General features: G+C 70.9%; 406 protein-coding genes, 5 tRNA genes, 2 rRNA genes, 1 other RNA gene and 1 pseudogene (1 of these 415 cut by a window edge). 178 read left to right on the plus strand and 237 right to left on the minus strand.

The features are described from left to right. Positions 1–235 precede the first annotated feature (235 nt). Positions 236–3,359, plus strand: a 23S ribosomal RNA gene (locus tag OG574_RS30615). A gap of 89 nt (positions 3,360–3,448) precedes the next feature. After that, positions 3,449–3,565, plus strand: a 5S ribosomal RNA gene (rrf, locus tag OG574_RS30620). Between the two features lie 129 nt (positions 3,566–3,694). Here rrf and OG574_RS30625 read toward each other — a convergent pair. Both OG574_RS30625 and OG574_RS30630 read right to left on the minus strand, forming a co-directional pair. Continuing rightward, positions 3,695–4,285, minus strand: coding sequence for a TetR family transcriptional regulator (locus OG574_RS30625; protein ID WP_326775829.1), 591 nt, complete (start codon positions 4,283–4,285; stop codon positions 3,695–3,697). A 24-nt stretch (positions 4,286–4,309) separates the two neighbouring features. After that, positions 4,310–5,344 carry an aldo/keto reductase gene (locus OG574_RS30630; RefSeq protein ID WP_326775830.1) on the minus strand — a complete coding sequence of 345 codons (1,035 nt, stop codon included), beginning with the start codon at positions 5,342–5,344 and terminating at the stop codon, positions 4,310–4,312. 403 nt (positions 5,345–5,747) lie between these two features. On the opposite strand from OG574_RS30630, the gene OG574_RS30635 reads away from it, so the two are divergent. Beyond that, the gene (locus tag OG574_RS30635; RefSeq protein ID WP_326775831.1) at positions 5,748–6,131 is read left to right on the plus strand and encodes a VOC family protein; all 384 of its coding nucleotides are present in this window, start codon (positions 5,748–5,750) and stop codon (positions 6,129–6,131) included. Between the two features lie 18 nt (positions 6,132–6,149). Here the strand turns inward: OG574_RS30635 and OG574_RS30640 are convergent, their stop codons facing one another. Next, positions 6,150–7,592 carry an MFS transporter gene (locus tag OG574_RS30640; RefSeq protein WP_326775832.1) on the minus strand — a complete coding sequence of 481 codons (1,443 nt, stop codon included), beginning with the start codon at positions 7,590–7,592 and terminating at the stop codon, positions 6,150–6,152. Between the two features lie 101 nt (positions 7,593–7,693). Here OG574_RS30640 and OG574_RS30645 point away from each other — a divergent pair, with 101 nt between their 5' ends. Continuing rightward, positions 7,694–8,680 carry an MmyB family transcriptional regulator gene (locus tag OG574_RS30645; RefSeq protein ID WP_326775833.1) on the plus strand — a complete coding sequence of 329 codons (987 nt, stop codon included), beginning with the start codon at positions 7,694–7,696 and terminating at the stop codon, positions 8,678–8,680. 81 nt (positions 8,681–8,761) lie between these two features. On the opposite strand, the gene OG574_RS30650 is transcribed toward OG574_RS30645, so the two are convergent. Further along, positions 8,762–10,231: an MFS transporter gene (locus tag OG574_RS30650; protein WP_326775834.1), complete on the minus strand. Its 1,470-nt coding sequence runs from the start codon at positions 10,229–10,231 to the stop codon at positions 8,762–8,764. Between the two features lie 136 nt (positions 10,232–10,367). Between OG574_RS30650 and dusB the strand changes: the two genes are divergently transcribed. Beyond that, complete coding sequence (gene dusB / locus OG574_RS30655) at positions 10,368–11,498, plus strand: tRNA dihydrouridine synthase DusB (protein ID WP_100591847.1); 1,131 nt, start codon at positions 10,368–10,370, stop codon at positions 11,496–11,498. Between the two features lie 163 nt (positions 11,499–11,661). Here the strand turns inward: dusB and OG574_RS30660 are convergent, their stop codons facing one another. Together OG574_RS30660 and OG574_RS30665 are read right to left on the minus strand one after the other, a co-directional pair. Next, on the minus strand, positions 11,662–13,653 hold the full coding sequence (locus OG574_RS30660) for an amylo-alpha-1,6-glucosidase (protein ID WP_326775835.1): 1,992 nt from the start codon (positions 13,651–13,653) through the stop codon (positions 11,662–11,664). Beyond that, positions 13,650–15,119 carry an MGH1-like glycoside hydrolase domain-containing protein gene (locus OG574_RS30665; protein WP_442816857.1) on the minus strand — a complete coding sequence of 490 codons (1,470 nt, stop codon included), beginning with the start codon at positions 15,117–15,119 and terminating at the stop codon, positions 13,650–13,652. Before OG574_RS30665 ends, OG574_RS30660 begins: the two co-directional genes overlap by 4 nt. A 108-nt stretch (positions 15,120–15,227) precedes the next feature. On the opposite strand from OG574_RS30665, the gene OG574_RS30670 reads away from it, so the two are divergent. From OG574_RS30670 to OG574_RS30685, 4 genes are all read left to right on the plus strand, one after another. Then, on the plus strand, positions 15,228–16,490 hold the full coding sequence (locus tag OG574_RS30670; RefSeq protein WP_326775836.1) for an ROK family protein: 1,263 nt from the start codon (positions 15,228–15,230) through the stop codon (positions 16,488–16,490). Between the two features lie 394 nt (positions 16,491–16,884). Continuing rightward, entirely contained in the window at positions 16,885–19,602 is a 2,718-nt protein-coding gene (ppdK, locus tag OG574_RS30675; protein ID WP_100591850.1) for a pyruvate, phosphate dikinase, read from the plus strand. A 233-nt stretch (positions 19,603–19,835) separates the two neighbouring features. Next, positions 19,836–22,220, plus strand: coding sequence for a galactose-binding domain-containing protein (locus OG574_RS30680; RefSeq protein WP_326775837.1), 2,385 nt, complete (start codon positions 19,836–19,838; stop codon positions 22,218–22,220). A gap of 98 nt (positions 22,221–22,318) precedes the next feature. Then, positions 22,319–23,233, plus strand: a complete 915-nt coding sequence (locus tag OG574_RS30685) for an oxidoreductase (RefSeq protein ID WP_326775838.1) — start codon at positions 22,319–22,321, stop codon at positions 23,231–23,233. Positions 23,234–23,267: 34 nt separating this feature from the next. Here the strand turns inward: OG574_RS30685 and OG574_RS30690 are convergent, their stop codons facing one another. Next, complete coding sequence (locus OG574_RS30690) at positions 23,268–23,825, minus strand: hypothetical protein (protein WP_100591853.1); 558 nt, start codon at positions 23,823–23,825, stop codon at positions 23,268–23,270. 220 nt (positions 23,826–24,045) lie between these two features. On the opposite strand from OG574_RS30690, the gene OG574_RS30695 reads away from it, so the two are divergent. From OG574_RS30695 to OG574_RS30705, 3 genes are read left to right on the plus strand one after another with little or no spacing between them, the layout of a single operon-like run. Beyond that, positions 24,046–25,293, plus strand: coding sequence for an ABC transporter substrate-binding protein (locus OG574_RS30695; RefSeq protein WP_326775839.1), 1,248 nt, complete (start codon positions 24,046–24,048; stop codon positions 25,291–25,293). Positions 25,294–25,322: 29 nt separating this feature from the next. Further along, entirely contained in the window at positions 25,323–26,273 is a 951-nt protein-coding gene (locus tag OG574_RS30700) for a carbohydrate ABC transporter permease (RefSeq protein WP_326778681.1), read from the plus strand. After that, complete coding sequence (locus tag OG574_RS30705) at positions 26,270–27,109, plus strand: carbohydrate ABC transporter permease (RefSeq protein WP_326775840.1); 840 nt, start codon at positions 26,270–26,272, stop codon at positions 27,107–27,109. The genes OG574_RS30700 and OG574_RS30705 overlap by 4 nt, the downstream gene beginning before the upstream one ends. A 22-nt stretch (positions 27,110–27,131) precedes the next feature. Here the strand turns inward: OG574_RS30705 and OG574_RS30710 are convergent, their stop codons facing one another. The 7 genes from OG574_RS30710 to OG574_RS30740 form a co-directional block, all read right to left on the minus strand. Further along, on the minus strand, positions 27,132–27,899 hold the full coding sequence (locus tag OG574_RS30710) for an SDR family NAD(P)-dependent oxidoreductase (RefSeq protein ID WP_326775841.1): 768 nt from the start codon (positions 27,897–27,899) through the stop codon (positions 27,132–27,134). 116 nt (positions 27,900–28,015) lie between these two features. After that, positions 28,016–28,624, minus strand: a complete 609-nt coding sequence (locus OG574_RS30715; RefSeq protein WP_326778682.1) for a TetR/AcrR family transcriptional regulator — start codon at positions 28,622–28,624, stop codon at positions 28,016–28,018. 50 nt (positions 28,625–28,674) lie between these two features. After that, positions 28,675–29,037 (minus strand): nitrite reductase small subunit NirD, encoded by a 363-nt coding sequence (gene nirD, locus OG574_RS30720; protein ID WP_326775842.1) that lies wholly within the window; start codon positions 29,035–29,037, stop codon positions 28,675–28,677. Then, entirely contained in the window at positions 29,034–31,589 is a 2,556-nt protein-coding gene (gene nirB / locus OG574_RS30725; RefSeq protein ID WP_326775843.1) for a nitrite reductase large subunit NirB, read from the minus strand. Before nirB ends, nirD begins: the two co-directional genes overlap by 4 nt. A gap of 1 nt (position 31,590) precedes the next feature. Further along, complete coding sequence (locus OG574_RS30730) at positions 31,591–32,814, minus strand: NAD(P)/FAD-dependent oxidoreductase (RefSeq protein ID WP_326775844.1); 1,224 nt, start codon at positions 32,812–32,814, stop codon at positions 31,591–31,593. 98 nt (positions 32,815–32,912) lie between these two features. Then, on the minus strand, positions 32,913–33,551 hold the full coding sequence (locus OG574_RS30735; protein ID WP_326775845.1) for a class F sortase: 639 nt from the start codon (positions 33,549–33,551) through the stop codon (positions 32,913–32,915). A gap of 135 nt (positions 33,552–33,686) precedes the next feature. Then, complete coding sequence (locus tag OG574_RS30740) at positions 33,687–34,208, minus strand: hypothetical protein (RefSeq protein ID WP_326778683.1); 522 nt, start codon at positions 34,206–34,208, stop codon at positions 33,687–33,689. 291 nt (positions 34,209–34,499) lie between these two features. On the opposite strand from OG574_RS30740, the gene OG574_RS30745 reads away from it, so the two are divergent. Continuing rightward, complete coding sequence (locus tag OG574_RS30745; RefSeq protein WP_326775846.1) at positions 34,500–35,138, plus strand: NADPH-dependent FMN reductase; 639 nt, start codon at positions 34,500–34,502, stop codon at positions 35,136–35,138. Positions 35,139–35,202: 64 nt separating this feature from the next. On the opposite strand, the gene OG574_RS30750 is transcribed toward OG574_RS30745, so the two are convergent. Further along, on the minus strand, positions 35,203–36,852 hold the full coding sequence (locus tag OG574_RS30750) for a M4 family metallopeptidase (RefSeq protein ID WP_326775847.1): 1,650 nt from the start codon (positions 36,850–36,852) through the stop codon (positions 35,203–35,205). Positions 36,853–37,018: 166 nt separating this feature from the next. Here OG574_RS30750 and cutA point away from each other — a divergent pair, with 166 nt between their 5' ends. Continuing rightward, positions 37,019–37,345, plus strand: a complete 327-nt coding sequence (gene cutA / locus OG574_RS30755) for a divalent-cation tolerance protein CutA (protein ID WP_326775848.1) — start codon at positions 37,019–37,021, stop codon at positions 37,343–37,345. A 93-nt stretch (positions 37,346–37,438) separates the two neighbouring features. Here the strand turns inward: cutA and OG574_RS30760 are convergent, their stop codons facing one another. The 3 genes from OG574_RS30760 to OG574_RS30770 all read right to left on the minus strand — a co-directional run bounded on the left by OG574_RS30760 (position 37,439) and on the right by OG574_RS30770 (position 41,123). After that, the gene (locus tag OG574_RS30760) at positions 37,439–37,990 is read right to left on the minus strand and encodes a DoxX family protein (protein WP_326775849.1); all 552 of its coding nucleotides are present in this window, start codon (positions 37,988–37,990) and stop codon (positions 37,439–37,441) included. A gap of 78 nt (positions 37,991–38,068) precedes the next feature. Continuing rightward, positions 38,069–40,180, minus strand: a complete 2,112-nt coding sequence (locus OG574_RS30765; RefSeq protein ID WP_326775850.1) for a molybdopterin oxidoreductase family protein — start codon at positions 40,178–40,180, stop codon at positions 38,069–38,071. A gap of 367 nt (positions 40,181–40,547) precedes the next feature. Beyond that, positions 40,548–41,123 carry a SanA/YdcF family protein gene (locus tag OG574_RS30770; protein WP_326775851.1) on the minus strand — a complete coding sequence of 192 codons (576 nt, stop codon included), beginning with the start codon at positions 41,121–41,123 and terminating at the stop codon, positions 40,548–40,550. Between the two features lie 285 nt (positions 41,124–41,408). On the opposite strand from OG574_RS30770, the gene OG574_RS30775 reads away from it, so the two are divergent. Continuing rightward, entirely contained in the window at positions 41,409–42,314 is a 906-nt protein-coding gene (locus tag OG574_RS30775; protein WP_326775852.1) for a sirohydrochlorin chelatase, read from the plus strand. A gap of 33 nt (positions 42,315–42,347) precedes the next feature. Next, positions 42,348–43,739: a deoxyguanosinetriphosphate triphosphohydrolase gene (locus OG574_RS30780; protein ID WP_326775853.1), complete on the plus strand. Its 1,392-nt coding sequence runs from the start codon at positions 42,348–42,350 to the stop codon at positions 43,737–43,739. Here OG574_RS30780 and OG574_RS30785 read toward each other — a convergent pair. After that, on the minus strand, positions 43,684–44,037 hold the full coding sequence (locus tag OG574_RS30785; protein ID WP_326775854.1) for a hypothetical protein: 354 nt from the start codon (positions 44,035–44,037) through the stop codon (positions 43,684–43,686). The genes OG574_RS30780 and OG574_RS30785 overlap by 56 nt on opposite strands. A gap of 186 nt (positions 44,038–44,223) precedes the next feature. On the opposite strand from OG574_RS30785, the gene OG574_RS30790 reads away from it, so the two are divergent. The 3 genes from OG574_RS30790 (at position 44,224) to OG574_RS30800 (ending at position 49,009) form a co-directional block, all read left to right on the plus strand. Continuing rightward, on the plus strand, positions 44,224–45,498 hold the full coding sequence (locus tag OG574_RS30790) for an NAD(P)/FAD-dependent oxidoreductase (protein WP_100591870.1): 1,275 nt from the start codon (positions 44,224–44,226) through the stop codon (positions 45,496–45,498). Positions 45,499–45,532: 34 nt separating this feature from the next. Then, entirely contained in the window at positions 45,533–47,431 is a 1,899-nt protein-coding gene (gene dnaG / locus OG574_RS30795) for a DNA primase (protein ID WP_326775855.1), read from the plus strand. Positions 47,432–47,656: 225 nt separating this feature from the next. Continuing rightward, positions 47,657–49,009 carry an RNA polymerase sigma factor gene (locus OG574_RS30800; RefSeq protein WP_326775856.1) on the plus strand — a complete coding sequence of 451 codons (1,353 nt, stop codon included), beginning with the start codon at positions 47,657–47,659 and terminating at the stop codon, positions 49,007–49,009. 225 nt (positions 49,010–49,234) lie between these two features. Here the strand turns inward: OG574_RS30800 and OG574_RS30805 are convergent, their stop codons facing one another. The 4 genes from OG574_RS30805 to OG574_RS30820 form a co-directional block, all read right to left on the minus strand. Then, positions 49,235–51,163 (minus strand): ABC transporter ATP-binding protein, encoded by a 1,929-nt coding sequence (locus tag OG574_RS30805; protein WP_326775857.1) that lies wholly within the window; start codon positions 51,161–51,163, stop codon positions 49,235–49,237. Next, a complete protein-coding gene (locus OG574_RS30810; protein ID WP_100592547.1) occupies positions 51,163–52,896 on the minus strand; it encodes an ABC transporter ATP-binding protein in 1,734 nt (577 codons plus the stop codon). The genes OG574_RS30805 and OG574_RS30810 overlap by 1 nt, the downstream gene beginning before the upstream one ends. Before the next feature lie 137 nt (positions 52,897–53,033). Beyond that, entirely contained in the window at positions 53,034–54,473 is a 1,440-nt protein-coding gene (locus OG574_RS30815) for a xylulokinase (RefSeq protein WP_100591873.1), read from the minus strand. A gap of 87 nt (positions 54,474–54,560) precedes the next feature. Continuing rightward, positions 54,561–54,869 (minus strand): YtxH domain-containing protein, encoded by a 309-nt coding sequence (locus OG574_RS30820; protein ID WP_326775858.1) that lies wholly within the window; start codon positions 54,867–54,869, stop codon positions 54,561–54,563. A gap of 137 nt (positions 54,870–55,006) precedes the next feature. Between OG574_RS30820 and OG574_RS30825 the strand changes: the two genes are divergently transcribed. From OG574_RS30825 to OG574_RS30840, 4 genes are all read left to right on the plus strand, one after another. Continuing rightward, positions 55,007–55,079, plus strand: a tRNA-Asn gene (locus OG574_RS30825). Positions 55,080–55,084: 5 nt separating this feature from the next. Then, positions 55,085–55,157: transfer RNA gene (locus OG574_RS30830), tRNA-Asn, on the plus strand. A gap of 187 nt (positions 55,158–55,344) precedes the next feature. Continuing rightward, positions 55,345–55,421, plus strand: a tRNA-Ile gene (locus tag OG574_RS30835). An 869-nt stretch (positions 55,422–56,290) separates the two neighbouring features. Further along, positions 56,291–56,842, plus strand: coding sequence for a hypothetical protein (locus OG574_RS30840; RefSeq protein ID WP_326775859.1), 552 nt, complete (start codon positions 56,291–56,293; stop codon positions 56,840–56,842). 119 nt (positions 56,843–56,961) lie between these two features. On the opposite strand, the gene OG574_RS30845 is transcribed toward OG574_RS30840, so the two are convergent. Further along, positions 56,962–57,102, minus strand: coding sequence for a hypothetical protein (locus tag OG574_RS30845; RefSeq protein ID WP_326775860.1), 141 nt, complete (start codon positions 57,100–57,102; stop codon positions 56,962–56,964). A gap of 172 nt (positions 57,103–57,274) precedes the next feature. Here OG574_RS30845 and OG574_RS30850 point away from each other — a divergent pair, with 172 nt between their 5' ends. Next, positions 57,275–58,159, plus strand: a complete 885-nt coding sequence (locus tag OG574_RS30850; RefSeq protein ID WP_326775861.1) for a hypothetical protein — start codon at positions 57,275–57,277, stop codon at positions 58,157–58,159. 1,047 nt (positions 58,160–59,206) lie between these two features. Here OG574_RS30850 and OG574_RS30855 read toward each other — a convergent pair. Then, complete coding sequence (locus OG574_RS30855) at positions 59,207–60,244, minus strand: rod shape-determining protein (RefSeq protein WP_326775862.1); 1,038 nt, start codon at positions 60,242–60,244, stop codon at positions 59,207–59,209. Between the two features lie 224 nt (positions 60,245–60,468). Here OG574_RS30855 and OG574_RS30860 point away from each other — a divergent pair, with 224 nt between their 5' ends. Then, the gene (locus OG574_RS30860) at positions 60,469–61,728 is read left to right on the plus strand and encodes an MFS transporter (protein WP_326778684.1); all 1,260 of its coding nucleotides are present in this window, start codon (positions 60,469–60,471) and stop codon (positions 61,726–61,728) included. 13 nt (positions 61,729–61,741) lie between these two features. Here OG574_RS30860 and OG574_RS30865 read toward each other — a convergent pair whose 3' ends face one another. The 4 genes from OG574_RS30865 to OG574_RS30880 all read right to left on the minus strand — a co-directional run bounded on the left by OG574_RS30865 (position 61,742) and on the right by OG574_RS30880 (position 69,358). Then, positions 61,742–66,229: an SAV_2336 N-terminal domain-related protein gene (locus OG574_RS30865; protein ID WP_326775863.1), complete on the minus strand. Its 4,488-nt coding sequence runs from the start codon at positions 66,227–66,229 to the stop codon at positions 61,742–61,744. Next, positions 66,219–67,238: an AAA family ATPase gene (locus OG574_RS30870; protein WP_326775864.1), complete on the minus strand. Its 1,020-nt coding sequence runs from the start codon at positions 67,236–67,238 to the stop codon at positions 66,219–66,221. Before OG574_RS30870 ends, OG574_RS30865 begins: the two co-directional genes overlap by 11 nt. An 84-nt stretch (positions 67,239–67,322) precedes the next feature. Then, positions 67,323–69,023: a VMAP-C domain-containing protein gene (locus OG574_RS30875; RefSeq protein WP_326775865.1), complete on the minus strand. Its 1,701-nt coding sequence runs from the start codon at positions 69,021–69,023 to the stop codon at positions 67,323–67,325. Beyond that, on the minus strand, positions 69,020–69,358 hold the full coding sequence (locus OG574_RS30880) for a CU044_2847 family protein (protein WP_326775866.1): 339 nt from the start codon (positions 69,356–69,358) through the stop codon (positions 69,020–69,022). Before OG574_RS30880 ends, OG574_RS30875 begins: the two co-directional genes overlap by 4 nt. Positions 69,359–69,615: 257 nt before the next feature. Here OG574_RS30880 and OG574_RS30885 point away from each other — a divergent pair, with 257 nt between their 5' ends. Both OG574_RS30885 and OG574_RS30890 read left to right on the plus strand, forming a co-directional pair. After that, positions 69,616–73,290, plus strand: a complete 3,675-nt coding sequence (locus OG574_RS30885) for a S8 family serine peptidase (protein ID WP_326775867.1) — start codon at positions 69,616–69,618, stop codon at positions 73,288–73,290. A 399-nt stretch (positions 73,291–73,689) separates the two neighbouring features. Beyond that, positions 73,690–74,562, plus strand: a complete 873-nt coding sequence (locus OG574_RS30890; RefSeq protein ID WP_326775868.1) for an LLM class flavin-dependent oxidoreductase — start codon at positions 73,690–73,692, stop codon at positions 74,560–74,562. 389 nt (positions 74,563–74,951) lie between these two features. Here OG574_RS30890 and OG574_RS30895 read toward each other — a convergent pair whose 3' ends face one another. Further along, a complete protein-coding gene (locus OG574_RS30895; RefSeq protein WP_326775869.1) occupies positions 74,952–76,304 on the minus strand; it encodes a carboxyl transferase domain-containing protein in 1,353 nt (450 codons plus the stop codon). Next, on the minus strand, positions 76,297–77,745 hold the full coding sequence (locus OG574_RS30900; protein WP_326775870.1) for an acyl-CoA synthetase: 1,449 nt from the start codon (positions 77,743–77,745) through the stop codon (positions 76,297–76,299). The genes OG574_RS30895 and OG574_RS30900 overlap by 8 nt, the downstream gene beginning before the upstream one ends. A 167-nt stretch (positions 77,746–77,912) precedes the next feature. On the opposite strand from OG574_RS30900, the gene OG574_RS30905 reads away from it, so the two are divergent. Next, complete coding sequence (locus OG574_RS30905) at positions 77,913–78,623, plus strand: FadR/GntR family transcriptional regulator (protein WP_326775871.1); 711 nt, start codon at positions 77,913–77,915, stop codon at positions 78,621–78,623. Positions 78,624–78,681: 58 nt separating this feature from the next. Here the strand turns inward: OG574_RS30905 and OG574_RS30910 are convergent, their stop codons facing one another. From OG574_RS30910 to OG574_RS30950, 9 genes are all read right to left on the minus strand, one after another. Further along, positions 78,682–79,290 (minus strand): hypothetical protein, encoded by a 609-nt coding sequence (locus OG574_RS30910; RefSeq protein ID WP_326775872.1) that lies wholly within the window; start codon positions 79,288–79,290, stop codon positions 78,682–78,684. A 23-nt stretch (positions 79,291–79,313) separates the two neighbouring features. Continuing rightward, entirely contained in the window at positions 79,314–79,544 is a 231-nt protein-coding gene (locus OG574_RS30915) for a Trm112 family protein (protein WP_326775873.1), read from the minus strand. Next, positions 79,531–80,460, minus strand: coding sequence for a hypothetical protein (locus OG574_RS30920; RefSeq protein WP_326778685.1), 930 nt, complete (start codon positions 80,458–80,460; stop codon positions 79,531–79,533). Before OG574_RS30920 ends, OG574_RS30915 begins: the two co-directional genes overlap by 14 nt. 14 nt (positions 80,461–80,474) lie before the next feature. Then, on the minus strand, positions 80,475–81,206 hold the full coding sequence (locus tag OG574_RS30925) for a class I SAM-dependent methyltransferase (RefSeq protein WP_326775874.1): 732 nt from the start codon (positions 81,204–81,206) through the stop codon (positions 80,475–80,477). Beyond that, a complete protein-coding gene (locus tag OG574_RS30930) occupies positions 81,203–82,501 on the minus strand; it encodes a condensation protein (RefSeq protein WP_326775875.1) in 1,299 nt (432 codons plus the stop codon). Before OG574_RS30930 ends, OG574_RS30925 begins: the two co-directional genes overlap by 4 nt. Next, complete coding sequence (locus tag OG574_RS30935) at positions 82,498–86,604, minus strand: alpha-(1->3)-arabinofuranosyltransferase domain-containing protein (protein ID WP_326775876.1); 4,107 nt, start codon at positions 86,602–86,604, stop codon at positions 82,498–82,500. The genes OG574_RS30930 and OG574_RS30935 overlap by 4 nt, the downstream gene beginning before the upstream one ends. Then, on the minus strand, positions 86,601–87,350 hold the full coding sequence (locus OG574_RS30940; protein ID WP_326775877.1) for a class I SAM-dependent methyltransferase: 750 nt from the start codon (positions 87,348–87,350) through the stop codon (positions 86,601–86,603). The genes OG574_RS30935 and OG574_RS30940 overlap by 4 nt, the downstream gene beginning before the upstream one ends. Next, positions 87,347–88,498 (minus strand): glycosyltransferase family 4 protein, encoded by a 1,152-nt coding sequence (locus OG574_RS30945; protein ID WP_100591893.1) that lies wholly within the window; start codon positions 88,496–88,498, stop codon positions 87,347–87,349. Before OG574_RS30945 ends, OG574_RS30940 begins: the two co-directional genes overlap by 4 nt. 278 nt (positions 88,499–88,776) lie before the next feature. Beyond that, positions 88,777–89,787 carry a DUF3068 domain-containing protein gene (locus tag OG574_RS30950; protein ID WP_326775878.1) on the minus strand — a complete coding sequence of 337 codons (1,011 nt, stop codon included), beginning with the start codon at positions 89,785–89,787 and terminating at the stop codon, positions 88,777–88,779. A 188-nt stretch (positions 89,788–89,975) separates the two neighbouring features. On the opposite strand from OG574_RS30950, the gene OG574_RS30955 reads away from it, so the two are divergent. From OG574_RS30955 to arfA, 9 genes are all read left to right on the plus strand, one after another. Further along, entirely contained in the window at positions 89,976–90,128 is a 153-nt protein-coding gene (locus OG574_RS30955; protein ID WP_326775879.1) for a hypothetical protein, read from the plus strand. 2 nt (positions 90,129–90,130) lie between these two features. After that, positions 90,131–91,423 carry a helix-turn-helix domain-containing protein gene (locus tag OG574_RS30960; protein WP_326775880.1) on the plus strand — a complete coding sequence of 431 codons (1,293 nt, stop codon included), beginning with the start codon at positions 90,131–90,133 and terminating at the stop codon, positions 91,421–91,423. A 478-nt stretch (positions 91,424–91,901) separates the two neighbouring features. Beyond that, positions 91,902–92,678 (plus strand): IclR family transcriptional regulator, encoded by a 777-nt coding sequence (locus tag OG574_RS30970; protein ID WP_326775881.1) that lies wholly within the window; start codon positions 91,902–91,904, stop codon positions 92,676–92,678. Further along, complete coding sequence (locus tag OG574_RS30975; protein WP_326775882.1) at positions 92,675–93,523, plus strand: SMP-30/gluconolactonase/LRE family protein; 849 nt, start codon at positions 92,675–92,677, stop codon at positions 93,521–93,523. Before OG574_RS30970 ends, OG574_RS30975 begins: the two co-directional genes overlap by 4 nt. 156 nt (positions 93,524–93,679) lie before the next feature. Next, a complete protein-coding gene (locus OG574_RS30980; RefSeq protein WP_326775883.1) occupies positions 93,680–95,035 on the plus strand; it encodes an extracellular solute-binding protein in 1,356 nt (451 codons plus the stop codon). After that, positions 95,032–95,973: a carbohydrate ABC transporter permease gene (locus OG574_RS30985; protein ID WP_326775884.1), complete on the plus strand. Its 942-nt coding sequence runs from the start codon at positions 95,032–95,034 to the stop codon at positions 95,971–95,973. The genes OG574_RS30980 and OG574_RS30985 overlap by 4 nt, the downstream gene beginning before the upstream one ends. Continuing rightward, positions 95,970–96,839 (plus strand): carbohydrate ABC transporter permease, encoded by an 870-nt coding sequence (locus OG574_RS30990; RefSeq protein ID WP_326775885.1) that lies wholly within the window; start codon positions 95,970–95,972, stop codon positions 96,837–96,839. The genes OG574_RS30985 and OG574_RS30990 overlap by 4 nt, the downstream gene beginning before the upstream one ends. 68 nt (positions 96,840–96,907) lie before the next feature. Next, positions 96,908–97,816, plus strand: a complete 909-nt coding sequence (locus tag OG574_RS30995; protein ID WP_398374509.1) for an arabinan endo-1,5-alpha-L-arabinosidase — start codon at positions 96,908–96,910, stop codon at positions 97,814–97,816. A gap of 38 nt (positions 97,817–97,854) precedes the next feature. After that, the gene (gene arfA, locus OG574_RS31000; protein ID WP_326775887.1) at positions 97,855–99,363 is read left to right on the plus strand and encodes an arabinosylfuranosidase ArfA; all 1,509 of its coding nucleotides are present in this window, start codon (positions 97,855–97,857) and stop codon (positions 99,361–99,363) included. A 72-nt stretch (positions 99,364–99,435) separates the two neighbouring features. On the opposite strand, the gene OG574_RS31005 is transcribed toward arfA, so the two are convergent. The 8 genes from OG574_RS31005 to OG574_RS31040 all read right to left on the minus strand — a co-directional run bounded on the left by OG574_RS31005 (position 99,436) and on the right by OG574_RS31040 (position 110,969). After that, positions 99,436–102,381 carry a beta-galactosidase gene (locus OG574_RS31005; protein WP_326775888.1) on the minus strand — a complete coding sequence of 982 codons (2,946 nt, stop codon included), beginning with the start codon at positions 102,379–102,381 and terminating at the stop codon, positions 99,436–99,438. 106 nt (positions 102,382–102,487) lie between these two features. Then, entirely contained in the window at positions 102,488–103,648 is a 1,161-nt protein-coding gene (locus tag OG574_RS31010; RefSeq protein WP_326775889.1) for an aldose epimerase family protein, read from the minus strand. Between the two features lie 57 nt (positions 103,649–103,705). Continuing rightward, positions 103,706–104,956 (minus strand): multiple monosaccharide ABC transporter permease, encoded by a 1,251-nt coding sequence (gene mmsB, locus OG574_RS31015; RefSeq protein WP_326775890.1) that lies wholly within the window; start codon positions 104,954–104,956, stop codon positions 103,706–103,708. Positions 104,957–104,962: 6 nt separating this feature from the next. Then, positions 104,963–106,489, minus strand: coding sequence for a multiple monosaccharide ABC transporter ATP-binding protein (gene mmsA / locus OG574_RS31020; protein WP_442816938.1), 1,527 nt, complete (start codon positions 106,487–106,489; stop codon positions 104,963–104,965). Positions 106,490–106,547: 58 nt separating this feature from the next. Further along, on the minus strand, positions 106,548–107,657 hold the full coding sequence (gene chvE / locus OG574_RS31025; RefSeq protein WP_326775892.1) for a multiple monosaccharide ABC transporter substrate-binding protein: 1,110 nt from the start codon (positions 107,655–107,657) through the stop codon (positions 106,548–106,550). Between the two features lie 66 nt (positions 107,658–107,723). Next, on the minus strand, positions 107,724–108,692 hold the full coding sequence (locus tag OG574_RS31030; RefSeq protein ID WP_100591905.1) for a hypothetical protein: 969 nt from the start codon (positions 108,690–108,692) through the stop codon (positions 107,724–107,726). A 100-nt stretch (positions 108,693–108,792) separates the two neighbouring features. Then, on the minus strand, positions 108,793–109,809 hold the full coding sequence (locus tag OG574_RS31035; protein WP_326775893.1) for a zinc-dependent alcohol dehydrogenase: 1,017 nt from the start codon (positions 109,807–109,809) through the stop codon (positions 108,793–108,795). Further along, positions 109,806–110,969 (minus strand): mandelate racemase/muconate lactonizing enzyme family protein, encoded by a 1,164-nt coding sequence (locus tag OG574_RS31040; RefSeq protein WP_326775894.1) that lies wholly within the window; start codon positions 110,967–110,969, stop codon positions 109,806–109,808. The genes OG574_RS31035 and OG574_RS31040 overlap by 4 nt, the downstream gene beginning before the upstream one ends. Positions 110,970–111,195: 226 nt before the next feature. Between OG574_RS31040 and OG574_RS31045 the strand changes: the two genes are divergently transcribed. After that, complete coding sequence (locus OG574_RS31045) at positions 111,196–111,873, plus strand: SCO2400 family protein (RefSeq protein WP_326775895.1); 678 nt, start codon at positions 111,196–111,198, stop codon at positions 111,871–111,873. 106 nt (positions 111,874–111,979) lie between these two features. Here OG574_RS31045 and OG574_RS31050 read toward each other — a convergent pair whose 3' ends face one another. Beyond that, complete coding sequence (locus OG574_RS31050) at positions 111,980–112,474, minus strand: MarR family winged helix-turn-helix transcriptional regulator (protein ID WP_326775896.1); 495 nt, start codon at positions 112,472–112,474, stop codon at positions 111,980–111,982. Between the two features lie 69 nt (positions 112,475–112,543). On the opposite strand from OG574_RS31050, the gene OG574_RS31055 reads away from it, so the two are divergent. From OG574_RS31055 to OG574_RS31075, 5 genes are all read left to right on the plus strand, one after another. Continuing rightward, entirely contained in the window at positions 112,544–113,575 is a 1,032-nt protein-coding gene (locus tag OG574_RS31055; RefSeq protein ID WP_326775897.1) for an NADP-dependent oxidoreductase, read from the plus strand. Positions 113,576–113,648: 73 nt separating this feature from the next. Then, positions 113,649–114,071: an organic hydroperoxide resistance protein gene (locus OG574_RS31060; RefSeq protein WP_100591911.1), complete on the plus strand. Its 423-nt coding sequence runs from the start codon at positions 113,649–113,651 to the stop codon at positions 114,069–114,071. Between the two features lie 68 nt (positions 114,072–114,139). Beyond that, on the plus strand, positions 114,140–114,937 hold the full coding sequence (locus OG574_RS31065; protein ID WP_326775898.1) for an EI24 domain-containing protein: 798 nt from the start codon (positions 114,140–114,142) through the stop codon (positions 114,935–114,937). 47 nt (positions 114,938–114,984) lie between these two features. Then, the gene (locus tag OG574_RS31070; RefSeq protein ID WP_326775899.1) at positions 114,985–115,794 is read left to right on the plus strand and encodes an NAD(P)-dependent oxidoreductase; all 810 of its coding nucleotides are present in this window, start codon (positions 114,985–114,987) and stop codon (positions 115,792–115,794) included. Between the two features lie 19 nt (positions 115,795–115,813). After that, positions 115,814–116,143, plus strand: a complete 330-nt coding sequence (locus OG574_RS31075) for a YrdB family protein (RefSeq protein WP_326775900.1) — start codon at positions 115,814–115,816, stop codon at positions 116,141–116,143. A gap of 19 nt (positions 116,144–116,162) precedes the next feature. Here OG574_RS31075 and OG574_RS31080 read toward each other — a convergent pair whose 3' ends face one another. Further along, positions 116,163–116,771 carry a TetR/AcrR family transcriptional regulator gene (locus tag OG574_RS31080; protein ID WP_326775901.1) on the minus strand — a complete coding sequence of 203 codons (609 nt, stop codon included), beginning with the start codon at positions 116,769–116,771 and terminating at the stop codon, positions 116,163–116,165. 94 nt (positions 116,772–116,865) lie between these two features. On the opposite strand from OG574_RS31080, the gene OG574_RS31085 reads away from it, so the two are divergent. Further along, positions 116,866–119,304, plus strand: coding sequence for a glycoside hydrolase family 3 protein (locus OG574_RS31085; RefSeq protein WP_326775902.1), 2,439 nt, complete (start codon positions 116,866–116,868; stop codon positions 119,302–119,304). 72 nt (positions 119,305–119,376) lie between these two features. On the opposite strand, the gene OG574_RS31090 is transcribed toward OG574_RS31085, so the two are convergent. Next, the gene (locus tag OG574_RS31090; protein WP_326775903.1) at positions 119,377–120,369 is read right to left on the minus strand and encodes an aldose epimerase family protein; all 993 of its coding nucleotides are present in this window, start codon (positions 120,367–120,369) and stop codon (positions 119,377–119,379) included. Between the two features lie 31 nt (positions 120,370–120,400). Beyond that, entirely contained in the window at positions 120,401–121,321 is a 921-nt protein-coding gene (locus OG574_RS31095; protein ID WP_326775904.1) for an SGNH/GDSL hydrolase family protein, read from the minus strand. Positions 121,322–121,701: 380 nt separating this feature from the next. Here OG574_RS31095 and OG574_RS31100 point away from each other — a divergent pair, with 380 nt between their 5' ends. Then, positions 121,702–122,196, plus strand: coding sequence for a DUF3145 domain-containing protein (locus OG574_RS31100; RefSeq protein WP_100591919.1), 495 nt, complete (start codon positions 121,702–121,704; stop codon positions 122,194–122,196). A gap of 112 nt (positions 122,197–122,308) precedes the next feature. On the opposite strand, the gene OG574_RS31105 is transcribed toward OG574_RS31100, so the two are convergent. From OG574_RS31105 to OG574_RS31125, 5 genes are all read right to left on the minus strand, one after another. Further along, positions 122,309–123,580: a beta-ketoacyl-[acyl-carrier-protein] synthase family protein gene (locus OG574_RS31105; RefSeq protein WP_100591920.1), complete on the minus strand. Its 1,272-nt coding sequence runs from the start codon at positions 123,578–123,580 to the stop codon at positions 122,309–122,311. Between the two features lie 83 nt (positions 123,581–123,663). Beyond that, entirely contained in the window at positions 123,664–123,912 is a 249-nt protein-coding gene (locus tag OG574_RS31110) for an acyl carrier protein (protein WP_100591921.1), read from the minus strand. A gap of 71 nt (positions 123,913–123,983) precedes the next feature. Further along, entirely contained in the window at positions 123,984–125,015 is a 1,032-nt protein-coding gene (locus tag OG574_RS31115; RefSeq protein ID WP_326775905.1) for a ketoacyl-ACP synthase III, read from the minus strand. A 17-nt stretch (positions 125,016–125,032) separates the two neighbouring features. Next, positions 125,033–125,971 (minus strand): ACP S-malonyltransferase, encoded by a 939-nt coding sequence (locus OG574_RS31120; RefSeq protein ID WP_326775906.1) that lies wholly within the window; start codon positions 125,969–125,971, stop codon positions 125,033–125,035. 89 nt (positions 125,972–126,060) lie between these two features. Then, on the minus strand, positions 126,061–127,275 hold the full coding sequence (locus tag OG574_RS31125; protein WP_100591924.1) for a PucR family transcriptional regulator: 1,215 nt from the start codon (positions 127,273–127,275) through the stop codon (positions 126,061–126,063). 95 nt (positions 127,276–127,370) lie between these two features. Between OG574_RS31125 and OG574_RS31130 the strand changes: the two genes are divergently transcribed. Next, entirely contained in the window at positions 127,371–128,027 is a 657-nt protein-coding gene (locus OG574_RS31130) for a pirin family protein (RefSeq protein ID WP_326778686.1), read from the plus strand. 57 nt (positions 128,028–128,084) lie between these two features. Here OG574_RS31130 and OG574_RS31135 read toward each other — a convergent pair whose 3' ends face one another. Then, positions 128,085–128,894, minus strand: a complete 810-nt coding sequence (locus OG574_RS31135) for a serine hydrolase domain-containing protein (protein WP_326775907.1) — start codon at positions 128,892–128,894, stop codon at positions 128,085–128,087. Between the two features lie 154 nt (positions 128,895–129,048). Here OG574_RS31135 and OG574_RS31140 point away from each other — a divergent pair, with 154 nt between their 5' ends. Continuing rightward, on the plus strand, positions 129,049–129,510 hold the full coding sequence (locus tag OG574_RS31140; protein WP_326775908.1) for a MerR family transcriptional regulator: 462 nt from the start codon (positions 129,049–129,051) through the stop codon (positions 129,508–129,510). 5 nt (positions 129,511–129,515) lie between these two features. After that, entirely contained in the window at positions 129,516–130,544 is a 1,029-nt protein-coding gene (locus OG574_RS31145; protein ID WP_326775909.1) for an aldo/keto reductase, read from the plus strand. A 69-nt stretch (positions 130,545–130,613) separates the two neighbouring features. Here the strand turns inward: OG574_RS31145 and OG574_RS31150 are convergent, their stop codons facing one another. The 7 genes from OG574_RS31150 to OG574_RS31180 form a co-directional block, all read right to left on the minus strand. Continuing rightward, positions 130,614–131,831: an acyltransferase family protein gene (locus OG574_RS31150; protein ID WP_326775910.1), complete on the minus strand. Its 1,218-nt coding sequence runs from the start codon at positions 131,829–131,831 to the stop codon at positions 130,614–130,616. Beyond that, positions 131,828–132,958, minus strand: coding sequence for an alpha/beta hydrolase (locus tag OG574_RS31155; protein WP_326775911.1), 1,131 nt, complete (start codon positions 132,956–132,958; stop codon positions 131,828–131,830). Before OG574_RS31155 ends, OG574_RS31150 begins: the two co-directional genes overlap by 4 nt. Before the next feature lie 185 nt (positions 132,959–133,143). Beyond that, complete coding sequence (locus OG574_RS31160; protein WP_326775912.1) at positions 133,144–133,821, minus strand: response regulator transcription factor; 678 nt, start codon at positions 133,819–133,821, stop codon at positions 133,144–133,146. A 16-nt stretch (positions 133,822–133,837) separates the two neighbouring features. Further along, positions 133,838–135,202, minus strand: a complete 1,365-nt coding sequence (locus tag OG574_RS31165; protein WP_326775913.1) for a sensor histidine kinase — start codon at positions 135,200–135,202, stop codon at positions 133,838–133,840. 206 nt (positions 135,203–135,408) lie between these two features. After that, positions 135,409–136,263: a DUF4429 domain-containing protein gene (locus OG574_RS31170; RefSeq protein ID WP_326775914.1), complete on the minus strand. Its 855-nt coding sequence runs from the start codon at positions 136,261–136,263 to the stop codon at positions 135,409–135,411. A gap of 76 nt (positions 136,264–136,339) precedes the next feature. Then, positions 136,340–137,548, minus strand: coding sequence for an alpha/beta hydrolase family protein (locus OG574_RS31175; RefSeq protein ID WP_326775915.1), 1,209 nt, complete (start codon positions 137,546–137,548; stop codon positions 136,340–136,342). Between the two features lie 160 nt (positions 137,549–137,708). Next, positions 137,709–138,353, minus strand: a complete 645-nt coding sequence (locus tag OG574_RS31180) for a TetR family transcriptional regulator (protein WP_326775916.1) — start codon at positions 138,351–138,353, stop codon at positions 137,709–137,711. 115 nt (positions 138,354–138,468) lie between these two features. Here OG574_RS31180 and OG574_RS31185 point away from each other — a divergent pair, with 115 nt between their 5' ends. Both OG574_RS31185 and OG574_RS31190 read left to right on the plus strand, forming a co-directional pair. Continuing rightward, entirely contained in the window at positions 138,469–140,079 is a 1,611-nt protein-coding gene (locus tag OG574_RS31185; protein ID WP_326775917.1) for a DHA2 family efflux MFS transporter permease subunit, read from the plus strand. Between the two features lie 236 nt (positions 140,080–140,315). Beyond that, a complete protein-coding gene (locus OG574_RS31190; RefSeq protein ID WP_100592554.1) occupies positions 140,316–140,687 on the plus strand; it encodes a peptidase inhibitor family I36 protein in 372 nt (123 codons plus the stop codon). 79 nt (positions 140,688–140,766) lie between these two features. Here the strand turns inward: OG574_RS31190 and aceE (OG574_RS31195) are convergent, their stop codons facing one another. Next, positions 140,767–143,514 carry a pyruvate dehydrogenase (acetyl-transferring), homodimeric type gene (gene aceE / locus OG574_RS31195; protein ID WP_326775918.1) on the minus strand — a complete coding sequence of 916 codons (2,748 nt, stop codon included), beginning with the start codon at positions 143,512–143,514 and terminating at the stop codon, positions 140,767–140,769. 437 nt (positions 143,515–143,951) lie between these two features. Here aceE (OG574_RS31195) and OG574_RS31200 point away from each other — a divergent pair, with 437 nt between their 5' ends. The 6 genes from OG574_RS31200 to OG574_RS31225 all read left to right on the plus strand — a co-directional run bounded on the left by OG574_RS31200 (position 143,952) and on the right by OG574_RS31225 (position 148,511). After that, positions 143,952–144,389 (plus strand): DUF3052 domain-containing protein, encoded by a 438-nt coding sequence (locus OG574_RS31200; protein ID WP_100591937.1) that lies wholly within the window; start codon positions 143,952–143,954, stop codon positions 144,387–144,389. Between the two features lie 171 nt (positions 144,390–144,560). Continuing rightward, on the plus strand, positions 144,561–145,019 hold the full coding sequence (locus tag OG574_RS31205) for a peroxiredoxin (RefSeq protein ID WP_100591938.1): 459 nt from the start codon (positions 144,561–144,563) through the stop codon (positions 145,017–145,019). Between the two features lie 180 nt (positions 145,020–145,199). Next, on the plus strand, positions 145,200–145,775 hold the full coding sequence (locus OG574_RS31210) for a TerD family protein (protein WP_100591939.1): 576 nt from the start codon (positions 145,200–145,202) through the stop codon (positions 145,773–145,775). A gap of 98 nt (positions 145,776–145,873) precedes the next feature. Next, positions 145,874–146,449 (plus strand): TerD family protein, encoded by a 576-nt coding sequence (locus OG574_RS31215; RefSeq protein WP_100591940.1) that lies wholly within the window; start codon positions 145,874–145,876, stop codon positions 146,447–146,449. A gap of 73 nt (positions 146,450–146,522) precedes the next feature. Beyond that, the gene (locus OG574_RS31220; RefSeq protein ID WP_326775919.1) at positions 146,523–147,671 is read left to right on the plus strand and encodes a DUF475 domain-containing protein; all 1,149 of its coding nucleotides are present in this window, start codon (positions 146,523–146,525) and stop codon (positions 147,669–147,671) included. A 99-nt stretch (positions 147,672–147,770) separates the two neighbouring features. Beyond that, entirely contained in the window at positions 147,771–148,511 is a 741-nt protein-coding gene (locus OG574_RS31225; RefSeq protein ID WP_100591942.1) for a TerD family protein, read from the plus strand. Positions 148,512–148,591: 80 nt separating this feature from the next. On the opposite strand, the gene OG574_RS31230 is transcribed toward OG574_RS31225, so the two are convergent. Continuing rightward, a complete protein-coding gene (locus OG574_RS31230; protein ID WP_326775920.1) occupies positions 148,592–149,521 on the minus strand; it encodes a TerD family protein in 930 nt (309 codons plus the stop codon). A gap of 187 nt (positions 149,522–149,708) precedes the next feature. Between OG574_RS31230 and OG574_RS31235 the strand changes: the two genes are divergently transcribed. Genes OG574_RS31235 through OG574_RS31245 form a run of 3 tightly spaced genes read left to right on the plus strand, consistent with a single transcriptional unit; the run spans position 149,709 to position 154,221 of the window. After that, positions 149,709–150,875, plus strand: coding sequence for an HpcH/HpaI aldolase/citrate lyase family protein (locus OG574_RS31235; RefSeq protein WP_326775921.1), 1,167 nt, complete (start codon positions 149,709–149,711; stop codon positions 150,873–150,875). Between the two features lie 26 nt (positions 150,876–150,901). Then, positions 150,902–153,391, plus strand: a complete 2,490-nt coding sequence (locus tag OG574_RS31240; RefSeq protein ID WP_326775922.1) for a phosphoribosyltransferase — start codon at positions 150,902–150,904, stop codon at positions 153,389–153,391. After that, entirely contained in the window at positions 153,388–154,221 is an 834-nt protein-coding gene (locus OG574_RS31245) for an HAD family hydrolase (protein ID WP_326775923.1), read from the plus strand. The genes OG574_RS31240 and OG574_RS31245 overlap by 4 nt, the downstream gene beginning before the upstream one ends. A 13-nt stretch (positions 154,222–154,234) precedes the next feature. Here OG574_RS31245 and OG574_RS31250 read toward each other — a convergent pair whose 3' ends face one another. The 7 genes from OG574_RS31250 to OG574_RS31280 form a co-directional block, all read right to left on the minus strand. Then, complete coding sequence (locus tag OG574_RS31250) at positions 154,235–154,456, minus strand: FmdB family zinc ribbon protein (RefSeq protein WP_326775924.1); 222 nt, start codon at positions 154,454–154,456, stop codon at positions 154,235–154,237. A gap of 33 nt (positions 154,457–154,489) precedes the next feature. Then, positions 154,490–155,482, minus strand: coding sequence for a sugar kinase (locus tag OG574_RS31255; protein ID WP_326775925.1), 993 nt, complete (start codon positions 155,480–155,482; stop codon positions 154,490–154,492). Further along, entirely contained in the window at positions 155,479–156,099 is a 621-nt protein-coding gene (locus OG574_RS31260) for a bifunctional 4-hydroxy-2-oxoglutarate aldolase/2-dehydro-3-deoxy-phosphogluconate aldolase (RefSeq protein ID WP_326775926.1), read from the minus strand. Before OG574_RS31260 ends, OG574_RS31255 begins: the two co-directional genes overlap by 4 nt. Before the next feature lie 55 nt (positions 156,100–156,154). Next, a complete protein-coding gene (dgoD, locus tag OG574_RS31265) occupies positions 156,155–157,300 on the minus strand; it encodes a galactonate dehydratase (protein ID WP_326775927.1) in 1,146 nt (381 codons plus the stop codon). Positions 157,301–157,345: 45 nt separating this feature from the next. Beyond that, on the minus strand, positions 157,346–158,137 hold the full coding sequence (locus OG574_RS31270) for a FadR/GntR family transcriptional regulator (protein ID WP_326775928.1): 792 nt from the start codon (positions 158,135–158,137) through the stop codon (positions 157,346–157,348). Between the two features lie 25 nt (positions 158,138–158,162). After that, on the minus strand, positions 158,163–158,819 hold the full coding sequence (locus tag OG574_RS31275) for a DUF4383 domain-containing protein (protein ID WP_326775929.1): 657 nt from the start codon (positions 158,817–158,819) through the stop codon (positions 158,163–158,165). Between the two features lie 98 nt (positions 158,820–158,917). Then, positions 158,918–160,258 carry a hypothetical protein gene (locus tag OG574_RS31280; RefSeq protein ID WP_326775930.1) on the minus strand — a complete coding sequence of 447 codons (1,341 nt, stop codon included), beginning with the start codon at positions 160,256–160,258 and terminating at the stop codon, positions 158,918–158,920. Positions 160,259–160,473: 215 nt separating this feature from the next. Here OG574_RS31280 and OG574_RS31285 point away from each other — a divergent pair. Beyond that, positions 160,474–160,548: transfer RNA gene (locus OG574_RS31285), tRNA-Val, on the plus strand. Between the two features lie 92 nt (positions 160,549–160,640). On the opposite strand, the gene OG574_RS31290 is transcribed toward OG574_RS31285, so the two are convergent. From OG574_RS31290 to OG574_RS31345, 12 genes are all read right to left on the minus strand, one after another. Continuing rightward, entirely contained in the window at positions 160,641–161,774 is a 1,134-nt protein-coding gene (locus OG574_RS31290; protein WP_326775931.1) for a tyrosine-type recombinase/integrase, read from the minus strand. Then, positions 161,774–161,986, minus strand: coding sequence for a helix-turn-helix domain-containing protein (locus OG574_RS31295; RefSeq protein ID WP_326775932.1), 213 nt, complete (start codon positions 161,984–161,986; stop codon positions 161,774–161,776). Before OG574_RS31295 ends, OG574_RS31290 begins: the two co-directional genes overlap by 1 nt. Continuing rightward, positions 161,983–163,374 (minus strand): replication initiator protein RepSA, encoded by a 1,392-nt coding sequence (gene repSA, locus OG574_RS31300; protein ID WP_326775933.1) that lies wholly within the window; start codon positions 163,372–163,374, stop codon positions 161,983–161,985. Before repSA ends, OG574_RS31295 begins: the two co-directional genes overlap by 4 nt. Beyond that, on the minus strand, positions 163,371–163,559 hold the full coding sequence (locus OG574_RS31305; RefSeq protein ID WP_326775934.1) for a hypothetical protein: 189 nt from the start codon (positions 163,557–163,559) through the stop codon (positions 163,371–163,373). Before OG574_RS31305 ends, repSA begins: the two co-directional genes overlap by 4 nt. Positions 163,560–163,648: 89 nt before the next feature. Next, on the minus strand, positions 163,649–163,975 hold the full coding sequence (locus OG574_RS31310; protein ID WP_326775935.1) for a SpdD-like protein: 327 nt from the start codon (positions 163,973–163,975) through the stop codon (positions 163,649–163,651). Positions 163,976–163,999: 24 nt separating this feature from the next. After that, the gene (locus tag OG574_RS31315) at positions 164,000–164,155 is read right to left on the minus strand and encodes a hypothetical protein (RefSeq protein WP_326775936.1); all 156 of its coding nucleotides are present in this window, start codon (positions 164,153–164,155) and stop codon (positions 164,000–164,002) included. 12 nt (positions 164,156–164,167) lie between these two features. Further along, on the minus strand, positions 164,168–164,359 hold the full coding sequence (locus tag OG574_RS31320) for a mobile element transfer protein (protein ID WP_326775937.1): 192 nt from the start codon (positions 164,357–164,359) through the stop codon (positions 164,168–164,170). A gap of 5 nt (positions 164,360–164,364) precedes the next feature. Then, positions 164,365–164,547, minus strand: coding sequence for a hypothetical protein (locus OG574_RS31325; RefSeq protein ID WP_326775938.1), 183 nt, complete (start codon positions 164,545–164,547; stop codon positions 164,365–164,367). Between the two features lie 23 nt (positions 164,548–164,570). Continuing rightward, positions 164,571–165,230 carry a DUF2637 domain-containing protein gene (locus OG574_RS31330; protein ID WP_326775939.1) on the minus strand — a complete coding sequence of 220 codons (660 nt, stop codon included), beginning with the start codon at positions 165,228–165,230 and terminating at the stop codon, positions 164,571–164,573. Between the two features lie 87 nt (positions 165,231–165,317). Further along, a complete protein-coding gene (locus OG574_RS31335; protein WP_326775940.1) occupies positions 165,318–166,673 on the minus strand; it encodes an FtsK/SpoIIIE domain-containing protein in 1,356 nt (451 codons plus the stop codon). Positions 166,674–166,675: 2 nt separating this feature from the next. After that, positions 166,676–167,032: an SCO3933 family regulatory protein gene (locus tag OG574_RS31340; protein ID WP_326775941.1), complete on the minus strand. Its 357-nt coding sequence runs from the start codon at positions 167,030–167,032 to the stop codon at positions 166,676–166,678. A gap of 139 nt (positions 167,033–167,171) precedes the next feature. Next, positions 167,172–167,951, minus strand: coding sequence for a GntR family transcriptional regulator (locus tag OG574_RS31345; protein WP_326775942.1), 780 nt, complete (start codon positions 167,949–167,951; stop codon positions 167,172–167,174). Positions 167,952–167,969: 18 nt separating this feature from the next. Here OG574_RS31345 and OG574_RS31350 point away from each other — a divergent pair, with 18 nt between their 5' ends. The 5 genes from OG574_RS31350 (at position 167,970) to OG574_RS31370 (ending at position 171,188) form a co-directional block, all read left to right on the plus strand. Further along, positions 167,970–168,434 carry an NUDIX hydrolase gene (locus OG574_RS31350; protein ID WP_326775943.1) on the plus strand — a complete coding sequence of 155 codons (465 nt, stop codon included), beginning with the start codon at positions 167,970–167,972 and terminating at the stop codon, positions 168,432–168,434. Next, the gene (locus tag OG574_RS31355; protein WP_326775944.1) at positions 168,431–168,640 is read left to right on the plus strand and encodes an e9imm peptide; all 210 of its coding nucleotides are present in this window, start codon (positions 168,431–168,433) and stop codon (positions 168,638–168,640) included. Before OG574_RS31350 ends, OG574_RS31355 begins: the two co-directional genes overlap by 4 nt. Before the next feature lie 453 nt (positions 168,641–169,093). Beyond that, positions 169,094–170,200, plus strand: coding sequence for an NAD(P)/FAD-dependent oxidoreductase (locus tag OG574_RS31360; protein WP_326775945.1), 1,107 nt, complete (start codon positions 169,094–169,096; stop codon positions 170,198–170,200). A gap of 261 nt (positions 170,201–170,461) precedes the next feature. Then, positions 170,462–170,674 carry a hypothetical protein gene (locus OG574_RS31365; protein WP_326775946.1) on the plus strand — a complete coding sequence of 71 codons (213 nt, stop codon included), beginning with the start codon at positions 170,462–170,464 and terminating at the stop codon, positions 170,672–170,674. A 443-nt stretch (positions 170,675–171,117) separates the two neighbouring features. After that, positions 171,118–171,188: transfer RNA gene (locus OG574_RS31370), tRNA-Val, on the plus strand. A 1,317-nt stretch (positions 171,189–172,505) separates the two neighbouring features. Here OG574_RS31370 and OG574_RS31375 read toward each other — a convergent pair. Continuing rightward, positions 172,506–173,129: a PASTA domain-containing protein gene (locus OG574_RS31375; protein ID WP_326775947.1), complete on the minus strand. Its 624-nt coding sequence runs from the start codon at positions 173,127–173,129 to the stop codon at positions 172,506–172,508. Positions 173,130–173,347: 218 nt separating this feature from the next. Between OG574_RS31375 and OG574_RS31380 the strand changes: the two genes are divergently transcribed. Then, positions 173,348–173,512, plus strand: a complete 165-nt coding sequence (locus OG574_RS31380) for a hypothetical protein (protein ID WP_326713197.1) — start codon at positions 173,348–173,350, stop codon at positions 173,510–173,512. Positions 173,513–173,542: 30 nt separating this feature from the next. On the opposite strand, the gene OG574_RS31385 is transcribed toward OG574_RS31380, so the two are convergent. Next, a complete protein-coding gene (locus OG574_RS31385; protein ID WP_100591957.1) occupies positions 173,543–173,881 on the minus strand; it encodes a hypothetical protein in 339 nt (112 codons plus the stop codon). A 130-nt stretch (positions 173,882–174,011) separates the two neighbouring features. Between OG574_RS31385 and OG574_RS31390 the strand changes: the two genes are divergently transcribed. After that, complete coding sequence (locus OG574_RS31390; RefSeq protein WP_326775948.1) at positions 174,012–174,254, plus strand: DUF2277 domain-containing protein; 243 nt, start codon at positions 174,012–174,014, stop codon at positions 174,252–174,254. 52 nt (positions 174,255–174,306) lie between these two features. Here the strand turns inward: OG574_RS31390 and OG574_RS31395 are convergent, their stop codons facing one another. Continuing rightward, entirely contained in the window at positions 174,307–174,933 is a 627-nt protein-coding gene (locus tag OG574_RS31395) for a DedA family protein (protein WP_326775949.1), read from the minus strand. A gap of 263 nt (positions 174,934–175,196) precedes the next feature. Here OG574_RS31395 and OG574_RS31400 point away from each other — a divergent pair, with 263 nt between their 5' ends. Beyond that, positions 175,197–175,877, plus strand: coding sequence for a superoxide dismutase family protein (locus tag OG574_RS31400; RefSeq protein ID WP_326775950.1), 681 nt, complete (start codon positions 175,197–175,199; stop codon positions 175,875–175,877). 73 nt (positions 175,878–175,950) lie between these two features. Here the strand turns inward: OG574_RS31400 and OG574_RS31405 are convergent, their stop codons facing one another. The 4 genes from OG574_RS31405 to OG574_RS31420 all read right to left on the minus strand — a co-directional run bounded on the left by OG574_RS31405 (position 175,951) and on the right by OG574_RS31420 (position 180,986). Next, complete coding sequence (locus tag OG574_RS31405; RefSeq protein ID WP_326775951.1) at positions 175,951–176,412, minus strand: DoxX family protein; 462 nt, start codon at positions 176,410–176,412, stop codon at positions 175,951–175,953. A 59-nt stretch (positions 176,413–176,471) separates the two neighbouring features. After that, a complete protein-coding gene (locus tag OG574_RS31410; RefSeq protein WP_398374512.1) occupies positions 176,472–178,433 on the minus strand; it encodes an FAD/NAD(P)-binding protein in 1,962 nt (653 codons plus the stop codon). 156 nt (positions 178,434–178,589) lie between these two features. Then, positions 178,590–180,242, minus strand: coding sequence for an alkaline phosphatase D family protein (locus OG574_RS31415; protein ID WP_326775953.1), 1,653 nt, complete (start codon positions 180,240–180,242; stop codon positions 178,590–178,592). 96 nt (positions 180,243–180,338) lie between these two features. After that, positions 180,339–180,986 (minus strand): HNH endonuclease family protein, encoded by a 648-nt coding sequence (locus OG574_RS31420; protein ID WP_100591963.1) that lies wholly within the window; start codon positions 180,984–180,986, stop codon positions 180,339–180,341. Between the two features lie 470 nt (positions 180,987–181,456). On the opposite strand from OG574_RS31420, the gene OG574_RS31425 reads away from it, so the two are divergent. The 3 genes from OG574_RS31425 (at position 181,457) to OG574_RS31435 (ending at position 185,120) form a co-directional block, all read left to right on the plus strand. Further along, positions 181,457–182,035, plus strand: coding sequence for a TMEM165/GDT1 family protein (locus OG574_RS31425; protein WP_326775954.1), 579 nt, complete (start codon positions 181,457–181,459; stop codon positions 182,033–182,035). A 140-nt stretch (positions 182,036–182,175) separates the two neighbouring features. Next, positions 182,176–182,841: an HAD-IA family hydrolase gene (locus OG574_RS31430; protein ID WP_326775955.1), complete on the plus strand. Its 666-nt coding sequence runs from the start codon at positions 182,176–182,178 to the stop codon at positions 182,839–182,841. A 308-nt stretch (positions 182,842–183,149) separates the two neighbouring features. Then, on the plus strand, positions 183,150–185,120 hold the full coding sequence (locus tag OG574_RS31435) for an MDR family MFS transporter (protein ID WP_234374189.1): 1,971 nt from the start codon (positions 183,150–183,152) through the stop codon (positions 185,118–185,120). A gap of 44 nt (positions 185,121–185,164) precedes the next feature. Here OG574_RS31435 and OG574_RS31440 read toward each other — a convergent pair whose 3' ends face one another. Then, the gene (locus OG574_RS31440) at positions 185,165–185,662 is read right to left on the minus strand and encodes a GNAT family N-acetyltransferase (RefSeq protein ID WP_326775956.1); all 498 of its coding nucleotides are present in this window, start codon (positions 185,660–185,662) and stop codon (positions 185,165–185,167) included. 126 nt (positions 185,663–185,788) lie between these two features. Here OG574_RS31440 and OG574_RS31445 point away from each other — a divergent pair, with 126 nt between their 5' ends. Next, entirely contained in the window at positions 185,789–186,340 is a 552-nt protein-coding gene (locus OG574_RS31445) for a DinB family protein (protein WP_442816939.1), read from the plus strand. Positions 186,341–186,363: 23 nt separating this feature from the next. Here OG574_RS31445 and OG574_RS31450 read toward each other — a convergent pair whose 3' ends face one another. After that, the gene (locus OG574_RS31450; protein WP_100591968.1) at positions 186,364–186,678 is read right to left on the minus strand and encodes an antibiotic biosynthesis monooxygenase family protein; all 315 of its coding nucleotides are present in this window, start codon (positions 186,676–186,678) and stop codon (positions 186,364–186,366) included. Between the two features lie 37 nt (positions 186,679–186,715). Further along, the gene (locus OG574_RS31455) at positions 186,716–187,129 is read right to left on the minus strand and encodes a J-domain-containing protein (protein ID WP_326775957.1); all 414 of its coding nucleotides are present in this window, start codon (positions 187,127–187,129) and stop codon (positions 186,716–186,718) included. Positions 187,130–187,235: 106 nt separating this feature from the next. Between OG574_RS31455 and OG574_RS31460 the strand changes: the two genes are divergently transcribed. Further along, a complete protein-coding gene (locus tag OG574_RS31460) occupies positions 187,236–187,631 on the plus strand; it encodes an FHA domain-containing protein (RefSeq protein ID WP_100591970.1) in 396 nt (131 codons plus the stop codon). Positions 187,632–187,667: 36 nt separating this feature from the next. On the opposite strand, the gene OG574_RS31465 is transcribed toward OG574_RS31460, so the two are convergent. The 4 genes from OG574_RS31465 to proP form a co-directional block, all read right to left on the minus strand. Next, on the minus strand, positions 187,668–188,348 hold the full coding sequence (locus OG574_RS31465) for an O-methyltransferase (RefSeq protein WP_326775958.1): 681 nt from the start codon (positions 188,346–188,348) through the stop codon (positions 187,668–187,670). Positions 188,349–188,389: 41 nt separating this feature from the next. Continuing rightward, entirely contained in the window at positions 188,390–188,560 is a 171-nt protein-coding gene (locus tag OG574_RS52780) for a hypothetical protein (protein WP_442816858.1), read from the minus strand. A gap of 40 nt (positions 188,561–188,600) precedes the next feature. Next, positions 188,601–189,518, minus strand: coding sequence for a DUF2330 domain-containing protein (locus OG574_RS31470; RefSeq protein ID WP_442816859.1), 918 nt, complete (start codon positions 189,516–189,518; stop codon positions 188,601–188,603). Between the two features lie 85 nt (positions 189,519–189,603). Then, positions 189,604–191,019 carry a glycine betaine/L-proline transporter ProP gene (gene proP, locus OG574_RS31475; protein WP_442816860.1) on the minus strand — a complete coding sequence of 472 codons (1,416 nt, stop codon included), beginning with the start codon at positions 191,017–191,019 and terminating at the stop codon, positions 189,604–189,606. Between the two features lie 379 nt (positions 191,020–191,398). Here proP and OG574_RS31480 point away from each other — a divergent pair, with 379 nt between their 5' ends. Beyond that, on the plus strand, positions 191,399–193,447 hold the full coding sequence (locus OG574_RS31480; protein WP_442816861.1) for a bifunctional glycosyltransferase 87/phosphatase PAP2 family protein: 2,049 nt from the start codon (positions 191,399–191,401) through the stop codon (positions 193,445–193,447). On the opposite strand, the gene OG574_RS31485 is transcribed toward OG574_RS31480, so the two are convergent. After that, complete coding sequence (locus OG574_RS31485; protein WP_326775959.1) at positions 193,390–193,803, minus strand: ATP-binding protein; 414 nt, start codon at positions 193,801–193,803, stop codon at positions 193,390–193,392. The two genes, OG574_RS31480 and OG574_RS31485, sit on opposite strands and share 58 nt — an antisense overlap. An 86-nt stretch (positions 193,804–193,889) precedes the next feature. On the opposite strand from OG574_RS31485, the gene OG574_RS31490 reads away from it, so the two are divergent. Both OG574_RS31490 and OG574_RS31495 read left to right on the plus strand, forming a co-directional pair. Next, entirely contained in the window at positions 193,890–194,723 is an 834-nt protein-coding gene (locus tag OG574_RS31490) for a helix-turn-helix domain-containing protein (RefSeq protein ID WP_326775960.1), read from the plus strand. Further along, the gene (locus OG574_RS31495; protein ID WP_326775961.1) at positions 194,701–194,955 is read left to right on the plus strand and encodes a DUF397 domain-containing protein; all 255 of its coding nucleotides are present in this window, start codon (positions 194,701–194,703) and stop codon (positions 194,953–194,955) included. The genes OG574_RS31490 and OG574_RS31495 overlap by 23 nt, the downstream gene beginning before the upstream one ends. Positions 194,956–194,960: 5 nt before the next feature. On the opposite strand, the gene OG574_RS31500 is transcribed toward OG574_RS31495, so the two are convergent. The 3 genes from OG574_RS31500 to OG574_RS31510 form a co-directional block, all read right to left on the minus strand. Continuing rightward, on the minus strand, positions 194,961–196,178 hold the full coding sequence (locus OG574_RS31500; protein ID WP_326778690.1) for a helix-turn-helix domain-containing protein: 1,218 nt from the start codon (positions 196,176–196,178) through the stop codon (positions 194,961–194,963). A gap of 178 nt (positions 196,179–196,356) precedes the next feature. Beyond that, on the minus strand, positions 196,357–197,922 hold the full coding sequence (locus OG574_RS31505; protein ID WP_326775962.1) for a DUF6801 domain-containing protein: 1,566 nt from the start codon (positions 197,920–197,922) through the stop codon (positions 196,357–196,359). A 98-nt stretch (positions 197,923–198,020) separates the two neighbouring features. After that, the gene (locus OG574_RS31510; RefSeq protein WP_326775963.1) at positions 198,021–198,617 is read right to left on the minus strand and encodes a hypothetical protein; all 597 of its coding nucleotides are present in this window, start codon (positions 198,615–198,617) and stop codon (positions 198,021–198,023) included. Positions 198,618–199,071: 454 nt separating this feature from the next. Here OG574_RS31510 and OG574_RS31515 point away from each other — a divergent pair, with 454 nt between their 5' ends. The 15 genes from OG574_RS31515 (at position 199,072) to OG574_RS31585 (ending at position 213,740) form a co-directional block, all read left to right on the plus strand. Beyond that, positions 199,072–199,995, plus strand: a complete 924-nt coding sequence (locus OG574_RS31515; protein ID WP_326775964.1) for a hypothetical protein — start codon at positions 199,072–199,074, stop codon at positions 199,993–199,995. A gap of 334 nt (positions 199,996–200,329) precedes the next feature. Then, a complete protein-coding gene (locus tag OG574_RS31520) occupies positions 200,330–201,343 on the plus strand; it encodes an ABC transporter ATP-binding protein (RefSeq protein ID WP_326775965.1) in 1,014 nt (337 codons plus the stop codon). Next, positions 201,340–202,206, plus strand: coding sequence for an MlaE family ABC transporter permease (locus OG574_RS31525; protein WP_326775966.1), 867 nt, complete (start codon positions 201,340–201,342; stop codon positions 202,204–202,206). Before OG574_RS31520 ends, OG574_RS31525 begins: the two co-directional genes overlap by 4 nt. Before the next feature lie 8 nt (positions 202,207–202,214). Next, positions 202,215–203,021, plus strand: coding sequence for an MlaE family ABC transporter permease (locus tag OG574_RS31530; protein ID WP_326775967.1), 807 nt, complete (start codon positions 202,215–202,217; stop codon positions 203,019–203,021). A 1-nt stretch (position 203,022) separates the two neighbouring features. Then, positions 203,023–204,264: an MCE family protein gene (locus OG574_RS31535; protein ID WP_326775968.1), complete on the plus strand. Its 1,242-nt coding sequence runs from the start codon at positions 203,023–203,025 to the stop codon at positions 204,262–204,264. Then, positions 204,261–205,322: an MCE family protein gene (locus tag OG574_RS31540; protein WP_326775969.1), complete on the plus strand. Its 1,062-nt coding sequence runs from the start codon at positions 204,261–204,263 to the stop codon at positions 205,320–205,322. The genes OG574_RS31535 and OG574_RS31540 overlap by 4 nt, the downstream gene beginning before the upstream one ends. A gap of 5 nt (positions 205,323–205,327) precedes the next feature. Then, positions 205,328–206,392: an MCE family protein gene (locus tag OG574_RS31545; protein ID WP_326778691.1), complete on the plus strand. Its 1,065-nt coding sequence runs from the start codon at positions 205,328–205,330 to the stop codon at positions 206,390–206,392. Then, entirely contained in the window at positions 206,392–207,393 is a 1,002-nt protein-coding gene (locus OG574_RS31550; RefSeq protein ID WP_326775970.1) for an MCE family protein, read from the plus strand. Before OG574_RS31545 ends, OG574_RS31550 begins: the two co-directional genes overlap by 1 nt. A 38-nt stretch (positions 207,394–207,431) precedes the next feature. Further along, positions 207,432–208,550, plus strand: coding sequence for an MCE family protein (locus OG574_RS31555; RefSeq protein ID WP_442816940.1), 1,119 nt, complete (start codon positions 207,432–207,434; stop codon positions 208,548–208,550). Continuing rightward, positions 208,547–209,776, plus strand: a complete 1,230-nt coding sequence (locus OG574_RS31560; RefSeq protein ID WP_326775972.1) for an MlaD family protein — start codon at positions 208,547–208,549, stop codon at positions 209,774–209,776. Before OG574_RS31555 ends, OG574_RS31560 begins: the two co-directional genes overlap by 4 nt. Before the next feature lie 38 nt (positions 209,777–209,814). After that, a complete protein-coding gene (locus OG574_RS31565; protein WP_326775973.1) occupies positions 209,815–210,291 on the plus strand; it encodes a hypothetical protein in 477 nt (158 codons plus the stop codon). Continuing rightward, complete coding sequence (locus OG574_RS31570; RefSeq protein WP_326775974.1) at positions 210,288–211,031, plus strand: hypothetical protein; 744 nt, start codon at positions 210,288–210,290, stop codon at positions 211,029–211,031. Before OG574_RS31565 ends, OG574_RS31570 begins: the two co-directional genes overlap by 4 nt. Positions 211,032–211,064: 33 nt before the next feature. Then, complete coding sequence (locus OG574_RS31575; protein ID WP_326775975.1) at positions 211,065–211,592, plus strand: nuclear transport factor 2 family protein; 528 nt, start codon at positions 211,065–211,067, stop codon at positions 211,590–211,592. A 20-nt stretch (positions 211,593–211,612) separates the two neighbouring features. Beyond that, entirely contained in the window at positions 211,613–212,440 is an 828-nt protein-coding gene (locus OG574_RS31580; protein WP_326775976.1) for a hypothetical protein, read from the plus strand. A gap of 55 nt (positions 212,441–212,495) precedes the next feature. Beyond that, positions 212,496–213,740, plus strand: a complete 1,245-nt coding sequence (locus OG574_RS31585; protein WP_442816862.1) for a hypothetical protein — start codon at positions 212,496–212,498, stop codon at positions 213,738–213,740. A gap of 106 nt (positions 213,741–213,846) precedes the next feature. Here the strand turns inward: OG574_RS31585 and OG574_RS31590 are convergent, their stop codons facing one another. Continuing rightward, positions 213,847–215,091 carry a cytochrome P450 gene (locus OG574_RS31590; RefSeq protein ID WP_326775977.1) on the minus strand — a complete coding sequence of 415 codons (1,245 nt, stop codon included), beginning with the start codon at positions 215,089–215,091 and terminating at the stop codon, positions 213,847–213,849. A 225-nt stretch (positions 215,092–215,316) separates the two neighbouring features. Here OG574_RS31590 and OG574_RS31595 point away from each other — a divergent pair, with 225 nt between their 5' ends. Further along, positions 215,317–216,486, plus strand: coding sequence for a steroid 3-ketoacyl-CoA thiolase (locus OG574_RS31595; RefSeq protein ID WP_100591989.1), 1,170 nt, complete (start codon positions 215,317–215,319; stop codon positions 216,484–216,486). A gap of 100 nt (positions 216,487–216,586) precedes the next feature. Here OG574_RS31595 and OG574_RS31600 read toward each other — a convergent pair whose 3' ends face one another. The 9 genes from OG574_RS31600 to OG574_RS31640 form a co-directional block, all read right to left on the minus strand. Continuing rightward, complete coding sequence (locus OG574_RS31600; RefSeq protein WP_234374151.1) at positions 216,587–216,994, minus strand: transglycosylase SLT domain-containing protein; 408 nt, start codon at positions 216,992–216,994, stop codon at positions 216,587–216,589. Between the two features lie 329 nt (positions 216,995–217,323). After that, on the minus strand, positions 217,324–218,169 hold the full coding sequence (locus OG574_RS31605) for an ECF transporter S component (RefSeq protein ID WP_100591991.1): 846 nt from the start codon (positions 218,167–218,169) through the stop codon (positions 217,324–217,326). Then, positions 218,166–219,857, minus strand: a complete 1,692-nt coding sequence (locus tag OG574_RS31610; protein ID WP_326775978.1) for an ABC transporter ATP-binding protein — start codon at positions 219,855–219,857, stop codon at positions 218,166–218,168. The genes OG574_RS31605 and OG574_RS31610 overlap by 4 nt, the downstream gene beginning before the upstream one ends. Beyond that, positions 219,854–221,056, minus strand: a complete 1,203-nt coding sequence (locus OG574_RS31615; RefSeq protein WP_326775979.1) for an energy-coupling factor transporter transmembrane component T — start codon at positions 221,054–221,056, stop codon at positions 219,854–219,856. The genes OG574_RS31610 and OG574_RS31615 overlap by 4 nt, the downstream gene beginning before the upstream one ends. A 53-nt stretch (positions 221,057–221,109) precedes the next feature. Next, positions 221,110–221,775 (minus strand): SCO2322 family protein, encoded by a 666-nt coding sequence (locus OG574_RS31620; RefSeq protein WP_326775980.1) that lies wholly within the window; start codon positions 221,773–221,775, stop codon positions 221,110–221,112. Continuing rightward, positions 221,772–222,998: a prenyltransferase/squalene oxidase repeat-containing protein gene (locus tag OG574_RS31625; protein WP_326775981.1), complete on the minus strand. Its 1,227-nt coding sequence runs from the start codon at positions 222,996–222,998 to the stop codon at positions 221,772–221,774. Before OG574_RS31625 ends, OG574_RS31620 begins: the two co-directional genes overlap by 4 nt. Positions 222,999–223,378: 380 nt before the next feature. Further along, positions 223,379–224,584 (minus strand): SPFH domain-containing protein, encoded by a 1,206-nt coding sequence (locus tag OG574_RS31630; protein WP_100591995.1) that lies wholly within the window; start codon positions 224,582–224,584, stop codon positions 223,379–223,381. Between the two features lie 12 nt (positions 224,585–224,596). Next, entirely contained in the window at positions 224,597–224,863 is a 267-nt protein-coding gene (locus OG574_RS31635) for a hypothetical protein (RefSeq protein WP_326775982.1), read from the minus strand. A gap of 155 nt (positions 224,864–225,018) precedes the next feature. Continuing rightward, positions 225,019–226,056, minus strand: coding sequence for an MBL fold metallo-hydrolase (locus OG574_RS31640; RefSeq protein WP_326775983.1), 1,038 nt, complete (start codon positions 226,054–226,056; stop codon positions 225,019–225,021). 192 nt (positions 226,057–226,248) lie between these two features. Between OG574_RS31640 and OG574_RS31645 the strand changes: the two genes are divergently transcribed. Both OG574_RS31645 and OG574_RS31650 read left to right on the plus strand, forming a co-directional pair. Beyond that, positions 226,249–227,730: an aldehyde dehydrogenase gene (locus tag OG574_RS31645; protein WP_326775984.1), complete on the plus strand. Its 1,482-nt coding sequence runs from the start codon at positions 226,249–226,251 to the stop codon at positions 227,728–227,730. Continuing rightward, positions 227,730–227,963, plus strand: coding sequence for a ferredoxin (locus OG574_RS31650; RefSeq protein WP_326775985.1), 234 nt, complete (start codon positions 227,730–227,732; stop codon positions 227,961–227,963). The genes OG574_RS31645 and OG574_RS31650 overlap by 1 nt, the downstream gene beginning before the upstream one ends. A 291-nt stretch (positions 227,964–228,254) precedes the next feature. Here OG574_RS31650 and OG574_RS31655 read toward each other — a convergent pair whose 3' ends face one another. Further along, positions 228,255–228,875 carry a TetR family transcriptional regulator gene (locus OG574_RS31655; RefSeq protein ID WP_326775986.1) on the minus strand — a complete coding sequence of 207 codons (621 nt, stop codon included), beginning with the start codon at positions 228,873–228,875 and terminating at the stop codon, positions 228,255–228,257. 236 nt (positions 228,876–229,111) lie between these two features. Between OG574_RS31655 and OG574_RS31660 the strand changes: the two genes are divergently transcribed. The 3 genes from OG574_RS31660 to OG574_RS31670 are packed head-to-tail and all read left to right on the plus strand — an operon-like array spanning position 229,112 to position 232,313. After that, entirely contained in the window at positions 229,112–230,506 is a 1,395-nt protein-coding gene (locus OG574_RS31660) for a glycosyltransferase family 4 protein (RefSeq protein ID WP_326775987.1), read from the plus strand. Then, complete coding sequence (locus tag OG574_RS31665) at positions 230,500–231,231, plus strand: class I SAM-dependent methyltransferase (protein ID WP_326775988.1); 732 nt, start codon at positions 230,500–230,502, stop codon at positions 231,229–231,231. Before OG574_RS31660 ends, OG574_RS31665 begins: the two co-directional genes overlap by 7 nt. Further along, positions 231,228–232,313 (plus strand): prenyltransferase/squalene oxidase repeat-containing protein, encoded by a 1,086-nt coding sequence (locus tag OG574_RS31670; protein WP_326775989.1) that lies wholly within the window; start codon positions 231,228–231,230, stop codon positions 232,311–232,313. The genes OG574_RS31665 and OG574_RS31670 overlap by 4 nt, the downstream gene beginning before the upstream one ends. Here the strand turns inward: OG574_RS31670 and OG574_RS31675 are convergent. Continuing rightward, positions 232,307–232,603 (minus strand): hypothetical protein, encoded by a 297-nt coding sequence (locus OG574_RS31675; protein ID WP_266564765.1) that lies wholly within the window; start codon positions 232,601–232,603, stop codon positions 232,307–232,309. The genes OG574_RS31670 and OG574_RS31675 overlap by 7 nt on opposite strands. A 119-nt stretch (positions 232,604–232,722) precedes the next feature. On the opposite strand from OG574_RS31675, the gene OG574_RS31680 reads away from it, so the two are divergent. Further along, positions 232,723–233,298, plus strand: coding sequence for a hypothetical protein (locus OG574_RS31680; protein ID WP_234374152.1), 576 nt, complete (start codon positions 232,723–232,725; stop codon positions 233,296–233,298). Positions 233,299–233,326: 28 nt separating this feature from the next. Here the strand turns inward: OG574_RS31680 and OG574_RS31685 are convergent, their stop codons facing one another. The 7 genes from OG574_RS31685 to OG574_RS31715 form a co-directional block, all read right to left on the minus strand. Beyond that, the gene (locus tag OG574_RS31685; RefSeq protein ID WP_100592566.1) at positions 233,327–234,337 is read right to left on the minus strand and encodes an LLM class F420-dependent oxidoreductase; all 1,011 of its coding nucleotides are present in this window, start codon (positions 234,335–234,337) and stop codon (positions 233,327–233,329) included. Positions 234,338–234,450: 113 nt separating this feature from the next. Then, positions 234,451–235,311 (minus strand): hypothetical protein, encoded by an 861-nt coding sequence (locus OG574_RS31690; protein WP_326775990.1) that lies wholly within the window; start codon positions 235,309–235,311, stop codon positions 234,451–234,453. A 146-nt stretch (positions 235,312–235,457) separates the two neighbouring features. Then, positions 235,458–236,471: an N-acetylmuramoyl-L-alanine amidase gene (locus OG574_RS31695; RefSeq protein WP_326775991.1), complete on the minus strand. Its 1,014-nt coding sequence runs from the start codon at positions 236,469–236,471 to the stop codon at positions 235,458–235,460. 24 nt (positions 236,472–236,495) lie between these two features. Continuing rightward, positions 236,496–237,146 (minus strand): class I SAM-dependent methyltransferase, encoded by a 651-nt coding sequence (locus OG574_RS31700; protein WP_326775992.1) that lies wholly within the window; start codon positions 237,144–237,146, stop codon positions 236,496–236,498. A 126-nt stretch (positions 237,147–237,272) separates the two neighbouring features. Next, complete coding sequence (locus OG574_RS31705) at positions 237,273–238,598, minus strand: M20/M25/M40 family metallo-hydrolase (protein ID WP_326775993.1); 1,326 nt, start codon at positions 238,596–238,598, stop codon at positions 237,273–237,275. After that, complete coding sequence (locus OG574_RS31710; protein ID WP_100592008.1) at positions 238,595–239,965, minus strand: cytosine permease; 1,371 nt, start codon at positions 239,963–239,965, stop codon at positions 238,595–238,597. The genes OG574_RS31705 and OG574_RS31710 overlap by 4 nt, the downstream gene beginning before the upstream one ends. After that, complete coding sequence (locus OG574_RS31715) at positions 239,962–240,927, minus strand: DUF1177 domain-containing protein (protein ID WP_326775994.1); 966 nt, start codon at positions 240,925–240,927, stop codon at positions 239,962–239,964. The genes OG574_RS31710 and OG574_RS31715 overlap by 4 nt, the downstream gene beginning before the upstream one ends. A 128-nt stretch (positions 240,928–241,055) precedes the next feature. On the opposite strand from OG574_RS31715, the gene OG574_RS31720 reads away from it, so the two are divergent. Together OG574_RS31720 and pepE are read left to right on the plus strand one after the other, a co-directional pair. Continuing rightward, complete coding sequence (locus OG574_RS31720) at positions 241,056–241,877, plus strand: IclR family transcriptional regulator (protein ID WP_326775995.1); 822 nt, start codon at positions 241,056–241,058, stop codon at positions 241,875–241,877. A 62-nt stretch (positions 241,878–241,939) separates the two neighbouring features. Beyond that, positions 241,940–242,668 carry a dipeptidase PepE gene (gene pepE, locus OG574_RS31725; RefSeq protein WP_326775996.1) on the plus strand — a complete coding sequence of 243 codons (729 nt, stop codon included), beginning with the start codon at positions 241,940–241,942 and terminating at the stop codon, positions 242,666–242,668. On the opposite strand, the gene OG574_RS31730 is transcribed toward pepE, so the two are convergent. Continuing rightward, positions 242,631–244,388 carry an MFS transporter gene (locus tag OG574_RS31730; RefSeq protein WP_326775997.1) on the minus strand — a complete coding sequence of 586 codons (1,758 nt, stop codon included), beginning with the start codon at positions 244,386–244,388 and terminating at the stop codon, positions 242,631–242,633. The genes pepE and OG574_RS31730 overlap by 38 nt on opposite strands. A 222-nt stretch (positions 244,389–244,610) precedes the next feature. On the opposite strand from OG574_RS31730, the gene OG574_RS31735 reads away from it, so the two are divergent. The 8 genes from OG574_RS31735 to OG574_RS31770 all read left to right on the plus strand — a co-directional run bounded on the left by OG574_RS31735 (position 244,611) and on the right by OG574_RS31770 (position 256,285). Continuing rightward, on the plus strand, positions 244,611–246,800 hold the full coding sequence (locus tag OG574_RS31735) for an acyl-CoA dehydrogenase (RefSeq protein ID WP_326775998.1): 2,190 nt from the start codon (positions 244,611–244,613) through the stop codon (positions 246,798–246,800). Between the two features lie 114 nt (positions 246,801–246,914). Further along, a complete protein-coding gene (locus OG574_RS31740; RefSeq protein WP_326775999.1) occupies positions 246,915–247,829 on the plus strand; it encodes a LysR family transcriptional regulator in 915 nt (304 codons plus the stop codon). Positions 247,830–248,036: 207 nt separating this feature from the next. Beyond that, on the plus strand, positions 248,037–249,377 hold the full coding sequence (locus tag OG574_RS31745) for an MFS transporter (protein WP_326776000.1): 1,341 nt from the start codon (positions 248,037–248,039) through the stop codon (positions 249,375–249,377). Between the two features lie 17 nt (positions 249,378–249,394). Then, positions 249,395–251,095 (plus strand): acyl-CoA dehydrogenase family protein, encoded by a 1,701-nt coding sequence (locus tag OG574_RS31750; protein ID WP_326776001.1) that lies wholly within the window; start codon positions 249,395–249,397, stop codon positions 251,093–251,095. Beyond that, positions 251,088–252,296: a CaiB/BaiF CoA transferase family protein gene (locus OG574_RS31755; RefSeq protein WP_326776002.1), complete on the plus strand. Its 1,209-nt coding sequence runs from the start codon at positions 251,088–251,090 to the stop codon at positions 252,294–252,296. Before OG574_RS31750 ends, OG574_RS31755 begins: the two co-directional genes overlap by 8 nt. A 2-nt stretch (positions 252,297–252,298) precedes the next feature. Continuing rightward, positions 252,299–253,480 (plus strand): acyl-CoA dehydrogenase family protein, encoded by a 1,182-nt coding sequence (locus OG574_RS31760; RefSeq protein WP_326776003.1) that lies wholly within the window; start codon positions 252,299–252,301, stop codon positions 253,478–253,480. Between the two features lie 96 nt (positions 253,481–253,576). Further along, positions 253,577–254,770, plus strand: coding sequence for a lipid-transfer protein (locus OG574_RS31765; RefSeq protein ID WP_326776004.1), 1,194 nt, complete (start codon positions 253,577–253,579; stop codon positions 254,768–254,770). A gap of 75 nt (positions 254,771–254,845) precedes the next feature. After that, on the plus strand, positions 254,846–256,285 hold the full coding sequence (locus tag OG574_RS31770; protein WP_442816863.1) for a DHA2 family efflux MFS transporter permease subunit: 1,440 nt from the start codon (positions 254,846–254,848) through the stop codon (positions 256,283–256,285). A gap of 15 nt (positions 256,286–256,300) precedes the next feature. Here the strand turns inward: OG574_RS31770 and OG574_RS31775 are convergent, their stop codons facing one another. After that, a complete protein-coding gene (locus OG574_RS31775) occupies positions 256,301–256,933 on the minus strand; it encodes a response regulator transcription factor (RefSeq protein ID WP_100592569.1) in 633 nt (210 codons plus the stop codon). A gap of 46 nt (positions 256,934–256,979) precedes the next feature. Continuing rightward, positions 256,980–258,011 (minus strand): Lrp/AsnC family transcriptional regulator, encoded by a 1,032-nt coding sequence (locus OG574_RS31780; protein WP_326776006.1) that lies wholly within the window; start codon positions 258,009–258,011, stop codon positions 256,980–256,982. A gap of 133 nt (positions 258,012–258,144) precedes the next feature. Here OG574_RS31780 and OG574_RS31785 point away from each other — a divergent pair, with 133 nt between their 5' ends. The 3 genes from OG574_RS31785 to OG574_RS31795 are packed head-to-tail and all read left to right on the plus strand — an operon-like array spanning position 258,145 to position 261,526. Continuing rightward, positions 258,145–258,387 carry a hypothetical protein gene (locus tag OG574_RS31785; RefSeq protein ID WP_326776007.1) on the plus strand — a complete coding sequence of 81 codons (243 nt, stop codon included), beginning with the start codon at positions 258,145–258,147 and terminating at the stop codon, positions 258,385–258,387. Then, positions 258,387–259,850: a sodium:solute symporter family protein gene (locus OG574_RS31790; RefSeq protein ID WP_326776008.1), complete on the plus strand. Its 1,464-nt coding sequence runs from the start codon at positions 258,387–258,389 to the stop codon at positions 259,848–259,850. Before OG574_RS31785 ends, OG574_RS31790 begins: the two co-directional genes overlap by 1 nt. Positions 259,851–259,903: 53 nt before the next feature. Further along, positions 259,904–261,526, plus strand: a complete 1,623-nt coding sequence (locus OG574_RS31795) for an amidohydrolase (protein WP_326776009.1) — start codon at positions 259,904–259,906, stop codon at positions 261,524–261,526. A 34-nt stretch (positions 261,527–261,560) separates the two neighbouring features. Here OG574_RS31795 and OG574_RS31800 read toward each other — a convergent pair whose 3' ends face one another. The 3 genes from OG574_RS31800 to OG574_RS31810 are packed head-to-tail and all read right to left on the minus strand — an operon-like array spanning position 261,561 to position 264,565. Further along, entirely contained in the window at positions 261,561–262,838 is a 1,278-nt protein-coding gene (locus tag OG574_RS31800; RefSeq protein WP_326776010.1) for a sensor histidine kinase, read from the minus strand. Between the two features lie 18 nt (positions 262,839–262,856). Then, a complete protein-coding gene (locus tag OG574_RS31805) occupies positions 262,857–263,573 on the minus strand; it encodes an ABC transporter permease (protein ID WP_326776011.1) in 717 nt (238 codons plus the stop codon). Then, positions 263,570–264,565: an ABC transporter ATP-binding protein gene (locus tag OG574_RS31810; protein WP_326776012.1), complete on the minus strand. Its 996-nt coding sequence runs from the start codon at positions 264,563–264,565 to the stop codon at positions 263,570–263,572. Before OG574_RS31810 ends, OG574_RS31805 begins: the two co-directional genes overlap by 4 nt. Positions 264,566–264,862: 297 nt before the next feature. Between OG574_RS31810 and OG574_RS31815 the strand changes: the two genes are divergently transcribed. From OG574_RS31815 to OG574_RS31825, 3 genes are read left to right on the plus strand one after another with little or no spacing between them, the layout of a single operon-like run. Beyond that, positions 264,863–265,717, plus strand: a complete 855-nt coding sequence (locus OG574_RS31815; RefSeq protein ID WP_326776013.1) for a MaoC/PaaZ C-terminal domain-containing protein — start codon at positions 264,863–264,865, stop codon at positions 265,715–265,717. Positions 265,718–265,753: 36 nt separating this feature from the next. After that, complete coding sequence (locus OG574_RS31820) at positions 265,754–266,830, plus strand: Zn-dependent alcohol dehydrogenase (protein ID WP_326776014.1); 1,077 nt, start codon at positions 265,754–265,756, stop codon at positions 266,828–266,830. Positions 266,831–266,849: 19 nt separating this feature from the next. After that, the gene (locus tag OG574_RS31825; protein ID WP_326776015.1) at positions 266,850–267,800 is read left to right on the plus strand and encodes a 3-oxoacyl-ACP reductase; all 951 of its coding nucleotides are present in this window, start codon (positions 266,850–266,852) and stop codon (positions 267,798–267,800) included. A gap of 55 nt (positions 267,801–267,855) precedes the next feature. Here OG574_RS31825 and OG574_RS31830 read toward each other — a convergent pair whose 3' ends face one another. Further along, complete coding sequence (locus OG574_RS31830; RefSeq protein ID WP_326776016.1) at positions 267,856–268,014, minus strand: hypothetical protein; 159 nt, start codon at positions 268,012–268,014, stop codon at positions 267,856–267,858. Positions 268,015–268,060: 46 nt separating this feature from the next. Next, on the minus strand, positions 268,061–269,347 hold the full coding sequence (locus OG574_RS31835) for a hypothetical protein (protein ID WP_326778693.1): 1,287 nt from the start codon (positions 269,345–269,347) through the stop codon (positions 268,061–268,063). A 563-nt stretch (positions 269,348–269,910) separates the two neighbouring features. Between OG574_RS31835 and OG574_RS31840 the strand changes: the two genes are divergently transcribed. The 4 genes from OG574_RS31840 to OG574_RS31855 all read left to right on the plus strand — a co-directional run bounded on the left by OG574_RS31840 (position 269,911) and on the right by OG574_RS31855 (position 273,949). Then, complete coding sequence (locus OG574_RS31840; RefSeq protein WP_326776017.1) at positions 269,911–270,972, plus strand: ABC transporter substrate-binding protein; 1,062 nt, start codon at positions 269,911–269,913, stop codon at positions 270,970–270,972. Positions 270,973–271,101: 129 nt separating this feature from the next. Next, positions 271,102–271,959 (plus strand): Nif3-like dinuclear metal center hexameric protein, encoded by an 858-nt coding sequence (locus OG574_RS31845; RefSeq protein ID WP_100592027.1) that lies wholly within the window; start codon positions 271,102–271,104, stop codon positions 271,957–271,959. Continuing rightward, positions 271,956–272,699, plus strand: coding sequence for a zinc ribbon domain-containing protein (locus tag OG574_RS31850; protein WP_227300313.1), 744 nt, complete (start codon positions 271,956–271,958; stop codon positions 272,697–272,699). The genes OG574_RS31845 and OG574_RS31850 overlap by 4 nt, the downstream gene beginning before the upstream one ends. A gap of 11 nt (positions 272,700–272,710) precedes the next feature. Beyond that, positions 272,711–273,949, plus strand: a complete 1,239-nt coding sequence (locus OG574_RS31855; protein WP_326778694.1) for a bifunctional RNase H/acid phosphatase — start codon at positions 272,711–272,713, stop codon at positions 273,947–273,949. 24 nt (positions 273,950–273,973) lie between these two features. Here OG574_RS31855 and eda read toward each other — a convergent pair whose 3' ends face one another. Then, positions 273,974–274,594, minus strand: a complete 621-nt coding sequence (gene eda / locus OG574_RS31860) for a bifunctional 4-hydroxy-2-oxoglutarate aldolase/2-dehydro-3-deoxy-phosphogluconate aldolase (RefSeq protein ID WP_326776018.1) — start codon at positions 274,592–274,594, stop codon at positions 273,974–273,976. Between the two features lie 75 nt (positions 274,595–274,669). Continuing rightward, positions 274,670–275,476: a peroxide stress protein YaaA gene (gene yaaA, locus OG574_RS31865; protein WP_326776019.1), complete on the minus strand. Its 807-nt coding sequence runs from the start codon at positions 275,474–275,476 to the stop codon at positions 274,670–274,672. 318 nt (positions 275,477–275,794) lie between these two features. Here yaaA and OG574_RS31870 point away from each other — a divergent pair, with 318 nt between their 5' ends. The 3 genes from OG574_RS31870 (at position 275,795) to rnpB (ending at position 278,409) form a co-directional block, all read left to right on the plus strand. Then, complete coding sequence (locus tag OG574_RS31870) at positions 275,795–277,246, plus strand: RNB domain-containing ribonuclease (RefSeq protein ID WP_326776020.1); 1,452 nt, start codon at positions 275,795–275,797, stop codon at positions 277,244–277,246. A gap of 120 nt (positions 277,247–277,366) precedes the next feature. Continuing rightward, positions 277,367–277,945 (plus strand): Uma2 family endonuclease, encoded by a 579-nt coding sequence (locus OG574_RS31875; protein WP_326778695.1) that lies wholly within the window; start codon positions 277,367–277,369, stop codon positions 277,943–277,945. Between the two features lie 44 nt (positions 277,946–277,989). Continuing rightward, positions 277,990–278,409: RNase P RNA component class A (gene rnpB / locus OG574_RS31880), an RNA gene on the plus strand. Positions 278,410–278,609: 200 nt separating this feature from the next. Here the strand turns inward: rnpB and OG574_RS31885 are convergent. After that, on the minus strand, positions 278,610–279,104 hold the full coding sequence (locus OG574_RS31885; RefSeq protein WP_326776021.1) for an ATP-binding protein: 495 nt from the start codon (positions 279,102–279,104) through the stop codon (positions 278,610–278,612). A gap of 141 nt (positions 279,105–279,245) precedes the next feature. Between OG574_RS31885 and OG574_RS31890 the strand changes: the two genes are divergently transcribed. Together OG574_RS31890 and OG574_RS31895 are read left to right on the plus strand one after the other, a co-directional pair. Further along, positions 279,246–280,103: a helix-turn-helix domain-containing protein gene (locus OG574_RS31890; protein WP_326776022.1), complete on the plus strand. Its 858-nt coding sequence runs from the start codon at positions 279,246–279,248 to the stop codon at positions 280,101–280,103. Continuing rightward, positions 280,100–280,294 (plus strand): DUF397 domain-containing protein, encoded by a 195-nt coding sequence (locus tag OG574_RS31895; protein WP_326776023.1) that lies wholly within the window; start codon positions 280,100–280,102, stop codon positions 280,292–280,294. Before OG574_RS31890 ends, OG574_RS31895 begins: the two co-directional genes overlap by 4 nt. Before the next feature lie 570 nt (positions 280,295–280,864). Here the strand turns inward: OG574_RS31895 and OG574_RS31900 are convergent. The 20 genes and pseudogenes from OG574_RS31900 to OG574_RS31995 form a co-directional block, all read right to left on the minus strand. Beyond that, positions 280,865–281,293: pseudogene (locus OG574_RS31900) on the minus strand (ATP-binding protein); the annotation flags it as partial. A 159-nt stretch (positions 281,294–281,452) separates the two neighbouring features. Then, positions 281,453–282,250 (minus strand): hypothetical protein, encoded by a 798-nt coding sequence (locus OG574_RS31905; protein WP_326776024.1) that lies wholly within the window; start codon positions 282,248–282,250, stop codon positions 281,453–281,455. 51 nt (positions 282,251–282,301) lie between these two features. Further along, positions 282,302–282,817, minus strand: a complete 516-nt coding sequence (locus OG574_RS31910) for a hypothetical protein (protein ID WP_326778696.1) — start codon at positions 282,815–282,817, stop codon at positions 282,302–282,304. Between the two features lie 26 nt (positions 282,818–282,843). Next, positions 282,844–284,121, minus strand: a complete 1,278-nt coding sequence (locus OG574_RS31915; protein WP_326776025.1) for an MlaD family protein — start codon at positions 284,119–284,121, stop codon at positions 282,844–282,846. After that, positions 284,118–285,410, minus strand: coding sequence for an MCE family protein (locus OG574_RS31920; protein WP_326776026.1), 1,293 nt, complete (start codon positions 285,408–285,410; stop codon positions 284,118–284,120). The genes OG574_RS31915 and OG574_RS31920 overlap by 4 nt, the downstream gene beginning before the upstream one ends. After that, entirely contained in the window at positions 285,407–286,531 is a 1,125-nt protein-coding gene (locus tag OG574_RS31925) for an MCE family protein (RefSeq protein ID WP_326776027.1), read from the minus strand. Before OG574_RS31925 ends, OG574_RS31920 begins: the two co-directional genes overlap by 4 nt. After that, positions 286,528–287,706, minus strand: a complete 1,179-nt coding sequence (locus tag OG574_RS31930; RefSeq protein ID WP_326776028.1) for an MCE family protein — start codon at positions 287,704–287,706, stop codon at positions 286,528–286,530. Before OG574_RS31930 ends, OG574_RS31925 begins: the two co-directional genes overlap by 4 nt. Beyond that, a complete protein-coding gene (locus OG574_RS31935) occupies positions 287,703–288,740 on the minus strand; it encodes an MlaD family protein (RefSeq protein WP_326776029.1) in 1,038 nt (345 codons plus the stop codon). The genes OG574_RS31930 and OG574_RS31935 overlap by 4 nt, the downstream gene beginning before the upstream one ends. Beyond that, positions 288,737–289,981, minus strand: a complete 1,245-nt coding sequence (locus tag OG574_RS31940; RefSeq protein WP_326776030.1) for an MCE family protein — start codon at positions 289,979–289,981, stop codon at positions 288,737–288,739. Before OG574_RS31940 ends, OG574_RS31935 begins: the two co-directional genes overlap by 4 nt. A gap of 5 nt (positions 289,982–289,986) precedes the next feature. Then, the gene (locus tag OG574_RS31945) at positions 289,987–290,790 is read right to left on the minus strand and encodes an MlaE family ABC transporter permease (protein ID WP_326776031.1); all 804 of its coding nucleotides are present in this window, start codon (positions 290,788–290,790) and stop codon (positions 289,987–289,989) included. A 3-nt stretch (positions 290,791–290,793) separates the two neighbouring features. Next, positions 290,794–291,564, minus strand: a complete 771-nt coding sequence (locus OG574_RS31950) for an MlaE family ABC transporter permease (protein WP_326776032.1) — start codon at positions 291,562–291,564, stop codon at positions 290,794–290,796. Further along, positions 291,561–292,505: an ABC transporter ATP-binding protein gene (locus OG574_RS31955; RefSeq protein WP_326776033.1), complete on the minus strand. Its 945-nt coding sequence runs from the start codon at positions 292,503–292,505 to the stop codon at positions 291,561–291,563. Before OG574_RS31955 ends, OG574_RS31950 begins: the two co-directional genes overlap by 4 nt. 116 nt (positions 292,506–292,621) lie before the next feature. Then, positions 292,622–293,638, minus strand: coding sequence for an RNA polymerase sigma factor (locus OG574_RS31960; protein ID WP_326776034.1), 1,017 nt, complete (start codon positions 293,636–293,638; stop codon positions 292,622–292,624). A gap of 238 nt (positions 293,639–293,876) precedes the next feature. Next, positions 293,877–294,152, minus strand: coding sequence for a DUF1876 domain-containing protein (locus tag OG574_RS31965; RefSeq protein ID WP_326776035.1), 276 nt, complete (start codon positions 294,150–294,152; stop codon positions 293,877–293,879). An 87-nt stretch (positions 294,153–294,239) separates the two neighbouring features. Beyond that, entirely contained in the window at positions 294,240–295,094 is an 855-nt protein-coding gene (locus OG574_RS31970; protein ID WP_442816941.1) for a glycosyltransferase family 2 protein, read from the minus strand. Positions 295,095–295,225: 131 nt separating this feature from the next. Next, positions 295,226–295,816: a GrpB family protein gene (locus OG574_RS31975; protein WP_326776037.1), complete on the minus strand. Its 591-nt coding sequence runs from the start codon at positions 295,814–295,816 to the stop codon at positions 295,226–295,228. Further along, positions 295,816–296,373 carry an MOSC domain-containing protein gene (locus OG574_RS31980; RefSeq protein ID WP_326776038.1) on the minus strand — a complete coding sequence of 186 codons (558 nt, stop codon included), beginning with the start codon at positions 296,371–296,373 and terminating at the stop codon, positions 295,816–295,818. Before OG574_RS31980 ends, OG574_RS31975 begins: the two co-directional genes overlap by 1 nt. 155 nt (positions 296,374–296,528) lie before the next feature. After that, a complete protein-coding gene (locus OG574_RS31985; RefSeq protein WP_326776039.1) occupies positions 296,529–297,044 on the minus strand; it encodes an AAA family ATPase in 516 nt (171 codons plus the stop codon). Beyond that, positions 297,041–297,406: a MazG-like family protein gene (locus OG574_RS31990; RefSeq protein WP_100592035.1), complete on the minus strand. Its 366-nt coding sequence runs from the start codon at positions 297,404–297,406 to the stop codon at positions 297,041–297,043. Before OG574_RS31990 ends, OG574_RS31985 begins: the two co-directional genes overlap by 4 nt. Before the next feature lie 23 nt (positions 297,407–297,429). After that, the gene (locus tag OG574_RS31995; protein WP_326776040.1) at positions 297,430–297,990 is read right to left on the minus strand and encodes a DoxX family protein; all 561 of its coding nucleotides are present in this window, start codon (positions 297,988–297,990) and stop codon (positions 297,430–297,432) included. Between the two features lie 187 nt (positions 297,991–298,177). Here OG574_RS31995 and OG574_RS32000 point away from each other — a divergent pair, with 187 nt between their 5' ends. Further along, positions 298,178–298,501 (plus strand): nuclear transport factor 2 family protein, encoded by a 324-nt coding sequence (locus OG574_RS32000; protein ID WP_326776041.1) that lies wholly within the window; start codon positions 298,178–298,180, stop codon positions 298,499–298,501. Between the two features lie 8 nt (positions 298,502–298,509). Here OG574_RS32000 and OG574_RS32005 read toward each other — a convergent pair whose 3' ends face one another. From OG574_RS32005 to OG574_RS32015, 3 genes are all read right to left on the minus strand, one after another. Continuing rightward, a complete protein-coding gene (locus OG574_RS32005) occupies positions 298,510–299,388 on the minus strand; it encodes a PhzF family phenazine biosynthesis protein (protein ID WP_326776042.1) in 879 nt (292 codons plus the stop codon). A gap of 120 nt (positions 299,389–299,508) precedes the next feature. Beyond that, positions 299,509–299,970 (minus strand): lamin tail domain-containing protein, encoded by a 462-nt coding sequence (locus OG574_RS32010; RefSeq protein WP_326778697.1) that lies wholly within the window; start codon positions 299,968–299,970, stop codon positions 299,509–299,511. 105 nt (positions 299,971–300,075) lie between these two features. After that, positions 300,076–300,867: an SDR family oxidoreductase gene (locus tag OG574_RS32015; protein WP_326776043.1), complete on the minus strand. Its 792-nt coding sequence runs from the start codon at positions 300,865–300,867 to the stop codon at positions 300,076–300,078. 134 nt (positions 300,868–301,001) lie between these two features. On the opposite strand from OG574_RS32015, the gene OG574_RS32020 reads away from it, so the two are divergent. Continuing rightward, positions 301,002–302,651, plus strand: a complete 1,650-nt coding sequence (locus OG574_RS32020; protein ID WP_326776044.1) for an alkaline phosphatase D family protein — start codon at positions 301,002–301,004, stop codon at positions 302,649–302,651. A gap of 130 nt (positions 302,652–302,781) precedes the next feature. On the opposite strand, the gene OG574_RS32025 is transcribed toward OG574_RS32020, so the two are convergent. After that, positions 302,782–303,780, minus strand: a complete 999-nt coding sequence (locus OG574_RS32025) for a Gfo/Idh/MocA family protein (RefSeq protein ID WP_326776045.1) — start codon at positions 303,778–303,780, stop codon at positions 302,782–302,784. A gap of 124 nt (positions 303,781–303,904) precedes the next feature. On the opposite strand from OG574_RS32025, the gene OG574_RS32030 reads away from it, so the two are divergent. From OG574_RS32030 to OG574_RS32040, 3 genes are read left to right on the plus strand one after another with little or no spacing between them, the layout of a single operon-like run. Further along, complete coding sequence (locus tag OG574_RS32030) at positions 303,905–305,218, plus strand: multidrug effflux MFS transporter (RefSeq protein ID WP_326776046.1); 1,314 nt, start codon at positions 303,905–303,907, stop codon at positions 305,216–305,218. Continuing rightward, on the plus strand, positions 305,152–306,342 hold the full coding sequence (locus tag OG574_RS32035) for a serine hydrolase domain-containing protein (protein WP_326776047.1): 1,191 nt from the start codon (positions 305,152–305,154) through the stop codon (positions 306,340–306,342). The genes OG574_RS32030 and OG574_RS32035 overlap by 67 nt, the downstream gene beginning before the upstream one ends. 31 nt (positions 306,343–306,373) lie before the next feature. Continuing rightward, a complete protein-coding gene (locus tag OG574_RS32040; protein ID WP_326776048.1) occupies positions 306,374–307,390 on the plus strand; it encodes a small ribosomal subunit Rsm22 family protein in 1,017 nt (338 codons plus the stop codon). A gap of 212 nt (positions 307,391–307,602) precedes the next feature. Here the strand turns inward: OG574_RS32040 and OG574_RS32045 are convergent, their stop codons facing one another. Further along, positions 307,603–307,785 (minus strand): DUF6243 family protein, encoded by a 183-nt coding sequence (locus tag OG574_RS32045; protein ID WP_326776049.1) that lies wholly within the window; start codon positions 307,783–307,785, stop codon positions 307,603–307,605. A gap of 166 nt (positions 307,786–307,951) precedes the next feature. Here OG574_RS32045 and OG574_RS32050 point away from each other — a divergent pair, with 166 nt between their 5' ends. Continuing rightward, positions 307,952–308,578: a TetR/AcrR family transcriptional regulator gene (locus tag OG574_RS32050; RefSeq protein ID WP_326776050.1), complete on the plus strand. Its 627-nt coding sequence runs from the start codon at positions 307,952–307,954 to the stop codon at positions 308,576–308,578. Here the strand turns inward: OG574_RS32050 and OG574_RS32055 are convergent. Continuing rightward, positions 308,565–309,419, minus strand: coding sequence for a glycerophosphodiester phosphodiesterase (locus OG574_RS32055; RefSeq protein ID WP_398374341.1), 855 nt, complete (start codon positions 309,417–309,419; stop codon positions 308,565–308,567). The two genes, OG574_RS32050 and OG574_RS32055, sit on opposite strands and share 14 nt — an antisense overlap. A 171-nt stretch (positions 309,420–309,590) precedes the next feature. On the opposite strand from OG574_RS32055, the gene OG574_RS32060 reads away from it, so the two are divergent. Then, the gene (locus tag OG574_RS32060; protein ID WP_326778698.1) at positions 309,591–310,316 is read left to right on the plus strand and encodes a bifunctional DNA primase/polymerase; all 726 of its coding nucleotides are present in this window, start codon (positions 309,591–309,593) and stop codon (positions 310,314–310,316) included. Between the two features lie 30 nt (positions 310,317–310,346). Here OG574_RS32060 and OG574_RS32065 read toward each other — a convergent pair whose 3' ends face one another. From OG574_RS32065 to efeO, 4 genes are all read right to left on the minus strand, one after another. Continuing rightward, positions 310,347–311,333, minus strand: coding sequence for a hypothetical protein (locus OG574_RS32065; RefSeq protein ID WP_326776052.1), 987 nt, complete (start codon positions 311,331–311,333; stop codon positions 310,347–310,349). A gap of 69 nt (positions 311,334–311,402) precedes the next feature. Continuing rightward, a complete protein-coding gene (gene efeU, locus OG574_RS32070; RefSeq protein WP_326776053.1) occupies positions 311,403–312,260 on the minus strand; it encodes an iron uptake transporter permease EfeU in 858 nt (285 codons plus the stop codon). 7 nt (positions 312,261–312,267) lie between these two features. Further along, on the minus strand, positions 312,268–313,551 hold the full coding sequence (efeB, locus tag OG574_RS32075) for an iron uptake transporter deferrochelatase/peroxidase subunit (protein ID WP_326776054.1): 1,284 nt from the start codon (positions 313,549–313,551) through the stop codon (positions 312,268–312,270). Positions 313,552–313,581: 30 nt separating this feature from the next. After that, positions 313,582–314,739, minus strand: a complete 1,158-nt coding sequence (gene efeO / locus OG574_RS32080) for an iron uptake system protein EfeO (protein WP_100592050.1) — start codon at positions 314,737–314,739, stop codon at positions 313,582–313,584. Positions 314,740–314,944: 205 nt separating this feature from the next. Here efeO and OG574_RS32085 point away from each other — a divergent pair, with 205 nt between their 5' ends. Next, a complete protein-coding gene (locus OG574_RS32085; RefSeq protein ID WP_326776055.1) occupies positions 314,945–315,586 on the plus strand; it encodes a PhzF family phenazine biosynthesis protein in 642 nt (213 codons plus the stop codon). Here the strand turns inward: OG574_RS32085 and OG574_RS32090 are convergent, their stop codons facing one another. Both OG574_RS32090 and map read right to left on the minus strand, forming a co-directional pair. Further along, positions 315,587–316,237, minus strand: a complete 651-nt coding sequence (locus OG574_RS32090; protein WP_326776056.1) for a biliverdin-producing heme oxygenase — start codon at positions 316,235–316,237, stop codon at positions 315,587–315,589. It abuts the gene before it with no gap. Positions 316,238–316,383: 146 nt separating this feature from the next. Continuing rightward, entirely contained in the window at positions 316,384–317,241 is an 858-nt protein-coding gene (gene map / locus OG574_RS32095) for a type I methionyl aminopeptidase (RefSeq protein WP_326776057.1), read from the minus strand. 58 nt (positions 317,242–317,299) lie between these two features. On the opposite strand from map, the gene OG574_RS32100 reads away from it, so the two are divergent. Further along, positions 317,300–317,533: a hypothetical protein gene (locus OG574_RS32100; protein WP_100592054.1), complete on the plus strand. Its 234-nt coding sequence runs from the start codon at positions 317,300–317,302 to the stop codon at positions 317,531–317,533. 372 nt (positions 317,534–317,905) lie between these two features. On the opposite strand, the gene OG574_RS32105 is transcribed toward OG574_RS32100, so the two are convergent. Then, complete coding sequence (locus OG574_RS32105; protein WP_326776058.1) at positions 317,906–318,508, minus strand: hypothetical protein; 603 nt, start codon at positions 318,506–318,508, stop codon at positions 317,906–317,908. 82 nt (positions 318,509–318,590) lie between these two features. Between OG574_RS32105 and OG574_RS32110 the strand changes: the two genes are divergently transcribed. The 3 genes from OG574_RS32110 to OG574_RS32120 all read left to right on the plus strand — a co-directional run bounded on the left by OG574_RS32110 (position 318,591) and on the right by OG574_RS32120 (position 320,673). Then, positions 318,591–319,673, plus strand: a complete 1,083-nt coding sequence (locus tag OG574_RS32110) for a sialidase family protein (protein WP_326778699.1) — start codon at positions 318,591–318,593, stop codon at positions 319,671–319,673. Positions 319,674–319,682: 9 nt separating this feature from the next. Beyond that, positions 319,683–320,387 (plus strand): NADPH-dependent F420 reductase, encoded by a 705-nt coding sequence (gene npdG, locus OG574_RS32115; RefSeq protein WP_326776059.1) that lies wholly within the window; start codon positions 319,683–319,685, stop codon positions 320,385–320,387. 88 nt (positions 320,388–320,475) lie between these two features. After that, the gene (locus OG574_RS32120) at positions 320,476–320,673 is read left to right on the plus strand and encodes a hypothetical protein (RefSeq protein WP_326776060.1); all 198 of its coding nucleotides are present in this window, start codon (positions 320,476–320,478) and stop codon (positions 320,671–320,673) included. Here the strand turns inward: OG574_RS32120 and OG574_RS32125 are convergent. Further along, positions 320,663–321,463, minus strand: coding sequence for a site-2 protease family protein (locus tag OG574_RS32125; RefSeq protein ID WP_326776061.1), 801 nt, complete (start codon positions 321,461–321,463; stop codon positions 320,663–320,665). The two genes, OG574_RS32120 and OG574_RS32125, sit on opposite strands and share 11 nt — an antisense overlap. A 249-nt stretch (positions 321,464–321,712) precedes the next feature. On the opposite strand from OG574_RS32125, the gene OG574_RS32130 reads away from it, so the two are divergent. After that, positions 321,713–325,090, plus strand: a complete 3,378-nt coding sequence (locus OG574_RS32130; protein WP_326776062.1) for a BTAD domain-containing putative transcriptional regulator — start codon at positions 321,713–321,715, stop codon at positions 325,088–325,090. 20 nt (positions 325,091–325,110) lie between these two features. On the opposite strand, the gene OG574_RS32135 is transcribed toward OG574_RS32130, so the two are convergent. The 3 genes from OG574_RS32135 to panB form a co-directional block, all read right to left on the minus strand. Further along, the gene (locus tag OG574_RS32135) at positions 325,111–325,935 is read right to left on the minus strand and encodes an ABC transporter permease (protein ID WP_100592061.1); all 825 of its coding nucleotides are present in this window, start codon (positions 325,933–325,935) and stop codon (positions 325,111–325,113) included. Beyond that, on the minus strand, positions 325,932–326,972 hold the full coding sequence (locus tag OG574_RS32140; RefSeq protein ID WP_100592062.1) for an ATP-binding cassette domain-containing protein: 1,041 nt from the start codon (positions 326,970–326,972) through the stop codon (positions 325,932–325,934). Before OG574_RS32140 ends, OG574_RS32135 begins: the two co-directional genes overlap by 4 nt. 183 nt (positions 326,973–327,155) lie before the next feature. Next, positions 327,156–328,031, minus strand: a complete 876-nt coding sequence (gene panB, locus OG574_RS32145) for a 3-methyl-2-oxobutanoate hydroxymethyltransferase (protein WP_100592063.1) — start codon at positions 328,029–328,031, stop codon at positions 327,156–327,158. A gap of 205 nt (positions 328,032–328,236) precedes the next feature. On the opposite strand from panB, the gene OG574_RS32150 reads away from it, so the two are divergent. From OG574_RS32150 to OG574_RS32165, 4 genes are all read left to right on the plus strand, one after another. Further along, on the plus strand, positions 328,237–329,829 hold the full coding sequence (locus tag OG574_RS32150; protein ID WP_326776063.1) for an MFS transporter: 1,593 nt from the start codon (positions 328,237–328,239) through the stop codon (positions 329,827–329,829). Positions 329,830–329,914: 85 nt separating this feature from the next. Beyond that, a complete protein-coding gene (locus OG574_RS32155) occupies positions 329,915–330,517 on the plus strand; it encodes a TetR/AcrR family transcriptional regulator (protein ID WP_326776064.1) in 603 nt (200 codons plus the stop codon). 198 nt (positions 330,518–330,715) lie between these two features. After that, positions 330,716–331,747 carry an endonuclease/exonuclease/phosphatase family protein gene (locus tag OG574_RS32160; RefSeq protein WP_326776065.1) on the plus strand — a complete coding sequence of 344 codons (1,032 nt, stop codon included), beginning with the start codon at positions 330,716–330,718 and terminating at the stop codon, positions 331,745–331,747. Between the two features lie 151 nt (positions 331,748–331,898). Further along, a complete protein-coding gene (locus OG574_RS32165) occupies positions 331,899–333,158 on the plus strand; it encodes an MFS transporter (RefSeq protein ID WP_326776066.1) in 1,260 nt (419 codons plus the stop codon). A gap of 57 nt (positions 333,159–333,215) precedes the next feature. Here OG574_RS32165 and OG574_RS32170 read toward each other — a convergent pair whose 3' ends face one another. From OG574_RS32170 to OG574_RS32190, 5 genes are all read right to left on the minus strand, one after another. Further along, positions 333,216–334,970, minus strand: a complete 1,755-nt coding sequence (locus OG574_RS32170) for an NAD+ synthase (RefSeq protein ID WP_326776067.1) — start codon at positions 334,968–334,970, stop codon at positions 333,216–333,218. A gap of 520 nt (positions 334,971–335,490) precedes the next feature. Next, on the minus strand, positions 335,491–336,537 hold the full coding sequence (locus OG574_RS32175; RefSeq protein ID WP_100592069.1) for a LacI family DNA-binding transcriptional regulator: 1,047 nt from the start codon (positions 336,535–336,537) through the stop codon (positions 335,491–335,493). A 73-nt stretch (positions 336,538–336,610) separates the two neighbouring features. Beyond that, complete coding sequence (locus OG574_RS32180; RefSeq protein ID WP_326776068.1) at positions 336,611–338,248, minus strand: sugar ABC transporter substrate-binding protein; 1,638 nt, start codon at positions 338,246–338,248, stop codon at positions 336,611–336,613. A 49-nt stretch (positions 338,249–338,297) separates the two neighbouring features. Beyond that, positions 338,298–339,206, minus strand: coding sequence for a carbohydrate ABC transporter permease (locus OG574_RS32185; protein ID WP_326776069.1), 909 nt, complete (start codon positions 339,204–339,206; stop codon positions 338,298–338,300). After that, a complete protein-coding gene (locus OG574_RS32190) occupies positions 339,203–340,057 on the minus strand; it encodes an ABC transporter permease (RefSeq protein WP_326778700.1) in 855 nt (284 codons plus the stop codon). Before OG574_RS32190 ends, OG574_RS32185 begins: the two co-directional genes overlap by 4 nt. A gap of 345 nt (positions 340,058–340,402) precedes the next feature. On the opposite strand from OG574_RS32190, the gene OG574_RS32195 reads away from it, so the two are divergent. Beyond that, complete coding sequence (locus OG574_RS32195) at positions 340,403–341,377, plus strand: hydroxyacid dehydrogenase (RefSeq protein ID WP_326778701.1); 975 nt, start codon at positions 340,403–340,405, stop codon at positions 341,375–341,377. 167 nt (positions 341,378–341,544) lie between these two features. Next, positions 341,545–343,542, plus strand: coding sequence for a carbohydrate binding domain-containing protein (locus tag OG574_RS32200; RefSeq protein WP_326776070.1), 1,998 nt, complete (start codon positions 341,545–341,547; stop codon positions 343,540–343,542). 69 nt (positions 343,543–343,611) lie between these two features. Here the strand turns inward: OG574_RS32200 and OG574_RS32205 are convergent, their stop codons facing one another. The 3 genes from OG574_RS32205 to OG574_RS32215 all read right to left on the minus strand — a co-directional run bounded on the left by OG574_RS32205 (position 343,612) and on the right by OG574_RS32215 (position 347,083). Next, complete coding sequence (locus OG574_RS32205; RefSeq protein ID WP_326776071.1) at positions 343,612–345,558, minus strand: S53 family peptidase; 1,947 nt, start codon at positions 345,556–345,558, stop codon at positions 343,612–343,614. 248 nt (positions 345,559–345,806) lie between these two features. After that, entirely contained in the window at positions 345,807–346,424 is a 618-nt protein-coding gene (locus OG574_RS32210; protein WP_326776072.1) for a DUF305 domain-containing protein, read from the minus strand. Continuing rightward, positions 346,421–347,083 (minus strand): DUF3105 domain-containing protein, encoded by a 663-nt coding sequence (locus tag OG574_RS32215; RefSeq protein ID WP_100592075.1) that lies wholly within the window; start codon positions 347,081–347,083, stop codon positions 346,421–346,423. Before OG574_RS32215 ends, OG574_RS32210 begins: the two co-directional genes overlap by 4 nt. A gap of 320 nt (positions 347,084–347,403) precedes the next feature. Between OG574_RS32215 and glnA (OG574_RS32220) the strand changes: the two genes are divergently transcribed. The 4 genes from glnA (OG574_RS32220) to OG574_RS32235 all read left to right on the plus strand — a co-directional run bounded on the left by glnA (OG574_RS32220) (position 347,404) and on the right by OG574_RS32235 (position 350,931). Continuing rightward, a complete protein-coding gene (gene glnA / locus OG574_RS32220) occupies positions 347,404–348,765 on the plus strand; it encodes a type I glutamate--ammonia ligase (protein WP_100592577.1) in 1,362 nt (453 codons plus the stop codon). A 367-nt stretch (positions 348,766–349,132) separates the two neighbouring features. After that, entirely contained in the window at positions 349,133–350,227 is a 1,095-nt protein-coding gene (locus OG574_RS32225) for a YncE family protein (protein ID WP_326776073.1), read from the plus strand. Between the two features lie 198 nt (positions 350,228–350,425). After that, positions 350,426–350,674, plus strand: coding sequence for a hypothetical protein (locus OG574_RS32230; RefSeq protein WP_100592077.1), 249 nt, complete (start codon positions 350,426–350,428; stop codon positions 350,672–350,674). Between the two features lie 65 nt (positions 350,675–350,739). Next, the gene (locus tag OG574_RS32235; protein WP_326778702.1) at positions 350,740–350,931 is read left to right on the plus strand and encodes a hypothetical protein; all 192 of its coding nucleotides are present in this window, start codon (positions 350,740–350,742) and stop codon (positions 350,929–350,931) included. A 169-nt stretch (positions 350,932–351,100) separates the two neighbouring features. Here OG574_RS32235 and OG574_RS32240 read toward each other — a convergent pair whose 3' ends face one another. The 4 genes from OG574_RS32240 to OG574_RS32255 form a co-directional block, all read right to left on the minus strand. Continuing rightward, a complete protein-coding gene (locus OG574_RS32240) occupies positions 351,101–352,132 on the minus strand; it encodes a TolB family protein (RefSeq protein WP_326776074.1) in 1,032 nt (343 codons plus the stop codon). After that, positions 352,129–353,421, minus strand: coding sequence for an MFS transporter (locus OG574_RS32245; RefSeq protein ID WP_326776075.1), 1,293 nt, complete (start codon positions 353,419–353,421; stop codon positions 352,129–352,131). The genes OG574_RS32240 and OG574_RS32245 overlap by 4 nt, the downstream gene beginning before the upstream one ends. A gap of 1 nt (position 353,422) precedes the next feature. Beyond that, positions 353,423–354,310 (minus strand): alkaline phosphatase family protein, encoded by an 888-nt coding sequence (locus OG574_RS32250; RefSeq protein WP_326776076.1) that lies wholly within the window; start codon positions 354,308–354,310, stop codon positions 353,423–353,425. Positions 354,311–354,407: 97 nt separating this feature from the next. After that, a complete protein-coding gene (locus OG574_RS32255; protein WP_326778703.1) occupies positions 354,408–354,839 on the minus strand; it encodes a VOC family protein in 432 nt (143 codons plus the stop codon). Positions 354,840–355,151: 312 nt separating this feature from the next. On the opposite strand from OG574_RS32255, the gene OG574_RS32260 reads away from it, so the two are divergent. Further along, complete coding sequence (locus OG574_RS32260) at positions 355,152–358,145, plus strand: bifunctional [glutamine synthetase] adenylyltransferase/[glutamine synthetase]-adenylyl-L-tyrosine phosphorylase (RefSeq protein ID WP_326776077.1); 2,994 nt, start codon at positions 355,152–355,154, stop codon at positions 358,143–358,145. Positions 358,146–358,155: 10 nt separating this feature from the next. On the opposite strand, the gene OG574_RS32265 is transcribed toward OG574_RS32260, so the two are convergent. Further along, positions 358,156–358,764 (minus strand): TetR/AcrR family transcriptional regulator, encoded by a 609-nt coding sequence (locus OG574_RS32265; RefSeq protein ID WP_100592082.1) that lies wholly within the window; start codon positions 358,762–358,764, stop codon positions 358,156–358,158. 147 nt (positions 358,765–358,911) lie between these two features. Here OG574_RS32265 and OG574_RS32270 point away from each other — a divergent pair, with 147 nt between their 5' ends. After that, entirely contained in the window at positions 358,912–360,381 is a 1,470-nt protein-coding gene (locus OG574_RS32270; RefSeq protein ID WP_326776078.1) for an APC family permease, read from the plus strand. A 55-nt stretch (positions 360,382–360,436) separates the two neighbouring features. Beyond that, positions 360,437–362,014 (plus strand): amidohydrolase, encoded by a 1,578-nt coding sequence (locus OG574_RS32275; RefSeq protein ID WP_326776079.1) that lies wholly within the window; start codon positions 360,437–360,439, stop codon positions 362,012–362,014. Here OG574_RS32275 and OG574_RS32280 read toward each other — a convergent pair. Further along, positions 361,995–362,858, minus strand: coding sequence for a phosphatase PAP2 family protein (locus OG574_RS32280; RefSeq protein ID WP_326776080.1), 864 nt, complete (start codon positions 362,856–362,858; stop codon positions 361,995–361,997). The genes OG574_RS32275 and OG574_RS32280 overlap by 20 nt on opposite strands. 93 nt (positions 362,859–362,951) lie before the next feature. Further along, positions 362,952–363,989: a LacI family DNA-binding transcriptional regulator gene (locus tag OG574_RS32285; RefSeq protein WP_326776081.1), complete on the minus strand. Its 1,038-nt coding sequence runs from the start codon at positions 363,987–363,989 to the stop codon at positions 362,952–362,954. A gap of 436 nt (positions 363,990–364,425) precedes the next feature. On the opposite strand from OG574_RS32285, the gene OG574_RS32290 reads away from it, so the two are divergent. From OG574_RS32290 to pulA, 6 genes are all read left to right on the plus strand, one after another. Next, positions 364,426–365,700 carry an extracellular solute-binding protein gene (locus OG574_RS32290; protein ID WP_326776082.1) on the plus strand — a complete coding sequence of 425 codons (1,275 nt, stop codon included), beginning with the start codon at positions 364,426–364,428 and terminating at the stop codon, positions 365,698–365,700. 105 nt (positions 365,701–365,805) lie between these two features. After that, complete coding sequence (locus OG574_RS32295; protein WP_326776083.1) at positions 365,806–366,804, plus strand: carbohydrate ABC transporter permease; 999 nt, start codon at positions 365,806–365,808, stop codon at positions 366,802–366,804. Between the two features lie 19 nt (positions 366,805–366,823). Further along, positions 366,824–367,735 (plus strand): sugar ABC transporter permease, encoded by a 912-nt coding sequence (locus OG574_RS32300; protein WP_100592089.1) that lies wholly within the window; start codon positions 366,824–366,826, stop codon positions 367,733–367,735. 52 nt (positions 367,736–367,787) lie between these two features. Continuing rightward, on the plus strand, positions 367,788–369,491 hold the full coding sequence (locus tag OG574_RS32305) for a glycoside hydrolase family 13 protein (RefSeq protein ID WP_326776084.1): 1,704 nt from the start codon (positions 367,788–367,790) through the stop codon (positions 369,489–369,491). Positions 369,492–369,602: 111 nt separating this feature from the next. Next, entirely contained in the window at positions 369,603–370,985 is a 1,383-nt protein-coding gene (locus tag OG574_RS32310) for an alpha-amylase (RefSeq protein WP_326776085.1), read from the plus strand. Between the two features lie 145 nt (positions 370,986–371,130). Next, entirely contained in the window at positions 371,131–376,455 is a 5,325-nt protein-coding gene (pulA, locus tag OG574_RS32315) for a pullulanase-type alpha-1,6-glucosidase (protein ID WP_326776086.1), read from the plus strand. A 67-nt stretch (positions 376,456–376,522) separates the two neighbouring features. On the opposite strand, the gene OG574_RS32320 is transcribed toward pulA, so the two are convergent. The 8 genes from OG574_RS32320 to OG574_RS32355 form a co-directional block, all read right to left on the minus strand. Next, positions 376,523–377,041, minus strand: coding sequence for a GNAT family N-acetyltransferase (locus OG574_RS32320; RefSeq protein ID WP_326776087.1), 519 nt, complete (start codon positions 377,039–377,041; stop codon positions 376,523–376,525). A 4-nt stretch (positions 377,042–377,045) separates the two neighbouring features. Beyond that, positions 377,046–377,756: a TetR/AcrR family transcriptional regulator gene (locus OG574_RS32325; protein WP_326776088.1), complete on the minus strand. Its 711-nt coding sequence runs from the start codon at positions 377,754–377,756 to the stop codon at positions 377,046–377,048. A gap of 56 nt (positions 377,757–377,812) precedes the next feature. Then, positions 377,813–378,889: a PDR/VanB family oxidoreductase gene (locus OG574_RS32330; protein ID WP_326776089.1), complete on the minus strand. Its 1,077-nt coding sequence runs from the start codon at positions 378,887–378,889 to the stop codon at positions 377,813–377,815. A 2-nt stretch (positions 378,890–378,891) separates the two neighbouring features. Beyond that, entirely contained in the window at positions 378,892–379,809 is a 918-nt protein-coding gene (locus OG574_RS32335) for a metal-dependent hydrolase (protein WP_100592096.1), read from the minus strand. Positions 379,810–379,908: 99 nt separating this feature from the next. Continuing rightward, on the minus strand, positions 379,909–381,822 hold the full coding sequence (locus tag OG574_RS32340) for a hypothetical protein (RefSeq protein ID WP_326776090.1): 1,914 nt from the start codon (positions 381,820–381,822) through the stop codon (positions 379,909–379,911). Between the two features lie 55 nt (positions 381,823–381,877). Further along, complete coding sequence (locus OG574_RS32345; RefSeq protein WP_326776091.1) at positions 381,878–382,390, minus strand: tetratricopeptide repeat protein; 513 nt, start codon at positions 382,388–382,390, stop codon at positions 381,878–381,880. A 105-nt stretch (positions 382,391–382,495) separates the two neighbouring features. Then, positions 382,496–383,296 (minus strand): tyrosine-protein phosphatase, encoded by an 801-nt coding sequence (locus OG574_RS32350; RefSeq protein ID WP_326776092.1) that lies wholly within the window; start codon positions 383,294–383,296, stop codon positions 382,496–382,498. 76 nt (positions 383,297–383,372) lie between these two features. After that, the gene (locus OG574_RS32355; RefSeq protein WP_326776093.1) at positions 383,373–386,477 is read right to left on the minus strand and encodes an alpha-N-acetylglucosaminidase; all 3,105 of its coding nucleotides are present in this window, start codon (positions 386,475–386,477) and stop codon (positions 383,373–383,375) included. A 114-nt stretch (positions 386,478–386,591) separates the two neighbouring features. Here OG574_RS32355 and OG574_RS32360 point away from each other — a divergent pair, with 114 nt between their 5' ends. Next, positions 386,592–387,035 (plus strand): hypothetical protein, encoded by a 444-nt coding sequence (locus OG574_RS32360; RefSeq protein WP_398374356.1) that lies wholly within the window; start codon positions 386,592–386,594, stop codon positions 387,033–387,035. A gap of 50 nt (positions 387,036–387,085) precedes the next feature. On the opposite strand, the gene OG574_RS32365 is transcribed toward OG574_RS32360, so the two are convergent. The 8 genes from OG574_RS32365 to OG574_RS32400 form a co-directional block, all read right to left on the minus strand. Further along, entirely contained in the window at positions 387,086–388,606 is a 1,521-nt protein-coding gene (locus tag OG574_RS32365) for a DUF1996 domain-containing protein (RefSeq protein WP_326776094.1), read from the minus strand. 66 nt (positions 388,607–388,672) lie between these two features. Then, positions 388,673–389,323: a response regulator transcription factor gene (locus OG574_RS32370; RefSeq protein WP_326776095.1), complete on the minus strand. Its 651-nt coding sequence runs from the start codon at positions 389,321–389,323 to the stop codon at positions 388,673–388,675. Continuing rightward, complete coding sequence (locus OG574_RS32375) at positions 389,308–390,597, minus strand: sensor histidine kinase (protein ID WP_326776096.1); 1,290 nt, start codon at positions 390,595–390,597, stop codon at positions 389,308–389,310. The genes OG574_RS32370 and OG574_RS32375 overlap by 16 nt, the downstream gene beginning before the upstream one ends. A gap of 122 nt (positions 390,598–390,719) precedes the next feature. Next, complete coding sequence (locus OG574_RS32380) at positions 390,720–391,718, minus strand: NAD-dependent epimerase/dehydratase family protein (RefSeq protein ID WP_326776097.1); 999 nt, start codon at positions 391,716–391,718, stop codon at positions 390,720–390,722. Between the two features lie 102 nt (positions 391,719–391,820). Beyond that, positions 391,821–392,444 carry a winged helix-turn-helix domain-containing protein gene (locus OG574_RS32385; protein ID WP_326776098.1) on the minus strand — a complete coding sequence of 208 codons (624 nt, stop codon included), beginning with the start codon at positions 392,442–392,444 and terminating at the stop codon, positions 391,821–391,823. Positions 392,445–392,824: 380 nt separating this feature from the next. Beyond that, the gene (gene glnII, locus OG574_RS32390; RefSeq protein ID WP_326776099.1) at positions 392,825–393,856 is read right to left on the minus strand and encodes a glutamine synthetase; all 1,032 of its coding nucleotides are present in this window, start codon (positions 393,854–393,856) and stop codon (positions 392,825–392,827) included. Positions 393,857–394,091: 235 nt separating this feature from the next. Further along, positions 394,092–394,835 carry a hypothetical protein gene (locus OG574_RS32395; RefSeq protein ID WP_326776100.1) on the minus strand — a complete coding sequence of 248 codons (744 nt, stop codon included), beginning with the start codon at positions 394,833–394,835 and terminating at the stop codon, positions 394,092–394,094. A 143-nt stretch (positions 394,836–394,978) separates the two neighbouring features. Beyond that, positions 394,979–395,341, minus strand: coding sequence for an arsenate reductase family protein (locus OG574_RS32400; RefSeq protein WP_326776101.1), 363 nt, complete (start codon positions 395,339–395,341; stop codon positions 394,979–394,981). A gap of 133 nt (positions 395,342–395,474) precedes the next feature. Between OG574_RS32400 and OG574_RS32405 the strand changes: the two genes are divergently transcribed. Further along, positions 395,475–395,753: a hypothetical protein gene (locus OG574_RS32405; RefSeq protein WP_100592108.1), complete on the plus strand. Its 279-nt coding sequence runs from the start codon at positions 395,475–395,477 to the stop codon at positions 395,751–395,753. Between the two features lie 62 nt (positions 395,754–395,815). On the opposite strand, the gene OG574_RS32410 is transcribed toward OG574_RS32405, so the two are convergent. Further along, complete coding sequence (locus OG574_RS32410; RefSeq protein ID WP_326776102.1) at positions 395,816–397,051, minus strand: winged helix DNA-binding domain-containing protein; 1,236 nt, start codon at positions 397,049–397,051, stop codon at positions 395,816–395,818. A 110-nt stretch (positions 397,052–397,161) separates the two neighbouring features. On the opposite strand from OG574_RS32410, the gene OG574_RS32415 reads away from it, so the two are divergent. Both OG574_RS32415 and OG574_RS32420 read left to right on the plus strand, forming a co-directional pair. Beyond that, a complete protein-coding gene (locus tag OG574_RS32415) occupies positions 397,162–397,644 on the plus strand; it encodes an FxLYD domain-containing protein (protein WP_326776103.1) in 483 nt (160 codons plus the stop codon). Positions 397,645–397,681: 37 nt separating this feature from the next. Further along, positions 397,682–399,022, plus strand: coding sequence for a DUF2252 domain-containing protein (locus tag OG574_RS32420; protein WP_326776104.1), 1,341 nt, complete (start codon positions 397,682–397,684; stop codon positions 399,020–399,022). A 61-nt stretch (positions 399,023–399,083) separates the two neighbouring features. Here the strand turns inward: OG574_RS32420 and OG574_RS32425 are convergent, their stop codons facing one another. Next, positions 399,084–399,608, minus strand: a complete 525-nt coding sequence (locus OG574_RS32425) for a DUF1269 domain-containing protein (RefSeq protein ID WP_100592111.1) — start codon at positions 399,606–399,608, stop codon at positions 399,084–399,086. Positions 399,609–399,771: 163 nt separating this feature from the next. Between OG574_RS32425 and OG574_RS32430 the strand changes: the two genes are divergently transcribed. Further along, positions 399,772–399,921: a hypothetical protein gene (locus OG574_RS32430; RefSeq protein WP_326776105.1), complete on the plus strand. Its 150-nt coding sequence runs from the start codon at positions 399,772–399,774 to the stop codon at positions 399,919–399,921. A gap of 214 nt (positions 399,922–400,135) precedes the next feature. Here the strand turns inward: OG574_RS32430 and glnA (OG574_RS32435) are convergent, their stop codons facing one another. Beyond that, the gene (gene glnA / locus OG574_RS32435; RefSeq protein WP_326776106.1) at positions 400,136–401,545 is read right to left on the minus strand and encodes a type I glutamate--ammonia ligase; all 1,410 of its coding nucleotides are present in this window, start codon (positions 401,543–401,545) and stop codon (positions 400,136–400,138) included. A gap of 189 nt (positions 401,546–401,734) precedes the next feature. Between glnA (OG574_RS32435) and OG574_RS32440 the strand changes: the two genes are divergently transcribed. Further along, positions 401,735–402,205, plus strand: a complete 471-nt coding sequence (locus OG574_RS32440) for an RDD family protein (protein ID WP_100592113.1) — start codon at positions 401,735–401,737, stop codon at positions 402,203–402,205. 85 nt (positions 402,206–402,290) lie between these two features. Here OG574_RS32440 and OG574_RS32445 read toward each other — a convergent pair whose 3' ends face one another. The 4 genes from OG574_RS32445 to lipB form a co-directional block, all read right to left on the minus strand. After that, positions 402,291–402,992, minus strand: a complete 702-nt coding sequence (locus OG574_RS32445) for a DUF4191 domain-containing protein (protein WP_100592114.1) — start codon at positions 402,990–402,992, stop codon at positions 402,291–402,293. A 30-nt stretch (positions 402,993–403,022) separates the two neighbouring features. Continuing rightward, positions 403,023–403,226 carry an SCO2195 family GlnR-regulated protein gene (locus tag OG574_RS32450; protein WP_100592115.1) on the minus strand — a complete coding sequence of 68 codons (204 nt, stop codon included), beginning with the start codon at positions 403,224–403,226 and terminating at the stop codon, positions 403,023–403,025. Positions 403,227–403,485: 259 nt separating this feature from the next. Beyond that, complete coding sequence (locus OG574_RS32455; RefSeq protein ID WP_100592116.1) at positions 403,486–404,451, minus strand: lipoyl synthase; 966 nt, start codon at positions 404,449–404,451, stop codon at positions 403,486–403,488. Positions 404,452–404,557: 106 nt separating this feature from the next. Then, a complete protein-coding gene (gene lipB, locus OG574_RS32460) occupies positions 404,558–405,385 on the minus strand; it encodes a lipoyl(octanoyl) transferase LipB (RefSeq protein WP_326776107.1) in 828 nt (275 codons plus the stop codon). A gap of 433 nt (positions 405,386–405,818) precedes the next feature. Between lipB and OG574_RS32465 the strand changes: the two genes are divergently transcribed. Next, positions 405,819–407,309, plus strand: a complete 1,491-nt coding sequence (locus tag OG574_RS32465; protein WP_326776108.1) for a regulator — start codon at positions 405,819–405,821, stop codon at positions 407,307–407,309. A gap of 42 nt (positions 407,310–407,351) precedes the next feature. Here the strand turns inward: OG574_RS32465 and OG574_RS32470 are convergent, their stop codons facing one another. The 5 genes from OG574_RS32470 to OG574_RS32490 all read right to left on the minus strand — a co-directional run bounded on the left by OG574_RS32470 (position 407,352) and on the right by OG574_RS32490 (position 415,480). Further along, on the minus strand, positions 407,352–409,610 hold the full coding sequence (locus OG574_RS32470) for an alpha-L-fucosidase (protein WP_326776109.1): 2,259 nt from the start codon (positions 409,608–409,610) through the stop codon (positions 407,352–407,354). Further along, entirely contained in the window at positions 409,607–411,778 is a 2,172-nt protein-coding gene (locus OG574_RS32475; RefSeq protein ID WP_326776110.1) for a family 20 glycosylhydrolase, read from the minus strand. Before OG574_RS32475 ends, OG574_RS32470 begins: the two co-directional genes overlap by 4 nt. 335 nt (positions 411,779–412,113) lie before the next feature. Beyond that, positions 412,114–413,463: an NAD(P)/FAD-dependent oxidoreductase gene (locus OG574_RS32480; protein ID WP_326776111.1), complete on the minus strand. Its 1,350-nt coding sequence runs from the start codon at positions 413,461–413,463 to the stop codon at positions 412,114–412,116. 260 nt (positions 413,464–413,723) lie between these two features. After that, positions 413,724–414,578, minus strand: a complete 855-nt coding sequence (locus OG574_RS32485; protein ID WP_326776112.1) for a peptidoglycan recognition protein family protein — start codon at positions 414,576–414,578, stop codon at positions 413,724–413,726. Positions 414,579–414,676: 98 nt separating this feature from the next. Continuing rightward, positions 414,677–415,480 carry an SDR family NAD(P)-dependent oxidoreductase gene (locus OG574_RS32490; RefSeq protein WP_326776113.1) on the minus strand — a complete coding sequence of 268 codons (804 nt, stop codon included), beginning with the start codon at positions 415,478–415,480 and terminating at the stop codon, positions 414,677–414,679. A 115-nt stretch (positions 415,481–415,595) separates the two neighbouring features. On the opposite strand from OG574_RS32490, the gene OG574_RS32495 reads away from it, so the two are divergent. Continuing rightward, entirely contained in the window at positions 415,596–416,264 is a 669-nt protein-coding gene (locus OG574_RS32495) for a TetR/AcrR family transcriptional regulator (RefSeq protein WP_100592123.1), read from the plus strand. 6 nt (positions 416,265–416,270) lie between these two features. On the opposite strand, the gene OG574_RS32500 is transcribed toward OG574_RS32495, so the two are convergent. Together OG574_RS32500 and OG574_RS32505 are read right to left on the minus strand one after the other, a co-directional pair. Beyond that, on the minus strand, positions 416,271–417,389 hold the full coding sequence (locus OG574_RS32500) for a PP2C family protein-serine/threonine phosphatase (RefSeq protein ID WP_326776114.1): 1,119 nt from the start codon (positions 417,387–417,389) through the stop codon (positions 416,271–416,273). 91 nt (positions 417,390–417,480) lie between these two features. Beyond that, entirely contained in the window at positions 417,481–417,969 is a 489-nt protein-coding gene (locus OG574_RS32505) for a GNAT family N-acetyltransferase (protein ID WP_326776115.1), read from the minus strand. A gap of 63 nt (positions 417,970–418,032) precedes the next feature. On the opposite strand from OG574_RS32505, the gene OG574_RS32510 reads away from it, so the two are divergent. After that, positions 418,033–418,956 carry a TIGR01777 family oxidoreductase gene (locus tag OG574_RS32510; RefSeq protein WP_326776116.1) on the plus strand — a complete coding sequence of 308 codons (924 nt, stop codon included), beginning with the start codon at positions 418,033–418,035 and terminating at the stop codon, positions 418,954–418,956. Between the two features lie 40 nt (positions 418,957–418,996). Here the strand turns inward: OG574_RS32510 and OG574_RS32515 are convergent, their stop codons facing one another. The 9 genes from OG574_RS32515 to OG574_RS32555 form a co-directional block, all read right to left on the minus strand. Further along, a complete protein-coding gene (locus OG574_RS32515; protein WP_326778705.1) occupies positions 418,997–419,515 on the minus strand; it encodes a DUF4240 domain-containing protein in 519 nt (172 codons plus the stop codon). Positions 419,516–419,619: 104 nt separating this feature from the next. Then, positions 419,620–420,600 (minus strand): helix-turn-helix transcriptional regulator, encoded by a 981-nt coding sequence (locus OG574_RS32520; protein WP_326776117.1) that lies wholly within the window; start codon positions 420,598–420,600, stop codon positions 419,620–419,622. A 20-nt stretch (positions 420,601–420,620) separates the two neighbouring features. Beyond that, on the minus strand, positions 420,621–421,379 hold the full coding sequence (locus tag OG574_RS32525; protein WP_326776118.1) for a VOC family protein: 759 nt from the start codon (positions 421,377–421,379) through the stop codon (positions 420,621–420,623). 111 nt (positions 421,380–421,490) lie between these two features. Next, the gene (aceE, locus tag OG574_RS32530; RefSeq protein ID WP_100592130.1) at positions 421,491–424,190 is read right to left on the minus strand and encodes a pyruvate dehydrogenase (acetyl-transferring), homodimeric type; all 2,700 of its coding nucleotides are present in this window, start codon (positions 424,188–424,190) and stop codon (positions 421,491–421,493) included. 284 nt (positions 424,191–424,474) lie between these two features. Beyond that, a complete protein-coding gene (locus tag OG574_RS32535; protein WP_100592131.1) occupies positions 424,475–425,098 on the minus strand; it encodes a GntR family transcriptional regulator in 624 nt (207 codons plus the stop codon). A 166-nt stretch (positions 425,099–425,264) separates the two neighbouring features. Continuing rightward, entirely contained in the window at positions 425,265–427,004 is a 1,740-nt protein-coding gene (sucB, locus tag OG574_RS32540; protein WP_326776119.1) for a 2-oxoglutarate dehydrogenase, E2 component, dihydrolipoamide succinyltransferase, read from the minus strand. Positions 427,005–427,136: 132 nt separating this feature from the next. Next, positions 427,137–428,525 (minus strand): dihydrolipoyl dehydrogenase, encoded by a 1,389-nt coding sequence (gene lpdA / locus OG574_RS32545; protein ID WP_100592133.1) that lies wholly within the window; start codon positions 428,523–428,525, stop codon positions 427,137–427,139. A 282-nt stretch (positions 428,526–428,807) separates the two neighbouring features. After that, on the minus strand, positions 428,808–430,343 hold the full coding sequence (locus OG574_RS32550) for a leucyl aminopeptidase (protein WP_326776120.1): 1,536 nt from the start codon (positions 430,341–430,343) through the stop codon (positions 428,808–428,810). Positions 430,344–430,469: 126 nt separating this feature from the next. Then, positions 430,470–431,252 carry an adenosylcobinamide-GDP ribazoletransferase gene (locus tag OG574_RS32555; RefSeq protein WP_326776121.1) on the minus strand — a complete coding sequence of 261 codons (783 nt, stop codon included), beginning with the start codon at positions 431,250–431,252 and terminating at the stop codon, positions 430,470–430,472. A gap of 67 nt (positions 431,253–431,319) precedes the next feature. On the opposite strand from OG574_RS32555, the gene OG574_RS32560 reads away from it, so the two are divergent. Next, positions 431,320–432,075: a hypothetical protein gene (locus OG574_RS32560; RefSeq protein WP_326776122.1), complete on the plus strand. Its 756-nt coding sequence runs from the start codon at positions 431,320–431,322 to the stop codon at positions 432,073–432,075. Here OG574_RS32560 and OG574_RS32565 read toward each other — a convergent pair. The 3 genes from OG574_RS32565 to cobT form a co-directional block, all read right to left on the minus strand. Next, positions 432,024–432,725 carry a hypothetical protein gene (locus OG574_RS32565; RefSeq protein ID WP_326776123.1) on the minus strand — a complete coding sequence of 234 codons (702 nt, stop codon included), beginning with the start codon at positions 432,723–432,725 and terminating at the stop codon, positions 432,024–432,026. The genes OG574_RS32560 and OG574_RS32565 overlap by 52 nt on opposite strands. Further along, a complete protein-coding gene (locus OG574_RS32570) occupies positions 432,722–434,521 on the minus strand; it encodes a phosphatidylglycerol lysyltransferase domain-containing protein (RefSeq protein ID WP_326776124.1) in 1,800 nt (599 codons plus the stop codon). The genes OG574_RS32565 and OG574_RS32570 overlap by 4 nt, the downstream gene beginning before the upstream one ends. A 122-nt stretch (positions 434,522–434,643) precedes the next feature. Then, positions 434,644–435,759: a nicotinate-nucleotide--dimethylbenzimidazole phosphoribosyltransferase gene (cobT, locus tag OG574_RS32575; RefSeq protein ID WP_326776125.1), complete on the minus strand. Its 1,116-nt coding sequence runs from the start codon at positions 435,757–435,759 to the stop codon at positions 434,644–434,646. Between the two features lie 183 nt (positions 435,760–435,942). Between cobT and OG574_RS32580 the strand changes: the two genes are divergently transcribed. Next, positions 435,943–437,043 (plus strand): class I SAM-dependent methyltransferase, encoded by a 1,101-nt coding sequence (locus OG574_RS32580; protein WP_326776126.1) that lies wholly within the window; start codon positions 435,943–435,945, stop codon positions 437,041–437,043. A gap of 36 nt (positions 437,044–437,079) precedes the next feature. Here the strand turns inward: OG574_RS32580 and OG574_RS32585 are convergent, their stop codons facing one another. Beyond that, positions 437,080–438,282, minus strand: a complete 1,203-nt coding sequence (locus OG574_RS32585; protein WP_326776127.1) for a bifunctional adenosylcobinamide kinase/adenosylcobinamide-phosphate guanylyltransferase — start codon at positions 438,280–438,282, stop codon at positions 437,080–437,082. 100 nt (positions 438,283–438,382) lie between these two features. Here OG574_RS32585 and OG574_RS32590 point away from each other — a divergent pair, with 100 nt between their 5' ends. Continuing rightward, positions 438,383–438,601, plus strand: coding sequence for a hypothetical protein (locus tag OG574_RS32590; RefSeq protein ID WP_100592141.1), 219 nt, complete (start codon positions 438,383–438,385; stop codon positions 438,599–438,601). A gap of 90 nt (positions 438,602–438,691) precedes the next feature. Here the strand turns inward: OG574_RS32590 and OG574_RS32595 are convergent, their stop codons facing one another. The 3 genes from OG574_RS32595 to OG574_RS32605 form a co-directional block, all read right to left on the minus strand. Then, positions 438,692–439,735 (minus strand): S1C family serine protease, encoded by a 1,044-nt coding sequence (locus OG574_RS32595; RefSeq protein ID WP_398374522.1) that lies wholly within the window; start codon positions 439,733–439,735, stop codon positions 438,692–438,694. A 180-nt stretch (positions 439,736–439,915) separates the two neighbouring features. Further along, the gene (locus tag OG574_RS32600; RefSeq protein ID WP_100592143.1) at positions 439,916–440,623 is read right to left on the minus strand and encodes a class I SAM-dependent methyltransferase; all 708 of its coding nucleotides are present in this window, start codon (positions 440,621–440,623) and stop codon (positions 439,916–439,918) included. 83 nt (positions 440,624–440,706) lie between these two features. Continuing rightward, the gene (locus tag OG574_RS32605; protein ID WP_199841665.1) at positions 440,707–441,333 is read right to left on the minus strand and encodes a DUF3043 domain-containing protein; all 627 of its coding nucleotides are present in this window, start codon (positions 441,331–441,333) and stop codon (positions 440,707–440,709) included. Positions 441,334–441,603: 270 nt separating this feature from the next. Between OG574_RS32605 and OG574_RS32610 the strand changes: the two genes are divergently transcribed. The 5 genes from OG574_RS32610 (at position 441,604) to OG574_RS32630 (ending at position 448,077) form a co-directional block, all read left to right on the plus strand. Further along, complete coding sequence (locus tag OG574_RS32610; RefSeq protein ID WP_266669760.1) at positions 441,604–442,401, plus strand: PspA/IM30 family protein; 798 nt, start codon at positions 441,604–441,606, stop codon at positions 442,399–442,401. 21 nt (positions 442,402–442,422) lie between these two features. Beyond that, positions 442,423–442,701, plus strand: coding sequence for a PspA-associated protein PspAA (gene pspAA, locus OG574_RS32615; RefSeq protein WP_326776129.1), 279 nt, complete (start codon positions 442,423–442,425; stop codon positions 442,699–442,701). Positions 442,702–442,789: 88 nt separating this feature from the next. Continuing rightward, entirely contained in the window at positions 442,790–444,022 is a 1,233-nt protein-coding gene (locus OG574_RS32620) for a sensor histidine kinase (RefSeq protein ID WP_442816864.1), read from the plus strand. Further along, positions 444,019–444,717, plus strand: a complete 699-nt coding sequence (locus OG574_RS32625) for a response regulator (protein WP_100592148.1) — start codon at positions 444,019–444,021, stop codon at positions 444,715–444,717. The genes OG574_RS32620 and OG574_RS32625 overlap by 4 nt, the downstream gene beginning before the upstream one ends. A gap of 204 nt (positions 444,718–444,921) precedes the next feature. Beyond that, entirely contained in the window at positions 444,922–448,077 is a 3,156-nt protein-coding gene (locus OG574_RS32630) for an efflux RND transporter permease subunit (RefSeq protein ID WP_326776130.1), read from the plus strand. 80 nt (positions 448,078–448,157) lie between these two features. Here OG574_RS32630 and nadA read toward each other — a convergent pair whose 3' ends face one another. Further along, entirely contained in the window at positions 448,158–449,348 is a 1,191-nt protein-coding gene (gene nadA / locus OG574_RS32635) for a quinolinate synthase NadA (RefSeq protein ID WP_326776131.1), read from the minus strand. A gap of 279 nt (positions 449,349–449,627) precedes the next feature. Here nadA and OG574_RS32640 point away from each other — a divergent pair, with 279 nt between their 5' ends. Beyond that, on the plus strand, positions 449,628–449,984 hold the full coding sequence (locus OG574_RS32640; RefSeq protein WP_100592151.1) for an iron-sulfur cluster assembly accessory protein: 357 nt from the start codon (positions 449,628–449,630) through the stop codon (positions 449,982–449,984). Between the two features lie 73 nt (positions 449,985–450,057). Here OG574_RS32640 and OG574_RS32645 read toward each other — a convergent pair whose 3' ends face one another. After that, complete coding sequence (locus tag OG574_RS32645; RefSeq protein ID WP_326776132.1) at positions 450,058–451,539, minus strand: hypothetical protein; 1,482 nt, start codon at positions 451,537–451,539, stop codon at positions 450,058–450,060. A 117-nt stretch (positions 451,540–451,656) separates the two neighbouring features. Then, entirely contained in the window at positions 451,657–451,869 is a 213-nt protein-coding gene (locus tag OG574_RS32650) for a hypothetical protein (RefSeq protein ID WP_326776133.1), read from the minus strand. A 133-nt stretch (positions 451,870–452,002) separates the two neighbouring features. On the opposite strand from OG574_RS32650, the gene OG574_RS32655 reads away from it, so the two are divergent. Continuing rightward, on the plus strand, positions 452,003–452,977 hold the full coding sequence (locus OG574_RS32655) for a carbohydrate kinase family protein (protein ID WP_100592154.1): 975 nt from the start codon (positions 452,003–452,005) through the stop codon (positions 452,975–452,977). A 5-nt stretch (positions 452,978–452,982) separates the two neighbouring features. Here the strand turns inward: OG574_RS32655 and OG574_RS32660 are convergent, their stop codons facing one another. Continuing rightward, the gene (locus OG574_RS32660) at positions 452,983–454,371 is read right to left on the minus strand and encodes a cysteine desulfurase/sulfurtransferase TusA family protein (RefSeq protein ID WP_326776134.1); all 1,389 of its coding nucleotides are present in this window, start codon (positions 454,369–454,371) and stop codon (positions 452,983–452,985) included. 354 nt (positions 454,372–454,725) lie between these two features. Between OG574_RS32660 and ctaC the strand changes: the two genes are divergently transcribed. From ctaC to OG574_RS32680, 4 genes are all read left to right on the plus strand, one after another. Beyond that, on the plus strand, positions 454,726–455,685 hold the full coding sequence (ctaC, locus tag OG574_RS32665; RefSeq protein WP_100592156.1) for an aa3-type cytochrome oxidase subunit II: 960 nt from the start codon (positions 454,726–454,728) through the stop codon (positions 455,683–455,685). Further along, on the plus strand, positions 455,682–457,418 hold the full coding sequence (gene ctaD / locus OG574_RS32670; RefSeq protein ID WP_100592157.1) for an aa3-type cytochrome oxidase subunit I: 1,737 nt from the start codon (positions 455,682–455,684) through the stop codon (positions 457,416–457,418). The genes ctaC and ctaD overlap by 4 nt, the downstream gene beginning before the upstream one ends. After that, positions 457,415–457,813 (plus strand): cytochrome c oxidase subunit 4, encoded by a 399-nt coding sequence (locus tag OG574_RS32675; RefSeq protein ID WP_326776135.1) that lies wholly within the window; start codon positions 457,415–457,417, stop codon positions 457,811–457,813. Before ctaD ends, OG574_RS32675 begins: the two co-directional genes overlap by 4 nt. Before the next feature lie 134 nt (positions 457,814–457,947). Further along, complete coding sequence (locus tag OG574_RS32680) at positions 457,948–459,210, plus strand: L,D-transpeptidase (protein WP_326776136.1); 1,263 nt, start codon at positions 457,948–457,950, stop codon at positions 459,208–459,210. An 80-nt stretch (positions 459,211–459,290) separates the two neighbouring features. Here the strand turns inward: OG574_RS32680 and OG574_RS32685 are convergent, their stop codons facing one another. After that, positions 459,291–459,322, minus strand: the final stretch of a protein-coding gene (locus OG574_RS32685; protein WP_100592160.1) for a hypothetical protein. 370 nt of this gene lie beyond the right edge of the window; 32 of the gene's 402 nt are visible here — the last part of the coding sequence; its start codon lies beyond the right edge, outside the window; its stop codon occupies positions 459,291–459,293.

Genomic DNA, 459,322 nt, shown 5'->3' on the forward strand with positions numbered 1-459,322 from the left:
GGTGGAACGTTGACTATTCGACCGGGTTCACGGGTCGGAGGCTGTGAGTACTGCTCTTCGGAGCGTGGAAAGCATGATCTCCGGGCGGGACCGGGTCGGGCACGCTGTTGGGTGTCTGAAGGTACGGCCGAGACGGTCGCCTTCAGTGCCGGCCCCAGTGCACTCGAATCTCTGGTTCGGGGTGATGGGTGGTTGGTCGTTGTTTGAGAACTGCACAGTGGACGCGAGCATCTGTGGCCAAGTTTTTAAGGGCGCACGGTGGATGCCTTGGCACCAGGAACCGATGAAGGACGTGGGAGGCCACGATAGTCCCCGGGGAGCCGTCAACCAGGCTTTGATCCGGGGGTTTCCGAATGGGGAAACCCGGCAGTCGTCATGGGCTGTCACCCGCTGCTGAACACATAGGCAGTGTGGAGGGAACGCGGGGAAGTGAAACATCTCAGTACCCGCAGGAAGAGAAAACAACCGTGATTCCGGGAGTAGTGGCGAGCGAAACTGGATGAGGCCAAACCATATGCGTGTGATACCCGGCAGGGGTTGCGCATGTGGGGTTGTGGGATCTCTCTTCTGTCGTCTGCCGGCGACAGGACGAGTCAGAAACCGTTGATGTAGGCGAAGGACATGCGAAAGGTCCGGCGTAGAGGGTAAGACCCCCGTAGTCGAAACATCAGCGGCTCGTTTGAGAGACACCCAAGTAGCACGGGGCCCGAGAAATCCCGTGTGAATCTGGCGGGACCACCCGCTAAGCCTAAATATTCCCTGGTGACCGATAGCGGATAGTACCGTGAGGGAATGGTGAAAAGTACCGCGGGAGCGGAGTGAAATAGTACCTGAAACCGTGTGCCTACAAGCCGTGGGAGCGTCGCTGTATGTGCTTGCACATGCAGTCGTGACTGCGTGCCTTTTGAAGAATGAGCCTGCGAGTTTGCGGTGCGTTGCGAGGTTAACCCGTGTGGGGAAGCCGTAGCGAAAGCGAGTCCGAATAGGGCGATTCAGTAGCGCGCTCAAGACCCGAAGCGGAGTGATCTAGCCATGGGCAGGTTGAAGCGGAGGTAAGACTTCGTGGAGGACCGAACCCACCAGGGTTGAAAACCTGGGGGATGACCTGTGGTTAGGGGTGAAAGGCCAATCAAACTCCGTGATAGCTGGTTCTCCCCGAAATGCATTTAGGTGCAGCGTCGTGTGTTTCTTGCCGGAGGTAGAGCACTGGATAGGCGATGGGCCCTACCGGGTTACTGACCTTAGCCAAACTCCGAATGCCGGTAAGTGAGAGCACGGCAGTGAGACTGTGGGGGATAAGCTCCATGGTCGAGAGGGAAACAGCCCAGAGCATCGACTAAGGCCCCTAAGCGTACGCTAAGTGGGAAAGGATGTGGAGTCGCACAGACAACCAGGAGGTTGGCTTAGAAGCAGCCACCCTTGAAAGAGTGCGTAATAGCTCACTGGTCTAGTGATTCCGCGCCGACAATGTAGCGGGGCTCAAGCGTACCGCCGAAGTCGTGTCATTGCGATATATACCCCCAACGGGGATCGTGATGGGTAGGGGAGCGTCGTGTGCCGGGTGAAGCAGCCGCGGAAGCGAGTTGTGGACGGTTCACGAGTGAGAATGCAGGCATGAGTAGCGATACACACGTGAGAAACGTGTGCGCCGATTGACTAAGGGTTCCTGGGTCAAGCTGATCTGCCCAGGGTAAGTCGGGACCTAAGGCGAGGCCGACAGGCGTAGTCGATGGATAACCGGTTGATATTCCGGTACCCGCTGTGAAGCGTCAAACATTGAATCAGGCGATGCTAAGTCCGTGAAGCCGTTCCGGACCCTTCGGGGAAAGGAAAGTGGTGGAGCCGACGGACCAGACTTGTAGTAGGTGAGTGATGGGGTGACGCAGGAAGGTAGTCCAGCCCGGGCGGTGGTTGTCCCGGGGTAAGGGTGTAGGCCGTGTGATAGGTAAATCCGTCACACATTAAGGCTGAGACCTGATGCCGAGCCGATTGTGGTGAAGTGGATGATCCTATGCTGTCGAGAAAAGCCTCTAGCGAGTTTCATGGCGGCCCGTACCCTAAACCGACTCAGGTGGTCAGGTAGAGAATACCGAGGCGTTCGGGTGAACTATGGTTAAGGAACTCGGCAAAATGCCCCCGTAACTTCGGGAGAAGGGGGGCCATCACTGGTGAGGAGACTTGCTCTCCGAGCTGGGGGTGGCCGCAGAGACCAGCGAGAAGCGACTGTTTACTAAAAACACAGGTCCGTGCGAAGCCGTAAGGCGATGTATACGGACTGACGCCTGCCCGGTGCTGGAACGTTAAGGGGACCGGTTAGTGCACTTTCGGGTGTGCGAAGCTGAGAACTTAAGCGCCAGTAAACGGCGGTGGTAACTATAACCATCCTAAGGTAGCGAAATTCCTTGTCGGGTAAGTTCCGACCTGCACGAATGGCGTAACGACTTCTCGACTGTCTCAACCATAGGCCCGGTGAAATTGCACTACGAGTAAAGATGCTCGTTTCGCGCAGCAGGACGGAAAGACCCCGGGACCTTTACTACAGTTTGATATTGGTGTTCGGTTCGGCTTGTGTAGGATAGGTGGGAGACTTTGAAGCGGCCACGCCAGTGGTTGTGGAGTCGTCGTTGAAATACCACTCTGGTCGTGCTGGATGTCTAACCTGGGTCCGTGATCCGGATCAGGGACAGTGTCTGATGGGTAGTTTAACTGGGGCGGTTGCCTCCTAAAGAGTAACGGAGGCGCCCAAAGGTTCCCTCAGCCTGGTTGGTAATCAGGTGTTGAGTGTAAGTGCACAAGGGAGCTTGACTGTGAGACCGACGGGTCGAGCAGGGACGAAAGTCGGGACTAGTGATCCGGCGGTGGCTTGTGGAAGCGCCGTCGCTCAACGGATAAAAGGTACCCCGGGGATAACAGGCTGATCTTCCCCAAGAGTCCATATCGACGGGATGGTTTGGCACCTCGATGTCGGCTCGTCGCATCCTGGGGCTGGAGTCGGTCCCAAGGGTTGGGCTGTTCGCCCATTAAAGCGGTACGCGAGCTGGGTTTAGAACGTCGTGAGACAGTTCGGTCCCTATCCGCTGTGCGCGTAGGAATATTGAGAAGGGCTGTCCCTAGTACGAGAGGACCGGGACGGACGAACCTCTGGTGTGCCAGTTGTCCTGCCAAGGGCATGGCTGGTTGGCTACGTTCGGAAAGGATAACCGCTGAAAGCATCTAAGCGGGAAGCCTGCTTCGAGATGAGTATTCCCACCCCCTTGAGGGGTTAAGGCTCCCAGTAGACGACTGGGTTGATAGGCCAGATCTGGAAGCCCGGTAACGGGTGGAGGTGACTGGTACTAATAGGCCGAGGGCTTGTCCTCAGTTGCTCGCGTCCACTGTGTTGGTTCTGAAACCACGAACAACCCCACGTTTGTCACAGAGCGTGGTGCGGTTGACAGTTTCATAGTGTTTCGGTGGTCATAGCGTGAGGGAAACGCCCGGTTACATTCCGAACCCGGAAGCTAAGCCTCACAGCGCCGATGGTACTGCAGGGGGGACCCTGTGGGAGAGTAGGACGCCGCCGAACTATTTTTGAAGAAAACCCCCGTAACGGATGAGAATCCTGTTACGGGGGTTTTCTGCGTTTAAGGGATTGGTCCCCTTTTCCGACCGGACCCCTTTTCAGGGCCCGGCCGAATGCTGTGCGGGGATACAGTCAGGAATTCAGGCCGCGGAGGACGAGATCCGTGAGGGCCCTGAACTCCTCGTCGATGCCGGCCTTCTGCCACTCACCCGCGTACGCCGGATCGTGGAAGCGATTCGTCGCGTCGAATACCGCGCGGGCGGTCAGAGCCGGGTCGGGGTGAGGGAGGCTGAACTCTCCCCTGGCGACGCCGTCTTGAATGATGTGGCCGAGCTGCATGATCAGCTCACCGACGTGCAGTTCGACCACGCGGCTGTTCTCGCTGATCAGAACTTGGTAGGTGGCGAAGAGCTGCGGATCGTCGCCTGCCTTGCGGCGTTTGGCCGCGAACAGTGTCGAGAACCATTGGCGCAACAGGGCGGGCGACGTCAGCGAGCCATCTGTCATCAGGAGTTGCAGTTCATTCGTGGTGCGGTCGAGCCAGCGCTTCGTGACCGCCTCGCGCAACTGTGCCTTTGTGCCGAAATGCCGGTAGACACTGCCGTGGCTGACGCCCAGCGCGCGGGCCACGTCGACGACGGTCGCCTTCGCGGGACCGTGGCGACGCAGCACCTCCTCGGTCGCCTCGAGGATGCGCTCGGTGGTCAGGGTCTCGGTTGCCATGATGCCGACCGTACCCGGCGGAGATCAGCGCTCGCTGTCGAGGTGTGCCATCTGCGCCTCGGGATAGCGGTCACCGGCGGCGGCACCGGCCGGGACGGCCTTCTCGATAGCGGCGAGGTCCGCCGAGTCCAGGGTGACGTCGAGAGCGCCGAGCGCCTCCGTCAGCCGGTCCCTGCGACGTGCGCCGACAAGGGGCACGATGTCGTCGCCGCGGCCGAGGACCCAGGCGATGGCGACCTGCGCGACACTGGCGCCCTTCTGCTCGGCGATCTTGCGCAGCGACTCGACGAGGTCGAGATTGTGCTGGAGGTTCTCGCCCTGGAAGCGCGGGCTCATTCCGCGGAAATCGTTCGCGGCGAGCTTGCGGTCCCGGCCGAAGTGACCGGAGATCAGACCGCGCGACAGGACCCCGTACGCCGTGATGCCGATGCCGAGCTCGCGGGCGACCGGCAGGATCGCGTCCTCGATGCCGCGGGAGATCAGCGAGTACTCGATCTGCAGATCAGAGATGGGGGCGGTGGCCGCGGCCCGCCGGATCGTGTCGGCGCCGACCTCGCTCAGGCCGATGTGCCTGACGTGTCCCTTCTCGACGAGCTCGGCGATGGCGCCGATGGTCTCCTCGATCGGTACGTCGGGGTCGACACGGGCGATCCGGTAGACGTCTATGTGGTCGACGCCGAGGCGCTGGAGCGAGTACGCCGCGAAGTTCTTCACGGCGGCCGGCCGGCCGTCGTAGCTGGACCAGCCGCCGTCCGGGTCCCGGAGAGCGCCGAACTTCACGCTGGTCAGCGCCTTCTCGCGGTGTGCGGCGGGGGCGGTCCGCAGGGCCTCCCCGATCAGCATCTCGTTGTGCCCCATCGCGTAGAAGTCCCCGGTGTCGAGCAGGGTGATGCCGGCGTCGAGGGCCGCGTGGATGGTGGCGATGGACTCGCCCCGGTCGGCCTCGCCGTAGAGCGCGGACATTCCCATGCAGCCGAGCCCGATGGCGGACACCTGCGGACCGGTGGAGCCTAGGGAGCGGGGGTGGAGGGTGGGGGAGGTGGGAGTGGTGGGGGACATAGAGCGTTCCTTGGGTCGGTGCCGTCAGTTCGAGAGTTCGGTGTCTCCCTATCCACGATGGCATGACAGATAACAGATTTCAATATCTGTCATCTGTCAGCTGTTATCTGTCGTGCGATGCCGGGCGCAATCGTTGTCGGACCCTCTGCCCGGTGGCCCGGTGGCCCGGTGGCCCGGTGGCCGGGTTTCGCTGTTGAGCCTGTCCCGGCTGGGCGTTAGCGTTCTTTGCATGACTGCCGGGTCGGCCTTGGGCCGCGTACGAGTGAGGCGCCCGGCCTTCGGGTGAGGGTGGCGCGGGGCCGAGGGCCGCCGCGAGTCTCCGTGTTCCTTCCCGGCGCCCGTGTGCGGGGTGCCGCGTTCCTTCAGCAGCCGAAGAAGCGTATGAACCGGAGAACTGTCACCCATGTCTGCTCAGTTGAATCACACCGCCGTCTATGCCCACGACCGTCATCTGTCGGCCGAGTTCCTCGCCGCCGTGTTGGGGTTGAAGGTCGGCGCTCCGTTCGGGCCGTTCCTGCCGGTCGATCTCGGTAACGGCGTGACCCTCGACTTCTACGAGAAGCGCGACGAGCCCATTCAGTCGCAGCACTACGCCTTCCTCGTGCCCGACGAGGAGTTCGACGGGATGATCGGCCGCCTCGACGCCGTCGGAGTCATCTACTTCGCCGACCCCAGCCACACGGAACCCGGCCGGATCAACCGGCTCTTCGGCGGCCGAGGCGCGTACTTCAGCGATCCCGACGGGCACAACATGGAGATCATGACTCGCCCCTACGTTCGCCCCTAGCTGGTGGTGGGGCGGGCATCACCCCACCACCCGCGGCAGTCGCACGCTCAGTGCTGTCGTCAGGGCGATGCCCGCCAGTTGCACCAGCAGGGTCGTCACCAGTGCGTCTCGTGTGCCCAGGCTTGGGATCAGGGTGAGGAACAGGGAGCCGAGTGTGGCTACGCCGAGGGCCAGGGCCGACTGCTGGGTGGTGATCATGACGCCGCTGCCTACTCCCGCCCGCGACGCCGGTACCTCGGACAGGATGAGCCGGAAGAGTATGGGGAGTTGGAGTGCCTGGCCCGCGCCCGCGAGTGCGGCGCCCGGCATCAGTTCCAGGACGCCCAGGTCGGGCCAGGTTCGCCAGGCCGCGAGGGCGATCAGGGCGACGCCGGCCCCCTGGATGATGCCGCCCGCGGTGACGATCCGGGTGCCGTAACGGGCGATGAGGCGCGGGCCCGCGAGGGACACCGCGAAGAAGGCGACGGCCATGGGCGCGAGGGCCAGGCCCGCCGGTACGGGGCCGAGGTGTTCGCCCTGCTGGAGCGCCACTGCGATCACGAACATGAAGCCGCTGAACCCGATGGAGAACGGCACGACCATGATCAGGCCGCGGCGCAGTGAGACCAGCGCGAAGAGGCTGGGTGGGACCAGGGGGGTGCGGCCATGGCGGTCCGCACGGCGTTCCACCTGGTAGAAGGCGTACGCGATGAAGGGGAAGACCGCGAGCGAGAGCCACGTCCACAGGGGCCAGCCCGCCGCCCTGCCCTCGGTCAGGGGTGCGAGGAGCGTGAGCAGGGACGCGGCGAGGAGTACCGTGCCGGGACCGTCGACCGGCTCGGGGTGCTCGGAGCGCGTCTCGGGGACGGCGCGGGCGGTCAGGAAGAGGCCGACGAGGACTACGGGCACGTTCACCAGGAACACCGACCGCCAGCCGGTCCCGAACACGTCTGCTGCGATGAGGACGCCGCCGAGGATCTGGCCGGCGACCATGGACAGGCCCGCCGTCGCCCCGTACAGGCCCATGGCCTTCGCCCGGCGCCGGCCCGTCGTCGTCGACTGGATGGTGGCGAGGACCTGCGGGAGCATCGCGGCCGACGCGGCGCCCTGCGCGACGCGCGCGGCCACAAGGGTCCAGGCGTCGGGGGCGAGGCCGCAGGCCAGCGAGGTCAGGCCGAAGGCGATCATGCCGCCGAGGAACAGCCTGCGCCGGCCGAAGAGGTCGCCGAGCCGTCCGCCGAGGACGAGCAGGACGGCGTACGCGAGTCCGTATCCGGCGACGACGAGTTCGAGGAGCGCCTCGCCCGCGGCCAGGTCGTGGCCGATGGTGGGCAGGGCGACGTTCACGATGAAGAAGTCGATGAGAGGGAGGGCGGCACCTACGAGCACGGTGAAGAGCCCGAGTCCGCCGAGTGCCGGTGGGGCCGTGGCGGCGCGGGCAGTGGTGGCGACAGAGAGGGAACGGGTCCCGGTTCCGGTCATGGGTACCAGCGTCGTCGGGCGCTCAGACTGGTACCAGAGTGTCCTTATCCTGGTAGAAGGACTACCTGGCAACAGGCTCCGTGGCGCGGCAGGCTGGAGGCATGACCACGATGGCGCGGATTACTACGACGACTGGGGCAGAGGGACGGGCGCGGGCCGAGGCGGAGGCCCCGGCTCAGGCGGAGGCTCAGGCGAAGGCTGGAGGGCGGCCCGGGCAGGTGGCGCCCCCGCTCGAGTCGCCCAAGCGCGAGTCCGAGATCCGGCGGCATGAGCTCGCCGACTTTCTGCGCAGCCGTCGCGCCCGCATCACCCCCGAGCAGGTCGGGCTGCCGCGCGGCCGGCGCCGGCGTACCCCCGGGCTGCGGCGTGAGGAGATCGCGCAGCTGTCCGCGGTCGGAGTCACCTGGTACACGTGGCTCGAGCAGGCGCGGGACATCCAGGTGTCGGTTCAGGTCCTGGACGCGCTGGCCCGCGCGCTGCTCCTCGACGCGAGTGAGCGCGCGCATCTCTTCCAGCTCGCCGGGGCCGTCGATCCGTCGCCCGCGGCGAGCTGTCAGACCGTCACGCCGGCGCTGCGTCTGATGCTGGAGAAGCTGGAGCCGCTGCCCGCCTGCATCCAGAACAGCCGGTACGACATCCTCGCGTACAACCGTACGTACGGGCGGCTGCTGTGTGATCTGGACACGGTGGCACCCGAGGACCGCAACTGCATGGTGCTGATCTGCACGAACGAGCAGTGGCGGAAGTCGTTCGTGTTCCTGGAGGACACGATCCGGCTGATGGCGGCCAAGTTCCGCGGGTCGATGGCCGGTCATCTGGGCGAGCCCGCCTGGGAGTTGCTGCTCAAGCGGCTCGAGGACGAGTCGCCGGAGTTCCGTGAGGCGTGGCAGCTGCACGAGGTGGTGGGCACGCGCAGCAAGACGAAGTACTTCCGCAACGCGTACGTCGGGCCGCTGTCCCTGGTCCACACCGATCTGTGGCTCGGCCCGGACCAGGGGGCCCGTCTGGTGACGTACACGCCCGCCGACGAGGAGTCCCGGGAGCGGCTCGACCGGCTTCAGGAGCTGGCGCTCGCCGTGGCCTCCTGAGTCTCCGGCTGCTCCGGCAAGGCGCAAGGCGGCTGGTGGCCGGCCTGGGGAACGGCTGTGCCGTGGCCGGCGGCGGTCGCTTCAGGAGCTGGCGCCCGCTGTGGCCTCCTGGATTTCCGGCTGTTCCAGGCAGCGGGCGGTGCGCTGTGCTGTGGAGCGTGCCCAGCGGCCGCTGGTGAGGAGGCCGACCAGGAGTACGGCGAGGCCGCAGCCCACGATGATCCACCAGCCGCCGCGGCTCGCGTCGACGAACGTGGTCGCGTACGCCGATGTGCCGACGGCCCCCGCGACGCCCGACGCGAGGACCGCGCCGATGACGGCGACGCCGAGGGTCTGGCCGATCTGCCGGCTGGTGGAGGCCACCGCGGCGGCGACGCCCGCCTGGGCGCGGGGCATGCCGGAGACAGCGGTGTTCGTGATGGGGGCGTTGACGAAGCCGAAGCCGAGGCCGAACAGGACGTAGCCGATGAAGCGGGTCACGTTCGACGTCTCCGCCTCGAACGCGGCGAACAGGAGGCCGCTCGCCGTCATCGCGATGCCCGCGACGAGCAGCGGGATCCTCGGGCCGCGGCTGCCGACGATGCGGCCGGAGACCGGAGCGCACACCAGGGTCATGGCCGCCATCGGCAGCATCCACAGGCCTGCGTCCAGGGCGTTGAGGCCGCGTACGTTCTGCAGGTAGAGCGTCGACAGGAACAGGAAGCCGCCGAGCGAGGCGAACGCGCTGATCGCTATCACCGTGGCGCCGCTGAAGGGTGCCGAGCGGAAGAAGCGCAGGTCGATGAGGGGTTCGGCGCGGCGCGGCTCGTAGACGACCAGTCCGATGAGGGCCACGAGGGCGAGCAGTGCGAACGTCGCGATGGTGGGGGACGTCCACCCCGCTTCGGGGGCCTCGATGATCGCGTACGTGAGTGAGCCGAGGAGCACCATGACGAGGAGCTGCCCGATCGGGTCCGTGCGGCGCGGCTTGGGGGCGCGGGACTCGGGGACGTAGCGGATGGTCAGCAGGAGGGCGGCGAGGCCCACCGGCAGGTTGATCCAGAAGATGGAGCGCCAGCCGACCGAGTCGACGAGGACGCCGCCCACGATGGGGCCCGCGGCCATGGAGATGCCGACGACGCCGCCCCAGACGCCGATGGCCCGGGCGCGTTCGCGGGGCTCGGTGAACGTGTTGGTGATGATCGACATAGCGACGGGGTTGAGCATCGAGCCGCCGACCGCCTGGACCATGCGGAACACGATGAGGGACTCCAGGTTCGGCGCCACCGAGCACAGCACCGAGCCCACGGTGAAGATCACCAGGCCGGCCTTGAAGATCCGGCGGCGCCCGATCCGGTCGGCCGTCGAGCCCGCCAGCATCAGGAGCGACGCAAGGACCAGCGTGTACGCGTCGATGGTCCACTGCATGCCGGAGACGCTCGCGCCGAACTCCTTCTGCATGCTCGGCAGTGCGACGTTCAGGACGGTGTTGTCGAGGCTGACGATCAGCAGGCTCATGCAGCAGATCGCGAGGACGAGCATCCGCCGGCGAGGAGTCAGTGGGGGTGGCATGTATCCGACGGTAGCCCGACGGTGGGCGGGGGCGCCCGCCAGGTCGGGGACAACCCTGGGCGGGGCTGTCCGCCAGGTGGGGGACAATGGAGAACTGCCCCTGCCCACAGCCCCACGATTTCGGAGAGCCCGCCCGATGTCCCAGCAGCTCACCATCGGTCCGCACCTCGTGCAGCCGCCCGTGGTCCTCGCGCCCATGGCCGGGATCACGAACGCGCCCTTCCGCACCCTGTGCCGGGAGTACTCCGGCGGCAAGGGCCTCTTCGTGAGCGAGATGATCACGACGCGGGCGCTGGTCGAGCGCAACGAGAAGACCATGCAGCTGATTCGCTTCGACGCGAGCGAGCAGCCCCGGTCGATCCAGCTGTACGGCGTCGATCCGGCGACCGTCGGCAAGGCCGTCCGCATGATCGCCGAAGAGGATCTCGCCGATCACATCGACCTGAACTTCGGCTGCCCGGTCCCCAAGGTGACGCGCAAGGGCGGCGGCTCCGCGCTCCCGTACAAGCGGAATCTGCTGCGGGCCATCCTGAAGGAGGCCGTCAGCGGGGCCGGGGACCTGCCGGTCACGATGAAGATGCGCAAGGGCATCGACGACGACCACATCACCTTCCTCGACGCGGGCCGGATCGCCGTCGAGGAGGGCGTCACCGCGATCGCCCTGCACGGGCGGACCGCGGCGCAGCACTACGGCGGCACGGCCGACTGGGACGCCATCGCCCGCCTGAAGGAGCACGTCCCGGAGATTCCCGTCCTCGGCAACGGCGACATCTGGTGCGCCGACGACGCGGTGCGGATGATGCGCGAGACCGGCTGCGACGGTGTCGTGGTGGGGCGCGGCTGCCTGGGGCGGCCGTGGCTGTTCGGTGATCTCGTCGCCGCCTTCGAGGGCACCGGCGCGCCCGCCGCGCCCGACCTGCGCAAGGTCGCCGACGCGATGGTGCGGCACGCCGGGCTGCTCGGCGAGTGGATCGGCGACGAGGCACGCGGTGTCATCGACTTCCGTAAGCACGTGGCCTGGTATCTCAAGGGCTTCTCGGTCGGTTCCGAGATGCGCAAGCGGCTCGCCGTCACGTCGTCGCTCGCCGAGCTGCGCGCGGGGCTCGACGAGCTGGACCTCGACCAGGCGTGGCCCGTGGGCGCGGACGGGCCTCGCGGCCGTACGTCCGGCAACAACCGGGTGGTGCTGCCGGACGGCTGGCTCAAGGACCCGTGGGACTGCGCCGGCGTCAGTGAGGACGCGGAGCTGGACACGTCCGGGGGGTGACTGGTGGCGGGGGAGTTGTTTCCCCCACCCCGCCCCTTCCCGGAACCGGGGGGCTCTGCCCCCGGACGTCCGGACCCCCGGTCGCTCAAACGCCGCGACCGGCTGAAAGACCTCCCCAAGACCCCGTCGCCCGAAGACCCCGGTCGGCCGAAGACCCCCGTTGCTAATAGACCGCCGTGAGCAGCGCGAGCGGCGCCGCCGCCGACCGTGACTCGCGCTCGCACGCGTGCGGGTAGGGGACGGGCGCCGGGTACGACTCCCGCGCGTACCCGGCGAGCACCTCGGGCAGCCGGTGGCCGGAGGCCGCTGCGGCCTCCACCAGCGCGTTCGCCACCGTCCGCGCCTCGTCGTGCAGTCCGTAGCGGGCGAGCCCGAGCGCGATCAGCGCGTTGTCGTGCGGCCACACCGAGCCCCGGTGGTAGGAGAGCGGGTGGTAGGCGGCCTGCCCCGCCGCGAGCGTGCGCACCCCCCAGCCGGAGAAGAAGTCGGGCTCCAGGAGACGCCGGCCGACCACTTCCCCGTACTCCTTGTCGAGCAGGCCCGACCACAGGAGATGGCCCGCGTCGGACGCCAGCGCGTCGACGTGCCGCCCCTCGCCGTCCAGGGCGAGCGCGGGGAACGCGCGGTCCGCCATCCAGAAGTCCCGCTGGAACCGGTCCCGCAGATCCGTCGCCGCCTGCTCCAGAAGGTCCGCGTACACCGGGTCGTCCCAGGCCGTGCGGGCGAGCGCGGCCGTGCGGCGCAGCGCGTCGTACGCGTAGCCCTGGGCGCCCGCCGCCGTCACGGGTCCCGTGGGGCGGCTGCCGTCGGCCGAGCAGATGGCGCCCGGCGAGTCCTTCCAGTTCTGGTTGGCGAGGCCGCCCCGGTCGGCGCGGTAGACGAGATAGCCGCGTGAGGTGAGGCCGCCGTGGTCGAGCATCCAGCTGACGGCGGCCCGCGCGTGCGGTTCGAGGCGGCGGGCCGTGGCCAGGTCGCCGGTCCGGTCCGTGTACGCGCCGAGCAGGACGAGGAAGAGGGGCGTCGCGTCGACTGAGCCGTAGTAGCGGGCGAAGGGGACCTGGCCGAAGTGCGCCAGCTCGCCGTGCCGCACCTCATGGACGATCTTGCCGGGCTGGGCCACGGCGCCCTCGGTGGACTCCGTGGCCTGCGTCGCGGCGAGCACCGGGAGCGTCGCGGCGGCCAGCCCCGGCCGGTAGGGGAGGGCGAACAGGGAGGTCAGGAGCGCGTCACGGCCGAGGAGCGTGAGGAACCAGGGGACGCCCGCGCCCGGCACGCTCAGCCGCTCGCCGTCCGGGCCGGTGGCCGGGACCTGGAGCACGGCCAGGTCGGCCAGGCCCCTCGTGCACGCCGCTGCGAGTCCGGGCCAGGCGGCGGGCAGGGTGACGTCCCGGGTGAACTCCTCGGTGCGCGCGGCGAGTTCGGCCGCCGCGTCGGCGGGGGACGCGGGCACCGGGGTGCGGGGGGCGCCGTGCGGGCGGGCCGCGACGCGCAGGTTCAGGTCGGCCGTGCCGTGCCCGGCCAGTTCGAGGGACCAGACGAGGCGGCGGGCGCCGGTGCCGGTCTCCTCGACGGCGTCGGGCGCGGGCTCTGCGGTCACCGTGGTCGACGAGCGCCATTCGCCCCGCCGGTAGCCGAACCGGACGCCGTCCTCCAGGACCGACCGGGAGCGGACCGCGCCGGTCTTCGCGTACGTGCGGTGGTCGGCCCGCAGCTCGAACTGGTCGGTGAAGTCGGCGTCCACGGTCAACGCGAGCTGTACCGTCGTCGGCACCGCGCGGTTGGAGACGACCCGCAGGGTCTCGACGAACGCGCCGTCCGCCACGGCCTGTTCGCGGAAGAGCGTGTACGCGGGCGGCTCCAGGCGGCCGCCGCGCGGCACCAGCACACAGCGCGCCACGCCTTCACCGGCGCCGGTCCGCCCGGCCGCGTCCCCGCCGGTCCGCCCGCCCGCGTCCCCGCCCGGCCGTCCGGCGGGCGTGAGCACCTCGGGTGCGGCGCCGTCCGCCGTGAGCTGCCAGCGGCTGAGGTGCCGGCCGTCGCGCACGAACAGGCCGTCGGGCGAGCCGGATCCGCGTACGCCGCTGATGTCGCCGCCGGGGCCGATCGCCGCGAACGTGGCTCCCCGCACGAGCAGTTGATGCTGTCGGTCCGTCATCCCCAGGTCCCTCCCTCGTGCCGCTCCCGCGGCTCCTGCAGCAGATCCAGGGCGAGCGCGGCGCTCCAGGCGAAGCCGCGCGCGCCGCAGCCGCGCCCCGTGTACGGATCCACGTATTCGGCGAAGGCCGTGTCGAGCGCCGTGCCGAGCAGCGCGGCGCGCAGGCGTTCGGCCTCCGCGTGCTCGCCGTGGAGGCGCAGGCCGCGCTCGATCAGCCAGTTCGTGTTGAACCAGGCCGGTCCGCGCCAGTAGCGGTGCGGGTCGAAGGCCGGTCCCGTCAGGTCGTAACTCGGCACGAGCCGCACCGTGGTGCCGAGGCCGAAGCGGGGGCCGCGGGCGACGCGCAGCAGTCCGGCGGTCACGTGCCGAGGGAGCGTCGGCAGGATGAGCGGGATCAGGCCCGAGACGCCGTACTCGGGGATCAGGGCGGGGGGTGAGGACCGGCCGGCGGTTCGGGGTGTGTCGTGTCCCGGTGCGCGGGGCGCGTGGTGGCCGTCGGCCGCGCCGCGCAGGTCGCGGCAGAAGAACATGCCCGTCGCGGGGTCCCACAGGCGCTCGACCAGCGCTGCCGTGAGGCGTTCGGCGCGGGCGTGGCGGGCCGTGCCCGCGGCGCCGAGTTCGCAGGCGATGCGGGCGAGGGCGTGTTCGGAGGCGATCAGGAGGGCGTTGAAGGAGGGGTCCTCCACGGCGAACTCGCCTTGTCCGTCGGCGTATCGGCCGTTCCGGTAGTCCGTCGCCAGGCGCACGTACCGGCCGTAGTCGAGGTCGGTGGGGCGGTCGTCGGGCGCGCCGTGCTCCAGGTCGGCGCGGCGGAACGCGCGCGCGGGTGCCGGGGCGATCCGGCTCAGCGGGGCGTCCCAGCACGGGCTGTTGTCCATGCCCTGCTCCCAGGGATGGATCACGCTGGCGAGGCCGCCGCCGCCCAGGTCCCTGCGGTGGAGGAGGTAGCGGTGCCAGGCCGCGAGCTTCGGATAGACGCGGGCCAGGAACGAGCGGGACCGGGACAGGCCAGGGTCGGCGCGGTGCACGAGCCAGGCCGCCAGCGCGTGCACCGGCGGCTGCACGATGCCGGAGGTCTGCACGGAGCGCGGCGCTCCGGCCGCCCGGCCCGAAGTGGAGGAGCGCCAGAAGTCGGGGCTGGGAAAGTAGGCGTCGAGGGGGACGGAGGGGTTGAACACGATGTGCGGCACCCGGCCGTCGCCCCACTGCGCGTCGAACAGCGTCTCCAGCTCCAACTGGGCTCGCAGCGGCGACACATGACGTGACCCGATGGCGACGAACGCGGAGTCCCACGACCACTGGTGCGGATAGAGGGTGCGGGAGGGGACCGTGGACGTGCCCGTCCAGTTCGTCTCCAGGACCCGTGCCGCCCGCTCGCGCAGCGCGGCCCGCTCGAGCGAGGGCGCGGCGACGGCATCGGAGGCGCGGCGCACAGCCGCACCGGTCCGCCGGGTTGTGCGGTCCACACGAACTCCCACGGTCTGTCAGTTAAGCCGTATCCAGCATAGAGTTACGTCTACTTAACCAGCAAAACCCAATATGTAACGCGCAGTTGATGAACGCAAGGGGTGCGAATGGCCGGGGACCGGACGAGAGAGCGGCCGCGGAGCCAGGCGAGCGCCGGGGATCTGCTGGACCTCGTGCGCAGCGGCCGGGCGACCACGCGCGGCGCGCTCCAGGAGGCCACCGGGCTCTCCAGGGCCACCGTCGGCCAGCGCCTCGAACGGCTCTTCCGGGCGGGCTGGCTGCGTGAGGGCGCGGGTGGTCCGGCCGGGTCGCCGACGGGCGGGCGGCCCTCCCTGCGCCTGGAGTTCGACGACGCCCACGCGGTCGTGCTCGCCGTCTCCCTCGACACCCGGCACGCGCGCGCCGCCGTCCTCACTCTCACCGGCGAGCTGCTCGCCGAGCGCTCCGGCGCCCTGTCCGTCGACGAGGGGCCGGAGCGGGTGCTCGGCGCGCTCGGCGGCTGGTTCGCCGGGCTGCTGAAGGAGGCGGGGCGGACCGCGGACGCGGTGTGCGGCATCGGCATCGGGGTCCCGGGTCCCGTGGACAGCGCCACGGGCCGCGTCGTACAGCCGCCGATCATGCCGGGCTGGGACGGCTACGACATCAGGGGCCGCCTGGGCCGCGCCTTCGCCGAGCAGACGGGCGGCGGGGGTGACGTGCGTGACGCGGGTGACGCAGATGGCGCAAGCGGCGTCCCCGTTCTCGTGGACAACGACGCCAACCTGATGGCCTACGGCGAGCAGCGCACCGGACACCCGGACTGCGCGGCCTTCGCCCTCGTCAAGGTGTCCACCGGCATCGGCGCCGGCGTCGTCGTCGGCGGCCGGATCTACCGGGGCATCGACGGGGGAGCGGGCGACATAGGGCATATCCGGGTGCCCGAGGGCGCGGGCACGCTGTGCCGGTGCGGCTCGTACGGGTGCCTGGCCTCGGTGGCGAGCGGGCGCGCCCTTGCGCGGCGGCTCACCGAGGCCGGGGTGCCGGCGGAGTCGGGATCGGATGTGCGTGAGCTGCTCGCCGAGGGGCACCCCGAAGCGGTGCGCCTGGCACGGGAGGCCGGGCGCAGCGTGGGCGAGGTCCTGGCGACGGTGGTGACCCTGCTCAACCCGGGGGTCCTGATGATCGCGGGGGATCTGGCCGGAACCCCCTTCCTCACGGGCGTACGCGAGCTGCTCTACCAGCGGGCCCTGCCGCGCTCCACCGCTCATCTGGACGTGGTCACCGCGCGGCTCGGCGAGCGGTCTGCCCTGGTGGGGGCGGGTGCGCTGGTCGTGGAGCACCTTTACGCGCCGGACCGGGCGGAGGAACGGCTCGCGGCGCTCGGCCTGTGAACGTCCGCTTTGCGTCCGGATGCTGACATCGCGGGGCCCGGAAACGGCGTGATTCTCGCCACCCCTGATAGGGGTGGCGCTCAGATGAGCAACTTGAAGGCGGCTGTACATTTCTAAGGCATGGCACTGAGTGCCACTGTTCGATCATTTACAACTTGAACTCACCTGAGTGTGTAGTGCGCTCACGTGAGCGATATTCGGGGTCTACGGGGGTTGTGTCTTCAAGAAATGAAGACAAGGCCCTGGGTGTCGCCGCCCGTTAGTTACTTTCGATCTAGCGGCGGACGGGTGGTTACGGCCGTATGACGCACAAGTGGACGTACCCAGATGCCTTCGATCTGGGTATGTTCCTCGCCGTCAGGGCAGCCACCGAGTCATCGAGGAGTCGAGACCCGTGTCGGAAAACAAGGATCCCCACGTAGTGAAGTTCGTTTACGACTTCACCGAGGGAAACAAGGACCTCAAGGACCTCCTCGGCGGGAAGGGGGCGAACCTCGCGGAGATGACCAACCTCGGTCTCCCGGTTCCTCCCGGCTTCGTCATCACCACTGAGGCCTGCAAGGTCTACCTCGACAGTGGCGATGAGCCGGTGGCACTGCGTGACGAGGTGAGTGCGCACCTCGACGCCCTCGAGCAGAAGATGGGCAAGAAGCTCGGCCAGGCCGACAACCCCCTTCTGGTGTCGGTCCGTTCGGGCGCGAAGTTCTCCATGCCCGGCATGATGGACACCGTCCTCAACATCGGACTCTCCGACAAGTCCGTCCTCGGCCTGGTCAAGCAGTCCGGCGACGAGCGGTTCGCGTGGGACTCCTACCGCCGCCTCATCCAGATGTTCGGCAAGACCGTCCTGGACGTCGACGGAGAGCTCTTCGAGGACGCCCTCGACAAGGCCAAGGCCGCCAAGAAGGTCACGGTCGACACCGACCTCGACGCCTCCGACCTCAAGAAGCTGGTCACCCGCTTCAAGAAGATCGTGAAGACCGAGGCCGGCCGGGACTTCCCGCAGGACCCGCGCGAGCAGATGGACCTCGCCATCCACGCGGTCTTCGACTCCTGGAACACCGACCGCGCCAAGCTCTACCGCCGCCAGGAGCGCATCCCCGGCAACCTCGGCACCGCGGTCAACATCTGTTCCATGGTCTTCGGCAACCTCGGCCCCGACTCCGGCACCGGCGTCGCCTTCACCCGCGACCCCGCCTCCGGCCACCAGGGTGTGTACGGCGACTACCTCCAGAACGCGCAGGGCGAGGACGTCGTCGCGGGTATCCGCAACACCGTCCCGCTCGCCGAGCTCGAGTCGATCGACAAGAAGTCGTACGACCAGCTCATGCAGATCATGGAGACGCTCGAGACCCACTACAGGGATCTCTGCGACATCGAGTTCACGATCGAGCGCGGCCAGCTGTGGATGCTGCAGACCCGCGTCGGCAAGCGCACCGCCGGTGCCGCCTTCCGCATCGCGACGCAGCTCGTCGACCAGGGACTCATCGACGAGGCCGAGGCGCTCCAGCGCGTCACGGGCGCCCAGCTCGCGCAGCTGATGTTCCCGCGCTTCGACGAGAACGCGAAGGTCGAGAAGATCGGCCGCGGCATCGCCGCCTCGCCGGGCGCAGCGGTCGGCAAGGCCGTCTTCGACTCGTACACCGCCGTCAAGTGGTCGCGTTCGGGCGAGAAGGTCATCCTGATCCGCCGCGAGACCAACCCCGACGACCTCGACGGCATGATCGCCGCCGAGGGCATCCTCACCTCGCGCGGCGGCAAGACGTCGCACGCCGCCGTCGTCGCCCGCGGCATGGGCAAGACCTGTGTCTGCGGCGCCGAGGACCTCGAGGTCGACACCAAGCGCCGCCGGATGACGGTCGGCGGGCAGGTCATCGAGGAGGGCGACGTCGTCTCCATCGACGGCTCCACCGGCAAGGTCTACCTCGGTGAGGTACCGGTCGTCCCGTCCCCGGTCGTCGAGTACTTCGAGGGCCGCATGCACGCCGGCGCCGACGACGCCGACGAGCTCGTCGGCGCCGTGCACCGGATCATGGCGTACGCGGACCGCGTCCGCCGGCTGCGGGTGCGCGCCAACGCGGACAACGCCGAGGACGCGCTGCGCGCCCGCCGCTTCGGCGCGCAGGGCATCGGCCTGTGCCGCACCGAGCACATGTTCCTCGGTGAGCGCCGCGAGATGGTCGAGCACCTGATCCTCGCCGACACGGACACGGAGCGCGAGGAGGCCCTCAAGGAGCTCCTGCCGCTCCAGAAGAAGGACTTCGTCGAGCTGTTCGAGGCGATGGACGGGCTCCCGGTGACGGTGCGCCTGCTCGACCCGCCGCTGCACGAGTTCCTGCCCGACATCACCGAGCTGTCGGTGCGCGTCGCCCTCGCCGAGTCCCGCCAGGACGCCAACGAGAACGACCTGCGCCTCCTCCAGGCCGTGCACCGCCTGCACGAGCAGAACCCGATGCTGGGCCTGCGCGGTGTCCGTCTCGGCCTCGTGATCCCGGGCCTGTTCGCCATGCAGGTACGGGCCATCGCCGAGGCCGCCGCGGAGCGCAAGAACGCCAAGGGCGACCCGCGCGCCGAGATCATGATTCCGCTCGTGGGCACCGTCCAGGAGCTGGAGATCGTCCGCGAGGAGGCCGAGCAGGTCATCGCCGAGGTGCAGGAGCAGACCGGCGTCGAGCTGAAGCTGGCGCTCGGCACGATGATCGAGCTGCCGCGCGCCGCGCTGACGGCCGGGCAGATCGCCGAGGCCGCGGAGTTCTTCTCCTTCGGCACGAACGACCTGACGCAGACCGTCTGGGGCTTCTCCCGCGACGACGTGGAGGCCTCGTTCTTCACGGCATACCTGGAGAAGGGCATCTTCGGGGTCTCGCCGTTCGAGACCATCGACAAGGACGGCGTCGGCAGCCTCGTACGCAACGCCGTGGAGGCCGGCCGCGCCACGCGGCCCGACCTCAAGCTCGGCGTCTGCGGCGAGCACGGCGGTGACCCGGAGTCGGTCCACTTCTTCCACGAGGTCGGCCTGGACTACGTCTCCTGCTCGCCGTTCCGTATCCCGGTCGCCCGCCTCGAGGCCGGCCGTGCCGCGTCGACGTCGACGGGCAGCGACCACCGGTAGGAACCGGTCCGCAAAACTCCGGAGCCGTTGTCTGGGTGCCCGACCCTCACGAAAGGCAGCGGCTCCGGTGCACCGAAGGAGAGGGCGGTACCCCTTGTGCGGGGGGTGCCGCCCTTTCGTGTGGGCGGGGCGGGCGCTCTTGGAAGTCGTGTGGGCGGGGGCGGCCGCTCTTGGGAGTTCTGTGATGTCCGTTCCCTTGTGAGGCCCGGAAGGCAAGTGGTGTAGTCCAATGCATGCCTCCGAGTAACGGTTCGACTTCACCGCGTCTGTCACGCCGCTCGTTCGTCACCGCCCTCGCGGTGACCTCGGCGGTCACCGCCCTGCCGCTCGGGCTCGGGTCCGCCGCCGCGCGGGCCGCGGGCGGGAACGCGGCCAACGAACGCCCCGTCGTCATCCCCGCCCTCCAGAACTGGGCCGGATCCACGGGCCGCTACCGGCTCGAAGCGGGCGCGCCGATCGTCGTACAGGCCGCGAAAACGAGTGAACTCCTGGCGCTCGCCCGGCAGTTCGCCGACGAGATCGAAGAGGTCACCGGCATCAGGCCCGGCGCTCCCCGCGCCGGCCGCGGAGTGCGTGGCGGCCTGCGGCTCGTCCTCGACCCGGCCGACCGGCACGCGCCCGGCGGCGACCGGTACACCGAGGAGGGTTACACCCTCAGCGTCACCGCGGCCGCCATCACGGTCACCGCACCCACCCGCACCGGCCTCTACTACGGAACCCGCTCGGTCCTGCAGATCCTCCTGCGCTCCGACGGGCGCCGCGAACTGCCCACCGGCACCGCGCACGACTGGCCCGACTACCGGCTGCGCGGCTTCATGCTGGACGCGGGCCGCCGTTTCTTCACCCCGGGCTTCATCCGCGACCAGCTGCGCCTGATGGGCTGGTTCAAGCTCAACGACCTGCAACTGCATCTGAACGACAACGAGATCAGCCCGGCCGGCGGCGACTGGTCCAAGGCCTATGACGCGTTCCGGCTGCGCAGCGACAAGCCCGAATGGGCCGGGCTCGCCGCGCCCGACGGCTCGTACTCGCGGGGGGACTGGGACTCCTTCGAGGACACCGCGGCCGCCCACGCCGTCCAGCTCACCCCCGAGATCGACGCGCCCGCGCACGCCCGCTCCTTCGTGCGCTTCCGCCCCGAACTCGGCCTGAAGGGCGGCAACTCCGACCACCTCGACCTCGCCAAGCCGGAGACGACGGCCTTCATGAAGAAGGTCTTCGACGAGTTCGCGCCCTGGTTCCGCAGCCCCGAGATCCACTACGGCGCCGACGAGTACACCGGCCCCGAGGAGCAGTACCGCGGCTACTTCAACGCGATGGCCGCCCACCTGCGCACCCTCGGCAAACACCCCCGCGCCTGGGGCAGCCTCACCGAGATGGCGCCCTCCGGCACCTCCGGCTACGACCGCGACGTCACCATCCACAGCTGGAACAACGGCTGGTACGGGCCCAAGGCCGCCACCGCCGACGGCTACGAGATCGTCAACACGAACGACGGGCTCCTCTACATCGTCCCGTTCGCCACCTACTACCACCCGCTCGGCCTCGACGGCCCCTACCTGTACGAGAGCTGGGCCCCGCACGTCTTCCCCGGCGACCAGAGCCTCCAGCCGCACGACCCGAAGCTGCGCGGCGCCATGTCCGCCGTGTGGAACGACCTCGTGCACGCCACGTACACCCAGCAGGCCGTCCACGGGCTGGTCGAGAAGACCTTCGGCACGCTCGCTCAGAAGATGTGGAGCGGGTCCGGAGCGGGCCTGAGCTACCGCGACTTCACGGCCGAGCTGCGGCGTGGGATCGCCGGACCCGGGCTCACCACCCTCACGCCCGCCCTCGCCGAACCCGACCAGATCTCCCTGGACGCCCCCGCCACCGCCTCCTCCACGGCAGCGGGATCCCGCCCCGCGTACGCCACCGACGGCAGCCCGGTCACCCGGTGGACCAGCGGCCGCGAGCGCGCTCCCTGGCTGGCCGTCGACCTCGGGCACAGCCGGCCGGTACAGCGCGTGCGCGTCGAATGGGGGCCGGAGCACGGCACCGCGTACGCCGTCGAGGTCTCCGACGACGGCGGCGCATGGCGCACCGTCGCCGAGCGCACCGGCCGCGACCGCGCGGGCTGGGACGAACTCGGCTTCCCGGCGACCAGCGCGCGCCATGTACGCCTGCGCGGCCGGGAGCGCGCGAGCACGCGCTACTCGGTGTGGAGCCTCCAGGCGTACGACATCCCCGACCTGGCGCTCGGCCGCCCCACCACCGCGTCCTCCGCCGAGACGGCCACGCTCACCGCGCCCAACGCCACCGACGGAGACCCGGGCACCCGCTGGGCGTCGAAGTACACCGACGGCGAGTGGATCGAGGTCGACCTGGAGCAGACCCGGACCGTGCGGCGGATCGTCCTCGACTGGGAGACGGCCGCGGGACGGGACTACGACCTCCAGGTCTCCGCCGACGCCACCGGCTCGTCCTGGCGCACCGTCGCCGCGCGCCGCGACCGCACCACGGCCGGGGTGGACACGGTCGACCTCGACGCCGTTCAGGCGCGGCGGGTGCGGATGCTCGGGGTGAAGCGGCAGACGACGTACGGCTACTCGCTCTACCGGTTCGAAGTGCGGGGCTGAGCACTCCGAGAGGGGAAACGGGGGTGCGGGGTTCCGCATCTACTGGCCGGTAAGTACAGTCGGGCACCCCCGTATCCCCTCGTCCAGGGAGCACAGCCATGACCGGCTGGAACGCGAGCGACATCCCCGACCAGAGCGGCCGCACGGCCGTGGTGACCGGCGCCAACAGCGGCATCGGCTACATCACGGCACGCGAGCTGGCCCGCAAGGGCGCCCACGTCGTCCTCGCCTGCCGCAGTGAGGAGCGGGGCACGGCCGCCCTCGACCGGCTGCGCTCCGAAGTGCCGGGCGCGCAGGCCGAGTTCGAGCAGCTCGACCTGGGCGACCTGTCGTCCGTGCGGAAGTTCGCCGGAGCGCGCGGCAGCGGGGAGCGGCTCGACCTGCTGATCAACAACGCGGGCGTGATGGCGCTGCCCCTCGGGCGGACCGCCGACGGCTTCGAGACGCAGTTCGGCGTCAACCACCTCGGCCACTTCGCGCTGACCGGGCTGCTCCTGCCCCGGCTCCTCGACACACCCGGCGCCCGCGTCGTCAGCGTCTCCAGCATGTTCCACGTCCTCTCGGACATCGACATCGCGGACCTCAACAGCGAGCGCCGCTACCGGCGCTGGATCGCGTACGGCCGTTCCAAGACGGCGAACCTGCTGTTCATCCACGAGCTGGCGCGCAAGCTGGCGGCGCGCGGGTCCGACGTCGTAGCGGCGTCCGCGCACCCGGGGTACGCGTCCACGAACCTCGCGACGCAGGGCGTGCGCATGGAGGGCCGCAAGGCCGTCGAGCGGGTCGTCGAGCTGGGCAACCGGGTCATCGCCCAGCCCGCCGAGGCGGGCGCGCTGCCCACGCTGTACGCGGCGACGGCACCCGGTGTGCGCCCGGACTCGTTCACCGGGCCGTCCCTGATGATGTGGCGCGGGGCGCCCGCGAAGTCGTGGCGGGCCGGGCGGACCCTCGACGACGTGGCGGGGGAGCGGCTGTGGGCGGCGTCGGAACAGCTGACGGGCGTGACGTTCTAGGGCGAACCACCAGGGCCTTTCCGCGCCGGAGGCCCTAGTCCAGCTCCGAGGCCTCGAACACCGCGCGGGCCGCGTCGCCGTCGATGCGGGCCGCGAGGCGGTCGACGACCGGGGTGCCGCAGCGGAGCAGCCCGTTCGCGCGGGCCCGGCGCGCGCCCGTCTCCAGGCGGTGCCAGACGACGGGGTTGTCGGTGAGCACCTTCGGGTCCAGCTCGACGCGCCCGCCGAGCGCGTCCCGCAGCACGAGCCGCGGCGTCACCCCGTCGCTGTGGCGCACCGACGTGAGCAGGTCCGTGCAGACCCGCCGTGTGCCCCAGACGCCGCGCACGGCGAGCCAGCCGGGACCCGCGCTGACCAGCGGCGGATGCAGCACGGCGTGCAGCAGCGCCGAGAGCCCCGCCCACAGCCCGACCCGCGCCGCGCTGAGCGTGCCGTTGGCCGTGTCGATCACCAGGATCAGGCAGAACAGCGTGAGCGCGCAGAACACCGCCGCCCGCAGATCGGCGGCCCACCGCCGGTCCCGCACCACCGTGTCCTGCGAAGCCGGCGCCGCCGCCCGCCCGCGGGATCCCGCCCTCGTGTCTCGTCCCATGCAGCGCACCGTAAGCCCGTGCGGCGCCCCAGGTCAGCACTCTTGACGCGTCGCTGATCCAGCGGCCGCGCATGTTGACGCCGTGCTGACGGGAGGGCCGACATACGGCTGTAGTCCCTCTGTCGTAATCCGGCCGCATGGTTGATCGTTGGGCCGTCGGAATCCGTGGACGCCGAAAGAAGCCGGCGTTCAAGAGCAGCGAGAAGCAGGGGGACGATCAATGACCATCAGCCGCAGGGGACTGCTCGGGACCGGCGCCGCGCTGGGGCTGCTCACCGCGTGCGGCTCCAACACGGGCCGGGACGATGGAGGCTCGGGCGGCGGGCCGGAGCTTTCGCAGTGGTACCACCAGTACGGCGAGCAGGGCACCGAGCAGGCCGTGAAGAAGTACGCCGCCGCGTACGACAAGGCGCGCGTCACCGTCCAGTGGCGGCCGGGCAACTACGACGAGCAGACCGCCGCCGCGCTCCTCACCGACTCGGGCCCCGACGTCTTCGAGGTCAACGGGCCCACCCTCGACCAGATCCAGGGCAAGCAGACCGCCGACCTCACCGGCCTGTTCGAGGGGGTCAAGGACGACTTCAACCCGGCGGTCCTCGCTCCGAAGACGTACGACGGCAGGATCTGGGCGATCCCGCAGGTCATCGACATGCAGATGCTCTACTACCGCAAGAGCCTGCTCGCCGACGCGGGCGTCGAGCCGCCGGAGACGCTCGACGAGCTCGTGGACGCCGCGAAGAAACTCACCTCGAAGAAGGCGAAGGGCCTCTTCCTCGGCAACGACGGCGGCGCGGGCGTCCTCGGCGGTACGCCTCTGTACGCGGCCGGCCTCGAACTCGTCACCGAGGACGGCAAGGTCGGCTTCGACGACCCGGCCGCCGCGCGAGCCCTCGGCAAGATCCACCAGCTGTACGCCGACAAGTCGCTGCTCCTGGGCGCGCCCTCCGACTGGTCCGACCCGTCGGCGTTCGTCCAGGGCCTGACCGCCATGCAGTGGTCCGGCCTGTGGGCGCTGCCCACCGTGCAGAAGGAGCTCGGCGACGACTTCGGCGTCCTGCCCTTCCCGAAGGACGGCGCGGGCAGGCCGTCGGTGCCGGTCGGCGCATACGGCGCGGCGGTCTCCACCCGTGGCGAGCACCAGCAGGCCGCGAAGGACTACCTCAGGTGGCTGTGGATCGACCGCACCGAATACCAGGAGGACTTCGCCCTCTCGTACGGCTTCCACATCCCGGCCCGTATCTCGCTGGCGAAGAAGGCCGCGAAGCTGCGGAAGGGCGCGGCGGCCGACGCCGTCCGCTTCACGACCGACCACGGCTTCGCCCAGCCCTTGAGGTGGACACCCGCGAGCCAGACCGCGTACCAGGATGCCCTGAGCCGCATCATCAAGGACGGCGCGAGCCCGGACAGCGAGCTCAAGGGAGTCGTGCGGAAGGTGTCGGCCGAGCTCGACCGCGTGAAGAAGAAGTGAGCCTGCGGCAAGAGGGCCGCCGCCAGGCGATCCCTCGGCAGAGAGGCGGCGGGCAGGGCGGCACGGCACGGAAGTGGGCCGGAGTCCAGAACCGCACCCTCTGGTTCTGGATCTTCGTCGGGCCCTTCCTCCTCGGCCTCGGCGTCTTCACGTACATCCCGCTCGGCTGGAGCGTCTACCTCAGCTTCTTCGACGCGCACAACACCGTCACCCCGAGCGACTTCGTCGGCCTCGGCAACTACACGGCGATGCTGAAGAACGAGGCCTTCACCGACAGCCTGTGGACCTTCCTCGTCTTCTCGCTCTTCATCGTGCCCGCGACCTACGCGCTCTCGCTCGCCCTCGCCCTGATGGTGAACCGGCAGCGCCGCGCCCAGGCGTTCTTCCGCTCGGTCTTCTTCCTGCCCGCCGCCTGTTCCTACGTGGTGGCGGCCCTGATCTGGAAGATGTCGATCTTCAACGGGGTGCGGTTCGGGCTCGCCAACACCGTCCTCGGCTGGTTCGGCGGTGACCAGATCGCCTGGCTGTCGACGACCGACCCGCCCTGGTACTGGGCCGTCATCGTCACCGTACGGCTCTGGCTCCAGGCCGGCTTCTACATGGTGCTGTTCCTCGCGGGGCTCCAGCGCATCAGCCCCACCCTCTACGAGGCGGCGGCCGTCGACGGGGCGCGGCCCGGCTGGCAGGTCTTCCGGCACATCACGTTCCCGCAGCTGCGGGCCACCTCCGTGGCGGTCGTCCTGCTTCTCGTCATCAACGCCTTCCAGGCCTTCGACGAGTTCTACAACCTGCTCTCGGACGCCCGCGGCTATCCGCCGTACGCCAGGCCCCCGCTCGTCTACCTCTACTACACGGCGCTCGGCCAGGGGCAGAACCTCGGGCTCGGCAGTGCGGGCGCGGTGCTGCTCGCGCTGATCATCGCGGTGGTGACGGTAGGGCAGGCCAAGTGGTTCGGCCTCGGCCGCAAGGAGGCACAGTGAGGGACGAATCCCGGGTCAGGGCCGGCCGCGCCCTGCGCCTCGCCCTGCTGATCGCGCTGGCGCTCCTGTTCCTGATCCCTTTCTACCTCCTGGTACGCAACGGGCTCGCGGCAGAGAGCGACATCACCTCGCCCGAGTGGACGTTCTTCCCGTCCTCGCTGCGCTGGGGAAACGTGCGGGAACTCTTCGCCGACACGTCCGTCCCCTACGCCCGCTCGCTGCTCAACTCCGCGCTCATCGCGGTTGCGACGACGCTCGGCACCCTGCTCCTCGCCTCGCTCGCCGGCTACGGCCTGGCCCGCATCCCGTACCGGCACGCGAACAAGGTCTTCTACGCGATCCTCGGCACCCTGATGGTCCCGGCCGCGGTCACCTTCGTGCCGAGCTTCGTGCTCGTCTCGTCACTGGGCTGGATCTCGACACTGCGCGGCCTGATCGTCCCGACCCTGTTCTCCGCGTTCGCGTGCTTCGTCTTCCGCCAGTACTTCCTCGGTTTTCCGGGGGAGCTGGAGGACGCGGCGCGCGTCGACGGGCTCGGCTACTGGCGTACGTACTGGCGGGTGGTCGTGCCCAACTCCCGGCCCGTTTTCGCGGCCGTCGGCACCATCGTCTTCATCGGCGCGTGGAACTCGTTCCTGTGGCCCCTGGTCATCGGCCAGGACCGCAACGCGTGGACCGTCCAGGTGGCACTGTCGTCCTTCACCACGGCCCAAGTGGTGCGGCTCCACGAGCTGTTCATCGCGGCGGCCGTGTCGATCGTGCCGCTGCTCGTGGTGTTCCTGTTCTTCCAGCGGTGGATCGTGGCGGGGGTGGAACGCTCGGGCATCGACGACTGACCCCACCCCCTCTCTCTACGGGCTATGCGGCCGAGCCGCCGTCGATCACCAGGTCGGCGCCGACCACGGACGCGGCGTCCTCGGACGCCAGGTACAGCACGGCGGCGGCTACCTCGTCCGGCGCCGAGACCCGGCCGAGCGGTGACTGCTCCTTCATACGGACGGCCCGCTCGGCCTCGGTCTCGCCGGGGAGCAGGGACATGGCGGTCGCGGAGGGGCCCGGGCTCACCGCGTTGACACGGACCCCGTCACCGATGTGGTCGAGGGCCGCGCCCCTGGTCAGGGCGGAGACGGCCGCCTTCGACACGGCGTAACCGGTCACGCCCGCCCGGGACTTGTGGGGGCCGAGGTTGGAGGAGATGTTGACGATCGCGCCGCCGCGCTCCTGCGTCCGCATCTGCGCGACCTCGGCCTGGAGGGCGAGAAGCACGCCGGTGACGTTGATGTCGAGCATCATCTGCCAGTCACCGGACGCGAGTTCGGCGACGGGGCCCGCGCCGCGGAAGACGCCGGCGTTGTTCACGGCGACGTCGAGCGACCCGAACCGCTCGACGATGGCGCGCACCAGGTCCTGAAGGTCTCCGGCCCGGCTCACGTCGGCGGTGTGCGCGACGGCGGTGCCGCCCGCCGCTTCGATGAGGTCCACGGTCGCGTCGAGGGTGGCGCGGGTCCGTCCGGCGACGACGACGCGCGCGCCTTCTGCGGCGAAGGCGAGCGCGATGGCCCGCCCGAGCCCGGTTCCGGCACCGGTGACGAGGACGCTCTTACCGGCGAAGCGACTGCGGGACATGAAGGGCTCCTTGGGTGGTGGGCCGGGCGGTGGATCAGGCATTTCCAGAACGATTGGTTCAGTATGTGGGCATGCGGAAGAGTCCATGGGTGGATCAGGGGCGGCCCCTCGCTCGCTCAGAAGCTCTCTGGCGCAGCCGCTCGGTCCAGGAGGCCGAGCGCCTGCTCCGCCGCGTCCCGTACGCGCGCCGGGTCCGGCGATGCCTTGCCGACGACGCGCATGCCCTGCATCAGGACGAGCAGCAGACGGGCGAGTGCCCGGGGGTCGCGGTCGGCGGGCAGCTCGCCCTGGGCCCGCGCCCGGGTGAGCGTGGCGTGCAGCAGCGTCTCGATGTGCTCCCAGCTGCGTTCCACGCGGCGTGCGGCGGCCGTGTCGTGCGGGGCCAGCTCCGTCGCCGTATTGGTGACGAAGCAGCCGGTCAGGCGCCGTTCGTCGGCCGTCGCCTCGGCGGCGAAGCGCCGGACGAGCCCGCGCACGGCCGGCAGCGCGGGGCCGCCGGCCGACAGGTCCGCGAGGATGGCCGCGTCGGCGGACTCGGCGTACCGGTCCATGGCCTTCAGGTACAGCTCGTGCTTGTTGCCGAAGGTCGCGTAGATGCTGGCGCGGCCGATGCCGAGATGGTCGACGAGGTCCGCCATCGACGTCGCCTCGTAGCCGCGCCGCCAGAACAGCTCCAGGGCCGACTGGAGTGCGGCGTCCGGATCGAATTCCTTGGTCCTGGCCAGGGAAAGGAGACTAGGCGTAACTAGAACGATCGGTCAAGAAGTGCGGCCGGTCACGCGAGGCTCGACGTCGTCTGTACGGCATACGTGGCCACCGCGTACGCCTCGTCGTCGAGGCACGTGCCGCTCTCCAGGTCGAAGCGCTGCTTGAGCAGCGGTGACGCGACGAACGGGCGGCCCTGCGACGAGCCGATCAGGCCGCGGGAGAGGACCGCGGCGCCCGTGAACGGGTCGCGGTTGCCGACCGCGTACAGGCGGCCCGAGCGGTCCAGGAACACGGCGGCCTGCCGGCCGTCGGGGAGCAGCGCCGCGACCCCGCGGCCCGGGGTCAGCCGGGCCAGCTCGCATACCGTGAACCAGGCGTCACCCAGGTGGAGTTGCACCATCACGGCGGTCTTCTCGGGAGCGACGGTCATGACGTCACCGATCCTTCCAGGGGGCGGGAGCCGATGGAGAGCAGGGGCAGGTCGGGCTTGATCTGGTCGCGCTCCGGGACGAACCGCACCAGCGGGTCCGGGGCGTCGGGCGCGTTCACGAAGGACACGAAGCGCTCCAGGCGCTCCGGGTCGTCGAGGGTGTCGGCCCACTCGTCGCGGTAGTGCGCGACATGGTCGGCCATCAGGGCCTCCAGCTCGTCGCAGAGGCCGAGGGAGTCGTGCACGACGACGTCCCGTACGTGGTCGAGGCCGCCCTCGATCCGCTCCAGCCAGCCCGCCGTGCGCTCCAGACGGTCGGCCGTGCGGATGTAGAACATCAGGAACCGGTCGATCAGCCGGATCAGCTCGGCGTCGGAGAGGTCCTGCGCGAGGAGGTCCGCGTGGCGTGGGGTCGCGCCGCCGTTGCCGCCCACGTACAGGTTCCAGCCGTTGGCCGTGGCGATCACCCCGAAGTCCTTCGACTGGGCCTCCGCGCACTCGCGCCCGCAGCCCGACACGGCCGACTTCAGCTTGTGCGGCGCCCGCAGACCCCGGTACCGCAGCTCCAGGTCGATCGCCATGCGCACGGAGTCCTGGACGCCGTAACGGCACCACGTCTGCCCCACACACGACTTCACCGTCCGCAGCGCCTTGCCGTACGCGTGGCCCGACTCGAAACCGGCGTCCACCAACCGTGCCCAGATCAGCGGCAGTTGCTCGACCCGCGCGCCGAACAGGTCGATCCGCTGACCTCCGGTGATCTTTGTGTAGAGGCCGAAGTCGCGGGCCACCTCGCCGATCACGATGAGCTTCTCCGGGGTGACCTCGCCGCCGGGGATGCGGGGCACGACCGAATAGGAGCCGTTCTTCTGGAGGTTGGCGAGGAAGTGGTCGTTCGTGTCCTGGAGGGCCGCCTGCTCGCCGTCGAGGACATGGCCCTCGGCGCCGATCGTCGGGGCGAGCGAGGCGATGATCGAGCCGACGGCCGGCTTGCAGACCTCGCACCCCTCGCCGCCGCGCGCGCCGTCACGCCCGTGCGCGTCGAGCAGGTCCGCGTACGACGCGATCCGCTTGACCCGGACGATCTCGTACAGCTCGGCGCGCGTGTGCGGGAAGCAGCCGCACAGGCCCTTGTCGCCGCTCTGGGGCAGGAGCTGGCCGATCAGCTTCACGCAGCTGCCGCAGCCCGTACCGGCCTTGGTGCACTTCTTCACCTCGGGCAGCGTGGCGTGCGCCTGGATCGCTTCCTTGGTGACGTTGTGGCAGGAGCAGATCACCGCGTCGCCGGGCAGCGCCTCCGGGCCCAGCGCCACCGGCGCCCCCGCCCCCGCGGGCAGCACCAGCTGCTCGGGCGCCACGGGCGGCACCGAACCGGTCAGCGCGCGCAGTGTCCCGTACGCCTCCGCGTCCCCGACCAGGATCCCGCCGAGCAGCTCCCCCTCCGGACCCACGACCAGCTTCTTGTACGTGCCCGAGCGCGAGTCCGAGTAGACGACGTCGAGGCAGCCGTCGGCCGCGCCGTGCGCGTCGCCGAACGACGCCACGTCCACGCCGAGCAGCTTCAGCTTCGTCGACAAGTCGGCACCGGTGAACTGCCCCTCCTCCGACGCGATCGAGGCGGCCACCGTCTGCGCCATCTCGTAGCCCGGCGCGACCAGGCCGTACACGCGGCCGTCCACGGCCTGCGCGCACTCGCCGATCGCGTACACCGCCGGGTCGCTGGTGCGGCAGCGCTCGTCGACGGTGATGCCGCCGCGTTCGCCGACTGTGAGCCCCATGTCGCGGGCGAGCTGGTCGCGCGGCCGTACGCCCGCCGAGAACACCACCAGGTCGGTCGCCAGTTCCGAGCCGTCCGACAGCTTCATGGCGCGCACCGCGCCGGCCGTACCGTCGGGGCCCTCGGTCAGGATCTCCTGCGTGCCGACGCCCGTGTGGACGCTCAGGCCCATGCCCGTGATGGTGCGCAGGAGGGCCGCGCCGCCGCCTTCGTCGACCTGCACCGGCATGAGGCGCGGTGCGAACTCCACGACGTGCGTGTCGAGGCCGAGGCCGCGCAGGGCACCCGCCGCCTCCAGGCCGAGCAGCCCGCCGCCCACCACGGCCCCGGTCGTGGCGTGCTTCTTCGCGTACTCCTCGATCGCGAGCAGGTCCTCGATCGTGCGGTACACGAAACAGCCCGTCGCGTCCTTGCCGGGCACGGGCGGCACGAACGGGTAGGAGCCGGTCGCGAGGACGAGGGCGTCGTACGTGACCTGGAGACCGGAGCGCGCCGTGACCGTCCGCGTATCGCGGTCGATGTGCTCGGCGGGGTCCCCGAGGTGCAGCTCGATGCCGTGCCGGGCGATGAACTCCGCGTCCGTGAGCGAGAGGTCGTCCGGTGTGCGGCCCGAGAAGTACGAGGTGAGCTGGACCCGGTCGTAGGCGGGGCGCGGCTCCTCGCACAGCACGACGACGCGGTGCGTGTCCGTGAGCCCGCGCTCGGCGAGGGCCTCGAGGAAGCGCTGGCCGACCATGCCGTGGCCGACGAGGACGAGTGTGGGCATGGTGGGCATCTCAGAGTCCTCCGTCGTGAGTGAGCAGGTGGAGCAGGGGCGCGCCGTCGTCGGGCAGCGGGTCGTCGGCCTCCCAGGCCCGGGCGAGCGCCCCGACCGTGCCGAGCTCGCCGACCAGCACCCCGCCGACGAGCCGGTCACCGCGGACGACGACCTTGCGGTACGTGCCGCGGGTCGCGTCGGCGAGCTGCACGACGTCGTCACCTGGCAGCGCCTCGGGCTCCCCGAACGCCGCGAGGTCGAGCGGCCCGGCCTCGTGCGGCAGGGTCAGCCGGGTGAGGGTGCGGGTGCCCGCGTAGGGGCGCCGCCGGCCGGAGAGCAGGTTCTCGGCGAGCGCGTCGGCCTGTTCGAGGGCGGGGGTCGCGAGCCCGTAGACGCGGCCCGCGTGCTGGGCGCAGTCCCCGACCGCGCGGACGCGGGGGTCCGAGGTGCGCAGATCGTCGTCGACGACGATCCCTTCGCGCACGTCGAGCCCCGCCGCCAGTGCGAGCCCCGTACGGGGACGCACCCCGCACGCGAGGACCGTCAGATCCGTGCCGAGTACATAGCCGTCGGCGAGCTCGACGCTGCGGACCGCCCCGTCGACGACGCCCACGCCCCGTACGCGGCACTGCGTGTGTACCTCGACGCCGCGCGCGGTGAGGTGCTCGTGCACGAGACGCGAGGACCGCGGGTCGAGCTGGCGCTCCATCAGGCGCTCGGACTGCTGCGTGAGCACCACCTGGGCGCCGCGCCGGGCGAGCGCACGGGCCGCGGACACCCCGAGGAGCCCGCCGCCGACGACGACCGCGCGCACCCCGGGAACCACCGCCCGCGACAGCGCCAGGCAGTCGTCCATGGTGCGGAAGGCGTGCACCCCGCCCGGCAGCTCAGCCGCACCGGGCGCGAACAGGCCGCGCAGAGGAGGCAGGACCGGGTTCGACCCGGTGGCGAGCACGAGGGTGTCGTACGGGACGTCGGAGCCGTCCTCGCAGCGCACCACCTGCTCGGCGCGGTCGATACGCACGGCGCGGGTCCGCAGGTGGGTTCCGGTGTGGCGGGGCAGCGCGATGACGTCGGCGCCGTAACTGCCCGCGAGGACCTCGGCGAGCAGCACCCTGTTGTACGGGGCGTGCGCCTCCTCGCCGATGAGTACGGCGGCAGCGCCCAGGCGTCGGGCGAGCCGGGTACCGGCGAGGCCGGTGCCGATCACCACCACGCGCCCGGGGTCCGTCGAAAAGGTCATGCACGGCAGCCTGCGGGGCCGGTGTTACCCGGCCGCATCCCTCCCGTTTCCCACGGGGAACGCTGCGCTCAGCGCGCGCGAGGAGGGAGTGTGAGGGCTCAGCGGCTGCCCGTCAGATGCGCGAACACCACGACGTTCCCCCGGTAGCCGGTCTGCTTCGAGTAGCCGCCCCCGCAGGTTATGACGCGCAGCTCGGGCCGGTCGGCCGCGCCATACACCTTCTCGTCGGGGAAGGCGCGGGCGTCGTAGACCTCGACGGCGTCGACGGTGAACACGGCGACTGAGCCGTCGCGGCGGTCGACCTCGATGGCGCGGCCCCTGGTCAGCGCGCCCAGGTCGTAGAAGACGGCGGGCCCCTCGGCGTTGTCGACGTGGCCGGCCACGACCGCTGTGCCGCGGACCCCGGGCGCGGTCCCGGCGTCGTACCAGCCGGCCAGGTTCTTCTGCTCCGGCGGCGGGACGCCCAGGCTGCCCTGCGGGGTCAGGGCGAGCCCCATGAGCGGTGCGTCGACCCGGATCGAGGGGATGCGTATGCGGTCGGGGGGCGAGGAGGAGAGGGGGGCCGCGCCGGGCGGCTCGTGGCCGGGGAGCGCGGACCCGGCCTGCGCCGTGGACGGCTGCGGCGGTCCGTGTATCTCGGTGCCCTGGAGCAGCAGCCAGGCGCCCAGACACAGGGCGAGAGTGGTGACCGCGGCTATGAGTCCGCTGCTGACTCTGCGGCGGCGCGCCTGAGGCATCGGCTTCTCCAGGTCGGGATCGGTGGGGGCGCCTTCCTCTCCCGGCCGCGGGAGGGGGGTGCGTGGCCGGGAGAGGAGAGGACAAGCGGTACCAGGGGGCCGGAGGGACAGCGGAGGTCGTCCGTCCGGCGCCCGTCAGATCCCTTCGCCTCTCGCCCGGCGATGCAGGAGCCAGGTACCGCCCGCGGCGGCGACAGCAAGCGCTGCCACTCCTGCCGCGGTCTTCACGGGGTCGGTGCCGAGCGCGCCGCCGACCCCCGTCTTCACATGGCCCTTCGGAAGGACCTGGTCCGACGATGAGGCGAGCGCGACCATCAGATCGCCCGTCACCTGCCCGCCGCCGGAGCACTTCGCGACGATCTCGTACGTCCCGGGCGGCGCCGACGGAGGCACCTGGAAGCGCCCCACGGCGTCCTTCGCCTGCGAGCCCGGGGCGAGCATGAAGGTGCCCGCGCCGACCGCGCTCGCGTCCCCGGCGGCGGTGCGGCTCGCACCGCACGCGGTGGTGTTGACGGTGACCGTGGCGCCCGCGGTGGCGTTCGCCGGGTACACCTCAAGACCGCCCGAGCCGCCCTTACCGGCGTACGAGGGCGCAGCGGTCAGTGCCGCGGCGGCCGCGGCGAGCGCGGCGGCGGTCAGCAGGCGGGATGTGCGCATCGTGTCGTGCTCCTCCGAGGGGGCACGGCCCGCGGCACCCCCAAGTGCCGCTGCGTCGGTCACGCCCCTGCCCTACCGAGGTAAGTGGCACTCGCCCCGTAACGCCTCCTGATGCACCATCAGAAAACCGGTGAAAGGGCGTCATCTGACACCCCGGCAGGAACATTCCAGCAGGTCACCGGCGCGTCGAAGAAAAGAAGCCGAAGGGGCAGCGGACGCCGGTGAACGGGTGACCGGACCCGCGCGGCGCCCGCTTGACCTCAACCAAGCTTCAGGTAGCAGGCTTGCGCCATGAACCCCACAGCGGTGCAGACCGCAGCCCCCGTCACCGCCCCCGTTTCCACCCCCACCGAGGCCCCCGTACGGGTCGCAGTCGTCATCGGCAGCAACCGCGAGGGCCGTTTCGGCCCGGTCGTCGCCGACTGGCTCATGTCCCTGCTCGGGGAGCGCCCCGACCTCGCCGTCGACGTGATCGACGTAGCCGCCACCGACCTGCCCACCGCACTCTCCTACGACCCGTCCCCCGAGGTACGGGCCGAGCTGGCCAAGGTCACCCCGAAGCTGGCCGCGGCCGACGCCTTCATCGTCCTCACCCCCGAGTACAACCACTCCTACCCGGCGTCCCTCAAGAACGTCATCGACTGGCACCACGCCGAATGGCAGGCCAAGCCGGTCGGCTTCGTCTCCTACGGCGGCATCTCCGGCGGCCTGCGCGCGGTCGAGCACCTGCGCACCGTCTTCGCCGAGCTGCACGCCGTCACGGTCAGGGACACCGTCTCCTTCACCCATGCGGGCAGCCACTTCGACGCATCCGGCGCCCACCGCGACCCCGAGGCGCCGGCCACCGCGCTGAAGGCGATGCTCGACCAGCTGGCGTGGTGGGCGAAGGCGCTGCGGGAGGCGAAGGAGGTACGCCCGTACGGCAGTTGAGACCGGGCAGCCGAAGGCCCCCGCAGCCGACGACTACGGGGGCCTCCCTCACTCATGCGCGATGTCAGCCCACGGACACGGCAGACCAGGTCGCGGCCACGGCGGCGTACTCCGCGCTGCCGGCGCCGTACAGGTCCTTCGCCGCACTGAGGGTCGCCGTGCGGGCGCCCGCGTAGTTCGTCGAGGACGTCATGTAGACGGTCAGGGCCCGGTACCAGATCTTGCCGAGCTTGTCCTTGCCGATGCCGCTCAGCGTCGAGCCGTTGCACGTCGGGCTGTTGTGCTGGACGCCGCCGATGACCTTCGGCCCACTGCCTTCGGCCAGCAGGTACGCGAAGTGGTTGGCGACCCCGGACGAGTAGTGCACGTCGAGATTGCCGACCGACGAGCTCCAGCAGTCGGCGGAGTTGCCGTCCTTGCTGGGCTTGTCCATGAAGCGCAGCGCGGGCTGGCCGAAGCCGGGCTTCACGATCTTCTCGCCGATGAGCCAGTCGCCCGGGTCGGACGCGTTGTTCGCGTAGAACTCGACGAGCGTGCCGAAGATGTCGGACGTCGCCTCGTTCAGGCCGCCGGACTCGCCCGAGTAGGTGAGCCCCGCGGTCTTCGACGTGACGCCGTGCGACATCTCGTGCCCGGCGACGTCGAGCGCCACGAGCGGCCCGAACGTCGAGCCGTCACCGTCGCCGTACGTCATGCAGAAGCAGGTGTCGTCCCAGAAGGCGTTGTTGTAGTTGCTGCCGTAGTGGACGCGGTTGTACGAGCCCTTGCCGTCGCCGCCGATGCCGTTACGGCCGTGGACGTTCTTGTAGTAGTCCCACGTCGTGTCGGTCCCGTACTGGGCGTCCACGGCGGCCGACGAGCGGTCGGAGTTCGCGCCGGTGCCCCAGTGGTTGTCGGCGTCGGTGAACACCACCGCGGGAGCGCGGCTCCAGCAGATGGTCAGGATGCAGCCGTCGGTCTTGTTCTGCGCGTCACCCGAGTAGGTGCCGCCCCGCGTCGCGTCCTTGAGCTGGTACGTGGACCCGGACTGGGTCGTCTCCAGCGGGACCGTGCCCGCGTAGAGGGACTTTCCGTCGCCGGTCGCGGTCTCGATGCTGTCCCAGGCGTCGATCTGCTTGCCGGTGGTGGCGTCGGTGAGGACGACGCGGGCGACCGGGTTGCCGAGCGAGTCCTTGCCCGCGGTGTCCGTGCGCCACGCCAGCTTCGGCGCGCCGTGCAGCGCGTCCACGACGAGCGCGGGCTTGGCGACGACCTTGCGCAGGAGCTCGCCCGGATTGGCGGCGCGCAGCGCGGCGGCGGCGATGTCGGCGGCCTTCGGGGCGGGGAGCCCCGGCGTCACGCTCGGCACGGCGAGGTCGCCGAGGACCGCGCGGTTCGCGGAGCGGTAGCCGCCGTCGCGGTTCAGATGGACGACGAAGTCGCCGCCGAGAACCGGCAGTTGGCGGTAGGTGCGGTTGTAGCGCACATGCTGGGTGCCGTCGGCGTCGACGACGACGTCCCGCACGGAGGCACCCTGCGCGCCGGTGATCCCGAGGCGGGCGGCCTCGGCGGTGAGCGCGGCCGTCGCATGGCGTACGGCGTCGGCCCGGGTGGGTGGCGTGGGGTCGCCGGAGTCGGCGCCCGCGGTGGGGGCGAGGGCGGCGGCCACCAGGGTGGCGGCCGCCGTGGCTATGCCGGCGGTGGTGAGTCGCGATGTGGTCCGGGCAGGTCTCATCGGGCTCCTAGTGACGGCGCGCGGGCGCGCTGAGGGGGGTCACACTGATGACGTCTCAGATTTAAAGGTCCATGACATGTCATGTCCATAGCGCCCCCGTGGTGGAGCTGTGAATAGGTGTTCACGTGCAGAATCAAGGGGCGCACGGCCCGTGAAAGGAACGGACATGAACGCGATGGCCCTGACGGTCCTCACGACGACCGACGACGAGGTCAAGGCCCGAGCCCTGGCCACGGGAGCGGTCGAGGCACGCCTGGCGGCCTGCGCCCAGATCGCGGGCCCGGTCATGTCGGTCTACCGCTGGCAGGGCAACACGGAGACCGCCCAGGAATGGCAGGTGCTACTCAAAACCACGGCAGAGGGCTACGAGGCCCTGGAGTCCTGGCTGTTGGAGGCGCACGACTACGAGACACCCGAGATCATCGCGACACCGGTGGTGCGGGGGAGTGCCGGGTACCTGGCGTGGATCGCGGGGGAGACGGGCGGAGCCTGAGCGCGGGAGCCGGAAAAGCCGACGGCCCGAGCGCTCCAGCACCCGGACCGTCACCGCTCACCGATGCACGACGTCACCGATTCACGACCGACCTCACTTGCGCAACACCAGCGTGATCCCCGCCACGACCAGACCGAGGGCCACGGCCGCGACTCCGTATCCGAGGCGGTGGGACCGAAGCCCCGGCAGAAAGCGGTCGAAGGCGATGCGCCCCGGGCCGGTCAGGGCGAGCGCCACCGCGCCGAGGGCGATCAAGAGCTCGTACTCGATGCCCTGCGGCGCGAAGAATCCGCCGCCCCACTTCACGGCGATGGCATTGACCAGGGTGCCGGCCACGGCCGCGGCGGCCAGCGGGGTGAGCAGACCGAGCACGAGGCCGAGCCCGCCGAGGGTCTCGCTGAGCCCGGCGACCAGGGCGAACGCCTTCGGCGACGGGTAGCCGGACGCGGCGAAGAACTGCCCGGTGCCGTCGATCCCGCCTCCGCCGAACCAGCCGAAGAGCTTCTGCGCACCATGCGCGGCCATGGTCAGGCCGAGGGCGAGGCGCAGGACGAGAAGACCGAGGTCATAGGCGTGGGCGGGCGCGGCGGGGGCGGGGGAGCCGGGCGCGCGGAGCGGCCCGAGCTGGTTCGCGAGAGAGGTCACGTGGGGGTTCTCCTGACTCGGAAGGGACATGCTTGAACTTTCAAGCTATGACCAAGCTAACCGCCCGCCCACGATGTTTCAAACGTGAACGACACCGTCCGAGCGGTCACCGGAGCCGGAGTCGATACCGGCCGCCTCGACCCGTACCGCGCACACCTTGAACTCCGGCATCCGGGACGTCGGATCGAGAGCGGGGTTGGTCAGGTTATTGGCGCGCCCGGCGCCCGGCCAGTGAAACGGCATGAACACTGTGTCGGGCCGGATGCCCGCCGTGATCCGGGCGGGCGCCTCGGCCCGCCCGCGCCGGGAGACGACGGCGACCGGCTCGCCCTCCGCCACCCCGATCAGCGCGGCGAGCCGCGGATGCAGCTCCACGAAGGGGCCGGGCGCGGCGGCGTTGAGCTCGGCCACCCGCCGGGTCTGCGCACCCGACTGGTACTGCGACACGACGCGTCCGGTCGTCAGATGGACCGGGAACTCGGCGTCCGGCTCCTCGGCGGCGGCCCGGTGCGAGACGGCGACGAACCGGGCCCGCCCGTCGTCGGTGGCGAACCGTTCCAGGAAGAGCCGGGGCGTCCCGGGATGTTCCTCTTCAGGACAGGGCCAGAACACCCCGTCCTCCTCGACGAGCCGCCGATAAGAGATCCCCGCATAGTCGGCAGGCCCCCCTTCCGAAGCCAGCCGCAACTCCTCGAAAACCTCCTCAGGATCGGCCGGGAACCCCTTCTCCACCCCCAGCCGGCCGGCCAGCTCACGCAGCACCTCCAGATCGCTCCGCACCCCGTCCGGAGGCGAGAGCGCCCGACGCCGCAGCAGCACACGCCCCTCCAGACTGGTCACGGTCCCCGTCTCCTCGGCCCACTGGGTGACGGGAAGCACCACATCGGCAAGAGCGGCGGTCTCGGAAAGCACCACATCGGCCACGGCCAGAAAGTCGAGCGACCGCAGCCTGTCCTCCACATGGGCGGCACGAGGAGCCGACACCACCGGATTCGACCCCATGACCAGCAGAGCCCGTACGTCACGCCCCAGCGCGTCGAGCAGTTCGTACGCGGAACGGCCGGGCCCGGGGAGGGAGTCGGGGTCAACGCCCCACACGCCGGCCACGTGTGCACGCGCCGCAGGGTCGGTCAGCTTCCGGTACCCGGGCAGCTGGTCGGCCTTCTGCCCGTGCTCGCGCCCGCCCTGCCCGTTGCCCTGCCCGGTCAGGCACCCGTACCCGGAAAGGGGCCGCCCGGCGCGCCCGGTTGCGAGGCACAGGTTGATCCAGGCGCCCACGGTGTCGGTGCCCTTGGACTGCTGCTCGGGCCCACGCGCGGTGAGCACCATCGCGGCCTCGGGCTCGCAGAACATCCGCACGGCCTCGCGCAGTTGAGGCACCGGAACGCCGGTCACACGCTCCACGTACTCGGGCCAGTGCGCCATCACGGCGGCCCGCGCGTCCTCCCAGCCGCGGGTCCGCGTGCGCACGAACTCCTCGTCGACCCGCCCCTCGGTCACCACGAGATGCAGCATGCCGAGGGCCAGGGCGAGATCGGTCCCGGGCCGGGGCGCGAGATGGAGATCGGCGAGCTCGGCGGTGCGCGTGCGGCGGGGGTCGATGACGACCAATGTGCCGCCGTTCTCCCGCAGTTCGTTCAGATAGCGCACAGCAGGGGGCATGGTCTCGGCCATGTTCGACCCGACCAGGACCACACATCCCGTACGCGGAATGTCCTCAAGGGGGAACGGCAGCCCGCGGTCGAGCCCGAACGCGGCGAGCTGCCCCGCCGCGGCGGACGACATGCAGAACCGCCCGTTGTAGTCGATCTGCGAGGTCCCGAGCACGACCCGGGCGAACTTCCCGAGCGTGTACGCCTTCTCGTTGGTGAGCCCGCCCCCGCCGAAGACCCCGCACGCGTCCGGGCCATGAGCAGAACGCGTACGGGAGAGCCCCTCGGCGACACGGTCAAGCGCCTCACCCCAAGAAGCGGCCTCGAGCGCGTCCCCTTTGCGAACAAGCGGCCCACTCAACCGAACCCCCGGCTCGAGCACGGCAGCGGCCGTACGCCCCTTCCCGCACAGGGCGCCACGATTGACGGGAAACCCGGCACGCTCCGCGACCTCGACAACACCAGAGGCAGTCGGGACGAGATTCATCCCGCACTGAAGGGAGCAGTAGGGGCAGTGGGTGGGCGTGACAGTGAGCATGAGGCTCACACTGCGCGCACGCTGTTACGCGACAGCCCACGCCCGATTACACGCAAGGCACGACGCCCTCTTAGCGGCACCGGCGGGACGGTGAGAACAGCGGCGGATCAGCCGCGAAACCGTCGCGAGGGGACGTGGGGGTGTGTCCGCCCGGAGCACGGAGGTGCAGGCGCCGGTGAAGGGACACAGGGCGGAGGCGCCACGATGGCGAGGACGGACACACCCCCGCGGCCCCGCCCCACGTCACACGAGGCGATTGAGCGAAGCCGAACAACAGGCGATTGAGGGAAGCCGAACACAAGGCGATGCACCGAAGCCGAACGTCACACGGGGAGCATCACCGAAGCCGAACGTCACACGAGGCGCATCAGCGAAGCCCCACCTCAAGAGCCTCCCGAACCCCAGCCTCCCGTTGGCCGAGAAACCGGGGATCGGGCCGGAACACGGAGTCGATGACGGCCTTCCCCGCAGCGAACACCTCACGGGCCCCGCCGTAATACCAGGTCACGTCGTGCCGGTCGTCGACGCCGACGCCGTACGACGAGACGCCCGCCGCCTCGCACAGGGCGACCGCGCGCCGAATGTGGAACCCCTGGCTGATCAGCACGGCCCGGTCGACCCCGAAGATCTTCTTGGCCCGCACGCACGAGTCCCACGTGTCGAACCCGGCGTAGTCGCTGACAACGGCCTTGTCCGGCACCCCGTGCCGGGTCAGATAGGCGCGCATGGCGTCGGGCTCGTCGTAGTCCTCGCGGCTGTTGTCGCCGGTCACCAGAAGGACCCGGATCCGCCCGTCACGGTAGAGCTGGGCCGCGGCGTCGAGCCGGTGAGCGAGATACGGCGAAGGCTCGCCCTCCCAGAGCCCGGCCCCGAACACCACAGCGACATCCGTGCGCGGAGCATCGTCAACCGTACGCAGCCGGTCCCCGGTCACCACAAACATCCACGTAGCCGGCAACAGCGCCAGCACACACACGGCCACTGCGCCCTGTACGAACAGCCGCCACCCCCGTCGCGTACGCGGCAACCGGATCCGCACCACTGACCCCCACCCCCACCCCTCCGAAAACGTCGTCGCACGACTGGACGCACGTTTCCGCCGGCCGGTTCACGCGGCAAGCGGGGACCCGACCACCTCACATCCGTCCGAACACCCGGTGAGCCCAGGGGAAGCGACCCGTCACCGCCCCGCAACGACGCCGCAACCTCCCGCGGACAGGATCGGTTCATGACGGCGTCGAAACATCAGCGCGACGAGCCCACCGGCACGGCCCACCTCGACAGTACGGCGCAACTCATGACCAGGATCACCAGTCAGCTCGGCACCCAGCTGAGCCATGTCAGGCTCGACGGCAGCCGCCGCACACCCCCGCAGCCCCCGCCCGCCCCGCCGGCCCTGGTGGTCGTGGCGCACGGCAGCCGCGACCCGAGGGCGCTCGCCACGGTCCACGCCCTGCTGGACAAGGTGCGCGAGGAACGCCCGGGACTCCCCGTCCACCTCGGCCACATCGAGCTGAACGAACCGCTCCTGACCGACACCCTCGCGGGCCTCGCCCCCGGCCGCGCCGTCCTGGCCCCGCTGCTCCTGTCCCGCGGCTACCACGTGAAGCAGGACATCCCGGCAGCCCTGGCCACGGCCCCGCACCTGACGGCCCGCGTCGCCCCGCCGCTGGGCCCCCACCCGCTCCTCGTGGAAACGCTGTACGCCCGCCTGGTAGAGGCGGGCTGGGACCCGCGCCCCGACGCCCGTACCCGCAGGACCAGCGGCGTAGTCCTCGCGGCGGCCGGCTCCCGCGACCCCGACTCGGCCGTCGACACGGCCCGTACGGCCGCGCTCCTGGCGAACCGGCTCGGTGTCCCGGTGGTGCCCGCCTACGCGAGTGCCGCCGCGCCCACCGTCCCGGCCGCGCTGCGGGCGCTGGCCGCGAGAGGCAGGCACCGAGCCGCCGTCGCCGCGTACTTCACGGCGCCGGGCCGCTTCGCCACGCAGTGCGCGCAGGCCGCCCCCTGGATAGCCGCCGCCCCGCTGGGCGCGCACACGGCGATGGCGCGCCTCCTGCTCCACCGCTACGACACGACGCTCGCGTCCCCGGCGCGACCCGCTCCCGTACAGCGGCAGCTCACGTCGGCCTGACCGTTTGTCACCGCGTGCCTTTACTGTCAGTCCATGGAAGGCACGCACGAGACACCCGCAGCGAAATCGGTCCCAGCCGTCCCAACCGCCCCATCGCACCCCATCGACCAGTCCGGCTACGACGCTGCGGCGACGGAGCGCTGGGCCCCCGAGCCGGACAAACGCCCCGGCCGCACCGCCTTCCAGCGCGACCGCGCCCGCGTCCTGCACTCCTCGGCGCTGCGCCGCCTCGCGGGCAAGACCCAGGTGGTCACCCCCGGCACGATCCCCCAGGCTCTCGACTCCGCTCGAGCAGGGGGGACCCCCATCCGAGTCTGGGATGCCAGCCCCCGCACCCGTCTGACGCACTCCCTGGAGTGCGCGCAGGTGGGCCGGGAGCTCGGCGCGGCGCTCGGCTGCGACCCGGACCTCGTGGAGACGGCCTGCCTCTCGCACGACATGGGCCACCCGCCCTTCGGCCACAACGGCGAACAGGCGCTGAACGAGGTGGCGCAGGACTGCGGCGGCTTCGAGGGGAACGCGCAGTCGCTGCGCCTGCTGACCCGTATCGAACCCAAGCGCTTCGTCCAGAGCGCCGACACGGACGAGCTGGTCAGCGTAGGCCTGAACCTCACGCGCGCCGCGCTGGACGCCGCGACGAAGTACCCGTGGCCCCGCGGCGGCCACCCCACCGACCCGGCCTCGCCCAAGTTCGGCGTGTACGAGGACGACCGCCCGGTCTTCGACTGGATCCGCAAGGAGTCACCCGAGCGACGCACCTGCTTCGAGGCGCAGGTCATGGACTGGTCGGACGACGTCGCGTACTCGGTGCACGACCTGGAGGACGGCCTGCACGCCGGCCACCTGGACCCGAACATGCTGCACGCCGAGCCGGAGCGCCGTGACATCTACGCGGTCGCGATCGGCCGATACGTACCGGCGGACACGGACCCCGAAGAGCTCGCGGCGGCGCTCGACCGGCTCCTCGACCAGGAGTGGTGGCCGCACGGCTACGACGGCACGGCGGTCGCGCAGGCCCGCCTCAAGGATGCGACGAGCCAGCTCATCGGCCGCTTCTGCCTCGCGGCGGAGGGCGCCACGCGCACCCGGTACGGCTCGGGCCGCCTCACGCGCTACGAGGCCGAGCTGGTGGTGCCGCGCGAGGCACGGTACGAGTGCGCGGTCCTCAAGGCGGTCGCCGACCGGTACGTGATGCAGCGCCCGCAGCAGGAGCGGCTCCGCGCCGACCAGCGCATCGTCGTGGCGGAGCTCGCCGAGGCGCTCACCCGGCGCGCCCCCGACGGCCTCGACCCGCAGTTCCGTGCCCTGTTCGACACGGCGGGCGACGACCGCTCCCGCAAGCGCGTGATCGTCGACCAGATCTCCTCCCTCACCGACGCCTCGGCCCGCGAGCTGCACGCGCGGCTGACAGGGCCCCGTCCATGAGGGCGTCGCCCAGCGGGGTGCGGCGGTGCAGGACGGAGTCGCCGCGCCGCAGCGAACCGACGGGACCCGCTTCTCGCAGGACCGTGGCGCGCCGGCTCGCGGTGGACGCGGTCGGCCGCAGCGGCCGGGCCAACCGCACGGTCGTACGCGGATGTTCGAGGGCTTCGATGGCTTCGAGGGCGAGCGCCGGGGTCGGCCACCCCGGCGCGGATCCCGGAGGACGCACGAGGACGGGGTCGAGCAGCGGGTCGGTCAGCGCCACCGGTGACGCGACGGAGAGGAACGACGGGGCCCGCACCGCGCTGCGCCGCGGCGGGGTTCGTGCGGATCGCGCTCCTGTGCACGGTCGTCGTCCTCGTCGCGAAACCGGCCATCGACCACTGGGCGTGACGAAAAGATGCCCTGTTCGGACCATGCCCCCTTCCCGCATCACGCTCCGTGCGGGACGCTCGCATATGGCGCCATGGCAAAGAGGAGGCATCACGTGGTCGACGCGGATCAAACGTTCGTCATTGTCGGAGGCGGGCTCGCCGGAGCGAAAGCGGCCGAGACGCTGCGCTCCGAGGGCTTCAACGGCAGAGTGATCCTCATCGGGGACGAGAGGGATCATCCGTACGAACGCCCGCCCCTGTCCAAGGGCTATCTCCAGGGCAAGGAGGAACGGGACAGCGTCTTCGTCCACGAACCGGCCTGGTACGCGCAGAACGACATCGAGCTGCACCTCGGCCAGACCGTCGTAGCGGTCGACCCGGCCGTGAAGAACGTCCGGCTCGGCGACGGCACGGTCGTCCACTACGACAAGCTGCTCCTGGTCACCGGCGCCGAGCCGCGCCGCATGGACATCCCGGGCACCGAGCTGGCCGGCGTGCACCACCTGCGCCGCCTCGCCCACGCGGAGCGCCTGAAGGGCGTCCTCGCCTCCCTCGGCCGGGACAACGGCCACATCGTGATCGCGGGCGCGGGCTGGATCGGTCTGGAGGTCGCCGCGGCGGCCCGCGAGTACGGCGCCGAGGTCACCGTCGTCGAGCCCGAGGCAACCCCGCTGCACGCGGTCCTCGGCCCCGAAATCGGCCAGATCTTCGCCGACCTGCACGCCGAGCACGGCGTCCGCTTCCACTTCGGGACCCGCCTCACCGGCATCACCGGCCAGGACGGCATGGTCCTCGCCGCCCTCACCGATGACGGCGAGGAGCACCTGGCCCATGACGTGCTGGCCGCGATCGGCGCCGCCCCGCGCGTCTCGCTCGCCGAGTCCGCCGGGATCGAGCTCGCCGACCGTTCGCACGGCGGCGGCATCGCCGTCGACGCCTCGCTGCGCACCTCCGACCCGGACATCTACGCGGCCGGTGACGTGGCGGCCGTGCAGCACCCCCTCTTCGGGACCCGGCTGCGCGTCGAGCACTGGGCCAACGCGCTCAACGGCGGCCCGGCCGCCGCGCGCGCCATGCTGGGCCAGGAGGTGACGTACGACCGCGTGCCGTACTTCTTCTCCGACCAGTACGACGTCGGCCTCGAGTACTCGGGCTGGGCGCCCCCGGGCTCGTACGACCAGGTGGTCATCCGCGGGGACGCGGGCAAGCGGCAGTTCATCGCGTTCTGGCTCAAGGACGGGCGGGTGCTCGCCGGGATGAACGTGAACGTGTGGGACGTCACGGAGACCATCCAGGCCCTCATCCGCTCCGGTGTCAGGCCCGGGGCCGAACGCCTGTCGGATCCGTCCGTCGCGCTCACGGCGCTGCTTGAGGGGGAGGACGGGTGACGTGAGTGTCGGCGGGTCACCGTAGAATTCTTGCGTGGCAGGCAGGATCAATGACGAGGACGTGAAGGCGGTCCGGGACGCGGTCCCGATCGACGCCGTGGTGTCCGAGTACCTGCAACTGCGCAACGCGGGCGGCGGGAACCTCAAGGGCCTGTGCCCCTTCCACGACGAGAAGTCGCCGTCCTTCCAGGTCAGCCCGAGCAAGGGCTTCTTCCACTGCTTCGGCTGCCAGGAGGGCGGCGACACCATCACGTTCGTGATGAAGGTCGACCACCTCTCCTTCTCCGAGGCCGTGGAGCGCCTCGCCGGCCAGGCGGGCATCACCCTGCGGTACGAGGAGGGCGGCTACAACCCCTCGCACCAGCGCGGTGAGCGCATCCGCCTGGTCGAGGCGCACAAGGCGGCCGCCCAGTTCTACATGGACCAGCTGGAGAGCGCCGAGGCGGAGATCGGCCGCAAGTTCCTCGCCGAGCGCGGCTTCGACCAGGCCACCGCCGCGCACTTCGGCGTCGGCTACAGCCCGGCCGGCTGGGACCACCTCACGCGCTTCCTGCGCGGCAAGGGGTTCACCGACAAGGAGCTCATCACCTCCGGGATCGCCCAGGAGGGCCGCCGCGGCCCCATCGACCGCTTCCGCGGCCGCCTCATGTGGCCCATCCGGGACATCGGCGGCGAGGTCGTCGGCTTCGGCGCCCGCCGCCTGCGCGACGACGACAACGGTCCGAAGTACCTGAACACGCCCGAGACGCCGATCTACAAGAAGTCCCAGGTGCTCTACGGCATCGACCTCGCGAAGAAGGACATCGCCAAGTCGAGCCGCGCCGTCGTCGTCGAGGGGTACACGGACGTGATGGCCTGCCATCTCGCCGGCATCACCACCGCCATCGCGACCTGCGGCACCGCCTTCGGCGGCGACCACATCAAGATCCTGCGCCGCCTCCTCATGGACAACGGGAGCGCCCGTGTGATCTTCACCTTCGACGGCGACTCGGCGGGCCAGAAGGCCGCCCTGCGCGCCTTCGAGGACGACCAGAAGTTCGCCGCCGAGACGTACATCGCCGTGGCCCCCGACGGAATGGACCCCTGCGACCTGCGCCTGGCCAAGGGCGACGAGGCGGTCGCCGACCTCGTCGAACCCCGCACCCCGCTCTTCGAGTTCGCCCTGCGCCACATCGTCTCCCGGTACGACCTGGAGACCCCCGCCGGCCGCGCCTCCGCGCTGGACGAGGCCGCCCCCGTCGTCGCCCGCATCAAGAACAGCGGCGCGCAGCACGAGGTAGCCGTCCAGCTCGCCGGCATGCTCGGCATCCTCGACACCCAGTTCGTCGTCAAGCGCGTCTCGCAGCTCGCCCGCTGGGCCCGCGACCGTGGTGGCCGCGGCCCCGCCCCGGCCCGCCCGCAGCAGTCCTACGAGGCCGCGGCGACGCGCGCCTCCGCCGCCGGCCCCGCCCTCACCCTGCGCAACCCCGTGTACGCCACCGAGCGCGAGCTGCTCAAACTGGCCCTCCAGCGGCCCGAGTTGGTCTCCCCGGCCTTCGACGCGTACGGCGTGGACGAGTTCACCGCCGCCCCGTACGCCGCGGTGCGCGAGGCGATCATCGAGGCGGGCGGCGCCGACCTCGGCACGCAGGACCCGCAGGCGTATCTCGTACGCGTCCGGGAGGTGGCGCCCGACGACGCGGTGCGCGCCATGGTCACCGAGCTCGCCGTCGAGGCGATCCTGCGCAGATCCGTCGACGAGGTGTACGCGGGCCAGCAGCTGGTCGCCGTGCGCCGCCGCGCCGTCGACCGGCGCATCCGCGACGTACAGGGCTCCCTGACCCGCCTGGGCACGCACGGCGACCCGGCGCGCCTGTCCGCCGTCCAGGAGGAGCTGATGGTCCTCCAGCGCTACGACAGGGCACTGCAGGACCTCGGCGCACAGGCGCTCTGACCCTCGGGGCCTGCCGTCGGACTCCCGCCTGCCCCGCGGCGGACGAGGAAAGACTGACGACAGGCCCTGGCCCCCGCCGGCCCGCGACGAGGTCCGTCCGGCCGGTTTCGGCCCGTCCGGCAGGGGCAGGCGTCGTGCACGGTAACCGGGCGGTTACGCACCGGACTCAAAAAGTCGCCGCACGCCCCTCGTGGCGGCGTTGTGTCGTACAGCACACTGGGTCCGGTGCCTGAGTCCTCGGAGCGCGGCCGGAACCCCGACAACGGGTCCGACACCCCCGCGGTTCCGCCTATCGCGTACGGGACGGACAGCGGTGTGGCCGCCGTCGCCGATCCCGGTGTACCCCTGCCGCACGCCTCAGCAGCGATCACCTTGGAGGTCGCCCCCGTGCAGACCCAGACCCTCAGCCAGACCGGTGCCGCGCGTGAGAGCGCCCAGGGCGCCCCCGCGCCGGACGCGGACGGAGAGGCGCTCCCGGCCGTCCCCCAGCAGCCCGGCGCCGCCGAACTACCGGAACCGGAACCGGAGCCGGAGCCGGAGCCAGGGCCCGAGTCGGAGACGGAGCCGCGGGAGGCCGGGCCCCGCCCGCCCGTCGCCCTCCTCCTCGACACCGTGGAAGCCGAGACTCCCGAGCCCCCGGCCTCCCGCGGCCGCACCGACACCGGCGGCCCGTCCTCGGACCTGTTCCGCCAGTACCTGCGCGAGATCGGACGGATCCCGCTGCTCACGGCCGCGGAGGAGGTCGACCTGGCCCGCAAGGTCGAGGCCGGGCTCTTCGCCGAGGAGAAGCTGACGGGCACCCCCGACCCCGACTCCCAGCTCGCCATCGACCTCGACAAACTCGTCGTCATGGGCCGGATGGCGAAGCGCCGCCTCATCGAGGCCAACCTCCGCCTGGTCGTCTCGGTCGCCAAGCGCTACGTGGGCCGCGGCCTGACCATGCTGGACCTGGTCCAGGAGGGAAACCTCGGCCTGATCAGGGCGGTCGAGAAGTTCGACTACGCCCGCGGCTACAAGTTCTCGACGTACGCGACCTGGTGGATCCGGCAGGCCATGTCGCGGGCCCTCGCCGACCAGGCCCGCACGATCCGCGTCCCGGTGCACGTCGTCGAGCTGATCAACCGGGTCGTCCGCGTCCAGCGCCGCATGCTCCAGGAACGCGGCTACGAACCCACCCCCGAAGAGGTCGCCGCCCACCTCGAACTCGCACCCGAGCGGGTCAGCGAAGTCCTGCGCCTGGCCCAGGAACCGGTGTCGTTGCACGCGCCGGTGGGCGAGGAGGACGATGTCGCGCTGGGCGACCTGATCGAGGACGGCGACGCGACGTCCCCCGTCGAATCGGCCGCGTTCCTCCTCCTGCGCCAACACCTGGAGGCGGTCCTCTCGACCCTCGGCGAACGCGAACGCAAGGTGGTCCAGCTCCGCTACGGCCTGGCGGACGGCCGCCCCCGCACGCTGGAGGAGATCGGCCGCATCTTCGGGGTGACCCGCGAACGCATCCGCCAGATCGAGTCCAAGACCCTCAACAAGCTGCGCGACCACGCGTTCGCCGACCAACTGCGTGGCTATCTGGACTGATGGGGGCGCGGGGCTGTGACATGTGTGGCTCCGCCGCGTGGGCGCGCTCAACCCCCACGACCCGCACAGAGAACCATCAGGGGCGCGGGGCTGTGACATGTGCGGCTCCGCCGCGTGGGCGAGCTCAACCCCCACGACCCGCACAGAGAACCATCAGGGGCGCGGGGAACTGCGCAAACAAGACACGAACGACCCGCACACAGAACCCCGCCCCCCATGACGCGCCTAGTCCACCTCGGCAACGGCCTGCGCGAACTGCGCGTTGTACAGCCGCTCATACGCCCCACCGGCAGCGCGCAGCGCCTCGTGCGTGCCCTGCTCCACGATGTCCCCGTTCTCCATCACCAGGATGGTGTCGGCATCGCGGATCGTGGACAGCCGGTGGGCGATGACAAAGCTGGTCCGCCCGTGCGCGAGCCGCGCCATCGCCTTCTGGATGAACACCTCGGTACGGGTGTCGACCGAGCTCGTCGCCTCGTCGAGGACGAGTATCACCGGGTCCGACAGGAACGCGCGCGCGATGGTGATGAGCTGCTTCTCACCGGCGCTGACCCCCGCCCCCTCGTCGTCGATCACGGTGTCGTAGCCCTCGGGCAGCGTCCGGATGAACCGGTCCGCGTGGGCGGCCCGGGCCGCCTCCTCTATCTGCTCCCGCGTGACGTCCTTCGAGGCGCCGTACGCGATGTTGTCCGCGATCGTGCCGCCGAACAGCCACGTGTCCTGGAGCACCATGCCGATCCCGGAACGGAGTTCGTCGCGCGACATCTTCGCCACGTCGACCCCGTCGAGGGTGATGCGCCCGCCGGTCACCTCGTAGAAGCGGAGCAGCAGGTTGACCAGCGTCGTCTTGCCGGCGCCCGTCGGGCCCACGATGGCGACGGTGTGACCCGGCTCCACGGCGAGCGACAGGTCCTCGATGAGCGGCTTGTCCTGCTCGTAGCGGAACGACACGTTCTCGAACTCGACGAGCCCGCGCAGCAGATCGGGCTTCTCGCTCGGCACCGGGTCGGCCTCCTGCTCGTCCGCGTCGAGCAGTTCGAAGATCCGCTCGGCCGACGCGACGCCCGACTGCACCAGGTTCGCCATCGAGGCGACCTGCGTCAGCGGCATGGAGAACTGCCGCGAGTACTGGATGAACGCCTGGACGTCACCGATCGACAGTGAACCCGAGGCGACCCGCAGGCCACCCACCACGGCGACGAGCACATAGTTCAGGTTCGACACGAAGAACATCAGCGGCTGCATCATCCCGCTGTTGAACTGCGCCTTGAACCCGGCCTCGTAGAGCGCGTCGTTCTGCTCGGCGAACGCCTTCGCCGACTCCTCCTGACGCCCGAACACCTTCACCAGGGTGTGGCCGGTGTACATCTCCTCGATGTGCGCGTTCAGCTTGCCTGTGGTCTTCCACTGCTGCACGAACTGCGGCTGAGACCGCTTGCCGACCCGCGTCGCGATCAGGAACGACAGCGGCACCGTCACCAGCGCCACCAGCGCGAGCAGCGGCGAGATCCAGAACATCATCACCAGCACGCCGATGATGGTGAGCAGCGAGTTGATGAGCTGGCCCATCGTCTGCTGGAGCGTCTGCCCGATGTTGTCGATGTCGTTCGTGGCGCGGCTGAGGACCTCACCGCGCTGCCGCTTGTCGAAGTACGACAGCGGAAGGCGCGACAGCTTCGCCTGGATGTCCTCGCGCATCCGGAAGACGGTCTTGTTCAGCGCCCGGTTCGACAGCCGCGTCGCCACGGCCATCAGGAGACCGGCCCCCAGGAACGTACAGAGGGCGAGTCCCAGCACGGAGCCCACGGCGTCGAAGTCGATGCCCCGGCCGGGCGTGAAGTCGATCCCGGAGAGCATGTCGGCGACCCCGGAGTCACCCTTGGCCCGCATCCCCGCGATGACCTGCGCCTTGCTGCTCCCGGACGGCATCTCACGCCCGATGATGCCCGCGAAGACCAGGTCGGTCGCCCGGCCCAGGATCTTCGGGCCCAGCACCGACAGGCCCACACTCAGGACGACGCACGCGACCATCGCGAACATCGTCGTCTTCTCGGGCTTGAACTGCCTGATGAGCCGCTTGCCCGAGCCCTTGAAGTCCATCGAACGCTGGTCGGGGCCGCCCCCGGCCATCATCCGCCCGCCTGGCCCCGCCATCAGGCCGCCTCCGCTTCCGTCAGCTGGGAGAGAACGATCTCCCGGTACGTCTCATTGCCGGCCATCAGCTCGTGATGGGTGCCGGTGCCCACGACATGGCCCTCGTCGAGGACCACGATGCGGTCCGCGTCGCGGATGGTGGAGACCCGCTGGGCCACGATCACCACGGTCGCCTCGGCGGTCTCGTGCCCCAGCGCGGCCCGCAGCGCGGCGTCGGTCGCGTAGTCGAGCGCGGAGAACGAGTCGTCGAAGAGATAGATCTCGGGCCGCTGTACCAGCGTCCGCGCGATCGCGAGCCGCTGGCGCTGACCGCCGGACACATTGGTGCCGCCCTGCGCGATCGGGGAGTCGAGCCCGTTCTCCAGCTTCTTCACGAAGTCCTTGGCCTGCGCCACCTCCAGGGCGTGCCACAGGTCCTCGTCACTCGCGTCCGGATTGCCGTACCGCAGATTCGTCGCGACGGTCCCCGCGAAGAGGTACGGCTTCTGCGGCACGAGCCCGACGGTCCTGGCGAGGAGCGCCGGCTCGATGGTGCGCACGTCGACGCCGTCCACCAGGACCTCGCCGTCGGTCGCGTCGAACAGCCGCGGCACCAGGCCGAGGAGGGTGGACTTGCCGCTGCCGGTCGAGCCGATGACGGCGGTCGTCTCACCGGGGCGCGCGGTGACCTGGATGGCCTTGAGCACGGGCTCCTCGGCACCCGGGTAGCGGAAGCCCGCGTCCCGGATCTCCAGATGACCGTGGCGGCGCAGCTCCCGCACCGGCGCGGACGGCGGCACGACGCTGGACTCGGTGGAGAGGATCTCCTGGATGCGCTCGGCACAGACCTCGGCGCGCGGCACCATCATGAACATGAAGGTGGCCATCATGACGCTCATCACGATCTGCATCAGATAGGCGAGGAACGCGGTGAGCGCGCCGATCTGCATGCCGCCGCTGTCGATGCGGTGCGCGCCGAACCAGACGACGGCGATCGACGAGATGTTCACCACGGTCATGACGATCGGGAACATCAGCGCGAGGAGCTTGCCGGTACCGAGGGAGACCGCGGTCAGATCGGCGTTGGCCTCGCGGAAGCGCTCCTTCTCGTAGTCGTCGCGTACGAAGGCGCGGATGACGCGGTTACCGGTGATCTGCTCGCGCAGCACCCGGTTCACCGTGTCGAGCCGCACCTGCATGGTGCGGAACAGCGGGCGCAGGCGGCGCACGATCAGGCTGACGCTGATCCCGAGGACCGGGACCACGGCGAGCAGCACGCCGGACAGGGGCACGTCCTGGCCCAGCGCCATGACGATGCCGCCGACGCACATGATCGGCGCCGACACCATCAGCGTGAACGTCATGAGCGTGAGCATCTGGACCTGCTGCACGTCGTTCGTCGTGCGGGTGATCAGGGACGGCGCCCCGAACTGACCCATCTCGCGTGCCGAGAAGGACTGCACGCGGTCGAACACGGAGGCCCGGACGTCCCGTCCGAGCGCGGACGCGGTGCGCGCGCCGTAGTACACGGCGCCGATGTTGCAGACCATCTGGACCACGGTGATCGCGATCATGATGGCGCCGAAAGCCAGGATGTAGCCCGTGTCCCCCTTCACGACACCGTTGTCAATGATGTCCGCGTTGAGGGTGGGCAGGTAGAGAGAGGCGCAGGTCTGCAGAAACTGCAGCAGCACCAGCACGCCGATGGGTTTCTTGTACGGACTGAGGTACGTCCGAAGGAGTCGTATGAGCACGCTCGGTCTCTCGAAGTCGGCCGACATGATGGGGGTCAGTGGTGCACGACCCCCATCGTCCGACACTCCACCCGCGTTACCTCAACCGATTTAGCCAAGTCCGCGCCAAGAAACCCACGTGGAGCGGGACGAAACGCTCATGCCCCCACGGAATCGAAGGCTCCGGGGTGCGTCTGCTCCCGTACGGCGGTGAACTGCTGGCGCACCGCCTGCCCGACGGGCAGTTCCTCGCCCGGCTCCAGAACCTGCGCGGCCGCGCCCTGCCACTGCGGCAGCTGACCGCTCAGCGCCCACGCCGCCTGCCGCGCCGCACCGAGCGCCGCGTAGTCCGCGGGCTGCGGCACCACGACCTGCGTCCCGAACAGCATCGGCGCCGCCGCCTGCACCGCCGGCAGCTCGGCCGCCGCTCCGAGCAGGAACACCCGCCGCACCCCGACCCCACGCGCCCGCAGTACGTCCATGGCGTCCCCGAGCCCGCACAGCATGCCCTCGAACGCGGCACGCGCGAGATGCTCAGGCTTCATCGACTCCCGCCGCAGCCCGCTCAGGGTGCCCGCGGTGTGCGGCAGACTCGGCGTCTTCTCGCCCTCCAGATACGGCAGCATGACCAGCCCGTGCGAACCGGGGGTCGACTTCATCGCCAGGTCGGACAGCTCCTCGATCCCGGAGAGCCCGAGCATGTCGGCCGTACCGCGCAGGGTCCGCACCGCATTGAGCGTATGGACGACGGGCAGATGCATGCCGGTCGCGTCAGCGAGCGAGGTGATCGTCCCGGACGGATCGACGAGCGCCTCGTGGTGCACCGCCATGACCGACCCCGAGGCGCCGAGTGACACCACGGCGTCGCCCTGCCGCACCCCGAGCCCGAACGCCGCGGCCATCGTCTCGCCCGTACCGGCAGAGATGATCAGCCCTTCCGGAGTGGTGCCCGCCGCGTCCCCGGGACCGAGCACCTCCGGCAGCATCGCCTGGTGCCCGAGCGCCAGCTCGACCAGGTCAGGCCGGTAGGAGCCGCTCGCCGCCGACCAGTAGCCGGTGCCCGAGGCGCCGCCCCGGTCGGTGGTCCGCCGCGAGGGCCGGCCGAGGAGCTGCCACACCAGCCAGTCGTGGGCCTGGAGGACGAGCGCGACCCGCTGCGCGGCCTCCGGCTCGTGCTTCGCCAGCCACCGCAGCTTCGTCACCGGATGCGCGGCCTGCGGCACACACCCGACGGCCTGCGCCCACGCCTCGCGCCCGCCGAGCCGGTCGATGAGATCCGCGGCCGAGGCCTGCGTCCGCTTGTCGCCCCCTGGCATTGCGGGGCGCACGGTGTTGCCCTGCGCGTCCAGCGGCACCAGCGCGTTCTGCTGCGTGGAGACCCCGATGGCCTGCACGCCTTCGAGCAGCCCGCCGCCCGCGGCCTCGCCGAGCGAGAGGAGCCACGCCTGTGGATCGACATCGGCGGGACGGCCGCCGCCCTCGGCGGATTCGAGCGGGTGCGGGGCATAGCCCTGCTTGAGCACGGCACCGGAGTCCGCGTCACAGACCACGATCCGAGTGAAATCGGGCGAACTGTCCAGCCCGGCGACTATCCCCATGACTGAATTCTGCCGCACTCCGCGGCGGCCCCGTCCCGCGGGCCGGGGCCGGGGCCGAAGACCCGCTGAGCGGCGGGGCCGTGGGGCTCAGGTGTTGCTGGTGCCCCAGTCGTCCTCGGAGCCGTCGCCGCCCTGGCCGCGCTCTCGCAGCGAACGCACCCGGCCGGCCACCGAGTCGGGGACCCGGCTCTCGACCTTCACGCTCACCGAGTGCATGGCCTTGCCCGCGAAGTGACGCGTCTGCTGGGCCGCGGACTCCGCCGTGTTCCGGACGGCGGGGTTCTGCGCGAACCCGCGGGCGGACTTCTTGAGCTGCTCGTACCGCTCGCGTCCGGCCCGGGTCCCGAGCACGTAACCCAGGGCCAGACCGGCGACGAATGTGAGCCGGTAGCGCATGGCTGTCACCCTTCCCTTGTGATCACCGGGGGAACCGATTGGCGGAGCACCCCCCTGCTTGCGCTAATGTATGTGTCGCAGCGAGCGCACGCCCCCTGGCGAGTGCCCAGGTAGATGCGTTCGATGCAACGAGACATTCCCCTGTAGCTCAATTGGCAGAGCAGCCGGCTGTTAACCGGCAGGTTACTGGTTCGAGTCCAGTCGGGGGAGCTCGATCTCCTGTAGCTCAATTGGCAGAGCAGCCGGCTGTTAACCGGCAGGTTACTGGTTCGAGTCCAGTCGGGAGAGCTGACGAACAAGACCCCCGGGGAACCCCCGGGGGTCTTTTCGTGTCGTCTTCTCCACCAGGTGGAACCGTCTGCGGGCGCGGCGAGGTCCTCTACGTCGAGCAAGGCCGAGCATCCGGAGCAGGAGATCGTATGAGCGGCTATGCTGCGGCAGACGGCGCGCACACATGTACGCGCCACGCCGTAACGGGGCGGTAGCTCAGCCGGTTAGAGCAGCGGACTCATAATCCGTCGGCCGTGGGTTCGAGTCCCACCCGCCCCACCAAGGGTTTCCGATGCAGGAACGTTTTAACCTGCGACACACCGGAGCGTCCGTCGTTCGGCGGACGTGATTACCCGTCAGGTGGACCGTCGGCCGCCCGCTGCCGGCCCGAAGAGCTGGCGACCGCGCCGTTTGGGTGCAACCTCCGTCACCCGGCTCGGGGGGAGCCGCGAGCCGGTCGAGCGGGTCATCGATGACGATGCCCCTCGGCGCCTAAGGGGCCGGGCAGGTGTGCGCTCGGTGATCTGATCGATCCGCCCCTTCGCCCCCTGCCGCTTCTTCGGCCCGCGACGGATTCGCCGTCGACGCGCTGCACCTGCCTGGACGGGGCGTCGCGCGCGGTACGGGGAGTGTCCGAAAGAACGGCGGCCGGACGAGAGGGCGCTCTCCCCCGTCCGCGAAGAGGGACACCATCGACGTCGAGATCGCGGACGGTCGGGTCGCGAACCGGCCCGGTCTGCGTGGCGACGGCCGGGACCGCCGAAGGCGCCCGGGACGCCCGGGGCACCCTGGGGATCACGAGGCGGCCGCCCTGAAGCGCGGTCCGCGTGGCGTCGACGAGCTTCGCCCCGACCGGCAGGGGGCGCGAGCGACTGCGCGCCACGCGGAAATCCGCGACACGCCGTTGGAGGCTTGAGCAGTCGTCAGCGAGTCACCCGATAGGGCTAACGAGATGTCAACTCGCCTGTAAATCAAGCCAATTGAGAGTCGATGTGAGTGCCGCAGCCGACAGGTGCCGCCGCCGGCATACGGCCACTCGGATTATTTCTCGCATTTTCAGCACGTCTTATAAGTGATGAATGGGGCGATTTATGTATCTTCTTTCACAGAGCGGCTGTCCGGCCGATCTCTCCGAGAAGGAAGAAACTGACATGAGCAAGCGCTCCATTGCTGTCACCGCCGCTATTGCCGGCGCTGCAGCCCTCGCCGCCACCGGCATCAACTACGCCGCTGCTGCCGGCACGGAGGCCGCCCCGGCTGCTCCGGCTGTTCGTCAGGCGGCTGCTCCCGCGGCGGCGCCCCTCGGTGGCGACTCCGGCCAGGGCAAGGAGAAGGAAGACAACAACTACGGCGGCCGCCACTACGAGGGTCGGATCCAGTTCAACGAGCGGTCTTACTCGGCCCTCGGGGATGGCTGCATCACTGTGGTCAGCGGTCTGGGCTCGCGTAGCTTCAACGTCCGCAACGACAGCTGGAAGACTGTTGAGGTCTTCCGTGGTGCGACCTGCGACAACGGGTCTCCCATTGCCACGGTCGGACCGTGGAGCACCAGCAACAGCATCGTCCCCGCCCGCCACATCCGCGGCGGCGTGTTCGTCAAGAACGGCGTTGTGGGCAGCTTCCGTGTGGTCCACGACCACCGCGGCGGCGGCTACGGCGGCGGCTACGGCGGCGGCAACGGCGGTGGCAAGGGCAGCTGGTAGTACCTGCCTGTCGCTCGAATAGTTGAGGCCCCGGCCCGCCGGAATCGGGCCGGGGCGATCAACAAAAGATTATCCCAGCCGGGCACGCCGCGCCCGAGATGGCTGAATGCTCGTACGGATCACCTCACGGTCCGTGCCTGCATCGCGGTGATCTCGGGCGCACCCCCGGCATGTCGCGCTTCGTCGAAGACGTGCCGAGGTATGCCCGGTTCCTCGGGCTCGATCGAGCCCTCCAAGTCGCGTCGGCTGTCGTCGGTCATGCTGCACATTCCGTATACGGACGGGGGTATACGAAACGGCGTCATGGCCGACCAGCCGAGAATCGCAATGGGTGGGATGCCGGCCGTGCGGGCTGAGCATTCGCCAGGCGGCGGACTGTCTTGCTCCGTCGATCCGTGACGTCGAATCCGCCCCTTCGGACTTGAGGGATGCATGAAAATGCCGCAGAGATCGCTCACGAAAACGAAGACAACGGCCGCCGCTGCAATCTCGCAAAGACTTGAAGAGACCATCGAAAGCTCCGAGTACTGGGCAAGAAGGATGCCGCGCGAGGCCGTCCGCCTGGTACGCAAGGAGCGCCTCTACGGCGTCGCCGCAGGAGGGGTCAGCCTCCTCACCGGCCTTCTGGCCTGGCCTGTGGTGGCCGAGTCCTCCGCGCTCACGGCGCAGGTTCTCATCTCCGGGCTGTCGGGCCTGGCGGCGCTGGCCATTGCCGCCCCCTACGCGAGCGGCCTGACTGATCGCGGCGAGGACTCCGTCAAGCTGGGCAGCGCGTACGGGGAAATGCATCGCGAACTCCTGCGTGGCAGAGAGCAGATCGCCGCGGGATCCGCGGAAACTACGTCTCAACTGCCTGGATTCTACCAACAGTTCGACTACATCGAGGAACGCAGAGACTCCCTCGGAATTCGGCCCATTCCCTCAAGGGTGAGCGCGTCCGGTGTTCCGCTGGCCGGCGAGGTCGGGCAGCGAGAGCGGGCCGTTCAGATCGCACCGAGAAGGTGCTCGAAGAGATCGGCACCGGAGACGCCGGTGGGTAGCGGTCGTACAGTGGTCGTGGATCAGGATGCGGTCGCCACGCTCATTTATCTCGTGGCGAATCAGTTGGCGTCGCAGAATCACCTTCAGCCACATATCTGCGAGCAGAGTTCGACGGGGCGTCTCGAACAGCATTGGCAGCCCGCCTTGCCGTTCGACTCCTCACGAAGTGAGGACCCGGGAAGGCGTGAGGAAAACCGCCTCACGGCAACGTCTCAAGCGCTTCTCTCGAAGCTGTCCGGTCCGGCGGGGCCACTGCGACGATTCAGCCGTTCATGACGGCGTGTCCGGGCACGAACGGCGAGTGGTGTCGATGCCCGCACGCTGCCGGCTACTGAGGGCCCATCACCGGACCAGGCCCCGAAGACGTCAGCCGATCGGCTGAGCGGAAGTGCCCGGCGAGCCCTTGCGTCCGTCACACGCAGGGGCTCGGCCCGGCTGAACCGAGCGGCGCGAGCGGCCTGGCGAGCCACCCGGTGACGAGGCGGTCCCGGGGGCTGTGTCCGTAGGTGAACTCGCGTGGTGCACAAGGTACTTGGCGGCCTGCGGCCGGGACGGCCGGACGCCGCCGCAGTCCGCCAGGCCCCGGACAGGCCGTTCCCGACACCGGTCGCGGCGCGGCCTCGCGGCACTGTTGATGTGTCCAGTCACGCGAACAGCGCAACGTTCCCACCGGAGCTCACCCGCGGGATCGGCCGGCCTGTAGCACCGTTCGCCGTATGGACTCCACTCCGATAGTCGTGCACCCGCCCGCCCCCACCGGGGGCCGACGGGTAGCAATCCAGGGGCACGTCGCCGGGATCGTCCGGAGTGATGCCGACCTCGTCGAACTCCTCTGTCAGGCCGGCGTGACAGTTCACAGCGCTCTCCTCGACGACGAGGCATGGGTGAAGTGGCGGGGAGGGCGAGCCCACCACTACGCGTCCACGGTGAACATCGTGGACGCGCCAAGGGCAAGCGAGTCTCCACAGCCTCCTCAGTCATGACGCTCCGCGCGTGCGGACATGAGCCGCCCCATGCCGGCGATCGGAGGCTCCCGATCGTCCGCCCGGGCCGGCCTTCGCCGCCGAGCTGATCGGCGCCGGTCGCGCGCACCCTGCTGATGGGTGTGGTGGCGCTGGTCCTGTGCGTGGGTCCCGGACTGCTTGATGATCTGTTGCCACCCGGCCGGTCCGATGCTCGTGCGTCGCGACGCATCCGTGAAATGCCCGAGCCCGCCCGCCTGCGCACCGGCCTTGGGGCTCGGTGCGCAGGCGGGCGGGCTCGGGCCCGCCACACGCGACATCGAAGGACGTCCCCGCGCCGCGTCGAACCCGGTCGCCGGAATCAGCCGGCCACCGGGGTGAGGGTGAGGGGCTGGACCTTGCCCTCCAGCATCGCGCCGAGGCCGAGGACCGCGCAGACGTCGGGGCGTTCGGCGATATGGACCGGTACGCCCGTGGCGTCGCGCAGCATCTGGTCGAAACCGGGCAGCAGCGCGCTGCCGCCGACCATCATGATGCCGCGGTCGGCGAGGTCGGCCACCAGGTCGGGCGGGCAGTCCCGCAGGACCTTGCCGATGCCGTCGAGGACGGCGGTCAGCGGGGTGTGGATCGCGTGGCGCACGGCCGCCGTGTCGACCACCACCGAGCGGGCCAGGCCCGTCGCCACGTCCCGGCCGTGGATCTCCGTCGACTCCGGGCCGTACGGGGTGAGGCCATTGCCGCTGAGGGCGATCTGCAGGGGACGTACGGACTGGGACGGGAGCATCAGTTCGTGGTGCTGGCGCAGGTGCTGGACCACCGCGTGGTCGATGGCGTCGCCGCCGACCGGGATGCGCTCGGCGGTCACGATCGAGCCCAGCGACAGGACGGCGATCTGTGTCGTGGCCGCGCCGCACACGATGATCATCGTGCCTTCGGGGCGCTCCACGGGCAGGTTGCAGCCGACGGCGGCGGCGATGAGGGTGTCGACGAGTTCGACGCGGCGCGCTCCGAGCCCGACCAGGGTCTCGACGGCGGCGCGCTGTGCGAGCGGGTCGGCGTCGTGCGGGGTGCAGGCGGCGGCGCGCAGCCGGGGCTTGCGGCGCAGTGCGCGGCGCAGCTTCTCGCCGATGAGGTGGCGCAGCATGCGCTGGGCCATGTCGATGTCGATGACAGTGCCGCCGGAGACGGGGCGCATGACGCGGATGTAGTCGGGGGTGCGGCCCGTCATCTTCTCGGCGAGCTCACCGACCGCGATCAGGGCGCCGGTGCGGGTGTTGACGGCGGCGGCGCTCGGCTCGTCGACGACGAGGCCCGCGCCCTTCACGTACACCCGGGTCCGCGCGGCCCCCAGGTCGACGGCGAGATGGCAGCGGCGCAACTGCTCCAGACTGACGGTCATGGCAGATCCTCCCGAGAGCGCAGACCGTGACGGGTCGTCAAATAACGGCCCTCCTGAAATCCTGCGGCGGGGTGGCGCCGGGCGCGCGCTGGAATGAGCCGGGCGGGGTTCCGCCGGACGGGTGGTCTTGCCGGGCGTTGTTAGCATCCCGTGTGACCAGCACCCCGTCCTCGCCGGACCAGGCAGACGCCTCCGAGACCCCTGCGATATCAGCTCCGGCACCGGTGAAGGGCCCCGCGCCGGGTGGTCGTCGCCGGATTCTCGCCGATCTCACCCCGTTGCGTATCTCCGTCGACTACCGGCGCCTGTGGGTCGGCAACACGGTGTCCTGGACGGGCCAGGCGATGACCGCGCTCGCGGTGTCCCTCCAGGTGTACGACATCACGCACTCCAGCTTCTCCGTGGGCCTGGTCGGCCTGTTCTCGCTGGTCCCGCTGGTCGTCTTCGGCCTCTACGGGGGTGCCATCGCGGACACGATGGACCGGCGCAAGCTCGGCTTGTACAGCGCGACCGGCTCGTGCGCGCTGTCCGTGGCACTGGCCGTCGCGGCGCTCGCCGGCTACCACCGCGTCTGGCTGCTCTACGCGGTCGTGGCCCTCCAGGCGATGTGCGGGGCGCTCAACTCCCCGGCGCGCACCTCGATGATCCCGCGCCTCCTGCCGCCCGAGCACCTGCCGGCGGCGAACGCGCTCAACTCCATGACGGGCACAGCCGGCGGCCTCATCGGCCCCATGCTGGGCGGCGTCGTGGTCGGCCTGTGGGGCTACCAGACGGCGTATCTGATCGACGCGGTCGCCTTCTCGGCGGCGCTGTACGCGATGTGGCGGCTGCCGGCGATGCTGCCGGACGCGCCGGATGGCGAACGGCGGGGGCGCGCCTCGGTCATGGACGGCCTCCGCTTCCTGGCGGGCCGCCCCAACCTGCGCATGACCTTCTTCTCCGACATGTGCGCGATGGTGCTCGCGAGCCCGCGGGCGCTGTACCCGGCCGTCGCGCTGCTCTGGTACGGCGGCGACGCGCGGACGACCGGCCTGCTCGTCGCCGCTCCCGCGGTGGGCGCGCTGCTGGGCGGGGTGTTCTCCGGCTGGCTGGGCCGCGTGCACCGGCACGGCCTGGCGATCATCCTCGCCGTGTGCGCGTGGGGCCTCGCGATCGCCGTCTTCGGCCTGACCAGAAACCTCTGGCTCGGCCTCGTCTTCCTCGCCCTCGCCGGCTGCGCGGACACGATCTCGATGGTGTTCCGCGGCACGATGCTCCAGGTCGCGGCCCCCGACGAGATGCGGGGCCGCCTCCAGGGCGTCTTCATCGTGGTGGTGGCGGGAGGCCCCCGCCTGGGCGACTTCCTCGCGGGCACGGTCGCCGACCTGTCGTCCCCGACGGTGGCCATCACGGGCGGCGGCCTGGCCTGCGTAGTGGCGGTACTGCTGCTGGCGCTGAGGTCGCAGAGGTTCCTGCGGTACGACGGGCGGGAGCCGGAGGCGTGACCGATCGGCGCCTTCATCGGCGTAAGGCGTCGACGATCTCGGTGAGGTTCCGCACCGTGTGGTGGGCGCCCGCGGCTCTCAGGCGGTCGTGAGTGCGGGGGGTGGGGGTATGGGCGATGAAGGGGAGGCCGATGGTCTGGGCCGCCGCCAGTTCCGTGGGGGTCGAGCCGATGAGTACGGCGTGCGGGGTGGGGGAGCCCGGTTGGTGCAGGGCGCGGTGCAGGGCGTCGGGGTTCGGCATCAGGTGGGTGGCGTTGTCGGTGCGGCCGTGCACGCCCGCCCGTACCGTCAGCGAACGGCTCTCCAAATAGGACCGGACGACGAGCCCGGACACGTCCGAGACGACGGCCACCGGGCGGCCCGTCGAGTTCAGGGTGCGCAGCAGGAGGTCGGACTCGCGGACCGGGCGCGCGGAGCGCAGGGCTCGTAGTTCGATCTGGTCGAGGCGTTCGAGCAGGGGTCCGGCCAGGCGCGGGTGGCGGGCGAAGGTGCGCAGCACGTCGAGGGGGTGGACGCCCTCCTCCCTGTGCGTGACGTTCGCCAGCAGCGCCGTGCCGTTGAGCGCCTCTTCCGGGTCGCGGAGTTCGGTGATCAGGGCGGTGAGTTCACTGGCGGCGTTGCGGGCGGTGCGGTCCGTGTAGAGGCGGACCAGCAGGCCGTCGAAGCCAAGCAGGAACTTCTCGGCCCCGGACAGTACGTCGTCGGTGGTGCGGGAGCGTGGCGTGTGTGGGGGCCGCGTGGTCCCCCAGGGGGCCTCGTCGCTTCCGGGGAGGGGGACGGCCGGTTCGGTGGCTGTCGTGGTGTCGTCCGGTTCCGTGGCTGCCGTTGCCTCCGTGGTGTCCCCGGTCAGCCGGCGTTCGAACGCCTCGGCCGCGTCCGCGCCCTCTATGGCCCGGACCGTCTCGACCAGGGCGAGTTCGCCGGTCGGCACGCTCAGTGCCGAACCGGCCAGGGTGGCCGCGTCCTCGCGCGGGCCGGGGCCTCGCAGGTCGACGGGCTGATGGAGGTGTGTGGCCAGGACCGAGGCGAACTCCCTCCGGCTTTCCGGGTCTTGCAGCCGGTCCAGGGTGTTCAGCGCCGTCGTCAGGCGGTGCAGCCGGTCGAGGCTCATGGCCGTGAGCATCCGGTACCAGTACGCGGGCGGGTCCCCGCCCATGGCGCGCAGGCCGAGCGCGGACACCGTGTACGGGTCGACGAGTTCGGGGGAGACGGTGACGCTGGACGCCGCCGAGTGCGCGGCGAGTTGGGCGTGGAGGGACTCGCGTGCCGTGCGGTGGGCGGGGCCCGCCGGCCAGAAGACCACAGTGACGTGCACTCCGGCGGGGAGCCCTGCGACGCGTACGGGGGCGGGTACGTCGGAGAGAGCGGCGGGGAGTTGGGTCACCGTCGACTCCAGCAGGTGCTGTGCGGCCTCCCCTGTCCTGACCGTGACCTCGTAGCCGCCTGGGATGCGCCGCATGCCATGGTTGACGCCGGCCGACTCGGTCAACTGGGAGACGATCTGAGCGAGGTCGACCTGCGAGTCGCCCGCCACCTCGAAGGTGACCGAGGTGTGGGCCCCGGACCGCGAGGCCTCCGCGCCGCGTGCCGCCAGGAGGTCCCGGTGGAGTTCGGCCAGTTCCGGGCCGGTCCGTCCGCCCGCCGCCTCGTACTCCTCGTACGCCCCGACGGCTTCCTCGATGCGGCCCTGGCGCTGCAGGGCGATCATCTGGAGGCGGCGGAAGTCCTCGCGGGACGGGTACGCGCGGATGAGGGCCGCGAGGTCCGTGGCGGCGCGCTCGAAGTCGCCCAGGTCCAGGTCGAGTTCGGCGCGGGTGCACCGGAGTGTGAGGTGGCGTTGGATGAGGCGGGTGCGGGCTCTCTGGGCGGCCGGGCCGCGGACTCCGTCCAGGGGGGTGCCCCGCCACAGCGAGAGGGCGGCGGCGATGTGGTCGCGGGCCGTGCGCAGGTTGCCCACGGCGCGTTCGACCTCGGCGTCGGCGACCAGGCCCTCGCACTGGTCGACGTCGACGGTGTCGGTGCTGGTGTGCAGGGCGTAGCCGTCGGGGAGCGTGGGGAGGACGCCGGGGCCGAGCGTCTTGCGCAGGCGGGAGGCGCACGTGCCGAGGAGGGCGTCGGCACGATCCGGGCGTCCGCCGGGGGCCCACATGCCTTCCATCAGTTCGGCACGGGTGACGGTGTTGCCGCGCCGGACCAGCAGCATGCCGAGCATGGACTGGAGTGCGGGGGCGGACGGGGTGACGGGCGTGCCGCCGCGCGTGACGGTCAGGGGACCGAGCAGGCGGTAGTGGCGCTGGTCCGCGGCGGCGGGCCGCAGGTCGTCGGGCAGCGGCCTGAGCAGGAGTTTCAGCGCTTGCCGCTGACGGGCGGCGTCCCCCGACATGAGGCCCTCCGCGACGAGAGGGTGAAGCCGGAGCACGTCGGTGTCGCCGTCGGGAGGCGCCCCCTTGTTCAACAGGTCCAGTAGGGAGCCGAGTTGGTGCAGGTCCTGGGCGATCCCATCGGGGCCGCTCGTGCCCCCCGGGTTGAACAGAGTGAGCTTGACCGTGCCGTCCGGCAGCAGGGTGACCTGGGGCATGCCGATCCGGCCGTGGGTGATCCCCGCGGCGTGCACCGCTTCGACAGCGCGGGCGAGCTGCTGCACGACGGATGCGCGCTGTGCCGTCGGAAGCCGGTAACCCCCCCCTGCCGCGAGGGTGTTGAGCGCGACACCGTCCAGGTACTCCATCACGAGGAACGCCGTACTGTCCTCGACGCCGAAGTCGTACACCTTGACCACGTTCGGGTGGTCGATGCGGGTCAGGACGCGCGAGGCGTCGAGGAACGCCCGGTGCCGGCGCGCGGGCATCTCCTGGGACAGCTTCACCGCCACGAGGCGGCCCAGCTCCTCGTCCCGCGCCTGCCACACGGTCCCGCCCGGCAGAAGGCGCCGCAGCAGCCGGTACCGGTCGCCCAGCGCCCGCTCCCGGCCGCCGGACATGCGCTGGACGGCCTCCCGGCTGACCGTTGCGAACGCCTCCCCGTCCGCCCCCCGGGTGACCGCCCGGAACTCGCCGGCGCCCACACCGGCCCGCTCGTCGATCAACGCGCCCACTCGGGCGAGGAGTTCGGACGTGCGGCCGCGGGCCGTGCGGGGCAGGGAGCGCAGCAGCAGGTCCCGTACGCCGTCCCGGAACTCGTACGAGCCCGGGGGCCCCGGAGTCGTCGCGAGCATGCCGCTGAGGATGACCTCGGCCAGGTGCTGCGGGCGCGGTTCGGGTTCCAGAGCAGCGTGGACCAGGCGCATCACCGGCAGGTGCGGGACCCCGACCGCCAGATGCCCTGCGAGGCGGAAGGCCTGCGGGGACGCCGTCGCGCGAAACCGCAGGACGAGGTCCTCGGGGGTGAGCGAGGCGACGTCCTCTCGGGGCTCGTCCGTGACCGGCGACGGGGACAGCCACGCCGCCGCGCCCGGGACATGGACGCCTCCCGCGGTCGCGGTCAGGCGGGACCAGTTGGCCAGCCAGGCCGGGGCGGGTTCGAGGACCGGCAGGGGGACCGCGTCCGGATGCCGGGGCGGGCCGGGTTCGCCGCCGTCGTACGGGGTGAAGCCGAGGGAGGAAAGCGGGGCCGCGGCGTGCGGCGCGGTGAGGCGGCCCGGGCGGGCCGGGAGCGCCGTGGTGCGCCAGAGGTGTTCGGGCAGCGGCTGGATCACGGCCAGGGGCATGCGGGACGCGAGGGTGTGGAGCGTGCGGAGCCAACGCAGGCCCGCCTCGCTCTGCCGCCACTGCGGGCCCGTGCAGTCGCTCAGCAGGAGGGCGACCGTGCGGCCGTCGTGCGGAACGGCCAGGTGGTCGACGCGGCCGTCGGGCGTGGCGCGATGCACGGTGACCGTGCGGAAGACGCCCGACTGGGCGAGCGCGGCGTGCAGTTCGCGGACCAGTGGCCGCCAGACGGGCATGGTCGGGCCGGTGTCGTGGAGCAGGAGCAGGCGCAGCCAGCGTTCGGGAGCGGGGCGCAGGACGGGCACCCAGGACGAGGGGTGCGCGCCGAGCCGGGCGATGCGGTCGGCCGTGGCCCGCTCGTCCAGGACCCGCCCGCCCGTGAGTGACGGGACGCTGCGCTTCAGGGGGCGCAGGGCCCGTTGGAGGGGGAGCGGGTGGCGCAGCATCGGGGGTGCCGGGGCGAGCAGCGAGGCGGGGGTGGCCGCGGCGGGGTCCTCTGACTGGTCCATGTACAGGGGGACCCGGCCGCGGATCCGGGGCGTGCGGTGCGAAGGCGCGGGTGCCTTCGCAGGTGTGCGAGGGGTGGGCTGCCGGGGATGCGGGGTCGGCGTGGTCCCGGTCGCTGGATCCGGAGGCGGGCTTTGGGACGGGCGCTCGGCCTCCGGGTCGGAGTGGCCGTCGGCTTCCTCCAGCCGCCCCGCCAGCCACAGCAGCTCCGCCAGTTCCACCGGTGTCGGTGCCATGCCGCCCGACGCCGCTGTCAGGGCGTCCGCGAGGTGGGCGAGTTCAGTGCGCATCGGGGTCGGCCGCCCGGCTCAGATACGGCATCAGGCGCTCCGCCAGCTCGTCGCGTGAGGTCTCGTCCAGGCCCGCCGCGCCCGTCAGGTAGATCGCGTTGAGGAGCTGGTCCGTGGCGAGTTCGCCGCTGCCGGCCCGGGCCAGGAAGCGGGCGATCAGGGACCGGGCGTGCTCGTCGGGCTCGCCGAGGTGGGCGCGGACGATCTCCGCGAGGTGGGTCCCGTCGGGGCGGCGCAGGCGCAGCGTGACGCAGCGGCGCAGGAACGCCGGCGGGAACTCGCGCTCGCCGTTGCTGGTCAGGACGACGAACGGGAACGCCCGGCAGCGGACCCGGCCGCGCACGACCGGGACCCGCGCGTCCGTTCCGTGCGCCATCACCTCCGCGCCGGCGTCCGGCGTGTGCCGCGCGGCGCGGGCCAGCTCCGGGATCTCGTACTGGCCCTCCTCCAGGATGTTCAGGAGGTCGTTGGGCAGGTCGAGGTCGCTCTTGTCGATCTCGTCGATGAGCAGCGTGCGGGGGCGGGTGTAGGGGAGGAGCGCCGTGCCGAGGGGGCCGAGGCGCAGATGGTCCTCGACGCCGCTGTCGCCGCCGGTCACGGGCCGGTCCGCGCCCCTTGCCGCGTACAGGCGCGACAGCGGGTCGTACTGGTAGAGGCCGTCGGCGAGTGTGCTGCGGCTCGTGACGTTCCAGCGCAGGACCGGGCCGAGACGCAGCTCGCGGGAGACCGCGTACGCGAGGGACGACTTGCCGGTGCCGGGCGGGCCCGTGACGAGGAGCGGACGCCGCAAGTAGAGGGCGGCGTTGACGAGTTGGACGCTCTCGGGGGTGGCCCGGTAGGTGTGGGCGCGGTGCACGCGGTCCGGGGAGACCGCCGCCGTGTCGTCGCTGTCGGCCGGGGCGGGCAGGGCGGGACCGCCGTCGAAGGCACGCCACGGCGGGGGAGCGGGGAGCTCGTCGATGCCGTCGTGCGGCTCGGTCGTACCGGTGTAGACGGGCCACAGGGGCATGATCCGGATCTCCGTAACGGGCGGCGTGGCGGGTGGTGGGTTTTCAACTGAGGGTCAGGCGACGGGTGCGTTTTCGGATGGCGGTCAGGCGACGGGTGAGTGCAGATGGGCGGTCGTGGCGTGCGGGTCCGGGAAGCAGCGCGGGTCGTCCCACAGGAGCTGGACGTCCCTCGCCCAGTGTCCGTCCGGGTCGTCCGCCGCGTCGGCCGTCTCGCGCAACGAGAGGATGCGGAGCGGCAGTTCGGCGGGCGTCACCCCGGACACGTACGGGCCGATCGCATCCAGGAAGGCCGAGCCCGCGCAGTCGCCGTCCCCCTTGCCCGCCCCCGCCCCCGCGTGCTCGCCGCCGCACCCCGAGCGCGGCCACAGCAGGACCGGAACCGGCTTGGTCAGCGCGGTGTCGAAGCGGGGGCGGGCGTGTCCGGCCGCGGGCGGCGCCGCGAACCCCGCGACGTCGGCCGCGCGCAGCCGCAGGCGCAGCTTCCTCGGGTCCTCGCCGCTGCCGCACTCGACGCGGTGCACCAGCGCGTTCGCGCCCGCGTCGATCCCCTGCCACCGGCGGGTGAGCCGGTGCCGCAGGCCGCCCCTGCGCCGCGCGTGGTCGGTGACGACGAGCGGGTACGAGCAGCCGAGCGGCGTGGGGTCGTCGGGGCCGCTCTCCCACTGGTCGACGGGCCAGTTCAGCCACTCGCGGGGCAGCGCGAACGCGATCAACTCGTCGGTGTCCGGGGCGAGATGGGAAAACGCTTCGTCGATGCGCTCGCGGACGTACGGGCGCAGCTCGCCGTGCGCCAGGGTGCGCGAGTCCACCGGGTGGCGGCGGCCCGCGCTGTACGCCGACACCTCGACCACCACCTGGTCGCCGCCCGCACCGCTGCGGTCGATCTCGACGAGGATCGGCGACCAGTCGGGCCGGTCGTGGCGGGCGGCGGCACCGGTCCGCGGCGCGTCGAGGAGGGCGTCGAGCCGGTCCGCGAAGCGGGTCACCGACTCCGGGTCGTCGAGCTCGCACAGGACGTACCAGGCCGCGGCCCACAGGGAGTCGAAGCCGCCGGGCGGCACGGGCGGGCCGAACGGGCCCGCAGCGTCGAGGTAGAGGCGCTCCGGCGAGCAGTGGAGGCCCGCGCGCGCCGCCTTCTCGACGAGGACGCGCAGCCGGTCCCGGTCCGCGTCCTCGTGGGCGGGTGTGGGGAGGTGCTCGCCGAGCTCGGGCCAGTAGCGGGCCATGACGTGGGTGGGCAGCATCCGGCCGTTGCGCACGCCGCGCCCGCCGGTCGCCGTGACCATGCCGACGACCTCTCCGGTGCCGGCGAGCGCGACCGCGGCGCCGCTGAACCCGGCCTCCAGGCTCTGGCCGTGCCCGTTCCACGCCTCCAGCTGGATCCACTCGCCGCCGATCAACTGGGCGGCGGTGGCCCGGTATTCGGCGAGCGTCCCCTCGTCGTAGCCGCGCGGGAAGCCGTACGCGACGAGCTTGCGCGGCGGCTCGCCGAACGCTGCGCCGGCCGGGGCGAAGGCGGCCGGGTCGACCGGCGCGTCCTCGTCGAGTTCGAGGACGGCGAGGTCGCCGGGGTCGGTGGGGCGGCCGCCCCAGCCGCCGTGCGAGAGGATCCGCGCCGGTACGGCGGCTGCGCCCGCCTGGTGGGGGAACGTGACCGTGACGGGCGCGGCGCCGCTGTCCGCGATCACATGGGCGCAGGTCACGACCTTGCGGCCGGTCACCAGGAAGCCGGCCCCGATCTGGCGCCCGCACTCGATCCTGGCGTGCCAGCGCGCGCTGTTCACGCGTCGTCCGAGGCCGTGCGGTCCTTCGCCGACCAGGTGAGCTTCACCACCAGATGGCCCTCGGCCGTGCCCTTGGCGATCACCGCGCCCGCTTCGGCGGACATCTTCACGCCGAACTCGATCTCCACGCCGTCCGGCTTGAGCGGCCCCTCGCGAAAGACCCGCAGCGCCGACTCGGCCGCCGAGCGCGCCCCGTCGAGCGCGGACTCGAACGTGCCGACCGCCTGCGCCGTGGGCAGGCCCCCGCGCGAGACGAGCCGCACCCCTGTCTCGTCGGACGCCTCGAAGACCACGGTCGTGTGGTCCTTGGTCTCGTACTCCACCAAACCGTCCATGCCGCCCCCGTGAAGCCGGTCGAAACGTGTGGCACATGCCTAACACCATTGTGGCCGAGGGGCGTTGAGGCTGTCAGCCGCACGCGGACGCCGGCATCGGGATGGCGTCCGGATTGTGTCCGGACCGCCCCCTGGCGGGAAGGTGCCAGGGCAGCTTCCCGCCAGGTCCCGTCAATGTCGCCGTAACAGTGGGCACTTCACACTCTTCGCAGTGCTCGGGTAACACCCCGACCCGAGGCTTACGAAGAGAGGCAACGATGACCAGAGGACCAGCGAGACGGGGCGCGGCCCTGCTGTCGGCCGGGCTCGCGCTAGCGCTGCTTCCGGGCGGGCAGGCCGTCGCCGGTGACACCGCCACCCCGGCGGCCCGCGCCACCACGCCCGCCGCCCGCGCCGCCCACACAGTGACCCTGGTGACCGGCGACAAGGTGACCGTCACCGACCTCGGCGGCGAGAAGAAGGCCGTCACCGTCGACCGCGCGAAGGGCGCGACCGGCGCCGTCAGGACCCAGGTGAACGACGGGAAGATCAGCGTCGTACCGGACGAGGCGCGCCCCTACCTCGCGGCCGGAACGCTGGACGCGCGGCTCTTCGACGTGAGTGAGCTGATACGCCAGGGGCTTGCCGACAGCAAGGCCGATGCGACGCCGCTCATCGTGTCGTACGCAGGCAAGAGCGCCCGTTCCGCCGCGCGCACCCCGAAGGGCGCCGACCGCACCCGCGGCCTCGACAGCATCGGCGGCGCCGCCCTGGACGCCGGCAAGGGCCGCACGTTCTGGAACGCCGTGACCGCCCCCGAGGGCAAGGACTTCGCCGACGGTATCGGCAAGATCTGGCTCGACGGCCGCGTCAAGGCCGACATGGCCGAGAGCAACGAGCAGATCGGTACCCCGAAGGCCTGGGAGGCCGGGCTCACCGGCAAGGGTGTCAAGGTCGCCGTCCTCGACACCGGGTATGACGCCACGCACCCCGACCTCGCGTCCCGCGTCACCGAGTCCAAGTCCTTCATCGAGGGCCAGGAGGTCGCGGACCGCAACGGCCACGGCACCCACGTGACCTCGACCGTGGGCGGCAGCGGCGCCGCCTCCGACGGCAAGGAGCAGGGCGTCGCCCCCGGCGCGACCCTCGCCGTCGGCAAGGTCCTCAGCAACGAGGGCTCCGGCAGCGAGTCGCAGATCATCGCCGGTATGGAGTGGGCCGCCAAGGACATCCACGCCAAGGTCGTCTCGATGAGCCTCGGTTCGTCCGAGGCGAGCGACGGCACCGACCCGATGGCCGCCGCCGTGAACTCGCTGTCCAAGGAGACCGGCGCCCTCTTCGTCATCGCCGCGGGCAACTCCGGCGCCCCCGGCTCCATCGGCTCGCCCGGCGCCGCCGACTCCGCCCTCACCATCGGCGCCGTCGACTCCGCCGACGAGGCCGCCTACTTCACCAGCAAGGGCCCCCGCTTCGGGGACAACGGGCTCAAGCCCGACCTGTCCGCGCCCGGCGTCGACATCCTCGCCGCCCGCTCCTCGCTGGTCACCGGCAGCGGGCCGTACACCACCATGAGCGGCACGTCGATGGCGACGCCGCACGTCGCCGGTGTCGCCGCCCTGCTCGCCGAGAAGCACCCCGACTGGACGGGCGCGCAGCTCAAGGACGGGCTGATGTCGACGTCCAAGGAGCTCGCCGACTCCGCCTACGACCTGGGCTCGGGGCGCGTCAGCGTGCCCGACGCCGTGACCGCGGACGTCACCGCGACCGGCAGCGCCGACCTCGGCTACTACAAGTGGCCGTACGACAGCAACAAGCCGGTCACGAAGACGGTCACCTACAGCAACTCCTCCGACAGTGCGGTGGAGCTGACGCTGGCCGCGGAGGGCGCGTCCGACGGTGTCGTCTCGCTCGCCGACAGCAAGCTGACCGTGCCCGCCCACGGCACCGCCTCCACGACCGTGACCGGTGACGGCGCCAAGGCCGCCGTCGGGAACACCAGCGGCCGGATCGTCGCGTCCGTGGCCGGAAAGCCTGTCGCGCACACGGCGTTCGGAATGGTCAAGGAGGAGGAGCGGTACACGCTCACCGTCCATGTGAAGGACCGGGACGGCGCCGCGACGGCCGCGTATCTCGGCGTGCAGCAGCTCGTGAAGAACACCGACCCGTTCCCCGCGTCCGTCGGTGACTCCGGCACGATCCAGCTGCGCCTGAAGCCGGGCAACTACTACGTGGACACGTTCCTCGACGTGCACGGCAGCCACGGCAAGGACTCCCTCGGGCTCGGCTACCTCGCCGACCCCGCGGTCAACCTCGACCGGGACCGCGAGATAACCCTCGACGGACGGCAGTTGAAGGAGGTCAGGGCCGACGTCGGCCGGACCGCCCAGACCCGCCAGCTCGTCATGGAGGCCGACCGCAAGGCGGGCGGCGCCGACTACATGACCGCGGTCCAGCTGCCTATCAAGTACGACAGCATCTTCGCGGCACCCACCCACAAGGTCACCGACGGGTCCTTCGAGTACCGCACCGTGTGGCGCCTCGGAAAGCCCACGCTCCAGGTGGACGGGCTCCGTGAGGCCGTCGTCCAGGGCGGTGGCACCTTGACCGAGGGCCGCAGCAAGCTCGCTGTCGTGGACGCGGGCGCCGGCGCACCCGCCGACTACGCCGGCAAGAACGTGCGCGGCAAGGCCGTCCTCGTGCGCCGCACCGACGCGCTCTCCCCGGCCGAGCTCGCCCAGGCCGCGCAGGACGCGGGCGCCAAGGCGCTGTTCGTCACCGACGGAGCCGCGGGTCGGCTCAACGCCTGGTTCGGCACGGACGACGACACCGACCGGCCGCTGCAGATCGCCACGGTCGACGCCGCGGACGGCGCGAAGCTCGCCGAGGCCGCGAAGGCGGGCCGCAGCGTCACGATGACCGGCACCCGCAACACGCCCTGGGTGTACGACCTCACCGACGAGCACAAGGGAGCCGTCCCGGGCGGCGACCTGACCTACCGGCCCGGCAAGTCCGAACTGGCCGTCCTGGACGCCAAGTTCCACGCCGTGAAGCCCCAGGCGGGCGGCGAGTTCCGCTACTCCATCACCGACACCTTCCCCATCGGCCTCGGCTTCCTGGAGAAGATCGACTACCCGGCCGAGCGCACCGACTACGTCTCCACCGGCACCGGCCAGAAGTGGCACGAGTCCGTCCAGACGGGCCCGACCGACCTGGAGCAGCGCAGCGGCCTCATCACGTACAAGGGCGGCAAGCACTCCGAGCTCGACTGGTTCAAGCCGGTCTGGCACCCGTGGCTCGGCACCGGTCTCGGCTGGGGCCAGCAGCGCGCCGGCAACGACCTCCAGTTCAACGTGCCCGGCTGGGGCGACTCCGGTCCCGACCACACCGGCTTCGGCGACGTGTGGAGCGACAGCACCCAGACGCAGTTCTCCTCCGTGTACGTCGACGGGGTGCTGGCGGACAAGAAGCAGAGTTCCGGTGTGTACGTGTGGGACGCCGACCCGGCCGAGCACACCTACAAGGTCGTCACCGACACGACGCTCGACCCCGCGCGCTGGAAGCTGGCCACGAAGGGCCACTCGGAGTGGACGTTCAGGTCCGCCGAGACCCCCGACGACCGGTTCACGTTCCTGCCGCTGCTCAACCTCGGCTTCGACGTGGACACCGACCTCGCGGGCAACGTGCGCGGCGGACACCGGGTCTCCGTCGGGATCAGCTCCGAGTACGTCAAGGGCGCCGCGGACACCGGGAAGATCGGCGGCGGCAGCCTCGAGGTCTCGTACGACGACGGCAAGACCTGGACGAAGGTCGCGCTCGACGGGCACGGCGCGTCCTGGAAGGGCACGCTGAAGGTGCCGGGCGACGCGCAGTACGTGTCCCTGCGCGCCTCGGCGAGCGACGACCGGGGCGGCAAGGTCACTCAGGAGATCATCCGGGCGGTGGGGGTCAAGTAACTCTGCCTGTGCGGGTGTTCTGACCTGTAGGGATGTACTGACCGAAGGCCCGGTTCGGCAACCGCCGCGCCGGGTCTTCGCGTGCGTCCCAGCGATCCAGGCGTCCACCCTGTGATACGTCTTGTCCGCCATGCGGGAACGCTCTTGTGGGTGCGCGGTGGCCGCGGGCAGGATGCGTCCATGGCTCCGGTACTCGTCTCGCGCGTGCTCGTCTCGCGCCGTCACGTGGATCTTCTGCGTGTGTCGACGATGCTCTGTCCGGCCGCACCCGGCACCGACGCCCTTTCCTGAGGCCGCGCCGGGGGCATCCCCTCGCCCGGCCCGCCCGCGTCCCGTGTCCTGAAGGCCGGTTCGCTCCCGCAGTAGTCCACGCCCCCGCGCGATTCCCGAGGTGTCTTCATGCCCGAGAACCACCCTCTGCTGCACTGGTACCTGCCGGCCCGCCGGCCCGCCGACATCGACTCGCTGGCTCCCACGGCCCTGGCCGCGGAGCGCGCCGGGTTCGACTCGCTCTCGATCCCGGCCGGCGGCCCCGACCCGTGGGCGCTCGCGTCCGGGCTCTGTCGCCACACCGAGCGGATCGGCTTCCTCGTCGCCCTGCCCACCGGCAGCGCGGGCCCCACCGTCATCGCCCAACAGGCCGAGGCCTTCCGCCGGTTCGCGGGCGGCCGCCTGAGGCTCGATGTCGGCGCGCACGGCGCCGGGCTGACCCACGACCAGCGCTACGGGCGCACCGACGAGGTGATGGCCGTCGTGCGCGACCTGCTCGACGGCCGGCGCATCGACTTCCAGGGGGAGCATGTGCAGGTCGAGGGAGCCCAGTTGAGCGACCCGGCCGTCGAGCACCCGGTGCCGCTCTACTTCGGGGGCGAGTCCCCGGACGCCGACGGGATCGCGGCCCGGCGTGCCGATGTGCGGCTGGTGAGGAGCGCGCCGCCCGCTGTCGTCGCGGAGCGTATCGCCCGCTCGCGGGACCGGAATCCGCGGCTGCGGTACGGGCTCCGCCTGCGCCTGGTGGGCCGAAGCGAGGCGTCCGAGGCGCGGGACGCGGCGGGCCGGATCCTGGACGACGGTAGGAGCGGGCCGGCGCAGGACGCGGTCATCGGTACGTACGACGAGGTGGCGCGGCGGCTGTTCGCCTATCGGCAGCTCGGCATCGACGAGTTCGTCCTCTACGGCTGTCCGTCTCCCGGCGAGCCGGCCCGCGTCGCCGGCGAGATCCTTCCGCGGCTGCGTGCCCTCACGGACGCGGCCGCGGTCTGCGGAGCGTGACGCGCGGAGGCGCCGCCTCCCCGTGGGACCGGGGGAGACGGCGCCGCTGCGTTGACTCCGCGTGACCTCCGCGGGTCGGCGTCAGACGAGCCAGCCGACGAAGTGGACGAGGCCGGCGAGGATGTCGGTGATCAGGTTCATGGTGGCGCGCTCTCCTAGCGGTGTTGCATGTGTGGGACCAACTCCCCGGCCACGCATGGGACATGGACCGAGGCGCAATTACGGTCTGCAGCCCGTTGCTTGCGCACCGTAAGCATCGTTGGTCACCGAGGCCTCATGCAATTCCTGGTGGCACGATCACCTGTTCAAGGGAACAACTGCTCCCCTGTTCGTATTTTCGAGGCTCTGTGGGGCCGCGCGGCCGCCCAAGGGGTCGCTGGACGGGACGCTCACGACGCCGTCCCCGCGATCCCGCGCACCACGCCCAGCTCCACCAAGTCCTGCGGTCTGAGATGCAGTTGGTCGGCCGTCGCGTCCGTCTCGTCGGGGTCGCGCTTGAGGATCGCGGCGGCGAGTTCGGGCGCGATCACGGAGAAGTAGCTGTCCGGCGTCGCCCAGGTGTTCTCCGGCGCTGCCAGGGCGAGTGCCCCGCCCGAGCCGCCCTCGCCCACGACCAGCGTGGTGACCGGGACGGGCGACGCGGCGAGTGCCGTGAACAGGTCGGCGATGGCGGCGCCCGCCCCCGACCGCTCCGCCTCCGCGTCGTTGGCCGCACCTGGCGTGTCCACCAGCGTCAGCACGGGCACACCGAGCCGCCCGGCCAGCCGCACCAGTCGCGCCGCCGTCCGGTAGCCGGCCGGCCGGGTCGCCGTACCGAGCTGTGCGGCGTAAGCGACCGTCCTGCCGTCCCGCGCGCCCGCCCCGAACCCGCACAGCACGCCGTCGTCGGTGCCGCCGCAGCGGTCGCCGCTGACCGTGACCCGGGACGTGAAGTACGCGTCCAAGTACGCGTCGGCGCGCGGCCGTTCGGGAGCGCGGGCGCGCCGCACCGCGTCGCGGCCCGTGGCGGGCAGATCGCCGCGGCCGAGGGCGTACGGGACCGGGGCGGGGCCGTCGGACGGGCGCGTGAGCAGGCGCAGCCACTCGGCGAGGGTCCCCGCCAGGTCGTCGGGGCGCACCACCGCGTCGACCGCGCCTGCGGCGAACTGGCCGCGTGCCGAGTACGCCGCCGGGTCCGCGTCCGCCGGTCTGACCCGCGAGCCCGCGAAGCCCACCTGTGCCGAGTCGAGCGCCAGGATCACATCGGCGCCCGCGCCGAGCGTCGCCCAGCCGCCGCCCGTCGTCGGGTCGCGCAGGACCGCCACCTGCGCAAGCCCGGCCTGCCGCGTGAGCGCCGACTGCCGTGCCACGCGCTGGAGTTGGGTCAGCGCCCGCATGCCCTCCTGCATCCGGCTGCCGCCCGTCGCGACGAGCGGCACGACGGGGAGCCGGTGCGCGCGGGCGAAGGCGTACGCGGCCTCTATGCGGTCGCCGGTGCGCTCGCCGAGCGAGCCCCCGAGGAAGCCGAACTCGAAGGAGACCAGTACGGCCCTGGTCCCGCCGACCGCCGCCGTCCCGCACACCACGGACTCGGCCTCGCCGGTGCGGGCGGTGGCCCGGGCCCGCGCCGCGTCGTAGCCCTCCCAGGAGAGCGGCCCGTCGGGCGCGTACGTGCCGTCGGGGGCGGGCAGTTCGGTGAAGGTGCCCGGGTCGGTGACGGCGGTGAGCGCCTCGCGGGCGGAGAGCCGCACGGCGTCAGCCACGGGGGAGCGCCCGCTTCATGATCTTGCCCATGTCGTTGCGGGGCAGCGCCTCCAGGTAGCGCACCACGCGCGGGCGCTTGTGCGGGGCGAGCCGGTCGGCGACATGGGAGGCCAGCTCGTCGGCGGCCGGGGGCTGTTCGGCGTCGGCCGGGACGATCCAGGCCACGATGCGCTCGCCGAGGTCGTCGTCGGGCTCGCCGGTGACGGCGGCCTCGCTCACCCCGGGGTGCTCGAGCAGCGCGTTCTCGATCTCGCCCGCGCCGATCTTGTAGCCGCCGCTCTTGATGAGGTCGGTGGCCTTGCGGCCCACGATGCGGATATAGCCGTCCGGGTCGCGGACCGCCATGTCGCCGGTGCGGAACCAGCCGCCCTCGGCGAACGCGCCGGCCGTCGCGTCGGGCCGGTTCAGGTACTCCGTGAAGAGGTTGGGGCCCCTGACCTGGATCTCGCCGACCGCCTCCGGGTCGCCGGCCGGGATCTCCGTGACGCCGTCGTCCTCCACGAGCCGCACCGAGACACCCGGCAGCGGCACGCCGACCGTGCCCGCCCGCGCCTCGCCGTCGGCCCGCACGCTCGTGTTCATCAGGGTCTCCGTCATCCCGTACCGCTCGATGACGCGGCGGCCCGTCGCGGCGGCGATCCGCTCGTGGTCGTGCACGGGCAGCGCCGCGGAACCGGACACCAGGAGCCGCGCCCCCGAGAGGGCCTTCACCAGCTCCGGCTCGGTGGGCAGCGCCTCGGCGATGCGGTGGTACATCGTCGGCACCCCGAACAGCATGGTCGCCCCGCTGCCGAGCTCGCGCGCCACACCCTCCGTGCTGAACCGGCCCAGGTGGCGCACCGATCCGCCGCGGCGCAGCGGGCCGAGGATGCCCAGGATGAGGCCGTGCACATGGAACAGCGGCAGGCCGTGCACGAGGACGTCGTCGCCGGTCCACTCCCAGGCGTCCTGGAGCGCGTCCAGGGTCGAGGTGACCGCGCGGCGCGGCAGGACCGCGCCCTTGGGCGGGCCCGTGGTGCCGGAGGTGTAGACGACGAACGCGGGCGCCGAGGCGTCCGGCTCGGGCCATTCGCGGGCCGGACCCGACGCGTCCACGTCGATGCCGACGAACCGCAGGTCGCCGAGCGCGTCCGGGAGTTCGGTCCCCGGCGCGGCGAGCACGACGTCCGGGGCGCTGTCGGCCACGATGTGCGCCAGCTCGCCGCCGCCCGACTTCGGGTTGAGCGGTACGGCGGGCACACCCGCGAGCAGCGCCGCGACCACGCCGACGGCGGTCTCCAGGGTGGGCGTCGCCCACACGGCGGCCCGGCCCGCGCCGTCGAGGCGTGCGGCCAGGGCTCCGGCCGCGGAGGCCAGCTCCCCGTAGGTGAGGGAGCGGTCGCCGAAGCGCAGGGCGGGGCGGTCGGGGTCGTGGGCCAGGGCGGGGAAGAGCAGGGACACGGGTGGCGCTCCTAGCGGCGGTCGACAGTGACGGCAGTGGCCAAGTGGCTGAACCAATGTGGGGGTGGCGTCGCCCGTACGTCAAGGATGCGCCGAAAGATTGGTTCAGCCACTGGGCCATTTGTCCGGCCCGCTGTTACGCTGCGGAACCCCAGGGAGGAGGGCCCATGACCGACGCACTGCGGCCGATGACGGCCAGGCCGCGCCTGTACGAGCAGGTCCTCGACCGGCTGCGCGCCTACGTCGCCGAGGGCGGCCTGCGTGCCGGTGACCGCCTCCCGCCCGAGCGCGACCTGGCCGCCCGCCTCGGCGTGAGCCGCGCCTCCGTGAAGCAGGCCATCACCGTCCTGGAGGTCCAGGGCCTGGTGGAGGCCCGGCACGGCGGCGGCACGTACCTCATGCGCGACAGCCTCGACGCGGAGCCTGTCGAGCGGATGGTGGAACGCAGGCGCCGGCTGCCCGACGTCCTGGAGGCGCGCGAGGCGCTGGAGACCAAGCTCGCCGAGCTGGCCGCCGAACGCCGCACCGACGAGGACCTTGCCGCCCTGCACGCGGCGCTCGACCGCATGGTGGCCGACATCGAGGAGGGCGGCCACGGCGTCGAGGGCGACCGGCTCTTCCACGCGGCCGTCACCGCGGCCGCCCACAGCGCGCTCCTCGCCGAGTTCATGCGGTCCATCGCCGACCAGGTCACCGAATCACGCACCGAGTCCCTGCGTCAGCCGCGCCGCCCGGCCCGCTCCCTCGCCCAGCACCGGGCGATCCTCGACGCGATCGAGACGGGCCGTCCGGCACAGGCCGCGACGGCGATGCGCCGCCACGTACGGACGGTGGCGAAGGTAAGGCTCCTGGACTGGGACCCGGACGAGGGCGAGTAGCCGGCCCCCGCAAGGACCCCGCGAAGAGCCCCGCAACGGGGTTGCCGACCAGCCGGCGTCAGCCGGTGAGTGTCCAGCGCTGGAGCAGTCCGTAGGTGAACTCCGCTTTGACCTCTCGAGGCGTCCCCTCCGTGTCCGGCGCCGTGAAGGCGAGGCCCCAGCGCGTGGGCGCCGAGCCCTCCAGCGGCCGGGCCGGAGGGAACGCATCGGACACCTCGTCCACGGTGCAGGACCAGGGCACGAGGTCGTCGAGGGTGCGGAGCGCGGGCGCGGGTGCGCCGGGGGCCCGCACCAGCCACTCGTTCCACACCGCGCCGTTCGGGCCGGCCAGCGCCTCGAAGAGCAGACCGGGCCAGAGCGGCACGCTCCATTGCAGGGCCTCGCACGTCAGGTCGCCGATGTGCCGCGTGACGGTGTGCTCGGGGGCGCCGAGGAGCGAGCGGTGCATGGACCGTGTGGTGAGCGGGCCTCTCACATGGCGCCTGGCCTGGTAGCGGCGGTTCGCCTCCCGCATCTGCGCCACCGTCGCGCCGAGCTGCCGGCGCGCGTCCTCCACGAGGTCCGGGTTGTGGTCCGCCATGCGGCGCAGCAGGACCAGCTGGAAGTCGGTGACCGTGAAGGGCTCGCCGGTGGGGGCGGGCGTGCGTCGCGCTGACATACGGTCCATGGTCGCGCACGGCGGCCGCGCCGTCAGGGCGACATCCGATCGAGCAGCCGCTCGTGCTCGTCCTCCGGGACCTGCTCGCCCGACGAGGGCAGGAGTTGGGGGATGCCGTCGACGATCGGGTAGCGGCGCCGCAGCCGGGGGTTGTAGAGCGCCTCGACCGACAGAAGGGCGTCCTCCTCGGGCGGGAGGAGGTGCAGCGGGCCCTTGTCGAGCGGGCAGGCCAGGATCCTCAGCAGCGGGTCATCGGGCTTCACGGTCGGCCAACTCCTTGGCGGGCGAGGGTGTGTGGGGCGGCGGGTCGTCGTGCTTCGGCATGAGGAGCAGTACGGACACGGCGAGGAGCGTGCCGGTCAGGCGCAGCGCGAGCGCCACCGGTTCGCGCGGCAGTGACTCGCCGAACGCGAGCGTGCCGAGCACGGCCGTGAACAGGCACGTCACCGTCGAGCACACCGGCACGATCAGCGAGGCGCGGCACCGCTGGAGCGCCGCCTGCGACATGACGAGCCCGAACCCGCCCGTGCACAGCAGGAGATAGGGGTAGGGCGAGGTCAGCAGGTGCAGCGCGGCAGCGCCGAGCCGGTCCGTGGTCAGATACCCGGCGACCCCCTTGATGGCCAGCGAGCTCACGCCGTAGAGCAGGCCCACCGCGACCCCGTACTCGACGCCGGTCGTCGGGAGGCGGTGCCGGCGGCGCGTCCTGCGCTCGGCGAGGCCGTACAGGAGGAGCCCCGCCGCGAGCGTCGGCACACACACCCCGAGGATCAGCGCGGCGGGCGCGCCCTTGCTGACCGTGTCGCTGCCCTGGCGCAGGGACAGGACGACCATGAGGAGCGCGGCGAGGATCGCCCCGATCGCGTACCGCTCCCGGCCCGTCGTCCGCTCCCCGAGGAGCGCCGAGGACAGGAGCAGCAGGAGGACGAGGCCGGAGACGAAGATGGCCTGCGCGGCGGCGATGGGAAGCGTTCTGTAGACGGCGAGCTGGGCCCCGAACCCGGCGGCCAGGGCCAGGGAGCCGCCGAGCCAGAGGGGACTGCCGGCGACGAGGCGCACCAGACGGGCCGGGCGGCGCACGCTGATCTGCGGCAGTGCGGCGAGCGCCCGCTTCTCCAGGACGAACCCGGTGCTGTAGAGGACGTTCGCGAGGAGCGCCGCGCCGACGCCCCACCACATGGCGGTCATCCCGCTCACGTCTTCCTGGCGTGCAGCAGGAGAATCGACGAGAGGGAAGGGGCCGCGCAGGCGAGTCGGTCCAGGGGACGCAGCGGGCGCGGCACCCCGTGGAAGGGCGCGCCCGTGACCCGTACGACGTCGAAGCCCGCCGCCGCCACGAACGACCGCAGAGCGCGGGCCGTGTACAGACGCAGATGGCCCACGACCTCGCTGCCCGGGCGGCCGTGCACGGCGCGCAGGCTGACCTCGGAGAAGACGGGCTGCACACCGGTGAGGAGCAGGGCGCGGTTGTACCAGGCGGCGAGGTTCGGCGTGGACAGCATGAGATGGCCGCCGGGGCGCAGGATCCGGCGGATCTCGTCGAGCGCGGCATCGGGGTCGACGAGGTGCTCGATCACCTCGCTGAACAGGACGGCGTCGGCGGAGCCCGCCGCGAACGGCAGCCCGCTCGCGGTGAGTTCACCTCGCACCACGTCCGGGATCCGGGCTCTGGCCCGCTTGAGGGCGTCCTGCGACCAGTCGACGCCGACGATGCGGTGGCCCGCGAGGAGCGGCGCCGCGGTGGCCGCCGCCTGCCCGTCGCCGCAGCCGATGTCGACGACCGTGGCGGGGAAGGGCGCGGGTCTGCCGAGGGCGGTGGCGAGCGCGCGGGCCTGGCGGTGGGAGCGCTGTTCGCCGGAGGCGACCGGGGTCGCCGGGTCCTCGTAGAAGTCCCGCAGCCCCGGCGGGGCGGACGTGGTGGTCATGGCGTCGCCTCCTGCGTCGCGTGCAGGTAGTGCTCGAACAGGTCAAGCAGCCGGTCGCCGTCGCCCGGTCCGAGCAGGGCGCGCGACCAGCGCAGCGCGAGGTGCAGCCGGCCCGCCGTGGACGCGGTCGTCACGGTCAGGCCGCGCGGCATGCGCGCGGGGGCCGAGAACCAGACGGCGTGGGCGCGGCCAGCGTCGCCGAAGTCGAGCGGGTAGGGGACGCGGCCGATGTTGCTGAGCAGCGTGGTCGACGTCCAGGGTGCGGCGGCCCTGCGCAGCCCGCGCGTGACCGCGGCGCGCCAGGCGACCGGGGCGAGCGGAGCGGTGAGGAGGGCGGCGCCGTGGCCGAGCTGGGGACGGTCGAGGGCCTTGAGCGCGCGGGTGCGGACCGAGGTGCGGTGCAGCAGGAGCGGAATGCCCGTAGGGGTCAACTCCTGTGGTTCGAAGGTGACTTCGACGAGCCGGGTGCCGTTGCCGATCGGCATGTCCGCGCCCCGGGGCCGGTCGTCCACCGGCATCGTGATGCGCAGGGGGCGCGGGCGCGCGCCGTGCTCCCTGTTCCAGTGCGTGATCATCAGGGCGGTGGCGGCCATGAGCTGGTCGTTGACGGTGTACGGGGCGCCGGCGGGCCGGTGCGGCACGGGCAGGTCCGCGACCAGGAGGCCGTTGCCGGGCGAGAGGGCCGGCGAGGGATCGGGGGTGCCGGGGGCGACGCGGGCGGGCGGGGTCCACGGCGAGGGCCCGCGCAGGGCGGGCCCCGGCGCCCCGGGCGGCGCCCTGTGTGGCGCAGGCGCGCCGGGGGCGTCGTCGTGACCCCCGTAGATCTCGGCCGCCGTCGCGAGAACGCGCAGACAGGCCGGGCCGTCCAGCGCGGTGTGGTTGATGGTGAGGAAGAGGACCGCGGCGCCGTCCTCCCGCTCCCGCACGACCTCCAGGCGGATCGGCGGCGACGCGGTCAGCGGCGGGGCGTGCGTCAGCGCACGCGTCCTCGCGTCCTTGAGTGCGTCCGGCCCCGGCGGCGGGAAGACGACCACGTCCACATCGGGGTCACGGGTCAGCTCCCACTCGTAGCGCCGCCGGTACCAGGGGCCCGCCGCCTCCCGCATCAGGATGCGCGGATGGCGGCGCAGCGCCTCGGCGAACGCGGCCTTCAGGCGTGCGGGGTCCGGAGCGCCCGGCAGGTGGACCTCGATGTGGACGGTCTCCGGCTCCTCGTCCTGGAGACAGTGCCGGGCGACCTCGTCGACCACGGGGAACGGGACGCGCCGCGGCGCGGGCGGGGCCGGAACGCTCATGCTTCGCCTTCCTGCGACGGGCCGGCCACGGTGTCCGGCGGCCTGCGGGTGGTCGCCAGCGCCGCGAACAGGGCGATCAGCGCGAGGAGTTGGGCCACCGGGCCGAACGCGCCCGCGGACGACCGGGACGGCTCCCCGGCACCCACCGCGGCGGCGACCCCCGCGCCCGCCATCGCCAGGAACGCGATCGGGACGAGGAGTGCGTGCCGCCGCCACGCCACGAGCGCGAGCGCCGGGACGAGCAGCGCGAGCGGGCCCGCGATCACCGCGCCGACGAGGGTGAGCGCCACCGTGCCGAGCAGCAGCCCGGGCGGCGGGGCGGGCGGCGTCACATCTGTGGACGTGGCGCGCCGCCGGAACAGGGCGATCCCGGCCAGCGCGAGCACGCCCGCGGCCCCGCCGAACAGCCCGGCCTCGTACGTCCGCGCCGGCTCGTAACTCAGCTTCACGGTGCCGCCGGCGCCCTGGGGAACGAGGAAGCCCTGCTGCCAGCCGTCCAGGCGCAACGGCGTCAGCTCCTTGCCGTCGAGGGTCGCCTTCCAGCCGTCGTTCACGTTCTCGTACGTCGTCAGATAGGTGGCGGGGCCGGAGCCGACGGCCACCTCCTTGCGGTCGCCGAGCCAGTCGCGGACACGCAGATCGCGGTCGGCGGGCGGGGTGGTGGAGGGCGCGTCGGTGCGGGTGAGGGTGGAGTCGGTGAGACGGAGGGGGCCCTTGTTCTGCGGTGTCTCCAGGGTGTGGGTGCCGGCCGGGAGTTCGAGCGACGCGGGGGTTTTCCCGCACAGGGTGACGGTGATCGGGCGGCGCTCCACCAGGTCCCTGACCGATCCCTGCGCGCGCGTCGCGTACCGCGTCCCGTCGACGGTGACCTCGGGTCCCTTGCCGCAGGACAGACTGAACGTGCGGGTCGGGGACGGCTGCGGGGTGCGGTACCGGTCGAGCGCCGGGAGGTACGCCTCGGTCAGCCCCACCGGCAGTTGCAGATCGGCGTCCGCCACCGGGTTGTGGACGGTGAGGGGCGCCGTCGCGGTGACGGTGATGTCCAGTCGGTCCGTGGTGATCGGGTCGAAGCGGGCCACGCCGTTCTCGTCGACACCCGCCACCGCCGCCCCGTCCGGCGAACTGATCTCGATCTTCTCGGGCCGGGTGGACAGGCCGCCCGCGGCGGCGAGTACGACCTCTCCCACCGGCTGCTTGTCCGGCCAGCGCAGATGGATGGTGGGCCGGTCGCCCGCGATCCACGCCGTGGTCAGGTCGCCGTCCGTGAGGTTGCGCGCCGACAGATCGCCGCCGAGCGTGGACGTGGAGTCCGCGGTGGCCGTGATGCGGCGGCGCTGATCGGGCGCCACGTCGTAGAGGAGCTTGTCGAACGCGTCGCCCGGAACGGGCCGCGCGCTCGCCTTGAGGGTGTACGTGCCGCCTTCGGCGGTCGTGAAGCGGCGCCCGAGGTTCGGCTCATCGGTGGTCGCGTGGAAGCTGAACTGCTGGGCGTCCGTGGAGTCCTGGGGCAGCCGAAGGAGCCGGGTCACCTGAACGCCCGGGATGTCGACGCCCGAGAAGCCCGCGCCCGCGAGCCCCGTGTGTCCCGCCTGCGCGTCCAGGATCGTGATCCGCAGCCAACTGCTGTTTCCCTCAGGTGCCTTGACGGTCTGGCGCCTGCCGTTCGCCTGAAGAGTGGAGGTGGCCGAGCCCGCTTCCGTCTGTACGCGGATCCGGGTCGGCGCGGCCCGGACTCCCTCCTGCGGCAGGGGAGTCACCTGGAGCGTGCCGGGCACGGGTGTCTTCGCGGAGAACGCGATCCGCAGCCACTGCCCGTCGGGCGTGCCCGGTGTGCCCTCCGCCCACGCCGTGTCCGGGTCCCCGTCGAACGCGTTCACCGGGTCGTACTGCGGCAGGTGGAACAGCCAGTTCCCGCTCGACGACGCCGTGACCTGCGCGGCGCCGCGCAGCACGGCGGTCGTCTGATGGCGGATCCCCTCGCCCGGCAGGATCTGCCGCGGCTTCGCCCCCGGGTCCTGTGTGCTGCCCGGGGAGTTCCGTTCGGTCGGCGTGTACGTGTACGAGGTGTTGGAGCCGACCAGACCGAAGCGGGTGTCCGCGCGGCGGAGGCCGTCACCGGCCGTGCGCAGCGCGGGCGTGCCGATGCCCGGGTGGTTGTCGCCGGCCAGGACGGTGGGCCGGCCGCGCATCCCGGGGTCGGCGGACAGCGGCAGGAGCGCCTCGGGGCCGCCGCTGACCTCCGCCGTGCCGGAGACCGGCAGCAGGGCTGCCTGCCCGGGGCGCCGAGCGGAGCCGGGTGCGTAGATCTCCACCGCCCGCAGGCGCGGATAGAGCCCCTCGACCTGGAGTGGCGTGCCCTCGGCGATGCGCCCGCCGGTCGTGACGGGCCCGAACCCGGTGACGCGCCGGTACCCGGACTCCTCCAGGGTGCGCTTGACGGTCGCCGTCGGTACGTAGCCCAGCTGGTCGGGGTCGAGGTCGTTGCGGACGACGACGTAGTGCAGGCCCGCCCTGCCCAAATAGTCCTGGAGGCCGGGGACTTCACCTCCGGTGGTCAGGGCCTGCTCGACGGCGTCGAGGGCGCGGCGGTTGCCGGGTGTGCCGAACGGGACGTAGTCGCGCTGCGCCCAGCGCGAGTCGGCGAGGACGTCGAGGGGCTGGTCGATGGGGGAGCCCCAGGTGTAGATGCCGTGCGCGGTGGCGGGCACGACGAGGGCGCGCGAGTCGGGCGAGTTCTTCTTCAGCCAGTGCGCGGTCGTGTCCCAGTACGCGGGCAGGGAGCGGAACGAACCCGGTTGCAGGATCGAGCCGTTGAGGTAGGGCCAGGTGAGTCCCGGCAGGATGAGCACCGCCGCCACGAGCGGCGCGTACCGGCGGTGGCGCAGGGGGCGGGCGCCGCGCGGCTCGGCCGCGACCGCCGTCACATGCATCAGCCCGAAGGCGAGGGCGAGCCCCAGGCCGGTCTGGAACTTGTAGATGTTGCGGAACGGGACCAGGCCGCCGTTCAGCCAGGACTGCACCGTGGAGTGGAAAGGTGCGCCGAGCGCACCGCCGTAGCCCGCGAGCGTGATCAGCGCGACCGTGAGGACCGTCAGGACGAGCCAGCGGCGTTCCGGCAGATCGCGGCGGGCGAGCCCCGCGAACCCGAAGGCCGCCGCGAGCGCCGAGCCGACGACGGTCACGGCCGCCGTCGCCACCGTCCATCCGGCCGGCAGCCAGGCCTCGCCGAAGTGCAGATACGCCACCCAGTTCCCGGCGCCGCGCAGGGACTCGGCGGCCGACATGGTGCTCGTCGTGGTCTGCGAAGTCTCCACGTACGGAAGGAAGTTCTCGCCGTAGACGCCCAGGAGGAGGAGCGGCAGGATCCACCAGGCCGTCGCGAGGATCACCGACGGGGTCCACCACGCGATCAGCTTGCGGCGGCGCGGGCCCGGCGGGCGGGACAGGAGGTAGAGGCCCACCGGGAGGAGGGAGGCGAGCGTGGCCGCCGCGTTCACCCCGCCCATGAACGGGATGAGGAGCGCCGAGCGCGTCGCCGCGACGCGCGCGCTCGTACGGTCGTTCGTGAGCGGCAGCAGCACCCACGGCAGGAACGCGCCCGGCAGGACGGCCGCCGACGTCGAGCCGACGACGATCGTGAACGCCGGCCACAGCGCGTACGCCACCGCGCCGAGCAGCCGGGTGCGCGGGCTGCCGATCTTCAGGCGCTCCGCGAGGCGCAGGGCGCCCCAGAACGCCACGGTCACGATGATCGACAGCCACAGCCGCTCCGCCAGCCACACCGGCAGATGCGTCAGGCGCGCGAGCCCGTAGTAGGGCAGCATCGGGAACGAGTAGCCCACGTACTGGTCGAAGATCCCGCCGAAGCCCGCCCGGTCGTGCCACAGGTCGCCCAGGTCCGTGAGGAACTTCCACGGGTCGAGCGCGACGCCCAGCTTCGTGTCGAACGTCGTGCGCCCGGGCGACACCGCCACGAACAGCACGAACACCGTGGCCCAGAAGGCCAGCAGCCAGCGCCGCGAGCGCGGCCCCCGCCCGTGTCCCGGCCGGGAGGGGGCGGGGCGGGCCGCTGCCGGGGGCGGCGCCTGGACCGTGCTCGTCATGGAGAACACCGCCGGAGGATGAGGAGGAGGTTCCAGGTGGCGAACTCGCGCACCCCCGGCACCTTCGCGACGGTCGCCGCGAGGAACGGCCAGTAGCGGGAGCGCGCGGAGACGACGGTGATGTCGTCACGGGCCCTGACCTGGCGCAGCGTCGGGCCGATGTGATGCGCGAAGAGGTTCTCGCCGAGCGTGTGCTTGGGCGGCCTGCCCGTGCGCCGCTGATAGCGGGCGCCGGCCCGGTCGGCGCCCAGGTAGTGCCAGGGCGCCCACTCGTGACCGCCCCAGGGGGACAGCCAGTTGGTGAACGAGAGATAGACGATCCCGCCGGGCCGCGTCACGCGGACCAGCTCGCTGAGAAATGTCTGCGGGTCATCCACGTGTTCCAGGACGTTCGAGGAGAACGTGACGTCGGCCGCGCCCTCCGCGAGCGGCAGCAGATAGCCGTCCGCGACGACCGCGGGAGCGGACGGCCGCTCGCCCAGCTCCCTTGCGTCGGGCTCGAAGAGGAAGCCGTGTGCGCCGCGCCGCCGGAACTCCCGCGTGAAGTAGCCGGACCCGCCGCCCACATCGACGACGACTTTTCCGCGTACGTCGCCGCAGACCGCCTCGACCTGGTCGGCGGCGTCGCGGGCCAGCAGGGAGTAGCAGGCCTCGGGGTCCTGCTGTTCGCGCAGGAACGCGCGGAACAGGGCGAGCGAGCGGCGCAGCGACGGGTCGGGCGGGGAGGTCCGTTTCGAGTGCGTCATGGCGCGGGGCTCCTCACCGCCTCGGCGGCCACGGCTCTGAACTGCCGCACCGTGTGAGCCCAGCGGAAGGTCGCGGCGCGTTCCTCGGCGGCCTTGCCCATCAGTCTCCGCCGCTGTCCCGACAGGGCCAGCGCGCACCAGGCCGCCGCGAACGACGACTCGCCGCGCGCGAGGAGACCCGTGACGCCGTCCTCCACAGAGTCGCGCAGGCCCGGCACGTCGAAGCCGATCGCCGGGGTCCCGCGCGCGGCGGCCTCCGTGACGACCAGGCCCCAGCCCTCCACGGCGGAGGGGTGCAGCAGCAGCCATGCCTCGCACAGCAGCCGGTTCTTCTCGGCCTCGGAGACATGGCCCCTGAACTCGACGCCGGGGCCCGCGAGTTGTTCGAGCCGTTCTCGCTCGGGCCCGTCGCCGACGATCAGGAGCCGGCCGCCGGTGACCGGCCGCACCCGCTCCCACAGCCGCAGCAGCAGATCGATCCGCTTGTACTCGACGAGCCGGCCCATCGCGAGGAAGAGCGGCTCACGGGAGCGGTCCGCGCGCGGGCCCGGCTCCTCGACACCGTTGTGGACGACACGGATGCGTTCGCGTTCGACGCCGAGCGCCCGCAGCGCGGCCGCCGTCGACGGCGAGACGGCCACCAGCAGACCGCGCCGCTCGGCGCCGGACAGCGCCCAGTGCTCCAGCCGTCGCCCGAGCCGCGCGGCCGGCGCGAGCGGCCCGCCGAAGCGCATGCGCCACAGATCGGTGTGGACGTGGTTGACCAGGCGCAGCGTCGGGCCGCGGTGCCACAGCGGTGCCAGGTACGGCATGCCGTTGCACACCTCCACGAGCAGGTCGCAGTCGCCGACCTGGCGGGCGAAGGCGGAGCGCGCCCGCAGATAGTGGCCGAGGTCGCCGCCCGCCGACACGACGCGGTAGTCGCGGAACGCGGCGGGTCCGCCGCACAGGAGCGTCACCTCGTGCCCCAGGCGGGTGAGCCCGTCGGCCAGCCGGTCGACGAGGAGTTCGGAGCCGCCCGCGGCCGGATTGCCGAGGTCGCGGCGGGCGAGGAAGGCGATCCGGCGCGGCGGTGGGGGAAGCGCCGGGTGGGGACGCGCGTCGCCCGGGTGGGGCGTGCGCAGGGGGGTGGGCACGTGCTGGGGCATGGGTGCTCCAACTCGTCTCGGGGTGCGGAACTGTGTGGGGGGACTTGCGTGGGGCGTTTCAGGAATGCCTTACGGATGCCGTTGGGGATGCCTTTACGGGGCTGGCTCAGGCTGCGGAACGGGGTGCCGGGGCGGCGGTTACGGAGGAGCTGTGCCGGGGCTGTGCGGGGGCGGTGCCTGAACTGTGCGGGGGTGGGGTGGGACAGTTTTCGCCGAGCTGTTCGATGCGGCTACTCACCGAGGTGACAAATTCTCAGCTTTCCGGAGCTGACGTCTCATCACATCGTGGAGGGTTCCAGCACTGTTGGGGACGAATCGGGATTCGACGGCCCCCTCCCGCCCGTACCGCCCCGCCCGCCCCTGCCTCGTACGACGAACACGGCACCCAGTGCCGCGAGCGCCAGGCCGGCCGCACCCGCCGTGAGCGGGAGCGTTGTGCCGAGGAGGTGGAGCCGGCCGCTGTCGTCGTCGGCGAGAGCGACCTGCCGGCGCTGCGTGCCCGGGGTGAACGCGATGCGCTCGCTGTCCAGAAGCACCACCGCGTCCTTCGCCGAACCGGGGGCGCGCAGCGTCTTGCGCGGGCCGATCGCCGCGTAGACGATCCGGCCCGTCTTCTTGTCCACGACCAGCTCGATGCCGTGGTTCGCGTACCACTCCTCGGCCAGGACCTGATTCCGCTTCGGCTGTCCCACGATCGTCCCGGGCACCAGGCGCGACCCGGTCCTCGTGGCGGGGACGGTGCCGGTGAAGCGGTAGCCCTCGTAGCCCTGGACCCTCTTCGTGCCCCGGTAGGAGAGCGTGACCGTCGCGCCGAGCGTGTTGTCCCACCAGCGGTAGGCGCGCCTCTGCACGTCGAAGGGGAACTTGAGGTAGGCCTCGCCCTCGAAGGACGGCTGTTCGCCGCAGCAGTGCACGGGTGCGTTGGTCCTGCGGTCGGTGACCCAGCGCTCCAGGGTCCACTGGAGCGCGTCGTGCGGGTCGGCCGCGGGCAGCGACGCGTCGGTGTCGACGGACGTGGACACGTCCCACACCGCCCGGCCGCTCTTCTCGGACGCGGCCACATCGCCGCGCACCTGGCGCGTGACGGTGATCCTCTTGCCGCGCACGGTCTTCACCGCGCCGGTGTCGAAATAGCTTCCGGTTCCGGTGAACACGGTCGTCGTGTCGACGTCGACGGGGGTGCGTTCGGCGCGCGGCTCGACGTACCACGCGAACAGCGGGGCCAGGGCGAGCAGGAACGCGCCGAGACCCAGTGTGAGCAGGGAGAAAGGTGAAGCTGTACGACGCATCCGGCACTCCTGGGGTGGGGGAGGGAGGTCTGGTGCGGGCGCAACGCGGCTTTGGGCCGGGAACCGTAGGCGCACCCTTGACGGAGTGTCAATGCATTGCAGACACTGGGCACTTGCCGGAACGGGGCCCGGCAGGGGACTACGCAACGGGTGGGGATTCGACCTCCGAACGAGAGGCTGACCCTGCGATGAACCGACTGCTCGCCGCCGCCCTGACCGTCGCGGCAGGCGCCGTGCTCGCCCTCGGCGCCTCCCTGGGCGTCATGGCCCTTCTGAACGCCACCCCGGACCAGCCGAACGTGCCGCTCGTGACGTACGAGACAGCCGGCCGGGAGCGTTGAGGGTGCCCCCCGTTCCGTCCGTCGGCCCCGCGACCCACAGCGCCGTGCGGCCCGAGCGATCGGCCTGGCGCGATGTGCCCCGGCTCCAGGTGAAACGGTTCGCCGGGCTCGCCATGGCCGAGGCGCCCGCCCTCGCGGAGGACATCCTGCGGGAGATCCGCCGCGAATACCCCCACTTACCCCTCGTGCTCGACGAGTCCGGCGAGCCCATGGCGCTCGTCGGCATCCGCAGAGCCATCGAGGGCTTCGTGCAGCTCCAGCTCGCCGACGCGGAGGACCGGCCGCGCTCCCACCCGGCCGTCTTCCAGGAGTTCGGCCGCGGCCAGAGCCTGCACGGCCGCAGCCTCGACTCCCTCCAGGCCATGTACCGGCTCGGCGTCCGCCTGGCCTGGCGCCGCCTCGCCGAACTCGGCCAGCGGGCCCTCATCCCGCCGCCCGCCATGTACGAACTCGCCGAGTCGGGATTCGAGTACCTCGACGGACTCGTCGACCAGTCCGTACGCGGCTACGCCGAGGCCGCCGCCCGGCAGGCCGGCGAACGCCTGCGCCTCCAGCGCAAACTCATCGACCTGCTCCTCACCGAGCAGACCGAACACCTCGACCACAGAGAACGCGGCGCCGCCGCCCCGCCCGACCCCGCGCGGGCCCTTGCCGAACGGGCCTCCCGGATCGGCTGGCCCCTGCCCGGCCGGGTCTCCGTGGGAGTGCTCCTGCGCCCCGCGCGCGAGGCGGTCGCGCCCGCCGTCGGCCAGGGCGTGCTCCTCGACATGGAGACCGAGCAGCCCCGCATGGTCGTGCCCGACCCCGACGCGGCGGGCCGCCCCGAACTCCTGCGCCGCGCCATGGCCGGCTGGTCGGGCGCGATCGGCCCGCCGGTGCCGCTGTCGGACGCGGCGAAGTCCCTGCGCTGGGCCGAGGCAGCTGTCCGGCTCGTGGAGCGCGGGCTGCTCCCGGCGGGCGAGGTGCTGCACTGCACCGAACACACCCAGGCCCTCGTGCTCCTCCAGCCCGAGGAACTCATCGACGACCTGTCGCGCCGCGCGCTCGCGCCCCTCGCCCACTGCGGCCCCACCCATGCCCGCCGCATGGCCGACACCCTCCTCGCCTGGCTGGAGACACGCGGCGGCGCACCCGAGGTGGCCGCCCGCCTCGGCGTCCACCCGCAGACCGTCCGCTACCGGCTGCGCCAGATCCGCGAGCTGTGGGGCGACGAGATCGACGACCCGGACCGCCGTTTCGAGCTGGAACTGGTGTTGCGCGCACGGCGGTTGAGGGATCTGCCCGGCGGACCGTGACCGGTCCGGCAGCCCCTCGGCTGCCGGCGGGCCTGCCGCACCCCGCGGTCGATCGCCCATGGGTCCGACCCCGGGCCCAGGTGCCCGAGCTTGTCGGGGTTGATCACCAAGTGGATCATCTGGATCTGCGCGTCGAGCACGCGATCACGTCGATCACGCGAGCGCGTCGAGCACGTCGAGCACGTCGAGCGTGACGGTGTTGAGGACCCTGCCGCCCCGGTCGCGCGGGATCGCGCCCGGCTGACGTTCATCTCATGCGGCTCGGACGTCACGTCGATCAGGAACATCACGGAGAAAACAGCACATCAGGCCCTCGCGGCTGTGACACGCGTACGGGGCATGTGAGCGCCGTCACAAGGCTGCGAACCGGCGAGTGGGGCGCCCCCGGACCCATTGCCCCCTCAACGCGGCTGTGAGTAGCCTATGTTCGCGATACCGACCGACTGTTGAAATTTCGAACATAGAGAGGGGGCCGGCCGTGGGGCGTCTCGTACCCGCCGTGACCCGGGCTCTCGACATACTCGAGCTGTTCCTGGACGGGGACGGCACCCTGTCCGCCCCGGACATCGTCCGCAAGCTCCAGCTGCCGCGCACCACCGTGCACGAGCTGGTCACGACGCTGACCGCCCGCTCCTACCTCGTGACCGTCCCGGGCGAGCCCGGCCGCTACCGCCTGGGCGTGCGCCCCTACCAGCTCGGCAGCCGGTACGCGGAGCAGCTCGACCTCGCCGCCGAGGGCCAGCAGGTGGCCCGCGAGGTCGCCGAGACCTGCGACGAGACCGTGCACGTGGCGATCCTCGAGGGCACCGACGTCATCTACATCGCGAAGGTCGACAGTACCCACGCCGTGCGGATGGTCTCCGCCGCGGGGCGCCGGCTGCCCGCGCACTGCACCTCCGTCGGCAAGATGCTCCTCGCCTCGCTGCCGCAGCCCGAGCTGGCGGTCCGCGTTCCCGACGACGCCGAGCTGATGGCGATGACGGAGAACAGCATCACCGACCCGGCCGTCCTGCGCGAGGCCCTCGCCGGTATCCGGGAGCGCGGTGTCGCCGTCGAGAGCCGCGAGTCCAATCCGGACGTCAGCTGCGTCGCCGCCCCCGTGCGTGACCGCTCCGGACGGGTCGTCGCCGCTCTCTCGGTGTCGGTGCCGATGATCCGCTGGAGCGAGTCGCGCGAGGACGAGCTGGCGCAGCTCGCCGTGAAGGGCGCCGCCGACCTGTCGGCGCGGCTCGGGTACCGGGGGGCCGGCCGATGAGGCCCGAGGTGGCCGTCCGCGCGGAGGCCACGCTCGGGGAGGGGCCCACCTGGGACGCGGAGGCCGGCCGAATGATCTGGGTCGACATCCTCGGCAGCCGGGTTTACACGTACGAACCCGCGACCGGCCGCCGCACGGTCATGGCCACCGAGCAGCACGTGGGCGCCGCCAAACCGCGGGCCGGCGGCGCGGGACTCGTCGTCAACCTCCGTGACGGCATCGGCCTGTACGGGCCCGGCGGGAAGGACTTCCGCTGGCTGCACCGGGACCCCGTGCCGGGCCGGCGCGGCAACGACGCCGCCGTCGCCCCCGACGGCTCGCTCTGGGCGGGCAGCATGGCGTACGACGAGACGCCGGGCGGCGGCAACCTCCTGCGGATCGCGCCCGACGGGACCACCACCGAGATCCTCGGCGACGTCACGGTCAGCAACGGCACCGGCTGGAGCCCCGACGGCACGCTCATGTACTACGTCGACACCCCGACGCGGCGCATCGATGTATTCGATGTGGACGGTCAACAGGTCGTGCGCCGACGGGAGTTCACGGTCGTCGAGGAAGGGGCGGGCCACCCCGACGGGCTCACCGTCGACGCCGACGGCTGTGTGTGGGTCGCCCTCTGGGACGGCTCGGCGCTGCGACGCTACACCCCGTCCGGCGCGCTCGACCGTGTCGTGGAGCTGCCGGTGAAGCGCCCCACTGCCTGCGCTTTCGGCGGCGCGGACCTCACCGACCTGTACGTCACGTCGGCACGCGTCGGCCTCGACGCCCCGTCCCCGTACGCCGGTTCACTGCTCGTCCTGCGCGACATGGGCCGCGGTCTGGCGCAACCCGCGTTCGAGGGCTGAGCCCGGAGCGAGCGTTTCGAAGGTGCGGGACCCCCACGCGGGTGGGGGTCCCGCACCTTTGTGTTGCGCAACCCATTGACGTCGCCGCGTCCCGAACTTACGGTCCCGTTCGAAGTTACGAGCATCATTCGATATATCGAACAGTAAGGGCAGGGAATGGGACGACCTGGCCTGAACCGCAGGCAACTCCTGGCCGGAATCGGCGGGTTGACGGTGGCGGGCAGCTTCGGATTTGCCGCGCTGGGCACGGGGGCCGACGCGCTCGCCTCCAGCGCGAGCACACGCGTGCGCTACTGGAACCTCTTCAGCGGCGGCGACGGCTACAACATGATCGCGATGCTGGACGCGTTCCGTAAGGAGCACCCCGGCATCGACGTGAAGGACTCGACCCTCCAGTGGGGAAGCCCCTTCTACACCAAGCTCGCCATGGCCGCGGCGGGCAACCGCGCACCGGACCTCGGCGTGATGCACCTCGGCCGGGTCACCGGGTTCTCGCCCGGCCGCCTCCTGGACCCGTGGGACGTCGGCCTGCTCGCCAAGTACGGCGTGAAGGAAGCCGACTTCAACCCCGCGCTGTGGAAGCGCGCCGTCATCGACGGCAAGCTCTACGCCCTCCCGCTCGACATCCACGTCCAGCTCTGCTTCTACCGCAAGGACGTCCTGAAGAAGACGGGCCTGATCGGCGACGACGGCAGGCTCGTCCCGGTCACGTCCACCGACGGGTGGTTCGACATGCTGAAGGAGGCCAAGAAGGCCACCCGGAAGGGGCTTCAGACCATCGGCCTGTGGGTCAACGACCAGAACTTCCAGTGGTGGTTCTTCGTCGCCTTCTACACCCAGCTCGGCGGCACCTGGTTCAACGCCGACAACACCGAGGTCACCTTCGACACCGACAAGGCCACCCAGGTCCTGGAGTTCCTGCGTCAGCACGTCGCCGACGGGTACGCCAACCCGGGCATGGGGTCCGTCGGCGCCGAACAGTTCGTCAACGGCACCCCCTTCACCTGGGAGGGCAACTGGTCCGTGCCGGTCTTCTCCGGCGCGAAGCTGGAGTACGGCGCGACCCCGCTGCCGCCCGTCTTCGGCAAGCAGGCCACCCACGCCGAGTCGCACTCCTTCGTACTGCCGCACCAGGCCGGCCGCGGCGGCGCCACCAACGAGGGCGCGCACCAACTCGCCGCGTACGTCGTCAAGCACGCCCGGCAGTGGGCGGCCGGCGGCCACATCCCCGCGTACACGCCGACCCTGTCCACGGCCGCGTACAAGAAGCTGAGCCCGCAGAACGAATACGTCTCCGCGATGGACCACCAGGCGAACGAGCCGAAGGTGTGGTTCGCCGGGTCCACCGGCATCCTCGCCCAGCGCGTCGGCCCGATCGTCGTCTCCTCGACTCTGGGCTCGGCCAGGCCTCAGGCCGTCGCCCGCCGCATGAAGGGCGCGCTCACCCAGCTCCTGGCCATGAAGAACCCCATGGACGGCAAGACCGCAGCGCAAGGAGGTGCGGCCGCATGACGACCAGCGCCGAGACCGTCATCGCACCGCCGCGCGCGCAGGCCGCCGCGGCGGGCGCCGCCACCGTCGGCAGGAAGCAGGGCTTCCAGCACGGCGGCTGGTTCGTCGCCCCGTTCCTCGCACTGTTCGCGCTCTTCGTGATCTGGCCGCTGCTGCGCGGCATCTACCTCAGTTTCACGGACGCCAACATCTCCGGCGACAGCGCGGGCTTCATCGGCTTCGACAACTACCGCGAGGCCCTCCATGACCCGCTGATGTGGGACTCGCTCGGCCACAGCGCCTTCTTCACGCTGCTCGTCGTGCCCTGCATCACCGTCCTCGCCTTCCTGCTCGCGATGCTGGCCCACCACATAGAGCGCGGCACATGGCTGTGGCGGCTGTGCTTCTTCCTGCCGTTCCTGCTGCCCTCCACCGTCGCGGGTAACCTGTGGCAGTGGCTGTTCAACCCCGGTACGGGCATGGTCAACCACGTCTTCGGCATCGACACCCCCTGGCTGACCGACAAGTCGTACGCGATGCTCGCCGTCGTCATCACGACCCTGTGGTGGACGGTCGGCTTCAGCTTCCTGCTCTACCTCGCCGCGCTCCAGGGCATCCCCGGGCACCTCTACGAGGCCGCGAAGCTGGACGGCGCGAACGCCTGGCACCGCATGGTCCACATCACCCTGCCGATGCTGCGCAACATCACGGGCCTCGTCATCGCCCTGCAGATCCTCGCCTCGCTCCAGGTCTTCGACCAGGCCGTCGTGATGCAGGACTTCGGGCCGGGGCCGGAGGAATCGACGCGCACCTTCGTGCAGTTCACCCTCGAACAGGGCTTCACCAGCTACCGCGTGGGCTACGCCTCCGCCATCTCCATCATCTTCTTCGTGATCATCGCGGCCGTCGCCCTCGCGCGGATGTGGCTGCTGCGCAACCGTGAGGAGGGCGCGCGATGACCACCGACGCCGCGCTGATACGCATCAAGACCCGTACGCGCAAGGCCTGGACGCCGAGCCAGATCGTGCTCACGCTCCTCGGCGTCGCCGTCTCCGCCGTCTTCCTGGCGCCGCTCGCCTGGGCCCTGTTCACCTCGCTGAAGTCGGAGACCGAGGCCGTCGAGGTGCCGCCGCACTGGCTGCCGAAGGAGTGGACCGGCCAGGCATGGAAGGCGCTCTTCCAGACCGGCAACATCACCGACTGGTTCGTCAACTCCCTTGTGGTGTCGGTCTGTGTGACCGCGATCGTGCTGACGGTGAGCGCGCTCGCCGGCTACGGATTCGCCCGCACCGAGTTCCGCGGCAAGAACGTCCTGATGGGCGTCGTCATGGCCGGACTCATGGTCTCCCCGGCGGTCCTCGGCGTGCCCCTGTTCACCACGGTCCAGCAGATGGGGATGGTCGACACGTACTGGGGCATGATCCTGCCGCAGTGCGCGCCGGCCGCGATGGTCTACATCCTCTACAAGTTCTTCCAGGGCATCCCCAAGGAACTGGAGGAGGCCGCGTTCATCGACGGCGCCGGACGCTGGCGGGTCTTCTTCACCATCGTCGTGCCGCTCGCCCGCCCCTCGCTCGCGGCGGTGGGCATCTTCACCTTCATCGCGTCGTGGAACAACTTCCTGTGGCCGTACATGGTCACCAACAACCCCGACCTGATGACCATGCCGAACGGCATCGCGACCGTCATGAACTCGTACGGCATCCAGTGGGCCCAGCTGATGGCCGGCGGTCTGATGGCGGGCCTGCCCCTGATCGTCGTCTTCGTCTTCTTCCAGCGCCAGATCGTCAGCGGCGTGGCCCACACGGGATTGGCGGGACAGTGACCGTACGCGCAGTGGGCAGACCCCTGGCAGCCGTGGCGGCCGCCGCCCTTCTCGCCCTGCTGCCCACGATGGCGCAGGCCGACGCCGCCTATCCGGACCCGCAGGCGATCACCGGCCAGCAGATCGTCCACGACCCGACGGTCATCAAGCTCAAGTCCGGCCAGTACGTGGCCTATTCGACCGGCGGCGTCATCGGAGCCCGCCTCTCGAAGGACCGCGTCCACTGGACCGACGAGGGCAACGCCTTCGCCGCGCCGCCGAGTTGGTGGTACGAGTACAACGACACCGGCGACCCGTGGGCTCCCGACATCTCCTACCGCGACGGCACGTACTGGCTCTACTACGCGGTCTCGTCCTGGGGCACGAACCACTCGGCGATCGGCGTCGCCACCTCCGCATCGGGTCTCCCAGGTACGTGGACGGACCACGGCAAGGTGTTCAGCTCCGGGACCACCGACACCTGGAACGCCATCGACCCGGCGATCGTCCGGGCCGACGGGAAACTGTGGATGAGCTTCGGCTCATACTGGTCCGGCATCCGCATGGTCGAGCTGAACCCGCGGACCGGCAAGGCGATCGAGGGCGCGACCGTCCACCACCTGGCGACCCGCCCCGACGCCCCGTACGCGGTCGAGGGCCCGGCCGTCGTCCACCACGGCCGCTACTACTACCTTTTCGCCTCGTACGACGCGTGCTGCTCCGGCGTGAACTCCACGTACAAGATCCGGGTCGGCCGCTCGACCTCGGTCACGGGCCCGTACGCGGACGAGGACGGCACCCCGCTCCTGGCCGGCGGCGGCACGCTGCTCCTCGCCGGGCACGGCCGGTTCGTCGGCACGGGGGGCGAGTCCGTCTTCCGCGACAAGGGGCGTGACGTACTCGCGTACCACTACTACGACGCCGGCGACTCCGGCACCCCCAAGCTCGGCCTCAACGAGCTGAGCTGGGGCAAGGACGGCTGGCCGGCTGTCCGCTGACTCGATCAACGTACGTAATCCCGAACCCTGAGGGAGACATGACCCGCACCGCACGCTTCGCCCTCGACCCCGCCTTCACGGTCGGCACGGTCGACCCCCGGCTCTTCGGCTCCTTCGTGGAGCACCTGGGCCGCTGTGTCTACACCGGCATCTTCGAGCCGGACCACCCCACCGCCGATGAGGCGGGCCTGCGCCAGGACGTCCTGGAACTGGTCCGCGAACTCGGCGTCACCGCCATCCGCTATCCCGGTGGCAACTTCGTCTCCGGCTACAAGTGGGAGGACTCGGTCGGCCCCGCCGAGGAGCGCCCGCGCCGTCTCGACCTGGCCTGGCGCACGACGGAGTCGAACCGCTTCGGCCTGTCCGAGTACATCGCGTTCCTGAAGAAGGTCGGCCCGCAGGCCGAACCGATGATGGCGGTGAACCTCGGCACGCGCGGCGTCGCGGAGGCCATCGAACTCCAGGAGTACGCCAACCACCCGGCGGGCACGGAGCTGTCGGACCGCCGCATCGCCCACGGCGACAAGGACCCCTTCGGCATCAGGCTCTGGTGCCTGGGCAACGAGATGGACGGACCGTGGCAGACCGGCCACAAGACGGCCGAGGAGTACGGGCGGCTCGCCGCCGAGACGGCGCGTGCGATGCGCCAGATCGACAAGGACGTCGAGCTGGTCGCCTGCGGCAGCTCGGGCCAGGGCATGGACACGTTCGCCGAGTGGGAGGCGAAGGTCCTGCAGGAGACCTACGACCTGGTCGACTACATCTCGCTCCACGCGTACTACGAAGAGCACGACGGCGACCGGGACTCCTTCCTCGCGTCGGCGGTGGACATGGAGTCGTTCATCGAGAACGTCGTCGCAACGTGCGATCACGTGGGCGCGCGCCTCAAGTCGAAGAAGAAGATCAACCTCTCTTTCGACGAGTGGAACGTCTGGTACATGTCGCGCACGGACGCCGAGGTCTCCGCCCTCGACTGGCCTCAGGCCCCCCGCCTCCTGGAGGACGTCTACTCGGTCACCGACGCGGTCGTCTTCGGTTCGCTCCTGATCGCCCTGCTCCGCCACGCGGACCGCGTCACGGTGGCCTGCCTGGCCCAACTCGTCAACGTCATCGCCCCGATCATGACCGAGCCCGGCGGCCCGGCCTGGCGCCAGACGACGTTCTTCCCGTTCGCGGCGGCGTCGCGGTACGGGCGCGGCGAGGTCCTCGACGTACGCATGTCAGGACCGACGTACGACACGAAGCGCCACGGCACCGCGGACCTGCTGCACGCTACGGCGGTCCGCGCGGAGGACGGCACGGTCACTGTGTTCGCGGTCAACCGCAGTCAGACGGAGTCCCTGCCGCTCGAAGTGGCGATGCATGGGCTGGAGCTGGGTGAGGTCGTCGAACACTCGGTGCTTGCCGACGCCGACCCGGACGCCCGCAACACGCTCGCGGAGCCGGAGCGCGTCGCGCCGCACGCGGGTACGGGCACGAGGCTTGAGGACGGCACGCTCAAGGCGACCCTTGAGCCGCTGTCGTGGAATGTGATCCGGCTCGGCTGATCCACGGCGTCGGCCACTGAGCGGCCTGAGGGGATGTCGCCCTCCGGCCGCTCAGTGCCACTCAGGGGGTGGTCACACGCCAGGCGACGGAACCGCCCGCACCTCCACTCCGCCCGCCGCGCTCCCGAGGAGCTTCAGCTGTACGTCTCCCGGGCCCGCCGGGGTCGTGCCGTCGGCGAGGACGGCCAGGGCGAGGGTGTTGGCGCCGCGGGTGCGCAGGATGCCGTTCGGGACGGCGAACGTGTGCTGGGGGCCCACGTCGTTGATGTACTGGCCCATGTTCCAGCCGTTGACGTAGAGCTGGACGCGGTAGGCGTGGGCCGCGTCGTCCGTGAACGTGAGGCCGATCGAGGCGTCCACGTCGTGGTCGACGGCGAGCCGGAACGTGGTGCGGTACCAGGAGATCCCCTGCCGTGCCGGGCCGTCGACCGGGAACGTGGCCCGCTCCCAGCCGCCGTCCGCGTCGAGATCGAGCCCCGGCAGGTGCCAGCCGTGCCGCTCCCCGTACAGGCCGCCCGTGTTGAGCGGTCCGCGCACCGGGTCCGTGCCCGAAGCGCCCTGGATGCGCCAGGCCACGGCCGGATCCGCGCCCGTGAACGCCACCCCGGTCAGGCCGCGCGCCGACTTGTGCGAGTCCCGGGCGCCGCCGTCCTCGTCGTGCTGCATGCGGCGGACGAGGACCGAGAGGACATGGCCGCCGGCGGTGCGCAGGTCGGCGGGCAGGGCGAAGGCCGCCGTCGCCGTCCACGTGCCCTGGGTGGACTGGGCCGACGTCGGCACCGGCATCCGGTGCGTGCCGAGGGGGCGGCCGTCGAGCCACGCCATCAGCAGGCCCTGGGTGCCGGTGGAGTACGCCAGGTTCACCGACTCGGCACCGCTCGCGTCGTCGAACGAACCCCGGTACCAGACGTCGCCGTAGTGGAAGCCGTAGTCATCGGCGAACAGGACGGGCCGGCCCGCGGGCACGGGCGTCGTCGAGTACGACGTCGCCTTGTCGGCGACGGTCCAGTCCGTGTCGTTGAAGTCCTGCTCCGACTCCGGGTTTTCGGGCCGTTGCCGCCAGTGTGTGAGCGCGGGCAGCTGTACCTCCGGAACGCCCGGGAGTGCCCGCTCGGCGGCGAAGCTGCCGGAAGGTGTGGTGCGCACATGGACCGGGCCGTTGTTCCAGGTGATCCGCTGCACGCCGCGCGGCGCCCAGACCTCCAGGTCGGCGTCCTCGATCGTGTCGCCCGTCAGGTGGAGGGTGGCGCCGTCGAGTCCGGCCCGGCGCAGCAGCGCGGGACCGCGGACGAGGACCGGGCCCGAAGGGGTGTCGTAGCGCCAGAGCCGCGCTGATGTCTCGTCGTCCGCGAACAGGACGAGGAGCGTGCCGCCCACCAGTACCCTCACCAGGCCGCCCAGGTGGGTGGAGATACGCAGGATTCCGTCCTCGTACGTAGCGGTTGCCGGCCCGTCGAGGACCGTGACCTCCGGCTCCTCCTCGTACGCGAAGGCCGCCTCGGCCGGCTCTCCCGGCCGGCCCGCGAACACCGCGACGTCCCGGCGCCCCGCGCTCAGCTGGATCATCGGCTGGACCGTCGAGTACGCCAACTCCCGTTGCCCCAGAGCGGTATCGGCCAGAACGAGCTTCGCGTCCTTCGCGCCGACCGTGACCTCCGAGTTCACCGAGCCCAGTGGCAGCGTCGATGTGATGGACGCCGACGTGTCGTTGCGCAGGACGTAGACGTGCGCGCCCGTGTCGGGATTCGTCAGGTGGTAGACCTTCAGGGCTGGGTCGGCGGCCGCCGTGTCCTGCGCCCGGTCCAGCTTCGCCAGGTCCGGCACGGAACGGAGCAGTTGGCCGATCTGGTGCATGGGCGTCAGCTTGGACGTGACATTGCGCGCCTCGTCGAGGGCCGCCCCGTAGTCGTACGACGTGTAGACGACCGGCGCGGGGAGCCAGCCCCAGCTGGTGCCGCCGAACGTCATGTAGACGTTGTGGATCTTTATGCCGTTGGCGAGGTTGGTGAGGTAGAAGCGCCGCTCGTACGCCGCGTCGCGGGTGCGCCGCGACTCCTCGTATCCCTTGCCGGCGAACACGGCGCCGCCCCACGGGTCGAACCAGCCGCCCCCGAACTCGGCCATCAGACCTGGGGTGTCGGGGCTCGCCGTCGACCCGCCCTTGGCGCCGCCCACGCCGAAGTAGCCCCAGTCCGGCGGGTTGCCCGACGGCGACGGGTAGCCGTCGAATCCGTAGAGGTAGCGCCCGGACTCGTCACCCGTGCTGAACGAGCCCGGAGCCCAGTAGCCGTTGCGGCCCTTGTCGTTGTGGAACAGCGGAACGTCGATACCGTCGGCGCGGACCTTCGCGTACAGGTGCGCCATATAGTCCTTGCCGGCCGGGCTGGTCACGTTCGAGGCGTACTCGTTCTCCAGCTCGTAGAGGACGACCGTGCCCTTGCCGCGCGTGTACTGGTACCGGGCGATGATCTCGTTCACGGCCGTCAAGTACTCGTCCACGTACGCCAGATAGGTGGGATCCGAGGTACGGGCCGTGCCCTTGGTGGCCGTCAGCCAGCCGGGGAATCCGCCCGCGTCGACCTCCGCGTTGATGTACGGGCCGGGGCGCGCGATGACGTACAGACCCTCCTCGGCGGCCGTCTCCAGGAAGCGGCCGAGGTCGCGCACGCCCGTGAAGTCGTAGAGGCCGGGGGCTGGGGAGTGGAAGTTCCACGCGACGTAGATGCTGATGGCGTTGTAGCCGTGCGCGCGCAGCTTCTGCAGCACGTCCCGCCACAGCGACGGGCTCGGCAGCCGGAACGGGTGCACCTCGCCCGACCACAGGACGACCCGGCTGCCGTCCACGAGCAGCGAGTACTTGTCGAAGGTGACGGTGTGCGTCTGCCCGTCGGCCTCGGGTACGGGGGCGGGGGCGGACGTGTCGTCGGGAGTGGCTGCGCCGGCCGTCGGCAGCGGCAGGGCGAGGCTCGCCGCGGTGGTGGCGGTGAGCGCCGTGAACGTGCGTCTGCTGAGCTTCAACTGACGTCTCCATAGGGCTTGGTGAAGCAATTGCGAAGGGGGAGGAACGACACCGGCCTCGCCCGTGGTCGTCACGGGCGAGGCCGGGGGATGTGGGCGGGGTCGGTCAGGCGCTGAACGAGTGCACTGTCGTCGTCCGGTACGTCTCGCCCGGGCGCAGCACCGTCGACGGGAACGCCGGATGGTTCGGCGAGTCCGGGAAGTGCTGCGTCTCCAGGCACAGGCCGTCGCCCTGCCGGTAGGTGCGCCCGGAGGGGCCGGTGAGCGTGCCGTCGAGGAAGTTGCCCGAGTAGAACTGGACGCCCGGCTGATCCGTGGCGATCTCCAGAGTGCGGCCGGAGGACGGGTCGCGCAGTGTCGCGAAGTGCACCGGCCGCGCCGTGATCCCCTTGTCGAGGACCCAGTTGTGGTCGAAGCCCTTGGCCGTGACCAGCTGCGGGTGCGCGGTGCGAATGTCGCGGCCGATCGGCTTCGCGGAACGGAAGTCGAACGGGGTGCCCGCGACCCTCGCCCGCTCACCGGTCGGGATGAGGCCCGAATCGGTGGGCGTGTAACGGGAGGCGGCGAGGGTGAGTTCGTGGTCGTAGATGCCGCCGCTGCCCTCGCCCGCGAGGTTGTAGTACGTGTGGTTCGTCAGGTTCACGACGGTCGCCTTGTTCGTCGTCGCCTCGTAGTCGATGCGCCAGTCGCCGCTCGCCCCGAGGGTGTAGGTGACCGTTACCTTGAGCGTGCCTGGGTAGCCCATCTCGCCGTCGACCGACGTGTAGTGCAGCTTCAGGCCGACGTCGGAGCCGGAGTTGAAGTCTTCCACGTCCCACACCCGCGTGTTGAAGCCCTTCGCCCCGCCGTGCAGGGAGTTGGCCCCGTCGTTCACGGAGAGCTGATACGTCGTGCCGTCGAGGGCGAACCGGCCGTTCGCGATGCGGTTGCCGTAGCGGCCGATCGTGGCACCGAAGAACGTGGTGCCGGCGACGTAGTCCTCGATGGTGTCGTAGCCGAGGGAGACGTTCACGTACCGGCCGTGGCGGTCCGGTATCTCCAGGGACTGGACGATGCCGCCGTAGGAGAGGACCTTCAGGCGGGTGCCGCCGTTCTCCAGGGACCAGCGGTAGATCCTCGTGCCGTCGGCGAGCTTGCCGAAGAGCTCCTTCACGGGCCTCCTGCTTCCCGAGGTGGAGCCTGAGGCGTGGGCTGTTCCGCCCAGCGCGGTGGCTGCTGCACCGGCAGCGGCGCCCGATGCGAGGAGAGTGCGTCTGCTCAGTTCCATGTGCGGCTCCCTCAAAGGGTGGGCCCCGCCGGGCTTCGGCCGACGGGGTGAGCTGACTTACGAACCGACCTTGCGCTTGTTCCACACGTCGAAGCCGACCGCCGCGAGCAGGACCAGGCCCTTGATGACCTGCTGCCAGTCGGTGCCGACGCCGACGAGGTTCATGCCGTTGTTCAGGACGCCGAGGACCGTGCCGCCGATGATCGCGCCGAGCACCGTGCCGACACCGCCGCTCATCGACGCGCCGCCGATGAACGAGGCGGCGATGGCCTCGAGTTCGAAGTTGACGCCCGCCTTCGGCGACGCGGCGTTGAAGCGGGCCGCGAAGACCAGGCCCGCGAGCGCCGCCAGCATCCCCATGTTGAGGAAGACCGCGAAGGTGACCTTCTTGTCCCGGACGCCGGAGAGCTTCGCCGCCGGCAGGTTGCCGCCGATCGCGTAGACATGGCGGCCGATCACCGCGTTGCGCATCACATAGCCGAAGGCGACGAGGAGCACGGCCAGGACGATCAGCACCACGGGCGCGCCCTTGTAGCTGGCGAGCAGCAGGGTGAAGACGAGGACGGCGGCGACCAGCGCGGTGAGCTTCAGCGCGAACAGCTTCGCGGGCAGCACGTCGAGCGCGTACTCCTGCTGGCGCTTGCGGTCGCGCACCTCCTGCCACACGACGAGGGCGATGAGGCCGAGGCCGAGGAGCAGGGTGAGGTTGTGGTAGTTGGTGTCGGGGCCGACCTCGGGCAGGAAGCCGTTGGCCACCTTCTGCAGCCCTTCGGGGAACGGGCCGAGCGTCTGCCCCTTGAGGAAGATCTCCGTCAGTCCGCGGAAGAGCAGCATGCCCGCCAGGGTCACGATGAACGACGGTATGCCGAGGTAGGCGATGAAGAAGCCCTGCATGGCCCCCGCGACCGCGCCGACGGCGAGGACCGCGATCGCGGCCACCGGCCACGACCAGTGGTGCGTGACCATGAGCACCGCGGCGAGTGCCCCCGTGAACGCGGTGATGGAGCCGACCGACAGGTCGATGTGGCCCGCGATGATGACGATCATCATGCCGATCGCCAGGATCAGGATGTAGCTGTTCTGCAGCACCAGGTTCGAGACGTTGCGCGGCAGCAGCAGGTCGCCGCCCGTCCAGACCTCGAAAAGGATCACGATCAGGCCGAGGGCGAAGAGCATCCCGTACTGCCGCATGTTGCGGCGCATGCCGTCGATGATCAGCCGGCCGAGGCCGGTCGTGTGCCCGTTGTCTCCGGATTCCTTCGGGGCCTCGGCGCCGGCCGGCGACCCGGCCTTCAGGTTCGTGCTCATCGGGTCCTACCTCTTGTCCTTGGTCATGTGCCGCATCAGCACTTCCTGGGTGGCCTCCGCTCGCGGGACCTCACCGGTGAGCCGTCCGGCCGACATCGTGTAGATCCGGTCGCACATGCCGAGCAGCTCGGGCAGTTCGGAGGAGATGAAGACAACGGCCTTGCCCTCGGCGGCCAGTTGGTCGATCACCGTGTAGATCTCGTACTTCGCGCCCACGTCGATGCCGCGGGTCGGCTCGTCGAGGATCAGCACATCGGGCCCCGCGAAGATCCACTTGCTGAGGACGACCTTCTGCTGGTTGCCGCCGGAGAGCCGGCCCACGGGTTCGGAGACGTTGGGCGCCTTGATGTTCATGGACTTCCGGAAGCCCTCGGAGACCTTCCGCTCCTCGTGCTCGTCGACGACCCCGCGCCGGGCGACCTTGCGCAGCGCGCTCAGCGAGATGTTGCGGTTGATGGAGTCGATGAGGTTGAGGCCGTAGTGCTTGCGGTCCTCGGTGACGTACGCGATGCCGTGCCCGACCGCCTCGGGGACGGTGCGGGTGCGGATCTCGGTACCGTCCTTGAGGACACTGCCGCCCGCGTACTTTCCGTAGGCCCGGCCGAACACGCTCATCGCGAGTTCCGTGCGGCCCGCGCCCATCAGTCCCGCGATGCCGACGATCTCCCCGCGGCGCACGTTCAGGGACACCGAGTCGACGACTTTGCGCTGCTGGTCGATGGGGTGGAAGACGGTCCAGTCGCGGATCTCGAGGGCCGGCGCCGCGGTGAGGTCCTGCGGGTGCGGGGTGCGCTCCGGGAAGCGGTGGTCGAGGTCGCGGCCGACCATGGCGCGGATGATCCGCTCCTCGGTCGTCTCCGTGGCCTTCACGTCGAGCGTCTCGATGGAGTGCCCGTCGCGGATGACCGTCACCGAGTCCGCGACCCGGGCGATCTCGTTGAGCTTGTGCGAGATGATGATCGAGGTGATGCCCTGGCCCTTCAACTCCAGGATCAGATCGAGGAGTTTGCCGCTGTCCTCGTCGTTGAGCGCGGCCGTCGGCTCGTCGAGGATGAGCAGCTTCACCTCCTTCGACAGGGCCTTGGCGATCTCGACCAGCTGCTGCTTCCCGACGCCGATGTCGGCGACGCGGGTCTGCGGGTGCTCGTTCAGACCGACCCGCCGCAGCAGGGCCGTGGCGTGCTTGAGGGTCTCGCCCCAGCTGATCACGCCCCGCGTGGCGTGCTCGTTGCCGAGGAAGATGTTCTCGGCGAGCGAGAGGTACGGCACCAGGGCGAGCTCCTGGTGGATGATCACGATGCCGCGCTTCTCGCTCGCCCCGATGTCCTTGAACCGGCACGGCTCGCCCTCGAAGAGGATCTCCCCCTCGTAACTGCCGTGCGGGTGAACGCCGCTGAGGACCTTCATCAGCGTCGACTTCCCGGCGCCGTTCTCCCCGCAGACGGCGTGGACCTCGCCCGCGCGGACGCTCAGAGAGACGTCCGCGAGCGCCTTGACGCCGGGAAAGGTCTTGACGATCGAGCGCATTTCCAGGACGGGTCCCGCCATGGTCGTGCCTTTCTGCTCCGTGTGAACCGGTGGTGTGGACGGGCTACTTGAGGTCGCTCGCCTTGATGTAGCCGGTGTCGATGAGCTCCTTCTGGTAGTTGCTCTTGTCGACGCTCACCGGCTGGAGCAGATAGGACGGCACGACCTTCTTGCCGTTGTTGTACGAAGTGGTGTCGTTGACCTGCGGCTTCTTCCCCTTCAGCACCGCGTCGACCATGCTGGAGGCGACCTTGGCCAGCTCCCGGGTGTCCTTGTAGACGGTCTGGGTCTGCTGGCCCGCGACGATCGACTTCACCGAGGCGACCTCGGCGTCCTGCCCGGTGACGACGGGCAGCGGCTTGCTCGCGGAGCCGTAGTCGTCGGACTTGAGGGCGGACAGGATGCCGATCGAGATGCCGTCGTACGGGGAGAGGACGGCATCCACCTTGGCCGAGGAGTACGACGAGGTGAGCAGGTCGTCCATGCGCTTCTGCGCGGTGCCGCCGTCCCAGCGCAGCGTCGTGACCTTGTTGAGCGCCGTCTGGCCGGACCTGACCACGAGCTGCTTCTTGTCGATGTAGGGCTGGAGCACCTTCATCGCGCCGTTGAAGAAGTACTTGGTGTTGTTGTCGTCGTTCGAGCCCGCGAACAGCTCGATGTTGAAGGGCCCCTTCTTGGAGCCGTCCTTCAGACCCAGCTTCTCGGTGATGTACGTGCCCTGGAGCCGGCCGACCTTCTCGTTGTCGAACGAGGCGTAGTAGTCGACGTAGGGGGAGTTGAGCAGGAGGCGGTCGTAGGAGATGACGGGGATGTCCGCGTCATGGGCCTCCTTGAGGACGTTGGAGAGCGCGTCGCCGTTGATCGCGGCGATGACCAGCGCGTCCACGCCCTGCGTGATCATGCCCTCGAGCTGCTGGACCTGCTGGTCGACGTCGTCCTCGCCGTACTGGAGGGTCGTCTTGTAGCCGGCCTTGTGCAGCGTGGCGACCATGTTCTTGCCGTCGGCTATCCAGCGCTCGGACGACTTGGTCGGCATGGCGATGCCGACGGTCATCTCCTTCTTGTTCTTTGCTTCCTTGCTGCCGCCCTCACCGCTCTGCCCGCAGGCGGTCAGGGCGAGGGCGAGAGCGGCGGCTCCCGCCACGGCGGAAACGGCACTTCTGCGGTTGCGCATGGTCATCAGTCCTTGTCGGTCGCGTCGGGGGAGCGGAAACGTCAGCGGGAAACGCCGGCGGGAAATTCAGTGGGAGACGGTCAGCGGGAAACGGTCGAGAGTGCCCGGCAGCCGCGAGCCGAGCGGCGACATGCCGCCGTCCGCGCCGTGCCGGGCCAGCAGGTCGAGGGCGAGCCGGCCGCGGCGCACGCGCTCACGGGCGGTGTCGAGAGTGACGTCGCGCAGGTGGGCGCCGTACGGGTAGATGGCGGGGGCCTTCGCGAGCCCGAACTTCAGGTACAGCGGCGCCCCGCGGCGGATCAGCTCCGCGATCTCGTACATCCGCACATAGCCGCCGAGGTCGTCCGGCGCCTCGACGTACAGGTCCATGGGTGCGGCGGAGACCCGGCGGATCTCGGTGAGGTGGGCGAGGGTGAGATCGCTCGGCACGTTGAGCGAGTCGGCGCCGAGCCGTTCGAAGACGGCGTACGAGGCCGGGTTGACCGGCCCGATGAGCGCGGAGACCTTGAGCGTGGTGTCACCGGGGATCACCCCCTGCTCGCGCGCCCGGTGCAGCGTCCACAGCACGCCCTCGTCGGCGACGAGCAGGCACTTGACGCCCAACTCCGTTGCCCGGACGGCGTCTTCCACGCATCCGGCGACGGCGTCGTGGCCGCGGGCGCGCAGGCCGGCGCCGCGCGAGTCGGTGCGTACGGAGGCGCCGGTGTCCCAGGTGCCGCGCGGCCCGGTGAACAGGCACAGCTCGATGTCCCGCTCGGCGGCCGACTCGACCATCTCGGTGATCTCGGCGTCGGTGAGCATCCACACGCCGCTGCCCTGGCTGATCCGGTGGACCGGCACGTCGAGGCGCGAGGCCTCCTTGAGTACGACGGCCAGCGCCTCGGGCCCCTCGACGGAGGGGATCTCGGTGCGCCAGGTGCCACCGTCGGGGAAGGCGTGCGGGGAGGTGTCGGCGTCGGCGGTGGAGGGGGCGGACAGGCCCAGGGCCGCGAGGGCGGGTTCGCCGGGGCGGCGGGGAGAGGGGGAGTCGGTCACGGGCAGTCCTTCACGTTCGGTGTTGTTCGGTATTTCGAACCAAGTTCGGATCGGTGGGTGTGGGCACGCCCGGAACGTGCCGGGAGGCGGGAGCCAGGGCTTACGAGGGGCCTTTGGGGAGCAGCAGCACCTTGCCCACCTCGGGGTCACCGGATCCCACCAGCTCGATGCCGTACGGGAATTGGTCCAGCGGCAGCTCGTGCGTCACCAGCGGCAACGGATCAAGCAGCCCCGCGCCGAAGACCCGCACGGCATGCGCCCAGGCGGCCGGCGGCGCCCCGAACACGGTCCGCACCTCCAGCTGCCGCACGACGAGGCCGGTCGGATCGAGCCCCGCCGCACCGGACGCCGGGAGCCCGGTGAGGACGAGCCGCCCCCCGCGCCGCAGCAGCGACGCCGCGGCACGGGCCGAGTCCGCGGAGCCGGCGGTCTCGATCACCACGTCGAAGTCGCCGGGCAGCTCCTGGTCGGGCGTACGGAAGTCCGTCGCGCCGAGCTGTTCTGCAAGGGGGGCCCGTTCGGGCCGGGTGTCGACGGTGAGGAGTTCGGCGGGGGAGTTCGCCGCGAGGAACTGCAGGGCGAGCATGCCGAGGGTCCCCGCGCCGACGACCGCGACCCGTTCGCCCGGCCGCGCGTCCGCCTTGAGCGCGGCGGCGGCGACGCAGGCCGCGGGTTCGAGCAGCGCGGCCGCCGTCAGGTCGGCGTCGTCCGGCAGGACGTGCAGGAGCCGGGCGGGCAGGGTGAGGGTGGCGGCCATGGCACCGGGCTGCGTGAACCCGGTCTCCTCGTACCCGGCCGTGCACAGCGTGGTCTCGCCGGCGTGGCACCGGTCGCAGACCTGGCAGTTGCGGAAGCCCTCGCCGACGACCTTCCTGCCGACGAGCGACTGCGGCGCGTCCGGTCCGACGGCCTCGACGGTGCCGGACCACTCGTGCCCCGGAGTGAGCGGGTACCGCACGTACCCCTCGGGCCGGTTGCCCTGGTACACCTCGCGGTCGCTGCCGCAGATGCCCACGGCGTGGACGCGGACCAGCGCCTCGCCGGCACCCGGCGGCGTCGGCTCGTGAGGGACGATCCGGTACGCGCCCGGCGCCTCGACGACGACCGCGACGCTCACCGCGTACCCTCCGGCCGGCGCTGCTCCCAGCCCTCCGCCCACAGGTCGAACCGCGCCTGCTGCTGCGGGAATTCGGCCGCCGCGTCCACGTCGAGCTCGACCCCGAGCCCCGGCGCGTGCGACAGCTCGAAGCACCCGGTCTCCGGATCGACCTGCGGCGCGCCCTTCACGACCTTCTTGATGGCCGCGTCCGCGAAGTCGTTGAAGTGCTCCAGAACCTTGAAGTTCGGTGTGGAGAAGCCGACTTGGAGCGAGGCCGCGGTGAGCACGGGACCGCCCACGTTGTGCGGCGCGACCAGCACATAGTGGGACTCCGCCGTCGCCGCCAGCTTCCGCGTCTCCCAGATGCCGCCGATGTGGCCGACGTCCGGCTGGATGATGTCCGCGGCCTGGCTCTCGAACAGTTCACGGAACTCGATCCGGTCATGGATCCGCTCACCCGTGGCGACCGGGATGTCCACCCTCGCGGCCACCTTCTCCAGCGCCTTGAGGTTCTCCGGCGGCACCGGCTCCTCCAGCCACGCGGGCTTGAAGGGAGCGAGATCGCGCGCCAGCCGGATGGCGGTGGAGGGCGAGAACCGGCCGTGCATCTCCAGCATCAGCTCGGCGTCGGGCCCGATCGCGTCGCGCACCGCCTCGATCAACGACACGGCGTACAGGCTCTGTTCGTGGTCCAGCTCGTAGTGCCCCGTCCCGAACGGGTCGATCTTCAGTGCCTTGTACCCGCGCTCCATCACGGCCTGCGCCGCCTTGTGGTACGCCTCGGGGGTGCGCTCGGTGGTGTACCAGCCGTTCGCGTACGCCTTGACCCGGTCCGTCACCTTGCCGCCGAGCAGCTGCCACACCGGCACACCGAGCGCCTTGCCCTTGATGTCCCAGCAGGCCATCTCGACGACCGCGATGCCGGACATCACGATCTCTCCGGCCCGCCCGTAGTCGCCGTACTTCATGCGCCGTACGAGGTCCTCGGTCGCGAAGGGGTCCGAGCCGACGATGTGGTTGGCCTGAGCCTCCTTCAGATAGCCGACGAGCGCGTCGGTGTGGCCCAGCATGCGGGTCTCGCCGACCCCGGTGATCCCCTCGTCGGTGTGCACCTGGACGTAGGTCAGGTTGCGCCAAGGCGTCCCGACCACGTGTGTGCTGATTCCCGTGATGCGCACGGCAGTTGCCCCCTGCGACGTTCGATATTTCGTCATGCGTTCGAAATCTTGGCGTGACAGTAAGGAGGTGCGCGCGGGGTGTCAATGGTTCGTGCACCCGGTCGCCCGGTACGCCGTGCACAGAAGCCATATGGAGGGTCAATTCTTCGGAACACGCGGTTCCGCACAGAACATTCACAGCCCCGGCTTTTTCCGTTACCGGCGCGGCGCCTAGCCTCCATGCGTCATGGATTACTGCCACCCGTGCCGAAGGCACCTCAATGGCGCCCTCGCCTGCCCTGGGTGCGGCACGCCCGCCGAAGCGTGCCGCGCGCACGCGGAGGCGCTCGCGGCGCAGGAGTCGGCCGAGAGTGCCGGCGCCCCTTATGCCGACGAACCCACGCACACCCGCCGCTCCCGCAGGGAACGCCGTGAGCGCGGCGCCCGCAGGGCCCACCGGCGCCGGCGCAACAAGATCGTGATCGCCGCCGCGGGGCTCGCGCTCGCCGCGGGCGGCCTCAGCTTCGCGGAACTCGGCACCGAGTCGTCGGCGGACGGCGACGCGCAGGGCTCGTCCACGTCGGCCGAGGAAGCCGCCGACCAGGAGGCCCAGGCCGCCGCATCCTCGGCGGCCGGCACCCCGACCGGCGCCGTCGCGGCCGAGGCGGACCCGCAGGCGTCGAGCGCCTCGGCGTCCCCCTCCCCGTCCGCGTCGGAGTCCGAGGACGCGAAGAAGGGCAAGGAGACGGAGGGGGTGAAGGAGGGGGCCGAGGGCCACGCCACCTCCGTGCCCGCCGCCACCCCGACGCCGCACACCCCGACCGGCCCCGGCACGCCCGCCCCCGGGCCCACCACGACGCCGCCGCCCCCGCCGCAGCCCACCCCGACGGAGACGTGCGACCGCTTCCTGTGGTGGTGCACCTAGGGGGATCCAGCGCGATCCAGGCGAAAGACCCTGGTTCCTGCGGGAAGGTGCGGCCGACGTCAGACCGTCAGGTCGTTCACCTGAAAGTCGTCCCTCGCGGCCGGCGTCAGGCCGTGACGTCGCCGTCCAGCATCATCTTGGCGAGGAGCCTGCGCAGCGCCACCCGCTCGTCGTCGGTCAGCGAGGCGATGGCCCCGCGTGCGAAGCCCAGGTTCCCCTGCACTCCGCGCGCCATCCGCACACCCTCTGCCGTCGGTGCGGCCAGCTTCACGCGCCGGTCGGCCGGGTCGGGGCGGCGCTCGACGAGGCCGCGCGCTTCCAGCCGGTCGACGAGCCCGGTGATGTTCGACGGCTCACAGTTCACCTGCTGGGCTATGTGCCGCATGGGCATCGGCTCGCGCGAGAGCAGATCGAGAACCCGCGCCTGCGCCGTGGTGAGGCCCTGGCCCGAGGCGGCCTGCTCGTACTCCTTGTAGTGGCGCGAGACCAGCGTGCCGATCAGCTCGACCAGGTCGGCTGTCACGGCATCGGCTGTCACGAGGTCATCTGTCACGCGTTTCGGGGCGGAGCTGCTGGCGGCCATGTACTCCAGAGTACCCATTTACTTGACACTATGAAATATCGAGGAGCATGGTTGTTTCAGTAAGTGAAGCAATCAGGAGGCCCCGCCATGTCTGTCGACACCCCTCAGATCCCCGCCACGAGCCGCGAGTGGCAGCTGACCAGCCGCCCGGTCGGCTGGCCCAAGCCCGAGGACTTCCAGCTCAGCGAGGTGGAGATCGCCCAGCCCGGCCCCGGCCAGGTGCTCGTCAAGAACCTGTACCTGTCCGTGGACCCGTACATGCGCGGCAGGATGTCAGCGGCCAAGTCGTACGCCGCCCCCTACGAACTGGGCAAGACAATGCAGGGCGGCGCGGTCGGTGTGGTCGTCGCCTCGAACGACGAGGGTGTGGCCGTCGGTGACCACGTGCTGCACTTCAACGGCTGGCGCGAGTACGCCACCTTCGACGCCAAGCAGGCCGTGAAGGTCGACCCGGAGGCCGCGCCCCTGTCGACGTACCTCGGTGTCCTCGGCATGACGGGCCTGACGGCGTACGCGGGTCTCCTGCGCACCCTGTCCTTCAAGGAGGGCGACACGGTTTTCGTCTCCGGCGCGGCCGGTGCCGTCGGCAGCCAGGTGGGCCAGATCGCCAAGCTCAAGGGTGCCTCTCGGGTCATCGGTTCGGCCGGTTCCGACGAGAAGGTCAAGCTCCTCGTCGAGGAGTACGGATTCGACGCGGCCTTCAACTACAAGAACGGCTCCGTCTCCGAGCAGCTCAAGCAGGCGGCCCCCGACGGGATCGACGTCTACTTCGACAACGTCGGCGGTGACCACCTGGAGGCGGCCATCGGTCAGCTCAACCAGGGCGGACGAATTGCGATCTGCGGTGCGATCTCGGTCTACAACAACACCGAGGCCGCCCCTGGTCCGCGCAACCTGGCACGCCTGATCCAGACCCGTGGCCGCATCGAGGGCTTCCTCGTCGGCGACCACTACGACCTTCAGCCGCAGTTCGTCCGGGAGGTCGGCCCCTGGGTCGCCTCGGGTGAGCTGAAGTACCGGGAGACCGTTGTCGAGGGGATCGAGAACAACCTGGAGGCGTTCCTCGGGGTTCTGCGCGGCGACAACATCGGAAAGATGATCGTCAAGCTGGGGGAGTGACCCCGGTCACGCTCGTTCCTTCCGGGATTCGGTAATCTCTTTCCGCCTACCGGATCGAATGAGGGAGTACGGGATGCCCATCCAGCAGTCGGACGTCGTCTACACCGCCGTGGCCACCGCGGAGAACGGCCGTGACGGCCGCGTCTCCACGGACGACGGCAAGCTCGACGTCGTCGTGAACCCGCCCAAGGAGCAGGGCGGCAGCGGCGCCGGCACCAACCCGGAGCAGCTGTTCGCCGCCGGCTACAGCGCCTGCTTCCAGGGCGCGCTCGCCGTGGTCGCCCGCCAGGAGAACGCCGACATCTCCGGCTCGACCGTCACCGCGCACGTGGGCATCGGCAAGAACGACGAGGGCTTCGGCCTCATCGTCGAGATCGCCGCCAAGATCCCGAACGTGGACGAGGCCACCGCCAAGTCCCTGGTCGAGAAGGCCCACCAGGTGTGCCCGTACTCCAAGGCCACCCGCGGCAACATCACGGTCACGCTCTCCGTCTGAGCGGCGCGACCCGGCCCCGGCCCGTACCCCGCGCAAGGGGTGCGGGCCGGTCCCATAGGGTGGTGCCCATGCGCGATCTCGGGGCGGGCTTCGGCTACTTGATGAAGGGCCAGCGCTGGGTCTCCCAGCATGGCAAGCAGTTCGGCATGGGGCTCCTGCCCGGCCTGATCACCCTGGTCCTGTACGCGGCCGCGCTGGTCTGCCTGGCCCTGTGGGGCGACGACTTCGTCACCTGGGCGACCCCCTTCGCCGACGACTGGACGTCCCCGTGGGCCGGCCTGTTCCGCGGCTTCCTGACGGCCGTGCTCTTCGCCCTCGTCCTGCTGCTCGCCGTCCTTGCCTTCACCGCGGTCACCCTCCTGATCGGCCAGCCCTTCTACGAGTCCCTGTCGGAGAAGGTCGACCTCGCCGAGGGTGGCCACGCCCCCGAGTCGGGCCTCCCGCTCTGGCGCGAACTGTGGATCTCCGCTCGCGACAGCCTGCGGGTCCTGGTGCGCGCCGCGCTCTGGGGCGTCCTGCTCTTCGCCCTCGGGTTCGTCCCGTTCGTCGGCCAGACCGTCGTCCCGGTGATCGGCTTCTTCGTCACCGGCTTCTTCCTCACGGAGGAGCTCGCCGCGGTCGCGCTCCAGCGCCGCAGCGTCGAACTGCGCGAACGCCTCGCCCTGTTGCGCTCCCGCAAGGGCCTCGCCTGGGGCTTCGGCACCCCGCTCGCGGTCGCGTTCCTGGTGCCGTTGGTGGCGGTGTTCCTGATGCCGGGAGCGGTGGCCGGCGCGACCCTGATGGCCCGGGACCTGCTCGGCGAGACGACCCCGGAACCGGCGCCCGAGCCCGCCCCGCACCCCACCGGCGACCCGGCCACGCACTGACCCCAAGAGCCCGGTCCGATCCGGGCGGGACGCGCTAGCGTCAGGACATGGAAAAGATCGCCTTCCTCGGCCTCGGTCACATGGGCGCGCCCATGGCCCGCCATCTCCTCGACGCCGGACACCCGCTGACCGTCTGGAACCGCACCCCGGCGAAAGCCGCCCCGCTCGTCGAACGGGGCGCCGTCCTCGCCGGCACCCCCGCCGACGCCGTGCGCGACGCCGACGTGGTCATCACGATGCTCGCCACCCCGGACGCCGTGTCCGAGGTCGCCGACGCCATCGTGCCCGAACTGCGGCCCGGCACGTACTGGGCGGAGATGTCGACCATCGGCCCCGACGCCGTACGGCAGCTGGCGGCGCGACTCGGTGACGGGGTGACCCTCGTCGACGCACCGGTCATGGGCAGCACCGACAAGGCCGAGGCGGGCGAGCTCGGCATCCTCGCGGGCGGCGACGCGGACCGGATCGAAGGCGTGCTCGCCCACCTCGGCACGGTCACCCGCACCGGCGCGCCCGGCTCCGGCGCCGCTCTCAAACTCGTTGTCAACACCGCGGTCATCGGGGGCGTCGGCCTGGTCGCCGAGGCCATGGCGCTCGCGGACGCGCTCGGCCTGCCCGAGGACGTCGCGAAGGGCGCCCTCGCCGAGGGCCCCCTCGGCGGAGCCGTCGCCCGCGCCTTCGCGCAGGGCGTGCACTTCGGCTCGGACCTCGCAGTCAAGGACATCGCCCTGGCCACCGAGACCACCGAACTCCCGGCCATGGAAGCCGTGTTGGGCCACTTCAAGCAGGCCGCGGCGGACCCGTCCCTCGTCCACGAGGACATCGCGCGGGCCGTGACCCGTATCCGCGAGCGGTAGGCCGGGCCATACTGCGCCCATGAAGACGGCGAACCTGGGTGTGCTCTTCCTGATAGAACTGGCCGCCCTCGGGGCCGTCGGGCGCTGGGGGTTCACCCGCGACGTCCCGGCCCCGCTCGCCTGGCTGCTCGGCCTCGGGGTCATCGCCGCGATGATCACTTTGTGGGCGCTGTTCGGATCCCAGAAGGCGTCGTACAAAACGCGGGGCGCGGGCCGGGTCGTCTTCGAGCTGGCGTGGTTCGGGGCGGGCGCGGCCGCGCTCCTGCTGGCCGGGGCCGTCGGCTGGGCCGTCGCCTACGTCCTGGTGTGCGGGGTGAGCAAGACGCTCGCGGTCGTCTGGCGCCAGTAGCCGCCGCGCACACGGGAGTTCACCCGGGGCCCGCGTCCCCCGCGTCGCCTTCGCCGCCCTCGATGAGCGCCAGGAAGTCGCGGAACGCGCCCGGCATGTCCACCGAATCGGGGTCCAGCAGCCACTGGTACTGCAGCCCGTCCATCACCGCCACGAGCAGCGGCGCCGCCCGCTCGGGCGTGAGGCCGCCGGGCAGCCGCTCCCCGTATTCGGCGCGCAGCACCGCGGCCATGCTCTCCCGCACGCTCCCGTACCGCTCGGTGAAGTAGGGCCGCGCCGGGTGGTCCTCCGTGACGCTCTCGCCGAGCAGCGCGGAGAACGTCTGCACGATGCCGGGCCGCATCGCGTTGTACTCGACCAGCGAGGCCAGCAGGTCGAGCCGCCACCGGCCGTCCGGCACCGCGTCCCACTGGTCGCGCTCCTCCAGGACCGCGACGAGCAGGGCCTCCTTGGTGCGGAAGTAGTGCAGCAGCCCCTGCTGCGTCAGCCCGACACGCTCGGCCACCGCCCCAAGCGTGGCGCCGCGGTATCCGCGCTCGGCGATCACCTCCAGGGCGGCACGGAGGATCTCCGCGCGCCGTTCCTCGCTCCTGGCGGTTCTCGTACCCATGCCGTCACCGTACGACATCGTTTATAACGGCGACATAACGAAACCTACCGATCTACAGGTAGCGGGTGCAGGATGGCGGCCAAGGGCCGGACTTCAACGAGGAGGCGCCGTCGTGGCGGAGACCCAGCAGGACCAGGCACGCGAGGCTGTCATCGAGGCAGCGCTCGGCAAGCTCGACCTCGACACCAAGGCGAATCTCCTCGCCGGGCAGGACATGTGGTCCCTGCCCGCCGTCCCGGACATCGGCCTCGGTTCGCTGGTGATGTCGGACGGCCCGATCGGTGTCCGCGGCATCCGCTGGACCGCCGACGACCCCTCGATCGCCCTTCCGTCACCGACGGCGCTCGCCGCCACCTGGGACCCCGAACTCGCCTGCAAGGCAGGTCAGTTGCTCGCCCAGGAGGCCCGCCGCAAGGGCGTCCACGTGCTGCTTGCCCCGACCGTCAACCTGCACCGCTCGCCGCTGGGCGGCCGGCACTTCGAGGCGTACAGCGAGGACCCGTACCTGACCGGCGCGATCGGCACCGGGTACGTGCGCGGTGTGCAGTCCGGCGGCGTCGGCACCACCGTCAAGCACTTCGTCGGCAACGACGCCGAGACCGACCGCTTCACCGTCGACAACACCGTCTCCGCCCGCGCCCTGCGTGAGCTCTACCTCGCCCCCTTCGAGGCCATCGTCGAGAACGCCCACCCCTGGGGCATCATGACCGCCTACAACAGGGTCAACGGCACGACGATGACCGAACACCGCTACCTCGTGAACGAGGTGCTGCGCGGCGAGTGGGGCTTCGACGGCTTCAACGTCTCCGACTGGATGGCCGCCCGCTCCACCACCGGCGACATCGAGGGCGGCCTCGACGTCGCGATGCCCGGCCCGCGCACGGTCTACGGCCCTGCGCTCGCCGCCGCAGTCCGCGCCGGTGAGGTCGAGGAGTCCACCGTCGACGAGGCCGTGCGCAACGTGCTGCGCCTCGCCGCCCGCGTCGGCATCCTCGAAGGCGCCGAGCCTGTGGTCGCCGAGGCCCCGGAAGAGATCGACGGCGAGGCACTCGCCCGCGAGATCGCCCGCCGCGCCTTCGTCCTCGTACGCAACTCCGGTGCGCTTCCCCTTCGTCCAGGCGGCAGTGTCGCCCTCATCGGCGCCGCCGCTCGCGACGCCCGGGTCCTCGGCGGAGGCTCCGCCACTGTCTTCCCCGCCCATGTCGTCTCCCCACTCGACGGGCTGACCGCCGCGCTCCCCGAGGGAACGCTCACGTACGCCGTCGGCGCCGACCCGAACGAGGAACTCGCCGCCGCGGGCGCCGGGTTCGAGCTGCGCGCCGGCTGCCTGGACGCCGCCGGCGACGTCATCGGCACCGCGTCCGTGCCCGGCGGCCGTATTCAGTGGATCGGCGCCGACCTGCCCGACGGCGTCACCCACGACACCCTGCACACCGTCGAGATCACCGGCACCTTCACCCCGCGCGCCTCCGGGCCGCACACCTTCGGCACCCAGGGCATCGGCGGCTTCACCCTCACCGTCGCCGGACAGACCGTCTTCGACGGGGAGCAGCCGCTCGCCTCGGCCGCCGACCCGTTCGCGGCGTTCTTCGGCAGCCCCGTCGGCCGCGGAGACGTCGACCTCGTCGCCGGCGAGCCCGTCGACGTATCCCTGCGCTACGTCGTCTTCAAGCCCGAGGGCGCCCCGCTCCAGGCCATCGCGTTCTCGCTGGTGCACCGCGAGCCGCAGCGCGACCCCGACGAGCTGATCGCCGAGGCCGTCGAGGCCGCGCGCGCCGCCGACACCGCGGTCGTCGTGGTGGCCACCACCGAGCGCGTCGAGTCCGAGGGCTTCGACCGCAAGGACCTGCGCCTGCCGGGCCGTCAGGACGACCTCGTCCGCGCCGTTGCCGCCGCCAACCCGAACACCGTCGTGGTCGTGAACTCCGGCTCCCCGGTGGAACTCCCGTGGCGCGAGGACGTCGCGGCCGTGCTCCTGAGCTGGTTCCCCGGCCAGGAGGGCGGCGACGCCCTCGCCGACGTCCTCACCGGAGCCGAGGAGCCCGGCGGCCGGCTGCCCACCACCTGGGGCGCGTTCGAGGACGCACCCGTCACCGAGGTCACCCCCACCGACGGCCGGCTGGCCTACACCGAGGGTGTGTTCATCGGCTACCGCGCCTGGGAGAGGTCGGGCGCCACCCCGTCGTACGCCTTCGGCCACGGCCTCGGATACACCGACTGGACGTACGAGTCGATCGAGGTGCGGGACGCGGGCGCGACGGCCGTGGTCCGGGTGCGCAACTCCGGTGAGCGGTCCGGTCGCGAGGTGGTCCAGGTCTATCTGGCGCCCGAACCGGCCGACCCCGCCCGCCCGGCCCGCTGGCTGGCCGGCTTCGCGGGAGCCGAGGCGGCACCCGGCGAGAGCGTCGAGGTCACCGTCCCGCTGCCGCGCCGCGCCTACGAGATCTGGGACGAGAACGCCAACGCGTGGGCGCACCAGGCGGGCGCGTACGAGGTGGAAGCGGGCCGCTCGGTCCTGGACCGGCGCGTGAGCACACGGATCGAGGTCTGAGCGGATTCGCAGGGTGCGGGTCCGGCTCCGGGTCTGGGGGGTGGTACGGGTTCCGGTTCCAGTTCCGGGGGCTCAGGCGCGGGTGCCGAACCCGTACACCGTCTCCGAACGGAACACCTGACCCGGCCTCAGTTGCGTCGACGGGAACTGGGGCCGGTTGGGGGAGTCCGGGAAGTGCTGGGTCTCCAGGGCGATCCCGGCGCCGGGCGCGAACGGCAGCGTCTCGTCGAAGTGGTCGCCCGTGTACAGCTGGAGCCCCGGCTCGGTCGTCGCGACGGTCAGCGTCCGCCCCGACGCCGGGTCGTGCAGCTCGGCAACCTCCGCCGGCGCCTCGGTGACCCCCTTGTCGAGCACGTAGTTGCGGTCGTGGCCGAGCCCCGGCTTCCGCGGCTCCCGGAAGTCGAAGGCCGTCCCCGCCACCTCGGTGAACTCACCGGTCGGGATCAGATCCCCGTCCGCCGCGGTGAACCGTGAGGCCGCGATGCGCACCTCGTGCCCGCCTGCCGCGTCACCGGAGCCCGCGCCGCCCAGATTCCAGTACGAGTGGTTCGTCAGGTTCACGACGGTCGGCGCGTCGGTCACCGCCTCGTACACGATCCGCAGCGCCCCGCTCTCGTCGAGCGTGTATGTCGCCGAGACCTCCATGCGCCCCGGGAAGCCCTCCTCGCCGTGCGGGCTCACCCGGTGCAGTCGTACACCGTGCTCCAGCGGGTCCGCGTCCCACACGCGCTTGTCGAAGCCGCGCTCGCCGCCGTGCAGCGCGTTCGTCCCGTTGTTCTGCGCCAGGTGGTAGGTCCGGCCGTCGAGCGGGAAGCGGCCGCCCGCGATCCGGTTCGCGTACCGGCCGACCAGCGCGCCCAGGAACGGCCCCGGATGGGCGAGATACCCGTCCAGCGAGGGAAAACCGAGCGCCACGTCCGCCGTGGCACCGCCCCGGTCGGGGACCTCCGCCGACTGCACGATCCCGCCGTACGTCAGGACGCGCACCCGCACCCCGCCGCGTTCGAGAGTCCAGCGGTGGACGGGCGTGCCGTCGGGGAGCGTGCCGAAGAGTTCGCTGCGCATGATCGAGACCTTACGCCGGGGAGCCCCCGGCTCAGGTGATCGGCTCCTTGGCCGTCACCCGTCGGTACGCCATCGCCGCGAGCCGCGACTGGCCGTCCTTGCTGGGGTGGAACCAGTCCCAGTGACTGAGCTGCTTCCCGTCGAACCGGTAGGCGAAGACCGCCCCGCCGTCGTACCGGCACCGCCGATCCTTCGCGCACACGTCCGCGAGCACCTCGTTGTACGCCACCACCCGGCCCTGCACCGAGGCCCGGCGCTGCGTCGCCGCTGCCGCGAGGTCGTCCGGGTCGGCCAGCATCGACGAGCAGATGCCGAGCTTCCACACCTGCTTGCCCAGCGGATTCGTCCGGCCCGCCGACCACAGGCGCTTGAGGTCCGGCACGCTCGACACATACACCTGAGCCTTGGGCACCTCGCGCCGCAGCGTGCGCATCGCTTCCTCGAAGTCGGCGCGGAACGTGTCGACCGGCGTCATCGTGGCGGGCGTCGGCCGGCAGGCGTCGTTGGCCCCCGCCATCACCGTCACAAGGCCCGGCGACACCGCGGCCGCCTGCTCCATCTGCGCGGGAAGGTCAGCCATCCGTGCACCGGTGCGCGCGAAATTCCAACTGTGCGTGGCCGCCCGGTCCTTCCCCAGGAGCCGGACCGCGAGGCTGCGCACCCCGGTGTCGGAACCGGTCGCCCACGACACCTCCGGGCAGTCCGTGAGGACCGAGCAGGCGTCGAAGCCCCGCGTGATGGAGTCGCCCACGGCGGCAACGGAGCGCGGGCTCGTGTCCCACCTGGGGGTGGGCTTCGGGGACGGCTTCGTACCGGCGGTACTGCCCTCCGGTCCTGGGGAGTTGTCGCCGATCGCGTCGCATGCGGCGAGGCCCGCGGCACCGAGCAGAACGGCCGTCACACCGGCGACGGCGGCCCGGACGGCAGCTGACCGGTGGCTTCGGATCCGCATCCCGTTGTCCTCTCTCACCGCTTCTGGCCGCCGCCGGCGCCTCTGTTGTCGAACGTGACGCCGCGCACGCCGCCGCGGTTGAGTCCCCGCGGGTGAAACGTCGGCCCTCCAGGGCGCCGGGACCGACGGTACGTCACACTCCTTGCGCCGCCACACGGTAGCCTCGCCCCGTGGCGGCCCGGCCACTGCTGTCACGGCAGCGACAGGACGGTCGGCCGACCCGATGAAGCCCCGCAAGACAGCTTCCGCTAAATTACATCACGTCACATCTGTCCCTTTTTTCCTGGTTCCCCTGGTTCAACTGGTCTTTGGGGAAAACTGCTCGGCACGGGCGCGAGGCCGCCGGGAAAGGCGAACCTCGTCCCACACTGGAGGTCCCGGTGACGACACGTGGAGTCCTGTACGTGCACTCCGCACCGCGCGCGCTGTGCCCGCACGTCGAATGGGCAGTCGCGGGCGTGCTCGGCGCGCGTATCAACCTCGACTGGATCCGGCAGCCGGCGGCGCCGGGCACCTGGAGATCCGAGTTCTCCTGGCGCGGTGAGGCGGGCACCGCCTCCAAACTGGCGTCCGCGCTGCGCGGCTGGCAGCTCCTCCGCTTCGAGGTGACCGCGGAACCCTGCGCGACGGCCGAGGGCGAGCGCTACAGCGCCACGCCCGAACTGGGCATCTTCCACGCCGTCACCGGAATCCACGGCGACATCCTCATCCCCGAGGACCGGCTGCGCGCCGCGCTCGCCCGTTCGAAGGGCGGCGAGACGGACCTGGAAGCCGAACTCGCCAAGCTCCTCGGCAAGCCCTGGGACGACGAACTGGAACCCTTCCGCTACGCGGGCGAGGGCGCCCCGGTGCGGTGGCTGCACCAGGTGGTGTGAGGCGTTCCGCAGGCTTTCTGCAGGCGTTCTGAGCGGTGGTGCTTCGCAGTTGCCGAAGGGGCCCCCACCGTGATGGTGGGGGCCCCTTCGGCTACGTACGTGTACGCGGGTGTCAGACCGAGCGGAACGCCAGCACGACGTTGTGTCCGCCGAAGCCGAACGAGTCGTTCAGCGCGGCGATGCGGCCCTCGACGGGCAGCTTGCGGGCCTCACCGCGGACGATGTCGGCGGCAGCCTCCGCCTCCGGGTCGAGGTTCTCGACGTTGATCGTCGGCGGAGCCACCCGGTGGTACAGGGCGAGCACCGACGCGACCGACTCGATACCGCCGGCGCCGCCGAGGAGGTGGCCCGTCATCGACTTGGTGGCGGAGACCGCCATGTGGTCGGTGTCGTCGCCGAAGACCTTGCGCAGCGCCTTGAGCTCGGCCACGTCACCGGCCGGCGTCGAGGTCGCGTGCGCGTTCACGTGCACGATCTCGGCCGGGTCCAGGTCGGTGTTGTCGAGCAGGTTCTGCAGGGCCTGCGAGATGCCGCGGCCGCCCGGCTCCGGCTGGACGATGTCGTGGCTGTCGGCGGAGATGCCCTGGCCGACCGCCTCCGCGTAGACGCGGGCACCGCGCTTGGCGGCGTGCTCGGCGGACTCGAGGATCAGGACACCGGCGCCCTCACCGAGGACGAAGCCGTCCCGGCCAACGTCGTAGGGACGCGAGGCGCCCTGCGGGTCGTCGTTGTTCTTGGACATCGCCATCATGTTGCCGAAGGCGGCGATGGGCAGCGGGTGGATGGCCGCCTCGGTGCCACCGGCGACCACGACGTCCGCACGGCCCGTGCGGATCATCTCGATCGCGTAGCCGATGGCCTCGGCGCCGGACGCGCAGGCGGAGACCGGGGTGTGCACACCCGCGCGGGCGTTCACGGCCAGGCCCACGTTGGCCGAGGGGCCGTTCGGCATGAGCATCGGAACGGTGTGCGGGGAGACGCGGCGTACGCCCTTCTCCTTCAGCACGTCGTACTGGTCGAGGAGCGTCGTCACGCCGCCGATGCCGGAGGCGATGACCGCGCCGAGCCGGTCGGGGGCGACAGCGGGGTCCTCACCGGCCTTGTCGGTGTAACCGGCGTCGGCCCAGGCCTCCTTGGCCGCGATCAGCGCGAACTGCGCCGAGCGGTCCAGGCGGCGGGCCTGCGGGCGCGGGATGACCTCGCTCGGTTCCACGGCGATCTGCGCCGCGATACGGACCGCCTGGTCGGCGGCCCACTCCTGTTCGAGGGGACGGACACCGGAACGACCGGCGACCAGACCCTCCCAGGTGGACGTCGCGTCGCCACCCAGCGGTGTGGTTGCGCCGATACCGGTGACGACCACGGTGCGATTGGTCGGGCTCACAGGAATTCTTTCTCCAACGGATGCGAGGGATTCAGCGGCGCCACCGCCGGGTGGCGGAGCGGCAGCACTAGGCGAGCGGTTGATCAGGCCTGGTGCTTGACGATGTAGTCGGTGGCGTCACCGACGGTCTTGAGGTTCTTGACGTCGTCGTCCGGGATCTTGACGTCGAAGCGCTCTTCGGCGGCGACGACGACCTCGACCATGGACAGCGAGTCGACGTCCAGGTCGTCGGTGAAGGACTTGTCCAGCTGGACGTCCTCGACCGGGATGCCGGCGATCTCGTTCACGATCTCCGCGAGACCGGCGACGATCTCTTCCTGAGTGGCGGCCATGTTGGCGCTCCTTCTTACGTATCCAGAGGGTGTGGCGGCGTTTGTGCCCGGAGTGATCCGGGACGGTCTGCCTAGGGGAGGGTAACGACCGTGGCGGCGTAGACGAGACCCGCCCCGAAGCCGATGACGAGGGCGGTGTCGCCGCTCTTCGCCTTCCCGGTCGCCAGAAGCCGCTCCATCGCGAGCGGAATCGAGGCGGCCGAGGTGTTGCCGGTGGTCTCGATGTCACGGGCGACCGTGACATGCTCCGGCAGTTTCAGAGTCTTCACCATCGAGTCGATGATCCGCATGTTTGCCTGGTGCGGAATGAAGACGTCCAGGTCGTCCGCGCTGATCCCGGCCGCGTCCAGCGCCTGCTGGGCAACCTTCGCCATCTCGAACACGGCCCAGCGGAACACCGCCTGGCCCTCCTGCGTGATCGCAGGGAACTTGATGTCGCCCTTGCTGTCCAGCGGCAGCTTCGACACATCGCCGACGCGGAACTCGTCCCACGGCACGGTCTGCTTGATCGTCTCGGACTTGTCGCCCTCGGAACCCCAGACGGTGGGACCGATGTGCGGCTCCTGCGAGGGGCCCACGACGACGGCGCCGGCGCCGTCACCGAACAGGAAGGCCGTCGCGCGGTCCTCCAGGTCGGTCAGGTCGCTCAGCCGCTCCACGCCGATCACCAGCACGTACTCGGCGCTGCCCTCGACGATCATGCCCTTGGCGAGGGTCAGGCCGTAGCCGAAGCCCGCGCACCCGGCGGAGATGTCGAACGCGGCAGCCTTGGCGGTGCCGAGCTTGTCCGCGATCTCGGTCGCGATGGCCGGGGTCTGCTTGAAGTGCGACACGGTCGACACGACCACGGCGCCGATCTGCTCCGCGCTGATCCCGGCGTCCGCGATGGCCTTGCCGGAAGCCTCGATCGACATCGCGGCCACGGTCTCCGCGTCGGAGGCCCAGTGGCGCGTCGCGATGCCCGAACGGGAGCGGATCCACTCGTCGGACGAGTCGATCTTCTCGAGGATCACCTCGTTCGGCACGACCCGCGTCGGCCGGTAACCGCCGACGCCCATGATGCGCGCGTACGGGGCGCCCTGACTGGGCTTGATCTTCGACATGCTCTCGGGGCTCCTTGTCAGGCCGTCTGCGTGTCCGCCGCGGCGGAGGTGTGCTCGGCGATCAGGGCGCGGGCTGCGTCGAGGTCGTCGGGGGTCTTGAGGGCGAGGGTCTGCACGCCCGGCAGGGCGCGCTTGGCGAGACCGGTGAGGGTGCCGCCCGGGCACACCTCGACGAGCGCGGTCACGCCGAGCGCCTTGAAGGTCTCCATGCACAGGTCCCAGCGCACCGGGTTGGCCACCTGGCCGACCAGACGCGAGACGACCTCGGCGCCGGTGGCGACCGTCCGGCCGTCCTTGTTCGACACGTACGCGACCGTGGGGTCGGCCGGGGTGAGGGCCTGGGCGGCCTCTTCCAGCGTCGCCACCGCGGGAGCCATGTGGCGGGTGTGGAACGCGCCGGCCACCGTCAGCGGCACGACCCGGCGTACGCCCTCGGGCTTGTCGGCCTCGAGCGCGGCGAGCTCCTCGAGGGTGCCCGCGGCCACGATCTGGCCCGCGCCGTTCACATTCGCCGGGGTCAGGCCCAGCTTCTCCAGGTGTGCGGTGGTGACCTCCGGGTCGCCGCCGAGCAGGGCGGACATACCGGTCTTGGTCACGGCGGCCGCCTCGGCCATGGCCAGGCCGCGCTTGCGCACGAGCTGGAGGGCGGCCGTGTCGTCGAGAACCCCGGCGAAGGCCGCCGCGGTGATCTCGCCGACGCTGTGGCCCGCGACGGCGTCAGGAGCGATGTCGCCGAGTGCCGCGGCCGACAGGAGTCCGGCCGCGACGAGCAGAGGCTGAGCAACGGCCGTGTCACGGATCGCGTCCGCGTCGGCCTGCGTGCCGTAGTGGGCAAGGTCGAGCCCGATGGCGTCCGACCACGCGGCGACGCGGTCTGCGGCACCGGGGAGGTCTAGCCAGGGAGTCAGGAAGCCGGGCGTCTGAGCGCCTTGGCCGGGAGCGACGAGTACGAGCACTCTCACACTCTCTCTTGTGGACGGCCACGGCCGCCCGTGGGGACAGGGACGAAGAACCGAAGGGGGAATTGTAGGCCCCCGACAAAAGGCTATGACTGAGGATCCGCGTCGGCCAGGCGCCCCAGGATCAGCGCGATCCGCAGCGTGAACGCCGACCTGACATCGGAGGGTGACCAGCCGGTGACGTCTGTCACACGTCGGAGCCGGTAGCGGACGGTATTCGGGTGGACGAAGAGCATCCGGGCCGCCCCTTCGAGACTGCTCGCCTGTTCCAGATAGACGCTGAGCGTCTCCAGGAGAGCCGAACCGGCCTCCTCGAGTGGTCTGTAGATCTCCTCCACCAACTGCTCGCGCGCGGCAGGGTCGCTCGCGATCGCCCGCTCCGGAAGGAGATCATCCGCCAGAACGGGGCGCGGAGCGTCCTGCCACGCCCCGCACGCCTTGAGTCCGGCGGCCGCGGCCTGCGCCGACCTGGTCGCGGCGAGCAGGTCGGGGACCACGGGGCCGGCCACCACGGGACCCGCCGCATACGGGCCGATCAGCGACTTCGCGACCTGAAGTGGATTGTTGTTGCCGCCTGCGATGACGACGAGGCGGTCGCCGAGTACCCCGGTCAGGACCTGGAGCTTGGCGTGCCGGGCGGCCCGGCGGATCGCCTCGACGGTCAGCTCGCTGTCCCCGTCGGGGGCGGTGCCGAGCACCACGCACACGTGCTCCGGCGAGTTCCACCCGAGCGCCGCGGCCCTGCTGACGGCACCCTCGTCGGCCTCGCCCGAGAGAACCGCGTTGACCACCAGGGACTCGAGCCGGGCGTCCCACGCACCGCGCGCCTCGGCCGCCTGCGCGTAGACCTGGGCGGTCGCGAAGGCGATCTCCCGTGCGTAGACGAGCAGTGCCTCACGCAGGATCGACTCGTCGCCGGGCGCCGCGACCTCGTCGATCGCGGACTCCATGACCTCGATGGTCGTGCGGACCATCTCCACGGTCTGGCGCAGCGTGATGGCCCGGGTCAGCTCGCGAGGCGCGGTGCCGAAGACGTCGGTCGAGATCGCCTGGGGGGCGTCCGGGTGCCGGAACCACTCGGTGAAGGCCGCGATACCTGCCTGCGCGACCAGCCCGATCCAGGAGCGGTTCTCCGGTGGCATCGCCCGGTACCACGGCAGCGTCTCGTCCATGCGCGTAATGGCCTGCGCGGCGAGGCTCCCGGACGACTTCTCCAGGCGCTTCAGGGTCGCGGAGTGCGGGTGGGGGTTCGCACGGCGGTCGCGATGGTCGGGGGCTTCGTTCGCTGAGGGTTCGGGCACGGGGACAAGACTGCCTTATCGGGACGGCTCAGCGGAGTGGAGGGTGCAAGGTGGCCACGTGGACGTCCCGGTCCGGGGCTACCGTGTACGGCGTGATGGAAGTACGTCGCTCCGGCGACCGGTACCCCGGCGGCGAGCCGAACGCCGGAATCGAGTCGTTCCACGCCTTCTCCTTCGGCCCCCACTACGACCCCGACAACCTGCGCTTCGGATCGATCCTGGCCTGCAACGAGGAACGCCTCGCGCCGGGCGCGGGTTTCGACGAGCATCCGCACAGCCACACCGAGATCGTCACCTGGGTCGTCTCGGGCCGGCTCACCCACCGCGATTCGACGGGGCACGAGTCCGTGGTCGCCCCGGGCGATGTGCAGCGCCTCAGCGCGGGCGGCGGAGTGCGTCATGTCGAGCGCAATGACGGCCCCGACCCGCTCGTCTTCGTCCAGATGTGGCTCGCTCCTGTGGAACCGGGCGGTGACCCGGTCTACGAGGTCGTGCACGGCATCGCCGACTCCACGCCCTACGACGTGCCCGAGGCCGGCTCCCTCCTGCATGTGCGCCGCCTCGGACCGAGGGAGCGCGCCGCCGTCCCGGACGCGGCCCAGGTGTACGTTCATGTGGTCCGCGGCGAAGTGGTGCTCGGCGGTGCGGAGTTGGGTGCGGGCGACTCGGTCAGGATCGCCGGGGAATCCGACCTCGAAGCCGTGGCGTCAGGACCGGCGGAACTGCTGCTGTGGGAGATGGCCGCCCGCTGAGGCTTCCCTTGCGAACGGCCGCGCACCTCTCACACGTGACCGCTCAAGACCGACCCCTCACACCTCGGCGAGCACCGCGTCCGTGAAGGGGGGCCACACCTCGGCCGCCCACGGCCCGAAGGCCCGATCGGTCAGCGCCACACACGCGACACCCGCCTCGGGGTCGACCCACAGGAAGGTGCCCGACTGCCCGAAGTGCCCGAACGTCCGCGGCGACGACGAACTGCCCGTCCAGTGCGGCGACTTGGAGTCCCTGATCTCGAACCCGAGCCCCCAGTCGTTCGGGTTCTGGTGCCCGTACCCCGGCAGCACGCCCTTGAGGCCCGGATACTGAACGGTCATCGCCTCGGCGACGGTCCGCGGATCGAGCAGCCGGGGAGCCTGCACCTCGGCGGCGAACCGCGCCAGGTCGTCCACGGTCGACACCCCGTCCTTGGCGGGCGAGCCCTCCAGCGAGGTCGAGGTCATCCCGAGCGGCTCGCATACCGCCTGGTGCAGATACTCCGCGAACGGGATCTCCGTCGCCTTCGCGATGTGGTCGCCGAGCACCTCGAACCCCGCATTCGAGTACAGCCGCCGTGTACCGGGCGCCGACGTCGCCCGGTGCTCGTCGAAGGCGAGCCCGGAGGTGTGCGCGAGGAGGTGGCGCACCGTGGACCCCTCGGGGCCGGCCGGGTCGTCGAACTCGATCGCGCCCTCTTCGTAGGCGACGAGGGCGGCGTAGGCGGCGAGCGGCTTGGTGACCGAGGCCAGCGGGAAACGGTGGGCCGTCGGACCGTGCGCCCCGAGGACCGTGCCGTCCGCGCGGACGACGGCTGCGGCGGCGGTCGGTACCGGCCAGTTCTCGATCATCGCAAGGCTCTGCATGGCCACGAGCCTAACGGGCTCCGCGAGGACACCCTCCTGCGCCCACGAGCTGGGCCGGGCCGTCGCGCGGGCCGAGTCGCATCGACGGACGCCGTCCGGAATTCCTCCCCAATGTGCTTGCTTGGAGTGCACTTCAACGTTCTAGCGTGGGGGCATGACGGTGATGGAGACCACCCCCGCACCCAGCAAGGCCGACGTCTGCGCATCGGCCCCCACCGCTCACCCGCGCCCGGAGGGCCAGGACCACTACACGATCAGCGAGGTCGTGGCCTTCACCGGACTGACCGCCCACACGCTGCGCTGGTACGAGCGGATCGGGCTCATGCCCCACATCGACCGCTCGCACACGGGCCAGCGCCGCTACAGCAATCGGGACCTCGACTGGCTCACCTTCGTGGGCAAGCTGCGGCTGACCGGGATGCCCGTGGCACACATGGTGCGCTACGCCGGACTCGTGCGGGTCGGTGAAGACACCTTCGAGGAGCGCCGCGAACTCCTCGAATCGACGCGCAGGGACGTGCTGTCCCGGATCGCCGAACTCCAGGACACCTTGTCCGTACTCGACCTCAAGATTGACTTCTATGCGGGCGCCCGGCGGGCGTCGGAGAGGGCCTGAACCGAATGAGCAGCACGGAGCAGCCGCGGCGGATTTCCACTGTGGAGTTGGGAAACAACGGGCCCTTGGTGGGCGTGCAGGGCCTCGGCTGCATGGGCATGAGCTGGGCCTACGGTCCGACGGACGCCGACGAGGCACGGGCCACCCTGGAGCGGGGCCTGGAACTCGGCGTCACCTTGTACGACACCGCCGACGCCTATGCCGCCGGCGAGAACGAGAAGTTCCTTGCTCCCTTCCTCAAGGCGCACCGTGACGAGGTGGTGCTGGCCACCAAGTTCGCCCTGGGCGTGGACCCGAGCGACCCCACGAAGCGCGTCATCAACAACGATCCCGAGTACATCCGCGCCTGCATCGACGCCAGCCTCCAGCGTCTCGGCGTCGACACGATCGACCTCTACTACATGCACCGCCGCGACGTAAACGTGCCGATCGAGGAGACCGTCGGCGTGATGGCCGAACTCGTCGCCGCCGGCAAGGTCAAGCACCTCGGCCTCAGCGAGGTCACCGGCGGCGAACTGCGCGCCGCCCAGGCCGTGCACCCGATCGCCGCCCTCCAGTCCGAGTGGTCGCTGTTCAGCCGCGACATCGAGAAGGAGGTCGTGCCGACCGCCGCCGAACTGGGTGTGGCCCTCGTGCCGTACTCGCCGCTCGGGCGCGGCTTCCTCACCGGCTCCTTCGTCAGCGCCGACAAGGAGCTCGGCGCGGACGACTTCCGCCGCCAGCAGCCCCGCTTCACCGGCGACAACGCCGCCGCCAACGCGGCCCTGCTCGAGCCGGTGCGCCAGGTCGCCGAGGCCCATGGCGCCTCCCTCGGCCAGATCGCCCTGGCCTGGGTGCAGCAGCAGTCGGGGGCCTTCGGACTCCCCGTCGTCCCGATCCCCGGCACCCGCAAGCGCAGCCGCATCGAGGAGAACGCCGCGGCCACCCGCATCACCCTCACCGACGCCGAACTCGCCCTGATCGCCCCCATCGCCTCCCAGGTCGCGGGCGACCGCTACGCCGACATGACCTTCACCTCGGCGGGGCGCGAGTAACACCCCGGTGCCACCTGCCCGGTCCGCCGCCGTGGGCATCTCCTGCCCCGGTGGCGGCCGGCCGGCACCTCACGTGAGCCCCAGCGCGAACACCGCGAACCCCGCGGCCAGCAGCCCGGCCAGCGCCCGCCGCGCATGCGTCGCCCGCTTCCAGGGAGCCTCGAAGCCCCGCGTGTACCTGCCGATCAGCACGAGCAGACCGGCGAAGACCGGAAGCCACGCGATCCTCGCCGCTATCCAGCCCAGCGAGTCCGGACTCGTCGTCAGCCCGGGTATCGCACCGGCGAAGGAACCCGGTATCGCCGCTGTCAGCAGCGCCGTCTGGTGCCAGCAAAGGATCGTCATCGCCGAGAGGTTGATGACGACGACCGGCGCCCACAGCGCGGGCCGCCGCAGCAGCCGGCCGATCCGGTCCCGCAGGAGCATCGCCGCACCGCTCTGCGCGGCCGCAAGCGCGAGCACCAGCAACGACGGCGGATGGGAGTTCGTCCGGGCCTCGCCCGGCACGCCCACCATCGACTCCGGGTAGTGGAACGCGAGGAGCAGCGTCGCGAACAGGGCGGCGCCGCCGATCAGCAGCGCCCACGCACCACGCCTTCCGATCCTCTTCTCGCCCCAGCAGACGCCCAGTTGGTAGGCGAACATCCAGCCGGGGAGCAGGTTGAGCAGGCTCAGCCAGGACGGCATGGCATCCGCATACGGCCCGTAGCGCAGGAAGTCGATCACGGCTACGGACCCGAGCAGTGGTGCCGCCGCCCACGCCCCCAGTTTCCGGGCGGCGCGTACGCAGTACGGCGTGAGCGCGGTGATCACCGTGTAGACGCCCACGAACCACAGCGGCTGTATCACCAGCGTCGAGCCGGTGTGCAGCGTCTTCTCCGGCACCCCGAGCGCGTACAACACGGGGATCAGCGCGGCGCATACCGCCGTCACCCCGAGGACCGGGCGGCCCAGACGTGCCAGCCGGCCGCGCAGCCAGGCGCTCGTCGACCCGCCCGCCTCCAGCGTCCGCCGGTACGACAGAACGGATGCGTAGCCCCCCACCAGGAAGAAGATGCCGAGCATCTGCAGCACCCAGCTGATCGGGGCGAGGAATCCGAAGGAGGCCAGCGGGCTCGTGTTGTGCAGCGCGCCCTGGCCGTCGAGGGAGAAACCGCCAAGGAGCCAGTGGCCCATGGGTACGGCGAGCAGCGCGAGTGCGCGCAGTCCGTCTATCGCCCGGTCCCGGTGGGCCGGTGTCTTCGCGTCGATGGCGGACGCGGTCCTGCGCAGAGTCGCGATACTCATGACGTCGCTCCAGTCGCGATACGGGTGAAAGCGCGCAGCGAGTCCGTGCCGGGCGCGAAGTAGCCGGTGTGGCCCTCGGCGTCGTGAGCCGGGATGCGGCGGGCGCCGAAGGAAGGGTCGGTCGGGTCGGTGCCGTGGCCCAGGCCGAACAACTCGACGTTCGGCACGCGGCCGATCCAGTCGCTGTCGTCCCGCGCGGCCCAGACCCGGGCCTTGGTGCGCAGTTCGGCCACCTTGTCCGCGTGCAGGCCCGGGGAGCCGAGCACCACGAGGTCGGACGCGGGCAGTCGGGCGGCGGAGAATCCGCACACCACCGATCCGTAGCTGTGGCAGAAGACGGAGGGACGCGGCGCGCCCGACGCCGTCAAGCCCTGGACGAAGCGGGTCAGTCTCGGCGCGCCCGCCTCGGCGAGCCGGCCGGTGGCGGCGTCCGGCCCCAGGCCGACAGGCGTCGTGTATCCCACCCACGCCACGACCGCCGTGCGGCCGCCCGACGCCTCGTACAGCGAGCGGGCCATCCCCGCAGGGGTGCCGTACGGATCCTTGGCCCGGTCGAACGAGCTCAGGTCGATGTCCGAGCCGGGCACGACGACGGACACATGTTCGGCGCCCGCCAAGTCCCCGAATACCTCGGCCACCTGGCCGCGGCCTCGCGGGTCGAAGGCGAGTATCTGCCGCCCGGGCTTGAGGAGTTCGGTGTATCGGGTGACGAGGAAGCGAGCCTGCGCGTGGTCCTGGGACGTGAGCGAAGGGTCCTCCGCACGCGCCCGGGCCCGGTCACGCTCGGCTTTCAACGCACGGGTGTTGGCCTCGTAGCGAAGATCCGCAGGAACGCCGTCCAGATTCCCGACCACGGTCGGATGCCGCGCGACCAGATCCTGCCGCTCGGCCTCGTCCAACCCGCGGAAGAACGCCGCCACCTGAGTCGGCCTCGTGGTCGACGGATGGGGCAGCCCGACGCCGAGGGCGTGATCCGCACGCCAGGACGCCGCGCCGGGTGGCGGACCCGTGAGGGGGCTCTGCTCGCTGCCGACAGCCCAGCCCGTCGTACCCGCCACGACAGTCGTCGTGAGCGCGGCGGCGACCAGTGTCCTACGGCCGCGTTGCTTCCATGAGCGCAGGCGCATCGCCCGTCTCCCCTCCGTCCGGTGGCGTGACGAGGGGAAGGTAGGAAGACGATGCCCGGCTCCACGTCACACCGGGGAGCCAACTCTCGGGTGATACCCGGGTATTCGGACGTGCTACTCAGGTAGGGGGTGCCCCGGGAAGACCCGCGCTGACCTGGGCGCGGAGCGTGATACCGAGCCTGGGCCTACTGGTCGCCGGGCGTGACGAGGCCGGTCTCGTAGGCGAAAATCACGGCCTGCGCCCGGTCCCGCAGCCCCAGCTTCGCGAGCACACGGCCGATATGGGTCTTCACGGTCTGCTCCGCGAGGACCAGCTTCTGCGCGATCTCCTGGTTGGACAGGCCCCGGGCGATGAGTTCGAGGACCTCTGTCTCGCGTGGCGTCAGACAGTTCAACTCCGGCGAGCGGTCCCTGCGACCGGACGGGCGCTGCCTTGCGATGTCCTCGATGAGCCGGCGCGTGACCGTCGGGGCGAGCAGCGCCTCTCCGGCGGCCACCACACGCACCGCCGCGATGAGGTCGGCCGGCGGTGCGTCCTTGAGGAGGAAACCCGAAGCGCCCGCGCGCAGCGCCTCGTACACATAGTCATCCACGTCGAACGTGGTCAGCATCAGGACCTTGGGACGGTGGATCACGCCCGGTGGAGGGTCGAGGAGCGCGCGGGTCGCCGCGATCCCGTCCATCTCGGGCATCCGCACGTCCATGAGGACGACATCCGGATGGGTGGTCCGGCTGACCTCGACACCCTGCTTGCCGTCCGGAGCCTCGCCCACGACGTCGATGTCGCTCTGCGCGGCCAGCAGCGCGGCGAACCCCGCTCGCACCATGGCCTGGTCGTCGACGATGATCACGCGGATGGTCATGCGGTGCCGAATTCCTTTACGACGAGGGGGAGTCGGGCTCGGCCAGCGGGAGTCGGGCCGCGACGCGGAAGCCTCCCCCGGGCAGTGGGCCCACGTCGAGTGTGCCGCCGACCAACCGTACGCGCTCGTGCATCCCGATGAGACCGTGTCCTGTGCCGGTCGTCTCCACGGGTGAAGCGTGCTCGCCCGCCGGGCCGTTGACCACGATCACCAGCAGGGCGTCCTCGTCCTTGGAGACAGAGATCTGAGTCCGGGCACCGGGAGCGTGCCGCACGACATTGGCCAGGGCCTCCTGCACGATGCGGTACGCGGAGAGGTCCACCGCGGGCGGCACATCGGTCAGCTCCCCGACGAGCGTCAGCTCGGGCATCGACAACTCCGCCGGGACACCGCCCCGTACCGTGGCCTCCACCAGTTGCTGAAGCCGGCCGAGACCCGGCTGAGGCGCGCGCTCGCCGCCCGGGGCGTCCTCGCTGCGCAGCACCGCGAGAAGCCGCCGCATCTCACCGAGCGACTCCCTGGCGCCCGCCGCTATCGAACCGAACTCCTCGCACGCCTCGGGGGTCAGGCCCTGGAGCCGGTACGGCGCGGAGTCCGCCTGCACCGTGATGACCGACATGTGATGAGCCACGACGTCGTGCAACTCCCGCGCGATACGCGCCCGTTCCTCAAGGAGGGTGCGCTGGGAACGCTCGGCCTCGTTGATCGTCTCCTGCTCGACGAGTCTGCGCTGTGCTTCCCCGCGCTCGCGCAGCAGCGTCCCGAACAGCAGCACCCCACCGCTCAGCACGATCATCAGCACGCTCGTGGCCTGGCTGTCCGAGGGGCGGAACATGTCGAGGACGAGTCCGGACACCACCGTGACCAGCCAGACCCCCAGGACCGTGCGTCTGCCCTCCCGCAGGGACAGGACGAAGCACAGGGCCAGATATCCCACGATGACCATGGGGGTCCAGGGCGCGGCGTGCTGGGAGGCCGATCCCTGGATGACAAACGCCCCGACGACGTCCGCGACGATCACGATGCCCCACGCGAGCAGCGGCCGGCTGACGGCGAGCAGCAGAGGAGCGGCCTGTGCGACCCCCAAGGCGCCGGCGAGACCGCCGGGGACCCCGTAGTCGTTCGACAGGACCTGGGTGGTGACCGGGATCAGTGTGGCGACGAAGCCCAGCGCGAGCACATAGGGGACCAGCCGCACCCAGCGGCTCGACGAGTGGCCGAGCAGAGGCTCGGCCGGTCCGGCGGGAGCGGCGAGCGAGGCCCCGGCCGCCCGCAGCCCGCCGAGGACGGCGGAGAGCACGCGGCGCGGGCCTCCTGGCGGTGCGGCCTTGCCGTCCGGCGGGCGGGGCTCCTGGTCGGGTGCAGTCGATGTGGGGCTCATGGCCTGCTCAGCGTAGGCAACAACCACCCGCGGTGCCGTCATACCGGGGAGCTCACCGGACCCCGTACCCAGGTATGACATGAGGGGCCGACCGACGGACGCCGAACCTCGACGAAGCCACGTGCGCCAGGACCGCACCCGGAGCCGAGCGGCACGCCATGCCGGGGTCGCTCGCCCCCAGGCCGGGCTCGCACCCCGCGGCCGCTCTACAACTCAGCCAGCAGCTCGGCCTTCTTCGTGGAGAACTCGGAGTCCGTGACGAGGCCCGCCTGGTGCAGCTCGCCCAGGTGACGGATGCGGTCGGCGATGTCCGCGGGGTCACGCCGGGCAGGGGAGCCGCCGGACGCGGGCACGGCCGAGCCGGCCCTTACGGCCGCGAGGATGGACGCGGCGAAGGGCAGTGACTCGTGCACGGGCCCGTACCCGAGACCGAAGATCACGGCGGCCGGGTCCTGGTCGGCCTGAGCGGGCTGCTCGGACGTGTCGCGGCGCAACAGCCGCAGGTGGCCCTCGAAGACCTCGGGCGAACGCCATTCGACGCCGCTCAGATCCGAGACGGGAAAGCTCTTGTCGCCGGCCTTCCACTTCGCCGACGACGCCCCGGTCCAGAACCATCGGAACGCCACGGACGTACCGTCGAAAGAGGCCTTGCCGTCGTAGGCCTTGAAGTGCAGTGGCGCCTCGGGCGCCGCCACCAGGTAGCGGCCCGCCGGTGCGCCGTCGTCCAGGGCCAGCACGTCGCGCAGCTCGTCCACGTAGTACTCGGCGAGTGTCTCGCGCTCGGCGGGCAGGACGAGCCGGTAGGGGTCGCATCCCTCCTTGAGCTGTCCCGCGGCCGCGTCCATCAGCGGATCGGCGCCCGGTCTCGGCACGGCGCGCAGGATGACGGTCCCGCGCTTGCCGGGAGTGAGTGTCACCGCCGCGATCGCCTCATAGGGGATGCGGCGCTCACCGAGTGCTTGGAGCAGCTTCGGCGTGCGGATTCCCCGTTCGAAGCGGATGAGCACGGAGTCGGACCCGAACTCCCAGGCGGCATGAAATCCGGCCAGTACGTCACCCATGCGGTTCATCGTATGCGGCACGCGCGCCTCCGTCCCCTGTTGCGTCGTGCCCCTGTTTCACCGATTTCTACGCGCGTCAGGCCGATGTTGTGCCGGAAGATCCGTCACGACAGGTGTCATGCCCGCTCGCACATCGCAGGGTGCGGTACGAACCGATGCCGATGTCGGCGAAGTTGCTGAGGCTCTCCGTGCCCGGCTCGAAATAGCCGGTGTGCCCGCGTGCGCCCGCTGCCGACAGGACCCGGGCGCCGAATCCACGGGAGACGGGGTCGGCGCCGTGACCGATCCCGCCGACCTCCAGGTACGGCACGTCCTGGATCCAGTCGTCGCTGTCCCGCATCGCCCACACGCGCGCGTGGGTGCCCAGTTTCGCGGCCTTCTCGGCGCGCATTCCGGGGCTGCCGGCCACCGCTATGTCGCTCACCCGGGAGGGCAGCTTGTGGGCGGCGACACCGCACACCACGGAACCGTAGCTGTGGCAGTACAGGGCCACCGGAGTGCGGCCCGGCAGTGCGCGTACCAGGGCGTTGAGCCGGGTGGCGCCCTCCTCCGCGCGCATCGCGGTGGCCGCGTCGACGCCGAGGCCCGCGGGCGTCGTGTAGTCGGCCCAGGCGATCACGGCGGTGCGTGTGCCGGGTCCGGCGGCGCGCTCCGCGCGGTACAGGGAGCGGGCCATGCCGACCGGCGCCGAGTACTTGCGGACGGTTCGCTGGAACGTGAGGAGGTTGGTGTCGACGCCTGGGACCACGACTGAGACGCGCTGGGCCTTGTCGAGGTCCCCGAAGACCTCGGCGACGCGGCCGGTGCCCAGGGGGTCGAAGGCGAGGATCTTGCGGTCGGGGCGCATCAGCGACGCGTACCGGTTCATGCGCTGGCCGGCGTCGCGCTGTCCCGCAGCGGAGAGCCGGTTGTCGTGCGTGCTCTTCCGCGCCACCTTGCGTGCCTGGTCGAGGGCGATGCGGTTGGCGCGGTAGCGCAGCTCCACCGGCGCGCCGTTCATGTTGCCGACGGCGAGCGGGTAGTGGGCGGCGAGCCTGGTGCGCTGTTGGCTGGTGAGTGAGGCGAAGAACTGCGCGAGGCGGGCGGGCGAGCCGTCCGGGTCCGGCAGAGCGTGCCCGTTGAGGTGGCCGTGTTCCCACGCTGTGATGGCGGCGTTGACCGGTGAGGTGACGCCCTTGTGGCGCACGGCGGTCCAGCCGGTGGTCGCCAGCATGACGAACACAACGGCCAGTGCGAGCAGTGCGCGCCAGACGCTGAGTTGCGGGGATGAGTCGAAGGAAGTCACTGCGGGACACCCTAGGAGAACCGCGGACCAACCCGCGAAATCGGTGAGGCAGATCACGTTTCCTGCGGGGTAATTAGGGCAAAACGGGCCTAGCTTAGGTGGTGTCGTCACGCTCTGTAGGTGCCGATTGCGCTCTTGGCGTGCAGGAGTGCACGGTCGGTCACTCTGTGCGCCACTTTCCCGCCAACACCGGCCCCAGCTGGTCGAGATAGGACTCCGTGACCTCGCGGATCGACTCGACGCTGATGTCCTCACCGGCGCCCCACAGCCGCCCGGCCATGCGCATCACGCCACTGAACGCGGCCACTGTCACGCGGGGGCGCAGATCCGTCTCCACGTCGAGGCCCTCGCGCTCGGCGATCACGCGCGCGATCTCCTCCTCCAGCTCCGTGGAACGGCGCAGGTGCACGGCGATCAGGGAGGGGGTGGATTCGATCATCTGGTAGGTGCGCATGTGGAGTTCGACCGGAACGACCTCTTCGATGGGCTCACCGAGGGTGTCCCAGGCGTCGAGCACGGCACCACGCAGGGCCTCGAACGGGCTGTCGGCCGCGGGGCGTTCGCGCAGGAGGGTGATGAAGCGGGACTCCACCATGTCCTGGACCGCGAACGCGGTCTCCTCCTTGCTGGTGAAGTACCGGAAGAAGGTGCGCTGCGAGACGTCGACGGCCTCCGCGATTTCGTCAACCGTCGTGTGGTCGTACCCCTTTGTGGTGAAGAGTTCCAGCGCGGAGCGCAGCAGGGCCTCGCGGGTGCGCTGCTTCTTGCGTTCCCGCAGCCCTGAACGTGCTTCCTGCGTCTTCACTCGTGTCCCTCTTTACGTCTGTTTGCCCAGCTCAGCTTACCTGTGAGCAACGTGACAGTTACCGACTTGTGAATTGGTTTGTCAACTGTCAGTCGCTGTCATTAGCCTCGGACGCATGACTAGTCAGACCACCGTCGACAAGGCGGACAAGGCTCCGGAGCCCATGTCCGTTCCGGCCCCGGCCAAGGGGCTTCGCGGCCACCCCTGGCTGACGCTGTTCTCCGTCGCGATCGGCGTGATGATGGTCGCTCTCGACGGCACCATCGTGGCCATCGCCAACCCGGCCATCCAGAAGGACCTCGGTGCCAGCTTCGCCGACGTCCAATGGATCACCAACGGCTACTTCCTCGCCCTCGCGGTCACGCTGATCACCGCGGGCAAGCTCGGCGACCGCTTCGGTCACCGGCAGACCTTTCTCATCGGCGTGATCGGGTTCGCCGCGTCCTCGGGAGCCATCGGCCTGTCGGACAGCATCGCCCTGGTGGTCACTTTCCGGGTGTTCCAGGGCCTGTTCGGTGCGCTCCTCATGCCGGCCGCGCTCGGCCTCCTGCGGGCCACGTTCCCCGCCGAGAAGCTGAACATGGCGATCGGCATCTGGGGCATGGTGATCGGCGCGTCGACCGCGGGCGGCCCGATCCTCGGTGGGCTGCTCGTCCAGCACGTCAGCTGGCAGTCCGTCTTCTTCATCAACGTCCCCGTCGGCGTCATCGCCCTCGTCCTCGGGCTCCTGATCCTCAAGGACCACCGGGCAGAGAACGCGCCGCGATCCTTCGACGTCCTCGGCATCGTGCTGCTCTCCGCCGCGATGTTCAGCCTGGTCTGGGCGCTCATCAAGGCCCCGGCGTGGGGCTGGGGCGACGGCCTGACCTGGACGTTCCTGGCGGCCTCCGTGCTGTGCTTCGCGCTCTTCGGGATCTGGGAGACGCGCGTCAAGGAACCGCTGATCCCGCTGGCCCTGTTCCGCTCGGTGCCGCTGTCTGCCGGCGTGGTCCTGATGGTGCTCATGGCCATCGCCTTCATGGGCGGCCTCTTCTTCGTCACCTTCTACTTGCAGAACGTGCACGGCATGAGCCCCGTCGATTCCGGTCTGCACCTCCTGCCGCTGACCGGAATGATGATCGTGGGCTCGCCGCTGGCGGGCGCGATGATCACGAAGGTGGGTCCGCGCATCCCGCTCGCGGGCGGCATGCTGCTCACCGCCGTCGCCATGTACGGCATGTCCACGCTGGAGTCGGGCACGGGCAGCGGCGCCATGTCGCTGTGGTTCGCCCTCCTCGGCCTGGGCCTTGCTCCCGTCATGGTGGGCGCCACCGAGGTCATCGTGGGCAACGCCCCGATGGAGCTCTCCGGCGTCGCGGGGGGCCTCCAGCAGGCCGCCATGCAGATCGGAGGAAGCCTCGGCACCGCCGTGCTCGGCGCCGTGATGGCCTCGAAGGTGGACAACGACCTCGCGGGCAACTGGACCGACGCCAAGCTTCCGCCGCTCACGCCCGCCCAGCTGGACCAGGCGTCCGAGGCGGTCCAGGTCGGTGTGGGCCCGGTCCCGAAGGGCACACCGGCCGAGCTTGCCGAGAAGATCACCTCGGTCGCGCACGACACCTTCATCTCCGGCATGAGCCTGGCCTGCCTGGTCGCCGCGGGCGTCGCCGTCGTGGCGATCTTCGTCGCGTTCCTGACCAAGCGGGGAACGAACGCTGAGGCGGGCGCGGGGGCCGCACACATCTAGCGCCTCTCAGGGGATGCGCTCATCGGGCCCCCTTCGGGGGAAACCCGTAGACCACCCCCGAAGCGCCCCCGCAGCCACCCCGAAATGCCCTCAGGGAAATCCTGGGGGCATTTCGCTTATCCGAGTGATCTGATCCGTCAGCTCTTCCCGTCTGATCGCCCACCGGTCCAGAGTGCAGACAAGTGACCAGCACGACACGGGGGTTGAACGACATGGGTACGAGGATGCGCGCCGCGATGGGTACGACGTTGCCGATGACGGCCGCGGCCGCTCTGGCGGCCGTCCTGCTGACACCGGTCCATGCCGGGGCCGCCGCTCCGCCGACATCGGGGGACTGCGCGGCGGGGGAGCTGTGCCTGTGGGAGAAGCCGGCGTTCAAGGGGCACCGGCAGACGTACGAGCTGTCCGGGATCGACATCGAGAGCTGCGTCGCGCTGCCGGAGGGGGGCAGCGCGCAGGCTCTCGCCAATCGCACCGGACGGCCGGTCACGGCCTACCAGTCCGCAGAGTGTGCCGAGACGGGGGAGTTCCAGACCTATCCCGGCAGCGGCACATGGGCGCCCCAATCTCCTTACCGGGTACGGGCGTTCAAGGTCTGGGAGCGATGAGATGAAAGAAGGCGAGGTGCGGTGCGGCCCCCGTGGCCGCACCGCACCTCGAACCTCTACGACGGTCGGGACCAGGCCCCTACGCGTCGCCGCCCGCCGGGCCGGGGTCGGCCGCCGAGACGTCGAGGAGCTGGTAGCGGTCGATCGCCTGCTTCAGGACCGAGCGGTCGATCTTGCCCTCGCGGGCCAGCTCCGTGAGTACGCCCACCACGATCGACTGGGCGTCGATGTGGAAGAAACGACGGGCCGCGCCGCGCGTGTCCGCGAAGCCGAAGCCGTCCGCGCCGAGCGACTGGTACGTGCCCGGCACCCAGCGGGAGATCTGGTCGGGCACGGACCGCATCCAGTCGGAGACCGCGACGAACGGACCTTCGGAGCCGGACAGCTTCCGCGTGACATAGGGGACGCGCTGCTCCTCGTCGGGGTGCAGCAGGTTGTGCCGCTCCACCTCGACGGCCTCGCGGCGCAGTTCGTTCCAGGAAGTCGCCGACCAGACGTCCGCCCTGACGTTCCACTCGGCGGCGAGGATCTGCTGTGCCTCCAGAGCCCACGGCACCGCGACACCCGAGGCGAGGATCTGCGCCGGGGTGGTGCCCGAAGTGCCCGGGTTGAAGCGGTGGATGCCCTTGAGGATGCCCTCCACGTCGACATCGGCGGGCTCGGCCGGGTGCTGCAGCGGCTCGTTGTAGACAGTGAGGTAGTAGAAGATGTCCTCGCCGTGCGGGTGCTCGGCGGAGGCGCCGTACATGCGTCGCAGACCGTCCTGCACGATGTGCGCGATCTCGAAGCCGAAGGCCGGGTCGTAGGCGACGCAGGCCGGGTTGGTCGAGGCGAGCAGCTGCGAGTGACCGTCGGCGTGCTGCAGACCCTCACCAGTCAGGGTCGTCCGGCCGGCGGTCGCCCCCAGCACGAAACCGCGCGCCAGCTGGTCGGCCATCTGCCAGAACTGGTCGCCGGTGCGCTGGAAACCGAACATCGAGTAGAAGACGTAGACCGGGATCAGCGGCTCGCCGTGCGTCGCGTACGCCGATCCCGCGGCGATCAGCGAGGCCGTGCAGCCCGCCTCGGAGATGCCGTCGTGCAGCATCTGCCCCGTCGGCGACTCCTTGTACGCGAGCAGCAGATCGCGGTCCACGGACTCGTACTGCTGGCCGAGCGGGTTGTAGATCTTCGCGCTCGGGAAGAACGAGTCCATGCCGAACGTGCGGTACTCGTCCGGCGCGATCAGGACGAAGCGCCGACCGATCTCCTTGTCCCGCATGAGGTCCTTGAGCAGCCGCACGAACGCCATGGTGGTGGCGATCGACTGCTGGCCGGAGCCCTTCTTCACGCTCGCGTACGTCTTGTCGTCGGGGAGCGGAAGCGGCTTGGACCGCACGACGCGGGTCGGCACATAGCCGCCGAGCGCGTGCCGGCGGTCGTGCATGTACTGGATCTCCTCCGAGTCGCGGCCCGGGTGGTAGTACGGCGGGGCGCCGTCCTCGAGCTGCTTGTCGGTGATCGGCAGGTGCAGACGGTCGCGGAAGCCCTTGAGGTCGTCGACCGTCAGCTTCTTCATCTGGTGGGTCGCGTTGCGGCCCTCGAAGTTGGGGCCGAGAGTCCAGCCCTTGACCGTCTGCGCCAGGATGACCGTCGGCTGGCCCTTGTGCTCCTTGGCCGCTTTGAAGGCCGCGAAGATCTTCTTGTGGTCGTGCCCGCCGCGCCCCAGGTGCAGGATCTGGTCGTCGGTCATGTTCTCGACCATCGCGCGCAGCCGGTGGTCGCCACCGAAGAAGTGGTCGCGAATGTACGAGCCGGGCTCGGTGGCATACGTCTGGAACTGGCCGTCGGGCGTGGTGTTCAGCTTGTTCACCAGGACGCCGTCGCGGTCCTGCGCGAGCAGCGGGTCCCAACTGCGGTCCCAGACCAGCTTGATGACGTTCCAGCCGGCGCCGCGGAACTGCGACTCGAGTTCCTGGATGATCTTGCCGTTGCCGCGGACCGGGCCGTCGAGGCGCTGCAGGTTGCAGTTCACCACGAAGGTCAGGTTGTCGAGGCCCTCGCGGGCCGCGATCGACAGCTGGCCGAGCGACTCCGGCTCGTCCATCTCGCCGTCGCCGAGGAACGCCCAGACGTGCGACGCGGAGGTGTCGGCGATGTCGCGGGCCTGCATGTAGCGGTTCATCCGCGCCTGGAAGATCGCGCCCAGCGGGCCGAGGCCCATGGAGACGGTGGGGAACTCCCAGAAGTCCGGCATCAGTCGGGGGTGCGGGTACGACGACAGGCCGTACGGAGCCTTCGACTTCTCCTGGCGGAACGAGTCGAGCTGGCCGTCGGTGAGGCGGTCCAGGAGATAGGCGCGGGCGTAGATGCCCGGCGACGCATGGCCCTGGAAGAAGATCTGGTCGCCGCCCGCGCCGTCGTCCTTGCCGCGGAAGAAGTGGTTGAAGCCCACGTCGTAGAGCGAGGCGGAGGAGGCGAAGGTGGCGATGTGGCCGCCGACCCCGATGCCGGGACGTTGGGCGCGGGAGACCATCACCGCGGCGTTCCAGCGGGTCGCGTTGAGGACCTTGCGCTCGATCTCCTCGTTGCCGGGGAAGAAAGGCTCGTCCTTGGTCGCGATCGTGTTGATGTAGTCCGTGCTGCGCATCTCGGGCACGGCCACGCGCTTCTCGCGGGCGCGCTCGATCAGCCGGAGCATCAGGAAGCGGGCCCGCTCGCGCCCGCGCTCGTCGACGGCGGCGTCGAGGGAGTCGAGCCATTCCTGGGTCTCTTCGGGATCGAAGTCCGGGACCTGGCTGGGGAGGCCGCCAATGATGATCGGATTGCGATCGGATCCGGAAACCACGCTGTTCCTTCACTGTCGGTCGAGATGTGCAATTGGGGTGCAATGGGGCTGCGCCGCTCCCCATCGTGTACCTCGGGAACGCAATCGTCATCTCTACCGCGAGGTAATCGGAGTGATTCCCCGGGGTTCCCCGGACGGGTGCGGCCAAATCTGAACGATACGCTCATGTGGTTCACCAGTTTCGTGAGGCCGTTCGGCCGAGGTGGACGACGGTCATCCACAGGGTGGGCAAATCCGGCAGATCGGTGTGGCATACATCACCGGCCTGCGGGGATCCTTGACTGAAGATGCGGTGACACCGCCTGGAACGTCACCGTTTCGGCGGTCTCGGGGGCCGGGTACTTGCGCGATCCGCCCCGCCCGTGTGGACTACGGCCAACGCTTCGCGCACGCGCGAAGCCGCAGACAACTTCGTAAACATGATCAGGAGGCAATCCGTGAGCGCGACCGCGGACCACGCGGAGGAGCGGACCAACCCTGCCGCGAGGCTGGGTTTCCAGCCCGAGCAGGTGGTCCAGGAGATCGGCTTCGACGACGACGTCGACCAGGAGCTCCGCGAGTCCATTGAGGAAGTCATCGGCAGCGAGCTCGTCGACGAGGACTACGACGACGTCGCTGACGCGGTGGTGCTGTGGTTCCGCGAGGACGACGGCGATCTGACGGACGCGTTGGTAGACGCCAGCCAGCTGGTCGACGACGGTGCCCCTGTCTGGCTGCTGACCCCGAAGACCGGCCGCGACGGCTATGTCGAGCCGAGCGACATCAACGAAGCCGCGCAGACCGCGGGTCTCTCGCAGACCAAGAGCATCAACGCGGGCAAGGACTGGGCGGGCAGCCGCCTCGTCACGCCGAAGGCGGCCGCCAAGAAGCGCTAGCCGACGAAAGACCCCAGCAGACACTCCGTGCGGCCCCCGCCGACGCCATGACGCGTCGACGGGGGCCGCACGCTTTGCCCGGGCCACACGCGAGGCCCCCACGCGGGGAGACCGCCTTCGGCGCCTAGGCTGGGCCTCACCCGAACGGCTCCACGGAAGGAAAGCTTGACCATGACGATCGAGGTCGGCACGAAGGCTCCGGATTTCGAGCTCAAGACGCAGCACGGCGAGACCGTGCGGCTCTCGGACTTCCGGGGTGAGAAGAACGTGGTGCTGCTCTTCTACCCGTTCGCCTTCACCGGCGTCTGCACCGGCGAGCTGTGCGCCCTGCGCGACGAGCTGCCGAAGTTCGTCAACGACGACGTCCAGCTGCTCGCCGTGTCCAACGACTCGCCGTTCAGCCTGCGCGTCTTCGCCGAGCAGGAGGGTCTCGAGTACCCGCTCCTGTCGGACTTCTGGCCGCACGGCGAGGCCTCGCGCGCGTACGGCGTCTTCGACGAGGAGAAGGGCTGCGCGGTGCGCGGCACCTTCATCATCGACAAGGAGGGCGTGGTCCGCTGGACCGTCGTCAACGGCCTGCCGGACGCCCGTGACCTCAACGAGTACGTCAAGGCGATCGACACCCTCTGACCCCTCAGGGGTCACAAGGGCGTGCTCCGCGCATCGCTCGGGGATGTCCCGGGGATGACACCCTGGGATTCTTCGGGTGCGGAGCCTGTGGCTGCCGGGAACCGGTCACTAGGATCCAGACGTTGATCCGATACCAATGCACGACGGGGCTCCCCGCCCCCGACACCAATGGGAGGACTCGTGGGAGTCAGCCTCAGCAAGGGCGGCAACGTATCGCTGACCAAGGAGGCTCCTGGCCTGACCGCGGTCATCATCGGCCTCGGGTGGGACGTTCGTACCACCACGGGCACGGACTTCGACCTTGACGCCAGCGCCATCCTGACGAACACGGAGGGCAAGGTCAGCAGCGACGCCAACTTCGTGTTCTTCAACAACCTGAAGAGCCCGGACGGCTCGGTCGAGCACACCGGCGACAACACCACGGGTGAAGGCGAGGGTGACGACGAGCAGCTCAAGGTCAACCTCGCCGGCGTCCCGGCCGATGTGGACAAGATCGTGTTCCCGGTCTCGATCTACGACGCCGAGAACCGCCAGCAGTCGTTCGGCCAGGTGCGCAACGCGTTCATCCGCGTCGTGAACCAGGCGGGCGGGGCGGAGATCGCCCGTTACGACCTCTCCGAGGACGCCTCGACGGAGACCGCCATGGTCTTCGGCGAGCTGTACAGGAACGGCGCGGAGTGGAAGTTCCGCGCCATCGGCCAGGGTTACGCCTCGGGTCTGCGCGGCATCGCGCAGGACTTCGGCGTCAACGTCTGAGCCGAGCACGACCGTATGACCGTCCGGCGTCGCACGCGAGTGCGGCGCCGGACGCGCTGGACAACTCAAGCGACATCACACCGGGGAGGATCACGATCATGGGTGTCACGCTCGCCAAGGGGGGCAATGTCTCCCTCTCCAAGGCCGCACCGAACCTCACACAGGTACTGATCGGACTCGGCTGGGACGCGCGTTCCACCACCGGAGCCGACTTCGACCTCGACGCCAGCGCGCTGCTGTGCAAGGACGGCCGGGTGCTCGGCGACGAGTGGTTCATCTTCTACAACCAGCTGACCAGCCCGGACGGCTCTGTCGAGCACACCGGCGACAACCTCACCGGTGAGGGCGAGGGTGACGACGAGTCGATCCTGATCGACCTGTCCAAGGTGCCGGCATTCTGCGACAAGATCGTCTTCCCGGTCTCGATCCATGACGCGGACAACCGAGGGCAGACGTTCGGCCAGGTCAGCAACGCGTTCATCCGCGTGGTCAATCAGGCGGACGGCCAGGAACTCGCCCGCTACGACCTGAGCGAGGACGCGTCCACGGAGACCGCGATGATCTTCGGCGAGGTGTACCGGTACGGCGGCGAATGGAAGTTCCGCGCCGTAGGACAGGGGTACGCGTCGGGCCTTCGCGGCATCGCTCTAGACTTCGGGGTCAATGTTTCGTAAAGCCGTGCGCGGAGCGGGGGAGCCCCGTCATACCGGCGCGGGGGAGACCCGTACACACCTGATGGGGTAGCCAGTGGTTTTGAAAACCTTCGGCTGGTCGTTCGCAATTACTGCGCTCGGCCTGGTCGCGGCTGTGTTCTACGACGGATGGACAGCATTCGGGGTCGTCGCGATCCTTGCCGTCCTCGAGATCTCGCTGTCCTTCGACAACGCGGTGATCAATGCCGGAATCCTGAAGAAGATGAATGCCTTCTGGCAGAAGATCTTCCTGACGGTCGGTGTGCTGATCGCCGTCTTCGGTATGCGACTGGTCTTCCCCGTCGTGATCGTCGCGGTCAGCGCCAAGCTCGGCCCCATCGAGGCGGTCAAGCTCGCGCTCAACGACAAGGACAAGTACCAGCAGCTGGTGACCGACGCGCACCCGTCGATCGCCGCGTTCGGTGGCATGTTCCTGTTGATGATCTTCCTCGACTTCATCTTCGAGGAGCGGGACGTCCAGTGGCTGCGCTGGATCGAGCGTCCGCTCGCCAAGCTCGGCAAGGTCGACATGCTGTCGGTCTGCATCGCGATGATCGTGCTCCTGATCTCCTCGTTCACCGTGGCCACGCATGCCCACCAGCACGGTGGCGCCCATGTGGACAAGGCCGAGACAGTGCTCATCGCCGGCATCGCCGGTCTGATCACCTATCTCATCGTGGGCGGTCTCTCCGGGTACTTCGAGAACCGCCTGGAGGAGGAAGAGGAGCGCGAGCACGAGGTCGAGGAAGAGGCCAGGAAGAGCGGCAAGGCCGCGCCGGCCATAGTCATGGCGGGCAAGGCCGCGTTCTTCATGTTCCTCTACCTCGAGGTCCTGGACGCGTCGTTCTCCTTCGACGGTGTCATCGGCGCCTTCGCCATCACCAACGACATCGTGTTGATGGCGCTCGGCCTCGGCATCGGTGCCATGTACGTCCGTTCGCTCACGGTCTACCTGGTCCGCCAGGGCACCCTGGACGACTACGTGTACCTGGAGCACGGCGCGCACTACGCGATCGGCGCCCTCGCCGTGATCCTCCTGGTCACGATCCAGTACGAGATCAACGAGGTCATCACGGGCCTGATCGGCGTCGTCCTGATCGCCTGGTCGTTCTGGTCGTCGGTGCGCCGCAACTCGAGAATCGCGGCCGCCGAGGGGAAAGCGGCGGCCTCGGGCGAGAAGGCTGAGGTTTCGTCCGGGCACTGATCCTGGAACGCTGTGAGCGGGGCGGTCTGCGAGGAGAATTCCTCACCGGCCGCCCCGTCGGCGTAACTGGACCATGAAACATGGGCACTTGGGGGCGAAATGTCCTTCTGGGACGGACTGTGGCGGGGGCGTGCGGCGGATTTCGAGTCGGGGAGCGCCGCGTCGAACTCCATCGAACTCACCAAGCGGCACCCGGTCGTCTCGCTCACCAAACAGGGGGCGGCCACCGGAAATCTGCGTATCAACCTGTCCTGGCGGATGCGGACGTCGGACATCGGCGGCCCGGAGCGCGAGAGCCTGCTGCGGCACCCCTTCAAGCTGTTCAAGCCCGATGTGGTGCAGGCCCATACGCAGAGCATGGTCAATGTGGACCTCGACCTCGGCTGTCTGTATGAGCTGACCGACGGGGAGAAGGGCGTGGTCCAGCCGCTCGGCAGCTTCTTCGGCGCGCTCAACGCGCCGCCGTACGTGAAGCTCAGCGGGGACGACCGCTTCGGCTCGGCGTCGGGTGAGACGATCTACGTCAATCTCGACCATCGCGAGTCCATCAAGCGACTGCTTGTCTTCGTCTACATCTACGACCAGACACCGGCGTTCGACCGTACGCACGCTCACGTCACGCTCTACCCGAGCAACGGCCCGCGCGTCGAGATCAGCCTCGATGAGCGCGCCCCGCAGGCCCGCTCCTGCGCCGTCGTCACGATCGAGAACGTCAAGGGTGAGCTGATCGTGCGACGCGAGGTGAAGTTCGTGTACGGGTTCCAGGCCGAGCTGGACCGGCTGTACGGGTGGGGCCTTCAGTGGGGCCGGGGGTACAAGTCCAAGGTCGGGGAGCGCTAGGGCATCTCCGGCGGATCAGACGCCGGGTCCCAGTTCCGTCGCCCGATCCGGCCCCGAGCCGCCAGGGGCCGGTCGCGGGCTCAGCGTGAGATGAATTGCGGGCCCTGCGGCGGCAGGGTGAAGTTCGGGTCGGGCAGCGGCTGCACCGGCTGCGGATAGCCGTACGCGGGCTGCGTCGTCGGCACCGGCATGACCAGCGGCGCGGGCTGCGTGGGCGCCGCGGGCGGGTACCCGTACGAGGGCTGGGAGACGGGCTGGGGCGCCGGCTGAGGGAGCGACGCGGCGATGGGCTGCTGCGTGGGTGCCTGCGGATACCCGTAGCCCGAACCCGAACCCGAACCCGAACCCGATCCCCAATCCGACCCCGACCCCATGAACGAGGTGTCGGGGGCCGGAGGCGGGAACGACGGCTCGGCGGCCGGCATCGGGCCCGGAGGCGACGATGTCTGAAGATCCGGCGCCGGCTCCGACTCGTCCACCGAGATGCCGAAATCGGTCGCCAGGCCGACCAGACCGTTCGAGTAGCCCTCGCCCAGGGCCCGGAACTTCCAGCCCTCGCCGCGCCGGTACAGCTCGCCGCAGATCAGCGCCGTCTCGGCGCCCGTCTCCGGCTTCACGTCGAAGCGGGCGAGGGGCTCGCCCTCCGCGGCCGCGGCGTCGTAGATCAGGATCCGCAGGGCGGGTACACGGTCGAAGGGGACGTCGTCCGCCGAGGCGACGAGGAGGACGCGGCCGACCTCGGGGCCGAGGCCCGCCAGGTCCGACTGGATCGTGTCGGTGAGTCCGTCGGCGACGCGCTTCTTGCCGAGCCGCCAGACCTTGCCCGAGGGGTGCCGGGGCTGGTTGTAGAAGACGAAGTCCTCGTCGGACCGTACGCGACCGTCGGGGCCGAGGAGCAGCGCCGAGGCGTCGACGTCGGGCACGCCCTGGCCGGTGGCCCAGCGCAGCACGGCGCGGACCGCCGTGGCCTCGAGCGGGACGTTCGACCCCTTCAGCATCGCGTGCGTCATGCGGTCATCCTGCCTTCCCTGTCCTGGCCAGGACAACGCGGGGGCCCGAGACTGTGAGACCGAGCGACATACTCGACATGGGTGGGTTACCTGAATTTCATGCCCGATGGGAACCCTTGACATGGATCCCTACGTACTATTACCGGCCACTTAAATTCGGGCCCGAGCGGCACGACGGGGGAGTCTCATGCGTCATTTCGGGCATATCGCCCCTGAGGTGCGGCAGCGCCTGTTCCACCGGGAGCCCGGTGACTTCACCGCGGACTCGCCGCCGCGCATGCTCGCGGCGGCCCTCGGGGCCACGCTCTACAGCCCGGCCACGCGGCCGCGCCTCGCCGACGACGTCCTCAAGCAGGCGGGCCGGGGTGTCGTCTCGATGGTGCTGTGCCTGGAGGACTCGATCGACGACGCCGAGGTTGCGGACGCCGAGGAGAACCTGGTCCGGCAGTTCACCGACCTCGCGGCCCGGCCGGACACGCAGCCTCCGCTGCTGTTCGTCCGCGTCCGCGCCGCCGGACAGATCACCGACCTCGTCCGCCGTCTCGGCCCCGCCGTGCGACTGCTGTCCGGATTCGTACTGCCGAAATTCACCGAGGAGCGGGGCGTGCCGTTCCTGGAGGCGCTCTCCGCCGCCGAGGCGGCCACCGGGCGGCGCCTCTTCGCGATGCCCGTCCTGGAGTCGCCCGAGCTCCTGCACCTGGAGACGCGGGGCGACACCCTGGCCGGGATCGCCCGCACCGTCGACAAGTACCGCGACCGCGTCCTGGCCCTGCGCCTCGGCGTGACCGACTTCTGCTCCGCGTACGGGCTGCGCAGGCCGCCGGACATGACCGCGTACGACGTCCAGATCGTGGCCTCCGTGATCGGGGACGTGGTCAATCTGCTCGGCCGGGCCGACGGCACCGGCTTCACCGTGACCGGGCCCGTCTGGGAGTACTTCCGTCACCAGGAGCGGATGTTCAAGCCGCAGCTGCGCCGCAGCCCTTTCCTGGAGGGCCGGGCCGTCGAGCTGCGCCAGGCCCTCATCGAGCACGACATGGACGGCCTGCTGCGCGAGATCGAGCTGGACCGGGCCAACGGCCTGCTCGGCAAGACCTGCATCCACCCCTCGCACGTGATGCCCGTGCACGCGCTGTCCGTGGTCAGTCACGAGGAGTACGGCGACGCCCAGGACATCCTGCGGCCCGAGCGCGGCGGCGGTGGCGTCCTCAGATCCGCGTACACGAACAAGATGAATGAAGTGAAGCCGCACCGCGCCTGGGCCGAGCGGACCCTCCAGCGGGCGGAGGCCTTCGGCGTCGCCCGTGAGGACGTCGGCTTCGTGGAGCTGCTCAACGCCGGCCTGCCCGCGTGACGAGCGCGCGAGTCATGATGAAAGCAATGAAAAGGGGCGAAGTGGTCTGGTCGGGGACATGGGTCGCACAGCGGCTCGGGGTCGAGCTCGTCGGTGACGAGGAGATATCCGGGCTGCTGGGCCTTGCCCTGCGCCGCAATCCCAAGCGGGCCCATCTGCTCGTGTCGAACGTCCTCGGCAAGCACGTGCCCCAGTCGCCGGCCGTGGTCTGGCGCGCCGGCTACGACCTCGGTCTGCGGGTGCGCGAGCTGCTCGGTGACGACGCGGCGCGGCAGGCGGTCGTGCTCGGATACGCCGAGACGGCGACGGGTCTGGGGCACTCCGTCGCCGACGGCCTGGCCCTCGCGCCCTATCTGCACTCGACGCGGCGCCCCGTCGACGGAGTGGCGCGCGCGGGCGGCTTCGAGGAGTCCCACTCGCACGCGACCTCGCATCTGCTGCTGCCGGAGGACCCCCGGCTCCTCGCGGGCGACGGGGCGCTGGTCCTCGTCGACGACGAGTTCTCCACGGGCAATACGGTCCTCAACACGATCCGCGCCCTGCACGAGCGCTACCCGCGCGGGCACTACGTCATCGTCGCCCTCGTCGACATGCGTTCGCCCGACGACCGGGGCCGCCTGGCCGACTTCGCCCGTGAGATCGGCGCCCGTGTCGACCTGGTCGCGTCGGCGTCCGGCACCGTCAAGCTCCCCGACGGCGTCCTCGCCAAGGGGCAGGCGCTCGTCGCCCACCACGAGTCCCTCGCCGAGACCCCGACGGAGCGCACGGGGCCGGGCAGCGAGCCGCCCACAGAGCCGGGCAGTGAGCCGGGCAGCGTGACCCGCCTGGACCTCGGCTGGCCCGCGTCCGTGCCCGACGGAGGCCGGCACGGCTTCACGCCGGAGCACCGCGCGGCGCTCGACGCGGCGCTCCCCGCGATGGCCGCCCGCCTGAGCGCGCCCCTGGGGGACGCCCGCCGCGTACTCGTCCTCGGTTTCGAGGAGCTGATGTACGCGCCGCTCGCCCTGGCCCGCGAGGTCGAGAAGGGCACGCAGGCGCAGGTGCGCTACTCCACCACGACCCGTTCGCCGGTCCTCGCCGTCGACGACCCCGGCTACGCGATCCGTACGCGACTCGTCTTCCCCGCCCACGACGACCCGGCCGACGGTCCGGGCGAGCGCTACGCGTACAACGTCGCGGGCGGCGACTTCGACGCGATCGTCGCCGTCGTCGACTCCACCGCGGACACGCCCCAACTGCACGCCCCAGATGGCCTGTTGGCGCGCCTCGCCGAGCACACCCCGCGCGTGCTGCTCGCCGTCGTGCCTTCCTACGTCCCCCAGGGGACTGCCCCCGAAAGGCCCCTCGTGTCCCCCACGCTCCCCGAGCCCCTCCGCGGCCCCGCCTTCTCCTCGTACGCGCCCGACGAGGTCGGCTGGCTGCTCCAGGACCTCTCGGACGTCGAGCTGGAGGCGCCGACCGAGGAGCGCGAGGAGGCGATACAGGGCGGTGGCGCGCACTACGCCGAGTCGCTGCCCGTCGAGTACCAGCCGAGCGCCGAGTACCAGGCGCTTTTCCAGTCCGCCCTCGAGGTCTCGGCCGCGCGGATCGCGCAGGCGGTCGGCGTCGTGACCGAGACCGTGCTCGCGGAACGGTCCCCGCGTCCCGTGCTCGTCTCGCTCGCCCGCGCCGGGACGCCCGTCGGCGTGCTGATGCGCCGCTGGGCGCAGGCGCGGCGCGGCCTCGACCTGCCGCACTACGCCGTTTCGATCGTCCGCGGCCGCGGCATCGACGCGAACGCGCTGCGCTGGCTCGCCGCCCACCACGACCCGGCCGATGTCGTCTTCGTCGACGGCTGGACCGGCAAGGGCGCGATCACCCGCGAACTGGCCGAAGCACTCAAGACCCATCAGCGAGATGAGGGCGGCCCCGGGTTCGACCCGGAGATCGCGGTGCTCGCCGACCCCGGGTCCTGCGTGCGCACCTACGGCACCCGCGAGGACTTCCTCATCCCGTCCGCGTGCCTCAACTCGACGGTCTCCGGGCTGATATCGCGGACGGTGCTGCGCGCCGACCTCGTCGGGCCGAACGACTTCCACGGCGGCAAGTTCTACCGCGAGCTCGCGGAGGCGGATGTCTCGACGCACTTCCTCGACACCGTCGAAGCCTGCTTCGACGAGGTCGCCGACGCCGTGGACGCCCAGGTCAAGGAGATGCTCTCCGCCGACCGCGCGCCCACCTGGGAGGGCTGGGCGGCCGTCGAGCGGATCAGTGAGGAGTACGAGATCCACGACGTGAACCTGGTGAAGCCCGGCGTCGGCGAGACGACCCGCGTGCTGCTGCGCCGTGTCCCGTGGAAGATACTCGCCCGCACCGGCGCCGGCGCCGACCTCGACCACGTACGCCTGCTCGCCGAGCAGCGCGGCGTACCGGTCGAGGAGGTCGCCGAACTCCCTTACACCTGCGTCGGGTTGATCCACCCGAAGTACACGCGGGGCGCCACCGGCGCGGACGGCAAGGCGGTGGCCGCGAAGTGAGCGCCACGCCCGTCACCCTGGTCGCGAGTGACCTCGACCGCACCCTGATCTACTCCGCCGCAGCCCTCGGCCTGACCATGCCCGACGCGCAGGCGCCGCGCCTGCTGTGCGTCGAGGTCTACGAGGGCAAGCCCCTCTCCTACGTCACCGAGGACGCGGCCGAGCTGCTCGGCGAACTCGGCCGCAGCGCTCTCTTCGTCCCGACCACGACCCGCACCCGTGAGCAGTACGGACGCATCCATCTCCCGGGCCCCGTAGCGCAGTTCGCGATCTGCGCCAACGGCGGGCACCTGCTGGTGGACGGCGTTTCCGACCCGGACTGGCGGGCCGCTGTCGACGAGCGGCTGGCCGCGGAGTGCGCGCCGCTCGACGAGGTGAGGGCGCATCTGGTGCGGACGGCCGACCCGGCGTGGCTCCTGAAGGAGCGCGTCGCCGAGGACCTCTTCGCGTATCTCGTGGTCGATCGGTCCCTGCTCCCGGAGGGCTGGGTCAAGGAACTCGCTGTCTGGGCGGAGCGCCGCGGCTGGACGGTCTCCCTCCAGGGCCGAAAGATCTACGCCGTGCCGAAGCCGCTCACCAAGAGTGCGGCCATGCGCGAGGTGGCCCGCCGCTCCGGCGCCGACCTCACGCTCGCGGCCGGCGACTCCCTGCTCGACGCGGACCTGCTCCTCGCGGCCGACCACGCCTGGCGCCCCGGCCACGGCGAGCTGGCGGACGCGGGCTGGACGGCGCCGCACGTCACGGCCCTGGAGGACCGGGGCGTCGCGGCGGGCGAGACGATCCTGCGGGAGCTGGTCGAGAGGGTCCGGCAGCCGCGTACGTACCCCTAAGGGGCCTGTACGTTCACCCGCAGCAACCCCCGCCGCAGCAGCCCCCGCCTCCGCCGCCGGCGGGGCGGGCCGGTGCGGCGGCCGATGTCGTGCCGCCCACGGCGACCGTCGACAGCAGCTTCACCGTGTCGTCGTGGCCGGCGGGGCAGTCCGCGGGGGCCGAGGACTCGGCCATGGGGCGGCTCAGTTCGAACGTGTCGCCGCAGGTCCGGCAGCGGTACTCGTAGCGTGGCATGGGCACAGGTTAGCTGGCCGTGCCCCGCGGGCGTCAGCGTACGACCGTGCCTCGGCCCGCCCCGAGCAGCCCGAGTTCCGCCCGTGTGGGTGCCCCCTCCCAGTCGCCCGGCTGCGCGACCGCGAAGGCGCCCGTCGTCACCGCCCGGTCGAGGCGCCCGGCGGTGTCCGCGCCGTCGAGGAGCGCGGAGAGATAGCCGGCGACGAAGGCGTCACCGGCCCCGACCGCGTCCACGGCGCGCACCGGCCGTGCCGGGACACGTAGCTCACCGTCGGCCGAGTGGGCGATCGCCCCGTCGGCGCCGAGCTTGACGACGACCTCGCGCACCCCCAGATCGAGGAGGACCTTGACCGGGTCGGGCCCGGGCGGCGCGCACAGCGGCAGCTCGTCGTCGGAGGCGATGAGGGCATCGACGTACGGGATCCAGTCGCGCAGTTCCGCGGCAGCCGCCTCCGAACTCCAAAGCCGGGAGCGGTAGTTGGCGTCCAGGCTGACCGGAACGCCGTGTTCGCGGGCGAGCCGCAGGGCGCGTCGGCACGCGTCGCGCGCGGAGGTGCTGAGCGCGGGCGTGATCCCCGTCAGATGCAGGACGCGGGGCGGCGGACCGGCCGCGAAGGCCCGCTCGACGCGGTCGGCGTCGAACCGTGAACCCGCCGAGCCCGCACGGTAGTACTGCACCCGCGTCACCTCGGGCAGCCGCGGCTCGAACAGGATCAGACCCGTAGGGGCGCCGGTGTCACGGGTGACGCAGGACGTGTCGACACCCTCGGCGCGCAGCGTGCGCAGGACCAGTTCGCCCGCCTCGTCGGCGCCGACCGCGCCCGCCCAGCGGGCGCTGTGGCCGAGCCGGGTGAGACCGATGGCGACGTTCGACTCGGCGCCCGCGACGGACAGGTCCATCGAGCCGCCCAGCTTGAACGGACCGTGGCCGCGCAGCGCGACCATGGTCTCGCCGAAGGTGAGTACGTCGATGGGGGAGGCGGGGGCCCCGGCTGAAGCGGAGCTCGCCGAACCCGACGCCGTCATCCGCAGACCGCCTTGAACTCGGCCGCCCGCTTGCGCAGTTGACCCAGGTCCCCGCCGTCCGCCGCGTCGCCGATGAGGGGTGAGCCGACCCCGACCGCGATGGCGCCGCCCTCCAGATAGGCGGTCGCCGCCGCCGCGTCGACCCCGCCCACCGGCACGAACGGCGTCCGGGGGAACGGCCCCCGCAGCGCCTTCAGATACGACGGACCGCCCATCGCCGACGCCGGGAAGATCTTCAGGGCCGTCGCCCTGGACGCCTCGGCCGCGATGACGTCGGTCGGCGTGAGCACCCCGGCGAGCACGGGCAGGCCCTGCCGCAGTGACTCGTCGACCCCGGCGCCCAGCCCGGGCGTCACAATGAGGTTCGCCCCGGCGGCGGCCGACTCGCGGGCGTCCTCGGCGGTCAGCACCGTGCCGGCACCGAGCCAGACGTCGTCGCCGAGCTCGGCCCGCGCCCTGCGGATCACGTCGAGGGCGTCACGGCCGCTGAGGGACACCTCCACCAGCGGGATTCCGGCCTCGGCCAGGGCCATGACCGTACGGAACGACGCGTCGGCGTCGCTTCCCCGGACGATCGCCACGAGGCGCTCGGCGCGCAGTGCGGTAGTGAAGTCCATGGTGCTCCTCCTCGGTTCCTTTCATGGGTGGGCGTTTCGCAGGGCGTTTCATGGGTCACCACTCGGCGAACGAGCCGTCCTCGTACCGCCACACGGGGTTGCGCCAGGCGTGGCCCTTGGCGTCGGCCGCGCGTACGGCCGCCTCGTCGACGTCCACGCCGAGGCCGGGCCGTTCCGTGCGCAGCAGCGAGCCCGCGACGAAGCGGAACGGCTCGCGGTCGGAGACGTAGTCGAGGAGCTCGGCGTCCTTGTTGTAGTGGATGCCGATCGACTGCTCCTGGATGAGGAAGTTCGGTGTGGTGAAGGCGACTTGGAGGCTCGCGGCGAGGGCCACGGGACCGAGCGGGCAGTGCGGCGCGATGTGAGCCCCGTACATCTCGGCGAGCGCGGCGATGCGGCGCAGCTCGGAGATGCCGCCCGCGTGCGAGATGTCTGGCTGCACCACGGCGACGCCGGCCTGGAGTGGGGCGAGGAACTCCCGCCGGGTGAAGAGCCGTTCGCCGAGCGCGATCGGGATGTTGGAGGCGTTCACCAGATCGGGGACGGCCTGCATGTGGTCGGAGAGGACGGGCTCCTCGACGAACAGGGGCGCGTACTCGGCGAGCAGGGGGAGCAGCCGGCGGGCGTTCGCGGGGGAGACGCGGCCGTGGAAGTCGAGCGCGAAATCCCGTTCGTCGCCCAGGACTTCACGGGCGGTCTCCGCGCGCAGCAGGCACGCGCGGACCTCCTCGCGGGTGGCGAGCGGCGTCATGCGCCCGCTGGCGTTCATCTTCACCGCCGTGAACCCGGCCTCGACCTGGGCGCTCACCGCGTCCCTGACCTCGCTCGGCTCGTCACCGCCCACCCAGGCGTACGCCCGGATCCGCTCGCGCACCGGTCCGCCGAGCAACTGGTGCACGGGCTGCCCGTACGTCTTGCCCTTGATGTCCCACAGGGCCTGGTCGAGCCCGGCGACAGCGGACGAAAGGACCGGCCCGCCGCGGTAGAAACCGCCCTTGGTCATGACCTGCCAGTGGTCTTCGATGCGCAGCGGGTCCTGGCCGACCAGGTACTCGGCGAGCACCTCGACGGCTGCCCGCACGGGCTCCGCACGCCCCTCGACGACGGGCTCACCCCAGCCGACGACCCCTTCGTCGGTCTCCACGCGGACGAACATCCAGCGGGGCGGAGCGAGGAAGGTCTCGATGCGGGCGATCTTCACGTAGGGGTTCCTCTCGGGGTGTTACGGGGGTGCGGCGGCGAGGTGTCAGGGATGGCCGCGCCGGGACAGTTCGATCACGTCGAGCATCGCCGCGAACGCGCCGTCCTGGTCCCGCGCGCGGACGCGGTCGGCGACCAGGGCGTGGGCGGGCAGCGGGTGTTCGTGCCGTCCGGCGTGCACGAGCCGGTCCCGTACGACCAGGGCCGGGATGATGACGCGCCGCATCTGCGCGAAGAAGGGGTTGCCGGAGGCGGTGAGGAGCGCCGTGTGGAAGGAGGCGTCGGCGCGCACGGCGAGAACGGGGTCGCTGTCGGTCATGACGGGATCGGCGGTCATGGGTGTCCGCTCGGCGGCGGCCATCGCGCTGAGTGCGGCGTCGAGGGCGGCGAGATCCGCGTCCGTGCGGTGCAGTGCGGCGAGCGCGGCCGCGGCGGGCTCGACGGCGCGGCGCAGTTCGAGGAGATCGGTGAAGAAGGCGCCGGGCGCGCCGGAGTCGATCGTCCAGCGCAGCACGTCGCTGTCGAGAAGGTTCCAGTCGTCGCGCGGGCGTATGAACGTTCCCCGCTTCTGCCGGGCGTCCAGGAGACCCTTGGTGGTCAGCACCTTGATCGCCTCGCGCAGCACGGTCTGGCTGACGTCCAGCTCGGCCATCAGGCCCGGCAGGTCGAGGAGGTCCCCCTCCGCGTACGTCCCGTCGAAGATCCGCCGGGCGAGCGCCTCCACGACGATCCGGTGGACGCCGCGCCCGGTGTACGAGACCCCTGGCGTGCCGTCCCGGCTCGCACTGTCCGTGCGCGGGCCCTCCGTACGAGGGCTGCCCCTGTCCTTGCGCGTCATGGGGGCAGCCTCGCACGTGGGCGGGTTATTTATCAATTATTCTCGGCGGCCCGGGACCATCGGTGATTTTGGTGGTCTCGCTGGCGCCGGTGCCCCCGGGGGCTTTGGCGACCTCGGGGGTGGGGTGCGGCTGCCGGGCGGCGCGGGCGCGGTCCTCGCGGGCGGCGGATTCCGGGTGGCGCGCGCGCCAGTACGGGTTGTCGTGCGGCAGCGTTCCGCTCACGCGCCCGTACATCCCGAAGGCCATCAACATCACGCCGACCACGAAGCTGAACAGCACGTTCTGGATCTCGAACGCGAGGAAGTTGTAGTCGGTCTGGAGCAGGGCGAGGTTCACGAAGCCGCTGAGGATGAACAGGATGCCGACGGTCAGGTTGATCGTCGAGGCGACGTTCCGTCCGATGACCATGCCGGCGAACAGCAGTGCGCCGACAAGGATCGACAGGACGCTGAGGGCACCGTTGGTGTTCAGGCCGGCGATCTTGTCGCCGCCGGTGTCGAAGAATCCGATCTGGTCGATGAGGCCCAGGATGCCGAAGGCGACCAGTACGAGCCCCATCAGGCCCGCGCCTATCCGGTAGACCTTGCTGAGGCTGTGGTCGACGGGCAGATGATCGTCGAGAATGACGCGCTGGTGCCGAAAGCGGGGGGCTGGGCGGTTCTCGGATATATGCGTGGCCATGATCGCCTCCCTTGCACGTACGTACCTCAAGGATCCGCCCGTAGCCCCGAGGGCGCCAACAGGGACGGGGCCCGGAGGCCAGGCAGGAGCGCGGCAGCTCAGGACGGGGCGCCGCGGTCCTCCCTGATCTGCGCGACGACGCGGGCGACCGTCTGCCGGACGGCCTCCGTCTCCGTGAGGAAGTGCCAGTAATCGGGATGGCGGCCCTCGAGAGCGGCGACGGCGCGGTCGAGGCGGGCCACGGAGTCGTCGAGGGGGCGGGCGTGCCGCGGCTCGGGCGTGCTGCGCCCCGACATGGCGAGGCGCTGCGCGTCCCGGATGGCGAACCGTGTCCGGTCGATCTCCTGCTGCGGGTCCTTCGCCACGGCGTTCAGCCGGTGCAGCCGGTCGGAGGCGGCGGACACGTCCTCGTCCGTCGTGTTCAGCAGCGCCCGCACCGTCGACAGGAGCGACGTCGCGTCCGGCCAGCGCTGCTCGTCCCGCGCCGTACGCGCCTCGGCCAGCTTCCGCTCCGCCTGCCGTACGTTCTCCGCGGCGCGCTCCGGCACATGCTGGAGGTCCTGCCAGCACTGGGCCGAGAACCGTCTGCGCAGCTCGCTCAGGACGGGCTCTACCTGCCCGGCCCGCGTGGTCAGGGCCTGCGCGCGCGTCCGCAGCGAGACGAGGCGGCGGTCGATCTCGGCGGCGCGCTCCGGCAGCCGCTGTGCCTCGGCCCGCACGGCTTCCGCATCCCGCGCGACCCGCTCGGCGCGCTCCAGGGTCTCCGGCACGCCGTGCCGGCCCGCGCCCTGATTGAGCCGGGTGAGCTCGGGGCCGAGGGCGGCGAGGCGGGCGGCGAGACCGTCGGCCTTGAGCCCGGCGCCGCGCACGGCGTCCAGTGAGTTGCTCGCCGCGAGGAGCGCCTGCCGCGCCCGCTCGACGGCGGGGGCCAGCCGCGCCAGCTGCGTCTCGGCCTTCCCGAGCAGCGGCCCGAGGCCCTGCGAGAACCGGTCGAGGTCCAGCTTCACCTTGGTCAGCTCGTCCTTGGCCCGGCTCAGCTCGGCGCGTGCCCGCGCGGCGACCGAGGCCTCCAGGTCGTCCCGGTCGAGGTCGTGCGCGTCCACCGCGGTGATGTACTGCAGGCTGGCCTCGTCGATGCGCCGGCCGAGGTCCTCGAAGTCGGAGACGGTGCGGCGCGCGGCGGGCGAGTCGTCGACTGCCGTGATCGTCTCGATGGAGATCCGCAGATCGCGCTGGGCGGTGTCGAGTTCGTAGAACGCGGCCGCGGCGGCGTCCTTGGCGGCCTGCGCCTCCGCCCGCTGGCCCTCCCCGCGCCCGAACCAGCGCCGGGTGCCGCCCCCGGCGAACGCGGCCGGCGCCACAGCGACGGCTACGGCGACGAGAGGCAGCGGAAGCAGCACGAGCCCGAGCAGATCGCGAAGCGCGGCGCGCGGTCGCATGGACGGCGCATACGGCCGCATCGGTGGTGTCGCCGTCACTACCCTCTCCCGTGCTGCCCTCGCCCGTGCACTCATCCGCCCTGCCCGCTGTCATTCTCCCACCGGTTAATGACGAACACACGGGCCGGATAGTTCGCTCTGGGCCCTGGGACTTTGCCGGACGATACGGGTTTGCGGGGTACCGCCACGGGCAAGGTAGGCTGTCGAATCATCCCGGGCGCGTAGCTCAGTGGTAGAGCGCTGCCCTTACAAGGCAGATGTCGGCGGTTCGAAACCGTCCGCGCCCACCAGTCTCGGGACATGAGTAAGGCCCAGGTCAACCGGTGCGAATCCGGGGACCTGGGCCTTAGTCGTTCGCGGCCACTCTTCGGCGCCGTGCCACTCACGTGCCAGATGGGCCGTGCGGTGGCCGCTTCACCTTCCTGATCTGACCGTCCACGTAGTCGGCGATCACATGGTCACGACCGTTGACGAGGTGCTGATAGATCAGCGCTGCCCGCACGGACGAGTGCCCCATGCGGTGCATCAACTCGCGCGTGGAGGCGCCGCCGGTCGCGGCGAGGGTGTTGCCGGTGTGCCGCAGGTCGTGAAAGTGGACATCGCCCAGGCCGGTCGCGGCGAGCGCGCGGAGCCAGATCCGTCGGAAGTTGTTCCGGCGCATGACGCCACCGCGGGCCCCGACGAAGACGAGCCCAGTTCGGCCGGCATCGGCGTACTCGGCCAGGTGGTGCGCCAACTCCTCTGCGAGGGAGGCCGGAAAGGCGACGGTACGGACACCGGCCGCGCTCTTTGGAGCCTTGACGATGAGGCCTTCGGCGCGCGTCTCGGCGTAGGCGCGGCGGACGGAGACGGTATGGGCCTCCAGGTCGATGTCATGGCGCTGGAGGGCCGCCAGCTCGCCGAAGCGGAGCGCACAGAACGCCGCGAGGAGGATCAGCGCGCGGCAGTGGGGCGGAACAGCGTCGGCCAGGCGGTACACCTCCGGAACGGAGAGGAACGGCCGCTCGGTGTGCGTGACTGATCCGGCGCCTTTGATCCGGCACGGGTTGCGCTCGATCAGTCCGTCGTCGACGGCCGTGTGCAGGATCGCGCGGAGGACTTGGTACGCCTTGGCGACGCTGGCCGCACCGACCCCCGCTTCGATCAGGTCTGTACGCCAGCGCCGTACCTGCGGGGTGGTGATCTCCCGCAGCGGGAGATCGCTGAACGTCGGCAAGATGAATCGGTTGAGTACGACAGCGTTGCGCTCCCGCGTGGTGGCCGCATAGTCGCGGTCCTTGAACCAGTCCTCTGCGAAGTCGCCGAACGCGATCTTGACGTCAGGGTTCGTCCAGTCGCCGTCAAGGATCTTTGCCTCTTGCTTGACGAGCCAGCGGTCCGCGTCGGTCTGCGTGGCGAAAGTGTTGTCAGCCGTGCGCATCAGACCGTCAGGGCCCCGGTAGCGGGCCTGGAAGCGCCCCGAGGGCAGCTTGCGCACGGATCCGAAGCGGCGACGGCGCCCCTTGTCGTTGGGCATCAGGCCACCGCCTTGAGGCGTGAGGTACGGCAGCTGATCGGCTCCACGGTGTGCTCCGTGATGTACGCGTCCACGGCACTCTCCGGGATGCGGACATGACGGCCGACCTTCACGAAGGTGATGCGTCGCTCGGCTACCAGGCGGCGGGGGAAACGCGCCGAGGTCCCGAGCAGTTCGGCCACCTGGTCAACACTGAGGTAACGGTCCTTCATGCTGCGGCTCCTTCGATGGCGAGCTGGTCGCGTAGGGCTTCGCGGGCGGTTTCGCGGTTGAGCTGGAGTCCGCGAGCGATGGTGGCGGCGAGGGCGGATTCGCCGGGGGTATGGCCGTGGCCGGCGTACTGCCAGTCGGCCAGGACGAGGACGGTGTCCGGCTCGAAGTCGGGCGTATCGAGGGCTTCGCGTTCCTGTGCGGCGCGGAAGTCGGCGCGGGCCTGGCGGAGTTCGCCGAGGGTGGTCGAGTAGCGGCGGGACTTGGAGCTGAAGTGGCCGCGGAAGCCGAGCATGTGGGCCCATCCCCACAGGCGCCGGTCCGGGTACAGGCCGTCGAGGTCGCGGCATGCGGTGATCAGGCGGCGGGCGTGGTCGGGGACGCCGTGGCGGTCGAGTTCGGCGAGTTCGCCGATCCGGCGGTCGAGGGTGCCGGTGTTCTCCGCGGCCTTGGTCGCGTACTTGGCGACGTAAGAGGCGACCGCCTGCTCTGTGATGTCGGAGCCGTCTCCGAACGCTTTCACAGGTCGTACGTCGAGCTGCTTGCCCCAGCAGAAGGTTCGGGCGGGCTGGTCTGAAACGGCCGGCAGAGAGACCGAGGTGTACGAGTGCGCAGCCGCGGCGCGGATCGCGTCGGCGAGGAGGTCGACGCTGGCCCACGACGAGGGCGCAGTCTCAGGCCCATCGGGTCCGTCGAGCCGGATCACGGCGTGAAAGTGGATCGCGCCGCGTTTTTGGAACTCGGCGACCTTGCCGTATGAGAGGCGGGCCGTGTCCTTGAGTTCGCGCTGTGAGAGTCCGGCGCGGGCGGCGATCTCTCGGCGTAGCCGGTTGATGAAGCGCATCCATAGGTCGCCCGCGTGGTTGTTGAACAGGACCGCGGCGGCGTAGTCGTACGTTGCGGGGTCGAGTGCGGTGCCGAGTTCCGGCGCGTCTTCGGGATGCTGGACGCCGCAGCGGCAGCGGCCGGAGCTGGGCCGGTTGTGGACGGGTCCGAACGAGGGTGCGGTGAGGGTGGCGAAGACGCGCGGGTGTTCGCGGACCGTGGCGGGGATGTCGCGGCGGTCGTCGCCCGCGAGCCCGGCGCGGATGAGGTGGTAGGTGTCGCCCGCGTAGGTCCAGGCGCAGGAGGGGCATCGGGAGGCGCGGCGGTTGCCGCAGGCGATGCGCAGCCGTCCGCCGGGCTCACTCTCGGTGGAGTAGTGGTGCAGGGTCTGGCCGGTGGTCTTGTCCTTGGTGAGGGACCAGCCGGTGAGGTGGATCGGGTCGGCGCAGCCTCCGGTGCGGTGGATCTGGTCTTGCCAGCGGTCGAAGCCGTCCGACCCGGCCACCCTGAGGAGGTCCCCCAGGGTGATCGGGTCCAGGCCCGCGAAGGTCGCGGTGTCGGTCATGCGCGGCCCCCGGCCAGCGTCGCGATGCGGGCTGTGCGGGTGCCGGTGCCGTGACAGGCCGTGCAGTGGGCGGTGATGGTGCGCAGGTGTCCGTCGTGGTCGCGGCCGCCGAGGGTGATGGCGGCGGAGGCGAAGCCGTCGCAGGCCGGGCAGATTCGGGGCGTGGGGAGGGCGCGGTCGGTCATGATGGGTGTTCCTTCCGGTTGAGAGATCGGGTAGGGGAACGGCTCCCGGAGCGGACGAAACTTGGCGGTAGAGGCCGCTCCGGGGCCGTTCAGCGGCGCCTGTGCTCTGAGGTGATCAGTGAGCGGATGACGAGCGCGCAGATGGCGAGCGAGGCGCCGGTGATGGCGACGGCGAGGAGCATCGAGACCAGGACGGCGCCGACGACCAGGACCACGGCCGTACCGCCGCCGACGAGGGCGAGCACGGTGCCGGGCGTGAGCTGGACCGTGGGCCGGGTCGAGACCGGGGCCGGAGCGACGGGCATGGGCGCGGGGGCCGCCGGGACCTGTTGGACGACTGTGGTCGGCTCGACGACGGCGGGGTGGGTGACGAGGCCGGTCGGCTGGGGCATGGTCGGGATCTTCGGGCGGAGCATGGTGGATCTCCCTTCGGTGGGCGGTTACTTGACGGCGGTGTCGATGAGGGGGCCGAAGACGCTGTCGGCGAGGAGGTAGCCGCTGAGGAGGAGCACGGCCACGAGCCACCAGGGCGGGCGGATGAGCTTGATGCCGAGGTAGCCGACGACGATGAGGGCGAGCCAGAGCGGGACGTCCATGGCTGTGGCCTCCTAGTGGACGTTGCAGCGGTGGGTGCGGGCGGGGAGCTGGGCGGCGGCCTGGCTGGAGTAGTCGGAGGACCAGCCGCAGCGGTCGGCGCTGCACACGGCGGCGTGCTTGGTGTGGCCGTGGCGGTCGCGGTGGGTGCCGATCTGGACGGGGCCGATCTGCATCACGGAGTGGAAGAAGTCGCGGGCAGGCATGTCGATCAGTCCTTCCGGGTGGGGTCGGGGAACTGTGCGCGGATGCTGTGTGCGGTGGCCGGGTCGGTGGTGCGCTGTGCGGCTACCTCGGCGAGGAGGTGGGCCAGGTAGGGGCGTCCGGCGGCGTGCATCTCCTGTGCGCCGTCGAGGTAGTCAGTGCTCGTCAGGCCGGCCGGGTTGTTGGTCATCCGGGGCTTCCTTCCGGTTCTGTTCAGGTGAGTTGGGCGGCGATGGCGTCGGCCATCGGGGCGGGGACGCCGAGGCGGGCGCGCAGGGTGTCGGTGTCGATCGGGGTGCCGGTGCGGGTGCGGTGTTCGTCGGCGACCTTGCGGGCGTGGTCGACCAGCGGGGCCGGAACCGGCACGGGTGCCGGGGCAGCGGCGGGCAGAGCCGGAGCCGGATCGGGCACGACGGCGGGAAGGGGTTCTGGCTCCGGAGTCGGGGCGACGCGTTCGGGCGCTACGGCCGGGGCGGATTCGGCCGGCACGACCGGTCCCGGGTCCTCGACCGCGTGAGCGGTGTGGGCGAGGAGGGTGCCGCCGAGGAAGGCGAGTGCGGGCCATCCGGCGACGCCGAAGCGCAGCCAGGCCGGAGGGTGGGCCAGGTCGAGGAATCCGGCGGTGGCGACGTTGGCGCCGAGGGAGGCGACCAGGGCGATCAGGAACCAGCACCAGGCGAGCTGGGACGGGCCGTCGCTGCGGAGTCGGCGCCAGGCGGCGACGAGCAGCAGGTCGACGCTGATCGGGTAGGCCCACGCCTTCCATCCGTCCTGTCCGGCAGCGGCGGCAAGATCGTGCAGGTGGGCGAAGGACAGGGCCCCAGCGATCACGGCCTGTACGAGGACTGCATCCGGGCGGATCGAGCGGTTCATGTCTTCACCTCCTTCGGGGAGTTCGGGCATGGCTCGGGTAGGGACCTGGCGCGAAGGCGGTCGCGCCGACCGGGGCAAGGGGGTGAGCTAGGCCGCGGAGGGGACCGTCTCGGCAGCCGGGGCGGGAACTGTGGCCAGGTGCGGCAGCGTGGGCCGGAAGGCGGCGAGTTCGGGCAGATCCGGGGTGCGGTCCGCGTGCTTGTTGCAGAGGTTCACGGCCTGGCGCAGCGAGGTGTGCGGGGCGCGGATACGGGCCCAGCCGCCGGACGAGTCGCCCGTGACGGCGATGCCGGGGGCATCGGTGGGGATCTGGATCGCGGCGAGGACGGCGTCCGGGGCGATGTCGCCGAAAGCCATGTTCGCCGAGGACTCGTCGTTGACGCGGTGTGCGGTCCGTCCGGTGAGCTGGGCGCGGAGCATCGTGATGCCCTTGCCGAGTTCGGAGCCGAAGCGCTGGCCGCAGATCTCCAGATAGATGCCGGCAGCCCGGCCGAGCTGGGCCAGGCGGGCCAGGGACGTGATGATCTGGTCCCGGCGCTTCTCCTCGGCCTTGGTGGCGAAGAGTGCGAGTTCGGCGACCTCGTCGACCAGGACCACGATAGGCACGGGGCGCAGGTCGTCGGGCAGGTGCCAGATGTCGGAGGCGATCTCTTCGTCCGGGGTGTCCGCGGTGATGCGCTGGTGAGCGCGGATGAGCTGGTAGACGTCCTCCATGTGCGTCACGAGCGCGTCGAGCAGGTCGGCGGCGGTGTCGGGGTTGTCGGCCAGCGCGGAGAAGCGGCGGGCCAGCGGGAAGAGTTCAACGCCCTGCTTGCAGTCGATGCCGACCAGGGCCACATCACGCGAGGCGAGCCCGGCGACGAGGTTGCGCTGATAGACGGACTTGCCGGACTCGGTGGCGCCGAGAGTGAGCGCGTGCGGGACGGCACGGTAGTCGCGGTAGTGCACGGCACCGTCCTCGCGCAGGGCGACCGGGATGCGCATCGGCGCCGGGTCGGTCTTGGCGGGCATCTGCACCCGCTTAAGCACGTCGTAACCGGTCATCCGCAACTCGACCACGCCAGAGCGCAATTCACGGGACGTGACCCCGTACATGGCGAACGAGTGGCGAAGCCGGTCGGTGGCCGCGGCGACGTCGAAGGCGTCCTGCCCGGGGCGGAGCTTGAGCCGTAAGACCAGGCCAGTCCGGGTCGGGCGGATGCGCAGGATGCGCGGGGCGCGGGAGTTGGGGACTGGGCGGTTCGCCATCCGGGCCAGCGTCAGGCGCCAATGGGAGGGCGGGACCGTGAGGCCGCAGGCGTCCATGACCGAGGTGTAGCGGACGGCGACTCGCAGAGCGGCGAGGGTGACCCCGAAGGACATCCAGTACCAGGCGGGGCGCCGCCACCGCAGGAGCACTGCGGCAGCGACGACCACCAGGAGAGCGACCGTGTAGCCGGTCATGATCAGGCCGCCTTCGGCTTCGAAGCACCCGCGACGAGCGAAGTCACGGCCACCGCGCGGAACGAGATGCCATGCCGCTTGCCGTTGCCGAAGTCGTTCTCCCACGGCCGGGCGATCAGCCCAGTGAGGCCGACCGGGGTGCCCATCTGAAGCTCACCGGTGATACCCGGCTCCGGAACGGTCACCGACAGGATCTCGACCTCGTCGTTGACCGCGAACATCACGTCCACGACGAACAAGGTCGCGCCGGTCTCGACGTCCTGAGCGAGTTCGCCGGTCCGGCGGTCCTTGACCTTGGGCTGCGGGGACTTGGCCACCATCACGGTGGCGGTGGAGGTGTCGACGGGGATCTGACGCACAGCGGATCACTCCTCTATAGAGGCTGGACTCCGTCACTCATGTACATGAGTGACATGAAGAAGAGTGCATCACTCCTATACATGAGTCAACCCGCCGCGACGAACAAGTCACGGCGGGCTGCAGAGAGTTGAGTGTGCGTCAGTCGGCGGCAGGAATCCGGTAGCTGAAAACGAACTGGTCAGCGGCCATGAGGGTGTCGCAGACCTCGACCACGCGGCCCTCGGTCGTCAGGGCCTCCCGGATCAGATGAATCACCGGAGCACCGGGGCTGAGCGCCAGCTCCGATGACTCCGCCTTGGAAGCCGGGCGCGCTTGTAGCGTCTCGACGAACTCGGCGAACTCGTGCCCGTGGTCTTCGAGTCGGGCGTAGATGCCACCGCCGCCGGGGTTCTCGGCGAACAGCTCGGGGATGTCCTTCACGACGTCCCACGGGAGGTACGACGTAGCCGTCTCGACGGGCGTTCCGTTACGGAAGTAGAGGCGACGCCGGGCGAGCACCTGAGTGCCGGCCGCCACGCCCAACCGCTCGGCAGCATCCGCGGGAGCCTCCATGGGCCCGATGTACAGAACGCTCACCTTGGCGGCGGCGCCGGACTGCGCGGACTCGGCCAGATACGCGGCCTTGCCGCCCTGCCGATGCGAACGCCGGAAGCGGTCCGATGAGCGGAGCCGTACCGGTGGCCGATCCTTCACGATCGAACCCTTGCCGTGCCGGGTCTCGACGAGCCCACTGGCCCGCACCTCGACCATGGCCTTACGAATCGTCCCGCCGGAGACGCCATAGCGCTCGACGAGCTCCGACTCGCTCGGCACCATGTCGCCAGGCTTGAGGACTCCAGCCCTGATCTGCTGAACGACGTCTTCAGCGATCTGCACGTACCGAGGTACGGCCCTCCCCTCTCCTACCGCAGTTCCCATAGTCCTTCTCTTCCTCCTATGCTCCTGTACATGAGTAACAGCGCCCAGGAAGGCCAGTCAACGCCACTGCACTCCGTGTCGGTGGCCGGAGCGGTAGTCCGCGAGGACGGCCGACTCCTGACGATCCGCCGTGCGGACAACGGCACTTGGGAACTTCCTGGTGGCGTGCTCGAACTCGACGAGACCCCCGAGACCGGCGTACGGCGCGAAGTCTGGGAAGAGACGGGTATCGACGTCGAAGTGGACGAGCTCACCGGGGTCTACAAGAACACGACCCGAGGCATCGTCGCCCTGGTCTTCCGTTGCAAGCCGTCTGGCGGCACCGAGCGCACCTCGGAGGAATCGACCGCGGTCGCATGGCTCACCCCGGAAGAGGTGTCCGAGCGAATGTCAGAGGTCTTCGCGATCCGCCTGCTGGACGCCCTGGACGACGCAGGCCCTCACGTCCGCAGCCACGACGGCCGGCAGTTGCTCACGGCGTGACGCGCGACGAAGCGGTAGTGCTCGTTCAAGGGCTCATGGACGGGAGCATCACCGATGAGTCCGAAGTTGCTGCAGCCCTGGAGACCCTGAAGGCGGGACTGAGCTGTCCCCACATCAGCAACTACATCTACTGGGACTTCGACCCCGAGCCGAGCGCCGAGAAGGTCGTAGACCGAGCTATCGCATATGAGCCCTTTGTGCTCTGAGCCGGGCAGCGCGGTGGAACTTTCTCTACTTCATCAAGGCCCGCGCACGGCGCGGGCGCGCGCCGCCTCTGCGGCGCGGCCTGCCTCCTGTCTGCGCCCCGGCTGGCCGCGCCCGGCGGCGCGCTGCGTGCATGCGGGCGGAAGCGAGAACGTCATCCGCGGGCCAAAGACATGCCTCCGGCGGGGGCGCTCAGACTCTGGGATGGCGGGGGCGCCGTGCGCGAGTGCCGGCCGGTTCGTGGTGAGCGTGGTGGGCTCCCATCCCGTCTGCCATCGACCCAGGCAGAGCCGAGCAGACGCGGCCCATGGCGTCCAGGTCGTTCGTACAGTGGCGCGCTCCACCTGGACGCCATGAACCACGCCCGCTCCACGGTGTGTGGGTCGACGGCAGACGGGATGGGAGCTGGGGTGAGTGGCGGGTTGCTGCGATCTGGGAAGGGGAAGGAGGCGTTCGTGAAGCCTGAACGTGTTGCTGTCGTCGGAGTAGGCGTCCTCGGAGCCAGCGTGGGATGGAACCTGTCCCGACGCGGTATCAAAGTGGTCTTCATCGACGCAGGCCAGCCAGGTGAAGGAGTTACCAACTGGTCCTTCTCATGGGCCAATGCCAGCAACAAGACGGCGCGCAAGTCCTACTTCGACCTGAACGTCGCGGGCATGGAAGCGCACCGCGAGCTCGCCAGGACCATCGGGCCAGACTCCTGGTGGTATTCCGACGGCCACCTACGGTGGGCAGCCGACGCCGCAGCAGAGAGAAAGCTCCTGAAAACAGCAGAACTCCTGACTAGCTGGAACTACCAGGTCGAAGTGTGCACAGGAGCCGAGGTACGTCGCCGCCTCGAACCTGCTCTCACACTGCCCGACGGCATTCCTGTCGTGTTCTACCCCGACGAAGCCTGGGTGCACGGACGTCATCTCGTCAGCCGCCTGGTGAGCAAGGCCGTCACATCTGGAGCCGAGCACCGATTCGGCACCACAGTCCGTGACATCGGCACCGGTGCCGACGGGAGCATCCGGTCAGTTGCTCTGTCCGACGGGAGCTGTCTCGATGTCGACGTCGTCGTGAACGCGGCGGGCCCCGACGCTGCCGACGTGGCCGGGCTCGTCTCGCGGCGATTGCCGATGCGCCGGGAGCCCGGCATCGTCACGCGGATCGGCTGCGCTCAGGTCCCGGTTCGCCGGGCCATGCACGCTCCTCACATCGAGATCCGTCCTGACGGGAACTCTTCGGTGGTCCTCCACAGCCGCGAGATCGACGCACTCATCGACACCGGCGAAGATCCCTCGGAACTCGCAAGGTTGCTCCACGAATCGGCGCGGCAGGTCGTTCCCGATCTGGGCAGCGGTCGCATCGCACAGACACGTGTGGCCAACCGACCGATCCCAGCCGACGGATTCCCCTCAGTGGGAGCAGTGTCGTCTGTGCCGGGCTACTACGAAGCCGTCTCCCACAGCGGCATCACACTCGGGCCGGTAGTCGGCCGCCTGCTTGCTTCGGAGATCCTCAGCGGGGAGAGAGACAAGATGCTTGCGGACTTCCACCCCGAGCGGTTCACCCCGTGACATGGCCGACGAGAACGCTACGCGCCTGAACTAGCCGTGCGGCGGCCGACATCAGCGGCTGACACCAACAAGAGCGAGCAGCAGCGACCGAGGCTGGACCTCAAGGGGTGATCGGCCGAGGCTCAGGCCTGGTTGGTCGACGTCGACAGTCCGCAGTCACCGACCTGATAAGGATGACGCCACAGCACAAAAGCCTATCGTCGGCCTACCGAGACCACAGCGGCTACGATCTCGCCCACACCAAGGGGAGGGAAGATCGTCATGGCTATGGGACTCGCGGGACTGCCCGGCAGAGAGTGGATGATCCGGGACTCGAAGGGCCGGAAGTACAGCTACGACTCGGAAGAGGAAGCGCTCGAGGAGCTCCCCGAGCACGGGGAAGGGGCCACGGTATGGACCCGCGAGGTCTACCGTCTGCTGTTCGTCACCAGGTCGGTCGACGGCTGGCAGCAGGTTCCCACCCGGCGCGGCTAGGGCGTGTTGTAACCGCTGGTGATTGTTCTGGTTCATCGGCCGGCGAAGCGGGCTGTACAGCAGCGCAGTACCGCAACCCCATCGACCGCCCCTGTCCGCTGCCACCCCTCCAGCGCCTCGAAGTGTCCGGAATGACCGTCGCTGACCGAAATGGCTAGAGCTACGGATCAGAAGGTGGCCGCCGGGACAGGACGGTACTCGGTGAGTGTCTAACTGCGTGACAACGCCGACGGACGGCGCCGAACAGGCGCGGACAACGGCGAACCAACGCGGCAGCTCAGCGCGGCACTTGGCCAAGCTCAGCCCCTCCCCCGAGTTGCTTCGGGACGAAGCGGTCGTGTGCCACAGCCGTGCCACATCGTGCGGTCAACCACGGTCAATGACGGCTCGGTGCAGTCGAGACGCGCCGTTCACCTGGGCTGCCGCTACAGCCGGAGTGACCTGGGCGCCTCCGCTTCGGATCATGGCTGCCCTTACAAGGCAGATGTCGGCGGTTCGAAACCGTCCGCGCCCACCTGGGAGAAGACCCCCGGCCGTTCTCGGCCGGGGGTCTTCGGCATCCGGGGCTGACATCAACGCCCGTGGTCACCCACGGTCGCGCCTCCTCCTGGGCAGCCGGTCCATGTGGCTCACCGCCTCGCGCCGCGTGTCCTGGACGACGTGCGCGTCCACCGCCCCTCCACTCGGTCGTTTGCCGGCCGTCGAATGGGCTCACGGCGCGGCCGAAGGGAGACAAGGTCCTGCACCTCTTCGGCGGAGGGCAGATCACTCCCGAGTTCCTGGGCCGAATCGCCTTGCAGGCGGACGAGTTGAGGAGCTTCGAGTTCCTCGCACCTGGCGGGATCGAGCAGCACACGATCTCGGGCCGGGCCGCCGCATTCTCGCTGCGATCAAGACCCGTTCGGAAGCCACGTTGGTTCCCTGCTTCATCAAGGCTCCACGCTCCGCCCGTCGCGCGCTCCCCGGCTCACCGCCGGGGCCCTGCGCTCCTGTCTCCGCCCCGCGCCGGTCCCCCTGCTGCGCCGGTCGCGCAACTGGAGCGAGAGAGCCTTGCTGAGGGGAAACGGAAGGCACAGGACATGCCTCCGGCGGGGGCGCTCAGACTCCGGGATGGATGGGGCGCTGTTCGCGAGGGCCGGCCGAATCGTGGTGAGCGTTGTGGGTGAGTGGCGGGTTGGAAGGCGGCGATCGCTCGCCCCGTAACAGCTTTCACCCAAAGCCCGTGCGCCACGCGTCGCCCTCGTTGTTGTGGCCGGCATTGGCCTCCGGACGGGATTGAGTAATTCCGTTTCCTGGAACTCAGGTGAACCTCAAATAGCCCGTGATCCGTTGACGGATTGTGAAGGCCTGATGCATTGTCTGAGACGATCGGTACGCGGAGGCCTGGGGGCGGACGCGGCGGACGCGCTGACCGGGAGAAAGAGAGTTCTTTTTGAGGGTGCCGTCGAGGAGTCGGCGGCTGCGCAGGCGCGAGTTGCGCTTGCCGGGGGTTGCGTGGTGATCGCCGAGGAGGCGTCGTGTTCGGGCAAATGGGTATCGAGTCGTTTATCCCTGTCGTGCTTGTATTCCTCGCTGCGTGTGCGATCGGAGGCGCGGTCAGGATGAAAAGTCGCGCCCGCGCGACGGACGATGACTGAAGCCGTCCGGGCGGAATTCGAAGCCAGTCGCGGAACAATAGGTGGCTTGCTTTCGACTGTCCAGCCCCGCCTTGGATATCGTCCGAGGCGGGGCTGGGCCAGTGTTACGCGGAAATCAGTCCGCTGCTGGGCTGCCTGAAGCCCTGGCTGAGACTGAATGCTCCAGTTGGGCCCGCGACCGGCCGCGGCCCTTGTCAGCAGGGCTCGTTGAACTTCACTGCGTTGAACTTCACCGGCCGGCCGTCGAGTTTGGTACCTGCGGGCGGGTACTGGGTGCAGATCTGCCAGTTGGACTCCATGAACACGATGCGGTTCTGGCCGGTCGCGTCGTTCACCGTGATGCTGTAGGCCCTGTCCAGGGCCTCGCGCGCCGCCTTTACCGACTTGCCCTTGAAGTTGGGCATCGTTGATCCGGCGGGCTGCGGCTTGCCCGCGTCCTTCGACGGGCACGCCTCCTCCAGCTTGACCGCGGCGAAGTCGACCTCCGTGTCCGTGGGGTGCTTGCCCGCCGCGGGGGTCTGCGCGCACACCTTCCAGTTGCGGTCGAACGCCTGCATGCGGCCCCGGCCGAGGGCGTCATGGGAGGTGAGCCCGTAGAAACCCGCCGCCTGCGCCTCGTCCTGGGCGTACTGGAGGCCCTTGCCGGTCATGTTCGGCAGGCTCGCCGTCTCGGCGGCGGCCTTGCTTGCGGTGGGGGTGGGAGTTCCGGTTGCGGTTCGGGGTGCTGCCGGTTTGTTGCTGACCGTTTCGGCTCCGCAGCCCGTGAGTGCGAGAAGTGCGGTGCCGGCGAGTGCGGCGACGGTCGTGCGCGTGCGCATGCCGTAGTCCCCCCTGGGATAGTACGTGTGCAGAAGGGGCATTATGTGCCACGTGAAGGAGTTGTGAAGGGGTCTTCCGTTATGTGGGCTCGGAGGAGGGTGGAATGTCTGCGTGGGGTGGGCGTTTTGTCGTCTCGCGGTGCGCGTGACGTCGTAACTTCCGTCACTCCGAGGGGGTTTCACGCAGTCTTCACGTGCGTGGACGTAGGCTTCACGTCATGGCCACGACTTCCGAATCCGCGACCGTGCGGCCTGCCGCCGAGGTGAACGAGCAGATACGTGCCCTTTGGCTGCGCGCCGGGGGGCGGTTGAGCGCGGAGGAACGAGTGGAGTACGAAGCTCTCGTGGTCGAGTGGGCCGCCGCCATGCGTGAGGCGGCTTGAGGGTCGCTGGGGGGTGATCCTGGGGTTCGGTCACTCCGGGGCGTCGGCCTCGTGGGTCCGCTTGAGGTACATGCGGGCATCCACCTTGTCCGGGCCCGAGACGTCCTTCCAGTAGCGGTGGCACGTCACGAAGACCGCCAGCTCGCGCTCCCGCTGCCGTAGCTTTTCGACCTCGGCCTGTTCGTCCGGGGTCCAGCCAGGGGATGCGGGGCGCTCGCGCTTGCGCCAGCCGTGGTCGTCGTTGAACCCGTCGAGGGGGTCCACCGACCAGGGAAGCCGCTTCAGGAGGGTCAGGAGCTCCGCCCTGACCTGGTGCAGCTCCTCCTGGCCTGCCAGGAGGTCACTCGGGAAGTCATAGGTCGCTGCCACGCGGCAATGCTACGCCTGTTCGATTTCTTGAGGCGAGCGATGGCCGGCGTGTTCATTCGTACGTGTGTTTCGAACGCAGGTTCTTTGCGAAGGTGTGCGCGAGGGCGGCGGAGCGCGCGAGACTGGAGGCATGTGCCGCAGCATCAAGACCCTTCGCCCGCCCGTCCTCCCCGAAGAGGCCACCGAGGAGGAGATCCGGGCCGCAGCCCTGCAGTACGTGCGCAAGGTGTCCGGCTTCAGGGCGCCCGCCGCGCACAACAAGGAGGTGTTCGACCGGGCCGTCGACGTCGTCGCCCAGGCGACCGCCGAGCTGCTCGACGGGCTCGAAATCCGCGGCCAGGGAGGCCAGTTGGCCCAGGAGCCGGCCGCCTAGGCGAGGGGCCGAGTCAGGTCCCGGGGCGGGCCTGGGGTGGGCCTCGGGTGGGTCAGCTCGCCCGTTCCGCCGCCGGTCGCCGCATCAGGAACGCCGCCCCCGCCCCCGCCGCGAACAACGCGAGCAGTGACACCCCCGTGGCCAGCCAACTCGCGCCGAGCCACTGGCCGCCGAAGTAGCCGAGGGCCACGCTGTAGCCCGCCCAGGCCACGCCCGCGAGGGCGGACCACGGCAGGAACTCGCGGACCCGGCGATGAGCCGTGCCCGCCGCGAACGAGACGATCGAGCGGCCCGCCGGGGCGAAGCGGGCGATGACCACGAGGATGCCGCCGCTGGAGCGCGCCAGCGCCCCGCCGAGACGTTCCTGCGCGCTGGTGAGGCGGCGGGAGCGGGCGATCGCGCGGTCGAGACGTTCGCCGCCGCGCCAGGCGATGCGGTACGCGACCAGGTCGCCCAGTACCGACGCCGTGGCCGCCGAGAGGACCAGCGCCAGGATGGACGGCACCTCGGGCGTCACCTGCCCGGCCGCCGTCCCCGTGCCGGCCGCCGCGGCGGTGGCCGCGGTGATGACCAGGACGCCGCTCGGCAGGACGGGCAGGAACACGTCGAGCAGTACCGAGAGGGCCACCACCGCGTAGATCCACGGACCGCCGGTCAGCGACCCCACACTCTCCAGCACCGCGACCCCCCCGTGATCCGTGTTCGTGAATTCCCCGGTCAGCGATGGACGCCGCGATGTCGCGGGGAGCGGCAGGGGCGGCTGATGACAGCTGTACAGCGTACGCCTCGGTTGTGGCTGGAGGGTCACCAGGGGCTCAGGTGTTCTCCACGTCGCGTTCACCCGGGTGCCGCGTCGCAGGCGCGGTACGCCCCGGTAACCCCGTACGAACTACGGAGCGGGAGGACCCGCGAGCGGGAGAGCGTGAGCTGGAGGAGCGGGCGATGGCGGCAGGAATCGTGGCGGGAGCGGTGGCGGCGGTCGTGCTCGCGGCCGGCGGCGGGGTGGGCGGCAGTGGGACGGGCGGCAACGGAATTGCGGGCCACGGGACTGCGGGCGGCTGGGCGGCGGGCCGTGGGGCGGCGGAGCCGGCTCGTCACGAGGTGCGGGAAGCGGCGCGGTTCTCGCCGCCGAACGCCTTCGTGGCGTCGCCGGCGGTCACGTACGACATGAAGCTTGTGCCCGCCGGAGCGCGGATCGAGGTCGTTCAGCGCGGCGGGCACGGTCGCATGAGCGTGAGTGTGCGGGTCGAGGGGCTGGCCGCGGGGCGCGTGTACGGCGCGCATGTGCACCAGGGGGAGTGCGGCGGGGATCCGGCCGCGGCGGGTGGGCACTACCAGCACCGCGAGGATCCGGTGCGGCCGTCGAAGGACCCGGCCTATGCGAACCCGGAGAACGAGGTCTGGCTCGACTTCACCACGGACGCACACGGTGCGGGGGCGGCGACCGCGTGGCAGGGCTGGGAGTTCAGGCCCGGCGGGGCGCGGTCCGTGGTGCTGCACGGGATGCCGGGCGGAGCGGGCGCCCGGCTCGCGTGCTTCACGGTGCCGTTCGAGCCGGTGCCGTTCGAGCCGGCGTCGGCTGAGCCGGTGCCGTTCGAGTCGCCGGGTCACCGGGGGAGGTGAGGGGATACCGGCACTGGCGCGCCGGCACCCCCATCAAGCGGTCAAGCGGTCAAGCCGTCACGCAGGCCATGCATCAAGCCGCAGCAGGCTCCGGCTCGGACGCCGAAGCGGCCGGCCTCTGAGCCTTGGTCTCGCCGCGTGCCGTGAAGAGCCGGTCGAGGCCGAGCGCCCCGGAGCCGGTGAAGACCAGGAGCAGCATGGCCCAGCAGAACATCGCGGACGGTTCGCCGCCGTTCTGGAGCGGCCACAGGGCCTCCGGCTGGTGGACCTTGAAGTACGCGTAGGCCATCGAGCCGGAGGCTATGAAGGCCGCGGCGCGGGTGCCGAGGCCGAGGGCGACGAGGGCGCCGCCGACGAGCTGGATGACGGCCGCGTACCAGCCGGGCCAGGTGCCGGTGGGGACGGTGCCGCCGCCCATCGCTCCGCCGAGGACGCCGAAGAGCGAGGCGGCGCCGTGGCAGGCGAAGAGCAGGCCCACGATGATGCGGAACAGGCCGAGGGCGTAGGGCTGGGCGTTGTTGAGACGTCCAGTCATAGGGGGGACTCCTTGTGTCGGTTGGGGACGAACCGATGGAGGCCACAGGTTAGGGGACCCTAATCAACGCTTGCAAGTTCAACATTTGGCCATGATTGGCACTCCGTGCCGGGTTCCGTACGGTCCTCGGCGGCCGTCCGCAGGGCCGCCCGCGCGACCGCGTCCGCGTCCGACAAGGTCACCGAATCCACTCCCGGGCGAGCGCCCGCCGCGGTCACCCAGTGCACCCCCTCCGTGGGCACGCCGACCGCGAACCGCCGTGCGTGTGGCCGGCCCTGACGGTCGATCAGGCGGTACGGGCGCGGTGTCACGTCCACCCCGCCCGTCACGTAACCGTCGAGTGTGTGCGGCCGGACGTGGCCCGTCTTCAGGAGCCCGGTGAGCAGTTGGTCGCCGGTGCGCGCCACGTCCGTCTCCGGCAGCCGCGCCTCGACGAGTGTGGTGGCTCTCACGGATGATCCGGGCACATCGGGCGAGTGCGCGACGAAAACGCCGTCTTCGGTCCGCACGTCGAGGCGCGGCCCGATCACCGTCAGGACGCCGGACTCGACGAGCGCGGTCATCTCCTCGATGCGCCGCCGGGGCGGGCCGATCGACAGGAAGGCGTTGAGCGGGGTGTACCAGCGGTCGAGGTGGTCGCGGCGCGAGCCGCCGCCGATCCCGCCGTGGTCGACGGCCTGGCGCAGTTCGTTGCGCAGGTCGCGCAGCACGTCAAGGGCGGCCTTCACGGGGCCGTCCACGTTGCCGAGCGCGGCGTGCGCCGCGTCCTCGCGCAGATGGGCCAGGAGCCAGGTCCGCCACGCGTCGGGCGAGCCGAAGTGCAGCTCCGCGTGCGGCCGGGAGATGCGATCCCAGGACCAGCGGACACCCTCCGGAATCCCGAACTCGTACAGGACGTCGGCCTCTTCGGAGCTCTGGTGCGGCGCGGCGAGGAAGCCTTCGCGGAAACCGGCGTCCCCCGCGCCCGCGCGACGCAGCAGTGTCTCGTAATAGACGGTCTCCACCTCCTTCGCGACGAGCGGCCAGATCTCGCCGAGGAAGTCCGGCGCGTCCCCCGAGTCCGCGCGCTTGCGGAAGCGCGCGATGACCTCGGCGGTGAGGACGGCCGGTTCGTGACGCCCGTACGCGCCCTTGGCGTTGTCACCGCGCGCCTGGTACGGGATGCCGCGGCGCGAACCGGCGTACAAACGCGGCTCGCGGCCCGAGGGCTTGTACCGCAACTCCCCCGCGGACGTGCGGCGGTAGCGTCCGCCGCGGCCCTCGGTGAGCAGCGCCATGTGGTCGAAGAAGTTGAGGCCGAGGCCCCTCAGCACGACGGCTTCACCCGGGGCGAGGGCGGAGAGGTCCAGGTCGGCCGGGTTGGCGGGCGGCACGTGGCGCAGGCCGTGGTGGAGCGCGTACTCGGTGAGGCGCGTCTGTGCGGGGCTCGGCGCCGCGGGCAGATGGCCCTGGGCGAGGACGACGGCGGACAGGCCGGTCAGTTCCTGCCCGTTGTCGAGTACGAGGGTCTGGCGGCCGTCGTCCGCGTCGTCGAGGCGCACGGCTCGCGCCCGGTGTACCTGAACGCGTATGGCGTCGGGCGCGCAGCCCACGGTGTCGGCGAACACCCATTCCAGGTACTCGCCGTAGAGGGCGCGGGACGGGTAGTCGTCGGGGCCGAGGGGGAGTCCCTGGCGCTGGGCCCACTCGTGCAGGCTCGGGCCCCGGCGTATCGGACCCGAGCAGTCCACGCTGTCGTCGGTGAACAGCGTGACCTGTGAGGCGACGGTGTTCATCAGGAGTTCGGGTGCCTGCGATGTCCGCCAGACGCTGCCCGCTCCCGGCGGCGCCGGATCGACGACGTGGACGGTGAGGCGGGCGCCGGGCGGCAGGAGCTCGCAGGCGGAGGCACAGAGTCGTTCGAGGACGCTGGTGCCGCGCGGGCCCGCGCCGACTATCGCTGCGGCCGGCGCCGAGCACACTGCGTACAAAGAGGGACTCCAGGGGCATGTGGGGCTGCTGGAAGCGGAACGTCCGCTCATCATGCCGGGTCGCCCTGTCAAGGGAAGAGCGGAGTCCGGGTGTGCGCCGTATCTTCACCGGGCGGCCCCGTGGGCGACAGGCCTGGTCACGCACGGTCATTCACGACATTCACTCAGTACGGTCACTGACTCGGTACGGTCACCGACTCGGTACGGTCACTCACTCATCACGATGTCCGCCGCCTCCCGCAGCCCGGGCTTTCCGCCCGGCACCGGCTGTGCCTCCTGGAGCCGTAGTCGCGCCGCGCGACCTCGCAGCGTCAGTGTCATCAGCTGGTTGCCGAACCAGGGCCCGCCCGTCTTGCGCCAGGAGACCGGGGGAGTGGTGAGCCGGCCGTGCCGGGCGAAGCGCCGGCCGAGGGCGCGGCCGAAGCCGCTCCAGCCGAGGCGGAACCCGAGCTTTATCGAGCCGGGGATGGAGTTGTGCAGCGGCGAGCAGGTCAGCTGGAGGACGCGCGCGGCCGGGGCCGGTGCGCCGTCGGGCCAGGCGGGTTCGGCTACGTACGCGTGGTGGACGTCGCCGGAGAGCACGCACACCGTCGCCGGCGCGCCCTCGCCACCGCCCGCCTCGGCGATCAGCTCCGTCAGGGCGTCGAACGACGCGGGGAACGCGGCCCAGTGCTCCAAGTCGGCCCGCCTGCGCAGCTTTTCGCCGAGCCGGGCCCACCGCGCGCCGCGCTCGCCCCTGCACAGCGCGGCGTTCCACCCCTCGGCGTCGTGCACGAGATGCGGCAGCAGCCAGGGAAGTGACGTCCCGATGAGGAGATGGTCGTACGCGCCGGGGGACTCCAGCGACTGCTCCCGCAGCCACGCCGCCTCCGTCGGATCGAGCATCGACCGGTCCGGCTCGGCCAGCACGCGGGCGGCCCGCGTGTCGACCATCAGGAGCCGTACGCGGCCGAAGTCGCGCCGGTAGCTCCATCGCACGGAGGTCGCGTCGGCGTCGGCACGGGCGGCGAACTCCCTGAGCACGTCCGTCCCGTCGGGGTCCGCGCGCACCGCCGCGTACACGGGGTCGGCGGCCAGTTCGGGGGGCGCCAGATTGCCCAGGTGCTGATGGACCCAGTACGACATGAGGCCGCTGAGGATCCGCTCGTTCCACCAGTCGGTGGCCCGTATCTCCGCGAGCCAGGAGGCGCTGGTGTTCCAGTCGTCTATGACGTCGTGGTCGTCGAAGATCATGCAGGAGGGGACAGTGGACAGCAGCCAGCGCACATCGGGGTCGAGCCAGGATTCGTAATAGAGCCGGGTGTACTCCTCGTAGTCCGCGACCTGGTTGCCCGGGGCGTCGCGCAGGTCGCGGCGGGCCGCGAGATAGCGGCGGGTCGCCGGTGAGGTCTCGTCCGCGTAGACCTGGTCGCCGAGCAGGAGCAGTACATCGGGGCGCTCGGCGTCGGGCGCGGCGGCGAGTTCGGTGGCCAGCGTGTCCAGGGCGTCCGGGCCGACGGGGTCGTGGCCGTCGGCGGGCGGCGCGGCCCAGCGGCACGAGCCGAACGCGATGCGGACGGGGCGGGCCGCGTCGTCGTACGCGGGCGTGCGGATCGTGCTCGGCGGAAAGGGCGAGTCGGCGAGCGGCCAGACCTGGACGCCGTCGAGCAGCACCTCGTAGGCTGTCGCGCTGCCCGGCGTGAGGCCGGTCACCGGGATCAGCGCGTAGTGGTGGCCGCAGATCTGGAACGTGCGGGCACGGCCGGACGAGCCGTCCGCGCAGCGCACTTCGGCGGTGCACGGACGGCTCGCCTCGACCCAGACGGTCGCCGACGACTCGTCCACGTATCTCAGCAGCGGTCCAAGTCGCAGCCGTGCCACGTGATCAGCCTCCTCAGTCGCCCCGTACGGTACGGAACGACGGAGACCGGCGGGGTGGTTCCGGGAAGCCGGGATCCAGGTCTTCGGCCCCAGGGGTCAGCAGCCGCTGAGGTACGAGGTCAGCGCGCTCTTCTCGGCGGAGTCCACCGAGAGGTTGTAGTAGTGCTTCACCTGCACCCACATGCGGACATAGGTGCACTTGTACGCGGTGCGCGACGGCATCCACTTGGCCGGGTCCTGGTCGCCCTTGGACTGGTTGACGTTGTCCGTGACGGCGATGAGCTGAGGCCGCGTGAGGTCGTTGGCGAAGCCCTGGCGCTGCGCGGTCGTCCAGGCGTTGGCGCCGGACTTCCAGGCCTCGGAGAGCGGGACGATGTGGTCGATGTCGACGTCGGCCGCCGCGCTCCAGGTCGCGCCGTCGTACTCGGAGTACCAACTGCCGGACGTGGCCGCGCAGCTGGAGTCCTGCGAGACGTTCGTGCCGTCGCGCTTGAGGACGACCTCACGGGTGTTGCAGGCGCCGGACTGGGTGATCCAGTGCGGGAAGAGGTCGCGGCTGTAGCCGTCGGAGGAGCCCTCGGCCTTGACTGTGAGCTCGGAGAGGTACGTGCGGGCGGTGGCGCCGCTGACCGGGGTAGGGGGAGCGGCCTGCGCCGCCGGGCCGTTCAGCAGGGTGAGAGCGGAGACGACGGCGGTGACGGCGCCGAGTGCGGCGGTGCGTCGACGCGCGTAGAACATGCGCATGTGAACTCCCTTGAAGTGGGGGGAAGTTGGCCGAGCGGGCCCGGCCATGCTGGCGCTCCGGGGTTTCCGGGAGATGTGCGCCGAGTGACAGGGTCGCGTCAACGACGCGTACACATCAAGGGGGCGGACGTGACTTCTGGGGAGCGGGCGTGACTTGGGGTGCGGGCCGGTGGTACCGGGGCGGCGCGTCCGGGCGTGACGCGGGTCATGTCGATTCGCTCAGCAGTTCGCGTACGATGGACGGCGCAGAAGGGGAGTAGCTCTTCGCCGGACCGTCGACATACTGCTCAGCTCGTTCTGAGCCGGCGCCCGGAGGCAGGACCCGTACACCCGGTCCGGCCAGCGAGACCTTCGGCAAAGCAGTGATTCAACTGCGTGCACACCTGTGTACGCACCTGAGCGCTGCCGTGCCGAGGTGTCGTAAAGGACTACGTGACTCTCGGCGGGGCAGCCCGACCGATTGAGGAATCTTGATCAGCATCAGCGTGATGGCGGTCGTCTTCGGCATCGTCTTCCTGGCCGAACTCCCCGACAAGACCGCGCTCGCCGGACTCGTCCTCGGCACGCGCTACCGCGCCTCGTACGTCTTCGCCGGTGTCGCCGCCGCCTTCGCCGTCCATGTCGCGCTCGCCGTCGCCGCGGGCAGCGTCCTGACCCTGCTGCCGCAGCAGCTCGTGCACGCCCTGACCGGTGTGCTGTTCCTCGGTGGCGCGGCCGTCCTCCTGATGAAGAAGGACGAGGAGGAGGAAGAGGTCCGGAGGCCCAAGGACCAGAGCTTCTGGAAGGTCTCCGGCGCGGGCTTCATGCTCATCCTCGTCGCGGAGTTCGGTGACCTGACGCAGATCATGACCGCGAACCTCGCCGCCCGCTACGACAACCCGCTCTCCGTCGGCCTCGGGGCCGTCCTCGCCCTGTGGGCCGTCGGGGGCCTCGGCATCGTCGGCGGCAAGGCGCTGATGAAGCGGGTGCCGCTCGCGCTCATCACGAAGATCGCCGCGGTCCTGATGCTCGGCATGGGCGTGTGGAGCCTCTACGAAGCGGTGGCGTAAGCCGTGGATCCGGCCCTGACCAGGGCCGTTGGCGTAGTCGCCACCCTGTTTTGTACAGTTGAGGAACAAAGTGGCTCCCGCCCACTCACCCTGACCGGTGGGCGGGGTCACCTTGTTCCTACGCCTGGAGGACCCTGCCGATGACGGCCACCACTGTTCTGTCCGCCCGCGCCCTTCTGCTCGACATGGACGGCACGCTGGTCAACTCCGACGCGGTGGTCGAGCGCTGCTGGCACCGCTGGGCGGCCCTCCACGGGCTCGACGCCGTCGAGGTCATGAAGGTGGTCCACGGCCGTCAGGGCTACGCGTCCATGGCGCTCCTCCTGCCCGACCGCCCCATGGCCGAGAACCACGCCGAGAACGCGCGCATGCTCGCCGAGGAGACCGCCGACATCGACGGCGTCGTCCCCGTGCCGGGCGCCGCACAGTTCATGGCCGCCCTGCGCGAGGGCGGTCTCGCGCACGCCCTGGTGACCTCGGCCGACGTGGCCCTGTCCACCCGCCGCATGGCCGCCGCCGGTCTCACCCAGCCCGACCTGCGCATCACCGCCGAGAGCGTCGGCGCCAGCAAGCCCGACCCCGAGGGGTTCCTCAAGGGCGCCGCCGAGCTGGGCATCGACCCGGCCGACTGTGTCGTCTTCGAGGACTCGGAGGCCGGGATCGCGGCCGGCCGCGCCGCCGGGATGCGCGTCGTCGGCGTCGGCCCCCGCGCGGGCGCGCACGGCCCCACGGTGGTCGTGGACGACCTGACGCAGGTACGGGTCGAGGCGGGCGCCGCCGGAGAGATCCTGCTGCACATCGGCTAGCCCGCGCCCCTGTATCGGACAGCCCCACACCCCTGTGTCTGTATCGGCGAGCCCCGCGCCGCGCCATCCGCCGGGCCCGCGCCGCCGGACCCCTCCTGAGCGCCCCGGCCTCAACAGGCCAAACCGGGACTCACCCACCATCCTGGTACATGGCAGAGCCCCCGCCGGCAGTGTCCGGCGCGGTGTCTCAGGAGGTGTCCATGACCCAGGACGCTAGCGGGGGCCTTCCCCGCACGGACCTGACGGCAGGCCCCGGCGTTGACCGCACCAGCTCCACGATCGGCGGCGGCCACGCCCCCCGCAGCGTGATGGTCTCGATCGGTGCGCTGCTGCTCGGCATGCTTCTCGCGGCGCTCGACCAGACCATCGTCTCGACGGCGCTGCCGACCATCGTGAGCGACCTCGGCGGCCTTGAACACCTGTCCTGGGTCGTGACCGCGTACCTGCTGGCGTCGACGGCCGCCACGCCCCTGTGGGGCAAGCTCGGCGACCAGTACGGCCGCAAGAAGCTCTTCCAGATCGCCATCGTGATCTTCCTGATCAGCTCGGCACTGTGCGGCATGGCGCAGAACATGCCGCAGCTGATCGGCTTCCGCGCCCTCCAGGGACTGGGCGGTGGCGGACTGATGGTCCTGTCCATGGCGATCGTCGGCGACATCGTCCCGCCCCGTGACCGGGGCAGGTACCAGGGTCTGTTCGGTGCCGTCTTCGGCGCGACGAGTGTGCTGGGCCCGCTGCTCGGCGGGCTCTTCACCGAACACCTCAGCTGGCGCTGGGTCTTCTACGTCAACCTGCCCATCGGCGTCGTCGCGCTCGTCGTCATCGCGACCACGCTCCACATCCCCGTACGCTCCGCCAAGCACACGATCGACTACCTCGGCACCTTCCTGATCGCCGCCGTGGCGACCTGCCTGGTCCTGGTCGCCTCGCTCGGCGGAACGACCTGGGCCTGGGACTCGGCGCAGATCATCGGCCTAGCTGTACTCGGTGTGGTCCTCGCGGTGGTGTTCGTCCAGGTCGAGCGGCGGGCCGCCGAGCCGGTTCTGCCGCTGAAGCTGTTCCGCATCCGCACGTTCACGCTCTCCGCGGTGATCAGCTTCGTCGTCGGCTTCGCCATGTTCGGCGCGATGACGTATCTGCCGACGTTCCTCCAGGTCGTCCAGGGCATCTCGCCGACGCTGTCGGGCGTGCACATGCTGCCGATGGTCATCGGACTGCTGCTCTCCTCGACGGTGTCCGGCCAGATCGTCAGCCGTACGGGCCGCTGGAAGGTCTTCCCCGTCGTCGGCACCGGCGTCACCACCCTCGGTCTGCTCCTCCTGCACCAGCTCGACGAGAACAGCTCGACGGGCGAGATGAGCGCCTACTTCTTCGTCTTCGGCCTGGGCCTCGGCCTCGTCATGCAGGTCCTCGTCCTGATCGTGCAGAACGCCGTCTCGTACGAGGACCTGGGCGTCGCCACCTCCGGCGCGACGTTCTTCCGCTCCATCGGCGCCTCCTTCGGCGTCGCGATCTTCGGCACGATCTTCTCGAGCCGCCTGGGCGACAAACTCACGGACGCCCTCGCAGGCCGCAGCCTGCCGCCCGGCGTCGACGTGAACGCGCTCCAGTCGGACCCACGAGGCATCGGCGGCCTGCCGCCCGCCGTACGCGGACCGGTCCTGCACGCCTTCGCGTCGTCCATCACGGACGTCTTCCTCTACGCCGCCCCGGTCGCCCTCGTCGCTTTCGTACTGGCCTGGTTCCTGCGTGAGGACACGCTGCGCGGCTCGGTCACCGCGCCGGACGGGACGGAGACCCTGGCCAGCAACCCCGTACAGCGCTCGTCGCACGACGAGGTGGCGCGTGCCCTGTCGGTGCTCGGCACCCGGGAGGGGCGCCGCGAGATCTACGAGAAGATCACCGAACGGGCGGGCTACGACCTGCTGCCCGCCGCGAGCTGGCTCCTGCTGCGCATCAAACGGTACGGGTGGGCGGAGCCGGCGGCGCTCGCCGAACACAGCGCCGTGCCGCTGCCCGTGATCATCGCGGCGGCCCGGCAGGTGGAGGAACGGCGCCTCGCCACGCGCGTGGGTGTCGACCTCGTCCTCACCGACGAGGGCCGCGAGGTCGCCGCGCGGCTGTCCGCGTCCCGCGAGGAGTCGCTCGCCGAACTGCTGGGCGACTGGTGGGGCCCCGACCGCCCCACGGACCTGGTGAAACTGGTGGAGGAGCTCAACGCGGAGCTGTGCGGGTCGGACGCGGAGCGCCCGCACGACGGCCTGACGGCCGGCCCCTGACGCCACTGCTCAGGCGCTTCGGGCCCGGCTGGTCATCAGGCTCGTCAGAGGAGCTTCTTGGTGAACCAGTGCTCGGCGAACTCCTCGTCGTTGTGCGGGGCCGTCTCCTGGTAGCCGTGGCGCGCGTACAGCATGCGGGCCTCCACCAGGTCGCCCCGCGTGTCGAGCACGACCCGCTCGGCACCGAGACCCCGCGCGGAGCTCTCGACCTCCGCGAGCAGCACGGAGCCGCCGCCCTTCCCGCGCATCTCCGGCCGTACGAAGACGCGCTTCAGCTCGCCCGTCGAGGCGTCGATCATCCGCACGCCCGCGGTCCCGGCGGGCTCGCCCCGGTACCGCGCGACCAGCAACACCCCGCCCGGCGCGGCGAGATAGGCACCCGTGTCGGCGGCGACCTCGCGCTCCAGCTCGTCGGGGTCGGTCGTGTGCCCCTCGTGCAGCAGGTACCAGCGGTCGCTGACCTCCGTGTAGTACGCGCGCCACAGCTCCGCGGCGACGGCGGAGTCGAACGGCTCAGGGGTGACGGTCCACGGCGAGTTCATGCGGGCATTGTCGGCGAAGGGGCGGCGCCGGACGCAAGCGGGTTTCGCTCTGTACAGGCACCCGGGGTTCGGACATGCTCTGTTGCTGTGACCGACGTACCTGTGACGGACGTACCCGTGACCGACGTGGCAATGACCGGCGCGACCTACGACGAGACGGGTGCCGGCGAGATCACGGCGCTGCTCAACGCCCTGCGCGGACAGCGCCGCCACATCCTGGGCATCATCGACGGGCTCGGCCCCGAGGCGCTGCGGCGGCCCGTGCTGCCGTCCGGTTGGTCGTGTCTGGGGCTGGTCCAGCACCTGGCGCTCGACGTCGAACGCTTCTGGTTCCAGGCGGTCCTGACGGGTGATCAACCCGTCATCGACAGCCTCGACGCCACCGAGGACGCCTGGCAGGTCGCCCCGGACGTGCCGGCGGCCGACGTCCTCGAGCGATACCGCCGCGAGACGGACCGCGCGGACGAGATCATCACCGCCACACCCGCGGACGCGCCCCTCGCCTGGTGGCCGCACCACCTCTTCGGACCGCCGCACCTGCACAGCCACCGGGACGTCCTGCTGCACGTCATCACCGAGACCGCCTGCCACGCCGGACACCTGGACGCCGCCCGCGAACTCATCGACGGGCGGCGCTGGTTGGTGCTCACGGAGGATCGCGAGGCGGACCGCTCCTAGGGACTTTCGTTTGGATCAGGCCGCTACGACTTGGGCGAAGCCTGCTGCGCCACCTCGAACGACCACACCTGGGACCCGCTGGCCGCAGGCTTCGGGCGGTCCGCGCCGCCCTGGTGGGCCTCCTTCATGGAGCCCTCCATCCACGCGGTGAACGACGCCTCGTCGCGCCACCGCGTGTACACCAGGTAGTCGTCCGTGCCCTCGATCGGGCGCAGCAGCTCGAACCACTCGAAGCCGTCCGAGTTCTCCACCGCGCCCGCGCGCGAGGCGAAGCGCTTCTCCAGGGTTTCCCGCTGTTCAGCCGGGACGGTCAGGACGTTGATCTTCACGATGCTCATGGCGCCCATCCTCGCGCACCGGCGCGTGAGATCGGCGTCAGGCCCCGTGCGCCCCGCGTCGCTCGTGCCAGTCGCGGACGATCTCCTCGACGTCGTACGGCTTCAGGCCGAGCGGCGGGCCCGGCGGGGGCTTGAACATCATGTCGCGGATCTTGTCGTTGATGTCCGTGACGATTTTGCGGACGATCCGTTCGGAGGAGGCCCGCGCCGCCTCGGCGAGCGCGTCCTCGGCCTCCTTGCGCAGAGCGAGTGACGGGGGCAGCACGGAGAAGCCCTCGCGGGCCATCTTCTGCTTGATCCACCAGTTCTCGTCGTACGTCGTGTCGGCCGTGCTCGGCAGCGGCTTGCCGGCTCCGGCGAGGTGGGAGAAGTCTCCTGCGCGCTCCGCGTCGCGGATCTGCTTGTCGACCCATGACTCGAAGCTGACGTCGGGTGGCTTGCGTTCGGTCATGGGCCCATTGTCCCAGAGGGCATCCCGTAGGGGCAGGGGACAACTTAGGATGCGGCGTCGGCGGACCCGGTACCGACGGGCCGCGAAGACCGAAGGAGCTGTGCGGGTGCTGGAGCTGACCATGGCCTCCGTCGCGGGGGCGGACGCGGGTGCGACGGCCGGGATGCTGATGGCCGACGCGCCGAGCGAGCCGGGAGCCGTGCTGCGCGTGGGGCGTGACCGGAACGTGTGCCGGCTCGCGACGCCCGACGACTGGCTGTTCGTCTCGCGCGTCCATCTGGAGTTCCGCTGCGGGCAGGACGGCGCCTGGTCCGTGTTCTGGCTGCGCGGCTCGCACGACGAGCCCTCGTCCGAGGTACGCCTCACGCTGACGGGAGGGGAGCCGCGGCCCCTCGTGTACGGAGGGGCCGCGGCTCTCGCGCCGGGTGCGTCCGGTGAGGTCGTGGTCCTGGACCGCAATGAGCCCCGCAGCGTCAACGTGGGCTTCTACCACGAGATGTGATGACCCATCAGGCTGTCAGAGCGTCAGGAACGGACGCTACGGCAGTACGCGGGCCAGCGCGAAGCCGTCGTAGCCCTTGCTGCCCACCGTCTGGACCGCCGTGCCGTCCAGCCTCGGGTGGTCGGCGATCATCTGGAGCGCGGCGCGGGTGCCGCGGATGTCGGGGGCCGCATCGGAGTCGTCCGTCACGCGGCCGCCGCGCACCACGTTGTCGACGATGATCACGCTGCCGGGGCGGGTCAGGCGCAGCGCCCACTCGACGTAGTGCGGATTGTTGGCCTTGTCGGCGTCGATGAAGACGAGGTCGAAGGGGTCGGGGTGGTCGGCCGCGACGCCGGGCAGCGAGTCGAGGGCGGGGCCGACCCGCACCTCGGCGATCTTGTCGAGGCCGGCGCGGGCGAGGTTGCCGCGGGCCACCTCGGCGTGCCGGGGGTCGTACTCGAGGGTGACGAGGACGCCGTCGGCGGGGAGGGCGCGGGCCAGCCAGATCGTGCTGTACCCGCCGAGCGTGCCGATCTCCAGGACGCGGCGCGCGCCCTGGATCCGGGCGATCAGGTGGAGGAACTTGCCCTGGTTCGGGGCGACGGCGATGTGCGGGAGGCCCGCCGCCTCGCTGTCCGCGAGGGCCGCCGTCAGGACCTCGTCGTCGGGGGCGAGGAGTCCGGTCAGGTAGTCGTCGACGGCGGTCCACTGCTCTTCGGATGCGTGCTCAGCCATGGCCCCATGATGGGCGTACGGGGCGGCGGGCCGCACGGGATTCAGCCGGGCGGCGGCGGGGCGTGCACCGGCGGCGGGGGCGGCACCGGCCGACGGGCCCGCCGGCGGAGCCAGAGGACGACGGCCGCCATCAGGAGCAGGGTCACGGGCAGCGGAACGGTGAGCAGCCACACCGGGACGCCCCCGGCGGTGAGGAGTTCGTCGTCCCACACGACGCTGCGGTGCGTGGCGTCGCTCGCGGTGCGCCGCAGTTCATGGTCGTCGTAAATGCGCGACGGCTGCGGGAAATCCTGGGTGAGCGCGGTACCGCTCGCCGCCCGCGAATTCGGGCAGTGGCCCGCCGGACTCGGCCGGGATCCGGCCCGCGTACGTGACCTCCGGGGCGTCGCCGCCGATCGTGGAGCGCGGCTCCATGCGGTGGGCGGAGAGCACGTACAGGCGCAGGTGCTGTTCGGTGCGGGCGAGTTTCGACAGCCGCATCGGGTAGACGAGGCGGTCGCTGGCGAAGGTGAGGTGGAGCGGGTCGAGGGCGCCGCCGAGCACGCTGTCGGCGTCGGCGGGCGCGAGGCGGATCGCCACGTACTCCCAGCCCTGCTCGACGTACGGGCGCAGCGCGTTGTCGAGGCGGTCGGGGAGCTGGAAACCGTTCTCGTCGAGCCAGCCGGCGAGTGCGCCGGGGTCGGTCGCGGTGAGGCGGGCGACGTCGAACGGTCCGAGGTGCTCGCGGCCGACCACCTCGACGGGGCCGCCGGGTGCGGGGGCGCCGGCCGTGGCGCCGTCGCCGCTCCCGCCGTCGAACGGCCAGTCGTCGGCGCCGGGCCAGAAGTGGTGCCGGGTCCGCTCGACCGGTGCCGTCACGTCGCTCAGCTGCGAGAAGAGCCCGGGGTCGCCGAGTTCGACCGACGCGCGGTGCGGTACGGGCATGATCCAGGCGGCGTCGCGCACGTTGCCGCTCACCGACAGGCTCATCACGATCTGCTCGCTGTGCCCGTCCCAGCGCACCGCGGACGTCTCGTCGTACACGGTGAGGTCCGTGCCCGCGGGCGGCACCATCGCGCCGCATCCGCACGCGTACGCCGGTGACACGAGCGCGGCGATCTGGAACGCCATGAGGGCCAGGGCTGTCAGCAGCGCCCTGGCCCTCATGGTCAGTGGTTGTGCGGTTCTCATGCCGGCCCCCGATGTCGCGCCCCGTGTGTCCGTGCCGTGTGCGGCGAAGGAGCAGACGGGGCGCGGTGGAGCGCGGTTCCGGGTGTTACGCGGCTGTAGCGGTCGCGGTCTGCGGCAGGTCGCAGGGCTCGACCGCGGGCAGCGAGCCCGGCAGCGGGCGGCGCGCCGACTCGGTCATGAACCACACCGCGATACCGCCGATGACGGCCGCGGCCATCATGTAGTACGCGGGCATCATCATGTTCCCGGTCGCCCCGATGAGGGCGGTGACGACCAGCGGGGTCGTGCCGCCGAAGAGCGAGACGGAGATGTTGAAGCCGATCGACAGCGAGCCGTAGCGCACCCGGGTCGGGAAGAGCGCGGGCAGCGCGGACGGCATCGCCGAGGTGAAGCAGACCAGGAGCAGGCCGAGCGCGCCCATGCCGAGGGCGATGGCCCACAGGGAGCCCTCGCGGATCAGGAGCAGGGCCGGGACGGACAGCGCGAGGAACCCGACGCAGCCCGCGGCGATCACCGGGCGGCGGCCGACACGGTCGGAGAGCGCACCCGCGAACGGCTGGACGATCATCATCAGCGCCATCACACCGAGGACCACGAGGAGGCCGTGCGTCTCGTCGTAGTGGAGCTCACTGGTGAGGTAGCTCGGCATGTACGACAGCAGCATGTAGTCGGTGACGTTGAAGACGAGGACCAGGCCGACGCACAGGAGCAGTGCCTTCCACTGGCCGGCGATCATGTCGCGGACCTTCACCTTGGGCCGGGCCTTCTCCGACTCGTGCGCGTTCTTCAGCTCGGCCGCGAACGCCGGGGTCTCTTCGAGCCGCATCCGCAGATAGAGGCCGATGATCCCCATCGGGCCCGCGATCAGGAACGGGATGCGCCAGCCCCAGGAGAGCAGGTCGTCCGAGGAGAGCAGCGCCGTCATCAGCGTGACGAGGCCCGCGCCGCCGATGTATCCGGCGAGCGTGCCGAATTCCAGCCAGCTGCCGAAGAAGCCGCGCTTCTTGTCGGGCGCGTACTCGGCGATGAAGGTGGACGCGCCGCCGTACTCACCGCCGGTCGAGAAGCCCTGCACCAGACGGGCCAGGAGCAGCAGGATCGGCGCCCAGACGCCGATCGTCGCGTACGACGGGATCAGGCCGATCGCGAACGTGCCCGCCGCCATCATGATCATGGTGACGGCGAGGATCTTCTGCCGGCCGACGCGGTCGCCGAGCGGTCCGAAGACCATGCCGCCGATCGGACGCACGAGGAACGCCGCGGCGAAGGCGCCGAACGTGGCCAGGAGCTGGGCCGTGGGGTTGCCCGACGGGAAGAAGACCTTGCCGAGGGTGACGGCGATGTAGCTGTAGACACCGAAGTCGAACCACTCCATCGCATTGCCGAGTGCCGCCGCCTTGACCGCGCGCTTGACCAGCACTGGGTCGGTGACGGTGACCTCGGGGGAGGCGCCCTTCGCTGGGGCGTTGGTCCTGGGTGCGACGGTTAGAGCACTCGACAAGGGTCTGCTCGCCTGCTTTCGACGGGGACAGGGACATGTCCGCGTGGGGCACGGACGAAGCCGCCCACGGCGGGGCGGCCAGAAATCGACCATAGGGGCATTCGCGATCATTACGGGTAGTGTTCGAGCCGTCGCGCACCGTGGGAAAAGTGGGTCCTGCCAGGCATGACGCCCCGGCCCCGGCGCGGCGCAAACGAACAAATCTGTGAGCTTTGTCGCGGCCCTCGACCGCAACCACGCAGACCCCGCAGGCCCCGCGTCATCGTCTTCCGGTCAAAAACCGTTGGACGCTCAGGTGAAGCGGGGGTTGCCTACGTCTCACCCCGGGGGTAGTGCGAGCCTCTTGGGACAGTACGCATGGCGGGAGGGCCGACGGCGCGTGGCAAACGTGGAGCATGGACCGGGCAAAGCCTTGGTGGCGGGGGCCGCGACAGCGCGGTTGGGCATGGTCCGGGCGGGCCTCTGGCTGATCGCCGCGGTGCTCGCGGTGCGGCAGGTCGTGGCCGTCCTGAGCACCCCGAGCGGGGAACGGCTCACGGACCTGGAGACCTGGATCGGTCCTGAAGGCGTCCTCCATGTGAAGGGCTCCCTCTACGATGCCGACCGGTTCACCGGTACCCCGTTCGGGGGACTGGTGCTGAAGCCGCTCGCGCGGGGCGCCGAGCAGGCACTGGGCTGGGCCTGGACCTTCGGGACGCTCGGCCTTGTCGTCGTCCTCGGTCTCGTCGCCGCGCGCGCCCTGCCCAAGCCCGTCACCCGGCGCACCTCGCTCCTCGCCGCCCCGGTCGCGGTCAGCCTCCTGATGCTGTCGCTGCCGGTGCGCAACACCCTGCATCTCGGCCAGACCAGCATCATCCCGGTCCTCCTCGTCCTGCTCGGCTGCTTCGCCGCCCGCGGCGAGAAGAGCTCGGGGCTGCTCATCGGCATCGGCGCCGCCCTCCAGCCGACCGTCCTCCTCTTCGCGCCGCTCCTGTGGTTCACCGGGCGGCGCCGCGCCGCCGTGTCCTCGGGCGTCACGTTCGCGGCGTGCACGCTCCTCGCGTGGGCCGCGATGCCGCACGACTCGTGGACGTACTGGGTGCACCACCTGGCGGGAGCGGGCCTCGGTTCGAGCCCCGACGGGCTCGCCAACCAGTCGCTGCACGGCGCACTCCTGCGCTTCGGCCTGGAGGGCCCCCTCGAGATCGGGTTCTTCCTGCTCCTCGCCGTCGCCGTCGCGGTCGTCGGACTGCGGCGCGCGGTGCGCTACGCACAGGACGGACAGCTCCTCCTCGCCGTCGCCCTCACCGGCTGCGTCGCCGTCGCCGTGTCGCCGACGACCTGGCAGCACCAGCTTCTGTGGGTGCTGCTCGCCGTGGTCGGCCGCGTCGGCAAGAAGGCGTCCGACCGGTACGTGTGGCCGGTCGCGGTCATTCTCGTGACGACGCTCCCCGCGAGGATGCTGCTGCCGGGCACGGCGCTCGCGGATCCGCTGCGCGACAACGTTGTGCTGATCGCCGCGGTCGCCGCGGCCACGCTCGTCCCGTTCCTGTCCCGCACCGCGCCCGAGTACCGCGCGCCCGTCCCCACCGAGTACGCGAAGCCCGTCCCGTCGCGCTGGTCACGGGTCCCGCTCATGCCGTTCTGGCGCCGGGTCCTGACCCGCCCGAACCTGCTGCTCGAACTGCTGCTGATCCGCGTCGGCTACTACGCGTACCAGCAGGTCAGGCTCGCCGCGACGGGCGGTACGAACTCCGGGGGCCGGGCCACCGCCGAGGCGCACGGCACGCAGGTCCACTCCCTGGAGAAGTTCCTCCACATCGACATCGAGCACTGGGTCAACCACGCGGTGGTGCAGGTCCCGTGGCTCAAGTCGTTCTTCAACTTCTACTACGAGTCGTTCCACTTCATCGTGCCGCTGACCGTCCTCGCCATCCTCTACGTCCGCAGGCCCGCCCAGTACCGCTGGGCCCGCTCGGCGCTCGGCTTCGCCACGGTGCTTGCCCTGATCGGCTTCTGGTTCTACCCGCTGGCGCCGCCACGGCTGATGCCCGCGCTCGGCTTCATCGACACGCTGCACGGAGTCCAGGACTTCTCCAAGCCGGACTACGGCACGCTGACCGCGCTCACCAACCAGTACGCGGCCATGCCCTCACTGCACTTCGGCTGGTCCCTGTGGTGCGGGCTCGTGATCGTCGTGTTCGCGCGGAGGTGGTGGATCAAGGCCATCGGTCTCGTCCACCCCCTGTGCACGATCTCCGCGATCATCGCCACCGGCAACCACTGGGTGCTCGACGCGGTGGGCGGGGCGACAGTGGTCGGTCTCGGCTTCCTGCTGACGTACATGCTCCAGGGGCCCCGGGCGCGGACGGTGACGGCGGCGGCCACCGGTCAGGCGGACGAGGCGACGCATTCGAACCAGACGGTCTTGCCGACCGCCAAGGGCTGAACACCCCACTTCGTCGCGACCGCCGAGACGATGGCGAGGCCGCGGCCCGACTCGGCGAACGGGTCGGCCGAGTGCGGTGCTTCCGGCGGGAGCGCAGCCCCCTCGTCGCTCACCTCCGCCCGCAGGTGCCCGGTGTCCGGGTCGTGGAGCAGCCGCACCTCGGCTCGCGCGCCGGGGACATGGCGTACGACGTTGGACAGCAGCTCCGTGACGCCGAGCGCCATGTCGTGGCCCAGGTCCGCCGGGATCGCCCAGTCCTCGCACAGAGCGCGGACGATGCGGCGTACGTGGCGGGCGGAGTGGGTGCCGACGGTGAGGTGCAGCGTGTACGCGTGCTGCTCGGTTTGCTCGTTCATGGGACGAGCGTGACGAGCCTTGACTACGCTGTGCAATCGACCGGATACAACTGGCCCACGCGTGGGCCGAGTTGAGGGGGCTGTGCGTGGTCCACATCAACGTCCTCGACCCGAGCGCGTCGCCGCTCGACTACTACGGCTTTGAGCTGCGCCGTCACCGGGAGGCCGCCGGCCTGACCCAGAAGCAGCTCGGGGGCATCGTCAATTACACCGGGTCCCTGGTGGGCCAGATCGAGACGGCGAGAAAGCTGCCGACGCCGGAGTTCAGCGAACGGTGCGACGCGGCGCTGGGCGCGGATGGTTTGCTGTCGCGGCTCGTCGGGTTGGTGCTGCGGTCTCAACTGCCGGTGTGGTTCCAGCAAGTTGCGGAGTTGGAGGCGCGGGCCAACGAGATCTGTACGTTCCAGACGCACATGGTGCACGGGCTGTTGCAGACGCGGGCCTACGCGCGGGCGGTGCTCGGCGTGATGGACCGCGAGAACCTGGACGACCGTACCGAGGTCCGGCTGGCACGGCAGCGGATCCTGGAGAAGGACGAGCCGCCGGTCCTGTGGGTGATCCTCGGCGAGGCCGCGCTGCACCAGGAGATCGGGGACGATCCGGAGGTCATGCGGGGCCAACTCGCGTATCTGTTGGCTTACGAGACGCATCCGTTCGTGAATGTTCAGGTGCTGCCGTTCACGGCGGGCGTGCACGCGGGGTTGCAGGGTTCGTACAACCTGTACCGCTTCCCGACCGACCCCTCCATTGTCTACACCGAGGGCTACGGACAAGGGCATCCGACCGCCAACCCGACCACCGTCAAAGACTGTTCGCTCCGTTACGATCACTTGCAGGCGGCCGCCCTGTCCATCCCGGGCTCGGCCGAGCTGATCCGGCAGGTGATGGAGGAGCGTTATGGCGAGCATCCAGTGGCGTAAGTCCAGCTACAGCAGCGACCAGGGCGGCTCGTGCGTGGAGTGCGTGCCGCTCGGGGCTCTCACGTGGGTCAAGTCCTCGTACAGCGGTGACCAGGGCGGCGACTGCGTGGAGGTCGCCGGAACCTCCTGCGCCGCTGTCGCCGTTCGGGACTCCAAGAACGCGGCGGGCCCGAGCCTCACGTTCACGCCGGAGGCGTTCCGCCTGTTTGTCGCCGGGTGTGTGAACTCGTAGGGAAGTCAGTTCAGTTCGGACACGCCGCCGCCCTGGAGATGTTGCGCGCGCAGCGCCACCTCCATGGCGAACCGGCGTTCCGGGTCGGCCAGTTGGGTGTCGAAATGGGCCTCCAGGTTGCGCAGCCGGTAGCGGATGGTCTGGGCGTGGACGCCGAGGACGTCGCCCACCTGGTCCGCGGTGCCGCGGGTGGTGAGCCAGGCGTGCAGGGTCTCCACGAGGCGGGCGCGGCGCTTGCCGGAGACGGGGGCCAGCGGGGCGAGTTCGCGGGCCGCGATCTGCGCGGTCAGGGCCGGGTCGGAGAGCAGCCACATCGTCACCAAGTGGTCCGCGCTGTCGATGACTTGGGCGTCGGCAACGATGTCATCGTCCACGAGCTGTAACGCTCTGCGTGCCCAGCGCAGTGAGTCCGAGGCCTGCGCGGTCGGTAACGTGAGGCCGATCGCGAGCGGGGCGGTACCGATGGCGGACTCCAGCATGGCGCGGCGCTCTGCGGTGAGCGGGCCCGGGATGAGCATGTGGGGCTGCGGGATGCCGAGGTCGGCGAGGACGTCGGGGTCCAGGCCCGCCTGGATGTGGTCGGGAGCGGGAGCCCGCAGCGCGATGAGGGTGACCTCGTCCGGGAGGGGCCAACCGGCCTGCTCGCACAGCTCGTTGATGGTGGCGTGATGAAGGGGAGTGCCGGCGAGCAGCAGATGCAGCAACCGTCTTCGCACGACCTCGAACGCCGAGCCCGATCTCGCCTGCACCTCCAGATAGCCCTCCCGTGAGAGCGCTCCCAGCTCGTCGACGTACGCGAAGAGCGCGTCGGCGAAGGCGAGGAGCAGGGCGGGGGAGAGGTCGTAGCGGCGGCCGATGGTCTTGGTGCGGCGCAGTGCCACGCGGGCGCCGAGCCGGTAGGCGCCCTGCAGGGTCTCCAGGTCGCGACCCTCATAGGCTTCGACTCGACCGAATTTACGGAGGAGTTCGTCGCGCTGGTCCGAGGTGGCGCCGGGGTCGGCGACACGGTCCACGAAGGCGGAGAGTGCGAGATCCACGCCTTGGCGGACGGCGGCGGCGTTCGGGCCGCTGAGGAGTTGCGCGTACTCGGGGTAGGCGCGGGTCACCTCGACTCTGATCTCTTTGATGAGACCGGGGAGTTCGGGCCGCATGATGGCGGCGAACTCCCTGGGCAGCGGGCCCAACGGCTCGTTCACGTCAGGTGGTTGTACGTGCTGGGGCATGGCACGGTCCTCGGTGTACGGGCGCCCGGTGGGGGACGGGTACCGCACGGGCCCATGGTGTGGCCCATGTGGCCCTTGCGGTGGCCGTCAGGTGCATACCTTTGGGAACTCCTGAAGCTAGAGCAACTTACGTGTGACGTACACCACTTGGCAGAGGGTTGTCCGGAAGCGAACGTTCTCAGGAGGTCTTGCCTCCGGGCAGGGGCGGGATGACGGGCGGGCACTGGGCACGCGGAGGGCCCGGGATACAGGTCGGGGCCTGGTTCATGATGATGCCGTTGCCGGGGCCGCTGATCCCGGCCGTGAACAGGCGGTCGAGATTCTCACCGTTCGCTCCGCAGCCGGTGAACGCCGGGATGTCGACCGTTCCTTTGAGCATGCCGCCCGAGAGGACGTTGATGTAACGGCCGGTCGTCGAGGTGAAGTCGCCGCGCAGCGTAGCCCGGTAGCGCTCCGTGTGGCAGTTGGGGCCGACGTCCAGGGGTGTGCCGTTGATCTTCACGTCGTGGACGCGCAGCGACTGGAAGAACGTCGCGACGGCGAACGGCATCGCGTTGGGGGAGGTGCCGATGGTGCCGGTGGAGATGGTGATCGGCTCGTTCTTGAAGGAGACCTTGGCGGTGACGGGTGTGAAGCCGAAGGAGAGGAAGGTCGATTCGGCGTCGGGCAGGTCGAGTTCGCCCAGACTGTCGATCCGGGTGTAGAACGGCCCGGACGTCCTGAACTGCGTCTGCATGGCCGCGCGAATGTTCATCAGGCCCGGTTCCTTGGCCGGGTCGTTGATGATCATGGAGCTGTTCTGTTTCCGTACGGTGCTCAGGCCCACCGCGTACGCGCACGCGGGAACGCCCGGGTGGGGCAGCAAGGGGCCGAGCACCGTTCCGGGCAGGGGCTCCGGCAGCTGGCTGAGATCCGCTACTCCGGTGGGCGGCGGTGGCGGGCAGGTGTCCGCGCCTGTGGTGCCGCTGTCCTGCGGGGTGACGGTGAGGCCCTCGCGTGGCGCGCCGGTGCCGTCGGGGGCGCCGGCCGAGGGGGTGCCGGTCGGGCCCGTGCCGTCCGGCACGCTGATGTGGGCGAGGCGGGTGCGCGCCGGGTCCTTCTCGGCGGGGGCGCAGTCGAGCGCAAACGCGGCTTCGGTGCTGGGTACCCCCTTCGTCAACGGGGTCAGTCTCAGGGAGAGTTCGGTGGCGTAGAGGTCGATGTCGCCCGGTTCGCTCACGGTGACCGTGGGGGCCGGGCCGGTGTGGCCGAGGCGCAGGGTGTCGGTGGGCGGTGGGGTGGAGGCGCTGGCCGTCAGCGCGGACCAGGTGGCGTCGGCCGACTCCGCGCCCTGGCGAAGCCGGACGCCGAGTGACGCGTCGCCGGCCAAGCCGTCCGTCCCCTGGGGGAGGAAGGAGGCCAGGCCGGCGAACGGCAGGGCGGTCTCCACCGTCACGTCACCCGGTCTGATCGGGCGGCCCGGCTCGGCGGACGACGGCAGTTGGGTGCCGATCCGGACGGACGCGCGCAGGGTCGTGCCCGCGGAGGGCGTGGCGTCCGTGCTGTCGGGCGTCCCCGACGCATTCGAGGACGGGTGGCCGGGGACCGCGCAGTCGTAGGCGATCTCCACGGTCGGCTGACCTTCGTCCGCCTGCGAGCCAGGACCTGACAGCAGGCCCGCGGCGAGCACCACGGCGGCGACCGGCGCCATCCGCAGTGTGCGCGCGACACGTGACCGTCCGCCCTGCCGCCCTTGCACTCTCATCTGCTGACCTCCGCTGGTGCGTGCCGTTCCCTGGACGCGGCCGGGCCCGCCGCCGGTGACCGACCGGCGGCGGGCTGCATGGGGGCGAGCTCAGGGCGTCACGGCGAGGAGACGACCGGGGTCTGGTCCAGGACGTAGTCGCCGACGAAGTCCGCGGGGTCACCCGCGTTGATCAGGCCGAGGCAGCTGGCGCCGGGGTCCGCCGCGAGGGTGCCGCCACCGGTGACGTGCAGGGTGTGGGTGCTGTTCGTGTAGTGGCCCGTCACGCTGCCGGAGAACGACGCGGAGCAGCCGATGCCGCTGATGCTGGCCTTGATCCCGGAGATGGTGCCGTCGGCCTCGTCGGTGCCGTTCATGCTGTCGAGATTGATCGACCACGGCAGCGCGCCGGGCGTCACGTCGAAGCCGATGCCGCCCACGTTGCAGTTGGTGAAGGAGATGTCGCCGACGGTTCCGATGCCGGCGCCGTCGAGCCCACTGCCGTTCTTGAGGGTGCCCGATGCGTCCGACGAGTCACACGTGAGCGTGGTGGCCGGCACGGACAGGGTCGGGTTGACCGCGTGGGCCGTGTAGGAGGTGCCGCCGGAGACGGTGAACGTGGCCAGCGCCCCGGCCGAGGCCTGGGTGACGGACAGTCCGAGGGCCGCGCCTGCGGCGGCAACGGCGAGAGCGGTGTTTCGGGCGATTCTGCGCACGATGAATCCCTCCAAGGGATGGGTGGCGTACGAGATGGAATGCGCCGCCCGGCGGGGGCCAGGGCGGGCTACGGCTCAACTCCGTGCGGACGCAGCCGATATGAGGGAGCGGCTGTCCGTCGCCTAGGAAGGGACGTTACGAGCAAGTAACCGCGGCCCGCAACGGAGTGGCGTGAGATTCCTCGCTGGTGAGGGAATTCGCCGCGTTTCTTGTCGGCCGTTGCTCAATCGGGTCGCTGCTTCTTGTCGCCGGATGAGGACTTCGGGCGGCGGGCGCGAAAATGCTCACTCGGTGAGCAGTTCGGTCCGTGTATTGCTCAGCCCGCTACAAACGCGCGAGTAGCTGAATTCCCGTCAACGAGCCCATTGCCGCAGAGGGTTTCCCGTCAGTAACGTCCGGATAGCCCGACTACTTCTCCCCGCGCACCTTCGACCTTCGCGAAGGGAATTCAGCATGCGTATCCGCAGACCCGCGACGGTGCTCGCCGTGACAGCTCTGGCCACGCTCGCCGCCGTGGCGCCGTCGTCGGCCGCCACCGAACTGGGCGGCGCCTGGGCCCCGTTCACCCGCTGCCCCGTCGACAACCCCGCCATGCTCGCCGCCGACGGCCAGACCGACGTGGCGATCTGTATCGCCTCCAGCTCGGCGAGCGGCTCCATCAAGCTGGGCAACTCCCAGGTCCCGACGGGCCGCACCGACCTCCAGGCCGGCGTCGTCACGCACCCCGGCGGCACCTCCACCGTCGTCTCGCCCCCGGGCGGCGCGCTCGTCGCGGACCCGGCCGAACTGCCCGGCGGGCTGCTCGGGTTGATGTGCCCGAGCGACATTCCGCTGGTGAGTGACATCTGCAAGCAGCTGACCGACAACACCCTGAACCGGGTGACCGCCACCGTCGAATCGGTGAACACTCCGACCGACTTCCAGCTGCTCAACGGCGTCCAGCAGGGCAAGCCGATCATTACGCTCCCGGTCCGCATCAAGCTGGACAACCCGTTCCTCGGCGACTCCTGCTACATCGGCTCCGCGTCCGATCCGATCGTGCTGCGCCCGCAGAACGTGACCGCGCCGGCCGTCTCCCAGGGCCGGTTCGACCCGGACGGCACGGCCAACCCGACGGGTGTTCTTGGGCGCATCAACGCGGACGACGCCGACCAGGGCGACGCGACGTACACCGTCCCCGGTGCCAACGGCTGCGGCCTGCTCGGCGCCCTCGACTTCGCCGTCAACCTGAAGTCCGGGATTCCTGCCGCCTCCGGCAGGAACAACGTCGTACTGAAGAGCGCGTCCACGCACGTCGCGGTGTTCGCCGACCCGAAGAGCGTGGCACCCAACGAGGGAGCACTGCTGTCGCAGTACTGGCATGCGGCCGTGAAGTAACCCCGCCCCTGGCCTTTTTCATAACCCACGAACAAAACAGCCGACCCGATTCGTACGGAACTGACCAAAACGATAGGGGTGTTCGAGGTTCCGTGGAAACTTCGCGAACCGCTATTGCCGGGTCAGGTTACTCGGCCGTAACGTCAAATCCGTGTGGCCTCCCCCACAGGTTCTGCTCACTTGGAAACAAGGCTGTGCCGCGAATTTGTCACCCGCTGACAAATTACTCACCGCGGTGCGGAATCAGCTGTCGTACTGCTTGTCCCGGCGGTATCGGCCGACTTAGCGTGCGCCTCCCGGTGCACATGAGCAACGAGTGCTTGCTGGAGGTGACATGGGAATCGAAGTGAAGGTCGAGGGCCTGACCAAGTCCTTCGGCAAGCAGAACATCTGGCAGGACGTCAGCCTCACCCTGCCCGCCGGCGAGATCAGCGTGATGCTCGGGCCGTCCGGTACCGGCAAGACCGTCTTCCTCAAGTCCCTGATCGGGCTGCTCAAGCCCGAGCGGGGGCGGGTGATGGTCGACGGTGTCGACATGGTGCGCAGTCCCGAGCGGGATGTGATGGAGGCCCGGAAGCTGTTCGGGCTGATGTTCCAGGACGGCGCCCTGTTCGGGTCGATGAACCTCTTCGACAACATCGCCTTCCCGCTGCGCGAGCACACGAAGAAGAAGGAGTCGGAGATCCGGCGGATCGTCATGGAGCGCATCGACGCCGTCGGGTTGGTGGGCTCGGAGGGGAAGCTGCCGGGGGAGATCAGCGGCGGTATGCGGAAGCGGGCCGGGCTGGCGCGAGCCCTCGTGCTCGATCCGCAGATCATCCTCTGTGACGAACCCGACTCCGGGCTCGACCCCGTACGGACCGCCTTCATCTCGCAGTTGCTCATCGACCTGAACACGACGACCGACGCGACCATGCTCATCGTCACCCATAACCTCGACATCGCCGCGACCGTGCCCGACAACATGGGGATGCTCTTCCGGCGCAACCTCGTGACGTTCGGGCCGCGCGAGGTGCTCCTCACCAGTGAGGAACCGGTCGTCGCGCAGTTCCTCACCGCCAGCAAGGCCGGGCCGATCGGGATGTCGGAGGAGAAGGACGCGGCGGCGCTGGCCGCTGAGGCCGAGCGGAACGGGGGTGTGACCACCGTTTCGCCGCGTGAGATCGTGCCGCAACTTGAGCCGTCTCCCGGACTCGGGGCGCGAGGTGCTGTCGCGCGGCGCCGGGAGCGGGTGCTCGGGCTGCTCGACTCCTTGCCGGAGTCGGCGCGGGACGCGATCCGGGCCACGTACGGCCACGAAGTGCTGGAGCCGACTGCCGTGCTGCCCCGGGCCGGGGGTGCCGTATGAGCACGGGAACTCGTCTGCCGAAGAAGGCTGAGTCCCGGGTGCGGCCTCGTCGTGGTCGGGCGCGCAGTTCCCCGCGCGCCAACGGGGCGCAGGCCAATCCGCTGCTCGGGCCGCTCAGACAGACCGGCAAGCTGTTCGCCCTCGGGGTCGAAGTGGCGCGGGCCGTGTTCCGGCGGCCGTTCCAGTTCCGGGAATTCGTCGAGCAGTTCTGGTTCATCGCCAGTGTCACCATCCTGCCCGCCGCCCTCGTCTCCATCCCGTTCGGCGCGGTCATCGCCCTCCAAGTCGGGTCACTCACCCAGCAGTTGGGGGCGCAGTCCTTCACGGGCGGGGCCAGCGTGCTGGCCGTCATCCAGCAGGCCAGCCCGCTCATCGTCGCGCTGCTCATCGCCGGGGCCGGCGGCTCCGCCATCTGCGCCGACCTGGGCTCGCGCAAGATCCGCGAGGAACTGGACGCCATGACCGTCATGGGCGTCTCGCCGGTGCAGCGGCTCGTCGTGCCGCGCGTGCTCGCCACCATGTCGGTCGCGCTGCTCCTCAACGGCATGGTGTCCGTCGTCGGCACGCTCGGCGGCTACTTCTTCAACGTGGTCATGCAGCACGGGACCCCGGGTGCGTATCTGCAGAGCTTCAGCGCGCTCGCCCAGCTCCCCGACCTCTACATCAGCGAGCTGAAAGCCCTCATCTTCGGGTTCATCGCCGGGATCGTCGCCGCCTACCGCGGGCTCAACCCGCGCGGCGGGCCGAAGGGCGTCGGGGACGCCGTCAACCAGTCCGTCGTCATCACCTTCATCCTGCTCTTCTTCGTGAACACGGTGATGACGGGGATCTACCTCCAGATCGTTCCGCCGAAGGGAGGCTGAGCCGCCCCATGGCTTCCCCACTGGCATGGCTCGATCGCTCCGGTGATCAACTCATCTTCTATATACGGGCGTTGGCGTGGGCCCCGCGTACCCTGCGCCGCTACACGAAGGAAGTGCAGCGGCTGCTCGCCGAGGTCGCCTTCGGGTCCGGCGGGCTCGGCGTCATCGGCGGCACCATCGGCGTGATGATCGCGATGACCGCCGCCACGGGCACCGTCGTCGGACTCCAGGGCTACGCCGCCCTGGACCAGATCGGTACCGCCGCGTTCACCGGGTTCGTGTCCGCGTACTTCAACACCCGCGAAATCGCCCCACTCGTGGCCGGTCTCGCACTGTCGGCGACCGTCGGCGCAGGGTTCACGGCGCAGCTCGGGGCCATGCGGATCAACGAGGAGGTCGACGCGCTCGAAGGGATGGGCGTGCGGTCCCTGCCGTATCTAGTCACCACCCGCATCATCGCCGGGGTCGTCGCCATCGTGCCGCTCTACGCCGTCGGGCTGCTCTCCTCCTACTTCGCCTCGCGCCTGGTCACGGTCGTCTTCAACGGCCAGTCGCAGGGCACGTACGACCACTACTTCAATCTCTTCCTCTCGCCGACGGACGTCCTGCTGTCCGTCCTGAAAGTGCTGATCTTCAGCGTCATGGTCATCGTCGCCCACTGCTACTACGGCTTCCGCGCCAGTGGCGGGCCCGCCGGTGTCGGCGTCGCCGTGGGACGGTCCGTGCGCAACGCCATCGTCCTGATCTCCGTCACCGACTTCTTCCTGTCGCTCGCCCTGTGGGGCGCGACCACGACGGTGAAGGTGGCGGGCTGACATGAGGACCCTGCGCCGCAGACTCGCGGGTGTCGTCTTCCTGATCGTGCCCGCGCTGCTCATCTGGCTCGCCGTCGCCGTCTACAACAAGGACTTCACCAACTCCGACCAGGTCGTCGTCGAGACCGGGAACGTGGGCAACGAGATGCATCTCGGCGCCGAGGTCAAGTTGCGGGGCGTCGTACTCGGCGAGGTCCGCGGGATCGATGCCACCGCCGACGGCGCCCGCCTCACCCTCGCGCTCGAACCCGGCGCCCTGGATCACGTCCCCGACGACGTCCGCGCCCAGATGCTGCCGACCACGCTGTTCGGCGAGCGGTACGTCGCCCTCGTACCGCCCTCGAGCCCCAGCACCCGGATGCTGCCGGCCGGGGCCGTCATTCCGCAGGACCGGTCCGCCAACGCCATCGAGCTGCAGCAGGTGCTCGACCACGTCCTGCCGATGCTCACCGCCGTACAGCCGCAGAAGCTGTCCGCAACCCTCTCCGCAGTCTCCCAGGCGCTGCAGGGGCGAGGCGACCGCATCGGCGACACGCTTGTTCAACTCGACGCGCATCTGCGCAAGTTCAACCCGAACCTGCCCACCTTGAACGAGGATCTGAAGCAGCTCGTAAAGGTCTCCCACGTGTACGCCGATGCCGCGCCCGGCATCATCGACGCGCTCACCGACTTCACCACCACCAGCGGCACGATCGCCGAGAAGGAGAGCGAACTCGCCGGCACGTACGGGGCCACGACCCGGACCGCCGAGGACCTCGACGCCTTCCTGCGTGCCAACCAGCACAACATCATCCGGCTCTCCGCCGCCTCCCGTCCCACACTCCAGCTGCTCGCCGAGTACGCGCCGTCCTTCCCGTGCACCCTGCGCACCCTCGCCGACTTCGTGCCGCGCATGGACAGGGTCCTCGGCAAGGGCACGGACCAGCACGGCATCCATGTGGACGTCACCACCGTTCCCTCGCGCGGCGAGTACGTCGCCGGGCGGGACACCCCCGCCTACACCTCCGGCGGCGGTCCGCACTGCTACCCGGTGCCGTATCTCGGCGCCGCGACCGCCAAGGCGCCCGTCACCGCCACCGCGTCCGCGGAGCAGGACCTGGGGCCCGCCAACTCGCCGCAGGAGAACGACCTGGTGAACGAGCTCATCGCACCGGGCGCCAAGACCTCGCCCGACGACCTGCCCGACTGGTCGAGCCTGCTCGCCGGGCCCGTGTACCGGGGGACGGAGGTGAAGCTCAAATGAGCGGAACACCAGGGGAGTTCGCGCACATGAAGCGGCGGTCCCTCGCCGGGCCGCTGGTCAAGTCGCTCGTCTTCGTCGTCGTCACCGCCCTGGCCACCACCGTGCTCGGCTTCTCCATCGCCAACACGGGCGTCGGCACCGACACCGTCACCTACAAGGCCCTGTTCACCGATGTCACCGGCCTCATCGACGGGGACGGCGTACGGATCTCCGGGGTGAAGGTCGGGGAGGTGACGGACGTCCGCGTCGTCGACCGGCGCACCGCCCAGGTCACCTTCACCGTCGAGAAGGGCCGGCCCCTGCCGCGTACCACGACCGCCGCCGTGAAGTACCTCAACATGGTCGGCCAGCGTTACATCGCCCTGGGCCGCGGCACCGGGGCCGCGTCCGGCGACCTCGGCCCCGACGGCACGATCCCGCTCGCCCGCACCACTCCCGCCCTCGACCTCACGCTCCTGTTCAACGGGTTCAAGCCGCTGTTCGAGGGCCTGTCCCCGAAAGACGTGAACGAGCTCGCCGGGTCCATCGTGAAGGTGCTCCAGGGCGAGGGCGGCACCGTCAACAGCCTCATCGAGCACGTCGGCTCGCTGTCGTCGACCGTCGCCGCCAAGGACAAGGTGATCGGCGAGGTCGTCGGGAACCTCACCGACGTCCTGACCACGATCAACGACCGCGAGGACCAATTCGACGACCTCGTCACCACCCTCCAGGAGCTCGTCTCCGGCTTCAACGACGACCGCAAACCGCTCGGCCACGCCATCGAGGCGATGGGGGACCTGACGACCGTCACCGCCGGGTTCCTGAAGGACGCGCGGGCGCCGCTGAAGGGCGACATCCACCAGCTGGGACGCCTCTCCACCTCGCTCGGGGACGGCATTCCGCAGATCGAGAACTTCCTCGACAAGACTCCCGCCAAGCTGACCGCCCTGTCGCGCCTGTCGTCGTACGGCTCCTGGTTCAACCTGTACCTCTGCGAGGCCAGGGTCGGCGGCGTGACCATGTCCGACGGATCGAAGCCGCCCACCGGCATCGCCGTCACCGCTGCGAGGTGCCAGTGATGCGGATGCCAGTGAAGGGCAGGTGGCCCTCGGTGAAACCGATCCAGGAGCGCAACCCCGTGGCTGTGGCCGTGGTCGGACTCCTCGCGCTCGCCCTCCTCACGCTCGCCGCGTTCAACGCGAGCAGCCTGCCCGTCGTCGGCGGCGGCACCGCCTACTCCGCCGACTTCAGCGAGGCCGCCGGCCTCGGCGACGGCGACGAGGTGCGCATCGCGGGGGTCAAGGTCGGAGAGGTCACCGGCGTCGCCCTCGACGGGAACAAGGTGAAGGTCACCTTCGACGTCCAGGACAGGGCCACCTGGATCGGCGACCGCACCACGGCCGCCATCGCCATCAAAACCCTGCTCGGCGAGAAGTACGTCGCCCTCGACCCGGTCGGCTCGGCCCGCCAGGACCCGCGCTCCCGCATCCCGCTCTCCCGCACCACATCCCCGTACGACGTCACCCAGGCATTTCAGGACCTCAGCGGCACCATCGACGAGATCGACACGAAGCAGCTCGCCGCGAGCTTCGAGACGATCTCCGACACGTTCAAGGACTCGCCGCCCGATGTGCGGGCGGCGGTCAAGGGCCTGTCCGCACTGTCCAGGACCGTGTCGTCGAGGGACACGCAGCTCGCCGAACTCCTCGCGGGCAGCAAGAAGTTGACGAAATCGCTCAAGACGAAGAAGTCCAGCTTCGAGACGCTCATCGACGACGGCGGCTCCCTGCTCGGCGAGCTGCGCAAACGGCGGGCCGCCATCAAGGCGCTGCTCAGCGGCAGCTCGGCACTCGGCAAGGAACTCGGCGGACTCGTCACCGACAACGAGAAACAACTCGGACCGACCCTGAAGGCCCTCGGCCGGGTGACAGACGTCCTGGCGAAGAACCAGGGCAAGCTCGACAAGACCCTCGCCCTCGTCGGCCCCTACTACCGGCTCATCGGCAACACCCTCGGCGACGGCCGCTGGTTCGACAGCTATCTGTGCGGCGTCGTGCCACGCAACTACCTGCCCGAGGACTCCCTGCCGGCGACCTCCTGCATGCCGCCGAAGAACGGAAAGTACGACGTCAAGGGTGGTGGCCAGTGATGAGTACGCGCCGCAGACTGCTCGTCGGGACACTGGCGCTCGCCGTGCTCCTGGCCGCCGGGATCGTCGGCGTACGGGCCACGGGGCCGGGCGGCACCCGGATCACCGCCTACTTCGAGCGGGCCGTCGGCATCTACGCCGGCTCCGACCTGCGGATCCTGGGGGTACGCGTCGGACGGGTCGCCTCCGTGGACCCCGAGGGCACCCAGGTGCGGGTCACGCTCGACATCGACGACGGGGTGAAGGTGCCGGCCGGGGCGCGGGCCGTGGCGGTCGCGCCCAGCGTCGTCGCCGACCGGTACGTGCAGCTCACGCCCGCCTACACCACGGGCCCCGCGCTGCGCGACGGCGCGAAGCTGCCCGCGTCCCGCAACCGCACCCCCGTCGAGATCGACCAGCTCTACGACAGCGTCACCGAGCTGGGCAAGGCGCTCGGCCCCGGCGGCGCGAACGCCCAGGGCGCCCTTTCCGGACTGCTCGACACCGGTGCCAAGAACCTCAAGGGCAACGGGGCGGCGATGGGCGACAGCATCGAACAGTTCGGCAAGGCCGCCAAGACGCTCAACGGCAGCAGCGACGACCTGTTCACGACGCTCAGCCAACTCCAGACGTTCACCACGATGCTGAAGGAGAAGGACGGCGGCGTGCGCACCGCACAGGAGAACCTCGACGACGTCACGAACTACTTCGCCGACAACAAGGACGACCTCGCCGCCGCGCTCAAGGAACTCGGCAAGGCACTCGGCCAGGTGAAGGCGTTCATCAAGGACAACCGGGGCGAGCTGAAGAAGAACGTCGAGCGGCTCGTGCCGATCACCCAGACGCTCGTCGACCAGCGCGCGTCGCTCGCCGAGGCCCTCGACGTCGCGCCACTGGCCGCCGGGAACGTGGTGAACGCGTACAACCCGCGCACCCGCACCCTGGACGGGCGCGCGAACCTGAACGAGCTGAGCATGGGCGGGCCCCTGCTGCCGCTGCCCGTCGCAGGGGGTGACCGGTGACCGCCGTCCGTCGCCGGAAGGCGGCCACCGGCGCCGGGATCGGCTGCGCCCTGTCGGTCGTGGTCGCCTTCTGCCTGACCCTCGGCGTGATACCCGTCCCCACCCCGTCCTTCGGCGGCATCGAGGACCTGCCGCTGCCCGGCGGCGCCGACCTCGGACCCCATCCCTACACGATCACCGCCGACATGAAGGACGTGCTCAGCCTCGTCCCGCGGTCCGCGGTCAAGGTGAACGACGTCGCCGTGGGGCGCGTCACCGACATCCGCCTGGCAGGCGACGGCAGTTGGGCCGCGCGCGTCACCCTGCGCATCAACGGCGACGTCGAGCTGCCCGCCGGCACCAGTGCCCGCCTGGAGCAGTCCAGCCTGCTCGGCGAGAAGTACGTGCAGCTCGTCGCGCCGAGGAACGGCACCGGGTCCCTGCGCGCCGGCGACCGCATCCCCCTGTCACGCACCGGCCGCAACACCGAGGTCGAGGAGGTCTTCGGCGCCCTGTCGCTGCTCCTCAACGGCGGCGGCGTCAACCAGCTCAAGACGATCACCACCGAGCTCAACTCGGCGCTCGGCGGACGGGAACCGGAAGTCCGCTCGACGCTGCGCCGCGTCAACACCCTTGTCACGAACCTCGACGACCACCGCGGCGACATCACCGCGGCGCTCGACGGCGTCAACCAGCTGTCGGCGACACTCGCGCACCGCAAGGAGGATGTCGGGACCGTGCTGACGAAGCTCTCACCCGGGCTCAAGACCCTCAAGAAGCAACGGGGGTCGCTGGTGACCATGCTGCGCTCCCTCGACCGCCTCAAGGGAGTCGCCGTCGACACCATCGACGCGGGCCAGGCCGACATGGTCGCCGACCTCAAGGCCATCGCGCCCACCCTCAAGGCGCTGGCCGACGCCGGCAAGGACCTGCCGGACTCCCTCCAGGTCCTGCTCACCTATCCGTTCACGGACGAGGTGCTGCGCGGCGTCAAGGGCGACTACCTCAACGCGTATCTGGACGTGACGGCTGTGCCGGGCACCCAGCTGATCCCACCGTTGACCGGGGACGACCCTGGCCCGTCCCCGTCCCGCTCGACGACAGCGCAGTCCGCCGCCTCCTCGCGGAAGCCGCCGCTGCCGCTGCCCTCCGTGACGCCGGGGGGTGGTGGCCGGTGATCACCCTCGCGGTCCGCCTCAAGAACCTCGCGTTCCTCGTCGTCGCCGTCCTCGTCCTCGGCTACCTCGGCATTCGATACGCAGATCTGGGCGGCTACGTCGGAGCCGCCGACTACTACACGGTGAAGGTACAACTGCCGCGCACCGGAGGTCTGTTCACACATTCCGACGTCACCTATCGGGGCGTGTCGGTGGGCAGGGTCGGACCGATCGGGCTCACTCCCGACGGGGTGCAGGCCGAACTGCGCATCAAGAAGTCCGCGCCCCGCATCCCCGACGACGCCAAGGCGGTCGTGGCGAGTCTGTCGGCCGTCGGCGAGCAGTACATCGACCTGCGCCCCGGCCGTACGGACGGCCCCTATCTCGCGGACGGGGCCCGGATCGCCCCGGTCGCGACGAGCGTGCCGCGTCCGGTGACGGACGTCCTGTCGAGCGTGGACGACCTGACGACATCTGTGCCGCTCGACTCGCTGCGCACCGTCGTCGACGAGTTCGGCAAGGCCTTCGAAGGACGCGGCGACGACCTCCAGATCCTCATGGACAACGGCTCCGACTTCGTCCAGGCCGCCGACCGCGCCCTGCCGCAGACCACGAAACTGATGGCCGACGGCGAGGTCGTGCTGCGCACCCAGGCCGAAGAGGGCCGGGCCATACGGGACTTCGCGTCCGGCGCGAAGGACCTCGCGGCCACGCTCAAGGGCTCCGACGCCGACCTGCGCCGCCTCATCATGGCCGCGCCGGAAGCCGCCACCCAGCTCAGCGCACTCCTACGTGACCTGGACCCGGACATCGGTGTCGTCCTGGCCAACCTCCTCACCACCTCGGAGGTCGCCGTCACCCGGCAGCACGGCACCGAGGAACTCCTCGTGAAGCTGCCCGCGGCCGTCGCGGCGGGCGCATCGGCCGTCGACGGAAAGAAGGTCAACCTCGGCATGGCGGTCACCTTCTTCAAACCCCTGCCCTGCACGGCCGGTTACTCCGGTACGCGCTACCGTCTCGGCACGGACCTGAGCGCGGCGCCGACGCTCAACAAGGGCGCGCGCTGCACGTCACCCCCGTCGAGCGGGATCGGCGTACGCGGCTCGGCGAACGCGCCGGACGGCGGAGGCGTCCCGAAGCCGGCCCGGCCCGGGGCGCTGTCCCTGCCCTCGGTGGACGACGCAGCGGACCGCACGTCACCCGGCATGGCGGACCTGCTCGCCCTCACTCCCGGGAGCGGCGCGTGAGGGCGTGGGGGCGCGGCCCGCGACGAATCCTCGCGGGGGTGGGACTCGTCACGGCCCTCGCGCTGTGCGGGACGGGCGCCTGGTCGTACGCGCAGGCACGGGGCGACGACGACCTCGCATACGCCCGCTCGCGCGACGCGGCCCTGGCCGACGGGCGCGCGGCCGTGGTGACGCTGACGACCCTGGACGCGTCGACGAAGACGCGTGCCCGCTCGGGCATCACCACCTGGAAGACGGTCACGACGGGCCCGCTCCGTACGCAGCTCGGCCGTCTGGCACCGGCTGCCGGGGCGTCCTCGCGGGGTGTGGTCACGGACGCGGCGATCACGGCGCTCGACGACCGCGCGGGCACCGCGAAGCTCATCGCCACGGTCCGGGTGGAGACCACGCCGAAGAACGCCAAGTCCCCGTCGGCGGACCGCAAACGCCTGGAGGCGCTCCTCGCGCGCTCCTCAGACGGCACCTGGCGCGTGAAGGCGCTGAACGCGGTACCGGTGACGGAGGTGTCCGGATGATGTGGGACGGGATCGGACGCGTGGTGCGGGTAGGGTCCGAGGAGGACGAACTGCCTGGGACCGAACCGGAGTTCAAGGCTGAGAGCGGGCTTGCGGCGACGGACCTCGATCCGGCCCCGGCGCCCGACGCCGCTGCGGGGACCAATGGCGACGCGGAGACCAGGTCCGACGCCGCTGCGGGAACCAATATCGACGCCGATGTGGAGACCGGTACCGACGCCCAGCAGCCCGCCGTCCGGCCCCGCCGTCGGTTCCTCCTCGGCACCACCGTCGCCTCTGTCCTGCTCGCCCTCGTCGGCGGCGTACTCCTCTACCAGGCCCACGAGTTGAGGAGCACGCCCGCCGCGGCCAACCGCGCGCTCACCGACGCCGAGGCGACCACTCGGGTCGGCGGGGACGTCGGCAGCGCGCTCGCCAAGGTCTTCTCGTACGCGCCCGGCGGCACCGACGCCACCGAGCGCTCCGCGCGAGAAGTGCTTTCGGGCCGCGCCGCGCACCAGTACGAGCAGCTCTTCGCCCAGGTCAAGGACAACGTCCGCGCCCAACGCGTCACCCTCACCACGCAGGCCGTACGGATCGGCACCGTCAGCCTGCGCGGGGACACCGCGCATCTGCTCATCTTCCTCGACCAGACCGCCCGGCGCGGCCGGGGCAAGCCCACGACGTCCGCGGCCCAGCTCTCCGTGACCGCCCGGCTGCGGGGCGACGTATGGCTGATCGTCGACATCAAGGCCCGTTGAGCCAACGCCCCCGACCCGAAGAAGGGACCGCGCATGACCCGGTTCACCCAGCCCCTGCTCGTCTCGGCGCTCGCCCTCGCCCTTGTCGCGGGTGGTGTCGCCGCTTGGGCCGGCTGGTCCTGGTACGGGGCGGCGCACGACGACTCCGCCGCTTACGCCGCCTCCCGCGACGACGTCCTGGAAGCGGGCGAGCAGGCCGTGCAGAACCTCAACACGCTGGACCATCGCCGCGTCGGCATCGGACTCGACCTGTGGGAGTCCTCGACCACCGGCGACCTGCACAGCCAACTGGTCAAGGGCCGCGACGAGTTCGCAGCACAGGTGAGGACCGCGAAGACCGTCAGCACGGCCAAGGTGCTGTCCGGGGCGGTGACAGAGCTCGACCAACGGGCGGGCCGCGCCCGCGTGATGATCGCCCTGCGCGTCACCGTCCGGGCCTCGGGCCAGAAGGCGACCGACAAGGACAGCCGCATGCTCGGCGAACTCATCCGGACCGGCGGCCACTGGAAGCTCAGCGCCCTCGGCCAGGCGCCGGTCGGCGACACCGCGACGACGGACTGACCAGGGGAGAGGCCCACCAGATGTCGACCACGCGCCACCACCTCAACCGCCAGCGCCGCCTGGCGACGAAGCCGTCCCGGCCGGAACGGGACCGGTCCGCCTCCCCGGCGTCGACGCCCGTGCGGTCCGACGCCGATGCGACCACCACGGCCACCGTCGTCCCGAAGGCGCCCCCCGCCCCGAAGAACGTGATCCCGCTCGTCCGGCCCCGCCCCCGCCCCAAGAACGCGGCCGTAGACCCCTCGCCGCGCCCCCGCCCGAAGGCCACGGCGGCGGACTCCCCGAGCCGCCCCCGCCCCAAGCGCACCACCACCGATCACCCCTCTCGTCGCCCCGCCCCCCTGCTCCTCGTCCTGTGCGCCCTCACCCTCCTCCTCGGTGGCTTCGCCGGCTGGGCGTACGCCGAGGCGCGCGGGCTGCGGGACGACGAGGCGAGCCGCAACACCGCGCTCACCGACCCGGCCCGCACCAGCGAGGTCAAGGGGCAGGCGTCCGAAGCGGTGAACGCCCTGTTCTCGTACGACCACGCCAACCCGGGCGCCGAGGAGAAGGCCGTCGCCACCCTCCTCACCGGCAAGGCCGTCGAACAGCACCGCAGGCTGCTCGCCCCCGTGCTCGCGCAGGCGAAGAAGCAGAAGACGGTCGTGACCACCACCGTCACGGACAGCGCCGTCGAGCGCATTGACGGCAACCGTGCCCGCGTCCTCGTCTTCGCCGACCAGAGCAGTACGAGTACCGCCGCGAAGGCGAAGGACGCCGCGAGCTACGCGGGCGCGATGCTCGCAGTCGACCTCGTGCTCCGGGACGGCCGCTGGTTGGTCTCGGCCATCGACACCTTCGGCAGCTAGACCGCCAGGCCGCTGAGGACGCGCCCGCCACCACGTGAGACAAGGAGTCCGACCCGTGAACCCCGTGAACCCCGTGAAACGCGGACCGCACCTCCTCGCCCGCCTGCGCCCCCGCGACGCCCGCACCCGCCGCGGACTGCGCGGCACCGCCGTCGCCGCGGCCGCGGTGGCCCTGCTCACGGCGTCCCAAGCACCCGGAATCGTCGAGGAGTTGGGCGGCGGGAAAGGCGGCGACAGCGCTGAGCGCCCCGCGTCGGCCGAGGCTCCGCTGCCCTACGTGAACTCGCAGGGCGACGACTCGTACCACACCGAACTGCCGCCCCTGAACAGCCCGGACGCGCCCGCGCGCGTCTACCCGCCCGCCCAGATCCGCGCCCAGTCCGGCATCCCGGCCACCGTCCTGGCCGCCTATCGCAGGGCCGAGTCGGCGATCGCCCGTACCGACGCGGGCTGCCGACTGCCCTGGGAGCTGCTCGCCGCCATCGGCAAGGTCGAGTCGGGCCAGGCCCGCGGCGGCGCCGTCGACGCGCACGGCACGACCCTGGGCCGTATCACCGGACCCGCCCTCAACGGCCAGGGGTTCGCCCTGATCCGGGACTCGGACGGCGGGGCGTGGGACGGTGACACGGTCTACGACCGGGCGGTCGGCCCGATGCAGTTCCTGCCGGGGACGTGGCGGCGCTGGGGCGCCGACGGCAACGGCGACGGGGACAAGAACCCCAACAACATCTTCGACGCCGCCCTGGCGGCGGGCCACTACCTGTGCGCCGGAAGCCGTGACGTGAGCCGTACGGCCGGCCTCGAACGCGCCGTCCTCAGTTACAACTACTCACGCGACTATCTCCAACTGGTCCTGTACTGGATGGAGTTCTACCGCGAGGGCGTGCACACCGTGCCCGACGGCAAGGGTGTGATCCCGAGGAGCCCCGGCGCGGGCGGCGACACCCCGGCGACCAGCCCGGTCGGCGGCGGCAAAGGCCCCGGCAAGGGCGGGGGCGGCGGGATCGTCATCGGGCCCGATCCGACCCCCTCCGGCCCCTCGGACGGCGGCAGCCCCGACCCCAGCCCCGGCCCGGACCCGAGCGGTGACCCGTCGGATCCGCCCACGCAGTCACCGGACCCGAGCGACCCCCCGCCGTCGCAGGACCCTGGCACCCCCTCGGACCCTGGCAGCACCCCGCCGACGGACTGCCCCACGGACACGACGTCCCCGTCCCCGTCGCCCGACCCGGACGAGTCCCCTTCACCGTCCCCGTCGCCCAGTCCCTCGCCGTCGGAGTGCCCGGAACCGGGCGCGTAGCGCGGCGCAGTGCTTGTGCCGCAGGGAGGCAGGGAGGCAGGGAGGCAGGAGCGTGGCGTAGGGGGATGGCCCCTGCCTCCCTGGGCCGGCGTGCGGCCGCCCGCGGTCAGCCGGTGCTGACCTGAAGTTCCTTGACGCCGTTGAGCCAGGCAGAGCGGAGCCTGCGCGGGTCGCCGGTCAGGCGGAGGTCCGGCATGGCGTCGGCCACGGCGTTGAAGATGAGGTTGATCTCGAGCGTGGCCAGCGACTTGCCGAGGCAGAAGTGCGGGCCTCCGCCGCCGAATCCGAGGTGCGGGTTCGGGTCGCGGGTGATGTCGAACGTATCGGGGCGGTCGAAGACCTCGGGGTCGTGGTTGGCCGACGAGTAGAAGATGCCGACCCGGTCGCCCTTCTTGATCTGCGCGCCGCCGAGCTCCGTGTCCTGGGTCGCGGTGCGCTGGAAGGAGACCACGGGGGTCGCCCAGCGGACGATCTCCTCCGCCGTCGACTCCGGGCGCTCCCGCTTGAACAGCTCCCACTGGTCCGGGTTGGTGAGGAAGGCGTGCATGCCGTGCGTGATGGCGTTGCGCGTCGTCTCGTTTCCGGCCACCGCGAGCAGGATCACGAAGAAGCCGAACTCGTCCGAGGAGAGGTTCCCCTCGTCCTCCGCCGCCACCAGCTGGCTCACGATGTCCTTGGCCGGGCACTCCTTGCGGGCGGCGGCCAGGTTCATGGCGTAGCTGACGATCTCCATGGCGGCCTCGGCGCCGACCTCCTCGGTGATCGCGTACTCCGGGTCGTCGTACGCGGCCATCTTGTTGGACCAGTCGAAGATCTTGGTGCGGTCGTCCTGGGGGACACCGATCAGCTCGGCGATGGCCTGGAGCGGGAGTTCGACGGCGACGTTCGTGACGAAGTCGAAGGAGCCGTCGGGCGCGGCGTTCGCGAGCGCCGTCTCGACGATGGAGCCCGCACGGGTGCGCAGGGCGTCCTCGAGCGAGCGGATGGCGCGGGGAGTGAAGCCGCGCTGGACGATCTGCCTCACCCGGGTGTGCTCCGGCGGGTCCATGTTGAGCATGATCAGCTTCTGGACCTCGATCTGGTCGCGGCTGATCGACTCGTTGAAGCGGATGACGGCCGTGTTGAGGTTCGAGGAGAACAGCTCGGGGCGCGTGGAGACGTACTTGACGTCCGCGTGCCGGGTCACGGCCCAGTAGCCCGAGTCGCCGAAGCCGGAGATGCCGGTCGGCTGGGCTATCCACCGGACCGGTTCCGTCTGCCGCAGCTGGGCGAACTCGGGGAAGGGGACACGGTGTTGGAGGAGGTCGGGGTCGGTGAAGTCGAACCCTTCGGGCAGCGCTGGGCACGGCATGGGCAACTCCCGGTGACGGTCTGACGGGGCGTCAGCTTGTCGGCACCGTAGTAACGGGTTCTACAAGTGGCAAGACCCGTGGTACGCCCGATTGCGCGCGCGGTTACGTGCACGACCCTTGCGTACCGGGAGTAGCACCGTCGAGACTGCACGGAGAACTGGTACGCGTTCTAGTTCTTACGTCTTCTGGTTCGGTCCGGGAATGTGTGGAGAGGACGACAGCTCATGGCCGCGGAACCCGTCATCGTCGAAGCCGTACGTACCCCGATCGGCAAGCGCGGAGGCGCGCTCGCCAATCTTCATCCCGCGTATCTCCTCGGCGAGACGTACCGGGAACTGCTCGGCAGGACCGGCATCCACGCTGACTGCGTCGAGCAGATCGTGGGCGGCACGGTGACCCACGCGGGCGAACAGTCCATGAATCCGGCACGCACGGCCTGGCTCACCATGGGCCTGCCCTACGAGACGGCGGCCACGACCGTCGACTGCCAGTGCGGCTCCTCGCAGCAGGCCTCGCACATGACCGCCAACATGATCGCCGCCGGTGTCATCGACATCGGCATCAGCTGCGGGGTCGAGGCGATGTCGCGGGTGCCGCTCGGCTCCGGCTCCAAGCACGGTCCCGGCAAGCCGTTCCCCGAGGAGTGGAACGTCGACCTGCCCAACCAGTTCGAGGCCGCCGAGCGCATCGCGCGCCACCGCGGACTGACCCGCGAGAACGTCGACTCGCTGGGGCTCATCTCCCAGGAACGCGCCGCGACCGCGTGGGCCGAGGAGCGCTTCAAGCGCGAGACGTTCGCCGTGCAGGTGCCCACGAACGAGGACGAGCAGGCCGCCGGGCAGGGCATGTGGCGGCTCGTGGACCGGGACGAGGGCCTGCGCGACACGACCATGGAGGGCCTCGGCGGGCTCAAGCCGGTCATGCCGACCGCCGTGCACACCGCGGGCAACTCCTCGCAGATATCCGACGGCGCCTCGGCGATCATGTGGGCGTCCAAGCGGATGGCGCGCGCCCTGAAGCTCAAACCGCGCGCCCGGATCGTCGCCCAGGCTCTCGTCGGCGCCGACCCGCACTTCCACCTGGACGGGCCGATCGACGCCACGCGCGCCGTGCTCGGCAAGTCGGGCATGTCGCTCAAGGACATCGACCTCGTCGAGATCAACGAGGCGTTCGCGTCCGTCGTGCTCAGCTGGGCGCAGGTCTTCGAGCAGGACCTGGCGAAGGTCAACGTGAACGGCGGGGCCATCGCCCTCGGCCACCCCGTCGGCGCGACCGGCGCGCGGCTCATCACCACGGCCCTGCATGAGCTGGAGCGCCAGGACAAGGAGTTCGCGCTGATCACGATGTGCGCGGGCGGCGGGCTGGCGACGGGCACGATCATCCAGCGGCTGTAGGGGAGCCCGCTCCTGGGCGGCCCGGAACGCACGACGAAGGCGGCACCCTCCCACGGGGGGAGGGTGCCGCCTTCTCAGGTCGGCTGGGGGCCGGCCGGGCTCAGTACGAGCCTGCGGACTGCCAGTGGGACCAGGCACCACAGGGGCTGCCGTAGCGCTCGTTCATGTAGGTGAGGCCCCACTTGATCTGGGTCTCGGGGTTGGTCTTCCAGTCGCCGCCGGCCGAGGCCATCTTGTGGGCGGGCAGGGCCTGGACCAGGCCGTAGGCGCCGGACGACGCGTTCGTCGCGTTGACGTTCCAGCCGCTCTCGTGGGACACGATCTTGTCGAAGCACGCAAACTGTTCGGCGCTCATCTTCTGCTGGGCGATCGCCTTCGGCGAAGAGGTGGCCGCGGCGTTCGACGCCGGGGCGGCGGCCATGACCATACCGGCCGTGGCGGCAGCCAGGGCGACACCGGCGAGGGCCTTCTTCGGAGCGGCGATGCGGCGGAGGATGGTGGCGGACAAAGCGTGATCCTTCCGTGGGGGACAGGGGCCGCTTCGTACGCCCTGCGGCGTACAGAGGCGCCGGGGCCCTGGCGGGGGCTGTCGGCGCCTTGCGACTGCTCCAGAGAAACAGGCCCGGACAACGGTGGCAATTGACCCTTTTGCTAGTTGAGGTCGTATGTAGTCGAAATGTCCCCTAGGTGACCTGGCTCTCATTGCCCAGGTCGGAGGGTGTTTTGGTGGGGACGCGTCAAGCCTCCGCGTCTACGGCCGCGCCTCGTAGGTGACGTGGGTCATGTGCGGTGCTTCACGGCGCGGGCACGTCTCGGTGACGCAGCGCGCGTGAAGCCCTACGGCTCGGTGCCCTCGAATGTGACCGGGGCCTCGAACGCGGCCCGGCGCGTGGCCCGCCGCAGCGCCCTCAGGAGCGCCGGGCCGACGGTGACGGTGAGGACGACGGTCAGGGCTGCCCGGCCCAGGTCCCAGCCCAGCGACGTGGCCAGGCAGTAGGCGAGGAAGCGGACCAGGTTCTCGTGCAGCGGGGCGCCCGCCTGGAACGCGACGCTCGACGACAGCGAGTCCAGGAACGGCCAGCCGGCCAGGTTCATGACGGTGCCGTACGCGAACGCGGCGAGGAACCCGTACGCCGCCAGCATCAGCACCTCGGCGCGGCCGCGCAGCCGGTCCGGGCCGGGGAGCAGACCCGCGCCCATCGTGAACCAGCCCATCGACAGCATCTGGAACGGCATCCACGGACCGACACCGCCGGTGAGCAGCGCGGACGCGAACATGGTCACGGACCCGAGCACGAACCCGAAGCCCGGCCCGAGCACCCGCCCGCTCAGCACCATCAGGAAGAACATCGGCTCGATCCCGGCGGTCCCCGCCCCGATCGGGCGCAGCGCGGCGCCCGTCGCGGCAAGCACCCCGAGCATCGCCACTGCCTTGGGCCCGACCCCGCCCTCGGAGACGGCGGCCGCCACCACGCCCACCAGCAGGACGAGCAGCCCCGCGAACAGCCAGGGCGCGTCCTGCGCATGTGCGCTGACCTGCGACGAAGGGCCCGCGAGCAGCGGCCACCCGAAGGCGGCCACCCCCACGGCACTCACGAGGAGCAGGGCCACCACGGAGCGGGGGCCGAGACGTACGGCGCGGGCCTGGCGGTCGGGGCGCCCGGTCCCGGGTGCGGTCTTCATGCCCTTTCCTCCGGCCCGCCCGCGGACTCCAGGGCCTCGCGGACCTGGGCCACCGTGAGCCACTCGCCCGGGGCCAGGACCTTGGCGACCTGGGGGGAGAAGGCGGGGGAGGCCACGACCACCTCGGGCGTGGGCCCGTTCGCCACGATCTCGCCGTCGGCGAGGACGGCGACGCGGTGGGACAGCTCGGCGGCCAGTTCCACGTCGTGCGTGGCCAGGACGACGGCGTGCCCCTCGGCCGCGAGGCCGCGCAGGACCGTGATCAGGCGGGCCTTCGCCGCGTAGTCGAGGCCGCGCGTCGGCTCGTCGAGCAGGAGCAGCGGAGGGCGGGCCGTCAGCACGATCGCCAGGGCGAGCGTGAGGCGCTGGCCTTCCGAGAGGTCACGGGGGTGGGTGTCGTCCGCGATGCCGGGCAACAGCCGCGAGACAAGGGCGCGGCAGGTGCCCGGACCCGCGCCCGCGTCATGGTCGGCGGCGGCGCACTCGGCGGCCACCGTGTCCGCGTACAGGAGGTCCCGCGGTTCCTGCGGGACCAGGCCGACGCGGCGGATCAGGTCGCGCGGGCCCGTGCGGTGCGGGACCACCCCGCCCACCAGGGCCGTGCCGGACGACGGGCGGACCAGGCCGACCAGGGTGGACAGGAGAGTGGACTTGCCGGCGCCGTTGCGGCCCATCAGGGCGACGATCTCGCCGGGCCCGACCGTGAGGTCGACGTGGCGCAGCGCCTCGACGCGCCCCCGCCGCACCGCGAGCCCCGCGACCTCGGCGACGGCGGTCACCCCGGGCTGCTTGCGAGTGCGGCGCAGCGGGGACCGGCGGGAGTCGGGGGAGGCAGTGGCCCGCGGCTGCTCATGAGGCTCGCGCGGCTCGTGCCCCGCCAGGCGCTCCCGCAGCTTCCCGGACCTGCGCCGCGCGTCCCGCACCGTCAGCGGCAGCGGTGACCAGCCCGCGAGGCGGCCCAGGTCCACGACCGGCGGGAACACCGGCGATACGGCCATGATCTCGGCGGGCGCGCCGAGCAGCAGGGGCTCGCCGGGTCCTGGGAGGAGCGCGACCTGGTCCGCGTACTGCACGACCCGCTCAAGCCGGTGCTCGGCCATCAGGACCGTCGTGCCGAGGTCGTGCACCAGGCGCTGCACCACCGCGAGGACCTCCTCCGCGGCGGCCGGGTCGAGCGCGGACGTCGGCTCGTCGAGGACCAGGACCCGCGGGTGCGGGGTGAGGACGGAGCCGATGGCGACGCGCTGCTGCTGCCCGCCGGACAGCGTCGCGATGGGACGGTCGCGCAGATCGGCGAGGCCGAGCAGGTCGAGGGTCTCCTCGACGCGGCGCCGCATCACCTCGGGCGCGAGCCCGAGCGACTCCATGCCGTACGCGAGTTCGTCCTCGACCGTGTCGGTGACGAAGTGGGAGAGCGGGTCCTGCCCCACCGTGCCCACCACGTCGGCGAGTTCCCGCGGCTTGTGCGTACGGGTGTCGCGCCCCGCCACGGTGACGCGCCCGCTCAGTGTGCCCCCGGTGAAGTGCGGCACGAGCCCGCTCACCGCGCCGAGCAGCGTCGACTTGCCGACGCCCGAAGGGCCCACGAGCAGCACCAACTCGCCCTCGGGCACGTCGAGTCGAATGTCACGGACCGTGGGTGTCGCGGCCCCGTCGTACGTCACCGAGACGTCCTCGAACCGGATCATGAAGCCTCCTTCGAGGGCGTTTCGGCGAGCGGCGGCGCGGGCGCCACGAACGCCGGGAGCAGTCCGAGCAGCACCCCGGCCGCGGGCCACAGCGGCAGCGTCGGCGCGGCCAGCGGCACGACGCCGGGCGCCAGGGCCGAGGGATCGTAGGAACCGGCCCGGATCATCACGGCGGCGACGGCCGCCCCCGACGCGGCGACGAGCCACGCCCGCACACCCCACACGTCGGGCCGGTACCGGGTGCGGACCGAGCGGCGCCCGCCGAGCCAGAGCCCGCCGAGCGCGGCCGCCACCCCGGCGAGCAGCACGGGCAGCCCGTACCGCGCGCCGTCCGCGGTCAGCAGCCCGTACGTACCCGCGCACACCCCGACCAGGCCGCCCAGCGTCAGCACCGCGGTGGCCCGGCGCACGGCGGCCGGGACCTCGGCCGTGCGCCCGTACCCGCGCGCGTCCATCGCGGCGGCCAGCGCCACCGACCGCTCAAGTGCGCCCTCAAGGACGGGAAGACCGACCTGCGCCAGGCCCCGCAGCCCCTTGTCGGGCCGGCCGCGCAGCCGGCGCGCGGCGCGCAGCCGCCGCACATCGGCGATCAGGTTCGGCGCGAACGTCATCGCGACGACGACGGCGACCCCGGCCTCGTACAGCGCGCCCGGCAGGGACTTGAGGAGGCGGGCCGGGCTCGCGAGGGCGTTCGCCGCGCCCACGCAGATCAGCAGCGCGGCCAGCTTCAGGCCGTCGTACAGCGCGAACACCAGGCCCTCGACCGTGACCCGGCCACCGATCCGCACCCCCTGCGCCCACTCGGGCAGCGGCACCTCGGGCAGCGTGACGAGCAGATGCGTGCCCGGGATCGGCGACCCCAGGAACACCGCGAACACCAGCCGGATCCCGATCACCGCGAGCCCGAGCTTCACGAACGCCCCGTACGAGCGCGCCCACGGCGCCGACGTGCGCCGCGCGGCCACCACGTACCCGGCCACCCCGATGAGCAGCGCGAGCAGCAGCGGATTCGTCGTCCGGGACGCCGCCGTGCCGAGCCCGAGCGCCCAGAGCCACCAAGCGCCTGGGTGCAGCGCGTTCGAGCGGTGGACCCGGGGAGCGGCGAGCGGACGACGGCGCGCGGACGGCCCCGTCCCCGGGTCGCGCGCGAGGCGCGTACGCGGGGCGGGGTGCGGTGAACCTGCGCCGGTGCTGCTCATCGAATCGTCGTGTCCGTGTCCGTGGTCAGGTGCCTGCGTCAGCCGTGCCTGCCTCAGCCGCGCCGGCGGCGGGCCTGCCAGGCCGCGGCCGCGCCGAGCACGACGACGGCGGCGCCGCCCGCGATCAGGCCGACGGAGGGGCCACCGCCGTCGGACGCCGCGTCCTTGGACGTGCCCGGCTCGGTCCCCTCGGAAGTCCCCTTGGAGGAAGACACCTGCTCGCCGCAGCCCGTCTTCGGGAAGCCGGCGATGGAACACAGCAGCGCCTGGTTGTTGTAGCGCAGCGGCTTCGCGACGGCGGCGAGCGCCTCCGCGCTGGTCGCGTCGTCCGCGACGCGCGCACACGCCGTACGCGCCTTCGGCGGCGTCTCACCGGACGGCGCGTCCTGCGCCGTGCCGAAGTCGACGACGAGCGCCACCCGCTTCTCGCCGCCCTTCGCCGGAGTGTCCGCGCAGATGGCGTCGAAGGAAGCAGCCCCGCGCGGCTTCGCCGAGTCCTGCGAGTCCTCGCTCACGGAGAACCGGAACCCCTGCACATCGCCGTCCGACGGGCGGGCCGTCGACGGGCCCTGCGAGGCGTACACCCAAGCGGAGCCGTCGCGGTCCCAGAACGACCAGTAGCGATAGCCGGTCGCCTGCGCCTGGCCCGCCCCCGCGACGAGTGCACACAGCACGCCCGATATGAGAACGGCCAGGCTTCGGCGGCGGTACGTGGTCACAGCTGCTGCTTCTTGCGGCCGCTGAACAGGAAGCCGATGCCGATACCGGCGACGGCCGCGACGGCGACGACGTACCAGACACTGATGCCGCCGTCGTCGTCCTTCTTCTTCTCGTCGGCCGTGGCGGCCTTCGTGGAGGACGGCGCGGGGCCCGTCGCGTTCAGGGCCTTGACCAGGTCCGTGCCGCCGAAGTCACGCGGGTCGTTGCCCGTCGCGTGCGCGGCGAAGATCAGCTGGGCGTAGGCGGCCGGACCGGACTGCTCGGCCCAGCCCCCGGCGTTCTTCTCCAGCCAGGCGTACGGGTCCTTCGTGTACTTGACGCCCTCGGCGGCCGCGATCGAGGTGACCGCGTCGGCGGTGTTGCCGTAGTCGGGCTGCGACTTGGTGCTGCCCGGGGTGACGGCCTTCAGGTACAGGCGGGTGCTGAGCTGGCCCTGGAGGTAGACGGCGGCGTTGTGCGCGAGGTCCCCGGCCGTCCTGCCGTCCTTGCAGACGTAGCTGTCCGGGGCCTTGCCCTTGCCGGGCGCCATGCCGGACCCGAGCGCGCCGAGCACGCCGGCCGCGGTGGCGTCCGCGTTGGCGGCCAGCTTGCCCTTCTTGTCGGGCTGATAGGCGAGCGCGCCGCCGTCCTTGGCGTCCGAGCAGGGGAGCGCGAGCGCGGCCAAGGCGTCCTGGCCGGTCTTGCCGCGGCCCGACTTCACGTCGGCGGGCTTCTCACCGGCCGCGACGAGCGCGCCGATCACGACGGCGGTCGAGTTGGCGTCGCTGTCCATGCCGAGGTTGTAGCCCCAGCCGCCGTCGCCGTTCTGCGCCTTCTTCAGCCAGTCCACGCCGCGGGTGACCTCGCCCTCGCGGCCGCCGACCGCGACGAGGGCCTGCACCGCGGCGGCCGTGCTGTTGCTGTCGACGAGCGTCTTCTTGTCGCACTCCTTGCCCGGCTCGGCGCGGAAGGCGGCGAACCCGCCGTTCGTGCACTGCTGCCCGGTCAGCCAGTCCACGGCCTTGTCGGCGGGCTTCACACCGACGGTGTCCTGCGCGACCAGCGCGATCGACTGCCGCCAGACACCGTCGTACGTCGGGTCGCCCTTCCCGTAGAGCCCGGAGGGGATCGCCACCGAGGGGGACGCGGAGGGCGCGGAGCCGTCCGCGAGGGCGGCCGGGGCGGTGGCCATGCCGATGACGGCGGTGGCCGCCACGAGCGCGGCGCTGCGGCGAATGTTCATGGTGGGGCGGGTGCCTCTCCCTGCGGGGAGCCGGGCGCACGGCACACGCGGGCACCGGGCGGCTCCGGCTCCGTATGCCTCGACGGTGCCGGCCACCGGCGGGGGCCGATGACGCGAGCCGGTCACGCGCCGCACGGGGCAGTCCGGCTCACCACTTACGTGGTTCACGGATTGGGGTCTCCCCTGCTCGAGCGGAGCCGAGAGCTTGGGGAAGGGTCAGCGCCGGATTCGCACCGGCTTCCCCCCGTGCGGGCATGATGACGACCTGCCCACTGTACCGGCCCGTAGGGGACCTCCCCCGGGGTGCCCGAAGGGCCGGGACAGACCGAAGTCTGCCCCGGCCCTTCGGGACGAGTGCGCCCAGCTGATGACGCCAGTGCCTAGCGGATGTCGACCGGCCCGTCGTCGCCGCTGTCACGGCCGTCGCGACCGTCCACCGGGCTCGACGCCGCCCCCAGGTACCGCTGGATCTCCATCTCGCCGCCGCTCTTCTTGGCGTCGCCGTCCGGGCCGCCCAGGTTGCGGCGGACCGAGTCCAGGATGGTCAGACCCTGGCCGACGAGTCCGGCCGCGATCTCACCGAGGCCGTCCGCGCCGTTGAGCACGTTCACGTTGGCGCCCTTGAGACCGCCGGCCGCCTCCTTCACGATCTGCGGCAGCTGGTCGATCAGCATCCGGTCGAGCGCGACCCGGTCGTACGACGCCGCCGCCGCGGCCTGGATCTTCATCCGCTCGGCCTCGGCGATGGCCATCACGCGGATCCGCTCGGCGTCCGCCTCCGCGGGCTTCACGACCTCGGCCACCAGCTGCTGCTGGCGCAGTTCGGCGGCCCGCTCGGCCAGTTCGGTGCGCGCCGCGAGGACCTCCTGCTCGGCGTGCGCCTGGGCCAGCGGCCCGGCCTGGGCGGCCGCCGCCTGCGCGCGGTCCACCTCGGCCTTGTACTCGGCCTGGACGACGGCGGTCTGCCGCGCGTACTCGGCCTGGTTGCGCTGGGCCTCCTGCTCCGCCTGGGTCGAGGCCTGGGTGGCCTGCGCCTGGGCGATCTGGGCCTGCCGCTGGATGGCCGCCTTGTGCGGGGCGGACATCGCGTCGATGTAGCCGGTGTTGCCGTCGTCGATGGACTGGATCTGGAGCGAGTCCACGATCAGCCCGATCTTCGCCATCTCGGCCTTCGAGGTGTCGAGCACCTCGGCGGCGAGCTTCTGCCGCTCCGTGACGATCTCCTCGACCGTCATCGAGCCGATGATGGAGCGCAGGTGACCCGCGAAGATCCGGCCGGTCAGGACCGACATCTGGTCCTGGTCGGACAGGAAGCGCTGGCCGGCGTTGACGATGGACTCCGTGTCGTTGCCGACCTTGAACGCGATGACGGCGCGCACGGTCAGGGCGATGCCCTGCCGGGTCACGCACTTCTCGACGACCTCGGCCTCGGACATGGCCAAGGACAGAAAGCGGGTCTTGCGGAAGATGGGCAGGACGAATTTTCCGTGTCCCGTCACGACCCGGAACGGCGCTCCCCCAAGTCCCCGCCTGCCACCCGAGATCAGCATCGCCTCATCGGGAGCGGGAACGCGATATCCGAACATCCTTCAGTCTCCTTAGCGGGCGTCACCCGTGTCGCCGGAGCCGTCGGTCCGCTCGTCGTCGAGCGACGGATCGCTCCAGGCCATGACGACGACCTGGCGGGTGCCGCGGGACTCGATCACCAGGACCGTCGACCCGCGCTCCATGGGTTCGTCGGACCAAGCGAGAAACGCCTCGCTGCCGCCCCTCACCCGCACCAGTACCTCGCCCGGGCCCTCGGCTCCGCGCGTGGCGATGACCAGCTTCCCCGTACAGCCGACCACGGCCTCGTCCGGCGCCATCGGTGGCCGCCCCCTTGTCGGTCCAGTTCTGAGATGCCAGACATTACGCCTGTTGCCACCCGCCGACCATGCGGAGGAAGGCCCGTCGGGCAGGCTGTTTCGCACACCCGGTAAAGATCGCGCAACGCCGGTAAAGTACAGGTCAAGTGCGTAGGTCAGACCGGTGCATACGTCACCGGGTCGCTCCCGGCGACCGCCTCCGCGCGGCCCAGTTTCACCAGCCGGCGCAAGTGCGCCTCGGCCTCCGAGACCGCGATGGTGCGCGACCCGTAAGGGATCTGTTCCCACGGCCGGTTCCACTCCATCCGCTCGGCGAGCTGCCAGGGGGTGAGCGGGGTGGCGAGCAGGGTGAGCAGGCCGGTGAGGCGCTCCTCGTGGTGGTCGAGCAGCTCCCGTACGCGGGCGGGGGCGTCGGTGAAGGTGTGCTGGTGGGCCGGGAGCACCTCGGCGGGGGCCAGGCGCCCGACGCGTTCCAGCGAGTCCAGGTAGTCGCCGAGCGGGTCGGTGACCGTGGCGTCGTCGGGGTCCTCGTAGAGGCCGATGTGCGGGGTGATGCCCGGGAGCAGATGGTCGCCGGAGAAGAGGCGGCCGTTGCCCGCGAGCCCGGCGGGGTGGTCCTCCTCCAGGTGCAGGCAGACATGGCCCGGGGTGTGGCCGGGCGTCCAGATCGCGCGCAGGCGGCGGCCCGGCAGGTCGAGCAGATCGCCCGGGGTGATGGTGCGGTCGGGGAGAGCGGGGGCGAGGCCCGGGAGGCTGCGGGCCCGGCCCGAGTCGCGGGCGGCGATCAGCGGCGCCATGTGCTCCTCGGGGGCGCCGGCCGCGGCGAGCTTCGCGGCCATGAACGCGTACCAGCGCTCCGGCGGGTTCTCCCGGGTGCGGCGCACCACGGAGACATCCGCCTCGTGCATGGCGATCCAGGCGCCGGACGCCTCGCGCACCTTGGCCGAAAGGCCGTGGTGATCGGGGTGGTGATGGGTGATCAGGACTCCCGTCACCTCACCGACGCTCGTGCCGCAGGCGGCGAGCCCCCCGGTGAGCGCGTCCCACGACTCGGGGTCGTCCCAGCCGGTGTCGATGAGGACGGGCCCGCGGTCCGTGTCGAGGAGGTGGACCAGGGTGAAGCCGAGCGGGTTGTCGGGGATCGGCACCCGAAGGGACCAGACGCCTCCGCCGTGGTCGGTCACCTGCGTCATCGGGCCCCACCTCTCGTACGACGACCTCGAACTCCCGCCACTGTAATAGAACTTGTTCCAATGGTCGCCCGGGTCGACTTGTTGCGCGACGGTCGCCGTGCCGATCCGTGGACTCCTGGAACTGGAACTGGTATCAGTTTCCAGAGGTTCTGATGCAGTGTCAGAAAACTTTCCCGCGAGAGGCGGTCGGTCATGACCGGGCATGAGGAACGGCTTGAGCACGAGTTCGTGGAGCACGGACAGCTCTACATCGGCGGGGAGTTGACCCAGCCGTCCGGCACGGACGTCATCGAGGTGATCTCCCCGCACACCGGAGAGGTCTTCGGGCGCGTGCCGCACGCCGCGCCCGCCGATGTCGACCGCGCGGTGGCCGCCGCCCGTACGGCGTTCGACGAGGGCCCCTGGCCGCGGCTCCCGCTCGAGGAGCGCATCGCGGTCGTCACCCGCATCAAGGACGCGATCGCCGTACGGCACGAGGAGATCGCCCGCCTCATCTCCTCCGAGAACGGCTCCCCGTACTCATGGAGCGTCCTCGCGCAGGCCCTCGGCGCGATGATGGTGTGGGACTCCGCGATCACCGTCGCGAAGAACTTCACGTACGAGGAGACGCGCGACGGCGCGCTCGGGAAGATCCTCGTGCGGCGCGAGCCGGTCGGCGTCGTGGCGGCCGTGGTCCCGTGGAACGTCCCGCAGTTCGTGGCCGCCGCCAAGCTCGCGCCCGCGCTGCTCGCAGGCTGCACCGTCGTCCTCAAGCCGTCCCCGGAATCGCCGCTCGACGCGTATCTGCTCGGCGAGATCGCGAAGGAGGCGGGCCTTCCGGAGGGGGTCCTGTCCATCCTTCCCGCGGACCGCGAGGTCAGCGAGTACCTCGTGGGGCACCCCGGCGTCGACAAGGTCTCCTTCACCGGATCCGTGGCCGCGGGCCGGCGCGTCATGGAGGTCGCCTCGCGGGGCCTCACCCACGTCACCCTCGAACTCGGCGGCAAGTCCGCGGCTGTCGTCCTGCCGGACGCGGACCTCGCGACGACCGTCCCCGGCCTCGTCCAGTCCGCCTGGATGAACAACGGCCAGGCCTGCGTCGCCCAGACCCGCATCCTCCTGCCCCGCTCGCGCTACGACGAGTTCGCCGGAGCCCTCACGGAGGCGGCGGCCGCGCTCGTCGTCGGCGACCCGCTCGACCCGGCGACCCAGGTCGGCCCGCTGGTCGCCGAGCGCCAGCAGCGCCGCTCCCTCGACTACATCCGCATCGGACAGGAGGAAGGCGCCAAGATCCTCACCGGCGGCGGCCGTCCCGCCGGGCTCGACCGGGGCTGGTACGTGGAGCCGACCCTCTTCGGCGGCGTCGACAACTCGATGCGCATCGCCCGCGAGGAGATCTTCGGCCCCGTCATCTGCCTGCTCCCGTACGGCGACGAGGCCGAGGCGGTGAAGATCGCCAACGACTCCGACTACGGACTCAGCGGCAGTGTGTGGACGGCCGACGTCGCGCACGGCATCGACGTCGCACGGCAGGTGCGCACCGGCACGTACAGCGTGAACACCTTCAGCCTCGACATGCTCGGCCCCTTCGGCGGCTACAAGAACTCCGGTCTCGGCCGGGAGTTCGGGCCCGAGGGATACAGCGCCTTCCTGGAGCACAAGATGATCCATCTGCCGGCCGGCTGGGAGGCGTGATGGGGGACCGCTGGCACGTAGAGGTCGACCGGGGCGTGTGCATCGGCTCGGCCCAGTGCGTCCACCACGCCCCGGACGCCTTCCGTCTCGACTCCGGCAGGCAGTCCCGCCCTCTTGAGGCGGAGGCCGACGCCAACGAGAAGATCCTGGCGGCGGCGGAGGGCTGCCCCGTGGAGGCCGTCATGATCACGCTCCTCGGCAGCGGGGAGTCGGTCTTCCCGCCGGAAGAATAAAAAAATCCCCTTTGGCGGGTTGCGTCATGACATGGGCGGTCTATTGTGGTAATTGGCCTATGAGGCGAGTGAGGGAGTCCCACCGGAGTAGCCGACTGTGGCGTGACGCAAACGGCATCCGCCGTAGCCGACGTCGACGGTAGGGCTGAGAGGCCGGAAGGCAGTAGCAGAGCCGGAAGGCGACCCCTAACACCTGATCCGGACCATGCCGGCGCAGGGAACCCGTCTCGTAGGTCTTTCGCGTGCCCCGGGCGCCGCTCACGGCCCGGGGCCGGCGTCCCGCCGGGGCGCCTATTTATTCGCGTCCGGCGTGGTGAGGTCGATCAGCCGGCACACCGTCTCGATGTCTATCTTCACCTGGGCGATCGAGGCGCGCCCCGACAGCCAGGTGATGAGCGCCGAGTGCCAGGTGTGCTCGATGACGCGGACCGCGGAGAGCTGCTGCGGTGTCGGGTCGTCGAGTTCCATGGCGTCCAGGATGATCGCCGTCGTCTGACGGGAGACCTGGTCGACCTCGGGGCTCACGCTGCGGTCGGCGAAGGTCAGGGCGCGCACCATCGCGTCGGCGAGGTGCGGCTCGCGCTGGAGCGCGCGGAAGGCCCGCATCAGGGTCTCCGCGACCCGCTCCGAGGGCAGGTCGGACGAGGGCGGGCGCTTGCGGACCGTGGCGTGCATGTGCTGGAGCTGGTCCTGCATCGTGGCCACGAGGAGATGCACCTTGGACGGGAAGTACCGGTACAGCGTGCCGAGCGCGACCTGCGAGGACTCGGCGACCTCACGCATCTGCACCGCGTCGAACCCGCCGCGGCTGGCCAGCTGGGCGCTCGCGTGCAGGATGCGGCGGCGGCGCGCCTCCTGGCGCTCGGTGAGGGGCGGCGACGCCGGATGTGCTGTCTTCGCTTCCGCTGTCATGTGTCCCGTTCCGTGGCTGTCAAGCCGTAATCCGGTGTTTTCGAGAGGCTCATCATGGCAGGGGAGCGGGGGCTCCGTCGTGGCGCGAATCACCTGATCCGAGCGTTACAGCGAGGCTACCTGCCGGTAGATTCTGTGCTCCTTGAAGGATCAAAGAGCCGGCAACTCTGAAACTTGTTCTAGATTACCGCCCACGCGTAGTCTCGCGTGAACGTGCCGCGAGAAGGGGGCCACGAGTGACCGCTGAGGCCATGGAGGCGGGCCCCCGGGCCCGCTCCTCCGCCGACGGTGACCGTCCGTTGCGCATCGCTCTCCTTACGTACAAGGGGAACCCGTTCTGCGGCGGGCAGGGCGTCTACGTACGCCATCTGTCCCGCGAACTCGCCCGGCTCGGGCACCAGGTCGAGGTCATCGGCTCCCAGCCGTACCCCGTCCTCGACGACGGCGAGGACCTGCTGGGGCTCCGGCTCACCGAGCTGCCCAGCCTCGACCTGTACCGCAGCCCCGACCCGTTCCGCACCCCCAAGCGCGACGAGTACCGCGACTGGGTGGACGCGCTCGAGGTCGGCACCATGTGGACCGGCGGCTTCCCCGAACCCCTCACGTTCTCGCTGCGCGCCCGGCGCCATCTGCGGGCGCGGCGCGGCGAGTTCGACATCGTGCACGACAACCAGACGCTGGGCTACGGCCTGTTGGGCGGGCCCGCCGCGCTCGGCGCGCCCCTCGTGACCACGATTCACCACCCCATCACCGTCGACCGGCAGCTGGAGATCGACGCCGCGCCCGACTGGAAGCGGCGCGCCTCCGTACGGCGCTGGTACGCGTTCACGCGGATGCAGAAGCGCGTCGCCCGCCGCCTGCCGTCCGTGCTCACCGTCTCCGGGACCTCGCGCCAGGAGATCGTCGACCACCTCGGCGTGCGCCAGGACCGGATCCGCGTCGTACACATCGGCGCCGACACCGACCTGTTCTCGCCCGACCCTTCGGTCGCCGAGGTGCCGGGCCGCATCGTGACGACGTCCAGCGCCGACGTCCCCCTCAAGGGACTCGTCTTCCTCGTCGAGGCGCTCGCCAAGGTCCGCACCGAGAACCCGGCCGCCCACCTCGTCGTCGTCGGCAAGCGCGCCGAGGACGGGCCCGTCGCCGCGGCCATCGAGAAGTACGGCCTCGAAGGCGCCGTGTCCTTCGTCAAGGGCATCACCGACGCCGAACTCGTCGACCTCGTACGGTCGGCGGAGGTCGCCTGCGTGCCCTCCCTGTACGAGGGCTTCTCGCTGCCCGCGGCGGAGGCCATGGCCACCGGCACCCCCCTGGTCGCCACCACCGGCGGAGCGATCCCCGAGGTCGCCGGGCCCGACGGGGAGACCTGCCTCGCGGTGCCCACCGGCGACGCGGGCGCGCTGGCCACCGCGCTCGGCAGACTCCTGGACGACCCGCGGCTGCGGGCGCGGCTCGGCGCCGCCGGACGCGAACGCGTCCTCGGGAACTTCACCTGGGCCCGCGCGGCGCTCGGCACCGCCGAGCTCTACCGCGAGTCCATCGCCCGCTCGGCCGGCCGGACCACCGGCGCCGCGGCCACCACCCCTCTCGAACGTGCAGGATCCGACCGCGAAAGCAGGGCCACGTGCTGACCGTCGACTTCACCCGCTTCCCGCTCGCCGCAGGCGACCGCGTCCTCGACCTCGGCTGCGGAGCCGGGCGGCACGCGTTCGAGTGCTACCGGCGCGGGGCCCAGGTGGTCGCCCTCGACCAGAACGGCGAGGAGATCCGCGAGGTCGCCAAGTGGTTCGCTGCGATGAAGGAGGCCGGTGAGGCCCCCGCCGGCGCCACCGCCACCGCCATGGAGGGCGACGCCCTCAACCTCCCCTTCCCGGACGCCTCGTTCGACGTCGTCATCATCTCCGAGGTGATGGAGCACATCCCCGACGACAAGGGCGTGCTCGCCGAGATGGTCCGCGTCCTCAAGCCGGGCGGCCGCATCGCCGTGACCGTGCCCCGCTACGGCCCCGAGAAGGTCTGCTGGACCCTCAGCGACGCCTACCACGAGGTCGAAGGCGGCCACATCCGCATCTACAAGGCGGACGAACTCCTCGGCAAGATGCGCGAGGCGGGCCTCAAGCCGTACGGCACCCACCACGCGCACGCCCTGCACTCGCCGTACTGGTGGCTGAAGTGCGCGTTCGGCGTCGACAACGACAAGGCGCTGCCCGTGCGGGCGTACCACAAGCTCCTGGTCTGGGACATCATGAAGAAGCCGGCGCTCACCCGGGTGACCGAGCAGCTCCTCAACCCGGTCGTCGGCAAGAGCTTCGTCGCGTACGCCACCAAGCCGCACCTGCCCAAGGCCGAGGCGTGACGAGCCCGGAGAAGACCGAACACCTCGTCCTGCCCGGCGTACTGACCGCCGAGCAGGCCGCCGCGACCGTCCGCGGGCTCCTCGCCGTGCAGCGCGAGGACGGCGCCATACCGTGGTTCCGCGGCCACCACCTCGACCCGTGGGACCACACCGAGGCCGCCATGGCCCTCGACGCGGCCGGCGAGCACGACGCCGCCGAGCGCGCCTACGACTGGCTCGCCCGCCACCAGAACGAGGACGGCTCCTGGTACGCGGCCTACGCCGACGGCGACGCCGGTGACATCACCGACCACGGCCGCGAGACGAACTTCGTCGCCTACGTCGCCGTGGGCGCCTGGCACCACTACCTCTCCACCGGCGACGACGCCTTCCTCGACCGCATCTGGCCCACCGTGTACGCGGCCATGGAGTTCGTCCTGCGGCTCCAGCAGCCCGGCGGGCAGATCGGCTGGAAGCGCGAGCCGGACGGGACACCCGTCAACGAGGCGCTTCTGACCGGCAGTTCGTCCGTGCACCACGCGCTGCGGTGCGCCCTCGCCATCGCCGAAGAGCGCGAAGAGCCCCAGCCCGACTGGGAGTTGGCGGCCGGCAGCCTGCGGCACGCGATCCGCCGCCACCCCGAGCGGTTCCTCGACAAGGACCGCTATTCGATGGACTGGTACTACCCCGTCCTCGGCGGCGCCCTCACCGGCGCCGAGGCGGAGGAGCGCATCCAGGCGTCCTGGGACCGCTTCGTCGTCCCCGGGCTCGGTGTGCGCTGCGTCGTCCCCAACCCGTGGGTCACCGGCGGTGAGAGCGCCGAACTCGCCCTCGCCCTGTGGGCGGTGGGCGAGTCCGACCGTGCTCTGGAGATCCTCCAGTCGATCCAGCACCTGCGCGACCCGGAGTCGGGCCTGTACTGGACCGGCTACGTCTTCGACGACCGGGCGGTCTGGCCGTTGGAACTGACCGCCTGGACAGCCGGTTCGGTGCTGCTCGCCGTCGCCGCGCTCGGCGGCGACGAGGCAACCTGCTCGGTGTTCGGCGGCCGCCTCCCGGCGGGCTTCGAACCGGACTGCTGTGAGGGAAGCCCCGCTCAGTAGCGGCGCAGCCGGCCGGCGACGAAGTGCCCGACGAACAGGTACACCAGCGCCGCCAGGCCGTAGCCCGCGACCACCCGCGCCCATTCGTCGTCGAACGTGAACAGGTCGTGCGACCAGCCGGCTAGCCACAGGGCCGCGTCGTGGATGAACTGCACCAGGTCGTTGCCGCGGTTGGCTTCCAGCAGGTACATCAGGATCCACAGGCCGAGGATCGCGGCCAGGATGTCGGCGACGACCATGACGATCGTCGCGGCTTGGTTGGTGCCTCGCGTTGCTTGGCTGGGAGACATGAAGCACTGGTTACCGCTCCACGGCGGGTGAAACCCGTACGGGCTCGCCCGAGTGGCACGGCCATGGGGCCCGGGGGACGCTGCCAGGGAGCAGCAGCACTGTGCCCTGGAGGTTCGTCGTGACCGGTTCCACCCTGCCCATACGCCGCGCCGTCGTGGCGCTCACCGTCAGCTCCGCGCTCCTCGTGGGCGGGACGGCGTGCAGCAGCAACGACACGAAGAAGGCCAAGGAGTCGGCCACCGTGGCCGCGGATGTGGCGGAACCGACCGCCAGCAGCTCCGCCGAGAAGCAGAAGTTCGCCAAGACGCGCTTCGTCGCCAACGCGGGGCTCGCGGCCGGCGCGACCTACCAGTGGATCGTGAAGCCGTACCGCAAGGGCAAGTTCAAGAAGGGCGCCCACGGGCGGAAGCTCGCCCTCGTCAAGGCGGGTGTCGCGGGCGCGTTCGCGTACAACAGGCTGAAGGCGGCCGTGAAGAACGCGAAGGGCGACCCGCTGCTCTCCAAGGCCGTCGCGCCGCTCACGGCGGGCATCGACAAGCTGAAGGACCTGCCGTCCAAGCTGCGCAAGGGCGACGGCGCCGCCGTCAACTCCTTCGACGATGTCATCAACTCGGTGAAGGATGCGGGCAAGAGCGCGGGCGCCGAGGTGAAGGACAAGGTGCCGTCGGCGAAGGAGCTGTCCTCGGGCTCGTAGTGCCGACTCCTCAACTTGGTTTGCGGGGCTACGAGTTGAGCTCGGCCAGGACCCGCAGTGTGTGCGGGTCCGGGGCCAGGACCAGCAGGTCGGTGACCGGGCCCTTGCGCCACAGCTCAAGACGTTCGGCGATGCGCCCGCGCGGGCCGACCAGCGAGATCTCGTCGGCGAAGGCGTCCGGCACGGCCAGCACGGCTTCCTCGCGCCGTCCCGCGAGGAAGAGCTCCTGGACCCGGCGGGCCTCGTCCGCGTACCCCATGCGCGCCATCAGGTCCGCGTGGAAGTTGCGCTTGGCGTGGCCCATGCCGCCGATGTAGAAGCCCAGCATCGCCTTCACCGGCAGCAGCCCCTCCGCGACGTCGTCGCAGACCGTGACGCGGGCCATCGGCGCGATCACGAAGTCCTCGGGGAGGTCCGTGAGGGACGCCTCGTAGGCGTCCGTGCGCGTCGGCGACCAGTACAGCGGGAGCCAGCCGTCCGCGATACGGGTCGTCTGCGCGATGTTCTTCGGGCCCTCGGCGCCGAGCAGGATCGGCAGATCGGCGCGCAGGGGATGCGTGATCGGCTTCAGCGGCTTGCCGAGGCCGGTGGCGTCCTCGCCGCGATAGGGGTGCGCATGAAAGCGGCCGTCCACCTCGACCGGGCCCTCGCGCCGCAGGACCTGCCGCACCACGTCCACGTACTCGCGGGTCGCCGTGAGCGGGGACCTCGGGAACGGCCGCCCGTACCAGCCCTCCACCACCTGCGGCCCCGACAGGCCGAGCCCGAGCATCATGCGGCCGCCGGACAGATGGTCGAGGGTGAGCGCGTGCATCGCCGTCGTCGTGGGGGAGCGGGCCGCCATCTGCGCGATCGCCGTGCCCAGGCGGATACGCGAGGTGTGCGCCGCGATCCACGTCAGCGGCGTGAACGCGTCGCTGCCCCAGGACTCGGCGGTCCACACCGAGTCGTAGCCCAACCGCTCGGCCTCCTGGGCGAGTTCGAGGTGGCGCGGGTCGGGACCGCGGCCCCAGTAACCGAGCGCGAGTCCGAGTCGCATGGCCGCTCCCATTTCTGACGCACTGTCAGTTTGTGGTTCCGGGGCGACTGTACGACAACGGCCCCCCACCCGGAAGACGGGTGAGGGGCCGTGACGCGGAAGCCGGGGCGACGTCAGCCGCGCTGGATCCCGGTCGTGTCCTGGAGGACGCCGCGACGGCCGTCCTGCGTCTGGGCCACCAGGCCGGGGCCGCGCTGCTCGACGGCCAGGTACCACGTGCCGGGCGCCAGCTCGGCGATCGGCGTCGGGGAGCCGTCCTCGGCGTACAGCGGACGCGGCACCGGCACCGCGAACCAGAACGGCGAGAAGTCGCCGGCCGGGGCCTGCGCGGCCTGCGGCGCGGGCGCCGCCTGCTGCTGCGGCTGGGCGGCACCGTAGGGCTGGCCCGGCTGCCCGGGCTGACCCGGCTGACCCGGCTGGGCGCCGTAGGGCTGGCCCGGCTGCTGGGCACCCGGGTAGCCGTAGGCACCGGCAGGCTGTGCGCCGTACGGCTGCGGGGCCTGCGGACGCGGGGCGCCGACGAGGGCACCCTTCAGCGCGGGCACGAGCGGCGTCGCGACAGCGGCACCGGCGAGCACGAGAGCGGCGATCAGGCCGAGGATGGCGCCCGTACCGGCACCGAACGCGTCGTCCGGGAACGTGCCGATGTTGTTCCAGCCACCCGCCGGGTCGAAGATGTTCCCCAGCGCGCTCCATGCCGCGAACACGGCGAGCGCGATGCCGAACTGGCCGAGGTCGAGACCGGCGACCTTCGGCACGGTGGGCAGCCCCCGGGCGACGACGATCAGCACCGCGGCGATGACGCCCGCGAGGAAGACGCTGAACAGGAGCGGCGCGCTCTCCCAGGCGTTCGGGAGGCTTTCGTTGCTGGAGTTCCCGTCGATCGAATAGATATCGAGGAACGAGGCGATGAACAGCAACACCGCTGCTCCGATCACCACGCCGTCGCCTCGAGTGAGGGAGCGGATATTCACTTCAGGTCCTTCGTCAGTCGTCCGGTCGTCGGCGGAGGCGTCGCTGTCGCTGATGTGCCGTGCGAAGCGCGGGGGTGGCCCCACATCGTAGGGAGACACTATCGTCCGCGCGGCGGGGGTGTCTGCCGAGATCCGCAGGGTGAGAACTACCCGCGCAGGAAACTCACGATTCCGTCAGACATCCCCTGCGCCGCCTTCTGCCGCCACGCGCCGCTCGTCAACAGAGCCGCGTCCTTCGCGTCGCGCATGTTGCCGCACTCGATGAACACCTTCGGCACGGTCGAGAGGTTGAGGCCTCCCAGGTCCTTGCGCACGTCGAGGCCGGTGCCGTCGCCGATGTAGTTGGAGGGGGCCGAGCCCGTGGCGCGCAGGAAGTTGCCCGCGACGCGTTCGCCGAGATCGCGCGAGGGGCCCGCGATCGCCGTGGTGTTCGCGGAACCGGAGTTCACGGATGCGGGAAGGATCACATGGAAGCCGCGGTTGCCCGCCGCGGAACCGTCGGCGTGCACGGAGATCACGGCGTCCGCGTGCGCCTTGTTGCCGATCCGGGCGCGCTCGTCCACGCACGGGCCCCAGGAGCGGTCGCCGTTCTGGGTCAACTCGACGGTGGCGCCCTGCTGTTGGAGCAGGGTGCGCAGCCGGCGCGAGACGTCGAGGGTGAACTGGGCCTCGGTGTAACCGGCGTTGGTGGAGGTGCCGGTCGTGTCGCATTCCTTGCGGTTCGTCCCGATGTCGACGAGCCGGTTGATCTCCGTGGCGTGCTGGAAGTTGCCCGGATTGTGACCCGGGTCGATGACGACGACCTTGCCCTTGAGGGGGCCGGATCCGGCGGGCTTCGAGGAGGAGGCGGGCGGCTTCGACTTCGACGGGGTGGTGCTGGGCGACCCGTCGCCCTTCTTGCCGTCGTCGGACTTCGACGGTGAGGGGGACGAGGTATCCGTGCCCGCCGATGACGACTGGCTCGCCGCGGGCAGGGTCTTCGCGGGCTCGTTCTCGCCCGGGCCGCCCGCCACCTGCCAGATCAGCCACCCGGCGAGAGCCGTGGGCACGAGCGCGGCGAGCGTCACGGTCAGCGGACCGCCGCTGAACCGGCGCGGCCGCCGGGGGCCGTCCCCGTCGCCGTCGAAGAAACCGTCACTGTCCGGACCTACGTATGACACGTGGGTGAGCCTAACGGTCCTTCTTCAGATCCCGGTGCCCGTTCGGCGCAGGACGCGCAGGGATTCCGTCGCCGAGACCTCTGTGAACGCGCCGGATTCCAGGGCCCGGAGGTAGATGCGGTACGGGGCCTGGCCCGTCCATTCGTCGATCTTGACCGGGAACACGTCGTGGATGAGGAGCAGGCCGCCCTCGGCGACGTGCGGGGCCCAGCCCTCGTAGTCGGCTGTGGCGTGCTCGTCGGTGTGGCCGCCGTCGATGAAGACGAGGCCGAGCTTGCCGCCCCAGACGGCGGCGACCTGCGGGGAACGGCCCACCAGGGCCACGACGTGGTCCTCCAGGCCGGCCGCGTGCAGCGTGCGCCGGAACGTGGGGAGGGTGTCCATGCGGCCGACGACCGGGTCCACGGTCTCCGGGTCGTGGTAGTCCCAGCCCGGCTGCTGCTCCTCGCTGCCGCGGTGGTGGTCCACGGTGAGCGCGCTCACGCCGGCCTGGCGGGCCGCGTCGGCGAGCAGGATCGTGGAGCGCCCGCAGTATGTGCCGACCTCCAGGAGCGGCAGGCCCAGCGCGGCGGCCTCGGCGGCGGCCGCGTAGAGCGCCAGCCCTTCGCCGAGAGGCATGAACCCCTTGGCGGCCTCGAAGGCGGCGAGGATCTCCGGCTTGGGCGCCGCGCTCATGGGGTCCCCTGTCGTAGGCGTGGGTGAGGTCCGCTCATGTTGCCGTACGCCCCCGTCGCCGGCTGCGGCGGGGGCGTACGGGGGGTGAGCCCGGGTCAGGGGCGATCGAGGGGGCTGAGCTGCGGGTCAGCAGCTCTGCCAGAGGCGTGTCATGACGCGGACGCCGAACCGCAGGCCCTCCAGCGGGACGCGCTCGTCGACGCCGTGGAAGAGGCGGCCGTAGTCCAGGTCGTGCGGCAGCTTGAGGCCCTTGAAGCCGAAGCAGCGGATGTCCAGCTTGGTGAAGGCCTTGGCGTCGGTGCCGCCCGGGTTGCAGTACGGGACCGGGTGGCCGTCGGGGTCCTCGGCGCGCACGGCCTCGCACATGGCGTCGACGAGCGGGCCGTCGAACGTCGTCTCCATGGCGATGTCGTGGTTGACCCACTCGCGCCGCACGGACGGCAGGAGCAACTCGTCGATGGTGTCCACGAGTTCCTGCTCGTGGCCGGGCAGGAAGCGGCCGTCGACGCGGGCGGTGGCCTTACCGGGGATGACGTTGGTCTGGTAGCCGGCCGTGAACATGGTGGGGTTCGCGGAGTTGCGGAGCACCACCTGCATGAAGTCGGCGACCGGGCCCAGCTCGGCGAGTTCGGCGTCGAGGTCCTCGGCCTCGAAGTCGATCTTCACGCCCTTGAGCTCGGCGGCCTCGGCCAGCAGCGCCCGTACGGGCTCGATCAGGCGGATGGGGAACGTGTGCCGCCCGATGCGGGTGAGGGACTCGGCGAGGTCGGTGACCGCGTTCTCGTCGTTGGGGGACGAGCCGTGGCCGGCGCGGCCGGTCGCCGTGAGTTCCATCCAGGCCATGCCGCGCTGGGCGTTCTCGATGGGGTAGAGGCGCCGGGTGTCGTCGATCGCGTACGAGAAGCCGCCGCCCTCGCCGATCGCCTCGGTGACGCCCGCGAAGAGTTCCGGGTGGTGCTCGACGAGCCAGTGCGCGCCGAACTTGCCGCCCGCCTCCTCGTCGGCGAGGAACGCGAGGACGATCTCCCGCGAGGGGCGGGTGCCGGTGCGGGCGAAGTGGCGGGCGGTGGCCAGCATGACGGCCACCGTGTCCTTCATGTCGATCGCGCCGCGGCCCCACAGGTAGCCGTCGCGGATCTCGCCGGAGAAGGGCGGCACCTGCCACTCGGCGGCGTCGGCGGGCACGACGTCGAGGTGGCCGTGCACGAGGAGGGCGCCGCGGGTGCTGTCCGCGCCGGGGATACGGGCGATGACGTTCGCCCGGCCCGGCGCGCTCTCGACGAGCGTCGAGTCGATGCCGGCCTCGGCGAGGCGGTCCACGACCCAGTCGGCGCAGGCGCGCTCGTCGCTCGTCGGGTTGGACGTGTCGAAGCGGATCAGCTCCGCGCACAGCCCGACGACCTCGGCCTGGGCCTCTTCGGATGCGGGGGTCAGGGCGCTGGGGGTGTTCATGCCGCTCCCACGGGGGTCGCTTCGGGGGCGGCGGGGACGGTGGTGTCCTCGTCGTCCAGGGCGGAGGTGCCGTACGGCCGCACGAGGCCGAGGAGGCCGAGGACGGCGTACAGGACGAAGGCGGTGGCCAGCGAGTTGAGCGCCGGGATGCCGACCGTCACGTACTTGCCGACGCAGAACGCGGCGATCCAGATCACGATGGACATGGGCACCCAGGTCGGCGAGGACGCGGGCAGCGTCCCGGCCTCGCGGGTCTCGTCGAGCGGCTTGCGCATGCGCCGTACGACCCAGTACTCGGCCACGATGATGCCGCCGATGGGCGGGATGGCGACGCCGAGCACGGACAGGAACTCGGTGAAGTGGGTCATGATGCCGACGGCCGAGAGCAGGGTGCCCGCGAGGCCGAGCGCGACAGTGACGGCGCCGCGGTGCAGGCGCTTGCCGAAGACGACCTGGAAGAAGTTGACGACGCCGAGCGAGGAGCCGTACAGGTTCCAGTCGTTGATCTTCGCGGTGGACATCAGGACCACGATCACACCGAAGGCGCCCGAGGTGGAGAGCACGATGTGCGACACCTCGCTGGACTTCACCAGGTGGCCGAGCAGCACGCCCGTGAGGCCGACGATGTACTCGGAGAGGATCATCGACGAGGCGCTCTGCAGGAAGACGTGCGAGCCCTTGCGGTTGTAGCGGGTCATCTCCGGGGAGACGATCGCGCCGGTCATGTAGCCGCCCGCGATGGCGGTGGCCGCGACGGCGAGCGGGATCGTCTGACCCGGTGCCGGCGAGCTGATCAGGTCGCCGACGGAGTGGTCCATCAGGGCGTTCGTGACCGACCAGGCGACCAGGGCGAAGAACAGCGGGGTGACGATCTTCGCGAAGAGCGCCATGTAGCGGAAGCCGAAGATGACCAGGACCGTGATGGCGAGGCCCGCGGCGACGCACCACACCCACGACGGCCCGCCGACGAGCGCGGACACACTGTTGCCGAAGATCGTGTTCTGCACGCCGAACCAGCCGACGAGGCTGACCGCGATGACGAAGCTGACCAGCGCGGAGCCGTTGCGGCCGAAGCCGATCCAGCGGGTGAGCATCGGGGTCGCGAGTCCCTCGCGCATGCCGGCCAGGCCGATCGCGAAGATCACCACTTCGAGGATGACCGCGCCGAGCGTGAAGGCGAGGAACGCGTTCCCGAACGTCATGCCGACGCCGATGGTGGCGCCCAGCGTGAACTGCGAGATGGAGCCCGACTGGGCGAGCCACTGGAGCAGCATCGTCCAGAAGCCGAGGCGCTGGTCGCGCGGGACACGGGTCAGCGAGTAGTCGTCGCTGCCGAGCCGCTTGGTCTCGGTGTCTGTGGCGGTCATGAGGACTCCCGGGGCTCACGGCTCTCATGGCCGAGGGTCTGAAGGTGGGACAGGGAGCCGTAGCGGCTCACGAGGTTGTCGAACTCGGCCTCGTCGTGGAAGTCGAGGCGGCCGCCCCCGTACGCCTTGGCCGTCTCGACGGCGAAGCGCGCGGCACTGGCGATGTCGGTCTCATGGCTCGCGCCGGTCTGGCAGCCGGGGACCGCGGCGGCCGAGGTGACCGCGAGGCCGACGACCGGAGCGGGGGTCGCCGTGGCCGGCTGGAGGATCGAATTGATGTGATGTGCACCGTTACCGTACGGCGTGATGTCCTGCGTGGTCACCGGGTATGTGACCAAGGGCTCACCCGTGACGACCGCGAGCAGCTCGCCGAGCGCCTCACTGACCCGCAGGACCCACCCCTCCTTGACGGTGGGGGACAGGGCAAGGCCCTTGTGGTTGATGATCCGGTTGCCCTTGGTGGTGTCGATGGAGAGCACGGCCTCCATCTCGCCGGTGACCTCGTGCCGGTTCATCGTGGCGATGTCGACCGGGGAGTCCATGAAGGGGACCGGGTCGTGCGGCGCGGTGGGCGCGTCCGGGCAGATGTGCGTGGCGACGATGACGTCGCCCGGCAGCACGTCGCCCTTGCGGCGCATGTCGAGCAGCTTGGCCGCGGTGGCGAGCGCGGCGGCGGCGCCGTCCGCGTCGGAGACCAGACCCGTCATCTCGGGCCGGGCGCCGACGCCGCCGAGGCGGCCGACCACGCCGAGCGTGCGGGACGGGCCGCCGCTCGTACGTCCCGTACTGCCCGGGATGCGTACCAGCAGGAAGTCGGTCGAGCCGCGCTCGCCGGTGACGGTGGTGACCTCGGCGCCGGAGCCCTCGGGGCCCGCAACCGAGTCGAGGTACTCCACGGCGCGTTTGCCGTCGGCGTTCGGGTCGTCGAGGAGTTCGACGATGTCAAGGACGTACTTCAGCATTGGGCGGCCTCTCTCGCTCCCGACACTCACTCCAGGTCGGGTGGTGCTGACAGCAGATTCGGGATCGGTTAGCGTTGTCGGCAACTGTTTCCCGTTATCTGCAATTCAGGTCTGAATGGTGAGATGCGATGAGTGAGATCCCGTTGGACCGCAAGACGCCCGCGGGTGCGCTGCAGACCGTCGACCGCGCCCTGCTGGTGCTGCTCGCCTTCGAGCGGACGCGGCCCGACTGGGGCGTGACCGAGGTGGCGGCTGAGTTCGGCTGGGACACCTCGGTCGCCCAGCGGCTGCTCTCGACACTCGCGGGCCGCGGTTTCCTGGTCTCCGACCCGGCCACCCGTCGCTACCGCATCGGGCCCGCCGTGCTCCGGCTCGGCCGGCTCTGGGAGCGCTCGGGCTCGCTCGAACTGCTCGCCGCGCCCGTCCTGGAGGAGCTGGGCCGGGCGACCGGCGACACCGTCCTGTTCTGTCTGCCGGACAGCTTCCACATGCGCTGCGTCGCGGCCGTCGAGGGCGAGTCCGGGCCGCTGCGCTACTACCCGCTGGTCGGCGAGCTGTACCCGGCGCACGCCGGAGCCACGGCCAAGTCGTTCTACGCGTTCCTGCCCGACGAGCAGCGCCACCGGCTCTTCCGCGGCCGGCCCATGGCCCGCTTCACCGAACGCACGGTCACCGACCCGGACGAGCTGGAGCGGGAGCTGGTGCAGGTGCGCGCCCAGGGGTACGCCTGGACGGTCGGTGAGTACGACGCCGGGATCGCGACGGTCGCCGTGCCGGTCTTCCTGGGCCGCGAGCCCTACGGCAGCCTCAGCCTCGGCGGCGCCAAGGAGCGTTTCGTGGGCGGGCCCGAGGGCCGGCTCGACGCCCTGCGCAAGGCCGCGAGCCTCCTGGAGAAGCGGCTCACGCACCCTCCGCAGCGCACGCGCAAACCGCGCGCGCCCCAGTCCTGAAGCCCGAAGTTCCGAAGTTCCGAAGTCCTGCAGTCCTGAACCGCCCCTGAGGAGTCACTCCCTTGAATCTGCTGCTGCTCTCCAACTCCACCCAGTTCGGCCGTGGTTACCTCGCCCACGCCCTGGACACCGTCACCGGCTTCCTGCCCCCGAAGGCCCGTCTCGCGTTCGTGCCGTACGCGCTGGCGGACCACGACACGTACACGGACCGGGTGCGCGGCGCGCTCGACGGTGCCGGGATCAGCGTGCGTGGTGTCCACGAGGGTGACGACCCGGTGGCCGAACTCGCCGCAGCCGACGCCGTGTTCACCGGAGGCGGCAACTCCTTCCGGCTGCTGAGCGCGCTCTACCGCACCGGCCTGCGCGACGCCCTGATCAAGGCGGTCGGCGGTGGACTGCCCTACATGGGCGCGAGCGCCGGCACGAACATGGCGGCGCCCAGCCTCCGCACGAGCAACGACATGCCGATCGTGCAGCCCCCGTCGTTCGAGGCGCTCGGCCTCGTCCCGTTCCAGATCAACCCGCACTACCTGGACCCGGACCCGGAGTCCACGCACAAGGGCGAGACCCGCGAGGAGCGCCTCACCGAGTTCCTGGAGGAGAACGACGTGCCGGTGCTCGGCCTGCGCGAGGGGTCCTGGCTTCGGGTGAACGGCGAACGCGCCGCGGTTCAGGGCGAGCGTGCTGCCCGCCTCTTCACCCGCGACGCGTCCCCGAAGGAGCTGTCGGTCGGCTCCGATGTCTCCGAACTGCTCAGCTGCGAGCCGCGGTTCGACTCTCCGGTGCGATGAGCTCAAGGGCCAGGTCGACGTCGACCGGCCGGTCCTCGCCGTGGTGCGTGGCCGCGGAGGCCCGCGGCGCGTGCCCGGCGGCGGTTGCGGCCAGCACGTACGAGCCGCCGGCCGGGACCTCCAGGGCGTAACGGCCGGTGTGGTCGGTCAGCGCGGCGCCCGCCTGGCGGCCGCGCCGGTCGATGAGCGTGACCTTGGCCCGGGAGACGGGCAGGCCCGCCGCGTCGAGCACCTGGCCGCGGAAGCCTCCGAGTACCTCCTCGGCGCGCTCCAGCGCGGCGTCCTCCTCGCTGCTGGCGCGCAGCTGCGGCTTGGTCGCCTGGCGCTGCTTCGGCAGGAAGACGGCGAGCAGGACGCCCATGGCGACCGCGGCGGTGGCGATCAGGAACGAGACGCGGAAGCCGTGCATGGTGGGCACGGCCGCGCCGCCGACGTGGTTCGCCGTGTTGGCGAGAACCATGCCGATCACGGCGCTCGACACCGAGGTGCCGATGGACCGCATCAGGGTGTTGAGACCGTTGGCCGCACCCGTCTCGGACGCGTCGACGGCGCCGATGATCAGGGCGGGCAGCGAGGAGTAGGCGAGTCCGATGCCGGCGCCCACGACCATCGAGATGACGATGGTCTGCCAGGCGGCGCTCATCAGGCCGAGGCCGGCGCCGTAGCCGATCGCGATGATCAGCATGCCGAGTATCAGGGTGGTCTTCGGGCCGTACTTCGCCGACAGGCGGGCGTACACGGGGGCCGTGAACATCATGGTGAGGCCGAGCGGCGCCACGCACAGGCCCGCGACGACCATCGACTGGCCGAGTCCGTAGCCGGTGGCCTTCGGCAGCTGGAGGAGCTGCGGCAGGACGAGCGAGATCGCGTAGAACGCGACACCGACCATGATCGAGGCGAGGTTGGTGAGGAGCACCTCGCGCCGCGCGGTGGTGCGCAGGTCGACGAGCGGGGCCTTGAGCTTCAGCTCCATCACGCCCCACAGCACGAGCACGACGAGGGCCGCGCCGAACAGGCCGAGCGTCATGGGGTCGGTCCAGCCCCAGTCGCTGCCCTTGGTGATCGGCAGCAGGAGGAGCACGAGTCCGGCGGACAGGCCGATCGCGCCGAGGACGTCGAAGCTGCCCTCGGCCTTGACCGAGCTCTCCGGGACGAAGAAGAGGGTGAGCAGGATCGCGACGACGCCGAGTCCCGCCGCGCCGAAGAAGAGGGCGTGCCAGTCGGCGTGCTGGGCCACGAGGGCCGCCAGCGGGAGCGCGAGTCCGCCGCCGACACCGATGGAGGAGCTCATCAGGGCCATCGCGGACCCGAGCTTCTCGCGCGGCAGCTCGTCGCGCATCAGGCCGATGCCGAGGGGGATGGCGCCCATGGCGAAGCCCTGGAGGGCACGGCCCACGATCATCACGAGAAGATCGCTGGTGAAGCCCGCGACGAGCGAGCCGACGACCATGATCGCGAGGCTCGTGAGGAGCATCCGGCGCTTGCCGTAGAGGTCGCCGAGGCGGCCCATGATCGGAGTGGAGACGGCGCCCGCGAGGAGGGTCGACGTCAGGACCCAGGTCGCGTTGGAGGGGGCGGTGCCGAGCAGGACCGGGAGGTCCTTGATGACCGGGACGAGGAGCGTCTGCATCACCGCGACGGTGATGCCGGCGAAGGCGAGTACGGGGACGACTCCGCGTATTCCGCGTTGTGCGGTCGGCCGTTGGGTCGTCTGCGTCATTACGTAGTGCCTCCGGAGGCAGTGAGTCAAAGGGGTCGCGCGGGCGGCGGGTTTCGCGCTGCGGGTACGTGGAAGATGAACCCGTTACCTCGGGCGACTATTCCGACGGGCGTCGTACAAGGGGAAGTCTTGACGGTCTTTACCTTTTGATTACACGTCCGAGGGTCGCGGAATCTGCGTCTGACCTTCCGTCAGATTGGAACGTGTTCTACCGTGCGCCGCATGGGCATCGCGATCACGCAGGAGCAAGAGGAGCTGGCGGGCGCCGTGCGCGGCTGGCTCGCACGCGCCGTACCGCCCGAGGAAGTGCGCAAACTGCTCGACGCCCCCGCCACCCCCGCGGGCCGCCCCGCCCACTGGGACGGACTCGCCGGACAGGGGCTGCTCGGCCTCCATCTCCCCGAGGAGTACGGCGGCGGGGGCGGCGACCTCGTCGACCTCGCGGTCGTCCTCGAAGAGGCGGGGCGGGCCGCGCTGCCCGGCCCGTTCGCGGCCAGCGCCGCCGCCTCACTGGTCCTGCGCCACGCGGGCGCCGCCGGCCTCGCCGCGTCCCTCGCGTCCGGCGACCGCATCGGCGCCGCCGCCCTCGGTACGGGAACGCTGACCGCCGTCACCGTGTCCGACGGGCTCGTCCTCGACGGGGTGGCGCCGCCCGTCCTGTCCGGCGGCGACGCCGACCTGCTCCTCCTGGCCGCCGAGTCCGCGACCGGGACCGTATGGGTCGCCGTCGACGCGGGCACCGCCGGACTCAGTAGCCGCGTCCACGAGAGCGCCGACCCCACGCGCCCCACCGCGGAGATCACCGCCCGGGGCGCCCTGGTGCCGGCCGTGAGGATCCTCGCCGTCGACACGGCCACCGTGCGCGACCTGGCCTCGGTCGTCCTCGCGGCCGACGCGTGCGGCGTCGCGGCGTGGGCGCTGCACACGGCGGCGGAGTACGCGAAGGTGCGGGAGCAGTTCGGGCGGCCGATCGGACAGTTCCAGGGCGTCAAGCACCTGTGCGCGGACATGCTGGTCCGGGTCGAGCAGGCGCGGGCGCTGGTGTGGGACGCGGCACGGGCGGCGGGGGGCGGTGCTGAGGGGGCCGACGACGGCGCGGCGCGTGAGCTGGTCGTCTCTCTCGCCGCCGGGGCCGCGCTCGATGCCGCGTACTCCTGTGCCAAGGACTGTGTGCAGGTCCTCGGCGGGATCGGGTTCACCTGGGAGCACGACGCCCATCTCTATCTGCGGCGGGCCGTCGTCGCGCGGCAGCTGCTCGGCGCGGGGGACACGCACCGGCTGCGGGCGGTGCGGCTCGCGGAGGGCGGGGCGCGGCGCGAGCTGCGTCTGGAGCTGCCCGCGGAGGCGGAGGCGTTCCGGGCGGGCGCCCGCGAGGCCGTCGAGGGGATACGCGGCCTCGACCCGGCCGCGGCCCGCCGGGCCCTCGCGCCCACGGGGTACGCCGCGCCGTACCTGCCCGAGCCGTACGGCCTCGGCGCGGGCCCCGTGCAGCAGCTCGCCGTGCAGCAGGAACTCGCCGCCGCGGGCGTCCGCGTCAGCGACCTCGGCATCGGGACCTGGGTCGTCCCCTCGCTCCTCGCCTACGGCACCCCGGAGCAGCGGGACCGCTATCTCCTGCCCACGCTCCTGGGCGACGTCCTGTGGTGCCAGTTGTTCTCCGAACCCGGCGCCGGTTCCGACCTGGCCTCGCTGCGGACGAAGGCCGAGCGCACCGAGGACGGGCGCTGGCGCGTCAACGGGCAGAAGGTGTGGACGAGCGCCGCCCAGTGGGCCGACCACGGGATCCTGCTCGCCCGCACCAACCCGGACGCCCCCAAGCACAAGGGCCTCACCTACTTCGTCGTCGACATGAAGCGGACCGAGGGCATCGACGTACGGCCCCTGAAGGAGATCACCGGGGACTCGCTCTTCAACGAGGTGTACTTCGACGACGTGCTGCTCCCCGAGGACGCCGTGGTGGGGCAGGTGGACGACGGCTGGCGCGTCGCCCGGAACACGCTCGGCAACGAACGGGTCCACATGGCCGACCAGTTGACCTTCGACACGGGCCTTGAGGCGCTGATCGCCCGCGCCGGAACGCTCGACGGCGCGTACCGGGCGCGGATCGGCGCGCTCGCCACCGAGGCGCACGCCCTGGCCTGCACAGGGCTGCGCACGACGATGCGGCAGGTGGCCGGCGCGGACCCGGGCCCGGGGGCGTCCGTACGGAAACTCGTGCAGACGCCGCACCAGCAGAAGGTTGCCGAACTCGCCCTGGAGCTGCTCGGCCCCGAGGGCGCCCTGAGGGAGGGAGCGGGGGAGCGTGCGCTGCACGGATTCCTGATGTCGCGCTGCCTGACGATCGCCGGCGGCACGACGCAGGTGCAGCTGAACGTGGTCGCCGAGCGGATTCTGGGATTGCCGAGAGACTAGGCGGGGCGCCCCGTCAGGGACGCGGGGCTGTGACACTTTGCGGCTCCGGCGCGTGGGCGTGACCAGCCCCCACTCACCCGCGGGCGACAACGGCGCCACCGTATGGTCACCTGCGTGGAGCTACGTCACCTCTCAGGATTCGTCGCCGTTGCCGAGGAGCTGCACTTCGGCCGCGCAGCGGAACGGCTGCACATCGCGCAGTCGCCGCTCAGCCAGCAGATCAAGCTGCTCGAGCGGGATCTGGGCGTCAAGCTGTTCGACCGGACCACCCGGACCGTGCGGCTCACCGCCGCCGGGCACGCGCTGCTCGGGCCCGCCCGGCATCTGCTCGCCGAGGCGTCGGCGGTGCGCAGGACCGTGCAGGCCGCGCACCTCGGGGAGGTGGGGCGGGTCACCGTCGGGTTCGCCGGGGCGAGCAGCTACTCCGCGCTGCCGCTGCTAACCCGCGCCGTCACGTCCGAACTCCCGGGTATTGAGCTGGTGTTGGAGGGCCAGACCTATACCGGCGAGGCGCTCGGAAGGATCGCGGACGGGTCCCTCGACGTGGGGTTCGTGGCGCTCCCGGTGCGGCGCGGAATCACGGCGCGCGTCGTGCGGATGGAGCGGCTCGTGCTCGCGCTGCCCGACAGTCATCCGCTCGCCCGGCAGGACGAGGTCCACTTCGCCGAGCTGGCGCACGAGCCTTTCGTGACGTTCCCCGTCGCCCGCGGCTCGGCCGTGCGGGAGGCCATGGTGCAGGCCTGCCACGAGGCCGGGTTCGCGCCCCGGATCGCGCAGGAGGCGCCGGACTCGTACAACATGCTCGCCCTCGTCGGCGCGGGTGTCGGGCTCGCCGTCGTCGTGGCGTCCGCGCGCGCCATCCATCTGGAACACGTCGTGTTCCGGCCGCTGGTCGGGGACGACGTGCCGGTGCTCCCCATCGCCCTCGGCTGGCGCACCGGAAACCGCTCGGCGCCCCTCCAGGCGGTCCTGCGCGTGGCGGAGGAAGTCCTGCCGACGCCCCCGGACGCGCCCGACGCCCGCGGATGATCCCCATTATTTTGATGGATGACATCTGACTGGAGGCCGGTATTGGTCTTGGACACATCCTAATGAGCGGGTGCAGAGTGATCCACGTCTCGCGACGGAGCGATGAGCGCCGGGCGTGGAGCGTGGATGGGCACCGGCCGCTCGGTGGCCCCGCCCCCTCCGGCCCGTCCCCTCCCAGCGGGATGCCGCTACGAGAGGACGCTCGTCATGTCGCACGACGCCCCAGTCCCCGGGGTCAGCGCAACACAGGCCCGTGATGCCCGCCGCGCCGGTGTCACCGCCTTCGTCGGGACCACCATCGAGTGGTTCGACTTCTACATCTACGGCTCCGCGTCCGCTCTGGTCCTCGGCAAGATCTTCTTCGCCGAGGCCTCGCCGGCCGTAGGCACCCTCGCCGCCTTCGCCACCTTCTGGGTCGGCTTCCTGGCCCGCCCGCTCGGCGGCGTGATCTTCGGCCACTTCGGCGACCGCTACGGCCGCAAGAAGGCCCTCGTCACCACGCTCACCATGATGGGCGCCGCCACCTTCTGCGTCGGCCTGCTCCCGGGCTATGCCCAGATCGGCGTCGCCGCGCCCGTCCTCCTCGTGCTGCTGCGCATGATCCAGGGCGTCGCGATGGGCGGCGAGTGGGGCGGCGCCGTCCTCATCGCCACCGAGTACGCCCCGCCCAAGCGCAAGCTCCTGTACGGGGCGTTCGCCCAGCAGGGCTCGCCGGTCGGCAACCTCCTCGCCACGCTCGCCTTCCTCGGCATCGCCCAACTCCCGGACGCCGCCTTCGAGTCCTGGGGCTGGCGCGTCCCGTTCCTCTTCTCCGCCGTACTCGTCGCCGTCGGCCTGTTCATCCGCCTGCGGCTCGCCGAGACCCCCGAGATGGCCGCGGCCCTGGAGCGCAAGCAGACGTCCAAGCTGCCCATCAAGGACGTCCTGACCCGCTCGCCGATGCTGGTCCTGCTCGGTGTGCTCGCCGGCACGGCCGGGGTCGCGATCACCTACGTCAAGACGACCTTCGCCCTGTCCTGGGCCACCTCCGACCTCGGTTTCGACCGCACGTCGTTCCTGACCGTCATCTCGCTCGCGCTGGTCGTCCAGGTCGTCGTGCAGCCCTTCGGCGCGGTCCTCGCGAGCAAGTGGCCCGTGCGCAAAGCCGTGTTGTGGATGCTGCTGCCCGAATTCGTCGTGCTGCCGCTGATGTTCGTCCTCGTCGGGACCGGCAACTTCTGGCTGGCCGTCCTCGGCATGGGCCTCGCCACCTTCCCGCACGCCATGTACTACGCGGCGCTCGCCGGCATCCTCGCCCGGGTCTTCCCCGTCGAGGTCCGCTACACCGGCATGTCCCTCTCGTACCAGCTGTGCACGACGCTGTTCGCCGGGACGGCGCCGATCGTCTCCCAGTACCTGCTCAACGCCACCGGCTCCATCTGGCCCGTCGTCGCGCTCGGCCTCGGCTACACCCTCGTGACCCTCGCCGGTGTCCTGCCGCTGCTCGCCCGTACCGCCGCCGCGCCGGAGCCGGCCGCCGTCACCACCCGCACCGCCTCCCACGCCTGACCCGGAGTGATCCCCCGATGAACTACGCCGACCGCGACCCCGCGCTGCGCCCCTTCCTCGACCGTGTCCTGTCCGCCGACGACCGGGCCCGCGTCGAACCGCTCCTGACCGAACTCGGCGCGCTCGCGGCCGGTGACCTCGACCGGCAGGCCGCGCTCGCCGACGCCAACCCGCCCCGCCTGGTCCAGTACGCGCCCGGCGGCGAACGCGTCGACGAGATCGAGTACCACCCGGCCCACGACCGCGCCGCCGCCATCGCCTACGAGGAGTTCGGGCTCGCCGCGATGTCGCACCGCCCCGGCGTCCACGGCTGGCCGTCCAAGGTCCCGCACACCGTCAAGTACGCCCTGTCCTACCTTTATGTGCAGTCCGAGTTCGGCATGGCCTGCCCGCTGTCCATGACGGACTCGGCCGCCCGCATCCTGCGCCTGTTCGACCCCGAGCGGTACGCGGACGAGATCGCCGCGCTCTCCTCCACCGACCCCGAACTGCGGGCCACGGGCGCGATGTTCATGACGGAGAAGCAGGGCGGCACGGACGTCGGCCTGACGGAGACCGTCGCCACCGACCGGGGTGCGCACTGGACGCTCACCGGCAAGAAGTGGTTCGCGTCCAACCCGGGCGCCGACGTGATCCTCACCCTCGCCCGCGTCCCCGGCCAGGGCGAGGGCACCCGTGGCCTCGGCATGTTCCTCGTCCCGCGGCTGCGCCCCGAGGGCACCCGCAACGCGATCCGCATCGACCGCCTCAAGGACAAGCTCGGCTCGAAGTCCATCGCGAGCGGCGAGGTCACCCTCGAAGAGGCCTACGCGACCCCCGTCGGCCAACTCACCAACGGATTCCGGCAGATGGCCGAGATGCTCAACGTCTCCCGACTGTCCAACGCCATGCGCGCCACCGCCCTGATGCGCCGCGCCGTCCGCGAGTCCGTCGACCACACCCGCGTACGCCACGTCTTCGGCAAGCCGCTCTTCGAGCAGCCCCTGATGCGGGCCACGCTCCTGCCGATGATCATCGACACGGAGGGGGCGCTCGCGCTCGTCCTGGAGGCGGCCGCCCGCCTGACGGCCGCGGACGAAGGAGCCGCCGACGGTGAAGGAGGGGCGGCCCGCGAGCTCGTCCGCGTCCTCACCCCGCTCGCCAAGCACACCCTGTGCAAGCGCGCCCGGACCGTCACCGGCGAGGCCATGGAGATCCGCGGCGGCAACGGCTACATCGAGGACTGGGTCAACCCCCGGCTCGTGCGCGACGCGCACCTCGGCTCCATCTGGGAGGGCTCCTCGAACGTCATCGCGCTCGACGTGCTGCGCTGCATGCGCCGCCAGGGCGCCCACCGCACCCTCGCCGACACGTACGGCGGCCGCGCGGAGACGCGGGGCCGCTGGGAGCTGCTGCGCAAGAAGGGCGACGTGCTCCTCGAACTCCCGGCCGATGAACAGGAGATGAGGATCGGCCGGTACGCCGACGAGCTCACGCGCGCCGTCATGGAGACCCTCCTGTACGACCAGGCCGCCCACGAGACGGAGACCACCGGCAACGGCCGCGCCCTCCTCGTCGCCCGCACCTGCACCGCGCTCCTCGACGACCCGGACACCCCGCCCCGCGCCGCACTGGACCACCTGGCCGAACTGGCCGAGGGTGGACTGGTCGCGCCCAGCACGGCACAGAAGACCCCGGCGAAGGAGAACACTGTGAAGGAGCCCGCCGCACATGCCTGAGCAGCCCCGCCCCGCCGCCCCGCTGGCCGGTATGAAGGTCGTGGACCTGTCCAAGATCCTCGCCGGGCCCTACGTCACCATGTCCCTCGCCGACCTCGGCGCCGACGTCATCAAGGTCGAGCACCCCGACGGCGGCGACCCGACGCGCGCCTGGGGCCCGCCCTTCAACGGCCCCGACGCGACCTACTACCTGGCCGCCAACCGCAACAAGCGCTCCGTCACCCTCGACCTCAAGTCCCCCGAGGGGCAGGAGGCCGTCCACCGCATGCTCGCCGACGCGGACGTGATGGTGGAGAACTTCCGGCCCGGCAGCTCGCTCGCCCGCGTCTTCGACTACCGCGAACTCAGCGAGCGCTACCCGCGGCTGGTCATCCTGCACATCTCCGCGTTCGGCGACACGGGCCCGCTGCGCGACGAGCCCGGCTACGACATGGTGGCCCAGGCCTCGGCCGGCCTGATGTCCCTGACCGGCGAACCCGACGGGCCGCCCGTCAAGGCCGGTTACGCGATGGGCGACCTCGGCGCCGCCCTCTTCGGCCTCATCGGCGTCAACGCGGCACTCGTCGAACGCGAGCGCACGGGCCACGGCCAGTACGTCACGACCTCCCTGTACGAGTCCCAGCTCGCCCTGCACATCAACTGGGCGACCGGCTACTTCGCCACCGGGGAGCGCCCCACCCGCCTCGGCTCCGGCCACCCGAGCCTCGTCCCGTACCAGGCCTACCCGGCGTCCGACGGGCACTTCGTGATCGCCGTCGGCAGCGACGGCCTCTTCCGCAAGCTGAGCGAGGCGCTCGGCCACCCGGAGTGGGCCGACGACCCGCGCTTCGCCACCAACCGGGCCCGCGTCACGCACCGCACGGCCCTCAACGCCAAGCTGGAGTCCGTCCTCGTCGACGACACCGTGGCCAACTGGTGCGCCCTGCTGAAGCCGCGCGGCGTCCCCGTCGCGCCGATCCGCACCCTCGACGAGGTCTACGACTGCCCGCAGACCGAGGCGCTCGGCATGGTCCAGAAGGTCGACCACCCGGACGTGGGCCCGCTCCAGCAGGTCGCCTTCCCCGTCACCTTCCGCGGCGAGCGCCCGGCGGTGCGCACCGCCCCGCCCACCCTCGGCCTGCACAGCCGGGACATACTCACCGAACTCGGCTACGACGAGTCCGCCATCGACCGCCTGCTCGACCACCCTCAAGGAGCCTGATCATGCCGTTCGCCGCCCTCGACCCCGTCGACCCGCTGAACCTCGAAGCGCTCCTGACCGACGAGGAGCGGGCCGTGCGCGACACGGTCCGCCAGTACCTCGACGACAAGGTCGAGCCGCACATCGCCGAGTGGTTCGAGTCCGGCGAGCTGCCGAACCTGCCCGAACTTGCCCGTGAATTCGGCAAGATGGGCCTGCTCGGCATGCACCTGGAGGGCTACGGGTGCGCCGGCATGTCGGCCCGCGCCTACGGCATCGCGTGCCGCGAGCTGGAGGCGACGGACTCGGGCCTGCGCTCCTTCGTTTCCGTGCAGGGCTCCCTGGCCATGTTCGCGATCCACCGCTTCGGCTCCGAGGAGCAGAAGCAGGAGTGGCTGCCGCGCATGGCGGAGGGCGAGGCCATCGGCTGCTTCGGCCTGACCGAGCCCGACCACGGCTCCGACCCGTCGTCCATGACGACGCGCGCCCGGCGTGACGGCGACGACTGGATCCTCGACGGCCGCAAGATGTGGATCACGAACGGCTCGGTCGCGGCCGTCGCCGTCGTGTGGGCGCAGACCGAGGACGGGGTGCGCGGCTTCGTCGTGCCCACCGACACCCCCGGCTTCTCGGCGCCGCTGATCAAGCACAAGATGTCGCTGCGGGCGAGCGTGACCAGCGAGCTGGTCCTCGACGGCGTACGCCTGCCCGCGTCCGCCCGGCTTCCTGAGGCGCGTGGTGTGGGCGCGCCGCTGACCTGCCTGAACGAGGCGCGCTACGGCATCGTGTGGGGCGTCACCGGCGCCGCGCGCTCGGCCTGGCAGGCGGCCGCCGACTACGCGGGCCAGCGCGAGCAGTTCGGCAAGCCGATCGCCGCGTTCCAGCTCACGCAGCAGAAGCTCGTCGACATGGCGCTCGAACTCCACAAGGCGACGCTGACGGCGCTGCGCCTGGCCGACCTGAAGGACTCGCCCGCCGGTGTCCACCCGGCGCAGATCAGCTTCGGCAAGCTGAACAACGTCCGCGAGGCCATCGAGATCTGCCGCACCGCCCGCACGATCCTCGGCGCCAACGGCATCTCGCTGGAGTACCCGGTGATCCGTCACGCCAACAACCTTGAGTCCGTGCTCACTTACGAGGGCACGTCGGAGATGCACACACTGGCGCTCGGCCAGGCGCTCACGGGTCACGCGGCCTTCCGTTAGGCCCCGCTGTCCCGGAAGCCGGGGAAGCCCTTCCCTCGGCGGCCCGCTCCTGCCAGTATCTGACGACTCGTCAGATACTGGCAGGAGGCCGTTTCCATGGGCAAGGCGTACATAGTCGGCGTCGGGATGACCAGGTTCGAGAAGCCCGAGAGCCGCGACTGGCAGTACTGGGACATGGCGAAAGAGGCCGGGACCAAGGCCCTCGGCGACGCCGGAATCTCTTACGAGGACGTGGAGCAGGTCCCCGTCGGCTACTGCTTCCAGGCCTCGACCGCCGGGCAGCGCGCGGTCTACGAACTCGGCCTGACCGGCGTCCCCGTCTACAACGTCAACAACAACTGCGCGACGGGTTCGAGCGCGCTGATGCTCGCCCGCCAGTTCGTCGAGGGCGGCCTCAACGACTGCGTGCTGGCGCTCGGCTTCGAGAAGATGCAGCGCGGCGCGCTCGGCGGGGGAGCCGACGGCGGCGACTTCAAGACGTCACCCGTAGCCAGGCACTACGGCATCATGGCCGCGAAGCACGGCTTCGAGATGTCCCCGCCCACCGCCCAGATCTTCGGCGACGCGGCCCGCGAGCACATGGAGAAGTACGGCACGACCGAGGCCCAGCTCGCCGCCGTCGGGGCCAAGAACCACCGGCACTCCGTGAACAACCCGTACGCCCAGTTCCAGGACCCGTACACCGTCGACGAGATCCTCGCCGCGAAGACCATCCACGCGCCGCTCACCAAGCTCCAGTGCTCACCCACCTCGGACGGCGCTGCGGCGGCCGTCGTCGTGTCGGAGCGGTTCGTCGAACTCCACGACCTGGGCGACCAGGCCGTGGAGATCGCCGCGCAGGCCATGACGACCGACACGGGGGAGTCCTTCACCTCCGGCTCCTGCATCGACGTCGTCGGCCAGCCCATGTCACGCGCCGCCGCCACCCGCGTCTACGAGGACTCCGGGCTCGGCATCGAGGACGTCGACGTGATCGAGCTGCACGACTGCTTCTCCGTCAACGAACTGCTCACCTACGAGGCGCTCGGCATGTGCGCTCCGGGCGCCTCCGGCAAGCTCGTCGAGGAGGGTGCGACGACGTACGGCGGACGCTGGGTCGTGAACCCCTCCGGCGGCCTCATCTCCAAGGGCCACCCGCTCGGCGCGACGGGCATCGCGCAGGCGGCCGAACTGACCTGGCAGCTGAGGGGCGAGGCCGGCGCGCGCCAGGTCGCGGACGCCCACGTCGGACTCGCCCACAACATCGGACTGGGCGGCGCCGCCGTCGTGACCATGCTGCGCAGGTCCTAGTCCCGTCGTAGTCCCAGGGGACCAGGACCGGGTGCGCCGAAATCCTGATGTACTGACCGACAGCGGGCTGAGACCATGACACTCATGCTTGAAGCCCCTGCCGACATCGCGATATCCCGCAAGGCCGCGCCGCCCACCTGGCTCATCGTGGCGGCCGCCTGCGCCGGACAGTTCCTCGTCGTCCTCGACGTCTCCGTCGTCAACGTCGCCCTGCCGTCCATGCGCGCGGACCTGGGGCTCAGCGCCACCGGGCTGCAATGGGTGGTCAACGCCTACTCGATCGCGTTCGCCGGGTTCATGCTGCTGGGCGGGCGGGCCGGCGACCTGTTCGGGCGCAAGCGGATGTTCCTCGTGGGGCTCGGGCTCTTCACGCTCGCCTCCCTCGCGGGCGGCCTCGCGCAGGAGGGCTGGCAGCTGCTCGCCGCCCGCGCCGTCCAGGGACTCGGCGCCGCGGTCCTCGCGCCGTCGACGCTCACCATCCTGACGTCCGCCGTCCCGGAGGGCGCCGCCCGCGCCCGGGCCATCGCGACCTGGACCGCCGTCGGGGCGGGGGGCGGCGCGGCCGGCGGCCTCGTCGGCGGCGTGCTCACCGAGGGCCTCGACTGGCGCTGGGTGCTGCTGATCAACGTCCCCCTGGGCGCCCTGGTGCTCACGGCCGCCGCCCGCTGGATCCAGGAGTCGAAGGCCGGCGGCGAGCGGCGCCTCGACCTGCCGGGCGCTGTCCTCGTCACGGCGGGCACCGCGACCCTCGCGTACGGGGTCGTACAGACCGAGGCCGAGGGCTGGGGCGCCGCCGCGACCCTGGTGCCGCTCGGCGTCGCCCTGGCGCTGATCGTGACGTTCCTCGCCGTCGAGGCACGCACGCGGCTCCCGCTGATGCCGCTCGGCCTGTTCCGGGTCCGTGCGGTCGCGGCGGCCAACGCGGCGATGTTCGTGTGCGGCATGGGCAGCTTCGCGATGTGGTTCTTCATGACCCTGTACGCGCAGAACGTCCTCGGCTACACCCCGATCGAGGCCGGCCTCGCCCTCGTGCCCAGCTCGCTCGCCGTCGTCGCCGGATCCAAGATCGCCCCGCGCCTGATGCGCCGCGCCGGCGCCCGGGCCGTCGCCGTGTCCGGCGTCCTCATCACGGCCGCCGGGTTCACCTGGCAGTCGACGATGGGCCCGCACGGCAGTTACGTCACCGGGATCATGCTGCCGGGCATGGTGATGATGGCGGGCGCCGGACTCGCGATGACGCCCCTGGCCTCGCTCGCCACCTCGGGCGCCGCGCCCGGGGACGCCGGTCTGGTGTCCGGACTCGTCAACACCTCGCGGACGCTGGGCGGTTCGCTGGGCCTCGCGATCCTGTCCACCGTGGCGGCCGGCCACTCCGCCGGGGGAACCGGGCCCGAGGACCTCACCAACGGGTACGCGGCCGCGTTCCGGTGGGGTGCGGGCATCCTCCTGGTGGCGGTGGTCCTGCTGGTGACGTGGATGCCGCGCGCGAAGGAAGCCCTGCAGCCCGCGAGTTGAGTGCGCCGGAGGCCGTCACAGCCACCCCTGCTGGCGCGCCTCCCGCAACGCCTCCATGCGGTTACGGGTCCCTGTCTTGCCGATGGCCGAGGACAGATAGTTGCGCACCGTCGACTCCGACAGATGCAGCTTGCCCGCGATGTCGGAGACCGTCGCACCGTCCACCGACGCCTTCAGGACGTCGCACTCGCGGGCCGTCAGCGGGTTCGGGCCCGCGCTCAGCGCGGCCGCCGCGAGCGCCGGGTCGATGACCGTCTCGCCGCGCAGGACCCGCCGGACCGCCTCCGCGAGGTCTTCCACCGGACCGTCCTTGACCAGGAATCCGGCCGCGCCCGCCTCCATCGCCCGGCGCAGATAGCCCGGCCTGCCGAACGTGGTCAGGATCAGGACCCGGCAGTCCGGGCACTCCTCACGCAGGTCCGCCGCCGCGTCCAGGCCGCTGCGGCCCGGCAGTTCGATGTCGAGGAGCGCCACGTCGGGCCGCGTCTCCAGCGCCCTGTCGACGATCGCGTCACCCGTCGCGACCTGCGCGACGACCTCGATGTCCTCCTCAAGACCGAGCAGCAGCGCGAGAGCGCCCCGCATCATGCCCTGGTCCTCGGCGAGGAGCACTCGTACGGACTTCGCGGGCCGGTGATCCCGGGGCATCTCGTTCACGGGCCAAGGGTAGAGCGGGGCCGGCGACGGGCCCTTCTCAGGTGGCCGCGCCCGGCCGTTGCCACAGGTCGATCGGCACATGCCGCACGGCGCGGCCCGCCTCGTCGAGGATCCAGCCCATACGTTTGGTGTTGGTCAGGGTGAGGGAGCGGTCCACCACGGACAGTTCGGGGAAGCGTTCGGTCAGATGGGCCTCCAGACGCTGGGTGTCGGGGATGGAACGCACCCAGCCGTTCACCACCAGATTGTGCTGCGACGTCGTGGCCGCGCACATGCGCACCTCGGGGAGCGCGGCGAGCGCGGGACCGATCCGGGCCAGCGCGTCGGACGGCACATTGGCGCGATAGGTGACGAACACCGGGTACGGCGAGAAGCTGTGCGCCAGTTCGCAGCGCGGGACCACCGTCCTGGTCGTCAGGAGGCGTGAGACCCTGCGCCGGGCGGTCGACTCGCTCATGCCGGCGCGCCTGGCCAGCTCGCCGTAGCCCATGCGCCCGTCCGCTCCCAGGGCGATGAGCAACTCGCGGTCCCCGTCGGCCGGTACGGGATCGCTGTCCCCGGCCGGCGCCACCGGCGGCCGTACCACGTCGCGCTGCTCGCGGCTGATGGCCCGCAGATCCCAGCGGGAGCCCTCGGTGAAGAAGTGGGTGACGATCGCGCTGTGCACCGCCCGCACCCCGGGCAGCCGGCCCAGGACGTCGGTGTGCATCCGGGAGAGGTCCGCGAGCCCGTCCACCATCACGTTCAGCAGCAGATCCTGCGGGCCCGACGTGTGTTCCACGCTCGAGATCTGCGGATGGCGGGCCAGTTCGGCCGCGATCACCGGGATCCGGCCCGGCTCACAGTCCAGGCCCACGAAGGCCACGCAGTGGTGGCGGTGCACGAACGAGCCGCCGTACGCCGTCACCCAGGCCAGGCCCTGTGCGCGCAGCCGCTCCCAGCGCCGGGCGGCGGTGACCGGGCTGATCTCGACGGCCTTGGCGACGACCGCCCAGGACGCGCGCGGCGCGTTCTGCAAGGCGCTGACCAGCGCCAGATCCAGCTCTTCCACGGTGGCGGAATCCATCATTGAAGGCCAGCTCCTGAATGATTTCTGCTGAATATCTCCTGGTGTACACCAAGAGTTTCAAGCTCCTCGTGTGATTTGGCAACGGCCGCCGGCCGTTGCATCCCGCCCAGGTGACACGTACCGGAGTCCCGCCATGCGCCTTCCGTGGTTCCTGCTGTCCGTGCCCGTCGTGGCACTGCTCGCAGCCGTCTGGCTGCCCTTCGTCAACGGGCCCCATCTGTGGCTGGGCCTGCCCTCGATGCTCGTCTGGACCGTCGCCTGGGTCCTCACCCTGACCCCGGGGATCGCCTACCTGGAGCGGTGCCGCAACGCCCGCGCCGCAGCAACCGCTCCCGCCGCGTACGCCGGGAACCGCACACCACTGGAGGAGCGCTGATGTCCACCGTCCTCGCGGTCAGCCTCGGAGGCATCCTCGTCATCGGCCTGCTCGGCCTCCTCGGCCGCCGCAAACCGGCGGCCAACCTGGAGGAGTGGAGCGTCGGCGGCCGTAACTTCGGCGCCCTGACCACCTGGTTCCTCCAGGCCGGCGAGATCTACACGACCTTCACCTTCCTCGGGCTCGCCGGTCTCGCCTACACCTCCGGTGTGGCGGTGACGTACGCCCTGCCCTACCTGCCGCTCGCCTACCTGGGCCTGTACGTGATCAGCCCGGTGGTCTGGCGTATCGGACGCGCCCGGGGCCACGTCACCCAGGGCGACTTCTTCGCCGACCGCTACCGCAGCCCGCTGCTCGGCGGCCTCACCGCCGCCCTGGGCGTCCTCTTCCTGCTGCCGTATCTCCAGCTCCAGATCACCGGGCTCGGCCTGGTCGTGGAGCTCGCCACCGGCAAGGACGGCATCGGCACCCCGGCGATGATCCTCGCGTCGGTGCTCATCGTGGCCTTCGTGCTGTGGTCGGGCATCCGGGGTGTGGCCAGGACGGCCTACTTCAAGGACGCCCTGATGGTGGTCGCCCTGCTGGTCCTGCTGATCGCCGTGCCCACCCACTTCCACGGCGGACTCGGCCGCCTCGGCGGCGAACTCCTCGAACACCACCGTGAGTTCCTGAGCGTCCCGGCCGACGGCCCGCACGGCACGGTCTGGTTCTTCACGTCCATGCTCACCAGTTTGATCAGCATCCTGTTCATGACGATGCCGCAGACCTGGCCGGCCACCCTCTCCGCCGACAGCGAGCGGGCGCTGCGCCGCAACAGCATCTGGATGCCGGTCTACGGAGCCACCCAGGCCATCCCCATCATCGTGGGCCTGACCGCCGTCACCGCGCTGTCCACCCCCACCGACGGCAACAGCGTCCTGCTGACCCTGGTGTCCCAGGCGCTGCCCGACTGGCTCGTCGGCGTGGTCGCCGTCGCGGCCGCCGCCACCGCGATGGTGCCCGCCGCCGCCATCGTCCTCGGCATGTCCACCCTCGTCAGCCGCAACGTGCTGCGGATCAGGGGCGAGCGCCGGGGCATGGTGGCCAACCACGCGACGGTCGTCGTGAGCGTCGGCCTCGCCCTGACCCTCGCCGTCCTCCGCCCGGGCGCCCTCGCCGATCTGCTGCTGCTCACCTACGCCGGACTCGCGCAGATGGCCCCGGCCACCGCCTGCGCGATCGCCCGGCGCCCCCTGCTGCGGGCCGCGTCGGCGGGCGCGGGCATCGTCGCGGGTGAGGCGGTCCTCATCTGGCTGACGTTCGGCGGCAGTTACCACGGCGCCGTCAGCGGCGGCCTGATCGCCCTCGCCGCCAACGTCGTGATCGCGGCCCTGTCCGAAGCGGCACTCCGGCTCGTACGAGGACGGCCGGACGCCGAGGAGCCGGAGCCGCTGCACGCCGCGGACCCCGTGCCCCAGCACTGAACGACCCCGCCCAGCGCCCTCGCGCACACCCCGACCGGGAGGAGAACCCCCGAGTGACCACCCCCGCAGACAGCCCCGCCGAGGCCCCCGTACGGATCGTCAGGGCCCGCCGGATCACCACCCTCGACGGCCGTGACACCCAGGTGTTCGCCACCGTGGGCGAGCGTGTCGCCGCCGTGGGCGAACAGGCCGAGCGGTACGCCGCGCTGCCCGGAGCCGAGACCGTCGATCTCGGCGACGTCCATGTCGTGCCCGGCTTCCACGACGCGCACTGCCACCCCACGACCCTCGCCCAGACCAGGCTCCGCCTCGACCTGGAGAGCGGCGACACCGCGTCGCCGCCCCGCGCGCGCATCGCCGCCCGTGTCGCGGCCACGCCGCCGGGGCAGTGGATCGTGGTCGAGCGCTACAACCCGCGGGCCGACCCGGACGGCCGGCTCGACCGTGCCGCCCTCGACGCGCTCTCCGCCCAACACCCCATCCTCGTCATCCACTTCTCCTGCCACATGGCGGTGGCCGGCTCGCGGGCCCTGGAGCTCGGCGGATTCCACGACGACGGCGCGGTCCCGGCCGGCGGCGATCTCGGACGGGACGCGGCCGGCCGGCTCGACGGCTGGATCTACGAAGGGGCCTGGTTCGATCAGTGGTACCGGCCGGCGGGTGAGCCCAGCTACCTGCCGGAGGACGCTCCGGGCGACCTGCTCGCCCCGCTCGCCGAGGTCTTCCGCGACTTCCAGTCCTTCGGCATCACCTCTTACTGCGACGCCCTGACCGCCCCCAAGGAATTGAAGCTGTATCAGCAGGCAAGAGAACAGGGCCTGTTGACGATGCGGGTCGGGATGCTGATCTGGCACCGGTACGCGCGAACCCTCCGCGACGCGGGGCTGCACGCCGGCTTCGGCGACGAGTGGCTGCGTGTCGTCGGTGTCAAGCTGATGGTGGACGGCGCGCTGGCCGGGGGCACCTGTCTGTGCCAGGACCCCTACCGGGCCGAGACCGGATCCGACAACGGCCTCCAGCTGATGGACGACGTCGAGCTGGCCGAGGCGGTGCTGGCGGCGCACAGCGCGGGGCAGCGCGTCGGGGTGCACGCCAACGGCGACCTCGCCGTCGCCAAGGTGCTCGACGCCATCGAGGCGGCCCGCGCCGCGCACCCCGAGAGCCGTGTCAACCACCGCATCGAGCACTGCTCTCTCGTCGACCCGGCGCTCGTCGAACGCATCCGTGCCGCCGGGGTCACCCCGGTCCCGTTCGGCGCCTTCGTGCACGGCCACGGCGCGAAGCTGCGGGGCTACTACGGTGACGCGCGCGCCGAACGGGCCTGCGACCACCGGGCGTTCCTCGACGCCGGCGTCACCGTCGGCGGCTCGTCAGACCATCCGGCGGGGCCCCTGGGCCCGCTGCTCGGCATCCAGACGATGGTCACGCGGCGCACCAGTGAGGGGACCGTCCTGGGCGAGGACCGGCGGCTGACAGTCCGTGAGGCGCTGTCGGTGTACACCGTGGGTTCGGCCCACGCCACGGGCGAGTCCCACCTCAAGGGCCGCATCGCGCCGGGCATGCTGGCCGACTTCGCGGTGCTCGGCGACGACCTCTTCGCCACGGACCCGGACGGCATCGGGGCCGTTTCCGTCCTCTCCACGTGGGTGGGGGGCCGCCCGGTCTGGGAGGCCTGAAACCCCTGTCGGGGCGGGCGCGTACCGCCCGGTGTCACCCCGCGCGTTCCGGCTCCCGTACGGGGTCCGGCTGCGCGCCGTCCCGCAGGGCCGGGAGTTCCGCCGTCACCGTGAAGCCGCGCCCGGCCGGGCCCGCCTCCAGGGAGCCGCCCGCCGCGCCGAGCCGCTCGGTCAGGCCCCGCAGGCCCGTGCCGCCGATGCCCGGCTGCGGCGGCTCGGCGGCGGCGCCGCGCCCGTTGTCGTGGACCCTGAGCCGCACGCGCTCCGGGGTGCCGTCGACGGAGATCTCGCAGCGGGCCGCCCCGCTGTGGCGCACCGCGTTCGTGACCGCCTCCCGCACCACCCAGCCGAGCAGCGCCTCCGTCTGCGCGGCGAGCGGCGGGCCCGACTGGCGCACGACGGGCTCGATCCCGGCCGCCGTGAGCGCCGAGCGGGCCCGGTCGAGCTCGGTGGTGAGACTGCCCTCGCGGTAGCCGGTGACCGCCTCGCGGATCTCGGTCAGCGCCTGCCGGCCGACGGACTCGATGTCGGACACCTGCGTGAGCGCCGCGTCGAGGTCGCGGTGCGCGAGCCGGCGGGCCGCCTCCGACTTCACCACGATCACGGAGAGCGTGTGCCCGAGCAGGTCGTGCAGGTCGCGGGAGAACCGCAGCCGCTCCTGCTCCACCGCGCGGTGCGCCAACTCCTCGCGGGCGGAGCGCAGTTCACGTACCGCCTCGGCCAGGGAGAGGATCGCGGCGGTCACCATCGTGGACAGGAACGTGCCGTACGCGATGTTGAGCGCGTCCCAGCCCTCCTTGAGACCGCCGATGGTCCCGGCGAGCGCGCTCAGGCCGAGGGCGACCTGGCCGAGGCGGCGGCCCCGCACGACCGCGCCCGTCGCCAGGCCGAGCAGCGGGAAGAACATCAGCCAGCTGCCGCCGTAGGTGATCGCGAGCCCGCAGGTGAGCAGGCCCATCGCGATCAGCGCCAGGAGCGTGTAGCGGGCCTCGCGCCGCCTCTTGTCGAAGGCCTGGAACACGATCGAGATGTACAGGCTGTTGAAGACGAACAGACCGACGCCGCCGATCCAGGGGTTGGCCGTCTTGCCCTGGAGGAGGTTCGAGAAGGCGCCGAGCCCCATCAGGAGCCAGGGCAGCAGCGCGAATCCGTTCGGCGGCGGACCCATGGGCCCGCCCTCCGCCCCGCTGTTCTTCGCGTCCTTGTCCCGGGCCCGCCACTCCGCCTTCCAGACGTCCCGGTCCGCCTTCCACTCCCGGCGGGCGTCCCGCAACTCGAACATCGCGCAGGTGACTCGGTGCTTCCAGGACATGGTTCCCCAGCTCCCCGTTCAGACGGTCCGCGCGGCCCTGCGGTACGACACCACAGCGTACGAACCGAAGGCCAGCAGCCAGGCGACGAGCACCGCGACAGCGGCGGCGGACGGCGCGTGACCGTCGGCGACGGCCGTGCCGATCTGCGCGAACCGGTTCGTCGGCGTGTACGACGACACGGACTGCAGCCACCCGGGGAAGAGCGCGATCGGGAACCACAGGCCGCCGAGTACGGAGAGTCCCAGGTTGCACACCATGTTCGCGACACCCGTGGTCTGCGCGGTCAGCCGGTAGCCGTTGCCGAGTCCGAGCAGGGTGAAGGGGATCGAGCCGAGCCACAGCAGCAGCGCGATGACGGCCCACTGCCACACGTCCAGCCGCACCCCGTTGACCAGGCCGCCCGCGAGGAGCACCGCCGCGATCGACGGCAGCACCGTCACCGACCCCGTCAGGGCCCGGCCCGCCACCACCTGGCGCGGCGTCATCGGGGTGACCCGCAGCTGCCGCAGCCATCCGATCGTCTTGTCCTCGGCGACCCCGCCGCCGGTGTTGAGGGCCGAGCCGACCGCGCCGTAGGCGGCCATGCCGACCATGGAGACCGTCCTCCACTCGGGGTCGTTCTCACCGAGGTTGGTGAACAGCAGGTACATCAGCACCGGCATCCCGACACCGAAGATCACGAACATGGTGTCGCGCAGGGTCCTGCGCACTTCGAGCCTGATGTAGTCGATCATCGAACCGTCTCCAGATCCGTGTCGGAACCGCCGCCGCGACGGTTGTCCGAACCGCTGTCCGAACCGCTGTCGGTACCGCTGCCCGAACGACCGTCCGAACCGCTCGTCAGTGCCATGAACGCGTCGTCGAGCGAGGCCGGGGCGACCTCAAGACCCCGGATCGCGTTCAGTCCGGCCAGCGCGATCACCGTCGCGTCCGAGTCGTCCGTACGCAGCCTGGCCCGGTCCCCCCGGACCTCCACGGCCGTCACGCCCGGCAGCAGCGACAGACCCTCCGTGCCGCGCCCGGCCAGGTCGAACGAGACGAGGCTGCCGCCCGCGGCCCGCTTCAGCTCCTCGCCGGAGCCGACCGCGACGACCTTGCCGTGGTCGATGACCACGATGCGGTCGGCATGCGCGTCGGCCTCCTCCAGGTAGTGCGTGGAGAAGAGCACCGTGTGGCCGCGCCGCGCGTAGGCCCGCATCGACGCCCAGAACGCGTGCCGTGCCTCCACGTCGAGGGCGGCCGTCGGCTCGTCGAGCACGAGCAGGGCCGGGTTCCCGGCCAGGGCCACGGCGAACCGCACCCGCTGGGTCTGGCCGCCGGACAGCTTGTCGACGCGCCGCTGCGCGAGCTCCTCGATGCCGGCCAGCGCGAGCGCGTCGGTGACGGGCATCGGCGCCGGGTAGCGGCCCGCCACGAAGGCGACCAGCTCGCGGACCGTGACCCGGGGGACCGCGCGGCCCTCCTGGAGCATCGCGCCGACCTGCCCGGCGCGTACCGCCGCCTCCGGCGTGGTGCCGAAGAGCGAGACCGTGCCCTCGTCCGGGGTGTCGAGGCCCAGCAGGAGAGCGATCGTGGAGGACTTGCCCGCGCCGTTGCGGCCGAGCAGGGCGACGGTCTCGCCGCGCCGGATCTCCAGATCGACCCCGTCGACGGCGCGCACCGCGCCGAATGTCTTGACCGCCCCCGTGAAGGACACGGCCACCGGTGTCCCGTCTGTCATCGTCATGGCAAGGACGCTACGGGCCGGGGGCCGGGCGCGGCAGATGCCGGTTGTACGGAGCCGGGCAGTACAAATGTCACGGCCGTCAGGACCGGCCGCCCGCCGACCGAATCTGACATGGCGTCAGGAGTCTTCCCAACTGTCGTGGTCTTGGCTATACATGGGATCGCCGGACTGGAACGCGTTCTAGAACGGGCGCGTGGCGTTCCACCAGAGTTCCTCCGGCCCAGCAACGACCTCGGTGCGACCGACGGTGCGGACGGCCGCACCGAGGTCTTCCCCGCACAAGGAGTCTTGAGCCTGATGCCGATCGACGCCGCCAAGGCCGTAGCCGCCGAACCCCGGTCCGCCGAGATCACCTGGGACCACAAGGACATCCAGCTCTACCACCTCGGCCTCGGCGCGGGCACCCCCGCCACCGACCCCGACGAGCTGCGCTACACCCTCGAGTCCCGGCTGCACGTCCTGCCCAGCTTCGCCACCGTCGCAGGCGCCGGAATGGGCGTCGTCGGCGGCCTCTCGGCCCCCGGCATCGACGTCAACCTCGCCCACGTCCTGCACGGCGGCCAGAGCGTCGAACTGCACCGCCCCATCCCCGTCAAGGGCAGCGCGACCTCCACCTCACGCGTCGCCGCCGTCTACGACAAGGGCAAGGCCGCCATCCTCGTCCTGCGCACCGAGGTCGCCGACGCGGACGGCCCGCTGTGGACCAGCGACGCGCAGATCTTCGTCCGCGGAGAGGGCGGCTTCGGCGGCGACCGCGGACCGTCTGCCCGCGTCGAGGCGCCCACCGGCGAACCCGACCGCACCGTCGACCGCCCCGTCCGCGAGGACCAGGCACTCCTGTACCGGCTCTCCGGGGACTGGAACCCCCTGCACGCCGACCCGGAGTTCGCCAAGCTCGCCGGCTTCGACCGGCCCATCCTGCACGGCCTGTGCTCGTACGGCATGACGCTCAAGGCCGTCGTCGACACGCTCCTCGACGGCGACGTGTCCCGCGTGCGGTCCTACGCGACGCGGTTCACCGGGGTCGTCTTCCCGGGCGAGACGCTGCGGATCAGGATGTGGCGCTCCGAGGGCCGGATCCAGGTCACGGTCACCGCCGTCGAGCGGGACGAGGCGCCCGTACTCGCCGACACCATCGTCGAACACGCCTGACCCCATCGGGACCCTTCGGGAGAGGAGCCGCACGCCATGCGCGCAGCCGTACTGCACGAGATAGGCCAGGACAAACTCGAGGTACTCGACGACGTCGAGGCGGTGGGCTTCGGCCCCGGCAAGGTGAGGATCCGGGTCAGGGCCACCGGCCTGTGCCACTCCGACGTGTCCGCGATGAACGGCGTGCTGCCGCAGCCTGCCCCCTTCATCCCCGGCCACGAGGGCGCGGGCGAGATCCTCGACGTCGGCGACGGAGTCACGAACGTCAAGCCCGGCGACCGCGTCCTGGTGTGCTGGCTCCCGGCCTGCGGTGCCTGTCCGGCGTGCAAACGCGGCCAGACCCAGCTCTGCCTCGCCGGGTTCATGAACGCGGGCACCCCCAACTTCAAGCGTCCCGGCGGAGACGTCTTCGGCTTCGCGGGCACCGGCACCTTCACCGAGGAGGTCGTCGTCGACGCGGGCTGCGCCGTGCCCATCCCCGACGACGTGCCCTTCGACATCGCGGCCCTCATCGGCTGCGGCGTCACCACCGGGCTCGGTGCCGCCATCAACACGGCGGACGTGGCCGCCGGTTCGTCCGTCGCCGTCATCGGCTGCGGCGGCGTCGGCATCTCCGCGATCCAGGGCGCCCGGCTCAAGGGCGCCGCGCAGATCGTCGCCGTGGACCCCGTCGAGTCGCGCCGCGAGGCCGCCCTCAGGTTCGGCGCCACCGAGGCCGTCGCACCCGACGCCCTCGGCGACGCCAAGCAGCGCATCACCGCGGGCGAGGGCTTCGACTACGTCTTCGAGGTCGTCGGCAAGTCCGCCACGGCCCGCACCGCCTACGAGACGACGCGGCGCGGCGGCACCCTGTGCGTCGTCGGCGCGGGCGCCCTCGACGACTTCCTCCAGCTCAACATGTTCGAGCTGTTCTTCGACGAGAAGAAGATCCTGCCGTCCATGTACGGCGGCGGCGACGTCCTGACCTCCTACGAGCGGGCCATCGCCCTCTGGCGGGCCGGCCGCATCGACCTGGAGAGCCTCATCACGCACCGCGTGCAGCTCGCCGAGATCAACGAAGCCCTCGACCAGATGCGGACCGGCACCGCGCTGCGCACCTGCATCGAAATCTGAGAGAGGACCCCGATCCCCGATGGCATCAGAGTCACTGCCGCTTCAGGGCCTGTCCGCGATCGTCACCGGCGCGGGCCGCGGCCTCGGCCGGGCGGAGGCGCTCGAACTCGCCAGGCTCGGCGCGAGCGTCGTCGTGAACGACTTCGGACAGCCGGGCCGCGACGGCTCCGGCGGCGCCGACGCCACCCCGGCCGAGGAGGTCGCCGCCGAGATCCGGGCCGCGGGCGGGCAGGCCGTCGCCCACCTCGGCGACGTCGCCGACCACGAACAGGCCCGCGCACTCGTCCAGTTGGCCGTCGACACGTACGGAAAACTCGACATCCTCGTCAACAACGCGGGCATCCTGCGCGACCGCATGATCTTCTCGATGAGCGAGGAGGAGTGGGACTCGGTCATCCGCGTCCACCTCAAGGGCCACTTCAACACGAGCCACTTCGCGTCCGTCCACTGGCGCGCACGCTCCAAGGCGGCGGGCACGCCGGTCTACGGCCGCATCGTCAACACCTCGTCCGAGGCGTTCCTCGCCGGCTCGGCCGGACAGCCCAACTACGCGGCGGCCAAGGGCGGCATCGTCGGCCTGACGACCTCATCGGCCCTCGCCCTCGGCAAGTACGGCGTCACCGCCAACGTCATCTGCCCCCGCGCCCGCACCCGTATGACCGAGGACGTCTTCGCGGGCTTCGCGGAGCCCGGCGCCGGCGAGCTCGACCCGCTGGCCCCCGAACACGTGGCCCCGCTCGTCGGCTACCTCGCGTCCCCGGCCGCCGGGAACGTCAACGGCCAGCTGCTCGTCGTGCACGGCGGCATGGTCGCCGTCGTCGAACGCCCCAAGGTCTCCGCCAAGTTCGACACCGAGAAGGACGCGTTCAGTTACGAGGAGCTGGACGCGCTGCTGACCCCGCACTACGCGGACCGGCCGCCGAACGAGACATTCGCCGCGGCCGAGGTGCTCGGCCTCAAACACGCCTGACCCCATGACGGAGGGGCCCGGAACCGTACGGTTCCGGGCCCCTCCGTCATGCCGTTCAGCCCTGTTCGGACTGCACCTTGCGGTGCCGGCCGTGCGGCGCCGCGTTCTCGTCCCGCGAGGACACTCCACCACGGTGCCGGCCGGGACCGGCGGACCTGTCCGCCGCCTCCCTGGACTCCGCCGTGGTCATCTCCGCGTTCATCATCTCGGCCATCGAACAACTCACCCCGTAACAAGATCCTTCAAACAGCCGGGCGAGTCTAACCGGCGGGTGCCGCCTGTGTCCCGGCGGCCGGCGCGCGTCGCATGAGACGGGCTAGAGGAGCCTGCTGCAGAGGGACGGGACGGGCCGCCGCGGGCGGCTCGGGCACCGTCTGCGGAACCTGTTCCCCCACATCCTCTCCATCCTCTACGGGTTCCGGCACGGACGTGCGCGCGATCCCGCAGGGCACTGACTCGGTGGCGTACGGGAGTTGCAGCTCACCGTCACGTGTCCAGGAGCCCGAGCCCGCCAACCAGCCCTGCGGAGCCGCGAGTTGGTGCATCTGGCGCTCGGCGGGCCGCCACAGGCCCAGCCAGGTGCCCGCGGCGCCGTCGATCCGGAGCGCCACCGCACAGCTCTCCGGCATCAGCGTCTGACCAGGCTGGATCGCGAAGGGCGTCACCATGCAGTCGGTCAGACGCAGGCACTCCGGGAAGCGAACCGGCAGCGTCGAGCCCAGCACGCCCCAACCCAGGCGTTCGTGGCCCGGCGACGGCGCGTCCGAACGGATCAGGAGCAGCCCGCTGTCCGGATCGGCGAGCACCAGGCGGTCCGCGCTGGACTCCGCGATCTGGAGCAGCGGCGTGACCTCGCCGCCCCGCCCCAGGTCCACCGCGACCGTCTTGACGGGACCCCCGTCGAGGGACCGGTCCAGGGCCAGCATCCGGCCCGAGCGGTCCAGCCACACCCCGCCCGAACAGTGCCCAGGGACCTCGGCCACGAACTCGGGCCCGAACGCCCCGCCGGCGACCATCCACACACCCGTCGACCGCTCCCCGACGGCGATGGCGTACGCGCATCTGCCGCCCGGCGCCGGCGGAAGCAGCGTCAACTCCCCACCGCTCACGGCCCCGAGAGGCACCTCGCCCGTTCGCGGACCCGTCGGATACAGCAGGGAGAAGGAGTGCCGGCCGTCCACCACGCGCCGGATGAGCACGCGCCCGTCGCCCATCGGCACGACCTCGGTCCCGGGCTCCTCCGGCTGATTCCCCGGCAACGGCACCGCGTACGGCTCGGGCCCGTCCAGCGTCCACCGCTCGGGAAACCAGGACGCACCGTCACACGCGAGCCGCGCGGCGTAGGCCCCGTCGGCCGTGATGACACAGGCGGGGCGGGGGGTGGGAGGAGCGGGGTCGGGGGCGCTCGCGGGGCGCGGGGCGCTGTCCGGGGCTTGGGCGTTCGCCGGTCCTGGGTGGGGGGTCGGGGGTTGGGCGTTCGCCGGTCCTGGGCGAGGGGTCGCGGGTTGCGCGGTCGCCGATTCCGGGCCGGCGTCCGGGGCCCGCACGTACTCCGGTCCTGGGGTGCCGTCCTGTCGGGGACCACCGGCGTTCTGGGCTTGCCCGAATTCCGGGGCGTGCCGGTTCTCCGGCGGATCCCTGTACTCCGGGGTGTGCCGGTTCTCCGGCGGATCTTCGTACTCCGGGGCGGGCCCGCTCTCCGACGCACGCCCATACTCCGAGGCGCGCTCGCGCTCCGGTGCCCGCCCGGGCTCCCGGTCCGGGGCTGCGCCCGGCTCCGGGTCCGGGTCCTGTCCGTTCTCCGGATCGTGTCCGCTGTCCGGGGCCGGTCCGCGCGCCGGGCCCGGTCCGCTCCCCGGGTCCGTCGTGGGCTCGATCGCCAAGGCCGTCATGGGATCACTCACCTCCGGTTCGTCCGAGCCGAAGCTAGTTTTCGCACGCGCTGCCGTGGCACTCGCGGCTCAGGCTTCACACCAAAGGGTGGCCATGTCCGTATCTGCCTGAAAGGGGTGGGTCGGATGTGCTGGCACGTCCGGAAGTGCCTGATGTTAGGTTTGCCTAACCATATTTAGGCGGCCTGACGCCACGAAAGTTCGGAGCTGGAACACCCATGGCCCTGCGATCAAGCCCTCGCACCCGCGGCACCGCCGCCGTAGCCCTCGCCGTGGCCGCCGCCCTGTCGCTCGCGGCCTGCGGGTCGGGCAACTCGGACTCCGGCTCCTCCGCCGGCTCCGGCAAGTCCGACAACGGCAGCGGCTCCAAGGCCGTCGCCCAGGGCGGCGAGGACTTCGCCAAGGCGGCCTCGCGGACCGCGAAGATGGGCACGACCGCCAAGGCCGGTCAGTTCCCGCGCACCATCGAGCACGCCATGGGCAAGACCGAGCTCAAGGCGCAGCCCAAGCGGGTTGTCGTCCTCGACGTCGGCGAGCTCGACAACGTCGCGTCTCTCGGCGTCAAGCCCGTCGGCTACGCCCCCACCGAGGGCGACGACGGCGTCCCCTCCTACCTGAAGAAGGCGGCGGGCACCCCCAAGGACGTCGGCACGATCAATTCCCTCAACCTGGAGGCGATCGCCAATCTCCACCCCGACCTGATCCTCGGCAGCGAGCTGCGCGCCGCCAAGCTCTACCCGCAGCTCTCCAAGATCGCCCCGACGGTCTTCTCCATCCGCCCCGGCTTCACGTGGAAGGAGAACTACCTCCTCAACGCGTCGGCCCTCGACAAGACCGCCGAGGCCAAGGCGAACCTCGCCGCGTACGAGAAGAAGGCGGAGAAGCTCGGCGAGGACATCGGCGAGAAGAAGCCCACCGTCACGATGCTGCGCTACATGCCCGGCATGATCCGCCTCTACGCGAAGGCGTCCTTCATCGGCACGATCCTCGACGACGCCGGCATCCCGCGCCCCAAGAACCAGCAGGTCGTGGACCTCGCCACCGAGGTCAGCCCGGAGAAGATCGACCAGGCCGACGCCGACTGGATCTTCACCGGTGTCTACGGCGACGCGAAGAAGACCGACATCGCCACCGCCGAGGGCAACCCGCTGTGGAAGAAGCTCGGCGCCGTGAAGAGCGGACAGGCCAAGGACGTCCCGGACGAGACCTGGTACCTGGGGCTCGGCGTCACGGCCGCGAACCAGGTCCTCGGCGACCTGCGCGGATACCTCGTCAAGTAGTCCGCCGTGCACCACGCCAAGTAGCCGACTGTCCGTGGCCGGTAGCGGTACGTGAGCCTGTACCGCCCCCGGCCGCAGCCGAATGTGCGCCAGGGCCGACGGGGCATGGAGGGAAGGTAGCCTTTCACCGTGCCCCGTCTGTCTGAAGTCATCGCCGCGCTCGAGAAGCTGTGGCCCCCCGAGCGGGCCGAGTCGTGGGACGCGGTCGGCACCGTCGCCGGCGACCCCGACGCGGAGGTCTCCCGGGTCCTGTTCGCCGTGGACCCCGTCCAGGAGACCGTCGACGAGGCGGTGAAGCTGGGCGCGGACCTGCTGGTCACGCACCACCCGCTCTATCTGCGCGGAACGACGACCGTCGCCGCCACCACCTTCAAGGGCCGCGTCGTCCACACGCTGATCAAGAACGATGTCGCTCTGCACGTCGCGCACACCAACGCCGACCGTGCCGACCCGGGCGTCTCCGACGCGCTCGCGGGCGCCCTCGACCTCCGCGTCACCGGCCCCCTCGTACCGGACCCGACCGACCCCGCGGGCCGCCGCGGACTCGGCCGGATCTGCGAACTCGAACACCCCGTCACCCTGCGCGAACTCGTGGGCCTGGCCGCCGACCGGCTGCCCGCCACCGCGCAGGGCATCCGCGTCTCGGGCGACCTCGACGCGACGATCCGCACCATCGCCGTCAGCGGCGGCTCCGGCGACAGCCTCTTCGCCGACGTGCGCGCCGCGGGCGTCGACGCGTTCCTCACCGCGGACCTGCGCCACCACCCCGCGTCCGAGGCACGTGAGCAGAGCCCCCTCGCGCTCCTCGACGCCGCCCACTGGGCCACCGAGCAGCCCTGGTGCGAGCTGGCGGCCGCCCAGCTCGACGAGCTCTCCGACCGCTACGGATGGGGACTTCGCGTCCACGTCTCGAAGACGGTCACCGACCCCTGGACCGCCCACGCGGCGTCCAACGCCACACCGATCCCAACTGGAGCCCCCAACTGAACGCCGCGCCCGCCGACCAGATCCGACTTCTCGACGTCCAGGCCCTGGACGTACGACTGTCGCAGCTCGCGCACAAGCGCAAGTCGCTGCCCGAGCACGCCGAGATCGAGTCGCTGAACAAGGACCTCACGCAGCTGCGCGACCTGCACGTCGCCGCGCAGACCGAGGAGAGTGACTGCGCCCGCGAGCAGACCAAGGCCGAGCAGGACGTCGACCAGGTCCGCCAGCGCGCCGCCCGTGACCAGCAGCGCCTGGACTCCGGCGCCGTCACGTCCCCCAAGGACCTGGAGAACCTCCAGCGCGAGATCGCCTCGCTCGCCAAGCGCCAGGGTGACCTGGAGGACGTCGTCCTCGAGGTCATGGAGCGCCGCGAGTCAGCGCAGGAGCGCTTCGAGGAGCTGACCGGCCGGGTCGCCTCCGTCCAGGGCAAGATCGACGACGCGACGGCCCGCCGCGACGCCTCCTTCGAGGAGCTCGACGGCGAGACGGCCACGGCCACGAAGGAGCGCGGGATCGTCGCCGGCTCCGTCCCCGAGGACCTTCTGAAGCTCTACGACAAGCTGCGCGTCAAGGAGGGCGGCGTCGGTGCGGCCCGCCTCTACCAGCGCCGCTGCGAGGGCTGCCAGCTGGAGCTGAACATCACCGAGCTGAACGAGGTGCGGGCCGCGGCGCCCGACTCCGTGGTGCGCTGCGAGAACTGCCACCGGATCCTGGTGCGCACGTCCGAGTCCGGCCTGTAGGAGCCTTCGTGGTGCGGGAGTTCATCGTCGAGGCCGACGGCGGTTCCCGGGGCAACCCGGGGCCCGCGGGCTACGGCTCGGTCGTCATCGACGCGGCGACGGGGGAGACCCTGGCGGAGGCCGCCGAGTACATCGGCATCGCCACGAACAACGTCGCCGAGTACCGGGGGCTCGTCGCCGGCCTGCGTGCCGCGCACGCCCTCGACCCGCAGGCGTCGGTGCACGTCCGGATGGACTCCAAGCTCGTCGTCGAGCAGATGTCGGGCCGCTGGAAGATCAAGCACCCCGACATGCGGCCCCTCGCCGCGGAGGCGGCCACCGTGCTGCCGGCGTCGCAGGTGACGTACGAGTGGATCCCGCGCGAGCGGAACAAGCACGCGGACCGGCTCGCCAACGAGGCGATGGACGCGGGCAAGAGGGGCAAGCAGTGGGAGGCCTCGCGCTCGACCGCCGAGCTCGATACGCCGCGTCCCCAGGCGGACCGGGGGGCTCCGCCCGGAGACGCGGCGGCCGGGGCAGCCAAGGCGCGGGCCGCGCTGGCGGGGACGCGGGGCACCGCGGACGCGCGGGCCGCGGGGAACGTGGCGGGTACCGCGTCCCAGGGCTGGTCGGCGGCGCCCGATCTCGGGGCGCCCGCCACCTTCGTACTCCTGCGGCACGGCGAGACCGCGCTCACGCCCGAGAAGCGGTTCTCCGGGTCCGGCGGCAGTGACCCCGAACTGTCGGCGGCCGGGCGCTCGCAGGCCGAGCGGGTCGCCGCCGCGCTCGCCGCGCGCGGCACCGTCCAGGCGATCGTCTCGTCGCCGCTCAAGCGGTGCCAGGAGACGGCGCGGACCGTCGCGGCCCGCCTCGGGCTCGACGTCCACATCGAAGAGGGCCTGCGCGAGACGGACTTCGGGGCGTGGGAGGGGCTGACCTTCGGGGAGGTCCGCGAGCGCTACCCGGAGGACATGAACGCCTGGCTGGCCTCGTCGAAGGCCGAACCGACAGGCGGCGGCGAGAGCTTCGCGGCGGTCGCCCGCCGGGTCGCCGCGACGCGGGACCGGCTCGTCGAGCGGTACGCGGGCCGCACGGTCCTCCTGGTCACGCACGTCACGCCGATCAAGACGTTCGTACGGCTCGCGCTCGGCGCGCCGCCGGAGTCACTGTTCCGGATGGAACTCTCGGCGGCGTCACTGTCGGCGGTCGCGTACTACGGGGACGGCAACGCGAGCGTGCGCCTGCTCAACGAGACGGCGCACCTGCGCTGACGTCCGCGCTGCTTGAGGTCCGCGTCACCTGAGGCCGGCCGCTTCGCGGGCCAGCGTCTCGATCCGCGCCCAGTCCTTCGCCGCCACCGCGTCCGCAGGAAGCATCCAACTGCCGCCCACACAGCCGACGTTCTTGAGTGCCAGGTACGAGGGCGCCGAGCCGAGGGAGACACCGCCGGTCGGGCAGAACCGCGCCTGCGGCAGCGGACCGGCCAGCGACTTCAGATACGGCACACCGCCCGCGGCCTCCGCGGGGAAGAACTTCATCTCGCTCACCCCGCGCTCCAGGAGCGCCACGACCTCCGACGTCGTGGAGACGCCCGGCAGGAACGGCACGCCGGACTTCTTCATCGCGTCGAGCAGCGTGTCCGTCCAGCCGGGGCTGACCAGGAAGCGCGCTCCGGCCGCGACGGAGTCGGCGACGTTCTGCGGCGAGATGACCGTGCCCGCGCCGACGACGGCGTCCGGCACCTCGTCCGCGACGGCGCGGATCGCGTCGAGCGCGGCCGGCGTCCGCAGCGTCACCTCGATCGCCCGCAGGCCGCCCGCGACGAGCGCCCGCGCGAGCGGCACGGCGTCGGCGACGTCCTCCACGACGACGACGGGTACGACGGGGGCGAGATCGAGCACGGAGGAATCAGTCATGGGGCCATCCTGCCTCGCGGCGTGCAGCATGCGCAAAGGGCGTTGTGCATGCTGCAATGCACTGAGGGCTGGTGCTCAGTGGATCTGGGTCACCACGACGTCGAGCGCCCACGCCGTCCCCGCCTTCGCGGGCGCCTTCGCCTCCACCGCATGGCCGAGATCCCGCAGCGCCTCGACCAGTTCGGCCGGGCCCGCGGGCGTGGTGCCGGTCTCCAGGAGCGTGCGCACGATCCGGCCCTTCGTCGCCTTGTTGAAGTGCGACACGACCGAACGCTTCTCCACGCCGGTCACCGGATCCGTCTGCGCATGCAGCACCCGCACCGTCGCGGTACGCCCCGCGACCTCCCCCTTCGGCTTCCACGCACTCGTGTACGCGGACGACCTCAGGTCGAGCACGAGCCCGTCCCCGGCCGCCTCGGGAAGCACCTCGGCCATCGGCTTGCGCCAGTGTGCGCCGAGCGCCCCGAGCCCCGGCAGCTTCACGCCCATCGAGCAGCGGTACGAAGGAATCCGGTCGCTCACCCGCACCGCGCCCCACAGCCCGGAGAAGACCAGCAGCGAACGCGTCGCCCGGCGCTTCGCCGCCGCGTCCAGGGTGGCGAGACCGAGCGCGTCGTAGAGGACACCCGTGTAGATCTCACCGGCGGGCCGCGCGCCCGCGGTGCGCAGCTCCACGTTCTTCGCGATCTCGCCGCGCAGCCCCTCGCTGAGGCCGAGCACCTCGCGCGCCTTGTCCTCGTCGGCGGCACACAGCTCGACCAGCTCGTCGAACACGGCCTGCCGCGCCCCGGCGAGCCCCGGCAGGGACAACGACTCAGGCTTCAACGGGGCGCCGCGCCCCGACGGGGCCTTGCCTTCGGACGGCGGCAGCAGCACGAGCACGATCGGACTCCTCGGGACAGTGATGCGGATCAGGGGGTGCGGCCCCATCGAAAGCGTACGGAAGGGAAGGGGGTGCCGGGGAACGCGGGGCGCGGCGGATCATGGGGTGCCTAGGTCATGGGGTGCCGCGGTCATGGGGCGCCCGCGGTCGTGGGATGCCAGGGAAGGGGTGCCGGGGAGCACGGGGCGCGGCGGGTCATGGGGTGCTTAGGTCATGGGGTGCCAGGGAACGCGGGGTGCCGGGATCACGGGTGCCGCGGTCCCGGCGCACCGCGGTCACAGGGTGCCGACACCCCCGCCCCGTCCTACGCTCGGTGCATGCCCCGCCGTCATCTCCGTGTGACCGGCGCAGCCGAGGCTCCGCTGCGTGCCGCGCTGTGTGAACTGCGTACGACCCTGGACGTCCCCGGGGCCTTCCCGGCCGACGCCCTCGCGGAGGCGGAGCGGGCCGCGGCGGCCCCGCACCCGCCGGCACCGGCCGGCAAGGACGCCACCGACGTCCCCTTCTTCACGATCGACCCGCCGACTTCCGTCGACCTCGACCAGGCGATGCACCTCTCGCGCCGCGACGGCGGCGGCTATCGGGTCCGCTACGCCATCGCCGACGTCGCCGCGTACGTCACGCCCGGCGGCCCCCTCGACACCGAGGCCCACCGCCGCGTCACCACGCTCTACTTCCCCGACGAGAAGGTCCCCCTGCACCCCACCGTGCTCAGCGAGGGCGCCGCCAGCCTGCTCCCCGGCCAGACCTGCCCCGCCGTCCTGTGGACGCTCGACCTCGACGCCGAGGGGCGCACCGTCGCCACCGACGTGGCCCGCGCCACCGTCCGCAGCCGCGCCAAGCTCGACTACGAGGGCGTGCAGAAGGCCGTCGACGACGGCACCGCCGAGGAACCCGTAGCCCTGCTCCGCGACATCGGACGCCTGCGCGAACAGCTGGAGACCGAGCGCGGCGGCATCTCCCTCAACGTCCCCGAACAGGAGATCACCGAACGCGACGGCCGCTACGAGCTCGGCTACCGCGCCCCCCTGCCCGCCGACGGCTGGAACGCCCAGATCTCCCTGCTCACCGGCATGGCCGCCGCCGACCTCATGCTCGCCGCCGGCACCGGCATCCTGCGCACCCTGCCCGCGGCCCCGGACGGCGCCGTCGGCCGCCTGCGCCGCACGGCCCGCGCCCTGCACATCGACTGGCCGCACCACGTCCCGTACGCCCAGCTCATCCGCTCGCTCGACCCGAAGAAGCCGCACCACGCGGCCTTCCTCCTGGAGTGCACGACGCTCCTGCGCGGCGCCGGCTACACCGTGTTCAGCGGCGGCACGCTCCCCGACCTCACCGTCCACGCAGCCGTCGCCGCGCCTTATGCCCACTGCACGGCCCCGCTGCGCCGCCTCGCCGACCGCTACGCCTCGGAACTGTGCCTGGCCGCCTGCGCGGGCACCCCGCCCCCGGAGTGGGTGCTCGCCGCGCTGCCCGGCCTGCCGAAGGAGATGGCGGAGGGCACGCGCCGGGCCAACGCCGTCGAGCGCGGCTGCGTAGACATCGTCGAGGCGGCGCTCCTCAAGGACCGGATCGGCGACATCTTCGAGGCGTGCGTCGTCGACGTGAAGGACAACGAACCAGCCGTCGGCACCGTCCAGTTGACCGACCCCGCGGTCGTCGCCCGCATCGAGGGCGGTACGGCTCCGCTGCCGCTGGGGGAGCGGCTGCGGGTACGGCTGACGCAGGCGAACCCGGGCACGGCAACAGTCCGGTTCGCTCCCGCGTAGGACCCCTTCTCCCGTGCTCATGTGCCACGATCGAGGGAAGAACTCCCGATCTCACGGACGGTGGATCCCCCGATGGCCGAGTCCGGCGAGCGACCGAGGGAGGGGCGTGACATGACGGCCATGGCGCACGAGCCGCACGAGTCGCTCACGCAAGCAGACGTCCTGCTCGAAGGCTTCCTTGCCCTGGACACCCCGGAGGGTTTCCGGGCGGAACTGATCGAGGGGGAAATCGTCGTGACCGCGCCGCCGGACGGGGACCACGAGGACTACATCGGACTGATCGTGAAGCAGGTGATCAGGCGGTCCCAGGCCGACATGGACTTCTCCGGGAACAAGGGGCTCAAGCTGAACAGCGGGGGCGCTTGCCCCAAGAGCCATGTGATCCCGGACGGCACCTTCGCGCCCACCGAGCGAAGGCTCTTCAGAGGCGCCGAGCCCTGGATGCCCTGCGAAGGCGTAGCCCTGGTGGTCGAGGTCACCTCCACCAAGCCGCAGGCGGACCGAGAGGCCAAGCGCCGCTGCTACGCCCGCGGCGCCATTCCCCTCTACCTCCTCATCGACCGCGAAGCCTCCTCGGTGACGCTCTTCCGAGACCCGGAAGGCAACGACTACCGGGAGCTGTGCACGCTGCCCTTCGGCAAGTCACTGACTCTCCCCGCCCCGTTCGACTTCGAGCTGGAGACCTCGGCGTTCGTCTGACCGGTGGGGCCTCCCGCGGCGGGTAGCATGGTCGGCACGGCAGACGAGCCGGGCGGACGGCCGCGTGAGGACCCTTTGATCAGGGTTTTCCCGAGGAACGTCCGGGCTCCACAGGGCAAGGTGGTGGCTAACGGCCACCCGGGGTGACCCGCGGGACAGTGCCACAGAAAACAGACCGCCGGGGACCGCAAGGCCCTCGGTAAGGGTGAAACGGTGGTGTAAGAGACCACCAGCGCCTGAGGTGACTCAGGCGGCTAGGTAAACCCCACCTGGAGCAAGGTCAAAAGGAGCCGCTTCCTCGCAAGAAGAGGCGGCTCTGCGCGGACGTTCGAGGGCTGCCCGCCCGAGTCCGCGGGTAGACCGCACGAGGCCGGCGGCAACGCCGGTCCTAGATGGATGGCCGTCTCCCCGGCCGCCGCGAGGCGACCGGGCGACAGAACCCGGCGTACAGCCCGACTCGTCTGCCTTCTGGGCTCTGAACAGGTCTTATGGCCTGGTCGGGGCCTTTTCCCGTGTGGGTGGACTTCCTTCCTCTGCCTGAGCTCCCGGGAATTCCCGTGGACCAGGGCGGTGGAGGGAGGCGGATCTCCAGGTGGGAGGAGGTCTCCGTAGACGTGAGGAGCCCCTCGTTGAACCTGTCGATCATGATCGCCGCCTTCCATGATCAGCTTGCCGCCTCCGGCGCTGGAACGGCCCCGGTCGAGACCTGACTGGCGGAGACGGAAGCAGTGAGCACAGGGCGGGGAAGACCGATCTCCGCCCACACGACCTTCCCGAACGGCGGCCATGGCTCACTGCCCCACCGGGCAGTCAGGGCGTCGACGAGGAGCAGCCCGCGCCCCGTCTCGTCGGTGGGACTCGCGGTACGACGGGCCAGGGGCCGGCGGTCGCCTCGTGGGTCGGCCACTTCGATACGGAGTGTGTCGGAGGCCACGACAGCGAGTGTGAGGCGGAACCCGCGCCCCTTCACGCACCCATGCGCGACCGCGTTCGCCGCCAACTCGGCGACGACCAGAGCAGCGGACTCGCAAACCTCGCAGCTGGGCGGCCAGCCCCACTCGTCGAGTTGCTGCACAGTCAGCAGCCGCGCCAGACGGGCGCCGCGAGGCGTGGCGCTGAGGAGTTGACCGAAGTGTCGGGTGGAGATTTCTGACTTCATGTCACTGAGCGTGGCCGCCTCGCTCTACCCTGACCAGGGAATCCTTCGGTACGCAGGGTGTGTGTACCGGTACGGACGGTGTCCTGTACGGGGTGTCGGCCGTGACCTGGTGGGGCCTGGGACGGCAGGGCGGGTGTTGCGATGACGGTGACGGAGCCGCAGGAGACGTACGACGAGGGTGAGCAGTCCAGCGACCTGAACCGTGCGATCGGCAAGCAGGTCAAGGTACTTCGGGAGCGTGCCGGGCTCACGCAGAAGGAGCTGGGGGACCGCCTTGGCTACAGCGAGGATCTGGTCTCCTCGCTTGAGCGGGGGAGACGGACGCCGCAGCGGGAGTTCCTGGAGACGGCGGATGAACTGCTAGATGCCGGTGGGCTGTTGAAGGCCACGATCGAAGACGTGGAGAAGGCCAAGGCGAAGGCGAGGGTCAGGCATCCGGCTTGGTTCAGAGATTACGCGCGGTTGGAGCGGGACACTGTTGAGATCAACTTCTATAACAACCATGATGTTCCCGGCCTGTTGCAGACCCAGCGGCGGACCCGTGCCCTCTATGAGATGCGTAAGCCGCTTCTGAGTGAGGACATCATCGACCAGCGGGTGGCCTCACGGATGGACCGGCAAGAGATTCTGACGCGTTGGCCTCTTCCCATGGTGACGGCCGTCATCGAGGAAGTGGTACTGCGACGGCCCATCGGTGGTCCGGATGTCCACAAGGAGCAGTTGGAGCGGCTGATCGAGCTCGGTCGACTGCGCAATGTGGAGCTTCAGGTGATGCCGACGGATCGGGCGGAGCATGCCGGAATGGGTGGCGCGTTCGTCCTGCTCACCCCGAAGGGGAAGACACAGGTGGGATACACGGAGGCGCAGAACAGCAGCCGACTGATCACGGAAGCCGAGGAAGTACGTATCCTGGCCGCACGGTACGGCAGCATCAGGGCCCAGGCGCTCACGCCAAGGGAGTCCTTGGACCTGATGGAGGACTTGCTGGGGGAACGATGAACACCGCGGAATCCGCGCGCCTCGCCTGGTTCAAGAGCAGCTACAGCGGTAACGAGGGCGGCGAATGCCTGGAGGTCGCCGCAACGTCCGGCACCATCCACATCCGCGACTCCAAGGATCCCGCCCGCGACCACCTCACCTTCCAGAGCTCGGAGTGGGCCGCCTTCGTGGGCTTCGCGGCAGGGCTCTGACGCACAACGAGGGGCTACGAAGCAGCAGTTCGTAGCCCCTCCGTATGCCGGCGGGTCAGTCGAGTGCCAACAGTTGAGGCGCACCATGACTGTCCGCCGGGCGGCACTGGACGCGGTCACGGCCTCCGGAGCCGCGTGCGAAGGTCCACGCCAACCAGACCTGCGTTGCGCTCGCAGAGCGAACCGCTCCGGGATCGGTGGAAGCTTCGGACTGTCCCCGTTCCTTCGAAGCCCTGCTCCTGCTGAGGCGGCTTGCCGAGGTGTTGGTCATCTGCCCCACCTCAACCAGCCACATCGAACGCAGGAGGTGAGCTGCCGTGGGCGTCATGAGCGATCTGATCGAGCGAGGTGCCGTTGCCGAGGGTTACAACGTCGAGGTCTTCGACGGAAGGGTGATCACGCCCCCCCAGAGCGGCACTGGACTGTCAGGGACGTCGAAGGCGCGATCACTGCTGCCAGCATCGCCCGCGAGCGAGTCTTCGGCGATGTGCTCATCACCTTTCCCAGCGAGAACGACGCAGCGCCCGACCTGCTTCTTCGCACACGCGGCACTACCGGCGGCCTTACACCAATGGGGTTGAGGACCGGCTGCGCGTACGCGTCGATCCGGCACAGCAGCGGCTCGTCTTCCTCGGGGTAGGCCGCGCTCCACTGTTTCAACTCCACGACGACGTACGACGGCTCACCCGTCGTCGGGTGCACGCCGGCGAGTACGGCGTCCGCGCGCTTGCTGGTGAGGGGCAGGCTGTACTCGACCAGGACTTCCACGTCGTCGAGACCGGCCTCGATGAGGGCGTTGACGAGCGCGGGGAGGCTGCGCTCCCAGGAACGTATCTCCGCCTGCGCGGGCCTCCGGCCATGCTGGTGGCGGAAGTTCTCGGTCAGATGCAGCGCCAGAGACCCTTCGAGGATGCGGGCGGCCACGGACGCCGCGGACTCACGGAACAGCAAGAAAATGCCCCCAGGCAGCACGAAGAAGACTCGTGCGGGTGGGGGCATGTCCTCCGATGTCCGCGCGCAGGCGGATCAGGAAGCCCGACGGGCCGCTGAGATGGTTCTCGCCATCCTAGGTGAGTGTGTGGATCACAAGGAGGGGATGGAGCGGACTCGGCCAGGGGCCCGCCTCGTCTGGCCTTGAGCCCACGAAAGAAGCCGAAGTCAGAGCGCGTCGACCGCGCTCACCTTCCAGCCCTCGGCCGTACGGGCCAGCGTCATCCGTACCCGGTTCAGGTCCACGCGGGAGCCCTGGACCTGGGTGCTCGTGGTCACCTGGTTGACGAAGAGAAGGACCACGGCCCGGTCCGCCGAGGCCGAGACCACGGACGCCGCCGGGGAACCGCCGCCCGTGGGCTGCGTCACCGTCGCTTTGACCACCCCGTGGTACTTCCTGGCCGTCGGCCCGACCACCGTTGTCGTGGTCTTGCCGTACTCGTCGCGGAAGTGGCCGGTGAGCCGGGCGCGTGCGGCGGTGAAGTCGCGGTCCAGATGCCGGTAGTCGTACGAGAGGACGACCGGGGCCGCCTGCCGCGCGGCCGTGAGCGCCTGCCCGCGTGCCTCGTCCGCCCGGGCTCCCTCCCGGTAACGCCACCCGAGCACGCCGGCCGCGACCAGGCCTGCCACGAGCAGGACGCAGAGGACCGCGGTGAGCAGGCGTCGCCGCCCGCGCCGAGCCGGCGTACCGGAGTCGGGCTCGTCCTCCTTCGGCTCGTCGAACGACTCAGGCGAGGGCTCGGGCGGGTCGTCCCAGCCGTTCTCGTCCTTGGGCTCGATGAGCAGGGTGCGGCCGGCGGGCGGTGCCGCGGGCCGCCCCGCGGCCTCCTCGCCGGCGGCCGCGTGGCCCGGCTCGCGGTGGCCGCGCTCCGCGCGCTTGGCCGCCGCGCGGGCGGCCGCTGTCATGGTGCGCCGGGTGCCGGAAGCGGCACCGGAGCCGCGGCTTCGGTTGGTCGTCTTCGCCACGGTATTGCTCCTCAAGGGTGGTACGGGTGGTACGGGTGGAGAGGGGGGCGGTCAGCCGACGAACTCGACGTCCGAGGTCAGCCAGCGGCCGTCCCGATACACCAGGTCGAGCTGCAGTCGGTAGGTGCGCGCCTCGCCCCTGGGCGCGGCGGTGTTGGTCACCTTGCTGTCGGCGACCACCAGGACGCGCGCCGAGTGCTCGTCGGAGCGGACGATGCCCGCTTCGAGAACCTGGCCCTCGGACACGGACTTGTTCTGGGCGACCAGCTTGGTCAGCTGCTCGGTCTGCGCGGCGAACTGCTTCTTGAAGCCGCCAGTGGCGCCCTCGAGGACGTTCGCGCTGTCCCGGTCGTAGTGCCGGTAGTTGAGCGAGGTGAAGTTCAGCGCCGACTGGCGGGCCGCGGCCAGGAGGTCCTGGCGGCGCTGTGCCCTGTCGTGCTGGTCATAGAGCCCGAGGCTCAGCCAGATCGTCAGCGCGGTGGTGAGGACGGTCGCCACCACCAGCCCCACCGACCACGCCCTGCCCGACAGGGCCCCGTTCAAGGCCCCGCTCATGCTCTTGCTCATGCTCTTGGTTCTGCTCATGGCCCCGCTCATGCCATCGGTCCGACTAGCAGCCATTGCCACGACTCCCTTCCGAACACCGTCTGTTGGCCGCCCGTCGAGCCGATCTCGACGGGCGTTCCGTCCGGGCCGGTCGCCATGCCGGTCTCCGGGTCGTAGGGCGTGACGTACGCCGACTGGTCCGCACCGCCGGAACCGGCCGGCGCGCCGGGGGCGTTCTGCGCGCCCCGCACCGACGTCTTGCCGCCGCGCGGGGCCGTGCAACGCGCGTCGGTGTTCGCCTCGCGCGTGCTGGTGTCCGAGGGGGCGCGCCGCGCCGTCCCGTACCCCTGGGTGCACGGCGGCGGGTCGTCGGCGTTCACCACGAGGCCGAAGTGGGTGGTGCCGTCGCCCGGGACGACCGTGTAGCTGCCCGCGACCAGCGCGGGGAAGGTGACCAAGGACTGCTCCACGCCGGGCAGGCGCGCCAGCGTGACCTGGCCACCGCTGATCAGATTCGCCAGTAGGACCGAAAGACGTGGGCCGGTGGACTTCAGCAGCGAGTTCAGCTGCTGCGCGGCCGGCGTCGCGTTGCCGATCAGTTTGCGCAGGTCCCCGTCGCTCGACTTCAACTGTGCAGTGAGCGCGGCCAGGTCGTGCGCGAACGACTTGATGGACGAGCCCTGGTCGGCCTGCGTCTTGAGGACCTTCCGCGAGTCCTCGATGAGCGAGATGGTCTGGGGCAGCGAGCCGGACGCCGACTCGACGAGCGCGTTGCCCGAGTCCACCAGGCGGCTCAGGTTCGGACCGGTGCCGGAGAACGCCTTGTCCAGCTCGTCGACGGTGACCCGCAGATCGTCCTTGCCGACCGAGTTCACCAGCCGGTCCAGGCTGAGGACGAGGTCCGTGGTGGGCAACGGCACGCGGGTGCTGCCGCGCGGGATGGCGCTGCCGTCGAGGAGGTAGGGGCCATGCGTAGTACGCGGCTGCAGATCGACGTACTGCTCGCCCACGGCCGAACGGTTCGCGACCACGGCGAGGGTGTCCGCGGGGATGCGCCGCGTGCCGTCCTTGATGTCCAGGGCCACCGACACCCCGCCCGAGCCGGTGAGCCGCAGTGCGCCGACGCGGCCCACCGGCACCCCGCGGTAGGTGACCTCGGCGCCGGGGAAGACGCCCCCGGAGTCGGCGAAGTCCGCCCGTACGGTGTAGCCGCGGCCCAGGACGCCGTCCGCCAGGCCGGTGTACGCGGCGCCGACGTACGACACCCCGACGGCGGTGACGGTGGCGAAGGCGAGCAACTGGGCCTTGACCGTGCGTGTGATCACGGCTGAACCCCCTTCAGCATCAGCTCGGCGAGCGCGAGGTCGATCCCCTCGGGCAGGTCTGCGTCGGTGGTGTAGGCGCTGGTGCACACCGGCGGGCACAGTGGCCCGCCGCCACCGCCACCACCTCCTGACGGGGGCGACGGCAGGCTCGGTGTGCTCGGCCGCGGCGTGGGAGCCGGGACATCCGGCAGGTCCGGTACGTCGGGGAGATCGGGCAGTCCGGGCAGTCCGGGAGCCTTGGGATCCTCGGAATCGCCGTGCCCCTTGCCGGGCTTGCCGGACCCGCCCGTCACGTTGCCGTAGATGTCCGTCAGGTCGAGATCCGCGGTGATTTTGAGGTTGACGTAGTCGCCCTTGACGGCGCCCACCACGTTGCGCGGGAACGGGTAAGTGGTCAGCAGTTCAAGGGAGTTGGGCAGGTCGTCGCCCGCCTTGTTCAGCTGCTGGAGGATCGGACGCAGCTGCTTGAGGTTCGCGACCGTGTCGTCGTGCGAGGCATTGACCACCTTGGAGCCCGTCTTGCCCAGCTTCGACAGGGCGGTGAGCATCTTCGTCAGATCGCGCCGCTGGTCGGCGAGGACCTTCAGTGCCGGCGGCATCGTGTCCACGGCCCGGGCGATCGCCCTTTTCTCCTTCCCGAGCCGGCCCGACAGCCGGTCTACGGCCTTGAGGGCGCGGACGATGTCCTTCCGCTGGTCGTCGAGACCGCCGATGAACGTGTTGAGCTCCTTGAGCAGTGACCGGACCCGGTTCTCCCGGCCGTCCAGGGCTTTGTTCAGCTCCACGGTGATCGTCTTGAGCTGGGACACTCCGCCGCCGTTGAGTAGCGCGGACAGCGCGGACAGCACTTCCTCGATCTCCGGGTTGCGGCCGCTGCGGGACAGCGGGATGCGGGCGCCGTCGCGGAGCCGACCCACCGCTGCCTTGCCGGGCGGGGCGGAGAGCGCGACGTACTTCTCGCCGAGCACGCTGGTCTGCCGCAGCCCGGCGAGCGCGTTGGCCGGCAGCTTCACCGAGTCGGCGACCCTCAGCCGTACGCGCGCGTGCCAGCCGTCCAGCTCCACCTTCTCGACGGCGCCCACGGTGACGTTGTCGACCTTCACCGCCGACTGCGGCACCAGGTCGAGGACGTCGCGGAACTCTACGGTGACGTGGTACGCGTGTCCGTCGGCCGCGGCTCCGCCGGGCAGCTGGACGTCGTACCAGCCGTTGAACTCGCAGCCGGACAGAAGCAGGGAGCCGACCGCCGCCCACACGACCGCCCCGGCCCGGCGCCGCAGCGCGCTCATGCGCTCGCCCCCAGGATTCCGCCGAGCGTCCGGTCGACCGTTCCCGTCACCGCGGGGCCCTTGGGCACCTTGGGCAGGGAGTCGAAGAGCTTCTTCAGCTCCTTGCAGTCGGGGTTCTTGCCGCCTTCGTCGCCGGTCGTCCTCAGGACAGAGCACAGCAGCGAGGCCGGATCCTGGGCCTGTTGCGCGTTGTTGCGGGTGTCGAGGGTGCCGGAGGACGGGTTGTAGGCGTCGTTCAGGTTCGACAGGCCCGTGGGGGCGACGTCCAACAGTTCCTCCAGCGCGGCCCGTTGGGTGACGAGCACTTTGGTCACCTTGCTCAGGCCCTTCACGTCCGAGGTCAGCGACTTCTTGTTCTTCTTCACGAAGTCCGACACGTCGCCGAGCGCCGTCCCCAGGTTCCGCAGCGCGTCCGCGAGGTCCTTACGCTCGCCCGCGAGCTGCGCGGCCACCTCGGAGAGACTGGTGTTGAACGACCGCACGCTCTTGTCGTCGGCGGCGAGCGCCGCCGTGAACACCTGAAGGTTCCGTACCGTGCCGAACAGGTCCGAGCGGCCGTCGGACAGGGTGGTGACGGCCTGCGAGAGATCCTTGACCGTCCGGTTGAGATTCTCGCCCTGGCCGTCGAGGTTGTCCGCGCTCACACCGAGCAGCCGCGACAGCGAGCCGTCCTTGTTGGCTCCCTTGGGGCCGAGCGCGTCGGCCGTCGTGTGCAGGCTGTCGAAGATGCGGTCCAGTTCGACCGGCACCGCCGTACGCGTCTCGGGGATGACGTCACCGTCCCGCAGTACCGCGCCCTTGCGGTAAACCGGCAGCAGCTGCACGTAACGGTCGCTGACCACTGACGAGTTGATGATCGCGGCCTGCGCGTCCGCCGGGACCCTGCGGCCTTCGTCGTACGACAGCTCCACGCGTACCCGGTCGCCCTCCGGCGTGATCTTCTCGACCTTGCCGATCCGCACGCCGAGGACGCGGACGTCCGAGCCGGGGTAGATGCCGACGGTGCGCGGGAAGTACGCGGTGACGCGCACCGGCTCGGAGCGCGGCCACAGCACGTAGGTGAGCGCGGCCACGAGGGCGAGTGCGGTGACCAGGCCCACGCGTCTCTTCAGGTTCTTCACCGTGTGCCTCCCGTCCGCGGCACCACCGGGGCGGCGACCAGGTTCTGGACGTAGCTGTCGAACCAGCGGCCGTTGCCGAGGGTGTTGCTGAAGACCCGCACATAGGGCGCGAGCAGCTTGACGCTCCGGTCCAGGCTCGCCTGATTGCGTTCGAGCATCCGCACCACACGGTTCAGGCCCTTGAGCGCGGGCCCGATCTCCTTGTCGTTGTCGTCGACGAGGCCGGAGAGCTCGATGCCGAGCGCGACGGAGCTCTTCAGCAGCTTGTGGATCGCCTTGCGCCGCTTGCTGATCTCCTTGAACAGCTTGTCGCCGTCCTTGACCAGCGCGGAGAAGTCCTCGGAGTGCTCGGCCAGCACGCCCGTGACGCCGTTCGCGTGGTCGAGGAGTTCGCCCAGCGCCTGGTCGCGCGAGGCGACCGTCCGGGAGATCCTCGACAGGCCCTTGATGGACGCCCGTACCTCAGCGGGCGAGTCCTGGAAGGTGGTGGAGAGGGTGTCGAGAGCCTTGGCAAGGCGGTCGGTGTCGACCTTCTCCGTCGTGGTCGTGAGATCGCTGAACGCCTGCACGACGTCATAGGCCGGAACCGTCCGCCTCAGCGGTATCTCGCTGCCGGGCGGCAGCTGCCCAGGTCCCTTGGGGGTCAGCGCGAGATACTTCGCGCCGAGGATGGTCTTGACGCGGATGGCGGCCCCGGTCCCGGTCCCGAACCCGGGATCGCCCTTGATCTTGAAGGTGACCTTGACGTGGTCGCCGTCCAGATCGACGTCGTGGACCTTGCCGACCTTGACGCCGGCGATGCGCACCTCGTCGCCGGGCTTGAGGCCGCCCGCCTCCGAGAAGGCCGCGCTGTACGTCTCGCCGTCGCCGATCAGCGGCAGGCTGTCGGCGTTGAACGCGGCCACGGCCAGCAGTGCGAGGACGGTGAGGCCGACGGCTCCGATCACCACGGGGTTCCGCTCGCGGAACGGGATGAGATGCGGACGACGGATCCGTATGCGGGGCAGTCTGGGCGGTTCGATGCGGACCTTGACCAGGGGTTCCGGGCGGCGGGGGCGGGGTGCCCGGCGTGGCAGGAGCCGTATTTTGGGGAGCCTGGGCGGGTCGATGCGGACCTTGACCAGCGGCTCAGGGCGTGGCCTACGGGTCCTGCGCGGAAGGAAGTGCCTCGTCATGCGCCGCACCTCGCCCTCGCCACGTGCAGCTCAGGGGTGAGCACTTGCTTCGTCTTCGGCAGCACGATCCGGCCGTCGAAGTCGCAGAGGTAGAAGTTGAACCACGAGCCGTAGGAGGCCGTCCCCGTCAGCGCGTTGAGCTTGTTCGGCAGCCGCTTCAGGACGCCCTCCACGGTGTTCTCGTTCTTGTTCAGCGTTCCGGTGAGATCGGTCAGCTGGGCGATGTCGTCCTTCAGGGGCGGACGGGCGTCCTTGAGCAGCCCTGAGGTGGCGTCGGTCAGGCCGCCGATGTTCACCAGCGACTGCCCGATGGGTTTGCGGTCGGCCGACAGACCGGAGACCAGCCGCCGCAGCTGCTTGAGGAGCCCGGAGAACCGGGCGCCGCGCTTGTCCAGCGTCTCAAGGACGGTGTTGAGGTTGTCGATCACCGAGCCGATCAGCTTGTCGCGGCCGGCCAGGGTCGTGGTGAGCGAAGCGGTGTGCACGAGCAGGCTGTTGACGGTGCCGCCCTCGCCCTGGAGTGTCCGGATGATCTCGGTGGCGAGCTGGTTGACGTCGTCGGGACTGAGCGCGGCGAACAGGGGCTTGAAGCCGTTCAGCAGCGCGTTGAGGTCCAGGGCGGGCTGGGTGCGCGACAGCGGGATCGTGGCCCCTGGCTTCAGCCCGGTGCCGTCGCCCGCGCCCTCGGTCAGGGCGACGTAACGCTGGCCGACGAGGTTCCGGTAGCGGACGACCGCGCCGGTGCTGTGCAGCAGCGGACGGTCCGCGCCGACGGTGAAGGTGACCTCCGCAAGGGTCCGGTCCTTGATCCGGATGCCCTCGACCTCGCCGACCCGCACCCCGGCCACCCGGATGTCGTCGCCCTTCTCCAGTCCGGTGACGTCGCTGAACACCGCGCGATACGTGTGCTCGGGGGTGAAGGAGATGTTGACGATGGTGGCGGCGAGCAGCGCCGTCGCCAGGATCGTCACCACCGCGAAGAGGCTGAACTTGATCAGCGGGGCAGCGGCCTGCCGGGCTCCTGACGTCCTCATACGACGCTCACCGCCGTCCCGCGCGCCATCGGTCCGAACAACAGGGTCGCGACCGGCGGCACCCGGTCGGCGGGCACACCCATAACGGGCGCGACGAGCGAGCCGACGGCGCGCTGCTCGGCCCGGGTGGCGGAGACGTCGGCCGGACCGGACGAACTTCCCTTCGCGGAACCGTCGTTGAGGTGGACCCCGGGCGCGGGCACCGTCGGATGTGGCAGGTCACGGCAGTTGGGCCCCGAGCGGTCGCCGTAGCGGGGATACTCACCGGGTTGGTACGCCCCCTGCTGGCGCACGACTTCGAGGGTGATGTGCATCTTTCCGCCCTGGAAGGCCTGTTCGGAGGCTTTCTCCTCGCGGACCAGGCCCGCGAGGAGGCAGGGGTACTCGGGCGCGTAGCGGGCGAAGAGGCCGAGCGTGGGGCGGGAGACCCGGCCCAGGGTGATCAGTCGGTCGCCGTTCGCGTGGAGGAAGTCGTCCGCGGTGCCCGCGGCGGTGGCCGTCGTGGAGAGTGCGGCCGCGAGCCGGTCCCGCTGCTCGACGATGGTGCGGCTGGTGGTCACGGTGTTGCGCAGGATCTCCATCAGGTCGGGCGCCGCGTCGCCGTACACCTCGGCGACGTCGGTAAGGCGTGCGAAGTCCTCGGTGAGGGACGGCAGGTGAGGGTTGAGGCGGTGCAGATAGTCCTCCACGCGCGTGAGGTTGTCGCCGATCCGGTCGCCGCGCCCTTCGAGGGCGGTGGCGAACGCGGACAGCGTGGCGTTGAGCTGTCCGGGCCGCACGGTCCGCAGCAGCGGCAGCAGGTCGTTCATCAGCTGCTGGAGCTCGATGCCGACGCGGGTGCGGTCCTGCGTGATGACGTCCCCGGCGCGGATGGGCCGGGCCGACGAGTGCGCAGAGCGCGCGGGCGGGACCAGGTCGACGTACTTCTCGCCGAACAGCGTCTTGGGCAGCAGACGCGCGTGCACGTCGGAGGGGATGGACGCGACGTACTCCGGCTTGAGCGCGATGTCGAGCGTCGCCTTCGACCCGTCGCCGCGCACCGCGCGCACCTCGCCGACCAGCAGCCCGCGCAGCTTGACGTCGGCGCGCGGATCGAGCTGGTTGCCGAGGCTGTCGGCCTCCAGCGTGATCCGCACGACCGACGTGAACACCTGCTGGTATACGGCGACGGACAGGGACAGCAGCAGCGCGAGCACAGCGAGGAACACGACGCCGTACAACCGCAGTCTCAGCACTCTCATACGACTCACCCCGCAATCCGTACGGTCGTGTTGGCGCCCCAGATCGCGAGCGACAGGAAGAAGTCCAGGACGTTGATCGCGACGATCGAGGTGCGTACCGCGCGGCCCACGGCGACGCCGACGCCCGCCGGGCCGCCGCTCGCGTAATAGCCGTAGAAGCAGTGCACGAGGATGATCAGGACGGCGAAGACGAGCACCTTCCCGAAGGACCACAGCACGTCGACCGGCGGCAGGTACTGCTGGAAATAGTGGTCGTACGTGCCCGCCGACTGCCCGTAGTAGCCGGTGGTGATGGTGCGGGCGGCGAAGTACGAGGACAGCAGCCCGACCACGTACAGCGGGATCACCGCGACGAAACCGGCGATCATCCGGGTGGTCACCAGGAACGGCAGCGAGGGGACGCCCATGACTTCGAGGGCGTCGGTCTCCTCGCTGATCCGCATCGCGCCGAGTTGAGCGGTGAACCCGGCGCCGACCGTCGCGGAGAGCGCGAGCCCGGCCACCAGGGGAGCGATCTCCCGGGTGTTGAAGTACGCCGAGAGGAACGCCACGAAGTTGGAGGTGCCGAGCTGGTTCAGGGCGGCGTACCCCTGCAGGCCCACCTCCGTGCCGGTGAAGAACGACAGGAAGGCGATGACACCGACCGTGCCGCCCACGACGGCGAGGGCACCGCGGCCGAAGCTCACCTCGGCGAGCAGCCGCAGGATCTCCTTCTTGTAGCGGCGAACCGTGCGGCCCGTCCACGCCAACGAGCGCCCGTAGAAGGAGAGTTGGCTGCCAAGTTCCTCCAGGGCTTTCAGTAGCGCCATGTCTCAGCCCCTCTGCGGAACGATTTGGAAGTACACGGCGGTCATCACGAAGTTGGTCACGAACAGCAACATGAAGGTGATCACCACCGACTGGTTCACCGCGTCGCCCACGCCCTTCGGTCCGCCCTTCGCCGTAAGTCCCTTGTGCGAGGCGACGATCGCGGCGATCGCGCCGAACACGAGCGCCTTGATCTCCGCCGCCCACAGGTCGGAGAGCTGGGCGAGCGTGGTGAAGGAGGCGAGATAGGCGCCCGGAGTGCCGTTCTGCAGGACGACGTTGAAGAAGTAGCCGCCCGCGACGCCGACCACCGACACCAGGCCGTTGAGCAGCACCGCCACCACCATCGACGCCAGGACCCGCGGGACGACAAGGCGGTGGATGGGGTCGATGCCGAGGACCTGCATCGCGTCGATCTCCTCGCGGATCTTCCGCGCCCCGAGATCCGCGCAGATCGCCGTGCCGCCGGCGCCCGCGATCAGCAGCGCGGTGACGATCGGCGAGGCCTCCCGCAGCACCGCGAGGACCGAGGCGGCCCCGGAGAAGGACTGGGCGCCGAGCTGCCGGGTCAGGCTGCCGATCTGCAGCGCGATGACCGCGCCGAACGGGATGGACACGAGGGCCGTCGGCAGGATCGTGACGCTCGCGACGAACCAGGCCTGCTGGATGAACTCCCGCGCCTGGAACGGCCGTCGGGGCACGGTCCGGACCACGTCCAGGGCCATCGCGAAGAGGTTTCCTGACTGCCTGAGCGCCCCGGTCGGTGACAGGCTCATGCGTCCGCCGCCTCCTTGCGGTGCAGCTCGGCCTCGCGCCGCGCGATCGCCTCCCAGCGGGGCGGGCGGACGATGCCGGGGCCCGGCAGCAGGCGCGGCGTCATGTCGTTGCCGGCGTGACGGGCCTTGCGGTCCACGTCACCGAGCCGCGCCAGCTCCTGCTCGACCTGCGCGGCGTCCTTCTCCTCGGCCATCCCGATGGGGCCCTGCATCCGGCCGTTCAGGAACTGCCGTACGACCGGTTCGTCACTCGTCAGGAGCTTCTCTCGCGGCCCGAACACGACCAGTTCGCGGCGGAACAACAGGCCGATGTTGTCCGGCACTTGACGGGCCGAGGCGATGTCGTGCGTGACGATCAGGAAGGTCGCGTCGATCTGTGCGTTGAGGTCGACGATGAGTTGGTTGAGATACGCGACGCGCACCGGGTCGAGGCCCGAGTCCGGCTCGTCGAAGAGGATGATCTCCGGATCGAGGACCAGTGCCCGCGCGAGACCGGCCCGTTTGCGCATCCCGCCGGAGATCTCACCGGGCAGCTTCCCCTCCGAACCGATCAGCCCGACCAGGTCCATCTTCTCCAGCACGATGTGCCGGATCTGGCTCTCGGACTTACGGGTGTGCTCGCGCAGCGGGAAGGCGATGTTGTCGTACAGGCTCATCGAGCCGAACAGCGCGCCGTCCTGGAACAGCACGCCGAAGAGCTTCCGTACCTCGTACAGCTCGTGCTCGCGCAACTTGGTGATGTCCCGGCCCGCGACCTTCACGGAGCCCCGGTCCGGCTTCAGCAGTCCGACGAGCGTCTTGAGGAACACCGACTTGCCCGTGCCCGAGGGGCCGAGCATGACCGAGACCTCCCCGGCGGGCAGCGTCAGCGAGACGTCCTGCCAGACGACCTGGTGACCGAAGGACTTGGTCAGCCCTTCCACACAGATCTCGACACCCATCCGGTCCACCCTTCGCTCCGTGGAGCAGCTCCGACAACTGCTCTACGGGGAGGGGCGCGGCGTCCGTCGCGGTGGCGGCGGATTTTTTTTCGAGGGTGCTGCGTCAGTGCGGGGTTCTACGGCAGGGCGGTTCGGGTCGGTACCTCGACGGGAGACTTCGGTACGGCCGGAAGCGTCGTCGGGACCGTGGACGCGGCCGGCATATCGGGGAGCCCGGAAACACGCGGCAGTTCGGACACACCGGGAACGGCGGGGACGGGCGGCACCGGTGACAGCGAGGTGTCCGGCAACGACGGCACGGAGAGCGGCAGCAGCGACCGGTTGTGATCGCCGGGCGACTGACTCGGCCTCGCCGTGTGGGACGGCGACGCGGCCGACAGATCACGGGGCTTCGGCGTGACCGCCCGGCCGACGCCGTCCGGCCGCACGGTCTCCCTGACCGCCCGCTCCGTTCGGGACACTGAAGGCCGGGAAGCCGCGCCCCGCCCGTCCCCGCCATGGACGTACGGCAGTACACACCCCGCCGCCACCAGGGTCGCGGCCGTCGAGGTCACCGCCACGGCCTGCGCGTGCCCGCCCGCGCGGAGCTTGCCACGGCTCCACAGGAACAGGGCGAGGCCCAGCGTTCCGGCCAGCGAGTTCCGCAGCGTGCGCCGGGCCCTGGCGAGCAGCGACTCCACGGTGCGATAGCTCAGCCCCATGCGTACGGCGACCTGGCCGACGTCGAGGTCCTCGGACTTCAGCCGGAGCGCCTCGGCCTGGCGCGCGGGCAGCTCCTCGCTGCGCACGGCCAGCCATCTGGCCTCGGCCCGGTCGCACACCGCCTCCTCGACGGGCACCGGACCCGGCGCGGTGAGCGTGGGGCTGCGGTGCACCTCGGCCTCACGGTTGACCTGGCGGTACCGGTCGACGCACAACCGCATGGTCACGGTCGTCAGCCACGCTCCGAGGCGCTCGTCGTCCAGGTCGGGGCGCTCCGCGGCGCGCAGCATCGCCTCGTGCACCGCGTCCTCGGCGTCCTCCGGGCTCATCGACCTGCGCCGGGCCACCTTGAGCAGGTGCTCGCGGTGGCTCCACATGCGCTGCCAACGGTCGTCGGCCCCTCGCATCTCCGCGGGCATGTGCGTCGCCATGAGGGCCCCTTCGCGCTCATCCGCCGGTCTCGTGCCGTCCGGCGGATGGCGACATTACCGCCCAGTATCCGCGCTTGTGGAGGGGGAGGAGCCCATCGAGTCCACACCGTTGCTGGTCAGTGGACCACCGCTTGCCGGTCAGTGGACCACCGACGGAGTGGCGGACAGGACCGCGCCTCGCCGTCACCGCGCCGAATCGCCCGGTGACGGGGAGGCGCCCACCGGAAAACCGGGACCCTCACCGCAATGTGTGCGACGTCCGGCCCGACGCCTCGTCGATCTCGTCGTGCGCCTTCGTCAGCATCTTCATCGCCAGCTCGTTGAGTGCCCTCGCTCCCGCAACCTCCTCGCCGACCCGCGGCTGGTTCACGTCGGAGGGGTGGCGGCTCGCGTAGCCATGGGCCCGTACCTCGCTCCCGTCGGGGAGCCGGACGAGCGCAGCGGCACGCGTGCGATGTGTGTCTTCCTCGAATTCCAGCTCGACATGCCATCCGACAGCGGTCTGTGCCGACATCGTGATCACCTCCGGGACTGCTAATTCCAGGGTGCGCCTGTCGGGCTCCCGACGCACGACGTCCCGCCCCGCCGCTTGCGAACCGGCTCAGATCACCGGCGGCCGCCCCAGACGCGTCATGCGCCAGGCGGTGCGCCAGCGCATCGGCCGCCGGCCCCCGCACGGCGTGCGCACGCCCTCCACGAAGCCGCCCGCCCATGCGCGCAGACCGCCGGCGGACCGGGTGCGGGCGAGCGTGAGGAGGGTCCAGGTGCCGAGGTAGAGCGGGATCAGGGGGAGCGGGAGCCGGCGGCGGGCCAGCCAGACGCGGTTGCGGGCCGTCATGCGGTGGTAGACGGCGTGCCGGGCGGGCGAGGTCTTGGGGTGCTGGAGCAGGAGCGACGGCTCGTAGACGACCTTCCAGCCGGCGTCCAGGGCCCGCCAGGCCAGGTCGGTTTCCTCGTGCGTGAAGAAGAAGTCGGCGGGCCAGTCGCCGGTCTCGGCGAGCATCCGCATCGAGAACGCGTGGCCGCCGCCGAGGAACGCCGTCACCTCACCGCCCCGCATCGGGTCCTTCGCGCGCAGCCGCGGCACGTGGCGGCGCTGCGTCTCGCCGTGCTCGTCGGCGATGCGGAAGCCGACGATGCCGAGCCGCGGGTCGCCGGCGTACAGGTCGCGGACCGTACGGAAGACGTCCGCGTCGACGAGGAGCCCGTCGTCGTCGAGCTCGACCGCCACGTCCACGTCGTCGAAGCCGCGCAGCCGCGCCAGGGCGACGTTGCGGCCGCCGGGGCAGCCGAGGTTGTCGTCGAGTTCGACGGTCGTGACGGTGAAGGGCAGGCCGGAGCCGGTGAAGGTGGGCAGCGGCGAGCCGTTGCCGACGAGGACGACCCGCGTCGGCGGCACATCCTGCTTTGCCACCGCCGCCAGGAGGGCGTCGACCTCCCTGGGCCTGTTGCCCATCGTCACGATCGCGACGCCCAGACGCGGCGGTTGCTCCACGGCCGACTCCCCATTCCTCGGACATCCCGGTGTGGTGCCCGCGATCGTATCCGTTCATCGGGAAGTCACCCGGCAGCCAGGGGGAGTTGGGATCAGGGGCCGGGTTCCGGCGTCCACCCCGTCCCGGCCGCCCACTTCTCCGCGACCGCCACCACCAGGTCGACCACCGGGTCCTTCACATCGGCGTAGGTGCCGGTGTCGGAGACCCGGGAGGCGAGGGCGTACTTGAAGTGGGCGTAGGCCGGGACCGCCTCCGGGTGGGTGCGGAACCAGTCGCGGAAGAGCAGGGCCAGGCGTTCGTTGGGGGAGCCCGCGAGGCGTACGTGCAGGTTGACCGGATCGGCGGCCGTGCCGCGGCGGGACCAGAAGCGCTTGGCCCAGCGCGACGGTACGTCGTCCAGGCCCGCCGGTACATGGTCCCGGCGGTAGCGGGAGAGCCGGAAGCCGAGGTCCGCGAGAGGGCCCGCGAACGCGGCCTCCGCCTCGTCCAGGTCGGCGACGCTCACCTGGAGGTCGTAGACCGGCTTCGCCGCCATCCCCGGGATCGACGTGCTGCCGATGTGTTCCGCCCGCAGGGCCATCGGTCCGAGCGCGGCGCCGAGTTCGGCGCACAGCGCGCGGCCCCGCTCCGGCCAGGCCGCGTCGTACGGGGCGACGACGGGGATCTCCGGCTCGGGCATCATCAGACGGCTTCCAGCGCGACGTGCGGCTCGGCCGGCAGGACCACGCGGATCGCGTCGCCGGGGCGCACCACGCCGCCGGTCCGCACCACGCTCATGATCCCGCCCTTGCGGACGATCGCCCCGTCCTCGTCGCGCCCGACGACCCGCTTGAGGAGCCCGTCCTGGAAGTGGTCGATCTGCAGGCACGGGTTGCGCAGGCCCGTGACCTCGACGACCGCGCCGCCCTCGCCCAGGTGCAGGAGCGTGCCGGCGGGCAGCGCGAGCAGGTCGATGCCGGTTGTCGTGACGTTCTCCCCGAGGTCGCCCGGAGCGACGTCGTGGCCCTGCTCGGCGACCTCGGCGAACAGCTCCTCGTGCATGAGGTGGACCTGCCGCAGGTTCGGCTGCGTCGGGTCCTTCGCGACGCGGGAGCGGTGCTTGACCGTGACGCCCGCGTGCACGTCGCCGTCCACGCCGAGCCCGGCGAGCAGCGTGATGCTCTCCCGGTTCGGCTTCGTGAAGGAGTACGTCTCGTTGCTGCTGACCGCGATGACCGTGCCGCCGTCGAATCTGCCCATGCCAGGGCCCCCGTTTCCGCGCCGGTGATCCCTGATCCCGGCCGCCTGATCCGTGATCCCGGCCGTCCGGACCGCGATCCACGCCGAGCCTAGGGCCTGCGCCGATCGATCGAGGCGACTGTGCGCGACCTGATCCGCCGAACAGGCCCTGGGCTTCAGCCGCGGCCCACCCGCTCGGCGATCTGCGCCGCCACATCGCTCGGCGCCCGCTCCGTCGTGTCGACGACCGTCGCCGCGCGCGACAGCCAGGGCAGCGCGTCGTTGTAGGACGCGATGTGCTTGAGGCGCCACGGGCGGATCTCCTCGGTGTCGCCGTTGATGCGCCGCGTCAGGGTGTCCGCGTCGGTGTGCAGGACGAAGTGGTGGACCGGGATCCCCGCCGCGGCGAGGCCGTCAAGGATCTGTGTCCAGTAGTCCTCGACGAGCACGGTCTGCGGGATCACCAGCGTCCCGCCGACGAAGCCGAGGACGTCCCGCGCGGTCGCCACGGTCAGGCTCCGCCAGGGCTCCCACTCCTGGAAGTCGTCGCACGGAACGTCGCCGATGACGTCCCGTAGCAGGTAGCCGACGTTCTCCGAGTCGAAGACGCGTGCGTCCGGCAGGAGCTTCACGAGCTCGTTCGACGTGGTGGTCTTGCCGGCGCCGAAGGTGCCGTTCAGCCAGACGATCACGAGGTGAGCGACCTCTCCGCCACCCGGCGCAGATGCGCCGCGAGCACCTCCGGGGCGTCCGGGGTCAGTGTGCGCAGGGCGACCAGGGCCGTCACCACCACGTCGCAGAGCTCCGACTCGACGTCCTGCCAGGAGTGGCTCTCGCCCTTGCGCGGATTCTGGCCCGTCGCGCCGATGACCGCCTGGGCGACCTCGCCGACCTCCTCCGACAGCTTCAGTACCCGCAGGAGCAGGGCCTCGTCCGCGGTGCGGCGGTTGTGCGAGTCGAGCCAGGCGTGCAGCCCGTCGACGGTCTCCCACACGCTGTCGTACGTGGGCGGGGCGGGGTCGTGCCGGGCGCTGGGCCGCGTGGTGTCGGGCATACCCGCAGCCTGCCACGGACGGGCTACTCGTCGGTGCTGTCCATGGAATCCTCCTGCGGACCCGCCCCGCCCACCCGCTTGTTGCGCGACGCCACGACCGCGAGCGCCGCCGCGGCGCTGCCCACGAGGGCGGCCGGGACCATCCAGTGCCGGTCCAGGGCGTGGCCGAGCGCATGGTCGAGGGAGTAGCGGCCCGCGCCGGTCACCGCGAGTCCGGCTGCGACGAAGCCGAGGAAGGCCGGGTACTCGTAGCCGCCGCCCTGGGCGAAGAAGCCGTTGGGCGCGTGTACCGCGACCGCGCCGGCCATCGTGCCCGCGGCGGCGGCCCCGCCGACGGGCGTGGCGAGGCCGAGGGCGAGCAGGACGCCGCCGCCCGCCTCGCCGACACCGGCGGCCAGGGCGCTCGCCTTCGGCGGGGCGAAGCCCATGGCCTCCATCCCGGCGGTTGTGGCGCGCAGGCCACCGCCGCCGAACCAGCCGAGCAGTTTCTGTGCTCCGTGCGCGGCGAGCACACCGCCCGTGCCCACGCGCAGCACGAGCAGTCCCAGGTCTTTGCGGTCCACACAACGCTTGTGACAGGTCATGGTCCTACGGTCCGGCAGGCCCGGTCCCGGCACGCGGTGCGCGGGCCCGTTCGGGTGGCGTGTCCCGGGCCGCGGTGTGAGTCTGGGCCGGGGGCCCGGGCCCCGCGCGGCCGGGGTCCCGAACCGGCGACGAACGACCGGAAGGTCCGGCACCGTAGCGCCGGAAGGAGAGGCAGGAGACGGCGTCATGGCCATCCAGACAACGAAGCTCAGCGACCCGGCCGTCCGGGCCTTCGTCACCGCGGTGAACTCCCACGACCGGGAGGCCTTCCGGGCCGCACTCGCGCCCGGCGCGACGATGTCCGACGACGGGTCCGACCGGGACATCGACGAGTGGACCGGCCGCGAGATCTTCGAATCCAACGGGCACATGGAGATCGAGAAGGAGTCCTCGGGCGGCCTCGCCCTCACGGCCCTCTACCGCAACGACGCCTGGGGCGAGATGCGGACGAAGTGGCAGTTCGTCGTGGCGGGCGGCAAGGTGACCCGCTTCGAGACCGGCCAGGCGTAATTCCCCGGTCAGCCGGTGATCCGTACCGCCGCGCCGCTCACCCGGACTCGCGGGTCGCCCTCGCGCAGTGTCACCGTCAGCTCGCCCGGGCGGCCCATGTCCTCACCCTGGTGGAGGGTGAGGACCGCCTCGGAGGGGACGAGTCCGAGTGCGCGCGCGTACGCGCCGAACGCGGCCGCGGCGGCCCCCGTCGCCGGGTCCTCCACGACACCGCCGACCGGGAACGGGTCGCGGGCGTGGAAGACGAACTCCGAGGCGCGCCACACCAGTTGGACCGTGGTGAGATCGATGCGGTGCATCAGGGCCTCGAGGCGCGCGAAGTCGTAGGCGAGGTCCGCGAGCCGCGCGCGGGTCGCGGCCGCGAGGACGAGGTGGCGGTTGCCCGCGTACGCGATGCGCGGCGGGAACGCCGGGTCGAGGTCGGCGGCGGGCCAGCCGAGAGCGGCGAGAGCCTCGGCCAGGTCGTCGGGCGCCACGTCGGTGAGGTGCGGCTCGACGCTGGTGAGCGTCGCGCGCGGGGTGCCGTCGGCGCCCTGAGTGACCGTCACCGGCACCTCGCCGGCCTGCGTGGCGAAGAGGTAGTCGCCGGGCCCGTGGATCTCGCCGAGTGCCACGCCCGTCGCCACGGTGGCGTGCCCGCAGAACGGGACCTCGGCCTTGGGGCTGAAGTAGCGCACGGCGTACGAGCGCTGCGCGCCGCCGGGTTCCGGGGCGCCGTCGGGCGCCGGCATCAGGAACGCCGTCTCGCTGTAACCGAGCCGGGCCGCGATCGCGAGCATCTGCTCGTCGTCGAGCGCACGTGCGTCGAGCACGACCCCGGCGGGGTTGCCGCCCTCGGGGTCCGTGGTGAAGGCGGTGTATCGCAGCACGTCGGCGTTGGTGTCCATGACGGGGGAGCGTAGCGCGGGCAGCCGCGGCGCGGCCCGGGTTCGCCTGCGGTCCCGTCGACAGGTCCCCCCTGCCTCCGGGCCGCGGAACGGCTGCCCGCCTTCCCCCTCGGAAATGGCTCAGTGGCAGCTGATCCCGCCGGGCCCGTCGCCCCACGAGCAGGAGTCGAGCTGGGAGCCGTTCGGCTTGATGAGGCGGGCCTTGTCGCCGGTGTTGTTCCAGACGTACGAGCCCCGGCCCCAGTAGCGCACGCCGGAGGCGTCGGTGCCCTTGCCGGTGCGGACCTTGACGGTCTTGCCGGCGCCGATGTTGTAGCTGCCGAAGGTGTACGTGTAGCCGGTGTTGTCCTTCAGCTTGTAGCCCTTGAGCTGGATCGCGGAGCGGGTGTTGTTGTGGATGTTCACCCACTCCGCGTTCAGCGAGGAGTTCGACCGGTTGTCGCTGCCCGGGCTGTCGTACTGGATGTAGCCCAGGTGCAGACCGCCCTGGTGGGCGGCCGCGGAGGCGGGGGACGCGGCGAGCAGGGAGACCGACAGGACGCCGGCTGCCAGGGCGGCGGAGGCCGTGGAACGTATGCGCAAAGTGTGCTCCGAATGTGAAGTTCTCATGGAGAGATGCTGAGCATACGGGCCGCGCTGCCCTGAATTAGGCCGGTAGGTCCCATTCCGTTTGTGGAGATTAATCTCTCAACCGCGCCCGATGTACGGCATGTTGGTCGCCAGGACCGTCGCGAACTGCACGTTCGCCTCCAGAGGCAGCTCGGCCATGTGCCGCACCGTGCGCGCCACGTCCGCGACATCCATCACCGGCTCCGGCGCCAGTGTTCCGTTCGCCTGGAGGGTCCCGGCCTGCATGCGCTCCGTCATGTCGGTCGCCGCGTTGCCGATGTCGATCTGGCCGCACGCGATCCGGTACGGACGCCCGTCCAGGGACAGCGACTTCGTCAGCCCGGTCAGCGCGTGCTTCGTCGTCGTGTACGCGGTCGAGCGCGGCCGCGGCGTGTGCGCCGAGATCGAGCCGTTGTTGATGATCCGGCCGCCCTGCGGGTCCTGCTCCTTCATCTGCCGGAACGCCGCCTGCGCGCACAGGAACGCGCCGTTGAGGTTCGTGTCGACGACGTGGCGCCAGGCGTCGTACTCCAGGTCCTCGACCGGGACCGCGGGCCCGAACGTGCCCGCGTTGTTGAAGAGCAGGTCGAGGTGGCCGAACCGGTCGCGTACGGCGGTGAAGAGCGCGGCCACGTCGTCGGGGCTGGAGACGTCGGTCCGTACGGAGAGCGACCTGGCCGCGGCCTCGGGGGCGAGGGCCGCCGTCGCGTCCAGGGTCTCGGTGCGGCGGCCCGCGAGCGCCACCTGCCAGCCCGCGCGGAGCAGTTCGACGGCGACGGCCCGGCCGATGCCGGAGCCCGCGCCGGTCACGACGGCGGTGGGTACGGCGGTCGGTTCGTGCGGTTCCGGGGCGTTGTTCTGAGCGTTCATGGCCCCGGAGCGTACGGCAGGAGGGGTCATACGGAGATCACTCATCCGCCATGTGGCGGCCGTGCGCATGACAGGTCACGGTCGTCCCCCGGCACTCCAATTTCCTCTGACAACAACCGTCAGGGGAGGGTCACATGACAACCGAAGGACGCCATCCGAGCCGGCACTCGGCCGAACTGCGCGCCGCGGCGGGCCACTTGGGCCGCCGCCGCTTTCTCACCGTCACGGGCGCCGCCGCCGCGCTCGCCTTCGCCACGAACCTGCCGGCCGCGGGCACCGCGAGCGCCGCCGAGTTCGACGCGCGGAAGATCACCGCCGACCCGTTCACGCTCGGTGTGGCGTCCGGCGACCCGCTGCCCGGCTCCGTCCTGCTGTGGACGCGCCTGGCCCCGTCCCCGTACGAGGCGGACAGCGGGCTGCCCGCCGAGCGGATAGCCGTCCAGTGGGAGCTCGCGCACGACGAGCGCTTCCGGCGCGTCGTCAGACGCGGCACGGCCACCGCGCACCCCGAGTTCAACCACTCCGTCCACGTCGAGGTCGAACACCTCGCGCCGGGCAGCGTCTACTACTACCGCTTCCGCACCGGCAAGTGGGTCAGCGGCACCGGCCGGACGCGCACGGCGCCCTCCGCCCACGCCCGCACCTCGGCCCTCACCCTCGCCGCGGTCTCCTGCCAGGCCTATCACGACGGCTACTTCACGGCCTACAAGCACCTCGCCGACGACGCCTCCGTCGACGTCGTCTTCCACCTCGGCGACTACCTCTACGAGTACGCCGTGAACTCCGCCGGCGGCGCCCGCGCCTACACGGGCGGCGACGTGCTGCCCGCCCACTTCAACCGCGAGACCGTGACGCTGGAGGACTACCGGCTGCGGTACGCGCTCTACAAGTCCGACCCGGACCTGCGGGCCGCGCACGCCGCGCACCCCTTCGTCGTCACCTGGGACGACCACGAGACCGAGAACAACTACGCGGACGACATCGACGAACAGGACGGCCCGCCCGCCGAGTTCCTGCTCCGCCGCGCCTCCGCGTACCGCGCCTACTGGGAGAACCAGCCCCTGCGCCGCCCGCAGCTCCCGCAGGGCCCCGACGCCCAGATGTACCGGCGCCTGATCTGGGGCAAGCTGGCCCAGTTCGACATTCTCGACACCCGCCAGTACCGCTCCAACCAGGCGTACGGCGACGGGTCCCACGTCCCCGGTCCCGAGTCGGACGACCCGGCGCGCACCATCACCGGCGCCACACAGGAGCGGTGGCTCATCGACGGCTGGCGCCGCTCGAACGCCCTGTGGAACGTCGTCCCGCAGCAGGTCACCTTCTCGCAGCGCAAGCTCGACCTGAACGCGGCCGCGAAGGTGTCCATGGACGCCTGGGACGGCTACCGCGCCTCGCGCCAGCGGGTCCTCGCCGGGGCCAGGGCGGCCCGCGTCGACAACCTGATGGTGCTCACCGGCGACGTGCACGTCGGCTACGCCTTCGACATCAAGGACAACTTCGACGACCCGTCGTCGAAGACCCTCGGCACGGAGATCGTCGCCACGTCCGTCAGCAGCGGCAAGGACGGCGCGGACAAGCCGGCGAACTGGGGCACGTACACCCAGGCCAACCCGCACCTGAAGTTCTACAACGGACGCCGCGGCTACGTGACGGTCGCGCTCGGCGAGCACGAGGCCCGCGCCGACTTCAAGACGGTCCCGGCGGTGACGACGCCGGGAGCCCCGATCACCACGGCGGCGTCGTTCGTGACCAAGGTGGGCGACCAGGGTTTGCGCCCGGCATAACAACCCACACCGGCCAACCCGCGCCCCCGAGTCATTCTCAGGGGCGCGGGCAGCTGCTTTCAGGGGCGCGGGGAACTGCGCGACAAGCCCCCACCAGCCCCCACCGGCCCGTCACCCGCCGACGAAACCGTCACCGCTCCGACGGATACCGCACCCCCACGACGGAGCGCACGGCATCGAGCGTTCGCATCACCGCCAAAGAACCCGAAAGCGGCACAAGCGGCGACTCCGTATCCCCGGCCCGCAGCCGGTGCATCACCTCACCCGCCTCATGCCGGAGGCTGTCGCGAGGCCCGTCCCCCGCCTCCGCCGTGAACTCCTGCGGCTCCCGCCCGTCGCGGTGCAGCACGAACCGGTCCGGGTAGAAGAAGCCGTGCGGAATGTCGATACGGCCCTTGGACCCAGTGATCGATGCGGTGACCGGAGTACCCGCGTCGATCGAGCAGTTGAGCAGCGCGTGAGCACCGCTCTCCCACGAGAGCAGCATCCCCGTACGGAGATCGACGCCCTCGTCCGAGAGCGCCGCTCTCGCAGTGACCTCCGACGGCTCACCGAGGATCAGGTGAGCGAAAGACACCGGGTACACGCCGAGATCGAGCAGCGCGCCCCCGCCCTGCGCCGGATCACGCAGCCGGTGCGCGGGAGGGAAGGGCCCAGCCAGCCCGAAGTCGGCCTGCACCGTGCGGACTTCACCGACCGCACCGTCGTCGACCAGCGCCTTCAGCTTCCTGATCAGCGGATGGCAGTACATCCACATGGCCTCCATCAGGAAGAGGCCGCGGCTGCGGGCGAGCGTCACCAGCTCCTCCGCCTCGCGCGAGTTCAGCGTGAACGCCTTCTCGCACAGGACCGCCCGTCCCGCCTCCAGGCACAGCCCGGCGGCCGCGCGGTGCGCCGAGTGCGGGGTCGCGACGTACACGACATCCACGTCCTCGTCCTCGGCGAGCGAGGACCAGTCCCCGTACGCCCGCGGGATCCCGAACCGCTCGGCGAACGCCTTCGCCGAGGCGTCGGAGCGGGACGCCACGGCGACGACCTCCGCGTCCGGCATGTCGAGAAGGTTCGCCGTGAAGGACGCGGCGATGCCCCCGGTCGCCAGGACGCCCCACCGCACACGCTCACGTTCCACCACTGAAGGCCCCCTGCCAGGTTCCGGCCACTGCCCATGCCGGCACGTCACGAAATGTGGTCTCAACCAATGCACCTGAGCTGAGAGCATAGGTAATCGAATGAACGACCGGGAGGGGAACCGCATGCCGGACCACGGCCGCCAGCACGCGTCCGCGCGCGAAGCGCAGCGCATACCCGAGGCACCTCCCGTCGTGGGGCCCACGCTCGTCGCCCGCCGCCGCACCGGCTTCCTGGTCACCCTCGTACTCGGCGGCCTCACCGCCGTACCGCCGCTGTCCATGGACATGTACCTCCCGGCACTGCCGGAGGTCACCGGCGCGCTGCACACCTCGGCCGCCACCGCCCAGCTCACCCTCACCGCCTGCCTCACCGGCATGGCGCTCGGGCAGCTCGCGGTCGGCCCGATGAGCGACAAATGGGGCCGCAGGCGCCCCCTCCTCATCGGCCTCCTTGTCTACATCGCCGCCACCGCGGTCTGCGCCCTCGCCCCCACGGCCCCGCTCCTCATCGGCTTCCGCCTGGTGCAGGGCCTCGCCGGGGCCGCCGGCATCGTGATCGCCCGGGCGATCGTGCGCGACCTGTACGACGGCGTCGAGATGGCGCGCTTCTTCTCCACCCTCATGCTGATCTCCGGCGTCGCCCCGATCGTCGCGCCCCTCATCGGCGGCCAGGTTCTGCGGATCACGGACTGGCGCGGCATCTTCGTCGTCCTCACCGCCGTCGGCATCGCGCTGACCGCCCTCGTCTGGAAGGGCCTGCCCGAGACGCTCGCCCCCGAACGGCGGCACAGCGGCGGCACGGCCGAGGCGCTGCGCACCATGCGGGGCCTCCTCGCCGACCGCGTCTTCACCGGCTACATGATCGCGGGCGGCTTCGCCTTCGCCGCCCTCTTCGCCTACATCAGCGCATCGCCGTTCGTGGTCCAGGAGATCTACGGCGCCTCGCCCCAGACCTTCAGCCTCCTGTTCGGCATCAACTCCGTCGGCCTGATCGCCGTGGGCCAGATCAACGGCAAGCTCCTCGTCGGCCGCGTCAGCCTCGACAAGGCGCTCGCCGTCGGCCTCTGCGTCATCACGCTCGCCTCCGCCGCGCTCCTGCTCATGGCGACCGGCGTCTTCGGCGACGTGGGACTCGTACCGATCGCGGCGGGACTGTTCGTCCTCATGTCCGCGATGGGCCTCGCCATGCCCAACACCAACGCCCTCGCCCTGATGCGCACCCCGCACGCCGCGGGCTCCGCCTCCGCGCTCCTCGGCACCTCCTCCTTCCTGGTCGGCGCCATCGCCTCACCGCTCGTGGGCATCGCCGGCGAGGGCACCGCCGTCCCGATGGCCGTCGTCCAGCTGGCCTGCGCCCTGGCGGCCGTCGCATGCTTCTTGGGACTGTGCCGCCCCTGGCAGCGCGGGACCGGGCCGACGCGGGAGGCGGAGCACTGAGTACCCCAAGACTGCGACCCGGCACCCCCGAACGCGCCGGGCTCGACCCCGACGGGCTGCGCCGCCTCGTCCAGGACGTGCGCGAACTGCCCCGCGGGGCGCGCCCCTGGTGCGCGGGCGCCGTCGTCCTCGCGGGCCGCGGCCCGGTCGTCGCCGCGCACGAGGCGGCGGGCTGGGCGACGCGGTACCTCGCCTACGACGAGACGGCCGACCGGGGCGTCGAGCTCCCGCCCGCGTCGCGCGTCCCCATGCGCCCCGACACGGCCTTCGACCTCGCCTCCCTCACCAAGCTCTTCACCACCGTCGCCGCCGTGCAGCAGCTGGAGCGCGGCACCCTCGGCATCGACGCGCGGGTGGGCGCCTACGTCCCCGAGTTCACCGCCGCCGCCGAGCACGACGTCACGATCCGCCAGCTCCTCACCCACACCTCGGGCCTGCGCCCCGAACTCCCGCTCTACGACTGCCCGGACGACGCGGCGCGCCTGACGGCCCTGCGCACCGAGGCCCCGTCGTCCGCGCCCGGCGCCTTCCTCTACTCCGACCTCAACATGCTGCTGCTCCAGCAGGTCCTGGAGCGCATCGCGCAGCGCCCCCTCGACGTCCTCGTGCGCGACGGCATCACCCGGCCCCTCGGCATGACGGCGACGGGCTTCGGCCCGCACCCCGGCGCCGCCGCCACCGAGGACCAGCGCCGCCCCTGGGCCAAGGCCGACCGGGGCCTCGTGCGCGGCATCGTCCACGACGAGAACGCCTGGGCGCTGGGCGGCGTCGCCGGTCACGCGGGCCTCTTCTCCACGGCGTACGACCTCGCGGTCCTGTGCCGCACTCTGCTCAACGGCGGCTCGTACGGCACCGCCCGCATCCTCGGCCCCGACTACGTCGAGCTGATGCTGACGGCGCCCGGCCTCGGCTTCCAGCTGGACCAGCCCTGGTTCATGGGCGAGCTCGCGGGCCGCGGCGCGGCCGGACACTGCGGCTTCACCGGCACGTCGCTCGTCCTCGACCGCGCCACGGACACGTTCCTGATCCTCCTCGCGAACACGGTCCACCCGCGCCGCAGGCCCCCGCAGAACGGCCCGCGCGCCTCGGCGGCGACGCGTCTCGCGCGGGCCGTGGGCGCGTAGGCGGCCCCCGCCGCGACCGTAGAATCACGGGGTGAACGCCCCCCTGACCCCTTACTCGCCCGCCTCCCCGGCCGACACCCTGCGCGCGGCCCTCGCGGGCCTGCTCGACGGGCTGCCGCCCACGCAGGCGGCGCGCGCCGTCGAACGGCTGATCGCGAGCTACCGGGGGAGCACCCCGACGGACGCGCCGATCCTGCGGGACCGCGCCGACGTCGCCGCCTACGCCGCGTACCGGATGCCGGCCACCTTCGAGGCGGTCCGCTCGGCGCTCGGCGCGCTCGCCGACGCGGCGCCCGAGGGCTGGGCGCCCGGGAGCCAGGTCGACGTGGGCGGCGGGACGGGCGCCGCGGTCTGGGCCGTCGCCGACACCTGGGCCGGCGAGCGCCCGGTCACCGTCCTCGACTGGGCCGAGCCCGCGCTCGCCCTCGGACGTGAACTGGCCGGTTCCTGCGACCGGTTGGCGTCCGCGCGGTGGCAGCGCTCCCGTATTGGAGCGGCGCTCACCATCGAGAGCGCCGATCTCGTGACGGTCTCGTACGTCCTCAAGGAACTGACCGAGGACGACCGCCGCTCCGTGGTCGACGCCGCGGCCGCCGCCGCGAGCCCCGACGGGGCCGTGGTCGTCGTCGAGCCCGGCACCCCCGACGGCTACGAGCGGATCATCGAGGCACGCCGGCGCCTGATCGACGCCGGATTCCACGTCGCCGCGCCCTGCCCCCACAGCGCGGCCTGCCCCATCGAGCCCGGCACCGACTGGTGCCACTTCTCGGCCCGGGTCAGCCGGTCGTCGCTGCACCGCCAGGTCAAGGGCGGATCGCTCGCGTACGAGGACGAGAAGTTCAGCTACGTGGCCGCGACCCGTTTCGCCCCCGAGCGCCCCGCGGCCCGGATCACCCGCCGCCCCCAGATCCGCAAGGGCCAGGTACTCCTGGACCTGTGCGAGGCGGAGGGCGCGCTGGGCCGCGAAACGGTGACGAAGCGGCACGGGCCGCTGTACCGGGCGGCCCGGGACGCCGACTGGGGCGACGCCTGGCCTCCGGCCCCGTAGGGGTGCCGCTTGGTGTTCGGGGTGGGCCGCGGGTAGTCGTGGGCTGCTCGCGCAGTTCCCGGCGCCCCTGACGCGCCCACGGTCCCCTAGGGGCGCGGGGACCTGCGCGAGCAGCCACAGATACCCCGCACCCGGCAGACAGGATCAGGCCCCGAGCTCCTGGCCGCGAAGCTCCGACGTGCAGCACTTGACGCTGCCGCCCCCGCACGCCGTCACGACGCCTCGCGGGCGGCGCGTTCCTCCCGCAGCCTGCGCAGCAACTCCCGCTTCTGTGCTTGCGGGTCGAGCCCGCCGCCGACCCGGCCGTCGCGGCCGCCGCCGCGCAGGGTCTTGCGGGAGAGGTTGCTGCGGGTGCCGCCGACGCCCAGCATGTTCCCGGATCCACCTCGGCTCATCGTGGTCTCCCTTCGATCTTCGATCGGCGCTGTCCCGGGCGGGAGTCGAACCGCCCGGAGCGAGACGGTGCGTCTCGCCAACGATGTCCACTGTCGGCGAGACGGATCGTCTTGTCAAGAGAGTTGAGACGGTACGTCTCGCCTCGCCCGCTGGTACATTCGGGCCATGGCCCAGAAGACCGCTCCCGACTCCAACCGCCGCAGCGAACGCTCACGCCGCGCGATCTACGACGCCGCCCTCGCACTCGTCGCCGAGATCGGCTATCCCAAGACGACCATCGAGGGCATCGCCGCCCGCGCGGGCGTCGGCAAGCAGACGATCTACCGCTGGTGGTCCTCCAAGGCGGAGGTCCTCATGGAGGCCTTCATCGACCTCGGCGTCCAGGCGGCGGAGGCGGCCGGAGCGGGCGACTGGGCGGAGGCGGACGGCATCCCCGACACCGGCGACATCGAGACCGACCTCAAGGTGGTCCTGCGCGCCACCGTCGACGAGCTGCTCGACCCCCGCTACGACGCCCCGGCCCGCGCCCTCGCCGCCGAGGGCGTCGCCAACCCGGCCTTCGGCGAGGAGTTCGTCGGCCGTCTCCTGCTGCCCTCGCTGGAGCTGTACGTGCGCCGCCTGCGCGCCGCCCAGGACGCCGGCCAGATCCGCGCCGACGTGGACCCGTACATCGCCCGTGACCTGTTCTCCGCGCCACTTGCCCAGCGCTGGCTCCAGGGCACGGGCCCCCTGAACCACGCCTACGCCGACGCCCTCGTCGAGTACGCCCTCTACGGGCTCAGCCCCCGCTGACCCGCGCCCGCACGGCCGACGGGGTGCGGGCCAGCAGGCCCGGCGCGTCCGAGATCACGCCGTTGCAGCCGAGCCGCAGCACGCGGTCCCGCTGGCGCGGCGAGTCCACCGTGTGGGCCCACACCCGCGGGATCCCGGACCGCACGGCCCGTACGAGATCGGCGTCGCGCGCCTTGTAGTCCACGTCGAGCAGGTCGACGAACCGGGCCCAGCGCGCCGGGCGGTCCGTGCGCATCTGGACCTCCGAGCGCCACAGCTGCGACGTGAGGCCCAAGTCGTGGGCGCGCAGGGCGACGGCCGGGTCGTTGGAGTTCACGAACACCGACCGGGTGAGGCCCCGGCGCCGGATCATCGCGGCGATCCCGTCCAAACTCCGCGGGTCCTTCGCCTCCAGCATCAGCACGGTGCGGCCGCCGAGACGGTCGAGCACCTCGGCGACCGTAGGCAGCGGCTCCGCGCGCCAGTGGCCCGGCAGCGAGGCCCTCGGACGCATCCGCACGCGCGCCCACTGCCGGGCGTCGATCCCGTTCACCGGGCCCGACGTGTACGTCGTGCGGTCCAGGGTCGGGTCGTGCATGACCACGATCGTGCCGTCGCGAAGCATCCGGGTGTCGAAGTCGAGTACCTGCGCGGTGCCGCGCTCGAAGGCGGCCGTCAGGCCCGACATGCTGTTCTCCGGGACTTCCAGGGCGCCGCCGCGGTGTGCCGTGTAGACGATGCGGGGAAGGCTGTCGACGGTCAGGGGGCCGGCGCCCCACTCGACGGGGGAGAGGGCCAGCGGGGCGAGAACCAGGAGCCCGCCGAGGCCCGTCAGCGCAGTCCGTGTGACCATGCCGACCACGGTAGGCAGGCAAATCCGCGTAAAGCCGGTAATGACACCCGATTATCTTCCGCGCCTCGTATCGCTCGGGATCGCCGCGGGTACCCCGGATGTGGACTGTGGCCACCCGCGGCGCAGGATGGTGCGACCATGGGACATGCTTCTCGGTACTACGGCGAGGTGAGGGGATTGATGGGCGCGGAGTACGGCCGCCGGTCCGGCGGACAGGGCAGGATCTCCCAGTGGCTGCGCGCCAGGCGCCCCAAGGAGGCCGAGGGCGACGACGGCCGCGAGGCCCTTCTCCTGGCCGCCGCGGACGCGGGACTGCCGCTCGCACCCGCCGCCTACCCGACCGACTACCGGTGTTCGTGCAGCCGCATCGGCTGTCCCACGCCCGGCAGGCACCCCGTCTCGTTCGCCTGGCAGACGCAGTCCACGACGGACCGCGGCCAGATCGAGCGCTGGGCCCGGCATCAGCCGCAGGCTAACTTCATCACCGCGACCGGCATGGTCCACGACGTCCTCGACGTCCCGCTCGAGGCCGGCCAGGAGGCCCTCGCACGCCTCCTCGCGGCCGGTATCGACGTGGGCCCCGTCGCCGAGTCCGGCGGCGACCGCATGCTCTTCTTCACCGCCACCCGCGGCACCCCCGAGGACGAGGACGAGTGGTGGCCCTGCGAGCTGGACTGCCACCCCGAGACGATGGACGAGCACCCCGGCCTGCGCTGGCACTGCCGCGGCTCGTACGTGCCCGTGCCGCCCGCCCGGCTCCCCGGTGACCTGACCGTCGACTGGCTGCGCGGCCTCGAACACCCGCTGCCGGACCCGCTCACCCTGCTCGAAGCCCTCACCGACGCCTGCGCACGCTATGTGGGCGAGGAAAGGGACTTCACGGCAGCCTGGCCCTCACGCGGCTGACGCGCGAGGGCCGGCGGCTCACGCAGAGCGTCAGCTGCCCTTGGCGCCCGTAAGTCCCTCGAGCCGCGTCAGTATCTCGACGTCGCCGCCCTTGGCCGGGTCGACGGCGACCTGGTTCGAGATGCGCTCCAGCGTCAGCGACTGCTTGACGTCGCCCGTCATGAGCGCCTTCACGTTCTCGTTGTCGACCGTGATGCTCAGGCCCTTGGACGCCGTCTGCTTCTCGTAGTGGTGCGTCGCGAAGAACACCAGCGCCCCGCCGTCCGCGGTCCGCAGACCCAACGGCGTGTAGTCGCCCGACGTCATCGGCTCGTCGACGTACTGCCGGGCGAGACCCGGGCGGCTCGCGTTCTTCTCCCGCGTGGTCCGCCACTGCGACGTGTGCCGGCCCGGCGCGAAACCGTCCCCGCCGTCCTTCAGATACGTCGCGTACTTGCGGCTCATCTCCTGCGGCGCCACCGCGAGCCCCGCGGCGTCCGCCGTCACGGGCTGCGCCCAGCCGTCCTTGTCCTTCTTGAACTCGGGGACGTCACCGGGCGACATGAGCGTCAGATACGACACCTGCCACGGCCGGTTCACATCGTCGCGGGTGAAGACCAGCATCCACCGGAAGTCGCCGCCCCGGTTGGCCGTGGTGTTCGCGACGAACCAGCGGGGCCAGCCCGCCTTCTTGGGGATGGTGAACTCGGCGTCCGACAGCGCCAGATCCGAGTGGTTCGGGTTGCCGTCGGGGTGATTGACGTGCCCGGCCTTCAGCTTGGCCGCGTCGATCGCGCCGAGCGCGCCCGTCACATGGTCCTCGTCGAGGGACCCGTCGTACGCCTTGTCGGCCTTGTTGTACGCGGCGGTGAAATCCTTCAGGGCGCGGGCGGCCTCGGCCTTGGTGGCCGCCGGGACGACCTCCCGCTCCCCGTGCACCGTCACACACCCGCTCGCCGTGACCGCCACGGCGGTCGCGAGGGCCACCGCCGTCACCGGCTTCCTGAGACCACGAGGCCTGCGGAGGAGCTTGCTCATCGGTTCTCTTCACCTTCCCCTTCCCGGGCCCGAACCCTATCGGGGAGGAGAGCGGCGCGAGCGTCCGGATCAGGCTTTGGCGGACTCGGCAGGCGTCTGCGCCTCGGGCTTCGGCTTCCTGGACAGGAAACCGGACGGCGCGAAGAACACCGTGAGCGTCACGGCCAAGTACAGCAGCCAGACGACGACTTGGAGGACCGTCGGATCGGGCTGGAAGTTGAACACGCCCTTGAGGAGCGTGCCGTACCAGCTGTCCGGCGGAATCGTCCCGCTGATGTCGAACGCCTTGCTGGACAGACCGCCCAGGAACTGCGCCTCCTGAAGGTCGTGCACGCCGTACGCGAGGACGCCCGCCGCCACGATCACCAGCATGCCGCCGGTCCACGTGAAGAACTTGGCCAGGTTGATCCGCAGGGCGCCCCGGTAGAACAGCCAGCCGAGGACGACAGCCGTCAGCAGGCCCAGCAGGACGCCGATGAGCGGCCCGTGCGTGCCGTCGTTGGACGCACGTACCGAAGCCCACACGAACAGGGCGGTCTCAAGCCCCTCACGGCCGACCGCGAGGAACGCCGTCGCCACCAGCGCAGCCGTACCCATCTGCAGCGCGGCGTCCAGCTTGCCGTGCAGCTCGGCCTTCAGATGCCGCGCGGTGCGCCGCATCCAGAAGACCATCCACGTCACCAGGCCCACGGCGACGATCGACAACGAACCGCCGAGCGCCTCCTGCGCCTCGAACGTCAGCTCCTGGGAGCCGAAGGTCAGCGCGAAGCCGAAGCCGAGCGCCACGGCGACGGCGATGGCGATGCCGATCCAGATGGGACGCAGCGCGTCACGCCGGTCCGTCTTGACCAGATACGCGATGAGAATGCAGACGACGAGACTCGCTTCGAGCCCTTCGCGCAGACCGATCAGATAGTTGCCGAACATCGTGTCCTCATGCCTCCTTGGAGAACAGCGCCCGGCCCCACCAGTCGCCCGAGTCCCGGACGCCCGGCGGGACGGCGAAGACGGCCGAACCCACGTGCTGGATGTACTCGTTGAGCGCGTCACTGCGCGACAGGTTCCGCTGCACGCGGATGAACCCCTTGCGCACGTCCTTCTGGTAGGCCAGGAAGAACAGGCCGGCCTCCAGACGGCCGAGACCGTCCGTGCCGTCGGTGAAGGAGTAGCCGCGGCGCAGGATGGTCGCCCCCGCGTTGGAGTCGGGGTGCGCGAGCCGCACGTGCGCGTCCGGCTTCATCGCCTTCAGGAACGGCTCGTCGCGCTCCTTGGCCTTGCCGACCGGGGCGCCCTCGCCCTTGTCGCGGCCGAAGACGTCCTCCTGCTCCTGGAGAGACGTACGGTCCCAGGTCTCGATGTTCATGCGGATGCGCCGGGCGACGAGGTACGAACCCCCGGTCATCCAGGCCGAGTCGGCGTCCGTGTCCTTGGCGCCGACCCACACGTGCTCGTCCAGGCGGGCGGTCTCGGTGCCGGCGATGTTGCGGGTGCCGTCCTTGAAGCCCATCAGGTTGCGCGGGGTCTGCGCGTCCGGGGTCGTCGACGAGGTCTTGCCGAAGCCGAGCTGGGACCAGCGGATGGCGACCTTGCCGAAGCCGATCCTGGCGAGATTGCGGATGGCGTGCACGGCGATCTGCGGATCGTCGGCGCAGGCCTGAATGCACAGGTCGCCGTCGCTGCGGGCCTTGTCGAGATTGTCGCCGGGGAACTTCGGCAGGTCGACGAGGGCCTCGGGCCGCCGGTCCGTGAGCCCGAACTTCTCGAACAGGGACGGGCCGAAGCCGATCGTGAGGGTGAGCCGGGACGGCTTGAGGCCGAGCGCCTCGCCGGTGTCGTCCGGCGGCGCTTCGGGCAGCCCGCCGTACGCGCCCTCGCCGACCGCGTGCCCCTCCGTCATGCGGGACGCGGCCTTCGTCCAGTCCTTCAGGAGCTGCACGAACTCGTCGCGGTCGTCGGTCTTCACGTCGAACGACGCGAAGTGCAGACGGTCCTGGACGGCGGTGGCGATTCCGGCCTGGTGCGCGCCGTGGAACGACACGGCGCCGCCCGAGTCGGCGACCGGCTGCGGATCGTCACCGGTCCGCGTCACGGCGACGGCGCCCCCCGCGGCGGCGGCGCCGAGCGCGAGCCCGGCACCGCCCACCGCGAGCAGCGAACGACGCGACGGTGTGGGGGAGTTGTTCGATCCGACCGAGACATCGGCGGTGGTGTCCGTCATCCCTGACCCCTTACCTGCGTACCCGGAGGGCTACTTGACGACGACGGCGGCGGCGAGCTTGGACAGCGGCTCCGCGAGCGCGTTCACCGCGTCCGAGAGCTCCTTGCGGTCCGCCTTGCCGACCTTGTCGTAGGAGGTGAACTCGTAGGAGGTCTTGTCCTTGCGGTACTTGTCGAGCAGCGTGTCCAGGGCGGCGAACTGCTTGTCGAGCTCCTTCGTCAGCGCGGCGTCGTTCTCCGCGGCGACGGGCTTGAGCAGGTCGTACGCCTTCTCGGCACCCTCGACGTTGGCCTTGAAGTCGACGAGGTCGGTGTGCGAGTAGCGCTCCTCCTCGCCCGTGACCTTGCCGGTGGCGACCTCGTCGAGGAGCTCCTTGGCGCCGTTGGCCATGGAGGTCGGCGTGATGTCCGCCTTGCCGACGCGGGTCTGCCAGTCCTTGAGGTCCTTGTCGAGCTGCGTCGCCAGCTCCTTCTCCCGCGAGCCGATCTTCTTGTCCTGCCACAGCGCCTTCTCCAGGCGGTGCCAGCCGGTCCAGTCCGTCTTCGGGTCCTGCCCCTCCTCCAGGCCGTCCGCGCGGACATCGACCTTCGGGTCGATGTCACCGAAGGACTCGGCGACGGGCTCGGTGCGCTCCCAGCCGATACGGGACGGGGCGTACGCGGCCTGCGCGGCCTTCAGGTCACCCTTGCGCACGGCGTCCGTGAACGTCGTGACCTTGGGCAGCGTCTCGTCGGCCTGCTCCTGCGCGTACGTCCGGTAGGCGGCGACGGCCTTGTCCAGACGGGCGTCACGCTTGACGGCCTTGCCGCCGGTGACGGTCACCTTCTGCCGGATGCCGTCGCCCTTCATGCCGGGCTTGCAGGCGATCTCGTACGTGCCGGCCTTCACCTCGGCGGTGAGCTTCTGCTTGGTTCCGGGGCCGATGTTCTCGCGCTCGCTGACGATCCGGTCGTCCGGGAACAGGACGTAGACCTCGGTGACCTTGGAGCCCTTGTTCTCTATGGAGAGCTCGACATGGCCGGCCGGGAACTCCGTCTTGGAGACGTCGCACTTGTCGTCCGTGGCGGTGACCTCGACGACGCGGTCGCCACCGGACTTGGCGTCGCTCTTCTGGGTGCAGCCCGTGACGGCGGCCAGGGTCGCCGCAGTGGCGGCGGCGGTGACAACAGTGAGTCGGACGGCTCGCATGCGGGCTCCAAGACGTGAGGCACGGTGAGTGAGGCGGACCTAACTTAACCGAGGCTTACCTCAGTGCTACCCAGGGGTCCAGTGATTCAGCTCTCACGAAATGACGCCGATCGCGCCCCGGATACGAGCGACCCATGGACGACCCGTAAAACGGCAAACGAAAGGCAAAAACCCGCCACCCCCCACCGAATGATTGACTGTCCCGGTGACGGACTACGACGTGCTCCGAGTCTTCTGCGGCCCTCATGGCGACCACGGCAATGAGCTGGGAGTCGTACGCGAGGGAAGCGACGTCCCCGACGAGGACGAGCGACAGGCCCTGGCGGCGAAGCTGGGCTTCAGCGAGACGGTGTTCGTGGACGACCCCGAGCGCGGCGTCATCGACATCTACACACCGACCATGCGCCTTCCCTTCGCCGGACACCCCTGCGTCGGCACGGCCTGGCTCCTGGACGTACCCGAACTGGTCACGCCCGCAGGCGTGGTGGGCACGCGGCTGGACGGCGAGTTCACCTGGATCGAGGCGCGGCCGGAGTGGGCGCCGCCCCGGACACTGCGCGAGTACGCCTCGGCGTCAGAGGTGGAGGAACTCCAAGTCCCCCCGCCGGGCGAGTGGATCTATGCCTGGGCGTGGGAGGACGCGGCGGCAGGAAAGGTGAGGGCCCGAGCGTTCCCGGGAAGGGGCGACGGCATCGACGAGGACGAGGCGACGGGGGCAGCGGCACTACTGCTCACGGCGCAACTGCACAGAGCCCTGAACATCACGCAGGGCAAAGGCTCTCAAATCCTCACGGCTCCCCAGCCCGAAGGCCTGATCGAGGTAGGCGGCAGAGTCCGCCTCACCTGATCAAGCGGCGCTGCTGAATTCCTCGCCAAGAGCCTTGAAGACGGCGGTGTTGAGAGCGAACGCCCGCTTGCACTCGGCCACGATGCGCTGCTTCTCCAGCTCGTCAACGCGAACACCGTCCAGCAGGGCGCGATAACTACGCTTGAAGGCAGCAGGGTTCGGGACCTGCTCAAACACATAGAACCGCACGCCATCACCCTTGCGGGCGAAGCCCCAGTTCTTCTCGGCCTTGTCGCGGATGATCTGTCCGCCGGACAGATCCCCCAGGTACCGGGTGTAGTGATGGGCGACGTAGCCCCCCGGCCACTCCCGAGCGCACTCGGCAACGCGTGAGGCGTAGGCCTGAGTGGCCGGCAGCGCGGAAACGCCGTCGCGCCAGCCGTCCCCCCGCAGATGGGCCAGATCCCGCTCGATGGCAGAGACCCGGAACAACTCGGCCTGTATGAAAGGCCCGGCAACGGCGGACTCCTCCAGTCGCCCCGCGGCCCCCTCCAACGCTCGGTAGACGAACCACAGTTGCTCGGTGTACCGGGCGTAGGCGTCGACGCCGAGGGCTCCGCCGAGAAGGTCGCTCATGAACGTGGTGCTCTCGGCCTCTGTGTGCTGCTCGTGCGAGGCGGTGCGGATCAGGGTGGAGAACGGCGTATCCATGAGGCCTCCAGATCGCTAAACTTAGGCTTGCCTAACTTATCAGGTTCCCGACGTCCTGTCGGTAAAACGCTACCCCGATCAGCCACCAGGGCAACGCAAAAGGCCCGCCCCACCAACGGGACGGGCCTGCGGACGAATCCACGACGTCAGGGCAGAGTAAGAATCTCCGCACCGGTTTCGGTCACGACAAGGGTGTGCTCGAACTGAGCGGTCCGCTTGCGGTCCTTGGTCACAACGGTCCACCCGTCGTCCCACATGTCGTACTCATGGGTGCCGAGCGTGAGCATGGGCTCGATGGTGAAGGTCATCCCGGGCTGGATGACGGTGGTGGCGTGCGGGCTGTCGTAGTGCGGAATGATCAGGCCGGAGTGGAACGACGAGTTGATCCCGTGCCCGGTGAAGTCCCGCACGACGCCATAACCGAAGCGCTTGGCGTACGACTCGATGACGCGGCCGATGATGTTGATCTGACGCCCGGGCCGGACGGCCTTGATGGCGCGGTTGAGGGACTCACGGGTCCGCTCGACAAGAAGCCGGGACTCCTCGTCGACATCACCGACCAGGTAGGTGGCGTTGTTGTCGCCGTGAACACCGCCGATGTAGGCGGTCACGTCGAGGTTGACGATGTCGCCGTCCTTCAGGACGGTGGAATCGGGGATCCCGTGGCAGATGACCTCGTTGACGGAGGTGCACAGCGACTTCGGGAAGTTGCGGTAGCCGAGGGTCGACGGGTACGCGCCGTGGTCGACCATGTACTCGTGCGCGATGCGGTCGAGTTCGTCCGTGGTCACGCCGGGCGCGATGGCCTTGGCGGCCTCCTCCATGGCCCGCGCGGCGATCCGGCCGGCGAGGCGCATGGCCTCGACCGTCTCCGGGGTCTGGACCTCAGGCCCCTTGTACGGCGTCGGCGCGGGCTTGCCCACGTACTCGGGACGCCGGATGTTTCCGGGTACGGAACGAGTGGGAGAGAGCTCCCCTGGTACGAGCAGCGACTGGCCAGACATGCCAGCGAGTGTATCGAGCGGCTGTGGGGGACCATGGTCATGGCGAGAGGAGCCGAAGATGGCCCTGTTCAAGAGGCGGACCGTCGGGAAGCCCGGCGAGTGGTACTACTGCCTGGAGCATCAGAAGGTCGAGGAGGGGCCCGACTGCCCCAACAAGGACCGTTTCGGCCCGTACGCGTCGCGCACCGAGGCGGAACACGCGATGGAGACGGCGCGTGAACGAAACCTCGAATGGGAGACGGACCCCAAGTGGCACGACGCCACGGCCAAGGACGAGGACGACAAGACCTGACGCCCATCGCCGCGTAGGAGACGGGGCGAAGTAGTCCCACCGGCGCTCAGCCGCGTACGAGACAGGGCCGGAGACAGCGAAGTCCCACCGGCCGTGAGACGCCGACGAAACGGGAGGGGACGTGGGGGCATGTGCGCGCGCAGCCACCAGCACCACGTACAGGCAATCAGCTAGCTGACGTGCACCCATAGAACAGCGAGCACGTACATGCCCCCGCGGCCCCGCACCCAAAAACGCACCTGACGAGCCCGAACCGACCCCGCACCCGAAATCGCACCGACCCCGCACCCGAAAACGCACCGGCCGAAGACAGTCGGCACCCGCCGGCGCACCAGCACCCATCGCCCACCCATCAACCGCAAACCCCCACCCCTACCACCCCGCAGGCGGCGGCGAGGTCAGATGGTCCGCAAGACGGGACAGCCGATCACGGAAGCGCCGACGAGGCCCCCGGGCCGGGCCGCCGACGGGATTCTCGCCCGCGGCCGCGCTGACCAGGTGCTGCGCCGTATCGAGGTCGAGATCGGGCCCGGGCGTGAGCGCCTCGTGGGCCATGGCGTGCAGATCACGGTCGCCCGAGTCGATGGCCAGAACCGTGGCCCCCGCCCGCCGAGCGTCATGCACCCGCTCCAGCAACTCCTCACCCGGCGCCCCAGGCGCCACAACGAGCAGAGTCTCGCCCCGCCGGGCCGCCTCGATGCGCCCGAGCCCCACCGCAAGATGGGCCGGATCCCCGACCCCCGCCCGGTGCCGCACGAGCGTGGGCGACAGCTCGGGCATCCCGGACCAGGCGGCCTCGTCCACAAGATGCGCCGCGAGATGCCACGGCTCGTACTCGGGCGTGCCGACGAGAAGCAGCCCGCCCCCATGCGGCACGACGGAGGCCCGCAGCGCGCCCGCGAAGCGGCGCGCGGCGCCCAGCCACTCGGTTCCGGCGAGTACTTCCCGCAGCAGTGCGACCCGTACGGCGTCCATGCCTGCGCATACTGCCTCAACAGTGAACTCGTCAGGCCGAGTTCACCGGGAATTCCCTCGGGGTGGGGAGGGATGGGGGGTGCTGACTGAGACGTCTGTTCCCTTCCGCGCGGGGCGCGAGGGATACGCGAGCTTCCGGATCCCCGCAGCTGTCACGACACGCTCCGGCGTGCTGCTCGCGTTCTGCGAGGGGCGAGTGGGATCGAGGGAGGACTACGGGAACATCGACGTGGTCCTGAAGAGATCCACGGACGGCGGCCGGACCTGGGACCCGCTCCAGGTGGTGGCGGCGAACGGCAACGACCTGGCGGGAAACCCGGCGCCGGTGGTCCTGGACACGGGACGGGTCCTGATCGTCCACGTAAGGAACGCGGCAGGGGCAACAGAAACGGCGATCAGACGGGGCGAGGTCGAGCCCGAGGACGGACGCCGAGTCTGGGTGCAGCACAGCGACGACGAGGGCCTGACCTGGTCGGCGCCCAGGGAGATCACAGCACAGGCAAAGAACAAGAACTGGCGCTGGTACGCCACAGGCCCGGGCCACGCGATCCAGACACACAGCGGACGAGTGGTGGTACCGGCCAACCACTCCCTCCCGCCCGCCGGAGGCGACACCGGCACGGAGGGAAAGTACGACGGAGGCCACTGCCTGCTGAGCGACGACAGGGGCAGGACCTGGCGGCTCGGTTACGTGGACGACCACCCGGACGGCTATGTGAATGTGAACGAGACGACCGCGGTCGAACTGCCGGACGGGCGGCTGTACTTCAACGCCCGCAACGACTCGCCCGCGCCGGGCACAAGGGCGGACGCGACGTCGGAGGACGGCGGCGAGAGCCTGGTCAAGGCATTCCGCCCGCAGGCGGGCCTGGTGGGCCCGGTGGTGGAGGGGAGCCTGCTGAGGCTGGGGGAGGTGCTGCTGTTCGCAGGTCCGGCGGACCCTGGGTTCAGGGCGCTGATGAGCGTGCGGGCGAGCGAGGACGAGGGTGTGACATGGAGGGTGGCCCACAGGGTGGACGGCCTGCCTGCGGCCTACTCCGACCTGGTGCAGCTCGACCCCGAGGCGGTCGGGCTGCTGTACGAGACGGGAGACTTCAGCGCGTACGAGACGATCACGTTCAGGCGGATCCCGGTCGCCGCGCTGCTGGGCCGTACGCCTGAGTAAGGTCACCGTATGACCTCTACGGACAGTGTGCAGAAGGCCCCCGCGAAGGACCCCTGGGACCTCCCCGACGTATCGGGGCTGGTGGTAGGCGTGCTGGGAGGCACGGGCGACCAGGGCCGCGGGCTCGCCTACCGGCTGGCGAGGGCCGGCCAGAAGGTGATCATCGGATCCCGCGCGGCGGAGCGCGCGCAGGCGGCAGCGGATGAGCTGGGCCTGGGCGTCGAGGGCGCGGACAACGCGGAGTGTGCGCGCCGCAGCGACATCGTGATCGTGGCGGTGCCGTGGGAGGGCCACGGCAAGACGCTGGAATCGCTGCGCGAGGACCTCGCGGGCAAGCTCGTGGTCGACTGCGTCAACCCGCTGGGCTTCGACAAGAAGGGCGCGTACGCGCTGAAGCCGGAGGAGGGCAGCGCGGCGGAGCAGGCCGCGGCGCTGCTGCCGGACTCGCGGGTGACGGCGGCGTTCCACCACCTGTCGGCCGTGCTCCTCCAGGACGAGGCGATCGACGAGATCGACACGGACGTGATGGTGCTGGGCGAGGAGCGGGCGGACACGGAGATCGTCCAGGCGCTGGCGGGCCGCATTCCGGGCATGCGGGGAGTCTTCGCGGGCCGGCTGCGCAACGCGCACCAGGTGGAGTCGCTGGTCGCGAACCTGATCTCGGTGAACCGCCGCTACAAGGCACATGCGGGCCTGCGGGTCACCGACGTCTGACCGGCGCGCGTCACCGCGGTGCGGCCGCGGAAGGGCATGGGGGACACTGGTCGGCGTACAACTCTCCGTCCGACAGGAGCCGACCCCCATGCCCCGCCTCGCTCTGTACGCCCTAGTCGTCTGCGTCCTCTCGACGGCCGCAGCCGTGGTCGCCTTCGTGCAGGGCAGCCTGCTCGGCATCGTCTGGGTCCTGCTCGCGGGCCTCACCTCGAACATGGCCTGGTACTACGCGCGCCGGGCCAAGGCCGAGAAGAAGGCGAACGCGGCGGTCGCGCCTACTGCGTGACGATGGGGATCTCAGGGGTGCCCTGCCAGAAGCGGTAGAACTCCTGACCCCAGTAGGTGTCCCACTCGGTGACACCCAGGGAGCGCAGAATCGCGTCGATGGCGTCGAAGAACACGTGGTTCACCTCCGGGATCCACAGGATGCCGAACACGGCGAGCAGCCCGAACGGAGCGAACGGCTCCACCTGCCGCCGGAAGCTCTGGGACAGCCACGGCTCGATGACGCCGTAGCCGTCCAGGCCCGGGATCGGCAGGAAGTTCAGGATCGCCGCGGTCACCTGGAGCAGGGCCAGGAAGCCGAGCGCGTAGCGGAATGTGTCCGGCACCCCGTTCAGCGCGTCCAGCCAGAACGGCGCCGTGCACACGACGGCGAACAGGACGTTGGTCAGCGGGCCCGCCGCCGAGATGAGGCTGTGCCGCCAGCGGCCCCGGATCCGGCCCCGCTCGATGAAGACGGCGCCGCCGGGCAGACCGATCCCGCCCATGATCACAAAGATGACGGGCAGCACGATGCTGAGCAGGGCGTGCGTGTACTTCAGCGGGTTCAGGGTCAGATAGCCCTTCGCGCCGATGGAGATGTCGCCGCTGTGCAGGGCCGTGCGGGCGTGGGCGTACTCGTGCAGACAGAGCGAGACGATCCAGGCGCCCGTCACGAACAGGAAGACGGCGATGCCGGGCTGCGCGGCGAAGTCCGTCCACACCGCCCAGCCGGCGACGGCGGTGACGGCGGCGATACCGAGGAAGACGGGGCTGATCCTGCGATCGCTGCGACGGGTGGCGGCGGTGGTCATGGAGGAGGGCTCCCGGGGTGCGTGCGGCCTGGTGCGGTGCTGGGGCGACGGGCTGACCGTATCGGTGGTGCGGTGTGGGGGGAACGTGCCGGGGCAGGCCGCAGGTTCCGCGACACCGGCGAGAGCGCGCCCGTTGCCCCCGCCCTGACGGATATCTGCCCGCCGCCGAAAGACCTGCTCCACACCCCGGATCGCCCTCGCGCCGAAACCCGGGCGCGGGCCGGGGGCCGGTTTGGGGACAATGGGCCGGTGCGCTACCGCATTCTCGGCTCCACGCAGGCACTCCGCGACGACGGCACGACCGTCCCCGTAGGCGGGGCGCGCCTGCGTGCCCTGCTGACCGTGCTCGCGCTGCGCCCCGGCCGTACCGTCCCTCCGCAGGTGCTCACCGACGAGGTCTGGGGCGCCGATCCGCCCGCGGACGCGTCCGGCGCGCTCCAGGCGCTCGTGGGCCGGCTGCGCAGGGCGATCGGCGCCGACGCGGTGCACTCGCTCGACGGCGGCTACCGGCTGTCCGCCACCTCCGAGGACATCGACCTGTTCCGCTTCGAGCGGCTCGTGAAGGACGGCGTACAGGCGCTGGCCGACGGCGACCCCGGCAAGTCGGCGGCCGTCCTCGACGACGCGCTCTCCCTGTGGCGCGGCCCCGCGCTGGCCGATCTGCCGGACCGCTCGGCGGACGCCGTCCGCTGGGAGGCGCTCCACCTCGAATCCCGGCGCACACGGCTCTCCGCTTCGCTCGCGCTGGGCAGGGCCGAGTCCGTACTGCCCGAACTGACCGCGCTGTGCGACGCGCATCCGCTCGACGAGCCGCTCCAGGCGCTGCGGCTGCGCGCCCTGCGCGACGCGGGCCGCACCGCCGAGGCGCTGGCGGCCTACGAGCGGGTACGGGTCGAGCTCGCGGAGCGGCTGGGAACGGACCCGGGCCCGGAACTGCGCGCACTGCACGCCGACCTGCTGACGCCGCGCGCCCCCGCCCCCACCGCCTCCGCCGAAAGACCCACCACCCCGGTCAGGGCACCCGCCCACACAGGCAACCTCCGCGCCCGGCTCACCTCCTTCGTGGGGCGCGCCGGCGACATCGGGGCGATTCGTGAGGACCTCGGGCGGGTGCGGCTCGTGACGCTGCTCGGGCCTGGCGGCGCCGGAAAGACCCGGCTGTCCCAGGAGGCCGCCGAGAGCATGGATCTGCCGGACGGCGTATGGCTGGCCGAGCTCGCGCCCATCGAGGACCCGGACGCCGTCCCGGAGGCCGTCGTCACGGCGCTCGGGGCCCGCGAGACCGTGCTGCGCGGTGCCGGCGCCGAGGAGCTGCGGGTCGCGTCCGACCGGCACGGCGAGGACCCGCTCGTACGCCTCACCGAGCACTGCGCGCACCGCCGCATGCTGCTGATCCTCGACAACTGCGAGCACGTGATCGAGGCCGCCGCCCGCCTCGCCGAGCAGCTGCTCAGCCAGTGCCCCGGCGTGACGGTTCTCGCCACGAGTCGCGAACCCCTGGGCGTACCGGGCGAGTTGCTGCACCCGGTGGAGCCGCTGCCGGAGCCTTTCGCCCTGCGCCTGTTCGGCGAGCGGGGCGCCGCCGTGCGGCCCGGGTTCCGGGTCGAGGACGACGAGCGGGCCGCGGCCGAGATCTGTCGGCGCCTCGACGGACTGCCCCTCGCCATCGAGCTCGCCGCCGCCCGGCTGCGGATGCTCACGCCTCGCCAGATCGCCGACCGCCTCGACGACCGCTTCCGCCTGCTCACCTCGGGCGCCCGCACCGTCCTGCCCCGCCAGCAGACGCTGAGGGCCGTCGTCGACTGGTCCTGGGACCTCCTCGACGAGGAGGAGCGGACCGTCCTGCGCCGGCTGTCGGTCTTCAGCGGCGGCTGCGACCTCGCCGCCGCCGAGGCGGTGTGTGGCCCCGGCGCCCTCGACGCGATCGGCTCGCTCGTGGACAAGTCCCTTGTCGTGGCGGCCCCTTGGGGCGGCGACGAGGCTGAGCACGAAGAGCACGAAGAGCACGAAGACCACGGAGATTACGGGGACGGCACCGACGGCGAGGGCCGCGACCAGGCCGGCGCCATGCGCTACCGCCTCCTGGAGACCGTCGCCGAGTACGCGGGTGACCGGCTCGACGAGGCCGGTGACCGGGCGGGCGCCGAGCGCGCGCACCTCACGTACTACCGCGAACTGGCCCGCACCACCGACCCGCAGCTGCGCGGCCACGGTCAGCGCGCGGCCGTCGCCCGCCTGGAACGCGAATACGAGAACCTGCGCACCGCCCTGCGGCACGCCGTCGCCGCGCGGGACGAGCAGGAGACGCTCTCCCTGGTGCTCTCGCTGGCCTGGTTCTGGCAGATGCGCGACCTGCGCCTCGACGCCCGCAACTGGTCGCGCGAGGCCACCGCGCTCGGCCCCGACCCGTTCACCCCGCCCGCCGACCCCGCGCCCCCGCTCTACGAGCGCTGCACCGACGCCCCGCCGCCGTTCGGCCCCGAACTCCTCGTGGAGGCGCGGCGCGGGGTGCACCTGCTCCGCCTCGCCTACATGGACATGGAGATGGAGACCTGGCAGACCGAGGAGGGCGGCGCGAAGCTGCGCGCGATCGCGCAGGCGTACCGCCCGGGCCTCCCGCAGACCTGCCGCCCGCCGGGCAACCTCTGGTTCTACGCGGTGATGATGAGCGGCGACATGGAGGCGCTGTGGAACCTCGCCGACGTCACGGTGCGGACCTGCCGCAAACTCGGCTACACCTGGGAGCTCGCCCTCACCCTCCAGCTGCGGGCGAACATCCTCGCCAACCGCAGCGACTGGGCGGGCGACGCGGTCCGGGACGCGGACGAGTCCCTCGAACTGTTCACCCGGCTCGGCGACCGGTGGGGCGTCGCCGAGGCGCTGTCCGCGCGCGGCGAGGCCCATGAGCGCAGCGGCGCGTACGCCGCGGCGGCCGAGGACTACGCCGCCGCCATCGAGGGCGCCGAACGCCTCGGCGCGCAGGCGCAGGTGGCCATCCTGAACGCGCGGCTCGGGCAGGCCCTCATCGAGGTCGGTGACGGCGAGCGCGGCGAGGAACTGCTGCGCGGCATCCTCGACCCCGGCAAGCGCCATGCGAACGAGGCCTGGCCCGCCGCCCGCATGTTCCTGGCCGGACGGTACGGAGCCACCGGCCGTGTGGCCGAGGCGCGTGAGCAACTGCGGCTCCTCCAGGACGAGTTCAAGGCGATGAGCTTCGTCGTCTTCCGGGGCTTCATCGTCGGGATGAAGGCCTGGCTCGACTCGGAGGACGGCCTCGCGGAGGAAGCCCTCGCCGGTGTCGTCGAGGCCCTGGAGCTGGCGACCGACCCGCTGGCCCTGGTGATCGCCCCGCACATGCCCGCCATGCATCTGGTGACCGGCGCCCGCGCCCTGAGCCTGAGCGGAGACCCGGCCGACGCCCGCGACGCCGCCCGCCTCGTGGGCTCCGCCGACGGACAGCTTCCGTCCCGGCACGTGCGGTCCTACCTGGAGCGCGACGCCCACACGTCCGCCGAGGCCGCGATCCGTGAGGTCATCGGCGACCGTGCGTACGAGGCCGCGTACGCCGAAGGCGGCGACCTGTCTCTCGACGAGGCCGCCGCCCTACTGGGACGCGAACGCGGTTGAACCACCTGTCCGGGTGAACGTCAGTTCTTGGTGCGGAACTTGTGGATGGCGATCGGAGCCATCACGAGCGTGAGGACCGCGGACCAGATCACCGTCACCCACACGTCGTGCGCCACCGGGCCGCCCACCATCAGGCCGCGCGCGGAGTCCGCGAGCGAGGAGAGCGGGTTGTAGTCGGTGAAGGCCTGGAGCCAGCCCGGCATCGACTGCGTCGGCGCGAAGATCGACGAACCGAACTGCAGCGGCATCAGGACCAGGAAGCCCATGCCCTGCACGGCCTGGGCGCTCTTCATCACGACGCCGAGTACCAGGAAGATCCACATGATGGACGTGCCGAAGAGGGCGGTGAGGCCCACGGCGGCGAACAGGCCGGGCCAGTTCGTGATGTCGAAGCCCACCAGAAGGCCGACGATCATCATGATGGTCGTCGCGATGAGGAGCCGCATCAGCTCCACCACGATCTTGGCGAAGAGGACCGAGCCCTGACCGATCGGCAGGGTCCGGAACCGGTCCATGATGCCGTTCTGGAAGTCCTGGTTGAACCCCGTGCCCACCGCCATGGCGATGTTCATGCTCATCATCGCCATCATGCCCGGGACCACGTACTGCACGTACTGGTCCTGGCCGCCGCCGAGCGCCTGGCCGATGGAGCCGCCGAAGACGTACACGAACAGGAGCGTGAAGACGATCGGCATCAGGACCGCGTCGAACATCGACTCCGGGTCCTGGCGGATCCACAGCAGATTGCGGCGGACGAGCGCGCCGGTGTGACGGATGTGGGAGCGCAGGGAGATGCGCGAGTCGGCCTCGAGATTCAGGGGAGGCGTCAGCGTGGTGGCGCTCATACGGCGGCCCCTTCGAGCTCGGAGGTACGGGTGTCGTCCTGCGGGGCACTGGCCTTCTGGCCGGTGATGGACAGGAACACCTCGTCCAGACTGGGCAGTTCGGTGGCGATCGAGCCGATCGTGATGCCGCGCGCGGTGACCGCGCCGACCACGGCGGTGAGCTGCTCGTCGCTGAGGATCGGGACCAGGACGGTGCCGGCCTCGGTGTCCACCGTCGACGTGGCGAGGCCCGTGAGGCCCATGTCGTCGAGGGCGGCGGCCAGCGGGCGCAGCTCCAGCGGGTCGGCCGGGCGGATGCGCAGGGTGCGGCCGCCGACCTTCGCCTTGAGCTCGTCGATGGCGCCGCCCGCGATGACCTTCCCGCGGTCGATGACCGTCAGCTCGTTGGCGAGCTGCTCGGCCTCCTCCATGTACTGGGTGGTGAGGAGGACCGTGACGCCGTCGTTGACCATGCGCCTGACCTCGGCCCACACCTCGTTGCGCGTGCGGGGGTCGAGGCCGGTCGTCGGCTCGTCCAGGTAGAGGACGGCCGGGCTGCCGATCATCGACGCGGCGAGGTCGAGCCTGCGGCGCATGCCGCCGGAGTACGTCTTCGCCGGGCGCGTGGCGGCCTCGGTGAGGGAGAACCGCTCCAGGAGCGCGTCGGCGCGGGAGCGGGACTCCTTGCGGGACAGGTCGAGGAGGCGGCCGATCATGTACAGGTTCTCGCGGCCGGAGAGCTTCTCGTCGACCGCGGCGTACTGGCCGGTGAGGCCTATCACGCGGCGCAGCTGCCGGGGCTGCTTCGCCACGTCGTACCCGGCGACGAAGGCCGAGCCCGAGTCGGGGGTGATGAGGGTGGACAGGCAGCGGACGAGCGTGGTCTTGCCGGCGCCGTTCGGACCGAGCACGCCCATGACCGTGCCCTCGTGCACGTCCAGGTCCACGCCGTCCAGCGCCTTGGTCTCGCCGTAGTGCTTGACCAGCCCCCGCACGGTGACGGAGGCCGTCCGGCCGCCGACGTCACTGTGTGAGGTCTTCTTGTCGATTCGCGTCATGACGTACAAGGTGCCAGGTGCCACCGACAATCCACCGACAGGCGGCCGACAGCCCCGTGTACGGCACCTACAGAACGGCGACGGACGGGCAGTTCAGAAGGGCGGCGGAACGGCAGCAGCCCGCCGACGGGGGAAGATCGGCGAGCCGCTGTGGTGCCACTTTGGTTCAGGTGGTGGTCCGGGTCAGTGGACCGAGTGCTCCTCCTGGGGGAACGTTCCGCCGACCACGTCCTGTGCGAACGCCTTCGCCGCCTCGCCCATGACGCCGCGCAGATCCGCGTACTGCTTCACGAAGCGCGGCATCTTGCCGCCGGTGAGGCCGAGCATGTCGGTCCACACGAGGACCTGGGCGTCGCACTCGGCGCCCGCGCCGATGCCGACGGTCGGGATGTTCAGGGACCGGGTGACCTCGGCGGCCAGTTCGGCCGGGACCAGTTCGAGGACGACGGCGAAGGCGCCGGCGTCCTGGGCGGCCTTGGCGTCACGCAGCAGTCGGTGCGCGTCCTCGTCGCCGCGGCCCTGGACGCGGTACCCCATGGTATTCACGGACTGCGGGGTGAGGCCCAGGTGGGACATGACCGGGATGCCGGACTGCACGAGCAGCTCGGTCTGGGCCAGCGAGCGCTCGCCGCCCTCCAGCTTCACGGCGCCGACCCCGGCCTCCTTGACCAGACGCGTCGCGGACCGCAGGGCCTGTACGGGGCCCTCCTGGTACGAGCCGAAGGGGAGGTCACCGACGATGAGGGCGCGCTTGGTGCCCCGTACGACGGCGGCCGAGAGCATCGTCATCTCGTCGAGGGTGACGGGCACGGTGGTCTCGTACCCGAGGTGACAGTTGCCCGCGGAGTCGCCGACGAGCATGACCGGGATGCCGGCCTCGTCGAAGACGGACGCGGTCATCGCGTCGTAGGCCGTGAGCATGGGCCACTTCTCGCCGCGTTCCTTGGCGAGCGTGATGTCGCGCACCGTGATGCGCCGGTTGCTCTTGCCCCCGTACAGCGCCTTGCTGCCGCTGTTGCTGCTGTCGGGGTTGTTCTGGGCAGCCGAAAGCTGCGTCATCGCAACGGCTCCTTCTGTTGTCTCGAGGCACCCTTACGGCGTCCCCGGATCCCCTCCATGGTGGCACCGCGTGCCGAGGAATGGCTAGGGGGGTGGCCGCCGATCGGGTCACCCCGTGAGCGGGTCGCCCGTCGGGTTCGTAAAGTCTTCCTAAGGATTCCAATACGAGACGGTCTCGTATCGAAACTGCCCTAGGGTAAGTCCCATGACCACTCCTGCCGTTCCCGAATCGCCGCGCATACCGGAGGCTGTGCACCGCCGCCGATGGGCGATCCTCGGCGTGCTGATGCTCAGCCTGCTGATAGTCGTGCTCGACAACTCCATCCTGAACGTCGCGATCAAGACGATCTCGACCCCGCCCCCCGTGGGCCTCGGAGCCACGCAGGGCGAGCTGGAGTGGGCGATCAACGCCTACACGCTGGTCTTCGCCGGACTTCTCTTCACCGCGGGTCTGCTCGGTGACCGGCTCGGGCGCAAGAAGGTGCTGGTCTTCGGCCTCGTCGTCTTCGGCCTCGGCTCCGCCCTCGCCGCCGAGTCCGGCTCGCCGGTCCAGCTCATCATCTTCCGGGCGATCATGGGCATCGGCGCCGCCTTCGTGATGCCGGCGACGCTGGCCATCCTCATGAACGTCTTCGAGCGGGACGAGCAGCCCAAGGCCATCGGCATCTGGGCGGGCGGCGTCGGCATCGCCATCGCGATCGGCCCCATCACCGGCGGCCTGCTCCTCGACCACTTCTGGTGGGGCTCGGTCTTCCTGGTCAACGTGCCGATCGTGATCATCGCGGTCGTCCTGATGCTGGCTCTCGTGCCGGACTCCCGCGACCCCAAGCCCGGCCGTATCGACCTGGTGGGCGTCGCCCTCTCCGTCGTCGGCCTCGTCCTGCTCGTCTACGGCATCATCAAGGGCGGTCAGCTCGCCGACTTCACGGACCCGGCGGTCCTGCTGACCATCGCGGCCGGACTCGTCGTCCTCGTCGGCTTCGTCCTGTACGAGAAGCGCAGCGACCACCCGTCGATCGACATCACGTACTTCAAGAACAAGGTGTTCTCCGCGGCGATCGCCGCCATCGCGCTCGTCTTCTTCGCGCTGATGGGCGTCACCTTCTTCTCGGTCTTCTACACCCAGAGCGTGCGCGGCTACTCGCCGCTGCAGACCGGCCTCCTGATGCTGCCGCTCGCCGCCGCCCAGCTGATCTTCGCGCCGCGGGCCCGGCTCGTCGTCGACCGCTTCGGAGTGCGCGCCACGACGACCGGCGGCCTGGTGATCCTCGCCGCGATGCTCGCCGCGTTCACGATCCTCGACGCGGACACGCCCATCTGGATCCTGGAAGTCATCTTCTTCCTCATGGGTATGGGCATGGCGCACGTCATGACCCCCACCAGCGTCGTCATCATGCAGGCCCTGCCGCGCGAGAAGGCGGGCTCCGCGTCCGCGCTGAGCAACACGTTCCGGCAGGTCGGCGGCGCCCTGGGCATCGCCGTACTCGGTTCCGTGCTGTCCACCGCGTACCGCAGCGGCATCGAGGACAAGCTCGGCCTGCTGCCCGCCGGACTGCGGCACACGGCGGGCGAGTCCATCGAGGCCACCATCGGCGTGGCGGCGAAGCTCGGCCCGCGCGGCGACGCGCTGGTCGGCGCGGCCAACGACTCCTTCCTGCACGCCATGCACGTGACCGCCGTGTGCGGGGCCGGTATCGCGCTGGTGAGCGCCGTCGTCACCATCCTGTTCCTGCCGGGGCGCCCGCCGCGGACCCCGGCCGAGGAGAGCACGGAGGAGACCGTCGGGGCGGGTCGCTGACCTGCACCCGTCGTGGCAGGCCAGTGACCGGCTGAGACAATCGCCGGTACGCAAGGCTGCGGGAAGGCGGAGAGGCGGAGTGGTCGTGGACGTGGATGCGGGGCGCGCGGTGCGGGGGCGCCCGCGCAGCGAGGCCGTCGAGCGGGCCATCGTCGAGGGCGTCCTCAAGCTGATCGAGGACGGCGTCCCGCTCACCGACCTGTCCATCGAGCGGATCGCCCGCACCGCCGGCGTCGGCAAGGCGACCATCTACCGGCGCTGGGCCGGCAAGGAGGAGCTCTTCGTCGAGGTCCTGCGCATCATGGAGGAGCCCGATCCCGAGCTGCCGGGCACCTCGGTGCGCGACGACCTGATCAGCCTCCTGGAGCACCTGCGCAGGCGCGGCGTCTCCCTTCGCTCCTCGGCCCTGCTGCACAACGTCTTCGCGCAGATGAAGAGCCTGCCGAAGCTCTGGGACGCGTACCACGACACCGTGATCGAGCCGCGCCGCCGCGTCATGTTCGACGTGCTGCGGCGCGGCGTCGAGAACGGTGAGCTGCGCGCCGACGTCGACATAGAGCTCATCAACGACTTCATCGTCGGGCCGATGCTGCTGCGCACGATCATCCGGCCCGACGCGCCGCTCGCCGACGACCTCTCCGAGCAGATCGTCGACTGCGCACTCGCCGGGCTGCGGCCACAGGACTGAAGCTGCGGGGCCACCGGACTGAATGTGCGCGTTTCGTCACAGAGGCCCCATGCGTGCCGCCGAACCGGAACCCCGCGCGCCACTGTGCTCGTCCTCGTGCCCGTACGGCCGTCGTGGACGGCGAGGAGGGCGCCGATCATCCCCTAGGGTTTCAGGGCGAGGTCGGTGTGCACGGCAGGGCAGTGAGGCGACGACGGTATGGCGCAGGGGTTCAGGACGGAAACGGGTGGCGGCGGCTCGGGGCACCGGCCTTCCAGAGACCCGCTGCGCCGCCTGACCGGCGGGTGGCGCGGTGACCGGGGGATCTGGCGCCGCGGGGTGGTCCTCGCGGTACTGGCCGTTCTGGTCGCGCTCGTCATGCTCTTCCACGCGCAGATCCCCAACACCCTCGGAAACCTGGGCTCCCTCACCGAGACCTTCCTTCCCTGGCTCGGCGTGTTCGTGCCCGTCCTGCTCGTCCTGGCCGTCGTACGGAAATCCGCGACGGCCCTGATCGCGGTCCTGGTCCCGGCCATCGTCTGGCTCAACCTCTTCGGCGGGCTCCTCACCGACAAGACCGCCGGCGGCGGCGACCTGACCGTCGCCACGCACAACGTCAACGCGGAGAACCCCGACCCGACCGGCACCGCCGACGCCATCGCCGCCTCCGGGGCGCAGGTCGTCGCCCTGGAGGAGCTGACGGCCGACGCCGTTCCCGTCTACGGGAAGGCGCTCGCGAAGACGTATCCGTACCACTCCGTCGCCGGCACCGTCGGGCTGTGGAGCAAGTACCCGCTGAGCGGGACGCGGCCCGTCGACATCCAGCTCGGCTGGACGCGCGCCATGCGCACCACCGTCGCCACGCCCCAGGGCGATGTCGCCGTGTTCGTCGCGCACCTGCCGTCGGTCCGGGTCAAGATCCACGCCGGATTCACCGCAAGCCAGCGCGACACCTCCGCCGACGCGCTCGGCGAGGCCATCTCCGACGAGACGCTCGACAAGGTCATCCTGCTGGGCGACCTCAACGGCACGATGAACGACCGTGCGCTGAACGGCGTGACGTCCCAGATGCGGTCCACGCAGGGTGCCGCCGGCAGTGGGTTCGGGTTCAGCTGGCCGGCCTCGTTCCCCATGGCCCGTATCGACCAGATCATGGTCAAGGGTGTCGAGCCGGTCACATCGTGGACGCTGCCCGAGACCGGCAGCGATCATCTGCCGATCGCGGCGAAGGTTGATCTCACCCGGTCCTGACGTCGGCGTTCGCTCCCCACACCCGTTGTTGACTCGGTGGAAACCGGGGCCTCACCTCACGGGATACTTGGCACGGGAGAGTTTGTTCCGCGCGTAAACTTACAAATTCCCGCGTCTCCCGCCCGTCTTCCCGTGGAAGGTCCCCTTTTTCATGCCCCTGGCCCTGCTCGCCCTCGCCGTGGGCGCCTTCGGCATCGGCACCACCGAGTTCGTGATGATGGGCCTCCTGCCCAACGTCGCCGACGATCTGCACATCTCCATCCCCTCCGCCGGCCACCTCGTCTCCGCGTACGCCCTCGGCGTCGTCATCGGCGCCCCGCTCCTGGCCGCCCTCACCGCGCGCATGCCCCGCCGACGCGTCCTCGTCGGGCTCATGGTGCTCTTCGTCGCCGGTAACGCCGTGTCCGCCGCCGCGCCCGACTATCACCTGCTCATGGCCGCGCGCTTCGTCAGCGGGCTGCCGCACGGCGCCTTCTTCGGCGTCGGCGCCGTCGTGGCCACCTCGCTCGTCGCGCCCGAGCGCAAGGCCCGCTCGGTGTCCCTGATGTTCCTCGGCCTCACCGTCGCCAACGTCATCGGCGTCCCCATCGCCACGCTCATGGGCCAGCAGCTCGGCTGGCGCGCCACGTTCCTCGCCGTCAGCGCCATCGGGCTCGCCGCGATAGCCGCACTCCTGCTCCTCGTCCCCGCCGACCACGGCCACGGCGAGAGCGGCGGGCTGCGCGGTGAGCTCAAGGCGCTCGGCTCCCTGCCCGTGTGGCTCTCCCTCGGCACCACCGTCGCCGGGTTCGGCGCGCTCTTCGCCGCGTACAGCTATGTCACGCCGATGCTCACCGGCACCGCCGGGTTCGCCGAGGCGAGCGTCACGCTGCTCCTCGCCCTGTTCGGCGTCGGCGCCACCGCCGGGAATCTGCTCGGCGGGCGGCTCGCCGATCGCTCCCTGCGCGGGACTCTGTTCGGCGGGCTCGTCTCGCTCGTTGTGGTGCTTGCGCTGTTCCCTGTGCTGATGCGGGCCGAGTGGAGTGCCGGGGTCGCCGTCGTGCTGCTCGGTATGGCTGCCTTCACCACCGGGTCCCCGCTTCAGCTCATGGTCATGGAGAAGGCCTCGGCCGCACCCTCCCTCGCCTCCTCCGCCAACCAGGCCGCCTTCAACCTCGCCAACGCCGGCGGCGCCTGGATCGGCGGGCTCGCCCTCGCCGCCGGGTTCGGGCTTACGTCCCCCGCGGTCGCCGGGGCCGCGCTCGCCGTCCTCGGGATCGGGGTGGCCGGGGTTGCCTATGGGGTCGACCTGCGTCGGTCCCGGGGCGCTGCCCCTTCCGCCGCGACGGGGCACGGGCTCCTCGTGGCCTCGCATCTGCCCGATGCCGTGTCTCCGGCTCAGGACGCCGGGGAGCCCACTCGTCGTCGGTGATGTGACGGGTGGGCTCCGGGGCTTGGGCTTGGGGGTCGGGGGCTGGGGCGGTGACTGCTACGCCGACTCCCGCCACCTGTTCGTGATCGGCAGACGGCGGTCCTTGCCGAAGCCCTTTGCCGAGATCTTCGTGCCCGGCGGGTATTGGCGCCTCTTGTACTCCGCCGTGTCCACCATCCGCAGTGTCCTCGTCACCAGGTCCGCGTCGAACCCGGCCGCCACAATCGCGTCCGCGCCCCTGTCCCGGTCCACGTACAGCTCCAGGATCGCGTCCAGCACCGGGTAGTCCGGCAGCGAGTCCGTGTCCACCTGGTCCGGGCGCAGCTCCGCGCTCGGCGGCTTCGTGATCGAGTTCTCCGGGATCGGGGGAGTCTGGCCGCGCTCCGCCGCCGCCCGGTTGCGCCACTCTGCCAGCCGGAAGACCGACGTCTTGTACACGTCCTTGATCGGGCCGTACGCGCCGACCGAGTCGCCGTACAGCGTCGAATAGCCCACCGCCAGCTCGGACTTGTTGCCCGGCGCGAGCACGATGTGGCCCTCCTGGTTGGACACCGCCATCAGCATCGTGCCGCGCAGCCTCGACTGGAGGTTCTCCTCCGCGAGGCCCGTCAGGCCCAGCGACCCCATGTATGCGTCGAACATCGGCTCGATCGGCACCGTACGGAAGTTGAGGCCCGTGCGGTCTGCCAGCTCCGCCGCGTCGCCCTTCGAGTGGTCCGAGGAGTACTTCGACGGCATCGCGATGCCGTACACGTTCTGCGCGCCCAGCGCGTCGCACGCGATCGCCGCCGTCAGCGCCGAGTCGATGCCGCCCGACAGGCCGATCAGTACCGAGCGGAAGCCGTTCTTCGCGGCGTAGGCGCGCAGGCCCACGACCAGCGCCGAGTAGACCTCCTCGTCGTCGTCCAGGCGGTCCGCGTAGCCGCCCGTCAGCTCCGGCTCGTACGCCGGGACGTGATCCTCGGAGATCGTCAGGTGGTCGATGCGCAGGCCGTCGTCGACCGTCCCCGTCGGGGCCTCCGGCTTCGCCGCCGGGAGGTCCAGGTCCAGGACCACGCAACCCTCCGCGAACTGGGGCGCCCTGGCCACTACTTCGCCCGCGGCGTCCACCACGATCGAGTCGCCGTCGAAGACGAGCTCGTCCTGGCCGCCGATGGTGGCGACGTACGCCAGCGTGCAGCCCGCCTCCTGGGCGCGCTTGCGCACCAGGTCCAGGCGCGTGTCGTCCTTGTTCTGCTCGTACGGCGACGCGTTGATCGAGATCAGGAGGCCGGCGCCGGCGCTTCGGGTGGCCGGGACGCGGCCGCCGTCCTGCCAGAGGTCCTCGCAGATGGCGAGCGCCACGTCGATTCCGCGTACGCGGATCACGGGCATCGTGTCGCCCGGCACGAAGTAGCGGAACTCGTCGAAGACGCCGTAGTTCGGGAGGTGGTGCTTGGCGAACGTCAGGGCGACCCGGCCGTTGTGCAGGACCGCGGCGGCGTTCTGGGGGGCGCCTGCGGGCTGGCCGTACTTGGGCTGGGCCTTCTCCGAGCGGTCCAGATAGCCGACGATCACGGGGAGGTCGCCGTGGCCCTCGTCGGCGAGGCGCCTGGCCAGGGCGGTCAGTGCCTGGCGGGATGCCTCGACGAAGGACTCGCGCAGGGCGAGGTCCTCCACCGGGTAGCCGGTCAGGACCATCTCGGGGAACGCGACCAGGTGCGCTCCCTGTTCGGCGGAGTGCTTGGTCCAGCGGATGATCGCCTCGGCGTTCCCGGCGAGATCTCCGACGGTCGAGTCGATCTGATTCAGGGCGAGACGTAGTTGAGGCACGGGGTCAGTTTAATCGTCTGACTGACGCGATGTCCTCTCGGACCGGGGAGTGGAGGGGGGTGGGTCTCGCTCGGTCCTCGGGTGCCGGCTGTCGTCGGGCGGTGTGTTGTCGGGTGCGGGCTCGGTGCGATTTCGGGTGCGGGCTCGGCAGGTGCGTTTTTGGGTGCGGGCTCGGTGTGGGCTTGTCAGGTGCGTTTTTGGGTGCGGGGCCGCGGGGGCATGTACGTGCTCGCTGTTCTATGGGCTTTCGTCAGCCAGCTGATTGCCTGTGCGTGGTGCTGGTGGCTGCGCGCGCACATGCCCCCACGTCCCCTCCCGTTTCGTCGGCGTCTCACGGCCGGTGGGACTTTGCTGTCTCCGGCCTGTCTCGTACGCGCCTGAGCGCCGGTGGGACTTCGCTGTCTCCGGCCCTGTCGCGTACGCGGCTGAGCGCCGGGGGACTTTGCTGTTTTCGGCCTGTCTCGCACGCGGCCGACTGCCCGGTGGGACTACCTGTCTTCGGTCAGGTCTCGTACGGCGCTCAGTGGCGGTGGGGGCGGACGCTGTCTCTGATCACTATGTGCGTGCCCAGGAGGTGGCGTTGCTGGCCCGGGCGGGACGTGCCTGTCAGGGCCAGTCTTACGGCCGTGCGGCCCATTTCCGCTGCCGGGATGTGCACCGTGGTGAGGCCGGGGGTGATGTCTGCTGCCACTGGGTCGTCGTTGTAGCCGACCACCGAGATGTCCTCGGGGACCCGTAGGCCCGCCTCCGCCAGTGCGCGGATCGCCGCTGCTGCCACGCGGTCGTCGCCCGCGAAGACCGCCGTGAAGTCCGGCTTGCCGTTGCACTTGTCCAGCAGGTCGCGCATTGCCTCGTAGCCGTGGTGCTGGCCGAAGCCGATGCCGTGCAGGATCGCGTCCGAGCGGGGGACGCCGTGGTCGTTCAGGGCTCTGAGGTAGCCCGTTACCCGGGCCTCGCCGGTGGTGTTGCCCGGCTGGTAGCCGATCATCGCGATCTTCCGGTGGCCGGCGCCCAGGAGGTGGCTCGTTATCGCGTGTGCGCCCGCGCCGTTGTCGTACTCCACCACGAGTGCGGGGACGTCGGGTGCCGGTGCCGGTCTGCCGCACAGGACCAGGCGCGAGCCCGCCGCCGCGAGTGCTTCCGCGTAGTGCGCCATTCGCTCGCGGTACTCGTCGTCCTCGATGACCCCGCCCACCAGGACCACGGCCTCCGCCGCCTGTTCCCGCATCATCTGGACCAGCGCCAGTTCGCGGGCCGGGTCGCCGCCCGTCGAGCAGACCAGGGTGAGTCTGTTGTGCTGGGCCGCTTCCATCTCCACGCCCTGCGCCACAGCCGCGTAGAACGAGCTGACCACGTCGAACATCAGGACCGCGATCGTCTTGCGTCCGGCGCCGGCGAGGGCTCGGGCGTGCGCGTTGACCACGTAGTCCAGGTCCTTGACCGCTCTTTGGACCTTGGCGCGCGAGGCCGCCGATGTCGGGTAGTTACCCGCCAGGACCCGCGAAACAGTCGCGACCGAGACGCCCGCGCGCGCGGCCACATCACGGATGGTGACCCGCTCACCCACTGTTGTCTCTCCTCAACTTGCCTGTCCGGGGCGGGCGATGCCGCCCCGGACCATCATGGACGATGCCATACGTTCAGTGCGCCGCCTCGTACTCCTTGGCGAATTCCTCCAGCGCCTGCTGTCCGCCCTGGTTGAGCCACTTCTTGTATACGGCGTCCCAGTCGGAGACCTTCCGGCGGCCCGTGACCGTGGCCGTCACGCCGTCGCTGATGATCTGGTCGAGCGTCGCGCCCTGCTTGTTGTACGTGTCCGACTGCAGACCCCAGCGGTCGTTCGGCACCATCATCGGGATCACCTTCTGCTGCCACGCGTGGAGGCGTTCGATGATGTCCCCGTAGCCCGGCGCGTACAGGACCTGCGGTGCGTCGCTCAGGTACACGAACGGCAGGTTCACCTTCGACTCGACGAGGCCGAGAGGAGTCGCGATCGGGTTGTTGTCCTTGTCCCGCTTGAAGTGCGTTCCCTCCAGGCCGAAGTGGACCAGCTCGTACTCCTCGGTGCCGAACGGCGAAGCCAGGTAGTCGAGGATCCGCAGCATCATCTTCACGCGGTCCTTCGATGCTTTCTTGATCACCGTGTAGCCGAAGATGCCCTGCGACTGCTGGTAGCCCGGTGTGGTGTCTTTGGGGGTGTAGGGGACCAGTGCGTCCAGGTCGAAGGCGTTCTTGATGCCTTGTGCCGAGCCGGGGTAGGAGAGGAAGCCGTCCGTCATGGAGAGGACCGTGCCGTTCCAGAACTGCGTCTTCAGGTCCACCTGCGAGACGGATGTCGCCTCCGGGTAGTACACGCCGGCCTTGCGCAGGTTCGACATGAACTCGAGCGTGGTCTTGAACTCGTCCGTGCTCGCGAAGAACGTCGCCTTGTTGTCCTTGATGCGCCACTGGTTCGGCGCGCCGTGCCACGTGGCGTGCGTCTTGAAGCCGAAGTACGCGGTTGACGAGGCGCCCAGGGCCCATTTCTTGGCTGTTGTTGCTTCCTTCGCCATTGCTGTGAAGTCGTCGGCGGACATGCCCGGCTTGTAGCCCGCCTTCGTGAACGCCTGGCCGCTGAAGTACATCGTGTCCTGCGGCTTCGGGCGCTCCACCGGGACTCCGAAGATCCGGCCCGAGATCCGGCCCATGCCCTGCCAGGCGTACGTCGGGATGCCCGCCAGGTTCGGGTAGTCCTTCACCGCGTCGCCCGACAGGTACTCGGTGAGGTCCTCGCAGCGGGACTTCACGAACTGCGCCTCGCGCGGCAGGACGTAGCCGCCGCCGATGTTGATGATGTCCGGCAGGTCGTCGCCCGCGAACAGCGTCGCCATCTTCGTGCGGAAGTCCGCGTCCGGGACCACGGTGAACTCGACGTCCACGCCCAGCGCTTCGTTGATCGCGGCCCACAGCTTGTTCTGCGCCGCCGGCTTCGGGGGTGTGCCGTAGGTGATGGAGAGGACCTTGATCTTCTCCTTGCCCGTGCCGGGCTTCTCCGCGACGGCCTTGACCAGCTTCGCGGGGTAGGTGGTGTAGCCCGCCTGGACGCCCTCCGCGGTGGCCGCCAGGTCCGGCTTCGCGCCGGCGGCGGGGGTGTACGTCGGCCACGCGGCCGCCTTCTTGCCCGCGTTGGAGACCGAGCCGCCGCCACCCGAGTCGGTGGAACAGGCGGTGAGGAAGGACGGGGCGGCCAGGGCGGCGCCGCCGACGGCTATGGAACGCAGCAGGGTGCGACGCGACATCGAGGAACCGGACACGTGAGTGGACCCTTCGGGAAAGGTGGGCAGCTGGCTAGCTCTTGACGGCGCCGGTGAGCACGCCCTTGGTGAAGTACTTCTGGAGGAACGGGTAGACGAGGAGGATCGGGACGGTGGCGATCACCAGGACCGCCATCTGCGTCGTCTGCGGGGCCGAGACCATGCCGGCCTCACTGAGACCCGTGTCGCTGATCTGCGCGCCGCCGATCACATAGGTGCGCAGGACCTGGGAGAGCGGCCAGTGGTCGGACTCCAGGTAGATCGAGGCGTTGAACCAGGCGTTCCAGTAGCTCACCGCGTAGAACAGGCCGACCACCGCGAGGGCCGCCTTGGACAGCGGGAGCACGATCCGCCAGAACACCGTCCAGTCGCCCGCCCCGTCCAGGCGCGCCGCCTCGTACAGCTCCTCCGGTATTCCCTGGAAGAAGCCCCGCAGGACCACCAGGTTGAAGACGTTGATCAGGACGGGGGCTATCAGGGCCGCGTACATGTTCTGCAGTCCGAGGCCCTTGACCAGGAGGAACGCCGGGATCATGCCAGGGGGGAAGAGGAACGTGAAGAGGATGACGAGGAGGACCGGTTTGCCTCCCAGGACTCCTGGGCGGCTGAGTGCGTAGGCCAGGAATGACGTGCATGCCAGGGACGCCAGGGTGCCTGTCAGCGTTACGCCGATGCTTACGCCCAGCGCCTTGGTGACTATCCCGCCGCTGAGGATGTTGCGATACGCCCGCAGGGTTGGGTCCGTGGGCCACAGGACCCAGCCGCCGTTGGCCACTACCTCTTTGTTCGAGGCCAGTGACGTGGAGATGATCACCAGGAACGGGATCAGGACCAGGGCCAGGACGACTGTTATCGCGACCGCTTTGGCTGCCTGGGTGGCGGGTCTGGGATTTTCCTTCCACGCCGGACGCGAGGGGGCTTTGAGGTGCGTGGTTGTGGTCATTTGTAGATCCCCTGTTCGCCCAGCTTGTGCGCCACCCGGTTCGCCGTGAAGACGAGCACCGCGCCCACCACGCCCTTGAACAGGCCCGCCGCTGCCGCGTATCCGGTGTCCCCGCCGACGATTCCCTGCCAGAACACGAAGGTGTCCAGGACCTCGCCCACCTCCGGGCCTACCGACTGGCGCTGGAGCAGCATCTGTTCGAAGCCGACCGACAGGATGTCGCCGAGCCGCATGATCAGGAGCAGCACGATGATCGGGCGGATGGACGGCAGCGTGACGTGCCAGAAGCGGCGCCACGGGCCCGCGCCGTCGATCGCCGCCGCCTCGTACTGCTGCTCGTCGACCTGCATCAGCGCCGCGAGGAAGATGATCGTTCCCCAGCCGGCGTCCTTCCAGACCACCTCGGCCACCACCAGCGGACGGTACGCGTCCGGGTTGCCGATGATGTCGACCGTGTGGATCCCCGAGTCGCCCAGGAACGAGTTCAACAAGCCTGTGTCGGACAGGACCTGCTGGAACAGCGCCACCACGATCACCCAGGACAGGAAGTGCGGCAGATAGACCACCGACTGCACGAAGCGGCGCAGGAAGTCCGACGTCAGGCTGTGCAGGAGCAGGGCGATGGCCAGGGGGATGGGGAAGAAGAACGTCAGCTGGAGCACCGCTATGTAGAAGGTGTTCCACGTCGCGTGCCAGAAGTCGGCGTCGCCGAACATCCGGGTGAAGTTCTCGAAGCCCACCCAAGGGCTCGCCCAGAGGCCGTCGAACGGGACGTACTCCTTGAACGCCACGACGTTGCCGACGAAGGCGCCGTAGTGGAACAGCAGGAAGTAGGCCAGGCCCGGGACCATGAGCAGCAGGAAGGTGCGGCTGCTCCGAAACCGTTTCCCGAGGCTGTCCTGCCTGGGTTTGTGCGTATCTGACCCGCTGCCCGGGGTGCCGGGGGGCTTCACCGCCTCGGTCTCGGGCCTGTCCTTCGCCACCGTGGGCACGGAAACCCCTCCGTCGTTGGAACAAGGTGAGCGGGAATCTAAAACGGTTACTACGCCGGGTCAACCCCCTTGTCTCCCCGATCTCTTGACCATCTCTCAGGATTGGGCCTAGCCTCCTGGCATCTTGAGGTAACCGGTTACTAGAGATCTGCAGCTGGAGGGTGGTAGCGCGTGGCAGCACACCGACCGATCGCGGCACTGGCCATGGACGCCGAGGTGCTCGACCGGGTCATCCCGTCGGACCTGCGGCAACGGCTCGGGCGGTGCGCCGACCTCGCGCCCGTTCCGCTGACCGGGCCGCTCGGCACCCCCGAGGCCCGCGCGGTTCTCTCCGGAGTCGAGGTGCTGATCACCGGCTGGGGCTGCCCGCAGCTCACCTTTGACGTTCTGGCGCACGCGCCCCGGCTCCGCGCCGTCGTGCACGCCGCCGGATCGGTAAAGCCCGTCGTCTCGGACGCCCTGTGGGAGCGGCCCGGCATCACCGTGTCCTCCGCCGCCGACGCCAACGCGGGTCCCGTCGTCGCCTTCACGCTCGCCGCGATCACCTTCGCCGCGAAGAAGGCGCTGCCCGTCGCCGCCCACTACTCCGGCGGCTGGCCCGGCTTCACCGCGCGCGAGGGCGCCGACGGTCGCGTCGTCGGGATCATCGGCGCCTCCCGCATCGGCCGGCGCGTGATGGCCGGGCTGCGCGCCTCGGACGCGGGGTATCGGATCCTGCTCACCGATCCGTACGTCAGTGAAGGCGATGCCGCCGCGCTCGGCGTTGAGCTCGTCGAGCTGTCCGAGCTCTGCCGGCGCAGCTCCATCGTGAGCGTGCACGCGCCTCAACTGCCCGAGACGCGGGGGTTGCTGGGGGAGGAGATGCTGAAGCTCGTGGCTGACGGTGGTGTCGTTGTGAACACCGCTCGGGGGTCACTCGTCGACACCGAGGCGCTCGCTCGTGAGTGCGCCTCGGGCCGGCTTGATGCATTTCTCGATGTCACCGACCCCGAACCGCTGCCTGCCGGGCACCCGTTGCTCACCCTTCCCAATGTCCTGGTCACCCCGCACATGGCGGGCGCGCAGGGCAGCGAGGTGCGCCGGCTGGGGTTGTACGCGGTGGAGGAGGCCGAGCGGTTCGCGCGCGGTGAGGAGCTGCTCGGGCGGCTTTCGCGGGGGGATCTTTCACGGCTCGCCTGAGGGGCGGCGGCTGGGGCGTCGGGAGTGGGGTGTCGGCAGTGGGGCGGGGCGTCCGGGGGTGGGGATGCGTCTTGTGAATGTAACCGTTTCCCGTCAGGGGCATTGACCTCAACCACCTTGCTGGGCACGGTACTTGCCGAACACCTCTCCTACCCCCAGGAGCAAGAATGGTACCGGTTACATCCGGGCTCCGAAGAGCCTGCACCACGCTCGCGGCAGGTCTCGCGCTCGCCGCCTCCGCCCTCGTCTCCCCGCCGGGTGCCCAGGCGGCCGGGTCCGCGCACCCCGGCCATCCGCCCCACCCCTCGCAGTCCGCGAGCACCCCCTACTACGTGGACTGTTCCGCCGCGGCGAACGGCGACGGCAGTCTCGCCGCGCCCTACAACAGCCTCGCCGCGGCCAATGCCGTCACCTACGGCCCCGGCGACCGGCTCTACTTCAAGCGCGGAGCCACCTGCCGCGGTCAGCTCAAGCCCGCAGGATCGGGCTCCGCGGCCGCCCCGGTCAGGGTCGCCCCCTACGGCTCCGGCAGCGCTCGGCCCGTGATCGAGGGCGGTGGCACCGTCTACGCCGCCGTCCATCTGCTCAACGTCGAGCAGTGGGAGATCCGTGGTCTGGAGGTCACCAACAAGGGCGCCACGGAAGCCGAGCGCAACGGCATCCTCGTCGAGCTCGCCGACCACGGCACCGGCACCCACTACGTCCTCGACGACGTCTACGTCCACGACGTCAACGGCGGCGACACCAAGAGCAGCAACGGTATCCAGTTCCGCGTCTCCGGCACCGTGACGCCGACCCGCTTCGATGACGTACTCGTCCAGAACAGCGAGATCTACAAGGTCGACCGCGAGGGCCTGACCACCCAGTCCAGCTGGGCCTGCCGAGCCGTCTACGGGTGCACGAGCGGTCCCGCGTGGACGGCGAGTACGCGTGTCGTGTTCCGTGGCAACAAGATCCACGACATCGGCGGCGACGGCATGGTCGTCCGCGTGACCCGGGACGCGCTGGCCGAGCACAACGAGGCGTACGACATCTGGATGCGCTCGGCCGGCAACAACGCGGGCCTGTGGACCATCAACAGTGACGGGACCGTCTTCCAGTACAACGAGGTCCACCATGTGCGCCGCACGGCGGGCATGAACGACGGCATGGCCTTCGACGCCGACTTCGGCACCCGCGGCGCCGTCTTCCAGTACAACTACAGCCACGACAACGAGGGCGGCTTCCTGCTGCTCTGCGGGGCCTGCGGCAGCGGCGCCGACACGGCCGGTACCGTCGCGCGTTACAACCTCTCCGTCAACGACGGCTCGCGCATCCTGTACGCCGTCGGCGACGCGGCCGCCCAGATCCTCAACAACACCTTCTACATGGGGGCCGGTTCCACCACGTCGGTCGTGGAGAGCAGTGGTGGGGCGTCCACCACCTTGTGGAGCAACAACATCTTCTACAACCTCGGCACCGGCGGATACGGCGGCAAGCCCGCCGAGCACACCTGGCGCGACAACGTCATGTACGGCAACCACCCGGCGTCCGAGCCCGCCGACCCCGGCAAGGTGACCGCCGACCCGCTCCTCGCCGACCCGGGCTCCGCCGATCCCGCGGGGTACAAGCTGAAGGCCGGATCCCCGGCGCGCGGCGCCGGGCAGGTCACCACCGGCTCCGGCGGCAAGGACTACTTCGGCTCTCCCGCGCCCGTCGCCTGTCGTCCCGACATCGGCGCCCACCAGGTCTCTGCGTTCGATGACGCCGCCTGTTCGGGCGGGACCAACCTGGTCGCCGACCCCGGCTTCGAGACGGGTGTCTCGCCCTGGGCGCCCTCGGGGGCCGTCGTGGCCGACACCGCGAATCCGCACGGAGGCGGCTCCAGTCTGCGCGTCTCGGGGACCCCGAGCACGGCCGAGCAGAAGATCACCGTCGCGCCGAACACCACGTACACGCTCTCCGGCTGGGGGCGGGTCGACGCGTACGACACCCAACTCGCCGTGGGAGTGAAGAACTTCGGCGGGGCCGAGACCCGTATTCCCGCCTTCAGCGCGTTCGGGTGGCGCACCGGCAGCATCACCTTCACCACGGGCGCCACCAATACCTCGGCGACCCTCTACTGCTACACCCGCACCGGTAAGGGCAGTGGCTGGTGCGACGACCTGAGGGTCGTCAAGCAGTAGCGCGTGGAAGGGAATTGAGGGCGGCGCCCGTCCCGGTGGTGTCCGGGGCGGGCGCCGCTCTTTCGTGGGTCAGCGACGGCCGAAGGACGTCACATAGCCCGGCGCCGGCGAGCCGACACCCGTCACGTCGTCGTAGCCGCGGACCGCCTTGAGCGAGCTGTCCTTGCCGAGGCTGCGCAGGGAGGTCAGCAGGCCGTCGGCCGCGTCGAACCCGTTCGCGTAGTCGACACGGACCACCGCGAGGTCACGGCCGGTCGGCTTGTCCGTCACGTCGTGGTAGATCTTCGAGCCGAAGCGGTCGTAGATCGCCGGGTTGGCGAAGCCGAGCGCGTGCCCGCCGCGGGCCTCCTGGACCAGCGCCTGCACACCCGCGATGACGGGCGCCGCCAGCGACGTGCCGCCGATGCGGTACTCGTCGTACTTGAGCGAGCCGTCGGGGAACGTCTGCGACTGGCCGACGAGGAAGCCGGTGTTCGGGTCGGCCACCGCGGAGATGTCCGGCACCGTACGCATCTTCTGCGAGCCGCCGTTGGCGCGCGCCAGCGAGTTCGGGACGACACCGCTCTGGTAGAACGGCTGCTTCACCGTCTTGCTGGTGCCGCCGCCCGCACCCGAGGTGTACGCCCCGGGGAAGGCGTCCCAGCTCTTGCCGTCGGCCGACAGGTTGGCCTTGAGCGTGCCCCAGCCGGTCTCGAACTGGTACTTGTCGCCCTTGCCGACGGCCAGCGACGTACCGCCGACGGACGTCACCCACGCCGAGTTGGCGGGCACGTCGACCTGCTTCGTGCCGGTGTTCGCCACCTCGTCGCCGTTGTCGCCGGACGAGAAGTAGAAGCCGATGCCCTCGATCGCGCCGTACTGGAAGATCTGGTCGTACGCGGCGGCGAGGTCGGGGGTCTGGTTGGCCTCGATGTCGCCCCACGAGTTCGACACGATGTCGGCGAGGTGACCGTCGACGATCTTGCCGAGGGAGTCGAGCAGCGCGTCGTCGTAGCAGGACGCGGCGCCGACGTAGGTGATGTCGGCCGCGGGAGCCACGGCGTGCACGGCCTCGACGTCGAGGGTCTCCTCGCCGTACCAGCCGGACGCCCCGCACTCCTCGGTCTTGGTGTAGTCCGCGGGCAGGACCTGCTTCAGCTGGCCGCTGCGGTAGGCCGCGTCACCGTTGCGCTTGGCGTAGGTGGCCGCGTCCTTCGCGATGGTCGGCGAGGCGTACGCGTCGGTGATGGCGACGCGGACCCCCTTGCCGGTCTTCTTGCCGGCGCCGTAGGCGGCACGCAGCTGCTTGCCGGTGTAGCCCTTCACGGCGTACGGGGCCTTCTGGCCGTACGCGGACGGCTGAGTGCTCGCCGTCTTCGAGCCGTAGTACGACGAGAAGGGGCCGGCGTTGTGGAACACGGCGTCCGGCGGCGGCAGCGTCTCGTCGTGGTCCGCCTTGTGCGGCGCGCTGTCCAGGCCGGTCACGGTGAGGACCGCGCCGTTCAGGGACGCGGGCACCGTGGCGGCGGCCGTGGGCGCGCGGTAGGTGTGCTTGCCCTTGGCGTAGTTGTGCAGCTGGGCGCCGAACGCCTTCTCGGCGGCGGCGACTTCGCCCGAGACGGAGATGTAGTGCTTGCTGACGTCGGTCACGGTGAGGCCCGAGGACTCGAGCCACTTCGTGACCTCGGCTATCTGGGCCTTGGTCGCGCCGAAGCGGGCCTGGGCCTGCTTGGCGCTGAGGTGCTTGCCGTACGACGCCGACTGCGGGTCGGACACGGCTTTCGCGTACGCCGCGAGGCCCGCCGCGTCGCGCCCCGCGAGGTAGACGCGGGCGTGCACGGTGGAGCTGTTCGACGCGGCACCCTGGTCGGCCTTGGCCGTGGCCCACAGCGGCTTGGTGCCGGTCAGTGCGTCGCGGGCGCCCGGGTTCGGGTCGGCCTGGGCGACGGGTGCTGCGATGGCGAGCGCGCCGGCGAGCAGTGGCAGTGTCGCTGCCAGGCTGAGCCCGGCGCGGGCCGCGGCACGGGTGGATCTCATACAACCCCCTGCGATGTGGTTCGTCGCGTGTGGCGACGGTGATGCGCGTGCACCGGATCGACCTGCGCACGCAACTGATCACTGTTGCGCCGAACCGTTCATGCAAGGGGAATGGAAGCGCCAAGAAGAGCCCAAGGAACGCCATTCGAGGGCGATTTGGGACGGTACGTGATCGGGGCGAGGGTTTCCCTCAGGTATTCCCGGGGTTCCCGGGGTTTCCCTTCCTACGACTTTTCCTTCGACCTGTCCTACGACCTGTCCTTCAACATCTCAGCCATCAGGTCGAGTTCCGACTTCTGCGAGGCGACCATGCCCGCCGCGAGCCGTTTCTCCACCCCGACCCCGCAGCGCTCGACGCACCCCTCGGCCATATGGACGCCGCCCTTGTGGTGCGCGGTCATCAGCTGGAGGTAGAGCACCTCGGCCCGCTTGCCGCTCGCCTTGCGGAGCTCGTCGAGCTGCGAGTTCGTGGCCATGCCCGGCATCAGTGCGCCGTCCTGCCCGGGCGGCATGTCGCCCATGCCCATCCAGGACATCGGCGGCTTCGCGGACACCTTCGGCAGCCCCCACAGGTCGAGCCAGCCGAGCAGCATGCCCCGCTGGTTGGCCTGCGTCTGCGCGATGTCGTAGGCGAGGCGGCGCACCTCCTCGTCCTTCGTGCGGTCGCGCACGATGTACGACATCTCGACGGCCTGCTGATGGTGGACCGCCATGTCCCGCGCGAACCCGGCGTCGGCCGACTCGGCGCCCGGCACCCGCACGGCCGACGAACCGCCGTCGTCCCCGTCGGCGACCGCGTACGTGACCGCCCCGCCCGCGACGAGCACCGCCGCCACGGCCGGCACGATCCAGGCCGCGCGCCTCACTGGGACAGGCCGTTGGTGCAGGCGGCACCCGGCTCAGGGGTCTGCTTGCCCTGGACGAACGTCGAGAAGAACGAGGCCACGTCCGGGTCGGTGGCGCTCTTCACGGTCCGCTGGTGGCCCCAGGCGCTCAGCATGATCGGGTCCTTCTGGTCCTGGTCCGGGCTCATCAGCGAGTACGGCGTCTGGCGCACCTTCGCCGCGAGCTTCTGCACGTCACCCGGGTCGGCCTTGTCCGTGTACGTCACCCAGACCGCGCCGTGCTCCAGGGCGTGCACCGCGTTCTCGTTCGGGATCGCCTTCTTGTAGACGTCGCCGTTGCAGTTCATCCAGACCTGGTTGTGGTCCCCGCCCACCGGCGGCGTCATCGGGTACGTCACCTTCTTCGCGACGTGGTTGCGGTCCAGCTTCCCGGTCCAGGTCTTCACGCCGTCCGAGCCGGTCTTGAACGACCCGGCCGACGACTTCGCGTCCGCCGTGTCCTTCGAGTCGTCACCCTTCATGAGGGCCCACGCCCCGAATCCGGCGAGGCACACGACCACGACGGCGCTCACGACGACGACGAGGACGCGGCGCAGGCGCTCGCGGGAGCGCTCGGCGCGGCGCATCTCCTCTATGCGGGCCTTGCGCGTCGCGGAGCCGGTGTTCTTGGCGGAACCCATGGTGAGTCCTTCTGGGAAAGGGACGGGACGGCTGAACGGGTCCGCTGATCGTAGTGGGGAGCGGGGGGCCGTTGCCATGCCGTGTAGCCGGTGCTGCGGACGGCAGGGACTATGGGACTAGGGGCCCCAGCAGGCACTATGGGCACGGAGTCGTATACATCTGCCGTTCGCACGATGTTCGGGCCCGGGTCGGCCAGTCGATCAAGGTCGGCAACGCGCATGAAACGGTGATGTGGTGGGATGCTCAGGAGCCTGCCGACGGTGTCCCGCAGGGCGCGGACGCAGGCGGCCTGACCAGCAAGGATGGGTGGAAGCGGAAGATGGACAAGCAGCAGGAATTCGTGCTCCGGACGCTCGAGGAGCGGGATATCCGGTTCGTCCGCCTGTGGTTCACGGATGTCCTCGGCTTCCTGAAGTCGGTGGCCGTGGCCCCGGCGGAGCTGGAGCAGGCCTTCGACGAGGGCATCGGCTTCGACGGCTCCGCGATCGAGGGCTTCGCCCGCGTGTATGAGTCCGACATGATCGCCAAGCCCGACCCGTCGACCTTCCAGGTGCTGCCCTGGCGCGCCGAGGCCCCGGGCACCGCGCGGATGTTCTGCGACATCCTGATGCCCGACGGCTCCCCGTCGTTCGCGGACCCGCGCTACGTGCTGAAGCGGGCCCTGGCCAAGACCTCGGACCTGGGCTTCACCTTCTACACGCACCCCGAGATCGAGTTCTTCCTCCTCAAGAACAAGCCGCTCGACGGGTCCCGCCCCACCCCGGCCGACAACTCCGGCTACTTCGACCACACCCCGCAGAACGTCGGCATGGACTTCCGCCGCCAGGCGATCACCATGCTCGAATCCATGGGCATCTCGGTCGAGTTCAGCCACCACGAGGGCGCCCCCGGCCAGCAGGAGATCGACCTGCGGTACGCCGACGCGCTGTCCACGGCCGACAACATCATGACGTTCCGCCTCGTCATGAAGCAGGTGGCGCTGGAGCAGGGCGTGCAGGCGACCTTCATGCCGAAGCCGTTCTCCGACCACCCCGGCTCCGGCATGCACACGCACCTGTCCCTCTTCGAGGGCGACCGCAACGCGTTCTACGAGTCCGGCTCCGAGTACCAGCTGTCCAAGGTCGGCCGCTCCTTCATCGCGGGCCTGCTCAAGCACGCCGCCGAGATCTCCGCCGTCACCAACCAGTGGGTCAACTCCTACAAGCGCATCTGGGGTGGCGGCGGCCGCACCGCCGGCGCCGGCGGCGAGGCGCCCTCGTACATCTGCTGGGGCCACAACAACCGCTCGGCCCTGATCCGCGTCCCGATGTACAAGCCCGGCAAGACCGGCTCCGCGCGCGTCGAGGTCCGCTCGATCGACTCGGGCGCGAACCCGTACCTGACGTACGCCGTGCTGCTCGCCGCCGGACTCAAGGGCATCGAGGAGGGCTACGAGCTCCCGCCGGGCGCCGACGACGACGTGTGGGCCCTGTCCGACGCCGAGCGCCGCGCGATGGGCATCGAGCCGCTCCCGCAGAACCTCGGCGAGGCGATCGCCCTCATGGAGCGCAGCGAACTCGTCGCCGAGACACTGGGCGAGCACGTGTACGACTTCTTCCTGCGCAACAAGAAGCAGGAGTGGGAGGAGTACCGCTCGGAGGTCACGGCCTTCGAGCTGCGGAAGAACCTGCCGGTGCTGTAAGCACAGCTCAGGGCGGTTTCACGCCGCGTCGAGCCTCCGGGGCCGTCGGTCTATGACAGGCGGCCCCGTCGCGTGCGCCGGGGGGCTGGGGCGTGACGTCCACATCGCCGAGCAGCGCGCGGGCCTGCGGCACTGTTCGCTGCCACGCCTCGAGGGGCTCGGCCGGGATCGGCGCTGCCTTCGGCCGCGGCCTCGGTTCCTGAACTCAGGGGAGTAGTCCCGGCAAGCGGCCACGTTCAGCGCAGTCCGGCTGGCAGAGCACCGTGGCGGGCCAAAGGATGTGCTGTGACGGTCGTGGACGCTCTTTGCTGCTCAGCCGTCGCACTCATCATGACGGCCCCCAAGAGCCGACCGGGCTGGAGGAAGAATGTCCCGAACTCTGCCTGAGCTTCTGCCAGGCGACGTTTTTGCATCCCCACGCCGTAGCGCATGGCGCCAGTGGCTCGACCGGTCGAGCGTCATCCTGGCGGCATTCTCCATCGCCCTCCTGTCCGCCACGGCTTCTGACGCCTTTGCAGCGCGGCACAAAGACCTGCGCAGTGATCGCCTCTATGTCGCCAACGGCGGCTCGGGCACCGTGTCGGTGATCGACACCAGGACCAACGCGGTCGTCGGCGCCCCGATCCACGTCGGCAAACGCCCCGCCGGGGTGGCCGTCGACAGCGTCCGCGGTCGCGCCTACGTGGCCAACTCCGGCTCGGACACCGTGTCGGTGATCAACACCAAGACCAGAACCGTCGTGGGCTCCCCGATCCGCGTCGGCAAAAACCCGTCCGGGGTGGCTGTCGACCGAGTCCGCGGTCGCGCCTACGTGGCCAACTCCGGCTCGGACACCGTGTCGGTGATCAACACCAAGACCAGAACCGTCGTGGGCTCCCCGATCCACGTCGGCAAAAACCCGTCCGGGGTGGCCGTCGACCGAGTCCGCGGTCGCGCCTACGTGACCAACTCCGGCTCGGACACCGTGTCGGTGATCAACACCAAGACCAAAACCGTCGTGGGCTCCCCGATCCACGTCGGCAAAAACCCGTCCGGGGTGGCCATCGACGGCGTTCGCGGTCGCGCCTACGTGGTCAACGCCCACTCGTACGCCGTGTCGGTGATCGACATCAACACCAACAAGGTCGTCGGGGCCTCGATCCACGTCGGCAAAGGCCCCGCCGGGGTGGCCATCGACAGCCTCAGAGGCCGCGCCTACGTGACCAACTCCGACTCGTACGCCGTGTCGCTGATCAACACCAGGACCAACGCGGCCGTCGGCTCCCCGATCCCCGTCCGCTACGGCCCCGCCTGGGTGGCCACCGACGCCCTCCGCGGTCGCGCCTACGTGGCCAACTCCGGCTCGGACAGCGTGTCGGTGATCGACACCAGCACCAACGCGGTCGTGGGCTCCCCGATCCCCGTTGGCAACGCCCCCGCCGGGGTGGCATTGGGGAGGCCGCTCCGGCCCGCGAAGCACTGACCCTTCAAGGTCGGAGCCGGACGCCGAAGGGCACCTACGGAGATCCGTAGGTGCCCTTAAGGCACTTGAGAGGGCTGCTCTTGGGCTGAGGTCGGGGAGGGGGCGGGGCGCGTGATGCGTACCGCCCCCTCTGCCGTACCGCCCCCTGCGTCGCTTCCCGGTCGCTACCGTGGTCGGTGAGCGAGAAGGGAGCGCATCATGGCCGAACCGCTCAAGACCCTCGTCGACGGGGTCGAGGTCGAGGTGCCCAACAGCATCCCCGCCATCCGCGACGCCCTGCCGGAGCACCGGCGCGAGGAGTTCGACCGGGAGATCAACGCGGCCGGGGTGCACGAGATCCACGCCGTGATGCGGCACTGGATGCTGGAGTCCGTGCCCGACCCGGCCGCCGACGCCATCATGGACCGGCTCGCCCGCGAGGAAGCGGAGAGGGCCGGAGCCGCGTGAGCCACCGTCATCGCCGCCGCCACCGCATCTCGTACGCGCCGCCCGCCGACGACACCCTCGCGAAAATGGCGGGACCCGTGCCGTTCAGGGCGGAGCTGGAACGTACCCTCGGCGTCGACCCGTACGGGCACGGGTCCCTCCCCATCGGCCGGTGGGCGGACCGCAGGGAGGCGACCGTGCGCGGCGTCATCGTCCGGTACTACGTCTCCGTGTCGATCCTGGTCGTGACGGTGGTGCGGCTGATCCCGGAGCCGTGAGCCGGGTCAGCCCTGGTGCTGTTCGCGCAGCACCTCGTGCAGCGGCTGCGGGGCGCTTGCAGTATTCATGGATTGCCCAGCCTCCGCCTGGGGGTCATGTCCGTCGCCCCAGCCTTGCGGGTCGCGGGCCCGTCTGCCACCTGTATGCGCGGCTCCGGATGGCGGCCCGTCACAGGTACGCCGGAGACACCGCCGCCTTGGTGAGGCGGTGCGGGGCTCCCGTGCCGTCCCCCGGGACGGTGTAGAGGTCCGCGCCGTAGTCGCCCGGCAGCGCGTACGTCAGGGTGTGCGCGTCGCTCCAGACCGCCTGGTCGTCCACGCTGCGGGTCTCCGCCAGGGGCGTCTCGCGGAGCGTGCGCAGGTCGAGTACGTACAGCCGCCAAGGGGCGTCCGCCGAAAGGCCCTTCACGCGCTTCTTGTACGCGATGCGGGTGCCGTCGGGGGAGAGGGACGGGCACTCGACGTTCTGGTGGACGGTGGTCAGCGTGCGGGTGCGCAGATCGCCCCGTACCAGGTAGGTCTTCCCGTGCGTCGCGAGCGTCGCGTAGAAGTGGCGGTCGTCCGCCGCGAACGTGATGCCCCAGAAGTTGATGTCCGCCGCGCGGTAGGTCCGGCCGTCCTTGACGACCCGGAAGTCCTCGAGCGTCGGCGTGAGGTGACCCGTGCGGGTGTCCACGATCGCCGCCCGCGTCGAGAAGTTCGTGCCCGCGTAGCTGTCGCCGCCCACGAACACCGTCCACGCCGCGTACCGCCCGCTCGGCGAGACGCGGGCGCGGGACGGGATGCCCGGCAGCGCGTAGTGGGCCTTCTCCTCGAGCCGCGAGTCCAGGACGCGCGCCGTGTACGTGTCCTGCATCGCGCCCCGCTCGGCCCGCAGACAGATCGCCGTGCCCGAAGAGGCGTAGAAACGAAGGCACTTGACGCCCGACGCGGTGCGGGGCGCGTCCGGGCGGCCCGCCGGGACCGTGGTGAGCTCGTCGCGGTGGGGGCCCCACGCCATGTTGCGGAAGACGAGGCGGCGGGGAGCCTCGGTGGCCTCGGCCGGCAGGGTCACCCGGCCCGCAGTGACCCTCGGGCCGCCCGCGTGCGCCTCGTTCCTGCGGTCGGCGCGCGCCGCCGCGTGCAGGACCGAGGCCGTCGCGACGGCCGCCAGAGCGACGACCGCGGCGACGAGGACGAGCAGCCTGTTACGTGTCGTCATGCGGGTACTACCTCCGCGGGGGTGGGGGCTTCGGGCCGGAAGGCGTACGCCACCGCCGCGCCCGCCGCCAGCGCCACTGTGGCCGCGCCCAGAGCCGTGCGGTCGCCCCACGCCGTCCAGGCGGCGCCGAAGCCGATCGAGCAGACGAAGCGCGCCAGCGCCTGGCCCGTCTGGACGACGGCGAGCCCCGACGAGCGCAGCTCCTGCGGGATGGCGGTGGAGGCAGCGGCCATCAGGACGCCGTCCGTCGCCGCGTAGAAGCAGCCGTGCAGCGCCAGGACCGCGTACGGCAGGGCGGAGCCGTGCCACGGCGAGAGCAGCAGGCCGTACGCGGCGAGGAGCGCGGCGTGGCCGGCGAGGAACACGCGCCAGCTGCCGACGCGGTCCGCGAGCCGGCCCAGGGGCGCGGCCAGGAGCAGGAAAGCGGCCGCCGTGCCCAGGGGGAGCAGCGCGAACCACTGGTCGGGGACGCCCAGGCGGCGCTGGAGGAGCAGATAGACGAAGGAGTCGCTGACCGTGGCCAGGCCGAGGAGCAGGGCGCAGACCGTGGTGCGGCGGACCTCGCGGCGGCGCAGGAGCGCGAGCGCGGACCGGAAGGTGGGGCGCGGGGGTGCGGGGTGGCTGCTCTTGGCGGTCTCCTTGGCGGCTTCGTGCCGGCGGGGGACGAACAGGAGCAGGACCAGTACGCCCAGTGCCGCGACGCAGAAGCTGACGGTGAAGACCGCGTCGTAGCCGTCCGTCGTCGCGCGCAGGATCAGGAAGGCCGCGAGGGGGCCGAGGAGGGCGCCCGTCGTGTCCATCGCCCGGTGCACGCCGAAGGCTCTGCCGCGGGTGGCCGGGGTGCTGCTCAGGGAGATCAGGGCGTCCCGCGGCGCCGTGCGCAGGCCCTTGCCCGTGCGGTCGGCCGCCAGGACCATGCCGATCGTGGGGAGGGTGGCGGCCAGCAGGAGCAGGGGTTTGCAGAGCGCCGAGAGTCCGTAGCCGAACAGGGCGACCGTCTTGTGGCGGCCGCCTCCCCGGTCCGCGAAGTGGCCGCCGACGAGACGGACCAGCGCCGAGAAGCCGTTGTAGACGCCGTCCAGGAGGCCGAAGCCGAGGGGCGAGAGGCCGAGTCCCGCGACGAGGTAGAGCGGCAGGACCGCCGTGACCATCTCGGACGAGACGTCGGTGATGAGGCTGACCGAGCCGAGGGCCAGGACCGTGGGGGCGATCGCGGTGCCGCGCCGCCCGGCCGGTGGCCGGGCGGCGGGTTCCGCGGATGCCGCAGCGCGGCTGTCCGCTACGTACATGTCAGGACGTCCAGATGCCCGTGATGTCCTTGCCGGACGCCGCGTTGCCCGCGTGCGGGAGCCCGTGCATGTCCTCGATGGTGCGCAGGACGTCGTAGTGGTTGTAGGTGGTCGCCGAGGTGGCGCCCGGGGTGACCTGCTGGCCGTAGAGGACCGTCGGGATCTTGTTGCCGGCCAGACGGTTGTCCTCGTCGAAGGTGACGACGAGGAGGCTGTTGTGCGCCTTCGCCCAGGTCGCGTAGGCGGACAGGTTGTTCTTCAGCCAGGTGTCACCGGTCGACACCGAGCAGTCGTGCATGTCGCTGCACAGGTCGGGGACCACGAAGGAGACCTGGGGGAGCGTCGAGTAGTCCGAGGGGAACTGCGCGAACGTCTTCGCCGTGGAGGTGGGGACGTTGCTGAACCCGAACCACGGGTTGTGCTTGCGGGCGTAGTCGCCGGACGAGCAGGTGGTCGAACCCTGGCTCGGCAGGCCCTCGTTGTAGCTGCCCCAGGTCTTGCCGGCGGCGATCAGCTCGGAGGCCAGGTTGGGCTGCGAGGAGAAGCCCGGCGTGTAGCAGCTGTCGTCCGTGATGCCCTGCGTGGCGCCCGAGAACAGCGCGAAGTAGTTCGGCTGGCTCGGGTGCGTCAGCGCGTACGACGCCGAGAGGCTCGCGCCGTTCGTCTTCAGGCTGTTGATGTACGGGGCGCTGGAGGAGCCGATCACTTGGTTGTAGGCGTGGTTCTCGAAGACCACGACCACGGTGTGGTCCGGGGTGGGGACGCCCGCCGCGGCCTGCGCGGACGAGCCGCCCACGCCGGACCAGAGCGCGACCGCGGTGGCGGTCAGGGCGAAGGCCGAAGCGAGCGCCGCGGTGCGGCCTCGTCGGAACAATGATCTGCCAGGCACGTGAGACCTCCGGTGGGGGAGACGGCGGCGGTGCGGCTAGAGCATGCACACGCCAAGATGCCCCCGTCCCACGCATATGTGAAGGGCGGGTGAACCCTCAGCGCTCCGAGAGCGGAGCCGGCGCCTCTTGCACGATCCATCCGTTGCCGTCCGGGTCGGTGAAGAACATGAACGAGTTCCACACCTCGCCGGGCCCGTCCTCCCAGCCGGTGACATCCGCGTGCTGCACCCGACTCACGTCCACGCCCCGCTCGACCAGTTCGGCGCGCGCCGAGGCGATGTCCGTCACGCACATCTGCAGGCCCGTGAGGGACCCCGGAGCCATCGGCCGCTGTCCCGGAGGGCCCGGCAGGCCCTGCGTCAGGGTGATCGAACAGCGCGAGCCCGGTGGCGTCAGCTGCACGATGCGGATGCCCTCCGTGACCACCTGGTCCACGTCGACCTTGAAGCCGAGTTGCTTCGCGTAGAAGTCCTTCGCCCGGTCGACGTCCGTGACGGGCACGACGATCACTTCGAGGGTCCAGTCCATGGGTGCTCCCTTTCCGGCTGAGTTCTGCGACTGCGCAACGGTGTGGCATGGGGGGCGCCCGTCCGGCCGTACCGTCGAGGTCCGGAACAGCTCGGCCGCGGCGACCTTCTCCCCGGCCTCGGCCCAGGGGAGCGTCGTGGCCGACGCGTCGCTGTACCGGCTGTCCGCCTCGGCCAGGGGCTCCGCGTCCGTCATGATCCGCCTCTCGCTCTCCCGATGCTCCCGTCAAAGGGCAGACCGCGCACGCGGGCGGAACTCACCGGCGAAGCCTTAGGCTCTGGACCAGTGCGTGATCGAACAGGAGGCCGTGCGATGTCGGTGCCGCAAGGGCGCAGGAGCAGTACGTTCACGCGGCTGCTGCGGCACGGTTTCACGGATCCCTCCGCCGCCGAGCGGCTCCTGGACGTGCCGGGCCTGTCGGCCGTGCGCTCCGACCCGATGCTTCTCGACGCCCTCGGCGCCACCGCCGACCCCGATCTGGCCCTCCTCGGTCTGGTCCGGCTCGTCGAGGCGCAGGCCGGTGACCCCGAGCGCCGGGAGCTCCTCGACACGCTCATCACGGCCAAGCCGTTGCGCGACCGGCTCCTCGGTGTCCTCGGCGCGTCCGAGGCGCTCGCCGACCATCTGGCCCGGCATCCGCTGGACTGGCAGGCCCTCGTCACCTACGAGCCGTCCGACCTGCACCCCGGCGTGGAGGAGTTCCAGCGGGGTCTCGCGGACGCTGTCGACCCGAACGGCCTGCGGGTCGGCTACCGGCGCTGCCTCCTGTCGATCGCCGCCCGTGACGTGTGCGGGACGACCGACATCGTGCAGACCGCCGCCGAACTCGCCGACCTGGCCACGGCCACCCTGCGCGCGGCCCTCGCCATGGCGGAGGCGGACGCGCCCGGGGACGCCGCGCTGTGCCGGCTCGCCGTCATCGCGATGGGCAAGTGCGGCGGACACGAACTCAACTACGTGTCCGACGTGGACGTCATCTTCGTCGGCGAGGCCGTGGAGGGCGCCGACGAGGGCAAGGCGATCCAGGCCGCCACCCGGCTCGCCTCGCACATGATGCGGATCTGCTCCGACACGACCGTCGAGGGCACGATCTGGCCCGTCGACGCCAACCTGCGCCCCGAGGGACGCAACGGCCCCCTCGTGCGGACCCTCTCCTCGCATCTCGCCTACTACCAGCGGTGGGCCAAGACCTGGGAGTTCCAGGCGCTGCTCAAGGCGCGGCCCGTCGCCGGCGACCTCGAACTCGGCGACGCGTACATCAGGACGCTCTCGCCCCTCGTCTGGCAGGCCGCCGAGCGCGAGAACTTCGTGCCCGACGTGCAGAAGATGCGCAAGCGCGTCGTCGAGAACATCCCCGCCGGCGAGGTCGACCGGGAGCTGAAGCTGGGGCCCGGCGGGCTCAGGGACGTCGAATTCGCCGTACAGCTGCTGCAGTTGGTGCACGGCAGGGCCGACCTCTCGCTGCGCAGCGGCACCACCCTGGACGCGCTGGCCGCTCTCGCCGACGGCGGGTACGTGGGACGGGTCGACGCCGTCCAGCTCGACGACGCCTACCGTTTCCTGCGCACCCTCGAACACCGCATCCAGCTCTACAAGCTGAGGCGTACGCACCTCGTCCCCGAGGGCGACGCGGACCTGCGGCGCATCGGTCGGTCGATGGGCATGCGGACCGAGCCGATCACCGAACTCCACCGTGCCTGGCGCCGCCACACCTCGGTCGTGCGCCGTCTGCACGAGAAGCTCTTCTACCGGCCGCTGCTCGACGCCGTGGCCCAACTCGCCTCCGGCGAGTCCAGGCTGAGCACCGAGGCGGCGCGCGAACGGCTCGTGGCCCTCGGCTACCACGACCCGACCGCCGCGCTGCGCCATCTGGAGGCGCTGGCCTCCGGCGTGACCCGCAAGGCGGCGATCCAGCGGACGCTGCTCCCGGTGCTCCTCGGCTGGTTCGCCGACTCCGCCGACCCGGACGCCGGACTGCTCAACTTCCGCAAGGTGTCCGACGCGCTCGGCAAGACGCCCTGGTACCTGCGGCTGCTGCGGGACGAGGGCGCGGCGGCGGAGAACCTCGCCCGGGTGCTCTCGGCCGGCCGGCTCGCCCCCGATCTGCTGATGCGCGCACCGGAGGCCGTCGCCCTGCTCGGCGACCAGCGGGGCCTCGAACCGCGCGGGCACGCCCAGTTGGAGCAGGAGGTGCTCGCCGCGGTCGGCCGCGCGGACGGCGCCGAGCAGGCCGTCGCCGCGGCCCGTGGCGTACGGCGGCGCGAGCTGTTCCGTACGTCGGCCGCCGACATCATCGCCTCGTACGGCACCGAGGACACGCCCGCCGAGGCCGACCAGGGCGCGCTCGTGGACCGCGTCGGCGGGGCGGTCTCCGACATCACGGCCGCGACCCTCGCCGGGACGCTGCGGGCCGTCGTGCGCGAGGGGTGGGGCGACGAGTTGCCCACCCGGTTCGCCGTCATCGCCATGGGGCGGTTCGGCGGGCACGAGGTCGGCTACGGGTCGGACGCCGACGTGCTGTTCGTGCACGAGCCGCGCGAGGGCGTCGGCGACCAGGAGGCGGCGAAGGCCGCGAACCGCGTCGTGTCCGAGATGCGGCGGCTGCTCGCCCTGCCGAGCGCGGATCCGCCGCTCCTCATCGACGCGGACCTGCGTCCCGAGGGCAAGTCGGGGCCGCTCGTGCGCACCCTCAAGTCCTATGACGCGTACTACCGCCGCTGGTCCCTGGTGTGGGAGTCACAGGCGCTCCTGCGGGCCGAACCGGTCGCGGGCGACCTGGACCTCGGGCGGCGCTTCATCGATCTCATCGACCCGCTGCGGTTCCCCGCGGAGGGCCTCGGAGAGGACGCCGTGCGCGAGATCCGGCGGCTCAAGGCGCGCATGGAGTCCGAGCGGCTGCCGCGCGGCGCCGATCCGACGCTGCACACGAAGCTGGGCCGCGGCGGGCTCTCCGACGTCGAGTGGACCGTCCAGCTCCTCCAGCTCCAGCACGGGTGGGCCGAGCCGGGGCTGCGCACGACCCGTACGCGGCAGGCGCTCGCCGCGGCATGCGCGGCGGAGCTGATCCCGGGCGAGGAGGCCGCGATCCTCGACGAGGCGTGGATCCTCGCGTCCCGCGTGCGCGGCGCGGTCATGCTGGTCCGTGGCCGCCCGGGCGACACGTTCCCGTCCGACGGGCGTGAACTGGCGGCGGTGGGGCGGTACTTGGGCTACGACCCCGGCCACGTCGGCGACATGCTGGAGGACTACCGCCGCCTGACGCGCCGGGCGCGCGCGGTGATGGAGGAGCGCTTCTACGGGGCGTAGGCCCGGAGAGTCACCCGGCCATCGCGGACACGTGGGCGAGGAACCCGGTCAGGGCCAGTTCGAACGCCGCGTCGGCGCGGCCCGCGCCCATCGCGGCCAGGGCCGCCGCCAGGCGCGGCGTCGCCGTCTCGTCGGCCAGTTCCCACATCGCCTCCGGGGCCGCCATGTCCAGGGCGGAGCCCAGTACGACGTTCTCCAGGCCGATGATCACCGGCATCACGTCCGGCAGGGCGAACCCGGCGTCGAGCAGGAGCCCGGCCGCGAGCTCGTACTGGTCGAGGACCCGCTGGGCCCGCACGGGTGACGTGGTGAGCAGCGGGATCGCCTTGGGGTGGGCGGCGAAGGCGGCCCGGTAGGAGCGGGCCCAGTCCGCGAGGGCCTCGGCCCACGGCCGCTCGCCGCCGGTGAGCGTCGCGGGGTCGATCGCGACGGCGACCCGCTCGCGCAGCAGCTCCACGATCCCGTCCCGGCCGTCCACATGGTGATACACGGATCCCGTCTGGACCCCGAGCCGCTTGGCGATCCGCGGGACGCTGAAGTCGCCCTGCTCGTCGACGAGTTCGAGCGCGGTCGTGGTGATCCGCTCCCTGTCCAGCAGCGGCTTGCTCGGCCGTCCCATCGTGCGCTCCCCGAATCTGAGGTCTTCCCGAATGCCCAAAGGGAGGCTACATTGCCGAAACCGAAAGCCTTTAGGTTTCGCTTCCCGGCCACCGGGGCGACGCCTCCGGGACCCCCGTCCCCCGCCGCCAGAAGGGCTTCCTTCCCCATGCCCGTAACCTCACCGCAGACGCAGAACAGCGCGACCGCCACCGCCGCGGAACCCACCCTGCGCGCCGGCACCCTCGGCACCGCCGACATCGCCTTCTTCGTCGTCTCCGCCGCCGCCCCGCTCACCGTCATGGCAGGCGTCGCCCCGTTCGCCATCGCGCTCGGCGGCATCGGCGCCCCCGTCGGCTACCTCCTCGCCGGCCTGACGCTCGCCGTCTTCGCCGTCGGCTTCACCACGATGAGCCGCCACGTCCGCAGCGCGGGCGCCTTCTACGCGTACATCACGCGCGGCCTCGGCCGCTCCGTCGGCATCGGCGCCGCCCTGCTGGCCATGGTCGGCTACAACGGCATGGAGATCGGCGTCTACGGCCTGCTGGGCACCGCCACGCAGGACACCCTGCATGCCCTCTTCGGCATCGACATCCCCTGGCTGCCCGTGTCCCTCGCGGGGCTCGTGCTCATCTGGTACGGCGGCTTCCGGTCCATCGACTTCGGAGCCAGGCTCCTCGGCGTCCTGCTCTGCGCCGAGACCGGCATCCTCGTCCTGCTCGCGGGCGGCGTGCTCCTCAAGGGCGGCGCGCACGGCCTGTCCGCCGCGTCCTTCGCGCCGGGCAACGTGCTCGTCCCCGGCACCGCCGCCGTACTCGCCTTCGCCTTTGCCGCGTTCACCGGCTTCGAGTCGACCGTCATCTACCGCCGCGAGGCCCGCGACCCCGGCCGCACGGTGCGCCGCGCCACCTACATCGCGGTCGCCTTCCTCGGCCTGTTCTACGCGTTCATCGTCTGGACCGTCATCCAGGCCTTCGGCGACGCCCACGTCGTCGAGGCGGCCGGCAGCGACCCGGCCGGCCTGTTCTTCTCCGCCATCACCACCTTCGTGGGCGGCTGGGCGGCCGACCTGATGCACATCCTCATCGTCACCAGCGTCCTCGCCTCGCTCCTCGCCTTCCACAACGCGATCAACCGCTACGGGCTCGCGCTCGCCGAGGAGGGCGTCCTGCCGAAGGCCTTCGGCACGGTCCACGCCAAGCACCGCTCCCCGTACGTCGCGGGCGTCGCGCAGACCGTGCTCGGCGCGGCCGTCGTCCTCGCCTTCTGGGCCGCGGGCGCCGACCCGTACGCGCAGCTGCTCCTGTGGGTGAACACCCCCGGCATGATCGGCCTGATGGCGCTCCAGCTGCTCGCCGCGATCGCCGTGCCGTTCTACTTCCGCCGCATCACCCACGAGGAGGGCGTGCTGCGCACGGTCGTCGCGCCGATCGCGGCGACGGTGCTCCTCAGCATCGCGATCGTGCTGGTCTGCACCCACCTCGACCTGTTCACGGGCGCGTCCTCCCTGGTCAACATGGTCCTCATGGCCGTGGCCCCCGCCGTCTTCGTCCTCGGCATCGGCCTCGCCCGCCGCCTGCGCCGCACCAAGCCGGACGTGTACGAGCGCTTCGCGGCGGAACCGTCCGCCGACGCGTAGTCCGCAGAGCCCGCCCCTACGGAACACAGCCCCACCCCGAACGGAGTTCACCCCCATGCCCGCAGCCGACCTCCTCCTCACCGGCGCCCGCGTCCGCACCCTCGACCCCGCGCACCCCGAGGCGACCGCCGTGGCCGTCCGCGACGGTCTCATCGCCGCCGTCGGCGCCACCGAGGACGTCGTACGCGACTGGAGCGGACCGGGCACGGAACGCGTCGACCTCACCGGCGCGACCCTCGTGCCCGGCCTGGTCGACGCGCACAGCCACCCGGTGTGGGGCCTGGAGATGGCGACCGGCACCGACCTGTCCGGCGTACGGAACCCGGACGAGCTGCGGGCGGCCCTGCGCTCGGCGCCCCGCGTCGACGGCTGGGTCGTCGCCTGGGGGCTCGACCACAACGCGTTCGGCGGCCGTCCCGTCGACCGCGCCCTGATCGAGGACGTACTCGACGGCGCGCCCGCCTTCGTCCGCCTCTACGACGGGCACTCCGCCCTGGCGAGCGGGGCCGCGCTCGCGGCGGCCGGGATCACCGGGCCGCGCGAGTTCGTCCAGCGCGCGGAGATCGTCTGCGACGCGGAAGGCCGCCCGACCGGGCACCTCGTCGAGCACGCCGCGATGGACCTGATGCTCGCCGTCATGCCGAGGCCCTCGTTCGCCGAGCGCCGCGCCGGGCTGCTCGCCCTGCTGTCCGACATGGCCGCCACGGGCCTGACCGGCGCCCACGTCATGGACCTCGGCCACGGCGACGTACCGCAGCTGCTGGCCTCGGTCGAGGAGGAGGCCGTGCTGCCGCTGCGGCTGCGGCTCGCGCCCTGGTGCATGCCGGGCGTCGACAAGGCCGGCCTGGACGAGCTGATCGCCGTCCAGCGCGAGGCCGGGCGGCACTGGCGGGTCGGCGGGGTCAAGTTCTTCATGGACGGCACCGTCGAGGGCGGCACCGCGTGGCTGGAGCACGCGGACTGTCACGGCCAGGGCACCGACGCGTTCTGGCCGGACCCGAAGGCGTACGCGGACGCGGTGCGGTACCTGCACGCGGCGGGCGTCGGCACCGCGACCCACGCGATCGGGGACGCGGCCGTGCGGCACGTCCTGGACACCGTCGAGTCCCTGGGCGGGAGCGGCCGGGGCGTGCACCGGATCGAGCACATCGAGACGGTCCCCGACGACACGATCCCGCGGTTCGCCGCGCTGGGCGTCGCCGCGTCGATGCAGCCGCCGCACACCGCGTACACCCGCGGTGACCACGGCGACGAGTGGTCGAAGCGGCTCGGTACGGACCGGGCCTCGCGCGCCTGGCGCATCAGGGACCTGCGGGACGCGGGCGCGGTTCTCGCACTGGGCTCGGACTGGCCGATCGCGCACTACGACGTGCGCCGGGTCCTGTCCATGGCCCGCGTCCCCGAGGGGGCCGCCGGGCCCGCGCAGGGGCTGACAGGGCTCATGGCGCTGGAGGGCTGCACGTCACACGCGGCGCTCGCCGCCGGTGAGGACGCGGGGCGTATCGCCCCCGGTCTGCGGGCCGACCTCACGGCGTTCGGCCTCGACCCGGTCGAGGCCCCGGCCGACGAGGTGGCGCAGGCGCCGGTCCGCCTGACGGCGGTCGGCGGTCACCTCACGTACCGGGGGGCGTGACCCCGGACGTGGCGGGCGCGGGCACGAGGCGCGGCATGGTGTGGGGGAGCGCCCCGTACCAGATCCGCGCCATCGTGAAACCGAACGCGAGGCACACCATGCCGCCCACCGCGTCCAGCCAGAAGTGGTTCGCGGTCGAGACGATGACGACCAGGGTCAGTGCCGGGTACAGGAGTCCGAGGATCCGCACCCACGGCGCCGAGGCCAGGGCGAAGATCGTCAGGCCGCACCACAGGGACCAGCCGATGTGCATGGACGGCATCGCCGCGTACTGGTTCGACATGTGTTTCAGGTCGCCGGACGCCATCGAGCCCCAGGTGTGGTGGACCGCGACCGTGTCGACGAAGTGGCCGCCGTTCATCAGGCGGGGCGGGGCGAGCGGGTACAGGTAGTAGCCGACCAGGGCGACCGCCGTCGTCGCGAAGAGCGCGAGCCGGGCCGCCGCGTAGCGGCCGGGATGATAGCGGAAGAGCCAGACGAGCACACCGAGCGTGACGATGAAGTGCAGTGTCGCGTAGTAGTAGTTCATGCCGACGATGAGCCATGTCACCGAATTCACGGCGTGGTTGACGTTCTCCTCGACGGCGATGGAGAGGTGGTGCTCCATCCGCCAGATCCAGTCGGCGTTGCTCAGAGCCTGCGAACGCTGCTCCGGAACGGCGTTGCGGATCAGGGAGTACGTCCAGTAGCTCACCGCGATCAGCAGGATCTCGAACCAGAGCCTGGGGCGACGCGGTGCGCGTATACGGCCGAGGAGTCCCCGCCCATCGCGGCGGTCATCCGCCATGGGTGATGTGGTGGGCCCCTGCCGGCCTTCCAGTGTCGTCACGGTCGATTCACCCATAGGGACAGAGTCTGCCAGATTCCGACCCCCCGCTCGATCATCCCCCGGGTGGGTCGTCCACGCATGCTCTACGCCCTGCGGAGGAGTGGCTACCTAGGGGCGCGGCACACGGTCCCCCGGGGCCGAAGCGGTTGAACCGCGGACCACCAGTTCGGGCATGAAGACGAATTCGCTGTGCGGCGCCGGCGTCCCGCCGATCTCCTCCAGGAGCGTGCGGACCGCGGCCTGGCCCATCGCCGGTACCGGCTTGCGCACCGTGGTCAGGGGCGGGTCCGTGAAGGCGATCAGCGGGGAGTCGTCGAAGCCGACCACCGAGACGTCGGACGGGACGTCGAGGCCTCGCTGCCGCGCCGCCCTTATGGCGCCGAGGGCCATCATGTCGCTGGCGCACACGACCGCCGTGCAGTCCCGGTCGATGAGCGCCGTGGCCGCCGCCTGCCCGCCCTCCAGCGTGTACAGCGAATGCTGCACCAGATCCCGCTCGATCTCCTCGGGGGACAGGGGCAGGAGGTCCTGCATCGTGCGTACGAAGCCCTCGATCTTCCGCTGGACCGGCACGAACCGCTTCGGGCCCAGGGCGAGCCCGATCCGCGTATGACCCAGCGAGACGAGGTGGGTGACGGCGAGCTTCATCGCGGCCCGGTCGTCCGGGGAGATGAAAGGTGCCTGCACTTTCGGCGAGAAGCCGTCCACCAGCACGAACGGCACGCCCTGCGCGCGCAGTTGCTCGTAGCGCTGCATGTCCGCCGAGGTGTCGGCGTGCAGCCCGGAGACGAAGATGATGCCGGAGACGCCCCGGTCGACGAGCATCTCCGTGAGCTCGTCCTCGGTGGAGCCGCCGGGGGTCTGTGTGGCGAGGACCGGCGTGTAGCCCTGGCGGGTCAGGGCCTGGCCGATGACCTGGGCGAGCGCCGGGAATATGGGGTTCTCCAGCTCCGGCGTGATCAGGCCGACCAGTCCCGCGGAGCGCTGGCGCAGCCGCACGGGCCGCTCGTAGCCGAGGACGTCGAGCGCGGCGAGCACGGACTGGCGGGTGGCCGCGGCCACCCCCGGCTTGCCGTTGAGCACCCGGCTGACCGTCGCCTCGCTGACCCCCGCCTGCGCTGCGATGTCGGCCAGTCGCGCGGTCACGGGATGGGACTGTACCGGTCGCGTGCCGGACTGCCCACCGTCAACCGGTTGCCGCGTGCGGGCAGTTGAACGGCCCGCTGCGGACTGCTGCGTCATGGCGCTCCCTCGTGTGACTGGCATGTGGCTCGCGTGGGGCCCATGGGGGTTCCGATGATCCCCGCGCCGGCCCGGTGTAGCAAGAGCTTGCAGATTCTTGCACAAGGCATCCATGGCCTGTCAGGCCCGGCAACGTGTCCGCACACACCGGAGTGCAGGTCACGGACCGATAACCGACTGGATCTCCTTGCAATATTTTTCTGCAAGGTCTTTCGCCGTGCTTGCAACGCTGTTACGTTCACGTCGCCCGGCGGCGGCAACGGTGCGGTCGGCGAGTCGGCAAGGGGTACGGACGGGACCGTCTCCCACCACTTCGGGCTTTCACCCTCTAGGAGATCTCATGCGGCGTGGCATAGCGGCCACCGCGCTGGTGGCGTCCCTCGCCCTCGCGGCGACGGCCTGCGGCGGAAGCGACAGCGGCAGTGACAAGGCCTCTGGGCCCGTCACCATCACGTGGTGGGACACGTCCAACGCCACCAACGAGGCGCCGACGTACAAGGCCCTGGTCAAGAAGTTCGAGAAGGCGAACTCCGGCATCAAGGTCAACTACGTCAACGTCCCCTTCGACCAGGCGCAGAACAAGTTCGACACCGCCGCGGGCTCCAAGGGTGCCCCCGACGTGCTGCGCGCCGAGGTCGGCTGGACGCCGGCCTTCGCGAAGAAGAGCTACCTCCTGCCGCTCGACGGCACCGAGGCCCTCGCCGAGAAGGACAAGTTCCAGCCGAGCCTGATCAAGCAGGCCCAGTTCGACGGCAAGACCTACGGCACGCCGCTGGTCACCGACACCCTGGCCCTCGTCTACAACAAGGACCTCTTCAAGAAGGCCGGCATCGACCTGCCGCCCGCCAACTGGGCCGACCTGAAGGCCGACGCGGCCAAGATCAAGTCGAAGACGGGCATCGACGGCTACTGGGGCTCCACGCAGGGCTACTACTCGATGCCGTTCCTGTACGGCGAGGGCAGCGACACCGTCGACGCCACCGCGAAGAAGATCACCATCGGTTCGCCCGAGGCCAAGAAGGGCCTCACCACCTGGCAGGGCCTCTTCGACGGCAAGGGCCTGCACAAGGCCGACGCCACCGCCGACGCGTACGCCCACATCCAGGACGCGTTCGTGAACGGCAAGGTCGCCGCGATCATCCAGGGCCCGTGGGAGATCACCAACTTCTACAAGGGCTCCGCGTTCAAGGACAAGGAGAACCTGGGCATCGCGACCGTCCCGGCCGGCTCCACCGGCAAGGCGGGCGCCCCCACCGGCGGCCACAACCTCTCGGTCTACGCCGGCTCGGACAAGGCCCACCAGGAGGCCTCGCTCAAGTTCGTGAAGTGGATGACCTCCGCGGCTACGCAGGAGCAGATCGCCCTCAAGAACTCGACGCTGCCCACGCGCCAGGACGCGTACACCACGAAGGTCGTCACCGACCCGGGCATCGCCGGTTTCCAGAAGGTCCTCACCACCGCCCAGCCGCGCCCCGAACTGCCCGAGTACAGCTCGCTGTGGGCCCCGCTCGACACCGAGTGGCCCAAGGTCGCCGGAGGCAAGGAGTCCCTGGACAAGGGCATCGGCAACGCGCAGAACGCGTACGTGAAGCTGGTCCCCGACTTCAGCAAGTGACCCCTCTTTGACGGCTGCCGCCGGTTCCGCCCGCGAGGGGGCGGGCGGAACCGGCGGCGCCGCGCCGCACGCACTGAGCAGCCGATCCCCAGAAGGTGCCGAACCATGACAGTCGCCGTCGACAGCACGGCCGCCAAGACGCGCGGCGGCCGCGCGCCGCGCCCCGGCCCGTTCGGGCGCCTGCGGCGCTCGTACCAGAAGCACTGGTACGCGTACGCGATGATCGCGCCGGTCGTCGTCGTGCTCGGGGTCCTCGTGATCTATCCCCTGGTACGCGGCTTCTACCTGACGCTCACCGACGCCGACAGCCTCAACTCGGCGCGCACGATCGGCGTCAACCACATCGACGCCACGTACCAGTTCATCGGGCTCGACAACTACGCCGACATCCTGTGGGGCCCGACCTCCTACGACCGCTTCTGGTCGCACTTCATCTGGACGATCGTGTGGACGGCGCTCTGCGTCGCCCTGCACTACGTCATCGGGCTCGGCCTCGCGATGCTGCTCAACCAGAAGATGCGCGGGCGCACCTTCTACCGGCTGCTGCTCATCCTGCCGTGGGCCGTACCGACGTTCGTCACCGTGTTCTCGTGGCGGATCATGCTGTCCGACTCCGGGATCATCAACTCCGTGCTCGGCTCGCTGCATCTGCCGCAGCCGCAGTGGCTGGAGGACACCTTCTTCCAGCGCTCGGCCGCCATCCTGGTCAACACCTGGTGCGGCGTGCCGTTCATGATGGTGTCGCTGCTCGGCGGCCTCCAGTCGATCGACCCGGTGCTCTACGAGGCCGCGGAGATGGACGGCGCGAGCCCCTGGCAGCGCTTCTGGAACGTCACACTGCCCGGCCTGCGGTCGGTCAGCTCCACCGTCGTACTGCTCGGCGTCATCTGGACGTTCAACCAGTTCAACGTCATCTTCCTGCTGTTCGGCAACACCGCGCCCGACGCCCAGATCCTCGTCACCTGGGCCTACTACCTGGGCTTCGGCCAGCAGCCGCGCGACTACGCCCAGTCCGCCGCGTACGGCGTGCTGCTCCTGTCGCTCCTCGCCGTCTTCACGTCCTTCTACTACCGCTGGCTGAACCGCAATGAGCAGCTCGCCTGACGCCGCAGGAGCCGCCCCCATGAGCACCACGACCGTCGACACCCCGGCAACCGGCGCGCAGCCGGTCACCGACACCGTCCGCCCGCGCCGCGTGCGCCGGCGCGGCGAGCGCAGCCGCCTCGCGACGTTCCTGTCGCACGGCGTGCTGAGCGTCGCGAGCCTGACAGCCCTGTTCCCGATCGCCTGGCTGGTCTATCTGTCGCTCGGCCCGGACAAGGACGACTACCTCCACCCCGGGCGCATCCTCGACAAGGCGACCTTCTCGAACTACTCGTTCGTCCTGGAGCACACCAACTTCTTCAAGTGGCTCCAGTCCACGCTGATCGTGTCCCTGGGCACGACGGTCGTCGGCGTCCTGTTCGCCGCCACCACCGGCTACGCCGTCTCGCGCATGCGCTTCCCCGGCCACCGCAAGCTGATGTGGGTCCTGCTGCTCACGCAGGCGTTCCCGATCGCCGTCCTGATCGTGCCGATGTACGAGATCCTCGGCGACCTCGGCCTGATCGACACGTACGGCGGCCTCATCCTCGTGTACTGCTCGACCGCGGTGCCGTACTGCGCGTGGCTCCTCAAGGGCTACTTCGACACCATCCCGTACGAGATCGACGAGGCCGGCCGCATCGACGGGCTCTCGCCGTTCGGCACCTTCGCCCGGCTGATCGTCCCGCTGGCCAAGCCGGGCCTCGCGGTCGCCGCGTTCTACAGCTTCATCACCGCGTTCGGCGAGGTCGCCTTCGCCTCCACGTTCATGCTCGACGACGAGAAGTACACCTTCGCCGTGGGCCTGCGCAGCTTCGTCAGCGAGCACGACGCGCAGTGGAACTACATGGCGGCGACTGCGGTGTTGATCGCCATTCCGGTGTCCGCGTTCTTCTACCTTGTCCAGAGGAACCTGGTCACCGGCCTCACGGCGGGCGGCACCAAGGGCTGAGCCCCGCCGCTCCGCCCGCCCGCACGCAAACCCCTGACGCAGCAAGGACACCATGAGTCAGCACACTGCCGACACGGCGCAGGCCGGCGCGGCCTCCGCCTCGACCTCCGTTCCCGCGCAGGCGTCCACCGGCTGGTGGCGCGACGCGGTGATCTACCAGGTCTATCCGCGCAGCTTCGCCGACAGCAACGCCGACGGCATGGGCGACCTCGAAGGCATCCGCGCCCGGCTCCCGCACCTCAGAGACCTCGGCGTGGACGCGGTGTGGCTCAGCCCGTTCTACGCGTCCCCGCAGGCGGACGCCGGCTACGACGTCGCCGACTACCGTGCCGTGGACCCCATGTTCGGCTCCCTCCTCGACGCGGACGCCGTGATCCGCGACGCGCACGGCCTTGACCTGCGCGTCATCGTCGACCTGGTACCCAACCACTCGTCCGATCAGCACGAGTGGTTCAAGCGGGCCCTCGCCGAAGGACCCGGATCGCCGCTGCGCGAGCGCTACCACTTCCGGGCGGGCAAGGGCGCGAGCGGTGAACTGCCGCCCAACGACTGGGAGTCCATCTTCGGCGGCCCCGCCTGGACCCGCGTCGCCGACGGCGAGTGGTACCTCCACCTCTTCGCGCCCGAGCAGCCCGACCTCAACTGGGAACACCCCGCCGTCGGCGACGAGTTCCGCTCCATCCTGCGGTTCTGGCTCGACATGGGCGTCGACGGCTTCCGCATCGACGTCGCGCACGGCCTCGTCAAGGCCGAGGGCCTGCCCGACCTCGGCGCGCACGAACAGCTGAAGCTGCTCGGCAACGACGTCATGCCGTTCTTCGACCAGGACGGCGTGCACGACGTCTACCGCGCCTGGCGCCTGATCCTCGACGAGTACGCGGGCGAGCGCATCTTCGTCGCCGAGGCGTGGACCCCGACCGTCGAGCGCACCGCGAACTACGTGCGCCCCGACGAGCTGCACCAGGCCTTCAATTTCCAGTACCTGTCCTCCTATTGGGACGCGACAGAGCTGCGCGACATCATCGACCGCTCCCTCGACTCGATGCGGCCCGTCGGCGCCCCCGCCACCTGGGTCCTGTCCAACCACGACGTCACCCGGCACACCACGCGCTACGCCAACCCGCCCGGCCTCGGTACCCAGCAGCGCGTCGCCGGTGACCCGGCGCTCGGGCTGCGCCGCGCCCGCGCCGCGACCCTGCTCATGCTGGCGCTGCCCGGCTCCGCGTACGTCTACCAGGGCGAGGAGCTCGGCCTGCCCGACGTCGTCGACCTGCCGGACGAGGTGCGCCAGGACCCCTCGTTCTTCCGCGCGGCCGGGCAGGACGGCTTCCGCGACGGATGCCGGGTGCCGATCCCGTGGACCGTCGACGGGCCCTCGTACGGCTTCGGGGCGGGCGGCTCATGGCTGCCGCAGCCTGCGGGCTGGGGCGCGCTGAGCGTGGAGGCGCAGACCGGGGTGCCCGGCTCGACCCTGGAGATGTACCGCTCGGCGCTGGCCGTGCGGCGCGCGCACCCGGCGCTCGGCGCGGGTGACTGTGTCGAGTGGCTGAAGGCGCCCGAGGGCGTGCTCGCCTTCCGGCGGGAGTCGGGCGACGGCGGCGAGGCGTTCGTGTGCGTCGCGAACACGACGGGCGCCGCGGTGCGCATGACCGTGTCGGGCCGGGTCCTGCTCACCAGCTCGGCCGACGATGACATCGAGAACGGTGACGGTCACACGCTGGTCCCCGCCGACACGACCGTGTGGTGGACGGTCTGACGTTCTGAACCGCTCTCCCCGGCCCCCGCGCGGCCGGGGAGAGCAACCCCCCACAGCCCCCTGCGAATTGGCAGGGACACCTCATCAGCACACCGACGTGCAGGAGGAAACATGGCTATCAGATCGCGGGCGGCCGCTCTCGCCCTCGCGGCCGGCACCCTCATAGGGGCCGCCGGATCCGCCGGGACGGCCCAGGCGGCCCCGCCCGGCGCCAAGGACGTCACCGCCGTCCTCTTCGAGTGGCGGTTCGACTCGGTGGCGAAGGAGTGCACCGCCCGGCTCGGCCCCGCGGGCTACGGATACGTCCAGGTCTCGCCGCCCCAGGAGCACATCCAGGGCTCCCAGTGGTGGACCTCGTACCAGCCCGTCAGTTACAAGATCGCGGGCAGGCTCGGGGACCGTACTGCCTTCAAGAGCATGGTCGACACCTGCCATGCGGCCGGCGTCAAGGTCGTCACGGACACCGTGATCAACCACATGGCGGCCGGATCGGGCACCGGCACCGGCGGCTCCGCGTACTCCAAGTACGACTACCCCGGCACCTACTCGGCCGCCGACATGGACAACTGCACCGCGCAGATCAGTAACTACCAGGACCGCTTCAACGTCCAGGAGTGCGAGCTCGTCGGCCTCGCCGACCTCGACACCGGCGAGGAGTACGTGCGCGGCCGCATCGCCGCGTACATGAACGACCTCCTCTCGCTCGGCGTCGACGGGTTCCGGATCGACGCCGCCAAGCACATCGCCGCCGCCGACCTCGCCAACATCAAGTCGCGGCTCAGCAACCCGAACGCCTACTGGAAGCAGGAGGCGATCTACGGCGCCGGTGAAGCCGTCTCGCCCAGTGAGTACACCGGCACCGGCGACGTCCAGGAGTTCCGGTACGCCCGCGACCTCAAGCGCGTCTTCCAGAACGAGAACCTCGCCTATCTGAAGAACTACGGCGAGGGCTGGGGCTATATGGCCTCCGGCCAGTCCGCCGTCTTCGTCGACAACCACGACACCGAGCGCGGCGGCGACACCCTCAACTACAAGGACGGCGCCGACTACACCCTGGCGAACGTCTTCATGCTGGCCTGGCCCTACGGATCGCCGGACATCAACTCCGGCTACGAATGGACCGACAAGGACGCCGGGCCGCCCAACGGCGGCACGGTGAACGCCTGTTGGCAGGACGGCTGGAAGTGCCAGCACGCCTGGCCCGAGATCCAGTCCATGGTCGCCTTCCGCAACGCCACCCGCGGCCAGTCCGTCACCGACTGGTGGGACAACGGCGCCGACGCCATCGCCTTCGGCCGCGGCAGCAAGGGCTACGTCGCGATCAACCACGAGTCCGCCGCGCTCACCCGCACCTACCAGACGTCGCTCGCCGCGGGCACGTACTGCGATGTGCAGAGCAACAAGGCGGTGAGCGTGAACAGTTCGGGCCAGTTCACGGCGACGCTCGGGTCGAACGCGGCTCTCGCCCTGTACGCCGGCAAGTCCGGCTGCTGACCCGGCTCCCGACCCCGCCCCTTTCCCCGTAACCCCCGTTCCGGCTGCCCGGCGCGTCCTCCCCGCTCGCGCCGGGCGGCCCTGTCCGCGCACCCCCGCGCTCCCCGTGTCCCTCCCGCCGCCTCCCTCCCGTCGAGGAGTTCCCGTGATACGCCCCGCCCTGCCGCGAAGAACAGCGGCCGTCCTCGCCGTCGCCCTGTGCGCGGCCCTGGCCCCGGCCCTGCCCCTGGCGGCGGCCGCCGAGAGGGCGCCCGCGCCCCCGTCCGACGCCCGGCTCGCCGCCGCGCCCGCGCGGCACGACCTCACCCGCGAGCAGTTCTACTTCGTCATGCCGGACCGCTTCGCGAACGGCGACACCTCCAACGACCGCGGCGGGCTCACCGGTTCACGCTCGGCCACCGGCTACGACCCCACGGACAAGGGCTTCTACCAGGGCGGCGACCTCAAGGGCCTGACCGAGCGGCTCGACTACATCAAGGGCCTCGGCACCACCTCCATCTGGCTCGCCCCGATCTTCAAGAACCGGCCCGTCCAGGGCGAGGGCAAGGACGCCTCCGCCGGGTACCACGGCTACTGGATCACCGACTTCACGCAGGTCGACCCGCACTTCGGCACCAACGCGGACCTCACGAAGCTGATCGCCCGCGCGCACGCCAAGGGCATGAAGGTCTTCTTCGACGTCATCACCAACCACACCGCCGACACCGTCGACTACGCCGAGAAGGAGTACGGCTACCGCCCCAAGGGCGCCTACCCCTATCTCGACACGCAGGGCCGCCCCTTCGACGACCGGGACGGCGTGCGCAAGGTCGACGCGGACTCGTTCCCGTACACCCCGAAGAACACCGGGCAGAAGGTGCCGGCCTGGCTCAACGACCCGGCGATGTACCACAACCGGGGCGACTCCACCTTCGCCGGGGAGAGCGCCGAGTACGGTGACTTCGGCGGGCTCGACGACCTGTGGACCGAGCGGCCCGAGGTCGTCTCCGGCATGGAGAAGATCTACGAGCGGTGGGTGCGGGACTTCGACATCGACGGGTTCCGCATCGACACCGTCAAACACGTCGACCTGGACTTCTGGACCCAGTGGGCCACCGCGCTCGACGCGTACGCGAAGAAGCACGGCAGGCCCGACTTCTTCATGTTCGGCGAGGTGTACTCCGCCGACACCGACGTCACGTCCCCGTACGTCACCCGCGGCCGCCTCGACGCGACCCTCGACTTCCCCTTCCAGGACGCGGCCCGCGCCTACGCCTCCCAGGGCGCCTCCGCCGACCGGCTCGCCAAGGTCTTCGCCGACGACTACAAGTACGCCTCCGGCAGGGCGAACGCGTACGAGCAGGTCACGTTCCTCGGCAACCACGACATGGGCCGCATCGGCTCCTTCCTCAAGGCCGACGACCCGAAGGCGTCCGACGCCGACCTCGTGCGCCGCGACCGGCTCGCCAACGCCGTGATGTTCCTGTCGCGCGGCAACCCCGTCGTCTACTACGGCGACGAGCAGGGCTTCACCGGCTCCGGCGGTGACAAGGACGCCCGGCAGACCATGTTCGCCTCCAAGGTCGACGACTACCTCGACGACGACGAACTGGGCACGAACCGCACCCATGCCGAGGACTCCTACGACACGAGCGCACCGCTCTACAAGGAGATCGCGGCTCTCGGAAAGCTCCGCAGGGACAACCCGGCCCTGGCCGACGGCGTCCAGACCGAGCGCTACGCCAAGGGCTCCGTGTACGCCTTCTCGCGCACGGACCCGAAGACCGGCACCGAGTACGTCGTCGCCCTGAACAATGCCGCCGAGGCCCAGGACGCCACCTTCGCGACCGGCTCGGCCGGCACCCGCTTCGACGGCGTCTACGGCGCCGACAAGCCCCTGACCAGCGGCTCCGGCAAGGACGTCACCGTCACCGTTCCCGCCGGTTCCGCCGTCGTCTACAAGGCCGCCAAGCCGCTGTCCGCCCCCGCCGCCAAGCCCTCGGTCACCCTCCACGCGCCCGCCGCCGGGGCCACCGGCACCGTGACCCTCCAGGCCGACACGGACGGCGGGCAGCTGGGCCGCGTGGTCTTCGCCGCCCAGACCGGCAACGGCGCCTGGCGCACCCTCGGCTCCGTCGACCACGCGCCGTACCGGATCACCCAGCACATCCCCGGCACGGTGGCCGCCGGAACACCCCTGCGGTACAAGGCAGTTGTGGTCGACCGCGCAGGACGCACCGCCAGTGACCTCGCCGCGTCGACGGCGGGGCAGGCACCCGCGCCCGCGAAGCCCAGTGCCGTCGACCGCGCCTACGCCGTCGTCCACTACAAGCGGACCGACGGCGACTACGACGGCTGGCAGCTGAAGTCGCCCGCCGGAACGGGGGACTTCACCGGCCGGGACGCCTACGGCGCCTTCGCCTGGGTGAAGCTCGACAAGGACGCCGGCTCCGGCAGCCTCACGTACACCGTCGAGAGGAGCGGCGCCGCCGACGGGCCGCAGCGCACCATCGACCTCGGCGCGACCGGTGAGGTCTGGGTCGAGCAGGGCAAGGACGGCCAGGCCACGACTGCCCCCGACGGCACCTACCCGCCGCAGGACAAGACCAAGGCGGTCCTGCACTACCAGCGTGCCGACGGCGACTACGACGGCTGGGGGCTGCACACCTGGACCGGCGCCAAGAACCCCACCGACTGGTCCAAGCCCCTCGAACCCGTGAAGAAGGACGCCTACGGCGTCACCTTCGAGGTGCCGCTCGCCGACGGCGCGACCTCGCTGAGCTACATCCTCCACAAGGGAGACGAGAAGGACCTGCCCACCGACCAGTCCCTCGACCTCGCCGCCGACGGCAACGAGGTGTGGCTGCTCGCCGGACAGCCCCGTCCGGTCCTGCCGCAGACCGGCGGAGCGCCCGACCTCGACCTCGCGAAGTCCGAGGCGCAGTGGATCGACCGCGACACGGTCGCCCTGCCCGCTGACGGTACGGCGGCCCTGTCCGCCCAGCTCGTGTACGACCGCGACGGCGGCATCACCGTCAAGGACGGAGTGCTCAGCGGCGAGGGGCAGTGGCTGCGGCTGAACAAGGCCGCCGGCGGGCTCACCGACGCCCAGCTCGCCCGCTTCCCCCAGCTGAAGAAGTACGACGCCTACACCGTCGACCCCCGCGACCGCGACCGGGTCGGCGACGCCCTCGAGAGCCAGCTGATCCTCACCCGGCGCATCGCCAACGGCGCGCTCGTCACGGCGACGGGCGTACAGACAGCGGGAGTGCTCGACGACCTGTACGCGCAGAAGGCCGGCAAGGCATCACTCGGACCCGTCTTCACCAAGAACAGTGTCACCCTGTCCGTCTGGGCGCCCACCGCCCAGTCCGTGGCCCTCGACCTCGACGGACACACTGTCGCCATGCGACGCGACGGCGCGACCGGCGTCTGGTCGGTGAAGGGCCCGCGCTCCTGGCAGGGCAAGCAGTACCGCTACGCCGTGAAGGTGTGGGCGCCCAGCGTCCAGAAGGTCGTCACGAACAAGGTCACCGACCCGTACTCCACCGCCCTCACCGCCGACTCGGAGCGCAGCCTCGTCGTCGACCTGGACGCGAGGAACCTCGCCCCGTCCGGCTGGTCGGCCCTGAAGAAGCCGAAGGCCGTGCCGCTGCGCGACGCGCAGATCCAGGAGCTCCACATCCGCGACTTCTCCGTCGAGGACCGCACCGCGAAGCACCCCGGCACCTACCTCGCCTTCACCGACAAGGACAGCAAGGGCAGCGAGCACCTGCGCGAACTGGCGAAGGCCGGCACCTCGTACGTGCATCTCCTGCCCGCGTTCGACATCGCCACGATCCCCGAGAGGAAGTCCGAACAGGCCACTCCGGACTGTGACTTGAACTCCTTCGGTGCCGCCTCGGATCGGCAGCAGGAGTGCGTCGGCAAGAGCGCCGCCAAGGACGCCTACAACTGGGGCTACGACCCGTACCACTACACCGTCCCCGAAGGCTCCTACGCCAGTGACCCGGACGGCACCGCACGCACCGTCGAGTTCCGCCAGATGGTCAGGTCCCTGAACGCGGACGGGCTGCGCGTCGTCATGGACGTCGTCTACAACCACACCGCCGCGAGCGGCCAGGCGAAGACGTCGGTGCTCGACCGCATCGTGCCCGGCTACTACCAGCGCCTGCTGGCCGACGGCTCCGTCGCCACCTCCACGTGCTGCGCGAACACCGCCCCGGAGAACGCGATGATGGGCAAGCTCGTCGTCGACTCGATCGTCACCTGGGCCAAGGAGTACAAGGTCGACGGCTTCCGCTTCGACCTGATGGGACACCATCCCAAGGCCAACATCCTCGCCGTCAGGAAGGCCCTCGACGCGCTCACCGTCGAGAAGGACGGCGTCGACGGCAAGAAGATCATCCTCTACGGGGAGGGCTGGAACTTCGGCGAGGTCGCCGACGACGCCCGCTTCGTACAGGCCACACAGAAGAACATGGCGGGCACCGGCATCGCCACCTTCTCCGACCGCGCTCGTGACGCCGTGCGCGGCGGCAGCCCCTTCGACGCCGACCCCGGCGTCCAGGGCTTCGCCTCCGGCCTCTACACCGACCCCAACTCCTCGAAGGCGAACGGCACCGAGGCCGAGCAGAAGGCCCGCCTCCTGCACTACCAGGACCTGATCAAGGTCGGCCTCACGGGGAACCTCGCCGCCTACACCTTCACCGGCAGCGACGGCCGCACGGTCAAGGGCGCGGACGTCGACTACAACGGCGCACCCGCCGGATACGCCGACGCGCCGGGCGACGCACTCGCCTACGCCGACGCCCACGACAACGAGTCCCTCTACGACGCGCTCACCTACAAACTGCCCGCCTCCACCTCCCCGGCGGACCGCTCGCGCATGCAGGTCCTCGCCCTCGCGACGGCCGCACTCTCCCAGGGCCCCGCGCTCTCCCAGGCGGGCACCGACCTGCTGCGGTCCAAGTCCCTCGACCGCAACTCCTTCGACAGCGGCGACTGGTTCAACGCCGTCCACTGGGACTGCCGCGACGGCAACGGCTTCGGGCGCGGACTGCCTCCGGCCGCCGACAACAAGGACAAGTGGTCTTACGCCACACCCCTGCTGACCTCGGTGCCCGCCGCGAAGTGCGCGGACATCGAAGGGACATCGGCGGCGTACCGGGACCTGCTGAAGATCCGCACCACGGAGCCGGCGTTCGGCCTGGCCACGGCCGGGCAGGTGCAGGAGAAGCTGTCCTTCCCGCTCTCCGGCAAGGACGAGACACCCGGGGTGATCACCATGCGCCTCGGCGACCTCGTCGTCGTCTTCAACGCCACGCCGCGCACGCAGGAGCAGCGCGTCGGCGCGGTGGCGGGCACCTCGTACCGGCTGCATCCGGTGCAGGCGGCGGGCGCCGACTCCGCGGTGAAGTCGGCCTCGTACGAAGCCGGTTCGGGAACGTTCACGGTTCCGGCGCGCACGGTGGCGGTGTTCACGCGCTGACCGGAAGGAAGGCCGGACGCCCGGCACGGCAGGGGTGTGACGAGCCCTGCCGTGCCGGGCGTCCGCGTCAGCCGACCCGCTTCTCCATGAGCGTCACCGCGTACTTGCTGCCGCCCGCACCCGACTTGAACGGCTGCTCGCCCACCACCGCGTAGCCCGCGCGCTCGTAGTAGGCCCGCAGCCGGGGGTTCGTCGACACACAGTCCAGGCGGCACAGGTCACGGCCCGCGGCGGCGACCCGCTCCTCGGCGTGCGCGAGCAGCGCGCGGCCCGTACCGGGCGGAGCGCCGCGCCGCACCATGAGGCGGTGCACATAGCCGGCCTCGGGCGGCCGGGCACCCCACGCGGGCTCGTCGTCCCACCACAGCTCGTACGCGCCGGCCCCTTCGGAGAGCGCGTCGGCGGCGAACCAGACCTCGCCCTCCTTGATCCGGAGGCGGAAGTGGTCCTCGGTCTTCTCGCCGGGCTGCCACTGGTCGATGCCCTGCTCCACCATCCAGCGCGCCGCCCCGTCGTACAGGGCGACGAGCGCGGCGAGGTCGTCGGGTCCGTCGGCTGCCCTGCGGAACGTGAGTGGCGGCGTCATGGAGTCAGGATCCCGAAGGGGCGGGAGCGGGCGCGAGCGCGACAAGCCGGGCGATGAGGTCGCCGAACGTCCCGTCGGCGGGCTCGTCCGCCAGGATGTGGCGCAGCAGCCCCGCCATCTCCTCGTCGTACGCGGCGCTCACCGCGGCGAGCGCCGCGAAGTCGTGCACGAGCTGCGCCTCCAGCTCACGGCGCGGGATGCACCGCCCGTCCAGCCAGATCAGCGCCGTGGACTCGGCGAGCGAGATCCACGAGCGCACCACCAGCTCGAGGCGGGGCGGCGGGTCGGTGACGCCGAGGTGCGCGAGGATCTGGACGTACGCGGCCTGCCGGACCGAGTCGATGAGCGCGTTCGTCGTCGACGAGCCGACGGCGGGGCCGCCCCGCATCAGCGCCGAGAAGCCGGGCCCGTGCTCGTCCACGAAGTCGAAGAACCGCCCCATGACCCGGACGAGCCGGGCTCCGAGCGGACCCTCCTGCGGCTCCACGAAGCGCTGCCCGAGATCGTCTGCCGCGCGCGTCAACGCCGCCTCGTACAGGCTGAGTTTGCCCGGGAAGTAGTGGTAGACCAGCGGCCGGGAAATGCCCGCGGCCGCGGCTATCTCGTCGATGGAGACGTCGTCGGGGGAGCGGTGGCTGAACAGTTCGAGTGCGACCCCGATCAACTGCTGCCGACGCTCCTCGACTCCCATCCTGCGGCGCACCCCGGTTGTCATACGAACACCCTACCGAGCAATTCCGGCCCCGTGCGGGGCCGGTCCGCGCGAGCCGGTCACAGGTCGAGCACGAGCCGCTCCCCGCGCGCCCGGGAGACACAGATCAGCATCGAGTCGTCACGCTCCGAGTCCGTGAGCAGCTCGTCCCTGTGGTCGATCTCGCCCTCCAGGACCCGCTGTTGGCACGTCCCGCAGAACCCCTGCTCGCAGGAGTACGACACACTCGGCACCTCGGCGCGCACCGCCGCGAGCACCGAAGTGCCCGCCGGTACGGGGACGGTGCGGCCGGTGCGCCGCAGTTCGACCTCGAACGGCCCGTTGCCGTCGGCCGACGTGTGCGGGGCGAACCGTTCGAGATGCAGCTCGCAGTGGCCGGGAAGCGCCGCGGCCACGGCCTCCATCAGCCCCTCCGGCCCACAGCAGTAGACCGCGGTGTCCGGCGCCGACTCCGCGAGCAGGCCCGTCAGATCGGGGCGCCCCTCCTCGTCCTCGGCGACGACGCGCACCCTGCCCCGCTCGCCGCCGAGCTTCTCCGCCTCCTCCAGGAACGGCATCGACGCGCGCGTGCGGCCCGCGTACAGCAGCCGCCAGTCCGCGCCCCGGGCTTCGAGGGCCCGCAGCATCGGCAGGACCGGCGTGATGCCGATGCCGCCCGCGACGAACACGTACGACGGGGCGCCGGCGGTGAGGGGGAAGCGGTTGCGCGGGCCGCGCACCTCGACCTCCGACCCCTCCTGCAGCTGCTCGTGCACCTCGCGCGAGCCGCCCCTGCCGTCCTCGATGAGCCGCGTCGCCACGGTGTACGACGAGGTGTCCTCGGGGTCGCCGCACAGCGAGTACTGCCGGATCAGCCCCGACGGCAGGACGAGGTCGAGATGCGCGCCCGGCTCCCAGGCGGGCAGGTCCTGCCCCTCGAGGCGCAGTTGGACGACACCGTCGGCGACGGACTCGTGCCGCGTGACGAGGAGCCGCAGAGCACGCGCGCGCGGACGGCCCGAGATCGGCTCGTCGAGCGCGGGCATCGGCCACAGGGGGGACGCCTGGATGCGGCGGCGCAGGGCGCGGCGCGCGAGCAGGGCGGAGCCGGTGACGAGCAGGACGGTACGCAGCCGTGGGGTGCGGAGGCGGGGCATGGTCAGACGGCTCCGTTCGAGGTCCGGGCTTCCGCCGCCGTCGCGGCGGGGGAGGTGGCCAGATAGGCGACCGCCTGCGCGGTGCTGCCCTCCTGGGAGGGGTGGTAGGAGCGGCTGAGATAGCGCGGGATGGACTTCACCATGGCGGCCGTGGAGGGCAGGACGCCCCGCTTCCCGCCCTGGTAGAACTCCTTGAACGACGCCTTGCCGTCGAGCACCGTCGGGTCGTTCTCCATGAAGAAGCGCGCCCCTCGCTGCCACAGGAACATCAGAGCCGAGAACGCGAGCGCCCAGGTCCGCACCCGGCGCCGGTAGCCGCCGTCGACGTGCTCGAACAGCTCGAAGGCGACCGAGCGGTGCTCGACCTCCTCCGCGCCGTGCCAGCGCAGCAGGTCCAGCATCGTGGGGTCCGCGCCCTTGCGGTCCAGCTCGTCCGCGTTGAGCACCCAGTCGCCGAGGAACGCCGTGTAGTGCTCGATCGCGGCGATGAGCGCGACCCGCTCCATCAGCCACCACTCGCGCGCCCGCCCCGGCGGCAGCGTCCGGTCACCGAGCAGCTTCTCGAAGAACCAGTCGACCTGCGCGGTGTACGGGGTCGGGTCGAGACCCTGCTCCTTGAGGTGCGGCAGCACCTCGTCGTGGGCCTGCGAGTGCATGGCCTCCTGGCCGATGAACCCGATCACGTCCTCGCGGAGCCGGTCGTCGCGGATGTACGGCAGGACCTGCTTGTAGACGTGCACGAACCAGCGCTCTCCGGCGGGCAGCAGGAGATGCAGCACGTTGATCGTGTGCGTGGTGAACGGGTCGTCCGGGATCCAGTGCAGCGGGGTCCTGTCCCAGGAGAAGGAGACCCTGCGTGCCTTGAGCGCGACGCGCTCGTCAGCGACGGGCCGCGGTGCCCGGCTCTGCGTATTAGACATGGCGTCAATGTACTGACGGGTAGGGGGCGGGTACACCCCTCGTGCACCGATTTCTTTACGGAGGTGTCAGCAAGGGGTGTCCGCTGGGGCGCCGGGGGTTCAGCGCAGGGCGCCCACCTCGCGGCCCGTCGCCGTGCGGCCGGTCAGCTTCGTCCTGGCCCCCTGCCGGGTGGGCGCGGCGAGGACGTTGTCCGTGGCGCGGGCGCCGCCCGACGACGCGATCGACGTGACCTGCTTGCTCGCGGCGGCCACCACGTACCAGGTGCCGCCCCGCGACTTCCACAGCACGCCCGCGAGGACCAGCGGGTCCCGGCTGCCGCAGGCCGGGGTCCCCTCCGACTTCGCGGCGACCGCCGCCGTCGTCCCGCCGGGCGCCGTGAACAGGGCCAGCGTCCGCGCTCCGCCGCCCCGCCAGGTGTCGGCCCGCGCGCACGCCCAGTCCGCCGCGCCGCTGCCCTCGGGGAGCCGCTGGCGCGCGTACGCCCAGGAGTTGACGGTGCGCACGCCGTGCGAGCGTACGGAGGTGAGAGAGCACGCCGAGTGCTGCCAGTCGGCCGCGACCGCCTCGCGCGGCGCGCCGGGGCGGCCCGCCGTGAGATGCGCGGGCACGAGCTCGCCGAGGTCGGTGGAGAGGCGGGTGCCCGCGTCGTCCCGCAGGGCGAGCGCGTTCCACGACGCGCAGTCGCGGGCGAGCGCGGGGCTGGCGAACGGGGCCGTCACGCCGTCGGGGGCGCGGTCGAGCGGCATCGGCGCCGCCGACGGACTCAGCAGGTTCCGCACGGCGGCGCTCCGCACCCAGGGTGCGGTCAGATAGCGGACGTTGCCGTCGGCCCGGTCCACGACCAGGGCGCCGGCCTCCGGGCCCGTGGCGCCGTCCGCCCGTGCGAAGTCGAGCGCGGCGCCGCTCGTGCCGTCCTTCGGCTCCGCGTACCGCACGATGCGAAGACCGTCGTAGAACAGCACGATCCGGGCCTGGTCGACCTCGCCCGCGTACAGCAGCTGCGGGGGTCCGGGCGGGGCGCCGGCCTGGGTGCCCGGTGTCGCGGAGACCTGGACGGAGCCGCCCGGCCGCGCCCAGACCGCGAGGGCGCGCCGCAGCAGCGGCCGGTCGGCGGTCAGGGTGCCGCGCGCGGGCCACACCGAGAAGTCCGTACGGGCCGACGTCTGCCACGCCGTGGGCGGGACCCTCGTCAACTTGCCGGGATCCAGGGCGGCCAGGCCCGCCGGGTTCTGCGCGTACGCGGGCGCCGCGGCCCCCTCGGGGCCCCAGCCGCCGCCCGGCAGGCCGAGCAGCGCCCCGCACACCAGCGTCGCCGCGGCTGCCGCGATCACGGCCTTCACATGCTGCCTGCGCCGCATGAGGTCCGGCGGCCTGGCCTGGAGCGAGCACGGGTCGAACTCCGTCGACTCCAGGAGCGCGAGCGCGTCCTTCCCCGCCGGCATGGTCACGCCGTCCGCCTCGGCGAGCGCCGCGTCCGGGTCCTCGGCACCGGCCGCGCCCAGCATGTTCCGTACGGCGCTGTCGTCGAGCCGTTCGAGGCCGCGCAGGACGAACGCGGCGCGGCCGGGGCCGCTGAGCGCGGACAGCCCCTGGTCCAGGGCCAGTTCATCGGCCCCGCCCGAGCGCGGGAAGAGCCGCAGACCCCACACCTGGGGAAGCAGCGGAGGCAGTTGGGAGCGCCGGGGCCAGGCCCTGCGCCGCAGCGGGCGGCCGGCGTCGAGCGCGGTGCGCAGGACCCGGAGCCGTACGAAGCCGTAGCCCGGATCGCCGTTGCGCCCCTCGGCGGTGCGGGGCGCCGGGACGGCCGCCGCGTCGGCCGAGGCACGGGCGCGCGGCAGGGCGCGCTGGGTCAGGGAGTGCGCCGTGAGCACCCGGCGGTTGCGGCCGAGGCTGGGCGGGAGCACCAGGTAGGCGAGCCGGACGAGCCGCGGGTAGTGCTCGACGAGAGCGGCCTCGGCCTGCTCCACGTCGACGACCGGACCGGGACGGGGGACGACATCCTGTGACTGCACCTTCGACTGCACGTTCAGCTGAACGAGCGAATCGTCAGATGGTCACTTCACGGTGTCACACCGGCTCCGGCTCCGCTTCGACCAGCAGGCGGGCGTAATTCGCCATCGACCTCTGGTATCGGGGCAGATGGGGCGCCAGCGCGCCGAGGGCCAGCGACAGGCCCTCGCGGTCCCGGCCCAGGCTGGACAGGCACAACGCCAGCGTGGCGCGCACGGCGTCGTCCAACTCGTCGGAGGGCGCGTCGAGTTCGGGCGTGAGAAGGGCCACGCCTTCCTCGGGTCGGCCGATGTTGCGCAGGGAGCTGGAGAGCTGGATCTTCGCGCGGCGGCCCCGGTAGCCGGACAGGCCGAGCTTCAGGGCCTCCTGGTACAGCGGCACGGCCCGGTCCGAGTGGCCGGTCGAGTCGAAGGCGCTGCCGCGCTCGAACGGGCCGACCGGGCTGCCGTCCGGCAGTTCGGCGACGAGGTCGTCGATGACGGCGCGGAAGTCGCCCGCGGTGGACTCGTCGTAGTCGTCGATGCTCGCCCACGCCGCGGTCAGGCGTACTTCCCAGTCTTCGCTGCTCATCGGGTCACCTTGGCACGGATGTGCCCACGCGGCACAGGGGTTTCGCCGAGACCACGCGTCCCCGGGGTCCCATGCCACCCGCGCCCCGAGCCCTCGCCCCCCGCGTCACCCGGCCGTCAGCCGCTTCCGGATCCGCTCCACCGCCTCGTCCGGCACCTCGAGCCCCTCGCGCACGTACGTCTCGAAGTCCCCGTACTGCACCGCCACCTCGTCCTGCGCGGCGTGCAGGTACGACGCCCGTACGCCGATCAGCGCGAGCGCGATCTCCGGGTCGCCGCCCTGCGCGGTGAACCCCTCGACGAGCGGCGCGAAGGCCTCCCGTACCGCCGAGTTGACCGACAGGTACTCCGTCTCCAGGGCCGCCTGGTCCGCGCCGAGGAGCGTCAGAACGACCGTCGCGGCCCAGCCGGTGCGGTCCTTGCCCGCGGTGCAGTGGAAGAGCAGCGGGCCCGCGTCGGGGTCGGCCAGTTCGGTCAGGAGCGTGCGGTAGGCGGCCCGCGCGGACTTCGTGGAGACGAGGGCGCGGTAGGTGTCGGCGAAGAGCGACTCGGCGCGCCCGCCGCCGAGCTTCTCGTCGGCGAGCGCCGGGTCGGACAGGACATGCTTGAGCTGCGCGGCGGCGGGCGCGGCCCCGGTCTGGGCGATCTTGTCGGCGAGCGCGTCCGCGACCAGGACCTGGACGCCGTCGGGGACGTGGTCGGGGTAGGAGGCGCGCTCGCCGTTGGTGCGGAAGTCGACGATCGTGCGGATGCCGAGCGCGGTGAACGCCGGATCGTTCGCGGGGTCGAGCCGGTCGAGCTGCCCGGACCGCAGGGCGAGGCCCGGGCGTACGGTGCGTCCGCCGGGCAGCGGGATCCCGCCGAGGTCACGGAGGTTGGCGACGGTGGTGGCGGGGATCGGGGGCATCGGCGGGACTCCAGATGTCACAGCCGTGACCGGATTCACGGCTTATGTCCCGCCCATTCTGGCCCAGGGCCCGCTGCTACCCGAGCTGCCAGCCCCCGAACTCCACGGTGCCGCGCGCCCCACCGCCGCCGTTCGTCGCCGTCATGAACAGCCCCACGTCCTGCGTCGTCGCCGCCCCCGGCACCGCCACGGTCGCGACGGTCCGCCAGGTCGCCCCGTCGTCCGTCGAGCACTCACCCGTGTACGAGCCGCCGGACCGGGTCAGCCTGAGCGTGACCGGCGCCTTGATCCCGGTGATGCGCCGGTACGTGTCGAGCGTGCCGTCCCCGTTCGTGTCGTACGACAGCACGACCCCGTTGGACGGCGTCGCGGAGAGGTTCAGGAAGCCCGGGGAGCCGGGCGTCGCCAGGGAGTTGCGGACGATGAGGCCGGCCCGCGCCCACGGGCCCGTGGCGGCCTGCGCGGTCACCGTGACCTCAACCGAGGACCCGTCCGTGAAGGCGCCCTCGCGGTACGCCGAGCCGAACTCCGTGGTTCCCTTCCACAGGTCGGCGCCCGCCCCGTCGATCGCGTACCGGTCGCCCAACTGCCCGAAGACGGCGGCATTGCCGGTGACGGTCCGCCAGGCGCCGTCGAGCGGCCCGGCCTCGAAGAGCGTCCCCGCGTGGACCGACGTCACCCGGTCCTCACCCTGTGGCCCGTACCGCACGGTGAGCTCGTACGGCAGCGGGCGCAGTGGCCGGTCCAGGGGCGTGCCGGGAGCACTCGCCTGCCAGCGGACCGTGCCCGTGCCCGCGGGCGCGACGCTCGCCAGGGACGTGGAGCCCTCGGGCGCGGCATCGATGCCGGACAGCGTGAAGTCCACGCGCCCGGTTGCCCGCAGCCCGTTGACGTTGCGGAAAGCGGCCTCCACGCGCGCGTGCCCGCCGGGAGGGAACACCGTCGGCTGGGCGGTGACGGTCAGCGAGCCCTGGTAGGGCGCCCGCGCGAGCACGTCACGTACGCGCGTGGCCGTCTTGTACGCGTCCCCGATGGGCCGCAGCGGATAGTCCTTGCGCTCCACGGTCCACGGCTCCTCGAACGCGAACCAGTCGACGGCCGCGGGCGCCGACCCCGTGGCCAGCGCGTCCTCCAGGGCGTTCAGCCACTTCTGCCAGCGCGGCACGTAGAAGTCGGACATCAGGCCGTGCCACTCGCGGTTGGCGTACTCGTGCAGGCTTCCCGGGTCGGACGTGGCGCGGTCGCCCCACACCGTGATGAGCACCTTCGCCGTGCGCTCGAACTCGGCGCGCTCGGCGTCGCTCGTCGCGAGCCGCCGCGCGTCGTCGATCCACGGCCCGAGCAGGAACGCCGGATGCGTTCCCGTCACGTCGTCGGACAGCCGCATCAGCTTCAGCCACAGCGTCGCCAGGCGCCGGAAGGCGTCCCGGTCCTTCCTCGCGTACGCGGCCCGCAGCTGCGGCAGGAGCTGGCGCGAGCGGTGTGCGAGCGCCTGCCGCGCCACGTCCACCAGGTCGTACTTGTACGCGGCGGAGCTCCGCAGTCCGCCGGCCACACCGAGCAGCCCGCTCAGGGCCGCGTCGAAGCGGCCCGGGTCGTAGGCCAGGGCGCGGGGCGCGTACTCGGCGGCCCGGTTCGCGGCCAGGTCGGGACGGGCACAGAACAGCGAGTCGTGCGCGTCGCTGCGCTCCACCGCCGTGTGCTGGTACGCGGTGTCGTGCAGGGCGCGCCAGGCGGCCCGAGCGTCCGCGTCCCGGGCTCCGTAACGGAAATCGGCGTACCCGGAGAACCAGGCCGCCCGGTCCACCTTGCCCTCGGTCCAGGCGAGTTCGGAGAACAGCTCGAAGGCGGCCGGGTCGCGGTCGGTGCCCTCCGGCATGAAGGCCGTGCCGGCGAGCGCGCTGCCCGGCTTGTCGCGCCACGCGAAGAACTTCTCGTTCCAGATGTGCGCGCGGGCGCCGATGGTGGTCCGCCCGCCGAAGTTCGGGATCGTGCCGAAGGCGTAGGGCGTGCCGCCCCAGTCCTTCTCGCGGTCGGTGACGGTCGTGAAGCGGTCGGAGACGCCGTCGACGATCAGCATGCGCTTCTTGTCGATCGCGTCGATGAGCGCGGGCAGCGGGTTGGCCTCCCAGCCGAGAATCACCCACGTGGCTCCCGGGTGCGCCTTCTGCAGGGCCTTCTCGACGCCGCGCGCCGCGTCCGGCACGGGCACGTCACCGGCCGTGCCGCCCTCGTGCAGCAGGTCCATCTTGAAGTGCCCGGCCGCGCCGAACAGGTCCCGCTGATGTCCGTAGAAGGAGGCGGCGACGTCGGCGAAGGACTGAGTGCGCGGGTCGAGCCAGTCGGGCCGGTCGAAGCCGTGCCAGGTGCCCTGCGGAACGATGTGCGCGTCGCCGCCGTTGCGCTCCACGAAGCCGTGGGGGACGTGCCCGTAGTAGCCGGGGAACACGGGCGACATGCCGAGCTCGCGCAGCCTGTCCGTGATCCTGCGGCCCAGTTCGACGCGCTTCGCGATGAGTTCGGGCGACAGCGGTCCGCCGTACCCCGACAGGTTCTGCAGGAGCCACCACGGCTGGTGCGTGGGCGCCGGCAGCCAGGCGCGCGACTCCGCGTCGCTGTACCCGAAGTCCTTCAGGACGCGCTCGTACACGGCCTCCGTGCCCGCGATGACGAGGACCTCGTTGCACCCGTGCAGCGCGAGGACGTCGATCATCCGCTCCCAGTACGGCCAGTCCGCGTACGGCGCGGTGTAGCCGTCGTTCGTGTCGTTGAGGGCGAACCGGTGGGGGAGCGCGGTCGATCTCTCCAGCGGGCGCGGGGGCGCCGGCAGGGTCTTCGGCAGGTCGAGCTGGCTGCCGTTCCACGCGATGTGCGCCCCGCAGACGTACTTGAGATACCAGTGAACCCCCGCGAGCATCACGGCCGGTGTCGTGCCGGCCACTTCGAGGCTCCCCCGCGTGCCCGTCACCCGGAACCGGTCGCCGCCGTCCTGCGGGGAGAGGAACCTGAGACGGAACTGGTCCGAGTGACCCGGGAGCAGTCTGTTGAGTGCGGAGCGTACGGGAGCCGTATCGAAGGCAGGGCCCTCGGCGGCGTGAGCCGTGACGGGGAACCCTGCGGCGGCTCCCAGGCCGATGGCGCCGGCGGTGCCGAGGACGGAACGTCGCGACGGTGCGGTCATAGGTGTGCCCCCTGCGTCGGATGGTGCGGCGCACGGTAACCCTGTGACCCCCCTTGCTCAACGCTGTGCACGGAGCTGGCGAATTCGTGTCGCCGCACGGGACGGAAGGAAACGATGGGAATGACGCGACGCATGCGGCGCATATGGGCGACCGGGGCGATGGTCTCGCTGGCGGTCCTGACCGGCTGCGGATCGAGCGCCGACGGCGTGCCGAAGACCGCGACCGGCAGCCTGGAACAGCTCGCCGCCAAGGCGAGGTGCAGGCCCGACATCCAGACGGACGCCGACGAGCTGCGCCAGGCCACCTGCGGCGACGGCCGGGACCGCTACATCCTCGCCACCTTCGCCACCGACCGCGGCCAGGCCGAGTGGCTCGACCAGGCCGACGACTACGGCGGCACGTATCTGATCGGCCGCCGCTGGATCGCCGTCGGCGCCGACAAGGCGGTCAAAGCGCTGCGCGGCCGGCTCGGCGGGACCGTGGAGAAGTCCTCCTCGCACCACTCGGGGAGTAGCGGTGGCGGGGGTCACGAGGAGGACGGGCACTCCGGGCACTGACGGTCACCGCGCGAGCTGACCGCGCAGCAGTCGACGGGGGGGTCAGGCCGTCAGGTACAGCGCTGACCCCGGTTGATGCAGTTCGCGACGCGCTTCATCAGGCCCTCGTCGAAGACGTTGATGAAGTCGCCGTGGTCGGTCACGGGCTTGTGCAGCTGCTCGGGGAACGAGTCGACGGCGAAGCCGGGGCCGGGCGGGACGTCGTACACGATGCGCTGCTGCAGCTGGGGGATCGCCTGGAAGCCCTGCGGGCAGGCGCCGCTGGCCGGGTCGGCGAAGGCCACGTGCGTACGGTGGTTGGCGCTGTCGGTGTTGCGCCCGTCCCAGCAGCTCTGGAACTTGAACGACCGCACGACCTTGCTGCCCTCGGGGCAGATCGGGTACTTGTCCTTGAGCTGGCGGTCCTCGAAGCCGGTGCAGCTCCAGGACGCGTTCGCGTTCGCGTCGCCGTTGGTGAAGGCCTTGGCGTCACCGGTGATGATGCGCAGGAACCGCGGCATGGCGACGACCTTGCCGGTCGGATTTCCCACGAACTTCAGCGTGACCGAGGCAGGTGTCTGGATCTCGCCGACATTCTGGTCCTTGCCGCCGCCGTCGGCCTGCGCGTCGTTCTCGTCCTTTCCGTTCTGGAGGCGCAGAACAGGCCAGTAATAGGTCGACTTGTCGCCCTGATTGCGACAGCTCGTGTCGCCATTCGCAAGATCGTCGTCACTGGCGAAGGCGTCGTTCGCCTGATTTCCCACGTAGTCGTGCATATGGTGCGCGCCATTGCTCACACCGGGCGCCACGATGACGTTGTCGGGATTGAACTTGCCGTTCTCGTTCCGCCCGCATTTCGTGGTGAACGTGCCGCGGGAGGCGGCCCGCTGGTTGGGCGGCGTCTTCACGTTGGGCTGGACGGAGTTGATGTCGACGAAGTCGGAGGCGTCGGGGCCGTTGCCGTTCTGCTGACCGCCGCCCTGCCCGCCGTCCTGTCCGCCACCCTGCTGACCGCCGTCTCCTTGCTGGCCGCCGTCCTGTTGGCCGCCGTCTGCCTGACCGCCGTCCGCGGGCGCGGACGGCGCGGCGGAGCCGGCCGGGGGGCTGCCGTCGGTGCCGGCCGACCTGGCCGTGCAGGCCGCGAGGTCCTTCATGCCCTCGGGGGCCGTGCCGCCGGCCCGGCTGATCTCCAGGCCGATCCGGTCGATGAGGGTCGAACGCCGCTCCTTCAACGGCTGCAGAATGCTGTTCTGTACGAACTCCGGATCCCGCGCCGCAGCGTCCCGCGAGGCCGCGAGGCGCTGGTACGACTCGGTGATCTGGCTGTCCATCGTGGCCAGTTCGCCGTCGACCTCCGACCGCGCGGCGTCCGGCACGTCGGAGAGCCCGTTGCCCACGTCGGGGCAGTCGATGGTGGCGACCTGCTGCTGTTGCTGCTGCGCGCCGTCGCCGCGCTGCGCCGGGTTCTCCTCGTGGGCGGACGCGTAGACGTTCACCGCGACCAGCCCTCCTCCACCCAGGAGCAGTGCGGCCGACGCGACCGTCATGCGCGTCGCGAGTGACGAGCGCCGTTTTCGTGATGTGCGTCCCATGGAGCTACGTACGCAACACACGGGCCCCTTGTTCAAAGAGAGCACCGGTGATTTCCCGGCGGAATCTCAACGGCCCTGATCCAGATAGGCGATGACGGCGAGAACCCGCCGGTTGTCGTCGTCCGACACCGGAAGTCCCAGCTTCAGAAAGATATTGGAGGTGTGTTTCGCGATCGCCCGTTCCGTGACGACGAGTTGGCCCGCGATGGCCGCATTCGACCGGCCCTGCGCCATGAGTTCCAGAACCTCCATTTCGCGCGGTGTCAGACCGCCGAGCGGCGCGTCGGCGGCCCGCCGCGAGAGGAGTTGCTGGATCACCTGCGGGTCCATCGCGGTCCCGCCCGCGGCGACCCGGCGCACCGCGTCGATGAACTGGTCCGCGTCGAACACCCGGTCCTTCAGCAGATAGCCGATCCCGCCGTTCCCGTCGGCGAGCAGCTCGCGCGCGTACAGCTGCTCCACGTGCTGCGACAGGACGAGGACCGGCAGCCCTGGCCGCGCCCGCCGCGCGGCCAGTGCACACTGCAGCCCCTCGTCCGTGTGCGAGGGCGGCAGCCGTACGTCGACGACCGCGACGTCCGGCTCCAACTCGGCCAGCGCCTTGGTCAGTTCGGGCCCGCTCTCGACGGCCGCGGCGACCTCGAAGTCGTACGCCTCCAGCATCCGGACCAGGCCGTCGCGGAGCAGGAAGAGATCTTCGGCTAGGACAACGCGCAAGGAAGCTCCATCGTCACCATGGTCGGACCGCCGGCGGGGGAGCTGACGGCGAGGACGCCGTCGAATGTACCGAGCCGGCGCTCGATCCCGCTCAGCCCCGACCCCGCCCCGATACTCGCCCCGCCTTTGCCGTTGTCGGTGACGGAGATCCGCAGCATGCCCGTCGCCCCGGTGTGGTGCACGTCGACCCAGATGCGGTCGGCCCCCGAGTGCTTGACGGCGTTCGTGAGGACCTCGCTGACGGCGAAGTACGCCGCCGACTCGACGGGCGCCTCGGCGCGGCCCGGCAGGTCCACGTCGACGTCGGTGGCGACCGGCAGCCGCAGCGCGAGCGCCTGCACCGCGTCACCGAGGCCGCGCTCGGCGAGGACCGGCGGATGGATGCCGCGGACCAGGTCGCGCAGCTCGGTGAGGGCGTCGGCGGAGGACCTGCGGGCCTGCGCGAGCAGCTCCTTGGCCTTCTGCGGGTTCTTCTCGATCAGCGTCTCGATCGTGCCGAGGTCCATGCCCATGGCGACGAGGCGGGCCTGCGCGCCGTCGTGCAGGTCGCGCTCGATGCGGCGCAGCTCCGCGGCCGAGGTGTCGACCGCGTCGCGCCGCGTCTGCGTCAACACCTCGACGCGGGCGGCCAGTTCGCCCTCGTCCGGGGTGAGGACGGCCCGGGTCAGCTGGAAGTGGGCGCGCAGCAGCGCAGGGGCAGTGAAGTAACCGGCCACGAGGAGCGCGCTGGCGAGGCCGGCGGCCTCGAACGCGGAGCCCTGGCCGCTGATGGGCACGAACCCGTACCACCAGCCGACGTACGTGCCGTCCGTGAAGACCCGCCACAGGCCGGCCGCGAGGGCGTACCCCTCCAGCGGATAGAAGACGACCGCGGCCGGCAGGAGCGCGGTCACGAACCCGGCCGTCATGTCGACGAGCAGCCACAGCAGGTCCCGCCATGTCGCCGGGTCACCGAGCATCAGCCTGCAGCGCTCCGCCTGCCCGACGAGTCCGGTCCGGACGTCGGCGGGGAAGGGCCGGTACAGCGCCGGGACGCGGATCCCGTACCACTCGGCGGCGAGGACGCGCCGACGGTTCGCCCAGGACCTGACCAGGGAGAGCACGGCAGGCGTGGTGAGTACGCCGACGCCCAGGACGACGAACACGATCGACAGGACGGACAGCACGAAGAGGGTGAGCGACCCGGCGAACCCCACGACTGCGAGCGCGAGGCCACGCGCCCCCGCCACCAGGGCGCGGCGCGCCCGTCCGCCGAACGCACTCGACGCGTCCATCCCGCTCTCCGTCCACCGCCCGACCCGTACGCCCCCAGTCTCCCCGGCCGGGGCCGTACGGGGCATGGGGCCGGGCACCCGTCCGGGGGTGTATCTGGCACCACCCCAGGGCCTCCTGGGCTTCAGCCCGCCAGGACCTTCGCCTCCGTCGCCGGGTCGAGGCCGAGCACCGGCCGGTCCGGGCGCTGCGGGGCCTTCCCGCCGATGGACTCCAGCCAGGCCCAGGTGTCGGCGACGGTCTCCTCGACGGGCCGGCAGCGCAGCCCGGCCGCGACCGCCTTCGCCACGTCAGCGCTGTGCAGCGCGGCATGCATGTCACCGCCCGGCGGCACCCACACCGGCAGCTGCATCCACGGCTCGATACCCGCAGCGGCGATCACCTCGGGAGCGGTCCAGCGCAGGTCGGCATCGCCCCCGGTGGCCCGGATGCAGGCGTCGAGCAGCCCGCCCATGGTCGTGTGCCCGGAGGGGCTGATCACGGTGTACGGGCCGCTCAGTCCGGTCTGTGCCGCATCGAGGATCCAGGCGGCGAGGTCGCGTACGTCGATGTACTGGAGCGGCAGTTCGCGGGGGCCGGGTGCGAGCACGGGGCCGCCCCGCGCGATCCGCCCCAGCCACCACGGGAGCCGGCCGATGTTCTCGTACGGGCCGAGGATCAGCCCGCACCGCACGAGCAGCGCACGCCCGGCGCCGAACGCTTCGACCGCCGCGAGCTCACCGCCCCGCTTGTCCCGCGCGTAGTCCGTCCGTTCCGCGTCGGGCGAGGCACCGTCGACGACCGGGGCGTCCTCGGTGTAGCCGGGCGGGGGCGCCCACGTGTACACGGACGAGGTCGACACGTATATGTAGCGGCCCGCGCGCCCTGCGAGCAGCCGGGCGGAGTCGCGGACCACGCGGGGCGCCGCCCCCCAGGTGTCCACGACGACGTCCCACTCGCCCTCGCTCTCCGCGAGCGCGGCGAGCCCGCCGTCCGCGGTGCGGTCCCCGTGCAGGGACCGCACCCCTTCGGGCGCCGCGTGCTGCCCGCGGTGGAAGACCGTCACGTCCCAGGACCTGGCGACCGCGGCCTCCACCACTGCGCGCCCCACGAATTCCGTACCGCCGAGAACCAGAAGTTTCATGCCGGTGACTCTGCCTGCTCGGGACGCGTCAGGGAATCCGTTTCTGCCCGTGGGAGAACTGTTCGGCCGGCGACGGCCGACGGACGGCGCTCCGCTTGACGGTCAACGCGCGGCCGGCGGGGCGTACTTGTAGCCGACCCGCCGCACCGTCTGGATCACCTGACGGTGCTCGGCCCCGAGCTTGCGCCGCAGCCGCGCGACATGGACGTCGACCGTCCGTCCGTCGCCCACGTGCCCGTAGCCCCACACCGTGGTCACGAGCTGGTCGCGGGTGTGCACCCGGTGCGGATGCGCGACGAGGTGCGCGAGCAGCTCGAACTCCAGGTAGGTCAGGTCGAGTTGGCGCCCGTCGACCTGCGCGGTGCGCTGTGTGCCGTCGATGCGGACGAGCGCGTCGGTGGCGGTGGCGGTGGCGGTGGCGGTGATGGCGGTGTCGCTGTCCTGCGGCGCGGCGTCGGGCCGCCGCCCGGGCTCGTCGGGCACCGGGAGCAGCGGCTGCTGGTCCGCCGGTACGAGGACCAGGTAGCCGATCATCGGGGGCCGGCCCGGCAGTGTGGGCAGGGTGTGCGGCGGAGCGGGCAGCCAGGTCGCGCCCGGCGGCAGGAAGTCCGCGACATCGACCACCTCGTCCCGGTCGACCGCGCGCAGCCGGTGGCGGCCGGAGACGGCGGGGGAGGGGGCGGAGGTCACAGAGGAAGCGGTGGTGAAGGAACGGGTGTTCGCCATGAGTGGTCAACTCTTTCGCGCGAGGAGTCATCGAGATCGTCGAGAACTGCGAGGTCGCAGAAGGACCTACGTCGTGCGCGCGGGCCGAACGCCGGGGTGGACCGGCTTTAGAGGGCCTGCGCGTTCTCCGCGCGGCAACACACCCGGTCGAAGTCGTGGTGCTGACGGGAAGGCCAGAAGGGCTCGAGGTCGTGGCGACCCGTCGCGGTGTTGTGGAAGCTGGCCATGGCTCCATTGAAGCAGACGGGGTCGCGGGGCAGGACCCCCCTCTCACCGGTCGGACGGCACCTTGGCGTGAACTTGACGCTGTCCGAGTGCGCGGCGACGCGAAGGGCGCCCACCGGACCGGTGGGCGCCCTTCGGGAATCAGGTGCCGCGGATCAGACCTGGCCGGCCTTCTCCAGAGCGGTGCAGCAGGTGTCGACGATCAGACGCGTCACGACGTACGGGTCGACGTTCGCGTTCGGACGGCGGTCCTCGATGTAGCCCTTGCCGTCCTTCTCGACCTGCCACGGGATGCGGACCGAGGCACCGCGGTCGGAGACGCCGTAGCTGTACTCGTTCCACGGGGCGGTCTCGTGCAGACCCGTCAGACGGTCGTCGATGCCCGCGCCGTAGTTCTTGACGTGGTCCATCGGCTTCGAGCCCTCGCCGAGCGACTCGCACGCGGTGATGATCGCCTCGTAACCCTCGCGCATCGCCTTCGTGGAGAAGTTGGTGTGCGCGCCGGCGCCGTTCCAGTCGCCCTTGACCGGCTTCGGGTCGAGGGTCGCGGAGATGTTGAAGTCCTCGGCGGTGCGGTACAGCAGCCAGCGGGCCACCCACAGCTGGTCGGAGACCTCGAGCGGGGCGAGCGGGCCGACCTGGAACTCCCACTGGCCGGGCATGACCTCGGCGTTGATGCCGGAGATCCCGAGGCCCGCCTTGAGGCAGTTGTCCAGGTGCGCCTCGACGACGTCACGGCCGAAGATCTCGTCCGCGCCGACACCGCAGTAGTAGCCGCCCTGCGCGGCCGGGAAGCCGCCCACGGGGAAGCCGAGCGGGCGCTCGCCCTCGAAGAACGTGTACTCCTGCTCGATGCCGAAGATCGACTCCTGCGCGGCGAACTGCCCCGCGACCTCGGCGAGCGCGGCACGCGTGTTGGACTCGTGCGGCGTCATGTCGATGTTCAGGACCTCGCACATGACGAGGATGTCGTCGCCGCCGCGGATCGGGTCCGGGTAGGAGGCGACGGGACGCAGCACGCGGTCGGAGGCGTGGCCCTTGGCCTGGCTGGTGCTCGAACCGTCGAAGCCCCAGATCGGCAGCTCTTCGAGCGCCGGCGCGGAACCCGCGATGATCTTCGTCTTCGAACGGAGCTTGGCCGTCGGCTGGGTGCCGTCGATCCAGATGTACTCAGCCTTGAACGTCACGGGGCCACATCCTTCGGGTGGGTCTGTACGGCGCAGTCATGTGCGGGTGCGGCGCCTCGGTGTGCTGCTCCGCAGACTGTCAACAGGGGATTTCCCGTCCGTTGCCCATATGTGAACCCCGTGTTACCCGGGCCCTCCTGTGGCCGGAGTCACGTTTCTCCGGACAGCCCCGGCCCGCGCACGTCATGGGGGCACGCGCGCGGGCCGGGGCTGTAGGCCCGGTGGGCCTGTGAGGTCAGCCCACCTTCTCTATACGTGCGTTGCGGATGAGGAATTTGCCCGGTTCGCGGACCTGCTCGAACGCCGAGTTGTTCAGCAGGACGCAGCTCCCGGAGACGGATGTGACCTCGACGGACGTGGACTTGCCGTTGTCCAGGTTGGTGACCTTGAGCTTCGTCCCGGCGGGGAACTGCCCGCTGGACGCGGCGGGCGCGCCGCCCTCACCGGACAGCGTCACGGTCGAACCGGCACAGACCTGCTCACCGGCGGCGTCCCCTCCTGCGTCACCGGCGCCGCCGGCCGCGTCCGTGGGATCTGGTTCGGCGGTGACGGTGTCCGGCGGCGCGGCGGTCACCGTCTCCATGCCGCCGGCCGCATCATCGGAACCGGCGCCGGCGGCGTCATCAGCACCGGCTCCCGCTCCGGCGGCGTCATCAGCACCGGCCCCGGCTCCGGCCTGCGCCCCGTCCCCGGCCTCGCAGCCGGATGCCGCCTCCTTGCGCCGGATCTCCGCGATGACCGCTTCCCGGTTGGCGATGCGGGCCTCGGACTGCGCGTCCGGGGCGGCCCGCTGCCCGTCGATGAACTTCTGGTTGTTGGCGATCGCGGTCTCCAGGCCCTGGCAGACCTGGGCGTTCTGCGCGACCGGCGCCGCATTGCCCGTACTCGCGAGAGCGAAAGCCGCCCCACCGGCGACGAGGGCCGCGCTCACGGCGAGCGCGGCCTTCTTCCGGGGGCCCATCCTTCTCCTGCGGGACATGTCCGCCTCCTGTCGTCGTTACGAACGTCGGTGCGCGCACCGTTACGTACGGGTAACTGGAGGGCGGAACTCAACTGACCCAGGGGAAGCTCAAGTAACGTACGTCACACGAGAGTTGGGACCGCGGGTGAGCCCCTCGCGTCTCAGTGGCGTCCGAGCGCGTCCCGGACCGCGTCCTCGCTGCGCGCCACCACGGCCGTACCGTCCTCCGCCGTGATGATCGGCCGCTGGATGAGCTTCGGGTGCGCGGAGAGCGCCGCGATCCACCGGTCGCGCGAACCCGCGTCCCGCGCCCAGTCCTTCAGGCCGAGCTCCTTCGCGTCGGCCTCCTGCGTCCGTGTGATGTCCCACGGTTCGAGCCCGAGCCGCTCCAGAACGGCGCGGATGTCGTCCTCGGACGGCACGTCCTCCAGGTAGCGCCGCACCGTGTAGTCGGCTCCCTCCGCGTCGAGCAGGGAGAGCGCGCTGCGGCACTTCGAACAGGCGGGGTTGATCCAGATTTCCATGGGGCCAAAGGTACGGGAAAGGCCTTGTGGCCAGCGGCTATTGTCAGTGCCCGGCAGTAGAATTGAGGCAGTGTTCGAGGGAGCGACCGGGGCCGCGGAGGGCCTCGGAAGGTCTCCCTCCCGCGACAGGAGGATGTCTGTGCCCGCTGCCGCACCGATGCTGATCGACCTGCCCTGCAAGCCACTCGCGAAGAAGGCCCTGCCCGCGGGACGGCCGCGTGACTGGTACATCACGCACAACCGCCGCCTCAAGGCCATGCGCCTCGCGATCGCCCTGCTCGACTCGGGCGTCTACCTCCCGAACCAGGCCCACAACCGGACGATACGGAGCACGGCGGAGCGCGTCGGTATCCACCCGCCGTCGGACACCACCTGCCACATGGTGCGCGCGCTGATGCGCTACAGCCGCTGACAGCCATGTGCGCCGCCCGCCCGTTGTCCGGCTCAACGGGCGGGCGGCGTAAGGCAGTTCACTCACTTCCTGGCCGGGTCCTGGCCCGCCAGCTCCTTCTCCAGAGGTGTACGGAAGCGGGGGGTGACCCGCGCCTCGCCCACCCACTCCTGGAGCCTCGCGGCCGACGCCTCGACGGCGGCCGCGCCCTCCCGGCCGACGTCCGCGAGCAGCCGCCACCGGACGACGCCGTCCCTGCCCTGCGCCCACCCGCCGGCGATCCGCCCGTCCCACCACACGGTCGGGCCGATGTTGCCCGCCCCGTCGAAGAGCGGCGCGCGCAGCTCCGGCGGCAGATACCAGTCGCGCTGCTGCCAGCCCATCGGGCTCGGGTCGAGACCGGGGAGCAGGGCCGCCCACGGCTCGGTGTCGGCGGTGACCGGCTCGACGGCGTCGGGAAGCACGAACCCGGCTCCCTCGTCCAGCTCCACCTCGACCGCCCCGACGGCCGCGAGCGCCCTGCGGACGTCGGTGACCTTCCATCCCGTCCACCACTTCAGGTCGGCCTCCGTGGCCGGACCGCACGAGCCGAGCCGGCGCCGGAGCAGCTCCGACTGAGCCTCGACCACGGGGAGTTCGGGATGCGCGGGCATGAGCGCCCATCTGAACTGGCTGGACGTCCACGACCCGCGGGGCCGCCCGCGCACGACGCGCCCCTCCATGCCGAGGACCCGCAGCAGCCGCGTCGAGATCGACTGCCACGCCTCGTACTTCTTGCCCGGCGCGTACAGCAGCTGCGTACGCAACCGCGGCTCGTCCTCGGCGAGTTCCGCGGCGGTCGCCTCGCCGCGGGCCCCGATCGCCGCCAGCGTGCCCGCCTCGACGTCCGCGAGCCACGCCGCATCGTGCTCGCTGCCCGCCTCCAGGTGCTTGACGAAGGAGGCGCGCTCCCGCGCGGCGACCGCCACACCCGTCGACGCGTGCACCACCGCGGTGAGCGTGGCGGGGAACACGAACACCGTGTGCCGCATGCCGTGCATCCGCACCAGGGAGCGGTCCGTATACAGGGCGCGCTCCACGTCGGCGACCGTCTTCGGCGGGTCCCGCAGGCGCGCGCCCACCGCCAGATACACGGTGGCCGGGTCCGTGCCGTGCAGCGCCACGAGCGACCCGGCGACCTCCTCGGCGGAGCCGGCCCGCGCGGCGGGCGCGAGCCGTTGCCCGGCCGCGAGCCTGGCCCGCCGCTCCGGCGCCCCGATGTGCCGCCGCCGACCACTCACAAGGACCTCCCAGGGCTGTTCGTCCGACCGTGCCCCCATCCTGCCCGGGCTCCCTGGCTCCTTCACCTGTTTGCCGTACCCGGCATGCCGCCCGGGCCCCGGCCGCCTTCACTGAGGTGACGGCAGCGGAACGGGCAGCGGGAGGCGTGATGTCGGGACATGGCATACGGGGCGCGGGGGCCGGGCTGCTCGTGGCGGCGGTGCTGCTCGCGGCGGCCGGCTGCTCGGACAGCGACACCAGCCCCTCCGACACGGTGTCCAAGGCCGCGTCCGCCGCGTCGTCCGTGGCGTCCCGGGGCGGTGACGTGGTCGCCTCCGCCACCGCGAAGGCGCAGGAAGAACTGGACCGCGTCAAGGGCGGCGTGAACGCCAAGGGCGACATCGGCCTCGGCGACGTGGCGAAGGACGGCGACCGGATCACGGTCCCTGTCACCGCCACCAACACCTCGGACTCCCAGGCGTCGTACGCGGTACAGGTCAACTTCCGCGACAGCGGCGGCAACCTCCTCGACACGGTCGTGGTCACGGTCGACGACGTGGACAAGGGCAAGTCCAAGAAGGCGACGGCCCGCAGCAACCGCACCCTCACCGGCGACGTGAAAGCGGACGTCGGCAGAGCGCTACGGCACTAGCCGTGACCGCCCCCGCAGGCCACGCGGACGGTACCGCATGACCACCCCCCAGGCCCGGGCGGCCCTGGGAAAGGAGGCCCGCAAGCGCGCGTCACGCTCCTCGCACGGGGCGTGGATCCCCTCCGCCGACCGCACCGACCCCGTCGTCGTACTGGAACGGCAGGCGGCCGACCGCGTCGCCGAACTGCTGCCCATCCGGTACGGGCGGATGGCGGCCTCCCCGTTCGCGTTCCTGCGCGGCGCCGCCGCCGTCATGACCGGCGACCTGGCCACCCAGCGCGCCACCGGCCTCACCGTCCAACTCTGCGGCGACGCCCACCTGTTGAACTTCGGTCTCTTCGCGTCGCCGGAACGGTCCCTGCTCTTCGACGTCAACGACTTCGACGAGACCAGCCCGGGCCCCTTCGAATGGGACGTGAAGCGGCTGGCCGCGAGCGTGGCCGTCGCCGCCCGCGACAACGGGCACACCGACACCCAGGCCCTCGGGTCGGCCCGCGCGGCCGCCGCCGCGTACCGCACCGCGATGCGCCGGCTCTCCGAGATGGGCGAACTCGCCGTCTGGTACGAGCACATCAATGCGCACCAGTTGCTGCCCCTCATCCGCTCCGGCCGCAGCCGACGCCGCGTCCAGGCGACCCTCGCCCACGCCACCCGCCGCACCAGCCTCCACGCGCTGGGCAAGCTCACCGAGGTCGTCGACGGGCACCGCCGCATCGTTCGGGACCCGCCGCTCCTCGAACCGGCGAGCACCCCCGACACGGCCACGGTGCGCAAACTGTTCGGCGACTACCGCTCCACCCTCGCCGAGGAACGCCGCCGTCTCCTCGACCGCTACCGCTTCGTCGAGGCCGCCCGCAAGGTCGTCGGCGTCGGCAGCGTCGGCACCCGCTGCTTCGTCGTGCTGCTCGAAGGGCGCGACGCCGACGACCCGCTGTTCCTCCAGATCAAGGAGGCCACTCGGTCCGTCATCGAGGAATACCAGCCGCACGGCCCGTACGTGCACCCGGGCCACCGCGTCGTCGCGGGCCAGCGCCTGCTCCAGGCCTCCGGTGACATCTTCCTCGGCTGGATGACCGGCCCCCAGAGCCGCGCCTTCTACTGGCGTCAGCTGCGCGACATGAAGGGCGCCGCCGACGTCGCAGGCCTCGGCCCGGACGATCTGCGCGCCTACGCCGAACTGTGCGGCACCGCACTGGCCCGCGCCCACGCCCGCTCGGGCGACCGCATCGCCATCTCCGGCTACCTCGGCCGCGCCGACATCTTCGACCGCGCTGTGGCCGACTTCGCGCTGCGCTACACCGACCAGAACGCCGCCGACCACACGGCCCTGCGCAGGGCGGCGTCGGAGGGCCTGATCACGATCGCTCCGGGCGTCTGAGAACGCCGGTACGGCCGCCCCCGGACGGGAGCGGCCGCACCAACAGGACCGTACGGATGTGTCAGGCCCCGTTCGAGGCCTCCTGTGCCGCCGCCTCACCCTTGGCCGCCTTCAGCGCCGCCCGCAACTGCTCCTCCTCCTCGTTGCTCAGCGAGGTCTGGACGAGCTGACCGCCGAACGACGCGATCTGGGGGATGACCTTGTCCGGGGCGGCCTGCTTCACCAGGACGAACAGCGCGGCGGCACCGGGCTGAAGGTTCTGGCTCAGCTCCTTCATGAAGTCGTCGTTGATGCCGGTGTCGGTCGCGGCACCACCGGCGGCCCCGGCCGCGGCACCGACGGCCGCACCGAGCAGCGGCACGAGGAAGAGCAGCCCGATGACACCGCCCCACAAGGCCCCGCCGGCCGCACCCGTCGCCGTGTAGTTCACGGCCTGATGCAGCTTGATCTTCCCGTCCTCGCGCCGCTCGACGACCACGATGTCCTCGAGTTCGACGAGGTGCTGCTTGGCCAGATCGAGCATTTTCTCGCGCACCTGATTGGCCGTGGCGAGGTCGTTGTAGGCGACGACGAACAGATTGCTCATACGGCACTCCTCGGAAGTCTGTGCAACTTCGCCCGAGTTTATGAGCGTTTATGGCAGTGCGCAGAACGAAGCCGCCCTTCCGCCGGGAGGCGACGGGCGCCAGGCTGCGGTCCATGAACAGCAACGGACAAGGCTGCGCCGCCGACGACGAGTGGCACTCCTGATGAGCGGCTCCGGACTCCTTGTGGCAGGGCTGGCGCGGCTCTTCGAATCCGGCGCCGACTGGGACGTCCTGTGGTCCGCGCTGCTCGGAGCCGCCACGGCAGCCGCGATCGGCTTCCCGTTCTCCGCAGCCCTGTGCAGTCCCCCGTAGATGGGCCCATCCCGTCCGCATGTCGTGCAAGGAGCGTCTGGCAAAGGGCCGTTCCGAGGAGCCTTCGGCGCTCGGGCGGCGGGACCGCGCCCGTCGGGGCCTGAGTGGTACCCACAGAAAGGCCGTCGGCCGTGCCTTCCGGAAGCGGAAGAGCACGGCCGACGGCCCACAGACGGCCCAGGAGAGCGGAAGCCCGCTCTGACCTGTGGCGTTCTTAGATGTCGAAGTAGAGCTCGAACTCGTGCGGGTGCGGGCGCAGCTGGATCGGGGCGATCTCGTTCGTGCGCTTGTAGTCGATCCACGTCTCGATCAGGTCGGGGGTGAAGACACCGCCGGCCAGAAGGTACTCGTGGTCCGCCTCGAGGGCGTCGAGGACCGCGGGGAGCGAGGTCGGGACCTGCTGGACGTTCGCGTGCTCCTCGGGAGCCAGCTCGTACAGGTCCTTGTCGATCGGCTCGGCCGGCTCGATCTTGTTCTTCACGCCGTCGAGGCCGGCCATCAGGAGGGCCGAGAAGGCGAGGTACGGGTTCGAGGACGGGTCCGGCGCGCGGAACTCGACGCGCTTGGCCTTCGGGTTCGAGCCCGTGATCGGGATGCGCATCGCGGCGGAGCGGTTGCGCTGCGAGTAGACCATGTTGACCGGCGCCTCGAAGCCCGGGACCAGGCGGTGGTACGAGTTCACCGTCGGGTTCGTGAAGGCGAGCAGCGACGGGGCGTGCTTCAGGATGCCGCCGATGTAGTAGCGCGCCATGTCCGAGAGGCCCGCGTAGCCCTGCTCGTCGTAGAAGAGCGGGTCGCCGTTCGCCCACAGGGACTGGTGGACGTGCATGCCCGAGCCGTTGTCACCGAAGATCGGCTTCGGCATGAAGGTCGCGGTCTTGTTGTTGCGCCACGCGACGTTCTTCACGATGTACTTGAAGAGCATCAGGTCGTCGGCCGCGGCGAGCAGCGTGTTGAACTTGTAGTTGATCTCCGCCTGGCCGGCCGTGCCGACCTCGTGGTGCTGGCGCTCGACCTGGAGGCCGTTCTTGTCCAGCTCGAGGGAGATCTCCGCGCGCAGGTCGGCGAAGTGGTCGACCGGCGGGGTCGGGAAGTAACCGCCCTTGTAGCGGACCTTGTAGCCGCGGTTGTTCTCCTCCGAACCGGTGTTCCAGGCGCCGGCCTCGGAGTCGATCTCGTAGACCGAGCGGTTCGCGGAGGTCTCGAAGCGGACCGAGTCGAAGACGTAGAACTCGGCCTCGGGGCCGAAGTACGCGGTGTCGGCGATGCCGGTGGAGGCCAGGTACGCCTCGGCCTTCTTCGCGACGTTACGCGGGTCACGGGAGTACTGCTCACCCGTGATCGGGTCGTGGATGAAGAAGTTGATGTTGACCGTCTTGTCGCGGCGGAAGGGGTCGACGCGCGCGGTGGACAGGTCGGCGCGGAGCGCCATGTCGGACTCGTGGATGGCCTGGAAACCCCGGATCGAGGATCCGTCGAAGGCCAGCTCCTCGGTGGGGTCGAACGCCGCGGCCGGCACCGTGAAGTGCTGCATCACACCCGGCAGGTCGCAGAACCGGACGTCGACGAACTTGACGTCCTCGTCCGCGATGAACTTCTTGGCGTCATCGGCGTTCTGGAACATCCAACTCCTCCTACTCCCACCCGGGGAGGGGCGGGGTTGCAGCTCGGTGGTGCGGCCAGTGCGGTGGCACACGCTGGGACCCGACCATAGGGACGGGGGATTTCTCAAGCATGACCCATTTGTTTCGCCGAAGTTAACCGGCGCGGGGGCCGGAGCGGGCCGGGTGGCCGAGCGCAGTACCGTGGACGGGTGGACAACAGGCAAGCAATCGGATCGTGGCTCTCCGGGCCGCGCGCGGCCGCGGAGGACGCGGGTGTCGAGTTCGGGTACCGCGGTGAGCAGCTGGGGCTGCCCGAGCAGGGGCCGGGCTCCATCGCCCGCCCCGGCAGGCGCATGGCCGCCCTCGCCATCGACTGGGCCCTGTGCATGCTGATCGCATACGGGCTCCTCACACACGGCTACAACCAGGCGACGGGGAACTGGGCCCTCGGGATCTTCTTCGTCCTCGGCCTGCTCACCGTCGGCACGGTCGGCTTCACACCGGGCAAGCGGATCATGGGGCTGCGCGTCGTCGCGCAGGACGGCTCCGGCCGCCTCGGCCTCGGCCGCGTCCTGGTCCGCACGCTGCTCCTGTGCGTCGCCGTCCCCGCCCTGATCTGGGACCGTGACGGCCGCGGCCTGCACGACCGCCTGGCCCGCGCGGTCCAGGTCCGCGCCTGACCCGGGCCGTCACCGCAGACCCACTACGACGGATGAGGCCCCGGAACCGATCGGTTCCGGGGCCTCATCCGTCGTAGTAGAAGGGTCAGCGTCCCTTGCCGCCACCGCGCGGCATCCGCATGCCCTTGGGCATCGGGCCCTTGGGGAGCGGCATGTTGCTCATCAGGTCGCCCATCGCCCGGAGGCGGTCGTTGGTCGTCGTGACCTGCGGGCCCGTGAGGACGCGGGGGAGCTTGAGCATCGTCGTGCGGAGCTTCTTGAGCGGCACCTGGCCCTCGCCGTTACCGACGAGGATGTCGTTGACCGGCACGTCGGAGACGATGCGGGCCATCTTCCGCTTCTCGGCCGCCAGCAGCGTCTTCACCCGGTTCGGGTTGCCCTCGGCGACCAGGACGATGCCTGCCTTGCCGACCGCCCGGTGGACGACGTCCTGGCTGCGGTTCATCGCCACGGCCGGGGTCGTGGTCCAGCCACGGCCGATGTTGTCGAGTACCGCGGCAGCCGCGCCGGGCTGACCCTCCATCTGCCCGAAGGCTGCTCGCTCGGCACGGCGTCCGAAGACGATCGCCATCGCGAGGAAGGCGAGCAGGAAGCCGAGAATTCCGAGATATACCGGGTGACCGATCAAGAATCCGATCGCGAGGAACACACCAAAGGTGACGATTCCCACAGCCGCGAGTACAAGAGCGATCATCGGATCGGCCTTGCGGGTCATCTTAAAGGTCAGAGCGATCTGCTTGAGTCGCCCGGGGTTCGCAGCGTCCGCTGCGGTTTCCTTCCTCGCCATGCCTTGAAGTCTACGTGTCCGGGCAAGTGGCTACGACGTGCGGGCGGCCACAGCCTCCTCGAGCACCCGCTGGGCCTCCACCCGGTCCTTGGCGCGGCGGCGGTCCTCGAGCACGGAGGTCCAGGCGTTGCGGCGTGCGGTGCGCTGTCCGCTGCTCATGAGCAGCGACTCGACCGCGCGCAGGGCGTCGGTGAAGGTCGGGATGGCGGTGGCGCGAACGGGCGCGGCCTGCATTGGGAGGTCCCCCTCGGGAGCGGCTCTGACTACGGGTGTACGTGGCGTGAGTACAGCGTCACTGCTTGGTGTTACCAGGGCGTGACCGAAGGGTCAAACGCCTATGAAGCCTTGATGGGGGAGGGCCGAACGATGACGCGGCCCTGACGGTGCCCCCATCTGCGGGGACTGTCAGGGCCGCGTTCTCTCGGCCATTACTGGCCGGTAGCTGCTTGTGCGTGATTTCACACGGCTGGCGGGCCGTGCGGTCGCGAGTGGATCAGACCGCCTGCGAGGCCACGTACGCGCCGCGCTTCTCGACCGCCATCTGGTAGAGGCGTCCGGCGCGGTACGAGGAGCGGACCAGCGGGCCGGACATGACGCCGGAGAAACCGATCTGCTCGGCCTCCTCCTTCAGCTCCACGAACTCGGCCGGCTTCACCCAGCGCTCGACGGGGTGGTGCCGCGGCGTCGGACGCAGGTACTGGGTGATGGTGATGAGCTCGGTGCCCGCCTCGTGCAGCTGGCGCAGCGCCTCGCTGACCTCGGCGCGCTCCTCGCCCATGCCCAGGATCAGGTTGGACTTGGTGACCAGGCCGGCCTCGCGGGCCTTCGTGATGACCTCGAGGGAGCGCTCGTACCGGAAGCCGGGGCGGATCCGCTTGAAGATGCGCGGCACCGTCTCGACGTTGTGCCCGAGAACCTCGGGGCGGGACGAGAAGACCTCGGCCAGCTGGTCCGGGTCGGCGTTGAAGTCGGGGATGAGCAGCTCGACCTTGGTGTAGCCCTCGGCGCGCTCCGCCGTCATGGCGTGGATCTGGCGCACGGTCTCCGCGTACAGCCAGGCGCCGCCGTCCTCCAGGTCGTCGCGCGCGACGCCGGTGATCGTGGCGTAGTTCAGGTCCATCGTGACGACGGACTCGCCGACGCGGCGGGGCTCGTCACGGTCCAGTGCCTCGGGCTTGCCCGTGTCGATCTGGCAGAAGTCGCAGCGCCGCGTGCACTGGTCGCCGCCGATGAGGAAGGTGGCCTCGCGGTCTTCCCAGCACTCGTAGATGTTCGGACAGCCCGCCTCCTGGCAGACCGTGTGCAGGCCCTCGCTCTTCACGAGGCCCTGCATCTTCGTGTACTCGGGACCCATTTTCGCCCGGGTCTTGATCCACTCGGGCTTGCGCTCGATGGGGGTCTGGCTGTTGCGGACCTCCAGGCGCAGCATCTTGCGTCCGTCGGGTGCGACTGCGGACACGACCGGCTCCCTACAGCTTTGATTCTTCGGCGTACATCAGGGTACGCCCGTGGTCTTGATGGGCCTTACGTGTGGCCAACCTCTGGCCTTCGGGGTGCATTCCCGCTCAGGCGGTGGCCTTGTCGGGTTCCTGCTCGGGCGCCTTCTCGATGACGCGCGGAGCGAGGGCCGCGTTCTCCAGGACGTCGCGCAGGTGGCGCTCGACGACCGGCAGCACCTCGTCGATCGTGACCTCGCGGCCCAGCTCGTACGAGAGCGAGGTGACGCCCGCGTCGCGGATGCCGCAGGGGATGATCTTGTCGAAGTTCGAGGTGTCCGGATTCACGTTCAGCGCGAAGCCGTGCATCGTGACGCCCTTGGCGACGCGGATGCCCATGGCGCAGATCTTCCGGTCCTCGCGGCGCTGGCCCGCGTTCGACGGCGCGTACTCCGGGCCGTTGAGACGGGGGTCGAACTCGGAGTCGTTCACCCGGGGGTCGAAGTCCAGGGACAGGCCGCCGAGCTTGGGGCGCTCGGCCGCGTCCTTGGCGTCTCCGAGCACCCACACGCCGGCCCGGCCCTCCACGCGGGACGTCTCCACGCCGAACTCGGCGCAGACCGCGATCATCGCGTCTTCGAGGCGGCGCAGGTGTGCGACCACGTCCACGGGGCGGGGCAGCTTCTGGATCGGGTAGCCGACGAGCTGGCCCGGGCCGTGCCAGGTGATCTTGCCGCCCCGGTCCACGTCCACGACGGGGGTGCCGTCCAGCGGGCGCTCCTCGGGTGCGGTGCGGCGGCCTGCGGTGTAGACCGGCGGGTGTTCGAGTAGCAGGCAGGTGTCGGGGGCCTCGTCGGCGAAACGGGCGGCGTGCACACGGCGCTGCTCGTCCCAGGCGTCCTGGTAGTCGACCGAGTCCGCTCCGAAACCCAAGCGGACGAACCGCAACTCATTCACGGTCAGTGCCTCCCTAGAACCTTCAGCGTGCACATGTCGCGCCCCGCCACTGTACGACCAGCGCCGCCGCGCCAGCCGTTCGGGCAATCCTCACACGATCGGATGAAAGGGGGTGCCTGCCGGACTGATCAGGGGAACCCGTGCGCGCTGCGTGATAACTTCGGCGCCGTCCGTGAGCGGGGAGCCGCTTGTGGACCTACCGCCCGGCGGGCGGGAAGTCAGGCTTGTGGAGGCTGTGTGAGACCGGACTCCGGTCCGGCAGAGCCTGTGAAGCAGGAACCCACCGAGGTCCCGTGCGAGCGGGACGGCAGGAGTTCTCCGCTTGCGGGGAAGGACGTCAAATTCGCGCCGTTCCATGTGGGAGCAGTGCAGAGGGGGGCGCACCACGGCCCCCCTCTACGGCTTCCTAGGGCCCGGAAGGCAATCGCACAGCATGACGGAACGACCTCCGCAGCGCACGCCCAACCGCCAGCTCGCCGCGCTCATCGCGGAGGCGGGGTTCTCCAATGCCGGCCTCGCCCGCCGCGTCGATCAGCTCGGCCTGGAGCACGGTCTCGACCTGCGCTACGACAAGACATCCGTGACGCGCTGGCTGCGCGGCCAGCAGCCCCGCGGCACCACACCCGCACTGATCGCCGAGGTGTTCACCCGGCGCCTGGGACGCCGGCTCTCCGCCCAGGACCTGGGGCTCGACGCCTGCTCCCCGGTCTACGCGGGCCTGGAGTTCGCCGCCTCGCCCGAGGAGGCCGTCGACATCGTCAGCGGCCTGTGGCGCAAGGACTCGGGCAGCCATGCCGAGCTCCGCAAGATCGCTTTTACCCCGGCGGGGCTCGTCGTGCCGAGCCGGGACTGGCTGATCGGGCGGGCCGACGACCGCGTCGCCCACGGGGACCACGGCGGTCCCGGCGGCGTGCGGATCCCCGCCCAGGGGCGGGCCCCCGCCAAGCTCATGGCCGGGCTCGAACCGGGGCCGCCCCCCTTGCCCCGGCAGCGCGGCCACGCCGAGCGCGGGCCCGGCCAGCGCGTCACCGCCGGAGACATCGCGGCCCTGCGCTCCGTCGGCGAACTCTTCCGCTCTCTCGACCAGGCGTACGGCGGAGGCCACGCCCGCCAGGCGCTCGTGCGCTACCTGGAGCACGAGGCCGAGCCGATGCTGCGGGGCACCTACGGGGAGCAGACCGGCCGGCGGCTCTTCGCGGCCACCGCCGATCTGACCCGGCTCGCCGGCTGGACCTCGTACGACATCGCCGCGCACGGGCTCGCGCAGCGGTACTTCGTGCAGGCGCTACGGCTCTCGCAGGCGGCGGGGGACAGGATGTACGGGTCGTACGTCCTGGTCACGATGAGCCGCCAGGCCGTCTATCTCGGGCACGGGCGCGAGGCCGTCCAGCTGGCGCGGGTCGCGCAGCAGGGCGTGGGCTCCTCGGCGCCGCCCGCCGTGCAGGCGCTGCTGCACGCGGCCGAGGCGCGCGGGCACGGCGTGCTCGGCGAGGTGCGCGCGTGCACGGCGTCGCTGGTGCGGGCCGAGCGGACCCTGGAGGCGGTGCGGACCGGGGACGACGTGCCGCACTGGGCGCGGTTCTTCGACGAGGCGCAGCTGGCCGACGAGTTCGGGCACTGCCACCGGGATCTCCAGCAGTACCGCGCGGCCGCCCAGCACGCGGAGCGCTCGCTCCAGCTGCGGGCGCCCGGCTTCGCGCGCAGCAGGCTGTTCTGCCGGGTGGTGCTTGCCTCCGCGCGGCTCGGGCTCGGCGAGCTGGACCAGGCGTGCACACTCGGCGCCGAGGCCGCGCAGGCCGCCTCCGAGATGCGCTCCGTGCGGGCGCACGAGTACGTGCGGGAGTTCGAGCGCCGCCTGGAGCCCTACCGCGACGCGGCCCCGGTACGCGGATACCGGGACCGCATCGCCGCCCTCAGCCACTGACGGGACGGGGGTGGTGCGCATCCGCCCCTGCCCGCCGGCCGACTACGGCTGAGCGCTCCCGCGCACCTGCACCTCCGCCAGGGACAGCGGGTCGGCCGCGGACTCCAGCTGTACGCGCACATAGCGGCCCGTCGTCCCGGACGGCAGCGCCACGTTCGACGGCTTGCCCGCCTGATCCGCGACCCGTACGGCCGTCACGCCGGGGCTCTTGCGGGCCTCGTCGAGACTGTCCGCGGTGATCGGGGAGTCCGAGGTGAGGACCCAGAAGTCGGACAGGCGCTCGGCGCAGCAGTCGGTGCGGTTCCAGATGTCGACGCTGCTCAGATCGGCCTTCGCGCCGAGGTCGACCTGCCACCATGCCTGGTCCGACGGCTCCGCGGTGTGGCTGACGGAACCCGCGCCGAATGTGCCGTCCGTGTTGCCGTCGACGGCACGCGAGGCCGGGGCGTCCCAGGCGGTGGACTTCTGCGTGGCGCTCTTGCCGAGCGCCAGGTTCTCCGCGGCGACCGTCGCCTTCACGGTCGTGGTGACCGTCATCCCCGCGTGCCGCAGGGTGATCGGCAGCTCGTACGAGCCGGGCTTCGCGGACCGCGGCGGGGTCACCTCGAACGGCACCTCGACGGAGGCGCCGGGTCCCTGCGGCGGAACCCCGGCCGCCTTCGGGGTCACCGTCCACCCGTCCGGGGCGCCGATGGTCACCTGGGTGCCGGGCGCCTTCTTGCGGGAGGTGTTGGTGACGGTGAGCGTGCCGTCGGCGGTGCGGCCGGGGTTCAACTCCTTCGGCAGCTCGGTGCGGGTGCGGGCCAGGCTGTGCACGCCGGGGGTCTCGATCTTGAAGACGTAGGCGTACTTGCCGGTCTCGGCGGGGGTGTCCACCACGACCCGGCCCCGGTCGTCCTTGTGCCACGTGAGCGGTCCCGCGTCCGAGCCGAGCAGGGAGATGCGCGTGCCCTTCCTCACCGGGGTGTCGGCGCCGAGCGTCAGCTGTTCGCCGGGCCATTTCAGAGCGGTGGCGTACAGGGCGCCGTCCTTGACCGTGTAGCGGACGGTGTCGTCGGAGGTCGGCTCCTCGGCGTGGTGCCAGTACGTGGTGCCGTACACGGCCTCGCCGTTGGTCTTCAGCCAGGCGCCGATGTCCATCAGGCGCTGCTGCTGGAGCTCGGGGATCGTGCCGTCCCCGCGCGGCCCGACGTCGAGCAGCAGGTTGCCGTTCTTGCTGACGATGTCGCTGAGCGAGTCGACGAGCTGGTCGGAGGTGAGGTAGTCCTCCTCCGGCTCGTTCTGGTTGTAGCCGTAGGAGTGCGCGATGCCGCGGCTGGCCTCCCACTTGTTCGGGTCGATCTCCGACTTGACCGTGTACTCGGGGGTCTGGAAGTCGAGTTCGGTGGAGTCGAGGGCGCCCGTGTCGATCTTGCAGCGGTTGGCGACCGCCACCTCCTTGGGGTGCTTCCGGTTCTTCGCCCGGTTGTAGTAGTCGGCGAGGACGGGGGCGGTCTTCCAGTAGGACGCCGGCTTCTCCCACTGCCCGTCGCACCACAGCAGGTCCGGGTCGTACTGGTCGATCAGCTCCCGCATCTGGGGCGCCATGTAGTCGGCCACGTAGTCCTTGACCGCGGGCGCCCCGGTGTACGGGACGGGGGCGCCCGTGTACGGGTTGGTGACCGGACGGCCGGTGTACGACGGGTTGTTCCACTCATAGAGCGAGTAGTAGAAGCCGGCCTTGAGGCCCTTCTCCTTGCGCGCCGCCTTGAACAGGTCGCCCGCCAGGTCGCGGTGCGGCCCCAGGTCGACGGTGTCGCGCCCGCTGACCTTCGAGTCCCAGAGAGCCACACCCTCGTGGTGCTTGGACGTCAGCACGAAGTACTTGGCGCCGGCGTCCTTGAAGAGCTTCACCCAGGCGTCGGGGTCGTACTTCTCCGCCTTCCACTGCCCGATGAAGTCGTCGTAGTTCGCGGCCGTGCCGTACGTGTCCTTGTGGTGCTGGTTGGTGGGGCTGCCCGCGTCGTTCATGTACGCCCAGTACCACTCGGCGTAGCTCCCGCGCGGGCCCCAGGCGGGCACGGAGTACGCGCCCCAGTGGATGAAGATGCCGAACTTGTCGTCGTCGAACCAGCTCGGCGTCGGATGGCTGTTGAGGGAGTCGAGCGTGGGCTCGTAGTCCTTGGCCGGGGGTGCGTCCTGGGCGGCCGCGGGGCCGCCCGTCGCCGGCAGGCCGAGCAGCGCGGCGCAGGCTGCCGCGAGCACGGCGGCACAGGCGCGGCGCCGGGCGTTTCGCGCGGGGCGTGGTCTGAGGCGTGTCACTTGGTGTCCTTCCCGGACAGACCGGCGATCCTGCCGGCCGTCAACGGCTCGTCCCAGGTGGTGAGTTCGTCGAGGTCGCCGCGGAGGCTCACCTTCTCCGTGCCGATCGAGCGCAGGGGCAGGGGGATCGACGCGTCGACCGTGCCGACCCGCTCCCCGTCCGCGTAGAGCGTGGTGTGACCCGGGGTCGCCACCCAGGTGAGCCGGGTCCAGCGGTCCAGCGGCAGCGTGTAGTCGAAGCTGAGGTCGGCCGAGCCGTACCGGGTGAAGCCGACCTTGCCCGTGCCGTACTGCATGAGCTTGAGCGCGCCCGCCTTCGAGCTGAGCAGGACCTGGTCCGCGGTGCGGGCCGTCGGGCGGACCTGCACCGACACCGTCCACGGCTCGGCGACGTCCATGCCGCCGAAGCCGACACCGTCCCGGTCCGAGTCGAACCGCCACGCCTGCCCGCGCACGCCGTCGGTCACCGGCGCAGGGTTGTTGATGATGTACGACGTGCCCGGCAGGTCACCCGCAGTGTCCTCGGCGAAGATCGTGTTGCCGGGGCTGCCCGCGTACGTCCAGCCCTTCGGGTACGCGGCCGGGTCGAAGGTCCAGTGGTGGCTCGGCCGGCCGTCGTTCACCCGCGGCTTCACGGGCGTGGGTGTGATGCCGGGCGGGTCGCCGATGAGAGCCGCGCGGGCCCGGAAGTCGGCCAGGGTGTCCGGGGTCGCCGTGCCGTTCCAGGCGCGGTCCGCGAGGATCGCCCGGGCGCCGGCCATCGACTGCTCGAAGTACGCGTCGTCGGCCCAGAAGTTGTAGTCGGCCCAGTTGGTCAGGCCGGAGCCGAGCATGTCGGGCGCCGTGCTGACGGTCCAGCTGTCGTACATCCAGGGCTCGTTCGGGTACAGGTGGTGGTAGTTGTTCGGGGTGTCGTAGAACGGGCCGATGGCGATCTCGTCGTGACCCGGCACGGCGGGCTCGGCGCCCGTGCCCTCCCAGGTGATGAAGACGACCGGGCCGTGGACGGTCTGCTGGGGCGCGGCCAGGTGCTCCGAGCCGTTGTAGACGGCGGTGCGCTTGCCGTGCGAGGCGATCACGTCGTCCAGGGTGTTGATGTACCGGTTGAGGAGGTCGCCGAGCGTCGACACATCGGGGGAGGCGGCCAAGTAGTCCTGTACGCGCGGGCAGTCGGCGAGCTGGCCCGGCACCTCCTCGCCGCCGATCGAGAACAGCGGCGCGTCGAACCAGCCGGCGAACTCGTCGACGATCTGCTTCGTCTTCGCCACCGCCTTCTCGCTGGTCATGTCGATGATCCAGTCGGGCGTGAGGTGCGAGTGCGTGTGCGCGGCCGTGCAGGGGTTCGTCCCCGAGCCGAAGCCGATGCCGAACGCGTCGCTGATCGCCGTCGCGTGGCCGGGGATCTCCAGGCCCGGCATCAGCTGTACGTGGTGGCGGGCCGCGAACGCCTTGAGGTGCTCGATGTCGGAGCGGCTGTAGCTGTGTTCGGGGTCCGCGAGGCCCGGGAACTTCGGGCTGTACAGGCGGAAGCCCTCCGACTCGGAGAGGTGCAGCATGAGCGTGTTCAGCTTCTGGTCGCCCATCCTGCGGATCAGGTTCTCCAGGTACGGGATCTTCCAGTACTTGCGGCCCGCGTCGAGGTGGACCATGCGGATCGCCTGTGTGGGGACGTCGGTGGCGCGGGCCCGGGGGAGCGTGCGGTGCTCGTCGGCCGTGGAGCGCAGGAGCTGGAGCAGGGTGCGGGTGCCGTAGAAGAGGCCGTGTGTGGAGGCGGCCCGGATGCGGACGGCGCCGTCCGAGCTGTCGAACCGGTAGCCCTCGGCGCCGAGTTCACGGTCGTCGGCGAGGCCGAGGACGATGTCGCCGGGCCCGGCGTGGGCCACGTTGCTCGCGATGCGCGGCTCGATGCCGGATACCTGATCGATTTCCGTGCGCAGCTGGGCGGCGAGCTGCTGCACGCTCTGGCGGGCGGGGCCGGGGAACTCGGCGCGGCCGGACGGCTCGGACGTCTCGGCGCGGGCGCGCGGGTCGACCAGGACGCGGGTGCGGTGGGTGATCGCGACCGTGCCGCCGAGGGACGTCCAGTCGGCGGGGCGGGGGACCACGGACGGCTGCCCGGCGAGCGGTTCGGGGGACTGCTCCTCCGGCTGGGCTGCTGACGACGGCACTACAGCTCCGATGAATCCGGTGACTAGGGCTAGGACGAACAGCAGGGCTGACGCCGTTCTTCGCACTGCGGCCTCCAGGGACGAGGGTGCGGACGTGGGGACCGTAAAGGGGAGTTGCTGTGGTGGCAAGGGTGCGCGCGGGGAAATGAGGGCGCCCGCCTCCGGAAGGTGCCACGGAGACGGGCGCGTATGGGGGACCTGTAGAGGTCGGATGTGTGGTGAGGGCGGCTGGGAGGCCTCCTGTCGCTGAGCTGTCGTTGAGCTGTCGCTGGGCTGGGGTGGGCCTGTGCATTGCCTGTGCAGTTCGGGGTGTACGGGGCGGCCGTGCGGGTCCGTCAGGCCGCGGCCGGCACCATGCCCGCCGTCGGGGCCAGTTGGACGCCCAGGTCCGTGAGGATCGCGTGCGCGGCGCGGCGGCCCGAGTGGAGGGCGCCCTGCACCGTGCTCGTGCCGCGGTGGTCGCCGCACACATAGAGCCCGTGAAGGAGCCGCACCGGGCGGCGCAGGTCGTGCGGGGCCGGCATCGCGGGCACCGCCTCCGGGTCGTGGTGGACCGCGAGGGTCTCCCAGTCGGAGGTCGACGTGCCGTAGAGGGCGGCCAGTTGGGCCCGCAGTTCGCGCTCGGGCGGCGGTGGGCCGAGGACCGTGGAGGAGACCAGCGCGCGGCCGGCCGGGGCGCGCGTCGGGTCGACCTGGCTGATCACCGCGGAGTACGCGACAGGGCCGAGCCGGTCGGCGTCGAGGAGCAGCGCCGGGTCGGTGAGCGGCGGCTCGGGGACCGCGTGGTGGACGACCGTGACGGGGTGGAACTCCGGCAGCCGCAGGCCCGGGAGCAGCCCGGCCGCGGCGCGTGCCCCGGTTGCCAACAATGTTGCCCGGCACCGGAGTTCACCGTGTTCCTCGGTCGTCACCGAATTCGCGGAGATGGCCCTGACGCGCACGCCGGTGCGGACCGTGCCCGGCGGGAGCCCGGCGGCGAGCAGCTCGGGCAGGGCGTCGGCGCCGCCCTCGGGGACGCAGAGGCGGCCGCGCGCGTAGGCGAGCAGGGCGAGGTCGGCGCACCGGCTCGACGAGGTGAGGTCCGGGTCGCACAGGAGCGCCGACAGGAGGGGGCGCACAAACCCGTCGAGGGTGCGGGCCGGCAGTCCGCGGCCCATCAGGGCGTCGGCGGCGGGTAGTTCGGGGCGCGCTAGGAGACGGGGGACCGGTGTCCCGGCGAGGCGGGCCAGCGACCGGGCGAGCCGGGCGTGGTCGAGGGGGCTGCCGAGCGGGGCGGTCGGGCGCGGGCTCCTGGCGGCGGCGCGGGGACGGGGCACCCTGGGGGCGCTCGCGAGGGCGCGTGCCGTCGTGAGTGCGCCCCTTGCGCGCCGTGGGGCCGGGAGCTCCCCGGCGCGATGGCGGCGTCCGTCGCTGTGCACCAGGACCCCGGGCGAGAAGGGGCGCAGGACGAGGGCGTCCAGGCCCGGGGTGCGGCGCAGTTCGGGGTACGAGGTGCACAGGAGTCGGCCGATCCGGTCGAGCCGGAACCCGTCGACCTTCTCGGTGGACATGCGACCGCCCACACAGGGGCCGGCCTCCAGGACCAGGGTGGGAACGCCCGCCCTGGTCAGGCGGTGGGCGGCCAGGAGTCCCGCGACCCCGGCTCCCACGATGACGACGTCCGCGTGCTGTGCGGGCTCAGGCACGTGCGCCTCCCTGGCGGTTGTGCGGCTGGTGGGAGCCGTCGCACGTACCCCGGGCCGTCAGGCCGGCGCACGCAGGCGGGCTCCGAAGGCGTCCTACCCCCCGGTGAACCCGCGTACGGCTCCGAACACCCGGGCTGTACCCGAGTCCGTCGAGGGTAGGTCCGGGCCCCGGCCGAGGGAGTCGCGCGTAGCCCGGGCACGGTCGCACGGGGGGCGCCCGGTGCCACCGGACGCGAGCCCAGCCTGATCCGAACGAAGCCCTACCGCCCCTGGAGCGCCGCCGCCCGCTGCCTGATCTCCGGGAGCTCGGCCATCAGGGCCTGGCCCGGGCAGTACGTCTCGTACTCGTCCCGGTGCGCGGCGATGGCGTTGAACTCGGCCGTCCTGCCCTTGCGGAAGCGGCTGAGGCTGTTCGTCGAGGTGAGGCGGACGCGGGAGCGCGGGTCGATGTTCGCGAGGCCCAGCTTCCAGGCGGAGAGCGCCGCGATGGACTTCGTCATGGAAGGCGGCACCGGGGTGCCCGCGGTGAAGGTGCCGATGGCGGCGATGCCCGCCGTGCCCTGGTTGAAGCCCTGGGCGTGCGCCCCCACGACCGCCTTGTCGACGCCGCCCGCCCGGCCCTCGTAGATCGTGCCGCACCTGTCGACGAGGAAGTTGTAGCCGATGTCGTCCCAGTTCCGGCCGCCCGCCTGGCCCGCGTACAGATAGCGGATGATGCGGGGCGTGTCGGCGCAGTCGTAGACGTTCGGCGAGTCCGTGTGGTGGATGAAGACTGCCGTGACGCGGTCGGCGTACCGGGCGGGCGGCTTGCGGTAGCCGGCATCCGCCAGCCAGTCGGCTCGCGGCACGATCCGGGGCAGCGCGGCGGTGTGCCGACGGTTGACCGGCCGGCGCGCCCGTAGGGCGGCCGGCGACAGCACCGGCGGCCGGCGTACCGGTACGGCGGCAGGCGGCAGCGCCGGCGCGGCCCGGTCGGTGGCAGTGGGGCCCGCGGCCCGGCCCGACTTCGCCGCTGAACCGCCGTCCCCGGGCCCGACGGTCACGGCACACATCAGCAGCAGGCCGAAGGCCGTGGCCGCCGGAGCGCACCACAACGTCATACGGAAGACGCGCATGCGTGACACTCTCCACCACGCGCCCAGGGCTCGCCCGCACGGCGCGCCATGCGAGTGATCGCGGGCGCGCCGCAGGTCAGGCCCGCCTTCGCCGCAGATCAGAAGTGCGTGCCGCCGTCGACCCTGACCTCGGTGCCGGTGATGAATCCGCCGTCCTCCGAGCCGAGCATCGCGACGACGGACGCCACGCTCTCCGGCCCCGCGAAGCCCTGGCCTATCGCCGGCGCCAGCTTCATGAACAAGCTCATGTCGGCGTCCTCGGGCAGGCCGGGGCCGCTGCTCTGCCGGCTGGCGCCGGAGCCGTCGGTCATGCCGGAGGAGATGGATCCGGGCTGCACGGCCGTGAACCGGATGCCCTGCTTGCTGTACTCGCTCGCCAGGGCGTGCGTCATGGACTGGATGCCGCCCTTGCTCGCCGCGTACGCCGCCATGTAGGGGTGGGCGAACGTGGCCGACGTCGAGCTGAAGTTGATGACGGCGGCCCCGTCACCGGCGAGGAGCGCCGGGATCGACTCGCGGATCATCAGGAACGTGCCCGCCAGGTTGATCTGGAGCACCTGGTTGAAGTCGGCGAGCGACGTCTCGTGGGTGTGCGAGGAGCGCAGGATGCCGGCCGCGTTCACCAGCACGTCCAGGCCGCCGAGCGCCTCGACGGCGGCGGCGACGCCCGCGCGCACGGAGGCCTCGTCCGCGACGTTCACGACGACCGTGGTCAGCCGGTCCGCGCAGCCCGCGGCGGTCGCCTTCTCGACGGTGTCCTTCAGGCCCGCCTCGCTGACGTCGGCGGCGACCGCGCGGGCACCCTCGGCGAGGACCCGCAGCACGGTGGCCTGGCCGATGCCGGAGCCACCGCCGGTGACGAGTACGCGACGGCCTTCGTAGCGGTTCAGGTTCGGGCTCATGCGCTGCTCCACTTCACTTTCTCACGACGATTCGCTGTCCACCGTACGCCCAGGTGGCACGATTTGCCATAACGTCAGAACGTGCATGCTTGTTCCGGACGCATAGGCTTCCCCGGTGAGCCCCACGAAGGATCAGCGCAGTCCGCAGCCCTCCCTGACCGAGCGGCGCAAGGCCGCCACCCAGCTGGACATCGCCCGCGCCGCCGCCGGACTCTTCGCCGAGCACGGCCCCGACGGCACGACGGCCGAGGACATCGCCCAGCGGGCGGGCGTCGCGCTGCGCACCTTCTACCGCTACTTCCGGGGCAAGCAGGACGCGGTCGGCCCGCTCCTCGCCGCGGGCGGCGACGCCTGGCGCGCCCTCCTGGAGGACGCCGAACCCGGCACGGACCTGCGCGTCACCCTGGAGACGGCCGTCACCGCCACGCTCTCCGCCCCCGGTGACCACGGCCCCGAACAGTTGGAGACGACCAGGGGACTCCTGCGCGCGGCCCAGGACGACGCCGCGCTGCGGGCCGTCTGGTACCGGGTCAACCAGGAGTCCGAGGAGCGCCTCGTGCCGGTCCTGACCCGGCTCGCGGGCGAGGAGGCGGACCCCCTCGACGTACGGCTCGCCGCCGCCGCGGCCACCGACGCCATCCGGATCGCCCTGGAGGCCTGGGCCGCCACCGACGCCCCCGCGACGGGCGCGACCGGCTCCCCGGCGGTCCTCGCGCTCCGCTGCCTGCGGGAACTGACGGGCGGGATCAGCTTGTTGGGGGCAGGCCGGGGCGGGGCCCGATAGGGGCCGTCAGTCGTCCTCCGGGTCGATCGCCGGGTCGATCTCCGGCGCGAACACGAGCAGCGTCAGATCGTCCCGTACCGTCCCCGCGAACCGGACCACGTCCCGCCACAGCGCGTCCGTCAGCTCCGCCGGGTCGTCCGCGCTGAACCGGCACAGGCGCTCCCTGAGCGGGTAGAAGGCACCGGACGGGTCCCGCGCCTCGATCAGTCCGTCCGTCAGGCCGAGCAGCCGGTCGCCCGGCCGCAGCCGCACCGTGAGCTGCTCGAGCGGCGCGAGGCCCGCGATCCCGAGCCCGAGCGGCGCCCCGGACGGCACCGGCAGCTCGATGACCTCCTGCCCGCGCAGGAGCAGCGGCCGCGGATGGCCGCACGAAACGGCCCGTACCACCGGGGCGTCGTCGGGGAACTCGAGCAACAGCGCGGTCGCGAACAGCTCGGCGTGCTCGTCCTCGGCCGAGTCGACCACGAGCCTGCGGTCGAGCCGCGCCGCGACCCCCTCCAGGTCCGACTGGTCGAGCACGGCCTCACGGAACGCGCCGAGCAGCCCCGCCACCGTGGCGACCGCGGACAGACCGTGGCCCTGCACATCACCGATCACGGCCCGTACCCCGGTCGGCCCCCTGCGCACGTCGAAGAGGTCACCGCCGACCAGCGTCCCGCGCTCGGCCGCCCGGTACAGGCCCGCGCAGCGCACCGTGCCGACCCGGTCACGCAGCGGCGGAAGGACGGCGAACTGCGCCGCCTCGGCGACCGTGCGCACGGTGACGAGCTGGGCGTCGCGCCGGCTGCGGACCCAGCCGATCAGCACGCTGAGCAGCGCCACGAAGGAGACCGTGAGCACGTCGCTGTTGCCGGGGTGCCCGAGGTTCATGAAGGGCACGTTCAGCAGGACGATCACGGTGCCGCCGAGCAGCGCCGTGGCGGCGGGGCCGTAGGTGAGGGCGGCCAGCGGCGGGACCGCCCCCAGCAGGAAACCGAGGTCCAGCTTCTCTTCGGTGACCAGCTGGGCCAGGCACAGGGCGGCGAGGAGCCCGACCGGCAGCCATCGCACCCAGCGCGGCGGCGGTGCCCCGCGGAGCCAGGCCCGCTCCTCGCCGTCCCGGCGACGCAACAACGCCCCGGTCATCGGCGGGCTCCTTCCCATGGACCCCTTCACGCTCCTACGGGAGGGCCGTCACCGCACGCCGGGCGGGTCCGTCAGAACTCCTGTGCCCCGCTCACAGGGCCTGCCCCATCAGGATGTCGTCCACGTACGTCCCGTCGAGCAGGAACTCCTCCGGCAGGACGCCCTCGACCGTGAACCCCTCGGACTCGTACAGCGCCCGCGCCGGAGCGTTGTGCCCGAGCACCCGCAGCGTCATGCGGCGCGCCCCGGCCTTGCGGGCGTGCTCCACCGCCGCGCGGACCAGCGCCCGGCCGACCCCGGCGCCGCGCGCCTCCGCGGCGACCGCGAGGCCCTGGATCTGCCGCACATGGGTGTTGGCGGCGAGCGAGGTGGGATAGGCGATGCGTACGTAACCCGCGAGCCGCCCGTCGAACTCAGCGACCAGATGGTCCCGCGGCCCGAACCGCTCCGAGAATAACGGGTCGTACGGCGGCAGCGGCTCCGGCTGGACGGCGTGCAGCGTGGACCAGGCCGCGCGGTCGAGCCGGGCGAGTCCGTCCTCGTCGTCGAGCCGGGCGAGACGTATGTGCGGCTGTGACATGGGGGCCACTGTACGACCGGCCCACGACCGGCCGCCGCGCGTTTCACGCGGCAGGATGGACCCATGACGCAGAGCGATTCCGCACCCGTACGACGCTCCCGGTTCGCCGTCGCCGGCGCCTCCGGACTCATCGGTTCGGCACTGACCCGGTCCCTGCGCGCCGACGGGCACGACGTCGTCCGCCTGGTCCGCAGGGAACCGGCTGCCGCGGACGAGGTCCGCTGGGACCCGGAGCGGGGGTCGGTCGACGCGGCCGGGCTCTTTGGGTGCGACGCCGTCCTCAACTTCGCCGCCGCGGGCGTGGGCGACCACCGCTGGACCGATGAGTACAAGCGGAAGATCCGCGACAGCCGGGTCCTCGGCACCGCGACGCTCGCCGAGGCCGTCGCCACGCTCGAACAGCCTCCCCGCGTCTTCGTCAACGGCAGCGCCGTCGGTTACTACGGCGACACCGGCACGCGCGCCGTCGACGAGAGCGCGCCGCCCGGGGACGGCTTCCTGCCGCAGCTGTGCGTGGAGTGGGAGGAGGCCGCGGCGCCCGCGCAAGAGGCCGGAATCCGCACGGTGTTCGCGCGGTCCGGGCTCGTCGTGTCCCGCGCGGGCGGGGCCTGGGCGCGGCTCTTCCCGCTGTACCTGGCCGGTCTCGGCGGACGCCTGGGCGACGGCCGCCAGTACTGGTCGTACATCGCGCTCCACGACGAGATCGCGGCCCTGCGCCACATCATCGACACGGAGGAGCTGTCCGGCCCGGTGAACCTCACCGCCCCGCACCCCGTCACGAACCGCGCGGTGACCGCCGCGATGGGGCGCGTGCTGCACCGCCCCACGCTGTTCACGGCGCCCGCTCCCGTCCTGCGTCTGGCCCTCGGCGAGATGGCGGGCGACGTCCTCGGCAGCACGCGGGCCGTGCCGACCCGGCTCCTGGAGTCCGGCTTCACGTTCGCGTTCCCCGGCATCGAGGAGTCGATCCGGGCGGCCAGGAAGTGAACCGGCCGCAGGCCTACGACCCCTACGTTCCCTATGCCTCCTACGCCCCGAAGCGCTCCGAGAGCTTCGGATACAGCCGCTGCAGCTCCGCCGTGTTCTCGAAGTCGAACGGCGTGCCCTCCGGCTCCGCGGGCCCGGCCGGGATGCCGAGATCGGGCGCCACCGCCCCGGTCAGCTCCTCGTACGCCTCGTCAGCCGCGTAGCCGAGCTCCTCGCCGTCCCCGTCGATCTCCTCGTCGAAGTCCCCCAGCAGATCGGCGAGCGAGTCCGGCTCGTGCAGCGCGCCCTCGAAGACCTCCCTGCCCTGGCCGATCAGCCAGCAGCGGAAGTAGTCGAACGCGTCGTCGCTCGCGCCGCCGAGCAGTACCCACGCGGCGCCCCACAGATCCCAGCGGTAGGCGCGGTGGTAGCGGGACTCGAAGTGACGGGCGAAGTCGAGCACCGCGTCGGGGTCGGCCTGGAGCAGCCGGTCGACGAGCAGCTCGGCCTGGTCCTCGGGGTCGCCCTCGGCGGCCTCGCGGGTGCTGTCCACGATCTCCCAGAACTCCGTCTCGTCCATCACGGGACAAGCATCTGCCTTGGGGGTCGGGGGCGCACGCCGAGGTGCCGGAGCTGCGCCGTTTCGTTATGCGCGCACATGCCGAGGGCACGGCGCCCGGCGGCTCACCGGTAGCGGTCCGCCATCCGCCGTGCCGCTTCTGCGAAGCGATCACGCAGCGCGGCGGGAGCGACGACCTCCGCCTCGGGCCCGAGCCCGAACAGCTGCCCGTACGCGACGTCCTCCGACTCGACCGGCAGAGTCACCGTCACCCACCCCTCCTCGTCCGGCTCGCCCGCCGACTCCCGCGCCGCACGCACGGACGCGGGCTCGATCGCGTACGGAAGCTGCCGCAGCCCGGCGGGGGACAGCCGCAGGACGACCTCCGCGCGCAGGATGGACCGCGCGAACTCCTCCGCCCGCTCCTCCCAGAACCCCGGCAGATCGAACTCCTCGTCCCGTACGAAGCGCTCCCCGCCCGCCTCGACGCCGGTGAACCGGTCGATCCGGTACACCCGGTGGGTCCCGCCGGCGACGCGGGCGCACAGATACCAGACACCCGCCTTCAGGACGAGCCCGTACGGCTCCAGCTCCCGCACCACCTCCCGCGAGCTCCCCGCCTCGTCACGCCGGTAGCGGGCGCGCACCACCCGGTCGTCCCACACCGCGTCCGCCACCGCCGGCAGCAGCTCGGGCGTCCGCGGCTCCTTGAACCAGCCCGGCGCGTCCAGATGGAACCGCTGTGCCGCGGTCCGCGAAGCGTCCCGCAGCGAGGGCAGCAGCGCCGCCGACACCTTCAGCCGCGCGGCCGACGCGGCGTCTTCCAAGCCCATCTCCCGCAGCGCGCCCGGCACTCCGGACAGGAACAGGGCCTCCGCCTCACCGCGCGCCAGACCCGTCAGCCGCGTCCGGTACCCGCCGATCAGCCGGTACCCGCCCGCCCTGCCCCGGTCCGCGTACACCGGCACGCCCGCCTCGGACAGCGCCTGAGCGTCCCGCGTCACGGTCCGCTCCGAGACCTCCAGCTCGCGCGCCAGCTCACCCGCCGTCATCGACGGCCGGGACTGGAGCAACAACACCATCTTGATCAGGCGGGCAGCGCGCATACGCCCATGATGCGGGCCCTTCAGCGCGGGGTGTACGTGATGACCGCGAACGAGGCGCCCTGCGGATCGGCGAGCACCGCGAACCGGCCCGGCTCGATGGACGTCGGGTGCACCAGGATCTGCCCGCCGAGTTGCTTGCAGCGGGCCGCCGTCGCGTCGGTGTCCCCGACGGCCATGTACACCATCCAGTGCGCGGGCAGATCCTTGGGGAACGAGTCCGACGCCGTGTCGAGCATCCCGCCGAAGGGCTCGTCGTCGACGCTCCACTCGGTGTAACTGCCGCCGCCTCCGTAGGGGTGCCGCTTCGCGCCCCAGCCCAGTACGGACTGGTAGAAGTCCTTGGACCCGTCCGGATCGCGGGTCAGGAGCTCGAACCAGCAGAAACTTCCCGGCGCGTTCACCACGCCGAACCCCGTGTTCGTGATCGGCTGCCACAGGCCGAACGCGGCCCCCGCGGGGTCCTGGCAGACCGCGAAGACGCCGTCCTCCTCGATGGTCTGCGGATCCGTGACCACCGTGCCGCCGTTGCCCTTCACGCGCGCGATGACGGCGTCGACCCCGGCCGACTGGTAGTACGGCAGCCACGCCGACGGTGCCTTCGGGTTGCTGGCCGGGGCGAAGCCGGCGACCGGCTCGCCGCCGGACCTGAAGATGCCGTAGTCCTCCGCCACTTCGCTGTGCCAGCCGAGGAGACCCTCGTAGAAGAGCCGGGCCGCGTCGCTGTCGGGCGTGGAGAGGTCCGCCCAGCAGGGGGCTGACGGGGTTTTGGAGATCTTCATGGACGTACTTCTCCCCTGAACGGCGCCCCCCTGGAACTCCTGCGGACTCCTCCTCATTCACGCACGCGTGCCCCGCCCCGGCAATCGGGACGGGGCACGCATGACAAGGGACTACAGGCCGTAGCGCTCGCGCGCCTCCTTCACGGCCGAGGCATTGACCTCGCCGCGGCGGGCGAGCTGGGCCAGGGCCGCGACGACGATCGACTGCGCGTCGATGCCGAAGTGGCGGCGGGCCGCCTCACGGGTGTCGGAGAGACCGAAGCCGTCCGCACCGAGCGAGGAGTAGTCCTGCTCGACCCACTGCGCGATCTGGTCGGGGACCTGGCGCATGTAGTCGGAGACCGCGAGGACCGGGCCCTGGGCGCCGTCGAGCGCCGTACGGATGTAGGGAGTGCGCTCCTCGCCGCGCAGGATCGCCTCGTCCGCCTCCAGGGCGTCGCGGCGCAGCTCGGTCCAGGAGGTCGCGGACCACACGTCGGCGGCGACACCCCACTCCTCGGCCAGCAGCTTCTGCGCCTCGAGGGCCCAGTGGATCGCCGTGCCCGAGCCGAGCAGCTGGATGCGGGGGGCGTTGGCGGCCGCGACGTTCACCCCGGCCGACTCGGCGGTGTTGAAGCGGTACAGGCCCTTGAGGATGCCCTCGTCCACGCCCGCGGGCTTGGCCGGCTGCGGCATCGGCTCGTTGTAGACCGTCAGGTAGTAGAAGACGTCTCGGTCCTCGCCCGGGGCCGCCTCGCCGTACATGCGGCGCAGACCGTCCTTGACGATCGCGCCGATCTCGTACGCGAACGCCGGGTCGTAGGACAGCGCGGCCGGGTTGGTCGCCGCGATGACCGGCGAGTGACCGTCCGCGTGCTGCAGACCCTCACCCGTCAGCGTCGTACGGCCCGCGGTGGCACCCACCAGGAAGCCGCGGCCCAGCTGGTCGCCGAGCTGCCACATCTGGTCGGCCGTGCGCTGCCAGCCGAACATCGAGTAGAAGATGTAGAAGGGGATCATCGCCTCGCCGTGCGTGGAGTACGCGCTGGCGGCGGCGATGAAGTCCGCCATGGAGCCGGCCTCGGTGATGCCCTCGTTGAGGATCTGGCCGTCCGTGGCTTCCTTGTAGTACATCAGCTGGTCGCGGTCGACCGGCTCGTACGTCTGCCCCTTGGGGGAGTAGATGCCGAGCGACGGGAACAGCGACTCCATGCCGAAGGTGCGCGCCTCGTCCGGGACGATCGGCACCCAGCGCTTGCCGGTCTCCTTGTCGCGTACGAGGTCCTTGACCAGGCGTACGAACGCCATGGTCGTGGCCACGGACTGCGATCCTGAGCCCTTGTCGAAGGACGCGAACGCCTTGTCGGCCGGGGCCGGCAGCGGGGCGATCGCGTGCGTGCGGCGGGCCGGGGCGGGGCCGCCGAGGGCCGCGCGGCGCTCCTGGAGGTAGCGGACCTCGGGGGAGTCGGCGCCCGGGTGGCCGTAGGGGACCTGGCCGTCGACGAACTGGCTGTCGGAGATGGGCAGTTCAAGGAGGTCACGCATGTCCTTGAACTCGTCCACCGTCAGCTTCTTCATCTGGTGGTTGGCGTTCTTGGACTCGAAGCCCTTGCCGAGCGTGAAGCCCTTGACCGTCTGGACCAGGATCACGGTCGGGGCGCCGGCGTGCGACAGGGCCGCACGGTAGGCCGCGTACACCTTGCGGGGCTCGTGGCCGCCGCGCGAGACCTTGAAGCACTCGGCGATCTTGTCGTCCGTGAGCAGCCGGCCCAGCTCGACGAGCGCGGGCTCGGAGCCGAAGAAGTGCTCGCGGATGTACGCGGCGTCGCGCGTCGCGTACGTCTGGAACTGGGCGTCCGGCACCTCGCGCAGCCGGCGCACGAGCGCGCCGGTCGTGTCGAGCTGGAACAGCTCGTCCCAGGCGGAGCCCCAGAGCGTCTTGATGACGTTCCAGCCGGCGCCGCGGAACTGCGCCTCCAGCTCCTGGACCACGCGGAAGTTGGCGCGGACCGGGCCGTCGAGGCGCTGCAGGTTGCAGTTGATGACGAAGGTCAGGTTGTCCAGACCCTCACGCGAGGCGAGCGCCAGGGCCGCGGTGGCCTCGGGCTCGTCCATCTCGCCGTCACCGAGGAACGCCCACACGTGCGAGGCGGAGACGTCCTTGATCTTGCGGTTGGTGAGGTAGCGGTTGAACCGCGCCTGGTAGATCGCCGACAGCGGGCCGAGGCCCATGGAGACGGTCGGGAACTCCCACAGCCAGGGCAGGCGCCGCGGGTGCGGATACGACGGCAGGCCGTCGCCGCCGGACTCCTGGCGGAAGTGGTCGAGCTGCTGCTCGCTCAGGCGGCCGTCGAGGAAGGCGCGGGCGTAGATGCCGGGGGAGGCGTGGCCCTGGATGTACAGCTGGTCACCGGAGCCGTCGCCCTCCTTCCCCTTGAAGAAGTGGTTGAAGCCGGTCTCGTAGAGCCAGGCCGCCGAGGCGAACGTGGCGATGTGGCCGCCGACGCCGTACTTGGAGCCACGGGTCACCATCGCGGCCGCGTTCCAGCGGTTCCACGCGGCGATCTTCAGTTCCAGCGCCTCGTCACCCTCGATCGCCGGCTCTGCGGCGGTCGGGATGGTGTTGACGTAGTCGGTCTCGAGGAGCTTCGGCAGCGCCAGGCCTGAGCCCTCGGCGCGCTCCAGCGTGCGGCGCATCAGGTACGCGGCACGGTGCGGCCCGGCCGCCTTGGTAACGGCGTCCAGGGAGGCCTGCCATTCGGCGGTCTCCTCGGGGTCGCGGTCCGGGAGCTGGTCGAGCTCGCTCGGCTGGATTGCGGAGGGGTCGGTCATTGCGCCGCCTTCCTGAGTCGGAGGGGGGTTCCCTTAGCGGAAAGGGTGGGGGTGCCCTAGGTCTTTGGCAGGACAGGGCGTGGGTCTCTGGTGGAGACCCGTCGGCGACTCTAACTCCCTGATCGATGATCGATCAAAGGGTTGAGGGAGAAAACTTCCTCAGACGGAGAAAGTGGGCATCCGGTGCCATTGAACGGGGCACCGGGTGCCTTGTTTTCGAAGGCAGTACGGCGGATTCTCGCAGGTGGGAAGGGTGGCGCGACGACGTCTGAGCGGGGTGTGGCTCAGGCGCGCGGGGCGCAGCCGAGCACGTGCGCCTTCACCAGCTCGGCGATCGCCGGATCCCGGCGCCGGAACGCGGCCACGAGCGCCTCGTGCTCCTCCGCGTACGACTGCTGGACCGTGCCGAGCCACCGGATCGACAGGGCCGTGAACACCTCGATGCCGAGGCCCTCCCAGGTGTGCAGCAGTACGGAGTTCCCCGCGGCACGCACCAGTTCGCGGTGGAAGGCGACCGTGTGCCGCACCTGGCCCGTCCCGTCGGCCTCCTGGTCGGCGCGGTAGAGGGCCGCCACATGGGGTTCGAGGGCCGAGCAGTCCTCGGCCAGCTTCCCGGCCGCCAGCTCCGCCGCGATGGCCTCGAGACCGGCCCTGACCGGGTAGCTCTCCTCCAGGTCGGCGGCCGTCAGATTCCGCACCCGGACGCCCTTGTTGGGAGCGGACTCGATCAGGCGCAGGCTCTCCAGCTCCCGCAGGGCCTCCCGCACGGGCGTCTGGCTGACCTCCAGCTCCGTGGCGATGCGGCGCTCCACGATGCGCTCGCCCGGCTTCCAGCGCCCGCTGACGATCCCCTCGACGATGTGCTCGCGGATCTGTTCGCGCAGCGAGTGGACGACGGGCGCGGTCATGGTGGCTCCTCCAGCGATGGGAAGGTGCGGCCCGAAGGGCCTCATTGAGGGGCGGTGGTCGGGAGACGGGCGGGCAGACCCCAAGGTGCGTTGACCTCTAGACAATACGGCGGCGCCCCCGTCCGGAAGACTCCGGACGGGGGCGTACGCACTGATGAGACGAGAGTTACAGGCCGAGCTCGACCTCGAACTCGCCGGCCTCCAGGATCGCCTTGACCGTGGTCAGGTAGCGGGCGGCGTCCGCGCCGTCCACCAGACGGTGGTCGTAGGAGAGCGACAGGAACGTCATGTCCCGGACGGCGATGGTCTCGCCGAGGTCCGGGTGGTTGATGACGACCGGACGCTTCACCGTGGCGCCGATGCCCAGGATCGCGGCCTGGTTCGGCGGCACGATGACGGTGTCGAAGAGCGCACCGCGCGAGCCCGTGTTGGAGATCGTGAAGGTCGCACCGGACATGTCGTCCGGCGTGAGGCCGCCACCGCGGGCCTTGCCGGCCAGCTCGGCGGTCTTCTTCGAGATACCGGCGATGTTCAGGTCGCCCGCGCCCTTGATGACCGGCGTCATCAGACCCTTCTCGGCGTCAACGGCGATGCCGATGTTCTCCGAGTCGAAGTACGTGATGGTGCCTTCGTCGTCGTTGATCCGGGCGTTGACGACCGGGTGGGCCTTCAGCGCCTGGGCGGCGGCCTTGACGAAGAACGGCATCGGGGAGAGCTTGACGCCCTCACGGGCCGCGAACGCGTCCTTCGCCTTGGCGCGCAGCTTCATCAGCTTGGTGATGTCGACCTCGACGACCGAGGTCAGCTGGGCCTGCGAGTGCAGCGCCTTCATCATGTTGTCGCCGATGACCTTGCGCATGCGGGTCATCTTGACCGTCTGGCCGCGGAGGGGAGAGACCTCCAGGGCCGGGGCCTTCGCGGCGGCCGGAGCAGCAGCGGCGGCGGGGGCCGGGGCGGCCTTCGCGGCCTCGGCGGCCGCGATGACGTCCTGCTTGCGGATACGGCCACCGACGCCGGTGCCCTTGACGGTGGCCAGGTCCACGCCGTTCTCCGACGCGAGCTTGCGCACCAGCGGGGTCACGTACGCGCCGTCGTCACCGGAGACCGCGGCGGGGGCCGGGGCAGAGGGGGCGACCGGAGCGGGAGCGGCGACCGGGGCCGGGGCCGGAGCAGCCGGGGCCGGAGCGGCAACCGGGGCCGGGGCCGGAGCAGCCGGGGCCGGGGCCGCGGGGGCGGCCGGGGCCGGAGCGGCGGCCGGAGCCGGAGCAGCCGGAGCAGGAGCGGCGGCCGGAGCGGCACCGGGAGCACCGATGACGGCCAGCTTGGCGCCGACCTCGGCGGTCTCGTCCTCGGCGACGGAGATCTCCAGGAGAACGCCGGCGACGGGGGAGGGGATCTCGGTGTCGACCTTGTCCGTGGAGACCTCGAGCAGGGGCTCGTCCTCCGCGACCTCCTCGCCGACCTCCTTCAGCCAGCGGGTGACGGTGCCCTCGGTGACGGACTCGCCGAGAGCGGGCAGCACGACGTCGGTGCCGGAAGCGGCACCGGCGGGGGCGGCCGGAGCAGCCGGGGCGGCGGCCGGGGCCGCGGGGGCCTCGGCGACGGGGGCCGGAGCGGCGGCCGGGGCCTCGGCAGCGGCCGGAGCCGGGGCGGCGGCGGGCGCGCCCGTGCCGTCGTCGATGACGGCCAGCTCGGCGCCGACCTCGACGGTCTCGTCCTCGGCGACCTTGATGGAGGCCAGGATGCCGGCGGCGGGCGAGGGGATCTCGGTGTCGACCTTGTCGGTCGAGACCTCGAGCAGCGGCTCGTCGACCTCGACGCGCTCGCCCTCGGCCTTCAGCCAGCGGGTGACGGTGCCCTCGGTGACACTCTCACCGAGCGCCGGAAGGGATACGGAAACCGACATGGTTTCTGTTGCTCCTTAGTGGGGTCTCCCCTGCTCGAGCGATGTTGAGAGCTTGGGGAAGTGCGGAAGTCTGTGGTCGGTCGTCGCGCCCAGGGGACGACAGGGACGACTGGGTCCAGCCTGCGGCCTGACCTAGTCGTGCGAGTGCAGCGGCTTGCCCGCGAGGGCCAGGTGGGCCTCTCCGAGTGCCTCGTTCTGCGTCGGGTGGGCGTGGATGAGCTGGGCGACCTCGGCGGGCAGCGCTTCCCAGTTGTAGATCAGCTGGGCTTCGCCGACCTGCTCGCCCATACGGTCACCGACCATGTGGACGCCGACCACGGCACCGTCCTTGACCTGGACGAGCTTGATCTCGCCCGCGGTCTTGAGGATCTTGGACTTGCCGTTGCCCGCGAGGTTGTACTTCAGAGCGACGACCTTGTCCGCACCGTAGATCTCCTTGGCCTTGGCCTCGGTGATACCGACGGAGGCGACCTCGGGGTGGCAGTACGTCACCTTCGGCACGCCGTCGTAGTCGATCGGGACGGTCTTGAGACCGGCCAGGCGCTCCGCCACCAGGATGCCTTCGGCGAAGCCGACGTGCGCGAGCTGGAGCGTCGGGACGAGGTCACCGACGGCCGAGACGGTCGGCACGTTGGTCTGCATGTACTCGTCGACCAGGACGTAGCCGCGGTCCATCGCGACGCCCTGCTCCTCGTAACCGAGACCGGCCGAGACCGGGCCGCGGCCGATGGCGACCAGGAGGACCTCGGCCTCGAAGGTCTTGCCGTCGGCGAGGGTCACGCGGACGCCGTCCTGCGTGTACTCGGCCTTCTCGAAGAAGGTGCCGAGGTTGAACTTGATGCCGCGCTTGCGGAACGCGCGCTCAAGAAGCTTGGAGCTGTTCTCGTCCTCGACCGGGACGAGGTGCTTGAGGCCCTCGACGACGGTGACGTCGGTGCCGAAGGACTTCCACGCCGAGGCGAACTCGACGCCGATGACGCCGCCGCCCAGGATGATCGCGGACTGCGGGACGCGGTCCAGCTTCAGCGCGTGGTCCGAGGAGATGATGCGGTTGCCGTCGATCTCCAGGCCCGGCAGCGACTTCGGCACGGAGCCGGTCGCGAGGAGCACGTGACGGCCCTGGACGCGCTGGCCGTTCACGTCCACGGAGGTCGGGGACGACAGGCGGCCCTCGCCCTCGATGTACGTCACCTTGCGGGAGGCGACGAGACCCTGCAGGCCCTTGTACAGGCCGGAGATCACGTCGTCCTTGTACTTGTGGACGCCCGCGATGTCGATGCCCTCGAAGGAGGCCTTGACACCGAACTGGTCAGCCTCGCGCGCCTGGTCGGCGATCTCGCCGGCGTGCAGCAGGGCCTTCGTCGGGATGCAGCCGTTGTGCAGGCAGGTGCCCCCGAGCTTGTTCTTCTCGATCAGGGCGACGTCCAGGCCCAGCTGCGCTCCGCGCAGGGCCGCGGCGTAACCGCCACTGCCACCGCCGAGGATCACTAGGTCGAAAACAGTGCTGGCGTCGTTCGCCACGTCACGTCCTCCATGCATGTGCGCCGTACGCCGGTCTGCAGTGACCGGGCGGCGGCTGGTGTCCGGCCGCTTTTTATGCTTCGGCCCTGTGGTGGGGGCCCTGTCCTGCCAAGGACCCATCCTCGCACTTGTCGACGGCGGACGGGACGCCGGGCCCGGGGGTGAGACGGCGGTTACACCTGAAACCCGGGTGAGGGGGTCCGGGAAGCTGCGGATTTCGTCGAAAGCGAACGGTCCCCGGGTGTCTTCGCACCCGGGGACCGTCAAGCGTGCCGCTCTGCGTCAGCCGAGGTCACCGGCGGCCGTGCGCTCCGCGAGGCGCACCAGCGTACGGACCGCGGAACCGGTGCCGCCCTTGGGCGTGTAGCCGGACGCGCCGGCCTCGTTGAAGGCCGGGCCCGCGATGTCGAGGTGGGCCCACGTGATGCCCTCGCCGACGAACTCCTGGAGGAAGAGGCCGGCCACCAGGCCGCCGCCCATGCGCTCGCCCATGTTGGCGATGTCGGCGGTGGCGGAGTCCATGCCCTTGCGCAGGTCGGCGGGGAGCGGCATCGGCCAGGACGGCTCGCCGACCTCCTCGGCGACCTCGTGGATCGACGTACGGAAAGCGTCGTCGTTCGCCATGATGCCGAACGTGCGGTTGCCGAGCGCCAGCATCATCGCGCCGGTCAGCGTGGCGACGTCGACGATCGCGTCCGGGGTCTCCTCGGAGGCCTTGGCGATGGCGTCGGCCAGGACCAGGCGGCCCTCGGCGTCCGTGTTCAGGACCTCGACGGTCTTGCCGGAGTACATGCGAAGGACGTCGCCGGGGCGGGTGGCCGAGCCCGACGGCATGTTCTCGGCGAGCGCCAGCCAGCCGGTGACGTTCACGTCAAGACCGAGACGGGCCGAGGCGACGACGGCGGCGAACACGGCGGCGGCGCCGGCCATGTCGCACTTCATCGTCTCGTTGTGACCGGCCGGCTTGAGGGAGATGCCGCCCGAGTCGTACGTGATGCCCTTGCCGACGAAGGCGAGGTGCTTGTCCGCCTTCGACGACGTGTAGGAGAGCTTCACCAGGCGCGGCGGGGCCTCCGAGCCGGCGCCGACGCCGAGGATGCCGCCGTAGCCGCCCTTGACGAGCGCCTTCTCGTCGAGGACCTGCACCTTGATGCCGTGCTCCTTGGCCGCGGCCGAGGCGACGGCGGCGAAGGCCTCCGGGGTCAGGTCGTTCGGCGGGGTGTTGACCAGGTCGCGGGCGCGGTTGAGCTCCTCGGTCACGGCGAGGGCGCGCTCCACGGCGGCCTTGTACGCCTTGTCGCGGGGCTTGGCTCCGAGCAGGGCGATCTCGCCGAGCGGCGCCTTGCCGTTCTTCTTGCCCTCCTGGGCCGACTCCTTGTAGGCGTCGAAGGAGTACGCGCCGAGCAGCGCGCCCTCTGCGATCGCTCCCGCGTCACCCGGGTCCCCGACGGGCAGCGCGAACGCGGCCTTCTTCGCACCGGCCAGCGTGCGGGCGGCGGCACCGGCGGCGCGGCGCAGGGCCTCCGCGTCGTACGACTCGTCCTTCTCCGGCACCGGGCCGAGACCGACCGCCAGGACGACCGGGGCCTTGAAGCCGGAGGGGGCGGGGAGCTTCGTCACCTCACCCTCACCGCCAGAGGCGCCGAGGGTCTCCAGGACGGCGGCGAGCTTGCCGTCGTAGGCCTTGTCCACGGCCTCCGCGCCGGGGGCGACGACGAGCACTCCGGACTTGGATGCAGCACCCTTCGCCACACCGACGACGATCGCGTCGGCACGCAGGCCGGACGCGGCGGCGGTGCTGAGAGTCAGAGCAGTCACGGTGGTGAGGTCCCTACTTTCATGGTGTCTGAACGAGTTCTGACGGGCCGTGGGGTGTATGGCCCCTTGGGGAGCCTACGCCCGTGGGCGCGAGGGTGCGCTGCGCGGTATGTGACTGCGGCCGTGTCAGCCGAAAGTGAGGACGACGAGGGCGGCGGTGGCGGCGGTCTCGGCGACGCCGCCGAAGACGTCGCCGGTCACTCCGCCGAGGCGCCGCACGCAGTGGCGCAGCAGGAGTTCGGCCGCGCAGCAGGCGAGGACGGCGGCCGCCGCGCCGCGCACGGCGCCGTACGCCGAGCCGGTGACGGCGCCCGCGGCCCCGGCGGCGCACACGGTGACGGCGGCGGCGAGCAGCGCCCCGCGCACGGGCACCGTTCCGGCGACGGCCGCGCCCAGGCCCTCGGGCCGGGCCGGCGGGACACCGGTGCGCGAGGCCAGCGTGAGCGCGAGCCGGGCGGTGAGTGCCGAGACGACGGCGGCGAGCGCGCCGCGCGCCCACGAATCCGCGTACAGCTCGGCGAGGGCGGCGACCTGGGCGAGGAGCGCGAGCACGAGCGTGACGACGCCGAACGGGCCGATGTCCGACTGCTTCATGATGCGCAGCGCGTCCTCGGCCGGCTTGCCGCTGCCGAGGCCGTCGGCGGTGTCGGCGAGCCCGTCCAGGTGCAGTCCCCGGGTCAGCGCGGCCGGGACGCTCACGCTCGCCACGGCCGCGAGCAGCGGACCGGCGCCGAGCAGCGTCAGGAGCCCGCCGAGCGCGGCGGCGGCCAGGCCCACGACGAGCCCGGCGACGGGGGCGCAGAGCATTCCGGCGCGGGCCGCGTCGCGGTCCCAGCGGGTGACCTTGACCGGGAGCACGGTGAGGGTGCCGAAGGCGAAACGGAGGCCGTCGGCCGGGGTTGCGGGCATCCCGGCAGGCTACCCGGGGGGCCCAGCACAGCGGGCGGCGCCCGGGCCCCGGCGGCAGGATGGCCGCATGGGTGACTGGTGGTACCGGAACATCGGCGAGCCGGGGAAGCTGCCACTGCTGCTCGCCCTCGCCGCGTTCCTGCTGACCTTCGCCGTGACCCGTACGATCACGCGCCTCATCCGCGCCGGGCGCGGGCCGTTCCGCAACGTCACCCCGGGCGGCATGCACATCCACCACGTGGTGCCCGGCGTGATCCTCACCGTCATCGGCGGGTTCGGCGCGGTCGGTAGCGGGCGGCACGGCGTCACCGCCTCGATCTGCGCGGTGATCTTCGGGATCGGCGCGGGCCTGGTCCTCGACGAGTTCGCCCTGATCCTGCACCTCGCCGACGTCTACTGGACCGAGCAGGGCCGGCAGAGCGTCGAGGTGGTGGTCCTCGCGGCGGCGCTCGGGCTGCTCGTCCTCAGCGGCTTCTCGCCGCTCGGCGTGAACGACGTGTCGGGACAGGAGGAGCAGGGGCGCGGCACCGCGATCCTCACGGTCCTGGTGAACCTCTTGTTCGTGGTGCTGGCCATGTTCAAGGGGAAGCCCCGGCTCGCGGTCGTGGGCGTACTCGTGCCGTTCGTCGCGCTGTTCGGGGCCATCAGGCTCGCGCGGCCCGGATCGGCGTGGGCGAAGCGCTGGTACCGGCGGCGCCCGAAGGCCAGGGCGAGATCGCGGCTGCGCGCGTACCGGCACGACCGGCGCTGGTCGAGGATGAGCCGGGGCTTTCAGGACCTGATCGGCGGCACACCCGACCCGGAGCGCTCGGCGCCCCGGTGACGCACGGCGCCCAGCGCCCACCGCGCCACGACGACCAGGGCGACCGCGCTGATCGCCGCCAGATGTTCCTTGCCCGCGAGGTTCGGCCTCACGGTCGCCTCGATCACCATGAGGGCGACCACCACGACCGCCGTGCACCGGGCGCGATAGCACCAGCACACGTAGATGGCGAGCCCGACGACCGCCGCCGACGGGCCGTTGTCGACGATCCGCGCGTCAGAGGCGGGCAGGCCGAGCGGTCCGTCGGGGCCGAGCGCGATGGCCAGGCGGGCGTAGAGGGTGCCGACGAGGGTGGCGACGTATCCGTTGGCGAGCGTGACCCACCGGCCGAGGCAGATCTCCGCGATGCCGAACACGAGCAGGATCTGTGCCAGGGCGCCCCACACCGGCAGGTCGAGCGCCGGCACGAAGAGGGACAGCGGGGTGCGCAGCAGCGACAGCCACAGCGGGTCCTCGGCCCGCACGGAGCCGACGTCCTGCACGAATCGGTAACCCCAGGACTGGTTCTGGAGGTACTGGAACAAGGCCGTGAGGCAGACCGCCCCGAGCGTCATCGGCGCCGCCCGCCACTTCCTGTCGACGAGCCCCCGGCGCACCGTCGTCCACAGCGGGCCCCACTCGGCGCGGGCCAGGGCGGCCGGGGATCTCACGGGTGCGGCTCCAGATGTCTGCGGTGCATCCAGTTCGGCAGGCCCGGCGCCTCCAGAAAGCCCTCGGCGCGCGCGGAGGCGAGGCCGATCCGCGGCAGGTCGGCGCTCTTCTCGAAGAGCAGGAAGCGGGGCTCCCAGATGGGCCGGTACTTCGCGTTGGCCCGGTAGAGGGATTCGATCTGCCACCACCGTGAGAAGAAGCTGAGCAGCGAGCGCCACAGGCGCAGCACCGGGCCCGCGCCGAGCCGCGAGCCACGTTCGAAGACGGACCGGAACATCGCGAAGTTGAGCGACACCTGCGTGATCCCGATCTCCTCGGCCCGCTGGAGCAGTTCGATGACCATGAACTCCATCAGCCCGTTCTCGGAGTCCCTGTCGCGCCGCATCAGATCGAGCGAGAGCCCCTCGGGCCCCCACGGGACGAACGAGAGTACGGCCTTCAACTCGCCTTTCCCGTCGGTGCATTCGAGCATCACGCAGCGCCCGTCGCCCGGGTCGCCGAGCCGGCCGAGCGCCATCGAGAAGCCGCGCTCGGTCGCCCCGTCGCGCCAGTCGTCGGCGCGCTGGAGCAGGTACGTCATCTCGGCGGCGGGAATGTCCTCGTGGCGCCGGATCCGCACCACGTAACCCGCGCGTTTGACCCGGTTGTAGGCCTGCCGGACGGTGCGCATGGCCCGCCCCTCCAGCGTGAAGCCCTGATCAGGGGTTCCGCCCCGGGCGCCGATCTCGACGATGGCTTCGTCGCCGAGTTCGAGGGCGTCGAGGCCGTGCCGCGCGTAGATGGTGCCTGCCTCCTCGCTCGCGCCCATCACGGCCGGGATCCAGCCGTGTTCGCGCGCCTCCATGAGCCAGGTGTCGATCGCGCCCGGCCAGGCCTCGGGGTCGCCGATCGGATCGCCCGAGGCGAGCGAGACCCCGCCGACGACGCGGTACGCGACGGCCGCCTTGCCGGTCGGCGACCACACGACGCTCTTCTCCCGGCGCAGCGCGAAGTAGCCGAGCGAGTCGCGGTCGCCGTCCTTGTCGAGCAGCGTGCGCAGCTTCGCCTCGTCGCCGGGGGTGATCGGGTCGACGGCCTTGCGGGAGCGGAACGCGGCGTACGCGACGGCGAGCAGGAGGAGGGTGCTCAGGATGTTGATCACGACGTTGACCCAGTTCGGCGACGTGATGCCGGGGTAGCGGGACTCGTCGGTGGCGACCGAGATGAGGCGCAGGGTGCCGTAGCGCCAGCGCTCCAGGAACGTCGAGTGGTGCCCGTCGTGCGCCTGGTTGGTGACGGTCACGAGGAACGTCGCGAACAGGGACGTCACGAGGAGTCCGCCGACCCCGACCACGGCCGCGAGCTTCGGGTTCGAGCGGTCCCCCTTCGCGTAGAACTCCCGCCGCCCGAGCAGCAGCGCGGCGACGAACGCGGCGGTCAGGACGACCGAGATCCAGTTCTGCGCGTAGCGGCGCACCTCGGGGAAGAACATCACGAGGATGAACAGGAGCAGGAACAGCCCGCTGAGCACGAGGTTGAGGATCCACGCGGCGCGCTTGCGGCGGCGCATCGTGATCGCCAGGAACCAGGTGAAGACCCCGGACGCGAAGCCGGCCGTCAGCAGGTACGGGGTGAAGTAGTCGTTGGTGTTGTGCCGTTGCAGGTCCTGGCCGAGGGAGACCCAGACCGCGCTCAGGAAGTTGATGAACGTGACGACGCGCAGGTACCAGACGGTGAAGGCGGCCGCCCGTTTCGTGGTGGGAGTGGAGGTGTGGGTGCGGCGCGCGGGTGGCGAGGTCGTCTGGTCAGCTGCCATAAGCAGGGAGCATATGGGGCATTTCAGGCTATCTGGGTCGAGCATCGCCGGGACGTGAAACGGCGGGTCGCGGCGGGGCCGAAGCCTGCCGTGACCCGCCGTCAAGCAGCGTGCCGCGTGCCCTACTCGGTCGCGTCGGCCGTCTCCGGCTCCTCGGTGGCCGCCTCGGTGACCTGCGGCTCGTCGGCGGCCTGCGGGGCCTCCGGCAGCTCCGCGGCCAGCGCCGCGGCGGCCTGCACCAGCGGCAGCGCGAGCAGCGCCCCCGCTCCCTCGCCCACCGTCACGCCCTGGTCGAGCAGCGGCTCCATCGCCATCCGGTCCAGCGCCTTCGCCTGCGCGGGCTCCCCGCTCGCCTGGCCGGCCAGCCACCAGTCCGGCGCCCGGAACGCGATCCGCTGCCCGACGAGCGCGCACGCCGCCGACACGACGCCGTCCAGGATCACCGGCGTACGCCGCACCGCGCTCTGCAGCAGGAACCCGGTCGCGGCGGCGAGGTCCGCGCCGCCCACCGCGCCGAGCAGCGCCAGCTGGTCGCCGAGTACGGGCCTGGCCCGCCGCAGGGCGTCCCGCACGGCCGCGCACTTGCGCATCCACGCCAGGTCGTCGATCGGCGAGCCGCCGCGCCCGGTCACCACGGACGCGTCCGTCCCGCACAGCGCCGCGATCAGCGTCGCGGCCGCCGTCGTCCCGCCCACGCTGAGATCGCCGAGCACCACCAGATCCGTGCCGGAGTCCGCCTCCTCGTCGGCGACGGCCATGCCCGCGCGGAACGCGGCCTCCGCCTCCTCGGGCGTCAGCGCGTCCTCGATGTCGATGCGCCCGGACGACCTGCGCACCCGGTGCCGTACGACCTCGGCGGGCAGCTCGCCGGGCTCGCAGTCCAGCGACATGTCGACGATCCGTACCGGAACGCCCTGGCGCCGCGCGAGGATCGCGGACGCGCTCCCGCCCTCGACGGCCTGGCGCACCAGCTCCGCGGCACTGCCCGCGGGCCGCGCCGACACCCCGAGTTCCGCGATCCCGTGGTCACCCGCGAACAGCACCACGCGCGGGCGCTCCAGCGGCTTGACCGGCACCGCGGCCTGAGCGGCGGACAGCCACTCGCCCAGCTCGTCGAGGCGGCCGAGCGCGCCGGGCGGCACCGCGAAGCGGGCACGGCGTTCCTCGGCGTCGCGGCGCGTCCCGCCGTCGGGGCGCTCGATCAGATCGGTGAAGTCGTCGAGATTCAGCGAGCTCATTCGCCGAACAGTACCGGCCGTTCCCCGACGTGGCGCATGACGTGGTGTTACGCCATGCGATGCATCGGATCCGCAACGTCATTGCGGGTCTCTCCGTGATCCTTTACGTTCCAGGATGCCCCGGATTGTCGTGTCGCCCCAGGGTGGTGTGGCGCCCCTCGGACCGTCCCACAGGAGTTCGTGATGACCCCCACGACCGAGGCCGTCGCCGAGCGGCGGCCCGCCTATCTCACCGAACTCGCCCAGGGCACCGACCGGTTCCACGAGCCGCGCAGGACCGACTGCCCCTGGTGCGGCTCCAGCCGGCTGCGCACCCGGCTGCGGACCACCGACCTCCTCCAGCACAAGCCCGGCAGCTTCGTCGTCGACCAGTGCCGCGCCTGCTCGCACTCCTTCCAGAACCCGCGCCTGACCCCCGAAGGACTGGCCTTCTACTACCGGGACTTCTACGACGGGCTCAACGCCGGCCACTCCGCCAGACTCCTGAAGGCCCAGCACTCGGCGCGGCACTCGGCCCGCCGCCACCGCGCCGCCGCCCGCACCCTGCTGGCCCTCGTCGAGCCGGAGAGCTGGCTGGACGTCGCCACCGGGCAGGGCCACTTCCCGGCGGCCGCCAAAGAGGTCCACCCGTACACCGCCTTCGACGGGCTCGACGCCTCAGCCGCCGTCGAGGAGGGCCGCAGGGCCGGCCGCGTCGAGGAGGCCCACCGCGGCACCCTCACCGAGCTCGCCCCCGCGCTCGCGGGACGCTACGACGCGCTGAGCATGTTCCACTACCTGGAGCACGCCACAGACCCGCGCGACGAACTCAAGGCCGCCCGCACCGTCCTGCGTCCCGGCGGCCACCTCCTCATCGAGGTCCCCGACCCCGAGAGCCGCTACGCGAAGCTGCTCGGCAAGTGGTGGGTGTCGTACTTCCAGCCCCAGCACCTGCACCTCATCCCGATGGACAACCTCCGCCGCGAGCTGGAGCGCCTCGGCTACACCGTCGTCGCGACCGACCGCCGCGAGGCGCACGTCCCGCTCGACCTCACCGCCGGGCTCGCCCTGTTCCTCGGCCACTGGCTGCCGAGCGCCGACGCCCCCTGGCGCAGCAAGGCCCCGACCCCGCTCCAGCGCGGGCTCCGCACGGCCCTGACGTACGCCGCCGTGCCCCTCGTCGCCGCGGCCTACGCGGCGGACCAGCTGCTCGCCCCGCTCGCGGGCCGCACCCGCTTCTCCAACGCCTACCGGATCGTCGCCCGCAAGAACACCGCTGGGCCTGGCAGGGACCCGCGGCCCTGACCGAACCCTGCCTGAACCCCGACCGATCGCCCCGCGTCAGCCGCGCAGCACCAGCACCTGCCCGGCCACCACGAGCAGTACCTGTTCGCACTCGGCCGCGAACGCCGTGTTCAGGCGCCCCAGTTCGTCCCGGTAGCGGCGGCCCGACGCCGTGGCCGGGACGATCCCGGAACCCACCTCGTTCGACACGGCGACCACCGTGCGCCGGGTGTTCCGCACGGCCTCCGTCAGCGCCGCGACCTTCTCCCGCAGCGCCCGCTCCCCGCCGCCCGCCCACTCCGCGTCGTCCCAGGCCTGCACCTCGTCCATGGCGTACGTCAGCCACAGCGACAGGCAGTCGATGAGCAGCGGAGGCCCGTCCTGCGCGAGGAGCGGCACGAGGTCGCAGGTCTCCGTCGTGTTCCAGGAGCCCGGGCGCCGCTCACGGTGCAGCGCCACCCGCTGCGACCACTCGGTGTCCCCGCCCCGCGTGCCGCCCGTCGCCACGTACAGCACGCCCGGGAACGCCTCCAGGCGCCGCTCGGCCTCGACCGACTTCCCCGACCTGGCCCCGCCGAGGACCAGCGTCCTGCGCGGCACGTCCGGCACGTCCTCGTACGCCCCCACGACGAGCGTCGTCCCGTCCGGCACGGCCCGCGCGCCCGCCGCCGCGAGACGGCGCGTCAGCTCGGGCCCCGGCGGCACGTCGTGGTCGATGTGGACCGCGAGCACATCGGTCGTCGCGCCGATCGCGCCCACGGCCCGCAGCCTCGCCGCCGCGTCGGGGCGGTCCACGATGTCGGCGAGCACCATCTCGTACGGCCGCTCGGCCTCCTCGAAGCCCGCGGGCGCCGCGCCCGGCGGCAGGTACAGCAGCCGCTCGCCGTCCGGTCCGGTCACCTCGTAGCCCGTCCCCGGCGAGTCCGTCGGCAGGGCCCGCACCCGGTGCCCGGTCAGCAGCGCCAGCTCGCTCCCGTCCGGCACCCGGACCGGTGACACGAGCCCCGCAGGCACCTCGACGGGCGGCCCGTCGTGCGGATGCGAGAGCAGCACCTGCCGTACACCGCTGAGGCTGTGCCCCGAGCGGGCGGCGGCGAACGCCGCCCCCGGCGTGAGGTCGAGCAGCAGCGTGCCGTCGATCAGGAGCGCGGTCGCGGCACGCGCGCCACCCGGCCCGAGGGCGGTGGCGCAGGCCGCGCAGGGGCAGTCCGGGCGGGGCAGTCCGGTGGGGGCGCCGGTGCCGAGCAGAGTGAGTTCCACGGGAAGATCCTCCCGCGCCACCGCGAGTGGCGCTCGCCCGGCTAGGCTTCCGGGCAGTAGTGAGACTGTGAGCTGGTCCGTTGACTCCCTGGAGGCTGACATGGCGGCGTGGACGTGGAGGTTCGAGAAGTCGGACGGGACGGAGGTCCAGCCGGCGGTGCAGCCCGAGGAGTTCACGACTCAGGGCGACGCGGAGTCGTGGATCGGCGAGTACTGGAAGGCCCTCGCGGAAGGCGGTGCCGACCAGGTCACCCTCTTCGAGGACGACGCGGTGATCTACGGCCCGATGGGCCTGCACGCGGAGGACGCGCCGGCGTAGGTCCGCAGCTCCTTCTGGAACGCCGAGAAGGGCGGCGACCCGCACGGGTCGCCGCCTTTCTGTCTTCCGCCGTGTCCCGATACGTCCGTCCTACATCTCGCCGAGTGTGACCTCGGCCGTCTGCGCGGCCCCGTTCCTCAGGTACGCGACCGAGACCTTGTCGCCGGGCTTGCGGGCGGCGAGTTCCTCCGCGAGCGACACCATCGTGTTGACGTCTGTGTCGCCGAACTGGGTGATGACGTCCCCGGACTGGATCCCGGCCTTCTGCGCGGCCCCGCCGTCGTCGACGTCCACGACGGCGACCCCGTCCGGCTGGTAGGAGCTGCCGAGCACCGTACGGCCCGTGATGCCGAGCGCGGCCCGCCCCGAGTCCGTGACCTTGCCCTTCTTGATGACCTGGTCGGCGACCGTCGTGACCATGGACGAGGGGATCGCGAACCCGATGCCGGGCGCCGCGCCGCCCCTCATGTTGGGGTCCGTCGCGGCGAGCGTCGGGATGCCGACGACCTGCCCGTCGAGATTGACGAGGGCGCCGCCACTGTTGCCCGGGTTGATCGCCGCGGACGTCTGCACCATGTTCCCGATGGTGGCGCCGGTCCCGCCGGCCTCGCGGTTCTCGCTGACGGTCCGCCCGGTCGCCGAGACGATGCCCTGGGTGACGCTGGAGGAGAGGCCGAGCGGCGAGCCCATCGCCAGGGTGATCTGGCCGACCTCGACCTTGGACGAGTCCGCGAACCTCGCCGGCTTGAGCCCCTCGGCCACCTTGTCCAGCTTGATGACGGCGAGGTCCTGCTCGGGGTAGGCGTAGACGAGCGTCGCGGTCAGCTCGGTCTCGCTGTTGGACGTGGTCACCTTGAACGTCTTCTCGTTGCCGACCACGTGCGCGTTGGTGACGACGTGGCCCTTGTCGTCGTAGACGATCCCGGAGCCCTGCTCGGACGAGGCCTGGATCTGGACGACGGACGGCAGGACGTCCTTGATCACCTTCTGGTAGTCGGCCTGCAGAGCGTTGCCGGAGGCGGGCGCGGCCTGCTCCGTGGTGGCGGACGGCTTCGTCGACGGGTCGGACGGGCCGGAGGAGTCGTCCCCGGAGCAGCCGCCGACCAGGACCAGCGAGCAGACGACGGCGGTCAGCGGCAGCGCGAGCCGCAGAACGCGGGCACGCCCGCTACGAGTGGGACGGGCACGCGCACGGGAACCGGAAAGAGAGCGGGCACGGGAACGGGCACGGAAAGGATCCATGCCCGGATTGTCACTGTCGTCCCGTTGTTCCTGCCTGCGGTGGGCCGCCGAACAGGGGGCGCGCCGGGGCCGTCAGCCGCGCACACCGCACAGGTGCAGCAGCGCCGCCACCCGGCGGTACGGCTCCGTGCGGCCCGCCCGCTCCTCCGCCGCGAGCAGCGTGTGGAACTCGCCGGGCGGCGGCACCGGCACGTCGTCCCCCGCCGTGTCCGTGAAGACCCGTACCCCGTACCAGGCGTGCAGCGGAGCCCCGATCCCGGCCAGCGTGGCGGTCAGCGCGCCGAGCCGGTCGGCCCGCACGTCGAGCCCGAGCCGGTTGCGGTACGAGGCCGTGTCGAAGGAGCCGAGCGCCGCCTGCCAGTCTCCGGCGAGGCCGGGCCGCATGGCGAGCGCGTCACCGTTGCGCACGAGGAGCGAGAGCAGGCCGCCGGGGGCCAGCATCCGCGCCAGGCCCGCGAGCAGCGCGTCGGGGTCCTCCACGTACATCAGGACCCCGTGGCACAGCACCACGTCGAAGCTGCCGGGCAGGAAGTGCACCCCGGTCTCCCGGCCGTCGCCCTCCACGAGGCGCACCCGGCCGCGGATGCCCTCGGGCTCCCCGGCGAGCGCGGCCCGTGCCGCGGCGACCATCTCGGGATCCTGCTCGACCCCGGTCACCTGATGTCCGGCACGGGCGAGGCGCAGGGCCTGCGTGCCCTGGCCCATGCCGACGTCGAGCACCCGCAGCCGCTGCCCCACGGGGTAACGCGCGGCGAGCTGCTCGTCGAGCTGCCGTGCCACGAGCTCTTGGCGTACCGCGTTGCGCAGACCGTCGAGCTTGCCGAGCCAGGACGCCGCGGCACCGCCGGAGAAGGCCTCCGTGCTCAGGGCCGCTCCCCGCGCTTGACCTGCGGCTTGGGCAGACGGAGCCGGCGCATCTGGAGCGTGCGCATCAGGGCGTACGCGACGGCGCCCTTCTTCGGCTCGTTCGGGAACTTCTCGGCCAGGCGCTTCTTCAGGCGGAACGCGGTGACGACCGAGTCGAGCACGATCAGCACGATCACGATGAGCCAGAGCAGCAGTGCGATGTTCTGCAGGCTGGAGATCCGGACCATGGTCATCACGAGGATGACCACCGCCAGGGGCAGGAAGAACTCGGCGATGCAGAAGCGCGAGTCGACGAAGTCGCGCGCGAACTTTCGCACCGGACCCTTGTCGCGGGCGGGAAGGTAACGCTCGTCACCGCTGGCGAGCGCCTGGCGCTGCCTCTCCATCGCGGTGCGGCGCTCCTCGCGCTGCCGCTTCGACGCCTCCTTGCGGGTCGTCGGCGTATTGGCCACGCTGCGGCGCTGGGTCTGGGCCTGGCTGCGCTTGGGCGTGGGGCGGCCCTTGGGGGCCTGCGGGTCACGGGGCTGCGTGGAGTCGGTCACCGGCGCCTTGGCGGCCTGGGCCTTCTCGTCCTTGGATCGGCTACGGAACACAAAACCCAAGGGTACGGGGTGCGGGCGCATGGACCAGAGGCGAGTGGGGAACGATCCGGCAACACCCTGCGTCAGTGTTGCTGAGCGTTCCCGGCAGCTGCACCGTGTGCCCGTCGATCCGGCCCCCAGGGGGACACCTACTCCCTGCGCCGGAGCGGGACCGTACGCAGTCGTCCTTGGGGATGAGCGCATCCGCACCTGAACAGTGCGGTAATAGAGGCAGGACCCGTACTGTGGGTTCTGTCGCAGTGCTGGTGCTGGACGTCTGCTGGATCTGTCAGAAGGGGGCGCGCGAAGCCCATGAGCGGTGTCATGAAGCGTATGGGGATGATCTTCCGCGCGAAGGCGAACAAGGCCCTTGACCGGGCCGAGGACCCGCGCGAGACCCTCGATTACTCGTACCAGAAGCAGCTGGAGCTGCTCCAGAAGGTGCGCCGCGGTGTCGCCGACGTGGCGACGTCGCGCAAGCGCCTGGAGCTGCAGCTCAACCAGCTCCAGAACCAGTCGTCCAAGCTGGAGGACCAGGGCCGCAAGGCGCTCGCGCTCGGCCGCGAGGACCTGGCCCGCGAGGCGCTCTCGCGCCGGGCCGCCCTCCAGCAGCAGGTCACCGACCTGGAGACGCAGCACCAGACCCTCCAGGGCGAGGAGGAGAAGCTCACCCTCGCGGCGCAGCGCCTCCAGGCCAAGGTCGACGCCTTCCGTACGAAGAAGGAGACGATCAAGGCGACCTACACGGCGGCCCAGGCGCAGACCCGGATCGGCGAGGCCTTCTCCGGCATCTCCGAGGAGATGGGCGACGTGGGCATGGCCATCCAGCGTGCCGAGGACAAGACGGCGCAGCTCCAGGCCCGGGCCGGCGCGATCGACGAACTGCTTGCCTCCGGCGCCCTCGACGACCAGTCCGGCCTCGCCAAGGACGACATCCAGAGCGAGCTGGACCGCCTCTCCGGTGGTACGGATGTAGAGCTGGAACTCCAGCGGATGAAGGCCGAGCTGTCGGGCGGTTCCTCCTCCTCGCAGCAGGCCATCGAGGGCGGGCAGGGCCAGCAGTCGCCGACCCAGACGCCGCAGGACACCCCGCGCTTCGACAAGCAGTAGTCCCACGCCGAGGAGGGCGTCATGATCGTACGGATCATGGGGGAGGGGCAGGTGGAGCTGGCCGACAGCCACTTCACCGAGCTCAACAAGCTCGACAACGAGCTCCTGGCCGAGATGGAGAACGGGGACGGTCCCGCTTTCCGCCGCACGCTCAACGCCCTGCTCGAAACGGTCCGCTCTCTCGGCAACCCTCTGCCCGACGCGTCCCTGGAACCCTCGGAACTCATCCTTCCGTCCCCGGACGCGACCCTGGAAGAGGTCCGGGAGATGCTGAGCGACGACGGTCTGATCCCTGGCTGAGCCGTCGCGGGCGGTACGCGGCCTGCCGCGCGTACCGCATCTGGACGGGCGTGCCGCGCACGGACGAGGGGGCGATACCGTGACGCCGGTGACCCCCTTCGTACGCTGGGCCAGGACTCACCCCCGGGCCATGGACGCGGCCCTCGCGGCGGCGGTGCTGCTCTGCATGATCGCCGCCTCCTTCGCCGATCCGAACGGCGGCCGCGACGGCACCCCCACCTGGGGCACCCGCAGTCCCCAGCTCCTCAGCGTCGTCTTCATGGTCCTCGGCGCGGCCGCACTCGTCCTTCGGCGCCGCGCCCCCATGGCGGTCCTCGCGGCCACCTCCGCCGTCACCCTCGCCGAACTCATCACCGGCGACCCGCGCGCACCCGTCTCGATGAGCGCCGTCGTCGCGCTCTACACCGTCGCCGCCACCACCGACCGCCCCACCACCTGGCGCGTCGGCCTCGCCACCATGACCGTCCTCACCGGCGCCGCCATGCTGGCGGGCCCCCTGCCCTGGTACTCGCAGGAGAACATCGGCGTCTTCGCCTGGACCGGCATGGCCGCCGCGGCCGGTGACGCCGTGCGCAGCCGGCGCGCGTTCGTCGACGCGATCCGCGAGCGGGCCGAGCGGGCCGAGCGCACACGGGAGGAGGAGGCCCGGCGCCGCGTCGCCGAGGAGCGCCTGCGCATCGCCCGCGACCTGCACGACGTCGTCGCGCACCACATCGCCCTGGTCAACGTCCAGGCGGGCGTCGCCTCGCACGTCATGGACAAGCGCCCCGACCAGGCCAAGGAGGCCCTCTCGCACGTGCGCGAGGCGAGCCGTTCCGCGCTCAACGAACTCCGCGCCACCGTCGGCCTGTTGAGGCAGTCCGGCGACCCCGAGGCCCCGACCGAACCGGCGCCGGGACTCGACCGCCTCGAAGACCTCGTCGGCACGTTCCGCAACGCGGGCCTGCCCGTCGAGGCCACCTGCTCCGACCGCGCCACCGGCCTGCCGGCCGCCGTCGACCTGGCCGCCTACCGCATCGTCCAAGAGGCCCTCACCAATGTGCAGAAGCACGCGGGCGCCGAGGCCAAGGCCGAGGTCAGCGTCGTGCGCGTAGGCCCGAACATCGAGGTCACGATCCTCGACAACGGCCCCGGCACCGCGCAGCCCTCGCCCGACAGCGGCGGCCACGGCCTGCTCGGCATGCGCGAGCGCGTCGCCGCGGTCGGCGGCAGTCTGTCGGTCGGACCGCGGTACGGGGGCGGGTTCCGCGTCCATGCGATCCTGCCCGTCCAGGCCCACGCCACCGCGGGCCGCGCCACGGACACGAGGGACGCTGGATGACCATTCGGGTACTGCTCGCCGACGACCAGGCCCTGCTGCGCAGCGCCTTCCGCGTCCTCGTGGACTCCGAACCCGACATGCTCGTAGTGGGCGAGGCCTCCGACGGCGCGGAGGCCGTCCGCCTCGCCAAGTCCGAGAAGGCCGACGTCGTCCTGATGGACATCCGGATGCCCGGCACCGACGGACTCGCGGCGACCCGGCTGATCAGCGCCGACCCCGAACTGGCGCACGTACGCGTCGTGATGCTCACGACCTTCGAGGTGGACGAGTACGTCGTCCAGTCGCTGCGCGCGGGCGCCTCCGGCTTCCTCGGTAAAGGCGCCGAACCCGAGGAACTGCTCGGGGCGGTGCGGATCGCCGCCGCGGGCGAGGCGCTCCTGTCGCCCGTCGCGACCAAGGGCCTGATCGCCAAGTTCCTCGCGCAGGGCGAGGGGTACGGCGACTGGGAGGACGGCGCGCGCCCCGGCGGCGCCCACGGCGAACGCCTCGCCGCGCTCACCACCCGCGAGCGCGAGGTCCTCGTCCAGGTCGCCGGCGGCCACTCGAACGACGAGATCGCGGAGCGCCTCCAGGTCAGCCCCCTCACGGTCAAAACCCATGTGAACCGCGCCATGGCCAAGCTCGGCGCCCGGGACCGTGCCCAACTCGTCGTAATCGCGTACGAATCGGGCCTGGTCCGTCCAAGGGTGGAGTGAGCCGGGGCCTCCGCGTACTACGGGCGCAGTATGCGGCGCATAAGAACGGGACCTGGGAGCGACGGAACCGCCCTCCGGCATGACTGAGGGTGTAGGGGGCCCCGCGCATTGTCTGCCGACGTACCGCGTTCTCAGGATGCACAAGCGTCCCCCGGACGCCCGGGGCCCCTCCTGCCGCGCTCGCCACAGAGAGAGACCCACACCATGTCCTGGCTGTCGAGATTCAGCCTCGCTCAACGGGCCCTGATCGGGCTGATGTCGATCATCGCGATCGTCTTCGGCGCCATCGCGATCCCTCAGCTCAAGCAGCAGCTGCTGCCCTCCATCGAACTGCCCATGGTGTCCGTCCTGGCCCCGTACCAGGGCGCGTCTCCCGACGTGGTCGAGAAGCAGGTCATCGAGCCGCTCGAGTCGACCATCGACGCGGTCGACGGCATCACCGGCATCACCTCCACGGCGAGCGAGGGCAACGCCGTGATCATGGCCCAGTTCGACTACGGCAACGGCTCCAAGCAGCTCGTCGCCGACGTCCAGCAGGCTGTGAACCGGGCCCGCGCCCAACTCCCCGATGACGTCGACCCGCAGGTCGTCGCGGGCTCCACGGACGACATACCGACCGTGGTCCTCGCCGTCACGTCCGACAAGGACCAGCAGGCGCTCGCCGACCAGCTCGACAAGACCGTCGTCCCGTCCCTCAAGGACATCGACGGCGTCGGCCAGGTCACCGTCGACGGTGTGCGCGACCTCCAGGTCACCGTCACCCCCGACGACAAGAAGCTCGCCGCGGCCGGCGTCAGCCAGGCCGCGCTCGGCCAGTCCCTCCAGGCGGGCGGCGCGACCCTGCCCGCCGGCTCCTTCGACGAGGGCGGCAGCAACCGCACCGTCCAGGTCGGCGGCGGTTTCACCTCCCTGAAGCAGATCCAGGACCTGATGGTCACCGGCGAGGGCGTCAGGAAGCCCGTACGCCTCGGTGACGTCGCCAAGGTCGCGCAACAGCCGGCCAAGGCCGACTCGATCACCCGCACCGACGGCAAGCCCAGCCTCGCGGTCATGGTCACCATGGACCACGACGGCAGCGCGGTCGCCATCTCCGACGCGGTCAAGGACAAGCTCCCCGACCTGCGCAAGGACCTCGGCACCGGCGCGAAGCTCACGGTCGTCAGCGACCAGGGCCCGGCCGTCTCCAAGTCCATCGACGGCCTGACGACGGAGGGCGCGCTCGGCCTGCTCTTCGCGGTCCTCGTCATCCTCGTCTTCCTGGCGTCGATCCGCTCGACCCTGGTCACCGCGGTCTCGATCCCGCTCTCGGTCGTCCTGGCCCTGATCGTGCTCTGGACCCGCGACCTCTCGCTCAACATGCTCACGCTCGGCGCGCTGACCATCGCGATCGGCCGCGTCGTGGACGACTCCATCGTCGTCCTGGAGAACATCAAGCGGCACCTCGGCTACGGCGAGGAGCGCCAGGAGGCGATCCTCAAGGCGGTCCGCGAGGTCGCGGGCGCCGTCACGTCGTCCACTCTGACCACCGTCGCCGTCTTCCTGCCCATCGGCCTGGTGGGCGGCATGGTCGGCGAGCTGTTCGGCTCGTTCTCCCTGACGGTCACGGCGGCCCTGCTGGCCTCGCTGATCGTCTCGCTCACCGTCGTGCCGGTCCTGTCGTACTGGTTCCTGCGCCCGCCCAAGGCGATCAAGGGCGTCGACCCGGAGGAGGCGCGCCGCAAGGCGGAGGAGAAGGAGGCGCGTTCCTGGCTCCAGCGGATCTACGTCCCCGTCCTGCGCTTCGCGACCCGTCGCCGCCTCACCAGCGTCCTCATCGCGGTCGTGGTCCTGGTCGGCACGTTCGGCATGGCCCCCATGCTGAAGACGAACTTCTTCGACCAGGGCGAGCAGGAAGTCCTGTCCATCAAGCAGGAGCTGAAGCCGGGCACCAGCCTGGCGGCGACCGACGCCGCGGCGAAGAAGGTCGAGAAGCTGCTCGGCGGCGTCGACTCGGTCAAGGACTACCAGGTCACCATCGGCTCGTCCGGCTTCATGGCGGCCTTCGGCGGCGGTACTGACACCAACCAGGCGTCGTACCAGGTGACGCTGAAGGACAAGGCGTCGCACGAGAAGACCCAGGACCGCATCGAGAAGGGTCTCGGGGAGCTCTCCGGGATCGGCCGGACCACCATCGCGGCCGGTGACGGCTTCGGCAGCCAGGACCTCAGCGTCGTGGTGAAGGCGGCCGACGGCCAGGTCCTGCGCAAGGCGGCCGACGAGGTCCGCGCCGAGGTCGCCGAGCTCGACGACGTCACGGACGTCACCAGCGACCTGTCGCAGTCGGTCCCGCGCATCTCGGTCAGGGCCAACTCCAAGGCCGCGGCGGCCGGGTTCAACGACACCACGCTCGGCGCGGCCGTCGGCCAGGCCGTGCGCGGCACCACCAGCGGCAAGGCGATCCTGGACGACACCGAGCGCGACGTCGTCGTGAAGTCGGCGAAGCCCGCCACCACCATGGCCGAGCTCAAGAAGCTCCCGATGGGTCCCGGCGGTCTGAAGCTCGGCGACATCGCCACGGTGAAGCTGGTCGACGGGCCGGTCTCCATGACCCGGATCGACGGTGCCCGCGCCGCGACGATCACGGCCAAGCCGACCGGTGACAACACGGGCGCGGTCAGCGCCGACCTGCAGACGAAGATCAAGGCACTGAAGCTGCCCGCGGGCGCGACGGCCACGATCGGCGGCGTCACGTCCGACCAGGACGACGCGTTCAAGAACCTCGGCCTCGCCATGCTGGCCGCGATCGCGATCGTGTTCATGCTCCTGGTCGCCACGTTCCGCTCGCTGGCCCAGCCGCTGATCCTGCTGGTCTCGATCCCGTTCGCGGCGACCGGCGCGATCGGCCTGCTCATCGCCACCGGCACCCCGATGGGTGTCCCGGCGATGATCGGCATGCTGATGCTCATCGGCATCGTGGTCACCAACGCGATCGTCCTGATCGACCTGATCAACCAGTACCGCAAGGAGGGCTACGGCACGATCGAGGCGGTCATCGAGGGCGGCCGCCACCGTCTGCGCCCGATCCTCATGACGGCCCTGGCGACGATCTTCGCCCTGCTCCCGATGGCGCTCGGCGTCACCGGCGAGGGCGGCTTCATCGCCCAGCCGCTCGCGGTCGTGGTGATCGGCGGCCTGATCACGTCGACGCTCCTGACGCTCCTCCTCGTCCCGACGCTCTACGCGATGCTGGAGCTCCGCAAGGAGCGGCGTCGCAAGAAGCGCGAGGCGAAGCGGGCGAAGAAGGCCGGCGTGCCGGCCGAGCAGGAGGCCGCGCAGGCCTCGGAGGCCGAGTCCGGCGAGCCGGAGCCGGCCCAGGTCTGACACACCCGGCACAACGCCCGGAGCCCGGGTCCCACCGTCAAGTGGGACCCGGGCTCCGGGCTTTCTCGCGCTGGTGGTGCCTACGGCAGCGCCAGCATCCGCTCCAGCGCCTGCTTGGCGAACTGCTCCGTCTCGCGGTCGACCTCGATCCGGTTGACCAGGTTGCCCTCGGCCAGCGACTCCAGGGTCCACACCAGGTGCGGCAGGTCGATGCGGTTCATCGTCGAGCAGAAGCAGACCGTCTTGTCGAGGAAGACGATCTCCTTGTCGGGGTGCGCGTTGGCGAGGCGCCGCACCAGGTTGAGCTCGGTGCCGATCGCCCACTTCGACCCGGCGGGAGCCGCGTCGAGCGCCTTGATGATGTACTCCGTCGAGCCGACCTCGTCCGCCGCGGCGACGACCTCGTGCTTGCACTCGGGGTGCACCAGGACCCGTACGCCGGGGATCCGCTCGCGGACGTCGTTGACCGAGTCGATCGAGAAGCGCCCGTGCACCGAGCAGTGCCCGCGCCACAGGATCATCTTCGCGTTCCGCAGCTCCTCGGCGGTCAGGCCGCCGTTCGGCTTGTGCGGGTTGTACAGGACGCAGTCCTCCAGAGACATGCCCATGTCCCGTACGGCCGTGTTGCGGCCCAGGTGCTGGTCCGGCAGGAACAGCACCTTCTCCCCCTGCTCGAAGGCCCAGTCCAGCGCCCTCTTCGCGTTCGACGAGGTGCAGATGGTGCCGCCGTGCTTGCCGGTGAACGCCTTGATGTCCGCCGAGGAGTTCATGTACGAGACCGGCACGACCTGCTCGGCGATGCCGGCCTCGGTCAGCACGTCCCAGCACTCGGCGACCTGCTCGGCGGTGGCCATGTCGGCCATGGAGCACCCGGCGGCCAGGTCGGGCAGGACCACCTTCTGGTCGTCGCCGGTGAGGATGTCGGCGGACTCGGCCATGAAGTGCACACCGCAGAAGACGATGTACTCGGCCTCCGGCCGGGCGGCCGCGTCGCGGGCGAGCTTGAAGGAGTCGCCGGTGACGTCCGCGAACTGGATGACCTCGTCGCGCTGGTAGTGGTGGCCGAGCACGAAGACCTTGTCCCCGAGCCTCTCCTTGGCCGCGCGGGCGCGCTCCACCAGGTCCGGGTCGGACGGGGAGGGCAGGTCTCCAGGGCACTCCACGCCGCGCTCGCTCCGCGGGTCGGCCTCGCGGCCGAGCAGCAGGAGAGCCAGCGGAGTCGGCTGAACATCCAGGTCAACGGTGGTCTGGGCCGTGGTCACGTCACGCACCCTTTCTTGTTATGACATTCGTGCGGCGAGGCTTCTCGTCGAAATGACGCTATCTATCATAACTGCTTCACGTCAGAATGACGATGGCCATCGTGTCGATGTGACGCAATCCGCGTGGACCGGCCCGTGCCCGCCCCGCGCCGGATGTGCGAGCATGAAAGGGCAAGGAAGCCGAACTCGCCGAGAGGCGAAACACGAGCGCCAGGGCCGGAATGAAACCGCGGCCCCGCCGGTTGGAACGTCGGCAAGCAGTCTCCGTACAACCCTGGAGAGAAGCAGATGTCCGTATCGGACGAGACCACCACCGTGAGCGACGGCATCCTCCTGTCCGACGCCGCCGCGGCCAAGGTCAAGGCCCTCCTTGACCAGGAAGGGCGCGACGACCTGGCGCTGCGCGTCGCCGTACAGCCCGGAGGCTGCTCCGGCCTGCGTTACCAGCTCTTCTTCGACGAGCGCTCCCTCGACGGGGACGTCGTGAAGGACTTCGGTGGCGTCAAGGTCGTCACCGACCGCATGAGCGCCCCGTACCTGGGCGGCGCCTCCGTCGACTTCGTCGACACCATCGAGAAGCAGGGCTTCACGATCGACAACCCGAACGCCACGGGCTCCTGCGCCTGCGGCGACTCGTTCAGCTGAGCCTGAACCCGTACACCGCGAAGCGGCGGTTCCCCCTAGTGGGGGAACCGCCGCTTCGCGTTTCGCTGCGACGTCAGCTCTGCGGCGCCGGCTCGTGTCCCTGCCTGCCGTCCGCGTGCGGCACCGCCTTGTCGTTCGAGTCCACGACCTTCCGGCCGTCGAGCGGCTCGTCCAGCGTCACCGGCAGCGTGTAGAACTTCGCCATCGCGACGCAGACCGTGCCCTTCTTCCGCGTCTCCGTGACCTTCAGGGCGACCGTGCCGTCCTGCTCCGTCGCCGAGGCCGTGTAGGTGCTGCACACGCCGCCCGTGAAGTGCGCCGTCAGCGTCCGCCCGTCCCCGGTGTAGCCGTCGGGGCGCACATCGCGGGTGTCGGTCCCCGGGTCACCGGGCTGCACGCTCGGCCGCGGGCTCGGCTTGCCGGTCGGCCCCTGCGCTTGCGGCGCCGTCAGGAACTTCGGGTCCACCGCGGGATGTGTCACCGTGAAGGCCGCCTGCCCGCCCTGCGGCTTCACCTGGAACAGCCACGACGGTACGAGGATCTGCCGCCCCTGCGTGAACTGCGCCGCGAGCCCGAACGTCGCGCCCGTGACATGGACGGGCTCCGCCGCGGGCAGCTTCGTCGGCGCCTTGCACGGCGCCTCGTCCCGCTCCTTCACCGGCACCGGGCTGGCACAGCCGCCGATACCGACGCGACCGGCCCCGACAGCCGTGGAGTTGAGCAGATCGAGCGTCTTCTGCGCGCTGATCACGGGATACGTGTCGCCCTTGGCCGGCTTCTTCAACTGGCCGCTGCCGCCCACCACTTGACCGTCCGAGCCGACCTGGACGCCCGTGGTCCAGCCGTACGTGGGCAGGTCGCCCACGCGGGGCTCCGCGTTCACCACCCGTATCGCGCCCATCAGTTGGCGCGCGTCGAGCTTCGCGTCGTCCTGGCCGAGCGCCTTGAGGACCGGAGCGGCCGCCTTCTTCGCGGCGTCCTCGCTCACGGCGTCCTTGGTGCTGCCGTTCCCCGGCGCCTCGGTGCACTTGGTGGGGCTCGCGCACTTGTGGCCCGCGGACGGTGCGTAGCGCGCATACGTCCATGCGCCGGGGGCTCGCTCGGTCACCTGGAGCGAGGGACCCGAGCCGTCCTTGGCCGGGCCCACCTTCCAGGCGCCGTTCTCCAGGCGCGGGGTGCCCTGCGCGTCCAGCGTCCTGGCAAGCTCTGCGACATCGGCCGCGGTCACCTTGCCCTCGGTCCGGTAGACGGGGGCGTCGCCTGGGCCCGTGGGGAGCTTGCCGTCGGCCCGGTAACGGGTGCCGTTCGGGTCGGGCTCGCCCGGCGCGATCCCCGAGGTGGAGCCCGTACCGCCCTCCCCGTATCCGTCCAGGGCGAGCGGTGGGGGAGTGGAGCCGTCGCCCGCCGCCGGGGAGCCGCCGCGGCCGCCGCCGTCGGCCGAGGTCGCCGCGAAATACGCGCCACCGCCACCGACGAGGAGTACCGCTGCCGCGACCGAGGCGACGGCCAGCGGAGAGCGCCCCCGGTGTCGATCCTGCGTCTGCTCGGTGCTCACTGCATCGCTCCTTTGCCGCGTCGTACGCCGTATCCCCTTTACGGGGGACAGCGATGGGACGCGGCGGGGGAGCGTGTGGTTCCCTCCTCGCTCACCAGGGCCCGTGCCGGCCCGCCGCTAGTCCCCGTATTCGGACGTCGAGTCGATGAGCCGCGCGGACTTGGAGGGCACGACGACGCCGTGGGGGAGGGAGGGGGCGACGGGAGTCTGCTTCTCCTTGGCGGGGGCCGTCCAGTGCGGGGCCATTCGGGCGCAGTCGCCGCGCAGGGACGCGAGGCCGCCTTCGAGGTCGAGCGGCGCGGACGCGGTGCGGACCTTGAGGTTCGTCATAAAGGAACGCTATGCGGGTCCGTCCCCGCGAAGAAAGCCCTACTATCGGGTAATTTTGCCACTTCAGCCGGACGGACGCGACCCGGTAGCGTAAAGCGTCAACCCCCTCCGCTCAGGAAGACGTGACCACGCCGTGCGTATCGCAGTCACCGGTTCCATCGCCACCGACCACCTCATGACCTTCCCCGGCCGCTTCGCCGACCAGCTGGTCGCGGATCAGCTGCACACGGTCTCCCTCTCCTTCCTCGTCGACAACCTCGACGTCCGCCGGGGCGGTGTCGGCGCGAACATCGCGTTCGGCATGGGGCAGCTCGGCACGGACCCGATCCTGGTCGGCGCCGCGGGCTCCGACTTCGACGAGTACCGCGCCTGGCTCGACCGCCACGGCGTGGACACCGCCTCCGTGCGCATCTCCGAGGTCCTGCACACGGCCCGCTTCGTCTGCACCACGGACGTCGACCACAACCAGATCGGCTCCTTCTACACGGGCGCCATGAGCGAGGCCCGCCTCATCGAGCTGCAGTCCGTCGCCGAGCGCGTCGGCGGCCTCGACCTGGTCCTGATCGGCGCGGACGACCCGGAGGGCATGCTCCGTCACACGGAGGAGTGCCGCTCGCGTTCCATCCCGTTCGCCGCGGACTTCTCGCAGCAGATCGCCCGGATGAACGGCGACGAGATCCGCACGCTCCTGGACGGCGCCACGTACCTCTTCTCGAACGAGTACGAGAAGGGCCTCATCGAGAGCAAGACCGGCTGGACCGACGAGGAGATCCTCGGCAAGGTCGGCCACCGCGTCACGACCCTCGGCTCGCGCGGCGTCCGCATCGAGGGTGTCGGCGAGGACCCGATCGAGGTCGGCTGCGCGGAGGAGGAGGCCAAGGTCGACCCGACCGGCGTCGGCGACGCGTTCCGCGCGGGCTTCCTGTCCGGCCTGGCCTGGGGCGTCGGCCATGAGCGCGCCGCCCAGGTCGGCTGCATGCTCGCCACGCTGGTCATCGAGACCCTCGGCACGCAGGAGTACCAGCTGCGCCGCGGCCACTTCATGGACCGCTTCACCAAGGCGTACGGCCACGAGGCCGCGGCCGAGGTCAAGGAGTACCTGAAGTAGTCCCGTCAGGAGAGCCGGCGGACCACGTAGGCGGCACCGCGCTCCGCCGGCTCCTCCCCGACGTACTGCTGGCTCCGCATCTCGCACCACGCCGGGATGTCGAGCCGCGCCGCCTCGTCGTCGGCGAGCACGGTCACCGTCCCGCCCACCGGGACGTCCCCGATCACCTTCGCCAGTTCGATGACGGGGATCGGGCACCGCTTCCCGAGCGCGTCCACCACGAGCGAGGGCGCACTCGCCGGCGCGGGGGCGGGCGCGGTCACGGCCGTCGCCCCGAGCCGCTCCCTTACCGAAGCGACCGTCCCCGGCAGCACCTCGAGGAACCGCTCGACGTCGCCCTCGTCCGTCCCGAGCGGCAGCGACACCCGTACGTTCCCCTCGCTCAGCACCCCCATCGCCTTGAGCACATGGCTCGGCGTCAGCGTGCTGCTCGTGCACGACGATCCGGACGAAACAGAAAAACCGGCCCGGTCCAGCTCGTGCAGCAGAGTCTCTCCGTCGACATAGAGACAGGAGAAGGTGACTACGTGGGGCAGCCGCCGCACCGGGTCGCCCACCACCTCGACATCGGGCACGAGCCCCGGGACACGCGCCCGGATCCGCTCCGTCAACTCCCGCAGCCGCGCGTCCTCCGCCGCCGCCTCGGCCCGCACCGCCCGCAGTGAGGCCGCCGCCGCCACGACGGCCGGAATGTTCTCGAAGCCGGCCGCCCGCCCCGACTCCCGTTCGTCCGCCGGGCCTTGGGGTGCGAACCGCACCCCCTTGCGCACGACGAGCAGTCCGACGCCCGCCGGGCCGCCCCACTTGTGCGCGCTGCCCGCGAGCAGGGACCAGTCACCCTCGACCGGACCCCACGCCAGCGACTGCGCCGCGTCCACGAGCAGCGGCACCCCGGCGGCCCGGCACGCCGCGGCGACCTCGGCCACCGGCTGCACCGTCCCCACCTCGTGGTTGGCGGACTGGAGGCAGGCGAGCGCCGTGTCCTGCCCGAGCGCTTCGGCGTACGCGGCGGGAGAGACGGAACCGGCCCGGTCCACGCCCACCTCGGTCACCGAACCGCCGTCCGCCTCCAGCGCGGCAGCCGAATGGAGTACTGAGGAGTGCTCGACCGCGGAAACCACCAGGTGCCGGCCGGCACGCCGACGTCCCGCGAGCGCGCCGGAGATCCCGGAGTGCACCGCACGCGTCCCCGAAGGGGTGAAAACAAGCTCGTCCGGCCGGCAGCCCACGGCGTCGGCGGCGGCCTCACGGGCGGCGTCGAGCAGCAGCCGGGCCCGCCTCCCCTCGCGGTAGAGCCGGGCGGGGTCGGCCCACCCCTCGTCGAGCGAGGCGAGCAGCGCCTGCCGGGCCACGGGGTGCAGGGGAGCGGAGGAGGCAGCGTCGAAGTAGGACACACCGCAACGGTAAAGCCCCGGGTGAGCGTGGCCTCCCGCAAGGGGTGAGGGGAGGGGGTGAGGGGAGGGGGGTGACCGGCCACCCGGAGCGCGCACCCGCCGGACCGCCCGCGCCCGTCACCCGCCGGGCCTCCCCCCCCCGATCCCCCGTCAGATCCCCCCGGAACAGCAAGTTCCACCCCTTCTGAGTGACCCGCGGCGCGTTAGGCACCCTCCCCGCGCGACCCCAAATAGCGTCCAGTAGGGTTTGGTCCGCATAAACATCCAAACCCCTGCCCGTGTGCCAGGGCGGCGAGCGACCAGCGAGACGGCCGTAGCCAACCAGCGCGGGCGAGACTCTCGGGAAGGCGCTACGTGAGTCCCAACGGCTCCGACCGCTCGTCGCGGCGCCCGATGCGGCGGAAGCTGCCGCAGGTGCTGACTGCGGGCCTGATCCTGGTAACCGCTACTGGTTGCACATACAAGGACTTTCCTCGTCTTGGTATGCCGACCCCGGTTACGGAAGAAGGTCCCAGGATCCTCTCCCTCTGGCAGGGCTCGTGGGCGGCAGCGCTCGCCACGGGTGTCCTTGTCTGGGGCCTGATCCTGTGGAGCATCATCTTCCACCGGCGCAGCCGCACCAAGATCGAGGTACCAACGCAGACGCGGTACAACATGCCGCTCGAGGCGCTGTACACGGTGGTACCGCTCATCATCGTCTCGGTCCTCTTCTACTTCACGGCGCGAGACGAGACGAAGCTCCTCAGCCTCGACGACAAGCCGGCCCACACCATCAACGTGGTCGGCTATCAGTGGAGCTGGGGCTTCAACTATGTCGAGAACGTGCCCGGCTCCACGGGTGACGCGAAGACCTCGAAGGAACTGGCCGGCATTCCGGACCGCTTCATCAAGGACTTCCCGGCGAACGCCGGCGGCGTCTACGAGGCCGGTACGCCGGCGTCGGTGAACCCGCAGACGAAGAACCCCGGCCCCACCCTCTGGCTCCCCAAGGGCGAGAAGGTCCGGTTCGTCCTCACCTCGCGCGACGTCATCCATGACTTCTGGGTGGTGCCGTTCCTGATGAAGCAGGACGTCATTCCCGGCCACACCAACGCCTTCGAGGTGACTCCCAACCGGGAGGGCACCTTCCTGGGCAAGTGCGCCGAGCTCTGCGGCGTCGACCACTCGCGCATGCTGTTCAACGTGAAGGTCGTCTCTCCTGAGCGCTACCAGCAGCACCTCAAGGACCTCGTGAAGAAGGGGCAGACCGGTTACATCCCGTCCGGCATCGCGCAGACGAGCCACGAGAAGAACCGGGAGACGAACAACCTGTGAGCATCCTCAACGAACCTCAGGGTGCCGCCGCAGCTGACGACTCGTACGAGAACGAGTTGCCGGTCAGGCGCAAGCAGCCGGGGAATGTCGTCGTCAAGTGGCTGACCACCACTGACCACAAGACGATCGGCACGCTCTACCTGGTCACGTCGTTCGCGTTCTTCTGCATCGGCGGAGTCATGGCGCTCTTCATGCGCGCCGAACTCGCTCGTCCCGGCAACCAGATCATGTCGAACGAGCAGTTCAACCAGGCGTTCACGATGCACGGCACGATCATGCTGCTGATGTTCGCGACGCCGCTGTTCGCCGGTTTCACGAACTGGATCATGCCGCTGCAGATCGGCGCGCCCGACGTGGCGTTCCCGCGGCTGAACATGTTCGCCTACTGGCTCTACCTGTTCGGCTCGACCATCGCCGTCGGCGGTTTCCTCACCCCGCAGGGTGCGGCCGACTTCGGCTGGTTCGCCTACTCCCCGCTGTCGGACGCGGTCCGCAGCCCGGGCATCGGCGCCGACATGTGGATCATGGGTCTGGCCTTCTCCGGCTTCGGCACCATCCTCGGCGCGGTCAACTTCATCACCACGATCATCTGCATGCGCGCTCCCGGCATGACGATGTTCCGCATGCCGATCTTCGTATGGAACGTGCTGCTGACCGCCGTCCTGGTCCTGCTCGCCTTCCCGGTCCTGGCCGCCGCGCTGTTCGCCCTGGAGGCGGATCGTAAGTTCGGTGCCCATGTGTTCGACGCCAGTAATGGCGGCGCCTTGCTATGGCAACACCTCTTCTGGTTCTTCGGACACCCAGAGGTGTACATCATCGCGTTGCCATTCTTCGGAATCATTTCCGAAGTGATCCCGGTGTTCTCGAGGAAGCCGATGTTCGGCTACTCGGGCCTGATCGGCGCGACCATTGCGATCGCGGGTCTCTCCGTGACCGTGTGGGCGCACCACATGTACGTCACCGGCGGCGTGCTGTTGCCGTTCTTCTCCTTCATGACGTTCCTCATCGCCGTACCGACAGGCGTGAAGTTCTTCAACTGGATCGGCACGATGTGGAAGGGCTCACTGTCCTTCGAGACACCGATGCTCTGGACGATCGGCTTCCTGATCACTTTCGTCTTCGGTGGTCTGACCGGCGTCATCCTGGCGGCCCCGCCGCTGGACTTCCACGTCTCGGACTCGTACTTCGTCGTCGCGCACTTCCACTACGTCGTCTTCGGCACCGTGGTGTTCGCGATGTTCGCCGGATTCCACTTCTGGTGGCCGAAGTTCACGGGCAAGATGCTCGACGAGCGGCTCGGCAAGATCACGTTCTGGACGCTGTTCATCGGCTTCCACGGCACGTTCCTGGTGCAGCACTGGCTGGGCGTCGAGGGCATGCCGCGTCGTTACGCGGACTACCTCGCGGCCGACGGCTTCACCGCGCTGAACACGATCTCGACGATCTCCTCGTTCCTGCTCGGTCTGTCGATCCTGCCGTTCTTCTACAACGTGTGGAAGACCGCCAAGTACGGCAAGAAGGTCGAGGTCGACGACCCGTGGGGCTACGGCCGTTCGCTCGAATGGGCGACGTCCTGCCCGCCGCCGCGGCACAACTTCCTCACCCTGCCGCGCATTCGCAGTGAATCGCCGGCGTTCGACCTGCACCACCCGGAGATCGCCGCGATGGACCAGCTCCAGAACGGCGGCCACGGGGGCAAGGCTCTCTCTGGTGGCAAGGAGGCCGGCAAGTGAAGGTCCAAGGCAAGATGTTCATCTGGCTGAGCGTCTTCGTGCTCGCCATGGCGATCGTCTACGGCGTGTGGTCGAAGGAGCCCGCCGGAACCACGGCGCTCTTCCTGTCCTTCGGCCTGTGCATCATGGTCGGCTACTACCTGGCCTTCACGGCCCGGCGGCTCGACACGGGTGCGCAGGACAACAAGGAGGCCGATGTCGCGGACGACGCCGGTGACGTGGGCTTCTTCAGCCCGCACAGCTGGCAGCCGCTGGCTCTGGCCATCGGCGGTGCGCTCGGCTTCATGGGCGTCGTCTTCGGCTGGTGGCTGATGTACTTCTCGGCCCCGATCATCGGGATCGGCCTGTGGGGCTGGGTCTTCGAGTACTACCGCGGCGAGAACCGGACCCAGTAGGGCCCGGCCGGCGCCGAAAGGGCCCGGGCACTCCGTCAGGAGTGTCCGGGCCCTTTCCCGTGCCCCGCCCCGGCCGTGCCTCGGACGGCCCAATCGACGCGCCGCGAGCGGCGAGGGTTCATACCGTGTTGCTCATGAACAACTCACCGAGAATTCGCATGGTAATGGGCTGCACTCTGCTGGTGACCGCACTCGGTGCGAGCGTCACGGGCTGCAGCGGCTCCAGTCACCCGCTCTCCGCCAAGCCGTACGACGCGGCGGGCGAGATCGGCTTCAGCGGGGAGTCCGGGAGCAAGAAGGCCGACCCGGACAAGCCCATAGAGATCACCTCGGAGGGCGACGAAGCACGCATAACCGATGTCACGGCCACCGACGAGATAGGCCGCTATGTCGTGGGCGAACTGTCCGCCGACGGCAGCAGGTGGCACAGCACCGCCCCGCTCGCCGCCGACGCCCACTACACGGTGCACGTGAGCACCGAGGACGACGAGGGCGCGCCCGGCCGCAAGGTCCTCACCTTCGACACGGGCCACCCGGACAAGAAGAAGAAGTCCCTCAAGGTCACCTTCGGCCCCGAGGCCGGCAAGTACGGCGTAGGACAGCCCGTCACCGCCGAACTCAGCGCCGCCGTCAAGGACAAGGCTGCACGGGCCGTCGTCGAGCGGGCCCTGAAGGTCGACTCGGAGCCCGCCGTGGCGGGCTCCTGGACGTGGGTGGACGACAAGACGCTGCACTTCCGCCCCGAGGAGTACTGGCCCGCAGGGGCCACCGTGGAAGCGCACAGCACCCTCGACGGCATAAAGATCGGCGACCGCCTCTGGGGCGGCGCCTCCAAGCCGCTTCGCCTCACCATCGGCGACCGAATAGAGGCCGTGACCGACGCCGGCTCTCACCAGATGACGGTCTACCGCAACGGCCGAGTGATCAACACCATCCCCGTCACCACCGGCAAGCCCGGGTTCGAGACCCGCAACGGCGTCAAGGTCGTACTCGGCAAGGAACGCTTCGTACGGATGCGCAGCACCAGCATCGGCATCGCCGAGGGCTCGTCGGAGTCCTACGACATGCCCGTGTACTTCGCGACCCGGGTGACCTGGAGCGGCGAATACGTGCACGCCGCGCCCTGGTCCCAGGGCTCGCAGGGGTACGCCAACGTCAGCCACGGCTGCACCGGCATGAGCATGAGCAACGCCGAGTGGTTCTTCAACACCGTCCGCACCGGCGACGTCGTGAGGGTCATCAACAGCAACGGCGCGCAGATGGACCCGTTCGGCAACGGCTTCGGCGACTGGAACCTCAGCTGGAAGAACTGGGAGAAGGGCAGCGCCGTCCAGGCGGTCGCGGGGGACGGCGGCCGCAGCACGGTCCAGGCGGCCCGGCTGAGCCCCGAGGTGTGAGACTTCTGACTCCGGAACACACACGGACGGGGCGGCCCGCAGCAGCGCTGCGGGCCGCCCCGTCGGCGTACCGAAGCGCCTTACGCCTCCACGGCGCGCCGGGAGCGCAGCA

This window comes from Streptomyces sp. NBC_01445, assembly GCF_035918235.1.
In the GTDB taxonomy this organism is placed as follows: domain Bacteria; phylum Actinomycetota; class Actinomycetes; order Streptomycetales; family Streptomycetaceae; genus Streptomyces.

Bases quoted from the DNA above. Each gene is read 5' to 3' on its own strand.
- OG574_RS30885 (WP_326775867.1), top strand. From the start codon at position 69,616: ATGACCAGAGGACCAGCGAGACGGGGCGCGGCCCTGCTGTCGGCCGGG.
- OG574_RS31130 (WP_326778686.1), top strand. From the start codon at position 127,371: ATGGAAGTACGTCGCTCCGGCGACCGGTACCCCGGCGGCGAGCCGAAC.
- OG574_RS32525 (WP_326776118.1), bottom strand. From the start codon at position 421,379: ATGAAGATCTCCAAAACCCCGTCAGCCCCCTGCTGGGCGGACCTCTCC.
- OG574_RS31330 (WP_326775939.1), bottom strand. From the start codon at position 165,230: ATGAACCGCTCGATCCGCCCGGATGCAGTCCTCGTACAGGCCGTGATC.
- OG574_RS30975 (WP_326775882.1), top strand. From the start codon at position 92,675: ATGAGGCCCGAGGTGGCCGTCCGCGCGGAGGCCACGCTCGGGGAGGGG.
- OG574_RS32605 (WP_199841665.1), bottom strand. From the start codon at position 441,333: ATGCGCCCGCACCCCGTACCCTTGGGTTTTGTGTTCCGTAGCCGATCC.
- OG574_RS32680 (WP_326776136.1), top strand. From the start codon at position 457,948: ATGAACAACTCACCGAGAATTCGCATGGTAATGGGCTGCACTCTGCTG.
- OG574_RS30685 (WP_326775838.1), top strand. From the start codon at position 22,319: ATGACCGGCTGGAACGCGAGCGACATCCCCGACCAGAGCGGCCGCACG.
- OG574_RS32270 (WP_326776078.1), top strand. From the start codon at position 358,912: ATGCCCGTAACCTCACCGCAGACGCAGAACAGCGCGACCGCCACCGCC.
- OG574_RS31790 (WP_326776008.1), top strand. From the start codon at position 258,387: ATGTCCACCGTCCTCGCGGTCAGCCTCGGAGGCATCCTCGTCATCGGC.
- OG574_RS32630 (WP_326776130.1), top strand. From the start codon at position 444,922: ATGTCCTGGCTGTCGAGATTCAGCCTCGCTCAACGGGCCCTGATCGGG.
- OG574_RS32405 (WP_100592108.1), top strand. From the start codon at position 395,475: ATGTCTGTGCCCGCTGCCGCACCGATGCTGATCGACCTGCCCTGCAAG.
- OG574_RS31270 (WP_326775928.1), bottom strand. From the start codon at position 158,137: ATGACGCGCAAGGACAGGGGCAGCCCTCGTACGGAGGGCCCGCGCACG.
- efeU (WP_326776053.1), bottom strand. From the start codon at position 312,260: ATGTTCGGCAACTATCTGATCGGTCTGCGCGAAGGGCTCGAAGCGAGT.
- OG574_RS31260 (WP_326775926.1), bottom strand. From the start codon at position 156,099: ATGGACTTCACTACCGCACTGCGCGCCGAGCGCCTCGTGGCGATCGTC.
- OG574_RS31675 (WP_266564765.1), bottom strand. From the start codon at position 232,603: ATGTCTCCCAGCCAAGCAACGCGAGGCACCAACCAAGCCGCGACGATC.
- OG574_RS31255 (WP_326775925.1), bottom strand. From the start codon at position 155,482: ATGACGGCGTCGGGTTCGGCGAGCTCCGCTTCAGCCGGGGCCCCCGCC.
- OG574_RS31205 (WP_100591938.1), top strand. From the start codon at position 144,561: ATGACGATCGAGGTCGGCACGAAGGCTCCGGATTTCGAGCTCAAGACG.
- OG574_RS32320 (WP_326776087.1), bottom strand. From the start codon at position 377,041: ATGACGCCGCCACTCACGTTCCGCAGGGCAGCCGACGGACCCGACGAC.
- OG574_RS30995 (WP_398374509.1), top strand. From the start codon at position 96,908: ATGGCGCAGGCCGACGCCGCCTATCCGGACCCGCAGGCGATCACCGGC.
- OG574_RS31535 (WP_326775968.1), top strand. From the start codon at position 203,023: ATGAGGACCCTGCGCCGCAGACTCGCGGGTGTCGTCTTCCTGATCGTG.
- OG574_RS31525 (WP_326775966.1), top strand. From the start codon at position 201,340: ATGAGCACGGGAACTCGTCTGCCGAAGAAGGCTGAGTCCCGGGTGCGG.
- OG574_RS32350 (WP_326776092.1), bottom strand. From the start codon at position 383,296: ATGCCCCCGATCCCCGCCACCACCGTCGCCAACCTCCGTGACCTCGGC.
- OG574_RS31115 (WP_326775905.1), bottom strand. From the start codon at position 125,015: ATGTCGAAGATCAAGCCCAGTCAGGGCGCCCCGTACGCGCGCATCATG.
- OG574_RS31645 (WP_326775984.1), top strand. From the start codon at position 226,249: ATGACCGGGCATGAGGAACGGCTTGAGCACGAGTTCGTGGAGCACGGA.
- OG574_RS31935 (WP_326776029.1), bottom strand. From the start codon at position 288,740: ATGAGGACGTCAGGAGCCCGGCAGGCCGCTGCCCCGCTGATCAAGTTC.
- OG574_RS31140 (WP_326775908.1), top strand. From the start codon at position 129,049: ATGACGGTGATGGAGACCACCCCCGCACCCAGCAAGGCCGACGTCTGC.
- OG574_RS31655 (WP_326775986.1), bottom strand. From the start codon at position 228,875: ATGACAGCGGAAGCGAAGACAGCACATCCGGCGTCGCCGCCCCTCACC.
- OG574_RS31765 (WP_326776004.1), top strand. From the start codon at position 253,577: ATGGGCAAGGCGTACATAGTCGGCGTCGGGATGACCAGGTTCGAGAAG.
- OG574_RS32410 (WP_326776102.1), bottom strand. From the start codon at position 397,051: ATGGGGGCACGGTCGGACGAACAGCCCTGGGAGGTCCTTGTGAGTGGT.
- OG574_RS32485 (WP_326776112.1), bottom strand. From the start codon at position 414,578: ATGCGCGTCTTCCGTATGACGTTGTGGTGCGCTCCGGCGGCCACGGCC.
- OG574_RS31895 (WP_326776023.1), top strand. From the start codon at position 280,100: ATGAACACCGCGGAATCCGCGCGCCTCGCCTGGTTCAAGAGCAGCTAC.
- repSA (WP_326775933.1), bottom strand. From the start codon at position 163,374: ATGACCGACACCGCGACCTTCGCGGGCCTGGACCCGATCACCCTGGGG.
- OG574_RS31700 (WP_326775992.1), bottom strand. From the start codon at position 237,146: ATGAGCGCGGCGCCCAAGCCGGAGATCCTCGCCGCCTTCGAGGCCGCC.
- OG574_RS31780 (WP_326776006.1), bottom strand. From the start codon at position 258,011: ATGATGGATTCCGCCACCGTGGAAGAGCTGGATCTGGCGCTGGTCAGC.
- OG574_RS31570 (WP_326775974.1), top strand. From the start codon at position 210,288: ATGATGTGGGACGGGATCGGACGCGTGGTGCGGGTAGGGTCCGAGGAG.
- OG574_RS31045 (WP_326775895.1), top strand. From the start codon at position 111,196: ATGGATTACTGCCACCCGTGCCGAAGGCACCTCAATGGCGCCCTCGCC.
- OG574_RS30935 (WP_326775876.1), bottom strand. From the start codon at position 86,604: ATGACGAGCACGGTCCAGGCGCCGCCCCCGGCAGCGGCCCGCCCCGCC.
- OG574_RS30865 (WP_326775863.1), bottom strand. From the start codon at position 66,229: ATGCGCACTGAACTCGCCCACCTCGCGGACGCCCTGACAGCGGCGTCG.
- OG574_RS32060 (WP_326778698.1), top strand. From the start codon at position 309,591: ATGGGCGCGGAGTACGGCCGCCGGTCCGGCGGACAGGGCAGGATCTCC.
- OG574_RS32510 (WP_326776116.1), top strand. From the start codon at position 418,033: ATGACGCAGAGCGATTCCGCACCCGTACGACGCTCCCGGTTCGCCGTC.
- OG574_RS30775 (WP_326775852.1), top strand. From the start codon at position 41,409: ATGACGGCGTCGAAACATCAGCGCGACGAGCCCACCGGCACGGCCCAC.
- OG574_RS31465 (WP_326775958.1), bottom strand. From the start codon at position 188,348: ATGGCTGAGCACGCATCCGAAGAGCAGTGGACCGCCGTCGACGACTAC.
- OG574_RS31225 (WP_100591942.1), top strand. From the start codon at position 147,771: ATGTCCTTCTGGGACGGACTGTGGCGGGGGCGTGCGGCGGATTTCGAG.
- OG574_RS30905 (WP_326775871.1), top strand. From the start codon at position 77,913: ATGACCGACGCACTGCGGCCGATGACGGCCAGGCCGCGCCTGTACGAG.
- OG574_RS32625 (WP_100592148.1), top strand. From the start codon at position 444,019: ATGACCATTCGGGTACTGCTCGCCGACGACCAGGCCCTGCTGCGCAGC.
- OG574_RS31280 (WP_326775930.1), bottom strand. From the start codon at position 160,258: ATGCGACCGCGCGCCGCGCTTCGCGATCTGCTCGGGCTCGTGCTGCTT.
- OG574_RS31060 (WP_100591911.1), top strand. From the start codon at position 113,649: ATGCCCATCCAGCAGTCGGACGTCGTCTACACCGCCGTGGCCACCGCG.
- OG574_RS31840 (WP_326776017.1), top strand. From the start codon at position 269,911: ATGGCCCTGCGATCAAGCCCTCGCACCCGCGGCACCGCCGCCGTAGCC.
- OG574_RS31325 (WP_326775938.1), bottom strand. From the start codon at position 164,547: ATGACCAACAACCCGGCCGGCCTGACGAGCACTGACTACCTCGACGGC.
- OG574_RS31650 (WP_326775985.1), top strand. From the start codon at position 227,730: ATGGGGGACCGCTGGCACGTAGAGGTCGACCGGGGCGTGTGCATCGGC.
- OG574_RS31155 (WP_326775911.1), bottom strand. From the start codon at position 132,958: ATGCGCCTGCGCTCATGGAAGCAACGCGGCCGTAGGACACTGGTCGCC.
- OG574_RS31810 (WP_326776012.1), bottom strand. From the start codon at position 264,565: ATGACGATGACAGACGGGACACCGGTGGCCGTGTCCTTCACGGGGGCG.
- OG574_RS32560 (WP_326776122.1), top strand. From the start codon at position 431,320: ATGGGTGACTGGTGGTACCGGAACATCGGCGAGCCGGGGAAGCTGCCA.
- OG574_RS31800 (WP_326776010.1), bottom strand. From the start codon at position 262,838: ATGTCCTGGAAGCACCGAGTCACCTGCGCGATGTTCGAGTTGCGGGAC.
- OG574_RS31890 (WP_326776022.1), top strand. From the start codon at position 279,246: ATGACGGTGACGGAGCCGCAGGAGACGTACGACGAGGGTGAGCAGTCC.
- OG574_RS31090 (WP_326775903.1), bottom strand. From the start codon at position 120,369: ATGCGCAGCGAACTCTTCGGCACGCTCCCCGACGGCACGCCCGTCCAC.
- OG574_RS32580 (WP_326776126.1), top strand. From the start codon at position 435,943: ATGACCCCCACGACCGAGGCCGTCGCCGAGCGGCGGCCCGCCTATCTC.
- OG574_RS31775 (WP_100592569.1), bottom strand. From the start codon at position 256,933: ATGCCCCGGGATCACCGGCCCGCGAAGTCCGTACGAGTGCTCCTCGCC.
- OG574_RS31455 (WP_326775957.1), bottom strand. From the start codon at position 187,129: ATGACCGAACGCAAGCCACCCGACGTCAGCTTCGAGTCATGGGTCGAC.
- OG574_RS31235 (WP_326775921.1), top strand. From the start codon at position 149,709: ATGCGTCATTTCGGGCATATCGCCCCTGAGGTGCGGCAGCGCCTGTTC.
- OG574_RS31135 (WP_326775907.1), bottom strand. From the start codon at position 128,894: ATGCAGAGCCTTGCGATGATCGAGAACTGGCCGGTACCGACCGCCGCC.
- OG574_RS32555 (WP_326776121.1), bottom strand. From the start codon at position 431,252: ATGCCCGCAACCCCGGCCGACGGCCTCCGTTTCGCCTTCGGCACCCTC.
- OG574_RS31825 (WP_326776015.1), top strand. From the start codon at position 266,850: ATGGCATCAGAGTCACTGCCGCTTCAGGGCCTGTCCGCGATCGTCACC.
- OG574_RS31590 (WP_326775977.1), bottom strand. From the start codon at position 215,091: ATGCCGTGCCCAGCGCTGCCCGAAGGGTTCGACTTCACCGACCCCGAC.
- OG574_RS32215 (WP_100592075.1), bottom strand. From the start codon at position 347,083: ATGGGTTCCGCCAAGAACACCGGCTCCGCGACGCGCAAGGCCCGCATA.
- OG574_RS32180 (WP_326776068.1), bottom strand. From the start codon at position 338,248: ATGTCGCGTCGCACCCTGCTGCGTTCCATAGCCGTCGGCGGCGCCGCC.
- OG574_RS30750 (WP_326775847.1), bottom strand. From the start codon at position 36,852: ATGAGACCTGCCCGGACCACATCGCGACTCACCACCGCCGGCATAGCC.
- OG574_RS32425 (WP_100592111.1), bottom strand. From the start codon at position 399,608: ATGAGCAATCTGTTCGTCGTCGCCTACAACGACCTCGCCACGGCCAAT.
- OG574_RS31070 (WP_326775899.1), top strand. From the start codon at position 114,985: ATGGAAAAGATCGCCTTCCTCGGCCTCGGTCACATGGGCGCGCCCATG.
- OG574_RS31150 (WP_326775910.1), bottom strand. From the start codon at position 131,831: ATGAGTATCGCGACTCTGCGCAGGACCGCGTCCGCCATCGACGCGAAG.
- nirD (WP_326775842.1), bottom strand. From the start codon at position 29,037: ATGACCGTCGCTCCCGAGAAGACCGCCGTGATGGTGCAACTCCACCTG.
- OG574_RS30845 (WP_326775860.1), bottom strand. From the start codon at position 57,102: ATGACCGACGACAGCCGACGCGACTTGGAGGGCTCGATCGAGCCCGAG.
- OG574_RS31320 (WP_326775937.1), bottom strand. From the start codon at position 164,359: ATGCCTGCCCGCGACTTCTTCCACTCCGTGATGCAGATCGGCCCCGTC.
- OG574_RS32135 (WP_100592061.1), bottom strand. From the start codon at position 325,935: ATGAGCGCCACCACGCTGACGCCTCCCCTGAATCTCGAGGCCGACTCG.
- glnA (WP_326776106.1), bottom strand. From the start codon at position 401,545: ATGTTCCAGAACGCCGATGACGCCAAGAAGTTCATCGCGGACGAGGAC.
- OG574_RS30735 (WP_326775845.1), bottom strand. From the start codon at position 33,551: ATGCCTCAGGCGCGCCGCCGCAGAGTCAGCAGCGGACTCATAGCCGCG.
- OG574_RS31065 (WP_326775898.1), top strand. From the start codon at position 114,140: ATGCGCGATCTCGGGGCGGGCTTCGGCTACTTGATGAAGGGCCAGCGC.
- OG574_RS31550 (WP_326775970.1), top strand. From the start codon at position 206,392: ATGAGTACGCGCCGCAGACTGCTCGTCGGGACACTGGCGCTCGCCGTG.
- OG574_RS30710 (WP_326775841.1), bottom strand. From the start codon at position 27,899: ATGTCCCGCAGTCGCTTCGCCGGTAAGAGCGTCCTCGTCACCGGTGCC.
- OG574_RS32120 (WP_326776060.1), top strand. From the start codon at position 320,476: ATGCCCCGCCTCGCTCTGTACGCCCTAGTCGTCTGCGTCCTCTCGACG.
- OG574_RS30855 (WP_326775862.1), bottom strand. From the start codon at position 60,244: ATGACCGTCAGTCTGGAGCAGTTGCGCCGCTGCCATCTCGCCGTCGAC.
- OG574_RS32610 (WP_266669760.1), top strand. From the start codon at position 441,604: ATGAGCGGTGTCATGAAGCGTATGGGGATGATCTTCCGCGCGAAGGCG.
- OG574_RS31310 (WP_326775935.1), bottom strand. From the start codon at position 163,975: ATGCTCCGCCCGAAGATCCCGACCATGCCCCAGCCGACCGGCCTCGTC.
- efeO (WP_100592050.1), bottom strand. From the start codon at position 314,739: ATGCGAGCCGTCCGACTCACTGTTGTCACCGCCGCCGCCACTGCGGCG.
- OG574_RS30985 (WP_326775884.1), top strand. From the start codon at position 95,032: ATGACGACCAGCGCCGAGACCGTCATCGCACCGCCGCGCGCGCAGGCC.
- OG574_RS32205 (WP_326776071.1), bottom strand. From the start codon at position 345,558: ATGAGATCCACCCGTGCCGCGGCCCGCGCCGGGCTCAGCCTGGCAGCG.
- OG574_RS31545 (WP_326778691.1), top strand. From the start codon at position 205,328: ATGCCAGTGAAGGGCAGGTGGCCCTCGGTGAAACCGATCCAGGAGCGC.
- OG574_RS32515 (WP_326778705.1), bottom strand. From the start codon at position 419,515: ATGGACGAGACGGAGTTCTGGGAGATCGTGGACAGCACCCGCGAGGCC.
- OG574_RS32445 (WP_100592114.1), bottom strand. From the start codon at position 402,992: ATGGCGAGGAAGGAAACCGCAGCGGACGCTGCGAACCCCGGGCGACTC.
- OG574_RS32225 (WP_326776073.1), top strand. From the start codon at position 349,133: ATGTCCCGAACTCTGCCTGAGCTTCTGCCAGGCGACGTTTTTGCATCC.
- OG574_RS30820 (WP_326775858.1), bottom strand. From the start codon at position 54,869: ATGCGCTACCGGCTCACATTCGTCGCCGGTCTGGCCCTGGGTTACGTG.
- OG574_RS31160 (WP_326775912.1), bottom strand. From the start codon at position 133,821: ATGACCATCCGCGTGATCATCGTCGACGACCAGGCCATGGTGCGAGCG.
- OG574_RS32050 (WP_326776050.1), top strand. From the start codon at position 307,952: ATGGCCCAGAAGACCGCTCCCGACTCCAACCGCCGCAGCGAACGCTCA.
- OG574_RS30805 (WP_326775857.1), bottom strand. From the start codon at position 51,163: ATGGCGGGGCCAGGCGGGCGGATGATGGCCGGGGGCGGCCCCGACCAG.
- OG574_RS32045 (WP_326776049.1), bottom strand. From the start codon at position 307,785: ATGAGCCGAGGTGGATCCGGGAACATGCTGGGCGTCGGCGGCACCCGC.
- OG574_RS32260 (WP_326776077.1), top strand. From the start codon at position 355,152: ATGTCGGTGCCGCAAGGGCGCAGGAGCAGTACGTTCACGCGGCTGCTG.
- OG574_RS30990 (WP_326775885.1), top strand. From the start codon at position 95,970: ATGACCACCGACGCCGCGCTGATACGCATCAAGACCCGTACGCGCAAG.
- OG574_RS31470 (WP_442816859.1), bottom strand. From the start codon at position 189,518: ATGAGAACCGCACAACCACTGACCATGAGGGCCAGGGCGCTGCTGACA.
- OG574_RS32000 (WP_326776041.1), top strand. From the start codon at position 298,178: ATGGCCATCCAGACAACGAAGCTCAGCGACCCGGCCGTCCGGGCCTTC.
- OG574_RS31170 (WP_326775914.1), bottom strand. From the start codon at position 136,263: ATGGGTGACGTACTGGCCGGATTTCATGCCGCCTGGGAGTTCGGGTCC.
- nirB (WP_326775843.1), bottom strand. From the start codon at position 31,589: ATGCCCACCATGCCCACACTCGTCCTCGTCGGCCACGGCATGGTCGGC.
- OG574_RS32520 (WP_326776117.1), bottom strand. From the start codon at position 420,600: ATGCGCGCTGCCCGCCTGATCAAGATGGTGTTGTTGCTCCAGTCCCGG.
- OG574_RS32465 (WP_326776108.1), top strand. From the start codon at position 405,819: ATGACGGAACGACCTCCGCAGCGCACGCCCAACCGCCAGCTCGCCGCG.
- OG574_RS31250 (WP_326775924.1), bottom strand. From the start codon at position 154,456: ATGCCACGCTACGAGTACCGCTGCCGGACCTGCGGCGACACGTTCGAA.
- OG574_RS31215 (WP_100591940.1), top strand. From the start codon at position 145,874: ATGGGTGTCACGCTCGCCAAGGGGGGCAATGTCTCCCTCTCCAAGGCC.
- OG574_RS31705 (WP_326775993.1), bottom strand. From the start codon at position 238,598: ATGAACACCCCCAGCGCCCTGACCCCCGCATCCGAAGAGGCCCAGGCC.
- OG574_RS32365 (WP_326776094.1), bottom strand. From the start codon at position 388,606: ATGGGACGCACATCACGAAAACGGCGCTCGTCACTCGCGACGCGCATG.
- OG574_RS32375 (WP_326776096.1), bottom strand. From the start codon at position 390,597: ATGGACGCGTCGAGTGCGTTCGGCGGACGGGCGCGCCGCGCCCTGGTG.
- efeB (WP_326776054.1), bottom strand. From the start codon at position 313,551: ATGACGGACACCACCGCCGATGTCTCGGTCGGATCGAACAACTCCCCC.
- OG574_RS31580 (WP_326775976.1), top strand. From the start codon at position 211,613: ATGTCGACCACGCGCCACCACCTCAACCGCCAGCGCCGCCTGGCGACG.
- OG574_RS31365 (WP_326775946.1), top strand. From the start codon at position 170,462: ATGGCTATGGGACTCGCGGGACTGCCCGGCAGAGAGTGGATGATCCGG.
- OG574_RS30765 (WP_326775850.1), bottom strand. From the start codon at position 40,180: ATGCTCACTGTCACGCCCACCCACTGCCCCTACTGCTCCCTTCAGTGC.
- OG574_RS31990 (WP_100592035.1), bottom strand. From the start codon at position 297,406: ATGCCCGACACCACGCGGCCCAGCGCCCGGCACGACCCCGCCCCGCCC.
- OG574_RS32265 (WP_100592082.1), bottom strand. From the start codon at position 358,764: ATGGGACGGCCGAGCAAGCCGCTGCTGGACAGGGAGCGGATCACCACG.
- OG574_RS31075 (WP_326775900.1), top strand. From the start codon at position 115,814: ATGAAGACGGCGAACCTGGGTGTGCTCTTCCTGATAGAACTGGCCGCC.
- OG574_RS31955 (WP_326776033.1), bottom strand. From the start codon at position 292,505: ATGGGTGTCGAGATCTGTGTGGAAGGGCTGACCAAGTCCTTCGGTCAC.
- OG574_RS30945 (WP_100591893.1), bottom strand. From the start codon at position 88,498: ATGCCCCAGCACGTGCCCACCCCCCTGCGCACGCCCCACCCGGGCGAC.
- sucB (WP_326776119.1), bottom strand. From the start codon at position 427,004: ATGTCGGTTTCCGTATCCCTTCCGGCGCTCGGTGAGAGTGTCACCGAG.
- OG574_RS32430 (WP_326776105.1), top strand. From the start codon at position 399,772: ATGAGCGGCTCCGGACTCCTTGTGGCAGGGCTGGCGCGGCTCTTCGAA.
- OG574_RS31350 (WP_326775943.1), top strand. From the start codon at position 167,970: ATGCTCCTGTACATGAGTAACAGCGCCCAGGAAGGCCAGTCAACGCCA.
- OG574_RS32290 (WP_326776082.1), top strand. From the start codon at position 364,426: ATGCGGCGTGGCATAGCGGCCACCGCGCTGGTGGCGTCCCTCGCCCTC.
- eda (WP_326776018.1), bottom strand. From the start codon at position 274,594: ATGACTGATTCCTCCGTGCTCGATCTCGCCCCCGTCGTACCCGTCGTC.
- OG574_RS32150 (WP_326776063.1), top strand. From the start codon at position 328,237: ATGACCACTCCTGCCGTTCCCGAATCGCCGCGCATACCGGAGGCTGTG.
- OG574_RS30815 (WP_100591873.1), bottom strand. From the start codon at position 54,473: ATGGGGATAGTCGCCGGGCTGGACAGTTCGCCCGATTTCACTCGGATC.
- OG574_RS31960 (WP_326776034.1), bottom strand. From the start codon at position 293,638: ATGGCGACGCACATGCCCGCGGAGATGCGAGGGGCCGACGACCGTTGG.
- OG574_RS31275 (WP_326775929.1), bottom strand. From the start codon at position 158,819: ATGGCCACGCATATATCCGAGAACCGCCCAGCCCCCCGCTTTCGGCAC.
- OG574_RS30920 (WP_326778685.1), bottom strand. From the start codon at position 80,460: ATGTGGTGGGGCGTCGGCGCGGCGCTCCTCGCGAACGTCCTCTACAGC.
- OG574_RS30630 (WP_326775830.1), bottom strand. From the start codon at position 5,344: ATGTCCCCCACCACTCCCACCTCCCCCACCCTCCACCCCCGCTCCCTA.
- OG574_RS31435 (WP_234374189.1), top strand. From the start codon at position 183,150: ATGGTCTCGATCGGTGCGCTGCTGCTCGGCATGCTTCTCGCGGCGCTC.
- OG574_RS31420 (WP_100591963.1), bottom strand. From the start codon at position 180,986: ATGCGCATGTTCTACGCGCGTCGACGCACCGCCGCACTCGGCGCCGTC.
- OG574_RS32395 (WP_326776100.1), bottom strand. From the start codon at position 394,835: ATGTCCCGCAGGAGAAGGATGGGCCCCCGGAAGAAGGCCGCGCTCGCC.
- OG574_RS31055 (WP_326775897.1), top strand. From the start codon at position 112,544: ATGTCTGTCGACACCCCTCAGATCCCCGCCACGAGCCGCGAGTGGCAG.
- OG574_RS32195 (WP_326778701.1), top strand. From the start codon at position 340,403: ATGGACGCCGAGGTGCTCGACCGGGTCATCCCGTCGGACCTGCGGCAA.
- OG574_RS30690 (WP_100591853.1), bottom strand. From the start codon at position 23,825: ATGGGACGAGACACGAGGGCGGGATCCCGCGGGCGGGCGGCGGCGCCG.
- OG574_RS32275 (WP_326776079.1), top strand. From the start codon at position 360,437: ATGCCCGCAGCCGACCTCCTCCTCACCGGCGCCCGCGTCCGCACCCTC.
- OG574_RS31750 (WP_326776001.1), top strand. From the start codon at position 249,395: ATGAACTACGCCGACCGCGACCCCGCGCTGCGCCCCTTCCTCGACCGT.
- OG574_RS31625 (WP_326775981.1), bottom strand. From the start codon at position 222,998: ATGAACATTCGCCGCAGCGCCGCGCTCGTGGCGGCCACCGCCGTCATC.
- OG574_RS31485 (WP_326775959.1), bottom strand. From the start codon at position 193,803: ATGAACGAGCAAACCGAGCAGCACGCGTACACGCTGCACCTCACCGTC.
- OG574_RS30840 (WP_326775859.1), top strand. From the start codon at position 56,291: ATGAGCAAGCGCTCCATTGCTGTCACCGCCGCTATTGCCGGCGCTGCA.
- OG574_RS31770 (WP_442816863.1), top strand. From the start codon at position 254,846: ATGACACTCATGCTTGAAGCCCCTGCCGACATCGCGATATCCCGCAAG.
- OG574_RS30645 (WP_326775833.1), top strand. From the start codon at position 7,694: ATGACCACGATGGCGCGGATTACTACGACGACTGGGGCAGAGGGACGG.
- OG574_RS32065 (WP_326776052.1), bottom strand. From the start codon at position 311,333: ATGAGCAAGCTCCTCCGCAGGCCTCGTGGTCTCAGGAAGCCGGTGACG.
- OG574_RS31190 (WP_100592554.1), top strand. From the start codon at position 140,316: ATGGGTACGACGTTGCCGATGACGGCCGCGGCCGCTCTGGCGGCCGTC.
- OG574_RS30635 (WP_326775831.1), top strand. From the start codon at position 5,748: ATGTCTGCTCAGTTGAATCACACCGCCGTCTATGCCCACGACCGTCAT.
- OG574_RS31685 (WP_100592566.1), bottom strand. From the start codon at position 234,337: ATGCGACTCGGACTCGCGCTCGGTTACTGGGGCCGCGGTCCCGACCCG.
- OG574_RS31940 (WP_326776030.1), bottom strand. From the start codon at position 289,981: ATGAGAGTGCTGAGACTGCGGTTGTACGGCGTCGTGTTCCTCGCTGTG.
- OG574_RS32450 (WP_100592115.1), bottom strand. From the start codon at position 403,226: ATGCAGGCCGCGCCCGTTCGCGCCACCGCCATCCCGACCTTCACCGAC.
- OG574_RS32420 (WP_326776104.1), top strand. From the start codon at position 397,682: ATGACCACCCCCCAGGCCCGGGCGGCCCTGGGAAAGGAGGCCCGCAAG.
- OG574_RS31165 (WP_326775913.1), bottom strand. From the start codon at position 135,202: ATGAGCCCCACATCGACTGCACCCGACCAGGAGCCCCGCCCGCCGGAC.
- OG574_RS32590 (WP_100592141.1), top strand. From the start codon at position 438,383: ATGGCGGCGTGGACGTGGAGGTTCGAGAAGTCGGACGGGACGGAGGTC.
- OG574_RS32305 (WP_326776084.1), top strand. From the start codon at position 367,788: ATGAGTCAGCACACTGCCGACACGGCGCAGGCCGGCGCGGCCTCCGCC.
- OG574_RS32140 (WP_100592062.1), bottom strand. From the start codon at position 326,972: ATGACGCGAATCGACAAGAAGACCTCACACAGTGACGTCGGCGGCCGG.
- OG574_RS30955 (WP_326775879.1), top strand. From the start codon at position 89,976: ATGAACCGACTGCTCGCCGCCGCCCTGACCGTCGCGGCAGGCGCCGTG.
- chvE (WP_326775892.1), bottom strand. From the start codon at position 107,657: ATGCGCAACCGCAGAAGTGCCGTTTCCGCCGTGGCGGGAGCCGCCGCT.
- OG574_RS30625 (WP_326775829.1), bottom strand. From the start codon at position 4,285: ATGGCAACCGAGACCCTGACCACCGAGCGCATCCTCGAGGCGACCGAG.
- OG574_RS31970 (WP_442816941.1), bottom strand. From the start codon at position 295,094: ATGGGCAACAGGCCCAGGGAGGTCGACGCCCTCCTGGCGGCGGTGGCA.
- OG574_RS32325 (WP_326776088.1), bottom strand. From the start codon at position 377,756: ATGACAACCGGGGTGCGCCGCAGGATGGGAGTCGAGGAGCGTCGGCAG.
- OG574_RS32245 (WP_326776075.1), bottom strand. From the start codon at position 353,421: ATGTACGTAGCGGACAGCCGCGCTGCGGCATCCGCGGAACCCGCCGCC.
- OG574_RS31145 (WP_326775909.1), top strand. From the start codon at position 129,516: ATGAGCAGCACGGAGCAGCCGCGGCGGATTTCCACTGTGGAGTTGGGA.
- OG574_RS32190 (WP_326778700.1), bottom strand. From the start codon at position 340,057: ATGGTCCCGGGCCTGGCCTACTTCCTGCTGTTCCACTACGGCGCCTTC.
- OG574_RS31575 (WP_326775975.1), top strand. From the start codon at position 211,065: ATGACCCGGTTCACCCAGCCCCTGCTCGTCTCGGCGCTCGCCCTCGCC.
- OG574_RS32490 (WP_326776113.1), bottom strand. From the start codon at position 415,480: ATGAGCCCGAACCTGAACCGCTACGAAGGCCGTCGCGTACTCGTCACC.
- OG574_RS31440 (WP_326775956.1), bottom strand. From the start codon at position 185,662: ATGAACTCGCCGTGGACCGTCACCCCTGAGCCGTTCGACTCCGCCGTC.
- OG574_RS31335 (WP_326775940.1), bottom strand. From the start codon at position 166,673: ATGACCGGCTACACGGTCGCTCTCCTGGTGGTCGTCGCTGCCGCAGTG.
- OG574_RS30780 (WP_326775853.1), top strand. From the start codon at position 42,348: ATGGAAGGCACGCACGAGACACCCGCAGCGAAATCGGTCCCAGCCGTC.
- OG574_RS30930 (WP_326775875.1), bottom strand. From the start codon at position 82,501: ATGAGCGTTCCGGCCCCGCCCGCGCCGCGGCGCGTCCCGTTCCCCGTG.
- OG574_RS30770 (WP_326775851.1), bottom strand. From the start codon at position 41,123: ATGTTTGTGGTGACCGGGGACCGGCTGCGTACGGTTGACGATGCTCCG.
- OG574_RS32295 (WP_326776083.1), top strand. From the start codon at position 365,806: ATGACAGTCGCCGTCGACAGCACGGCCGCCAAGACGCGCGGCGGCCGC.
- OG574_RS30680 (WP_326775837.1), top strand. From the start codon at position 19,836: ATGCCTCCGAGTAACGGTTCGACTTCACCGCGTCTGTCACGCCGCTCG.
- OG574_RS31375 (WP_326775947.1), bottom strand. From the start codon at position 173,129: ATGCGCACGCGCACGACCGTCGCCGCACTCGCCGGCACCGCACTTCTC.
- OG574_RS31345 (WP_326775942.1), bottom strand. From the start codon at position 167,951: ATGGGAACTGCGGTAGGAGAGGGGAGGGCCGTACCTCGGTACGTGCAG.
- OG574_RS32165 (WP_326776066.1), top strand. From the start codon at position 331,899: ATGCCCCTGGCCCTGCTCGCCCTCGCCGTGGGCGCCTTCGGCATCGGC.
- OG574_RS31710 (WP_100592008.1), bottom strand. From the start codon at position 239,965: ATGACCGCCACAGACACCGAGACCAAGCGGCTCGGCAGCGACGACTAC.
- OG574_RS31605 (WP_100591991.1), bottom strand. From the start codon at position 218,169: ATGAAGACCGCACCCGGGACCGGGCGCCCCGACCGCCAGGCCCGCGCC.
- OG574_RS31010 (WP_326775889.1), bottom strand. From the start codon at position 103,648: ATGGAACTGAGCAGACGCACTCTCCTCGCATCGGGCGCCGCTGCCGGT.
- OG574_RS32280 (WP_326776080.1), bottom strand. From the start codon at position 362,858: ATGGGTGAATCGACCGTGACGACACTGGAAGGCCGGCAGGGGCCCACC.
- OG574_RS31805 (WP_326776011.1), bottom strand. From the start codon at position 263,573: ATGATCGACTACATCAGGCTCGAAGTGCGCAGGACCCTGCGCGACACC.
- OG574_RS32185 (WP_326776069.1), bottom strand. From the start codon at position 339,206: ATGACCACAACCACGCACCTCAAAGCCCCCTCGCGTCCGGCGTGGAAG.
- OG574_RS32355 (WP_326776093.1), bottom strand. From the start codon at position 386,477: ATGACCGCACCGTCGCGACGTTCCGTCCTCGGCACCGCCGGCGCCATC.
- OG574_RS30640 (WP_326775832.1), bottom strand. From the start codon at position 7,592: ATGACCGGAACCGGGACCCGTTCCCTCTCTGTCGCCACCACTGCCCGC.
- OG574_RS32035 (WP_326776047.1), top strand. From the start codon at position 305,152: ATGCTTCTTGGGACTGTGCCGCCCCTGGCAGCGCGGGACCGGGCCGAC.
- OG574_RS31315 (WP_326775936.1), bottom strand. From the start codon at position 164,155: ATGGACGTCCCGCTCTGGCTCGCCCTCATCGTCGTCGGCTACCTCGGC.
- dusB (WP_100591847.1), top strand. From the start codon at position 10,368: ATGTCCCAGCAGCTCACCATCGGTCCGCACCTCGTGCAGCCGCCCGTG.
- cobT (WP_326776125.1), bottom strand. From the start codon at position 435,759: ATGAGCTCGCTGAATCTCGACGACTTCACCGATCTGATCGAGCGCCCC.
- OG574_RS30980 (WP_326775883.1), top strand. From the start codon at position 93,680: ATGGGACGACCTGGCCTGAACCGCAGGCAACTCCTGGCCGGAATCGGC.
- aceE (WP_100592130.1), bottom strand. From the start codon at position 424,190: ATGACCGACCCCTCCGCAATCCAGCCGAGCGAGCTCGACCAGCTCCCG.
- OG574_RS31400 (WP_326775950.1), top strand. From the start codon at position 175,197: ATGGCGGCAGGAATCGTGGCGGGAGCGGTGGCGGCGGTCGTGCTCGCG.
- OG574_RS31735 (WP_326775998.1), top strand. From the start codon at position 244,611: ATGGGCATCGCGATCACGCAGGAGCAAGAGGAGCTGGCGGGCGCCGTG.
- OG574_RS32240 (WP_326776074.1), bottom strand. From the start codon at position 352,132: ATGACGACACGTAACAGGCTGCTCGTCCTCGTCGCCGCGGTCGTCGCT.
- OG574_RS31820 (WP_326776014.1), top strand. From the start codon at position 265,754: ATGCGCGCAGCCGTACTGCACGAGATAGGCCAGGACAAACTCGAGGTA.
- OG574_RS31110 (WP_100591921.1), bottom strand. From the start codon at position 123,912: ATGGCCGCCACTCAGGAAGAGATCGTCGCCGGTCTCGCGGAGATCGTG.
- OG574_RS31290 (WP_326775931.1), bottom strand. From the start codon at position 161,774: ATGCCCAACGACAAGGGGCGCCGTCGCCGCTTCGGATCCGTGCGCAAG.
- OG574_RS30660 (WP_326775835.1), bottom strand. From the start codon at position 13,653: ATGACGGACCGACAGCATCAACTGCTCGTGCGGGGAGCCACGTTCGCG.
- OG574_RS32330 (WP_326776089.1), bottom strand. From the start codon at position 378,889: ATGCCCCGCCTCCGCACCCCACGGCTGCGTACCGTCCTGCTCGTCACC.
- OG574_RS31305 (WP_326775934.1), bottom strand. From the start codon at position 163,559: ATGACCGACCGCGCCCTCCCCACGCCCCGAATCTGCCCGGCCTGCGAC.
- OG574_RS31630 (WP_100591995.1), bottom strand. From the start codon at position 224,584: ATGTTCGGATATCGCGTTCCCGCTCCCGATGAGGCGATGCTGATCTCG.
- OG574_RS31520 (WP_326775965.1), top strand. From the start codon at position 200,330: ATGGGAATCGAAGTGAAGGTCGAGGGCCTGACCAAGTCCTTCGGCAAG.
- OG574_RS32345 (WP_326776091.1), bottom strand. From the start codon at position 382,390: ATGAGCAGCGAAGACTGGGAAGTACGCCTGACCGCGGCGTGGGCGAGC.
- OG574_RS30950 (WP_326775878.1), bottom strand. From the start codon at position 89,787: ATGCGTCGTACAGCTTCACCTTTCTCCCTGCTCACACTGGGTCTCGGC.
- OG574_RS31495 (WP_326775961.1), top strand. From the start codon at position 194,701: ATGGCGAGCATCCAGTGGCGTAAGTCCAGCTACAGCAGCGACCAGGGC.
- OG574_RS31745 (WP_326776000.1), top strand. From the start codon at position 248,037: ATGTCGCACGACGCCCCAGTCCCCGGGGTCAGCGCAACACAGGCCCGT.
- OG574_RS31930 (WP_326776028.1), bottom strand. From the start codon at position 287,706: ATGACGAGGCACTTCCTTCCGCGCAGGACCCGTAGGCCACGCCCTGAG.
- OG574_RS32100 (WP_100592054.1), top strand. From the start codon at position 317,300: ATGGCCCTGTTCAAGAGGCGGACCGTCGGGAAGCCCGGCGAGTGGTAC.
- OG574_RS31920 (WP_326776026.1), bottom strand. From the start codon at position 285,410: ATGAGCGCGCTGCGGCGCCGGGCCGGGGCGGTCGTGTGGGCGGCGGTC.
- OG574_RS31875 (WP_326778695.1), top strand. From the start codon at position 277,367: ATGGCGCACGAGCCGCACGAGTCGCTCACGCAAGCAGACGTCCTGCTC.
- OG574_RS31295 (WP_326775932.1), bottom strand. From the start codon at position 161,986: ATGAAGGACCGTTACCTCAGTGTTGACCAGGTGGCCGAACTGCTCGGG.
- OG574_RS32360 (WP_398374356.1), top strand. From the start codon at position 386,592: ATGGGAATGACGCGACGCATGCGGCGCATATGGGCGACCGGGGCGATG.
- OG574_RS31540 (WP_326775969.1), top strand. From the start codon at position 204,261: ATGAGCGGAACACCAGGGGAGTTCGCGCACATGAAGCGGCGGTCCCTC.
- OG574_RS31390 (WP_326775948.1), top strand. From the start codon at position 174,012: ATGTGCCGCAGCATCAAGACCCTTCGCCCGCCCGTCCTCCCCGAAGAG.
- mmsB (WP_326775890.1), bottom strand. From the start codon at position 104,956: ATGAGCACGAACCTGAAGGCCGGGTCGCCGGCCGGCGCCGAGGCCCCG.
- OG574_RS32500 (WP_326776114.1), bottom strand. From the start codon at position 417,389: ATGACCGGGGCGTTGTTGCGTCGCCGGGACGGCGAGGAGCGGGCCTGG.
- OG574_RS32310 (WP_326776085.1), top strand. From the start codon at position 369,603: ATGGCTATCAGATCGCGGGCGGCCGCTCTCGCCCTCGCGGCCGGCACC.
- OG574_RS31515 (WP_326775964.1), top strand. From the start codon at position 199,072: ATGCGTATCCGCAGACCCGCGACGGTGCTCGCCGTGACAGCTCTGGCC.
- OG574_RS32535 (WP_100592131.1), bottom strand. From the start codon at position 425,098: ATGACCGCGCCCGTCGTCCACTCGCTGCGCGAACAGATCCGCGAGCAC.
- OG574_RS32650 (WP_326776133.1), bottom strand. From the start codon at position 451,869: ATGACGAACCTCAAGGTCCGCACCGCGTCCGCGCCGCTCGACCTCGAA.
- OG574_RS31720 (WP_326775995.1), top strand. From the start codon at position 241,056: ATGAGTGAGATCCCGTTGGACCGCAAGACGCCCGCGGGTGCGCTGCAG.
- OG574_RS31830 (WP_326776016.1), bottom strand. From the start codon at position 268,014: ATGGCCGAGATGATGAACGCGGAGATGACCACGGCGGAGTCCAGGGAG.
- npdG (WP_326776059.1), top strand. From the start codon at position 319,683: ATGACCTCTACGGACAGTGTGCAGAAGGCCCCCGCGAAGGACCCCTGG.
- OG574_RS31755 (WP_326776002.1), top strand. From the start codon at position 251,088: ATGCCTGAGCAGCCCCGCCCCGCCGCCCCGCTGGCCGGTATGAAGGTC.
- OG574_RS30730 (WP_326775844.1), bottom strand. From the start codon at position 32,814: ATGACCTTTTCGACGGACCCCGGGCGCGTGGTGGTGATCGGCACCGGC.
- OG574_RS31815 (WP_326776013.1), top strand. From the start codon at position 264,863: ATGCCGATCGACGCCGCCAAGGCCGTAGCCGCCGAACCCCGGTCCGCC.
- OG574_RS32255 (WP_326778703.1), bottom strand. From the start codon at position 354,839: ATGGACTGGACCCTCGAAGTGATCGTCGTGCCCGTCACGGACGTCGAC.
- OG574_RS32570 (WP_326776124.1), bottom strand. From the start codon at position 434,521: ATGGCAGCTGACCAGACGACCTCGCCACCCGCGCGCCGCACCCACACC.
- OG574_RS31530 (WP_326775967.1), top strand. From the start codon at position 202,215: ATGGCTTCCCCACTGGCATGGCTCGATCGCTCCGGTGATCAACTCATC.
- OG574_RS31885 (WP_326776021.1), bottom strand. From the start codon at position 279,104: ATGAAGTCAGAAATCTCCACCCGACACTTCGGTCAACTCCTCAGCGCC.
- OG574_RS31595 (WP_100591989.1), top strand. From the start codon at position 215,317: ATGGCCGCGGAACCCGTCATCGTCGAAGCCGTACGTACCCCGATCGGC.
- OG574_RS32005 (WP_326776042.1), bottom strand. From the start codon at position 299,388: ATGGACACCAACGCCGACGTGCTGCGATACACCGCCTTCACCACGGAC.
- OG574_RS32640 (WP_100592151.1), top strand. From the start codon at position 449,628: ATGTCCGTATCGGACGAGACCACCACCGTGAGCGACGGCATCCTCCTG.
- OG574_RS31785 (WP_326776007.1), top strand. From the start codon at position 258,145: ATGCGCCTTCCGTGGTTCCTGCTGTCCGTGCCCGTCGTGGCACTGCTC.
- arfA (WP_326775887.1), top strand. From the start codon at position 97,855: ATGACCCGCACCGCACGCTTCGCCCTCGACCCCGCCTTCACGGTCGGC.
- OG574_RS31945 (WP_326776031.1), bottom strand. From the start codon at position 290,790: ATGGCGCTACTGAAAGCCCTGGAGGAACTTGGCAGCCAACTCTCCTTC.
- OG574_RS32380 (WP_326776097.1), bottom strand. From the start codon at position 391,718: ATGAAACTTCTGGTTCTCGGCGGTACGGAATTCGTGGGGCGCGCAGTG.
- OG574_RS32015 (WP_326776043.1), bottom strand. From the start codon at position 300,867: ATGAACGCTCAGAACAACGCCCCGGAACCGCACGAACCGACCGCCGTA.
- OG574_RS32090 (WP_326776056.1), bottom strand. From the start codon at position 316,237: ATGGATACGCCGTTCTCCACCCTGATCCGCACCGCCTCGCACGAGCAG.
- OG574_RS32200 (WP_326776070.1), top strand. From the start codon at position 341,545: ATGGTACCGGTTACATCCGGGCTCCGAAGAGCCTGCACCACGCTCGCG.
- OG574_RS31450 (WP_100591968.1), bottom strand. From the start codon at position 186,678: ATGAGCATCGTGAAGATCAACGTCCTGACCGTCCCGGCTGAACAGCGG.
- OG574_RS31950 (WP_326776032.1), bottom strand. From the start codon at position 291,564: ATGAGCCTGTCACCGACCGGGGCGCTCAGGCAGTCAGGAAACCTCTTC.
- OG574_RS31380 (WP_326713197.1), top strand. From the start codon at position 173,348: ATGGCCACGACTTCCGAATCCGCGACCGTGCGGCCTGCCGCCGAGGTG.
- OG574_RS31715 (WP_326775994.1), bottom strand. From the start codon at position 240,927: ATGCTGAAGTACGTCCTTGACATCGTCGAACTCCTCGACGACCCGAAC.
- cutA (WP_326775848.1), top strand. From the start codon at position 37,019: ATGAACGCGATGGCCCTGACGGTCCTCACGACGACCGACGACGAGGTC.
- OG574_RS30940 (WP_326775877.1), bottom strand. From the start codon at position 87,350: ATGACGCACTCGAAACGGACCTCCCCGCCCGACCCGTCGCTGCGCCGC.
- OG574_RS30650 (WP_326775834.1), bottom strand. From the start codon at position 10,231: ATGCCACCCCCACTGACTCCTCGCCGGCGGATGCTCGTCCTCGCGATC.
- OG574_RS31910 (WP_326778696.1), bottom strand. From the start codon at position 282,817: ATGAGCAAGAGCATGAGCGGGGCCTTGAACGGGGCCCTGTCGGGCAGG.
- OG574_RS32505 (WP_326776115.1), bottom strand. From the start codon at position 417,969: ATGTCACAGCCGCACATACGTCTCGCCCGGCTCGACGACGAGGACGGA.
- pspAA (WP_326776129.1), top strand. From the start codon at position 442,423: ATGATCGTACGGATCATGGGGGAGGGGCAGGTGGAGCTGGCCGACAGC.
- OG574_RS32160 (WP_326776065.1), top strand. From the start codon at position 330,716: ATGGCGCAGGGGTTCAGGACGGAAACGGGTGGCGGCGGCTCGGGGCAC.
- OG574_RS31430 (WP_326775955.1), top strand. From the start codon at position 182,176: ATGACGGCCACCACTGTTCTGTCCGCCCGCGCCCTTCTGCTCGACATG.
- OG574_RS32415 (WP_326776103.1), top strand. From the start codon at position 397,162: ATGTCGGGACATGGCATACGGGGCGCGGGGGCCGGGCTGCTCGTGGCG.
- OG574_RS30695 (WP_326775839.1), top strand. From the start codon at position 24,046: ATGACCATCAGCCGCAGGGGACTGCTCGGGACCGGCGCCGCGCTGGGG.
- OG574_RS31500 (WP_326778690.1), bottom strand. From the start codon at position 196,178: ATGCCCCAGCACGTACAACCACCTGACGTGAACGAGCCGTTGGGCCCG.
- OG574_RS32400 (WP_326776101.1), bottom strand. From the start codon at position 395,341: ATGGAAATCTGGATCAACCCCGCCTGTTCGAAGTGCCGCAGCGCGCTC.
- OG574_RS31050 (WP_326775896.1), bottom strand. From the start codon at position 112,474: ATGGGTACTCTGGAGTACATGGCCGCCAGCAGCTCCGCCCCGAAACGC.
- OG574_RS30880 (WP_326775866.1), bottom strand. From the start codon at position 69,358: ATGGACGGTTTGGTGGAGTACGAGACCAAGGACCACACGACCGTGGTC.
- OG574_RS32030 (WP_326776046.1), top strand. From the start codon at position 303,905: ATGCCGGACCACGGCCGCCAGCACGCGTCCGCGCGCGAAGCGCAGCGC.
- OG574_RS31975 (WP_326776037.1), bottom strand. From the start codon at position 295,816: ATGATGCCCGAGCCGGAGATCCCCGTCGTCGCCCCGTACGACGCGGCC.
- OG574_RS31095 (WP_326775904.1), bottom strand. From the start codon at position 121,321: ATGCGGATCCGAAGCCACCGGTCAGCTGCCGTCCGGGCCGCCGTCGCC.
- OG574_RS30890 (WP_326775868.1), top strand. From the start codon at position 73,690: ATGCCCGAGAACCACCCTCTGCTGCACTGGTACCTGCCGGCCCGCCGG.
- OG574_RS32105 (WP_326776058.1), bottom strand. From the start codon at position 318,508: ATGGACGCCGTACGGGTCGCACTGCTGCGGGAAGTACTCGCCGGAACC.
- OG574_RS31185 (WP_326775917.1), top strand. From the start codon at position 138,469: ATGACTAGTCAGACCACCGTCGACAAGGCGGACAAGGCTCCGGAGCCC.
- OG574_RS31870 (WP_326776020.1), top strand. From the start codon at position 275,795: ATGCCCCGCCGTCATCTCCGTGTGACCGGCGCAGCCGAGGCTCCGCTG.
- OG574_RS32230 (WP_100592077.1), top strand. From the start codon at position 350,426: ATGGCCGAACCGCTCAAGACCCTCGTCGACGGGGTCGAGGTCGAGGTG.
- OG574_RS30850 (WP_326775861.1), top strand. From the start codon at position 57,275: ATGAAAATGCCGCAGAGATCGCTCACGAAAACGAAGACAACGGCCGCC.
- OG574_RS31505 (WP_326775962.1), bottom strand. From the start codon at position 197,922: ATGAGAGTGCAAGGGCGGCAGGGCGGACGGTCACGTGTCGCGCGCACA.
- map (WP_326776057.1), bottom strand. From the start codon at position 317,241: ATGTCTGGCCAGTCGCTGCTCGTACCAGGGGAGCTCTCTCCCACTCGT.
- OG574_RS31635 (WP_326775982.1), bottom strand. From the start codon at position 224,863: ATGGCGCCGGACGAGGCCGTGGTCGGCTGTACGGGGAAGCTGGTCATC.
- OG574_RS30740 (WP_326778683.1), bottom strand. From the start codon at position 34,208: ATGCGCACATCCCGCCTGCTGACCGCCGCCGCGCTCGCCGCGGCCGCC.
- OG574_RS31995 (WP_326776040.1), bottom strand. From the start codon at position 297,990: ATGACCTGTCACAAGCGTTGTGTGGACCGCAAAGACCTGGGACTGCTC.
- glnA (WP_100592577.1), top strand. From the start codon at position 347,404: ATGGACAAGCAGCAGGAATTCGTGCTCCGGACGCTCGAGGAGCGGGAT.
- OG574_RS32235 (WP_326778702.1), top strand. From the start codon at position 350,740: ATGGCGGGACCCGTGCCGTTCAGGGCGGAGCTGGAACGTACCCTCGGC.
- OG574_RS31615 (WP_326775979.1), bottom strand. From the start codon at position 221,056: ATGAGCAGCACCGGCGCAGGTTCACCGCACCCCGCCCCGCGTACGCGC.
- OG574_RS31640 (WP_326775983.1), bottom strand. From the start codon at position 226,056: ATGACGCAGGTGACCGACCACGGCGGAGGCGTCTGGTCCCTTCGGGTG.
- OG574_RS32020 (WP_326776044.1), top strand. From the start codon at position 301,002: ATGACAACCGAAGGACGCCATCCGAGCCGGCACTCGGCCGAACTGCGC.
- OG574_RS30745 (WP_326775846.1), top strand. From the start codon at position 34,500: ATGAACCCCACAGCGGTGCAGACCGCAGCCCCCGTCACCGCCCCCGTT.
- OG574_RS31410 (WP_398374512.1), bottom strand. From the start codon at position 178,433: ATGAGCGGACGTTCCGCTTCCAGCAGCCCCACATGCCCCTGGAGTCCC.
- OG574_RS31080 (WP_326775901.1), bottom strand. From the start codon at position 116,771: ATGTCGTACGGTGACGGCATGGGTACGAGAACCGCCAGGAGCGAGGAA.
- OG574_RS31730 (WP_326775997.1), bottom strand. From the start codon at position 244,388: ATGACGCAGACGACCCAACGGCCGACCGCACAACGCGGAATACGCGGA.
- OG574_RS31405 (WP_326775951.1), bottom strand. From the start codon at position 176,412: ATGACTGGACGTCTCAACAACGCCCAGCCCTACGCCCTCGGCCTGTTC.
- OG574_RS31980 (WP_326776038.1), bottom strand. From the start codon at position 296,373: ATGGGCAGATTCGACGGCGGCACGGTCATCGCGGTCAGCAGCAACGAG.
- OG574_RS32385 (WP_326776098.1), bottom strand. From the start codon at position 392,444: ATGGCGAACACCCGTTCCTTCACCACCGCTTCCTCTGTGACCTCCGCC.
- panB (WP_100592063.1), bottom strand. From the start codon at position 328,031: ATGACGCAGCTTTCGGCTGCCCAGAACAACCCCGACAGCAGCAACAGC.
- OG574_RS30870 (WP_326775864.1), bottom strand. From the start codon at position 67,238: ATGCCCCTGTGGCCCGTCTACACCGGTACGACCGAGCCGCACGACGGC.
- OG574_RS30925 (WP_326775874.1), bottom strand. From the start codon at position 81,206: ATGACCACCACGTCCGCCCCGCCGGGGCTGCGGGACTTCTACGAGGAC.
- OG574_RS31610 (WP_326775978.1), bottom strand. From the start codon at position 219,857: ATGATCCGGTTCGAGGACGTCTCGGTGACGTACGACGGGGCCGCGACA.
- OG574_RS31965 (WP_326776035.1), bottom strand. From the start codon at position 294,152: ATGTCGGCACAGACCGCTGTCGGATGGCATGTCGAGCTGGAATTCGAG.
- OG574_RS30910 (WP_326775872.1), bottom strand. From the start codon at position 79,290: ATGGACCGTATGTCAGCGCGACGCACGCCCGCCCCCACCGGCGAGCCC.
- OG574_RS30670 (WP_326775836.1), top strand. From the start codon at position 15,228: ATGGCCGGGGACCGGACGAGAGAGCGGCCGCGGAGCCAGGCGAGCGCC.
- OG574_RS32125 (WP_326776061.1), bottom strand. From the start codon at position 321,463: ATGACCACCGCCGCCACCCGTCGCAGCGATCGCAGGATCAGCCCCGTC.
- OG574_RS32335 (WP_100592096.1), bottom strand. From the start codon at position 379,809: ATGTCTAATACGCAGAGCCGGGCACCGCGGCCCGTCGCTGACGAGCGC.
- OG574_RS31760 (WP_326776003.1), top strand. From the start codon at position 252,299: ATGCCGTTCGCCGCCCTCGACCCCGTCGACCCGCTGAACCTCGAAGCG.
- OG574_RS31240 (WP_326775922.1), top strand. From the start codon at position 150,902: ATGAAAAGGGGCGAAGTGGTCTGGTCGGGGACATGGGTCGCACAGCGG.
- OG574_RS32300 (WP_100592089.1), top strand. From the start codon at position 366,824: ATGAGCACCACGACCGTCGACACCCCGGCAACCGGCGCGCAGCCGGTC.
- OG574_RS31230 (WP_326775920.1), bottom strand. From the start codon at position 149,521: ATGACGCACGCGATGCTGAAGGGGTCGAACGTCCCGCTCGAGGCCACG.